The organism is Hydrogenophaga sp. RAC07, from assembly GCF_001713375.1.
Lineage (GTDB): Bacteria > Pseudomonadota > Gammaproteobacteria > Burkholderiales > Burkholderiaceae_C > Hydrogenophaga.
Genome location: NZ_CP016449.1, coordinates 2,021,100 through 2,477,562, shown reverse-complemented (window position 1 = coordinate 2,477,562; position 456,463 = coordinate 2,021,100). Strand labels below are relative to the sequence as shown.

Here is a 456,463-nt window from a genome sequence, read left to right as displayed (position 1 = left end):
CGTAGTTGAGGAGTGCGGACGCGGCGGCGTGGGCATCCGTCAGGTCTTGTGCATCCCATGCGGACAGGCTGGCGGCCTGCAACTGCTCCAGCAGCTTGCGCTGGCCCAGGCCGGCGTCGAACGCCCAGGCCGGGCGCAGAACCGCCACCATGCGTTGGCCGTTGGTGGCGCTGGCCAGGGCCAGCACGGTCTTCTCGAATGCGGTGGAGGTGTCGGCGCTGTAGAGCAGTTCACCCGGGTTCACGCGCGCCACCCAGTCTGCGAGTTCGTCGCTGGCGCACTGCGCGAGGAACACGATGCCCTGCGTGACCGACATCCAGGCCAGGCCACAGCCGGTGCGCGCGCCGGGGTGCACCGCCATGAGCACCGCCTCGGTCTTGTCGGACAGCAGTTCGCTGTCGGTCAGCGTGCCTGGCGTGACCACGCGCACCACCTTGCGTTCCACCGGCCCTTTGGACGTGGCCACGTCGCCCACCTGCTCGCAGATGGCGACCGACTCGCCCAGCTTGATCAGCCGCGCCAGATACGTGTCGACCGAATGGAAGGGCACGCCGGCCATCACGACCGGCTGGCCACCCGACTGGCCGCGCTGGGTGAGCGTGATGTCGAGCAGGCGCGCGGCCTTTTCGGCGTCGGCAAAGAACAGCTCGTAAAAATCGCCCATGCGGTAGAACAGCAGCGTGTTCGGGTACCCGGCTTTCAGGCCAAAGTACTGCTGCATCATGGGGGTGTGCGAAGACAGGTCTGCGGGCACCTGCGCCTCGAGGGCGGATTCCTTGTGCATCAACGGCTTACAGGTGGGTTGTCCGGGGCTGAAGGGCCGATGGACAGTTCGCCCGACCCGGCTTCAGTGAGGGGCTACATCTTATGGGATCGCCACCGCGCGGCCCCGGTGGCCCCTGGGCCTGGCGGGGCGGTCAGCGCACCAGCTGCGGATGCTGTGAGAACAGCTCCGCAACCCACTCCACAAACGCCCGCACCTTCGCGCTCAGGTGGCGGTTCGGGGGGTAGACCACGTAGAGCGGAATCACCGGGCCCGTCCAGTCGCGGAGCACCGGCACCAGCTCGCCGCGCTGGATCAGCGGCTCGGCGGTGAAAGTGGGCACCTGCGCGATGCCCAGGCCCGCCAGCACCGCGGTGGTCACCGCGTTGCTCTCGTTCAGGGCGAGCTTGTGGCGGCCTGAGATTTCCAGCAACTGGCCGTCCTTCTCGAATTCGTTCGGGTAGTGGCGCCCGGTGCGGGTGGAGAAGTGGTTCACCACGGCGTGTTCGTTCTCCAGTTGCTCCGGGTGCGTGGGTGTGCCGTGCGCTTTGAGGTAGGCGGGCGAGGCCACCGCCACCAGCGGCACGTTGGCCACGCGCCGCGCCACGAGCGACTGGTCGAGCAGCTCACCGCCGCGGATCACGCAGTCCACGTTGTCGGCCAGCAGGTCCACCGAGCGGTCGGTCACGCCCAGGTCGAGCTGGATGTCGGGGTATCGGCGGTAGAAGTCGGCCAGCGCGGGAATGATGAGCTCGCGCGCCACCGAGGTGCCCACGTCCACGCGCAGGCGCCCGCTGGGCTTGGCCTGCGCGTTGGTCATGCTGGCCTCGATGTCGTCCAGGTCGTTGAGCACGCGCGCCGTGCGCTCGTAGTAGGCCGCGCCATCGGGCGTGACGGTCACGCGCCGCGTGGTGCGGTTGAGCAGCTTGACCTTCAGGCGCGCCTCCAGGTGCTGCACCAGCTTGGTCACCGTGCCCTTGGGCAGGTCCAGCGACTCCGCCGCCTTGGTGAAGGTGCCGGCCTCCACGACCCGCGCAAACACGCGTATCGATTGAATCTGATCCATGCCCTCACCCCACCATCTGCTGTTTTGTGGGCGGATTGTTCATCCAATGGAAACAGACAAGGGGTGGCAGAGGGCTTTATCCGCATCAAGCGCATGCCTATAGTCCAGTCCATGGTTTCCACTACGTCCACCTTCGTCCCGCCGGCACCGACACAGACCTTGTCGGTGCCGGGCACGCCACCGCTGGAACTGCGCGTCTGGGGCAAGAAGCCGCACGGCGGCGCGGTCCCGCTGGTGCTGCACTTCCACGGCGGCGCCTTTGTCTCGGGCGACCTGGACAGCGGCGCCTGCCTGGCCGAGCTGCTGGCCAGCTCGGGCGCGGTGGTGGCTTCGCTGGCCTACCCGCTGGCGCCCGCGCACCGTTTCCCCGACGCGGTGGAGGCCGGCTACGCGGCGCTGGAATGGCTGCACAAGCAGCGCACCCGCCTGGCCGGCACGGGCGCACCGCTGTTTGTGGCGGGCGAAGAAGCCGGCGGCAACCTCGCGGCCGCCGTGGCCTTCATGGTGCGCGACCGCGCCCACCCGCCGCTGGCCGGGCAGATCCTGGTGGCGCCCATGCTGGACCCATGTAACGCCACCGCCTCGCTGCGCCAGACCATGGGCACGGCCACCGGTTGCAAATGGATGGCCGGCTGGCAGCAGTACCTGCGCGGCCCCATGGACGCCGAGCACCCCTACGCCGTGCCCGCCCGCGCGCAGCGCCTCACCGGCCTGCCGCCCGCGCTCATCCTCACCGGCGGTGACGATCCGATGCGCGACGAAGCACTGGCGTATGCCGAACGCCTGCGCGAGGCGGGCATTGCCGTGCACAGCGGCGTGTTGCCGTCGTCCACCGGCTGGCCCGACTCGCTGACGGAGTCGCCTACAGAAGCATGTCCGTGCGCCGGCGAGGTGCGCGAACATGTCAGAGCGTTCTTCCAGGCCGCCACGCCCCCGCCTGCGACCCCGCCGCCGTCCTGACGGCCCGCGTCCCCTTTCCCTCCACCCCTGAAATGCCAACCCCGGTCACCCACCGGGGGCGGCTTCGTTCGCCCTCAAAAAGGAAAAACCATGCCCAACTTGCCCACTTTCAAGCGCCGCCTCTGGTGGCCCGCCGCCGCAGCCCTGGCCGTCGTCACCCTCGCAGGGATCGCGCTTCTGCAGGAAGCCGGCGTCGCCCGGGCCAGCGCACCCGCCGGTGCTCCACCGCCTGCGCCGGTGTCCGTGGCCACCGTGACCGAGAGTGACATCGCCGCCTGGGAAGAGTTCTCCGGCCGCCTGGAGGCGGTGGAGCGGGTGGACATCCGTTCGCGGGTGGCCGGGGTGGTGCAGGCCACGCATTTCCGCGAAGGCGCGCTGGTGGGCAAGGGCGACCTGCTCATCTCCATCGACCCCGCACCCTATGAGGCGGACGTGGCGCGCGCCGACGCACAAACCGTGGCGGCACAAGCGCGCGTGACGCATGCCGGCAACGAGCTGACGCGGGCCAGCCGCCTGTGGGAAGACAAGGCGATTGCGCGGCGCGAGCTGGACGACCGCGAGAGCGCGCTGCGCGAAGCCGAGGCCAACCTCAAGGCCGCGCAAGCCCAGCTGCAGAGCAGCCGCCTGAGCCTGGGCTACACCCAGGTGCGTGCGCCGGTGGCCGGGCGCATCGGCCGGCTGGAGGTGACCGTGGGCAACCTGGTCGCCGCCGGCCCGGGTGCACCCGTGCTCACCACGCTGGTGTCGGTCAGCCCTATCTACGCCAGCTTCGACGCCGACGAGTCCACCGTGACCCGCGCGCTCAAGGGCCTGCCGGGTGGCAACCGGCCCGCGGTGGAGCGCATCCCCGTGGAGATGGGCACGTCGGCCACCACCGACACGCCTTACAGCGGCCAGCTCCAGTTGATCGACAACCAGGTGGACCCGGCCAGCGGCACGGTGCGCGTGCGCGCCGTTTTCGACAACAAGGACGGCAGCCTGATGCCCGGGCAGTTCGCCCGCATCCGCATGGGCCAGCCGCAGACCGCGCGCACCCTGCTCGTGAGCGAACGTGCGGTGGGCACCGACCAGAACAAGAAGTACGTACTGGTGGTGGGCGAGGGCGACAAGACCGAGTACCGCGAAGTCACGCTGGGCGCTTCGGTGGACGGGCTGCGCACCGTGCTGAGCGGCCTGAAATCCGGGGAGCGCATCGTGGTCAACGGTTTGCAGCGTGTGCGCCCCGGTGACGTGGTGCAGCCGCAGGATGTCCCCATGAACGCACCCGTTTCCGTGGCCAGGTCCTGAGCCGTCGTGCGATTGAAGAGAACACCATGAACCTCTCGAAATTCTTCATCGATCGGCCGATCTTCGCGGGCGTGCTCTCGCTGCTGATCCTGATCGCCGGCCTGGTCGCCTTGCGCGGCCTGCCGATCTCCGAGTACCCCGACGTGGCGCCGCCCTCGGTGGTGGTGCGCGCCCAGTACCCGGGCGCCAACCCCAAGGTGATTGCCGAGACCGTGGCCACGCCGCTGGAGGAATCCATCAACGGCGTGGAAGGCATGCTCTACATGGGCAGCCAGGCCACGACGGACGGGGTGATGACGCTCACCGTCACCTTCAAGCTCGGCACCGACCCCGACAAGGCCCAGCAGCTGGTGCAGAACCGCGTCTCGCAGGCCGAGCCACGGCTGCCCGAGGAGGTGCGTCGCCTGGGTGTGACCACCGTCAAGAGCTCGCCCGACATCACGATGGTGGTGCACCTGGTCTCGCCCAACGACCGCTACGACATCAATTACCTGCGCAACTACGCGGTGCTGAACGTGAAGGACCGGCTCGCGCGCATCGAAGGCGTGGGCCAGGTGCAGATCTTCGGCGGGGGTGACTACTCCATGCGCGTCTGGCTCGACCCGCAGAAGGTCGCGCAGCGTGGACTTTCGGCCAGCGACGTGGTGGCCTCCATCCGTGGCCAGAACGTGCAGGCCGCCGCTGGTGTGGTCGGCGCCTCACCCGGCCTGCCGGGGGTGGACATGCAGTTGTCCATCAACGCCCAGGGCCGCCTGCAGACCGAAGAAGAGTTCGGCGACATCATCGTCAAGACCGGTGCCGACGGCGCCGTGACCCGCCTGCGCGACATTGCGCGGCTGGAGATGGGCGCGGCCGACTACTCGCTGCGCTCGCTGCTCAACAACAAGCCCGCGGTGGGCATGGGCGTGTTCCAGGCGCCGGGCTCCAACGCGCTGGAGATCTCGGCCCAGGTGCGCGCGACCATGCTGGAGCTGCAGAAAAACATGCCCGAAGGCGTCGAGTACCGCATCGCCTACGACCCCACGCAGTTCGTGCGCGCCTCCATCGACTCGGTGGTCATGACCTTGCTCGAAGCCATCGCGCTCGTGGTGCTGGTGGTGATCCTGTTCCTGCAGACCTGGCGCGCCTCCATCATTCCGCTGCTGGCGGTGCCGGTGTCGGTGGTGGGCACGTTTGCCGTGCTGCACCTGCTGGGCTTTTCGATCAACGCGCTCTCGCTGTTCGGCCTCGTGCTGGCCATCGGCATCGTGGTGGACGACGCCATCGTGGTGGTGGAGAACGTGGAGCGCAACATCGAGGCCGGCCTGTCGCCGCGCGACGCGACCTACCGCGCGATGAAAGAGGTGTCGGGTCCCATCATCGCCATTGCGCTGGTGCTGGTCGCGGTGTTCGTGCCGCTGGCCTTCATCAGCGGCCTCACCGGTCAGTTCTACAAACAGTTCGCGGTGACCATCGCGATCTCCACCGTGATCTCGGCGATCAACTCGCTCACGCTGTCGCCCGCGCTCGCCGCCTTGCTGCTGCGCGGGCACGACGCGCCGAAGGACACGCTCACGCGCGGCATGGACCGTGTCTTCGGTGGCCTGTTCCGGGGCTTCAACCGCCTGTTCAACCGCGGCTCCGAGGCCTACAGTGGCGGCGTGGGGCGTGTCATCTCGCGCAAGGCGCTGATGATGGTGATCTACCTCGCGCTGGTGGGGGTGACCTTCGGCCTGTTCAAGGCGGTGCCCAGCGGCTTCGTGCCCGCGCAGGACAAGCAGTACCTGATCGGTTTCGCGCAGTTGCCCGATGGCGCCACGCTGGACCGCACGGAAGACGTGATCCAGCGCATGGGCGAGATCACCCGGCAGAACCCGAACGTGGAAGACGCCATCGCTTTCCCCGGCCTGTCCATCAACGGCTTCACCAACAGTTCGAACTCCGGCATCGTGTTCGCCACGCTCAAGCCCTTTGCCGAGCGCAAACGCGCCGACCAGAGCGGTGGCGCCGTCGCCGGCCAGCTGAACCAGGCCTACGGCCAGATCCAGGACGCCTTCATCGTGATGTTCCCGCCGCCGCCGGTGGCGGGTCTGGGCACCACGGGCGGCTTCAAGCTGCAGCTGGAAGACAAGGCCTCGCTGGGTTTCGAGGCGATGGACGCGGCCGTGAAAGCCTTCATGGCCAAGGCGTACCAGACGCCCGAACTCGCCGGCATGTTCACCAGCTGGCAGGTCAACGTGCCGCAGCTCTACGCCGACATCGACCGCACCAAGGCGCGCCAGCTCGGCGTGCCGGTGACCGACATCTTCGACACCATGCAGATCTACCTCGGCAGCCTGTACGTGAACGACTTCAACCAGTTCGGCCGCACCTACAGCGTGCGCGCCCAGGCCGATGCGCCGTTCCGTGCGCGCGCCGAAGACGTGGGCCTGCTCAAGGTGCGCTCCACCTCGGGCGAAATGGTGCCGCTCTCGGCGCTGATGAAGGTCAATTCGAGCTTCGGTCCCGAGCGCGCCATGCGCTACAACGGCTACCTCTCGGCCGACATCAACGGCGGCCCCGCGCCCGGCTTCTCGTCGGGCCAGGCGCAGGACGCGATCGAGCGCATTGCCGCCGAGACGCTGCCACAAGGCATCGGCTTCGAGTGGACCGAGCTCACCTACCAGGAAATCCTGGCCGGCAACTCCGCGCTGTGGGTGTTCCCGCTGGCCATCCTGCTGGTGTTCCTGGTGCTGGCCGCGCAGTACGAAAGCCTCACGCTGCCGCTGTCCATCATCCTGATCGTGCCCATGGGCCTGCTCGCGGCCATGACCGGCGTGTGGCTGGACGGGGGTGACAACAACGTGTTCACGCAGATCGGGCTGATCGTGCTGGTGGGGCTGTCGGCGAAGAACGCGATCCTGATCGTGGAGTTCGCGCGCGAGCTCGAGTTTGCCGGGCGCACACCCATACAGGCCGCCATCGAGGCCAGCCGCCTGCGCCTGCGCCCCATCCTCATGACCTCGCTGGCGTTCGTGATGGGTGTGCTGCCTCTCGTGCTGGCCACTGGCGCGGGCGCCGAGATGCGCTCGGCCATGGGCGTGGCCGTGTTCGCCGGAATGATCGGTGTCACCGCCTTCGGCCTGTTCCTCACGCCGGTGTTCTATGTGCTGCTGCGCCAGCTCGCCGGCAACCGGCCGCTGCGCCAGCACGGCGAGGTTCCGCACGTCGAGGGCTTCGCCACCGGTGGCGGCGGCAACGCCCGTCCCGTGCCCGCCGCCCCGTTGACCCATTGAAGGAAACCCCATGAAAAACATCCATCGCCTGCTGCCCCTGGTCGCCGCCCTGGTGCTGGCGGGTTGCGCCACCGCGCTGCCGAGCCTGCCGACGTCGGTCGAGGCGCCACCGCAGTTCAAGGAACAGGCGTCCCAAGCCGAACAGTGGACCACCGTCCAGCCCGCCGAGGCACAGAGCCGCGGCACCTGGTGGAAGGCCTTCAACGACCCCGTGCTTGACCAGTTGGTCGAGCGCGCCGGTTCGGGCAACACCGGCATTCAGGAAGCCGCGGCGCGGCTGGCCCAGGCCCGTGCGTTGGTGCGCGGTGCGCAGGCCGACCGCGCACCGCAGATCGGTGTGGGCGCTGCCGCCGACCGCGGAGCCGGCGCCAACACCGCCGGCGGATCGGCCCCGGCCACGCTGCTGCAGACCGGCTTGAGCCTGTCGTACGAACCCGACCTGTTCGGACGCCTGTCGCGCGCCCAGGACGCCGCCGCGCTCGATGCGCAATCGCGCGAGGCCTTGCTGCAGAGCACCCGGCTGCTGGTGCAGGCCGAGGTGGCACAAACCTACCTGGCGCTTCGCGCCACCGACACCGAACGCACACTGATCCAGGACACCGCCACGGCCTACGCCGACACGCTGCGCCTCACGCAACGCCGCTTCGAGGCGGGTGATGTGGCCGAGCTCGACGTGATCCGCATCGAGACCGAACTCGCCGCCACCGAGGCCGAGGTGATTGCACTGGACCGTGCGCGCGCCGAGCTGGAACACGCGCTGGCCGTGCTGCTGGGTGAACCGGCGTCGGGCTTTGCGCTCACGTCCGACACGGCGGTGCGCACGCTGCCCGTGATCCCGGCCGGCGTGCCCGCCACCGTGCTGGCGCGCCGGCCCGACGTGGCCGCCGCGCAGGCTTCGCTGCTGGCCGCGCAGGCCCGCGTGGGCGTGGCGCAGGCCGCGTGGTTCCCCAGTGTGTCGCTCACCGGTGCGGCGGGCTTCGCGTCGCCCGAGCTGGGCGATCTGTTCAAGTGGTCCGCGCGCGCCTGGGGCGTGGGCGCCTTGCTGTCCATGCCGCTGTTCGACGGCGGGCGGCGCGAGGCCGGCGTTCAAGGTTCGCAGGCGCAGTTCGATGTGGCGGCGGCGAGCTACCGCGGCCAGGTGCTCAACGCGCTGCGCGAGGTGGAAGACCAGCTCTCGGCGCTGCGCTTGCTGCAACAGCAGTCGCTGGCGCAAGGCCGTGCCGTGAGCGCCGCGCAGCGCGCCAGCGCGATCTCGGAGACGCGTTACCGCAATGGGCTGGTGAGCCAGCTGGAGCTGCTGGACGCGCGCCGCAACGAACTGCTCAACCGCCGCCAGGCGCAACGCGTGGAAGCGGCGCAGCAGCAGGCCACGGTGCGCCTGGTGCGCGCTTTGGGCGGGGGGTGGGACAACGCCGGCACGGTGGCGGCGGGCATCACCCCGCGCGCGCTGTGAGACGTGCGTAAAGCAGGCCGGCCAGCACAGCGCCGGCGGCCATCACCAGCAGGCCGGGCAGGTGGCGCGTGGCGTCGATGAACACCGGCATGGGTGCCACGGCATCCACCGTGCGCACCGCGGCCACCATGCCGGCCCCGGCGGCTGCCGCCAGCAGCGGGCCGCGCCAGGCGGGCCGGCGGCGCGCCACCCACGCTGCCACGAGCAGCGCCGGCAGCCAGCCCGCCGCCAGGATGCCGGCGTAGACCGGGGCGAAGCCGATCAGGTCTTGCCAGGTGGTTCGTGCCCGTTCGGCCATGGGGATGGCCACGCCCACGTCCAGCAGCGCTTGCAGGTTCCACTGCGTCTGCACCACCGAACCCCAGACGCTGGCGAGCAGCCAGGCCAGCAGCAGCGGCACGAGATGCCGCGTCCAGCGTGGGGTCGGGGGATCGTTGGCGGTGCGGGATCTCATAATCGTTCGAATTATGAAATACGTGCTGGCTGTCTTCGTGGGTGCATGGGTCCTGGTGACGTCGGCGCAAGCCGCGGGTTATCGCGTTGAGACCGTGGCCAGCGGCTTGGAACACCCCTGGTCGCTGGCCTTTCTGCCCGGTGGTCGAATGCTGGTGACCGAGCGACCGGGGCGGCTGCGTGTGATCGAGCCCGGGCCCGATGGCCGGCCGCAGTTGCATCCTGAACCGGTGGCCCACGTGCCGGCGGTGCTGGCGCGTGGGCAGGCCGGTCTGTTCGATGTGGTGGTGGACCCGGGGTTTGCGGTCAATGGCCGCGTGCTGCTGTCCTTTGCCCATGGCCAACCCGAGGCCAACCACCTGCGTGTGGTGCGCGCCCGCTTCGACGGCCGCCAGTTGCTGGACGTGCAGCCCATCTTCACGTCGCAGCCGGCCAAGACCGAGACGCAGCATTTCGGTGGCCGCATGGCCTGGCTGGCCGATGGCAGTCTGCTGTTCGGCATGGGCGACGGCAACCTCGAGCGCACCGATGCACAGCGGCTGCACACCCACCTGGGCAAGCTGCTGCGCATCCAGCCCGACGGCAGCGTGCCGGCCGACAACCCGTTTCGCCAGCGCACGGATGCCCGGCCCGAGATCTACAGCATCGGCCACCGCAACCCGCAGGGCATGGTGGTGGTGGACGGCGTGCCGTACGCGCACGAGCATGGCGCGCGCGGCGGCGACGAGCTGAACCGCATCGAAACCGGCGCCAACTACGGCTGGCCCGTGACCACGGGTGGCATCGACTACACCTACGCCCGCATCACGCCCTACCGCAGCCTGCCGGGCATTCAGACGGCGCTGGTGGAGTGGACGCCGTCGATCGCTCCGGCCGGCCTCGCCTGGTACGACGGTGCCCTGTTTCCGGCGTGGAGAGGCAGCTTTTTGGTGGCGGCGTTGAAAGAGCGCAGCGTGCGCCGTGTGCCCCTGGCTGGCGGCGTGCCGGGGACGCAAGAGGTCTTGTTTCAGGAGCTGGGCGAGCGCATCCGCGACGTGCGCGCCGGGCCCGATGGTGCGATCTACCTGCTGACCGACAGCGCCAACGGTCGGGTGCTGCGCGTGGTGCCCGCGACGCCGTGATGTGGGCTCAGGCCGTGGGCGGCGGGTGCACCGTTTTCTTCACCAGAAAGAGTGCGACGGGCCGGAAGATCACCACACAGATGAAGGCGACCGGGAAGGCCACGGCGTAGCCGTGCAGTACGCGCGCCAGGTAGCCCGCACCCAGGCCCGAGTTGATGGCGACCAGCGCGGCGCTCACCACGAAGGCAATGATGCCGGCCATGTAGGCGGCAAACGCGATGCCGGTGAGCTTGTGGGGCAGTTTCATGGGGTGCTGTCGGAAGGGTGCGGAGCCGATTCTGGCGGGTGATTCTGGCACGGGGCGCCCGCGCCCGCGGCTCAGGCGGACTGCGCTTCCAGCTGCGCGCGCAAGGCCGACACCTGGTCGCGCAGCGCGGCGTTGTCGGCTTCCAGCCCGGCGACTTTCAGGCGCAGGGTGGCCACCTCGTCGGACGGGGCGGGCGTGGCTGCTTCGTCACCGGCCTCGGGTGGCTTGCGGCGTGCGTCGCGTGCGCGCTTGGCTGCGAGCTTGAGTTCGTCCTTGCCGGCGAGCGCAGCGGCCACCTGCTCCTCGGCCGGCAGGCCGGCCACCGCCGCCGCGGCGTTGAGCGAAATCGCGCCGGCCTTCAAGGCTTCCACCAGCTCGGGCGCGGCCTGTTTCTGGATCTTTTCAATCTGCACCACCTGGCTGCTGCTCAGGCGCGCGGCCTTGGCGATGTCTTCGCGGCTGTGCAGCGGCCGGGCGGGCGGTACGGCGGGTGTGTCCGGGGTCGGGGCGGGCAGCGCCTCGTCGGGCGGCAGGTCGTCGGGGGAGGGGGTGGAGGCCAGAAAGCGAGAACGCCGTCCGGCCATGATCTCGCGCTTGCGCAAGGCCAGCACACCGCGCTGGAAATCCGACACGCTGCGCCGGCCCAGGTGCTGGTCGATCATCCACAGGTGCACGTCTTCCATCGACTGGAAATGCGTGTTCTGCACGGTCTGAAACGGCAAGCCGTGTTTCTGGCAGATGCCGTAGCGGTTGTGTCCGTCCACCAGCACCTCGCCCCACAGCACCAGCGCGTCGCGGCAGCCCTCGGCGAGGATGCTGCGCTCCAGCGCGTCGAATTCGTCCGGGGTCAGGGGGTCGATGTAGGCTTTGAGGTCCGGGTTGACGGTGATGTGCATGGGGTCGGGGTGCGGGGAGGAAGTGCTGGGGAAAGGGGCGCGAATTGTAGTTGGCCCAAGGCTTGCATTCAGACAGTGCCTGCCCGGCGCCTGGGCGCGTACATTAAGACAAGCCGGCAGAAGTCACCCTGCCTTTGTGCGGACACCGCTACCCGTCGACCCCAACCACCAGCACGCATGTCCGAAGCTGCCCCCGAACCCGCTCCCGGCGAGCAGGTCATTCCACCGTCGGCTTCGGCATCGGCTGGGGCTTCCATCCTTCCTTTCGATGCCATCTTCATGGCTGCGCCGCTGCCGGCGTCGGTGTCCCGCTGGCACGATGGTTGTCTGCTCGCTGTCAACGACGCCTGGGTGGCGATCACGGGCCTGTCGCGCGAAGACGCCATTGGCCGTACCACGGTGGAGCTGGGGCATTGGCGGGGAACGGGGGATCGCGAGCGGTTTCTGAACGACCTGCCCGGTCCCGACGACGTGCAGGTGCTTCATCTCAAGGGTGGCCGCGCCCACCGGGTCCGCATGCACGCCACCGCGCTGGAGGCCAAGCCCGAGAAGCTGCTGCTGGTCTATTTCACCGAAACCACACGCGAGCAGGAGGCCGAGGCGGCCCTCGCCCAATCGAATGCCGCGTTGAAGCAGACCAATGTGGCCTTGCAGCAGCGCGTGGAGCTGCACATCGCGATCGAGAAGCTGGCCCGCGTGGGGCACTGGATGAATGCCGAGAACCAGGCGCATGTGCAATGGTCGCCAGGCCTCTACGACATCACGGGGGTGCCTTACCAGCACCCGGTCTCCAAGGAAGTCGGGCGCAGCGGCATCCACCCCGACGACATGCCGGCCTGGCTGGAAGCCCGCGCCGCGCTGGATGGCCGGGAGGTGGAATTCCGCTGGCTGCGCCCCGACGGCGAGCAGCGCTGGTTTCGCACGCGCCTGAGCCAGACCTCGGTGGCGGGCAATCCCCAGACCGACTTCGGTGTGGTGCAGGACATCACGGCCGAGCGCCAGGCCACCGAACAGCTCGGCCGGCAGCTGGATTTGCTGCAGAACATCGCCCAGCGCGTGCCCGGCATGATGTTCCAGGCGAAGTTGTCGCCCGAGGGGCGGAGCACCATCCTGTATGTGAACGATGCGGCGCGCGAGATGCTGGGCGTGGAGCCCAGGGACCTGCAACGCGACGCGCGCATCCTGTTCCAGCGCGTGCATGCCGACGACCGGGCCGAAGTCATCGCATCGCTGGAATCCTCCGCGCGTGAGTTGAGTTACTGGCGCCAGACCTACCGCGTGGACCTGCCCGGGCGCGGCCTGCGCTGGTATCGGGTGGAGGCGGTGCCCCAGCGCGAGCCCGACGGCTCGGTGATCTGGCACGGTTTCACGGCGGACGTGACCGACGCCCGTCTGGCGGCGCAGCGTGTCGAGCGGCAGCAACAGATGCTGGAAGCGGTGCGCCGCGCGCAGGCGGTGTTCATCGAAACCGAGGACAAGCGCGTCGCGTTTGAAGGCCTGCTGGACGCTTTCATCCAGCTCACGAGCAGCGGCTACGGCTTCGTCGGCGAGGTGCTGTACGACGTCAATGACAAGCCCTTCCTGCGCACCCACGCCATCACGGACATCTCATGGGACGAAGCCTCGCGGCGGATGTACACCGATCAGCTCGACGCAGGCATGACCTTCAGCAACCTCAAGACCTTGTTCGGGCATGCGATGTCCTCTGGTCTGCCGGTGATTGCCAACCATCCGCGCAGCGATCCGCGCGCCGCGGGCATGCCCAAGGGTCACCCACCCATGGACGCTTTCCTCGGCATTCCGCTGGCGGTGGGGGACCGGCTGGTGGCCATGGTGGGGCTGGCAAACCAGCCCGAGGGATACAGCGAGGCCGACATCGAGTTTTTGCAGCCGCTGCTGGGCGCCGTGCGACAGCTGGTGCTGGCCTGGCGCAGCCTGCAGGAGCGCAAGCGCACGCGCAACCAGCTGGAAGCCACGAGCGCCTTGCTGGCCGAGAAGAGCGCGGCCTTGCAGGCCACGCTGGACAGCATCAGCCAGGGCCTGACCAAGGTGTCGCCCGAAGGGCAGATCCTGTTCTACAACCGCCGCACACTGGAGCTGCTGGACCTGCCCGACGAGCTGATGGCCAAACGGCCCACGCACGATGAAATGGTGAAGTTCCAGCGCGAGCGGGGCGATTTTGGCGACCAGCTGCAGCTGATCGATCCCACGGCCAGGCGCTATCTGGAGAATCAAACGACGCCGGTCGCCTTGCCGGACCACTACTGGCGCAAGACCAAGGACGGTCGCACACTGGAAATCCGTGCCCGCCAGTTGCCCGATGGCGGCGTGGTGCGCACCTTCACCGACGTGACCTCCTACATCTCCACGCAGGAAGCCCTGCGGGATGAGCGCCAGCGGCTGGCCTGGGTGCTCGACGCCACGCGCCCCGGCATCTGGGAGACCAACCTCACCGAGCGCAAGCTGAGCATCAACGAACGCTGGGCCGAGATGCTGGGCCACACCCTGGCCGAGCTGGAGCCGGTGACCTACGAAACCTGGGAATCGCGGGTGCACCCAGACGACCTCGTGAAGGCCGACGCGGCGCGCGATCAACACATGAGGGGCGAGCTGCCGTTCTACGACTGTGACCTGCGCGTCAAACACAAGGACGGCCACTGGGTCTGGATCAACACCCGTGGTCGTGTGCACCAGCGCGACAGCGACGACCGCGCGCTCTACATGTCGGGCACGCATCTGGACATCAGCGAGCGCGTGGCCGCCCAGGAGCAGATCCAGGCGCTCAATGCCAGCCTGGAGCAGCGGGTGCGAGAGCGCACGGCCGAGCTGGAGCGGACCATGCGTGACATGGAAGCGATCTCGTATTCGATCGCGCACGACCTGCGCGCGCCGCTGCGTTCGGTGAATGGATTTGCGCAGGTGATCGCCGAAGAAGAGGGCGATCGGCTCAGCGACGGCGGGCGCCAGATGTTCGAGCGCATCGCACGTTCGTCGCGCAACATGGGGCAGATGATCACCGACATGCTGGAGCTGCTGCGGGTGGTGCAGGTGGAACTCGATGCGCGACCGGTGTGCATGGCCGACCTCGCCGGCGCGGTGGCGGAATCCCTGGCGCCGCAGGTGCCCGAGGCGCGGATCGAAGTGGGTGAGCTGCCCGATGCGCTGGGCGACGCCACGCTGTTGCGCCAGGTGTTCAGCAACCTGCTGGACAACGCCTTGAAGTATTCAAGGCACCAGAGCGAGCCCATGGTGGTCGTGGGCTTTGATGCCACGTCCGACGCCTACTTCATCCGCGACAACGGCATGGGCTTCGACATGGCACGCGCCCAGAAGTTGTTCGGCCTGTTCCAGCGCCTGCACGCGGGCACCGACGTGCCCGGCATGGGCGTGGGCCTGGCGATCGTGGCGCGCATCATCGAGCGCCATGGCGGCCACATTTGGGCCGAGTCGGCGCCGGGGCAGGGCGCCTGCTTCTGGTTCCGCGTGCGGCGGGCCTGAACTTCAGAAAGGCGCGTCGCCCTGACTGGGGGCGTCAGCTGCGGGCATCTCGGCAACAGGTGCTTCGGCTGCGGGTGCGGGTGCGCCGATGGTGCGGGCTTGTCGCACCGCCGCCTTGTCGCCGGCGCTGGCGAATTTGCTGTATTTGCTGGTCACACCGACCAGCTGACCGTAGATCTTGGGGTTGGCGGCCATGCATTCCTTCTGCTCCAGGAAGTCGGCTTCGCCGGTGAAGTTGCCGATCAGGCCACCGGCCTCGGTGACCAGCAGCGCACCCGCGGCCACGTCCCAGGGCGAAAGGCCCATTTCGAAGAATCCGTCGGTGAAGCCTGCGGCCAGGTAGGCCAGGTCGAGCGCGGCCGAACCGGGGCGGCGCACACCCGCCACGCGCGGCATCACGTCGCCGAGCATCTGCAGGTAGGTCTGGAAGGCGTCGCCCGGGCGGAACGGAAAGCCGGTGGACATCAGACAGTCGCGCAGCGTGGTGCGCTTGGCCACACGGATGCGGCGGTCGTTCATGTACGCACCGCGCCCGCGCGTGGCGCAAAACAGGTCGTTGCGGGTGGGGTCGTAGATCACGGCTTGTTCGAGCTTGTTGCCCACCATGAGCGCGATGCTCACGCAATAGACCGGGAAGCCGTGAATGAAGTTGGTGGTGCCGTCCAGCGGGTCGATGATCCAGACATGATCTGCGCCGCCATGCCGTCCTTCGCGTTTGCCCGACTCCTCGGCCCAGATCGCGTGATCGGGGTAGGCGGTGAGCAGGGTGTCGATGATCGCGGCTTCGGCGGCCTGATCGACCTCGGTCACGAAATCGTTGGTCTGCTTGACCGAAACGCGGACCGATTCCACATCCAGGGCAGCGCGGTTGATGATGGTGCCGGCAAGGCGAGCGGCCTTGATGGCCACGTTGAGCATGGGGTGGAGCGTGGACGACATGAATTGTGAACCTCGGCGCGACACGGGAATGGCGCGCAGCAGTGGAAGAGCAGACAGAAACGCCCCGGCGATGCGGGGCGGCGACAATGTACAAGATTTTACCGCCACCTCCACACCCCAGCATGCGCACCCGTTTTGTACTGATCCAGACCAGCCACGCCGGCAATGTGGGCGGTGTCGCCCGCGCCATGAAAGTGATGGGTTTTGACGACCTCGTGCTGGTGCAGCCGCGCTGGGCCAACGTATTGCGCCGCGAAGAAACCATCCAGCGCGCCAGCGGCGCCAACGACGTGCTGGCCAAGACGCGCGTGGTGGACACGCTGGACGAGGCGCTCGACGGCATGACCCACCTGTGCGCCACCGCCATGACGCCGCGCGACTTCGGCCCGCCCACGCTGGCCCCGCGTGAACACTTCCAGACCCTGCTGGCGTCAACCGAGCCGCCCGAGGGCGTGGCATTCTTGTTCGGCTCCGAGCGCTTCGGCATGCGCAACGAAGACGTGTACCGATGCCACGCGGCGCTCAGCATTCCCACCTCGCCCGACTTCGGTTCGCTCAACCTCGCGGCGGCGGTGCAGCTGATCGCCTACGACTGGCGCCAGGCGCTCGGTGGGTTTGCACCATTGCCGCCATCACCACCGCGCCAGCAGGCCGACGCGCAGACCATCGGCGGCATGCTGACGCACCTGGAGCAGGCGCTGGTGGCGGTGGAGTTTCTCGACCCTGCTGCGCCGAAGAAGCTCATGCCCCGGTTGAACCAGCTTTTCAACCGCGCCGCACCGAGCGAAGAAGAAATCCACATCTTGCGAGGTGTTGCCAAGGCGATGCTGCAGGTGGCCGACAAGGCCAGGCGCTAGACTGCCGCCATGTTTGCCCGCCTCCGCTCCGACATCCAGTGCGTCCTCGACCGCGATCCCGCTGCGCGCAGCACCTGGGAAGTCATCACCTGCTACCCCGGCCTGCACGCGGTGTGGCTGCACCGCCCGGCCCACTGGTGCTGGACGCACGGCTTCAAATGGCTGGGCCGTTTCATCTCGCACATCGCGCGCTTCCTCACCGGCATCGAGATCCACCCGGGCGCCAAGGTGGGTGAGCGTGTGTTCTTCGATCACGCCATGGGCGTGGTGGTGGGAGAAACCGCCGAGATCGGCGACGGCTGCACGATCTACCAGGGCGTGACGCTGGGCGGCACCTCGCTCTACAAGGGCACCAAGCGCCACCCCACGCTGGGCAAGGACGTGGTGGTGAGCGCGGGCGCCAAGGTGCTGGGTGGGTTTCTGGTGGGCGACGGCGCCAAGATCGGCAGCAACGCGGTGGTGATCAAGCCGGTGCCGGCGGGCGCCACGGCGGTGGGCATTCCGGCGCGCATCATCCCGAGCAAGACCGGCGAGAGCGCCGATGTGACGGACCCGAAGTTCCAGGCCTACGGCATCACGCAGGAAGACGATCCGCTGTCACAGGCCATGCGTGGCCTGATCGACACCACCGCCAGCCAGGACCACCAGATCGCGCTGCTGTGGTGCGCGATCGAGAAGCTCTCGCAGTCAACGCGTGACGGAGATTGCGTGCCGAAGGATGCGGCGCGCGAAGAATGCTTTGAAGCCGAGAAGCTGAATCAGCTGATCGGCAAGTGACGGATCAGTGGTGATGTCCGTGCGCGCCGTGCGCATGGCCGTGTGAGATCTCTTCCGCACTCGCCGCCTTCACATCCACCACCTTCACCGCGAACTTCAGCGTCTGCCCGGCCATCGGGTGGTTGCCGTCCAGGTGCACCGTGTCGCCCTTGATCTTCATCACGGTGAACACGTGTTGCTGGCCCTTGTCGTCGCTGCCTTCGAGCTGGCCACCCACCTTCACGCCCGGTGGAAAGTCGCGCTTGGGCATGGTGGTCACCAGGCTTTCGTCGCGCACGCCGAACGCGTCTTCAGGCGGCAGCACCAGCGTGGCAGCAAAGCCGGGTTCCTGGCCTTCCAGCGCTTTTTCGATGCCCGGCAGCGTGTTGCCGTAGCCGCCGTGCAGATACGCGCGCGGCTCCTTGCCGTCCTCGAGCACCTTGCCCTGGGCATCGGTGGCACGGAAGGTGAGGGTGACGATGGTGTCTTTGGTGATCTTCATGGGTGTCTCTCGGAGAGGTCAGCGCGCGGGGCGCACGGCAGATTTGGGACGGAAGGCCTTGCAGACCTCGTCGTTCGTTTCGAGGTAGGGCCCGCCGATCAGGTCGATGCAGTAGGGCACGGCGGCAAAGATGCCGTTGACCTTCTGCGTGCCGTCGGCGTTCTTCAAGCCTTCCAGCGTTTCGGCGATCGCCTTGGGCTGGCCCGGCAGGTTCAGGATCAGGCTCTGGTCGCGGATCACGGCGACCTGGCGCGAGAGGATGGCGGTGGGCACAAAGGTCAGGCTGATCTGGCGCATCTGCTCGCCAAAGCCCGGCATCTCCTTGTGGGCCACGGCCAGCGTGGCCTCGGGAGTCACATCGCGCAGCGCGGGGCCCGTGCCGCCGGTGGTGAGCACCAGCGAGCAGCCCGCGTCCACCAGTTCGATCAAGGTGGCGCTGATGCGCTCCACCTCGTCGGGGATCAGGCGTGGCTCGAAGGTGATCGGGTTCTTGAGCGCGCGCGTGAGCCACTCCTGCAGCGCAGGCAATCCCTTGTCTTCGTACACGCCGGTGCTGGCGCGGTCGCTGATGGACACGATGCCGATGCGCACCGGGTCTTCGGGCTGGCGTGTTTGTTCGTTCATGTCGGGTCTTCCTCAACAGGCGCGTCGGGCTCATCCGAGCCCTGGTTCAGCGCGGCTTTGACCAGCTGGAAGATCTCGCGGTAGGCCTTGCCGTGGCGCACCGCTTCACCAGCGCGCTCCAGGGCCTCGTTGGCTTGCGCGTCCTTGCGGGCCTGGCGGATGAGCGCGCGCAGTTGCTGCACATCGGTGTCCGGCACCTGTTCCAGCCAGCGTGTGAGCGCGTCGTCGTTGGCGATCAACTGGTCGCGCCACTGCTCGGCCAGGTGCAATGACAAGGTGCCTTTCACCGAGCCCTTGTTCTGCTCGTCGAGCGCGGCTTCCACTTCCGCCAGCGTGGCTTCGCTCACGCCGCGCATGAGCTTGCCGATGTACTGCATCTGGCGGCGGCGGCCTTCGAAGTTGGTGATCTTCTTGCAATCGTTGACCGCGTCCACCAGTTTTTCCGACAGGTCGAGCCGTTTCATCAGATCGGCGCGCAACGTGAGCAGGCTTTCGCCAAGCTCCTGCAGGCGGTCGCTGTACTTCTTGAGGTCGGTCTTGCTCATGTCGTCCGAACCCTTGAGCTCGCGCTTGAGTTCCAGGTCCAGCTCGCTGCCCAGGGCGACGAACTGGCCACGGACGAAATAGCCTTTGGTGGGTTTGCGGGACATGTGGGGTCTCAAAAGGGAGGGCTGCACGCTGGGCAGCATGGGCATCTGCGCGCGATGCAGCGCCCGGGTAGGGCGGCCAGTATCATAGCCGTCGATATGAAAAATGCCCCCCACACCCCGGCCCAGCCCACCGCCTCAAGCTCGGCCAACGCCCCACTCCCCGGTTTCCAGTACGCCCGCGGCCAGTTTGAAGAGCTGGTCGACCTGGCCCTTTCGCATGCCAAACAGCTCGGCGCTGCCGATGCCGCGGCCGAGGTGTCCGAAGGCGCCGGCCTGAGTGTGTCGGTGCGCAAGGGCGAGCTCGAAAACGTGGAGCGCAACCGCGACAAGTCGCTCGGCGTCACGGTGTACCTGGGCCAGAAGCGCGGCAACGCGTCCACCTCCGATTTCTCCGCCGCTGCCGTGCGCCAGACGGTGCAGGCCGCTTACGACATCGCCCGCTTCACCGCCGAAGACCCCATGGCCGGCCTGCCCGACGCGGCCGACGTGGCCGACAGCTACCTCGATCTCGACCTCTTTCACCCCTGGGTGCTGAACTCCGAAGAGGCGATGCGCATCGCGCTCGAATGCGAAGCCGCGGCCTTTGCCACCAGCAAGAAGATCAACAACAGCGAAGGCGCGGGCGTGTCGGCCCAGCAGTCCCACTTTTTCACCGCCCACCTGCGCGACGGTGCGCGCTCCGGTGCCGGCATCTTCAGCGGTGGTTACGCCAGCTCGCGCCACAGCCTGTCGGTGGCCCCCATCGCGGGCAAGGGAGCCAACATGCAGCGCGACTACTGGTACAGCTCGCAGCGTTCGCCGCACGACCTGGCCTCGCCACAAGCCGTGGGCCGCTACGCCGCCGAACGCACGCTGGCGCGCCTGAACGGCCGCAAGATCGCCACCACCGAATGCCCGGTGCTGTTCGAATCGCCCATGGCCGCCGGCCTGCTGGGCGCCTATGTGCAGGCCACCAGCGGCGGCGCGCTCTACCGCAACACCACCTTTTTGCCCAACAGCCTGGGCAAGCGTGTGCTGGCCAAACACATCGACATCCTGGAAGACCCGCACGTGCGCAACGGCAAGGGCAGCTCGCCGTTCGACGACGAAGGCGTGCGCACCGCCAAACGCAAGGTGGTGTCGGCCGGCAAGGTGTTGGGTTATTTCCTGTCCACCTACTCGGCGCGCAAGTTGGGCATGCGCACCACCGGCAACGCCGGCGGCTCGCACAACCTCACGCTCACCAGCCGCCTCACAGCGCCCGGCGACGACCTGCGCGCGATGCTCAAGAAGCTCGGCCGCGGCCTTATGGTCACCGAGCTCATGGGTCAGGGCGTGAACTACGTGACCGGCGACTACTCTCGCGGCGCCTCGGGCTACTGGGTGGAAAACGGCGAGATCGCCTACCCGGTGCACGAGATCACCATCGCCGGCAATCTCAAGGACATGTTCCAGGGCATCGAGGCGGTGGGCGCGGATGCGTACAACTTCGGCGCGAAAACCGTCGGATCCATCTTGATCAACAAGATGAAGATCGCCGGGAGTTGATGACCCCCACGCTCCACCGCTGCGCGGGTCGCTGCCCCCCAAGGGGGCTGGCCTTGCTCGGGGCGGCCCTTCGCGGCTGCCGCTGAGTCAGATGCGTCCGGAAGCGCTGGCGCTGCTCGCTGCCGCCTGCTGGGCTGTCTCCAGCCTGTTCTCCGCCGGGCCTGCCCAGCGTCAGGGTGCGTTTGCCTTCAGCCGCTGGCGCATGCTGTTTGCCAGCTTGATTCTTTGGGCGTTGGCCCTGATGGGTGGGGGTTGGCGCAGCCTGGATGCCTCGGCCATCGGCCTGCTGGCCCTCTCGGGGGTCATCGGCATCTTCATCGGCGACACCGTGCTGTTCGCCTGCATGAACCGCCTGGGCCCGCGCCGCTCGGGCGTTCTGTTCGCCACCCATGCGCTGTTTTCGGCCGTGATCGCCTGGTTTTTCCTGGGCGAAGTGATCTGGGGCCGCGCCCTGATCGGCAGCGGTTTGCTCGTGGGCGGCGTCATGCTGGCCATCGTGTGGGGGCGGCGCAGCGACGAGAAGCACGGCTGGGAGCAGACGCGGGGCCCGCTGTTGATCGGTGTCGGGCTGGGCCTGGCGGCGGCGCTGTGCCAGTCGGTGGCCACCCTCATGCTCAAGCCGCTCATGACCACCGGCGTGGACGCCGTGGCTGCGAGCGCAGCGCGCATGAGTGTGGCTCTGCTGGCACACACGCTGTTGCTGGCCAGCGGATGGCAGGGCGCACGCGCCAAGACGCCATTGACCCGCAAAGACGCCTGGCTCACCTTTCTGAGTGCCGCGGTGGCCATGGCCCTGGGCATGACGCTGATCCTGGCCGCCATGCGGCTCGGGCAGGCTGGCCTGGTGGCGGTCTTGTCCTCGGTCTCGCCGATCCTGATCCTGCCGCTGCTGTGGCTGGTCTACCGGCGCCGACCGGCGGTGGGGGCGTGGTTGGGGGCGGTGCTGGCCGTGCTGGGCACCGCGCTCATCCTGCGCTGATTCAGGCCGCCAAGGCTGACTTCACGGCAGCCGACACCATGCCCATGTCGGCTTTGCCGGCCAGGCGGGTTTTCACCGCGCCCATGACCTTGCCCATGTCGCCCGGGCCGGTGGCACCGAGCTCGGCCACGATGGCCTTGACTTCGGCGGTCACCTCTTCGGCAGACAGGCGCGCGGGCAGGTAGGCCTGCAAGACCTTCAACTCGGCGCTTTCCTTGTCGGCCAGGTCCATGCGGTCGGCCTTGGTGAAGGCTTCGATGCTGTCCTTGCGCTGCTTGATCAGCTTGTCGACGATGGCAACCACCATGGCGTCGTCAAGCTCCACGCGGTCGTCCACTTCCTTCTGCTTCATGGCGGCGGTCAGCAGGCGGATGGTGCCCAGGCGCTCGCTGTCCTTGGCGCGCATGGCGTTCTTCATGTCTTCGGTGATCTGTTCCTTGAGGCTCATGGGGGCTCCTGTGGGGCGGTGAAGGGAGTGTTCAGACAAGAAAAAAGCCCGCCTGAACGTCTTCCAGCGGGCTTTTTCGCGACCGGGCGGACCCGGCAGCAGGTGCTCAGTACAGCTTTTTGGGCAGCTGCATCGAGCGCACACGCTTGTAGTGGCGCTTGACGGCGGCGGCCTTCTTGCGCTTGCGCTCGGCGGTGGGCTTTTCGTAAAACTCACGGGCGCGCAGGTCGGTCAGCAAGCCGAGCTTTTCGATGGTGCGCTTGAAACGGCGCAGAGCGACGTCAAAGGGTTCGTTGTCTTTTACACGGATGGTCGTCATGGGCGAGAAATGTCCAGAATGCGCGGAAAGAGGATGTTCGGGAAGATCGGGCCCAAGCGTCGTATCCGCAAAATGTCCCGTCGTTAACTAGTATTGGCAGACGGGTATTTGCCAGCAAAGCCTTGGATTATAGCCACTTCATGGCCGTTGGCTACAGAGCTTGGGCGCACGCATGGGCCGATGCCCAGGCCCACTGGAAGTTGTAGCCGCCCAGCCAGCCGGTCACGTCCACCACCTCGCCGATGAAATACAGACCCGGCTGCTTCGATTCCATGGTTTGTGACGACAGGTCGCGTGTGTCCACGCCGCCCAGCGTCACCTCGGCCTTTTTGTAGCCTTCGGTGCCGGTGGGGGTGATTTCCCAGCGCGACAGGCGCTCGGCGAGCCGGGTCAGGGCCTTGTCGGACGCCTCGGCCACCGGTCGCTGCCAGTCGGCGTCCTGCTGCACCCAGGCGTCGGCCAGGCGGCTGGGCACGAGGCCGGCGAGTTCGTTGGTGATCAGCTTGCGTGAGGTGGCCTTGGCGCGGGCCAGCGCGGCGGGCAGGTCGGTGTCGGGCGCCAGATTCAGGCGGATCGGGGTCTTGTCGTGCCAGTAGCTCGAAATCTGCAACACCGCCGGGCCCGAGAGGCCGCGGTGGGTGAACAGCAGGTCTTCGTTGAACGCCATGCGGATCTTCTTGTCGCCGGTCTCGATGCGAACTGGCAGCGCGAGGCCCGAGAGTCCGGCGTACGGCAACCAATGGTCACCGTCGAACGTCATCGGCACTAGGCCCGGGCGCGGCTCGACCAGACGCAGGTCGAACTGTTTTGCGATGCGGTAACCGAAGTCGGTCGCACCGATCTTGGGGATGGACAGGCCGCCGGTGGCCACCACCACGGAGCGGCTGCGCACCGGGCCCCGGTCGGTGTCGAGTTCGTACATCCCCTCGCTGTCCACCCGCACGGCCTGGATGCCGCAGGGCTGCCAGCGCTGCACGCCACCGGCGTCGCACTCGCGCAGCAGCATCTGGATCAGGTCTTCGGCCGAGTGGTCGCAGAACAGCTGGCCCTTGTGCTTTTCGTGGAAGGCGATGCCGTGCGTCTGCAGGAGCGAGATGAAGTCGGCCGGCGTGTAGCGCGACAGCGCGGAGCGGCAGAAGTTCGGGTTGGCGCTGATGAAGTGCTTGTGCGGGGCGTGCGGGTCGAGGTCGCGGTTGGTGAAGTTGGCGCGGCCGCCGCCCGAAATGCGGATCTTTTCGGCCACCTTCTCGCTGTGATCGAGCACGAGCACGCTCAAGCCGCGTTGACCGGCGATGCCGGCACAGAACAGGCCGGCGGCGCCAGCGCCGATGACGATGGCGTCGAAGTTTTGCATGGCGCGCAGTGTAGGCTGGGCGCTCAGCCTTTCCAGGTGAAGGGGAACGCGAGCTGCTTGAGAAAGCCCTTGGGCACGTAGTCGCCCAGCACGCCGTAGCGCTCGGGCCAGACCTTGTGGCTGTTGACGGCGGTGCCGAACAGGTGGTCGAGGAAGGCGTAGTGCGCGGCGTAGTTTTTGTCCAGCGCGTCGGCGTCCTGGCTGTGGTGCCAGTGGTGGAAGTTGGGCGTGACGATGAGGTAGCGCAGCGGGCCCAGGCGCACGCTCACGTTGGCGTGGTTGAACACGGCCTGGAAGCCCACCACGATGATGTAGGCGTCGATCACTTCCTTGGAGAACCCCAGCAGGTAGATGGGCCCGAGCACCAGCGTGCGCGTGATGATGGTTTCCAGGATGTGCTGGCGCGAGCCGGCCATCCAGTCCATGTGCTTGGTGCTGTGGTGCACCGCGTGCAGACGCCATAGCAGGGGCACCTCGTGGTACGCGCGGTGCGTCCAGTACTGGGCAAGATCCGCCACCAGAATGATCAGCGGCAGCGCGGCCCAGAACGGCAGCGCCGCGATCCATCCGCGCACACCGTCCACCGGCACCCAGCCGAAGAGGTTGTGCACCAGCAGGTTGGTGGCCAGCAGCATGAAGCCGATCACCATGTGGTTGACGATGAAGTGGTGAAAGTCGGTCTGCCACTCGGGGCGGAACACCGGCTGGTCCTTGCGCAGGGCAAACAGCTTTTCAATGAAGATGAAGATCAGCGCCGAGCCCAGCAGATCGAGGATGAACCAGTCCATGCCGATGTAGGGCGTGTGGTCGGGGAAGTTCGGGTCCACCTCCACCTGGTGCCCACCCAGCAGCGCGCTGAGCGTGACCAGCGCAAACGCAAAGGCAGACAACCAGCGCGCGCGGTTGAACAACACGTTGACCAGGCTCAGGCCGCCGGCGATCACCATGCCCGCGAAGAGCAACTGGCGCATGAGGCCCACGTCGTACTGCTGGCGCAGCTGCGGCGTGGTGAGGTACTGCGGAAAGTGGAAGGCCATCACGCCGAGGAAACACAGGATGGCCAGCGACAACGCAATGGCGCCGGTGACGAGGCCACGGCCCGGGCGCAGCGCGCCGTGGCCTTCGGTGAACTGGTTGAGTTTTTTGAGCATGCAGCAGGCTCCCGGGCGCCCCGACGGGGGCGCGGCTGCGGCAGTGTAGCGGGGCGCTGGCGCGCGGGCTCAGGCCGTGCGGGCGAGCGGCAGAGGCGTCTGAAGAGCGGCGATGCCGCTGACCACATCGCCCACCACGATCACCGCCGGGCTGCCCAGGCCTTCGCGCTCGATGGTGGCGCGCAGTTGCCCCAGCGTGGTGACAGCGTGGCGCTGATGGGGCAGCGTGGCGTGCTGGATCACGGCCACCGGTGTGTGGGTGGGCAGACCGGTGAGCAGATCGGTCTGGATCTGCTGCGAACCGCTCACGCCCATGTAGATCACCAGCGTGAGCTTGGCGTCGCGCGCGGTGGCCGCCAGGGACGGCCAGTCGGTGCCGCTGTCGCCGGGCTTGGCGTGGCCGGTGACGAACACCACGCCATGCGCGTGTTCGCGGTGCGTGAGCGGCACACCCAGCGAGGTGAGCCCGGCCAGGCCGGCCGTGATGCCGTTGACCACCTGCACCTCGATGCCGGCGGCGCGCAGGGCTTCGACCTCTTCACCGCCGCGCCCGAAGATGAAGGGGTCGCCGCCCTTGAGCCGCACCACCACCTCGCCTTCGCTCGCGGCCATCACCATGAGCTTTTCAATGAAGGCCTGCGGTGTGCTCTTGCAGCCGCCGCGCTTGCCCACGTGCACGATGCGCGCACGCGGTGACGCATGGGCCAGCACCGCGTCGCTCACCAGATCGTCAACGAGCAGCACGGTCGCCGCGCTGATGGCCTTGACGGCCTTGAGCGTGAGCAGCTCCGGGTCGCCCGGGCCTGCGCCGACGAGTGAAACGGTACCGGGCAGGAACTCAGAGGGCGTGTGCATGGGCTGGGGATTCATGGTGCTCGATCGCTCGCAAGATGTGTTCCACCTGCAGTGCGATCGGCGTGGGAATGGGTAACGAATCGTTGAGCACCGCTCGGATGTAGGCCGCGGTGTGCACCGCGTCCACCGTGGGCAGCGAAGGCAGTTGCGCGAGTGGCCCGTCTTGCTGTGGCTGCACCTCGGTGCGCTCGCCGTCCTGAAAGATTTCCATGCGCGGTGTGCGGCGCGCATCGGCCACCGGTTCACCTTCGGTGCCGCGCAGCAGCATGGCGTGGGCACCGGTGAGGGCCCAGGTGGCGGCCATGGAGCTGGCGTATTCGGGGTGGGTGTAGCTGCCCACGATGAAGGCTTTGCCCACGCACGGGTTCATCAGCTTGACCAGGCTGTGCGCCGGGTTGCGCAGGCCCACCACGCGGCGCACATCGAGCAGGCGCTTGAGGCCGGGGCACAGCACCTCGGTCGGCACAAAGGCCACGTCGCCCGCGGCGAGCCGGGCCACCTGGGGGGCTGGCAACACACCGAGTTCGCGGAACACGGCGGACGCAAACACGCGCTTGTCTTCGGTGGCCGTGCCGTGCACCAGCACCGGCACACCCTGGCGCGCCAGCAGCAGTGCGAGCAGGGGCGTGAGCACCGGCAGCTTGCGCGCACCGTTGTAGCTGGGCAGCACCACGGTGGTGAGGCCGTTGTCGGGCATCAGGTTCAAGCGGGCGTGGGCAGCGTCGAGAAAGCCCGCCATCTCGTCAGGCGTTTCGCCCTTGATGCGCATGGCCAGACAAAAGCCGCCCACCTCGAGGTCGGTCACCGCGCCGTCGAGCACCTGCCCCAGCAGATCGGTGGATTGCTCGCGCGTGAGTGCACGCGCGCCGTCTTTGCCGCGGCCGATCTCTTTGATGTAGTGGCTGATCCCCATGGCGCGCGATTGTCCGGGAAGTTTGATGACTCGGCGTTATATGTCGAAAGCCGGGGCTCAGGCGGGCAAGAGCGCCGGCGTGGCACGCACGAGGCGTTTGAGCTCGGGCACACACGAGCCGCAGTTGGTGCCGCAGCGCAGGCTGCCCTGCAGCGTGGCCAGGCGTTCGTCGTCGCTGCCTTCGCAGGTGGCGAGCCGTTCGGTGATGGCCAGGTCGGTCACGTTGAAGCAGGTGCACACCTGCCGGCCCTTGGCCTCGAGGGCCACCGGGGGCTTGGCGCCGGGCATGAGCAGGCGGCGGCCGTAGGCGTCGGCGGGCAGCTCGTCCTGCAGCAGCGGCTTGAGCCAGGCCTCGGCGCGCGTGTCGCCGGCAAGCATGAAACCGTCGAGCCGTGTGACATCGCCCAAGCGCACCAGCCGCGCGGCGCGGTGCTGGCCCAGGCGTTTGTCGGCGTAGCGCAAGGCGTCGGCGGTGTTCAGTCCGAGCAAGGCTTCGATGCGCTCGATCAGCTCGGGTCCGGGCGCGTCGTGTGCGGCCGCGCGGAACAAGACACCGGTGCGCTCCCGGCCGAACGGGACACAGGACGCAAACGGAAACTCCGCCATGAGTTCGCGCAAACCTTGCTGGGCACCCAGCGCGTCGGTCTCCGGCAGCCAAGCCATGGCGAGCAGCGTCCAGGGCAGCTCGGCCTTGAGCACCTTCACCGCCGCATGTTTGAGTTCGGGTTGTTTTGAGGAGGGACAGTAAGACGAGGTGGTGAGCGCGTTCACACCCGCGAGCCGCTCGCCCGTGCTGCTCATGCCACCGAGGTACTCGGCGCCCCAGTGCATGGCGATGAAGGCCTGCGACAGGCCGATGTCGTCCGAGCCTTGCAGCGGCACCAGGATGGAGCCGCGTTTGCTGGTCACGTGCACCAGGTCCCCGTCTTTCAGGCCAAGGCGTTCCATGTCCTGCGGATTGAGCTGCACCGCCGGCTCGGCCACATGGCCGAACAGGCGGCCCAGCGTGCCGGTGCGCGTCATGCCGTGCCACTGGTCGCGCAGGCGGCCGGTGGTGAGCGAGAAGGGGTAACGCGATTCGCGCGGCTCGGCCAGGGGGACGAAGGGCAGGGCGGCGAAGCGGGCTTTGCCGTCGGGGGTGGGAAAGAGGCCGTCTTCGTAGAGGCGCTGTTTTCCTTGCGCCTCACCGGTCCTGATGGGCCATTGCCGTGGGCCTTGTTGTTCCAGCATGGCGTAGCTGAGACCCGTGATGTCGAGATCGCGCCCGCGCGTGGACTCGCGGTGTTCGTTCCAGATGGGCTCGGGTGACGGGTAGGGGAACAGCGTGGCCTGACCGGGGCGCAGGCGGGTTTCGAGCTGCTGTGCGAAGTCCACCACGATGCGCCAGTCGTGCCGCGCGTCGCCCGGTGCGGGCACGGCGGGACGCACGCGACTGATGCGCCGTTCGCTGTTGGTCACCGTGCCGTCCTTCTCGCCCCAGGTGGTGGCAGGCAGCAGCAGGTCGGCGAAGTCGCAGGTGGCCGCCGTGGCGTAGGCCTCCTGCACCACCACGAACTCGGCGCGTTGCAGCGCGCGGCGCACGGTGGCCTGGTCGGGCATGGACTGGGCCGGGTTGGTGCAGGCAATCCACAGCGCCTTGATCTCGCCATCGGCCGCCGCTTCGAACATCTCCACCGCGCTTTTGCCGGGCTTGTCGGGCACGCTGGGCACACCCCAGAGCGCCGCCACTTCGGCGCGGTGCTGCGGGTTGGCCAGGTCGCGGTGGGCGCTCAGCAGGTTGGCCAGGCCGCCGACCTCGCGCCCGCCCATGGCGTTGGGCTGGCCGGTGAGGCTGAAGGGGCCGGCGCCGGGTTTTCCGATCTGGCCGGTGGCCAGGTGCAGGTTGATCAGGGTGGCGTTCTTGGCGGTGCCGCTGCTGCTCTGGTTCAGGCCCTGGCAATACAGGCTGAGCGTGGCGGGCGAGGTGGCGAACCACTGGGCGGCGGTATGGAGGTCTTCCTTCTTCAGACCACAGGCCTGGGACACACGTTCGGGCGAGTATTCGCGCACCAGCGACTTGAGCGCATCAAAGCCGGTGGTGTGGGCCGCGATGTACGCGGCATCGAGCCAGCCTTCCCACAACATGATGTGCAGCAGGCCGTGGAACAGCATCACGTCGCTGCCGGGTTGCAGCGGCAGGAACAAATCCGCGAAGCCGGCGGTGTCGGTGCGGCGCGGGTCGGCCACGATCACCTTCATGGCCGGGTTGTTTTTCTTCGCTTCCTCGATGCGGCGGAACAGCACCGGGTGCGCAAAGGCCGCGTTGCTGCCGACGATGAACAGGCAGCTGGCGTGGTTCACATCGTCGTAGCAGGCGGGTGGCGCGTCGGCTCCCAGCGTGAGCTTGTAGCCGGCCACCGCGCTGCTCATGCACAGACGCGAATTGGTGTCGACGTTGTTGGTGCCGATCAGGCCCTTGGCCAGCTTGTTGAAGACGTAGTAGTCCTCGGTGAGCAGCTGGCCGCTGATGTAGAAGCCGACCGCATCAACGCCGTGGTGTTCGATGACGGAGGCGAATCGGTCGGTGGCGAGGTCCAGCGCGGCGTCCCAGCCGAGGGGCTGGGCAGGGCCGCCGCGCTCCAGCCGCCGCAGGGGTTGCAGCAAACGGGTCTGTTGTGCGATCGCTGGCGAGGCGGTGAGGTGCAGGGTCTGGCCCTTGGTGCACAGTTTTCCGAAGTTGGCCGGGTGGTCCGGGTCGCCGCGCACGCCGGTGATCTGGCTGCCCTCGGTTTCGATGATCACGCCGCAGCCGACGCCGCAGTAGGGGCAGGTCGATCGCGTGAGGCGGGGGGCTCCCTCTCCCTCTGGGAGCGGGTTGGAGTGAGGGCCGCTTCCGGAGCGCAGGGGCACGGGGAAAGCCCTCACCCTAGCCCTCTCCCAAAGGGAGAGGGGACAAAACAGCCAGGGGGAGAGGAGACAAGTCGCGTCTCGCCGGGCCAGCGACGGGACGCGTGAGGTCGGTGGCGTGGGTTGAGAGTTCCTGCGCGTCCAGGTGCACCACGCCGTTCTCCACCTTCACCGCAAACCTCGGCGTGCAGCCCTCGTCGGGCGCCTTCGCGCAGCCGCTGTCGAGGCCGATGGTCCAGTTGTGCAGCGGGCAGGCCACGCTGGTGCCGAAGACGATGCCCTGGCTGAGCGGGCCACCCTTGTGCGGGCAGCGGTCGAGCAGGGCGAACACCTCGTCCTGCGCGTTGCGGAACACCGCCACGTCCAGGCCGTGTTCACGTTGCACGCAGCGCGAGCCCAACACGGGAATGTCGTCCACACGGGCGATAGGGATCCATGAATTCATATGGTGCTCCCTTCCATCGCAACCGCCTTGATCGGAATGAACTGGCGCGTGTCCACCGCCGCCTTCTGGTGTTCGAACCACGGATCGGGTTCACCGTCGAGCGCGAACTGCAACTCGGCCCACAGCGCCTTGCGACCCTCGTGGTCGTCGAGGATCTTCTTCTTCACATAGTCCAGACCCACACGGTTCACGTAGTGCACGGTCCGCTCCAGGTACCAGCCCTCCAGGCGGTAAAGCTGCATGAAGGCGCCGGTGTACTCGAGCACTTCCTCTGCCGTCTTGAGCTTGGTGAAAAAGTGCGCCACTTCCGTCTTGATGCCGCCGTTGCCGGCCACATACATCTCCCAACCCGAGTCCACGCCGATGATGCCCACGTCCTTGATGCCGGCCTCGGCGCAGTTGCGCGGGCAGCCCGACACCGCGAACTTCACCTTGTGCGGTGCGTACATGCGCCACATCGCGCGCTCCAGGTCCTTGCCCATCTGCGTGCTGTCCTGCGTGCCCATGCGGCACCACTCGCTGCCCACGCAGGTCTTCACCGTGCGCAAGGCCTTGGCGTAGGCGTGGCCGCTGGGCATGCCGATGTCGTTCCACACCGCCTGCAGGTCTTCTTTCTTCACGCCGAGCAGGTCGATGCGCTGGCCGCCGGTGACCTTCACCGTCGGGATCTTGTACTTGTCCACCGCATCGGCGATGCGGCGCAGTTCGTCCGCCGTGGTCTCGCCGCCCCACATGCGCGGGATCACGCTGTAGGTGCCGTCCTTCTGGATGTTGGCGTGCATGCGCTCGTTGATGAAGCGGCTTTGCGGATCGTCCTTCGCCTCTTTCGGCCAGGTGCTGATCAGGTAGTAGTTGACGGCGGGCCGGCAGGACGCGCAGCCGTTGGGCGTGCGCCAGCCCATGCCGGCGAACACCGCGCCGGTGTTGGTGTACTTGCTTTGCCGGATCGCGTCGCGCACGGCCTGATGACCGTGATCGGTGCAGCCGCACATGGCCTTGAGCTTGGGCGTGGCCGAGTAGTCACCACCGGCGGTGAACATCAGGATCTGTTCCACCAGACCGGTGCACGAACCGCAGCTCGCGCTGGCCTTGGTCTGCTTGCGCACCTCTTCGAGTGTGAACAGGCCCTTGTCCTTGATGGCCTTGCAGATCGCGCCTTTGGTCACGCCGTTGCAACCGCAGACTTCATCGGTGTCGGCCATGGCCGAGGCCTTGCTCTGGCCCTGGTGGCCCACGTCGCCGATGTTGGATTCGCCAAACATCAGCTTGTCGCGGATGTCGGCCACGCTGCGGCCGTCGCGCAGCAGCTTGAAGTACCACGAACCGTCGACCGTGTCGCCGTAGAGGCAGGCGCCCACCAGCTTGTCGTCCTGGATCACCAGCTTCTTGTAGACGCCGCCCGACGGGTCGCTCATCACGATCTCTTCGGTGTTGGCGCCGCCGGTGAAGTTGCCGGCACTGAAGAGGTCGATGCCGGTGACCTTGAGCTTGGTCGAGGTGAGCGAGCCTACGTAGCGGCCGATGCCGAACTCGGCCAGGTGCGTGGCCAGCACCTTGCCCTGCTCGAACAGTGGCGCCACCAGGCCGTAGGCGATGCCGCGGTGTGCCGCGCATTCGCCCACCGCGTAGATGCGCGGGTCGGTCACGGTCTGCAGCGTGTCGCTCACCACGATGCCCTTGTTCACATGCAGGCGCATGCTCTCGGCCAGCGCGGTGTTGGGGCGGATGCCCACGGCCATCACCACCAGATCGGCCGGCACCTCGGTGCCGTCCTTGAAGCGGATCGCCCGGACCCGGCCTTCATCGTTGCCCACCAGTTCCTGCGTCTGCGCACCCATCAAAAACGTCATGCCGCGCTCTTCCAGCGAGGCCTGCAGCAGCTGGCCTGCCACCTCGTCGAGCTGGCGCTCCATGAGCCACGGGCCCACGTGCACCACGCTCACCGCCATGCCGCGTTTCATCAAACCGTTGGCGGCCTCCAGACCCAGCAGACCGCCGCCGATGACGACCGCGTGGCTGTAGCGTGTGGCCGCGTCGATCATGGCCTGCGTGTCGGCGATGTCGCGGTAGGCGAGCACGCCCGCCAGGTCCTTGCCCGGGATGGGCAGCATGAAGGGGTTGGAACCGGTGGCCATGATGAGCCGGTCGTACGGCGCTTCGATCACGCTGCCGTCGGCACCGGTGGCGCGCACCATGCGCTTGACGCGGTCCACTTCGGTCACGGTTTTGCCGGCGTGCAGGGTGATGCCGTTGTCGGTGTACCAGGCCCAGTCGTTGAGCACGATCTCGTCGAGCGTCTGCTCACCGGCGAGCACCGGCGAGAGCAGGATGCGGTTGTAGTTCGGGTGGGGCTCGGCGCCGAAGACGGTGATGTCGTAGAGATCGGGGGCGAGCTTGAGCAGCTCCTCGATCGTGCGCACACCGGCCATGCCGTTGCCGACCATCACCAGTTTCAGTTTTGCTTTCGGGTTGACGCGCATGTCCATGGTGTTCTCCTCAAGCCACTTTTTCAACGTGCGCCTGGCGCGTGTAGAGGAAGTCGATCACCGCCTTTCGGCACTGCTGGTATTTGGGCTCGTCGGCCAGTGCCACGCGGTTGCGCGGGCGCGGCAGGTCCACCGTCAAGATCTCGCCGATGGTGGCGGCCGGACCGTTGGTGAGCATCACGATGCGGTCGCTCAGCAGCACGGCTTCGTCCACGTCGTGCGTGACCATGACCACCGTGCTGTGCGTGCGCGCCACGATGTCGAGCAGCTCGTCTTGCAGCTTGGCGCGGGTGAGCGCGTCAAGCGCGCCAAAGGGTTCGTCCATGAGCAGGACCTTGGGTTCCATCGACAGGGCGCGGGCAATGCCCACGCGCTGCTTCATGCCGCCGGAAATCTCGCCGGGTCGTTTCTGCGCGGCGGGTGTGAGGCCCACCATGGCCAATGCGGCGTCGGTGCGCTCCTTGAGTTGCGCCTTGGTCTCGGTGGCCGAGAACACGCGTTCGACAGCGAGGTAGACGTTCTCGAAACAGGTGAGCCAGGGCAGCAGCGAGTGGTTCTGGAACACCACCGCGCGCTCCGGGCCGGGGCCTGCAATCTCCTTGTCGGCGCACAGCAGCACGCCGTTGGTGGGCACGGTCAAACCGGCAATGAGGTTGAGCAGGGTGGACTTGCCGCAACCCGAGTGACCGATGAGGGTGACGAACTCGCCCTTGGCCACGGTCAGGTTGATGTCGCGCAGCGCGGGGAAGTTGCCCTTCTTCGTCTTGAAGGTCTGCTCGACACCCTGGATCTCGATGTATTTGGAAGCGTCGCTCATGATTTGACTTCCTCAAACGTGAACAAGGTGGCCAGCTTGATGAGGCCGAATTCGAGCACCAGGCCCACGATGCCGATCACGAAGATGGCGATGATGATGCTGGCCACGTTGAGGTTGTTCCACTCGTCCCAGATCCAGAAGCCGATGCCCACGCCACCGGTCAGCATCTCGGCGGCCACGATCACCAGCCACGCCGTTCCCACCGCCAGGCGCACGCCGGTCAAGAGGTAGGGCAGCACGGCGGGGAACAGGATCTTGGTGAAGATCTTCCACTCGCTCAGGTTGAGCACGCGTGCCACGTTCATGTAGTCCTGCGGCACGCGCTGCACGCCTACCGCGGTGTTGATGATCATGGGCCAGATGGAGCAGATGAAGATGGTCCAGATGGCGGCCGGGTTGGCGCCCTTGAAGACCAGCAAGCCGATCGGCAGCCAGGCCAGGGGCGACACCGGGCGCAGCAGGCTGATGAGCGGGTTGAACATGCGGCTCAGGAATTCAAAGCGGCCGATGGCAAAACCCGCCGGAATGCCGACGGCTGCGGCCAGACCGAAGCCGATGGCCACGCGCTGCAGTGACATGAGCACGTTCCAGCCCACACCCTGGTCGTTCGGGCCGACCTGGTAGAACGGATCGGAGAACACCTCCAGCGCCTGCTTCCAGGTTTCCAGCGGTGTGGGAATGCCGCTCTCACCGGTGCCGGCCACCACGGCCCAGACGGTGATGAGGAAGACCAGGCCCAGCACCGGCGGCAGCACGTTGGTCCAGAGAAAGCGCAGGTCCCAGCCGCGCTTGAACTGAACGACCGGCGCGGGCGCCGGCCGGGGAACCGCGGCCACTGTGGTTACGGCGTGCGGCTCGGCCTTGGTGGCGGGAGCCACCTCCAGTGGCGAATGAAAAACGGCGCTGACCATGTTGGTTCTCCGGTGCGGCGGGCCTGATCAGGCCGCCTTGATCTTGAAGCCGTCGGCGTACTTGGCGGGGTCCTTGCCGTCCCACACCACACCGTCCATGAGCTTGGCGCTGCGCATGTCGGACTTGGGCAACGCCGTCTTGGTCGCGGTGGCCGCTTCCTTGTAGATGTCGATGCGGTTGACCTGCTTGGCCACGGCCAGGTAGTCGGGGTGCGACTTGAGCAGGCCCCAGCGCTTGTGCTGGGTGAGGAACCACATGCCGTCGCTGAGGTAGGGGAAGTTCACCAGCCCGTCGTTGAAGAACTTCATGTGGTTGGGGTCGTCCCAGGTCTTGCCCATGCCGTTCTGGTAGCGGCCCAGGATGCGCTGGTTGATCGCGTCCACGCCGGTGTTCACGTACGAGCGTTGGGCGATCGTCTCGGCCATCTTGTTCTTGTTCTGCAGGCCGGCGTCGATCCATTTGCTGGCTTCCAGGATGGCGGCTGTCACGGCGCGCGCGGTGTTCGGGTTTTTCTGCACGAACTCGGCGGTGGTGCCCAGCACCTTCTCGGGGTGGTCTTTCCAGATGTCCTGTGTGGTGTTGGCCGTGATGCCGATGCCGTCGACGATGGCGCGGTGGTTCCAGGGTTCGCCCACGCAGAAGCCGTCCATGTTGCCCACACGCATGTTGGCCACCATCTGCGGCGGCGGCACCACGATGGCGCGCGCGTCCTTGAACGGATCGATGCCGGCGCTGGCCAGCCAGTAGTAGAGCCACATGGCGTGGGTGCCGGTGGGAAAGGTCTGTGCGAAGGTGTACTCGCGCTTCTCCTTGGCCATCACCTTGGCGAGCGACGGGCCGTCCACCGCACCCTGGTCAGCGAGCTTCTTCGACAACGTGATGGCCTGGCCGTTGTTGTTCAGGCTCATCAACACCGCCATGTCCTTCTTCGGACCGGAGGTGCCCAGCTGCAGGCCATAGACCAGGCCGTAGAGCACGTGGGCGAAGTCCAGTTCGCCGTTGACGAGCTTGTCGCGCACACCGGCCCAGCTGGCTTCCTTGGTGGGGACGATCTTCACGCCGTACTTCTTGTCGATGCCGAGTTCGGCGGCCATCACCACACTGGCACAGTCGGTCAGGGGAATGAAGCCGATCCTGACCTCGGTTTTTTCAGGGGCGTCCGAGCCGGCCGCCCACACGCCGCTGTGGCCCAGCGTGGAGAAGAAGGCAGCGCCGCCGATGGCGGTGCTCTTCTTGATGAAATCGCGCCTGGATGCCGCTGCGGTCTCGGTCGCCACATCGGGTTTGCTGTCGACCGGGGTCGGGGCAACGGTGGTGCCGGGGATGTCTGCGTTCATGTCCAACTCCTTGCTGATGAAAAAAACCGGACCCCAAAAGCACAACGGCGCCCATCTCCAAGCCTGCGGATCGCAAACCGGAAATGGACGCCGTTGTCCTGTGTCGGGGGTGACTGTTGGAAGCCGGACCGCCATTGGCCCGTTTTCCTCTGTCCTTCTCAAAGCAGGTTGTGTGCCAGCGTCAACGTCGACGCGCAGTGCGGCGGGTGTTTGCGAAAGTGCTCTGATTTTTAAGGAAAATTCCTGTTGCGTTGAGTTCTGAACCGTGAGGTCAGCTTGTCGCCTTGTTCGTTTTCAGGGCATCAAGCTGGTGCGCAGCGGTCCCTGGCACCGGTATTGGTGCACCGCAGCAGAATGCGGCCTCAGCGCGGGCGTTCGGGCAGCACGTCGGCCATGGCCAGCACCGCCTCGGCCACTTCGATCAGCCGGCGGTTCTGGTTCATGGCCATCTGGCGCATGGTCTTGTGGGCTTCTTCTTCGCTCAGGTGGCGGTGGGCCATCAGCAGGCCTTTGGCGCGCTCGATCAGCTTGCGCTCGTTGAGGCTGGCGCGCACGGTGTCCAGCTCATCGCTCATGGTCTGCAGGCGCCGTGCCTGCGCCTGCACCAGCTCCAGGATGGAGCGTTCCAGGTGCAGGCCGTAGCCCTGGGCGCCCGTGGCGAAAGCCGCGGTGCTCCGGGTCTCGGGCGCGCGAAAGAACGACAACACGTCCGTCTCCGTGGCTGGGGCGGTGTGCAGGGCGTGAAAACTGTTCAACTCCAACTTGGCCGCTTCGATCTTCAGCTCGCAGGTCTGCAGCAAGTCGAGTGCGAGGCGATCCTCCACCGCCTTCATGCGGTCGATGCGCCGGCTGCAGCAGTCGAACCAGGCCTGGCTCACCTGGGCATTGAGGGGCGAGCCGTGGGGCGCCGTGCACAGCACGCGACGCAACCGCTCGAGCTCGGCCAGCATGGCACTGGCCTGGGTGGTGTTCCACAGTTCAACCGCATGGGGGTTCGAGAACTCGGCAAACACCTCCAGACAGCGTTCCTGCGATTCGATCAGGTGCAGCAGGCGCTGCTGCTCTTCGGCCGCGGCACGTCCACCGGCAAACAGGGCAGAGCCGGCCGCCCGCTCCTGGCCGGCGAATTCCTTGCCCTGCATGAAGTTGAACAAGGCCACCAGCAGGCGCGAAATCTCGGGATCGCTGGCGCTGTCCGCGGCTTCGAACACCACCGCCAGCAGGCCGGAGATCAACCGCACATAGGCTTCGGTGGCCTGCTGGGGCGTCCACTCCAGCGCCTGCACGCGCGCGCGCAGCCCGTCCAGCGCATCCAGCCCATGGAGCACGTAGGCGATGCGGCTGAACAGGCGCGCGCCGTTGTCCAGCCGGGCCGATTCCGTGTCCAGCTCGTCAAAGCAGGTGCGCAGCTCGGCTTCGATCTGCCGGGACTCGGCGATCTGGTGGCGGCGCACCTCGCCGAACTGCACCCCCTGTGAGCCGAGAAAGAGATTGGACAGGCCCCGCTCGCGCTGCAGGCTGTGCACCAGGCGCCCGGTCACGTTCACCAGCGCGCTGGTGAGCGCGAGCTGCTGAAGTTCGGCGATTTCGCAGCGTTTGGCCGCCACCAGAAAGTGCAGGCCCGATTTCATGTTCGAGAGGTGGTTGCAAGCATCCCCCGATGATGAGCAACAAACATGCCGCCCGTACACTCGAACCATGCTGATTTTGGGAATCGAGTCGTCTTGCGACGAAACCGGCGTCGCCCTGGTCGACGCCAGCGGCGGTCACACGCCGCGGCTGCTGGGCGATGCCCTGCACAGCCAGATCGAGATGCACCGTGCCTTTGGTGGCGTGGTGCCCGAGCTCGCCAGCCGCGACCACATCCGCCGCGTGCTGCCGCTCACCGACGCCGTGATGGCGCAGGCTCATCTGCCGCTCTCGGCCGTGGACGCAGTCGCCTACACCCGCGGCCCGGGTCTCGCGGGCGCACTGCTGGTGGGTTCGGGCGTGGCCTGCGCGCTGGGCTTTGCGCTGGGCAAGCCGGTGATCGGTGTACACCACCTCGAAGGCCATCTGCTCTCGCCCTTTTTGAGCGCCGACCCGCCCGAGTTTCCGTTTGTGGCCTTGCTCGTGTCGGGTGGGCACAGCCAGTTGATGCGGGTGGACGGGGTGGGTCGCTACACGCTGCTGGGCGAAACCATCGACGACGCGGCCGGCGAGGCCTTCGACAAGTCGGCCAAGCTGCTCGGCCTGGGCTACCCGGGTGGGCCGGCGCTGGCGCGGCTGGCGCTGCAGGGCGATGCCCAGGCCTTCAAGTTCCCGCGTCCGCTGTTGCACAGCGGCGACCTCGACTTTTCCTTTGCCGGCCTCAAAACGGCGGTGTTGACCCAGGTGAAGCGGCTGGCCCACGCCAGCCTGGACGGCCCGGCCACGCTGCACCTGGCCGATCCGCTCACACCGCAGCAAAAGGCCGACGTGGCCGCCAGCGTGCAGGCGGCGATCGTCGAGGTGCTGGTGAAAAAGTCCCTGATGGCGATTCGCCAGACCGGCCTGCGCCGCCTGGTGGTGGCGGGCGGCGTGGGGGCCAACACGCTGCTGCGCGAACAGCTGGGCGCCGCCTGCACCAAGGTGGGTGTGCGCGTGCACTACCCCGAACTGCACCTGTGTACCGACAACGGCGCCATGATCGCACTGGCCGGGGGCATGCGGGTGCAGGCCGGGCTGGCTTCACTCGGCGTGAACGATGGCTACAGCTTCGATGTGAAGCCGCGTTGGCCACTGGCCGATCTGGCCACGGCCGCTTGACGGCTTTTCCGCAAACATTGTTCTCATGAAAAACACGCTTGATTCGTTGATGTCCGTGCGCCGACGCGTGCTTGTTGCCGCCTTGGGCGCGGTCCTCGCTGCTCCGGCGGTGCTGGCCCAGGCGCCAGCGCCCATCCGCATCGCCATGATCGAAGGCCTGTCCGGCCCGCTCGCCAACACGGGTGAGGCCGTGTATCGCAACCTGGTCTGGGCCACCGAGCGGGTGAACGCGCGCGGCGGCGTGAAACTGCCCGGCGGCAACCGCCCGCTGCTGATCGAACGCTTCGACAGCAAGGGCCAGACCGAAGAGGCGCTCTCGGCGCTGCGTTCGGCGGTCGACCGCGACATCACCATCGTCGCGCAGGGCAACTCTTCGGCTGCGGCGAGCGCTCTGATCGAGGCGATCAACAAGCACAACGAGCGCGAGCCGGCGCGCCAGATGCTGTTCCTCAACTACTCGGCGGTGGACCCGGTGCTCACCAACGAGAAGTGCAGCTTCTGGCATTTCCGGTTTGACGCGCACGCCGACATGCGCATGGGCGCGCTCATGAGCGTGCTGCGGGAAGACAAACAACTCAAAAACATTTACCTGATCGGCCAGGACTACAGCTTCGGCCAGGCGGTGCTGCGCGAAGGGCGCAACCAGCTGGCCGCGCTGCGTCCGGACGTGAAGATCGTCGGCGAAGAACTGCACCCCATGGCGCGTGTGAAGGACTTTCTGCCCTACGCCACGAAGATCAAGGCCAGTGGCGCACAGGCTGTGCTGACCGGCAACTGGGGCAACGACCTCACGCTCCTGGTCAAGGCCGCGCGCGAGGTCGGGTTTGACGGCACGTTCTACACCTTCTACGGCAACGCACTGGGCGCACCCGCGGCCATGGGCGAGGCCGGCATCGGCAAGGTGATCGCCGTGGCCGACTGGTTTCCCAACGTGCCCACGCGGGAGTCCGAAGCTTTCTACCAATCGTTCCGCCAGCGTTTCCCCAACCCGGCCGATGACTACGTGCACATGCGCATGCAGCTCATGATCGAGTCGCTCGCGCAAGCCATTGAGCGCGCCGGTGCTGCGGGCCTGGTGAACGCCGCCACCATCGCCGCCCAGCTGGAGAAAGCCGACGTCTCCCTGGCTGGCCAGACCGCCCGCATGCGCGCCGCCGACCACCAGTTCCAGCAGCCGCTGGCGGTGGCCGTGATGGACCGCCAGGGCGCGCCCGGCGCGAAGTTCGACGTCGAAGGCTCGGGTTACGGCTTTCGTGTCATCCGCAACCTGGCCCCCCAACAAGCCGAACAGCCTCACCGCTGCAACATGATCCGACCCTGATGTCTCCACACACGCCCTTCATGCGCCCCGTCGTTGAAAACCTCGAAGCCTCCCGCATCCGCGAGGTGGCCAACGAAGGACTGGGCCGCGACAACGTGCTCAAGTTCTGGTTTGGCGAGAGCGACGAGGTCACACCCGACTTCATCCGCGAAGCCGCCATGGCCTCGCTGCAGTCGGGGGAAACCTTCTACGCGCACAACCTGGGCCTGCCCGAGCTGCGCGAAGCGATTGCCAACTACACCGACGGTCTGCACCCGGGGCGCGGCGCAGCCCACTGGATGGACCGGCTGGCCGTCACCTCCGGCGGCGTGAACGGGCTGATGCTGGCCTCGCAGGCGCTGGTGGAGGCGGGCGACGAGGTGGTGGTGGTCACGCCGGCCTGGCCCAACCTCGTGGCGCAGCCGCTGATCATGGGCGCGAACGTGAAGTGCGTGCCGCTGCGCGTGCTCGGCGCCGGCCCGCGGGCCGGCGCCTGGGCGCTGGACATGGAAGCCTTGCTGTCCGCCATCACGCCAGCCACGCGGATGCTCATCGTCAATGCACCCAACAACCCCACGGGCTGGACCCTGACCCGCGACGAGCAAGCCAGCATCCTGGCGCATTGCCGCCGCACCGGCACCTGGATCCTGGCCGACGAGGTCTACGAGCGGCTGTACTACGCCGGCGACACCGCCAACGGCGCGGCTCCGAGCTTTCTGGACGTGGCCGACCCCGACGACCGTGTCATCGTGGCGCACAGCTTTTCCAAGAGCTTTCTCATGACCGGCTGGCGCCTGGGCTGGCTGGTGCTGCCCGCTGCGCTCACGCCAGCGCTGGGCAAACTGATCGAGTTCAACACCTCGTGCGCGCCGGTGTTCGTGCAGCGTGGGGCCACCGTGGCGCTGCAGCGCGGCTCAGAAGTCACGCCCGCGCTGGTGGCGCACTTGAAGACCTGCCGCGACACCCTGGTGCCGCTGCTGCGCGCCGTGCCTGGTGTGACGCTGGCCGAGCCCTTGGGTGGCATGTACGCCTTTTTCACACTGCAGGGGCATGACGATTGCCTGGACGTGGCCAAACGGCTGGTGCGCGAGGCCGGCATCGGCCTGGCGCCGGGCAGCGCCTTCAGCCCTGAAGCGGCTGGCTGGCTGCGCTGGTGCTTCGCCAGCCGCGACACCCACCGGCTGGAGGAGGGCGTCTCCCGCCTGCGCCGCTGGATCGCCGCCCAGCCCGGTGGCGGCACCTGACGCCTTCTGCCCTATAATCCGCGATTGCCGTTCGAAAGGACAGCATACCCACGCCCGATGCGGCGGCCGGCCCTGGAGCAACTCCTTGTGCCGACTGGCTGCGCCGGGACGCATGTAACCACAAGGAAATTCCATGATTGCCCAATCCATCAAAGCCGAAGTCGTCGCGGCCAACGCACGCGCCGCCAACGACACCGGCAGCCCCGAAGTGCAGGTCGCCATCCTGACCGCACGCATCAACGAACTGACCCCCCACTTCAAGACGCACGCCAAAGACCACCACGGTCGTCGCGGTCTGCTGCGCATGGTGAGCCGCCGCCGCAAGCTGCTGGATTACTTGAAGTCCAAAGACGCCCAGCGTTATGTTGCGCTGATCGCCAAACTGGGTCTGCGCAAGTAATTGAGCCCGGGTTGACACAGAAAACGCCTGAGTTGGTTCGCTGGCTCGGGCGTTTTTTGCTTTTTTGACCCCTTTTTTTTGATTCCGGAGCATTGATCACAGAGCGAAGCTGTGTCATTCCAAGCGGGTTGAGCGCCACCGGCGAAGCACTCAATCCACCTGGAATGGCATCGTGTTCTGGGTTGTGTTTCCGGGTTTTGTGCGGGTTTGCCGCACGCTGTGATTTCCGCCGGGTGGCGGAAAAAATTCCAGGAGATAGACCATGAGCATGTTCAACAAAGTCACCAAGACCTTCCAGTGGGGCCCGCACACGGTCACCATGGAAACCGGCGAAATCGCGCGCCAGGCCACCGGCGCCGTGCTGGTCAACATCGACGACACCGTGGTGCTCGCCACCGTGGTCGCCAAGACCGAAGCCAAGGCCGGCCAGGACTTCTTCCCGCTGACCGTGGACTACACCGAGAAGTCGTACGCCGCCGGCAAGATCCCCGGCAGCTTCTTCAAGCGCGAAGGCCGCCCGAGCGAACTCGAGACGCTGACCTGCCGCCTGATCGACCGCCCGATCCGCCCCCTGTTCCCCGAAGGCTTCTACAACGAAGTCCAGGTGATCGTGCACGTGGTGAGCCTGAACCCTGAAGTGCAGGCCGACATCGCCGCCATGATCGCCACGTCCGCCGCCCTGTCGGTCAGCGGCATCCCGTTCAACGGCCCCATCGGCGCCGCCCGCGTGGGCTACGTCAATGGCCAGTACGTGCTCAACCCCGGTCAGACGCAGCTCAAAGACAGCCAGCTCGACCTCGTGGTCGCCGGCACCGAGTCCGCCGTGTTGATGGTGGAATCCGAAGCCGACCAGCTGTCTGAAGAAATCATGCTGGGCGCTGTGGTGTTCGGCCATGAGCAGGGCAACATCGCGATTGCCGCCATCAACGAGCTGGTGCGTGACGCCGGCAAGCCGGCATGGGACTGGCAGGCACCTGCCAAGGACGAGCCGCTGATCGCCAAGATCGACGGCCTGGCCAAGGCCAAGCTCGAAGCCGCTTACCAGATCCGCAACAAGCAGGCCCGCACCCAGGCCTGCCGCTCGGCCTACGCCGACGTGTTCGCCGCTCTCAAAGCCGAAGGCGTGGCCTTCGACAGCGTGGCCATCGAAGCCCTGCTGTTCGAGATCGAAGCCAAGATCGTGCGTGGCCAGATCCTGGCCGGCGAACCCCGCATCGACGGCCGCGACACGCGCACCGTGCGCGCCATCGAAATCCGCAACGGTGTGCTGCCCCGCACCCACGGCTCGGCCCTGTTCACCCGCGGTGAAACGCAGGCGCTGGTGGTGGCCACGCTGGGCACCGACCGCGACGCACAGCGCATCGACGCGCTGGCCGGCGAGTTCGAAGACCGCTTCATGCTGCACTACAACATGCCTCCCTTCGCCACTGGCGAAGCCGGCCGTTTTGGCACGCCGAAGCGCCGCGAGATCGGCCACGGTCGCCTGGCCAAGCGCGCACTCATCGCCGCGCTGCCGAGCAAGGAAGACTTCCCCTACACCATGCGCGTCGTGTCGGAAATCACCGAGTCCAACGGCTCCTCGTCGATGGCTTCGGTCTGCGGCGGCTGCCTGGCGCTGATGGACGCCGGCGTGCCGATGAAGGCCCACGTGGCCGGTATCGCCATGGGCCTGATCAAGGACGGCAACCGTTTCGCGGTGCTGACCGACATCCTGGGTGACGAAGATCACCTGGGCGACATGGACTTCAAGGTCGCCGGCACCACCAACGGCATCTCGGCGCTGCAGATGGACATCAAGATCCAGGGCATCACCAAGGAAATCATGCAGGTCGCACTGGCACAGGCCAAGGAAGCCCGCATGCACATCCTGGGCAAGATGCAGGAAGCCATGGGCGAAGCCAAGACCGAGGTGTCCAACTTCGCGCCCAAGCTCTTCACCATGAAGATCAATCCCGAGAAGATCCGCGACGTGATCGGCAAGGGCGGCGCCGTCATCCGCGCGCTGACCGAAGAGACCGGCACGCAGATCAACATCGACGAAGACGGCACCATCACCATCGCCTCGACCGACTCGGCCAAGGCCGACGAAGCCAAGCGCCGCATCGAGCAGATCACCGCTGAAGTGGAAGTGGGCAAGGTCTACGAAGGCCCGGTCACCAAGATCCTGGACTTCGGTGCCCTGATCAACCTGCTGCCCGGCAAGGACGGCCTGCTGCACATCAGCCAGATCGCGCACGAGCGCGTCGAGCGCGTCACCGACTATTTGACCGAAGGCCAGATCGTTCGCGTGAAAGTGCTCGAGACCGACGAAAAAGGCCGCGTCAAGCTGTCCATGAAAGCGCTGGCCGATCGCAATGCGGTCGAGCCACAGCAGCAGCCCCAGTCGTGAATCCGGCGGTGATGCAAGCGGTCGAGATCAGCAGCTTTGGTGCACCCGAGGTGCTGCGTATCGGTGAGCGCCCGGTGCCGGTGGCGGCTGCGGGTGAGGTGCTGATCCGTGTCGGCGCGTCGGGCGTGAACCGCCCCGACGTGCTGCAGCGGACCGGAAACTACCCGGTGCCGCCCGGCGCGTCCGACATCCCCGGCCTCGAAGTGGCGGGGGTGATCGCCTCGGGCGACGAGGCGGCCATGGCCGCTGCGGGCCTGAAAGTGGGCGACCGCGTGTGCGCGCTGGTGGCCGGTGGTGGTTATGCCCAGTGGTGCGTGGCGCCTGTGGGCCAGTGCCTGCCGGTGCCCGACGGCATGGACGACATCGCTGCGGCATCCTTGCCCGAGACCTTCTTCACCGTGTGGAGCAACGTGTTCGACCGCGCACGCCTGCAAGCGGGCGAAACCTTGTTGATCCAGGGTGGCACCAGCGGCATCGGCGTGACTGCGATCCAGATGGCCAAGGCCCTGGGCGCACGCGTGATCGCGACCGCGGGCAGCGACGACAAGTGCGCGGCCTGTCTGGCGCTCGGCGCGGACCATGCCATCAACTACAAGACGCAGGACTTCGTGGCTGCCGTGGCCGACCTCACGGGTGGGCAGGGCGTCAACGTTGTGCTCGACATGGTGGCCGGTGCCTACGTGGCGCGAGAGATCGACTGTCTGGCCGAAGACGGCCGGCTGGTCATCATCGCGGTGCAGGGTGGTGTGAAGGCCGAGTTCAACGCCGGCATGGTGCTGCGCAAGCGCCTCACCATCACCGGTTCGACCCTGCGTCCGCGCCCGATCGCATTCAAGGCTGCCATTGCTCAAGCACTGCGCGAACGCGTCTGGCCACTGCTGGCGCAGGGCAAGATCAAGCCCGTGATCCACCAGGTGTTCCCCGCCAGCGAAGCCGCGGCTGCGCACACGCTCATGGAATCCAACCGCCACATCGGCAAGCTCGTCCTGACTTGGGCATGACGGCCTCTTTGACATGAAACCACTGATCGCAGGCAACTGGAAAATGAACGGCTCGCTGGCTGCCAACGAGGCGTTGGTGAAGGCCATGCTCGACGGCCTCGGCGGTCAAGCGCCGGGTGCCGACATGGCCTTGTGCGTGCCCGCACCTTACCTCGGCCAGCTGCAGTCGCTGCTGACCGGCAGCGCGATCAGCTGGGGTGCGCAGGACGTGTCGAGCCACGAGCAGGGTGCATACACCGGTGAAGTGTCGGCCACCATGCTCAAGGACTTTGCCTGCCGCTATGCCATCGTGGGCCATTCCGAGCGGCGCCAGTACCACAGCGAGACCGACCTGCAGGTGGCCGACAAAGCCAAGGTGGCATTGGCCCATGGCATCACGCCCATCGTCTGTGTGGGTGAAACCCTGGCCGAGCGCGAGGCGGGGCAGACCGAGGCGGTGGTCAAGCGCCAACTGGCAGCGGTCATCCACGCGGTGGCGCATTGCACCAGCGAGATCGTGGTGGCCTATGAGCCCGTGTGGGCCATCGGCACCGGCAAGACCGCGTCGCCCGAACAGGCGCAGCAAGTGCATGCGGTGTTGCGCGCCCAGTTGGCCGCCGCCACGCAGCACCCTGAACGTGTGCACATCCTCTATGGCGGCAGCATGAACGCGGCGAATGCCGCGAGCCTGCTGGCCCAGCCCGATATCGACGGCGGCCTCATCGGAGGTGCGTCGCTCAAGGCGGCCGACTTCCTTCATATCGTCGCCTCGGCCCATTGACCTTTTTCGTGCCTTTCAAAGCACATCGACAACCGAGATTCCGGAGTAAAAAATGAACGTTGTGTTGACCATCCTGCTGGCCGTGCAGATCCTTTCGGCCCTGACCATGATCGGCCTGATCCTCATGCAGCACGGAAAGGGTGCCGATGCGGGCGCTGCTTTCGGCGGCGGTGGCGCAGGCTCGGCGAGCTTGTTTGGCGCCTCGGGTGGCGCGAACTTCATGTCACGATCCACCGCGGTGCTTGCGGCGGTCTTCCTGACCTGCACCTTGGGTCTGGCCTATTTCGGCAACCTGCGCGCAGTGGCGCCCAGCACGGGCAGCGTGCTTGAAGGCGTGGTGACACCCGCACAACCAGCTGATGCATCGCAGCAGATTCCCGGTGCGCTTCCAGCAACCGGCACGGCACCTGCCGCGGTCACGCCAGCGCCGACCGGACCGGCGCAAATCCCGGCCAAATGACCGGAAAGGCATGGACGTACAACGTCCATGTCTGAGCATCTTCCATTGGTGTTGAAAAAGCCCCGCTGCCTCTCAAAAGAGGGGTGGTTTCAGGGTAAACTCCAATGCTTGTCAGCAAGGCTCACACAGACCTCGTGAGCCAGCAACGCAGACCAGCCGACGTGGTGAAATTGGTAGACACGCTATCTTGAGGGGGTAGTGGCGAAAGCTGTGCGAGTTCGAGTCTCGCCGTCGGCACCAATCTTTGGACAACACGGCCCCATGCCGTGTCAGTGGAACAGACCAAGATGAGTCTCGAACAATACCTGCCTGTGCTCCTGTTCATCTTGGTGGGTATTGCCATCGGGATCATCCCGCAGGTGCTGGGCTACATCCTTGGCCCCAATCTTCCGGACGCAGAAAAGAACTCCCCGTACGAATGCGGCTTCGAGGCTTTTGAAGACGCCCGCATGAAGTTCGATGTGCGCTACTACCTGGTGGCCATCCTGTTCATCCTGTTCGACCTCGAAATCGCTTTTCTCATCCCCTGGGCCGTCGCCTTTTCCGACATCGGCATGACCGGCTTCCTCGCGGGTGTCGTGTTCCTCGCCATCCTCACCGTGGGTTTTGCCTACGAGTGGAAGAAGGGCGCGCTGGACTGGGAATGAGCGACTTGCACACACACGAATGCACCGGAGCGGCTCATGATTGAAGGCGTATTCAAGGAAGGTTTTGTCACCACCAGCTACGACTCGGTGGTGAACTGGGCCAAGACCGGCTCGCTGTGGCCCATGACATTTGGTCTGGCCTGCTGCGCGGTCGAGATGATGCACGCGGCCGCCGCGCGCTACGACATCGGCCGCTTCGGCTCCGAGGTGTTCCGCGCCAGCCCGCGCCAGTCCGATCTGATGATCGTGGCCGGCACGCTGTGCAACAAGATGGCGCCCGCCCTGCGCAAGGTGTACGACCAGATGGCCGAGCCGCGTTGGGTGCTGTCCATGGGTTCGTGCGCCAACGGCGGTGGTTACTACCACTACAGCTACTCGGTGGTGCGCGGCTGCGACCGCATTGTGCCGGTGGATGTGTATGTGCCTGGTTGCCCGCCCACGGCCGAAGCCCTTCTGTACGGAATCATCCAGCTGCAGCAGAAGATCCGCCGCACCCAGACCATTGCCCGCGCCTGAGCGCCGGCTTCGAAGGCGAAACGAGTCCCCAGAGGCGCACCCATGACCGACACCCCGACGACCTCCTACGCAGTTGCACCGGAAGCCCTGAAGCACGCCCTGGCCGAGTTGCTGGGTGACCGTGTGGTGTCGCTCGTGGTGGTTCGTGACGAGCTCACGCTGACTGTTGCAGCGGCGCATTATTTCGATGTGATGAAGACCCTGCGCGATGCGCCGCAGGCGGCGTTCGAACAGCTCATCGACCTGTGCGGCATGGACTACCAGACCTATGGCGATGGCCGATGGGAAGGCCAGCGCTTTGCTGCAGTGGTGCATCTGCTGTCGGTCGCCCACAACCACCGTGTTCGTGTGCGGGTGTTCTGCCCTGAGGACGACTTTCCCGTGCTGACCTCGGTCACGCCACTGTGGGCGGCGGCCAACTGGTACGAGCGTGAAGCATTTGACCTGTACGGCATTGTGTTCGAAGGCCACGACGATCTGCGCCGCATCCTCACCGACTACGGCTTCATCGGTCACCCCTTCCGCAAGGACTTCCCGCTGTCGGGTCACGTCGAGATGCGCTACGACGCCGAGCGTCAACGCGTGATCTACGAGCCGGTGAGCATCGAGCCCCGCGAAATCACGCCGCGCATCATCCGCGAAGACAACTACGGCGGGCTGCACTGATATGGCTGAAATCAAGAACTACACCCTCAACTTCGGTCCGCAGCACCCTGCCGCGCACGGCGTGTTGCGCCTGGTGCTTGAGCTGGATGGTGAGGTCGTGCAACGCGCCGATCCGCACATCGGGCTGCTGCACCGCGCCACCGAAAAGCTCGCCGAGCACAAGACCTACATCCAGTCGCTGCCCTACATGGACCGGCTGGATTACGTGTCGATGATGTGCAACGAGCACGCCTACTGCCTGGCGATCGAGAAGCTGCTCGGCATCGACGTGCCGATCCGGGCGCAGTACATCCGGGTGATGTTCAGCGAAATCACGCGCCTGCTGAACCACCTGATGTGGCTGGGCTCGCACGGCAACGACTGCGGCAGCTCCACCATCCTGATCTACGCTTTTCGCGAGCGCGAAGACCTGTTCGACATGTACGAGGCGGTGTCGGGTGCACGCATGCACGCGGCCTACTTCCGTCCGGGCGGTGTGTACCGCGACCTGCCCGAGACCATGCCGCAGTACAAGCACAGCAAGGTCCGCAATGCGCGCGCGATGGAGCAGATGAACACGAACCGCCAGGGTTCGCTGCTCGACTTCATCGACGACTTCACCAGGCGCTTCCCCACCTACCTCGCCGAGTACCACACGCTGCTGACCGACAACCGCATCTGGAAACAGCGCACGGTGGGCATTGGCGTGGTCACGCCCGAGCGTGCGCTCAACCTGGGCATGACGGGTCCCATGCTGCGCGGCTCAGGCATCGCCTGGGACCTGCGCAAGAAGCAGCCGTACGACGTGTACGGCCAGATGGACTTCGACATTCCAGTGGGCAAGACCGGTGACTGCTACGACCGTTACCTCGTCCGCATGGAAGAGATGAAGCAGTCCAACCGCATCATCGAACAGTGCTCCAAGTGGTTGCGCGCCAACCCCGGCCCGGTGATCACCGACAACCACAAGGTGGCAGCCCCTGCCCGTGAGGCCATGAAGGCCAACATGGAAGAGCTGATCCACCATTTCAAGCTGTTCACCGAAGGCTTCCACGTGCCCGAAGGCGAAGCCTATGCGGCGGTGGAACACCCCAAGGGCGAGTTCGGCATCTACCTGGTGAGCGACGGTGCCAACAAGCCGTATCGCCTGAAGATCCGTGCGCCCGGTTTTGCGCACCTGGCCACGATGGACGAGATGGCCCGCGGGCACATGCTGGCCGACGCCGTGGCCATCATCGGCACCATGGACATTGTTTTCGGGGAGATCGACCGATGAGCACCGGCCACGCAGTCGCCGCTGTGGAATTCAACAGCGCCACCCAGCAGCGCTTTGCGCGCGAAGTCGCCAAGTACCCGGCCGACCAGGCGCAGTCGGCCGTGATGGCCTGCCTGTCCATCATCCAGCAGGAGATGGGCTTTGTGAGCACGGGCGCGGAAGCGGCGCTGGCTGCCTACCTGGGCATGGAGCCGATCGCCGTGCACGAGGTGACGACCTTCTACAACATGTACAACCAGCAGCCAACAGGCAAGTTCAAGCTGAACGTGTGCACCAACCTGCCGTGCCAGTTGCGCGACGGCCAGAGCGCGCTGCACCACCTGGAGCACAAGCTGGGCATCACCATGGGCGGCACCACCGCCGACGGCTTGTTCACCCTGCAGCAAAGCGAGTGCCTGGGCGCCTGCGCCGATTCGCCGGTGATGTTGGTCAACGACCGCCACATGTGCAGCTTCATGAGCAACGACAAGCTGGACCAGCTGATCGATGGCCTGCGTGCATCAGAAGGGCAGTCATGAACGCCGAACAGATTCTTTCGCAGTTCCGCGCCAACGGCGTGCAGACCTGCTTCCATGGCCGGCACATCGAGCCGCAGATCTATGCCGGTCTTGACGGCGGCAACTGGTCGTTGAAAGACTATGTGGCCCGCGGCGGCTATCAGGCCCTGCGCAAGGTGCTGGGCAAGGACGGCGCCGAGCCGGCCGGTGATCCACCGGTGGTGGGCATGACGCAGGACCAGGTGATCGCCACGCTGAAGGAGTCGGCTCTGCGTGGTCGAGGCGGTGCGGGCTTCCCCACCGGCCTGAAGTGGAGCTTCATGCCGCGCCAGTTCCCCGGTCAGAAGTACCTGGTGTGCAACTCCGACGAGGGCGAACCGGGCACCTGCAAGGACCGCGACATCCTCATGTACAACCCGCACATCGTGATCGAAGGCATGGCCATTGCCGCCTTCGCGATGGGCATCAGCGTGGGCTACAACTACATCCACGGCGAGATCTTCGAAGCCTACGACCGCTTCGAAACGGCGCTGGAAGAAGCCCGTGCCGCCGGACTGCTGGGCGACAACATCCTGGACAGTGGCTTCAGCTTCCAGCTGCACGCGTTTCACGGCTTCGGCGCCTACATCTGCGGCGAAGAAACCGCGCTGCTCGAATCGCTCGAAGGCAAGAAAGGCCAGCCGCGTTTCAAGCCGCCGTTCCCGGCCAGCTTCGGCCTGTACGGCAAGCCCACCACGATCAACAACACCGAGACCTTCGCGGCTGTGCCCTGGATCATCCGCAACGGTGGCGCGGCGTACCTCGCCTGCGGCAAGCCGAACAACGGCGGCACCAAGATCTTCTCGGTGAGCGGTGATGTGGAGATGCCCGGCAACTACGAAGTGCCCATGGGCACGCCGTTCAGCAAGCTGCTGGAGCTCGCCGGTGGTGTGCGCAAGGGCCGCACGCTCAAGGCCGTGATTCCCGGTGGTTCGTCGTCGCCGGTGTTGCCCGCGTCCATCATGATGGACTGCACCATGGACTACGACTCGATTGCGAAGGCCGGCTCCATGCTGGGTTCGGGCGCGGTGATCGTGATGGACGACAGCCGTTGCATGGTCGAGTCGCTCAAGCGCCTCTCCTACTTCTACATGCACGAATCGTGCGGCCAGTGCACGCCGTGCCGCGAAGGCACGGGCTGGCTCTGGCGCATGGTCAGCCGCATCGACGAGGGCGAAGGCCGCCCCGCCGACATGGCACTGCTGGACAACGTGGCCGAAAACATCATGGGCCGCACCATCTGCGCCCTGGGCGATGCAGCGGCCATGCCGGTGCGCGCCATGATCAAACACTTCCGGCATGAGTTCGAGGCCAAGATCGCGGCCGCTCAGTCGCCAGCCAAGGCTGCATAAGAGAAAAACTCCCATGGTTGAAATCGAACTCGACGGCAAGAAGGTGGAAGTGCCCCCGGGCAGCATGGTCATGCATGCGGCCGAAAAGGCAGGCACCTACATCCCGCATTTCTGCTATCACAAGAAGCTGTCCATCGCGGCCAACTGCCGCATGTGCCTGGTCGACGTGGAGAAGGCGCCCAAGCCCATGCCGGCCTGCGCCACGCCCGTCACACAGGGCATGATCGTGCGCACCAAGAGCGACAAGGCGATCAAGGCCCAGCAGTCGGTGATGGAGTTCCTGCTCATCAACCACCCGCTGGATTGCCCCATCTGCGACCAGGGCGGCGAATGCCAGCTGCAGGATCTGGCCGTGGGTTACGGCAGTTCAGGCTCGCGCTACGAAGAGGAAAAGCGCGTCGTGTTCCACAAGGACGTGGGCCCGCTGATCTCCATGCAGGAGATGAGCCGCTGCATCCATTGCACCCGTTGCGTGCGCTTTGGCCAGGAAGTGGCTGGCGTGATGGAGCTGGGCATGATCCACCGCGGTGAACACGCCGAGATCACCACGGTGCTGGGCGACACGGTCGACTCCGAGCTGTCGGGCAACATGATCGACATCTGCCCGGTCGGTGCGCTCACCAGCAAACCGTTCCGTTACAGCGCCCGCACCTGGGAACTCTCGCGCCGCAAGAGCGTGAGCCCGCACGATTCCACCGGCGCCAACCTGATCGTTCAGGTGAAGAACCACAAGGTCATGCGCGTGGTGCCGCTCGAAAACGAAGCCGTCAACGAATGCTGGATCGCCGACCGTGACCGTTTCTCCTATGAAGCCGTCAACAGCGAAGACCGCCTGACCGCGCCCATGCTCAAACAGGGCGGCGAGTGGAAGACGGTCGACTGGCAGACCGCACTCGAATACGTGGCCAACGGGTTGAAGCAGGTCAAGGCCGAACACGGCGCTGCCGCCATCGGCCTGCTGGCCAGCCCGCACGGCACACTGGAAGAACTGGCGTTGGCCGCCGCGCTGGTGCGTGGCATGGGCAGCCAGAACATCGACAGCCGCCTGCGCCACGCTGATTTTTCCAATGCTGCGCCGGCTGGCTCGGCGCGCTGGCTGGGCATGCCCGTCGCGTCACTCTCCAGCCTCCAGCGGGTGCTGGTCGTGGGCTCGAACCTGCGCAAGGACCACCCTCTGTTCGCGCAGCGCATCCGCCAGGCCCAGCGCAAGGGTGCGCAGGTCAACGTGCTCAATGCGGTTGCCCAGGACTGGGCGATGCCTCTGAAGAACGTGGTGCTCGCTGACATCAGCATCTGGGTGTCGGCGCTGGCCGGCATTGCCGCTGCCATCGCAGCCGAGACCGGCGCCAGCGCACCGGTGAACGCCGAAGTGTCCGAAGCGCACCGTGCCGTGGCCAAGTCGCTGCTCGGTGGTGAGCACAAGGCCATCCTGCTCGGCAACGCCGCCGCGCACCATGAAAAAGCGGCCAGCCTGCTGTCGCTGGCGAACTGGATCTCGCAGCAGACCGGCGCCACCGTTGGCTACCTGAGCGAAGCCGCCAACACCGTGGGTGCACAACTCGTGAACGCCGTGCCGGGGCAGGGCGGTTTGAACGCTGGCCAGATGCTGGGCGGCGCGCTCAAGGCACTGCTTCTGCTCAACACCGAACCCGCGCACGACAGCGCGGCCGGAACCCAAGGTTTGGCCGCAGCCGGCATGGTCGTCACGCTGAGCCCGTTCAAGACCAACCTCGACATCAGCGACGTGCTGCTGCCGATCGCCCCGTTCACCGAAACCTCGGGTTCCTTCGTGAATGCCGAAGGTCGCCTGCAGAGCTTCCACGCTGTCGTGCGCCCGCTGGGTGAAACGCGTCCTGCGTGGAAAGTGATCCGCGTGCTGGGCAACCTGCTCGGCCTGGCAGGCTTTGATGCCGACTCGTCGCAGGCCGTGTTGGCGAGTGCGTTGCCCGGTGTGGCGAGTGGCGCTGTTGTGGACGCCGCGCGCTTGAACAACGCCAGCACTGCACCGATCGACACCGCACCCGCCGGTACCGAGCCTTGCGTGGCCAGCATCTACCAGCTCGACAGTCTGGTGCGCCGCGCCCCCGCGCTGCAAATGACGGCCGATGCCCGGGCTGCTTTGATTGCCGATGAGGTGCTCGCATGATCGACGCGATGTACAACGGCGGCCTTGGCCTGATCGCCGCCCCGTGGTGGACCACGGCGGCCTGGCCTGTCATCTGGAACCTGATCAAGATCGTGGCCGTGCTGGCGCCCTTGATGGGCGCGGTGGCCTACCTCACGCTGTGGGAGCGCAAGCTGCTCGGCTGGATCCAGGTGCGCCACGGACCCAACCGCGTCGGCCCATTCGGCCTGCTGCAGCCCATTGCCGATGCGCTCAAGCTGCTGACCAAGGAGTTGATCCGCCCGAGTGCCGCGAGCAATGGTCTTTTCCGTCTGGGCCCCATCATGGCCATCATGCCGGCACTGGCCGCGTGGGTCGCTGTGCCCTTCGGTCCCGAGGCGGTGCTGGCCAACGTGAACGCCGGTCTGCTGGTGATCCTGGCCATCACATCGATCGAGGTGTACGGCGTGATCATCGCCGGCTGGGCTTCGAACTCGAAGTACGCCTTCCTCGGTGCGCTGCGCGCCTCGGCCCAGATGGTCAGCTACGAGATTGCGATCGGCTTCTGTTTCCTGATCGTGGTCATGGTGTCGGGCAGCCTGAACCTGGTCGACATCGTGAACTCGCAGGCGCGCGGCATTGCGGCCTCGCAAGGGCTGAATTTCCTGTCGTGGAACTGGCTGCCTCTGCTGCCCATCTTCTTCGTCTACCTCATCTCGGGCGTGGCCGAAACCAACCGCCACCCGTTCGACGTGGTCGAGGGCGAGGCCGAGATCGTGGCCGGTCACATGGTCGAGTACTCGGGCATGGGCTTCGCCATCTTCTTCCTGGCCGAATACGCCAGCATGTGGCTGATCTCGGTGCTGGCGGTGCTGATGTTCCTGGGTGGGTGGTTGCCACCCATCGACAGTGCCGTGTTCAACTGGATTCCCGGCTGGATCTGGCTCGGCCTGAAAACCTTCCTCGTCGTGTCCATGTTCATCTGGATCCGCGCCACCTTTCCGCGCTTCCGTTACGACCAGATCATGCGTCTGGGCTGGAAGATCTTCATTCCCGTCACGCTCATCTACCTGCTGCTCGTCGGCGGTCTGATGCAGACGTCGTGGAACCTCTGGAAATAAGAGGGCGATTGACCATGTCCACCATCACCGCCAACCCCGTCGCCTCTCCCGCAGTCGTCGCGCCGTTTTCCTTTCGCGACTTCCTCAACAGCTTCCTGCTGGTGGAATTGTTCAAGGGCATGGCCCTGACCGGTCGTTACGCCTTCAAGCGCAAGATCACGGTGCAGTTCCCCGAAGAGAAGACGCCGCTGTCGCCGCGTTTCCGCGGCCTGCACGCCCTGCGCCGTTATGAAAACGGCGAAGAGCGCTGCATCGCCTGCAAGCTGTGCGAGGCGGTGTGCCCGGCCATGGCCATCACCATCGAGTCCGACGTGCGTGACGACGGTTCACGCCGCACCACGCGTTACGACATCGACCTGACCAAGTGCATCTTCTGCGGCTTCTGCGAAGAGAGCTGCCCGGTCGACTCCATCGTCGAGACGCACATCTTCGAGTACCACGGCGAAAAACGCGGTGACCTGTACTTCACGAAAGAGATGTTGCTGGCCGTGGGCGACCGCTACGAGACCGAGATTGCCGCTGCCCGGGCCGCCGACGCCCCTTACCGCTGATCCGTTCTGAAGCCGGACCTGACCGGAACAGACGACACAAGAACAACGCCATGGATTACCAGACCGGCTTTTTTTACCTCTTTGCCGCGGTGCTGCTGTTTGCAGCCTTCCGCGTCATCACCGCGCGCAATCCTGTGCACGCGGTGTTGTTCCTGATGCTGGCTTTTTCGCAGGCGTCTGCGTTGTGGTTGCTGCTGAAGGCGGAGTTCCTCGGCATCACGCTGGTGCTGGTCTACCTGGGCGCGGTGATGGTGCTGTTCCTGTTCGTCGTGATGATGCTCGACATCAACATGGACGGTGTGCGCAAGGGTTTCTGGAAACACTTTCCGCTCGCTGCCATCCTCGGCGGTTTTGTGGCGGCCGAACTCATCGCCGTGCTGTTCGTCGGCTTTCCGAGCCTGGCGGCCAACCCCGATGCGGTGAACACCGGCATCAACGCGGCCAACTACTCCAACACGCGCGAGCTCGGCTTGCTGCTCTACACCGAGTACCTGTACCCCATTGAAGTGGCTGCTGTGATCCTGCTGGTGGCCATGGTCGCGGCCATCGCGCTCACCCTGCGCCAGCGCAAGGACAGCAAGGCCATCAACCCCGGTCTGCAAGTGCATGTTCGCGCCCGGGACCGCCTGGTGGTGCTGCCGATGAACGCCACGCAGAAAGCCGCACCCGCAGTCGTTGCGGTGACCGCCGAGGAGGGCAAACCATCATGAGCGTGACCCTGGGCCATTTCCTCGCCGTCGGCGCCATCCTGTTCGCGCTGTCGGTGGTCGGCATCTTCCTGAACCGCAAGAACCTCATCGTGCTGCTCATGGCCATCGAGCTGATGCTGCTCGCGGTCAACATGAACTTCGTGGCGTTCTCGCATTTCCTGGGTGACATGCACGGCCAGGTGTTCGTGTTCTTCATCCTGACCGTGGCCGCTGCCGAATCGGCGATCGGCCTGGCCATCCTTGTGCTGCTGTTCCGCAACAAGAATTCGATCAGCGTCGAAGAGCTCAACACGCTCAAAGGCTGAGCCCCAGCCCCCAGACAAGAACACCATGAGCACCACCCTCTCTGCCAGCACCCTGCTCGCCGTTCCCATGGCGCCGCTGATCGGCGCGGCCCTGGCCGGCGTCCTGGGCACCACCTTCGGCGGCAACGTCATCGGCCGCCGCGCTTCGCACACGCTCACCATCCTGGGTGTGCTGATCGCCTTCATCCTCTCGGCCATGACGCTCAAGAGCGTGGCCCTGGACGGCGCCCGCTTCAACGAGACCCTCTACACCTGGATGGTGGTCGGTGGTCTGAAGATGGAGATCGGTTTCCTGGTCGACGGCCTCACCGCCATGATGATGGTGGTCGTCACCTTCGTCTCGCTCATGGTGCACCTCTACACCATCGGCTACATGGAGGAAGACGAAGGCTACAACCGCTTCTTCGCCTACATCTCGCTGTTCACCTTCTCCATGCTCATGCTGGTCATGAGCAACAACCTGCTGCAGCTGTTCTTTGGCTGGGAGGCGGTGGGCCTGGTGTCGTACCTGTTGATCGGTTTCTGGTTCAACAAGCCCACGGCGATCTTCGCCAACATGAAGGCCTTCCTGGTCAACCGCGTGGGCGACTTCGGCTTCATCCTGGGCATCGGCCTGATCGTGGCCTACGCCGGCACGTTGAACTACACCGAGGTGTTTGCCAAGGCACCCGAGCTGGGCAGCATGGGCTTCCCCGGCACCGACTGGCTGCTGATCACAGTCATCTGCATCTGCCTCTTCATCGGCGCCATGGGCAAGAGCGCGCAGTTCCCGTTGCATGTGTGGCTGCCCGACTCCATGGAAGGCCCCACGCCCATCTCGGCGCTGATCCACGCGGCCACCATGGTCACGGCCGGCATCTTCATGGTGGCGCGCATGTCGCCACTGTTCGAGCTGTCCGACACGGCGCTGAACTTCATCATGGTCATCGGTGCCATCACCGCGCTGTTCATGGGCTTCCTGGGCATCATCCAGAACGACATCAAGCGCATCGTGGCCTACTCCACGCTCTCGCAGCTGGGCTACATGACGGTGGCGCTCGGTGCGTCGGCCTACTCGGTGGCGGTGTTCCACCTCATGACCCACGCCTTCTTCAAGGCGCTGCTGTTCCTCGCGGCCGGCTCGGTGATCATGGGTCTGCACCACAACCAGGACATCCGCTGGATGGGCGCCGTGCGCAAGTACATGCCCATCACCTGGATCACCTCGTTGCTGGGCACGCTGGCGCTGATCGGCACGCCGCTGTTCTCGGGCTTCTATTCCAAGGACTCCATCATCGAGGCGGTGCACTTCAGCAACCTGCCGGCCTCGGGCTTCGCCTACTTTGCGGTGCTCGCCGGCGTGTTCGTCACCTCGTTCTATTCGTTCCGCCTGTACTTCCTGGTGTTCCATGGCCAGGAACGATACGACCAGAACCCGGACGCGCACCACGACGATCATGGTCACCACGATGACCACGGGCATGGACATGACGCGAAGCCGCACGAATCCCCCTGGGTGGTGACGGTGCCGCTGGTGCTGCTGGCCATTCCTTCGGTGGTGATCGGCTTCATGACCATCCAGCCCATGCTGTTCGGTGACTTCTTCAAGGACGCGATCTTCATCAACGCCGCGGCCCACCCGGCCATGACGAAGTTTGCCGAAATCTTCCACGGCCCCTTGGGCATGGCGACACATGCCCTGTCCGCCCCGCCGCTGTACCTGGCCCTGGCCGGTGCTGTGAGCGCCTGGTACATGTACCTGATCAACCCGGCCGTGCCGGTGGCCATCGGCCGTGCACTGCGTCCGCTGGTGGTGGTGCTGGAGAACAAGTACTACATGGACTGGTTCAACGAGAACGTGCTCGCCAAAGGCGCGCGTGGTCTGGGCATTGGCCTGTGGAAGGGTGGCGATCGGGGAGTGATCGAGGGCGGTGTGGTCAACGCCAGCTGGAAGCTCGTGGGCCTGGTGTCCGGCGTTGTACGCCGCGCGCAGACCGGCTACCTGTACCACTACGCGCTGATGATGATCGTGGGTGTGCTGCTGTTCATGACGTACTTCGTCTGGCTCGCCAAATAAAACAAGAGGAAGAAGAACATCATGGGTTTGCTGAGCCTTGCCATCTGGACGCCCATCGCTTTTGGCGTCGTGCTGCTGGCCCTGGGCCGCGACGACCAGGCACCCATGGTGCGCTGGATCGCGCTGGTGGGTGCGGTGGTGGGCCTGGCGGTCACGGTGCCGCTGTACACCGGTTTCAAGCTCGGCACCGCCGCGCTGCAGTTCGTTGAAAAAGCCCCCTGGATTCAGAACTTCAACATCCATTACCACCTGGGTGTGGACGGCATTTCGTTGTGGCTGATCCTGCTCACCGCGTTCATCAACGTGGTGGTCATCATCGCCAGCTGGGAGTCGATCACCTCCCGCGTGAACCAGTACATGGGCGCCTTCCTGATCCTCTCGGGTTTGATGATCGGTGTGTTCAGCGCGCAGGACGCGATGCTGTTTTATGTTTTCTTCGAGGCCACGCTGATCCCGATGTACCTGATCATCGGCATCTGGGGCGGCCCGAACAAGATCTACGCGGCGTTCAAGTTCTTCCTCTACACGCTCATGGGCTCGCTGCTGATGCTGGTGGCGCTGATCTACCTGTACACCGTGTCCGGCGGAAGCTTTGCACTGGCCGACTGGTACCAGCTGCCCTTGAGCGGCACCGCGCAGACCTTGCTGTTCTTTGCCTTCTTCGCGGCCTTCGCGGTGAAAGTGCCGATGTGGCCCGTGCACACCTGGCTGCCCGACGTGCACGTCGAAGCACCGACCGGCGGTTCCGCCGTGCTGGCGGCCATCATGCTCAAGCTCGGCGCGTACGGCTTCCTGCGCTTCTCGTTGCCCATCCTGCCCGATGCCTCACAAGAGTGGGCCTGGCTCATGATCGCGCTGTCGCTCGTGGCGGTGATCTACGTCGGTCTGGTGGCCATGGTCCAGCAGGACATGAAGAAGCTGGTGGCCTATTCGTCGGTTGCGCACATGGGCTTTGTCACGCTCGGCTTCTTCGTCTTCAGCGACCTCGGCGTGTCGGGCGGCATCGTGCAGATGATTGCCCACGGTTTTGTGTCGGCCGCCATGTTCCTGGGCATCGGCGTGTTGTACGACCGTGTGCACTCGCGCGAAATCGCCGATTACGGTGGTGTCGTCAGCACCATGCCCAAGTTCGCCGCGTTTGCGCTGCTGTTCACCATGGCCAACTGCGGCTTGCCGGGCACGGCCGGCTTCGTGGGCGAATGGATGGTGATCCTGGCCGCGGTGAAAGCCAACTTCTGGATCGGCCTGCTCGCCGCCTCGGCCCTGATCTTTGGCGCGGCGTATTCGCTGTGGATGTACAAGCGCGTCTACCTGGGCGCCGTGGGCAACGACAACGTGAAGAACCTGGTCGACCTCAACGCGCGCGAGTTCCTCGTGATGGCGGTGCTGGCCGTGGCGGTGCTCTTCATGGGCGTGTACCCCAAGCCTTTCACCGACGTGATGGATGCCTCCGTGGCGGAGTTGCTGCGCCACGTGGCGGTTTCCAAGCTGCCCCAGTGAGCCAGGCCCGCCACACGACACAAGAGAACGAACAATGATTGACAAGCTCAGCTGGGTCGCGGCCTACCCAGAAATCCTCCTGCTGACGATGGCCTGCGTGATCGCACTGGCCGACCTGACAGTGAAGTCGCCCCTGCGTGGCGCCACCTACGCGCTCACGCTGCTGTCGCTGGGCGCGGTTGCGTTCCTGCTGGCCATGGCAGCGTGGTCGGGCACCACCACCCCGGGCTTCGGCGGCATGATTGTCAGCGATCCCATGGGCAATTGGCTCAAGTGTTTTGCCACGCTCGCCACGATGGTCACGCTGGTCTACGGCCGCGGCTACGCGGGACAACGCGACATGCTGCGCGGCGGCGAGATGTTCACCCTGGCCATGTTCGCGCTGCTGGGCATGTTCGTCATGATCTCCGGCCACAATTTCCTGGTGATCTACCTCGGCCTGGAATTGCTCACGCTTTCCAGCTACGCGCTCGTGGCGCTGCGTCGCGACGATGTACAGGCCACCGAAGCGGCCATGAAGTACTTTGTTCTCGGCGCGCTGGCCAGTGGTTTCCTGCTCTACGGCCTGTCCATGGTCTACGGCGCCACCGGTTCGCTGGCGCTTCCTGAAGTGATGCAGGCCATCGCTGGCGGTGAAGCCACCCTCAAGGGTTCGGCCCAGGTGCTCACGCTCGGTCTGGTGTTTGTGGTGGCCGGTCTGGCGTTCAAGCTGGGTGTGGTGCCTTTCCACATGTGGGTGCCCGACGTCTACCACGGTGCCCCGACTTCCGTCACGCTCATGATCGGCGGCGCGCCCAAGCTGGCGGCCTTTGCCATCGTGATCCGCCTGCTGGTCGAAGGCCTGCAGCCGCTCGCGTTCGACTGGCAGCAGATGCTCGCGGTGCTGGCCGTGATGTCCCTGCTGATCGGCAACTTTGCCGCCATCGCGCAGACCAACCTCAAACGCATGCTCGCGTTCTCCACCATCGCGCAGATGGGCTTCATGCTGCTCGGCCTGCTGGCCGGCGTGGTGGACGGTGATACCGGCAACATGGCCAACGCCTACGGCTCGTCCATGTTCTACGTCATCACCTACGTGCTGACCACGCTCGGCACCTTCGGCGTGATCCTGCTGCTCTCGCGAAGCGGTTTCGAGTCCGAGAACATCAGCGACCTCGCCGGTCTGAACCAGCGCAGCCCGCTGTACGCCGGTGTCATGGCCATCTGCATGTTCTCGCTGGCCGGGGTGCCGCCGCTGGTGGGCTTCTACGCCAAGCTCTCGGTGCTGCAGGCGCTGCTGGCTTCGGGCACCGCGTTCTACGTGGGCCTGGCGGTGTTCGCGGTGATCATGTCGTTGATCGGCGCCTTCTACTACCTGCGCCTGGTCAAGGTCATGTACTTCGACGCCCCCACACAGACCGCCGAGATCGAGGCCGGCCTGGACGCGCGCTCGGTGCTCTCGGTCAACGGTGCGCTGGTGCTGTTGCTCGGCATCCTGCCCGGCGGCCTCATGGCCTTGTGTGCTCAGGCCGTGGCGGCTCTGCTCGCCTGAGGCACGCGGCCCTGCTCCGGTGAACTTCGCCGGTGGGGCCGGCTCACACCTCCCACCATGAACCACAGTTTTTCCGTCTGGCTGGTGTTGATCGCCGCGTTCCTAGCTGCCAACCTGCCCTTCATCAACGAACGCTGGCTCGCCGTGATTCCGCGCAGCCTGCCCAAGACCCTCTGGATGCGGTTGGGCGAGATGGTGCTGCTGTACTTCATCGTCGGGGGTCTCGGCCTCGCGCTGGAGCAGAGCGCCGGACAGATCGCACCCCAGGGCTGGGAGTTCTACGCCACCACCGGCGCGCTCTTCATCACGCTGGCCTTCCCAGGATTTGTGTACCGATACCTTTACCGCCACCGAGGATGAACGAAGACAGCCACCTGGTTGAAACGCCGCTGTCGCGCGTCGAGTTGTTGCGTGGCAACTTCCTGCACGTGGTTCGCGACACGGTGCGCATGCCCGATGGAGCCGAGGCCACGCGCGAGTACGTGTTGCACCCGGGCGCCGTCATGGTCATCGGATTGCTGGACGACGGTCGCGTGGTGCTGGAGCGCCAGTTCCGCCACCCCATGCAGGCGGTGATGATCGAGTTCCCCGCCGGCAAACTGGACCAGGGCGAAGACAGCCTGGTTTGCGCGCAACGCGAGATGCTGGAAGAAACCGGCTACAGCGCGCGCGAGTGGGCCTTTGCCGGCCGTCTGGCGCCCACGGTGGCGTATTCCGACGAGACCATCGACATCTGGTTCGCGCGCGGCCTCACCCTCGGCGAGCGCCAGCTGGACGACGGCGAATTCCTCGACGTGTTCACCGCCACACCCGCCGAGCTGCGGGCCTGGTGTTTCAGCGGTGAGGTGATCGACAGCAAGACGCTCATCGGAGCCATGTGGCTGCAGAACGTGCACAGCGGCGAATGGACGTTGACCTGGAAAGACGGCACGGCCTTGACTTTGGCGGGACAATCCACGCCATGAAGGTCCTCAACCTGCAATGCGCCCACCAGCACGAATTTGAAGGCTGGTTCGGTTCGGAAGACGATTTCGTGAGCCAGCTCGGCCAAGGCCTGGTCACGTGTCCGCTGTGCGGCGATGCACACATCCACAAGAAGTTGTCCGCGCCCCGGCTGAACCTGCGTTCCGGGCGAGACGAGCCTGCGTCGTCCACGCCCGCCAGCGCTGCCGTGGCGATGAGCAACCACGCCACGAACCCCGAACTGGCCGCCCTGCAAGCCCGCATGCTCAAGGCGCTGCGCGATGTGGTGGCGCAAACCGAAGACGTGGGGGAGCGATTTGCCGACGAGGCACGCGCCATGCACAGCGGCGAAACCGAGCACCGAAACATCCGGGGGCAGGCCAGTCCGCAGGAAGCCCTGGCGTTGCTGGAAGAGGGCATCGAGGTGATCGCGCTGCCCATGCTGCCCGCGGTCAAGGAAACCCTGCAGTAGCGCCTGCGTCTCCCTGCGCCCAGCCCGATCCAACCCCGCTCTGCGGGGTTTTTTCATGGCGAAGTCACTGGCGCAGGCGCATCATGCGTTTGGCGCATGAAGGCATGGCATGGGTCCATGCAATCCCGGTTTGGCACGGTTTTGCCCGCTGGAGCGCTCCTAGAATTCCGCACACCTTACCCCCTGCCCACCACCATCTGACCGGATGCCGACCATGAACCCGAGTTTCCAGGACCTGTATTTCGCAGCCGCCGACCCCGAAGAGATGCGCAGCCGCGACCCCGTTTTGCTTCAGACCATGGCCGCCGCGCACCAGGCCCTGCTGGGGGCTTCGGCGGCGGGCGAAGTGCGCGTGCAGGTGCTGGATCTGCCAAGAGACCTGGCCGGGGAAAGCGGCACACACGTGCTGCAGATTGTGCACCCCGACATGCCCTTTCTCGTGGACTCCGTGGGCATGGCGGTCAACCGCAGCGGGCGGACCCTGCACTGGATCGTGCATCCTTTGCTGCGCGTCACGCGCGACGCGGCGGGCCATGTGGCGCAGATCACCGGCGCCGCACAGGCCGGCGCTGGCGAGGGCCAGGTGGTCTCGTGCATCCTGGTCGAGTGCGACCGGCTCGCGTCCGACCCCGAAGCGCAGGCGCTGCGCAAGTCCATTGAAGACACCTTGCAGGACGTGCGCCTGGCCGTGCAGGACTGGCGCGCCATGCTCTCGCGCGTGCAGGTGCTCAACGCCAGCTTCACCGCGCTGGACGCCGCTGTGGCCGACGAAGCCAAGGCCTTCCTGAGCTGGCTCGAACAAGGCCATTTCACCTTTCTGGCGGCCGAAGACTACGAGCTCAAGGGCAAGGTGTTGGTGCCGGTGCCGGGCACCGCGCTGGGTTTGCTGAAGGCCCCCGGTACCCAGGTTCTGCCGGCCCAGCCTGCGGAACAGTTCGTGTCCGACGCGGGTCTGGTGCTGTCCACCAAGGCCATGAGCCGGTCCACCGTGCACCGCCCGGCCTGGCTCGACGCCATCAGCGTCAAACGCCTGGACGCCAGTGGCAAGCTGGTTGGCGAGAGCCGGTTCCTGGGGCTGTACACCTCCGCGGCCTATGCCGCCTCTGTGGAGCAGATCCCGGTGGTGCGCCAGCACGTGGCCCAGGTGATGGCCCATGCCGGCGTGGTCACCGGAAGCCATGCCCACAAAGCCTTGCAGGCCATCCTGGAGACCTACCCGCGCGATGAAATGCTGCAGATCGACGCCGCCACGCTGGAGCAGCACGCCATGGGCATCCTGCGCCTGCAGGAGCGCCAGCGCGTGCGCCTGTTCATGCGCCGCGGTGCTTTTGGCCGCCTGGCGTCGCTGCTGGTGTACGTGCCGCGCGACGTGTACACCACCGAGCTGCGCGTGAAGCTCGGGGCCCTGTTCACCGAGGCCTTCGACGCCGCCTCGATCGAGTTCACGCCCATGCTCACCGACAGCGCGCTGGCGCGCATCCACTACATCGTGCGCGCCAAGGACAAGCTGCCTGCTCAGGTGGACCTGGTCGCGCTCGAAGCCCGGGTGGCCGAGGCCTGCAAGCGATGGGTCGATGGCGTGAACGCCGTGTTGCTGGGCCAGACGGGCCGCAGCGCCAGCGGCCTGGAAGCCCTGGTGGCCGCATTCCCCACCGCCTACCGCGAGCACTTCGACGCCGACACCGCCGCCAGCGACGCGGCCGTGCTCAGCGGCCTGAGCGAACATCAGCCTCTCGCGCTCAAGCTCTACCAGCGCCACGGGCAGGTGCGCTTCAAGACCTATGCCACGCAGAAGATCACGCTGTCCGACGCCATGCCGGTGATGGAGTCGATGGGGGCACGCGTGCTCGACGAGCACCCCTACCACCTCGCCGCGCCCGGCTACTGGATCCACGACTGGGGCCTGCAGTTTGCCCAGCCGCTGGACGTGGATCGCCTCAAGTTCCGCTTCGAGGAGCTGTTCCAGGCGGTCTGGCGCCAGGAGGTGGAGAGTGATGCGCTCAACCGCCTGGTGCTTTCCACCGAGCTCGACGCCCGCGCCATTTCGGTGCTGCGCGCTTACGTGCGTTATTTCAAGCAACTCGGTTTTGCCTTCAGCCAGAGTTACATCGAAGACACGCTGAACAAAAACCCGGCGATTGCCCAGAGCCTGGCCGAGCTGTTTGCCATCCGCTTCGAACCGGCCAAGGCCGACCAGCGCGCCGAGCGCATCAGCGCCAAGGTGCAAGCGCTGGAGTCCCAGCTGGCCGACGTGGCCAGCCTGGAAGAAGACCGCGTGCTGCGCCAGTTCCTCAGCACGCTCCAGGCCACCTTGCGCACCAACGCCTACCAGCGCGGCAAGGCGTGCATGAGCTTCAAGCTCAGCCCGCGCGACATTCCCAACGTGCCCGAACCCAAACCCCTGTTCGAAATCTGGGTGTACTCACCGCGCGTCGAGGGTGTGCACCTGCGCGGCGGCAAGGTGGCTCGTGGTGGCCTGCGCTGGTCCGACCGGCGCGAGGACTTCCGCACCGAGATCCTGGGCCTGGTGAAGGCGCAGATGGTGAAGAACACGGTGATCGTGCCGGTGGGCTCCAAGGGCGGCTTTGTGCTCAAGAAAGCCCCGCCCGCGAGCGAGCGCGAGGCTTTTCTGGCCGAAGGCGTGGCCTGCTACAAGACCTTCCTCTCGGGTCTGCTCGACGTCACCGACAACCTCGTCAAAGGCGCGGTGGTGCCACCGGCCGACGTGGTGCGCTTTGATGAGGACGACCCCTATCTGGTGGTTGCCGCCGACAAGGGCACGGCCACCTTCAGCGACATCGCCAACAGCATCAGCGCGGCCTACGGCTTCTGGCTGGGCGATGCGTTTGCCTCCGGCGGATCGGTCGGCTATGACCACAAGAAGATGGGGATCACCGCGCGCGGCGCCTGGGAATCGGTCAAGCGCCATTTCCGTGGCCTGGGTGTGGACACGCAGACCCAGCCCTTCACCGTGGCCGGCATCGGCGACATGTCGGGCGACGTGTTCGGCAACGGCATGCTGCTGTCCACGCAGATCAGGCTGGTGCTGGCCTTCGACCACCGCCACATCTTCATCGACCCGAGCCCGGACGTGTCGGCCAGCTACGCGGAACGCGAGCGGCTGTTCAAGCTGCCGCGCTCGAGCTGGGACGACTACGACAAGGCCCTCATCAGCGAGGGTGGCGGCGTGTTTCCGCGCAGCGCCAAATCCATCCCGCTCAGTGCCCAGGCGCGCGCCATCATCGGCACCGAAGCCACCGCCATGGCGCCCAACGAGCTGCTCAATGCCATCCTCAAGGCCCCGGTGGACCTGCTCTACAACGGCGGCATCGGCACCTATGTGAAGGCCAGTTTCGAGACCCATGCCCAGGTGGGCGACAAGGCGGGCGACGCCTTCCGCGTGAACGGCAACGAACTGCGCTGCAAGGTGTTCGGCGAAGGGGGCAACCTGGGCTGCACACAGAACGGACGCATCGAATTCGCCCAGGCCGGCGGCCTGATCTACACCGACGCCATCGACAACTCCGCCGGTGTGGATTGCTCCGACCACGAGGTCAACATCAAGATCCTGCTGGGCGCCGTGCAGGAAGCGGGCGGGCTCACGCTGGAGAGCCGCAACGACCTGCTCGCGAGCATGACCGACGAGGTGGGGCTGCTGGTGCTGCAGGACAACTACTACCAGACGCAGCAGATCGAACTGGCCGCGACCCGGCCCGTGTACCTGCTCGGCGGGCAGCAGAACCTGATGCGCTGGCTGGAGCAGATCGGCCTGCTCAAGCGCGCCATCGAGTTCCTGCCCGCCGACGAGGAGCTGGCCAGACGCCAGCGCGAAGGCCGTGGTCTGACCCGCCCGGAAAACGCGGTGCTCATGGCGTACGCCAAGATGAACCTGTTCGACGAGCTGTGCGCCAGCAACTTGCCCGACGATCCGTTTTACGCGCGCGTGCTCAAGATGTACTTCCCGGCGGTGCTGGGCGAGCGCCACGGTGATTTCATTGCGCAGCACCCACTCAAGCGCGAGATCATCGCCACCTTCATGACCAACACCGTGGTCAACCGCGTGGGTGCCACCTTCGTCAACTTCCTCGCCAACGAGGCCTCGTGCACCGCGGCCGAGGTGGTCAGCGCCTACACGCTGGCGCGCGAGGTGTTCGCGCTGGAGCCGATCTGGGACCAGATCGACGCGCTGGACAACAAGGTCACCACCGAGCTGCAGCTGAGCCTGCTCACGCAGCTGGCCACCATCGCGCAGCGCGCCAGCCGCTGGATGCTGCGCCACCGCGGCCAGGGCGACCTGCCCACCCTGATCGCCAAGTACCGTCCCGCGGCCCGCACACTGCGCGAACACGTCGAGCAGTGGCTGCCCGCGACCGCACTGGCCTCGTGGAAGGCCGCCAGCGTCCGTCTGGTCCAGGCCGGGGTGGACGCGAAACTCGCCGATGACCTGACCGTGCTGGACCACCTCTATCCGGTGCTCGATCTGGTGGACGTGGCGGCCAAGGCCGGCAGCTCGCTGGAGCAGGCCGCGCGCACCTACTTTGCGATCGAGAACACGCTGGGCCTGGACCGCTGGCGTCAGCGCATTGGCCAGTTGCCGACCGATTCGCTGTGGCAGTCGCAGGCCCGCGCCAGCGCGCGCGACGACGTGTATTCCATTGCCGGTCAGCTGGTGCTCTCGCTGCTCAGCAGCCAGCAGACCTTGGCCGGGTGGCAGGAACAACATGCCAAGGCCATTGCGCGCATCAACGACATGCACGAGAGCATCGCCAACCTGGCGCCGGATCTGGCACCCGTCTCCGTGGCCCTCAGAGAGCTGCGGCAACTCGCGTAGTCAGACTTGAAACTGCAAGGCGGCCAGGCCTGCGTACACGCCACCCTGCGCCACCAGCTCGGTGTGTGTGCCTTGTTCCACCAGACGGCCATGGTCCAGCACCACGATCAGGTCGGCTTGTTGCACGGTGGCCAGGCGGTGCGCGATCACGAGCGTGGTGCGGTCCTTCATGGCCGATTCCAGCGCGGCCTGCACCATGCGCTCGCTCTGCGCGTCCAGCGCGCTGGTGGCCTCATCCAGCAGCAGCAGCGGCGGGTTCTTGAGCATGGCGCGCGCAATGGCGATGCGCTGGCGCTGCCCGCCCGAGAGGCGCACACCCCGCTCGCCCAGAAAGGTGTCGTAGCCCTCGGGCAGCTGGTCGATGAATTCGTCGGCAAAGGCCGCGGCGGCAGCGGCGCGCACCTCGTCGTCGCTCGCGCCGGGCTTGCCGTAGCGGATGTTTTCCATCGCGCTGCTGGAGAAGATCACCGGGTCCTGCGGCACGATGCCCACGCGGTTGCGCAGGTCCTGCAGGCTCATCTGGTGGATGGGCACGCCGTCCAGCCGGATCGTGCCCAGCGCCGGGTCGTAGTAGCGCAGCAGCAGGCCGAACACGGTGGTTTTGCCCGCACCGCTGGGACCCACGAGCGCCATCGTCTGCCCGGGGTGCACCGCCAGGTTGAATCCGGCCAGCGCGGCCTGTGCCGGGCGCGAAGGGTAGTGGAAGGTGATGTCGTCGAACACCAGCGCGCTGCCGCCTTGTGGTGCCGCCGCTTTGAGCGGCTGCGCGGGTGATTGCACCGGTGAGGCGCTGGCCAGCAGCTCCATCAGGCGCTCGCTCGCGCCCGCGGCGCGCAGCAGGTCGCCATAGACCTCGCCGAGCACGGCGACCGCACCGGCCAGGATGATGATGTAGAGCACCGTCTGACCCAGGTGACCCGGCGTGATGGTGCCGGCCAGCACCGCCTGCGTGCCCTGGTACAGGCCCCACAGCAGCAGTCCGGCGGTGGTGATGATGATGAAGGCCACCAGCACCGAGCGTGCGCGCGTGCGCTTGATCGCGGTGTCGAAGGCGAACTGGGTGGACGCGTTGAAGCGCGCCGCCTCGCGGTCCTCGGCCGTGTAGCTCTGCACCACCGGAATCGCGTTGAGCACCTCGGCTGCGATCGCGCTGGAGTCGGCCACGCGATCCTGGCTGGCGCGCGAGAGCTTGCGCACACGCCGGCCAAACCACATGCTGGGCAGCACCACCAGCACGATGATCAGCAGCACCTGCAGCATCACATACGGGTTGGTCCACACCAGCATGACCAGCGCTCCGATGCCCATGACGGCGTTGCGCAGACCCATGGACAACGAAGAGCCCACCACCGTCTGCACCAGCGTTGTGTCGGTGGTCAGGCGCGAGAGCACTTCGCCGGTTTGCGTGGTTTCGAAGAACTGCGGGCTCTGCCGCAGCACGTGGCTGTAGACCGCGTTGCGCAAATCGGCGGTGACACGTTCACCGAGCCAGCTCACCAGATAAAAACGCATGGCCGAGAAGAAGCCGAGCGCCACCGCCACGCCGAACAAGGCCGCGAAGTGACCACGCAAGGCGAGTGCCTGCTCGCCGCGCCCGGCCGGGGCCAGTCCACTGTCGATGAGGAAACGCAGGGCGAGTGGAAACGCCAGGGTGGCCGCGGCCGCGAGCACCAGAAACAGGATCGCCAGACCGATCTGCAGACGGTAGGGCCGCAGAAACGGCAGCAGGCCGCTGAGCGAGGTGGGGGTGGTGCCTTTGGGGCGTTCGGAGGGGGAGAGGGAACTCATGCAGGGGAGTGTGCCGGGTTTTGCGGACGCCCGTTTTGTGCGGCCATGGCCCTTGTGCACATCTGCCAGGGGTAGGTCATTGGTACAAATCTTTGATGCTAGGATCGCGGCCAAATTTTCAACCACCAGGAGGGACGGGATGGCACAGCACAGCGAATTTGAAGCAACCGAGGTCCTGCCTGACAGCCGACTGCCCACCAGCGAACCATCCCACCCACTCGACATCCGATTCACCGGTTCCGGCAGCGAGTACTTCCGCATCTGGATCGTCAACCTGCTGCTGACCCTGATCACCTTCACGCTGTATTGGCCGTTCGCCCGCGCGCGCCGGCTGGCCTATTTCCAGAACAACACGCTGGTGGGCCACGACCCGCTGGGTTTTCATGGCGACCCCTGGAAGATGTTCCGCGGTTACGTGCTCATGTTGTTGTTCGGCGTGTCGTACTGGGCGGTCTCGAACTTTGCGCCGACCTTCGCCTGGCTTCCATTGCTTGTGCTCGCGGTGTTGTGGCCCGCGCTGTGGCGCGCATCGCTGCAGTTCCGCTTGCGCAACACCAGCTGGCGTGGCGTTCGCATGTCCTTCGAAGGTGACCTCAAGGGTGCCTACCTGTGCATGCTGCCGTTCTTCATTCCGGTGGTGCTGATCGGCGTGGTGTTCGGTGTCGTTGCATCGGCCATGCAGGGCGCGGAAGAAGGCGCTGCCGGTGCCGTGTTTGCCGCAGTCACTGGCTTGGTCGCACTGGCCATGGCCGCGCTGTCGCCCTGGCTGCTGGCGCGCATCAAGCGTTACCAGCACGGTGGCTACGCGTTTGCACAGCAGCGCACGCGGCTGGATGCCGGCCTGGGTGCCTTCTACGGTTTTTCGTTGCGCGCGATGGGGGTGTCCTTGCTGTGCACCGCCTTGCTCGCCGGCGTGGGCGGCGTTGTTGCGGCGATGGCGGGCGGGCTCTCGGGTGCGGCTGTGATCATGTTGCCCTTTCTGTTGGCTCTGGCCTACCTGGTGTTCCCGCTGGTGCTCGTGCCCTACACCACGTCGCGGCTGCAAAACCTGCTGTGGGCCAACACGCGCAGCCGGCGCATCCGCTTCGACAGCCGGCTGAGGTTCGCTCCCCTGATGCGTTTGACCGCGAAGAACTGGCTGTTCATTGCACTCACGCTGGGCCTGTACTGGCCTTTCGCCAAGGTGCACACCGCGCGCATGCGGCTGGAGGCCATGGGCGTCTCGGTGCAGGGCGACGTGAACGCCTGGCTTGCCAAGGCCCAGGGCGGCGACAAAGGCATCCTGGGTGATGCCGCGGGCGACTTCTTCGGCATCGACATGGGCTTGTGATGAGCCCAGCGCCGCGCCTGTCCAGCACCTGGTTCGATGGCCAGAGCCCGCGTGCGCAGGCCTGCGAGCTCTGCATCGAAGATGGCGTCCTCGTGCTCCAGGTGGGCGCCAACGAGCGCCGCTACCCGGTGCGCCAGGTGCGCTGGGCCGAACGCCGCTCGCATGGTCAGCGCCAGAGCGAACTGCCCGACGGCAGCCTGATCCAGCACGCCGATGCCGGGGAGTGGGACGCGTGGCGGCAGGCCAGTGGCCAGCGCGATGGTGCCGTGGTGGGCTGGATGCAGAGCTGGCGCGCCACGCTGGCCGCCATGGGCGCGAGCGTGGCGTTTCTCGCTGCGGCGTGGACCTGGGGCGTGCCGTGGCTCAGCCAGACCCTGGCGCAGCAAGTGCCCCATGCGCTGGAGGCGCGCCTGGGTGAACAGGGCATGCAGCAGCTGGACCGACTGTTCCTGCAGCCCAGCGCACTGCCCGCGCAGCAACAGCAGGCCTTGCGCGAGCGGTTCGCCTCGGCCGTGGAGCGCGCCCACCCGCAAGGCGACGCACCGCCGTGGCAACTCTCGTTTCACCAGTCCAAGGCCCTGGGCGCCAACGCGTTTGCCCTGCCCGGCGGGTACATCGTGATCACCGACGATCTGGTGAAGCTGCTGGCCGACCAGCCCGATGCCATTGTCGGCGTGCTGGCGCATGAGCTGGGTCATGTGCACCACCGCCACGGGCTGGATTTGATGGTGCGCGCGAGCCTGGTCAGTGCGCTGGTGGGTGTGGTGCTGGGCGACGCCAGCGGCTTCCTGGCCACCGTGCCCGCCACCTTGGCCACACAGGCCTATTCACGCGACGCCGAGCGCGCGGCCGATGCATTCGCTGCTCGCTTGCTCCACGTGAGCGGGGCCTCTCCAGCGGTCATGGTCACTTTCTTCGAGCGCATCCAGCGACTGGAACATCAGGGTGGTGAAGACGAAGAGACCGACAAAGAAAGCGACAGCGCCGCGCTGCCCATCGCCATCTCCAGCCACCCCGACCACGTCGAGCGCATCCGGTTCTTCAACGCGTGGCGGCCCGACTGAGGCGCTCGGACGCAGGCGCTACAACACCAGCCGCTGCGCGTATCCCGTCATCTCGAGGTAGCCCCGGCCCACGCGCTGACCGTTGCTGTCAAACAGGTCCGAGAGACCCTCCCAGTACACCGTGCCGGTGCCCTGGCGTCCGTCGAGTTCCTGCGGGTCGATCACCGCCTTGACGGTGTAGAAATCGGCCGGCGTGCGGATCAGCCACTCCACCGGGTACTTCGCGCGGGTGAGCGGGCTGGTCCAGGTGCGCTGCGGTCTGAAGTCGACCTCACCGGGGCGAAAGCGGTAGATGTCGGTGGGACTTTGTGCACTGCCTGCTGCGCGAAACGAGCCGCCCGCCCAGACCTTGCTGCCGTCGGCCCGGCGCAGCTGAAACGCGGTCAGGCTGTGGCCGTCGAACAAATTCATGCCGATCCAGTCCCAGCCCACGGCCTCGGGGTGCAGCAGCGCTTCGCTCCACTCGTGATCGAGCCAGGCGCTGCCCTTCACCGCAAACCGCTGTTGACCGAGGCCCAGCGTGCCTTGCACCGCGAGCTGGGGATGCGACACGTAGAAACTCGCCTGGGATGGGTCGGGGCCTTTGCGCGAGAAGCCTTCTTCACCCTGCAGCAACCAGGCCTGTTGCGGTTGGGCGGTGAGGTCGATGCCCAGCCCATCCCCGCCGATGCGTGTGGTGTAGCGGCCGTCCGGGGTGCGTTCAATCTCCCAGTCGCGCAGCACCACGCGCGTGTCGGCTTCGCTGGCGAACACGCCGCGTTCGGTCACCGTGGGCGTCTGGCCGTTCCAGCGCGCCATGCGCTGGTCGTGCACAAGCTTGCCGCTTTGCACATCCGTGATGGCCGCATGCGCGAACAGCAGGTGTTTCGCGGCGAGGCGACTTTGCAGGGCCTGTGTGCCGTCCACGCGGCTGCGGAAGAAAGTGACCTGAAAGCCGAACTCGCGACCCTTCTCGTCCTGCGCGTGGCCGGTGAGGTACCACCATTCGGTGCGGGTGTCGTTGTGCGTGCCGTGGTCGCGCGGGAACACGAGTGCGCGGGGGCGCAAGGCATCGCCGGGGCGGTGCGGGGTTTGCGCTCGTGATGCGGGAATGGCGAGGGCTCCTGCCGATGCCATCAAGAGGTGGCGGCGCATCACATTCAATCCTGGTTTCATCACCAGTCCTCCTTCACCGCACGCACCGCATCGCGGCTCGCCGCTGCCTGTCCGGCCAGCCAGGCCGTGAGTGTGCCGGCCACCACCACGGCGGCGCACAGCGCGAGCAGCCGCGCCCAGGGCAGCACCAGGTCCATGGTCCAGTGAAAGCTCTGCGGGTTCACCACATGCACCAGCACCAGGCTTACCGCCAGTCCGAGCGCCAGTCCGGCGATGGCGCCCAGCAGCGTCCAGGCCAGTCCTTCGAGCGCCACCACGCCCAGGATCTGCTGCCGCGTGAGGCCGAGGTGGGCGAGCAGGCCGAACTCGCGTTTGCGCGCCAGCACTTGCGCGCTGAAGCTCGCCGCCACACCAAACAGGCCGATGCCGATGGCCACCGCCTGCAGCCACACGGTGACGGCGAAGCTGCGGTCGAAGATGCGCAGCGAGACCGCGCGGATCTGGCCCGACGAGGCGAATTCGATCAAGCCCCGTGCGCCTTGCCGATCGGCCAGCGCGCTGATGCGCTCGCGCACCGCGTCCTCATCCGCCCCCGCGTTCAGGTGCAGGGCCAGGTCGTTCACACGGACATCGCCCGTGAGACGCACGAAGTCGGCGCGGTCCATCGCCACGCTGCCGTGCTGGCGGGCGTAGTCGCGCCACACGCCCGCCACGAAGAAGCGCACGCCGCGCACGTTCGGCCCGGCAAAGGCTTGTGCCAACCCCGGCAACCAGCCGCCGGGCTCTGCGCCGTACAGGTCCACCATGGCTTCGCTCACGTAAACCGCCATCACGCTGTCACCGTTGGCCGCTGACGGGGCGGGCAGCGGATTGCCCACCAGCGGCAGGCTCAGCGCGGCACCGGGCACCATGGTCAAGGGGCGCGTGAGCAGCACCACGGCCGGGCGCGCCGGGTCGAACTGCACCGGCGTGGCGCGCAGCGTGTCCACGCGTTCGACGCCCTCCACGCGTGCCACCGCCGCCACAAAATCGGGCGGCAGGTGGGCCGTGTCGTTGCCGCTGCCCCCGGAGCTGCGCACATAGAGCTGTGCCGGCAGCACCGCGTCGAGCCACTGCGTGACCGAGTCGCGAAAGCTCGCCACCATCACCGTGAGCGCCACCGACAGCGCCAGGCTCGCAACCACACCACTGGTGGCCACGGCGGCCGTTTCGCGCAGGCGGCGCGCGCGCTCCACCGCGAGCACCGGCAGCGCACGTCGCGTGATGTGGGGCGCAAGGCGGTCCAGCAGCCAGCCCACCGCCAGCGGCAGCGCCGCGATGCCACCCACCAGCAGCAGGCCCACCGACAGGTAGGCCGCGAGCGGGATGCCGCCCACCGGCGGCGCCCAGGCCAGGGCCGCGGCAAGCGCCACCAGCGCCAGGGCCAGCGTGTGGCGGCGCGCGCCGGGTCGCACGGGTGCGCCCAGGCCCTTCAAGGCCAGTGCCGGCGCCATGCGGGCGGTGGCGCGTGCGGGCCACCAGCCGCCCACCACCGAGGCCGCCACACCCAGCAACCCATACACCAGCGCGGCCCGGGCGCCCCATTGCAGGGGCGGCGCCACGCCCGAAAAATAGCCGCCGCCCAGATCACCGCCGAGCAGCTTGAGCGCGAGTGCTGCGAGCGCCGTGCCCAGCGCAATGCCCAGCAGGCTGCCGAGCAGTCCCAGCAAAGCCGACTCGGCCAGCACCAGGCGCAGACGCTCGCTGCCCGAGAGACCGAGCACACCGAGCAACGCAAACTGCGGCTGGCGCCGCGCCACCGACAGCGACAGCACCGAGAACACCAGAAAGGCACCGGTGAACAGCGCCACCAGCGCCAGCACGGTGAGGTTGACCCGGTAGGCGCGCGAGAGGTTGCTCACGCGTTCGCCCGACTGTTCGGGCCGCTGGGCGATCACCTGCCCGGGCAGGGCGAGCGAGGTGAGCACCACATCCAGCTGCGCGCCAGGCGCGAGACGCAGGTCGATGCGGCTGAGCTGGCCCACGCGGTCCATCAGGTCTTGCGCGGCGGCCACGTCCATCACCAGCAGCGGCGCACCCGGTGCGCTCACACGCCCGGCCACGCGCACCGTGCGCAGCGCCAGGCCGCTCTGCAGCTGCAGCGTGGGGCTGCTGCCCAGCGCCTGCGAGGCGGAAGCGTTGAGAAACACCGCGTCGGGAGCAAACAAGTCGAAGCGCCGCGCCGCGGTGTTGTCGGACGCGCCCTCGGGCACCGGCATCAGCGCCGGCGAGAGGCCCGCCACCACCAAAGCGTCCACGCCCAGCAGTTTCACAGCCACGCGTTCGCCACCGGGCAGCACGGCCTGGGTGGGCAGTTCCAGCACCGGGCTGGCCAGCGCCACGCCCGGGTGAGCGGCCACGCGGTCCAGCAGGGTGTCGGGCAGCAGACCCTGGCGGGCGCGCAGCTCCACGTCGGGCTGGCCATTGACCGAACTCACCGCGCTGGAAAACTCGGCCAGCGCCGAGGCGTTGATGAGGTGCACCGCAAACGCCAGCGCCACGCCCAGCATGACCGCCACCACGGCCGAGGCGTTGCGCCACGGGTGGTGGCGCAACTCTTGCAAGGAAAACGTGGAGAGCAGCGCGCGCATGGCGTTTGAGCTTACGCTCAAGACCATGTCCGGCCGCAGTGCCGGGGCATGGTGCCTTGGCGCACAGACGAGGCCCATTCACCCCCATACCATCAACCGGGTTTTTTCACCGTCCCTCGGCGATCACGATCCCCGCACCCGCCGACAAGGCGGGTTTCTTCCTCTCTCAACGGTGACCCCATGGTTCGCATCCACCTCGCCATCGACCTGCAATACCAGGTCAACCAGCCCAGCGCTGACTTCATCTTCAATGTGCAGGCCGCCCATTCGCCTCAGCAGGCGGTGGTGTGGGAAGAGTTGCAGGTCAGTCAGCCCGTGCCCCTGGTGTCGTACACCGACCCCGCCACGCGCACACGCATCCTGCGCCTGACCGCCACGCCCGGCCCGCTGCAGCTGCGCTACCGTGCCACGCTCGACATCGTTCACCACGTGGACCAGCCCGACAGCGTGTTCGAGACGCCCATCAACCAGCTGCCCACCGATGTGCTCACCTACATCTACCCCAGCCGCTACTGCCAGTCCGACTGCGTGACCGCCATGGCCAACCAGTTGTTCGGTCAGATGCCACCGGGTTACCGCCGCGTGGAGGCGATCCAGAAGTGGGTGCAGAGCCAGGTGACCTTCGAGTCGAACACCAGCAATTCCATGACCTCGGCCATGGACACGTTGAACGACCGCAAGGGCGTGTGCCGCGACTTTGCCCACCTGATGATCACCTTCTGCCGCGCGCTCAACATCCCGGCGCGCTTCACCACCGCGATCGACTTCGGCGCCGATCCGGCCCTGGGCCCGACCGACTTCCACGCCTATGTGGAGGTCTATCTGGGCCACCGCTGGTACCTGTTCGATCCCTCGGGCACCGCCATTCCCATGGGCTTTGTGCGCATCGGCACCGGGCGCGACGCGGCCGACGCTTCGTTTGCCACTATCTTCGGCCCCGTCTCGGCCCAGGCGCCACGCATCGACATCTCGGCGCAGACCAACCCCGCCCACGGCTGGCTCATGCCGGTGCGCCGCGATGACGCGCTGTCCACCGATGCGTCCTTCACCTGGAGCGGCGGCAACGCCACCTGACGCCTGCGGAGCCTTGTGGCCTAATAGCGGGTTCCGTCACTTTTGCAACTTTCTCAGGATCCAGTCATGGGCAACAAAATCGTCACCGAAGCCGACCGCAAAGCCACCCCACGCCCCACGCCCGTCGCTGGCGTGTCCCTGACCTCCCCCGGCCGTGGTCAGCGCGTGAGCCTGGAGCGTGGTGTGGCCACCCGCAGCAAGAAGAACCCTGGCAAGCGCTCCAAAAAGGGCGGCTGACCGGTTCGGCCCCGATGGCCGGCCTTGCTGAAATGCAAACAGCCCGCACCGCGGGCTGTTTGCATTTCAGCGCGTGAAAGAGAGGAAACGCCCCTTGTAGGCTGTGCCGTCCTCCAGTTGGCGATCGGCCGCGCGCATGGTGAGCACAAAGCCCAGGGTGCCCATGTCGCGGCCAAACGCGGCGCGGTTGCCCCGGTCGGGGTCGACGATCACGATCTGTGCTCCCACCGCCGCGTGGCGGTGGATGAAGGCGGCCAGCTGCGCCGGCTGCTGGCGCTCGTACAGCAGGTCGCTGCCCACGATCAGGTCAAAGTGCCCCAGCGCCGGGTTGTCGGTGGCGGCCACACTCTCCCAGTTGCCGGCCTGGTAGGGCAGCGGCCCCAGCTTGTTCAAGACCAGGTTGTGGCGCAGGAACTCCTCGGTCAGTGGATGCCAGTCGCTCACCGTCACATCGGCACCGCGCCGGTGCATCACCAGGCTGGCCAGCGCCAGACCCGCACCGATCTCCAGCACGCGCAGACCCGCCAGCGGGTGCGTGAGCATGGCCAGCGCGAGCACGCGCGACGACGGCCACACCTGACCGAAATGTGACCAGCCCGCCGAGGGCAGGCCAATGTCGGCTGCGGCGTGGTGGCTGTCGTTGAATTGCTGGTCGTCGATCAGGCAGCGGAGATGCCAGTCGGTGCCGCCGAGCGCAATGGTCTCGGTCTTGACGTGGTAGCCGGGCATGGGATGTTCCCGTTGTGGCTGAGTCTCACCGTAGCACCTGCGCTGCACAATGTCCGTACGCCACACCACGCGGCGCACTCACAGGAGTTTTCACATGGGATGGTTTTCCAAAGCGAAAGACGGCTTTTTCCTCAGCACCACCACACCCGAAGGCATTGATCGTTCGCAGTACCTGGGCGTGGTCAACGGTGAAGCCATCATCGGCGCCAACATCTTCCGCGACATGTTCTCGTCGGTGCGCGATGTGGTGGGCGGGCGCGCTGGCGGCTACGAGCGGGCTCTTTCGGGCGCGCGCGACGCGGCCGTGGAAGACCTCATCGAGGCTGCGCGCGAGATGGGCGCCAACGCCGTGATCGGCATCGACTTCGACTACGAAGTGCTGGGCGAGACCAACGGGATGATGATGGTGGCGGTGAGTGGGACGGCGGTGAAGATGGGCTGATCGTTCAGCCGCCGCGCAAGGCCTTCAACAGCTTCTGCCCCGCCCGTCCACTGGCCTCCTGTCCCAGCCGCTCCTGCTCGGCACGGATCGCCACACGGCTCTTGTCACCCAGCATGCCGTCCACCGCGCCGATGTCGTGACCACGTGCAATCAGCAGCGTCTGCACCTCGCGGCGCTCGGCGCGTGAGAGGCCCGGATCGTCGGTGGGCCAGGGCGTGGTGAAGGGGCCACCGCCGCGCAGCCGGTCGGCCAAGTGGGCGATGGCAAGACCATAACTTTCGGCCGCGTTGTAGCTGTAGATCGCATCAAAATTGCGCAGCACCAGGAAGGCCGGGCCTTGTGCACCGGCGGGGGTCATGAGGCCGGCGCTGCCGGTGGCGGGCAGCGTCGACCCGTCGACCCGCTTGAGGCCGCGCGACGCCCATTCAGCCATGCCGCGTTTGGTGCGACGCCCTTCGCCAGCCGTGCTGAAGCCCTCGGGCAGCTTCACTTCAAACCCCCAAGGTTGGCCGCTCTGCCAGCCGGCCTTGGCCAGAAAGTTGGCGGTGGACGCGAGCGCGTCGCTGGTGCTGTCCATCAGGTCGGCCTTGCCGTCGCCGTCGAAGTCCACCGCGAGGCGCTCGAAGGTGCTGGGCATGAACTGCGTGTGGCCGAAGGCACCGGCCCACGAGCCCACGAGCCGTTCGGGCACGATGTGCCCGGCCTGCAGGATGCGCAGCGTGGCGTAGAACTCGGTGCGGAAATACGCTTGCCGCCGCCCGAAGCATGAGAGCGTGCCCAGCGACTGCACCAGCGGCGACTTGCCGAAGGTCTGGCCGAAGTTGCTCTCCACGCCCCAGACCGCCACCACGGTGGCCGGGTCCACGCCGTAGTTGTCGCTCACGCGCGCCAGCGTCTCGGCGTGGCGCGCCATCAGGGCGCGGCCCTCGGCCACACGCTCCTCGTCCACCAGGCCGGCCAGGTAGTCCCAGATCGCCGTGCGGAACTCGGGCTGGAAGTTGAGCTTGTCGATCACGCTCATGTCGGGCGCGAGATTTTGCGTGTGCAGCGCAAAGGTCTCGTCGCGCACGCCGGCGGCGCGTGCCGGTGCGCGCAGCGTGTTCAGGCAGCTGTCGAATTCGGGGTTGGGGGATGGTGTGGGGGACTGGGCCCACGCCGCAGAAGACAGCAGGGCGGCGCCCAGGATCAGGGAAGGTTGAAGATTCATCGGGGTGAGAGTGGAGATGACGGGCCGCGTTCCATGGGCCGTGTGTGCAGTTGTGTGCGCGGGTGGTTCAGGCGGCCCAGGTGCTGCCGTGTTCGGGCACCAGCGCCTGCCAGCGCAATTCGGTTTCGATGCGGTGTCGCAGCCGGTCCGAGGCCTCCATGTCGCCGTGGGTCACGAAGACGCGGCGCGGCGGCTGGGGCAGGGCGCGCAGCCATGACATGAGCTGCCCGGCGTCGGCGTGCGCCGAGGCGGATTTGAGTTGCACCACCTCGGCGCGCACCGGCAGGTCCTGCCCGTGGATGCGCAACTGCGTGCCGCCATTGGCCAGTGTGGCACCGCGTGTGCCAGGGGCCTGGTAGCCGGTGAGCAGCACCATGTTGCGGTGGTCGCCCAGGTACTGCACCAGGTGGTGCAGCACACGCCCGCCGGTGGCCATGCCGCTGGCGGCCAGGATCACCTTGGGGCCGTGCTGGCGCGCAATGGCCTTGGACTCGTCGGCCGTGCGCGTCATCTTCGCCACCAGCGCCATGGCATGGCACTGCGCGGCGTTCAGCCGGTGCTCACCCAGGTGGCGGGCAAACAGCTCGGTGCTGTGGATGGCCATGGGGCTGTCGAGGTAGACCGGCAGGCTGTGCGGCAGCTGGCCCGCAGCCTTGAGCTCGGCGATGGCGTGCAGCAAGGCCTGAGCGCGGCCCACCGCGAACACCGGCACCACGGCGGTGCCGCCGCGGGCCGCGACGCGCTGCAGCGCCGGAGCGAGTTCGGCGATCACGTCTTCGTCCGGGTGGTCTCTGTCTCCGTAGGTCGATTCGCACACGACCACGTCGGCCGCGGGCGGCGCGTCGGGTGCGAGCATCAGCGCGTCGTCGGGCCGGCCGAGGTCGCCCGAGAACAGGATGCGCCTCCCGCCCACCTCCAGCAGCAGGCTCGCCGCACCGAGGATGTGGCCGGCGCCCGAGAACAGGGCCGTCCAGCCCTTGAGAGGCTCGAACGGCTGGTGCATGGGCACGGTGCGAAACAGCTTGAGGCTTTGCAGCGCATCGCCCTCGGTGTAGAGCGGCAGCGCGGGCGAATGTTTGGAAAAACCCTTGCGGTTGGCAAAGGCCGCGTCTTCTTCCTGGATGTGCCCACTGTCGGGCAACAGGATCTGCGCCAGATCGCGCGTGGCCGGCGTGGCCCACACCTTGCCGTGAAACCCTTCCTTGGCCAGCAGCGGCAGATACCCGCTGTGGTCCAGGTGTGCGTGGGTGAGCAGCACGGCGCCGATGTGGTTGGGCAGCACCGGCAACGGGTCGCGGTTGCGCAAGCGCAGCTGTTTGTAACCCTGGAACAGACCGCAGTCGACCAGCAGGCTCTGACCATCGTGTTCGACCAGGTATTTGGAGCCTGTGACGGTGCCGGCGCCGCCCAGAAATCGGATGTGTACGCTCATGCGGGGCATCTTACGCCCCGCCTCTCGGCTTCAGAGGGCCGCCGCGCCGGGCCGCTCCCAAGCAAGGCCGCGCCCCCTCGGGGGGCAGCGGCGGAGCGTGGGGGTCAACTCAACACTGCGTCAAGGAGCAGCATGAAGATGAAGCCTGCCAGCAGCGTGGCCGTGGCCATGGTCTCGAAGCCGTTGCGGTGTGTCTCGGGAATGATCTCGTGGCTCACCACGAAGAGCATGGCGCCTGCCGCGAGCGCCAGGCCCAGCGGGTAGAACACCGGCACGCTGCCCAGCACCGCCAACCCGACGATGGCGCCCAGCGGCTCGGCCAGGCCGGTGAGGGCGGCCACGCCCCAGGCCTGCATCGCGCTGCGGCCCAGGGTGCGCAAGGCCATGGCCACGATCAGGCCCTCGGGCATGTTCTGCAGGCCGATGGCCAGCGCCACCGACGCGCCCGCTTGAGCGCCGCTTCCATCGCCCACGCCCGCATAGGCGGCGCCCACCGCAAGACCTTCGGGCACGTTGTGGATCAGGATGGCCAGCACCATCAGCTTGGCGCGTTGCACCGCAGCGCTGTCGGCCTGTGCGCCCCAGGCCCCGGTGTGGCCGAGGGCAGCCGGCGGCAGCACCGCGTGTTCGTGGGGCGTGAAGCGGTCGATGGCCAACATGAGACCCATGCCCAGCGCCAGGCCGACCCCGCTGAGGGCCGCCGCGCTGGTGGCGCCGCCGGTCATGCCGGCGAACAGGGTGCGCCCGGCCTCCAGCGATGGCAGCAGCAGGGCGAAGATGGCCGCGGCCAGCATGATGCCGGCCGAGAAGGACATCAGCGCCGCCTCCTGCAGCTTGCTGACCCGCTGCACCAGAAACACCGGCAGGGCACCCACGGCCGTGGCCACCGCCGCCAGCAACGAGGCCTGGACACCGGCGGCCATGGCACTGCCGTTGTCGGCTGCCGTCCACCAGGCGCGGGTGGGCGCCCAGAAGGTGCTGAGCGCCGCCAGCCCCGCCATCACCAGCAGGCCGGCACCCAGCGCGAGCAGGGCGTTGCGCATGGCGTGGGCGGGCACTTGCAGGTCAAATTCCTGCAGCTGGGCCCAGACGGGTCGGACTTGTCGGATCAGGGCGGTCATGGCTTCTTGCGGGTGGTATCAGGAGCTGTGAGTTTGACAAAAACTATCGGTTCAGGCCAATCGATGTTGGCAATGAGGGGGATAGGGCTGCCGGATGAAAAAAGGGGCGACGGTTGCCCGGCGCCCCTTTTCAGGTTGAGTCAGCTGGTTCAGCTGAAGAACGACTTCGCTTTCTCGAACCAGCCCTTGTCGTTCGGGCTGTGCTTGTGGCCGCCCTTCTTGAACGACTCGTCCAGCTCCTTGAGCAGCTTGCGCTGGTGCTCGGTGAGCTTGATCGGCGTCTCCACCGCCACGTGGCAGTACAGGTCGCCGGGGTAGCTGCTGCGCACCCCTTTGACGCCCTTGCCGCGCAGGCGGAAGGTCTTGCCGCTCTGCGTGCCTTCGGGCAGGTCGATGGTGGCCTTGCCTTGCAGCGTGGGCACGTCGATCTCGCCGCCCAGGGCGGCGGTGGTCATGGGCACGGGCACGGTGCAATGCAGGTCGTCGCCGTCGCGCTCGAAGATGTCGTGCTTGCGCAGGCGCACTTCGATGTAGAGGTCGCCCGAGGGCCCGCCGTTCTGGCCGGGTTCGCCGTTGCCGGTGCTGCGGATGCGCTGGCCGTCGTCGATGCCGGCGGGGATCTTGATCTCCAGTGTTTTCTGCTTCTTGATCTTGCCCTGGCCGTGGCAGGTGGTGCAGGGCTCGGGAATGATCTTGCCGGTACCGCTGCACTGCGGACAGGTCTGCTGCACGCTGAAGAAACCCTGGCGCATCTGCACCGAACCCTGGCCGTGGCAGGTGCTGCAGGTCTTCACGCTGGTGCCGGGCTTGGCGCCGGTGCCGCTGCAGGTTTCGCAGTCGTCCCAGCTGGGAATGCGGATCTGCGTGTCCTTGCCGCCGGCCGCTTCTTCGAGCGAGATTTCCATGGCGTACGACAGGTCGGCGCCACGGTAGACCTGGCGGCCGCTGCGTTGGCCGCGCGCGCCACCGAAGATGTCGCCAAAGATGTCGCCAAAGGATTCCGAGAAACCGCCGAAGCCTTCAGCGCCGGCTGCGCCACCGCGCAGGTTCGGGTCCACGCCGGCGTGGCCGTACTGGTCGTAGGCCGCCTTCTTCTGCGGGTCGGACAGCATCTCGTAGGCCTCTTTGGCCTCCTTGAATCGCTCTTCCGCCGCTTTGGCCGCATCGCCCTGGTTGCGGTCGGGGTGGTGCTTCATCGCAAGTTTGCGATACGCCTTCTTGATCTCTTCGTCTGCGGCGTTCTTGGGGACGCCGAGCACTTCGTAAAAATCGCGTTTGGCCATGGTGTGTTGCAGTTCGGTTGGAACACAAACGCCGCGGCAGGTTGCCCTGACGCGGCGGATGATCGAAAGGGTTCAGCCGATCAGGACTTCTTCACTTCCTTGACTTCGGCGTCGACCACATCGTCGTCGTTCGCCTTGCTGCCGCCTTGCTGCGCACTCTCGGCGCCGCCGGCCGCTGCTGCCTGTTCGGCCTGCGAAGCGGCGTACACCTTTTCGCCCAGCTTCTGGCTCGCGGTCATCAGCGCTTCGGTCTTGGCTTCGATGGCTTCCTTGTCCTCGCCCTTGGCCGCTTCTTCCGCGTCCTTCAGGGCCGACTCGATGGCTTCCTTCTCGGCGGCTTCGAGCTTGTCGCCGTGTTCGCCCAGGCTCTTCTTCACGCTGTGGACCATGGCTTCGGCCTGGTTGCGCGCCTGCACGAGTTCGACCTTCTTCTTGTCGTCGGCGGCGTTCAGTTCGGCGTCTTTGACCATCTGCTGGATCTCGGCTTCAGAGAGGCCCGAGTTCGCCTTGATGGTGATCTTGTTCTCCTTGCCGGTGCCCTTGTCCTTGGCGCCCACGTGCAGGATGCCGTTGGCGTCGATGTCGAACGACACTTCGATCTGCGGCATGCCGCGCGGTGAAGCGGGAATGCCTTCCAGGTTGAACTCGCCCAGCAGCTTGTTGCCCGAGGCAATCTCACGCTCGCCCTGGAAGACCTTGATGGTCACGGCCGGCTGGTTGTCTTCGGCGGTCGAGAAGGTCTGCGCGAACTTGGTCGGGATCGTGGTGTTCTTCTGGATCATCTTGGTCATGACGCCGCCCATGGTCTCGATACCAAGAGACAACGGGGTCACGTCGAGCAGCAGCACGTCCTTGCGGTCACCCGAGAGCACCTGGCCCTGGATGGCGGCGCCCACGGCCACGGCTTCGTCGGGGTTCACGTCCTTGCGCGGTTCCTGGCCGAAGAATTCCTTCACCTTTTCCTGCACCTTGGGCATGCGGGTCATGCCGCCGACCAGGATCACGTCGTGGATGTCGGAGACGCTGATGCCCGCGTCCTTGATGGCCATGCGGCAGGGCGCGATCGTGCGCTCGATCAGCTCTTCCACCAGGGCTTCGAGCTTGGCGCGCGTGAGCTTGATGTTCAGGTGCTTGGGGCCCGACGCATCGGCGGTGATGTAGGGCAGGTTCAGGTCGGTCGCGGCCGAGCTGGAGAGCTCGATCTTGGCCTTCTCGGCGGCTTCTTTCAGGCGCTGCAGTGCGAGCACGTCTTTCGACAGGTCAACGCCCTGGTCCTTTTTGAACTCCGCAATGATGTAGTCGATGATGCGCTGGTCGAAGTCTTCGCCGCCCAGGAAGGTGTCGCCGTTGGTGGAGAGCACTTCAAACTGCTTCTCGCCATCGACGTCGGCGATCTCGATGATGGACACGTCGAAGGTGCCGCCACCCAGGTCGTACACAGCGATCTTGCGGTCGCCCTTTTCCTGCTTGTCCAGGCCGAAGGCCAGGGCCGCAGCGGTGGGCTCGTTGATGATGCGCTTCACGTCCAGACCGGCAATGCGGCCGGCGTCCTTGGTGGCCTGGCGCTGGGCGTCGTTGAAGTAGGCCGGCACCGTGATCACGGCTTCGGTCACCGGCTCGCCCAGGTAGTCCTCGGCGGTCTTCTTCATCTTGCGCAGGATGTCGGCAGACACCTGCTGGGCCGAGATCTGCTTGCCGCGCACTTCCACCCAGGCGTCGCCGTTGTCGGCCGCCACGATGGAGTAGGGCATCAGGTTGATGTCCTTCTGCACTTCCTTCTCGGTGAACTTGCGGCCGATCAGGCGCTTGATCGCGTACAGCGTGTTGCGCGGGTTGGTCACGGCCTGGCGCTTGGCCGAGGCGCCTACCAGCACTTCGCCGTCTTCCTGGTAAGCCACGATCGACGGCGTGGTGCGTGCACCTTCCGAGTTCTCGATCACCTTGGTGGTGTTGCCTTCCATGATGGACACGCACGAGTTGGTGGTGCCCAGGTCAATGCCGATGATTCGTCCCATGTTGTGACTCCGTGTAGAAAAAGATTGTTGAAAACGATGTGGATGAGGTGTGGATAAGTCGGGCTCTTTTCAAGAGCGTGACCGCTTCGACAACCTATTTGGGTGCGGTGACCGTGACCAGGGCCGGGCGCAACACGCGATCGGCAATGGAATAGCCCTTCTGGAGGACGCTCACCACGGTGTTGGCTTCCTGCTCCGCCGGCACCATGCTGATGGCCTGGTGCTGGTGCGGGTCGAACTTGGTGGAGCTCGCCGGGTTGATTTCCAGCACGCGGTGGCGCTCCAGTGCGCTCTTGAGCTGCTTGAGCGTCGCTTCAGACCCTTCGCGCAACTGTTCGCGCGTGGCCTCGGTGATGGCCAGACCGGCTTCGAGGCTGTCGGCCACGGCCAGCAGGCTCTCGGCAAAGCTTTCCACCGCGAACTTGCGCGACTTGCTGATTTCTTCCTCGGCGCGGCGGCGGGTGTTCTCGGCCTCGGCCTTGGCGCGCAAAAACTGCTCGGCCAGATCGGCGTTCTGCGCCTTGAGGGTCGCGACCTCGTGGCTCAGGGCGTTCATGGCTTCGGCCTCGGCCACCGCGGCAGCCGCCATCGCCTCTTCGGGGCTCATGGGTGCACCGGTGTCCGGGGAGGCCTTGTCATCGGGCTGGTTGTCTTGGCTCATGGAAGTGAATGGAAAAGTTCTTGAAAAAGGTGGGCAATGACGGCCGCAACCGGGCACATGGGGGCGGTGAGCGGGGTTTCAAGGAGGCGACAGGCGTTTGGCAGGGCAGGGCCCCACAATCGGCCCCTTTCCTACAGACGACTCAACAGGCTGAACCCATGAAACTCTTTCGCCATGGACCCGCGGGTGCCGAGAAACCCGGTCTGATCGACGCCAGCGGCACGCTGCGCGATCTCTCGGGGGTGGTGGCCGACATCCACCCGGCCACCCTGGGGCGTGATTCTATGGCCCGGCTGGCCGCGCTCGATCCGACCGGCCTGCCCGCGGTGCCACCCGGCACCCGTTTCGGCGCCTGCGTGGGCGGCGTGGGCAACGTCATCGGCATCGGTCTGAACTACGCCGACCACGCGGCCGAGGCCGGGCTGAAGCCGCCTGGCCAGCCCATCGTGTTCAACAAACACAGCGGTGCCATCTGCGGTCCCAACGACGATGTGTGGCTGCCACCGGGCGCGCAGAAGCTCGACTGGGAGGTGGAACTGGGCATCGTGATCGGCCGCCGCGCCTTCCACGTGAGCGAAGACGATGCGCTGGACTTCGTGGCCGGCTTCTGCCTGGTCAACGACGTGTCCGAGCGCGCCTACCAGATGGAACTTGAGGGCCAGTGGGCCAAGGGCAAGAGCTACCCCACGCACTGTCCCGTCGGCCCCTGGCTGGTGACGCCCGACGAACTGGGCGATCCGCAGGACGTGGACCTGTGGCTGGACGTGAACGGCGAGCGCCGCCAGACCGGCAACACCCGCACCATGATCTTTGGCGTGAAGAGCATCGTGAGCTACCTCAGCCGTTTCATGGCGCTGCAACCCGGCGACGTGATTCCCACCGGCACACCTCCCGGCGTGGGCATGGGGCACAAGCCGCCGGTGTACCTGAAGGCGGGTGACGTGGTGACGCTGGGTGCGCGTGGCCTCGGGGAACAGCGCCAGGTGGTGGTGGCGAGCCCCGCCGGCTGATCAGGCGCCGGCCTGGTGCTGCGTGGCGCTGGCCGAGGCGCGCGCCTGCTGGTGCGACCACTTGGTGGCGAACTGCTGCACATCGCTCAGGCGGCGCGCCAGTTCGGCACCCTGGGGTGTGAGGCGGTAGCCATGGCCGCTGTGGTCCACCAGCCGCGCCGCGCGCAGTTCCTTGATGCGGGTGTTCAAGGTGTTGGGTGTCACGCCACCCACGCTGTCCTGCAGCAGGCGAAAGGTCTGCGGGTGACCATCGGAGAGCGCCCAGATCACCCGCATGGCGTAACGTGATTCGAGCAGGTCGAAGAGCTGGATCACGGCAGCGTTGTCCTTGGCACTCATGCGGATTCTCCTGGGGGCCTGGCGAAAGCCCGAAGGAGAACTATAGGGTCGAAGGCGCGGTGCTACCAGTTTGCTAGCTGCGTGCGCTGCAGCAATGTGGCGCAAAGAACGACGCTACGGATTTACCCGGATTGTCAGGCGCCGGGGCGGCGGTAGACCTTGCGCAGCAAGCTGCTGAGCGTCTGCAGCTCGGCCGGTGTGAGCGAATGCGTGGCTTCCTGCTCCAGGTCGGTGGCGGTCTTCTGGGCCTGGATGTGCAGGCGCTGGCCGGCCAGGGTCAGGTGCAGGCCCTGGGCGCGGCGGTCGGTGGGGTGGGGCTGGCGCTCGATGAGGCCGCGCTTGTGCAGCGCCTTGACCATGCCCACCAGGTTGGGCGGCAGGATGTCCAGCGCCGCACAGATCTGGCGCGAGGTCACGCCGGGGTTGTGTGCCACCACGGTGAGCACCGAGAAATCCACCGGGCGCAGGTCGTACGGCGCCATGCGGCGCAGGAACAGCGCAATGATGGTGAGCGCTGCGCGCCGGGCGTTGTAGCCGAGCAGGGTCTCCAGGTACGAGGTGTCGATCTCGGGTGCCTCGCCTGGCCCGTTGGCGGTTGTGGCTTCGCCCAGAAGGCCGTCGGTGGCGTCCTTCTTGCGCGGTCCGCGGGGGCGGCGCATGGCGTTGGCGGTGGAGGTCTCGGGCATGGCGTCAGAGCATAGCCGGGGCAGGCTGCCCGGTCTTCAAAGTGGTGTTCATCATGCCCATGCGCATGTCGAATTCGGGCCACACCCAGCGCCAGAAGGCGGCGTGTGCGGTGGCCTCAACGTCGGGTGCGGTGGCCAGGCGGTCCCAGGCCCAGGCCATGAGCAGCAGCGCCAGGGAACGCAGGAAGTCGTCGGCCAGCCAGAAGGGTTGATCGGGGCCCGCATCGGCGTGCGGCACGACCTGTTCCTGCACGAATGCACTGAAGGCCTGCAGGGCTTGCCGTGTGCGCTGGCTTTGCCCGGGTTCTGCGGCCAGCTCGGCGAGCAGGGTTTGCAGCGCCGCGGCACCGTCGGGCAGGGTCTTGCGCACCAGCAGGTCGATCGCCTGGATCTCGTTCGTGCCTTCGTAAATCATCGCCACGCGCGCGTCGCGCACATGCTGCTCGATGCCCCATTCGCGCACATAACCGTGACCACCGAACACCTGCAGGCAGGCGCTGGCGCCGCAGAAGGCCTGCTCGGTCCAAGCGGACTTGAGCACCGGCGTGACCAGGCTGCACCAGCGCGCTGCGGCTTCACGCTTCGCGGCATCGGGGTGGTGTTTTTGCGTGTCGAGTTCGAGCGCGGTGCGGTAGGCGATCACGCGGCCGGCGGCGATCCAGGCGCGCTGGGTTTGCAGAATGCGCTGGATGGCTGGGTGCAGGGCAATGACATCGGCTCGACCGGCCTTGCTGCTGCCGGGCGCGCGCATCTGGCGGCGCTCCTGCGCATAGGCGTTGGCCTTCTGCCAGGCCGCGTCGAGCAGGCCGATGCCCTGCAGGCCCACCAGCAGGCGCGCGGCGTTCATCATCACGAACATCGCGTTCAGGCCCTTGCCGGGTTCGCCGACGATGGAGGCCGCCGCTTCGTCGAAACGCATCACACAGGTGGGGCTGGCGTGGATGCCCATCTTCTCTTCGATGCGCTCGCAATGCACCGCGCTGCGCTGACCATCCGCTTCGAACTTGGGCACGAGGAACAGCGACAGACCTTTGGGACCGGGCGGCGCATCGGGCAGGCGCGCGAGCACCAGGTGCACGATGTTGTCGCTGAGGTCGTGTTCACCGCCGGAGATGAAAATCTTGGTGCCCGACAGTGCAAAACGCCCGTTGGCCAGCGGCACGGCCTTGGTCTGCACCAGACCCAGGTCGCTGCCGGCGTGCGGTTCCGTCAGGCACATGGTGGCCAGCCATTCGCCGCTGGCCAGCTTGTTCAGGTAGCGTGCTTTCAGCGCGTCGCTGCCGTGGTGGCGGATGCATTCGTAGGCGCCGTGCAGCAGGCCGGGCGCCATGGTCCAGCCGTGGTTGGCCGCGTTCAGTTGCTCGTGCAGCACCGCTTCCACCACGGTCGGCAATCCCTGGCCGCCGTCTTCCACCGCGCAGGCCAGCGACGGCCAGCCGGCCTGCCAGAAGGCCTGGTACGACTCGCGAAACCCCGGTGGCATGGTGACCGCGCCGGCCTTCCACTGCGCGCCGATCTCGTCGCCGCTGCGGTTGAGCGGAGCCACCACCTCGCCCACGAACCTGCCGGCCTCGTCGATCACCTGCAAGAGCAGCGCGGTGTCGGCGTGCTCGGACATGGCCGGGAGCTCGGCCAGGCGCTCGTGTGCGCGCAGCACGTCGAACAGAACGAACGCGTGCTCGGATGTGCGGGGCTGGTAAACGTTCATGCCGTGGCTGCCTTGCGCGCGCTGCCCAGGTAGGTCTCGATCACGCGCGGGTCGCTGGCCAGTTCGCTGGCCGGGCCGTGTGCGCTGAGTTCACCCATTTCCAGCACATAGCCGTGGTCGGCCACCTGCAGCGCGGCGCGTGCGTTCTGCTCCACCAGCACGATGGTCACGCCGGTCTGGCGCAGGCGTTCGATGATGGAGAAAATCTCGCGCACGATCAGCGGTGCCAGACCCAGGCTGGGCTCGTCGAGCATGAGCAGGTCGGGGCTGGACATGAGCGCGCGGCCCACGGCCAGCATCTGGCGTTCACCGCCCGAGAGCGTGCCGGCCAGTTGTGTGCGGCGCTCCTGCAGGCGCGGGAAGATGCTGTACACATCGTCGAGCTTGCTGCGCCATTTCGGGTTGCCCAGGCGCATCTGGCGAAAACCGCCCAGCAGCAGGTTGTCTTCCACCGGCATGGTTCCGAAGAGTTCGCGCTTTTCGGGCACCAGCGCCATGCCGTTCATCACGCGTTCCTCGAGCGTGAGCGTGGTGATGTCCTGGCCCCGAAACAGGATCGTGCCCTGGCCGGGCAGGATGCCCATGAGCGTGTTGAGCAAGGTGGACTTGCCCGCCCCGTTGGGGCCGATCACCGTGATCACACCACCGGGCTGGGCTTCGATGTCGATGCCGTGCAGCACCTCGGCGCGGCCGTAGCCGGCGCGCAGGCCCTTGACTTGAAGAATGGGTTGGGTCATTTAGTGCTCCGTTCCCAGGTAGGCAGCGCGCACCTTCGGGTCGTTCTGAATCTGCTCGGGAGGCCCCTGCGTGAGCAGGGTGCCGAACTCCATCACCACCAGGTGGTCGCAGATCTGCATCACCAGGTCCATGTCGTGCTCGACCAGCAGGATGCTCATGCCTTCTCCCTTGAGCTGGCGCAACACGCCGCCCAGGGCCTGCTTCTCCTGGTGGCGCAGGCCGGCGGCGGGCTCGTCGAGCAGCAGCAGGGTGGGGTCGGCGCACAGCGCGCGTGCAATTTCCATCAGCCGCTGCGGACCCATGGCCAGGTTGCCCGCCTGCTCGTGCAGGTAGGCGCCCATGCCGATCCGTTCCAGCTGTCGCTGCGCTTCGCGAAAGAGCTGCTTTTCTTCCGCGCGGTTGGCGCGCAGCATGGCGGGCAGCACGCCCTTGCGGCCGCGCGTGTGCGCACCCAGCGCCACGTTCTCCAGCACCGTCATGTCCGGGATCATCTTCACGTGCTGGAAGGTGCGCGCCATGCCCAGCTGCGCGATGGCGCGCGAGGGTTGGCCGACGATGTTGCCGCCCTGGAACTGCACCGCACCGCTGGTGGCCGGCAGCACGCCGGTGATGAGGTTGAACGTGGTCGACTTGCCTGCGCCGTTGGGGCCGATCAGGCCCACGATCTGTCCGGCGTGGATCTGGAAGCTGATGTCGTTCACCGCGACCAGACCACCGAACTGCATTCGCGCCTTCTGCACGTCGAGCACCAGCGCGCCGGTGGCAGGCTTGGGGCGCTCGGGCAGGGGCGCTGCGTCGGCCCAGTCCACCGTGCGCGGCGGCTTGGGCAGGTGCCGACCCACCAGCGACCACAGACCGTCGGGCAGGTACTTGAGCACCACCACCAGCGCAATGCCGAACACGATCACCTCGTAGCTGCCGCTGGTGCCGATGAGCTTGGGCAGAAGCACCTGCAACTGGTCTTCGAGCACGCGGATCAGGCCGGCGCCGACGATGGCGCCCCAGACGTGCCCGACACCGCCGATCACCGCCATGAACAGGTACTCGATGCCCATCTTCAAGCCGAAGGCAGACGGGTTGACCGTGCGCTGGAAGTGCGCGAGCAGCCAGCCGGCCACCGATGCGAAGAGGGCGGCCAGCACAAAGATGGTGACCTTGTAGCGGAAGGTGCTGATGCCCATGGCCTCGGCCATTTGTGAGCCGCCCTTGAGCGAGCGGATGGCGCGGCCCGCGCGCGAGTCCAGCAGGTGCAGCAGCGCGGCGGCAAAGGCCAGCAGGATCACCCAGGTCAGCACGAAGAAGGCGCGGCCCTGGCCGATGTCGTAACCGCCAATGCTCAGGCTCTGGATGCCCAGCAGGCCGTCGTATTTGCCCAGGGCGTCGAGGTTGCCCATGAGGTAGTAGAGCGACAGGCCCCAGGCTATTGTTGCCAGCGGCAGATAGTGGCCCGACATGCGCAGCGTGATCAGACCCACCAGCAGCGCGCTGCCGGCCGTGAGACCCATGCCCACGAACAGCGTGAGCCAGGGAGAGAGGCCGGTGTTGAGCGTGAGCCAGGCGGTGGTGTAGGCACCGATGCCGACAAACGCTGCCTGGCCGAACGAGGTGAGGCCGCCCACGCCGGTGAGCAGGATCAGGCCGAGCACCGTCATGCTGTACATGCCGATGTAGTTGAGCTGGGCGATCCAGAAGTCGGGCAGGGGCAACACGACGATGAGGGGAATCGCCAGGGCCAGGATCAGCAGGCCGAGGTTTTGCAGCTTCGGCATCTCAATGGTCCTCGTCGGAATGTTTGCTGCGCAGCGAGCGGAAGAGCAGCACGGGGAGGATCAGCGTGAACACGATCACTTCCTTGAAAGCGCTGGCCCAGAACGAGCCGAAGGCTTCGATCACGCCGACGAACAGCGCGGCGATGAGCGCACCTGGGTAGCTGGCGAGACCGGCGGCGACCGCTGCCACGAAGCCCTTGAGGCCGATCAGGAAACCCGAGTCGTAGAACACCGTGGTGGTCGGGCCGATCAGCAGGCCCGAGAGCGCGCCGATGAAGGCCGCCATGGTGAAGGTGAGCTGGCCCGAGGCCTGCGACGAGATGCCCATGAGGCGCGCGCCGGTGCGGTTGACGGCGGTGGCGCGCAGCGCCTTGCCGCGCAGCGAGCGCTCGAAGTACAGCCACAACAGCACGATCAGCGCGACGGTGGCCAGCGCCGTGATGATGGCCTGGCCCGACAGCATGACCGGGCCGATGGTGTAGCGCACGTCCCAGAACGCCGGGTTGCGGAAACCCTCGGCGCCGAAGAACAGCAGGCCCAGACCCGTCATGGCGAAGTGCACGCCGACCGAGACGATCAACAACACCAGCGGCGTGGCGCTCTCCAGCGACTGGTAGGCCACGCGGTACACCAGCGGGCCGTACACGGTCACGATGGCCACACTGAGCGCGGCCTGCACGGCCAGCGGAAACTGCTGCGGCGCGGCCCAGATGGCCACGGCCGAGACCACGACCGGTGCGATCAGCAGGCGGCCCGCGGCCTTGGCAGCCACCAGCACGTTGCGCTGGTGCTGCCAGCGACCCGAGAGCTCCATGAGCGCGGCCACACTGGCGAGGATCAGCAGCAACCACACGGTGCCGGGCACCTTGCCGGTTTGAAAGATGGCCAGGGTGAGCGCGCCGTATGCGACGAATTCACCCTGGGGAATGAAAATGACCCGCGTGACGGTGAACACCAGCACGGTGGCCAGGCCCAGCAGCGCGTACACCGCGCCGTTGGTCAAACCGTCCAGCAAGAGAATGCTGGCAATGGAAAAGTCCATAAGAGCCTAACGAGTAAAGAAAAGGCGGAACACACTCAAACGGGACATGCGGGACCTCACGAAGAAAGACCCCTTCGCGCGTGCCCCTCACCCCAGCCCTCTCCCCAGAGGGGCGAGGGCGCAAGAAGACCCCACCGCGCGCGAAGTGCCATCAACCAGGGACACCGAGGGTCCGGCTCCGCCGGCCCCAGGTGTCGTCCCTCCTCCCAGCGCCGAAGGCGCGCCAGAGAGGGGGGAAGCCGCGTCAGCGGCGCAGGGGGGTGCTCCGAATCACTCCACCTTGAACTTGCCGTCCACGACCTTGAGCATCACGCCGGTTTCGTTGGTGTAGCCCCAGTGGTCGGTGGGCGTCCAGTTCATCACGCCGTGCGAGAAGATGGTGCGGCCCATGGTTTCCATGCTGTCGCGCAGCGCGGACCGGAACTCGGGCGTGCCGGGCTTGGCTTTTTTCAGGGCCATGGGAATCACCTTCTCAAGCACGATCTGTGCGTCGTACGAGTGACCGGCAAACTGGTTGCGCAGGCCGACGCCCACCGCTTTTTCGTACTTCTGCACGAAGTCGATGGCCACGGCTTTGGACGGGTGGCTGTCGGGCAACTGCTCTGCGATCACGGCCGGGCCGGACACCACGTAGGCACCTTCCACCGCCTTGCCGCCCACGCGCATCAGGTCTTGCGTGGCTGCGGCGTGCGTCTGGTAGATCTTGCCCTTGTAGCCGCGCTCGATCATGGCCATGTGCGGCATGGCGGCACCGCTGCCCGAGGCCACGATCAGCACCGCATCGGGATTCGCGGAGGTGATCTTGAGCGCCTGCGGGGTCACGCCGGTGTCGGTGCGCGCGAAGCGTTCGGTGGCCACGACCTTGATGCCGGCTTTCTCCAGCAACGGAGCGCTTTCCTTCAGCCACTGCTCGCCGTAAGCGTCGGTGTAGCCCAGGAAGCCGATGGTCTTGATGCCCTGCTTCTTCATGTGTTCGACCACGGCGTGGCCCATCACGGTGTTGGATTGCGGCAGGCGGAACACCCACTTGTCCTTGCCGGGCGGCAGGCCCACGGGCGAGCCGGTGAGCTGCACCGTGCCGGCTTCGCTGGCGATGTCGCTCATGGCGGCTGCCACGGCGGTGATGCTCGATCCGATGATCATGTCGACCTTGTCTTCGGTCACGAAACGGCGGGCGTTGGCAGCACCCTTGCCCGGATCGGTCGCGTCGTCCAGGATGATCAGGTTGACCTTCTCGCCGGCGATGGTGGGCGGGAACAGCTTGAGCTGGTTCTGCATCGGAATGCCCAGGCCGGAGCCGGGGCCGGTCAGCGAGAGGCTCACGCCGATGTTGATGTCGGCCAGGGCGGCGGAGCTGCTCAGGGCCGTGATGGCCAGGGCAACGAGGGTTTTGACGGCTTTCATGGAATGTCTCCTTCTGGGTGGTTTGGGAAAGGGCGGGGAAAGCGGGGCTAGCTGCAAAGGGCCTTGATGTCTTCGGGCACGGGAATGGCCTTGATGCGGTCGGGCGCCTCGGGCGGGTGGATCACGAAGGCGCGCGTCTCGGTGCCTTCGCACAGCAGGTCCTCGCCGCGTTTGACCACGTGCTTGTGCATGAACACCTTCTCGCGCCATTCGGTCACGCTGGTGTGGATCTGCAGGCGCTCGCCGTAGGTGGCGGGGCGCATGAACTTGGTGTGAATCTCCAGCAGCGGCGTACCCACGATGCCGCGCGTCTTCACCAGTTCGCGCCAGGGTGGCACGCCGCACTTGACGAAGAAATTCAGCGAGGACGCGTCCATCCACTTGGAGAAGTTGGGGAAGAACACGATGCCGGCCGGGTCGCAGTCGCCGAACATCACTTCCACTTCGTACACAACCACTTTGCTCATCGGGGGGCCATTCTCAAAGCACCGTCGAGGCGGATCACTTCGCCGTTCAGGTGCGTGTTGGTGACGATGTGCGCGGCCAGTGCCGCGAACTCCTCGGGCTTGCCCAGGCGCGGCGGGAACGGGATGCTCGCCGCCAGCGAGGCCTGCACCGGCTCGGGCAGGGTGCGCATGAGCGGTGTGCTGAACAGGCCGGGTGCGATGGTGCAGACGCGGATGCCGTGTTGCGCCAGATCGCGAGCCATCGGCAGCGTCATGCCCACCAGGCCACCCTTGGACGCGCTGTAGGCCTGCTGGCCCACCTGGCCGTCGAACGCGGCCACGCTGGCGGTGAACATCATCACGCCGCGTTCGCCGTCTTCCAGCGGGTCCAGCTTCGCGCAAGCGGCGGCGAACAGGCGGCTGGCGTTGTAGGTGCCGATCAGGTTGACGTTGATCACCTTGGCGAAGTCTTCGAGTGGCGCGGCCGAGCCGTCCTTGCCGACGACGCGCCTGGCGCTGCCGATGCCGGCGATGTTCATCAGGATGCGGGCCGGACCATGCGCAGCCGCCGCAGCGTCCATGGCGGTCTGCAGGCTCTCGGTGTTGGTGATGTCGCAGTGGCATGCAATGCCGTTGATTTCGCTGGCCACGCGTTTGGCGTTGTCCAGGTTCACGTCGAGCACGGCGACCTTGGCGCCCAGGCGCGCGAGTTCGCGCGCGGTGGCTTCACCGAGGCCCGAGCCACCGCCGGTGACGAGGGCGGCGTGTCCTTGAATGTTCATGGTGTTGTCCTTGTGTTCATGCTTCTTTGTTTTCGATCAACAGCGCCATGCCCTGGCCGCCGCCCACGCAGGCGCTGGCAATCCCGTAGCGTTGGCCGCTGCGCTGCAGTTCGCGCGCCAGCGTGAGCGTGAGACGCACGCCGGTGGCTGCGAGCGGGTGGCCCAGCGCGATGGCGCCGCCGTTGACGTTGAGGCGGTCCAGGTCCATGCCCAGTTCGCGCGCCACGGCCAGCGTTTGCGCGCCCTGGGCTTCGTTCACTTCGAAGCGGGCGATGTCGCCGAGCTTCAAACCCGTGCGCTCCAGCAGCAGGCGGATGGCCGGCGCCGGGCCGATGCCCATGATCTCGGGCGGCACGCCCACAGCCGATGCCGCGACCACGCGCGCCAGTGCTTGTTTGCCGTTGGCTTTCGCGTAGGTGCCGGAAGCCACCACGCAGGCCGCCGCCGCGTCCACCAGCGCCGAGCTGTTGCCACCGGTCTGCACGCCGCCTTCAAACACCGCGCGCAGTTTGGCCAGCACCTCCACCGGCGAGACGCGGGGGTGGGTGTCGGTGGCCACTTCCGTGAGCTTGCCCTGCAGCTTGATGCCGCGTGGTTTGTAGCCGGCGAGCTCGAACTTTTCGCTGATCACCGGGACGATTTCCCCAGCGAGAAAACCACTCTCCTGCGCGGCCACCGCCTTGGCGAACGACGCCGAGGCGAACGCGTCCACCTCCTCGCGCGTGATGCCGTATTGCTTCGCCAGGTTCTCGGCGGTCTGGATCATGTTGATGCCCGCCGCCGGGTCCTTCAGCGCTTCCCACATGTAGTCCTTGAAACCCACGGGCGCGCCGAGTTTGAAGCCGGTGCGGTGGTCGAAGGCGGCAATCGGGTTGCGTGTCATGTTCTCGGTGCCCACCACCAGCGCGGCGTCGCAGGCGCCGCCCTGGATGTGTTCACCGGCCTGGCGGAACAGCTCGAAGCCGGTGCCGCAGATGCGCTGCGCCATGATGGCCGGCACCTCCACCGGCACACCGGCGTACAGGCCGATGTGGCGCGGCAGGAAGAACTGGTCGAAGTCGCCGGGCGCCATGTTCCCGGCGATCACCGAACCGATGTGGTCGCCCGGCACACCAGCGCGGACCAGCGCTTCGCGCGCGGCCTTGATGCCGAGGTCGGTGGGCGAGATGTGGCCCAGCGCACCACAGTAGTCGACCATGGGCGTGCGCACGCCGGCCAGCAGCCAGACGTCGTCGAAGGCGTTGAAGAATCCGCGGGTGGCCATGGTGTGTTTACTCGGGTTTCAGGATGGCGTGCAGGCCATCGCTGTGCAGCAGGTCCACGGTTTCGGCGCGGTGGGCCAGCACGGCGCGCTGGTTGATGGAGCCCTTGTCGGTCACCTCGCCGCGGTCGATGGTGGGCGGGTCGGCCAGCAGGCACAGGCGCGCGATGCGGCTGGCGCTGCCGGTGGCGGTCTTGGCGAGTTCGGTCACCACGCGCTGGAAGTGCGCCAGCACCGGTGCGCTGTTGAGCACGTCGTGCATGGAGGCGTCGGCGGGCAAACCACTGAGAGAGCGCACCAGCGGTGTGGGGAACACCATGGCGCCGACTTCTTTCATGTTCAGCCCGGTGAGCACCACATCCTGGATGTAGGGCGCACCGGCCGCGATGATCTTCGCGCGCAGCGGGCCCACGCTCACGAAGGTGCCCGTGGCGAGCTTGAAGTCTTCGGCGATGCGGCCGTCGAACTTGAGACCGAGGTGGATGTCGGTCTCGTCGATCCACTTCACCGCGTCGCCGGTCTTGAAGAAACCTTCTTCGTCGAAGGCCTCGGCTGTCTCGGCCGGCATGCGCCAGTAGCCCGGTGTGATGTTGGGGCCCTTGTAGCGCACCTCGGTCTTGCCTTCGGTGTCCACCAGTTTGAGCTCCAGCCCTGGCGCGGGCAGGCCGAGGTCGCCGGCCTTCACGTTGGGGCTGGTCACGAAGATGCCGAAAGGACCGGACTCGGTCATGCCCAGGCCCGTGCCCATGACGATGCGCTCGCCGATCTCGCTTTCCTGCGCCGCGTGCAGGGCGTCCCACACCGGCTGTGCCAGCGCGGCACCGGCGTAGAAAAACATGCGCACGCGCGAGAGCAGGGTCTTGCGCAGGGCCTCGTCGGTCTTCATGGCGTTGGCGATGGCCTCGAAACCGGTGGGCACGTTGAAATACACCGTGGGCGCGATCTCGCGCAGGTTGCGCAGCGTCTCGCCCATGAGTGCGGGCGTGGGCTTGCCGTCGTCGATGAACAGCGTGCCGCCGTGGAACAGCACCATGCCCACGTTGTGGTTGCCGCCGAAGGTGTGGTTCCACGGCAGCCAGTCCACCAGCACCAGCGGGCTCTCGGCCAGCACCGGCATCGATTCCATCATCTGCTGCTGGTTGGCGCACCACATGCGCTGCGTGTTGATCACGGCCTTGGGCATCTTGGTCGAGCCCGAGGTGAAGAGGAACTTGACGATGGTGTCCGGCCCGGTGGCGGCCATGGCGGCGTCCACCGCCGGCGTGGGCTCGGTGGCCAGCAGGTCGGCGAACGGTGTGGTGGTGCGTCCCGGCACCGAGCCCTCGGTGGTGACCAGCTCCACGCCATCGCCCAGCGTGGCCAGCATCGCGCGGCTGTAGCGGCTCGCATCGCTGGCGAACACCAGGCCGGGCGTGAGCGTCTTCACCACATGGTGCAGCTTGTCGAAATCCTGGCTCACCAGCGAGTAGGCGGGCGAGGTCGGGCAATACGCGATGCCGGCGTAGATGCAACCGAGTGACAGCAGCGCGTGTTCGAGGTCGTTCTCGCTCAGGATCAGCACCGGGCACTGGGTCGAGAGGCCGCGGTTGAGCAGGCCCTGGCCGATGCGGCGCGCCGCGTCGAGCGCTTGCGCGAACGTGATGTGGCGCCAGTCGCCGGTGCTGCCGTCGGCGTTCTTCGTCCGGCGCGCAAACAGGGTCTGGTCGGGGCGCGTGTTCGCCCAGTGCACCAGCCGGTCGGTGATGCGCTCGGGAAAGGGCGGCAGGTCCTGGTCGGCGCTGAGGTAGTGCGTGCCTGGAGCGCCGTCGCGCAGCGTGGCGCGGGTGACGCCGAAGGTGAGCGGGCGGTATTTCGCCATGGTCGGGTTGTGGCTCATGGCGTTCAGTCCTTGCTGACCTTGTTGGCGCGGCCTTCGAGGAAAGCGCGCACACGCGTTTTCGCTTCGGGATCGCTCTGTGCGATCGCGGCCATCATGGCCTCGGTCAGGTAGCCCTGGTCGGCCGGCTGTTCGGCGATGCGCGGCAGCGCGTGCATCAGCGCGTAGTTGGTCAGCGGTGCGTTCTGTGCAATGCGTGCGGCCAATTCCATGGCCTTCTCCAGCGCCGTGCCCTGCGGCACCAGGTACTGCGTGAGGCCGATGCGTTCGGCCTCGGGCGCCTTGTAGACGCGGCCGGTGAACATCATGTCGGCCATGCGCGCGGCGCCGATCAGGCGCGGGATGCGCACCGAGCCGCCACCGCCCACGAAGATGCCGCGCGAGCCTTCGGGCAGCGCGAAAAAGGCGGATTCGTCGGCCACCCGGATGTGGCAGGTGCTGGCCAGCTCCAGGCCGCCACCCACCACCGCGCCGTGCAGTGCGGCCACCACCGGCACCGGGCCGTATTGCACACACTCCAGCGCGCTGTGCCACATGCGCGAATGGTGCAGACCCTGGCCGGCGTCGCGTTCGCTGAGTTCGGACAGATCGAGTCCGGCGCAGAAGTGGTCGCCGCTGCCGTGGATGACGGCGGCTCGCACGCCGTGCGGCATGGCCTGGAACATGTCGCGGATGGCGAGGATCAGGCCGTCGTTGAGCGCATTGCGCTTGGCCGGGCGGTTGAGCGTGATGACGGCGATTTCAGAAGAAGCGCCTTGCAGGCTCAGGCTGATGTCGGTGGAATGGATGGGCATGTCGGGGTGTGGGCGTCGGCCGCCTGTTCGGGGTTTTTGCGCTTGAAACGAGGGCTGATTATGGTTATAAACAATAACCAAAACAAGCCAAACCCGTCCGACCGACCCCCGTGTTTTCCCTAGGTCAGACCCACCACCGAGAGACATCCATGGACCACAAGAACCTCATCGCGATCGACATCCACACGCACGCCGAAGTCAGCTGCCGCAACCCCTTCGACAACTATGGCGAGGAGTACGACCGCGCGGCCGACAAGTTCTTCGGCAGCGACCGCCGGCCCACCATTGCCGAGACGGTGGCCTACTACCGCGAACGCAAGCTCGGGCTGGTGATGTTCACCGTGGACAGCGAGTCGCAACTCGGCCGCCGGCGCATTCCGAACGAGGAGATCGCGCAGGCCGCGCGCGAGAACAGCGACATGATGATTGCCTTCGCCAGCATCGACCCACACAAGGGCAAGATGGGTGCGCGCGAGGCCGAACGCCTCATCCAGGAGGAGGGCATCAAGGGCTTCAAGTTCCACCCCACGGTGCAGGGATACCACCCCTACGACAAGATGGCCTGGCCGATCTACGAGGTGATCAACGCGCACAAACTGCCCGCGATCTTCCACACCGGGCACAGCGGCATCGGCAGCGGCATGCGTTGCGGTGGCGGCCTGCGGCTGGAGTACAGCAACCCCATGCACCTGGACGACGTGGCGATCGACTTCCCCGACATGCAGATCGTCATGGCGCACCCGAGTTTTCCGTGGCAGGACGAGGCGCTCTCCGTGGCCACGCACAAGCCCAATGTGTGGATTGATCTTTCCGGCTGGAGCCCGAAGTACTTTCCCAAACAGCTGGTGCAGTACGCAAACACGCTCTTGAAAGACCGCATCCTGTTCGGCAGCGACTACCCGCTGATCACGCCGGAACGCTGGATGAAGGACTTTGAAGTGGCCGGCTTCAAGCCCGAGGTGATGCCCGGCATCCTGAAAGGCAACGCGGTGCGTTTGCTCGGTCTGGCATGAAGGCGTTCGCCACGCTCGCCGACATTGAAGCGCTGGAGCGTGCGCCGCTGGCAACGTTGGCGCCAAACCGCACGCCTTATCAACTGATCCGGGCCATTGCCGAACGTTTCCCCGACCGCGAGGCCTTCACCTTCCTGCCCGACGCGTCACTGGACACGCCGCCGCAGCGTGTGACCTACCGGGAGTTGCTGGCCCACATTCACCGCGCCGCCAACGCGTTCCGCGCGCTCGGTGTGCACGAGAGCGACACCGTGGGCATGCTCGCGCCCAACACGCCCGAAGCCCACGCCGTGCTGTGGGGCGCGCAGCTCGCGGGCCGTGTGTGCCCGATCAACTTTTTGCTGCAGCCCGACCACATCGCAGCCCTGCTGAAAGCCTCGGGCGCGAAGGTGCTGGTGGCTTTGGGGCCCAACGCGGAACTGGCGGTGTGGCCCACGGCGCTGGCCGTGCAGGCGCTGCACGCCACCACCCTGGTGCCGATCTCCGTGGATGAGCCCGTGCCCGGCACGCCGTCGCTGCAGGACCTCATGGCCGCGCAGCCCGACACCCTCACGTTCGAGCCCGACCTGAACCCCGACCGGGTGGTGGCGCTGTTCCACACCGGCGGCACCACCGGCGCGCCCAAGCTCGCGCAGCACACCGCCGGCAACGAGGCCCACACGGCGTGGTTCGCGCACGCCTACTACGACATGGACGACACCGCGGTGGAGGTCAACGGCTTTCCGCTGTTCCACGTGGCGGGTGCGTTCGTGTACGGGCTGGCACTGCTGGCCATCGGCGCACGCCAGGTCTTGCCCACGCTCAGCGGCATGCGCAACACCGGCTTCGTGAAGGCCTACTGGCAGTTTTGCGAACGCGAGCGCGTGACGCACCTGGCCTGCGTGCCCACGGTGCTGGCGAGCCTGCTGGGCGTGCCGGTGAACGCGAAGATCGAGGGAGTGCGCGCGGCCTTCACCGGCGGCTCCCCGCTGCCGGCCGAGCTGGCGCAGCGCTTTGAGACAGCCACCGGCATTCCCGTGCGCAACATCCTGGGCATGACCGAATGCGCCGGACTGGTGAGCATCGAGCCGCTGCTCGGACCGCGCACCCCCGGCTCGGCGGGCCTGCGCCTGCCCTACACCGAGGTGCACGCTGTGCCCTGGCGCGATGGCGAAGCGAAGCTCGGCGAGCGATGCGCGGCGGGTGAGACCGGCGTGCTGGTGCTGCGGGGTCCACACATGAGCCCGGGTTACCTTGATGCGAAGCGCAACGCGGGTCTGTTCGAGCACGGCTGGATCGTCACGGGTGACCTCGGGCACATCGACGACGCGGGTCGCATCCACATCACCGGGCGCGCGAAGGACGTGATCATCCGCGGCTCGCACAACATCGACCCCGGTCTGGTGGAAGACGCCTTCATGGCCCACCCCGCCGTGTTGCAGTGCGCCGTGGTGGCCGAGCCCGATGCCTACGCAGGTGAGGTGCCGGTGGCCTTTGTGGTGCTGCGCGCCGGAGTCGGTGTGGACGCCGATGGTCTGCTGCGTGAGGTGGCGCCGCAGGTGTACGAACGGCCGGCCTGCCCGAAGCGCGTGGTGCTGGTGGACGCACTGCCGCTCACGGCCATCGGCAAGGTGTTCAAGCCCACGCTGCGCCTGCGCGCCATCGAGATCCGCCTGACCGAGATCGCGCAGGGCTTGGCGCCGGATCGCGCGGTGCGGGTGGACGCGAGCGACGAGGGTGGCCGTCAGCGCGCGTTGATCACACTCGCTGGCGCGGCCGATGAAGACCTGTCGCAGCGCCTGCGCGCCGCGCTGGCCGCGATTGCCTTGACGGTCGATATCCGCTTCGGCTGAAGCTCGGCTGCGACCTACCAACCGCCCCGGGTGAGCCAGCGGTCGATCTGTTCGAACTTGTCGATGCCCCAGAACGGCTCACCATCCACCACCACGGTGGGTGAGCCGAACACGCCGGCCTGCAGCGAGGCGTCGACCTCGGCGCGCAGCAGGGCCACGGCTTCCTCGCTGGCGGCGGCGTGTGCCACCTCGTCACCCACCACAGGTGTCAGCGACTCGGGGGTGGAGAGGTCCAGCCCTTCGCCCCAGTAGGCGCCGTAGATGGCGTGCGCCACCTCGGCCGCGCGCTGCGGCTGGTGGCGGTTCACCCAGGCCATCGCGCGCCCGCACGCCAGCGGGTTCATCACCGGGTCGCGGGGTTGGCGCTGCATCGGCACGCCGTGCTCCCGCGCGTAGCGCAGCACATCACGCTCGGTGTACGGGCCCTTGAGCGGTGTGTCGAGCAGGGGCTTCAGGCCCATGACCTTCATCACCGAAATGCCCAGCAACATGGGGTGCCATTCCACCGTGCGCCCGTGCCGCGCGGCGAGCTCTTCGATGCGAAGCGAGCCGAAGTAGCCGAAGGGCGAGATGAAGTCGAAGTGGAATTTGAGTGCTGGGGTCATGCGTGCATGGTACCCACGCCGCCTGTGTTTCATGCCGGCGCGGTATAGCTGCAAGTCGTGAAATGGGCTGGTGTATGTAAAGCCTTGGCGGCACATTAAAGGCCTTGTGTCTGACGCGACACATGTCCGGGCGCCTCTCTCGCGGGGCCGCCGAATGCCACTCTTTTCTGACAACAGGAATTCCCAGATGACTTTTCTCAAACGCCGCAACGCCGTCGTGGCCCTGGCTGCTTTGGCCGCAACCACCCTGGCGGGCAGCGCCCTGGCCCAGCAGACCATCACGCTGCGCCTGCACCAGTTCCTGCCGTCCACGGCGACCATTCCCGCGCGCGCCATCGCCCCTTGGGCCAGGAAGATCGAGGCCGAATCGGGTGGCCGCATCAAGGTGCAGATGTTCCACACCATGTCCATGGGCGGCACGCCACCGCAGCTGTTCGACCAGGCCCGCGATGGGGTGGCCGACATCACCTGGACGGTGCTGGGCTACACGCCCGGGCGCTTCAACAAGGCCGAGGTGTTTGAACTGCCGTTCATGAGCGGCAAGGCCGAGCCGGCTTCGCGCGCCTTTCACGAGTACGTGGAGAAGTTCGCCGCCGACGAGTTCCGCTCGGTCAAGCTGCTGGCCGCGCACACGCACGGCCCGGGCCTGTTCCACACCAAGTCGCCGATCACGGGCCTGGAGAGCCTGCGCGGCATGAAGATCCGCGGCGGTTCGCGCGTGATCAACAACATGTTGACCAAGCTCGGCGCCACACCCGTGGGCATGCCGGTGCCGGCGGTGACCGAGGCCTTGTCCAAGAGCGTGATCGACGGCACCACGATCCCGTGGGAAGTCACCCCGTCGCTCAAGATCGCCGACCTGGTGAAGAACCACACCACCTTCGCCGGTCCGCAAGGCCTGTTTTCACAAACCTTTGCGCTGTCGATGAACCGCGCCAGCTACGACAAACTGCCCGCCGATCTGAAGAAGGTGATCGACAACAACTCGGGCGTGGAAACCGCGGCCTTCTTCGGCCGTGCGATGGACGAGGGCGACAAGGTGGGTCTGGAGGTGGCGCAAAAGGCGGGCAACAACATCGTGACGCTGGACGCTGCCGAAACGAAGCGCTGGCAGACCGCTGCGACGGCGGTGGAGGCCGACTGGGTCAACGAGATGAAGGGCAAGAAGATCGACGGTGCGAAGCTGGTGGCCGAAGCCCGTGCCCTGATTGCCAAACACAGCAAGTGATGGGGTGACCCCCCAGCGTGAAAAGGGCCGCCGTGAGCGGCCCTTTTTGCGTTGGCTCAGCCCCAGACTTCCTGGGCGGTTTCCACCACCAGCGCCAGCTTGCGCCGCTGGTCTTCCATCGCGATGTTGTTGCCGTGCACCGTGCTGGAGAAACCGCACTGCGGCGACAGGCACATCTGGTCGAGCGGCGCGTATTTGGCGGCTTCTTCAATGCGGCGCTTGAGCGCGTCCTTGGTTTCCAGCTGGCCGAACTTGGTGGTCACCAGGCCGAGCACCACGATCTTGTCTTTGGATAAATAGCGCAGAGGGCGGAAGTCGCCGGAGCGGTCGTCGTCGTATTCGAGGAAGAACGCGTCGAGCTTCATCTCGCTCAGCAGCGCTTCGGCCACCGGTTCGTAATTGCCGGCTGCAGCGTGCGTGCTCTTGAAGTTGCCGCGGCACAGGTGCATGGCCAGCGTCATGCCGGCGGGCTTGTGCGCCACCACCTTGTTGATGAACTGGGCGTAGCGGTGCGGCAGTTCGTTCGGGTCGTCGCCGCGGCTGCGGGCGGCTTCGCGCATGCGCTCGTCACACAGATAGGCCATGTTGGTGTCGTCCATCTGCACATAGGTGCAGCCGGCGTCGGCCAGGCTTTGCAGTTCTTCACCGTAGGCCTTGGCCACGTCGTCGTAAAACTCGGGGTCGAGCTCGGGGTAGGCCACCTTGCTGATGCCGGCGCGCCCGCCGCGGAAGTGCAGCATGGTCGGCGAGGGAATCGTCACCTTGGGTGTGAGGCCGGGCTTGCCCAGCGCTTCCACCTGCGCCTTGAGGAACTGGAAATCGGCCAGCTGGATGTTCTTGGCGTGGCGCACCTTGTCGATCACGCGGATCACCGGTGGTGCCAGCTCTTCGGTGCCGTCGGGGCGCACGATGGTGACCGGGATGTCGGTCTTGACGCCGCCGAGCTGCTCCAGGAAGTCGATGTGGAAGTAGGTGCGGCGGAATTCACCGTCGGTGATCGAGGAGAGGCCCACGTCGGCCTGGAACTTCACGATCTCGGTGATGGCCCGGTCTTCCACCGCGCGGAGTTGTTCGGCGGAGATGCTTTTCTGGTTGAAGAACTGGTCACGCGCTTCGAGCAGGTAGGCCGGGCGCAGGAAGCTGCCGACGTGGTCGGCGCGAAAGGGCGGGTGGCTGCGCAATGTCATGTGTCTTCCTCGTTGTGGTGTGGAGCGGCGACTTTACTGCCATCGTGGCAAAAGGCCATCGTGGCCCGGTCAACCGCTCCTGCGCGGCCATTGAAGGTCGTTTCATAAAATAACGGCATATCTGAAAGTCTTTTCTCACACTGGCGTTAACACCATGGTCCATGCACAGTCCGGGTGTTCGAATAGAAGCGATCCGGGGCCGGGAACTGTTGCCCGTCACCCGGGCCCAACCATCCTCAAACCGGAGACAAACCATGACTTTCCTCAGCCGCCGCACCGCACTGTTGGCCCTGGGCGCCATCGCCGCCGTCACCATGGGCGGCACTGCCATGGCCCAGACCGTCACCTTGCGCCTGCACCAGATGCTGCCGCCGCAGGCCACCATTCCCGCCAAGGCCCTGATCCCCTGGGCGCAGAAGGTGGAAGCCGAGTCCGGCGGCAAGATCAAGGTCCAGCTGTTCCACGCCATGCAGCTCGGTGGTGCGCCACCGCAGTTGTTCGACCAGGCCAAGGACGGCATTGTCGACCTGACCTGGACAGTGCTGGGTTACACCCCGGGCCGCTTCAACAAGACCGAGGTGTTCGAACTGCCATTCATGAGCGGTTCGGCAGAGCAGTCGTCGCGCGCCATCCAGGAATATGTGGAGAAGTTTGCGGCCGACGAATTCAAGGACGTGAAGCTGATCGCCGTGCACACCCACGGCCCGGGCCTGTTTCACACCAAGTCGCCGGTGACCGGTCTGGAGAGCTTGCGCGGCATGAAGGTGCGAGGCGGTTCGCGCGTGATCAACAACATGTTGACCAAGCTGGGCGCCACGCCCGTGGGCATGCCGGTGCCGGCCGTGACCGAAGCCCTGTCCAAGGGTGTGATCGACGGCACCACCATTCCCTGGGAGGTGACGCCGGCGCTGAAGGTGAGTGAGCTGGTGAAGAACCACACGACCTTCGCCGGCAAGGAAGGCCTCTACACGCAGACCTTCGCGTTCTCGATGAACAAGGCTTCCTATGACAAGCTGCCGGCGGACCTCAAGGCCGTGATCGACAAGAACTCCGGCATCGAGACGGCCGCCATGTTCGGTCGCGCCATGGACGAGGGTGACAAGGTGGGCTTGGGCATCGCTCAGCGCGCCGGCAACAACATCGTGGCGCTCGACCTGGCCGAGACCCAGCGCTGGAGGCGCACGGCGGCCACGGTGGAGACCGACTGGATCAACGAGATGAAGGGCAAGAACATCGACGGCGCCAAGCTGGTGTCTGAAGCCCGCGCGTTGATCGCCAAGCACTCGAAGTAAACCGGTCCACGGAGGCAGGCCGTCCTCGCTGAGGGGACGGCTTTTTTATTGGGTGAGACCGGTTTTGAGCCCACCGCAGTTGGCGGACAATGCCGGGTTGGTTTTCCGGCCCATTTTCAGAAAGCGCACCGAATGATTGGTTTCATCTACCGCCTGGCCAACTGGCTGGCCATTGCCGGCGGCCTCGTGCTCACCGCGATCACGCTGATGATCGTCGTCAGCGTCTCGGGCCGTGCACTGATCGACGTCGGCCTGGGCCCCGTGCCCGGCGACTTTGAACTGGTGGAGATCGGCACCGGCATCGCCGTGTTCTTCTTCCTGCCCTGGTGTTATCTCAAGGGCGGCCACGCCACGGTGGACCTGCTCTACATGCACATGCCGGCCTGGGCCCAGCGGGCTGTGGTGGCCATCAGCGATGTGCTGATGCTGCTGGTCTGGCTGGTGCTGACCTGGAAGCTCTGGGAAGGCATGCTGGAGAAGCGCGAATACCTGGAGACCACCTTCATCCTGGCCATGCCGATGTGGTGGGCCTACGCGGTCTGCCTGGTGGGTGCTGTCGTGGGCTGCCTTTGCTACCTCGCCAAGACGCTCACGCAGCTGGGTCTGGCCAAAGAACCCGCGGGCTGGACGGTTGACGCCAACGCCGGCCACTGAGATGAACCTTCACATGACACCTTCACTGTTCACCCTGCAGATCGGGAGCCCCGCATGACCGGTATCGAACTTGCGGCCTGGTCGTTCCCGGTCTTGTTGCTGCTGATCTTCATCCGCGTGCCCATCGGTCTGTCCATGCTGCTCTGCGGCCTGGGCGGCGCCTGGGCCATCTACGGCAGCTACGTGCCGATCTTCAACCAGCTCAAGCAGGTGACCTACAGCACCTTCTCGAACTACTCGCTGTCCGTGATTCCGCTGTTTCTGCTCATGGGCCAGTTTGCTGCCCTGGGGGGTTTGTCGCAGGCGCTGTTCAAGGCGGCCGAGGCCTGGATCGGTCACCGCAAGGGCGGCGTGGCCATGGCGGCCGTGGGTGCGTGCGCCGGCTTTGGTGCCATCTGCGGCTCTTCGCTGGCCACCGCTGCGACCATGGGCCAGGTGGCCCTGCCCGAGCTCAAGCGCGCCGGTTATGCGGGCGGCATCTCCACCGCCACGCTGGCCGCCGGTGGCACGCTGGGCATCCTGATCCCGCCCTCGGTGGTGCTGGTGATCTACGCCATCCTGACCGAGCAGAACATCGCCAAGCTGTTCCTCGCGGCGTTTGTGCCCGGCATCCTGGCCGCGCTCGGCTACATGATCGTGATTGCCATCTACGCCCGCGTGAAGCCTCAAGACGTGGGCTCCATGCCGCCCATGCCGATGAAGGAACGCTGGGCCGCAACCGCCAAGGTGTGGCCGGTCATGCTGATCTTTGTGGCCGTGGTCGGCGGCATCTACAGCGGCCTGTTCACGCCCACCGAAGGTGCGGCCATCGGAGCGTTCGGCACCGGTCTGGCGGCCTGGATGGGTGGCGGCCTGAACCGCAAGACCTTGCTGGGCGCCGTGCTGGGCACGGCGGTGGCCACCGGCATGATCTTCATGATCGTGCTGGGCGCAGGGCTCTACAACACGTTCCTGGCGCTGTCGCAACTGCCGCAGGAAACCGCGCAGATGGTCGCGGCCTCCGGCCTCAACCCCTGGCTGGTGCTGGTCGCCATCCTGGTGCTGTATGTGATCCTGGGTTGTTTCATGGACTCGCTGTCCATGATCCTGCTCACCATCCCGGTGTTCTTCCCCATCGTGACCGTGCTCGACTTCGGCCTCTCGCCCGAGGAGTTCGCCATCTGGTTCGGCATCCTGGTGCTGATTGTGGTGGAGGTCGGCTTGATCACACCGCCGGTGGGCATGAACCTCTTCGTCATCAACTCGATGGCCAAGGACACGCCCATCACCCAGACCTACCGGGCCATCATGCCTTTCGTGGCCAGCGACATGATCCGAACCGCCATCCTGGTGGCGTTTCCAGGCATCACCTTGTTTGTGCTGCGGCTCTGATACGTTTTCTACCGCCCACCCTGTTTCACCACCCTAGGAGACACCATGAATTCGCAGCCTTCCACCATCCGCCGCACCCTGCTGGGTGCCGCCTTGTCCCTCGCGGCCCTGGCGGTCGGGCCTGTCCATGCGCAAGCTGCGTTTCCGTCGAAGAACGTGCGCATCGTCGTGCCGTTCGCGGCCGGAGGCGTGGGCGATCTCACCGCGCGCATCGTGGCGCAGAAGCTCGCCGAGCTGCTGGGCCAGTCGGTGGTGATCGAGAACCGGCCCGGTGCCGGTGGCGTGGTGGCGGCCGACACGGTGGCGCGCGCCGAGCCCGACGGCCACACCATGTTCCTCATGTCCAACGGCACCGCGGTCACCGCCGGGCTTTTCAAGAGCCTGCCGTTCGACACGGTGAAAGACTTCACGCCGGTTTCCACGCTCGGCTATTTCGACATCGCCGTGGTGGTGCCCGCCACCTCGCCCCACAAGACGCTGGGCGAGCTGGTGGCCTTCGGCAAGGCCAACCCCGGCAAGCTCAACGTGGGCAGCATCAACATCGGCAGCACGCAGAACCTGGCGGCCGAGCTGTTCAAGAGCACCGCCGGCATCGACGCGCAGGTCGTGCCCTTCAATGGCACACCCGCGCTGATCGGTGCGATCCGTGGCCAACAGGTGGACGTGGCGGTGGAGATCCTCGCGCCCATGCTCACGCAGATTCAAGGCGGCGCCGTGCGCGCCCTGGCCGTGACCGGCGAGAAGCGCTCCATCGTGCTGCCCGACGTGCCCACCGCGTTGGAAGCCGGCGTGAAGGACTTCGTGGCCTCGTCGTGGAACGCGCTGGCCGTGCCGTCGAAGACGCCGCGCCCGGTGGTGGACCGCCTGCAGCGCGACATCGCCACCACGCTGGCCGACCCGGGCGTGCGCGAGAAACTGCGCGGCCTCAACATCGACGCGCGCTCGTCGACCCCCGAGCAGACCGCCGCGCTGCTGGCTTCCGACATCCGCCGCTGGAGCGGCGTCATCGAGCGCGCCGGTATCCCCAAACAATGAGGGACACCCGGGCTCTGGTCAGCGTGCGTCGAGTGCGTCCAGGGTCTGGCGGATCAGTTCCAGTGTTTTTTGCTGTGTGAGCGTGGCCGGGCGTTGTGAGCTGGTGGCCAGGCACAGGCGTGTTTTCAGCGGTGGTTGCACCGACCGCATGCGGTAGGCCGAGGGCCGGATCGAGCTGGCCACGGCGTTGCGCGAAAGCAGGGCGGCGCCCGCACCGTCGGCCACCAGATCGAGGATGGCCGACACGCCGTCGATCTCCAGTGCCACATTGGGCCGGCAGCCGATGTTGGCCATTTCGGTTTCCACCTGCATGCGAATGGCGTTGGGTCGGCTCGGGATCACCAGCGGCAGCTCGGCCACCTCGCGCAGGCCGATCGCGGTGGGCGGGTCTTCGCTCAGGCCCGGCGGACGCGGCTCGATCAGCAGCAATTCTTCGTCGCGCAGCGGGTGGATCTCGATCTCGGCCACCGGTTGTGCGTTGTAGAGCACGGCAATGTCCAGCCGCCCGGTGGTCAGCCATTCGAGCATGGTCACCGAGAGCGCTTCGCTGATGGACAGGCTGGCCTCGGGCAGCTTCGCGCGAAAGGCACGCGTGAGCGGCACGGTGAGCACCCGCGCCAGGCTGGGCGGCAGCCCGATGGCGACGCGCCCGGCGAGCGCACCGCGCACGCGGCCCAGCTCCTCGCGCGCGCGCTCGACCTGGTGCAGGATGCCCCGGCCGTGCGCCAGCAGCAGCTTGCCGGCTTCGGTGGGCGTGGCACCGCGGCCGTTGCGCACCAGTAGGTTCTGGCGCAGCTCCACTTCGAGCAGGCGCACCTGGCGAGACAGCGCGGGCTGCGCCACGTTCAGCGCCATCGAGGCCCGGGTGAAACTGCCGAGCTCGGCCACACGCACAAAGTATTCGAGTTGCTTGAGGTCCATGGCAGCGGGCGGTCGAACGGAAGGTGTAAACAGGGATTGATCATAGTTATGTAATTTCGTTCTAGCTGCTAGCCGGTCATGTGACTTTTCTCGCGGTGAGGCTGGGTCCACAATCCACCGTCCCCGCCTGAGCACCATGTCCCATCCATCCACCCCACCCACGCCCAAGACACGCCTGCAAGGCATTTCATCCATGGCGACGCGCCAGGTGCTGGCCGAGCTGGTGGCGGGGTACGAAGCGGCGAGCGATGTGTCGGTGGCCATCGAATCCGTGGGTGGCGTGGACGCTGCCCGTCGGGTGCAGGCGGGTGAGGCGTTCGATGTCGTCATCCTGGCTTCGGACGCGATCGACAAGCTGATCGCCGCGGGCCACCTGCAACCCGGCAGCCGTGTGGACCTCGTGCGCTCGGGCGTGGCCGCTGCGGTGCGCGAAGGCACGCCGGTCCCCGACCTGGGTTCGGAAGACGCGGTGCGCAGCGCCGTGCTGGCCGCGCGCAGCATCAGCTATTCCACCGGACCGAGTGGCGTTGCATTGGCCAAGCTGTTCGAGCGCTGGGGCATCACCGGGCAGATCCAGGGCCGCACCGTGCAGGCCCCACCCGGTGTGCCGGTGGCGTCGCTGGTGGCGCGCGGCGAGGTGGAACTGGGCTTTCAACAGCTCAGCGAACTGCTGGGTGTGGCCGGCATCGCAATAGCCGGCCCTTTGCCGCCCGCCATCCAGATCATCACCACGTTTTCCGCCGGCATTCCGCTGCGCACCGACAAGACCGATGCGGTGCGCGCCATGCTCGCGCACATGACGGCGCCGGCAGCGGCCGACGCCAAGCGGCGACAGGGCATGGAGCCCGCCTGAGCCGCCTCACACCACTACAAGAAACCCAGGAGACAACATGAGCCTCATCATCGATTGCCACGGCCACTACACCACGGCGCCCAAGGCGCTGGAGAACTGGCGCAACGCACAGATCGCGGGCATCAAGGACCCGGCTGCGATGCCCAAAGTGGCCGACCTCAAGATCAGCGACGACGAGTTGCGCGAGTCCATCGAGACCAACCAGCTCAAGCTGATGAAGGAGCGCGGCAGCGACATCACGCTGTTCAGCCCGCGCGCGAGTTTCATGGCACACCACATCGGCGACTTCAACGTCTCCAGCACCTGGGCCGCCATCTGCAACGAACTCTGCTTCCGCGTGAGCGAACTGTTCCCCGACCATTTTGTGCCGGTGGCCATGCTGCCGCAGAGCCCGGGCGTGGACCCGGCCACCTGCATTCCCGAGCTGGAGAAGTGTGTCCAGCAATACGGTGCGGTCGGCATCAACCTCAACCCCGATCCGTCGGGCGGTCACTGGACCAGTCCGCCGCTGACCGACAAGCACTGGTACCCCATCTACGAGAAGATGGTGGAGCACGACCTGCCGGCCATGATCCACGTGAGCACCAGCTGCAACGCCTGCTTTCACACCACCGGCGCGCACTACCTCAACGCCGACACCACGGCCTTCATGCAGCTGATCCAGGGCGACCTTTTCAAGGACTTCCCGACACTGAAGTTCCTGATTCCCCACGGCGGCGGCGCGGTGCCTTACCACTGGGGCCGCTTCCGCGGTCTCGCGCAGGAGATGAAAAAGCCGCTGCTGGACACGCATCTGATGAACAACGTGTTCTTCGACACCTGCGTCTACCACCAGCCCGGCATCGACCTGCTCAACACCGTGATCCCGGTGAAGAACGTGCTGTTCGCCAGCGAGATGATCGGCGCGGTGCGCGGCATCGACCCGACCACGGGCAACTATTACGACGACACCAAGCGCTACATCGAAGCGTCGAAGATCCTGAGTGCGGACGACAAGCACCAGATCTATGAAGGCAATGTGCGCCGCGTGTTTTCCCGACTCGACTCACGCCTCAAGGCGAAGGGGATCTGACATGTACGAACTTGGCGTTGTCTATCGCAACATCAAACGCGCAGACCGCGCAGCCGCCGATGGCCTGGCAGCCTTGGGTTCGGCCACGGTGCACGAGGCCATGGGCCGTGTGGGCCTGCTCAAACCTTTCATGCGCCCGATCTACCCGGGCTGCCAGGTGAGCGGCACGGCGGTCACGGTGCTGCTGCAGCCCGGTGACAACTGGATGATGCACGTGGCGGCGGAGCAGATCCAGCCGGGTGACATCGTGGTGGCCACGGTCACGGCGGAGTGCACCGACGGTTTCTTCGGCGACCTGCTGGCCACGTCGTTCCAGGCGCGTGGTGCGCGTGCCCTGATCATCGACGGCGGTGTGCGCGACGTGAAGGAACTGCAGCGCATGGGCTTCCCGGTGTGGAGCAAGGCGATCAGCAGCAAGGGCACGATCAAGGCCACGCTGGGGTCGGTGAACATCCCCATCGTGTGTGCCGGCATGCTGGTGACGCCTGGCGATGTGATCGTGGCGGACGACGATGGTGTGGTGTGTGTGCCCGCGGCACGCGCGGTGACCACGCTGGAGGCAGCGCAGCACCGTGAGAGTTTCGAGGGCGAGAAGCGCGCCAAGCTGGCCGGTGGCGTGCTGGGGCTGGACATGTACAAGATGCGGGAGCCGCTGGAGAAAGCTGGCTTGCGGTACATCGACTGATTTTTCTCCGGTGGGGCCGGCGGCGAGCGGATTTAGGCGGCTGGGCTCATCAGTCCTTCGGCCAGCAAATCGCACCGCCGCCTCACTCCGCTCGCCGCCTCGTTGGCGTTCGATCTGTTTTTGAAAGACTCTCTCATGAGCAAACCAACTTCGGGTGATTTCACCAAGACCGCCGGCTGGCTGGACTGGTATGCCGGCCCAAGCAAACCGCGTTTTCAGTTGCCTGCCGGCGCCGTGGACGCGCATTGCCACGTGTTCGGCCCCGGTGCTGAATTTCCCTACGCGCCCGAGCGCAAGTACACACCGTGCGATGCGAGCAAGGCGCAGCTGTTCGCCTTGCGCGACCACCTCGGTTTCGCTCGCAACGTGGTGGTGCAAGCCACCTGCCACGGTGCGGACAACCGCGCGTTGGTCGATGCGCTGGTGCACAGCGATGGCAAGGCGCGCGGCGTGGCCACGGTCAAGCGCAGCGTGACCGATGACGAGCTGCAGGCACTGCACGCCGCCGGCGTGCGCGGCGTGCGTTTCAACTTCGTCAAGCGCCTGGTCGACTTCACGCCCAAGGACGAGTTGATGGAGATTGCCGCGCGCATCCAGAAGCTGGGCTGGCATGTGGTGATCTATTTCGAAGCGGTGGACCTGCCCGAGCTGTGGGACTTCTTCACCGCATTGCCCACCACCGTGGTGGTGGACCACATGGGCCGGCCCGACGTGAGCAAGCCGGTGGACGGCCCGGAGTTCGAGCTGTTCCTCAAGTTCATGCGCCAGCACCCCAATGTGTGGAGCAAGGTGAGCTGCCCGGAACGTTTGAGCATCACCGGCCCCAAGGCCTTGAACGGCGAGCAGGCCGCCTACCAGGACGTGGTGCCGTTTGCGCGCAAGGTGATGGAAGAGTTTCCCGATCGCGTGCTCTGGGGCACCGACTGGCCCCACCCCAACCTGAAGGACCACATGCCCGATGACGGCCTGCTGGTGGACTTCATCCCACAGATTGCGCCCACGGCCGAGGCGCAGAAGAAGCTGCTCGTCACCAATCCGATGAAGCTTTACTGGCCCGAGGAGAACTGATCATGGCGCTGGACAAACCCTACCTGGACGTGCCCGGCACGACCATCTTCGACGCAGAGCAAAGCCGCAAGGGCTACTGGCTCAACCAGTTCTGCATGAGCCTGATGAAGGCCGAGAACCGCGAGCGTTTCAAGAAGGACGAACGTGCCTACCTGAACGAATGGGACATGACGGAAGAGCAGAAGCAGGCCGTGCTCGCGCGCGACCTCAACTGGTGTATCCGCCTCGGCGGCAACATCTATTTCCTCGCCAAGATCGGCGCCACCGACGGCAAGAGCTTCCAGCAGATGGCAGGCTCCATGACCGGCATGACCGAAGAGGAGTACCGCAACATGATGATCGCCGGTGGCCGCTCGGTGGAAGGCAACCGCGTCGTTGGCGAAGACGGCACGGCCCAGGCGCACCGCCAACCACAAGGCTCGGCGAGCCAGAAAGCGAACTGACATGGCACGCATCACCGCATCCGTCTACACCTCCCACGTGCCCGCCATCGGCGCCGCGCTCGATCTCGGCAAGACCCACGAGCCCTACTGGCAGCCGGTCTTTCAGGGCTATGAGTTCGGTCAGCAGTGGCTCAAGGAGAACAAGCCCGACGTGATCCTGCTGGTTTTCAACGACCACGCCACCGCCTTCAGCCTGGACATGATCCCGACCTTTGCCATCGGCACCGCGGCCGAGTACCAGCCGGCGGACGAGGGCTGGGGCCCGCGCCCGGTGCCCAAGGTGATGGGTCACCCCGAGCTGTCGGCGCACATCGCGCAGTCGGTGATCCAGCAGGACTTCGACCTCACCATCGTCAACAAGATGGACGTGGACCACGGCCTGACCGTGCCGCTGTCGCTCATGTGCGGCCAGCCCGAGGCCTGGCCTTGCCCGGTGATCCCGTTCGCGGTCAACGTGGTGCAGTACCCGGTGCCCAGCGGACGGCGTTGCTACAACCTGGGCAAGGCCATTGCCAAGGCGGTGGCGAGTTTTGACGAAGACCTCAACGTGCAGATCTGGGGCACGGGCGGCATGAGCCACCAGTTGCAAGGCCCGCGTGCGGGTCTCATCAACAAGGACTTCGACAACGCTTTTCTCGACAAGCTGATCGACGACCCGGAAGCCGCGGCCAGCATCCCTCACATCGACTACGTGCGCGAAGCCGGCAGCGAAGGCATCGAACTCGTGATGTGGCTGATCGCGCGTGGCGCCATGGCCGACGCGGCCGGTGGGCCCAAGCCCAAGGCCGTGCGCCGCTTCTACCATGTGCCTGCGAGCAACACGGCCGTGGGCCACCTGATCCTGGAGAACACCTGACATGACAAAGACCATCAAAGTCGCCCTCGCCGGCGCCGGTGCCTTCGGCATCAAACACCTCGACGGCATCAAGAACATCGACGGCGTTGAAGTCATTTCGCTCATCGGGCGCGAACTCGACAAGACGCAGGAAGTCGCGACGAAGTACGGCATCCAGCACGTGACCACCGATCTGGCCGAGAGCCTGGCGCTCAAGGAGCTTGACGCCGTCATCCTCTGCACGCCCACGCAGATGCACGCCGAGCAGACGCTGGCCTGCCTGAAGGCCGGCAAACACGTGCAGGTGGAGATTCCGCTGGCCGACAGCCTGGCCGGTGCCCAGGCCGTGGTGGACGAGCAGAAGAAGACCGGGCTGGTCGCGATGTGTGGCCACACGCGCCGCTTCAACCCCAGCCACCAGTACGTGCACAACGAAATCACGGCGGGCCGGTTCAACATCCAGCAGATGGATGTGCAGACCTACTTTTTCCGCCGCACCAACACCAACGCGCTGGGTCAGGCGCGCAGCTGGACCGACCACCTGCTGTGGCACCACGCCGCGCACACGGTCGACCTGTTCGCCTACCAGTGCGGCAGTCCGATCGTGCAGGCCAACGCCATCCAGGGCCCGATCCACCCGGCGCTGGGCATTGCCATGGACATGAGCATCCAGCTGAAAGCCGCCAACGGCGCCATTTGCACGCTGAGCCTGAGCTTCAACAACGACGGCCCGCTGGGCACCTACTTCCGCTACATCGGCGACACCGCAACCTACCTCGCGCGCTACGACGACCTGTTCACCGGCAAGGAAGAAAAGATCGACGTGTCGAAAGTCGCGGTGAGCATGAACGGCATCGAGCTCCAGGACCGCGAATTCTTTGCGGCGATCCAGGAAGGCCGCGAACCCAACTCCAGCGTGGCGAAGGTGTTCGCTTGCTACCAAGTGCTGCACCAGCTGGAACAACAACTGAACGCGAACGGCTGATCCCATGCAACAACGCCAACTCGGTCCCTTCCAGGTCTCGGCCCTTGGCCTGGGCTGCATGAACATCTGCCACGCCTACGGCGCACCGGTCACCCCCGATGCGGCCGAGCGCCTGCTGCAGAGCGCACTGGACCAGGGCATCACGCATTTCGACACCGCCGCGCTCTACGGCTTTGGTGTGAGCGAGACGCTGGTGGGCAAGGCCTTGTCAAAGCGCCGCAGCGAGTTCACGCTGGCGAGCAAGTGCGGCATGCAGGGCGTGGACGTGGCCAATGACGGCAAACTGGTGCGTGTGATCGACGGGCGGCCCGAAACGATCCGTGCCACCTGCGAGGCCGCGCTCAAGCGCCTCAAGACCGATGTGATCGACCTGTACTACCTGCACCGCTGGGACAAGCAGGTGCCGATCGAAGAGAGCGTGGGCGGGCTCAGCGATCTGGTGCGCGCCGGCAAGATCCAGACCATCGGCCTGAGCGAGGTGTCGGCCTCCACGTTGCGCAAGGCGCACGCGGTGCACCCCATCACTGCGCTGCAGACCGAGTATTCCCTGTGGACGCGCAACCCCGAGATCGCGGTGTTGCAGGCCTGCCGTGAACTCGGCGTGGCGTTTGTGGCCTTCAGCCCGGTGGCGCGTGGTTTCCTGTGTGGCGAGATCGATGTGGGCGCGCTCGATGCCAAGGACATCCGCCGCACCATGCCGCGTTTTGCACCCGAGAACTACGCGGCCAACCTGAAGCTGCTCGCACCGTTCCAGGCCATCGCGCGCGAGGTGGGCTGCACGCCTGCGCAGTTGGCCATTGCCTGGCTGCTGCACCTGGGCAACGACATCCTGCCCATTCCCGGCACCGCGAGCGACGACCACCTGCGCGAGAACGTCGGTGCGGCCGATGTGAAGCTGGATGCGGCCACCATGGCCAAACTGGACGCGTTGATCAACCAGCAAACGGTCAAAGGCAACCGCTACAACGAGCAAGCCAACCGCGAAGTCGATACCGAGACTTACTAGCCCCCACGCTCCTCCGTTGCACGGGTCGCTGCCCCCCGGGGGGGGCGCGGCCTTGCTTGGGGCGGCTTGGCGCTGCGGCCCCGATTTACTTGGGCTGCCGCACGCAGCTCAGGTCGCCTTCCTGGCAATCCAGAAACCGCTGCAGCTCTGCCGTGCGTTCGCGCGTCATGCGCGCCTGGCATTGCCAGTTGATCATCGGCGCGGCGCTGCCGCCTTCGATGCCGCTCTTCTCGAACTCACAGGCCTTCACGCGGTACTGGATCCATTCGGTCTGCACCTGGCGCAGCAGCTTGCGCTGTTTGTTGCCCACGCTTTGGGACAGGGTCTTGTAAGCCGCGCTGTAGGCGGCGGTGGCGTTCTCGAAATCCTGAAAGGCGCAGGCGTTGAGCGCGCTCTGGGTGCCGGGTGTTGTCGAACAATCCACCGGCGCTGGCTTGGGGCCCGCGGCCGTGGCCAGCGCCAAGGCACAGTGGCTGGTGAGGCCCAGGATGAACAGACGTCGGATCAGGGTGGTTTTCATGCGGGGTTCCACAGTGCCGGGGTGGCTCGGTTGGCGCATTGTGCAGCGGCCCAGGCCCGACATGAAACGAAACAAACCGAAACCGCCGCGAGACGACGCGATGAACGGGCGTCGGCACCATCAGGGTCATGTTCAACCCATCCTCATCAAGGACTCCGTCATGAAACCCTGGATCAAACGTTCCCTCATCGCCCTGACCGGCATCACCATCGCCGTGGGTGGCCTCACCGCCTGCGGCACGCGTGGCCACCACGAGCACGGCCCCATGAGCGCCGAGCGCATGAGCGAGATGCGCGGCAAGGTCATCGACCGTGTGACGAAGAAGCTCGACCTCAATGCCGAGCAGCAGCAGAAACTCGGCGTGCTGGCCGACAAGCTGCAGGCCCAGCGCACCGCCTTCATCGGCCAGACCGCCGACCCGCGTGCCGAGGTGCGCCAACTCGTCGCTGGCGACAAGTTCGACCGTGCCCGTGCCCTGAGCCTGCTCGACGAGAAGACCCGCGTGGTGCAGGTGAGCAGCCCCGAGGTGATCAACGCCCTGGCCGACTTCTACGACAGCCTCAACCCGACGCAGCAGGCCGAGGTGCGCGAGATGATGCAGAAACGCCGGGGCTGGGGCCGCGGCTGACTGGTCCCGCCATCAGCAGCGCAGTGTGAAAATGCCGCATGCACCGCATTCTGCTGATTGACGACGACGAACAGCTCGGACCACCGCTGAAAACCTACTTTCAGCGGTTCGAGCTGGAACTCACCCAGGCGCACAAGCCCAGCGAGGGTTTGGCGCGTCTGCGCAGTGGCGTGTTCGAAGCCGCCATCCTCGACGTGATGCTGCCCGAGATGGACGGCTTTGAACTCTGCCGCACCATCCGCAAGGAAAGCGACATTCCCGTCGTCATGCTCACCGCGCGCGGCGACGTGATGGACCGCGTGGTGGGCCTGGAGCTGGGCGCCGACGCCTACCTGCCCAAACCCTTCGAGCCGCGCGAGCTGGTGGCGCACATCCAGACCCTGCTGCGGCGCCGACACGGTCACAACGGGCCGGCCAACGGCACTCCGGCGCCCGGTCTGCTGGCCTTCGAGGGCCTGACCATCGACCCGGCGCGCCGCAGCGTGGTTCGCCAGGGCGAAGCGGTGGAGCTCACCGGCACCGAGTTCGAACTGCTGCACCTGCTGGCGCGCGAGAGCGGACGCGTGTTCAGCCGCGACGACATCCTCAACCAGCTGCGCGGCCACGAGGCCGACCTCTACACCCGTGCGGTGGACATCGTGGTGAGCCGCCTGCGCAAGAAGCTGGAGCCGCTGGACTGCATCAAGACGCTGCGCAACGCCGGATATTCCCTGGCGCTGCGCAAGATCGCGCGATGAACTCCAAGCTCGCATTGGCCCGCCCGCGGCGCTGGCACCAACGCGCGCTGGTTGCGTTGCGGTGCTCGCTCAAGCTGCGGCTCATGATGGTGTTCCTGCTGCTGGCGCTGGGCGTGGCGTTCACCTTCATCGCAGGCGCGCAGAAGGCGTTTTCGGTCGGCTGGCGCGATGCGGCGCGTCCGCTGCTCATGGACTACGTGGACCGCCTGGCCCAGGACATAGCGCCTGCCGGCAGCGTGCCCAGCCCCGAGCGGGCGCAGGCCATCACACAACGCCTGCCCATCACCGTCGACATCTCCGGCCCGCAGGTCAACTGGCGCTCCCACCCCGGCCAGCCCCGGCTGGAATGGAAGCGCCATGCGCCCCCCGACGTCAAACAGCCCGACCCCGAAGACTGGGGCGATGACAAGGACTGGCAAGGACTGCTGCAACGGACCACCGCCGATGGCCACCGCATCGAAGTGGGCCTGAACGAAGCGGCCTTCGAGCGCCGCCCGCGCCTCTTCGGTATCACGCTCACTGCGCTGCTCGTGCTCACGTTGCTGGCGTTTCTGTATGTGCGTCGCTTGCTGCGCCCGCTGGACGACATCCGCCAGGGCGCGCAGCGCTTTGGAGCCGGCGAGTTTGGTCAGCCCATCGGCGTGCGCCACCCCGGCGGGCCGGACGAACTCGGCCAGCTCGCCATCACCATCAACACCATGGGGCACGACATCCACCAGATGTTGGAGGCCCAGCGCGCACTGCTGCTGGCCATCAGCCACGAACTGCGAAGCCCGCTCACGCGCGCACGGCTCAACACCGAGCTGCTGCCCGACACGGACGAGGTCGCACCCCAGCGCGAGGCCTTGCTGCGCGATCTGGCGGAGATGGCCCGGCTCATCAGCGACTTGCTGGAAAGCGAGCGCCTGGCCGGCCGCCACGCCGCGCTGAACCGCGAACCGACCGACCCAGGCGCGTTGGCCCGCGAAGTGATCGACGACCTCGCCGCCACCCAGCCCGCGGCCAGCAGCATCCGTCTTCACGCCGCGGCGAACCTGCCGTCGCTGCCGCTGGACCGCATCCGCGTGCGCCTGCTGCTGCGCAACCTGCTCGACAACGCGCTGCGCCACAGCGCCGACGCACCGCTGCCGGTGGAGCTGCACATCCGCCGCAGCGGTGAAGCGGGGCAGGGCATCGAGATCGAAGTGCGCGACCACGGCCCCGGCGTGCCCGACGACCAACTGCCCTACCTCGCCCAGGCCTTCTTCCGCCCCGACACCGCCCGCACCCGCAACGCCGGCGGTGTGGGCCTCGGTCTGTATTTGTGCCGCCTGGTGGCCCAGGCGCATGGGGGCACGTTTGCCGTGCGCAATGCCAAGCCCGGGCTGGCCGTGACGGTGACGCTGCCGCCTGGCTGAACCCGGGCAGGGTGGGCGCCACCTTGATGCGGATCAGCCCGCGCCGGCTCGGTTGGTGACATGCTGGGCGCATGAACACCGCCATCCTCCCCGGCTTCGCCGCCACACCCACCCGTTTCCTGTTTTTCACCGGCAAAGGCGGGGTGGGCAAGACCTCGCTGTCCACCGCCACCGCCATTGCGCTGGCCGACGCGGGCCAGCGCGTGCTGCTGGTGAGCACCGACGCCGCGTCCAACCTGGACGACATGCTGGGCATCACCTTGTCGAACCAACCGGTGAAAGTGCCCGGTGTGCCTGGCCTCTCCGTCATCAACATCGACCCCGACGCCGCCGCCGAGGCCTACCGTCTTCGGGTGCTCGCGCAGCTGGACAGCAACGCCACCGAGGCCGAGCGCCGCACCGTGCGCGAACAACTCTCGGGCGCCTGCACCACCGAGATCGCCGCGTTCGACGAGTTCGCCGCGCTGCTGGCCAGCGAAGGCGAGGGCGAGGGCGCGCGTTACGACCACGTGGTGTTCGACACCGCGCCCACCGGCCACACCCTGCGCCTCTTGAGCCTGCCCAAGGCCTGGAGCGGCTTTCTCGCCGACAACGACCGCGGCGCTTCTTGCCTGGGGCCGCACTCCGGCCTGAAGATGCAGGAGGCCCGCTTCAACGCCGCTCTGCAGGCTTTGAGTGACCCCGCGCTCACCACCGTAGTGCTCGTCACCCGGCCCGACCCGCGCCCCATGCAGGAGGCCGCGCGCACTGCTGAAGAGCTGCGCAGCCTGGGCCTGGGCAACCAGCGCCTGGCCATCAACGGCGTGTTCCACGCCACCGACCCGCGCGACCCGATCGCCCACGCCATCGAAGCCCTGGGCCGCGAAGCCATGGCATCGATGCCCGCCGCACTGGCGCAGCTGCCGCGCGACGAGGTGCCGCTGCGCGCTTTCGACACCGTGGGATTGCCAGCATTGCGAGGACTGCTGGGCGCCTCCGTTCGCCCTGAGCCAGTCGAAGGGCCCGCAGGGTTTCAACAACCTCAACCCGAGCGGAAGGCGAGCCTGCCCGCCGAACCCCTGAGCCGCATGGCCGACGAACTCGCCGCCGTGGGTCATGGCCTGATCATGGTCATGGGCAAGGGCGGCGTCGGAAAAACCACCATCGCCGCCGCGCTGGCCGTGGGCCTGGTGCAGCGCGGTCACAGCGTGCACCTCACCACCACCGACCCGGCGGCCCACGTGGCCGACACCTTGAACGGCAGTCTCCCAGGCCTGAAGGTCGGGCGCATCGACCCCAAGGCCGAGACCGAGGCCTACATCGCCAAGATCGTGGCCAGCAAAGGCAAGGACCTCGACGAACAGGGCCGCGCCTTGCTGCTCGAAGATCTGCAATCCCCCTGCACCGAAGAAGTGGCCGTGTTCCACGCCTTCAGCCGCGTGGTCAACACCGCGCGCAGCGCCTTCGTGGTGCTCGACACGGCACCCACCGGCCACAGCCTGCTGCTCATGGACGCCACCGGCGCCTACCACCGCCAGATGACGCAGCAATACGAAACCCGGGCCGACGGCAGCGGAGCCAGCGGCCTGCACATCGTCACGCCCCTCATGCGCCTGCAAGACGCCAGCATCACCCGCGTGGTCATCGTCACCCTGCCCGAGATCACGCCCGTCACCCAGGCCGCCGCCTTGCAAGACGACCTGCGCCGCGCCCACATCGAACCCTGGGCCTGGGTCATCAACAAAAGCATCGCCGCCAGCGGCACCACCGACCCGCTGCTACAGGCTCGGCTGGTGGGGGAAGTCCAGCAAACGCAGCGCATTGCCGAGGGGTTGGCGAAGCGCACGTTTGTATTGCCCTGGCTGGCGCAGCCGCCGGTGGGGGTGGAGGCATTGGGGGCACTGGTGGCGCCGACTGCAAAGGCTGGCTGAGCTTCTTTTCGGCAAAGTCAGGCGGTTAGTTTCTGACAGCCAGGGTGTCGGATTGCGCAAGCGTCTTCGTTCTGTTAGATTCTGTATTCGAAAATCGCGAATACAGATCAAATGCAGCTCAAACCTCAAGATTTCCTCGTTGCTCTCAAGCTGTTGGTTTGGGGAAACCAGCGTTGGACATACGCACGCCTGGGTCAGGCGTTGGGGCTCAGTGCTTCGGAGGCGCATGCCTCTGTGAAGCGAGGTTTGCTGTCGGGTTTGCTGTTGCCCAATCGGGTTTCATCCGCTGTGACAACAGGCACGCCCGGTGCCGAAACGCAGTCGCTCCAAGAGCCGCAGGGCATCTACAGAGTCACGCGCAAACGGGTGCGCAGCAGTTCAGTGCCCTCTGAAAACGCAGGCACGTTGGACAACCCGGTGCGGGTCCACGCCCAGGCGCTGGCAGAGTTCACCTTGCACGGGGCCAAGTACGCATTTCCCGGCGTGCGTTTGCCGCTGGCCGTTGGCGTGCCCACGAGCCACAGCGCTCCAGCGTTCGCCGGCGTGTTCGCTCCTGGCGGCACCGACTTTGTCTGGCCGCATCCCAACGGCTCGGCGCGCGGCGTGGGTGTGGAGCCGCTGCACCCTTCGGTGCCCTTCGCCGCCATGCAAGACGGAAAGCTCTACGAAATGCTGGCGTTGTTCGATGCCTTGCGAGTGGGCAAAGCACGAGAGCGGAACATGGCCGCGGAGCGGCTGCTGACCTTGATCGATCCGGGGGCTTCCGAGCCGCGCAGGGAGAAGCTTCATGGCTGACCCGAACCTGGCGCTGTTGATGGGCATGGTGCGTGCCATGGGGCCGCTGTGCGAGCAGGTGGTGTTCGTGGGCGGTTGCGCCACCGGCTTGCTGATCGACAACCCGAGCCTGATGGACGTCCGGCCGACGGAAGATGTGGATGCCATCGTCGAGGTGGCGTCGCTGGTGGGCTACCACCAGTTGACCGACCAACTCATGCTGCGTGGCTTCAAGCAGACCATGGCCGACAACACGCCGCCTTTTCGCTGGTTCTGGAATCGCATGCAGCTTGACCTGGTGCCGGTGGACGAAAACGTGCTGGGTTTTGCCAATCGGTGGTACCGCGCGGGCTTCGGCTCGGCGGTGCGTACCGTTTTGGAAGACGGCTTGTTTCTGCGACACCTCTCAGCACCGTACTTTTTGGCCACCAAATTCGAAGCTTTCAGGGATCGGGGTCGCAACGATGTGTTTGTCAGCCATGACCTGGAAGACATCCTGACTGTGGTCGAGGGGCGCGCCACACTCGCGCAGGAGGTCAAGGCTGCGTCCGACGATGTTCGGGTCCACATCGGCCAATCCGTGGCCAGTTTGCTGGCCTTGCCCGCATTCACGAATGCCTTGCCTGGTCTCCTGAGCGACCCGGAACGAGAAGCGGTCGCCTATGCGCGCCTGAGCCAGATGTCACTTCCAGGCTGAAGATGAGTCGGATTCGAGGCACCCTGAATCCGTGTTGAGCAAGGATTCAGAAAACCTTTCAGAGAAACAGTCCAGCCAAAAAAACGGGAGCCACTGGCTCCCGTTTTCTTGTTCAACCAACACCGCCTTACAGCGTGTCGATGAAGCTGCGCAGCTTGTCCGAGCGGCTGGGGTGCTTGAGCTTGCGCACCGCCTTGCTTTCGATCTGGCGGATGCGTTCGCGGGTCACGTCGAACTGCTTGCCCACTTCTTCCAGCGTGTGGTCGGTGGACATCTCGATGCCGAAACGCATGCGCAGCACCTTGGCTTCGCGTGGCGTGAGGCTGTCAAGGATTTCCTTGACCACTTCGCGCAGGCCGGCCTGCATCGCAGCCTCGATGGGCGCGGTGTTGGCCTGGTCTTCGATGAAGTCGCCCAAGTGTGAATCGTCGTCGTCGCCGATCGGCGTTTCCATGGAGATCGGCTCTTTGGCGATCTTCATGATCTTGCGGATCTTCTCTTCGGGCATCTCCATCTTCTCGGCCAGGATGGACGCATCGGGCTCGAAACCAAACTCTTGCAAGTGCTGGCGGCTGATGCGGTTCATCTTGTTGATGGTCTCGATCATGTGCACCGGAATCCGGATGGTGCGCGCCTGGTCGGCGATCGAGCGGGTGATGGCCTGACGGATCCACCACGTGGCGTAGGTCGAGAATTTGTAGCCGCGGCGGTATTCGAACTTGTCCACCGCCTTCATCAGACCGATGTTGCCTTCCTGGATCAGGTCCAGGAACTGCAGGCCGCGGTTGGTGTACTTCTTCGCAATCGAGATCACGAGACGCAGGTTGGCCTCGATCATTTCCTTCTTCGCGTCGCGCGAGGTGGACTCGCCCGAGTTCATGCGCTTGTGGATGTCCTTGAGGTGCGCCAGCGGCACAACCACGCTGCTCTGGATGTTCATCAGGCCGGTCTGCAGTTCCTGCACCGGCGGGATGTTGCGCTCCATCACCACGCTCCAGGGCTTGCCGGCGGCGGCCTGCTTCTCGACCCATTTCAGGTTGAGCAGGTTGGCCGGGAAGTCGGCGATGAACTTCTCCTGCGGCATGCCGCACTTGTCCACGATGATGCGGCGCAGCTCGCGCTCTTTCTTGCGCACGTCGTCCACCTGGTTGCGCATGGTGCTGCACAGCTTCTCGATGGCCTTGGCGGTGAAGCGGATCGACATCAGCGTTTCGGTGATGGCTTTCTGCGTCTTCAGGTAGGTCGGCGTACCGTAGCCTTCCTTGTCGTAGGTCTTGTGCAGTTTTTCAAACAGCACGCGCATGGCGTCGAAGCGGTCGAGCGCTTCGCGCTTGAGTTCTTCGAGCTTGCGGGTCAGCGCCTTGGAGCCGCCCTTGCCATCGTCGTCGTCGGCTTCGTCGTAGTCGTCGAAGTCTTCTTCGGCCACGTAGTCGTCGGCCGCGTCGGCGTCGGCAAAACCGTCGACCACGGTGGAGATGACCACCTTGCCGCTGCGGATGTCTTCGGCCATCACCAGGATCTCGGCGATGGTGGCCGGGCTTTCGCTGATGGCGGCCATCATGTCGTTCAAGCCGCCTTCGATGCGCTTGGCGATCTCGATTTCACCTTCGCGAGTGAGCAGCTCCACGGTGCCCATTTCGCGCATGTACATGCGCACGGGGTCGGTGGTGCGGCCGAATTCGCTGTCCACGGTGGACAGCGCAGCTTCGGCTTCTTCTTCGGCTTCTTCTTCGGTGGCGGCGGTGGGGCCGGTGTTGTTCAGCAGCAGCGTTTCGGCGTCGGGCGTCTGCTCATACACCGCCACGCCCATGTCGTTGAGCAGCGAGACCACGACTTCCAGCGTTTCGGCCTCGACCAGCTTGTCGGGCAGGTGGTCGTTGATTTCGCCGTGCGTGAGGTAGCCGCGCGTCTTGCCCAGCTTGATCAGGGTCTTGAGGCGTTCGCGGCGGTTGCGCGCTTCTTCTTCGGACAGGACGGTTTCGTCCAGGCCGAATTCCTTCATCAGCGCGCGCTCTTTCGCCTTGCTGATCTTCATGCGCAGTGGCTTGACCTTCTCGGTCGTGGTCGACGTGGTGTCGACCGCTTCTGCTTCGACTTCACCCGTCAGGTCGTCTTCGATGTCGCTCAGGTCGGCGTCGTCCATGTCGCCACCGGAGGACTTGCTGTCCGCCTTGGGCTTGCGACCGCGTTTGGCTGCGGGCTTGTCGTCGGCAGCGGCCTTGGCCGGGCGGCCTGCTTTTTTCTTGGCGGGCGCGTCTACAAGCAACTCGGTGTCGAGAGCTTCGGGCTTGGCCTTGGCAGCGGTCTTTTTGGCGGGAGCGGCCTTGGCGGCGGCTTTGGCAGGGGTCTTGTCGGTCACAGCAGGAGCTTTCTTCGGGGGCAAAGCCGGGGCGGTGGCGCGTGAAACGGCCTTCGTGGCGGGTTTTGTGCTGGACGAGACGGGCGTGCTGGATTTCTTCGCGGGCATGAGGACCTCAGAAAAATGTCGAACTGGAACCGGCAGAACACACAAAAAACGCCTGAAGGCCGCGCAACGCGGTCCACCCCGGTGATTTTGTTGGGCACAACACCTGCCTTTCGCCGGAAAGGGCAGGCCTGCAAGCTGTTGGGGCGAACATTTGGTGTGCAGTCCTTGCGGGGGTTCCGTCAGGCCCGAGGGGGGCGCTGAGGTGGCCAGGAGAAGTGTCCATGTAGCCCTGTTCAGGGGCCGGGCCGGTGCCGGAGGTGCTGCTGTCGCGCTTGCGGTGCAAAGCCGTGGATTATACCGCGCTGCCCGTATTTGGCTAGGTTGCAGCGCTGGTTTTCAGCGCGGCGAGCTGGGCACTCACGCGCTTGTAGTCGTCCAGCGCGCCCGCGTCGCCTTGGGCCACGAGGTCGGCCAGCTGGCGCGCCTGGGCCTCCAGGCCGTCCCGGCGCAGGCGGTTCATCACATCGCCCAGCTCGGAGAGTTCGGATGCCGGGTCGTCGCTGGGCGGCACCTGCTCCACCTGCGTGCAGGCAAACAGCTCGTGCTCGTGCCCGCGCAAGGCCTCGCGCAGCGCGGCCCAGGGCTGCGGGCCGTGTTCGTGCAGTTGGGCTTCGAGCCAGGCAAACAGCGCGCCATGGGGCGCGGGCAGGTGGGCCAGCAGGCTGTGGTCGTCGGCCGAGAGGCCTTCCCAGGCTTGCGCGTTGGCCAGCAGCAGACCCACGGCGCGGTCGGCGCGGCTGCCCCCGGCGCGGCGCGTGCCCAGCATGCGCGGCGGTGGAGGTGGGCCTTTGCGCCATTTGCTGTAGCCCTTTTTCCCGTAGCTGCCGCTGTCGCTGCGGTAGTTGCCGGCGCTGGATTCGTAGGCGCTGGCCGACGATTCGTAGGAAGCGCCGCCGTCGTAGCCCGCATCGGGCGACGACTGGGCCGGCGCCGGTCCGGAAGAGCGGGGCGCGCGCGATCCACCGGCCTGTTGCCAGAGCTGCAGCAAATCCGAGCTACCGATGCCGATGCTGGTGGAGAGCTCTCCGATCAACTGGCGCTTCAACGCGCCGTCGGGCAGTGCGCTCCACAGCGGGCGGGCCTGGCTGGCCATGCGGGCGCGGCCTTCGGCGCTGGAGAGATCGCAGTCGGCGCTGGCCGCCTCGATCAGGAAGCGCGAGAGCGGAACCGCGTCTTTCACGCACTGGGCGAACGCGGCCTCGCCGTTGGCGCGGATGAAACTGTCGGGGTCGTGCTCTGCAGGCAGGAACAGGAACTTCACACTGCGCGTGTCGGTGGCCAGGGGCAGGGCGGCGTCGAGTGCCTTGCGGGCCGCGCGGCGGCCTGCGCCGTCGCCGTCGAAGCTGAACACCACGCTGTCGGTGAAGCGAAAGAGCTTCTGCACGTGGTCGGGCGTGCAGGCCGTGCCCAGCGTGGCCACGGCATTGGCAAAGCCGAGCTGGGCCAGGGCCACCACGTCCATGTAGCCCTCGGTCACCAGCGCGTAGCCCGCCACGCGGATGGCGGTGCGGCCTTCGAACAGACCGTAGAGCTCGCGGCCCTTGCTGAACACCGGCGTCTCGGGGGAGTTCAGGTACTTGGGCTCGCCCTTGTCGAGCACGCGTCCACCAAAGCCGATGCACTCGCCCTTGACGTTGCGGATCGGAAACATGATGCGGTCGCGAAACCGGTCGTAGCGTTTGGACTGCCCGTCCGCCCCTTTTTCGTCTTCGTGCTCGATCACCATGCCCGACTCGACCAGCAGGGGGTCCTGGTAGTCGGGGAACACGCTGGCCAGCGCGCGCCAGCCCTCGGGCGCGTAGCCCAGGCCGAAGGTCTTGGCGATCTGGCCTGACAGGCCGCGGCCCTTGAGGTAGTCCACTGCCCGCGGGGCTGCCTTCAGGTGTTTGGCGTAGGCCAGCGCGGCTTTTTCCAGCACGTCGGTCAGCGTGACCTGTTTCTGGCGCTGCTGGGCCGCGCGCTCGCGGTCTTGCGGCGAGGCGTCGTCTTCCGGGATCTGCATGCCGGTCTGCTGGGCGAGGTCTTTCACCGCCTCGATGAAGCTCATGCCGGCGTGCTCCATCAGGAAGCCGATGGCGTTGCCGTTGGCCCCGCAGCCGAAGCAGTGATAGAACTGCTTGGTCGGGCTGACGCTGAACGAGGGCGACTTCTCGCCGTGGAACGGGCACAGGCCCATGAGGTTGGCGCCGCCCTTTTTGAGCTGCACGTAGCGACCCACCACGTCGACCACGTCCACGCGGTTGAGCAGTTCCTGGATGAAGGTCTGAGGGATGGCCACGGGGGTATTCTCTCGCACGGGCCCAAAGACCCATTCCCACCAGGAGACAACCGCCATGACCAGCATCTTTGACCGGGACCTCCCGCGCACCGAGGCCAACTTTGCGCCTTTCTCACCGCTGTCGTTCATCGAGCGCACCGCCGAGGTCTACCCCGATCGGCTGGCGGTGGTGCATGGCGAGTTGCGCCAGACCTGGGGCGAGACCTACGCCCGCTGCCGGCGCCTGGCCAGCGCCCTGCAGCGCGCCGGCATCGGCAAGAACGACACCGTGGCCGTGATGCTGCCCAACACGCCTCCGATGGTGGAAGCGCACTTCGGCGTGCCCATGGCGGGCGCGGTGCTCAACGCGCTCAACACGCGGCTCGACCCGGAGGCCATTGCCTTCATGCTCGACCACGGCGAGGCCAAGGTGGTGATCGTGGACCCGGAGTTTGCTCCCACGCTGAAGAAGGCGCTGGCGCTGCGACAGGCGAGCACACCGTTGCTGGTGATCGACGTGGAAGACGCGCTGTTCACCGGCAACGCCGAGCGCATCGGCAGCAGCACCTACGAAGCCTTCCTGGCCGGTGGCGACCCGGCGTTCGCCTGGAGCCTGCCGGCCGACGAGTGGGACGCGATCGCGCTGAACTACACCAGCGGCACCACGGGCAACCCCAAGGGCGTGGTCTACCACCACCGGGGTGCGGCCATGAACGCGGTCTCCAACGTGATGGAGTGGGACATGCCCAAACACGCGGTGTACCTGTGGACGCTGCCCATGTTTCATTGCAACGGCTGGTGTTTTCCGTGGACGGTGGCCGCGCGTGCAGGGGTGAACGTGTGCCTGCGCCGTGTGGAAGCGCAGGCGATCTTCGACGCCATGCGCCAGCATGGTGTGACGCACTACTGCGGCGCTCCCATCGTGCACGGCATGCTGGTCAATTCGCCGGCTGCCATGAAAGTGGGCTTGCCCGCCGGCGTGAAGGCCATGGTGGCGGGCGCGGCACCGCCGGCGTCGATGATCGAAGGCATGGAGCAGATGGGCTTTGACCTCACGCACGTGTACGGCCTGACCGAGGTCTATGGCCCGGCAACCGTTTGTGCGAAACACGAAGCCTGGGACGCGCTGGAGATCGGTGAACGTGCACGCCTGAATGCCCGCCAGGGTGTGCGCTACCACCTGCAGCGTGATGTGCGCGTGCTCGATCCCGAGACGATGGTGCCGGTGCCGCAAGACGGCGAGACCATGGGCGAGATCATGTTCAAGGGCAACATCGCGATGAAGGGCTACCTCAAGAACCCGAAGGCCACCGCGGAGGCCTTTGCCGGCGGCTGGTTCCACAGCGGTGACCTCGCGGTGCAGTACGCCGACGGCTATTTCAAGATCAAGGACCGCAGCAAGGACATCATCATCTCGGGCGGTGAGAACATCTCGTCGATCGAGGTGGAAGACGTGCTGTACCGCCACCCCGCGGTGCTGGCCGCCGCGGTGGTGGCCAAGGCCGACGCCAGGTGGGGCGAAACGCCGTGCGCCTTCATCGAACTCAAGGCCGGGGCCGACACCACGGCCGAGGCCATCGTGGCGCACTGCAAACAGCACCTGGCCGGCTTCAAGGTGCCGCGCGCCGTGGTGTTCGGCGAACTGCCCAAGACCAGCACCGGCAAGATCCAGAAGTTCGAGTTGCGCAAGCGTGCCGGGTCGGCCGCCGCGATCGACGTTTAGTCGCCTGCCACGATGCCTTCGCGCCGCGGGTCGGCGCCACCCAGCCAGGCACCACGCCCGCGCACGAGGGCTTGCGCGCCGCTGGTGAGCTCACCCAACTGCACGGTGTGTCCTCGCTGTTGCAAGGCCTCCACCGTCGACACCGGGAAACGGCCTTGCTCCAGCACCAGCGGGCCACCCAGCGTGCCGAAATTGGGCAGGTCCACAGCGGCCTGCGGCGACAGCCCCCACTGCAGCACGCCGTGCAACACCTTCGCGGTGTAGTGGATGATGAAAGCGCCACCCGGGCTGCCCGTGCTCATGAGCAGCTCTCCCGTGGCCTTGTCGAACACCAGCGTGGGCGACATCGACGAACGCGGACGTTTCCCGGGCTCAACCCGGTTGGCCACCGGCCGGCCTTGCGCGTCGCGCGGCGCGAAGCTGAAGTCGGTGAGTTCGTTGTTGAGCAGGAAGCCGCCGGGACGGGATGGGTCGGTGCTGACCATGAGACGCGACCCAAAGGCCGATTCGATGGTGGTGGTCATGGCCAGCGCGTTGCCGAACCGGTCCACGATGCTGATGTGGCTGGTGCCGTGCTCGGGCTGGTCGGGCATGGGCGCCCAACTGCTGCGCGCACCACCGGGCTCGCCGGCCGCAGCGGTCGGCATGCGCGCGGCGCTGATCAGGCGTGCACGGTCGTCGAGGTAACGCGTGTCCAGCAGGCTGGTCCAGCGGCCGGCGGGGGGGGCGACGAAATCGGGATCGGCCACGTACTGCGCGCGGTCGGCAAACGCCAGCCGCGAGGCTTCGGTGTAGCTGTGCAGCCAGTCCGCCGAGGGCAGGCCGCTGTTCAACGGTGCAGCGGCTTGCGGCGTGCGCACGAGCAGGCCTAGGATCTGCCCGATGGCCATCGCACCGGAGCTGGGCGGCGGAAACCCACAGATGCGCAGCGCGCGCATCGCGGCGGTGTGATCGAAGCAGAGCGCCTCGCGCTCGCGCGGCTGGTATTGCTTCAAGTCGTCCAGGCTGAGCGTTCCGGGCAGGGAGGGGTGCTGACGCACCTTGTTCACGATGGCGCGCGCGACGGGGCCTTCGTGCAGCGCGACCGGCCCGAGGGCCGCGATGTTGCGAAGCACCTGAGCCAGCTCGGGGTTGCGCAGCACATGACCCACCGGGTGAGGTTGGCCGTCGGCCCGGTAGAAATAGCTCGCCGCCACCGGGTCGGTCTTGAGGGCCGCCTCGGCCGCGAGCAGCGTGTGCAGTCGCGGGCTGATCGAAAAGCCCTGTTCGGCCAGCTGGATGGCGGGCTCGAACAAACGGCCCCATGGCAGCTTGCCGTGCTGCCGGTGGGCCATCGCCAGCATCATCACCGCACCCGGCACGCCCACCGAACGCCCGCTGTTCACGGCGGCGGGGAAGGGCAGTGGCTCACCACGAACGTTCAGGAACAGTTTCTCGTCCACCGCAGCGGGAGCGGTTTCGCGGCCGTCGAACGCCTGCAGCTTGCGGCCGTCGTGGTGCAGCAGAAAAGCACCGCCGCCGATGCCGCTGGACTGCGGCTCCACCAGCGTGAGCACCATCTGCACCGCAATGGCCGCGTCGACCGCGCTGCCGCCGGCGCGCAGCATCTGCGCCCCCGCCTCGGTGGCCAGCGGGTTGGCGGCAGCCACCGCCTGGCGTTGATAGGTCCAGCCGGGTTTGGCCGTGAGGCCCGACGCTGCTTCGGGTTGCTGGAGCCGGGATGGTGCCGTGCAAGCGCCCAGCAGCGCCAAGCCCAGTGCGGCGAGCAGTGGCTTGCAAGCGTTCATGTGTCGACCTCTCGGGCTCAGCGTGGTGCCAGGCGGATGGCGCCGTCGAGGCGGATCACTTCGCCATTGAGCATGTCGTTTTCGATGATGTGTTTGGCCAGCTTGGCGTAGTCGACCGGAGTGCCCAAGCGGCTGGGGAAGGGCACGCTGGCGGCCAGTGCATCTTGCACCTCCTGCGGCATGCCGAACAGCATGGGCGTGCCGAAGATGCCGGGGGCAATCGTCATGTTGCGGATGCCGTTGCGCGACAGATCGCGCGCAATCGGCAGCGTCATGCCCACGATGCCGCCCTTGCTCGCCGCGTAGGCCGCCTGGCCGATCTGGCCGTCATAGGCCGCCACGCTGGCGGTGCTGATCATCACGCCGCGCTCGCCGGTGGCTTCGGGCTCGTTCTTGCACATCGCATCGGCCGCAAGGCGGATCATGTTGAAGCTGCCCACCAGGTTGACCATGATGGTCTTGGTGTAGACGCCCAGGTTGTGTGCGCCGTTCTTGCCCACGGTTTTCTCGGCCGGCGCAATGCCCGCGCAGTTCACCAGGCCCATGAGCTTGCCCATGGACAAGGCTTGGGCCACCACGGCCTGGCCGTCGGTCTCGCTGCTCACGTCGCACTTCACGAAAACACCACCGATCTCCTTGGCCACCGCTTCGCCTTTTTCAGCCTGCATGTCGGCAATGACGACCTTGCCGCCGTTGGCCGCGAGCATGCGTGCCGTGCCTTCGCCCAGCCCCGACGCGCCGCCGGTGACGATGAAAACCTTGCCTTGAATGTCCATGGTGTGCTCCTGTGTCGTTGAAATGGTCTTTGACGTTGACGTAAACGTCAATCAGCGCTGGATTATGCGGCAGGTGTCGGTCACGAGCTTGTCACCGACCGCACCTAGTCTGAAGGCTTTTGCCCTCACGGAGTCCCCCATGTTCGACAGTCAGGACGAGTTGCTGCGCCGCATCCACACCGATTTGATGGACGGTTACGACGAAGAGCTGGAGATGGAAATCGAAGACCGCGTCGACGAATCGCAAGACGCCGAGGTCCTGAAGCGACACAAAGCCGAACGGCAGCAGTACTTTCGCGAGCTGTTCCGCCTGCAGGCCGAGCTGGTGAAGCTGCAGGACTGGGTGGTCGCCACCGGGCACAAGGTGGTGATCATCTTTGAAGGCCGTGACGCGGCGGGCAAGGGTGGCGTGATCAAGCGCATCACCCAGCGCCTGAACCCGCGCGTGTGCCGTGTGGCCGCGCTGCCCGCGCCCAACGACCGCGAGCGCACGCAGTGGTACTTCCAGCGCTACGCGGCGCACCTGCCGGCGGCGGGTGAGATGGTGTTGTTCGACCGCAGCTGGTACAACCGCGCCGGCGTGGAACGGGTCATGGGTTTCTGCAGCGAAGAGCAGTACGAGGAGTTTTTCCGCTCCGTGCCCGAGTTCGAAAAGATGCTGGTGCGCTCGGGCATCCAGGTCATCAAGTACTGGTTTTCCATCTCCGACGAAGAGCAGCACCTGCGTTTTCTGGGCCGCATCCACGACCCACTCAAGCAGTGGAAGCTCAGCCCCATGGACCTGGAAAGCCGCCGCCGCTGGGAGCTCTACACCCAGGCCAAAGAGGTGATGCTGGAACGCACCCACATCCCCGAATCACCCTGGTGGGTGGTGCAGGCCGACGACAAGAAAAAGGCGCGGTTGAACTGCATTCACCACCTGCTGCACCAGATGCCCTATGGCGAGGTCGAGCGACCCACCATCACGCTGCCGGAACGCGTGCGGCACGAGGGCTACCGTCGCCACCAGGTGCCGGGCGAGATTTACGTGCCCCAGGTGTATTGAGAAGCACCCCCGCCGCGCTGCGCGCGACCCCCTCAAGGGGGCGATGCCTGTGGCCTGGCAGAGCCAGTTCCACGGCATCCTCGATCACAGACACTTCGCGCCGGCGGGGATGTACGCCCAGGGCATCGCGGAACCGGCTTTGCCGGGCCGCAGATGCCGCCCCCTTGAGGGGGTGACGCGCCGCAGGCGCGGCGCGGGGGTGCCGATTATTTGTAGCCCACGCGGTCGAGCATCTGCTGCACTTTGGTCATGTTCTTCGCCACCGAGGCCAGCGGCACGGTTTCGGCCTTGAAGTTGTCACCGCCCATGGCCTTGATGGCTGGATTCGCGACCTTCAAACCTTTGACCGCCGGGAACTCGTTGTTGCCGTTGGCAAAGTAGTCCTGTGCAAACGGGCTGGCCAGGAACTCCATGAACTGGATGGCGTTGTCGCGGTTCTTGGCGTGCTTGGCAACGGCGGCGCCCGCAATGTTCACGTGTGTTCCGGTCGTGGCCTGGTTGGGGAACACCACGCGCACCTTCTCCATCACGGCGCGGTCTTCCGGCTTGTCGGATTTGATCAGGCGGGCCACGTAGTAGGTGTTGGTCAGCGCCACGCCACATTCGCCAGAAGCCACGGCCTTGATCTGGTCGGTGTCGCCGCCCTTGGGTGCGCGCGCCATGTTGTCCACCACGCCCCTGAGCCAGGCTTCACCCTTCTGGTCACCCAGGCGTTCGACCACGGTGGAGAAGAGCGAGAGGTTGTAGGGGTGCGAGCCGGAGCGGGTGCAGACCATGCCTTTGAGCTTGGGGTCGGCGAGTTGTTCGTAGGTCGCCACGTCGGCGGCTTTCACACGCATCGGGTCGTACACGATCACGCGTGCACGGGTGGAGAAGCCCGTCCAGGTCACGCCGCCTTCGCCGGGCGCGGCGCGCAAATTTGCCGGAATGGCAGCGTCCAGCTTGGCCGACTGGATGGGTTGGAACAGGCCCTGGCTGTCGGCTGAAGCCATGCGCGCAGCGTCCACCAGAAGGATCACGTCGGCGGGCGAGGCGGCACCTTCAGCGCGCAGCCGCGCCACAATGCCGGCGTCGTCCGCGTCCACGCGGTTGATCTTTATGCCCGTGGTTTTGGTGAAGGTGTCGTACATCACCTCGTCGGTCTGGTAGTGGCGTGCCGAGTACAGGTTGAGCACCTTGTCCTGCGCGAGGGCCTGGCCTTGCAGGCCGAGCGTCGTGGCCACGGCGGCCAGGGCAATCGAGAGTTGGCGGAACGAAGTCATGGAGATCCTCGGGAGTTGAAATGAAGGAAACAAGCGGTGCGGTCCGGGGGCCTTCCCCTGTTACCTGCCCGATAATGAGACGATGCTAACACTAACGCGAATTGTTCTCAATAAGTATTGCAACCTCTGGGGCTTTGCGCTGAGCCTGGGCTTTCTCGGCGCGTGTTCTTCGGTGCAAGGGCCGGTGGCGCTGCCGCCAGTGAGCCCGCCGCAGGTTCAGCCGCCCGTGGTGGCACCCGCCATGCGAGCGCCCCGGCTGGGCCTGGCCCTGGGTGGCGGTGCGGCGCGCGGCTTTGCCCATGTGGGTGTGATCCAGGTGCTGGAAGAAAACGGCATCCGCCCGGACTTTCTGACCGGTACCTCGGCCGGCAGCCTGGTGGCCGCGCTCTACGCCAGCGGGAAAACGCCCACGGAACTGGAGCGGGTGGCCATGAGCATGGACGAAGTGACGCTGACCGATTGGGCCCTGCCCATCCTGGGCCGTGGCCTGCTGCGCGGCGATGCGCTGGCGCGCTACGTGAGCCAGGCGGTGGACGGCCGCACGATCGAAAGCATGTCGCTTCCGTTGGGCGTGCTGGCCACCGATCTGGGCACAGGGCAGGGGGTCTTGTTCCGCCGGGGTGATGTGGCGCAGGCGGTGCGCGCGTCGAGCGCGGTGCCCGGGCTGTTCGCCCCGGTCGGGATTGCCGGGCGCGAGTATGTGGACGGCGGCCTGGTGGCGCCCGTGCCCGTGCAGCAGGCGCGCGACATGGGCGCCGAGGTGGTGCTGGCGGTGGACATCTCCAGTGCACCGGAGGGCAATCTGGCCGTGGGCAACATCCGCGTGCTGCTGCAGACCTTTGCCATCATGGGCCAGAGCATCAACCGCCACGAGCTGGCGACGGCCGATGTGGTGGTGCGCCCGGCGCTCGCCGGTGTGGGCAGCGCCGACTTTGGCTCGCGCAAACGCTCCATCGAGGCGGGCCGCGCAGCGATGCTGGCGGCTTTGCCGCAGCTCAAGAACCAGCTGGCCCGTCTGAAGCCGGCGAACGGCGCGCGCCCATAAAAAAAGCCCCAGCCTTGCGGCGGGGGCTTAAGGGGTCCGATGAAATCGAATTTCGAAAAGGACCCGAGGAGACAACCAGAAGAACGGGTTTGATCTGAAACCTGTTCCCGTGAGAGTCAGGCAGATCGTGCAGTGATGCTAGTTTGCGGCAGGGCTTCAAAACCCGAGCCGCCGATCAACGGCACGATCAACCGCTTGTTCAGCGCTTTTTGGCAACCGACTTCGAAGCGTTCACGGCGGAGGCCGTCACGGTGTTGAAGTTGGCTTCGGCCATTTCGGTGGCTTGCTTGACAGCCTTTTGCACCGATTCCATGGCGTTGTTGGCGGCGGACACGGCGCTCTTCATCACGGCCACGGCGGTTTCGGAACCGGCGGGTGCGTTCTTGGAAGCGTTGTCGACAACAGCCATGAATTTCTTCTGGGTGTCGCTGGCTTGCGCTTCAGCGGCTTTGCCGAATTCGGCGGTCGTGCCTTGGGCGATGTCGTACAGGTGGCGGCTGTAGGCCACGGTCTTTTCGGCCAGGGGCTGCATCAGGCTGGCTTGCAGCGTCAGCAGTTCCTGGGCGTCTTTGACGCTCAGCAGGGCCTGGGTGCTGTTGGCGGACTCGGACAGGGCGGCCTTGGTGGCTTGCACGTTGAGTTCAACCAGCTTTTCCACGCCTTCGAAGGCTTTCTGGGTCAGACCAAAGATGGTCTCGATGTTGGCTTTCTGGGCGGCAATCATTTGTTCGGCGGTCAGCATATTCGTACTCCTAAACTTGGGTAAAACAGGGTTTAGTTGAAGGCTGCTGGGAACACGGCGCTGTCTGGACGCTTTTGCTTTTTGTTCACATTGCTGCACTGCAACATAACCGCGATTATAGGGATAACCCTCGGCGGCGCAAGCGGTTTTTGCTGCGCTGCACCATTCTAGGCAGTGCGGCCTAAAAGTCGCACTCCGCCCATCGAATACCCCAGGCGGACACAATCCCGTGTCCCTCCTTCCTTGTGCGCACCGCCTTGCAAGCCTTCTACGCCGATCACTTTGTGTTGCCACTGCCCGCCGGGCACCGTTTCCCCATGGCCAAGTACGCCCGGCTGCGCGAACGCCTGGCCCGCGAGCTGCCACACGTGGAGCTGCGCGAGGCCCAGCCGGCGAGCGACGGCGAACTGGCGCTGGTACACACCCCCGCCTACATAGAGGCCGTTCGCAGCGGCACTTTGGCACCGGCCGCCCAGCGCGAGATCGGCTTTCCGTGGAGCCCGGCCATGGCCGAGCGCGCGCGCCGATCGGTGGGTGCCACGGTGCAGGCCTGCCGCCGAGCCTTGGGCGGTGCTGGCCTGGCGGCCAATCTGGCCGGTGGCACGCACCACGCGTACGCCGACAAGGGCAGTGGCTTCTGCGTCTTCAACGATGCCGCCGTGGCCGCCCGGCTGATGCAGGCCGAACATGCGCGCGCGAACCGGGCACGCGGCATGCTGCGCGTGGCCATCGTTGATCTCGATGTGCACCAGGGCAATGGCACGGCAAAGATCTTTGCCCACGACGATTCGGTGTTCACGCTCTCGTTGCACGGAGCGAAGAACTTTCCGTTTCGCAAGGAGTCCAGCGACCTGGACGTGGAGCTGCCCGATGGCTGCGGTGATGCCGAGTACCTGGAGTCGCTGGAACGCGCACTGGAAGAGATGGAGCGTCGCTTCGAGCCCGGGCTGGTGATCTACCTGGCCGGCGCCGACCCGCACGAAGGCGATCGCCTGGGCCGTCTCAAGCTCTCATTCGACGGCATGGAGGCGCGCGACCGCCGCGTGATGGACTGGGCCTGGGTGCGGCGGCTGCCGCTGGCCTTCGTGATGGCGGGCGGCTATGGCACCGACATGGAAGCCACGGTGCAGGTGCAGATGAACACCTACCGCACGGCCCTCGAGTACCAGGGGCGTTGGCATCCCATGTCCACCCCGACTTTGACGGCCGCGACAGTGGGCGACGCGACCCGCTGGCACAATGCCGCGCCATGAGCAACCCAGCACCGGCCACGCGCCCGCAACCCTTGCCGCGCAGCGCCTACCGTGTGCTGCGTTCCATCACCACCCGCTGGGCCGACAACGATGTCTATGGTCACGTGAACAACGTGGTGTACTACAGTTGGTTCGACACGGCTGTGAATGCCCACCTGATCGAGCAGGGTGCACTCGACATTCACCGCGGACCGGTGATCGGCCTCGTGATCGAGACCCAATGCAACTACTTCGCACCCCTGGCCTTTCCGCAAACCGTGTGGGCGGGGCTTCGCGTGGCGCACCTGGGCACGTCCAGCGTGCGCTACGAAGTGGGTCTTTTCGCCGACGGCGGTGACCTGGCCGCGGCCTGCGGCCACTTTGTCCATGTGTACGTCGATCGCCACACGCGCCGGCCCGTGCCCTTGCCCGAGCCCTTGAAGAAAACCCTGGAGACCCTGCTATGAGCCACAACCCCACCGCGCCCGTGATCGACGCCGTCAGCGTCGACGCCGCGATCACCAGCCGCATGTCGGCGCGCGCCTTCCTGCCAAAACCGGTGCCGCGCGCCACGCTGGAGCACCTGCTGCAGGTGGCCAGCCGCGCGCCCTCGGGCACCAACACGCAGCCCTGGAAGGTGTATGTGCTGCAGGGTCAGAGCCGCAACACGCTGGTGGACAAGGTCTGTGCCGCGCACGACGCCTTGCGCGCCGACCCGGCGCTGGCCGCCGAGTACCGCGAGGAATACGACTACTACCCCGAAAAATGGGTCAGCCCCTACATCGACCGCCGGCGCGAGAACGGCTGGAGCCTGTACGGCCTGCTCGGCATCACCAAGGGCGACAAGGACAAGATGCACGCGCAGCACCAGCGCAACTTCCGCTTTTTCGACGCACCGGTGGGCCTGATGTTCACGCTGGACCGCGTGATGGGCCGCGGCTCGCTGGTGGACTACGGGATGTTCCTGCAGAACATCATGGTCGCCGCGCGCGGTCATGGACTGCACACCTGCCCGCAGGCTGCGTGGAACGGCTTCGCCAGGATCATCCTGCCGCACGTGGGTGCTGGCGAGAGCGAAATGCTGGTCTGCGGCATGGCCCTGGGCTACGCCGATCCGGCCGACAAGGTCAATGGTTTTCACACACCGCGCGAGCCCGTCGAGTCGTTCACGACCTGGCTGGAATAATCGCGCCTCTTTTCCTTTTTCATTTCAATCACAGGAGACACCATGATCACCACCCCCAGCGGCCTGCAATACGAAGACACCGTGGTCGGCAACGGCGAGGTCGCCCAGGCCGGGCGCCCGGTGCAGGTGCACTACACCGGCTGGCTGTTCAACGACGGCGTGCAGGGTTCCAAGTTCGACTCGAGCAAGGACCGCGGTCAACCGTTCGAATTTCCGCTGGGTGCCGGCCACGTCATCAAAGGCTGGGACGAAGGCGTGCAGGGCATGGCCGTGGGTGGCACGCGCCGCCTGGTGATTCCGGCCGCGCTGGGCTACGGTGCGCGCGGCGCGGGTGGCGTGATTCCGCCCAACGCCACGCTGCTGTTCGAAGTCGACCTGCTCGCGGTGTGATCGCCATGGCCAACAACACGGGCCGACCGGCCGTCTTCGTTTCCCGCAAGGTGTTTCCGGAAGTCATTGCGCGATTGAGCGAGCACTTCGATGTCGAGATGAACGACACCGACAGCGTGCTTTCCCCCGATCAACTGGCCCAGCGACTGCAGGGCAAGGTGGGCGTGCTCACCACCGGCAGCGAGCGCGTGGATGCGGCCTTGCTGGCGGCCAACCCGCAGCTGCGCATCGTGGCCAACATCGCGGTGGGCTTCAACAATTTCGACATGGCGGCGATCAACGCCGCCGGTGTGCTGGCGACCAACACGCCCGACGTGTTGACCGAAACCACCGCCGACTTCGGCTTTGCCCTGCTCATGGCCACAGCCCGTCGCGTCACCGAGAGCGAACATTTCCTGCGCGCGGGCCAGTGGAACAAGTGGAGCCTGGACATGTTTGCCGGCGCCGAGGTGCACGGCAGCACGCTGGGCATCCTGGGCATGGGCCGCATCGGCCAGGCGATTGCCCGCCGCGGCGCGCACGGCTTCGGCATGAAAGTGATCTACCACAACCGTTCAAAGCTGGCCCCCGAGCTGGAAGCCGAATGCAAGGCGAGCTACGTGGACAAGGCCACCCTGCTCAAGACCGCCGACCACGTGATGCTGGTGCTGCCTTACAGCCCGGAAGCCCACCACACCATCGGCGCTGCCGAGATCGCTCAGATGAAGCCCACGGCCACACTGGTCAACATCGCGCGCGGTGGCATCGTGGACGACGCCGCGCTGGCGCTGGCCTTGCGCAACCGTGTGATCGCAGCCGCCGGTCTGGACGTGTTCGAGGGTGAGCCCAAGGTGCATCCCGACCTGCTGACCGTGCCCAACGTGGTGCTGACTCCGCACATCGCCAGCGCCACCATGGGCACGCGCATGGCGATGGCCATGCTCGCGGCCGACAACGTGATTGCGTTCCTGACCACCGGCCACGCGGTGACGCCGCTCAACGCCGCAGCCGTCGCCAAGGCCTGACGCGCCGATGACCAGCGACACGCTGCTCTGGGGCCTGCTGGTCCTGCTGGTGCTCAACATCGCGCTGGTCGCGTGGCTGTTGCTGCGCCAGGCGCCGGTGGACACCGACGCACTGGCGCACCGGCAGCTGTTGCTGGCCCAACTGCAGCAACAGGGGCAGCGTGTGGAGCGGATCGAGGGGGAGTTGCGCCGCGAAATCAGCGAGACCTCACGCGGTGGCCGGCAGGAGATCCAGCAGACGCTGGCCACCTTCCAGGAAACGCTGATGGGCCAGTCGGCCGAGACCACACGCACGCAAAACGCCCAGCTCGACGGCTTTGCGCAGCAGCTCGTGCTGTTGCGCGGCACGCTGGGCGACACGCTCACGCGCACGCTGCAGGACATGGGCGAAGGCAACGCCAGGCGCTTGTCGGAGATCCGCACCACGCTGGACGCCCAGTTGCAGCAGCTGCAACAAAGCAACGCGGCCAAGCTCGACGAGATGCGCGCCACAGTGGACGAAAAACTGCAGACCACGCTGCAGGCGCGCCTGGGCGAGAGTTTCAAGCAGGTGGCCGACCGGCTGGAGCAGGTGCACAAGGGTCTGGGTGAAATGCAGACGCTGGCGCAGGGCGTTGGCGATCTGAAGCACCTGCTGTCCAACGTGAAGACGCGCGGCATGTTCGGCGAAGCGCAGCTCGCGGCCCTGCTCGAACAGGTGTTTGCGCCCGACCAGTACGCCACGCAGGTCATGACCAAGCCAGGCAGCCGTTTCACGGTGGACTTCGCCATCAAGATGCCCGGCCGCAGCGACGATGGGGCACCGTGCTGGCTTCCCATCGACGCGAAGTTTCCGAACGAAGACTACGAACGCCTGCTCGACGCACAACAGCGCGCCGATGCCGAAGGCGCCGAGATGGCCGCGCGCGGGCTGGAGCAGCGCATCAAGCTGGAGGCCAAGTCCATGGCCGACAAGTACCTGGAGCCGCCGCACACCACCGACTTCGCCATCCTGTTCCTGCCCACCGAAGGCCTGTACGCCGAGGTGCTGCGCCGGCCGGGCCTCATGGAGGTCCTGCAGCGCGAGTACCGCGTCACGCTGGCCGGGCCGACCACGCTCATGGCCATGCTCAATTCGCTGCAGATGGGCTTTCGCACGCTGGCGCTGGAGAAACGCTCCAGCGAGGTCTGGCAGGTGCTGGGTGCGGTCAAGACCGAGTTCGGCAAGTTCGGCGATGTGCTGGCCCGCGTGAAGAGCCAGACGCAGACGGTGCTCAACACCATCGACAGCGCCGAGACGCGCAGCCGCGCCATGGGCCGCGCGCTCAAGGCGGTGGAGGCGCTGCCGCAGGAGCAAGCCAGCGCCTTGCTTCCGCTGGACCCCAACGACACCGGGGACGCTTGAACCCGACCCTGCGGTCCGACCTGGCGCGGCTGATCGCTGCGCAGATCTGTCTGCACGCCTGCATGACCGGCTTTCGCATGGCAGCGCCACTCATGGCCCTGCGCGAGGGCTACAGCCCGGCCGCCGTGGGCATGCTGCTGGCGCTGTTCGCGCTGGCGCCGGTGTTCATGGCCTTGCCCGCCGGGCGCTATGCCGATCGGCGTGGTCTGAAGAAGCCGGTGGCGATGGCGGTGGGCGTGGCGTCTGCGGGTGCCGCCGTGTCGGTGGCCTTTCCGGTGTTCGGTGTGTTGTGCCTCACCGCGCTCGCCTGCGGCGCCGCCACGGGGCTGGCCATGATCGCGCTGCAGCGCCATGTGGGTCGGCTCGCCAACGGCCCGACCGAGCTCAAGCAGGTGTTCAGCTGGATGGCGATCGGGCCTTCGATCTCCAATTTCCTCGGACCGTTTGCCGCCGGCGTGATGATCGACAGCTTCGGCTTTCGCGCGGCTTTCCTGTTGCTCGCACTGCTGCCCTCCCTGGCCTGGGTCTGGATACGTCACACGGTGGAACACGAGCCGGTGGCGCCCGGGTTGCGGCAGTCCAGCGGCTCCTCTTGGAACCTGCTGAAAGACAAGGGCTTTCGCAAGCTGATGCTGATCAACTGGATGCTGTCGTCGTGCTGGGACGTGCACACCTTTCTGGTGCCGGTGCTGGGACACGAGCGCGGCTTGAGCGCCACGGTGATCGGCTCCATCCTGGGTGCGTTCGCGCTGGCGGCCACCGCCATCCGCCTGCTCATGCCCTGGCTGGCCGCGCATTTGCGCGAGTCGGTGGTGATCGGCTCGGCCATGTGCGCCACGGCGCTGCTGTTCGCCGTGTACCCGCTGGTCCAGGCCGCGTGGGCCATGGCGTCGCTGTCCATCCTCCTGGGCCTGGCGCTGGGGTCGGTGCAACCCATGATCATGAGCACGCTGCACCAGATGACACCGCACCACCGCCACGGCGAAGCGCTGGGCCTACGCGCGATGGCCATCAACGGATCGAGCGTGGTGATGCCCTTGCTGTTCGGCTCCGCCGGTGTGCTGGTGGGTGTGGGGGCGGTGTTCTGGATCGTGGGTGCGGTGGTGGGGGCGGGTTCTCCGTTGGCCTGGACTTTGCGTTCGTTCAGTCCACCCGCGCCGCAGCGCGTCGATCCCTGAGCCTGCGCCGCGTCGGCGTGGGGACATGCGGCGACCGCGTCAGGGTCCTGCAAAAACCGCCTTTTAGAATCGACGGTTAACCTGAAAGACGTGCCGTGCTGTTGATCATTGTCCTGCTGCCACTCCTGTTGGGTACCCTGGCCACCTTGTGGCTCGGCTCCAAGTCCCGTTTGCTCACGGCCCTCGCGGCTGGTCTGGTCACACTGGCCAGTCTGCTGCTCCTCGTCTCGCACGCCCCGACCGTCATGGCCGGCGGTGTTGTCATGAACAGCTGGCAGTGGGTGCCCGAGATCGGATTGAACCTGGTGTTCAAGCTGGACGGCCTGTCGATGATGTTCGCCGGGCTGATCCTCTTCATCGGCCTGCTCATCGTCATCTACGCGCACTTCTACCTGAGCCCCAAGGACTCGGTGGCCAAGTTCTACAGCGAGATGATGCTGTTCATGGCCGCCATGCTCGGCGTGGTGCTGTCCGACAACCTGCTGCTGCTGGTGGTGTTCTGGGAGCTCACCAGCCTGTCGTCTTTCTTGCTGGTGGGTTTCTGGAGCCACCGCGCCGATGCCCGGGCCGGAGCGCGACAGGCGCTGGCCGTCACCGGTGGTGGAGGCCTGGCCATGCTGGGTGGCTTCGTGCTGCTGGGACAGATCGCCGGCACCTACGAGATCAGTGCCATGCTGGGGCAGGTGGCACAAATCCAGGCGCATCCGATGTTCGTGCTCGCGTTGCTGCTGATCCTGCTGGGCTGCTTCACCAAGAGCGCGCAGTTCCCGTTCCACTTCTGGTTGCCCGACGCCATGGCCGCGCCCACGCCGGTCTCGGCCTACCTGCACTCGGCCACCATGGTCAAGGCCGGGGTGTTTCTGCTCATGCGGCTCTACCCCATCCTCGCGGGGTCGGGCTGGTTCGAGGTGATCGTCACCACCACCGGTCTGGTGACGATGATCTTCGCGGCCTTCATCGCCATCTTCAAACATGATCTCAAGGGCCTGCTGGCGTACTCCACCGTCAGCCACCTCGGCCTGATCACGTTTCTGGTCGGTCTGGGCTCGCCGCTGGCGGCTGTTGCAGCCGTGTTCCACGTGCTCAACCACGCGACCTTCAAGGCCTCGCTTTTCATGATCGCGGGCATCGTCGACCACGAAACCCATTCGCGCGACATGCGCCAGCTCGGCGGCCTCTACAAGCTCATGCCCTGGGTGGCCACGCTGTCCATGGTGGCGGCCGCGTCCATGGCGGGTGTGCCGCTGACCAACGGCTTCCTGTCGAAGGAAATGTTCCTCACCGAGGCGGTGGTGGGCAGGGCCGGTGTGTGGGCCTGGCTGGTGCCGGTGGCGGTCACGCTGGGCAGCGTCTTCAGCGTGGCGTATTCGGTGCGCTTCATCCACGACACGTATTTCAATGGTCCGATCGGTGACGTGCCCAACCAGCATCCGCACGAACCGCCGCTGGGCATGAAGCTGCCCTCCCTGCTGCTGGTGACGATGTGCATCGTGGTCGGCCTCTTGCCTGCGCTCACCTTCGGCCCGCTGGTCGACGTGGCAGCCACCGCTTTGACGGGGCAGCCGTTGCCCGCCTACAAGCTCTCGATCTGGCACGGCTTCAACCTGCCGCTGCTCATGAGCGTGATCGCACTGGGTGCGGGCGCGGGCCTTTATTTCTGGCTGGCGCGCGGCAAGTGGCTGCACCGCATCAGCTCCGAAGACTGGTTCGGTCCGGCCACCGGGCGCCAGATGTTCGACGGCTTGATCGACGGCCTGTTCGCGTTGTCGGGACGTATCTCGGTCCGGCTGGAAAACGGTTCGCTGCAGCGTTATGTGGCCTGGCTGCTGGGGGCCGCGCTCGTGCTGGCCGCCATCCCCCTGGCCGGCAGCAACATCGGCACGGGCGAGCGCGAGCTGATGTCGGCGCCGCCGCTGGCCATCGCGGTCTGGTTGCTGCTGCTGGCCACCTGCGTGGCGATTGCGCTCACGCACCGTGAGCGCTTCCAGACCGTGGTGCTGGTGGGGGTGGTGGGGCTGGTCACGGCGCTCACCTTTGTGAGCCTGTCCGCGCCCGATCTTGCCTTGACCCAGCTCTCGGTCGAAGTGGTCTCCACCGTGCTGCTGCTCATGGGCCTGGCCTTGCTGCCGCAGCGTTCACCGAAAGAGACGAAGTCGGTCCACCGTCTGGGCCATGTGGCGCTGGCGCTGATCGCCGGTGCGGCCATGGCCGGTCTGTCCTGGCTGGTGCTCACGCGCGACTTCGAGTCCATCTCCTGGTACTTCCTCGAAAAATCGATCCCGGTCGGTGGCGGCACCAACGTCGTCAACGTGATCCTGGTGGACTTCCGAGGCTACGACACCTTTGGCGAGATCACGGTGCTGGGCATCGCCGCCCTGGGTGTGCTCGCGCTCATGGAAGGCATGCGCACGCGCCGCCCCACGGTGGACCCGGAAGGCCGCAACTGGACCTTTGCGGCGCAGCCACTGCTGCTGCGCGTGGCGGCGTCGGTGGTGCTGCCGCTGGCACTCGTCTTCACCCTCTACATCTTCATGCGCGGCCACAACCTGCCCGGTGGCGGATTCATTGCCGGCCTGATCACCGCGGTGGCGCTGGTGCTGCAGTTCATGGCGCTGGGGCAGACCCGGGCCGAGGCACTGCTGCAGGCCGGTGGTGGCCGCCGCTTCGTGGTCTGGATTGGTTCGGGCCTGGGCATCGCCGGGCTCACCGGTGTGGGGGCCTTCCTGTTCGGCCGGCCCTTCCTCACCAGCGCGCACGGTCACCCCCATGTGCCCTTGCTGGGTGAGCTGCCCTTTGCATCGGCCGCGTTGTTCGACCTGGGTGTCTACCTCACGGTCGTGGGTGCCACGCTGCTGACCATCTCGGTGCTGGGTACCGTGTCGCGCGAAGTGTCCGCGCCTGTTCAACCTTCCGGGAGTGCCGCATGAGCATGGAATTTCTCTTGGCCAGCGGCATCGGTTTTGTGACCGCCTGCGCGGCCTACCTGATGCTGCGCGGGCGCACCTTTTCGGTGGTGCTGGGTTTGTCGCTGTTCGGTTACGCGGTCAACGTGTTCCTGTTTGCGATGGGCCGGCTGTGGACCAACGCCCAGCCCATTCTGGTGGGCGAAGGACCGGTGGCCGACCCGCTGCCGCAGGCGCTGGTGCTCACCGCGATCGTGATCGGTTTTGCCACCACCGGCTTCGTGATCGAACTCGCCCTGCGCAGCCGCCACGAGAGCGGCACCGACCATGTGGATGGCCGTGAGCCCGGAGGGCGCGGCTGATGTGGGATGTGATCACTGCTTTCTGGCTGCAGCACGCGCCCGTGCTGTCGGTGCTGTTGCCCTCGTTCACCGCGGTGCTGTTGCTGCTGATCGGCGACCCCTCGGGCGTGTCGGCGCAAGGGGGCGGCCACGATGACGCGCGCCTGCGCTGGCGGCGGCGACTGTCCATGGCTTCGATGCTGCTGGGCGCGTTCATGGCCGCCGGCCTGGTGTGGCACGCCTCTCGAGGTGAACTGCTGGTCTACCAGCTCGGCGAGTGGCCTGCGCCGTTCGGCATCGTGCTGGTGGTGGACCGCCTGTCGGCGCTGATGGTGCTGCTCACCTATGCCGTCGCCGTGCCCGCCATGTGGTACGCCACCGGCGGCTGGGATGCCCGTGGCCGGCATTTCCACGCGCTGTTCCAGTTCCAGCTCATGGGCCTGTGCGGCGCCTTCCTCACGGGCGACCTGTTCAACCTCTTCGTGTTCTTCGAGGTGCTGCTCATCGCATCCTATGTGCTGCTGGTGCATGGGCAGGGCAAGGAACGGTTCCGCATGGGCGTGCACTACGTGGTGCTCAACCTCTCGGCCTCGGGCCTGTTCCTGATCGGCCTGGGCATGGTGTACGCCGTGACCGGCACGCTCAACATGGCCGACGTGGGGTTGCGCGTGGCGCAACTCACCGGCGATGCGGCGTTGATCGCGCGCGCTGCGGCGCTGATCCTGCTGGTGGTCTTCGGCCTGAAGGCGGCCATCGTGCCGCTGTACTTCTGGCTGCCCGCCACCTACGCCGCGGCCAGCGCGCCGGTGGCCGCGCTGTTCGCGATCATGACCAAGGTCGGCGTGTACAGCATCATCCGCGTGCACTGGGGCGTGTTCGGCGTGGAGGCGGGCGAAGCCGCGCTGGCCGCGCAAGGCTGGCTGCTGCCGCTGGCACTCACCACCAGTGTGCTGGGGGTGCTGGGCGCGCTGGCCGCGCACACCATGGCGCGCATGGTGGCCTACCTCACCGTGTCCTCGGTGGGCACCATCCTCGCGGGTGTGGGCCTGTTCACGCCGGCCACCTTGTCGGCCTCGCTCTACTACACCTTGCACAGCACGGTGGTGATCGCCGGCCTGTTCCTGCTGGTCGAACTCATGGCCTCGCAGCGCGGTGAAGCGCGCGACAAGCTGCAGCCCGCGGTGGCACTGCGCGAGCCGCTGCTGCTCGGTTTGATGATGATCTTCGGCGCAGCTTCGGCCGCCGGCCTGCCGCCGCTGCCCGGTTTTCTGGGCAAGCTGATGGTGCTGGAAAGCAGCTCGGGCCTGCCCGCCCAGGCCTGGGTCTGGACCGTCGTGCTGCTGGTGGGTTTCTTCTCCATCGTGGGACTGGCCCGTGCCGGCGTGGTGGTGTTCTGGCACGTGCAACCCGCGCAGGACGACGCCGGCAGTTCGGGCTCCAGCCTCAAGTTGTTGTCGGCCGTGTGGGCCATCATGCTGATGACCGTGGCCATGGCTGTGCTGGCCTCGCCCATCAAGCGTTACACCGACGCAGCCGCCGCCCAGCTCGCCGAACCGGCGGCCTATGTGCGCGCGGTGCTCGGGCCCGACCGGGCAAGCGCACCCACCATGCGACCTTATGACGGCGTGCGACCCGCGCCGGTCGTCAAGCCCCAGGAGGAACGCCCATGACCACCCCCACCACCGTTCGCCTGCCTGCCCGCAAGGCGGGCTGGTTCAACCACCCGGTGCTCTCGGTGCTGCTGGGGGTGAGCTGGCTCGCGCTGTCGCACAGCGTGGAGCTGGTGCACCTGCTCTCGGCTCTGCTCATCGGTCTCATCCTGCCGCGCCTGCTGCACCCGTTTCTGACCCCGGCGGACAACATCCAGTGGATGGCAGCGCTGCGCCTGACGGCGGTGGTGCTCAAGGACATCGTGCTGTCCAACATCACCGTGGCCCGGCTGGTGCTCGGTCCCATGAGCACGCCCCAGCCGGCCTGGCTGCCCGTGCCGCTGGCCACCGACCACCCGCGCATCAACGCGCTGTTCGCCACCATCATCACCACCACGCCGGGCACGGTGTCGTGCGTGATCGACGAGCAGCGCCACGAGATCCTGGTGCACGCGCTCAACTGCGACGACGCGCAGGCCATGATCGATGACATGAAGAACCGCTATGAAACGCCGCTGATGCAGATCTTCGGCCAGCAGGCGCGCAACGGGAGCACGACATGAACATCCTCGAGATCGCCCTGAACATCGCGCTGGCCGCAGTGACCATGTCCTTGCTGCTGTGCGGCTGGCGCCTGTTGCTCGGGCCCGAAACCACCGACCGACTGCTCGCTCTGGACACGCTCTACCTCAACACCGTGGCCCTCATCGTGGTGCTGGGCATGCGCTGGAACACCGCCCTGCTGTTCGAGGCCGCCTTGCTGGTGGCCATGCTCGGATTTGCATCCACCGTGGCGCTGGCCCGCTACCTCAGCCGCGGCGACGTGGTCGAATAAGGAGACAGCATGCATCCCGTCATCGAATGGACCGCCGCGATCCTGATCGTGATCGCCGCCTTCTTCCTGCTCGTGGGCGCCATCGGCCTGGCGCGCCTGCCCGACTTCTACATGCGCCTGCACGCTCCCACCAAGGCGTCCACGCTGGGCCTGGGTGGCGTATTGATTGCTTCGATTCTGGTGGCGGCGGCGCAAGGCCGTGCCGGTGTGGCCGAGCTGCTGATCACACTCTTTGTGTTCATCACCGCGCCGGTCTCGGCCAACCTCATGGCCCAGGCCGCGCTGCACCTCAAGCTGGCATCGCGCGCGCCGGTGCCGCGCGACGCGGTGCCCGAGCGGCGGGAAGGCTGAAGCCCAGGCCGGCGAGGTAGGCGTCCATGGTGTGGCGCCCGCTCTTCTCCAGGTCAAACGCCAACGGGTCCAGCAGCCAGTTCTGGATCAGCCCGTCCATGATCACGTGCAGGCCCAGGGCTGCGGTGGGCAAAGGCATGGGCAGCTTGATGTCTTCGCGGCGCACCACTTCGCGCAGTGCCTTCTCGGTCATGGCCACGCACTGGTTGCGCACCAGCAGGTGGCGGTCGCGCACCGCCTGCATCTCGCTCACATACTCCACCTTGTGCGTGGCCACCTCGAACACGCGGCGCGTCTGTTCGTCGGTGGCGGTCTGCTTGAGCGCGTTCATCATCGAATCGCGCAGCGAGAGCAGGGGGTTGTCGGCGGCTTCGGCCTTGCCCGCCGCGCAGGCCAGCGCGCCTTCCAGCGGCATGGTCACGCGCTCCATCATGGCGTTGAACAGGTCCGCCTTGTCCTTGAAATGCCAGTAGATGGCGCCGCGCGTGGTGCCCGCGGCGGTGGCGATGTCGTTGAGCGATGTGCGCGAAACGCCATGCGCCTGAAACAAATGCTCTGCAGCATCGAGCAGGGTGTTGCGGGTCACCAGCGCATCGGCTTTGGTGCGTCGAACCATGATGTTTGTCTCCAGAAAGCACGTCCTTGAGTGATCGCAGGACTATACATACATTCTTGTATGTATGTATACTTCGCCGCTTTGCGATGGATCAACAAGTCAGGTCATGGCCTGCTTGCCTGCCTCGCCCCCCTTCCATCCCAAGGATTCCCATGCCCGCCTTGAGCCCCATCAAGTCTGCGCCTGTCTCGCGCACCCGGTTTGTTTCGTCTCCCCCAAACCACCTGCTGCGAGGCCTGTCGGTGCTGGCGCTGGCGGTGGTGTTGAGCGCCTGCGGCAAGACCGAAGCCCCTGCTGCTGCCGGCGCCATGCCTGCGCCCGAAGTGGGCGTGATCACGGTGGTGCCCGGTGATGTGGGACTGGTGACCGAACTGCCGGGTCGCCTTGAAGCCTCGCGCGTGGCGCAGGTGCGGGCGCGGGCGGCGGGCATCCTGCAGGAACGGCTGTTCCGCGAAGGCAGCGATGTCAAGGCCGGCCAACAGCTGTACCGCATCGACGCGGCGCCGTATGCCGCCGCGTTGCAGAGCGCCCAGGCCGGTCTGGCCCGCTCGCAGGCCAACCTCACGCAGGCCACCGCGCTGGCCGAACGTTACGCACCGCTGGTGAAGGAAAACGCCATCAGCCAGCAGGAATACGCGAGCGCGGTGGCGGCGCAGAAACAGGCCGAGGCCGATGTGGCCGCGGGCCGGGCGGCTGTGCAGACCGCCAACATCACGCTGGGTTATGCGCGCGTGACCGCGCCCATCTCGGGCCGCATCGGCCGTTCGCTGGTGACCGAGGGTGCGTTGGTCGGGCAGGGTGAAGCCACCCAGCTCGCCGTCATCCAGCAGATCAACCCCATGTATGTGAACTTCACCCAGTCGGCCGCCGAGGTCTACCAGTTGCGCAAGGCCATGGACAGCGGCCAGCTCAAGGGCGCGGGCGCTCAGGCCGCGGCTGTGCAGGTGGTGATGGAAGACGGCAGCGTCTATGAGCAACCAGGCCGTTTGTTGTTCTCCGACCTCACCGTGGACAGCGCCACCGGTCAGGTGACGCTGCGTGCCGAAGTGCCCAACCCGGGCGGTCGCTTGTTGCCGGGGCTTTACGTGCGCGTGCGGCTGGAGCAGGCCACGGCGGGCAACGCGATCACGCTGCCGCAGCAGGCGGTGACGCGTTCGGCCCAGGGCGACACGGTGTCGGTGGTGGACGCCGAAGGCAAGATTGCCAAGCGAAAGGTCAAGGTTGGTGGTCAGCAGAACGGTCGCTGGGTGATCCTGGACGGGCTCAAGGCGGGTGAGCAGGTCATGGTCGACGGTTTCCAGAAACTGCAGATGATGCCGCCCGGCACGCCGGTGAAGGCTGTGCCGTGGCAAGCGCCCGGCAGTGCACCGGCCGCGACAGCGCCAGCGCCAGCGGCTGCGAAGTAAGGAGCGCCCGACATGGCGAAATTCTTCATCGAACGGCCCATCTTCGCGTGGGTGATCGCGCTCTTCATCATGGTGATGGGCGCGGTGTCCATCACGCAGCTGCCGATTGCGCAGTACCCGCCGGTGGCACCGCCCTCCATTGTCATCAATGCTTCTTACCCGGGCGCTTCGGCCGCCACGCTGGAAAACAGCGTGCTGTCGGTGATCGAGCAGGAAATGAACGGCTCGCCCGGCCTGATCTACATGGAGTCGGTGGCGCAGGCCAACGGCACGGGCAGCATCACGCTGAGCTTCGAGACCGGCACCGACGCCGCGCTGGCGCAGGTGGACGTGCAGAACCGCCTTTCGCGCGCATCGCCACGCCTGCCCGCTGCCGTGACGCAGCAGGGCGTGCGCGTGGACCGCTCGCGCAGCAACTTCCTGCTGTTCGCCATCCTGTCCAGCGACGACCCCGCCTGGAATCCGGTGGCCCTGGGCGACTACGCATCGCGCAGCGTGGTGCCCGAGCTGCAACGCCTGCCCGGCGTGGGTCAGGCGCAGCTGTTCGGCACCGAGCGCGCCATGCGCATCTGGATCGACCCGGCCAAGCTGCTCGGCTACAACCTGAGCGCGGCCGATGTCACCAATGCCATCCGCGCGCAAAACGCGCAGGTCTCGGCGGGTGAGATCGGCGCCTTGCCCAACGTGGGCGGCCAGAGCATCGCGGCCACCGTGGTGGTCAACGGCCAGCTGGCCAATGTGGAACAGTTCGGCAACGTGGTGCTGCGCGCCACGGCCGACGGCGCCACCGTGCGCCTGAAAGACGTGGCCCGCATTGAGCTGGGTGCGCAGGCCTACGCCACCTCGGCGCGCCTGAACGGCAAGCCGTCCACCGGCATCGGTGTGCAGCTCTCGCCGAGCGGCAACGCGCTGGCCACGGCCGACGCGGTGCGCGCCAAGATGACCGAGCTGGAGCGCTTTTTCCCCGCCGGCATGACCTGGGCGATCCCCTACGACAGCTCGCGCTTCGTGAGGATCTCCATCGAGCAGGTGGCCATCACGCTGGCCGAAGCCATGCTGCTGGTGTTCCTGGTGATGTTCCTGTTCCTGCAGAACATCCGCTACACCATCATCCCCACCATCGTGGTGCCGGTGGCGCTGCTGGGCACGTTCGCCGTGCTGCTGGCCATGGGCTTCTCCATCAACGTGCTCACCATGTTCGGCATGGTGCTCGTGATCGGCATCGTGGTGGACGATGCGATCGTGGTGGTGGAGAACGTCGAGCGCATCATGAGCGAGGAAGGTTTGCCGCCGCTGGAAGCCACGCGCAAGGCCATGACCCAGATCTCCGGCGCCATCATCGGTGTGACGGTGGTGCTGATCTCGGTGTTTGTGCCGCTGGCCTTCTTTGCCGGTTCGGTGGGCAACATCTACCGCCAGTTCTCGGCGGTCATGGGTGTGTCGATCGCGTTTTCGGCGTTTCTTGCTCTCTCGCTCACACCCGCCCTGTGCGCCACGCTGCTCAAGCCGGTGGAAGCCGGTCACCACCACGAGAAGAAGGGCTTCTTCGGCTGGTTCAACCGCGGCTTTGCGCGCACCGCCAAGGGCTACGAAGGGGGCGTGGCCAAGCTGCTGCCGCGCGCCGGCCGCACCCTGGTCATCTACCTGGCCATCGTCGCCGCTGCGGTGGTGGTCTACATGCGCCTGCCCACCTCGTTCCTGCCCGGTGAAGACCAGGGCACGATGCTGGTCAATGTGCAGCTGCCGCCCGGCGCCACGCAGGAGCGCACGCTCGAAGTCATCAAACAGGTGGAGGGCTTCATCCTCAAGCAGCCCGAGGTGCAGAGCATGGTCGGCGTGCTCGGCTTCAGCTTCTCCGGCCAGGGCCAGAACGCCGCGCTGGCCTTCATCACGCTCAAGGACTGGAAGGAACGGACGGCAGAGGGCAGCTCGGCGCAGGCGGTGGCCGGCCGGGCGTTCGGCGCGCTCTCGGGTGTGCGCGATGCGTTCATCTTGCCGCTGAGCCCGCCTCCCATTCCCGAACTGGGTTCGTCTTCCGGCTTCAGCTTCCGCCTGCAAGACCGGGGAGGTCTGGGTCGTGAGGCGCTGCTGGGCGCGCGCAACCAGCTGTTGGGCCTGGTGTCGCAAAGCAAGGTGCTGGCCCAGGTGCGCCCGGACGGACTGGAAGACGCGCCGCAGTTGCAGATCGATATCGACCGTGACAAGGCCAATGCGCTGGGCGTGGGGTTCGATGCGATCAACGCGGCCATCGGTACCGCGCTGGGCTCGACCTACGTGAACGACTTCCCCAATGCGGGGCGCCTTCAACGCGTGGTGGTGCAGGCCGACGCGCCGGCGCGCATGCAACCCGACGACCTGCTGCGCCTGAACGTGGTCAACAACAAGGCGCAGGCCGTGCCCCTTTCGGCGTTTGCCTCCACCAAATGGATCACCGGTCCGATGCAGACGGTGCGCTACAACGGCTACCCGTCCATGCGCATCAGCGGCAGCGCAGCGCCCGGCGCCAGCACCGGCGACGCCATCGCCGAGATGGAACGGCTGGCGGCCCAGCTGCCGCAAGGCATTGGCTACGAGTGGACCGGTCAGACGCGTGAGGAAAAGCTGGCAGGTTCACAAGCCATCGTCCTCTACGCCTTCGCCATCCTGGCGGTGTTCCTGTGCCTGGCCGCGCTCTACGAGAGCTGGACGATCCCGCTGTCGGTGATTCTGGTGGTGCCGCTGGGTGTCATCGGAGTGCTGCTGGCCACCTTGTTCCGCGGGTACTCGAACGACGTGTATTTCCAGGTGGGGCTGATCACCATCATCGGTCTGTCGGCGAAAAACGCGATCCTGATCATCGAGTTTGCGAAAGACCTGCAGGCGCAGGGCAAGGGCGTGATCGAGTCGGCGCTGGCCGCAGCCCACCTGCGTTTCCGCCCCATCGTCATGACCTCGCTGGCGTTCACCCTGGGCGTGTTGCCGCTGGCCCTGGCCTCCGGCGCAGGCTCGGCCAGCCAGCGCGCCATCGGCACCGGCGTGATCGGCGGCATGCTCACCGGCACGGTGCTGGCGGTCGTGTTCGTGCCGATCTTCTTTGTGGTGGTGCGCACGCTGTTCAAAGGCAGCGAGCGACAACGCCAGCGTGATGCCGAGCAGGCGCAACAACACGGAGTGCACTGAGATGAGCCACCTTCGCTTCGGAGCCCTGAGCCTCGCGGTTCTTGCGCTCTCCGCCTGTTCGTTCACGCCCAGGTACGAGCGCCCCGCCGCACCCGTGGCCGCCACCTTCCCCGGTCAAGCCGCACCCGTCGCGGCCCAAGGCGACAACATGGCCTGGCGCGAGTTCGTGGGCGATGCCCGCTTGCGCGACCTGATCGCGCTGGCGCTGGCCAACAACCGCGACCTGCGCGTGGCCACGCTCAACATCGAGCAGGTGCGTGCGCAGTACCAGATCCGCCGCGCCGACCAGTTCCCGTCGGTGGGCCTGGCCGCAGCCGGCAACCGCCAGCCCGATGGCAATGGCGGCATCGCCAGCACCTACAGCGTGGGCCTGGCCCTGAGCAGCTGGGAGATCGATTTCTTCGGACGCCTCGGCAGTCTCAAAGAGGCGGCGCTGGCCCAGTACCTCGCCAGCGAAGAGGCGCGCCACGCTGCGCAAACCAGTCTGGTGGCGGCCGTGGCCAGCACCTGGCTGAGCCTGCAGACCAACGACGAGCTGCTGGCCCTGACCCAGCGCACCGTCGCCACCCGCCAGGACTCCTTGCGACTGAGCCAGCTGCGCTTTGACAACGGCGCCACTTCCGCGCTGGACCTGCGCCAGGCCGAGTCGCTCACGGCTGCCGCGCAGTCCGCGCTGGCCCAGCAGCGCAGAGCGCGTGCGCTCGACCTCAACGCGCTCACGCTGCTGGTGGGCCAGACGCCGCCACCCTCACTGCTGCCCGCGCCTCCCACCGTGCCCGAAGCCATCACGGCCAACAACGCGGTTGCTGTGCCGGTGGCGCCCGTGCCCGCCGCAGCCATGCTGCGCGATGTGCCGGCGGGCCTGCCGTCCGACCTGCTCACGCGCCGCCCGGACATCCGTCAGGCCGAGCAGCAGCTGATCGCGGCCAACGCCAACATCGGTGCGGCGCGCGCGGCGTTCTTCCCGCGCATCTCGCTCACCGCCAGCGCGGGCACGGCCAGCAGCAGTCTTTCGGGCTTGTTTGAAAGCGGCTCCTGGGGCTTCACGCTCGCGCCACAGGCGCTGTTGCCGATCTTTGATGCCGGGCGCAACAACGCCAACCTCGGCTCCGCCAAGGCCGCGCGCGACATCGCGGTGGCTCAGTACGAGAAATCGATCCAGACCGCGTTCCGCGAGGTGGCGGATGCGCTGGCCGGCAGCGCCACGCTGGGCGACCAGCTCACGGCCCAGCAGCTGCAGGCCACGGCCGAGGCCGAGCGTTTCCGCCTGGCAGAACTGCGCTACCGCAACGGGGTGTCGAGTTTCCTGGACGTGCTGGACGCGCAGCGTTCGCTGTTCACGACGCAGCAGGCGCTGGCGCAAACGCGGCTGGCGCAACAGCAAAACCGGGTGGCTTTGTACAAAGCCCTGGGTGGCGGCTGGACAGAGTAACTGGCCCCCACGCTCCCCCGCTGTGCGAGGTCCGCTGCGCCCCAGGGGGGGGGCTGATCCGGCTTGGGGCGGCCCGGCGCCGGATCGACTGGCTCCGGAGTGCTGTGTCTTGCCCAAGGCACCCGAGGATCCGGCTCCGCCGGTCCCAGGGTGCGCCCCCCTTTCAAGGGGGGACGCGCGAAGCGCGGCGGGGGGTTATGTCTTCAAATCGTAGAACTTCACGATGTGTTGCCACGCCACCTGTGGATCGTCCACGTACTGGAAAAGCTCCAGGTCGTCGGGTGAGATCGCGCCTTCTTCCACCAGCACATCGAGGTTGATCAGGCGCTTCCAGTAGCTTGAGCCGAACAGCAGGATCGGCACCGGCTTGGCCTTCTTGCATTGCACCAGCGTGATCACCTCGAACAGCTCGTCGAGCGTGCCAAAGCCACCGGGGAAGGCGAGGAGGGCCTTGGCGCGCATCATGAAATGCATCTTGCGCAGCGCGAAGTAGTGGAACTTGAAACTCAGCTCGGGTGACACATACGGGTTGGCCGCTTGCTCGTGCGGCAGCGCGATGTTCAGGCCCACGTTGAGCGCGCCTTCGTCGTGTGCACCGCGGCTGGCGGCTTCCATGATGCCGGGGCCGCCGCCCGTGCAGATGTACAGCTGGTCGGCCGTGGGGCAGCTGGCGCTGTAGCGTGCCACCGTGCGGGCGAATTCGCGGGCGTGGTCGTAGTAAGGCGCATTGCGCACCATGGCTTTGGCGCGTGCGATATCTGCCGCCTCACCACTGCGCTCTGCACGCACCAGCATCTCTTGCGCTTCGCTGGCTTCGCGAAAGCGCGCGCTGCCGAACACCACCACCGTGTTTTCAATGCCGGCGTCACGTTGTGCCAGGTCGGGCTTGAGCATCTCCAGCTGAAAGCGGATGCCCCGTGTTTCGCGGCGCAGCAGAAATTCGGGGTCGGCAAAGGCGAGGCGGTAGGCGTCGGCGTGCAGGGCATTGCCTTCGTTGGCGTGGGTTTGCAGCTCGGCCCAGGCATCGGCCAGGCGCCGTTCGTTGAGGTTCTGTTTGGTTTCCATGAGAGGCTCCTTGAATCGTCAGTGTCGGTGACTTGTGTGACTACAGTCCGAGCGCCAGGGCCAGCGGCACGAACAGGATGGCCAGCGCATTGCCCAGCATGATCATGGCGCCCACCTTGTCGGGCTCCTGGTGGTAACGCTCGGCGAGCATGAACTGCATCACCGCCGGGGGCAGGGCGGCGAACAGCAGCAGCTGTCCGCGCGCCGCACCCTCCAGGCCGAGTGCCCAGGCCAGCGGAATGCCGATGGCCAGTCCAATGATGGGCCGCGCCAGGGCGCCGAGCAAACCCAGCGCCAGGCCCGAGCGGGTGAGGGCGGTGAGCCGCACGCCCAGTGCGAACAGCATCATGGGCAGCAGCGCGTCGCCCAGCAGCTTCAAACCCGAGAGCACCACGTCGGGTGGGCGCACCTCGGTGAGTGCGCTGATGAAGCCCAGCGCGGTTCCGATCATGAGTGGGCTGGTGAGCAGGTCGCGTGTGCGCGCCAGGCGGCTGGTGATGCGCGCGCCCAGCGAGAAGTGCAGCAGGTTGCTGACCGAAAACAGCGCCACGGACGCGCCGAAGTTGGCCGGGCCGAAGGCCAGCAGCGCCAGCGGCAGGCCCATGTTGCCGCAGTTGTTGAACATCACCACCGGCACCAGGGTGCGCGGCTGTGCGCCGAATGCTTTGGCCAGCGGCCAGGCCAGCAGGCCACTGAGCAGGATGAGCACGGTGCCGCCGAACAGCAGCGCGGTGTGGTCGGCCATGCGGAAGTCGCGCGAGGCCAATGCCGAATACACCAGCAGCGGCGCCAGCACGTCGAGCGCGATGCGGTTGAACACCGACATGTCGGGCACGCTTCGGCGCGCGTAGCCGTAGCCGATGACCACGATCAGGAAGACCGGGATGATGACGTCGGTGATGCGGGCGATCAGGTCCATGGCGCGGGGTGTTGGGTACAAACGAAAGAGGCTCCCGCAGGAGCCTCTTGAACCGAACGATCAGCGTGTGATCAGACCCGTTTGCGGTATTCGCCGGTGCGGGTGTCGATCTCGATCTTGTCGTCCTGCGCAACGAACAAAGGCACCGACACTTCAAAGCCGGTGGCGATCTTGGCGGGCTTGAGCACCTTGCCGGACGTGTCGCCCTTGACGGCGGGTTCGGTCCAGGTGATCACGCGCTCGACGCTGGTGGGCAGTTCGACCGAGATGGCCTTGCCGTCGTAGAACACCACTTCCACGGTCATGCCGTCTTCGAGGTAGTTCAGTGCGTCGCCCATGTTCTCGGCTTCCACCTCGTACTGGTTGAAGTCGGCGTCCATGCAGACGTACATCGGGTCGGCGAAGTAGGAGTAGGTGCACTCCTTCTTGTCCAGAATGATCTGGTCCATCTTGTCGTCGGCCTTGCAGACGACTTCGGTGGCCATGTTGTTGAGCAGGGCCTTGAGCTTCAGGCGCACGGTGGCGGCACCACGGCCGCCGCGGCTGTATTCGGTTTTCAGGACGATCATCGGGTCCTTGCCGTGCATGATGACGTTGCCGGCGCGGAGTTCTTGAGCGATTTTCATAAGGGTTCCAACGGTTGGGCCGCGTGCTCCCGGCGTGGGCTGGACACCCGGGAACTTAGCTGATGGCTGCGATCTGTGCGGCGAGGCAGACGGCTGGCGGAAGCGGTGGCCGACGTGTTGTCCGGGCCGGATTTCCGCAAAGCCTCGAATTTTATCGCTTTTCCTGTGCGAAGCGGCCCAGCTGGCTGGCCAGGTCGGGCTGGGCGAGCAGGCGCTGGCGCGCAGACAGCACGCAGGCTCGCCATTCGACCAGCGTCGCGGCGTCGGGCCACACCGGGGCGGCGCTGCCGATGCCGTTCCAGGCGCGGTGCAGGGCACGCAGCGTGGGCGGTGCCTGCAGCCAGTCGAGGAAGGCGTCGAGCTTGGCGTGGTGCGCGTCGTCGTGCTGCGGGTAGATCTGCCAGACGAAGGGCTGGCCGGCCCAGAGCGCGCGCACCAGCGAGTCTTCGCCGCGCACGAAGTTGAGGTCGCACGCCCAGAGCAGGTGGTCGAAGTCGGGTTGGGTGAGCAGCGGCAGGGCGTGCAGCTGGCCGGTCGGGGAAGCCTGCGCCGCGCGCCAGGCGCGCCCGGGCGTGACCAGCCATTGCCATGACGCTTGCGCTGACTGGCGCAGCACCTCGGGCAGGCCGGCGGGTTCGTAGCAGAACAGGCTGGCGCGGGGTTGCGCGGATGGCAGGCCCAGGCCGTGCAGCCAGGCTTGGGCGTCAAACGTGGCCTGCCGCTGCAGCAGGTCGGGCTCGCGCAGCAGGCCACCGGTGCGTTCGGTGAAGCCGGGGTAGAAAAACCACTTGGTGAGTCCTCGCAGCGGGCCGCTCATGACCGGCGAGGGCAGGCGGTGCGAGCGCTCCACGTAGGGCTCGGCGCTCAGGTATTCGAGGTTGATCCACACCGGCGGGCGCGCACCGCCGGCCAGGCGCGTGGCGAGGTTGTCGATGCATTCGGGCGGTGGCTCGCAGCCAAAGGCCTCGATCCAGACGTCGGCCAGGGGCAACCGGGTTGCTTGTCCGTCGGGCAGTGGTGTGCTCCAGTGCAGCACCTCGATGCCTTCCACCTGGCCTTCGAGTGCGCCGGGCGCCATCCAGGCCAGCGCCTGCGGATCGTCGAGCCACAGGCGCACGTGTTCGCCGCGGCGTGCGAGTTCGGCCGAGAGCCGCCAGCACACGCCCACGTCGCCGAAGTTGTCGATCACCCTGCAGAAAATGTCCCAACGCATGACCGCCATTGTCGCGGCATGGCTTTCAAGGCCGCGCACAATACGCGCCCATGTCCAGCACGCCCATCCCAGCCAGCCATTCCGACCAACTGCTCAGCGAAGTGGCCGCACTCCCCGGGCTGCCCGGCGTGTACCGCTATTTCGACGCGCAGGGCCAGCTGCTCTACGTGGGCAAGGCGCGCAACCTGAGGAAGCGCGTGTCGAGTTATTTCCAGAAGAGCCACGACGGCACGCGCATCGGCCACATGATCAGCAAGATCGTGCGCATGGAGACCACGGTGGTGCGCTCCGAGGCCGAGGCGTTGCTGCTGGAGAACAACCTCATCAAGACGTTGAACCCCAAGTTCAACATCCTGTTCCGCGACGACAAGAGCTACCCATACCTCAAGATCACGGGCACGCGCGAAACCTTCCGCACCTCGGCCAGGATGCCGGTGCCCTCGCTCGCGTTTCCACGCATGGCGTACTACCGCGGCGTGGTGGACCGGCGTCACAGCTATTACGGGCCCTATCCCAGCGCCTGGGCGGTCAAGGAATCCATCACGCTGCTGCAGAAGGTGTTTCGCCTGCGCACCTGCGAAGACACGGTGTTTGCCAACCGCACGCGGCCTTGCCTGCTCTACCAGATCAAGCGCTGCAGCGGCCCCTGTGTGGACTTGGTCGACAGCGAGGACTACGCGCGCGACGTGCAGGACGCCGAGCGTTTTCTGCGGGGTGAAACGCAGGCCGTGCTCGATGCGCTGGAACAGCGCATGCTGGGGCACGCCGAAAAACTCGAGTTTGAACAGGCCGCCGAGCTGCGCAACCAGATGACCGCGCTCTCGCGCGTGTTGCACCAGCAGACCATGGACAACCTGTCCGACAAGGACGTAGACGTGCTGGCGGTCAAGGTGCATGGTGGACGCGCCTGCGTGAACCTGGCCATGGTGCGCGGCGGGCGCCACCTCGGCGACCGGCCGTATTTTCCCGCGCATGTGGACGACGCCACCGCGATCGACAACGCGCTTTCTGAAGAAGGCGATGCGCCCACCGGCGACCCGGCCGAGCGCGTGGCCGTGCAGGTGCTCGAAGCCTTCATTGCCCAGCACTACCTGGGCATTGCCATGCCCCAGATCCTGGTGACCAGCCACGCGGTGGGCCGGCCGCTGCTGGACGCGTTGTCCGAACAAACAGGTGCCAAGGTGAGCGCGGTGCACAACCCGCGCGAGCACCGCCGCAGCTGGCTGGAGATGGCGCAGAAGAACGCCGACATCGCGCTGGCGCGGCTGCTGGCCGAAGAGGGCAGCCAGCAGGCGCGCACCCGCGCACTGGCCGATGCCCTGCAGCTGCCCGACGACCAGCTCGATACCCTGCGCATCGAGTGCTTCGACATTTCGCACACGGCCGGTGAATCCACCCAGGCCTCGTGTGTGGTGTTCGAAGGCCACAAGATGCAAAACAGCCAGTACCGCCGCTACAAGATCGAAGGCATCACCGGCGGCGACGACTACGCCGCCATGAAGCAGGTGCTGCTGCGGCGCTACGGCAAGATCGCCGAGGCGATGCGCTCGGACGACGTACCGCCGCCGGACCTCACCGTTCCGGCTGAGCCCGCCCTTGGACAGGCTCAGGACGATCGGCGTGCTGACCAGGACGCATCGGATGCTTTGTCTGCCGAACCCACCGCGGAGTCCATCACCGGCCCGCGCATGCCCGACCTGGTGCTCATCGACGGAGGCAAAGGGCAGGTGAGCATGGCGCGCGAGGTGTTCCAGCAACTGGGCCTGGACCTCTCACTCATCGTGGGTGTGGAAAAAGGCGAGGGCCGCAAGGTCGGTCTGGAAGAGTTGGTGTTCGCCGATGGCCGCGAGAAGGTCTACCTGGGCCACGACTCCGCGGCGTTGATGCTGGTGGCACAGATCCGCGACGAAGCGCACCGTTTTGCCATCACCGGCATGCGCGCCCAGCGCGCCAAGGTGCGCACCGGCGGCAGCAAGCTCGAAGACATCCCGGGTGTGGGGCCGAAGAAACGGGCGCGTTTGCTGCAGCGTTTCGGCGGTGTGCGTGGCGTGGCGTCAGCCAGCGTGGACGACCTGTGCACCGTGGAAGGCATCTCGGCCGAGCTGGCCGACGCCATCTACCGCGCCCTGCATTGACCCGGCGGATCAGGCGAACGTGCTGCCGTGCATGCCGTGGTGAAGCAGTTCGGCTGGAACGGTGGCTGCCCATGGCGAAGCGCAGGGCAATGACGGTGTGCTTCTGGGACCACTCAGGATCGGACGTTCGGCCCACCAGGCCTTCGCCGCGTCACCCGAGCATGTGTCACCCAGCCACGTCTTGACCCGGCTCGAGCTCCATTCTGGGCGCCGGCGCAGGCTGCGTGCGGTCTGGCGTGCAAACAGCTCCAGCATCCGGTGGCGCAGCTGCAGCGATTGACCGAAGGGCGAGACCCAATCGATCAGCCAGAGCCGGTCACCGCTTCGCCAGTCGGCTGGCGCCAAGGGGGTGGAGGGGTCCTTGATGAAACGGCTCTCGGCCTGTGCGTTCAGACAGGCGTAGAGCAGCAAGGCCACCGGGTCCCGCTGTTGGTTGTGCTTGCCGGTGCAGACCAGCACATACTGACCTTGCCGGATCGGCTCCAGCAGGCGCTTTTCCAGGTTCTTGATGGAGAGTTGTCGGTGGCGGGGCACTTGCATCCAGAGCCAAACGGCCGCGCCAAACGCCTCGCCGATGCGATTGGCTTGTCCGGTGAGTTGCGGTGCTTGAAGGTGGTGCGTCGTGTGCATGGTCAGGCTCCTGCTCGGGTGTGGGATCCGCGCTGCGCGGATGGTTGAAATGCATTCCAAAGGATTCTTTTTTGGTCGATTGATTGTCTTTCAAGTAATTGTTTGGAATGCTTTTGACGGTGGGAAAAACGGCATGAAGTCGGGGCCTCCGTGAGAAAGTCCGCGAGCCTGTTCCCGCTCACTGCCCAAGCTGCGGCACGCAGCCTGCGCAGAGGCCGCGTATGGCAACGCAGCGGGGCTGCTTGACCCAGCCCGCATAATCGCGCTATGTTTTTCAACCTCCCCACCCTGCTCACCTGGGCACGCATCGTGGCCATCCCGCTGATCGTGGGGGTGTTCTATCTGGAAGACATGAGCGTGGCGCAGCAGAACCTGATCGCCACGGTGATGTTTGTCGTGTTCGCACTGACCGACTGGGCCGACGGCTATCTCGCGCGCAGGCTCAACCAGACCTCGGCTTTCGGGGCATTTCTTGATCCGGTGGCCGACAAGTTCCTGGTGTGCGCGGCGCTGCTGGTGCTGGTGCACCTGGACCGTGCCGATGTGTTTGTCGCACTCATCATCATCGGCCGCGAGATCGCCATCTCGTCCCTGCGCGAGTGGATGGCCATCATTGGCGCCACCAAGAGTGTGGCGGTGCACATGATCGGCAAGATCAAGACCACCGTGCAGATGGTGGCGATTCCGTTCCTGCTGTTCGACGGCACGCTGTTCCAGCTGATCGACACGCGGCTCTGGGGCACCTGGCTGATCTGGATCTCGGCCGTGCTCACGGTGTGGTCGATGGTGTACTACCTGCAGAAGGCCATTCCCGAAATCCGGGCGAAGTCGCGCTGAGGCCTTGGCGATGCATTCCCCGACGCAAGACAATGCGTGGCTGCGCGCCATGCCCTGGGTGTTCGTGCTGATCTGGAGCACCGGTTTCATCGTGGCGCGCTACGGCATGCCGCACGCTCCGCCCATGAAGTTCCTCGCGGTGCGCTATGCGCTCTCCATCGCCTGTTTCCTGCCCTGGATCGTGCTCGCCGGTGTGAAGTGGCCCACCACCCGCACGCAGTGGTTCCACCTCGCGGTGACCGGTGTGCTGATGCACGCGGGTTATCTGGGTGGTGTGTGGGCAGCGGTCAAGGCGGGCATGGGCTCGGGCCTGTCTTCGCTCATCGTCGGCCTGCAGCCGGTGCTCACCGCGATCTGGCTCTCCGGCACCGGCTCCAAGGTGAGCAAGCGCCAGTGGCTCGGTCTGGTGTTGGGATTCGCCGGCCTGGTGCTGGTGGTCTCGCGCAAGTTCGGCGCCGGTGGGCCGGGCGATCAGGCCAACTGGTTCAACCTGTCGCTGGCGGTCATGGCCCTGTTTGCCATCACCATCGGCACGCTTTACCAGAAGCGTTTTGTGGCGGCTTGCGATGTGCGCACCGCCAATGCGGTGCAGCTGCTCGCTGCACTGCTCGTCACGCTGCCGCTGACTTTGCTGGAAGCGGAGTCGATGCGCTGGAACGGTGAACTGGTGGGCGCCATGGCCTGGAGTGTGCTGGGCCTCACGCTGGGCGGCAGCTCGCTGCTGTACCTGCTGATCCAGCGCGGTGCTGCGGCCAGTGTCACCAGCCTCATGTACCTCGTGCCTCCGTGCACCGCGCTGATCGCGTGGGTGCTGTTCGCCGAGCCCATCACCGCCGTCACGCTGGCCGGCACCGCGCTCACCGCTTTTGGCGTGAGCCTGGTGGTGCGCGCTTCGCGCTAGGGGCACGCCGAGCGGGTTTCCAGGGTTCCTTGCGGAAGCGCTCCGCCAGAAAGTCCACCAACAGGCGGATGCGCCGCGGGGTCTGGGAGCGGAAGGGCGCGAGCCAGTGGATGTCGGCGTCCGCCATCGCCTGATCGGGCAGGACCCGCACGAGTTCTCCGCTGGCCAGCTGCGGCGCAATGTCCCACAGGCTGCGCAACATGATGCCGCGACCTGCCAGGCACCAGTCACGCACCATCTCGCCCGAGTTGCTGGAGAGCGGACCGTTCACCGGCACATGTTTCACCTGCGTTTCACCCGTACTCTGCAGCCGCCAGTGGTCGAAACGCCGGCCAGGCCCGCCACCGTTTTCGCGCACCACCAGACAGCTGTGGCTGGCGAGGTCTTGCAGCGTGCGGGGTGTGCCGTGTTGCTGCAAATAACCGGGTGCGGCCACCAGCACGCGCTGGTTGCCGGCGAGTCGCCGCGACACCCATTCAGCCGCGCGTTCGTTCGGTGCATTCCAGAGCCAGATGGCGCCATCAAACCCGTCCACCGCCAGGTCGGGCAGCTGTTCGGTGAGCTGCAACTGCACCTGCACACCGGGGTGCCCCGCCTGGAAATCGGCAATCGCCGGGCCCACCCAGAGGCGGCCAAACCCGAAGGTGGCCGCCAGGCGCACCGGTCCGGCGGGTTCGGCCTGGCGTTCGCGCAATTCGGCCTGCACGTCGTCGAACGCGCGCAGCAGGTGCACCGCGCGTTCGCACAGCGTGTCGCCTTCGGCCGTGGGGCTCACGCGCCGCGTGGTGCGCTGGAACAGTTTCAGACCCAGACCCGCCTCCAGCGCGGCCAGGCGCTTCGTCACGGCCGAGGGGGCCACGCGCAGCGCGCGGGCGGCCATCACCAAGCTGCCGTGTTGGCGCACGGCGAGCACGAGTTCCAGATCGGGGCGGTCCAATTGTTTCCTTTCTGGATTGAATCAATTGCCGGATTATTGCTTCGGCGCGGGCTATGCTGGCGACTTTCCAAGACCTGACCGAAGGAGCATCCATGAGCCAGCACCGCATCGCCGTCATCGCCGGAGACGGCATCGGCACCGAAGTCATGCCCGAGGGCATCCGCGTGCTCGAAGCTGCGGCAACGAAGTTCGGCATCGATCTGCAGTTCGACCACTTCGACTTCTCCAGCTGCAACTACTTCGAGCGCCACGGCAAGATGCTGCCCGACGACTGGAAAGACCAGATCGGCGGGCACGAAGCCATCTACTTCGGTGCGGTGGGCTGGCCCGACAAGGTGCCCGACCACATCTCGTTGTGGGGTTCGCTGCTGTTGTTTCGCCGCGAGTTCGACCAGTACGTCAACGTGCGGCCCGCGCGCCTCATGCCCGGTGTGATCGCGCCGGTGGTTCGGCGCGACGGCAGCGCTCGCGCGCCGGGCGAAATCGACATGGTGATCGTGCGCGAGAACACCGAGGGTGAGTACTCCAGCATCGGGGGGCGCATGTACCCCGGCACCGAGCGCGAGATCGTGATGCAGGAAACCGTGATGTCGCGCATCGGTGTGGACCGCGTGCTGCGCTACGCCTTCGAGACCGCGCGCTCGCGGCCCAAGAAACACCTGACCAGCGCCACCAAGAGCAACGGCATCGCCATCACCATGCCTTACTGGGACGAACGCGTGGCCGAAATGGCCAAGGAGTACCCGGACGTGCGGGTCGACAAGTTCCACATCGACATCCTCACCGCGCACTTCGTGCAGCGCCCCGACTTCTTCGATGTGGTGGTGGGCAGCAACCTGTTCGGCGACATCCTGTCCGACCTGGGCCCGGCCTGCACCGGCACCATCGGCATTGCACCCAGTGCCAACCTCAACCCCACGCGTCAACACCCCTCTTTGTTCGAGCCCGTACACGGATCGGCACCCGACATTGCAGGCAGGGGCATTGCGAACCCGATCGGTCAGATCTGGTGCGGTGCGCTCATGCTCGACTTCCTGGGATACCGCTCGGCGCACGATGCGATGATGAACGCCATCGAAGCGGTGCTGCAACCTGGCAGCGGCGCGCCCCGCACAGCCGACCTGGGTGGAACGGCGAGTACCACCGATGTCGGACGCGCGATTGCGCAGGCGATCAAGGGGTGATCCGGGGCGCTGTGCGCGACGGGACGCCCGTTGAAAGCGTCTAGAATCCTGCCCCTTGTGCCGCCGGGATCGGGCGCGCGACCCTCGTGTATTGACAGGGGTTGCGGCCCATGGGTCTAATCACTTTTCGCGCGTCGTGGTCATCACCTCGTCCAGCGATCAACAGAACCAGTCCCACGGCATCCAACCGCGCCGTTCCAGGACAAGCTTTGTACCTTCGGAACAACTCATCTCATTTCAAGAGGGGCCATTTGTGAACAAAACAGAACTCGTCGAACACATCGCCAAGAACGCCGACATCTCCAAGGCCGCCGCCACGCGCGCACTCGACTCGACCATCACCGCGATCCGCACCACGCTCAAGAAAGGCGGCACCGTGTCGCTCGTGGGCTTTGGCTCGTTTGCCGTGACCAAGCGCCCCGCTCGCAAGGGCCGCAACCCGCGCACCGGCGACGAGATTAAAATCAAGGCCGCCAAGGTGCCGAAGTTCCGTCCGGGCAAGGCCCTCAAAGACGCACTGAACTGAAGGTGACGCCTCTTTCCCGGTGGGGTGCTTAGCTCAGTTGGCAGAGCGGCTCCTTTACACGGAGTAGGTCGGCGGTTCGACCCCGTCAGCACCCACCACCATCGAAAAGGCGAACCCGGGTTCGCCTTTTTTGTTGTCGGCAGCGGCAACACTTTTCATTCCACTTGAAGCAGCAGGGTTCCAGGCATGTTCGATTCCATCCGCAACCACAAGAAGTACCTCATGGGCTTCTTGATGATCCTGATCATTCCCTCGTTCGTTCTGTTCGGCATCGAGGGTTACACCAGACTGGACGGTGCCGGCGAAGCCGTGGCCACGGTCGATGGCACGGAGATCACCCAGGTTGAATGGGATCAGGCGCACCAGGTGGAGTCGCAACGACTGCGCGAGGCCATGCCCACGCTCGATGCCAAACTGCTGGACAGCCCCGAAGCGCGTTACGCCACGCTTGAGCGCCTGGTGCGCGATCGCGTGCTGGCCACCGCTGCCCAAAAGCTCAACCTGTTCACCAGCGACCAGCGCCTGGCCCGTGAACTTCAGCAGAACGAGGCCATTGCTGCCCTGCGCAAACCCGACGGCACGCTGGACGTGGAGGCTTACCGCGCCCTGGTGGCCCGCCAGAACATGACGCCCGAGATGTTCGAAGCCCGCGTTCGGGCCGACCTGTCGCAGCGCCAGGTGTCCCAGTCCATTGTGGGCTCGGGCTTTGCACCCGCGGGCCTGGCCAATGTGTCGCTGAACGCATTCTTCGAGCGCCGCGAAGTGCAGGTGGCTCGCTTCAGCGCAACCGACTACGCGGCTCGCGTGAAGCCCACCGATGCCGAGATTGAAGCTTTCTACAACGCCAACGGGCCGCTGTTCCAGGCGCCCGAGCAGGCCGACATCGAATACCTGGTGCTCGATGCGAGCGCCCTGCAGGCGTCGCTCACGCTCAACGAAGCCGACGTGCGTGCCTACTACGACCAGAACGCCGGACGACTCGCCGGCACCGAAGAACGGCGCGCCAGCCACATCCTGCTGACCGTGCCCGCCGGCGCCCCCGCAGCAGACAAGGAAGCCATTCGCGCCAAGGCCGCCACCCTGCTGGAGCAGGTGCGCAAGAACCCCGCGAGCTTTGCCGAGGTGGCCAAGGCGAACTCACAAGACCCCGGCTCGGCCGTCAATGGCGGTGACCTCGACTTCTTCTCGCGCGGCGCCATGGTCAAGCCGTTCGAAGACGTGGTGTATGCGCTCCCCAAGGGCGGCATCTCGGATCTGGTGGAGACCGAATTCGGCTTTCACATCATCCAGCTCACCGACATCAAAAGCCCTCCGCAGCGCAGCTTTGAAGCCATGAAGCCCGAGATCGAAGCCGAGCTCCGGCAGCAGCAGGCGCAGAAGCAGTTTGCCGAGGCTGCAGAGACCTTCAGCAACCTGGTGTACGAACAGGCCGACAGTCTCAAGCCTGCAGCCGATCGGCTCAAGCTCGAGATTCGCACTGCCCAGGGCGTGCAACGCCAGCCACAAACAGGGTCAACGGGCGTGCTGGCCAACGAGCGTTTGCTGGCCGCTGTGTTCGCGCCCGATGCGGTGGACCAGAAGCGCAACACCGAAGCCATCGAAACCGGCTCCAACCAGCTGGTCTCGGCCCGCGTGGTGAAGCACTCGCCGGCGCGCACTCGACCGCTGGACGAAGTTCGCGAGTCCGTGCGGACCCGTCTGGTGGCACAGCGCTCCGCCGAGCTGGCGCGTGAAGAAGGCGACAAGCAGCTGCAGGCCTGGAAGGCCGGCGGCGCCGCAACAGGCCTTTCCCCCGCTCAGACCGTCTCGCGCGAGAACCCGCAAGGCCTGCCTCAGACCGTGTTGTTGGCTGCGCTCAGTGCCGATCCCAAGAGCCTGCCGGCCTGGGTGGGTGTGCCGCTTGGCGCCGAAGGCTACGCGGTCGTGAAGGTTGAAAAAGTGCTTCCTCGCACCACGCGCGAAGCGCAAGCCCTCGGTCAGGAGGTGCAGCAATACAGCCAGTGGTGGGCCACCGCGGAGAGCTTGGCCTATTACGACACACTCAAGGAGCGCTTCAAGGCCAAGATCCTGGTTGCCGAGCCGGCAACGGCTGCGGTGGCCGCCCGCTGAGCATTTCGGCTCCCGCAGAGGCGGGAGTCGCGCCACTTCGGGCTATAATCTGCGGCTTGCGGTGGCTGTAGCTCAGTTGGTAGAGTCCAGGATTGTGATTCCTGTTGTCGTGGGTTCGAGCCCCATCAGCCACCCCAAAAAATCCAAGTACAAAGCCCGGTTTCGACCGGGCTTTGTCGTTTCTGGCCTTGATGCGGAGCGCGGTTATTGGGCCTGCGCGGACCCTGCACAGGGATAACCCCGGTTCCCGTCCCCATGGACGGCGGTACGATCGGCACGGCCAGGACTTTGATCTTTGATCAAAGTTGACGGGCGACCGAATCCGATCGCATGAATCTCTTGCAGCCTGTTGCCATCAACGAAGCGGTGTACCGCGCGTTGCGCGACCAACTGATGCGCGGCGAATTTGCCGCGGGCCAGTGCCTGGGCATCGAAGAAATCGCCCTGGCGATGAACACCAGCACGATGCCGGTGAGGGCGGCCCTGAACCGGCTGGCGGAGCAGCGCGTCCTGGAGCGCAACAAAAGCCGTTCCATGCAGGTGCCGCTCTTGACCCTGGAACGGCTCGAAGACATTCGCCGCAGCCGCCTGTTGCTGGAGGGCGCGCTCACGGCCTGGGCGACGCCACGGCTCAACCCGTCCGACCTGGATCTGCTCAAAGACCTGGCGCGCAAGATTGCCCGGGCTTTGAAGACGCCATCAACGATCGATCAGGGCCTCGTCCACAACCAAGCCTTTCATTTCACGATTTACCAGGCCGCCAGCTCGCCGACCCTGCTGTCCATGGTGGAGAGTCTGTGGCTCCAGTCCGGTCCTTATCTGAGGGCATCGCGTGAGTTGATGCACCGGGCCCAAGGTCCCGACCTCGCCCTGCACGACCGCATCCTGCAGGCTCTCGTCGACCGCGATGCACCTGCGGCACAAGTGGCCATCGAGCAAGACATTGCCTGGGCATTCGATCGCCTGCGCGCGGTGCCCGACAAACTTTCCATCGCTGCCTGAGCCAGCCACCTCTTCACCGAACCATGACCCCACCCCAACGCGCTTCCCTGCACAAACACCGTTCGAGCGCCGTCACCGACGGCATCGCGCGCGCGCCCCACCGGGCGTTCCTGCGCGCCACCGGATTTGACGATGCCGCGCTCGGCAAATCCATCGTGGGCATCGTCAGCACCCAGGGTGAAAACACACCCTGTTCGATGGCACTGGCTCCTCAGGCCGACCGTGCCCGGCTGGGCGTGGCCGCTGGCGGCGGCGTGCCCGTGACGTTCACCACCATTTCGGTGTCGGACGGCACGTCGATGAACCACAGCGGCATGCGCATGAGCCTGGTTTCAAGAGAGGTCATCGCCGACAGCGTGGAGGTGGCTGTGCGTGGTCATGCCTACGACGGTCTGGTGGCGTTCGCAGGCTGCGACAAGACGCTGCCGGCCATGATGATGGCCATCGTCAGGCTCAACGTGCCCGCAGCCTTTGTGTATGGCGGCGCCACCTTGCCGGGCCATGCCCTGGGCGCGCCAGCCACCATCCTGACGGCGATCGAAGCCGTGGGTGCCGTGCAGACCGGCGCCATGTCGCCCGCACAACTGCAGGCGATCGAACGGACCTGCACGCCCACCGCGGGCTCCTGCCCCGGGCAATTCACGGCCAACACCATGGCCATGGTGGGCGAGGCTTTGGGCCTGTCGCCGCTGGGGTCGTCCATGATGCCCGCCGTCTACAGCGAGCGGCTGGCCATTGCCCAGCGCGCTGGCGAAACGGTGATGCGCACGATTGCCCAGGGCGGGCCCTTGCCGCGCGAACTGGTGACGCGCAAGAGCCTCGAAAACGCCTGCGCAGCCGTGGCCGCCACGGGCGGCTCCACCAACGCGGCCTTGCACATACCGGCCATTGCCCACGAGGCCGGCATCGACTTCACGCTGGACGATGTGGCCACGGTTTTCGAGCGCACGCCGCTGATCGCCGACCTCCAGCCAGGCGGCCGGTACCTGGCCCGCGACCTTCACGAAGCGGGCGGGACGCCCATGGTGCTCAAGACCTTGCTGCAGTCCGGCCATCTCCATGGCGACGTGCTCACGCTGGACGGCACGCCATTGGCCGATGCGCTGCAAGCCTGGCCCGATGCCGACGGCACCATCGTGCGTGCGGTCGGGCAAGTCATCCATGCCACGGGTGGTGTCACGGTGTTGCGGGGCAACCTGTGCCCCGACGGTGCCTTGCTCAAAGTCGCGGGCTTGAGATCGTTGCAGTTCACCGGCCCAGCGCGGGTGTTCGAGAGCGAAGAAGACTGCATGCGCGCGGTGGGTGAGCGCAGCTACCAGGCCGGCGAGGTGCTGGTGATCCGCAACGAAGGACCCAAGGGTGGACCCGGCATGCGGGAAATGCTGAGCGTGACGGCGGCGCTGTACGGGCAGGGCATGGGTGAGACGGTGGCCTTGATCACGGACGGGCGCTTCTCGGGCGCCACCCGTGGCCTGTGCATCGGTTACGTGGGTCCCGAAGCCGTGCTGGGCGGCCCGATTGCGCTGGTGCAGAACGGTGACGTGATCCGCATTGACGCGGCCTCCGGTGTGCTCGAGCTCGATGTGCCTGCCGACGAACTGGCCAGCCGCCAGGCCCGCTGGACGCCGCGCGTGGCCAACCGGCTGGGCGGTGTGCTCGAAAAATACGCCATCGTCGTGCGGCCCGCGCGCCAGGGCGCCGTGACCCACTCGGGCGCCGTCGACTGGCCCTACGAAGGCGAGGCCCGGTCATGACGCACGCAGGCACGGTGGGCTTCTGCGGCCTCGGATTGATGGGCGGCGCGATGGTGGGCCGGCTGCTGCAGTCGGGCCATAACGTGATGGTCTGGAACCGCACGCCGGTGAAGGCGCATGCGTTCGAACAACAGGGTGCGCGGGTGGCCGCCGACCCGGCGGAGATGGCCCGCGAGTGTGAACTGGTCATCCTGTGCCTGACCCATGAAGACGCCGTGCGCGAGGTCGTCTTTGGCCCCCACGGACTGAGCCAGGGTGGCGCGCTGCGTCACGTGGTGGACCACTCCAGCATTTCGCCCGACGCCACGCGTGAGATGGCGCAGCGTTTGCGCACGGATGCCGGCGCCACCTGGGTGGATGCGCCCGTCTCCGGTGGGGTGGTCGGCGCGGCCAACGGCACGCTGGCCGTGATGGCAGGCGGTGATCCCGTGGCCGTTGAACACTGCGCCGGGACCATGCGGGCCTATGCGCGCACCGTCACCGCCATGGGCCCCACGGGCGCCGGACAGGTGGCCAAGTTGTGCAACCAGACCATCGTGGCCACCACGCTGTGCGCCATTGCCGAAGCGGTCTGCCTGGCGCAGCGCAGCGGCATCGATGCCTCGGCTTTGACCACGGCACTGGCCGGGGGCTGGGCCGATTCCGTGCTGCTCCAGATCTTTGTGCCCCGCATGACCTCGACACCCGGTCCCGGCATCGGCGCACTGTCCACCATGCTCAAGGATGTGGACAACGTCGTTCGGGCCGCGCAGGCTGCCGAGGTGCACGCGCCGGTGATGCGGGCCGTCCAGGAGCGCTTTCGCCAAGCACAGGCGCAGGGCCTGGGTGAGGCCGACCTGTCGCAGATCGTGCGCGCCGGGCCATCGTCATGAAGGTCCTCATCACCGGAGCCGACGGCTACATTGGCCGGGCGTTGTCGCAGCGGCTGGCCGCATCGGGTGCGAGGCTTCAGGGAAAGCTGGTCGAGAAGCTCGTGCTGTGCGATCTCCGGCTGCCGCTGGCACCCCCGGGCGCCCACGTGGAGACCATTGAAGGCAGCGTTGCGGACCTGGCCGTGATCAAGGCCATCACCCGGCATGACCCCGATGTGGTTTTCCACCTGGCCAGCGTGCCGAGCGGACAGTCCGAGGCGGCCCACGAGCTTGGCCTGGGCGTGAACGTGCACGCGACCATGGCCCTGGTCGAAGCCCTGCGCCGCGAAGGTGCGCCGCCCACCGTGGTGTTCACCAGTTCCATCGCCGTGTTTGGCGCGCCGCTGCCGCCGCGCATCGACGACGACACGCCCTTGTCGCCCAGCCTGAGCTACGGCGCGGCGAAGCAGATGATGGAAATCCACCTGAGCGACTGCACACGCCGCGGCTTCGTCAAGGCCCGGTCGGTTCGCCTGCCGGGCATCGTCGCGCGGCCGCCAACACCCACGGGTGCCTTGTCGGCGTTTTCCAGTGAACTCATCCGCGCACTGGTGGCGCGCCAGCCCTTTGTGTGTCCCGTATCACCCGGGGCCACCTTGTGGCTGCTGTCCTTGCAGACGTGCATCGACAACCTGTTGCACGCGGCGGAGGCCAGCGACGAACAACTGGCGGGCCAGACCGTGTGGACGTTGCCGGCGCTCAGGGTGAGCATTGAAGCGCTCGTGCGGGCTTTCGAAGCCGACCACCCCGGCGCCGCGCAGCGTGTGACGTACCGGCCCGATCCCTCGCTGGAGGCGCAGTTCGGCAGCCTTCCACCCTTGTCCACACCGCGCGCGGATGCTGCAGGGTTCCGGCACGACGGCACGGTGCCGCAGCTGGTGCACAGAGCGGCCCTGTCGCTGGCGAGTTCCATTTCCTGACGGCTTTCAACCGTCCCCACCCAGGGTGCCCAGCACCTCAACCCCAAGGAGACTTCCGATGCCATTCAATCGACGTGACTTCATCCAGCGAGGCGCCGCCACGCTGTCCGTGCCCGCCGTGCTCGGCGTCGGCCCGCTCCACGCGCAGACGCCCGTCGACACGCTGAAGATCGTGACCGGCTTTGCCGCAGGCGGCACCTCGGACACCGTGTGCCGGCGGGTCGCCGAAGCGGTCCGCGGCCTGTACGCCCGTGCCGTGGTGGTGGAGAACAAGACCGGTGCCGGTGGACAGATCGCCATTTCGACCGTCAAGGCCTCCCCCCCGGACGGGAGCGTGCTGCTGCAGACCCCGGCCTCGATGCTCACCATCTATCCGCACATCTACTCCAAGCTCCCCTACGACCCGTTCACCGACCTGGTGCCGGTGTCGCTGGCCTGCAGCTTCGAGTTCGGCCTGGGTGTCGGCCCCGTCGTGCCGGCGTCCGTCACCACGGTTCCGGAATTCCTGGCCTGGGTGAAAGCCAACCCGCAGCAAGCCAACTTCGGTTCACCCGCGGCCGGCTCGACGCCGCACTTCACCGGCGAAATGATCAGCCGCGCAGGCAACGTCGCGATGCGCCATGTGCCTTACCGCGGCACCCAGGCCGCGATCCTGGATCTGGCCGCCGGACAGATCGCCGCCGTCAGCGGCCCCATCGGAGATTTCCTGCCGCACCTGGGGGCCGGGCGCATCCGGTTGCTGGGTGTGTCCGGCTCCACGCGCAGCCGGTTCGTGCCGCAGGTGCCCACCTATGTCGAGCAGGGCATGAAGGACATCGTCACCGACGAGTGGTTTGCTTTCTACTTGCCCGGTGGCACGCCCGCAGCCATTGCGCAGCAGGCCAATGCCGCCCTGCGCACGGCGCTGGCCAGACCCGAGGTCGTTCAAGGACTGGCCGACATGGGACTTGAAGCGAAGTCGTCAACCCAGGCCGAGCTGGCCACCATGCAGCGCCGCGACCACGAGCGCTGGGGCCCCATCGTGAAGGCCGTGGGTTTCAAGGCCGACTGAAGCGCCCGGTGCGTACTGGCCTTGACCCGTGATCAGGTCAGGGCCAGCGCCATCACCGGGAAGATGGCGATCAGCAGCAACACCACCAGCATCACGACCACGTAGGGCATGGTGCCGGCAAAGATGCTTTCCACGGACACCCTGGGGTCGTTGAGCGTGGATTTGACGGTGAATACCGAGATGCCGAAGGGCGGCGTGAGCAGGCCGATTTCCACCGCGATGACGGTGATGATGCCGAAGTGGATCAGGTTGAAGTCCAGCGCCGCGGCGATCGGCACCGCCACCGGCGTCATGATCAACAGGATGGAACTGGAGTCCAGGATCATGCCCAGCAGCAGCAGGATCACGACGTACAGGAACAGGAAGCCGTAGGGGCCGAGTCCCGCGTCCTGCACCAGGTCGCTGATGGCCATGGGCACACCCGCCACCGACAGCATGCGGCTGTAGAAGCCCGCGGCCACCAGCAGGATCAGGATGCCGACCGACACCGCGCCGGTTTCGGTGAGCACGCGCCACAGGTTGCCGCCGCCCAGCTTGCGCCGCAGGATGGCGATGACGAAGGCACCGAAGGCGCCCACGCCACCGGCTTCGGTGGGTGTGAAGAAACCCGAGTACAAGCCGCCCAGCACCAGTGCCACAAGTGCGGCGATGGGCACCAGCTTGCTCAGCATCTCGGTGGCGGTGAGCAGGCGCGCCGTGCTGCGTTCGGCCGCCAACTCGGCCTGGCGCTTGAGGTCGAACACCAGGCCGGGTGTGAACCTGGCCATGAGCATGATCATGGCGGCGAAGGACGCTGCCATGGCAAAGCCGGGGATGATGCCGGCAATGAACAGGGTGCCGATGGATTGTTCGGCCAGCACCCCGTAGATGATGAGCAGCAGGCTGGGCGGGATCATCATGCCCAGCACCGAGCTGCCCGCCACGGTCCCCGCAGCGAAGCTCGCGCGGTAGCCGTGGTTCACCATCTCGGGCACGGCCACGCGGGTGAACACCGCCGCCGAGGCGATGGACACGCCGGTGACGGCGGCGAACACGGTGTTGGCCGCCACGGTGGCCACGCCCAGGCCGCCGCGCAGACGCCGCAGCAGGGTTTCGGCCACGTCGAAGGTGTCCTTGCCGACGTTCGATATCGACACCAGCAGGCCCATCAACACGAAGAGCGGGATGGTGGCAAAGATGTAGTCGGCCACACCGTTGTAGGCGGAGAGGTACATGAGCCGCATGGCCATGTCCACGTCTTCGCGGATCAGCCAGATGCCGGCAAAACCCACCGCAGTCAGCGCCACCGCGATGTGCAGGCCGAACAACACCAGAAACACCAGGGCTCCGATCAGGAGCCCGCCCATGGCCAGTTCGCTCATGCGTGTGCTCCGATGAAAGGGGGCTGGCGCAGCAGCGAAGGAATGCAGGCAAGGTAGGCCACGGCAGCCACCACAGAGCCCAGCACGATGAGCGCGCGGAACGGCCAGGTGACCACGGTGAAGACACCCTGCACGCCGAAGTACTCCTGGATCTTCATGGCCTCGACCAGCTCGGGCCAGGCGATGAAGGCCAGCGCGAAGAAGAGCAGGGCGCCGACGACGACGTTCAACACCTCCAGCGCCTTGAAGGCGGCGGGTGAACGTTTGCCGATGATGCGCAGCAGGAAGTCGCTGCGCGTCATGCGACCGGAGCAGACGGCCGCGGCCAGCTGCAGGAAGACGATGGAGGCCACCGATCGGGCGGCGAACTCGGCCACGCCGGTGATGGGTGCGTCGAAGAAGTTGCGGCCCAGCACATCGGCCACGATCAGCAGCATCATGAGAAAGATCCACACCGTGCCCACGGCGGCCAGCGCGTTGGCCACGCCCTGCAGCGGGTTGGAGAGGCCGGCGACCGCGGGGGTTTCGCTGGCGAAGTCGGGTTCGTTGTGCACAGGTCACCTGTGAAGGCTGGAAGGAACACCACCCGGCAGCGCACCGCGCCACCGGGTGGACAAGACGGCTGGTGGCCGATCAGCGGTTCTGCAGGTCCCAGTCGCGCAGGGGCTTCACGCCACGGGCACGCAGTTCGTCAAAGTAGGCCTTGAGCACCTGTTTGCCCGCGTCACCCGTGCCTTGCAGCCAGGGCGCCACGATGTTGGGCAGGCCGTTGACCCACTTGGTCTTCTCGGCTTGCGGCAGGTCGGTGATCTGCAAGCCGGCGGCCTTCATGGTGTCGAGCGCCGCGTTGGCGGTCTTGGTGACGTGTTTGCCGTGTGCGACCGAAGTGGCCTTGCCGGCCTTGAGCATCGCGTCCTGCACTTCCTTGGGCAGACCGTCGAACACCTTCTTGTTCACCGCCACGCTGCCGAAGTACATGGCGCCGATGTCGATGCGGGTCAGGTTCTTCGCCACCTCGTACACACGGGCCGGACCGATGCCGCTGGCGAACGACAGCGCGCCATCGGTCACGCCGGTCTGGATGTTGGTGTAGTAGGTGGTCAGTGCGCCGTCCACCGGCGTGGCGCCGGTCTCGCGCAGCCAGTTGGCCGAGGTGCCGGGCGCGTTGATGCGTTTGTTCTTCAGGCTGGCCATGTCCTTCACCGGGAAGGTGGCGTAGATGTCGTAGCTGTCGGTGATCAGCGAGGACAGCGGCACCATGTTTTGTGCGGCCCAGCTGTCGCGCAGCGCCGGCACGGTGGCGTTGAGCTTGTCGAAGATCTCGATCAGTTGCTCGTGGTTGGTGGTGGCGAACGGGGTGAAGTAGGTCACGTTCTGCAGCGGCATGGCGGAGTTCTCCCACACCGTGCCGACCATGCCCACGTCCACGATGCCGTCGCGCACGGCGGCGCGGGTGTCGGTGAACTTGTAGAGCGTGCCGCCGTAGTTTTCACGCCAGCGCACCTCGTACTTGGCGCCACCTTCTTTCAGCAAGCGGTCCACCTCGGGCTGGAACACTTCCTTCATCGCGAAGGCCCAGATGTTGGTGGTGGGGTGGCTGGAGCCGATGTTGACCGTGACGCGTTGCTGCGCCATGGCCGAACCAACGGTCAGTGTGGCGCCCATGGCGACCAGGGTTGCAAACGCGATTCTCTTGAGTTTCATGGTGTCTCCTCGGTGGGTGTCATGGCTGCAGGGTCAGCCGGGTGGGCAGGGTGCCGGTGCCCCCGCACCGGCTTCATCAAAAAGGGTGGTTCAGCGCGCGGCAGTGCGCTTGCGCGTGCTCCCGGTGGTGTCGGCAAACAGGTCGCGGCTGGCGTTCAGGTAGGCGCGCACACGGTCGCGCACCAGGGTCTCGTCGTAGCCCTCGTGGGCGCTTTCGCTGTACACGTCCTGCGCGTAAATCCAGCGGCGCATGGTGATGTAGAAGAAGCCGCCGTGCAGGCCCATGAGCAGCTCCATCTCGCGCTCGCTGGGCTTGGCGCGGCTGACCACACCGCGAAAGCGGCGCGTCTCGCGGATCAGGCGCGGGAACAGCCGCGCGCGCAGCATGGCAAAGAAGCGGTCGGTGATGGTGTGGTCGGTCAGGCCAGAAAACACCAGGATGCGCACGAACTCCTGCGTGAGCGTGATGGTCACGTACTCCCAGTAGAAGGCGGTGAGCTTGTCTTCGACCGCAGTGTCGGGGTTGTCGAGCAGGGCGTCCCACTCGGCGCGCCAGCGGCCTTCGAACACCTCCAGGTACACGCGGTCCACCAGCGCCTGTTTGGTGGGGAAGTAGTGGTAGAGCAGGGCGTGGGTCACACCGATGCTTTTGGCCAGGTCGCGCAGCTGGCCGTTGAAGCCGTGCACCGAGAAGAACTGGATCGCGCCGTCGAGGATCTGGCGCTCGCGCTCCACCACACCCATGCGCCGGCGCGCCGGCGCTTCCGGCTCCGGCTTTTCGGCAACTTCGGCCTTGTCAGGGTTTGTCTGGATGCGCACGCTATTTACCGATCGGTCAATGATTCGTACCATTGTTAACCGACTGGTAAACAAAAACACCCGTGAAAACCCGAGGATTCAAGGCATGGAATTGACTGGAGACATCCTGATCGGCGCACCGCGCGAAAAGGTCTGGGCCGGGCTCAACGACCCGGAGATCCTGACGCGCTGCATCCCCGGCTGCGAAGCCATGGAAGCCACCAGCCCGACCGAACGCACCGCCCGCGTGGCCGTGAAGATCGGCCCGGTGCGGGCGCGCTTCGTGGGCCATGTGCGCATGGAAGACATCCGCCCCAATGAAGGCTGTGTGCTGCGCTTCCAAGGCTCCGGCGGCGCGGCCGGCATGGCCAAGGGGCATTCGAATGTCGATCTCACCGACGAGGCCGGCGGCACGCGCCTGAGCTACACCGCACAGGCCGCCATCGGCGGCAAACTGGGCCAGGTGGGCGGCCGCATGATCGACGCTGCCTCCAAGCAGATGGCCGATCAGTTCTTCACCGCGTTCAACGAACAGATGGTCGGTGTGCCGGTGACGGAGGTCGCTGAGTCGGCACCCGCTGAAGCGGCTTCCCCCGCCACTGCCGCCGCGCCCGCCCCCTTCGTGCCGCGCACCGTTCACGCACCCCAGCCCGCGGCCAGCGGCGAAGGCGTGCGCGTGTTGTGGTTCGTGCTCGGTTCCTTGTCCACCGGCTTCGGCGTGTGGATTGCTTCCCTGTTGACTGTGTGAGGACCGCCCCATGAAAGCCGCTGCCTTCGACTATGTCAAACCCGCCAGCATCGACCAGGTGATTGCGCTGCTGCAGGAACACGGCGACGACGCCCGCCTGCTCGCCGGTGGCCAGACGCTCATGGCCACCCTGAACATGCGCCTGTCCGAGCCGCAGCTGGTGGTCGACATCACCGGCATCGAATCGCTGCGCGGCATCAGCGTGCAGGGCCCGGTGCTGCGCATCGGCGCCTTGGCCACGCACACCGACATCGAGTTCAGCCCGCTGGTGGCGCGCCACGCGCCGCTGCTCAAGGCGGCCGCGCCCCACATCGCGCACCGCGCCATCCGCAACAGCGGCACCTTTGGCGGCTCCATCGCCTACGCCGACCCGGCCGCCGAGTGGCCCACCTGCCTGCTGGCGCTGGGGGGCACCGTGGTGGCGCGCGGACCGAAAGGCGAACGCCGCATCGCTGCCGACGATTTCTTCACCGGCCTCTACAGCACCGCGCTGCAGCCCGACGAACTGCTGACCGCGTGCGAGATTCCGCTGGCTGGTGCCGACCACTGGTTCGGCTTCAGCGAGCTCGCGCGCCGCCACGGCGACTACGCCATCGTGGGCATGGCCGCCACCGCGCGGCGCGAAGGCGATGCCTTGCACGGTCTGCGCATCGTGCTGCTGGGTGTGGACGCCACGCCAGTGCGCGCGCGCCAGACCGAAACGCTGCTGGAGGCCCGTGCGCTCGACATGGCCACCGTGACCCAGGCCGTGGCCAGCCTGCGCAGCGAGATCGACCCGCTGCCCGACCTGACCAACACCCCCGACACCAAACGGCATCTGGCAGGCGTGCTGCTGCACCGCATGTTGCCCACCGCGGCCACCGCAACGACCGCCACCGCCTGAGCCCCCAAGGAACCCCCATGGCAGACCTGTACCCGATCAAACTCACCGTCAACGGCAAACCGCACCAGTGCAGCGTGCAACCGCGCACCCACCTGGTGGACTTCCTGCGCGACGACCTCGGCCTCAAAGGCAGCCACCTCGGGTGCGAACACGGCGTGTGCGGCGCCTGCACCGTGGAGCTCAACGGCCAGATCGTGCGCGGCTGCCTCACCCTGGCCGTGCAGGCCGATGGCGGCACCGTGCAGACCATCGAAGGTGTGAGCGCCTCCGGCGTGATCCGCGATCTGCAAGACGCCTTTGTGCGCCGCAACGCCCTGCAGTGCGGCTTCTGCACCTCGGGCATGTTGATGGCAGCCAAGGAACTGGTGGAGCAGATGCCCCACGCCAACCGTGCCGAGGTGCGCGAGTGGATCTCGGGCAATTACTGCCGCTGCACCGGTTACCACGCGATCGTGGACGCGATCTGCGACGTGCTGCAACAACGCAAGGAGGCCGCATGAAACGCGACACCGTCAACCTCGAACCCGGTGTGGACCTCAGCCGTCCCCTGACCCCGGTCAACGACGACCAGCGTTACATCGGCGCTTCGGTGCCGCGCGGCGGCATCGAGCGCCTCACCCAGGGTCTGGGTCAGTACCTGGACGACATCGAGCTGCCGCGCATGGCCCACGTGGTCTATTGGCGCAGCCCGGTGGCGCACATGCGCATCAAGTCGGTGAACGCCGACTTTGCCCGCGCCATGCCCGGCGTGCTGCTGGTGGCCGACGGACAAGACCTGGCCAAGGTCTGCAAGCCCTGGGTGGCGACGTTGGGCCACCTGGCAGGCATGAAGTCGGCACCCCAGTACGCGCTGGCGCTGGACCGCGCCTGCTGGCAGGGCGAGCCGGTGGTGGCCGTGGTGGCCGAGACGCGTGCCGAGGCCGAGGACGCGCTGGCCTACATCGAGGTGGACTGGGAAGAACTGCCCGCCGCCACCGACATGCTCACCGCGCTGGACCCGTCCACGCCGCTGATCCACCCCGAGCTGGGCGACAACCTCTGCTTCACCCGCACGCTGGACGTGGGCCAGGTCGACGAGACCTTTGCCCAGGCCGACGTGGTGGCCGACATCGAGTTCGAGTTTGGCCGCCACACCGGCGTGACGCTGGAGCCGCGCGCGCAGATCGCGCACTGGAGCCCGGCCGACCGGCGCCTCACCGTGCACCACTCGTGCCAGGCGCCGCACATGATGCAGGACCTCTACGGCCGCCAGTTCGACCTGCCGGCCAGCGCCATCCGCGTGGTCTGCAAGGACGTGGGCGGCTCGTTCGGCATCAAGGTGCACGCGTATCCCGACGACTTCGCCACCGTGGCGCTCTCGATCATGCTCGGCCGCCCGGTGAAGTTCGTGGCCGACCGGCTGGAGAGTTTCACCAGCGACATCCACGCGCGCCATCACCACATCCAGGCGCGCATCGCGGTCAACCGCGACGGCGAGATCCTCGGCTTCGACATGAAGGACCTCACCGGCATCGGCCCGTACTCCATGTTCCCGCGCACCAGCGCCATCGAAGGCAACCAGGTGGTCAACCTCGTGGGTGGTCCCTACAAGCACAAGCACTACCGCGCCAGGCTCGACGTGGTGTTCCAGAACAAGACGCCGACCTGCCAGTACCGCGGCGTGGGGCACCCCATTGCCTGCGCCGTGACCGAAGCGCTGGTGGACCTGGCGGCGCAGAAGATCGGCATGGACCCGCTGAAGATCCGCGAACTCAACGTGATCCCCGACGACGCCTACCCCACGGCCGGCATCTCGGGCATCAAGCTGGAAGTGCTCTCGCACGAGGCCAGCCTGAAAAAGCTGCGCGAGCTGATGAACTACGACGCGCTGCGCGCCGAGCAGGCCGCGCTGCGCCAGCAGGGCATTCACCGCGGCATCGGCTTCGCCACCGTGATCGAACTCACCAACCCCAGTGCCGCGTTCTACGGCGTGGGCGGCGCGCGCATCGCCTCGCAGGACGGCGCCACCGTGCGGCTGGACCCCGAAGGCCACATCACCGTGCTCATCGGCGTGGGCGAGCAGGGCCAGGGCACCGAAGGCATTTACCAGCAGATCGCGGCCGACGCGGTGGGCGTGGACATCGCCAAGGTGCGCGTGGTCACCGGCGACACCGACGCCACGCCGTATGGCGGTGGCACCTGGGCTTCGCGCGGCGCGGGCATTGGTGGCGAAGCCGTGTTGCTCGCCGGCCAGGCGCTGCGCGAGAACATCGTGAAGGTGGCAGCCATCATCCTCAAGCGCGACGGCGCCACGCTCGCGGTGCGGCGCGACCGCATCGTGGACGCCAGCACCGGCGAAGAACTGCTGCCGCTGGCCGAGCTGGGCCGCATTGCGTACTTCCGCTCCGACACGCTGCCTGCCGAGTTCACGCCCGAACTCATGGTCACGCGGCACTACGCGCAGCGCGACTTCCCCTTCATCTTCACCAACGGCGTGCAGGCGTCCTACGTGGAGGTGGACACCGACACCGGTTTTGTGAAGCTGCTCAAGCACTGGGCGGTGGAAGACTGCGGCCGCGTGCTCAACCCCATGCTGGTGGACGAGCAGATGCGCGGCGCCATCGTGCAGGGCATCGGCGGCGCGCTGCTCGAAGAGTGCCTCTACGACGAGAGTGGCCTGATGGTGAACGCCAGCATGGCCGACTATCTGGTGCCCATGTCGGCCGAGATGCCCGACATCGAGGTGGCCCACATCCAGACGCCCACCGCCACATCGAAGCTCGGCGCCAAGGGCGCGGGCGAGGCCGGCACGGCGGGCGCACCGGCGGCGGTGATGAACGCGATCAACGACGCGATGGCGCCGTTCGCTGCGCATGTGTTCTCGCAGCCCATCACGCCGCAGAAGGTGTTGCGAGCGCTGGGCAAGGTGCGCTGATTCATGAGCCTGGCCGGGTCACCGGCCAAGCCTGCATCTTGAAGGCGTCGGCCAGAAAGTCGATCAACACGCGCACCTTGGGCGAGACGAACTTGCGCGAGGGATAGACCGCGTAAACACCGAGCTCCAGCGAATGGAACTCGGGCAGCACCTCCACCAGCGTGCCGGCCTGCAGGTCGGGCCCGACCAGAAACGAGGGCTGCAGCACGATGCCCAGGTGGCGCAGCGCGGCCATGCGGCAGGTGTCGCCGTTGTTGCTGCGCAGGCGCGGTGACACCTTCACCGCCACCGGACCGTCGGGGCCATCGAACACCCAGTTCTCGCCCATGGAAAACAGGCTGTAGGCCGCCACCGCGTGGTGCACGAGTTCCGACGGGTGCCGGGGCGTCCCGTGTTCGCGAAGGTAGGCGGGCGAAGCGCACAGCACCAGGCGCGTGGTGGTGAGCTGGCGGCTGATGAGGGTGGAGTCGGGCAGGCGGGCGATGCGCACCGCGAGGTCAAAACCTTCGTCCACCAGATCGACCATGCGGTCGGCCAGGGTCACGTCCAGCGTGACCTTGGGGTGCATGGCCATGAACTCCACCCACAGCGGCGCCAGGTGGAGCAGGCCGAAGGTGAAGGGCGCGTTGATGCGCAGCAGGCCACTGGCCTCGCCGCTGCGCGAGGTGATCTCGGCCTCCGCTTCGTCCACGGTGGACAGCACTTCCCTGCAGCGCGCGTGAAACACCTCGCCCTCGGCCGTGAGCGAAAGCTTGCGCGTGGTTCGGTGCAACAGACGCACACCCAGGCGCGCCTCGAGCTCGGCCAAGTGGCGCGACACCGCGGCCTTGGACATGGGCAACGCGTCGGACGCGCCCACGAAGCTGCCCGCGTCCACCACCGCCGCAAATACCCGCATCTCTTCAAACCGGTCCATGGCGTTTTGTCTCAAAAAGAGGAATAGTCAGTCTCATTGGAGCATGTTTATCTTTCCTGGTGGGACTTTTAAAGTCCACCCATCGCTTCACTTTCAACCCCCTTTTTGAGGAACCCACCATGAACACCGCTTCCGCTTCCCCCCTGCAACGTCTCATGACCACCAGCGCAGGCTGGGCACCGCTGGCCCTGCGCATTCCCATCGGCATCGTCTTCGTGGCGCACGGCGCGCAGAAACTGTTTGGCGCCTTCGGCGGCTACGGCCTGGAAGGCACGGGACAGTTCATGGACTCGCTGGGCCTGAGCCCGGGCTACCTCATGGCGCTGCTGGCGGGTGCCGCCGAGTTCTTCGGTGGCCTGGCCTTGCTGCTGGGTCTGCTGGTGCGCCCGGCCGCCGCCGTGCTGGCCGTGACCATGGTGGTGGCGATCGTCACCGTGCACCTGGACAAAGGCCTCTTCATGGCCAACAACGGCTACGAATTCGCGCTGGCCCTGCTCGCCGTGGCGGTCTCGCTGCTCTTCAGTGGCGCCGGCAAGGGCTCGGTGGACGCCACGCTGGCCCGCCGCGCCGACTGAGATTCATTGAACGCACGGCGCCTGGCGCCGCAGGAGAAACGCATGACCCGCCTGCCCACCGTTTTTGTGTCCCACGGTGCGCCCACCTTTGCGCTGGAGCCCGGCCTGGCCGGGCCACAACTCAGTGCACTGGGCCGCGCCTTGCCCCGGCCCCAAGCCGTGCTGGTCGTCTCCCCGCACTGGATGACGCAGGGTGCGCGCGTGGGTCTCTCGGCACAGCCCGCCACCATCCACGACTTCGGCGGCTTCCCGCAGCCGCTGTACGAGATCAGCTACCCGGCCCACGGCCATCCCGAGCTGGCCCAGCGCACGCTGGACGTGTTGCGGCAAGCCGGCTGGAGTGCCCATGGTGACGAGCGCCGCGGTCTGGACCACGGCGCCTGGGTGCCGCTGCTGTACCTGTACCCCGAGGCCGATGTGCCGGTGTTCCAGGTCTCGCTGCCCGCCACGCTGGATTCCGCCGGTGCCTGGGCGTTCGGCCGGGCGCTGGCGCCGCTGGCCGAAGAGGGCGTGCTCATCGTCGGCTCGGGCAGCCTCACGCACAACCTGTACGAGTTCCGTGCCGGGCACGGGCATGAGGAGGCCTACGCCACCGAATTTGTGGCCTGGGTGCGCGAAGCCGTGCGGCAGGGCGACGGTGCGCGCCTGCAGCGCACGCTGGAGCTCGCACCGCACGCGCAGCGCGCCCACCCGACCACCGAGCACTTCCTGCCGCTGCTGGTGGCTGCCGCTGCTGGGGGCGATGCGGTGCCCGCGCGCGTGATCGACGGTGGCATCACGCACGGTGTGTTGTCGATGGACGCATTTGTGTTCGGCGCCGTACACTGAGCCGGATCGTTTCTGTCGATCGGTGCCTGCACCAAGAAGGACCCCGCCATGAGCCTGCCTGCTGCCGTGCTGAACGCCTTTGAGCGCGCGAAGCGGGCCGCGCACGCGCCGCTGGTGTGGCTGCACCTGGGTGCCGATACCTTGTGGCTGGTGCGCGAGGGCAACGACAGCGGTGCGTCTTCCCTGTCGTTGGACCTGGGCACCGACAGCACGGCCCGGCTCTTCTTCCGCGCCGACCTGCCCCGACCACAGGAACTCGAACGCGCCATCGACCATGTTGAAGACGAGCTGATGCGCGCGGTGGCCTGGGCCGCCGGGCGCTCGACCCTGGCCACGGAGCACCCGCTGGTGCTCGGCCTGGCGCAGCCCGGGGCGGTGGTGCAGCGGGATGCGGTGGAGGCCCTGTTCCAGCGGCTGGCCTCAGGCGCGCTGGGTGATCCGTCCGCGCTCAAGGGTTTGCCCAGCGGCCGGGAGGCGGCTGCCGCCCTGCTCATCCTGCGCGAGCTCATGCACCACCTGGCCTTCAGCCAGGTGGTGGTGGCGCCACCGTCGCCTGGCGCTGCACTTCCTTGAGCTTCATGGTCACGTAGTCGGCGCGCTCCATCTCATGGAGTTGCTCGGCGTAGCGTTCGGTGGCGCTGAACCAGAGCTCGAGGCTGCGCTGCAGCCGGGCGGTGCCCGGTGCCTCGCTGGACTGCAGGTGCGACTGCAGCGCGAGGTAGTAGCGCAAGGTGTTGCGCTCGACCACACCGCGCACGCCTTCCACCCGGACCGGTCGGCCATCGGCCGTGGTGTCCACCACGCTGAAGCCCGACTTGCCGCGACCCAGCGTGGCCAGGTACGTCTTCATGGCCCAGCGCGCCGCGGTGCCGAAGCCATACGAATACGTCATGCGCACCAGCGACTGCCCGCTGGCTTGGGGCACGGCCTCCACCACGATGCGGTAGTTGCGCGTGGACAGCGGGCCTGTCGGGGCACTGAGCTCGACCAGCAAATGGTCGCTGCGGTCCACCGTGGCCTTGAAACCAAATCGCACCCAGTACACGTCCGACAGCGGTTGGTCGAACTTGCGGCCCACGCCCGAGACCAGTTCGTCTCCGCTCGGTGTGCGCAGGGCGCGGCAGTACTTGACGTTGATGTGCAGGATCAACACATCGCACCAGCGGTCGGCCTTGGCCAGTTCCTGGCGCAGCCGATCAAAGGGTTGGTCGATCAGCGCATGCACCTCGCCCTGCATGCGCTCGGCCGATTCGCTGGAGCGCAGGTAGATCGATTGCCCGGCCAGCTGGCCCGTGCCCTTGTCGCGCAGCTCGGCGAACTGCGCGCGCAAGGTGTCGGGTGAAGCGGCCTGGGCTTGCGTGAACAGGCTGGTGGCCAGCAGCAGGCCCATGAGCCAGCGGCCCGGAATCGTTGAAGGAGGGCGGCGGTTGTGACGGGTGTGGGACATCGGCCATTGTGGGCCATGTGTCTGGCCGGGCGGTTCGTGGTGTCATTCCCGCTCCAGCGGGATGTACATGCGTTCACCGTCGCGGTCCACCAGCAGGGCCACGCTGCGCGGCAGGTCGCGCAGGAGCCTGCGCACATCATCCTGCGAATGCACCGGCGTGAGGTTGATGGCCAGCAGCGCGTCACCGGCGAGCACCCCGGCCTGCGCGGTGAGCGCACTCACCGCCTCCACCCAGACACCGCTCTGGGTGCCCAGCAGGCTGCGCTCTTGCACCGTCATCGGGCGCAGGCGCCAGCCCAGCTCCGGCTTTTCCGGCGCCGAAGGCGTGGGATCGGGTGCCAAGGAACCTTCCAGCTCGGTGGCCTGGCCCAGTTTCACCACCAGCTCGAGGCCCTGCCGGTTTCGCCACACGGTCAGGCGCACCCGCTCGCCCTCCAATGCCATGCCCAGGTGGCTCGAAAGTTCCCCCGCGCGACCCAGTGACGCGCCATTGAAAGCGGTGATCACATCGCCCACGCGCAAGCCCGCGGCTTCGGCGGCACTGCCCGGGTCCACACCGGCCACCAGTGCGCCGCGGGGACGGTCCATGCCGAAAGCGTCGGCCAGCGTGAGGTCCAGGTTCTGGATGGTCACGCCCAGGTATCCATGCTGCATGCGGCCGTGGGAAAGCAGATGGTCCTTGACCTTCAGCGCCACGTCGATCGGCACCGCGAACGACAACCCCTCGTAGCCGCCCGAGAGGCTGTAGATCTGCGAGTTGATGCCGACCACCGAGGCGCTCGCATCCAGCAGCGGTCCACCCGAGTGCCCCGGGTTGACCGATGCGTCGGTCTGGATGTGCGGCACCGCCGCATAACCCGGCAGCGCGCGGCCCTTGGCGCTGACAATGCCTTGCGAGACGCTTTGCTCCAGCCCGAAGGGCGAACCGATCACCACCACCGGGTCGCCCACCTGCAGCAGGTCTGCCCGACCCAGGCGCACCACCGGCAGGCCGGTGGCCTTCACGCGCAACACCGCCACGTCGGTCGTGGGGTCGCTGCCCACCACCTGTGCCCGGAACTGACGCCGGTCGCTCAGGCGCACCGTGATGCGGCGCGCGCCCGCGATCACGTGGGCGCTGGTGAGCAGCAGGCCGTCGCTGCTGATGAAGAAGCCCGAACCCTGACCATGAAAGGGCAGCTGGCCCCTGAACGGCCGCGCGGAGGTGTCGTCGCCGGGCTCCCAGGTCGATGCCGAGAGCGTGCGCATGCCCACCACCTCCACACCGACCACCGCCAGCCCCGCCAGCTCGACGATCGCGCGGTGGTTGGGCACGAAGCCGCCCGGCAGCGGCGCCGCTGCGCCCCCGGGTTCGGCCGCGGACGCCGCCAGCGCGCAGGCCAGCAACAGCAGGGCGGACAGCCGCCAGCGCAGGTTGGTCACTGGGTCTGGATGCGGTTGATGTACTCCAGCAGGCCCAGGATGCGCGCGCGCACATGGGCCTCGGCGTCGTAGGGCGCCTCCATGAAGTACTCCGCGTCCTTGATGCGGTAGTCCCGTCCCCACACCGGCATGTCGCGCGCGCCATGGGCCGGCACCGCCGCGCCATCGATCACGTCGTAGAGCCGGCTCATGGGCAGGACGCCACCGTTCTTCTTTGCCAGTTGCGTGAGGTCGGGCGGGCTCCTGGTCAGGAACGGCACCAGCGCGCCGTTGCCCTTGCCGGTGCTGCCATGGCAACTCGCGCAGTTGGCATCGAACTCGCGCTTGCCGGGGTCGACCGCTGCGGGCCGGGCCTGGGCCAGCGCCTGGCCGGCCAGCACCACGAGGCCCAGCGCGAGCCAGCGTGAGGTGTGAGCGAATTTCATGGCGATCTCCTGAGGGTTGTTTGTGGGTCCATGTTCGCGCCCCGTCGCGCGCCCCCCATTGACCAACCTCAAGCGTTCCGCAGGTAAATCACCGGCTCGCCGGGCCCCGGCCCGTTCCCCTCAGCGCTCGGGCCTGCGCAATTCGCGCAGACGGCTCTCCAGCGTTCCCACATCCAGGCCGGTGAAGTCGGCGTCGTGCGTCCACTGAAGCCGCGCGCTCACGGCCCGGCTCAGGGCGGCCTTGAGTTCGCCCAGGAAGGGGTGTGATGCCGTCAGCCACAGCGTCTCGTACTCACCGTCCACCAGGCCTTCTTCGAGCCGCTCGGCCAGCTCGCGCGCGAACTGGTGCATCACCTTGTGGCGTGTGTCCGTGCGCGGTTCGAAGTGCGTGGCGGCGCTGCTGTGGTCGCTGCGCTCGTGGCCCTGGCGGTCGCGCTCGAGCTCGCTGTCCTTGAGGCGGCCTTCGGGATAGTCGATGGTCTCCAGGGGCACCAGGGGATCACCCACGCCGGCGCGGTTGAAGATGCGGGCGAGTGACCCGTTGGCGACCAGAATCCACTGCATTTTCATGATGGTCCTTTCGGGTTGAGGGCGCCCACTCTAGGACCGCCGGTGGCATGCGATGTTGAGTTCGATCAACCCGGACGCAGGGCCTTGCGCGGTTCGGGGCGCGCCCGCGAGCGCGGGCATTGAGCACGCTCAAGCACGCGCGGCGCCGTGGCTTGCAGACTGATGGGCCTGTCACACACCACGCCCCCACCATGTTCAAGGTCCTGATCACCGTCGATGGTTTCGCGCACACCGGTGCGTGCCGGTGCCAGTCGTGTGCGCTGGTCCACCGAACCGAAGGTGCGCCGTGAGCAGCAGCGCCACCGAACCCCGCGTGTTCACCATCGAAGGTCCGGGCAGTTGGCGCACGCGCGCCCTGAACCTGGTGTTGCGCCTGGCCTCGGGCAGTACCTTGAATCCCGACGCCGATGTGGCCGCGCTGCGTGAGCGTTACGAGCGACTCGACGCGCGTTGCTTTCCACTGCACCGGTCGGTGCGCCGCGAGGCGGTGGACTGCGACGGTGTGCCCGCGCATTGGGTGAGCGTGCCGCAGAGCCTGCCTGGGCGCACGCTGTTCTACCTGCACGGCGGCTCGTTCGCCTTCCGGTTTCCCAACGCCCAGACCGCGTTTGCCGCGCGGTTGTGCCGGCAGCTGCGCGCCAGCGCCCTGGTGCCCGACTACCGGCTCGCCCCCGAGCACCCGTTTCCCGCCGCGCCCGACGACTGCCTGCGCGCCTGGCAGTGGGCCCTGGCCCACGGTTGCCAGCCTGCCCAAACCGTGTTTGTGGGCGAATCCGCCGGCGGCACACTGAGCCTGGTCACGCTCAACCGCAGCTTGCGTCACCACCAGCCGCTGCCCGCCTGCGCCGTGCTGCTTTCACCCGCGGTGGACTGCACCCTGGGCAGCCCCAGCCTGACCGACAACCACCGCTTTGACGCGGTGCTCAGCCTGCCGCGGCTGGTGGCACTGCGGCAGGGGTATGTGCCCGATCCCGAGCTCTACCGCCACCCCGATGTGTCGCCGTACTTTGCCGACTACACCGGCTTCCCGCCGATGTTCATGCAGGCCGGCAGCACCGAGATGCTGCGCGACGAGGCCCTGCGCGTGGCCGACAAGGCCCATGCCGCAGGAGTGGATGTGGAGGTGGAACTCTGGCCCGGCGTGCCCCATGCCTTCCAGCTCGCCGGCTTCCTGCCCGAAGCGGCACGCGCCCTGGAGCGGATCACGGCGTTTGTGGTGGCCAGGACAGGGTGGCGCGTGTGAAGGGAAGTGGGTTCAGTGGGCGCCGACGAAGCGGGTGCCTTCAAACGCCAGCTGGTCGCCGCTGGCGCGGTACTGCGCCCAAGCCAGCAAGAGCATGAGTCCGACGAAACTGCCGGCAATCAGCGCCGGGTAGGCCGCCAGAATCTGGGGGAGGGAATACTTCCAGTTCAGCGGTCGTCCCACGCCCAGCAGCGCCGCGTAGAACCACGACACACCCGACACTGCGCCGGCAAACACAGCGAAGCTGCGCTGCGAGAACGACAGGTTGAGCAGAGAGCCGGCCTTCATCATCAGGGGCAACACACGGTGGTGCAGCAGCACGCCGTTGAGCGTCAACAGACAGACCACGGTGATCTTGGCCTGCAGCTTGGGATTGGCGAAGTACTCCCAGCCCTTGAAGGATGTGTCCAGCGCAACGATGGCGACGCCGGTGGCCCAGAGTGCGGCCAGGGCCATGGCCACGGTGTTCTGCAGTTCCTGCAGGTGATGGGGGTCCATGCGCTCGCGGGGATCTCCCGAGATGAGTTGTCTGACCATGGCGATGTCGCTCATGAGGATCAGGCCGATGGCCGCGCAGCATGCAATCAGGTGGGCGTAGACGAGTCCCATCCGCGTGAATTCAAATTCCATGTGAGTTTTCCGGTGAAGTGGGTCGAGGTCTGACCCGACAGAAGCGGGTCCCAAGGCCTGGTGGACGTACCAAAGCCTCAACGCTAATGTCTTCACTTCCCGCCGGATCATCTGTTCGCAGATGCAACGATTCGTCCGGTCACCAGCGTCGGCGAACGCTGGAGCCGTTCGCGGTCAATGACCGAAAACAGAGCGTTTTCTCACCGCTGTCATCCCCCATCCGGGGGATGTTTTCCCCGCCTGTCCGGAACGGTATGTCGCATTTCCCCAGGGGTTTGTGACGCACTGCAACATTTTTTGACGACCCGCACCAGGGGAGATCGGCCGACCAGCGGAGTGCGACAGGCTCACCGAGCCCGGGGGGACGCGGCGGTCCTTCGATCAACGTGCAGAATGGAACTCACAATCTGTTCGGGCAGTGCCAGCGCGGGCGCCATGGACCAGCGGTTGAACGCGTCGTTGCCGATGCGCACCATGCCCACATGCCGTGCAGCCTGCTTGTCGACGTTCGGATCGGGATCGTAGAAACCGAGCGCATAGCGCAAGCGCTCGATATCCTGCGGGGCACCGGTGAGGAATGTCCAGCCCGGCTCGACGCCGTGCATCTCCGCGTAGTCGGCGAGATCCTCCGGCGTGTCCTGCTCGGGCCGCAGTGTGATCGAGTACATGAAGATGTCCTTGCCCACACGCTTGCCGAGCAGCTGCTGCACGCGCACCAGGTTGTTGGTCATCGGTGGACACAGGCCTTCGCAGTCGGCGTACATCATGTTGATGACGACGATCTTGCCGCGCACCAGATCGTCGTAGAACTTGACCGTGGCGCCGGTGTGGGTGCGCAGTGCAACATTCGGAATGCGCTGTGCGGCAGTGGGTTTCGCTGCGCTGGGGGCAGCGAACGCGGTGCGTGTGCCGAGCGCGCCGAGGGCGGCGACGCCCAGGCCGGCCAGCAGGTGTCTGCGGGTGTTCATACCGTCTCCTTTCGTACCTTGAAGGCATCGTTCACAGGGGTGCTGTGTCTCACACAATGTCGAAGCGAACCATCATCGAGTGGTCTTCGTGGGTGAGGTTGTGGCAGTGCATGACGTACTTGCCGCTGAAGTCGCGGAAGCGGAACAGCACCCGCATCGTCGAGCGCGGACCCAGGTTGAAGACGTCCTTGCGACCGCGTTCGTGCAGCGGGATCGCCACGTTGACACCGCCAGCCGTCTTGCTCAGGATGCGACCTTCCTCGAAGTGCACGTGGATGGGGTGTTGCCAGCCGTTGTCGATGTTGATGAACTCCCAGATCTCCGCGCTGCCCCGGGCGGGTGCGGCCCTCGGGGTGAACATGTTGAAGAACTGCCCGTTCACCGACCACATACCGCTGGAGCGCTCGAACAGCCAGGTTCGCACCGGCAATGCCGCGAGCTGCGCCGCGGTGGGCAGGGGCCGCAGCGGGCGCAACACGGTCGGCACCACGCTCTGGTCGGGCGTGGGCGGGTTGCGGTCGACCACGAACTTGAGCACCCGGGTGCCCGGCGCCTGCACCCGGTCGGGTTGGCGCGTGTCGGTCTGCAGCAGCTGGTTCACCAGGTACAGCGTGGTGCCGATCGGGAAACGGGAGAAATCCACCACGATGTCGGCGCGCTCGGCCACGGCCAGGCGAACCCGGAACTGGTTCGCCAGCGCATTGGGCAGCAGGTTGCCGTCGTTGGCGATGTGGGCGAAGGTGTATAGGGTGTTGCCGCCTGCGTTCTGCAGATAGAACTCGTAGAAGCGCGAGGGTCCGGCGTTGAGCAGGCGCAGCCGGTATTTGCGGCGTGCCACGCGAAGCACCGGCTCGATCTTGCCGTTCACCACGACCTTGTCGCCCAGCACGCCCTCGGGGTTCAGTTCGTCGAAGGTCAGGCGCCCGCCGGAGTCGAAACGCTTGTCCGAAAACGCGAGCGGGTAGTCGTAAGGGTGGCTTGGCAGCCGCAGCCCGGTCATCTCGTTGCCGGTGTCAAGGTTGTCGTGGATCAGATAGAAACCCACCATTCCCTTGAGTACGTTGGGCGCGGTCACGCCCTCGGTGTGGTCGTGATAGAAGAGCGTGCCCAGAGCTTCACGCGGGTCGCCGATGCCGCCGAACTCGTCGAGCCCTGCGTACACGTTCGGGTAGAAATGGTCCTGGAACCATCCCGGGGCCGTCAGCGTGGGGCCGTACTGCGCAGCGCTGTAGTAGTCGCCCGGATAACCGTCGCTTTCCGACGGCGTGTGCATGTTGTGCAGGTGGGTGCTGATCTCCGGCGAGCCGAAACCCGTGTGATTGGCTGGCAGCTCGTTGCGGATGCGCAGGATCATCGACTGCCCGTAGCGCGCAAAGATCGTGGGCCCCGGTGTGGACGCACCCGGCATGTTGCCCTCAAAGCCCCAGATGGGTTGCGGGGGGTAGTACGGGTTGTTGCCGTTGAACAGCCAGGCTGGGTTCTCTTTGGCGGTGAGCTGGTACTGCAGTGGTGTCCCGGTCGGGCCGCCGGGTCCACAGAGTTCGTAATAGCGCTGGTGCTCTGCCCGTCCACACTCCCCGTTGGCCCCGTTGTTCGTGACCGTCGGAGCTGGGCTCAGCCCGCCGGCCACCGGCGCCAGCGGCGTGATCTGGATGGGCAGTTCCTCCACCCACGGCGTCGTGGGCGGACTCGGTGGCAGCGGGGTGGGCTGTGCGTCGGTCTTGCGGGGCGTCAGCACCATGGGTGTGCCCACGGTGGCGGTGATCGAGGCTTTCAGCAAGCTGCGTCGTCCGCCATCGACGCGGGGTCTCGCGGTCGCTTCGCCGCGTTGCGGGTTGAAATGCTGGCTCATGTCACATCTCCTGGTTGAAGGGATTCAAGCGGTTCACATCTGTCTGCCTGCCCTGCGCAGGGTGGACGTGATGGGTTCGGCGAGGTACTGCAGCGCGGTCTGTTTCGAGCCTTCGATGTAGACCTCGGCGGGCATGCCGGCCTGGAGCTTGAACTCGCCGATCGACTTGAGCGCCTCGGCATCGGCGAGGATCATCACGTTGTAGTAGGGCAGGTTGGTCTGGCGGTCGATCAGGCGGTCGCCGGAGACGTAGGTGACTTTCCCGGCCACCATCGTGGTGTTGCGGTACTTGAAGGCGGTGAATTTCACGCGAGCGCGCTGGTTCAGCTGCACGTTGCTCACGTCTTCGGGCCGGATGCGCGCCTCGATCAGGAGTTGCGTGTTGCTCGGCACGATGTCCGCGATGGCCTCGCCGGGCCCCACAACCGCACCGGGCGAAGTGAACTTCAGGTCGATGATTTCGCCGCTGGCCGGTGCGGTCACGACCTGGCGCATGGCGGCGTCGTCCGACTTGCGCTGCTCCTGTTCAATCTCGCCCAGGCGCTGGGCGGTGGCCTTGAGTTGATCGCTCGCGGACTTCACATAGTCGTTGCGGATCGACTGGATCTTCAGGTCGATTTCCACCAGCCGTTGCGCGGCGCGCGCAAGTTCGGTGCGGCGCTCTTCGAGCTTGGCGGCGTACTCCAGCACCACCGAATCCAGCTGCGAGATGCGGCTCGACGAGATGAAGCCTTGTTTGATCAACTCCCGGTTTGCCTCCAGATCGCTGCGCTGCAGGGTGAGCGAGTTTTGCGCCTGTGCGATCTGCGCCTCGACCGCAATGATCTCCTGCTCGACACGGTCCCGCTGAGTCCTCATCAGCGTGGTGGCGCTGTCCAGCGAATGGCGCTGCGCCCGGAACAGCGCGCTTTCCTTGTGCAGCGCGTTCTGAATGCGCTTGTCCTGTTGCGCGGCCCTGGACAGTTCTTCGGAGAACGTGAGCGTTCGCGCAAAGGAATGTTCGGCTTCCAGCCGCTCCAGTGTGGCCCGCTCCACATAGACGCGGTAACCCAGGCGGTTGCGGTCGGCGTCCACGCGCACATCGCCCAGCACCAGCACCGCATCGCCGGCATTCACATGCTGGCCGTCGCGCACCAGCACCTCGCGCACTGTGCCGCCTTCAAGGTGTTGCACCGGGCGGCGATTGAGATCCACTTTGACGAACGCGGGCGCCACCACCGCCATGGACAGCGGGGCGAATCCCATCCACAGGGTGATCGGCACCACCGCCACGATCACGATCCAGCAGCCGGTGCGCACCAGGCGCCGGGCATGGTCCTCGTTGCTGCGCGATCCGGACGCGGCGGTCATGGTGAGCGTTGCAGAGGTGTTCATGACCGTGTGTCCTGCTCTTGTTTGCTTCAGGCCGTCAGGCGGCCTTCTGGTCCACCATCACCTGGGCCTGGCGCTGCATGCCCTTCATGACCTCGCCCGAGGGGCCGAACTGCTGGATCCGTCCGGCGGCCAGTACGAGGATCTTGTCCACATGGGCAATGAGCGAAGGCCGGTGCGTGACGACGATCGAGGTCACGCCTGCGCGGCGCAGCGCGCCCATCGCCTGGGCCAGCGCAATCTCGCCGTCACCATCCAGGTTGGAGTTCGGCTCGTCCAGAACCACCAGCTGCGGGTTGCCGTAGAGCGCACGCGCCAGCGCAACGCGCTGGCGCTGGCCCGGTGACAGTCGCGATCCGAGTTCTCCCACCGGCGTGTCGTAGCCCTTGGGCAGGGTCAGGATCATCTCGTGCGCGTTGGCGCGCATGGCGGCGTCCACCACCGCCTCCGAGTTGATCTTGTCCAGGCGGGCGATGTTGTCCGCCACGGTGCCGTCAAACAGCTCGACGTCCTGCGGCACATAGCCGATGTAGGGGCCGATCTGCTCGCGCGGCCAGGTCGCCACGTCCACCCCGTCAAGCCGCACCCGCCCGGCCGTGGGTTTCCACACGCCGGTGAGCAGGCGGGCGAGGGTGGACTTGCCGGCTGCGCTTGGCCCGATGACGGCCAGCGCCTCGCCGGCCGCCAGCGAGAAGGCGATGTTGCTCAGCACCTGGTTGTCCGCGCCCGGCGGGAGAAACGCCATGTTCTCTACCGTGAGGCGGCCCTCGGGGCGCGGCATCACCACGCCGGGCTCGCCGCGATCGAAGTCGCGTGACAACTCGAACAGGCGCTGGTAGGCGGCCCGGCCCTCGATCAGCAGGCGCCAGCTGCCCACCAGCTGCTCCACCGGTTGCACGGCCCGACCCAGCAGGATGCTGGTGGCAATCATCACGCCGGCCGAGGCCTGCTGGCTCAGCACCAGCCAGGCGCCCAGCGCCAGCATGAGGATCTGGATTGCCTGGCGCACCGCCTTGGTCGCAGCGGTGAAGGCCACCGTGCTGCGGCTCGCGCTGGTCTGCGTGGCGGCGATCTGGTCCTGCAGCGCGCGCCAGCGTTTGAGCAGGCGCTGCGTCATGCCCAGCGCCTGCAGAACCTCGGCGTTGCGCAGCGAACTCTCCACGTACTGCGACGCGCGGCGCCCTTCGTGCTGCAAGTCTTCCAGCGCTCGGCGGCTGATGCGGTCGTTGAGCCATGCCAGCGCCAGCATCAGCAGCGCGGAGAACGCGGCGCCCAGGCCCAGGGCGGGGTGGAACATCCAGATCACCCCCACGTAGACCACCACCCAGGGGGCGTCGAACACCGCGATCAGGCCGTTGGCGGAGAACACGTTGCGCAGCGCCGCCACATCACGGATGCCCTCAGTCCTAGCGCTGCCGGGGGCGCGCGCCGCGCGCTGCACGATGGCGTTGACCACCGGCGGCGAGAGGCGTTCCTCCACCAGATTGCCCAGCACGTTCTGCAGTCGGGTGCGCACGTAGTCCAGCAGCAGCAGGATCAGCAGCGCCACGCCGGTCCCGATGAGCAGCACCACCAGTGTTTCCAGGCTGTTGCTGGAGATGACGCGGTCGAACACCTGCAAGGTGAAAAACGCCGGCACGAGAAACAGCAGGTTGATCACGAAGGAGAACGCCGCGATGTAGCCCAGCAGCGGTCGAAGTTCGCTCCACAGGGGTTTCATGAGCGTTTCCTCCAGGTGGACGGTCTCGATGCTGCCGGGTGGTGTGGCTGCTCAGGCCGCGAGCAGGAAGTCCGCCTGCGTGATGGTGTTCACGCCGACGCCGTTCACGCCCGTGAGCAGGATGGAGCTCAGATCCCCAAACTCGATCAGCGTGTCGTTGCCCAGGTCGGTGATGGTCACCGAGGTGGCGAAGTTGCCCGCGTTGATGCCGAGTCCCGAGATGTCGAGCCGGTCCTGGTTGTTGAGCCCGTCCGGGCTGGCGTCGAAGCCGATGATCGTGTCGTTGCCGATGCCCGGCGCGAACTCGAAGATGTCGTTGCCCGCGCCGCCGTTCATGCTGTCGTCGCCCAGGCCGCCGATGACCACGTCGTTCCCGGCACCGGTGTCGATGGTGTCGTTGCCGTCCTGGCCATCGACGCGGTTTGCGCCGGCCGCAAACGTGATGATGTCGTTGCCCTGGCTGCCGATGAGGTTCTCGATGGTGTTGAGCGTGTCCACCCCGATCTCCGCGCTGGTGGCCGACGCGGCGGTGACGGTCGCACCCGCCGCGGTGGCGGACAGGTCCAGGGTGTCGGTGCCAGTGCCACCGGTGTAGCTGTCGTTGCCGTCACCCACCTGCGCCACGAAGCTGTCGTTGCCGTTGCCGCCGTTGGCCGTGTCGTTGCCCAGGCCGCCGGTGATGACGTCGTTGCCGGCCTCCCCGTTGAGGGTGTCGTTGCCGGCACCGCCATTGAGCATGTCCGCACCGTTGCCGGCGTTGATCAGATCGTTGCCGTCTCCCCCGTCGAGGGTGTTGTTGCCCACGCTGCCGGTCAGCGTGTCGCCGGCCGAGCTGCCCACCACGTGCTCGATGGTGGCCACGGTGTCGTTGCCGATCTGGGCGCTGCTGGCCAGGCCGGTGGCGAGGTTGACGGTGGCCGCTGCGCTCGTGCCCGAGAGGTCGTAGGTGTCGTCGGTGCCACCGGCGCCCACGTAGGCGTCGTTGCCGTCGCCCACGATCGCGAAGAAGGTGTCGTTGCCGACGCCGCCGTTGATTGCGTCCGCGCCGGCGCCACCGGTGATCGCGTCGTTGCCCGCGCCGCCGACCAGCGCATTCGCGCCCGCACTGCCCAGCAGCGTGTCGTTGCCGGCGCCGCCGGTCACGTTCTCGATGTTGGCGATCGATACGAAGCCGGTAGCGGAGCCGGTGGCCAGGTCGACCGCGACGGCGGTGGTCGTCGCTCCATAGCTCAGGGTGTCGAGCCCGCCTTCCAGATCGGCCGTGAACGATTCGACGTTGACCGCCTCGCTGCCCGCAAAGGCCGCGATCGCCGTGCCGGCCAGCACCACCGTCAGCGTCTGGGCGCCAGCGCCGGGACCACCGAGGATGTTCACCCGGTCGTTGCTGCCCGCACCACCGTCGATCGCGTCCGCCCCGTGGCCGATGGTGTAAACGAAGGTGTCGTCCCCGTCGTCGCCGTTGAGCGTGTCGTTGCCGAGACCGCCGGTGATGGTGTCGTCGCCCAGGCCGCCGTGCACCGTGTCCGTTCCCGCCCCGGCGTTGAGCAGGTCGTCGCCGCCCTGGCCGTCGATCACGTTGTTGCCACCATCGAGGGTGATGCTGTCGTTGCCCTGGCTGCCGACCACGTTTTCGATGGTGTTCAGGGTGTCGGCGCCGGTCTCGGCGCTGCTCGACGACGCGGCGGTGACCGTGGCCCCCGCTGCTGTGGCGGACAGGTCGTAGGTGTCGATGCCCACGCCACCGATGTAGGCGTCGTTGCCGTCGCCCACCGTGGCGATGAAACGGTCATCGCCGGCTGCGCCGTTCACGTTGTCGCCGTCCGCGCCGCCGGTCATGGTGTCCGCTTCCGTGCCGCCGTTGAGTGCGTCGGCGCCTGCACCGCCCAGCACCGTGTCGTTGCCGGAGCCGCCGTTGACCGAGTCTGCTCCGTCACCGCCGTCCAGCAGGTCGTCCTCGGCGTTGCCGTTGAGCGTGTCCGCCCCGCCGCCGCCAAAGATCATGTCCTGGCCGGCGTTGCCGTTGAGGATCTGCCCCGCATCGTTGGGCGCGATGAAGTCGCCCACCACGATGGTCGGTGCCGAGATCACGCTTTCCGGGTGGCCCTGCAGGTCGGTGAAGCTCACCACCACGCGCAGCTGGCGGTTGACCTGATCCTGGCCCGGCGTGAAGCTGGCGTCGGTGGCCCCCGCGATGTCGGTGAACACGGCGCCGCCGCCCAACGCACTTTGCTGCCACTGGAAGCTGAAGCCGTCAACGGCAGGCAAGCCGTCCAGATCGGTGATCTGGTTGATCGCCTGCAGCGTCTGCGTTTCGGTGGGCGTCACGTCCGAGACCAGCACCTGCCCGGCGGCCAGGTTGTTGTTGCTCTCCACCGGCGCGGTCGCGGCCGAGTAGACGTTCTCCAGCACGTCGTTGGCGTCCTTGTAGATGGCGTGCACCCGCAAGGCGAGGCCGACCTCGAAGCCGCTGGGCGTGAAGGTGGGTCCGGTCGCGCGCGCCACCTCACCGCCTGCGTTCGGGATCAGGATGTCCTCGAAGATGCCGGGACGCACCTCCGCCTGCCAGACGTAGGTGACGGGTCCGGTGATCGCGCCGGTCGGGTTGGTCGGGCTGATGTTGTCGGCGTCCGTGATGCCCAGCGCCGAGACGCTCAGCACCTGGTCTTCGGTCGGTGTGGTGTCGTCGATGGTGAGGAAGCCATCCGGGTCCGCGTTCAGGCCACCCAGCACCAGGGCCTGGTCGGAGAACTGCAAACGCTCGATGTTCATCACCACGTCGCTGCCGTCCGAGCCGGGCGCACCGTCCACCACGTGGCTCACCACGAGCTGCCCCGCGTCGTTGGTGAAGATGTCGTAGTTGGCCAGCACATCGGAGAACACGGCGGTGTCGAAGTCGGCATCGGGTGCGGTGGTGATCTCGCGCACGATCCGGATGTCGCCCGGATTGAGTTCACCCGAGAACACGCGTGCCTGCAGCTCGGTCATGCTGTTGGCACGCACCGTGCCCACGCCACCGACCCCGGGGGCTTCCAGTTGCACGTTGAGCCACGCGTCGCCGTCCAGAACGTCGTCTCCGCCACGCCCTTCGAGAATGTCGCTGCCGCCGCCACCCAGGATGACGTTGCCGGCAAACGAGGTCACCGGGCCACCCAGCGCGGTGTCGAGGAAGCCTTGCAGACCGTCGATCAGTGCCATGTTGGTCAGCACGCTGCCGGTGGCACCGGACAGCGCCATGGCGGCAGCGTCATTGTTGTCACCGCGCAGCAGGTCGCCGAACGCCGAGCCCGACATGCCTTCGATCGATGTGAAGCGTGCGAGCACGGTGGCGTTGGACAGGGGCACCGGGGTTTCGTCGAAGGCGCGCAGCAGCAGGTCGGCGTTGACGCCGAACTGGTCGTCCTTGAAGCTGGCCCAGTCGAAGCCGGAGCCGCCTTCGTAGCGATCGACCTGGCCACCGTTGCCCACCATGATGTCGTCGCCGCCTTCACCGTCCATGCGGTCGGAGATGGTGTTGCCGATGAAGACGTCGTGACCCACCGTCTCGTCGCGCGAGAACGCGTCGAAGTTCTCACCGGCGCTGCCGTCGGCCATGCCGAACTCGATCCAGTCGTCGCCTTCGTTGCCGAACACGAACTCGTTGCCGCGCGCGCCCAGGATGAAGTCGTTGCCCGGACCACCGAAGGCCTCGGACGGGTCTTCGCCCGTGACGATGAAGTCACTGCCGAAGCCACCGAGGATCAGGTTGGCACCGTTGCCGCCGTGGATGGCGTCGTTGCCGTCGCCGCCCTGCATGTTGTCGTCGCCACCCCGGTCCGTCATGATGTCGTCGCCGGCGCCACCGAGCACGAAGTCGTTGCCGTCGCCACCTTCGAGCCGGTCGCGTCCGCCGTCGCCGTAGAGCGTGTCATCGCCCAGGCTGGCAATCAAGGTGTCGTTGCCCTCGGTGCCGCCCAGCACCACGTGCTCGTCGCCAATGTAATGGAGGTAATTCGGGTCGGGGATTTCCGTGCCGGGGTTGTTGCGGATCACGTCGCCGACCGGGTCATCGCGTCCCTCCGGTCCCAGTCCAGTGAACTGCTTGGTTTCGTCCACCTCGAGGATCAGACCGGGAGCCGAGAAGACGTCGCCGGGCAGGTGGGTCGCGTCGGTGTTGGCCATGACCATGCGGGCGAAGGAGTTGTTCTCCAGCTCGGTGAGGAAGTTCAGGCCCTGGGTGCGCTCCAGGTAGTAGAACCGGTCGCCGTCCTGCAGCTTCTCCATCTGTTCTTCGAAGACGAAGTTGAAGGTCGAACCCAGCAAGCCGCCGAAGGGCATCTGCTTCTCGGCCAGGCCACCGATCCAGAGGTCGATGGCGTCCACCCCGGTGATGGTGACCCCGCCGGGCCCGGCGGCGTAGTCGCCGGTGCTGTTGAGGAAGGCCATGCGGTCGGCGTTGAAGGCGGTGGCCTCGGCCCCGGTCAGGGTCGGGTCGCCGAACACGAGGTTCATGGCCGCTGCGCGCTTGGCCTCCAGCGACGTTGCGTTCAGGATGGTCGTGTGCGTGCCGTAGGCGGCGATGAAGTTGATCACCGAGGCCTCGTGTTTGAGGTTGTGGGTGAGATCGATCCAACTGGTGTAGGGCTTGAGCTGGCTGTCGCCGGTCACGTTGTAGAAGTCGCGGCGCGCCGCGTTCAAGGTCGGCACGCCGGTGTCACGGCCCCGCATGATGTTGATGGCCGCGAGGTCCAGCGGCAGGCCCAGCAGGTTGTTGCGCAGGGCTTCGGTCACGAACTCGTCGATCTCGTTGCCCTGCTGCCGCGTCAGGCCGCGAACCAGCGCACCGGCCGCTTCGTCCGCGGTCGGGCCGCTGGCGGCGAATTCGAGCGGGTTCAGGAAGGCCGCGACCAGCCCGAGTTGCTGTTGTGGGTCCGCCGAGTTGGGGTCGCCGATCACGTTGAAGCTGGGATCAAAGCGGTCCACCGTCTCGGTCAGCATCGAGTGGCCGAAGCGGTACACCGTGTGGGCGAACTCGGCGACGATGGACGGATCGATCTCGGTGTCGTAGACCTGCGTGGCGGCAAAGAAGATGTCCACCTGGGGCTGCACCTTGCGCGCAAATTCCTCGAACACCAGGTGCTGGTATTGCATCTCGGTGCCGAAGCGGGCGGCCTGGAACAGGCGCTCGCCGTTCCACGAACCGTCGGGCAGCTGCCAGTGGGCGATGAAGGCCGGGTCGCCCGAGGCCAGGATCACGGCCTTCGTGTGTTCCACCAGCCGGTTGTGCTCGGCGTGGAACACGTGGTGCACGGCGGTCAGCGCGATGTTTTCGTTGACCCGTCCGTCGCCCGCCATGTAGTGCGCGTCCAGCAGTTCGTCGTCGTAGGTCCCCGCCGCGGGTGTGCCACCAATGACCGAGTCGGCATCGGCGGTCAGCGGAGCGCCGGTCTGTCCGTTGACCGGGTGGGCGTTGTGAGCGATGTCGTCCAGGAAGGCATGGCCGGTGCGCACGGCAGCACTCGCATCCACCGGCGCGCCAGGTGAACCCGAGGCCAGGCCATTCCCGTCGGGGTCCAGCGGCCCGCCGATCTGGTCGGCCCTCAACACAAGTTGCGGGAAGCCGGTGATCGGGTCGGGGATGAACTTGCCGTAGGCGTCGGTGGCCAGCAGCGGCAGGTTGAGCACGTCCAGATCGTCGAGCTCGATGCCGAGCATGTCGCGGGCCTGCGCCTTGACGATGGCCCAGGTGGACATGCCGCCGAGGTCGACGTCGTTGCCGTTGCCGAAGACGCCGTCCACCAGGTCGCGGTTGGTGATGAGGCGGCCGGTGGAGACAGGGTCGCCAGCGGCGTTGAACGTGTACTCGCGCAGGAAGACCTGGTGCGAGGGGTGCGAGGTGTAGGTCTGGTTCTGGTCAACAAAGGGCGTGGTGCCGTTGTTGGCCTCGTGCGTGGTGTCGTCCAGGCTCTCGTCCACGTCCAGCGTGAGCGGATCGTCGCCGAGCACGCCGTCGGCGCCCGGGCCGTTGAACTGGGTGGTGCGCGTGAGCACCAGGAAGTTGGGTGCGCCGGGTGTCGGGTTGTACAGCGGGTCGTCGGGCTCCAGTGGCACGAAGATGGTGCCGTTGCCGCCCTTGCTCACCAGGTCCAGACCGTGGTCAAAGAACTGACCGAAGAAGGTCATGAACGGGTTGAACGGGGCCGACAGGCCTTCGTCGGGCGCGGTGTTCGGGATGAAGAACACCTCCTTGTCGTCGGCGGTGCCGAAGATGCCGTCCAGGCCGGGACTCATGACGGTCTCGGCACCCAGGCCGGCCGCCGCCGGGTTGTTGGCGGTCTGGTCAACGATCAGGTTCGAGATGATCCGCGGGTCGGCATCCACCACGTTGGAGTTGCTGCCGTAGTCGGTGTTGGTGAGCAGGCCGCCGGGGCCGAGGTTGATCTGGTCACCGTCCTGGTCGTTCAGGAAGACCGGGTCGACCAGCCGGGGGAAGAGCGTGTCCGCCGCACCGAAATCGGTCTGGCCCTGCACCAGGTTGTTGTAGCTGCCGTCGACCGTGCGCAGGCCGAAGGCCACGCGCGAGTTGGGCAGGATGTCGGACAGGGCCTCGCCGCCCGCGTGCCGCTCAGAGATGACGATCTGGTCGAGGATGAACTGGAGGTCGGAGCGGATGAAGCGCACACCTTCGCTGGCCACCAGTCCCTCGGCTGGCAGCGGAGCCGGAGGCGTCACGACGACGCTGCCGGTGACCGGCGCGGTGGGCGCCGAGAACACGTTCTCCAGCACGCCGTTGTCGTCCTGGTACACCGCCCGCACGCGCAGTGCCAGCCCGCTGAGCTCCGGCGTCACCCGGAAGGACGTGCCGTCGGCGGTGGCGGGCTGGTTGCCGCCCACGTCGACGATGTCGCGGAAGACGCCGGGCGCTCGAACCGGGTCCGACTCAACCTGCCAGACGTAGGCCACCGGACGCCCGGCCAGTGTTCCACCGGCAATGTCGGCATCGGCGATGCCGGCGGCCGACACCGTCAACAACTGGTTGACGGAGGGCGTGTCGTCGCTCACGGTGAGTGAGCCCACGGGTTCGCTGTTGAGCCCGGGCACCAGCACGACCGATTCGTCGGAGAACTGCAGCCGCTCAATGTTGCGCAGCGTGTCGGTGCCATCGCTGCCGTCGTTCGTCCCGACGTTGTCCGTGACGGTGGTGGTGCCGTCGAGGGACGTGGTGACGGTGTAGTTGGCACGCGGCCCGGAGAACACGGCCGTGTCGAAGTCCGGGCCGTCGGCCATGTTGACTTCACGCACGATGCTCAGCTGGCTCGGGTTGATCTGGCCGGAGAGCATGTAGGGCATGAGGTCTTTCATGCTGTCCACCGTGTCGGGCAGGCCGGGCGCCGGGTTGCTGATGGCGATGCGCACGTTGAGCCAGGCGTCGCCGTCGATGATTTCGTTGCCGCCGCGCCCTTCGATGATGTCGCTGCCGTCACCGCCGAGGATGATGTTGCCGCCGCCAAACGTGGTCATGCCCTCGGGCAGGATGGCCTGCAGTCCGTTGATCAGGGCGATGTTGGTGAGCACGCTGCCGTAGGCGCCGGCCTGCAGGATCTCAGTGGCGTCGGCGTCGTCGCCGCGCAGCACGTCGGCAAATCCCGAGCCCGAGAGGCCCTCGGTGAACGCGAAGCGGTCCATGATGCCGGCGGCCGAGGGTGCCACGGGCGGCTCGATCAGGTCGTTGACGATCATGTTGGCCGTCACGCCGTATTTGTCGAACTTGTAGCTGGCCCAATCAAAGCCGGAGCCGCCGTCGAAGTGGTCCTCGCCGTCGGAGCCGACGAAGATGTCGTCGCCGCCCTCGCCGATGAGTTCGTCGAAGCCGCCGCCGGAGATCAAGACGTCGTGGCCGATGATGTTGTCCCGCCCGAGCGGGTCGGAGCTGTCACCGGTGGTGCCGTCCTGGGTGCCGAGTTCGATCCAGTCGTGGCCTTCGTTGCCCAGGGTGGGCAGGTTGCCCTTGCTGCCCAGGACGAAGTCGTTGCCCTGGCCGGCGAAGACCTCCGACACATCCTCGCCCGTGATGACGAAGTCGCTGCCGCTGCCCGCGATGATCAGGTTGAAGCCGTTGCCGCCGTGGATCACGTCGTTGCCCTCGTTGCCCTTGAGCACGTCGTCGCCGCCACGGTCGGTGATGATGTCGTCGCCCGCGCCACCCTCGACGTTGTCGTTGCCGTCGCCACCTTCGAGCCGGTCGTTGCCGCCGTCGCCCCACAGGGTGTCGTCACCGATGCTGGCGATCAGCGTGTCGTTGCCGGCGGTCCCGCCGAGTACGACGTGGTCGCCTCCGGTGTACTGGAGGTAGTTCGCATCGGCACCCGGCGTGCCGGGGTTGTCGCGGATCACCAGCGGAATGAGGGAGGAGCCGTCGCCCACGGGATCGTCGTTGAGGTCGGCACCCAGTCCGGTGAACTGGTTGGCCTGGTTGATCTCCAGGATGAAGCCCGGGGCCGAGAAGATGTCGGCGGGCAGGTGGGTGTTGTCGGTGTTGAGCATCACCAGCTTGGCGAACGAGTTGTTCTCCATCTCGGTGAGGAAGTTCATGCCCGCCAGGCGCGAGAGATAGTAGAAGCGGTCGCCGTTCTGCAGGGCCTCCATCTGGGTCTCGAAGACGAAGTTGAAGGTCGAGCCCAGCATGCCGCCGAACGGCATGGTCTTCTCGGCCAGGCCGCCGATCCACAGGTCGATGGCATCGACGCCGGTGATGGTCACCCCGTTCGCGTCGCTCGCATAGGCGCCGGTGCTGTTGAGGAATGCGAGACGATCCTCTTCATCGGCGATGAACGTCCGCTCCTCGGGCGTGCCTTCGTTGATGACCGCCTCGCCGCCAAACACCAGTGCGGCAGCCACCGCGCGCTTCTCTGCCAGCGTGTCGACATCGGCCGCGCTGAGCGCCACATGCACGCCATAGGCGGCGATGAAGTTGAGCACGGAGGCTTCGTGCTTGAGGTTCTGGGTCAGGTCGACCCAGCTCGTATAGGGCTTGAGTTGCGGGTCGGCGGTGGTCTGGTAGAACTCGCGCCGCGCGGCGTTGAGCGTGGGAACGCCGGTGTCGCGTCCGCGCGCGAGGTTGATCGCCGCCAGATCCAGTGGCAGGCCCAGCAGGCTGTTGCGCAGGGCATCGGTCACGAATTCGTCGATCGCATTGCCCACCTGCCGCGTCATGCCGCGCACGATGGCACCGGCTGCCTCTTCGGGGCTCAGGGCGCCGTCTTCGTTGAACTCCAGCGGGTTGAGGAAAGCGTTGAGCAGCGAGATGTCGTTCGGTACGAAGTCTGGCGAGAGCCGGTCCACCGATTCGGTCAACATCGAGTGACCGACGCGGAAGACTGCGTGCGCGAACTCGGCAACGATGGCCGGGTTGATCGTGGTGTCGTAGTTGGTCTCCGGCAGGAAGGCGTCGATGGCCGGCTGCATCTTGCGGGCGAACTCCTCGAACACCAGGTGCTGGTATTGCATTTCGGTCGCGAAGCGGGCAGCCTGGAAAATGCGTTCGCCGTTCCAGGAGCCGTCGGGCAACTGCCACGAGGCGATGAACGCCGCGTCGCCAGTGGCCAGCACGGTGGCCTTGATCTCCTCGGATTGGCGGTTGTGCTCGGAATGGAAGACGTGGTGCACGGCAGTCAGCGCGATGTTCTCGTTGCCACGCCCGTCGCCGGTGATGAAGTGCCGGTCGAGCAACTCGTTGTCGTAGGTGCCGGCGGGTTGTGAACCGGGGTCGTTGATGACCCCGTCGGCATCGGCCACGAGGCCGGGGTTGGGGGCGGCGTTGTGCGCGATGTCGTTCAGAAAAGCGTGGCCGGTGCGCACGCCGACGCTGGCGTCGATGGGCGCGCCTGGCGTGCCCGAGGCTAGCCCGTTGCCGTCCGGATCCAGAGGCCCGCCGACCTGATCGGGCCGCAGCACGATCTGCGCGAAGCCGGTGACCGGGTCGGGAATGAACTTGCCATAGACGTCGGTGGCCAGAAGCGGCAGGTCGAGCACGTCGGTGTCGTCGAGCGCGATGCCGAGCATCGCCTGTGCCTGCGCCTTGACCTCGGCCCAGTTGGCCAGGCCCCCGTCAGCGCCGTCGAGCAGGCTGCCGGTGCTCACCGGCCGGCCGCTCGCATCCACTGCGTACTCGCGCAGAAAGACCTGGTGAGACGCGTGCGAGGTGTAGGTCTGGTTCTGGTCGACGAAAGGCGTCGTCTGGTTGGTCTGGTCGCCGTTGGCGTCCCGCGTGGCACGCGAGACGACCATGAAGTTGGTCGGGCTGCCCTCGACGTACAGCGGGTCGTCGGGCTGCAGCGGAATGAAGATGTTCTCCACGCTGCTCTTGTTGACCAGGTCCAGGCCGTGGTCGAAGAACTGGCCGAAGAAGGTGAACCACGAGTTGAACGGCGCCGAGAGACCTTCGTCGGGCGCCACGTTCGGAATGGTCAACAGCGTGCCGGGAGGAATCACGTTGCCATCCAGGTCCAGCAGGGCGCCGTCGCTGTCGCGGATGCTTCCCAGACCGGCCTCCACAAATGCTGTGACCGCAGCCGGGTTGTTGCTGGACATGTCGGCAATCAGATTGCTGATGATGCGCGGGTCGGCGTCTGCCACGTTGCCGCTCGTACCGTAGTCCGTGTTGGTGACCGGTCCGAACGTGTCCCCATCAGCATCGTCCGGATACACCGCGTCGACCATCTGCGGGAAGGGCTGGTCCGCGGCGCCGTAGTCGGTTTGTCCGGGCATCAGGTTGTTGTAAGTGCCATCAACCGTGCGCAGTCCGAAGGGCGCGAAGGTGTTCGGCAACAGACTCGTCAGGTCGGCGCCGGCAACGTGCGCCTCGGAAATCAGGATCTGCTGGAGGATGAATTCAAGATCGGACCGTATCAAGCTGGCCATGGTGTTCCCCTCAAATGACGTCAAACAATCTGCCCGGGATGCGACCCATGGAGGCGTTGCCTCCTGGCGTCGGGCCAAGGCAAGCGAGCGGCTGGCGGGCGCCAGCCAGAAAACCTGTCGGGAGAAAAGGAGAGATGCACAGCGCGACCCTGAGGTCTTCTCGGTGAGAAGACGCGGGTCAAGCCGGGGGCTGTGATCTCAGAGGGGTGCCCGTCGTCGCACGCGCGCGCGGGTGAAGGCGGCCGTCTTGCGAACGCCGCGCAGAGGGGGGTGGATGGTGGTCGGCAACTCGCGCGGCATGTCGGCACAGGTCGATTGCGCCAGGTGCGACATGGGCTTCAGATTCGGGCCTTGCATATGCTCCTCCGTCGTTCTTCTCAACGCGAAATGAACATCGGCGCGCCGTGGGGTCGTTGGCTCCGGGGAGCTCGGCTGATCGGTGGTCGACTCTCTGGCAGTGTTGTCACCAGGTCGACAAATGTATGGGAAACGTAAAAAGGGTGCAAGTCATTTCTTAAAAAAGCTTAACTTTGTAAGAAAGATATGAAAAATAAAAAACGCACAGACGTCCGCCCCACTGGGCATCAGGAATCTGACCCGGGCTCTTGCGTGCGCGCCAGCAGGACAACAGCGACGACGCCGGCCAGCACCGCAACCAGGGTGACCGCTTCCCATGCGAACCGGGCGCCGAAGTCGGAAGGCGGGCCCTGGCTGGACGCCCCGGAACGCTGGCGTGCTGCCTGCGAAAACGGGTTGAAGATCGCCGAGCCGAGCTCGGATTTTTCCTCTGTATGGGGGGCCTCATTCGAGGAGGGATGGGCCTGGGCCGTGGAATCATGGTCCGGGTGTTCTTCTTCGGCCAGGAGGTTCGCGGGGACTTCCGCCGTGATGACTTCGATGACCGACACCGGGGCAGCCAGAGAGTCGGCGTGCGATGGAGAGACCGCACAAAGCACAGTCGCCACCCACAGCATAGAAGTCAGGATAATGAGACCATCCATGATTCGCATGACTGACCAAGTTGTAGATTCTGATAGCGAAAGTGAAGGGTAGTCCAGCCCAGGCAAAAAACCTAAGTTTTCTGGATCGCTTGACGGGGCGGGTGCCCAGATTCGGCGGGTGAGGAAGATCGGTTTCGGTGTGGCTTTCGTCAGCACGCCTCCTTGGGTGGTTCAGCGGTTTTCATGGTGTTGGTCTGCTCGGATGCCTCACGCGGGCTCTGCCGCGTAGATGTGGCGCCGGTTGAAGGGGTAGTCCGACTGCGCTCCCCGCAGCGGCGTGTTGTTCACCACGCCGGTGGGACGCGAGGCCAGCAACTGGTGGATCGAGATCCAGCCACGTTCGAACGCCACGGCACAGCCGGCGAGGTACAGCCGGTACGCGCGCACCGTGGCCTCGCTGGTGATTTCGCGTGCGCGCTCCAGCTGGCTTTCCAGCGCGTCTGACCAGGCCCACAAGGTGCGGGCGTAGTGCGGTCGCAGGTTCTCGGCATCCAGAAGCTCCAGGCCGCATGCACTCAGGCTGCGCGCCACGCGCGACACGTGCACCAGTTCGCCGCCGGGGAAGATGTGTTTGCCGATGAAGTCGCCCAGGCCGGCGCCGAGCTGGGGGTTGTCGACGCCGCCAGCGGTGATGCCGTGGTTGAGCAGCAGGCCACCAGGTTTGAGCAGGCGTTGCAGCCGGCCGAAGTAGTTGTCGAGCTGGGCGCTGCCCACGTGCTCGAACATGCCGACCGAGGCGATGCGGTCAAAACGCGCCAGGGGCGGCAAATCGCGGTAGTCGAGCAGGCGCATGGTGACCCGGTCGCGCAGGCCTTTCTCGTCGATGAGGCGGTTCACGTGGGCGTGCTGGTGGCGCGAGAGCGTGATGCCCATGGCGTGCACGCCGTGGTGCTCGGCGGCCCACAGCAGCAGCCCGCCCCAACCCGCGCCGATGTCCAGCAGCAACTGGCCGGGCTCCAGCTGAAGCTTGCGGCAGATGTGTTCGAGCTTGGCCTCCTGCGCTTGCGCCAGCGTCATGTCGTTGTGCTCGTAGTAGGCGCACGAGTACACGCGCAGCGGGTCCAGCCAGAGCGCGAAGAAGTCGTCGCTCAGGTCGTAGTGAAAGCGCACCTGCTCGGCGTCCTTGTGCGGGCGGTGCAACCAGCGCGAGCGCAGGTGTTGCAGCAGCTGGGCGCCCAGGTGGGCATGTCCCTGGCCCACCGGATCGCCGGCCAGTTCGGCGGCGATCTCCACCGCTTCGCGCAGGTTGCCTTCGATCTCCAGGTCGCCGCGCACGTAAGCGTCGGCCAGGGTGCCGATCTGGCCGCTGACCAGCCACTTGAGTTGCTGGGAGTCGTTCACTTTGAGCCGCACCGGTGCGTCGGCGGCGCCCGCGCGGCCACCGGGCCACTGCAGCGCCAGCGGGCGCGAGAGTTGGCCGATGCGCGACTCGATCAGGGAGGGCAGGGTGAGTTGCATGGTGTCGATCCGTTCAAGCGGGCAGGGCTTGCAGGCGGGCGGACTTGCCGGCGCCACCGCGCTGGTGCAGGGAGCGGCGCGCAGACGCTGCCCCCAGGTCGTCCATGGCTCGGCGGGTGCTGCGCGAGTAGGCCTGGAGACCCGCCATGTCCAGGATTTCCACGTCGCGGTCGTTGACATGGATGAGGCGGGCCATGGCCAGCGCGGTGAAGGAGCGGCTCACGGTTTCGTGCGCCACGCCGAGCATGCTGGCGATGTCGCGCCGGCCCATGCGCAGGTGGAAGCGCCGCGGCGACTGGCCGCTGGCGGCCATCTGGTTCGAGAGCTGCAACAGGAAGCGTGCGAGCCGGACCTCCGAGGCCACGGCCGCCATCACGTCCACCAGTTCCCGCGTGCGGGTGAGCGCCTGGCTGCCAGCCCGCCGCAGTTCCTGCTCCAAGGCCGGCGCCGCCCGGCTCAGGGCAGGCAGATCGGCCTTGGGGACCACATACACGGTGGCGTCTTCCAGCGCGGTGGCGGCGGTGGGGTGGAAGTCCATGCACAGCGCGTCGAAGGCCAGCACCTCCCGGCGTCCGGCAAAGGCCAGCATCTGTTCGTAGCCATCTTCGTCGGTGCGGAAGATCTTGAACGTGCCGCTGCACACAAAGTACAGCGCATCGCTGGGCGCCCCCATGTGGAACAGGGGGTCGCCAGCGGGCACCCGGCGCAGGCAGAGCACCATGCGGCTGGCGGCAAGTGCCGTCTCCGGCGTGTTCATGGTGTCGTTGCCCAGCATGCGCAACAGGTCGGCCAGGCTGCTGCGTCCGGGTGTTGAGCCGCGGCTGATGGGGGTTGGTGCGTTGCATGCCGGGGTGTGGTTGGGTGGGTTCAAAACAGTCTCCTCGTGCGTTCTTCCGGGTCGAGCGCAAGAATGCGCCGGTGCTGGCGGCGGCACCATCGGATTCCTCCGCGACCTGTGCTCGGATTGCTGCGCTGCGCGATGGGCGCGATTCCCACCCGCGACTCGGACAATTCCTACCCCATGGATGGGCGGTTTGATGTGGATCAAGTCCGGCTGCCGCGCGGGGCTGTTCGTTCCGGCCAAACCTTCCTAAGATGCCCCCAGAGGTATCCCGCGAGCACCAATTCCGTGACTTCATCCGCGCCCCATGCCAAGACCCTTCGCCCTTCCGTTTCCCCGGAAGCGCTGGCGGAGCCCCGACTGGCCCACGCCGCGCTCGAAGGCGTGATCACGGTGGACCAGCAGCAGCGCATCGTCATGATCAACCCCGCCGGCCTCAGCATGTTCGGCCTGACCCGCGAGCAGGCGCTGGGCATGGATCTCGCTCGCCTCATTCCGCAGCGCCTGCGCGAGGCGCACGCGGACCATGTGCGGCAGTTTGGCGCTTCCGGTGAGACAGAGCGCGCGATGGGCCAACGCGGTCGGGTGATGGGCGTTCGCGCCAGCGGTGAAGAATTCCCGCTGGAGGCGGCCATCTTCAAGAGCGAGGTGGCCCAGCCATCGGGCAACCAGACCTACTACACCGCGCTGCTGCGCGATCTCAGTGAGTTGAGCCGCATGAGCTCGGTGATCGAGCAGCTCAACCAGCGCCTGCGCGCCCTCTTCGAGCGTGCCCCGGTGGCGATCTGGATCACCGAGCGGGACCGGGTGGTGTTCGCCAACCAGGCCTGCGCGCAGCTGATCGGTTTGCCGGACCCGGCGCACCTGATCGGTCGTTCGATCTTCGAGGTGCTCTCGCCGCCGTCGCACGAGCAGGTGCGCAGCAAGCTGCGGGACATCGAGCGGGACGAAGGCGTGTCGATGGTGGTGGGATCCATCCAGCACGCCGACGGTTCGGTGCGCGATGTCGAGTTGGTGGTGGCGGTGCTGCCCGACCACGAACGCAGTTTTGTGCAGATGGTCATCAACGACATCACCCAGCGCTCGCGTGAAAAGAAAGACCTGCTGCGCTCGCGCCGTACCCTGCGCGAACTCTCGGCCAGCCTGGTGGAGGCGCGCGAAGAGGAGCGCAGGCGCATCGCCCGCGAGCTGCACGACGAACTGGGCCAGCGGCTCACCGCGCTCAAGCTGGAAATGATTGCCTGCCAGCGCGACCACCCGGACCTGGCTGTGGGCGAGCGCGCGCAGCTCATGCTGGACATGCTGGACGAGACCGTGGCCTCGGCGCGGCGCATCGCCATGGACCTGCGCCCGCTGATGCTGGACGACCTCGGCCTGCCCGAGGCCATCGACTGGTTGGTGCAGGAGTTCAAGCGCCGCACTGGCATCGAGGTCGACACCCGGCTGGGCGAGGGGCTGCGCGAACTGCCGCCCCCCCTGGCCACCACGCTCTACCGCATCGTGCAGGAGGCCTTGACCAACATCACGCGCCATGCGAGGGCCACCCGCGTGTCGATCGGGCTGCAGGGCCGCGACCACGAACTGCTGCTCACCATTCAGGACAATGGAGTAGGCTTTGCCCGCGGCTTTCGTTCGCACGGCCAGGGCTCCTTCGGCCTACTGGGCATCCGGGAGCGGGTTCTGATGCTGGGCGGACGCCTGTCGGTGGGCAATGTGCCCGAGGGCGGCGCCCGGCTGGTGGTGCATGTGCCTCTGGCACAGCCACCGGCCCCGGCGGAGGATGATTTCGACAAGGACGCGGGCGAGCCGTTGTTCGACGATTCCACGCGAGGCCATCTGGATTGAGGCTGTTGTTCAAAGGAGAAGAATCCATGAGTGAGTCAACCAACTCATCCACCACCAGTCGTGAGTCGCTGGAACACGAACTGCATGTGCACCAGGTCGAACTGGTGCAGCAGAACGAGGAGCTGCAGCGCACCCAGTCCGACCTGGCCGCCGCGCACGACCGCTACCGCGACCTGTACGACTTTGCGCCGGTGGGCTACTGCACGCTGGACGCTCAGGGCTGCATCACCAAAATCAACCTCACCGGCGCCGGCCTGTTGGGCCAGCCGCGCGCTGCGTTGCTGGGCAAGCCGCTGGCGCGTTTTGTGAGTTCGAACGAAGCCGATCGCTGGCACCTCTACCTGCGCTGGGCCCTGGCGCGCGAAACGCCGCAGCGCATCGACCTGACGATGAACTTTGCCGACGGTACCCTGCACTGGTTCGCCGCCATCAACAGCGTTCGGGTGTTGGCGGACGATGGAGCGCCCACCTTGCGGGTGTCCATCACCGATGTCACCGACCGCATGCGTTCCGAGGTGGAAAGGCGCATTGCCGCGATCGACGCCGACGCCCGCGAATCGGAGCGCCGGCGCATGGCGCTGGAGCTGCACGAAGACCTGGGCCAGCGCCTGAGTGCGATCAAGATCCGCGTCGCGAACCTGCCCGAAAGCAGCGAGGTGGCCAACGAGATCGACCAGGCGCTCGCGCTGGTGCGGCGCATCACCTTCGACCTGCGCCCGCCCATGCTGAACGATCTGGGGCTGCATGCCGCCCTCGACTGGCTGGCCAAGGACACAGCGCGCCGGCTGAACCTGAAACTGTCCCTGCGCATGGACAACGACCTGCCGCCGCTGGGCCGCGCAGTGTCGCTGGCGCTTTACCGCTTTTTCCAGGAATCGCTCTCGTACCTGCTGCACGAGACCAAGGCCTCGGAACTCGTCATCGATGTGCAGCGCCCGCTGGGGCAGTTCATCCTCAACCTGCGCGCGCGGGGCGGCGAGATGAAGGCGCCGTGGCATCTGGACGTGCGCTCGGAGCCTTCCCTGATCCTCGAACACCGGGCCCGCCTGGCGGGTGGGCGGCTGGAGTTCGACGCCACGCCCGATCCCTCGGGCTGGATCGGCCTGCGGCTGACGCAGAACCTGGACCTGAAGGAAACCCCGGTCGACCGGGCGGGACGACCGACATGACCGAGGCCCCTGAGCAGACCCATCTGCGCCTGCTGCTGGTGGACGACCACACCGTGGTGCGCGAGGGGCTCAAGCGCCTGCTCGACCCGCAGGGCAACCAGTGGACCATCACCGAAGCGGGCACCGGGTTCCAGGCGCTGGAATGTCTACGCCGCGAGCCGTTTGATCTGGTCATTGCCGACCTGTCGCTGCCCGGCATGAGCGGGCTCGATCTCGTGCACCGCATCAAGGAAGGTTTTCCCGACGTGGCCGTGCTCGTGCTCACCATGCACAGCGAGGAGCAGTACGCGTTGCGCGCCTTCCAGGCCGGCGCCAGGGGTTATGTGACCAAGGACAGCGCCAGCGACGAACTGGTGTCTGCCGTGCGCAAGGTGGCTTCGGGCGGGGTGTTCGTCACCTCGGTGCTGGCCGAGCGCGTGGTGCAGCAGCTCAACGGGCGGCGCACCGCGAGCGATCTCGGTGCCCTGTCCAACCGCGAGCTCGAGATCATGCAGCGCATCGTGGCGGGCGAGCGCCTGGTCGACATTGCCGAGGCCTTGCACCTGTCCATCAAGACGGTGAGCACTCACAAGACGCGCATCCTGGAAAAGCTCCAGCTCGACAGCACGGCCGCGCTGATCCGCTTTGGTCTGGAGCACCAGATCGGCAACGCCGAACTCGGGACCGCACCCGAGCGGGGTTGAGCCAGCGGCCGGCATGCCCGGGTGACAATACCGGGCATCGAGGAGCGGACATGGTCACGAAAAAAAAGCAGCAAACGCCACCCGGCGGCAATGGGGGTGTGCACACCCCGGCGAATGCAGAGGCGGTGGACGCGGGATGTCCGGTGGTGGCATTGGGCGCGTCGGCCGGCGGGCTGGAGGCGTTCGAACAATTCCTGCGTGCCATGCCCGGAGACAGCGGCATGGGCTTTGTGCTGGTGCAGCACCTCGATCCCACGCACCCCAGCATCCTGGCCGAGATCCTGCAGCGCAGCACCGCCATGCCTGTGGTGGAGGCGGCCGACGGCATGGCCGTGTTGCCCAACCGCGTGCACGTGATCCCGCCCAACCGCGACATGGTGATCACACACGGCGTGCTGGGACTGAGCTTGCCGAGCGAGCCGCGCGGGCGCCACCTGCCCATCGACAGCTTCTTCCGTGCGCTGGCCGCCGACCGCGCCGAAGCGGCGGTGGGCATCATCCTCTCGGGCACCGGCACCGACGGCACGTTGGGCATCCGAGCCATTCACGGAGCGGGCGGTCTGGGTCTGGTGCAGGAGCCGTCCACCGCGCGTTTTGACGGCATGCCCTCCAGCGCGCTCAGGTCGGGTTTTGCGACGCAGGCGCTGGCGGTGGAGGCCATGCCTGCCTTGCTGCAGGCGCATGCGCGGCGCCTGGGCTCGCGCCCCGTGGTTGCCGACGGCGACGAAGCCTCGCGCCGGCTCACGGGCGTGCTCATGCAGCTGCGCCTGGGCACCGGGCACGACTTCTCGCAGTACAAAAAGAGCACGCTGGGCCGGCGCATCGAGCGGCGCATGATGCAGCAGGGCATCGACGACATGGCCACCTACGAGCGGTTTCTCAAGGAACACCCACCCGAGGTGCAGGCCTTGTTTCGCGAGCTGCTGATCAACGTGACCAGCTTCTTCCGCGACACGGCCGTGTTCGACATGCTCAAGCGCGACGTCTTGCCCGCGCTGCTGGCCCACCGCCCCGAGAACGAAGCCCTGCGCGTGTGGGTGGCCGGTTGTGCCACGGGGGAAGAGGCCTACTCGGTGGCCATGCTGCTGCGCGAGCTGGCAGACGAGCACAAGCGCGACTGGCCGGTGCTGATCTACGGCACCGACATCGACGCCGATGCGGTCACCGTGGCCCGCGCCGGCCTGTATCCGCCCAACATCGCCCAGGACGTGACGCCCGAGCGGCTGCGCCGTTTCTTCGTCAAGGAAGAGAGTGGTTACCGCGTGCGCAAGGAGATCCGCGAGATGGTGGTGTTCGCGGTGCAGAGCGTGATCAAGGACCCGCCGTTCACCCGCCTGGACCTGCTGACCTGCCGCAACCTGCTGATCTACCTGGAGCCCGAACTGCAGGAGCGGCTGGTGCCCATCTTTCACTACGCGCTGCGTCCCGGCGGCGTGTTGTGCCTCTCGCCCTCCGAGAGCATCGGCAGCCACGGTGAACTGTTTGAGGCCCTGGACCGCCGGCTCAACATCTACCGCGCCCGGCCCACCGTGGCATCCCGGCGCGCGGTGATCAGCAGCCGTTTGTCATGGACCACGGACGGGCAGGGCGCTGTGGTGCCGGCGGCGGTGGTCAAACCGCGCGAAACCGCTGCGGCCGACCTGGCGCGGCGCACGCTGCTGCAGACCTTTGCCCCGGCCTCGGTGTTGACCGACTTGCAGGGCGACATCCTGTTCGTGCACGGTGAGACCGGGCACTACCTGCGCCTGGCGCCAGGCCAGCCCACGCACAACGTGGTGGACATGGCCATCGAAGGTCTGCAGATGGAGGTGCGCGAGGCCCTGCAGAAAGCAGCTGCCGGTGGCCTGACCAATTTCAGCCACGACGTGGCGCTCAAGCTGGGTGGAGATGTGCGCACCGTGACCCTGAGCGTGCGCGCGCTCGCCGGCCATGCGCCCAGCCGCAACCTGCTGCTCTTCAGTTTCCAGGAGCAGGAGCACCCGTCCACACGCGGCCCGGCGCGCCGGCGCAAGGCCGGTGCCAGCTCCGAAGCGCAGCGGGTGCAGGAGCTTGAGCATGAGCTCATGCTCAGCAAACAGACACTGGGCGCCATGGTGGAGGAGCAGCAGATTTCGAACGAGGAGCTGCAGTCCACCAACGAGGAGTTGCAGTCCACCAACGAGGAGCTGCAGTCCACCAACGAAGAGCTGGAAACCTCGAAGGAAGAACTGCAGTCGGTCAACGAGGAACTGGTCACGGTGAACTCGGAGCTGCAGACCAAGGTGGAGCAGCTCACCGGCATGCAGGACGACATGAAGAACCTGCTGGACAACATCAGCGTGGGTTCGATCTTTCTCGACCGCCGCTTGCTGATCCGCCGCTTCACGCGCGATGCCACGGCGGTCTACCGCCTCATGCCGTCCGACGTGGGTCGCCCGTTGTCGGACATCCGCTGCGAACTGCAGGACGTGGACCTGCTCACCGACGCGCAGGCCGTGCTGGACACGCTCACGCCCGTGGAACGCGAGGTGCGCACCGCCAGCAACACCTGGTACCTGGCGCGCATCAAACCCTACCGCACCACGGACAACGTCATTGACGGCGTGGTGCTGACCTTCAACGATGTGACCGAGCGCGTGCTGGCCCTGGCCATGCGTCAGGCGCGCGACCTAGCCGAAGCGGTGGTGGACACCGCCTACGAGCCGCTGGTGGTGCTGGACCGGCAGCTCCAGGTGCTCACCGCCAACCGCGCCTTTCTCCACCTGTTCGGCGGGCAGGCCGCCGACACGCTGGGCCGCGCCTTCTACGACATTGGCCAGCGGCAGTGGGACTTTGCCGCCATGCACGAACTGCTCGACGGCCCCGCTCCTGGCGAGGGCCCGGGCGAAGACCGCCTTGTGAGCCACGACTTTGCCGGCATCGGCCTGCAGCACCTGCGCGTGCGCACGCGCCGCGTGGCCGGCCGCAGCGGTGTCGCCGAGCTGGTTCTGGTCAGCTTTGCCGCCGAGCCTGCACCACCGGCCTGAACGGGGTCAGCGCGGCGCAGACCTCGTCGTCGCTCAGCTGGTGGAAGTCGAGGTAGTGCAGGCCGATGGCGCGAAATGGCCGTGGCTCCTGCAGGCAGATCACCTCGTCGACTTCGTCGCTCAGCTCGGCGATGGTGGCATGGGGCCCCACCGGCACCGCCACGATCAGGCGGGCCGGTTGGCGTCGGCGCAGCGCCCGGAGCGCGGCCTTCATCGTGGTGCCGGTGGCGATGCCGTCGTCAACCACGATCACCGTGGCGCCCGCCACCGGCTGCGGTGGTCGGCCCCCCATGTACACGCCACGGCGGCGCTCGATCTCGCTCAGTGCAACGGGCAGGTTGGCCTCGATCCAGGCCTCGTCCACTCCGGGCAGGTTGGAGATTTCCTCGTTGCGCACCACATCGGGTGGCGTGCCTTCAACCACCGCCGCCACGGCCAGCTCCGGCTCGAAGGGGGCGCCGATCTTGCGCACCAGCAGCAGGTCCAGCGGGGCGTTCAGCGCGCGCGCGACCTCGGCGGCCACCGGCACACCGCCACGCGGCAGGGCCAGCACCACCAGCGGTCCCGTCGGACCCATGGCGCGCAGCGCGTCGGCCAGTTCGCGCCCGGCCTGTGTGCGGTTTTCAAAGGGCGCGCGGGGCATGGTCGCGCCCGGGTAGAGCAAGGCACAGCCGCGTGAGCGCAGCGGCAGGTCGCTGTCGGTCCACCACAAGGCATTCATGCGTGTCTCCCGGCACACAGGTGCTGCTCGAACCAGCTCGTGGCAAACACCGCCACGCTGCCCAGCGCGCCGGGCTCCTCGAACAGATGGCTCGCGTGGGGCACCACCTCCAGCCGCTTGTGCGCATGCAGCTGGCGCAGAGCCATGCGGTTGAGTGCCAGCACCTCGGTGTCCAGCCCGCCCACGATCAGCAGCGTGGGCGCCTGCACCCGCGGCAGGGTGGCCAGGGCCAGGTCCGGGCGACCGCCGCGGCTGACCACCGCTGCCACTCGGTCGGGCCGCGCGGCGGCCGCCACCAGCGCGGCGGCCGCGCCCGTGCTCGCGCCGAACAAGCCGAGGCGCAACTGCGCCAGGTCGGGGTGGTGATCGGCCCAGTGGATGGCTTCGACCACGCGCTGCCCCAGCAGTGCGATGTTGAACACCAGTCGGGGGTCCTGCGCTTCCTCTTCGGTGAGCAGGTCGAACAGCAAGGTGGCGAGGTGGTGCTTCTGGAACGCGCTGGCCATCCATCGGTTGCGTGGACTGCGTCGCCCGCTGCCGCTGCCGTGCACGAACATCACCACACCCAGCGCCTGGGGCGGGATCACCAGATCACCCGGCAGGGCAAGGCTGCCGAGCTGCACGGGTTCGGTCATGAGCAGGGTCGACATGCAGGTGCCTTGTTCCGGACAACGCGTGAGTGGGTGGGTGGGGCCATTGTTGGTGAGGGTGGTCCCGGCACATTGAGCATGCGCAACGCGAGGCGATTCGTGCGCACCCCATTCGAGTGCGCAAGAGGGCACAAATACGGGCATGGCGCACCACAATGGAACAAACATTTCATTCCAAAGAATATTGATTTGTTCATTCCATTTTGATATCGTGCAACAGCCGCACAACGCGCACCGACCACCGTGGGTGCACAGGCCCGGCGACCCAGCCCACCTCTTCACAACCCGGAGTACCTCACCATGAAACTGAAATCACTGGCCGCAAGGCTTGCGTTCACCTTCGCCGCGGCCACTGCCGCCGCCACCCCCGCCTGGGCGGCCGACTGGGTGGTCGGTGCCAACATCGGCAACGTGCCGTGGGAGTTCCAGGACGCTTCGGGCAAGTTCGTCGGCTTCGAGATCGATCTCGTCAACGAGGTGGCCAAGCGCGCCGGCAAGACCGTGCAGATCGAGAACATCCCGTTCAACGGCCTGTTCCCCGCTGTGCAGTCCAACCGCATCCAGATCGCCATCTCCTCCATCACCATCACGCCCAAGCGCCTGGAGTCGCTGGCCTTTGCCCAGCCCTACTACGACAGCGACCAGTCGCTCGCCGTGCTGAAAACCGCCTCCATCAACAAGCTTGAAGACCTGGGCGGCAAGACCGTGGGTGTGGACACCGCGTCCACCGGCGACATCTATGCCACCGAGAACACCGCCAAGCTCAAGATCGCCAAGATCAGCCGCTACGAAGGCCTGGCCCCCGCCATGCTCGACCTGGCCGCCGGCCGCATCGATGGCTACATCAGCGACATCCCGGCCGTGGAGTACTACATCAAGGACAAGCCGCAATACCGCATCGCATCGCGCATTCCCACGGCCGAGCGCTATTCGTTCATGTTCTCCAAGACCTTTGCCGATGCCGGCAAGATCAACGACATCCTGACCACGCTCAAGAAGGAGGGCTTCATTTCGGCCACCCACAAGAAGTGGTTCGGCACGACCCCGCCCGACACCTCGTCCACCGTCAAGGTGATGCCCGTTCCCAAGCTCTGATCCCTGCTGCCGAGACCAACGCCCCGACCCCATGGACCTGACCGCCACCTTCTTCAACTGGCCCGTTTTCAAAGGGGCTTTCCCGCTGCTGCTGGAGGGCCTGGGGGTCACCGTGTTGCTGGGGCTGGTCAGCATCGTGTCGGGGCTGGTGTCGGGCCTGCTCATGGCGCTGTTGCGCCTGTACGGCCCGCTTCCGCTGCGCATGCTGGCGCGCGTCTACATCGACGTGTTCCGCTCCATCCCGCTGCTGGTGCTGCTGGTCCTGGTGTACTACGCACTCCCCTTCGTGGGGGTGCGCTTCACGTCCTTCACGGCGGCGGCGCTCGCGCTGTCCATGGTGTCGTGCGCCTACACGGCCGAGATCTTTCGCGCCGGCATCGAAGCCATTCCCAAGGGCCAGTTCGAGGCGGCCGACGCCATTGGCCTCAGCTTCTTCAGCAGCATGCGCGATGTGATCCTGCCGCAGGCGTTCCGCATCGTCGTGCCGCCGCTCACCAGCAACTGCATCAACGTGCTCAAGGACACCGCGCTGGCCTCGGTGGTGGCCATGCCCGACCTGCTCAAGCAGGCCACGCAGGCCCAGGCGCTCGCCGCGAACCCCACACCGCTCATTGGCGCGGCCGTGCTCTACCTCATCCTGCTGCTGCCGCTGGTGCGGCTGGTCGGCTACTTCGAAACCCGGCACCGCGCCAGCCTGCGCTGATGCCTCGCTCCTCTCAAGACACCCACCCATGGCCGCACTGATCCAGATCCGGGGCTTGCGCAAGTCCTATGGCAACTTCGAAGCCCTCAAGGGCATCGACCTCGACATCGAGCTCGGCGAAGTGGTCGTGGTCATCGGGCCCTCGGGCTCGGGCAAGTCCACCCTCATCCGCTGCCTCAATTTGCTGGAGGACTACCAGCACGGCGACGTGACGGTGGACGGCGAAAAGGTCGTGCGCGGCAAAGGCCTTGCCAAGGTGCGCGCCGAGGTCGGCATGGTGTTCCAGAGCTTCAACCTGTTTCCCCACCTCACGGCCCTGGCCAATGTGGCGCTGGGCCCGCTGCGCGTGCGCGGCCTGCTCAAGCGCGATGCCGAAGAGCGCGCCCGCGGCCTGCTGGCCAAGGTGGGCCTGGCCGAACACGCGCACAAGTTTCCCGGCCAGCTCTCGGGCGGCCAGCAGCAGCGCGTGGCCATTGCGCGTGCGCTGGCCATGGAGCCCAAGGTGCTGCTGTTCGACGAACCCACTTCCGCGCTCGACCCCGAAATGGTGGGCGAGGTGCTCGACGTGATGCAGGACCTGGCGCGCACCGGCGTGACCATGGTGGTGGTCACGCACGAGATGGGCTTTGCCCGCCGCGTGGCCGACCGCGTGATCTTCATGGAGGCCGGCGCCGTGGTGGAGCAGGCCGCGCCCGACGTGTTTTTCGACGCGCCGCGCGAACCCCGCACCCAGGCCTTCCTGCAGGCCATCCTTTCACACTGACATCCCTTCCTCAACATGTCCTTGCATCCCCTGAACCTCGACCTGATCCGCGCCGAATTTCCCGCGCTGCAAGACGGCTGCGTCTACCTCGACAACGCCGGTGGCTCCCAGGTGCTCCAGCGCGTGGCCGACCGCGTGAGCGACTATCTGCTCACCAGCAGCGTGCAGCTGGGCGCCAGCTACGCGCAGAGCCAGGCGGCCGGCGAGCGTGTGCTGGCCGCGCGCCGCGCGGTGGCGCAGCTCATCAACGCCCCGGCGGACGACGAGGTGGTGATGGGCAGCGCCACCACCTCGCTCATGTACCTCTTCACCCAGGCGCTGCTGCCGGGTGTGAAACCGGGCGACGAGATCGTCGTCACCAACACCGACCACGAAGCCAACATCGGCTGCTGGATGCGCCTGCGCAGCGCCGGCGCGGTGGTGAAGGTGTGGGAAGTGAACCACCAGACGCTGGAACTCGACCTGGCCGACCTGGACCGTCTGCTCTCGCCCAGGACCACCTGGGTGGCCATGACCCATGCGTCGAACATCCTGGGCACGGTGAACCCGGTGGCAGAGGTGGCAAAGCGTGTGCACGCCGTGGGCGGTCGCCTGTGTGTGGACGCGGTGGCCTACGCACCACACCGCCTGGTGGACGTGCAGGCCAGCGGTGCCGACGCCTACGTGTTCAGCTTCTACAAGGTGTTCGGTCCGCACTACGCGGTGATGTGGATCCAGCGCGACCTGCTGCTGGGCCTGCCCAGCCTGAACCACTACTTCATCGGCACCGACGTGGTGCCCTACAAGCTGCAACCCGGCAACGTGAACTACGAGCTCTCATACGGTTGCATGGGCATCAACGACTACTTGGTGCACGTGGGCAACACGCTGGGTGCGACGGGCAGCGACCGGCAAAAGATGCAGGCCGCGTTCGACGCGTTCGAGGTGCACGAGAACCTGCTGGCCGAGCGCCTGCTGGCCTACCTGCGCAGCAAGAAGTCGGTGCGCGTGATCGGTCACACCGGCGCCACCGATGGCAGCCGCGTGCCCACCATCGCCTTCATGGCGGGTGAGCAAGCCTCCGAGAGCATCGTGCGCCACGTGGACCAGCACGGCATCGGCATCCGCTTCGGCGACTTCTACGCCAAGCGCCTCATTGAAACCCTGGGCCTGCACGCGCAGGGTGGCGTGGTGCGCGTGTCCATCGCTCACTACAACACGGTGGGTGAAATCGATCGTTTGATCACGCACCTGGACGAGGCCATTCAATGAGCCCACGCCCCTACGCCTGCGTCGACCCGGCCTGCAACGATGCCGCCCACGGCCACGCGCAGCCGCCCAGCGTGGCTGCGGTGGCCACCTCGGCCAAGGCCACACTCGCGCACGGCAGCCCGGTGCTGATCCGCGGCGGGCGCGTGATCACCGCCACCGACGACTACGTGGCCGACGTGTTGCTGCGGGGTGGCGTGATCGACACCATTGGTCAACACATCGCCGTGGGGCCCGATGTGGCCGTGATCGACGCCACCGGCCTGTATGTGTTGCCCGGCGGCGTGGACACGCACGTGCACATGGAAAACGTGATCGGCCCCACCATCACCTGCGACACCTTCGCCAGCGGCACCAAGGCCGCGGCCTTTGGCGGCACCACTACGGTGGTGGACTTCGCGCTGCAGAACGCCACCGACTCGCCGCTGGGCGCGATCGAGCGCGCGCAGCGCAGCGCCGACCCGCAGGTCAATGTGGACTACAGCCTGCACGTGATCGTGACCCGCGTGGACGACCAGGTGCTGCACGACGTGCGCCACGCCATGCGCCACGAGGGCGTGACCAGCTTCAAGATGTTCATGGCCTACCCCGGCGTGATGATGGCCGACGACGCCGCCATCTTCCGCATGCTGCGCCAGGTGGGGGCCGAAGGCGGCATGGTGGCGCTGCACGCCGAAAACGGCACCGTGATCGACCTGCTGATCAAGGAAGCACTGGAGGCCGGCCACACTTCGCCGCGCTACCACGCGCTCACGCGCCCCGCCATCCTGGAAGGTGAGGCCACGCACCGCGGCATCCGCCTGGCCGAGCTGGCCGAAGCACCCATCTACTTCGTGCACGTCTCGAGCAACCAGGCGCTCAAACACATCGTCACCGCGCGGGCCGAGGGCATTCCGGTGTTTGCCGAGACCTGCCCGCACTACCTGCTGTTCGACGACACCGTCTACAACAACGACGACTTTGCGACTGCGAAATACGTGATGACGCCGCCGCTGCGCACGCCCGACGACCAGAAGCACCTGTGGCGCGCGTTGCGCTACGACGACCTGCAGGTGATCGCCACCGACCACTGCCCCTTCTGCATGAAGGAAGGCCACCTGGGCTACCAGCTGCAGAAGATGCGCGGCAAGGACGACTTCTCGCTGATCCCGAACGGCGCCCCCGGCATCGAGACGCGGCTGGTGAGCCTGTTCGACATCGGCGTGATGCGCGGCAAGCTCTCGCTCAACCGTTTTGTGGAACTCACGTCCACCACACCGGCCAAACTCTTCGGCCTGTTTCCGAAGAAGGGCACCATCGCCGTGGGCAGCGACGCCGACGTGGTGCTGTTCAACCCGGCGGTGAGCCAGACCATCACCGCCAGCGAACTGCACAGCAACGTGGATTACACGCTGCTCGAAGGCCGTACATTGCAGGGGCGCGTCGAGAAGGTGTTCCTGCGTGGCCAGCTGATCGTCGACGGTCGGCAGTGGCACGGCCGCGAAGGCATGGGACGCTTTGTGCCGCGCGGCGAGGTCCGTGCTTTCTGAGGGCGGGCCACCCCCATTCCCAACACACCCCATGGACATGGCGACCCTGGCCAGCGCAACAGCCCCCAAACCCGGCAACCTCGAAGAGTTGCGCGAGCTGATCGCGCGCGAGAGCGAACGCCTCACCCCGCGCATGCGCGATGCCGCCCGCCATGCGCTGGAACACCCTAACGACGTGGCCCTGAGTCCCATTGCCACGGTGGCCGCCGCCGCCGGCATGGCGCCGTCGGCCTTTGTGCGCATGGCCAAGGCGCTCGGCTTCGATGGCTACTCCGATCTGCAGCGCCTGTTCATCGCGCCGCTGCAGGACGCGGTGAAGCCCACGTTTCGCGAACGCATCCGCCACTACGGCGGTGAGCAGACGCTGGACAACCCGTCCGACCCCGCCGAGGTGCTGCACGCCTTCAGCCAGGCCAACATCGTCTCGCTCGAACACCTGGCCGCCGACGCCGGCGCGCTGCCCTTGAAGCAGGCCATCGACCTGATCCAGAACGCGCGCATGGTTTACGTGGTGGGCCTGCGCCGCTCGTACGCCGTGGCCGCGTACCTGGCCTACGCGCTCAACCGCGTGGGCCAGCCTGCGGTGCAGCTCAACGGCCTCGGCGGCGCCATCGGCGAGCAGGCCTTCGGCGCCAACGCGCAAGACCTGCTGATCGCCATCAGCTTCCCGCCCTACGCGGGCGACACGCTCGAGGTGTGCGAGCAGGTGCGGCAGCAAGGCGCCAAGCGCCTGGCCATCACCAACGCCTTCCTGAGTCCGATCGCCAAGGATGCCGACCTGACACTCGAGGTGAACGACGCCGAATTGCTGGGCTTTCGCTCGCTCACCTCGGCCCTGTGCCTGGCGCAGACGCTGGCCATGGGCCTGGCCTTCAGCAAACGCACCCAGCGCGGCAAACGCGCTGGCGGCAAAAGCACGGGTGGCAAAGACCGGCCCACCGCGCCCGACCTGCAGGGCATCGACTGCTGAGAACCGCATGACGACCTTGCGCACCACGCTGACCATCGAGCCCCTCACCGCCGAGGCCTTCCGTCCGTTCGGCGACGTGATCGAAGCCAGCGAGGCCGCGCGCCACTTCACCATCAACGAGGGCTTTGCCGAGCGTTACCACGACCTCGCGCGCATTGACACCTCAGGCGAGGGCGGCCACACCGCCGTCAGCATCTTCAAGGCCTTGCCGCGGAGTTTCCCCATGGCCATCACGTTGATGGAGCGCCACCCGCTGGGCAGCCAGGCGTTCGTGGCGCTGGCGCCCTTGCCGTTTCTGGTGGTGGTGGCTCGGGCGGGAGAGGCGCCGGGGCCGGGCGACATCCGCTGTTTTCTGGCGGCAGCCGGACAGGGCGTGAACTACGCTCGCGGCACCTGGCACCACCCGTTGATCGCGCTGGATGCGCCGGGCGATTTTCTGGTGATCGACCGCGGTGGGCCGGCGGCGCAGGGGAATTGCGATGAAGTGACGCTGGAAGCCGGAGCGCTCTGGCTGGATCGCTGAGGCCGCTCCCCGCCCGGGCGGCGGGGCGTCGAGCCTGCCCAGCGAATCTGTGTCTTTTGACATGGTTGCCTCGGGATGTGCCGAATTACATTCCCCCCGTCGCATTGCCAAGGCCATTCGCAGGGCATGTCCTGTGCCTGTTGGTCATGGGGTTGCGTGGCAGTCGACACAGAGCAACAACAAGAATTTCGAATGTCACCCTCCAACATCTCCCACCGCGAACAGAACCAGCTGCTGGCGGCCATGCCCTTTGACGACTGGCGGTATATCGAGTCCCAGCTGGAATGGGTCGAAATGCTGGCGGGCGACACGTCGCTGGTCACCACCATGCGGGACGGCGCCACGGTCGAGGTGGTTGCCGTGGGCAACGAAGGCATGTTGGGCGTGGACGCCTTCATGGGCAGCAGCAACGCGAACGTCAGCACGTCCGCCAGCGGCACCGTGATGTCGCAGAACACGGCCCTGGTGCTGCGCAGCGGCCATGGGTACCGCATGAGTGCCCAGTCCATCGCCCTTCAAGCCAAACGTTCTGCCCCGGTGATGCACCACCTGCTCAACTACGCCCGCACGCTGTTTCTGCACATGTCGCAGACCTCGGCCTGCAACCGCCACCACTCCTTGGACCAACAACTCGCGAGGTGGTTGTTGGTGCACCTCGACCGGCAGGCCGATGGTGAACTGCAGATCACCCAGGAGCGCATCTCCAGCATGCTGGGCGTTCGCCGCGAAGGCGTGACCAACGGCGCCCTGCGCTTGCAAAAGGCGGGGGTGGTCCGTTATGGGCGTGGCCAGATTTCCGTGATCGACCGCGAGGGCCTGGAGGCCCACAGTTGCGAATGCCACGGTGTGATTCGCGCTGCCTACGCCCGACTCACCAACGACGCGGTGCTGCAGGTGCAACCACCGCGCGTCTCTCCGTTCGGGCAGGACATGTCCACCTGAAGCCAGGTCCGGGTGATGCAGTTCACCCGGAGCGATCAGAAACGGATTTCGGCGTGTTTGAACGAGCGAATCACCAGCGCATCTCGGCGGTCCTGAGATGTCTTGACGGGCCCAGGCTCCTCAAGAACCACTGCCTGCTCGGCGGGGGCACGGCCATCGTGCTCGCGCGCGACGAGTACCGCGAAGCGATTCACATCGAGCTCTGCTGCAACTCGGCCGAGGTGTACCGGGAGATCCGCCGGGCCGTGGACGCGCAGGATCCCGGCTGGCTGTTCCGGGAGCCGGTGCAGATGCTGCGGGAGCCCAACTTCCATCGCCACGGCATACGCCTGGCGGTCCTGCTCGATGGCACCCCCGTCAAGATCGAAATCCTGCTGGAGAACCGAATCCCGTTCGCGGCATGCCTGCCCGAAGCCGCGATCGAGGGCGTCTGGAGTCTGGCCGAGGAGGACCTCGTGGCCACCCGGCTGATGGCCAACACCGACCGTTATGGGGACGATTCCTTCATGAGCCGCGACATCATCGACCTGGCCATGCTGGCCACCGACGGCATCCTGTCGCCGGCGGGCGTGACCAAGGCGCGCAAGGTGTACCAAAATGGCATCGACACGGCGTTCGTGCGCGCGAAGGCCATTCTGCTGGAGAGCGACGGTCGTGTGGCAACGTGCATGCGCGAACTCAAGATGAAGATGCCCCCGCATGAACTCGCCAGGCGCATTGAGCGGCTGGAGTTCATCGATGCCCTGCGCTGGTGGGTTTGAAGGCCCTGCGTTCGGGTGACGCCTGACGGCAATTCCGGAATCCCGCGAAAACCATGAAATGGATCAACGATGTGGCTGGAAATCTGGACGACGGTTCAACAGGAGTTCTCGGACATCGGCAACGCTGAAGACCTGACGAAAATCTGCCTTCGACTCACCGTCGCGCTGGCGCTTGGTGCCTTGCTGGGCTACGAGCGCGAGTCGGTCGGTGCTGCGGCCGGCCTGCGGACCCACATGCTGGTGGCCCTCGGTGCGGCGCTCTTCATGGTCATTCCGCACCAAGCCGGCATGCGGATCGAAGATGTGTCCAGGGTCATGCAGGGCGTGATCGCCGGCATCGGATTTTTGGGGGCCGGCGCCATCATGAAGTTGAAGGACGAGTCGATCAAAGGCCTCACCACGGCGGCGGGCATCTGGCTCACGGCGGCGGTCGGCATGGCCGCCGGCATGGGGCTGGAAGCGACCGCCGTGGTGAGCGCCGTGTTTGGCTGGATCGTTCTGTTTCTGCTCAGGAAACAGCAGGGCTAGATCACGCCCTGCGCGAGCATCGCGTCGGCCACCTTGACGAAGCCCGCGATGTTGGCGCCGTCCACATAACTCACCGAGCCGTCGGTGCGTCGGCCGTGCAGCAAGCAGGCTTCGTGGATGCCCACCATGATGGTGTGCAGGCGGTCGTCGACTTCGGCGCGCGGCCATGAAAGGCGCATTGCGTTCTGGCTCATCTCCAGACCCGAGGTGGCCACGCCACCGGCGTTGCTGGCCTTGCCGGGCGCGTACAGCACGCCCGCCGCTTCAAAACGCTCCACGGCTTGCATGGTGGTCGGCATGTTGGCCCCCTCGGCCACGCAGACCACGCCGTTCTTGATGAGCGTGTCGGCGTCGGCCGCGTCCAGTTCGTTCTGCGTGGCGCAGGGCAGCGCCACATCCACCGGCACGCCCCAGGGGCGCACGCCGGCCTCGAAGCGGCTGTGGGTGCGGGTGGCGTAGTCGCTCACGCGCCCGTACAGGTGGTTCTTCACCTCCATCAGCTCGGCGAGCTTCTCCGGGGTGAAGCCGTCTTCGTCGATCACGGTACCGCTGGAGTCGGACACGGTGACCACCTTGGCGCCGAGTGCCATGGCTTTCTCCACCGCGTACTGGGCCACGTTGCCCGAGCCCGACACACTCACCCGCAGGCCGTCGAAACTGCGCCCCTTCTGCTTGAGCATTTCCTGCGCGAAGTACACCGTGCCGTAGCCGGTGGCCTCGGGCCGCACCAGCGAGCCGCCGAACGACAGGCCTTTGCCGGTGAACACGCAGTCGGAGCGGTTGCTCAGTTTTTTCATCATGCCGGCCATGAAGCCGACCTCCCGGGCGCCCACACCGATGTCGCCCGCAGGCACGTCGGTGTCGGACCCGACATGGCGGAACAACTCGCTCATCAAGGCCTGGCAGAAGCGCATCACCTCACCCGGGCTCTTGCCCTTGGGGTCGAAGTCGGAGCCGCCCTTGCCACCGCCCATGGGCAGGGTGGTGAGTGCGTTCTTGAAGGTCTGCTCGAAGGCCAGGAATTTCAGGATCGACAGGTTGACCGAGGGGTGGAAGCGCATGCCGCCCTTGTACGGACCGATGGCCGAGCTGTGCTGGATGCGGTAGCCCCGGTTGACCTGCACATCGCCGTGGTCGTTGACCCAGGAGATGCGGAACATCAACACCCGCTCCGGTTCCACCAGCCGGTCCAGCAGGCCTTGTTCGGCGTATTTCGGGTGCGTCTGGATGAAGGGCCAGAGGCTTTCCAACACCTCCGAGACGGCTTGGTGGAATTCGGTTTGTCCGGGGTTGCGGGTGGCGACGTGTTCGAGGAAGTGGTGGGCCGATGTGTATTTCATGGATTCATGCTCTAAAAGTGTGCATGGCATTGTCTGCCCGTCGCATGGGGAGACCATCAATGCCCTGGGCTGGTGCGTTTCTCTGCCTGAGGCGTCCCGCAGCACAGGGCCGTGGAGCCGCTAGGTGGTGAAGTCGCCGCTGGCTTCGGGCTGGAACAGCAGCGCCACGATGTCGGCCGCGCACGCATCCCCATTGGGTGTGCGCCAGCGGGCGGTGGCGCCCACGCGCTGCCCGAGCAGGCTGGCGCCCACGGGTGAAAGTACGGAGATGAAGCCCAGGTGCGGCTCGGCGTCTTCGGGGTAGCACAGCGTGAGCTTCTGGCGCTGGTGGGAGTCGAGGTCTTCGACCATGACCTGCGAGTACATCGTCACTACGTCGGGCGGGATCTCGCGCGAGGGCACGAGATCGAGGGAGTCGAGTGTCTCGATCAACTCGGGCGGAAGTTGCACGCCGTGCAGCTTGTTCAGACGCGCGTGGTCGATTTCGGTGAGCAGCCGCTCAGCCGCAAGGTTCTTGTACATGGGGCACTCCAACTGGTGCGGGACCGCTGCGAAAGAGCGGCGCCCGCGATCGCGCTGGGCGGGGGCCCGGCGATGTTGGTTTGCGCAAAAAGAGGAAGGGGTATCGCCGGGCTCAGGAATGTGCGGCCGGCTGGCGCAGTCCCGCCGAGCCCATCAGCTTGCGACGGGCCACAGCGCTGCTTGCCGCGAGAGGCATGAGAGCTGCTGTGTGCGCAGTGGAGGGGAGTGGGAAGGCCATGCGTGGATTGTAGGACCCCTCACCGGACCCGGCTGCGGGTGGCCACGCAAGCCCCGGTGGCACAGCGGTCTTGTGCCCGCATTGCGCTGGACCACTGCAGTATTCTGGCGGCCACCTCCCACCCAACCCACAAGGCCACCATGAATCTGTTCTCCAAACTGCAGCAGCGCGCCGCAGAAGGCAAGCCACTTCGCGTCGGCATGATCGGCGCCGGCAAATTCGGCTCCATGTACCTGTCGCAGGTGCCGCGCACGCCGGGCATCCACATGGTGGGCATTGCCGATCTGTCGCCCGTGCGCGCCAAGGCCGCGCTCAGAAACGTGGGCTGGACCGAAGAGGCCTGCAGCGCCACGTCGCTGGAGCAGGCGGCCAAACTGGGCAACACCGCGGTCATTGAAGACAGCATGCTGCTCATCCAGTCGCCTTTCGTGGACATCGTCATCGACGCCACGGGCAACCCGGCCGTGGGCATCGCCCATGTGCTCGCGTGCTGCGAGCACAAGAAGCACATCGTGATGGTGAATGTGGAGGCCGATGCGCTGGCCGGGCCCCTGCTGAAACGCAAGGCCGACGAGGCGGGCATCGTGTATTCGCTGGCGTATGGCGACCAGCCCGCGCTGATCTGTGAAATGGTCGACTGGGCGCGGGCCGCGGGGTTCTCGGTGGTGGCGGCGGGCAAGGGCACCAAGTACCTGCCGTCGTACCACGAGAGCACGCCCGACACGGTGTGGAACCACTACGGCCTCACCGCCGAAGACGCCGCGAAGGGAGGCATGAACGCACAGATGTTCAACAGCTTTCTGGACGGCACCAAGAGCGCCATCGAGATGGCTGCCGTGGCCAACGCCACCGGCCTGAGCGCGCCCAGCGGTCTGAAATTTCCAGCCGTGGGCGTGGACGACCTGGCGCGCGTGCTCAAGCCCCGGGAACACGGCGGCATCCTGGACCAGCGCGGGCAGGTGGAGGTGATCTCCAGTGTGGAGCGCGACACCCGCCCGGTGTTTCGCGACCTGCGCTGGGGTGTGTACGTGACCTTCGCCGCCGACAGCGAGTACGTGGCTCGTTGCTTCAAGGAATACGGCCTGATCACCGACCCCAGCGGACAGTATTCGAGCATGTACAAGCCCTTCCACCTCATCGGCCTGGAACTGGGCATCACGGTGGCGTCCATCGGTGTGCGCACTGAATCGACGGGTGCGCCGGTGTGCTGGCACGGTGATGTGGTGGCCACGGCCAAACGCGACTTGCAGGCGGGTGAAATGCTCGACGGCGAAGGGGGCTACACCGTGTACGGCAAGCTGCTCCCCGCACAGGAATCGCTCGCCCTGGGCGGATTGCCGCTGGGCCTGGCCCATGGGGTGAAGCTGCTCAGACCCGTGAAAGCCGGGCAGGCCGTGGGCTGGAACGATGTGGCGTTTGATGCCGACGCCACCGCGGTGAAATTCCGCCGTGAAATGGAAAGGGTGTTTGCTCAGCCGTGAGCGTCCATCGCCGCCACAGCCTACGGTTTCGCGGCCCGGCTTGATGCCGGGCTTGTCCTTCACACTGGTCAGGGTCCGACGCGGACACAGCGGAGCCCGACCAGCATGTGTGACAACAACGAACGACCTCTTGACCGAATGCTCTGGTGGGCAGGTGCCGCAGCGCTGGCATTGGCGCTGACGGCAGCGCTCACCGCTGTGTGGATGCAGCTGACCGTTGAACCCGCCAGGCGGGTTTCGCGCTCGATTATTGTGGCGCCACCCGCCGTGTCTGCTGCGGCCGAAGACGTCGACGACATGATCCGGCCGGTCCACTTGCGCCGGTTTGCGCTCAATGCGCTGCTGGCTCCGCTCATCGATGACGCCGAGCCCGGACGATGGACCGACGTGGCGCTGGACTTCATGTGTGATGACGCAACGCGCGTTCTCGTGGATGGTGAGCCGCTGGTACCGGGCAGCCCGATTCCAACCGTGCCGTTTTCGATTCGCTGGGAGATGAACCACTGTGAGCCCCTGGGCCCGGTGATGGCGCTGTCTGGCGGCGTTGACCTGTTCGTCTCACACGAGGCGTCCAGCATGACCGCGGCCGTTGTGCCCGACCGGTTGCGCATCCAAGGCTCGAAAGGACTGACAAATGTCGACCATGCATTCACGGCGACGTTGACGTTGAAGGGGGCGCCCACCGATCCTTGAGGTAGACGGCCATCAAGATCCCCTTTCACCGACCGATAAAGAGAGCATCTCCAACCACCAGGAAACACCGTGGACGTTTCTCCCGCCGCAATGGTTGGCGCCGTCGTCGCCACCCAACAGGCCAGCACCGCGCAGGAAGTGCAGCTGGCCGTCATGAAAAAAGCCATGGACATGCAGGGCTCGGGCGCGCTGTCGCTGCTGCAGAGCGTCACCGGCAACCTGCCGCTGGCCACCACGGGCCATGTCGGCACGCAGCTCAATCTGCTGGCCTGAACCCTGTTCGACGCACCAGACGCCATGAACGCCGAACCGGGCAACGAACACGACAAACCCCAGGGCACCGAGCCTGCGGTGAAGATCGACCTGGACGCGGCCTGCCAGCCGGTGCCGCGCCTGCTGTTTGTGGAGGCCTCGCGCCGTGCCTTGAAACTCATGGGCAACAAGCTGCAGACCGATCTGCAGGCCCTGGAGCCCTACCCGGTGATCCCGGGCATTGAAGACCTGCCCACGCTGGAGCTGGGCATGCAGTACATCCAGCACCAGTTCGTGTCGGCCGGGCAGCCACAGGCGGTGGCCATGGCGGCCGCCCTGCGCTTCGTGGCGGTCATGTTCACGCGCCGCTACCAATACAACTACCAGGACCTGCGGGTCGGTCACGACAGCGGCACGCTGTTCTGGGCGCCCAGCGGCCCGATGCTGGCGGCGGCGGCGAACATTCCGTTGCAGCTCTGGGCCATCGATTGCCCCCGTTTCGCGGAAGCCGATCTCATTCGCGCCGCCCACGCGATCCACCGCAACTTCGACCACTTCGACGAAGGCGCGTTGATCTATATAGAGCGCTTCATCTAAACGCCTCGAAACCGCAGCCGGTGGCCATGCGGCCGGCCTTTGCGTGACCGAAGCCACGGAGGATTGAACCAATCCCTCCGGGACTGTGTCTTAAGACACCGACGACGCAGGTACCACTGCCTACATTGGGTCCCAGAGCAGGCCCCCGCCTTTGCTCCGCGATACAGGTGCACTCCAAAAGAGTGCCGACCGAACACAGCGAGAGCTTCCACATGCCACACACCCAACGCGTCATCCTGGTGGATGACAGCGACAACGACAACTTTTTCCACGATATCGCCGTGCGCAAGTGCGGCTTCGCTGGCGAGATCAAGATCTTCGACAAGGGCGAAGACGCACTGGACTTTCTCTTGAACGACCGCGTGAGCGTGCCCACCATGGTGTTCATGGACATCAACATGGCCGGCATGGGCGGCTTCGAGCTGGCCCGCACCCTGGAGGAGCAGCTGGAGCCCGGTGTGCCGCTGCAGTTGCACATGCTCACCTCGTCGTCCTGGTCGGTCGACAAGGCCACGGCGGATTCGATCGGGCTGATCCAGAGCTACCTCGTCAAACCACTGACGCGCGAGACGGCGGCTGCGCTGATCGATCTGTCGTGACCACCGCAACGCTGCTTCAAGACATGCCCATCCCGATTCCGGCCAACGAAAGCGATCGCCTGGCCGCGCTGCGGCGCCTTCAGATTCTGGACACCTTGCCGCAGAAGGCCTTTGACAGCATCACGGCGCTGGCGGCCGGCATCTGCGGCACACCCATGGCGCTGATTTCGCTGGTGGATTCGAACCGGCAGTGGTTCAAGTCGCGTCAGGGTGTGGAGCTCATGCAAACCTCGCGCAGCGAGGCCTTTTGTGCCCACACCATCATGGAGCCCAGCGACGTGCTGGTGGTGAACGACGCCACCCACGATGAACGGTTTCAGGACTTTCCCATGGTGCGCCGTGGCGAGCTGGTGTTTTATGCCGGCGCGCCCATCGTCACCTCGGGCGGGGCTGCGTTGGGCACGGTGTGTGTGCTTGACACATTGCCGCGTGAGCTCAACGACGAGCAGCTGAGCATGCTCAAGCACCTGGCCACTCTGGCCATGCAGCTGATCGAACACGAACGCAGCCGCCGCGACCATTCGGAGGTGATGGTCCAGCAGATCGTCAAAGGCCAGCAGGTGGTGCGCGATGTGCTCAACGAGGGCCGCGACATGGCCGCCTTCATCGACCGCGAGCACTGCTACCTGTTTGTGAACCCTGCGTTCCAGCGCTACTGGATCCTGGAGCCGCAGGAGATCATGGGCATGCGGGTGCAGGACCTGATGGCCACCACCCATTACCGTGCCCTGTTCAAGCCCAGCATCAACCAGGCGCTGGCAGGTCTCGAATCGCAGTTCGAAATCGAGCTGGATTTTCCCGGCATGGGCACGCGGTACCTCGAGGTCACGCACACGCCGGCACGCGAAGCGGGTGTGGTGCACGGCGTGGTCGAGCGCACGCGGGACATCACCTTGCGCAAACAGAGCGAGCGGCAACTCGACGAAGCCGTCAAGGAGTTGCAGGCCAAACGGCTGGCCAACCGCAAGTACGTCTACAGCGTGTCCCACGATCTCAAGGAGCCGGTCAACGCCATCACCAACGCCACGCGCCTGCTGGCCGAGGGCGCCCGGGAACGCGCCGACCCGCTGGAGACGCGCTGCCTGCGCATTGCCGGGGAAGCCAGCGCCAAGCTGTCGCGGGTGCTGGAAGACCTGCGCCTCTACAGCGAGGTGGACACCAGCGACATGCGCATGAAGCCGCACCCGGCGCGCAGCATTTATGCCGAAGCCGTGTTGGCGATCGGTGGTGAGCTCGAGTCCGCCGGCGCGGAGGTTGAACTCTCGGTGGAGGGCAGCATCCGCGCGGACGCACCGCTGCTGAGCCTGGCCATCCGCAGCATTCTGGAAAACCTGCTCGGTTCCGCGCAGCGCCAGGATTCGGCGGGCGATTGGCTGGTGTCCATCCGGTCGCATGAGGAGTTGTTCACCCACCGCGTGGACATCACCACCCGGCGACTGGCCCACCCACTTTCCCCGGCCGACTTGTCTGGCGGCTCGATCCGCCCGGTGTCGACCCGCCGGGCCCGCAAGCGCGCCATGAGCGATGTGCGCGAACTGGGTCTGGGCCTGTCCATCGCGTCCCACATCATCGATCTGCACCAGGGAGAGCTGCAGATCGAACTCAAATCCGACGGCAGCAACAGCTATTCCGTGATCCTGCCCGGCCATGCCCGGGCAACCGTGCCCGCCTCGGCGGCGCCTTCCGCATGAACACACACCACCACGTGCAACGCGTCGTTCTGATCGACGACAGCGAGAACGACAACTTCTTCCACGAGATCGCGCTGCGCAAGGCCGGATTTGGCGGCGAAGTGCGCATCTTCGAGAGCGGCGAAAGTGCGCTCGACTTTCTGTTGCAGGACCGGGTGAGCGTGCCCACCGTGGTCTTTCTCGACATCAACATGCCCGGCATGAACGGCTTCGAAGTGGCGCGCGCGCTCAGCGACCAGCTGCGGCCGCAGGCCGAGCTGCAGCTGAACATGCTCACCTCGTCGGCGTGGTCGGTGGACAAGGCCACGGCGGAGTCCATCGGTCTCATCCAGCACTACCTGGTCAAACCGCTCACGCCCGACATGGCGGCGGACCTGATCGGCCAGCCCGAAAGTGTCCGGCAGGCTCAGTAGCAGAGGAAGCCCAGCGCTCCAGGGCCACGTCGCGCTTCCAGAACTCGCGGTGGAAGTCGTTGCCCTGCAGCTGGGTCATCACGGCCTCGATGTGGGCCAGCGTGTGTTCGCTTTCGCCAGTGCAATCAGACCCTCAGGCCCAGATCACCGCTTGCGGCTGCTCGTACCAACGCGGCAGGTGCGGCTCCAACGCGGCCTCAATGCGGCTGCGCTTGATCTTCATGGTGGGTGTGAGGCATCCGTTTTCGATGCTCCAGGGCTCGCTGGCCACGACCAGGAACTGCAATTTCTCGTAGCTCGCGAGCTGCGCATTCACCTGCTGCAGCAGCGCTGTCAGTGAGGCCTGTGCTTCGGCTTGCACGGCGGGGTCGGCCAGTCGCGGGCGCAGCGCTTCGTCGAGCACCAGCACCGCGTACGGCGTGGCCTGGCCCACGCCCGAGACCAGGGCCAGCTCCACCATCGGGTGGGCGTTGAGCAGGTTCTCGATCGGCACCGGGGCCACGTACTTGCCCTTGGCGGTCTTGAAGAGCTCCTTCTTGCGCCCGGTGATGCGCAGCACCCCCTGCTCGTTGAGCACGCCGAGATCGCCGGTGTGGAAGAAGCCGTCGTCGGTGAAGGCCTCGGCATTGAGTTCGGGCTGTTTGTAGTAGCCCGCCATGCGCCCGGGCGACTTGACGAGGATCTCGCCATCGTCGGCCAGGCGGGCCTGCACGCCGGGGTAGGGCCGGCCGACATGGCCGGGCAGCGAGGCGTCGCCGTCGCCTCCATGCGAGTAAGCGAAGTCTTCGGTCATGCCGTAGCCCTCGAACAGGTTCAGGCCCAGGCGCCGGTACCACACCAGCAGTTCGGCCGGCAGCGGCGCGGAGCCGCTGCCGGCGTTCTTCACCTGGTCCAGCCCCAGGCTGGCCAGCACCTTGGCGCCCACCGCGGCCGCGGTGGCGGGGTTGTCGAGCATCGCGTCGAGCTGGGCCGCCGGCATCTTGGCCAGCACGCCCTGTTGGAACTTGGTCCACAGCCGCGGCACCGAGATGAACAGCGTGGGCCGGGCGCGCTGCAGGTCCTGCATGAAGGTGGCGGCGGTGTCGGTGAAGTACACCTGCATGTCGCCGCGCACGAAGGCCTGGCATTCCACCCAGGCGCGCTCGAAGCAGTGCGCCAGCGGCAGGTAGGACAACACGCGCAGTTCCGTGCCTTCGGGAAAGCGGTGGCGCATTTCTTCCACGATGCATTGCGCGGCCGCGCTCACGCTGCCGAAGGTCTGCATCACGCCCTTGGGCTGGCCGGTGGAGCCGGAGGTGTAGAGCAGCAGCGCAAGCTCGTCGGCCGCGCGCATGGGTTCACCGGTCAGGGGTTCTGTGCGGGCGACGATCTCGTCCCAGCGCTCCAAGCCGGTGTCCGGCGCCAGCGGCAACGCGATGCAGGGCAGCGTGGCGGGCACGCCCGGTGCCTGCCGCTCCCAGTCGTCAAGCTTGCCCACGAAGAGCAGACGGGCTTCGCTGTGTTCGAGCACGTAGGCAATGTTGTGGGCCGATTCGGTGGGGAAGATCGCCACCGTGGTGCCGCCGGCCATCCACACCGCCAGGTCGACCATGAAGAAGTGGGCGCTGTTCTTGGCCAGCATGGCGATGCGCGCGCCCGGTTCAAACCCCTGAGCACGCAGGTGGGCAGCCATGCGCCGCGCCTGGTCCATGGTCTCGCCCCAGGTGAAGGTCACGACCTCGCCCTGGCCGATCGGTTGCGTGAGAAAGGGCTCGTTCCGACGCTCGCGCTCGTGCTGGTAGACATGGTCGAGGATCAGCTGGGTCATCGGTCAACTCCTGGTCGGCGCCGAAGGTTTCGGGCCCGTGTGCATTGGGCATGAACGCCGGTGGCTCGCGCATGGGGTTTGCCCTGTGGCGGTGTCCGGCCGGTGACCCGCACCGCCAGCCCGCAGGCGCTGACCCGGCGGCCGGGTCAGACGGTGCGGCGCAAGGCCTCGAAGAACAGCTCGGACTGCAGGCGCTCGCTCTGCATCTGGCTGGCCACGTGTGCCGCGGTGTCCTTGTCGGCCGGCTTCAGCGGCCGCCCGGTGGACTGGGCCAGCACCTGCGCCATGCAGGCGCGTTCCAGGTAGTAGAGGTCGTCAAACGCATGGTCGATGCGGGGGCCGCACACCACCACGCCGTGGTTGGCGAGAAAGGCGATGCCGGCCGTGCCCATGGCGCGTGCGATGCGTTCGCCTTCGCCCGCGTCCAGCGCCAGGCCGTTGTAGTGCGGGTCGATGGCCACGCGGCCATGGAAACGCATGGCGTTCTGCGACAGCGTGGTGTCCAGCGCGCGGTCCTGCGTGAGCGTGAGCGCGGTGGCGTAGGGCATGTGGGTGTGCAACACCACCGCCTGGCGCGCCACCCGGTGGATGCCGCTGTGGATGTGCATGGCGGTGGACTCCACCGGGTGCCGCCCGGCCAGCGCCTCGCCGTGCACGTCCACCATCACGATGTCGTCGGCCTGCACCTCGCTCCACAGCAGGCCGCGCGGGTTGAGCAGAAAGCGGCCCGAGCCGTCGGGCAGCTCGACGCTGAAGTGGTTGCAGACGCCTTCGGACAGGCCGAAATGCGCGGCGGCACGCAGGGCCAGCGCCAGATCGGTTCGGGCTTGTCGGCAGGGTTCGGCGTGGTAGTCGGTTTCGTGGTTCATGCAGGTTGAAGAGCAGGGTGTGGGTGATCGGCACCCGACTCGCCCAGGTAGGCCTGCGCGAGCGCGCCATTGGCCGCGATCTCGGCCGAGGTGCCTTGCGCGACGATACGCCCTTCTTCCATCACATACGCACGGTCGGCCAGCGCAAGCGCCAGGCCCGCCATCTGGTCCACCAGCAGCAACGTCATGCCTTCGCGGCGCAGCCCGTCCAGCGCGGCGAACAGCTCGGCGATCACCTTGGGCGCCAGACCCAGCGACGGCTCGTCAAGCAACAGGATGCGCGGGCGCGACATGAGGGCGCGCGCGATCGCGAGCATCTGCTGCTCACCGCCCGAGAGCAGACCCGCACGCTGGTGCAGGCGCTCGCGCAGCCGTGGAAAGCGCTGCAGCTGTTCTTCGACCCGCGCCTCGCGCTCGTTGGTCTGCAGGAATGCGCCCAGGCGGATGTTGTCGAGCACGCTGAGCTCCGCAAACACCTGCCGGCCTTCGGGCACCAGCACCACACCTTGCGCCACCACCTGCTCGGCGCCCATGTTCATGAGTTCACGCCCTTCGAGGTGGATGCCGCCCTGAATGGGGCGGTGCAGGCCCGCCAGCGCCTTCATCAGCGTGGACTTGCCCGCGCCGTTGGCCCCCAGCAGCGCCACCACCTCGCCGCGCCGCACCTGCAGGTCGATGCCGTGCAGCACAGGCTCGGCGCCGTAGCCCGCGACCAGTGAGCCCACGCCGAGCATCTCGGGTCGGTTGGCGGTGGTGTCGCGCGGTGCCGAAGCTTCCGTCTCCAGGGCCTCACCAAGGTATGCCAGTTGCACCGCAGGGTCGGCTTGCACTTCTGCGGCAGTGCCCACCGCCAGCCGCACCCCGGCATCGAGCACCACCACCTGGTGGCTGATGTCCATCACCAGGGTCATGTCGTGTTCCACCAGCAGCACGGTCAGGCCCGCGTCGGCGATGCGCTGCAGCAGCGTGCCCAGGCGCAGCTTGTCTTCGCGCGAGAGGCCGGCGGCAGGCTCGTCGAGCAGCAGGGCGTCGGGGTCGGTGGCGAGCGAGCGCGCGATCTCCACCAGCCGCCGGTCCACGTGGGGCAGGTCGCCGGCCAGCGTGTCGGGGTGACCGGTGTAGCCGCAAAAGGCCAGCAGCTGGCGCGCCCGTTCGGTGAGTGCCGGGGCGTTGCGCCGTGCGCTGCCGAGCAGCGGGCCGAGCGCGCCGCGCTGCATGGCGATCACCACGTTGTCCTGCACGCTGAGCGACCCGAAGAGCTGCGAGGTCTGGTAGGTGCGGGCCACACCGCGGCGCGAGATCCGCATGGCGTTCTGTCCCTGCAAGGCCTGGCCGCCGAGTGCGAAGCCGCCCGCCGTGGGCAGGTAGAAACCGCCCAGCATGTTGAGCGCGGTGGACTTGCCCGCGCCGTTGGGTCCGATCAGGCTGGTGACCTGACCGGCGTGTGCGGTGAAGTGCAGGTCGGACACGGCGCGCACGCCACCGAACTGCATGGTGAGGCCCTGCGCTGCGATGGGTTGGCGCGCGCGGGTGGGCAGGGCCAGGGTCGCGCTGGAAGGCGCCGGAACTACGGCAGCGCTGCGTGGCCACAGGCGCTCGCGCAGGCGACGAACCAGGCCGGCCACGCCGTCGGGCGCGACCCACAGCACCAGCAGCAGCATGGCGCCGAAGAAGAGCAGGCGGTATTCCTCCAGGCCCGAGAGCAGCTCGGGCAGCAGGCCCACCACGATGGCGCCCACCAGCGGGCCAGCCACCGAACCCGCGCCGCCGATCATGACCACGAGCACGAACAGGATGGACTGCACGAAGCCGAAGGTGTGCGGCGTGACGAATCCCGAGAGCGGCGCGAACAGCGCACCGGCCGCCGCCGCACACAGGGCCGACACGGCAAACGCCACGGTCTTGATGGCCAGCGGGTTCAGGCCCACCGACTCGGCGGCGGTCTCGGCGTCGCGCACGGCGCGCATGGCCGCGCCCCAGGTGCCGCGCGAGAGCCAGGCGTAACCCGCCAGCGCCAGGGCTGCCGCGCCGATGGCCAGCAGCGCCATGGCACGTTCGCCCTGGGCCAGGCTGCCGAGCGACGGCGCGGTGAGACCCATGATGCCGTTCTGCCCGCCGGTGAGGCCGCTGGCCTCGACGATGCTGTGCTCCACGATCAGGCCGAACGCGATGGTGATCATGGCGAGGTACGGGCCCTTCACGCGCAGCGCGGGCAGAGCGACCAGTGCGCCGAACACACCGCCGATGAATGCGGCGATCGGCCACACCAGCCAGAAACTCAAACCGGTCTTGGTGGTGAGGATGGCCATGGTGTAGGCCCCGATGGCGTAGAAGCCCACGTGGCCGAACGACACCTGACCTGTCAGGCCGACCAGCACGTTCAGCCCCACGCCGACGATGGCCAGCAGCGCCACGTTGGCCAGCACGAAGACCCAGTAGCCGTTGAGCGTGAGCGCGAGCACGGCGCCCAGGGCGAGCACCGCGACCACCGCGGTGATCTGCCAGCCGCTGCCCAGACCCAGGAGCGGTTTGGAGGGGTGGAACGTGCTCATACCTTCTTCACCTCCGCGCGGCCGAACAGGCCGTTGGGCCGCCAGGCCAGCGCCACGATCACCAGCGCGAAGGTGATGATCTGCGTGTAGCCCGAGCCCAGCGTGGAGGTGATCATGGCCTCGACCACGCCGAACAACAGGCCGGCGATCATCACGCCCCAGGCGCTGGTGATGCCGCCCAGGATGGCCACGGCAAAGGCCTTGAGGCCGAAGAGCGTGCCCATGTCGGAATGCACGTTGAACAGCGGCGCAATGAGCACGCCGGCCACGCCGGCGAACAAGGTGGAGAGCGCAAAGGCAATGGCCACTGCGCGCCGGATCGGGATGCCCATGAGCCGCGCGGCCGAGCGGTTCTGCACCACGGCCAGCATGGCCACGCCCCAGCGCGTGCGGCGCGAGAGCGTGTGCAGCACCGCGGCCAATGCCAGGCCCACCACCGGAATCAGCAACTGCAGCGGGTAGACGCCAAGGTTGTTGCCCGCGATCTCCAGCGGCGCCTGCGCCAGCGGCGACGGCAGGCTGCGCGGCTCCTTGCCGTAGGTGAACATCACCACGTTGTCGAGCACCATGCCCATGGCCACCGTGGCCATGAGCCAGGCGTCCGAGCCGCGGTTGACAAAGGGCCGCACCGCGAGCACCTCGACCAGCAGGCCGTAGAGCGCACACAGGGCCAGCGCCAGGATCACCGCGGCCCAGCCGGGCCAGCCGAAGGTCTGCGCGAAGGTGAAGGTCAACACCGCGCCGAGCATCATGGAGCTGCCCTGCGCGAAGTTGACCGTGCCCGAGACAGCGTAGGTCACGTAGAACCCGAGCGCCATCAACCCATACATGCTGCCCAGGCCGAGGCCGCTGACCAGCGCTGACAACTCCAACATCCGAAGTCCTCAGTTCACAGTGCCCACAGGCACGATGCGGTTGTCGATGAACTGCGCCCACACATAGTCGTTGGAGGTCACCGCGTCGTGCACGGCCGGGGTGAACGGCTTGTTGTAGGTCTTGATCAGGCCTTCGTACTTCTCGATCTTGTAGAAGCCCTGGCGCACCGCCTCACCCTGCGTGGAGCCGGCGGCCTGGATGGCGAGGGCGGCGAGGTGGGTGGCGTCGTAGGCGTTGGCCACACCCACGGCCGGCGAAATGTCGGCCGGGGTTTTCACGTTGGGGTACTTGGCCATCATGGCCTTGATCACACGCTCGCCCACCGGGCCCTGCTTGCCGAAGAAGCTGTAGGTCTGCACGAAGTGGACTTCCTTGGCGTTCGGGCCGGCGAGTTCGGTGAAGCGGCCACCGGCGGGGCCCCAATGCGAGACCACCGGCACCTTCCAGCCCATGCGGTCGAGCGACTTGACCACCTGCGCCGATGGGCCGACGTTGCCGACCATGAACAGGGCGTCGGCGCCGGCGGCCTTCAGGCGCGTGAGCTGCGGGACCATGTCCACGTCGTTGGCTTCAAATTTCTCCACACCGGCGGGCACCACACCCTTGGCCGCCATCGCGGCCTTCAGGCCTTTTTCGTTGCTCTCGCCCCAGGGGTTGTTCACGAGGATCAGGCCGGGCTTCTTGGCGCTGAAGGTCTTCTGCGCGTAGGCCAGCATGCCCACGTCCACGATCTCGTCCACCGCCGAGACGCGGAAGGCGTAGTTGGCTTCGGCACCGTTCTTGGTGATGCCGGTGCCTGCGGCCCAAGGGCCCATGAACGGCACCTTTTCCTGGTTGATCAGCGGCACGATGGCCATGGACACCGGGGTGTCCAGGCCACCAAACACCACCGCCACCTTCTCGCGGTAGATCAGTTCGCGCGCGGCGATCACGCCCTTGGCCGGGTTGGCCTCGTCGTCGCGGCGCACCAGCTCCAGCTTGCGGCCGCCGAGCAGGCCGCCCTTGGCGTTGATCTCGTCGATGGCGATCTGCATGCCGCGTGTGATGGATTCACCGGCCAGGGCCGACTGGCCCGACAACGCGGTGACCAGTCCGAGCTTGATGGGCTCACCCGACTGGGCCAGGGCCTGGCCGGCGAGCGTGGTGCTGGCGAGCGCGAAGCCGGCGGCGAGCAGGGTGCGGCGGGTGGAGAAGACAGAAGAGGACATGGCAGGACTCCGGATGAGGTGAGGGAAGGGCGGCGGTGATTCGGGCGGCATGGCTGCCGTCTTTGCCGGACTCCGTTTGCAAGGGGCGTGCCAACCGTGTCGGCAAGTCTTGCTCCTGTATGTAGACACTGGGACAATTGGATTGTTGACAATCTGGCACGTGTCTTGCACGCACTTTGAGCGTGCATGCACCCGACGCCAGGCACTGGCCAAAGCGGTGCACGAATCCTCAACACGGTGCATTTTTGTGGAGAAGCCGATGTCCGAAGCGTCCCTGCAGTCCCTCTCGCCGGCCCAGGTGGTCGACGAATTCCTGCGCGTTATCATGATTCCCGACCCCGCCGGCGCTCGCCGCTTTGTCGCGCCCGGTCTGCGCATCCGCTTCACCGGCGGGCGCGCCATGAGCGACCCGGCCGAGTGCTCGGCCTTCAACGCCACGCGTTACCGCTGGGTGAAAAAACGCATCGAGCGCACCGAGACGGTGGCCGGTGGCACCGAGGTGGAGACCGTCGTTTACAGCATCGGCACGCTGCATGGCGAGTGGCCCGACGGCACGCCGTTCGAGGGCAACCGCTACGTGGACCGCTACGTGGTGAGCCACGGCCTCATCACGCAGATGGAAGTGTGGAACGACAGCGCCGAATGGCTGCTGGTGCGCGCCGGTCTCGCCACCCTATGACGGCCACCGCCATGTCAGCTCAATACCTCGGCCCTTTGCCCGATCACGGGCGCTTCGACTACCGCCCGATCACGCGCCGGGCCGACTACCGTTGGCCCAACGGTGCACGCCTGGCCGTGTACCTCGGCTTCAACATCGAGCACTTCGCGTTCGGTGAAGGCCTGGGCGCCGGCATCGGCCCGGCCTCGCCGCAGCCCGATGTGCTCAATCACAGCTGGCGCGAATACGGCAACCGCGTGGGCGCCTGGCGCTGCCTCGAACTCTTCGACCAGCTCGGCCTGCCCACGGCCGCGCTCATCAACACCGCGCTTTACGACCACTGCCCCGAGCTGGTGGCGGCCTTCGTCGCGCGCGGCGACGAGCTGGTGGGCCACGGCCACAGCAACGCCGAGCGCCAAGGCGTGCTGCCCGAAGCGGCCGAGCGTGAGCTGCTCGTGCTGTGCCGCGATCGCATGCAAGCCGCAAGCGGTGCGGACGTGAAAGGCTGGCTCTCGCCCTGGATTTCCGAGAGCCGCAGCACGCCGGATCTGCTCGCCGAGACCGGCTACACCTACACGCTGAACTGGTGCCACGACGACCAGCCCATGCGCATGCGCACGCGAGGCGGTCAGGGCCTGTGGGCCGTGCCCTATCCGCAGGAGCTCAACGACATTCCCATGATCGTGGCGCGCCAGATGGACGGCAAGGACTTCGCGCAGATGATCATCGACAACACCGACGAGATGCTGGAGCAGGCGCGCACGCAGCCGCTGGTGCAAGGCATCGCGCTGCACCCTTATCTGGTGGGTCAACCCTACCGCCTGCGCCACCTGCGCCGCGCGCTGCAACACCTGTGCGCCGCGCGCGACCGCGGCGAGGTCTGGTTCACCACGCCGGGTGCGATCTGCGAGCACGTGAACGGCCTGGCGCTGAACGACCCCTCTTCCTTTGCATGAAAGCCGACATGAGTTTCCCCCTTGTTGACACCGTGGGCGCCTGGGTGCCCCACGGCCGTTTCGTGATCGAGCCCGGCGCCAGCGGCCCGCTGGACGGCCTGACGTTCGCCGCCAAGGACGTGTTCCACGTGGCGGGCCACCCCACCGGCGCCGGCAACCCCACCTGGCTGGCCACGCACGCTGTGCCCACGGCGCACAGCCCCGTGGTGGCGCGGCTGCTGGGAGCCGGCGCCACGCTCATGGGCAAGGTGCTCACCGACGAGCTGGCCTACAGCCTGCACGGCGACAACGCGCACTACGGCACACCCGTCAACAGCGCCGCGCCTGAACGTGTGACGGGCGGCTCGTCCAGCGGCTCGTGTGCCGCGGTGGCCGCGCGCCTGGTGGACTTTGCGCTGGGAACCGACACGGGAGGCTCCACCCGCGTGCCGGCGAGCTACGCCGGGCTCTGGGGCCTGCGCACCACCCACGGCCTGGTGTCGGCCGAGGGCCTGGTGCCCTTGCATCCTGCGTTCGACACCGTGACCTGGCTGGCGTTTGATGCCACCACCTTCGAGCGCGTGGCCGCCGTGCTGCTGCCGCGCAGCGACTTCGCACCCACGCGCGTGCTGGTGCCGCAAGACGCCTGGGACCTGGCCGACCCGGTGTTCGCCGAGCCGCTGCAGCGCGCCCGCGATGCGCTGGCCTCGCTGCTCCACACCGAGCCGCAGACCTTGCGCGTGGCCGGCGACAGTCCGCTCGCCGAGTGGCGCCAGACCTACGCCACCGCCGGCGCCTTTGAGGGCTGGGCCACGCACGGTGCCTGGATCACCGAGCACCAGCCGGTGTTCGGTGCGGCCATCGGGGCGCGCTGGAAAGCGGCCAGTGCCGTGACCGGCGAGGCCGCCGCTGCCGCGCGGGCGCAGGCCGCCACGGTTCGCCAGCAGGTGAGGGCGCTGCTGGGCAGCGACGGCGTGGCCGTGCTGCCGTCGGCCGCGAGCCTGGCACCACGCCGCGATGCCGACCCCGCCGACGTGGACGCGGTGCGCCTGCGCACCATGGCCATCACCTGCATCGCCGGCCTGGCCGGATTGCCGCAGGTGAGTTTGCCGCTCACGTTGGCAGACGGCACCGTGCTGGGCGTCTCGCTGCTCGGTCCGGCCGGCAGCGACCTTGAACTCATCAAACTGGCGGTGCAACTGCAAGGAGCGCTGAATGGCCAGAACCGCTGAACCCCCGGCTCCCGAAGCCGCCGACGACGACGTGGAAGAGCGCATCTACCGCGCCGTGTTCGACAGCGTCATGAGCCAGCGCCTGGCGCCCGGCACCAAGCTGCCCGAGGCGCCGCTGTGCGAGCTGTTCGGCGTGAGCCGCGCGGTGGTGCGCAAGGTGCTGCAGAAGCTTGCGCACGACCACATCGTGCAGCTGCGGCCCAACCGTGGCGCCATCGTGGCCGTGCCCACGCGCGAGGAAACGCAGCAGATCTTTGAAGCGCGCCGCGCGCTGGAAGCCGCCATCGTGCGGCTGGTGGCCGAACGCGCCACGCCGGCCGACCTGAAGGCGCTGCGCAAGCAGTTGAAAGAAGAACACCAGGTGATGCACCGTTTCGACCAACCGTCGTGGGCGCGCCTGGCCAGCGCCTACCACCTGCGCCTGGCCGAGCTCTCGGGCAACGCCATCCTGCAGCGCTACCTGATCGAGATCGTCTCGCGCTGCTCGCTCATCGTGGCGGTGCACCAGCCGCCGGGCAACGCGGCCTGCGAGCACGACGAACACGAACGCATCGTGGACTGCATCGCGCGCGGCGACGCCGATGAGGCCGTGGCCCTGATGGACCAGCACCTGCGCGACCTGGAGCGCCACCTGATGCTGGAGCGTCCCGCCGAGCCGCACGGGCTGGCGCACATGCTGGGTCTGGGTTAGGCCCTACGGCCGTGACTGGCGAAACGCCATCACCGCCTGGTTGCGCAGCGTCTTGAGCAGCGCGAGCTCTTTCTCGTCGAGCGCGATGTCGGAGGCGCTGGCCTTGTCGGCGTAGATCAGGCCGAAGGGCGTGCCCTTGAGCTGCAGGGGTAGCAGCAGGAAGGCCGGCGCGTTGATCTGGCTGCGGTACCAGACAGGCAGCTTCTGCGCCACGTTGGGCACACCGGCATCGCGGATCAGCGTGTCCAGCCCTTTGTTGCACACCATGCCGAAGAGGTCCTGCGCATCCTTGAGCGGCACGCGAAACAGCTTGGCCACCGAGGCCGCGTCTTCGCCCAGGCCAAAACGGCCCGTGAGGCTTTGTGTGGCCGCGTCGCGCAGGCAGAACAGCACGCGGCGAAATCCCAGGGCACGGTACATGGTCTCCAGCACCATGCGCAAGACGTCGTTGAGTTCAAAGTCTTCCACCATGGCGTTGGTGATGTCCTGGATGCCGGTGGCCAGCAGATCGGCCGACACGGCGCGTGGCGGAGGCGAGGGCTGCGCGGTCTCGGGCTCGTCCGGTGCGGGCTCGGCCGTGAGCTCCAGGGGCTGCAAGGAGTCGACGGGCAGCTCCTTGATCTGCGCCGGGCGCAGCAGCCGGGCGGCGGGCGAATCGCTGCTCACGTGCACGCCCATGGCCTCGGCGGTCTGCGCTAGTTTTTCCCGCGCGGCCAGGGCCACGGTCTGGATGTGTTTGCCCTCCAGGCCCAGGCCGCCGGCGTAGCGGCTGGACAAGCGGGCCAGTTCGCGCGCCAGTGCATCGCCTTCCTTGTGCAGGAAGGCATCGGCCATGTCGTTGGCCGCCAGACACAGCCAGCGCAGGCGCTCTTCGGTGTCGGCCGGTGCGCGCGTGGGCGGGTTGCCCGCGGGTTTGCGCATCAGGCGCTGGATGCTTGCGGGCAGGTCCCACACGCGGGCCACGCCCAGGCCCAGGTCTTCGCAGGTCATACCGAGTACACCGAGTGCCGCCACGTCTTCGCTCTTGCCGCTGGCCACACCCTTGCGCATCTCTTGCGCTTCTTCGGGAAAGTAGAACTCGGTGAGCAGGCGGCCCAGGTTCTGGAACAACGAACCGATGAACACCTCTTCGCCTTCGCGCGAGAGGGCGCACAGGTCGCTGGCCAGCGAACCCGCCAGCAGCGCGCGCAGGAACTCGACCTTGAGCAGGTTGGCGTGGGCCTTGTTCTGCATGTGTTCGAGCAGTACAAGGCTCATGGCCATGTTGCGGATGCCCACAAAACCGATGAGGCTCACCGCGCGCGACACCGTGCTGATGCTGCCGCCACCGGCGTGCGCGAACTGCGGGGTGTTGACCAGGCGCAGCAGCTTGTTGGTGAGCGCCACATCCTTGAGGATTTCGCTGGTCAGTGAATTCAGGCTTTCGTTTTCGGACGAGGCCATGCTCTGCACGCGCCCGATGGATTCGGACATGGCGGGGAAATCGCTTTTGTGGCGCATGCGCCGCAGCAGAAATCCCAGCGTGGCGTGGCTGGCCTGCGGCTCGGGGGTGCTGCTGTCCTGCTGTTGGCCTTGCCACTCGCGCAGCGCCTGGGCCAGCGCTTCTGCGCTGGCGATGCGCCGGCGTGCGTCGCGCGCGAGTGCGCGCATGAGCAGGGTGCGCAGCGCGTCGTCCACGTCGTGCACGCCGTCCTGCGGCAGCGCCAGGTCTTCATGGGTCACGCGGTAGATCGCACGGTAGGTGTCGCGACCATCCACCAAGGCTTGACCGAACAGCATTTCAGCGAGCACCAGCGCGGCGCTGAAGACGTCGCTGGTGTCGGTGGCCGCCTGTCCGGTGGCGGCTTCGGGCGACAAATACCCCGGCGTGCCCTGCACCGTGGCGGCGTCCACCTCGGCGGTGCCCATGCGCGCTGCGATGCCGAAGTCGGTGACCTTGGGACGCAGGTTGCGGTCGAGCAGGATGTTCGAGGGCTTGAGGTCGCGGTGCACCACCCCGGCCGCGTGCGCCGACTGCAGCGCATCGAGCACCGACAGCATCAGGGCCACGGCGTCGGTGGCGGGCATGGCTCCCTTGTCCAGCAGGTGGGCCGCCAGGGTCTGGCCCGCCACGTACTCGAACACCAGCGAAGGCTGGCCGTCGATCACGTCGGCTTCAAAGAGGGTGGCAATGTGGGGGTGCGAGAGCCGGGCCACGTGGCGCGCTTCGCGCAGCCAGGGTTCCATGGCGGCGCCCGCGCCCGGCCGCACCGCCTGCATCACCTTGATGGCGACCTGCCGGTCCAGTCGGGGGTCGTGGGCCAGCCACACCGTGGCGTGCACGCCTTTGCCCAACACCTCGCGCAGTTCGTACCTGCCCAGGTACTTCGGGTGGGCGGGGCGGCCGCTGGTGCCGGGGGGCGAGGTGGGTTTCACATGGATCCGGGAACGTTCAGGTGGGGGTGTTGACCATCACGAGCTTACCCTTGACCGAGCGCGAACCCATGATGGCGTAGGCCTTGTGCAGCTCGTTCATGGGCAGGGTCTGGTCGATCACCGGTTTGACCTGGCCCTTGGCGTACATCACGGCCAGGGCCTGCATCATCTCGGCGTTGGCCTTGGGCTCGCGGCGCGCGAAGTCGCCCCAGAACACACCCACGATGCTCGCGCCCTTGAGCAGGGTGAGGTTCAGCGGCAGCGCCGGAATGGGGCCGCTGGCAAAACCGACCACCAGGTAGCGGCCGCGCCAGGCGATGGAGCGGAACGCGGGCTCGGCGAAATCGCCGCCGACCGGGTCGTAGATCACGTCGGGGCCCTTGCCGTCGGTGAGTTGTTTGATGGCGTCGCGCAAACCTTCCTTGGGCGTGTGCACGCTGTAGTTGATGGTGGCATCCGCGCCGAGCTGTTTGCAGAGATCGCACTTCTCGTCACTCGATGCCGCCGCGATCACGCGCGCACCCGCAGCCTTGGCGATCTGGATGGCCGCCGTGCCCACGCCGCCGGCCGCGCCGAGGATCAGCACGGTCTCGCCGGCCTTGAGCGCGGCGCGGTCCATGAGCGCGTGCCACGAGGTGGCGTAGATCATGATGAAGGCGGCGGCGTCCACCGCCGGGAAACCGGCCGGCAGCGGCATGCACAAGGCCGCCGGTGCGATGGTGTGCGTGCCGAAACCACCGGTGCCGCTCAGGCAGGCCACGCTCTGGCCCACCTGCAGGTGTTTCACGCCTTCGCCCACGGCGCGCACGACGCCGGCGTATTCGGAGCCCGGCACAAAGGGCAGGGGAGGCTTCATCTGGTACTTGTTCTGCACGATGAGCAGGTCGGGAAAGTTCAGGCTGGCGGCCTGGATCTCGATCAGCACCTCGCCCGCCTTGGGCTCGGGCGTGGGCAGTTCTTTCCAGGTCAGGGCGTCAACGCCCACGGGGTTTTCACAAAGCCAGGCGTGCATGCCGTCTCCTCGGTTGTTGGGGGTGGGTCGGACCATGATAGGCAGGGCAGAGGCCCCCATTGCAGCGGGTAAGCCCGTTGTCTGTCTCAAGCGTGACCAATGCGAAGCCACCTAAAATCGCTTGATGAAAATTCTCATCTCCAACGACGATGGTTACCAGGCGCCCGGCCTCGTGGCGCTGTATGAAGCCCTCAAGGGGCTGGCCGAGGTGGAGGTGGTGGCGCCCGAGCACAACAACAGTGCCAAATCCAACGCGCTGACCCTGCATTCCCCGCTGTATGTGCACACTGCGCACAACGGTTTCCGCTACGTCAACGGCACGCCGGCCGATTGCGTGCACATCGCGCTCACCGGCCTGCTGGGCTACCGGCCCGATCTGGTGGTTTCGGGCATCAACAACGGCGCCAACATGGGCGACGACACCATTTATTCGGGCACGGTGGGCGCTGCCATGGAGGGTTACCTCTTCGGCATTCCGGCCATTGCGTTTTCGCAGACCGAAAAGGGCTGGGGGCACCTGGACGATGCGGGCCAGATGGCTGCGCGCCTGGTGGCGCAGCTGCTGCCCTCGCTGGAGAACGGCGCGCCGGTGGAGCCCTGGCTGCTCAACGTGAACATCCCCAACCGACCCATCGCCGCCATCAAGGGCTTCAAGGTCGCGCGCCTGGGCCGGCGCCACGCGGCCGAGCAGGTGATTTCGCAGACCAACCCGCGCGGCGACACCATGTATTGGATCGGCAGCGCCGGCAAGGCCAAGGACGATGCGGACGGCACCGATTTCCATGCCGCCGTGCAGGGTTACGCCACCATCACGCCGCTGAAGGTCGACCTCACCGACCACGAGCGCCTGGCCTACTGGGCACCCACAGCCGCCAGCCTGTCGGCGCCGCCCGAGGCGGTGGTTGCCGGGGGAGCAGGCTCTTGAAGGACGGCGGCAAAGCCCGTCCCACGTTCCCGGCCCGGCTGCCGGCCGCACCTCAGCCGCCCAGCGTTCGCCCGTCGGTTGCGCGTGTTTCACAGCCTGCGCTGGCCAACGTCAAACCCGCGCCGCGCCCGGCCATCAAAACCGCCCCCCCGGTGCGGTCGGTGGTGCCCAGTGGCGTGGGCATGGACTCTGTGGCGGTGCGTGCGGCCATGGTGCGCAAGATCCAGGCGCAGGGCGTGAGCCACGCCGGCGTGCTTGCGGCCTTGCAGGCGGTGGAGCGGCACCGGTTTGTCGACACCGCGCTGGTCAACCAGGCCTACGAGGACACCAGCTTGCCGATCGGCCTGGGGCAGACCATTTCCAAGCCCGGCGTCGTGGCCCGCATGATCGAGCTGCTGTGTGCCGGTCACACCGGCAAACTGGGCCGTGTGCTGGAAATCGGCACCGGCTGCGGCTACCAGGCGGCGGTGCTGGCCCATGTGGCGCGCGAGGTCTACAGCATCGAACGCCTGCGCGGCCTGCACGAAAAAGCGCGCGAGAACCTTCGCGCCTTCCGCATCTCCAATCTGCACCTGTTGTTCGGCGACGGCATGCTCGGGTACGCCAAGGGGGCTCCTTATGCCGCCATCATTGCCGCCGCCGGGGGCAACGACATTCCCCAGGCCTGGATCGACCAGCTGGCCGTGGGTGGCCGCCTGGTGGCGCCGGCGGTCACCGCGGCGGGCAAACAAAACCTGGTGGTGGTGGACAAAACCGCCACCGGCACCGTTCGCACCGAGCTGGAGGCCGTGTTTTTTGTGCCTCTAAAATCGGGCATCGCATGAGTTTCCCCCTGCCGTTGGCAGCGGGGCGTTTTTCATACCGGAGCCGCCCCCAGGCTTGCTCCGTTCACAGGTTGGGAGTTTTCATGTCCATGCGTTTTCCCCTGGCACCGACCGTGCCCCGCGAACAGCGCCGTTCTCCATGGCAGGTGGCTGCCGTGGCCGCTGTTGCCGCGGTTGTGCTGGTCACGGCCGGCTGTTCGACCCGCCGCGTGTCCGGCCCCGCGCCGGTGGAAGACCGGGGTTTGGCCCGTCCCCCGGCTGCCGTGGTGCTGCCTGGTGCCGAAAATGCCGGCAAACCTGGCTACTACACCGTGAAACCCGGCGACACGCTCTACCGCATTGCGCTGGACAGCGGCCAGAACTGGCGCGATCTCCAGGCCTGGAACAGCCTGGCCAATGCCAATGCCATCGAAGTCGGCCAGGTGCTGCGTGTGCAACCGCCGGCACCGATCGTGGCCCAGCCAGCACCCGCCACCGGTGTGGCCAGCACGCCGGTCAACCCGGCCGGTGTGGTGTCGCGTCCGCTCACCGACACCGCGCCCGTGGCGCCCGCCGCCGCGCCCATTCCCGCCCCGGCCCCCGCACCTGCACCCGCCTCGGCAGGTGCGGACGAACTCAATTTCGTGTGGCCGGCCCAGGGCACGGTGGTGTCCAACTTCGATGAGGCGACGAACAAGGGTGTGTCGATCGCCGGCAAGATCGGTGACCCGGTGGTGGCCGCCGCTGACGGCCGGGTGGTGTACGCCGGAGCCGGTCTGCGGGGCTACGGCAACCTCATCATCTTGAAGCACAACAACACCTACCTCACGGCTTACGCGCACAACCAGGCTTTGCTGGTGCGCGAAGACCAGGCCGTGCGCCAGGGCCAGAAGATCGCCGAGATGGGCAGCAGCGACACCGACCGCGTGAAGTTGCATTTCGAGGTGCGCCGCCTGGGCAAACCGGTCGATCCGATCGGTTATCTGCCCAAACGCTGAGCCAGGGCCACCATGGCCTGGCCGGTGCTCGTTTTCGACATCGAGTCCATTCCCGACGTCGATGGCCTGCGCGCCTTGCGTGGTGCGCCGGCCGACCACAGCGACGAGCAGGTGTACGCGGCCTGGCTGGCCGAACGCAAGGACAAAGGCCAGAGCGACTTCATGCCGCTGCACCTGCAGCGCGTGCTGGTCATCAGCTGTGTGTTCCGCAACGCCGAGGGCCTGCGCATCCACTCCTTTGTGGACCGCGACGGCCAGAGCGAAGGCAAGGTGGTGCAGACCTTCTTTCAAGCGGTGGAGAAACACACGCCGCAACTGGTGAGCTGGAATGGCGGCGGGTTTGATCTGCCGGTGCTGCACTACCGCGGCCTGCGCCATGGCGTGGAGGCCAGCAAGTACTGGGACCTCGGCGAAGACGACCGCGAGTTCAAGTGGAACAACTACATCAGCCGCTACCACATGCGCCACTTGGATCTGATGGACCTGCTGGCCATGTACTCGCCCAAGAACAACGCGCCGCTGGACGCTATGGCCAAGCTCTGCGGCTTTCCCGGCAAGCTCGGCATGGACGGTTCGCAGGTGTATGCGCAGTACCTTGCCGGGCAGACCGAGGACATCCGGCGCTACTGCGAGACCGACGTGATGAACACCTACCTCGTGTACTGCCGTTTCCAGAAGATGCGCGGCGGCCTGACCGAAGCCGAGTACGAACAGGAGATCGTGATGGTGAAGGAGACGCTGGGCAATCTGGCGCCTGAAGAGGCTCACTGGGGCGAATATCTCAAGGCCTGGGCCTGAGAGCAGAGCCCCCACGCTCCACCGCTTCGCGGGTCGCTGCCCCCCATGGGGGCTGTTTCGCCTAGTGGCGGCCCGGCGGCGAAACGCGGCCTGAGACAATCGGAGCATGACAACCGCAGCCACCCTTCACGTAAACAGCCTCCTCACCACCGCCAACGCCGCGGCCCACGACGCGCCCGAGAGCCCTCTGCCCGACGGCTGGCTCGCGGTGGAATCCCTCGACATCGATGCCCAGGGCATCGCCCGCCGGCCCGATGGCAAGGTGGTCTTCATTGAAGGCGCACTGCCGTTCGAGCAGGTCAGCGTCAACGTGCACCGCAAGAAGAACAACTGGGAAGCCGGTGTGGTGACGGCGGTGCATCACGAGTCGTCCCAACGGGTGCGCCCCGGCTGCCCGCATTTCGGCCTGCACGCCGGCGCCTGTGGCGGCTGCAAGATGCAGCACCTGCACGAATCGGCCCAGGTGGCCGTGAAGCAGCGGGTGCTCGAAGACAACCTCTGGCACCTGGGCAAGGTGCGCGCCGAGATGATGCTGCGCCCGATCGAAGGGCCGGCCTGGGGCTACCGCTACCGCGCGCGCCTGTCGGTGCGCCATGTGCACAAAAAAGGCGAGGTGCTGATCGGTTTTCACGAGCGCAAGAGCCGGTACGTGGCCGACATGCGGGTCTGCCCGGTGCTGCCGCCACACGTCAGCGAAATGCTCATGCCGCTGCGCGAACTCATTTTCGGCATGGACGCGCGCGAAACCTGCCCGCAGATCGAGCTGGCCTGTGGCGACTCGGTGACGGCCATGGTGCTGCGCCACCTGGAGCCGCTGAGCGACGACGACATCAGCCGCCTGCGTGCGTTCGCGCAGCAGCACGGCGTGCAGTGGTGGTTGCAGGCCAAGGGGCCGGACACGGTCAAGCTGCTCGACACCGATGGTCCGCAGCTGTCTTACGCCTTGCCCGAGTTCGGCATCACCATGCCGTTCAAGCCAACCGACTTCACCCAGGTCAATCCCGCCATCAACCGGGTGCTGGTCACGCGGGCCCTGCGCCTGCTGGATGCGAAGAAGGACGAGCGCGTGATCGACTGGTTCTGTGGCCTGGGCAACTTCACCCTGCCCATTGCCACCACGGCGGGCGAGGTGCTGGGCATTGAAGGCAGCGAGACCCTGGTGGCGCGCTCGCGCGACAACCTCGCGCTCAACCAGGCCGGCCGCGACCGCCCGCTGGCGCCCACGGCCTTTGCCGCGCGCAACCTGTTCGAGATGACGCCGGGCCTGCTGGTGTCCGACGGCACGGCGCAGAAATGGCTGGTGGACCCACCGCGCGAAGGCGCTTTTGCGCTGGCCAAGGCCTTGGCGGATCTGCACCAGAACCCGGCCCAGCGCGGTGGCTGGACGCCGCCGCAGCGCATTGTGTATGTGAGCTGCAATCCCGCCACGCTGGCGCGCGACGCGGGTTTGCTGGTGCACCAGGCGGGCTACCGCTGCGTGGCGGCGGGCGTGGTCAACATGTTCGCGCACACGGCGCACGTGGAAAGCATGGCGGTGTTCGAACTCGATCCCACCCGCGTGCCGGGCGAGGACCCGACGCCGGAGTAAACCGGGCGGGGCGGCGGATCAGGAGTTGCGCGAGGCGCTGGCGGCCTTGTCGCCGTCGGGGGCAGTCGGGCTGGCCGCAGGGGCCGCACCCGCCGGCGCGGGCTCGGCCGGCATGCCCACGATGGCGTTCTCGCGCATGTACTCGTCCATCTCTTTCCAGCCGGCGAACACGGCGGCCTTGCCCGCGCGCGGGTAGCCGCCGAAACAGTCCTCGATGCTGCGCACCGCGTGGCGGCAGGCGCTGCCGATGGCCTTGCCTTCGGCTTCCTTCTTGGCCGCGACGTCGACGGCGCTCTCGATGCCGAGCGCATCGCAACCCGCCAGCAGGCTGGCGGCACCAAGAAGGCAGGCGGAGAGGGCGGTGTGTCGCATGGTCGTCGGTGTGGGTTCCCTGTTGTTTCGGCTTTTGAATCAGGAACTTGACACCTGTTTGGCCAGGGAAAAGTACCGACATGAAAAAAGGACCCGAAGGTCCTTTTTTCGTGGAGCTCGCGAAGCCGCTTATTCGCGGTCGCCGCCGAACATGCCCAACAGCATCAACAGGCTCTGGAAGATGTTGAAGACGCTCAGGTACAGGCCCAGGGTGGCGGTGATGTAGTTGGTCTCGCCGCCGTCCACGATGCGCTTCAGGTCGTACAGCAGGTACATGCTGAACACCACGATGGCCAGGGTGGCAATGGCGGCCATGGCGGCCGGGCTGCCCACGAACACGTTGATGATCGCGCCGATCATGATGGCCAGGGCGCCCACGAAGAGCCACTTGCCCATGCCCGAGATGTCGCGCTTGATCACGGTCGACAGGTTCGCCATGACGAAGAACACGCCGGCGGTGCCGCCGAAGGCCGTCATGATCAGGCTGGAGCCGTTGCTGAAGCCAAGCACCGAGGCCAGCAGGCGCGAGAGCATCAGGCCCATGAAGAAGGTGAAGCCCAGCAGCACCGGCACGCCGGCGGCGGAGTTCTTGGTCTTCTCGATGGCGTACATGAAGCCGAAGGCGCCGCCCAGAAAGACGATCAGTCCGATGCCACCCGTGAGCGCGGCCGTGATGCCGGTCTGCACGCCGATCCAGGCGCCCAGTACGGTCGGCAGCATGGACAGGGCCAGCAGCCAGTAGGTGTTGCGCATGACTTTGTTGCGCTGCGCATCGCTCGATACCGCGGTGCCGAAGCGGCCGCTGGTGTGGACTTGATCGGTCATGGTGGTGATCTCCTTCATCATCTGACACGTGGGGGCCGGTACCCGGGCGCCGGAATGGCACCCGACCGGTGGAAATGCATTGTAGGGTGATGCCCTGCCCGGCACACAGGGGGCCAGAAACCGCAATTTTGGTAAGGTCACTTGTGACCTCATGACCCTCAATGGTCGCGGTATCGTTCGCCCTGGGCACGCGGATCGTCTCAATCCCGACTTGCAACCTTTCTCTGACACCCCAACAGGACTTAAGTTCATGAAAAACAAACCCATGCTGGAAAGCGCCGACGTCAAACTGATCGCTGCGGCGGCCGAGGCCGAAGCGCTGAAGAACAACTGGGCGGTCACGATCGCCATCGTGGACGACGGCGGGCATTTGCTGGGCCTGCAGCGGCTGGACGGCGCAGCCGCGATCTCCTCGCACATTGCCCCGGCCAAGGCCCACACGGCGGCCATGGGACGGCGCGAGAGCAAGGTCTACGAGGACGTGATCAACCAGGGCCGCACATCGTTCCTGAGCGCTCCGTTCCTCTCAGGCATGCTGGAAGGCGGCGTGCCGATCATGAAAGACGGCCAGTGCCTGGGTGCGGTGGGTGTGAGCGGCGTGAAGTCGACCGAAGACGCGCAGATTGCGCGCGCAGGCATTGCCGCCATCGGGCTGTAAGCCCTGAACCGGGGCGAACGAAAAAAGACCTGGCTAACCGGGCACAACGCCCCTTGGCTGGTCAAAAACGACGCCCGGAGACGGTGAAATCTCCGAGGTCGCCCCACGATTCAAAACTACTTGGTCAGGATCAGCTTGCCTTGGCGCGTGGCGTGCAGGCGGTAGATCGATCCGTTGTGGCTGATCGTCACGGCCTTCTGGCCGCGCAGCAGCGACTCGCTGGGCACGGACGGAAAAGTGCCTTCCTTCGGTTCGGTTTCTTCCACCGCCGGGAAAGCTTCCCGTTCGGGGTCCGGGCGAGCTTGCGTGTTCATGGTGCGGGTTCGGTGATGAAGCCGATCTTGCGCACGCCGCTGCGCTGCGCGGTGGCCATGGCTTGCGCCACACGTTCGTAGCGCACCGCCTTGTCGCCGCGGATGTGCAGCTCGGGCTGCGGCTCTTGCGCGGCAGCAGCCGTCAGGCGGATGGCGAAGTCGGCGTCTTCCACGCGCTGGTCGTTCCAGAAGTACACACCGTCGGCGTCCACCGAGAGGCGGATGTTCTCCGGCTTGTCCAGCACCTTCTCCATGCTGGCTTGCGGCAGTTCGATGTTGACTGCGTGTTTGATCACCGGCACCGTGATGATGAAGATGATCAGCAGCACCAGCATCACGTCGATGAACGGGATCATGTTGATCTCGCTCATCATGTCGTCGTTGTCCTGGGAGGTTCCAATGGCCATGGGGGCTCCTTACAGGGTTTTCTTCATCGGCAGCACCTTGCCGTCACCACCTGCGGTGACGCGGGCGCCGGTGACGAAGTAGGCGTGCAGGTCGTGCGCGAAACGGTTGAGCTGGTGGCTGATGCCCTTGTTGCCGCGCACCAGGGCGTTGTAGCCCAGCACCGCGGGAATGGCCACCAGCAGGCCCAGCGCCGTCATGATCAGCGCCTCGCCGATCGGCCCGGCCACCTGGTCGATGCTGACCTGGCCCGCCGCGCCGATGCTCAAGAGCGCGTGGTAGATGCCCCAGACCGTGCCGAACAGGCCCACGAAGGGCGCGGTGGACGCCACCGAGGCCAGCACCGACAGCCCGCTCTGCGCGCGTGCGGTGTGGTCGTCCACGCTCTTGCGCAACGAACGCTCGACCCAGTCGCTCACGTCGAGGCTGTCGTGCAACTGGCGCTGCGGCGGCGAACCGTTGTGGCCGTCCTTGTGCAGGATGTGGCGTGTGGATTCGCGGCCTTCCAGGGCCACGGCCCGAAACGGGTTGCCTTCTGGCGAGCCCAGCTTGTCCAGGCCTTCTGCGAAGTCGGCGCTGTGCCAGAAACCTTCAACGCCCTTGGCCTGTGCGCGTTGGGCGCGTTGGTCCAGCGCCTTCCACAGGATGATGATCCAGGTGGCCAGGGACATGACCAGCAGCACGATGGCCACCGAACGGGTGACCCAGTCGCCCTGGGCCCAGACGTGGGCGATGCCCGAAGTGGCGAGTTGTGGTTCCATGATTTTTCTGACTCCTGCTGACGGGGTTTATTCCAAAACGAAATTGATCGGCACGTTGAACCACATGGCCTCGGGCACACCGGCGCGTTTGCCGGGCACATAGCGCCAGCGCATCACCGTTTGCACCGCGGTCTGGTCCAGTCGCTCGAAGCCGCTGGACTGGCGCACCTCGGCTCGTGAGGCGGTTCCATCCGCTTCGATGAAGACGCGCACCACCACCCTGCCTTGTTCACCCAGGCGCTTGGACAGCGGCGGGTAGGGCGGGCGTGGGTTGTTGAGGTAGTCGGCACTGCTGGACGGCAGCTCGATGCGTGGTGGTGCGGGCGGCGCGGGCGGGGCCGGCGGTGCGGCGGCCACCACGGGCTCGGGGGGGGCCGGTGGTGCGGGTGGGCTGGGCGGCACCACCGGTGCGAGCGTGGACGGTTCGGGCGTGGGCCTGGCCACCGGTTGTGGCAGGGGCTGGGGCACCGGCCTGGGTTTCGGCTTTGGCGGTGTGGGCTTGGCCACCGGCGGGGCGGGCGGCGGCGGCTCGATCTGCGGCTGCGGCGGCGTGATGAACTCGGCCATCACTTGCACCGGGATCACCAGCTCCACCGCGCGCTTGAGCAAGCCGCTTTGCAAGGCCCAGAGCGCCCCCACGTGAAACACGACCACTGCGAGCACGATGGCCAGACGGCGGTGCAGGCGTGAAGGCGCGACAGCAAGCATGGGCGTGAGGGGCGGCGCCAGGGTGGCGCTGAAAGAGTTCATCAGTTTAGCGGCGTGGGCTGTTTGTGCATCAGTTGCGAAAGATCCACCACAGGGCGCACAACAACACGATCAGGCTGGTGCCGAGGGCGGCGATTCCGGTGGTCATGGCGTGTCCTTTCGGTGGTGCTGACTGCGCCACTGTGTGGGGCTGCGTGAAGCGCCAATTCTAAACAAGAATACGTCGCATTTGTATAAACGACGAAAAAGAATAGGAGCGCGGGCGCTTGGCGCCGCAGGCACCCCGGGGCCTTGGTGCGTCGCGCACAAGGGCGGGTCTTAGGGGAGCGGGTCGAACCGGTAGCCGAGCCCGTAGACCGAGTGGATCAGCTCGTGTTCCGGCAGCTGTTCCTGGATCTTGCGGCGCAACTTCTTGATGTGGCTGTCCACCGTGCGGTCGGAGACGATGCGTTCGTCGCGGTACATCAGGTCCATCAGTTGTTCGCGCGAAAAGATGCGACCGGGCCGTGCGCTCAAGACCTTGAGCAGCTGGTACTCCACCGCAGTCAGACCCAGATCGTGGCCGGCGATGGTGGCGCGCCACGCGCCATCCTCCATCGTCAAGCCGCCGGACGGTTCTTCGCTCGCGGCTGAGGCGGTGTGCGTGCCCCGGCGCAACACGGCCTTGATGCGCGCGATCACCTCGCGCGGGCTGAAGGGTTTGCAGATGTAGTCGTCGGCGCCGAGCTCCAGCCCGAGCAGGCGGTCGATCTCTTCCACGCGCGCCGTGACCATGATGATGGCCGGTGCCGGGCGTCCGGGCATGCCGGCGCGCAAGGCCTTGCAGATGTCCAGCCCGTTCTTGCCGGGCAGCATCAGGTCGAGCAGCAACAGATCGACCGGGTGCTTGTCCAGCCAGGGCTCCACTTCGTCGCCCCGCGTGAGGTGGTGCGAGTCATAGCCCGCCTGGGCGAGGTAGTCCAGCAGCACGCCGGCGATCTTGTTTTCATCTTCGACGATGAGGATGCGTGGGCGTGTTTCAGTCATGGGCGGCTTCCGCGTGCAGGGGCAACCAGATGTCCCAGCGCAGGCCACCGAGCGCGCTGGCCGAGGCCTGCATGCGCCCGCCATGGCCTTCAACAATGGCGTGTGCGATGGCCAGCCCCAGGCCCGAGCCGCCGCTGTCGCTCGAGCGCGAAGCGTCCACGCGGTAGAGCCGCTCGGTCAGGCGGGGCAAGGCCTCGGGCGGCACGCCCGGTCCGGTGTCCTCCCAGGTCAGCCGCGCTTCGGTACCGTCGCGGCGCACCTGCACGCTCAGCGTGGTCGGGGCGCTGCTGTAGCGCTGTGTGTTCTGCAGCAGGTTCGAGAGCACCTGGTCCAGCCGGTCGCCGTCGGCGCGAATCTGCACACCGTCATCGAGTTCGCTCCGAACCTTCAGGGCTTCGCCCTGCAGGCCGGTGGCGTCGCTCAGGTGGTGACCCACAAAACGGCCGAGGTCCACGGTGGCCAGCCGGTAGTCCAGCGCACCCAGGTCGGAGAGCGAGAGCAGCCGCAGGTCTTCCACCAGCCGGGTGAGGCGGTGCACTTCCTGCGCCAGCGAGTCGAGGTTGGCCATGTCGGGCTTTCGCACGCCGTCCTGCAGGGCTTCGATCTCGGCGCGCAGCGTGGCCAGCGGCGTGCGCAGCTCGTGCGCGATGTCGGCGATCCATTGCTGGCGCGCCTGTTGCGCCGCCTGCAACGAGGTGGCCATGTGGTTGAAGGCATCGGCAAGCTGGGCGAGTTCGTCGTGGCCGCGCGCGGGCAGACGCACGCTGTAGTCGCCTTGCGCCACCGCGGCCGTGCCTTCGCCGAGCACCCGCAGGCGCCGCGAGAGCCAGCGCGCGATCAGCGCGGCGTTGAGCAGCACGGCGGCGAGCATGCCCAGCGCAATCGCGGCAAAGGTGCGGGTCTGCTGCGCGAGGAACACGCGCTCCAGCGAGGCCACCATCTTCAACCGCGGCACGTAGCCCAGGTAACCCACCAACTGGCTGTCGACCTCGATGGGTTTGAGCACGGCCTGTTCGGTGCGGCCTTCGGGTCCCATGAGCAACTGGTGCTGCGGGTCCAGGAGGAGCAGTCGAGGGTCGATGGTGAGCGTGGGGGGCACGGCGGGCGGGGGCGGTCCCGTGACGACGGGCGCGGTGTTGTCCGGTGGTGGTTCGGGTGGGGGTGCACCTTCCCCGGGCAGTGCCGCAGGCTGACCTTCTGCTGCGCGGCGCGCCATGCGGCCGCTGCCCAGCACCTCGCGCGAAAGGTCTTGCCAGCGCTGACGGTCGTTGGTGATCCAGTCCCAGTTGCCGTGCAGGCGGTGGCCCTCGGCGAGTCGCACGATCAGGGGTTGCAGCCGGGCCTCGTCTGCCTTGTTCAGGTACTCGACCAGGCCTTTGTCAAAGCTCCAGCTGTAGATCAGGTAGGCCGACATGACCAGCACCACGTTGGCACCTGCAATCGCCAGGAAGAGCTTGACGCGCAAGGTGTCGAAGCGCGAGAGCCAGGCGCGGGAGCGGGGCAGGGTTGAGGTCGGTGTGGTGCGGTCTGAAGGCATGGTGTCGTGGAGCGTAAGCCCAAATCTTTCAAACTTTGTGCACGCGCGGCTTCGTATCTTGCGCATTCTTTCCATATTTGCCGTGCACCATGCGGCATCACCTGAACCAACGCCTGGCACGACACACACCGATATGAACCAAGTTTCTTCCACTGCCGTCCGCAAACGAAGCCCCTGGCAACTGGCCGTGATCGCACTGGTCGCGCTGGCCGTGTTGGGCGGCGGGCTGGCCTGGGTCCGGTATGGCCCGGGCGCGAAAGCCGAGAGCGCCTACATCACGGCCACCGTGCAGCGCGGCGACATAGAAGACCAGGTCAGCGCCACCGGTTCGCTGCAGCCGCGCGACTATGTGGACGTGGGCGCGCAGGTGTCGGGCCAGTTGCGCAAGATCCTGGTGGAGGTGGGCAGCGAGGTCAAAGAGGGCGACCTGCTGGCCGAGATCGACGCCGAAACATCGATGGCGCGCGTGGAAGCCAGCCGTGCCCAGCTGCGTTCACAGGCGGCCCAGATGACCGAGCGCGAACTTGCGTTGGGCAAGGCCGAGCGCGACCTGCAGCGCCAGAAGAACCTGATGCTCGAAGAAGCCACCACCACCGAGACCTTGCAGAACGCAGAGACCACGGTGCGCACCGCGCGCGCCCAGATCCAGTCGCTCAAGGCGTCGATGGAACAGCTGCAGGCCAGCATGCGGGTGGAAGAGGCCAACCTCAAGTTCACCAAGATCTACGCCCCCATGGGTGGCACGGTGGTGAGCATCACCGCGCGCCAGGGCCAGACGCTCAACACCAACCAGTCCGCACCCACGCTGATGCGCATTGCCGACCTGTCGGTGATGACGGTGCAGACGCAGGTGTCGGAGGCCGACGTGAGCAAGCTCCGCGGCGGCATGCCGGTGTACTTCACCACCCTCGGTGGCCAGGGAAGGCGTTGGTACGGCGAACTCAAGAAGATCGAGCCCACCCCCACCGTGACCAACAACGTGGTGCTCTACAACGCGCTGTTTGAAGTGCCCAACAACAACCGCAGCCTGATGACGCAGATGACGGCGCAGGTGTTCTTTGTAGTGTCGGATGCCAAAGACGTGTTGATGGTGCCGATGTCGGCCCTGACGATCCAGCGCAGTGCCGCGCAGGGCAACCGGGGTGTGCAGGGTGGGCCGCCCGCGGCGGGTGCGGCCGTTGCTCCGGGCGCGCCAGCGGCCAGTGCGCCTGCTGCAGGCACACCAGGTGCAGGCGAGCCTGCCCGCACCCGTCCCGCGGTCAGCAGCGGCATGCCGCGCAACGAAGCCGCTGCGCGCCCCGTGCGTGGACCGCGCCAGGCCAAAGCCAAGGTGATGGCCGAGGACAGCAGCATCAAGGAGCGCGACGTGACCATCGGCGTGAGCAACCGCGTGCACGCCGAGGTGTTGTCGGGTCTGAAGGAAGGCGAGCGCGTGGTTGCCGGTGTGCGTGAACCGGAGCGCCGCACCACCGCGGCGCAGCAGGGCGCGGGTGTCGGTCAGGCCATGGGCGGGCCGGGCGGCATGCCCGGTGGCGCTGCAGGTGGGGCACGGCGATGAGCCAGTTGCCCCACACCCCCGACGCCGAGGCACTGCGCGCAGCAGCACCCCAGCTTGGCGCAGCAGCACCCCGGCCTGGCGCCGCAGCGCCCGGGCTGGGCGTGCCGCTGATCGACCTGAGCGGCATCACCAAGACCTACCGCAATGGCGACCTCGCGGTGGAGGTGCTGCACGGCATCGACCTCAAGATCTACCCCGGTGAGCTGGTGGCCATCATGGGCGCCTCGGGCTCGGGCAAATCGACCCTGATGAACATCCTGGGTTGCCTGGACAAACCCACCACCGGCCGCTATCTGTTCATGGGCCGTGACGTGTCGGAGTTCGAGCGCGACGAGCTTGCCGAACTGCGGCGCGACGCCTTCGGCTTTGTGTTCCAGAGCTACAACCTGATCGCCACCGGCACCGCGGCCGACAACGTGGAAGTGCCCGCGGTGTACGCCGGCATTCCGCCGGCCGAGCGCCACGCGCGCGCGGCCGAGCTGCTGGGCTCGCTCGGCCTGGGCGAGCGCATGCACCACCGGCCCAACCAGCTGTCGGGCGGGCAGCAGCAGCGCGTGTCGATTGCGCGTGCGCTCATGAACGGCGGCCGCGTGATCCTGGCGGACGAACCCACCGGTGCGCTGGACAGCAAGAGCGGCGCCGACGTGATGGTCTTGCTCAAGGACCTGGCCGCCAAAGGTCACACGGTGATCCTGATCACACACGCGGCCGAGGTGGCCGCGCACGCCAACCGCGTGATCGAGATCAAGGACGGCGACATCGTGTCCGATCCCGGTCCACGCCCGCCCGAGGGTGAATCGGCCCAGGCCGCACTGACGTGGCAGGCCCGTGGCGGCAAGATCTCGCAACTGGGCGATGTGGTGGAGGCCGCGCGCACGGCGTTGCGTGCGTTGCGTGCCAATGTGTTCCGCGCCATCCTCACCTTGCTCGGCATCGTGATCGGCGTGGCGTCGGTGATCACCATGCTGGCCATTGGCGACGGCGCCAAGCAGGTGGTGATCGACCGCATCAGCGCGATGGGCTCCAACCTGCTGCTGGTGCGCCCGGGCGCACCCAACCAGCGCGGTTTCTCAAACACCGCCACGCTGGTGCTGGCCGATGTGAACGCGATCGACAAGGAAGTGCCCAACGTGGTGGCCGCCGTGCCCGAACAGAGCAGCACGGCCACGCTGCGGTTTGGTGACGCCGACTACTCCAGCAGCATCCTGGGCACCTCGGCGAAATTTCCGCTGGCACGCCAATGGCGCGTGCAGCACGGCACCTTTTTCACCGACGAAGACGAGCAGGAGTACGCCACCGTGGCGGTGCTCGGCCAGACCGTGGCCAAGGCCTTGTTTCCCGGCGGAGAGGAGCCGCTGGGCAAGTTCGTGCTGGTCAACAACCTGATCTTCCAGGTGGTGGGCGTGATGAGCTCGCGCGGTGCCTCGCCCAGCGGGCAGGACCAGGACGACGTGGTGCTGGTGCCGTATGCCACCAGCCAGCTGCGCCTGTCGGGCCAGCGATTTCTGCGCAACGTGACGGTGGCGGTGGACGACGTGAGCCGCATCGACGAGACGCAGTCGGCGGTGGAGTCGCTGCTTGCCGAGCGCCATGGCGTGATCGATTTCCAGATCCGCAACATGGCGTCCATCATCGACACCGCCACCGAAACCCAGAACACCATGACCATCCTGCTGGGCTCGATTGCCGCCATCTCGCTGCTGGTGGGTGGCATCGGGGTGATGAACATCATGCTGGTCAGCGTGACCGAGCGCACCCGCGAGATCGGCATCCGCATGGCCACGGGCGCGCGCACGCGCAACATCCTGCAGCAGTTCCTGATCGAGGCGCTGGTGGTCTCTGCGCTGGGCGGCCTCATTGGTGTGGTCATCGGCCTGGGCGTGGCCTTTGTGATCGGCGCGACCGGCACCGCGGTGCAGTACTCCGTGGCCCCGGTGGTGCTGGCCTTTGGCTGCGCGTTTGCCACCGGCCTGATCTTTGGCTACTTGCCGGCGCGCAAGGCCGCCCGGCTGGACCCTGTGGTGGCCCTTTCCTCCGAATGAGCACTGTCATGAAACCGTTTGCATTTCCTTTCGCCAAACCGCTGGTGCTGGCCATCGCGCTCGCGCTGCAGGCCTGCGCCACCACCGACCCGGCGCGCGCGCCGGTGGTCGAGATGCCGGCGGCCTGGAGCCCGGCGACCCCGTCTTCAGAGGCCGCGCAGCTCACCACCGCGTGGTGGCAGTCCTTCGGCTCGGAGCCGCTGGAGCGCCTGATTGAAGAAGCCCAGGCCGGCAGCCCCGATCTGCGCATTGCCATCGAACGCATCCGCCAGGCCGACCTGGCCTTGCAGCAGGCCGGCGTGTCGCGCCTGCCGTCGGTGAATGGAAACGCGGGTGTGTCGGCCAACCGCAGCGACGGGCCCGGTGTGCCGGCCACTTCGCGCGAGTCGAGCAGCGTGGGTTTGTCCGTGAGCTACGAGGTCGACCTCTGGGGCCGGGTTGCCGCCGGCGTGCGCGCTGGCGAGGCCTCGTTGCAGGCCAGCGAGTTCGACTGGAAGACCGCGCGCCTCACGCTGCTGACCGGCGTGGCCAACAACTATTTCCTGTGGCTCAACACCGCCGAACGCCTGCGCATCGCGCGCGAGAACCTGGCCATTGCCGAGCGTGTGCTCGCCATCGTTGAGGCGCGCCAGCGCAACGGCGTGGCCACCGCGCTGGAGGTGTCGCAGCAGCGCACCACGGTGCTGTCGCAACGCACGGCCTTGCTGCCGCTGGAGCTGCAGCAGCGCCAGACCGGCACGGCGCTGGCGCTGCTGCTGGGCCGCGTGCCGCAGGGCTACACGCCCGAGGCGGGCGAATTCGCACAACTGCGTGTGCCCGCGCTGTCGCCGGGCCTGCCCTCGTCCTTGCTCACGCGCCGGCCCGACCTGGCATCGGCCGAGGCGCAGCTCGCCGCGGCCGATGCCAACGTGGACGCCGCGCGCGCGGCACTGCTGCCCAGCCTGTCGCTGTCGGCCTCGGGCAGCCTGGGCACCTCGGCCTTGTTGAGCCTGGCCGATCCCACGCGCGGCATTTCGATCGGCCTGTCGCTCGCGCAGTCCATCTTTGACGGCGGGCGCCAGCGCCTGCAGATCCGCAGCACCGAGTCGCAACGCTTGGTGTTGATCGAGAACTACGGCAAGGCCATCCGCACCGCGCTCAAGGAAGTCGACGACGGGCTGGGCAACGTGGACCGCAGCCAGCGCCAGGAAGCGCTGCAGCGCGAGGTGGTGGCGCAGGCGCGGCGTTCGCTGCAACTCGCCGAGCTGCGTTACCGCGAGGGCAGTGGCGATCTGCTGTCGGTGCTGGATGCGCAGCGCACCTTGTTTGCCGCGCTCGACGCGCTGGCCACACAGAGCCTGTCGCGCCTCACGGCGGCGCTCGACTTGTACAAGGCCTTGGGCGGCGATTGGGCCGGACCACCGCCGCCTCTGGGCTGAGATCCCGCTGGCAGGCGGGTGTTCCATCACTTCCTGACGGAGGTCAGGCGTGGCTCAGGGTCGCAGCTGCATGGGACAGGGTCCGGCAGCCGGTGAGTGCCATGGAGATCTCGAGCTCGTCGCGCAAGAGGCGCAGCACATGGGCCACCCCGGTGGCACCGGCGTTGGCCAGGCCGTGCAGCACCGGGCGGCCCACCAGCACAGCCGAGGCGCCCAGCGCCATGGCCTTGAGCACGTCGGTGCCGCGGCGGATGCCGCCGTCCACCAACACAGGCGCATCACCCGCAACCGCCTGCATCACCCGCGGCAGCAGCGTGGCGGTGGCGGGCATGGTGTCGAGCGTGCGCCCTCCGTGGTTGGAGACGATCACGCCGGCTGCGCCGCAGCTCAGCGCCTGCCGCGCATCCAGCGGGTGCACGACCCCTTTGAGCAGCACGGGGAGGCGGGTGATGGAGCGCAGCCAGGCGATGTCGTCCCAGGTGGGGGCGTGGGTCATGAGGTCGTCGAACAGCCTGCTCTGGCCTGGCCGCAGGGAAAGCGGCGAGGGCGCCACACGCCCGACCAGGTTGACCGCCGTGATGTCTGCCGGCCGTCGAAAGCCGGCGCGGCGCTCCCGGTCGCGAGCTCCTTGCACGGGCGCGTCGACCGTGAGCACCAGGGCGTCGAAGCCGGCAGCTTCCGCGCGCTGCACCAGTGTTTTCATGAAGCCGCGGTCGGGCAGCAGGTAGAGCTGAAACCAGAGTGGGCCACGGTCTGGCTCGGGCAGGACGGTCCTGGCCACGTCTTCAAGCAGTGTGCTGGCCTGTGTGCTGAGCACGAGCCCGGCCCCCAGCGCCGCAGCGGCGAGCGCGGTGGCTTGCTCGGCGTGGGGATGGGCCAGCCGCTGGTAGGCCATGGGCGCGACCAGGATGGGGTGGGGCCATTCGCGGCCCAGGAGGTTCACGCGGGTGTGGCCGCCGCTCAACTGGCGCATCACGCGCGGCAGCAGCTCGATGGTTTGCCAGGCCTGCGCATTGGCACGCAAGGTGAGCTCGTCGGCGGCTCCGCCATTGAAATAGGCCCACACCGCTTCGTCGAGCAGGCCGCGAGCGTGGAATTCGTGGTCGGCCAGCGTCACCACGCCATCGGGCAGCGTTTGCGCAGTGGTGGACGCGGAGCTCATGTGTCGGCCCACAGGCGCAGCAGGTTGTGATACGTCCCCGTGAGGGCGGTGGTCTCGGCGGTTTCACCGTGGCGCTGGCGCAGCGCGAGCAGGTTCATGTCGAGGTCGAACAAGATGCGTCTGTGTTCGTCGCTGCGCACCATGCTCTGGACCCAGAAGAAACAGGCCAGGCGCTCGCCACGCGTGACGGGCTTGACCTGGTGCACGCTGGTGCCAGGGTAAATCACGGCATGCCCGGCGGGCAGCTTGACGCTGTGTTCACCGTACGTGTCGGCGACCACCAGTTCACCACCGTCGTAGTCGGTCGGATCGTTCAGGAAGACGGTGCATGAGACATCGGTTCGCACGCGTTGACCACCGGGCAACACGCGCACAGCGTTGTCGATGTGGTTGCCGTAGGCGTTGCTCTCCCCTGCATAGCGGTTGATGCGCGGCGTGAACACCTTGAGTGGCAGCACCGCTGAAAAGAACCGCGGGCTGCTGTCAAGGCCCCGCAGCACCTGGGCGCGGATGGCCTGGGCCGCGTCGCAGTCGTGCGGCAGTTGCAGGTTGTTCTTGACCGCGCGGGCCTGGGTGCCTGCGCTCTCGCCGCCGTCGGACCAGGGCGCGTTGGTCAGCGCCTGGTGGACCTTGCGCAGGTCGTCTTGGCTCAGGATGTCGGGCAAGGTCAACAGCATGGGAGTTCTTGTGTTGGTGTCATTGGATAAGGCAAAAAGCCGCCCCACGCAGGTGGGGCGGCGAAAGCCTGGGAGCGGTGCGTTGTCAGAACTTCAGGCTGGCAGTCACCTGCAGCGTGCGGCCCGCACCCGGCACATAGTGCGCGGGGTAGAGGGCGTCGGCGTAAAGCTTGTTGGTCACGTTGGTGAGGTTGGCCTTGAGGATCAGGTTTTCGAAGTCAAAGCGGTACTCGGCCATGAGGTCGGCTGTCACGTAGCTGGGCACATGGAACTCGGAGCGAAGGGGTTTCTGCTTGCTGCGGAAGTTCAGGCCGGCACCAAAGCGGAACTTGGGCGTGAGCTGCCAGGTGCTCCACACCGTGCCGCTGTGCTCGGGTGTGAGGGTCGGGCGGTCGCCGACGCGCTCACCGGGCGTGTTTTGCGTGCAACCGCCCGATGGTGGGCAGGGCGCAGCTTTGTCCACCTTGGCGATGGGGATCCACATGTAGGAGCCGTAGACCTCCCAGGTCGGCGAAAGGCGTCCGGAAATGTCGGCCTCGAAGCCGGCCACATGGCGCTTGCCCGAGAGCGTGACCACCGGCAGATCGGGGTCGGTGTTGCGCTCGTTGAGCTTGGTCGAGCGGAACACAGCCAGGCGCGTCGTGAAGCGTTTGTCAGCCGAATCCAGCTTGGCGCCGATTTCAAGGTTGATGCTCTTCTCGGGCGGCGTGTCCACGTTGCTTGCGCCGAGCGAATAGGCATCGCCCGAGGTGTTGAACGAGGTGCCCGCGGAGGCATGGAACGATTGCAGTGCGTTGGGCTGCCACAGAGCGCCCACGCGCTGACTCACCTCGGACACCTTCATGCGGTAGCTGTTGGTTGTGACCGGCCCTGGCGCACCGTTCGGAATCGAGAAGGCGTCGTAGTCGCCCGTGAGGTTGTCGTAGCGCAGTCCACCGACCAGCTTCCAGGTGGGGGTGATTTGAACCACGTCCTGCACATAGGCGCCCCAGCCGGTTGACGCGTACTGGTTGCTGATGCGAAGCACCCGCAGGGCTTCGTTCACGGAAGCCCCGTCGTTGGGCGTTCCGATGGTGGTGGTGGGTTTGGTCGGCACCACGCCACCCTGGTTGGCGTTGCGTGCCGCGTAGACCGTCTTTTCCTCGCGCGACGCGTCCACGCCGGCCAGGATGTCGTGCTTGAAGCCGAGCGCCTCGAACTTGCCGTTGTAGTCGCTCTGCACATGGACGTTGTCCATGTCCTGGATTTTGAGATGCAGGTTGCGCTGCAGAACCGTATCGGGACCAAAGTTGGTCAGGTTGGCGGCCACACCACCGGGTTGGAGCCCTGCCGCAGCGAAGCGGATCGCACCCGAGCGTTGGTCGCGCTTGAACTGGCCCACCCGGACCTGGGTCTTGATCTCGCTCTCGCGGTCAAAGCGGTGGATGTGGCTGAAGCCGGCAATGGTCGCGCTGCTGTCGTTGTAGTCGCTGGCCAGGCCGTAGTAGTTCTTGGGATCCAGCGGCAGCAGCACGCGCTCGGTGTTGGGCGCGCCTGCGTAGGGCGCAATAAACGGGATGCCGTAGTTGATGCCGTTGTTGTTGTCCAGGTTGTAGATGCTGGCCTGGAACTCGTTGCGCTCGCCGATGCCCCAGCGGTAGGCCAGAGCCACGCCGTTTTTGTCGAGGCTGGCGCCCGAGCCGTTGTTGTCGGCCTTGGTCACCATGGCGTTGAGGCGCAGGGCCGAACTCTCACCGGTCTGGATGTTGAAATCGCCCTGCACGCGGCGGTAGGCGTGGCTGCCCAGGGTCAGGTCGACCTGGTGCTCGGTGATCAGACGCGGCACCTTGCTGACCTGGTTGACCGCGCCGCCGGTGGAACCACGCCCAAACAGCATGGAGGCAGAACCCCGCAGCACTTCCATGCGGTCGAGGTTGAACGTGTCGCGTTCGTAGAAGGCAGGATCGCGCATCCCGTCAATGAACAGGTCGCCCGTGGCCTGCAGTGAGAACCCTCGCAGCCGGATGTCTTCTTCGGCGCCTTCAGCCGCCAGGAAGGTGATGCCTGCCGTGTTTTTCAGGGCTTCCTTGACCGTGTCGAGGTTGCGGTCGTCGATGAGCTTCTCGGTCACCACGGTCACCGATTGCGGAATGTCGCGCAATTTCTGACGGCCTTTGCCGATGCCTGTTTCCGTCGCACGCAGTGCGTCCTTGCCTTCCGGCGCCTCGGCCTGTTCCCGCACCGTCACCGTGGGCAGCGTGTTGGACGGCGTGGTTTGCGCCATGGCGCTCAGGGAACCGGCCAGGAGCATGGCGCCCAGGGGCAGCATGGCGGTGGAAGCGGGCAGGGGCCTCGAAGGCGTGGGGCGGAGGGTGGCGGGACGCCGGTGGGATTTCCGTTGGGACATGGTGGCAACAAGCTGAAGAGGTTTTCGGCTGGCTGCACGCGACGGCGTCCTGGCTGGCTTGAAGCGTGGATTGTATATCGAACGAGAACGATTCGCATTAAAATGTAAGGCCTTGAACGCCCGATGTGTTGCGCTGCAACAGTCTGGCTATCGACCAGATAGTGACTATCAATAAAGATTGCTGATAGACATGAGCTATAGTTCGAGCCAGCGCTGCGACAGCAGTACCCCGTTCACCATTCCCGCAACTTCACCTCCAAGGAAACACCATGTCCCTGATCAACACCACCGTTCAGCCCTTCCAGGCCCAAGCCTTCCACAACGGCAAATTCGTGCCCGTGTCCGACGCCAGCCTGCGCGGTGAGTGGTCGGTCCTGATCTTCATGCCCGCTGCCTTCACCTTCAACTGCCCGACCGAAGTGGAAGACGCAGCCGACAACTACGCCGAGTTCCAGAAGGCCGGTGCCGAGGTCTACATCGTGACCACCGACACCCACTTCGCGCACAAGGTGTGGCACGAGACCTCGCCCGCCGTGGGCAAGGCCAAGTTCCCGCTGATCGGTGACCCGACCCACGCGCTGACCCGCGCGTTCGGCGTGCACATCGAAGAAGAAGGTCTGGCGCTGCGCGGCACCTTCATCATCAACCCCGAAGGCGTGATCAAGACCGCTGAAATCCACGACAACGCGATCGCTCGCGACGTCAAGGAAACCCTGCGCAAGCTCAAGGCTGCCCAGTTCGTGGCCAACAACCCAGGCCAGGTCTGCCCAGCCAAGTGGAACGAAGGCGCCAAGACCATCACGCCTTCGCTGGACCTGGTCGGCAAGATCTGATCGTCCCCCGCAGTCTTTAGTACCGCAGACCGATGGGCCTTTGGGCCCATCCACCGGCGGCATTGATGCCTCAACCCCATTCAGGAGAATTTCATGCTCGACACCAACCTCAAGACGCAACTGCAGGCTTACCTCGGCAAGCTGCAGCGTCCGATCCGTTTGATCGCTTCGCTGGACGCCAGCGCCGGCGCGGCCGAGATGAAGGAGTTGCTGCAGGAAGTTGCCGGGCTGTCCGACCTGGTGAGCTTCGACGAGAGCGGCACCGATGCGCGCAAGCCTTCGTTTGTGATTGCCCGCGACGGTGAATCCACCGGCGTGCGTTTTGCGGCCATTCCGCTGGGTCACGAGTTCACCTCGCTGGTGCTGGCTCTGCTGTGGACGGGTGGCCATCCGCCCAAGGTCGAGGCCGCCGTGATCGATCAAATCAAGGGCCTGGAAGGCGACTTCAACTTCGAGATGTACATGAGCCTCTCGTGCCACAACTGCCCGGACGTGGTGCAGGCGCTCACGCTGATGTCCATCCTCAACCCGGCCGTGAAAGCCACCGTCATCGACGGTGGTCTCTACCAGGCCGAGGTGGAAGAGCGCCAGATCCTGGCCGTGCCCATGGTCTTCCTCAATGGTGAGCTGTTCGGCTCGGGCCGCATGCTGCTCGAAGAGATCGTGGCCAAGCTGGACGTGAAGTCCGACGAGCGCGAAGCCGCCAAGCTCAACGCCAAGGACCCCTACGACGTGTTGATCGTCGGCGGTGGCCCGGCGGGTGCTGCTGCGGCCGTGTACGCCGCCCGCAAGGGCATCCGCGTGGGTGTGGCCGCCGAGCGCTTCGGTGGCCAGACCAACGACACCATGGCGATCGAGAACTACATCAGCGTGCTGGAAACCGACGGCCCCAAATTCGCCGCCGCGCTCGAAGCGCAGGTGCGCCACTACGACGTGGACATCATGAACCTGCAGCGCGCCGACAAGATCATTCCGGCCAAGGAAGCGGGCGGTCTGGTGCAGGTGCAGATGGCCAATGGCGCGGTGCTGCATTCGCGCAGCGTGATCCTGTCCACCGGTGCGCGCTGGCGCAACGTGAACGTGCCCGGCGAGGCCGAGTACAAGAACAAGGGCGTGGCCTACTGCCCGCACTGCGACGGCCCCCTCTTCAAGGGCAAGGACGTGGCGGTGATCGGTGGTGGCAACTCCGGCGTGGAGGCCGCGATCGACCTGGCCGGCATCGTGAAGCACGTGACGCTGGTCGAGTTTGCCGACGCGCTCAAGGCCGATGCGGTGCTGGTGAGCAAGCTCAAAAGCCTGCCCAACGTGACCATCAACGTGAATGCGCAGACGACTGAGATCACGGGCGCTGGCGGCAAGGTCAACGGCATGAGTTTCAAGGACCGTGTGAGTGGCGAGGTGAAACACGTCGCGCTGGAAGGCGTGTTCGTGCAGATCGGCCTGGTGCCCAACACCGAGTGGCTCAAGGGCACCGTGGACCTGAGCCGCTACGGCGAGATCGAGATCGACGCCAAGGGCCACACCAACGTGCCCGGCGTGTTTGCTGCGGGTGACTGCACCACCGTGCCGTACAAGCAGATCGTGATCGCCGCGGGTGATGGTTCCAAGGCCGCGCTCAGCGCCTTCGACTACCTGATCCGCCAGCCGGTGGTGGCTGCAAGAGCCGAAGAGGCTGTCGCGGCCTGAACGGGTTCGACCCATGAAAAAGGCTTCGGGAAACCGAAGCCTTTTTTGTTTCTGGCGGGCGCAACAGGCTCAGGCCTTGCGGACCTTCACCGTGTAGTTGCCCATGCCGGTGGCCCGGTTGTAGTGACGCACCTGCACGAAGTAGCGGCCCGGGATGAGGTTGGCGTGGATCCGTGCGTTGGTGTCCACGCCACTGTCGTCGTCTTCGGCAATCACGGCGGTGGGGCTGTCGGGGCCAAAGAGTTTCATCACCACATCGGTGGGACCTCGCGTGTCGATGATGTGGGGGCCGCCGGTTTTCACGGTGAACTGGAACAGGTCTTCTTCACCGGCTTTGCCAATGGCGGCCGAGGTGCGGCGCGTGGCGCCGATCACGAGCTCTTTGGCGTCCACCAGCGTGGGCGCGGTCTTGGGATAGGCCTTTGCGCCGCCGATGAAGGCCTTGTCCAGCGCGGAGAGGATCGGGTTGGCGCGCGTGCCCACGCCGTTTTGTACCCAGCTGCCCGGAAAGAAATACAGCATCACCGAATCGGGGTCGAAGGTCGTGCCGTTGATCTGGTCGGCGCGGTACTTGTTGAGCACGTTGTGGCGGATGGTGGCCTCGCTCCAGTTGTTGGGTGGGCCAGAGAGGTCGCGGATCACGGCGGCCTCGTTCCACTGGATACCGCCTGCCGGGTTCTGGTGTTCGTGCATGAGCCCGATGGCGTGGCCGAACTCGTGTGCCACGGTGCCGCCGTCCATGAAGCCCAGGTTCATGGTGGGCTGGTCCAGTGGAATGCTGCGGTTGTCGGTGCCCACGTACGACCAGGCGCCCTTGGCCGGGTCGAAGCCGATGCGGATCTCGGCGTCGGCCGCGTTGTTGAAGTCGAACTGGAGGTTCGCGTGCGCCGTCCACCACGACGCCTGCTCGCGCACCGTCGCCTGTTGTGCTGGGGTGCCGCCGATGAAGCGCACGCGCAGCGTGCTGCCGTTCATCCAGAGTTTGCCCAGCGGCATGATCGCGCGCGTGCGCCCGCGGCTGCGCACGGTGGGCTGGAACTGCATGAGTTCGGCGGGCAGCAGGCGCTGGGTGCAGACATGAACGAGTTTGGACATGGGGATCTCCTCAGGTCTTGGTGGTGGGTGGTCAGGGTTGGCGCACGAGCCGCAGCGGGGTTTCGGCTTGCTCGCCGTTGCTCCAGAGCCGGCCGGTGAGTTCGCGTCCGTCGGCACTCGCCGTGAGCACCACGCTGCCGGTGTCCAGCGGTCCACGGCCGTCGCCGGTGACGGCCTGAACCGGGATCTCGATGCGGGGCGTGCCCATCACATCGGTGAGCACACCCTGGCCGACGTAGCGCACGTCGTTGACGATCAGGCCCATCTCCCGAACACCCTGGGCATAGGCCTGCCAGCGCGGGTACCAGGCAATGGGGAATGCGTCCGTCTGCAGCTGGATCGCACCGTTGTTCACGGTGAGCTGCACCCGCAGGCGGCGGTTGTCTTCGTCGATGGACCACCACAGGCCGGAGACATCGCGGGTGCCCTGAGCCGGCGCGGGTGGGGGTGTTGCCGCCGCGTACGGGGGCGCAGAAGGCGGCATGGCCTCCTCGTCATCGGGAACCAGAAGTCCGATCACGATGAGGCCCACAAAGATGCCGCCGATCCACATGAAGCCGCGCTGCACGCGCTGCATCCAGCTTCGTGGGGTGGGCTCGTTGCCGCGTTGTTTGAGCGGGTGGATACCGTGGCTGGCGAGGTCGGCCACGATCTTGTCGAGGTCGTCGGCCCAGTCTTCGGTGCGCAGCTTGAGTGCATGCGATTCCTTCAGAAACCGCAGCGGCGCCGGTATGTCGGCGGTCGCCGGCATCAACATGCCTTCGGTGAGCAGCGGCACGATGGTGACGCCGTGTGCCTGCGCGGTCAGCACCTCGCCGCGGATGGGGTCGTCGTCGCGGTCGATGCGCCGCCCGCCCTCGGGGTGCTCCATGCCCAGCAGCTCGGGTGTGACCAGCAACAGCACCACCGGCCTGGTGCCCAGCGTGCCGGTGATCGCACTGCGCCACGAGTGCCCACCTTTGAGGTCCTGTTTGTCGAAGAACACCTGGTCGGCGCCATAAAGCCGGCTGAGGTCGGCGCACAGCCGGTCGGCGTCCTTCTTGCCGTCGGACGACCGGTAGCTGATGAAGATGCGGTTCATGGAGCGGCGTAGCTGCGCAGCACGTCGAGCAGTTCTTTCGCGGCCTGCTGGTCGGTGGGCGACATGCCGCGCAGGTGCTCCACCACGAAGCAGAGCTGGTCGGCCACCGAGGCCCACATCCACGGCGTTCCGGCGCGCTGGTGCATGTCGTCAAAGCTGGCGAGCACCGCGGGCAACTGCTGCGCCAGCGTGTGGCTGGCCAGGGCCTCATACACGCTGAGCTCGGGCAGGCCCACCACGCTCCAGAAATCGGGGTCTTCGCGCCGTTGGCGCTCCAGGCTCTGGCGCACCCGCTGGATGCGTTCGGGCTCGAAACCAGCCCAGCGCCGGTCGCTGGCGCGCGCCAGCAACTCGGCCGCCACCAGGTTCATGGCCGGGTAGAACAGGTCGGACTGGCCGGTCTGCAGCGCCAGTGTTTCGGCCCGCCGGTAGTGATTGGCCATGTGCTCAATGGCTTGTTGGATGGCTTGCGTGTCCGCCACAGAAGGCGTGCCCGCAGCGGCCACGCCTTCGAGCCGCACCAGCCGTTTCCAGGTGGAGCCGAGCAGGCTCTCGCGCTCGACCGTGGGGGACAAGGCCACCAGCGCGTCCAGCAGCCTCACCGCCTCGGTGAGCTCCGCGCGCCCTTGTGCCACGAGGGCTTTCAATGCGGCGGGCCTGGCCCCTTGGGCGGCCGCGTTTTGCAGCCGTGTCCAGGCCTGGCGCGCACCCAGGTTGGCCAGTTGTTCGTTGGCCTTCACCGAGGCGCTGCCGTCGTTCGCCGCCACGGCGCGGCGGTACCAGTGCAGCGCGCGGTCGATGTCGCGCGCCGCGGCCCAGGCCACGCCATAGGCCTCGGCCACCGCGCCCATGCTGCCCCATTCGCCCTCGAAGCGGGCTTCGAGGTAGCGGATCTTTTCGCGCTGTGACTCGGCCCCTGCACCCTGGGTGGCGCTTTGCACGGCCAGCGTTTCCAGCGCAAGTGCCAGCGCCACGGGGGATGCAATGCCCCCGTAAATTTTGGCCAGCGAGGGCGGCGCACGACGCGTGTCGACCTCGTTGCGTTGCCACACCCAGTCGGGATCGCCGTAGCACTGGTAGGCGGCCCAGGTGTTGCCCAGCGGGTTGGCGTTGTACGCGGCAATGCGGCCGGCCTGCACCGCGTCCATGAAGCGCTGGCCCGAGAGCAAGGCGCGGTAGAACGCGGTGGCGAACTGGTTGGCCGGCTCGTCCTCCACCGCCCAGCCCGCCGCCACCACACAGCGCACGCCGATGCGGATCAGCTGCTTGGCCACACCAGCGGCGAACTGCGCGCGGTCGTAGCCGCCCTTGAGCAATTTGTCCGGGTCGGCCGCGAGGTGGCAGCAGTTCAGAAACACCAGCTCCGGGACCACACGCATCGCCTGCACCTCGCGCGGGCCCAGAAAGGTGTTGTCGCTGAGCACCACGCCGCGCAGCAATGGCGGCTTGCCCAGCCGCAGCAGCTCGGGCTCGCCGTGGCCGGCGATGTGCACGATGCGGTAGCGCCGCGCGAGCAGTGCGGTGGTCACCGCGGCCGCATCGGGGCCGAGGTTGTCGTCGGGCGCGATCAGCGCGTGCACGCGCGAAGGATCAAGCCCGAGCTGCCCGCTGAGGGCCTCCACCACCGCCTCGGCCTCGGCGCGCGCGGCTGGCAGCGGCGGGTAGAGGGCCGGGTCGCACAGCGGTTCGCCGATCACCAGCACGCAGTCGTCGGGACGGGCATCGCTGACCTGCGTGCGAAACGCAGCGGTGCGCAGGCGGCGCAGCAGCTTGTTGCGGATGGCCCAGGGTGCGTCCGGGCCACCGCGGCCGTCGTCGGGTGCGTCCAGCAGCTCCCACGGAATGGCGGCAGTGCCGTCATCGAGTTCGAGCAACAGCTCGGTGGTGCCGCCCAGGCTGGCCTCCATTTCCACCGGCACCAGCAGTTGGAAGAGGGTGCGGCCGATGTTGCGGTCGCGGTTGGCGTCGTTCGACGCCCGGCGCACCAGTTCGCCCACCAGCCGCGCCTGCGTGGCCTGTGCGCGCACCTCGGCGCGCGCGCGCTGGGTGTCGAGCGTGTAGACGATGCTGGGTTCGCCGGTGTCGTCCGTGACGGTCACGGCGCTGATGAAGTCGTAGGCCGTGCCTCGGTAGCCGCGGTCCAGCGGCCGGCGCAGCGCACCCACGCCCGAGAGGATGGTGGGCGCGAGTGTGAAATGGTCGGGCGCTGCGGCGCAGAGCAGCGTCAGGGCATTCCAGGCATCGGTGGCGCGATCGAGGTAGAGCTCCACGATGTGCAGGTGGCTCACCCGCGGCCAGCCGCCCGCGCCGAGCTTTTCATTGGCTTCGCGCACGCCCTGGGCCAGCGCCTGCGCCGAGGTGCTCACGCTGATGCCGGTGCCGCCGCTGCCGATCAACGTGGCGGCCAGTTCAAACTGGGTCGGGCCACCGCCCGGTGCCTCGGCCACCCGCTGCGCCCAGGCCAGCGAGGCCTGGCGGACGGTGTGTGTGATGGACATGCTCTTGAGCTTGCCCTCGGAGCCCAGCCCGACCACCACCACATGCGGCGGCCGGGGCAGGGCGAGCGGGCTGTCCGGGTCCTGGCGGTTGTTGATGAAGATCTGGTGGGTGCCGGGCGCTTCCGGGTAGAGGCCGGCGGCCAGCGAGGCCGACATCACGCCACCGATGAAATGGTCGACCACGGCCTCGGTTCCGCTCAGCGTGGAGGCGAAGTAGTGGCCCACCATCAGCGGCTGGCTTGTGAACTTGAGGTTGGTGTTGTGCACGCTGATGTGCAGCGCACCGCGGGGCGTCTCGCTGGTGGTGGATGGCTCGGCCACGGGGGCCAGCAGTTCACCCAGCCCGGTGGGCGGCACCACCACCGGGCTGCGCTGGCGCGAGGGACGGTTGCGCACCAGCGCGGCGGCAGGCACCGCGGCGGACGCAGGGCCTCCGCGCAAGCCGGCTGAGCCCACCAGCGGCAGGCGCTGCGTGTCTCCGTTCTGCAGCAACTCCAGGTAGGCCGGGAATGCGGCCTCCACATCGGGCAGGTCACCGTGTGAGCTGTCCACCCGCCAGGCGCGCACGCCGGGCAGCAAGGCGCTCTCCAGCGTCACACGACCGTCGCCGCCTTCGGGTTGGTCCAGGTACACCAGCCCTTCGCGCGCATCCATCTCGAAGCCCGCCGGGGTGAAGCGTGCATGGCCCACCACCATCACCAGCCGGTCGCTGAAACCGGGCAGGGCCGTGTCGCGCTGCTGGTCCAGGCGGCGGCGCAGCGCCACGGCGCGGTCGAGCACCTCTTGCGTCGGCACGCCCCAGCGGTAGATGGCGCGCTGGCTGCCCGGGTCGTGCCAGAAGTTGGCCTCTTCCAGCGCCTTCATGTCCTGCTCGGCCAGGGCCTGCCAGCGCTCGCTCTGCGCGAGACCCAGCGCGGGGTCGAGAAGACCCATCTGCAGTTGCATGAAACCCGGCATGGCGGCCATGAGGCGGCGCGCCTTGTGGTCCTGGAACGGCAGGCCGAAGGCGGCCAGCGCGTTGCCCATGGTGTCGTCGCCCGAAAGCACCTGCATGGGCGCGAACGAGCCCCCGTTGGGCGTGCCCAGCATCAGCAGGCGCGAGCCCGGGCGCTCCAGCCAGCGTTGCCACACAGCGGGGCATTCCAGCTGCACCGTGCGCGCCACCAGACCGCCCATGGAGTGTGTGAGCAGGCGCACCGGCTGGCCGCTGGCCGCGCGCGCGGACAAGGCCACGTCCATCACCTCGGCCAGGCGCGCGGCTTCTTCTTCGATGGGGCGGCGCCAGTCGAACGAAAACTCGATCACCTCGTGGCTGCCCGAGAGGAACGCAGCCAGATCATCGTAGACGCTGCCGATGGCGCCGTCGGGCAGCACGCGCCCGCCGCTGTCGGGGTAGGCCAGGCGCCCCAGACCGCCGAGGATGCGCGCGCTCAGCCAGATGCGTTTGCCGTCCACCGCGAGGTGGCTGCCCAGGATGCCCGGCAGCATGATCACCGCCGGGCGGTCCGAGGTCGGAGGTGCGCCGGCCGCGCGGGGCATGCCGCGCAGGCCGTCGCTGGAGCTGCCGGCCCACGACATCGGCCCGATCGGGCGGAAGCCCGCCGGTGCGTCCTGCACCAGCGCGTTGCAGATGGCTTCGGCCGAGCGTGGTTCGCTGAAATAGCTGAAGTGCGAGACCTTGCCACCGCGCTCCAGCACAAACGTGGCCGCCGCGTGCCCGCCCGCCGGGGAGCGCGGCGCGCCGCCGTACATCGAGCGCGTCTGCACCACCAGGTCGTTGTCCGTCCAGTAGAAGGCGTCGGCCAGCAGCGTCTTCACCCACGAGGTGATCGAGTCGCCCTGGATGTCGCCCGCCACCACGCGCAGCTGGCCCGGCAGCGTGCCGCCGTCGGCGCCTTCGGTGGCATGCAGCCATTGCACCAGGGGGCTCTCGGGCATCATGCATTCGAGGCCTGGCATGAGCGCCGGGTCGCAGCGCTGGCTGGCCACTTCACCAATGAAGTCGATCAGCGTGGGTGCCACCGGAATGGCCGCGAGTTCGAGCGACCACTTGAGCACCGACACATAGGCGTCGAGGCGTTTGGAGGCCAGCAACGTGCCGCGCGCCGGGCAGGCCACCCGCACCACCCGCGCCACGCGGATGTTGCGGCCCTTGAGTTCGGCGGCCAGATCGCGCAATGCCTGGAGCTGGTTGCGGTGACCGGGCGCCTTGAACGGCGCGAGCGACTTTTCATCGAGTTCGGGCTTGGCGCACACGCGGGCCAGTACTTCGGCCACCAGACCGCCGCGCGAGTGCGTCAGCAGGTGCAGCCGCGCGCCGTCGGGCAGCGCGCGTGCGAGCATCAGCGCGTTGTCGATCGGGCTGGCCATCAGCGTGGGGTGGTCGAAGCCGTAGACCCGGTCGCCGTGGCGCGCGAACAGCTCGCGCACCTTTTGCGGGTGGTGTTGCCACAGCTTGCCGAAGGTGCCGTGGGTGTTGGAGAAGGTGCCGTGCAACAGCACCAGCACCGGTTCGTCGGGGCTGGCGGTGGGCGGAATCTTCACAAGCGGCTTGCCGCTGCCCTTGAGCGTGGTGGCAAAACTGTGTGCCGACAGCGCGTACAGGCCGGCGTCCACCTGGTCGTCCACCCGCGCGGCGATCTTGGCGGCGGTGATGCGCGAGGCCGGCTCCAGCAGCAGGCCGGTGACCACCTCGACGGCCGAGAGCAGCACATCGCCCAGCCGCCCGCGCGTGGCACCACGGGTGGCGCCGGCCTGCTCCAGGCCCTGCCAGCCGAGTTGCGCGGGCACCTGCACCTCGGTGGCGGAGCGGCTGCGCGGCTGCGCCGCCAGGCCGCTGCGCGTGATGCCCGACTGCGCCAGCATCAGGTCGCGCGCGGTCTCGGGGTGCAACATGAGCGAGGGGCCGTTGCTGATGTGCAGCACCACCGCATCCAAGCCCGGCCGGGCTGTGAGGCGCACCGCGTCGCTGCTGCCGCGCGTGGCGCCCACCTGCACCCGTTGCACCGTCTGCCCGCGCCCGCCGAAGGTCGCTGCCGCAGCAGAGCCCCCGCCGCGTGTGACGCCCGGAGCCTGCGGTTGACCGCGGACGATGAAGGTGATCGGAGCGGTGGCGGCGGTGCTCATGGGGGCCTTTCTGCGACGGCGGTGTGGCCGGGTTCAGCGCGCGGCGCGGGGGGTGCTTTTTTTCGTGGGTGTTGCGCGCTTTCTGGCCGGCGCGGCGGTGGGTTGGGGTGTGGCGCGTGAGCGGGTGGCCAGCGGCACGGCGCGCTGCGTGCGCGAGAGCACCGTGGGCCCGGACCGTGGGGCTGCCTGGCGCGTCACGAAGTCGTTGCAGACCCAGCCTTCGAGGTCGGTGGCGCCCACCACCGCCACGCGGCTCCAGCGGTCTTGAGGTTCAAGCAGCACCAGCTCGGTGCCGCGCTTGAGGGCGGGCGCGACCTTGGGAAACTCGGCCGCCGGGCCGCTGCGGATGTTGAGGCTGGCGGCGTTCACCACCAGGCGCACCGGCACATCGGCCCCGCGGCCCAGCGCGCGGCTGCGCACCGCAGCCAGGGGGAAGGCCGGACCCGGGTCGACCTTGCGCCCGCGCGCAATGTCTTCGTGGCCCAGCACGTCCTGCAGGCCGTAGTGCGCCACCAGCACCTCGCACAGCGCCAGAGCGCGTTCGATCTGCACCTCGGTGAAGTGGTGCCACGGCCGAACGCCGCCGCCGTGGCGGTGTTCAGCCATCACCACCTCGTTGTCGGGGTAAGCCTTGCCGAACCACGACACGCAGCGCTCGCCTTCGCGGTGCAGCAGGCCGGCGTTGTCCATCTCGATGCCGATGGCGTGGTGGTTCAGACCGTCGAGCCCGTTCCACTGGCTCACGCCGGCGTGCCAGGTCACGGTGTTGAACGGCGCGAGCTGCACGATGCGCCCGTCGCGCCCGAGCACGATGTGCGACGACGCGTTGCCCTGCGGCTTTTTGGTGCAGAGCGACTCGACCGAACTCTCCAGCGTGCGCCCGGCCGTGTAGTGCAGCACCACAAAGCGCGGGCGCATGGCGCCGCCCACATTGGGTGTGGCGCGAAAGCTCACGTCGGGGCCGGTGAGGCGGTGGTTCTGGATGCCGAGCATGTGAAACCCTCCCTTGGGTTGCCGCTGCAGACAAGGCGCCAGCCGGGGCGCCCACCGGTCAGACGCTCAACGGCGCCTGTTTGAGGAACGGCGCTGCCGGGCCGAGCGTGAACAGGTTGGGCGACTGGCTGGGCGGCAGGCCCGCGCGGATGTGCGCATGAAAGCTGGCGTAGCTGCCTTTGAACGCGCCGTTGTTCCACACACGCAGCATTTGTTCGGTGAAGGCGCCGTTGTGGTCGCCGTCCATGGAAAACTGGTTGTCCTGGCAGCCCGAGATGAGGATGAGCGCGGGCTTGAAGTCCTTGACGATGCCGGTGAGCCGGTTGCTCACGGTGACGTTGGCCAGCGCGGTGTCGGGATCGGTCACGCGCCCGCCAGCCACCTTGGCCACGTCGTTCTGCAGCTTGTCGTAGAAGGCCTTGTGCGCCGTGTACACGCGCATGCCCACGGCCGGCGGCATGATGCGCGGGCGCTGCGCGGGTGTGCCGGGTGGTGGACGCGCGGCGCGCACCACGGTGCCGCTGTGGCAGCTGTCCGAGACCACGAAGATGCGTACACCGCTCTTGAATTTGCTCAGCTCGTAGTACAGCTCGTCGTCGATGAGCTGGCCGTCGAACAGGCACCAGGTCTCGTCCTGCTTGTCGTCCTCTTCGCCGCTCACGTCGGGCACCTGGCCGCCGTGGCCGGAAAAACTCATGAAGAAAAAGTCACCATCGCCCAGCGCTTTCGCTGCTTTGCGCAGCGCTGCCAGCAGGTTGGCGCGGGTGGCTTTTTTGGTGATCAGCAGCGTGCTCTTCAGGCCTTGCGACTGGGCAAGTGCCGCCATGTCGTGGGCGTCGAATTCACACGCGGCCAGGGGCCCGGTCCAGCCCTCGTAGTGGGCGGCGCTGACCTCGTTGATGCCGATGTGCAGCGACAGACCTTGCGGCCTTTTCGCCTGGGTGGCAGATGCTTTGCTGGCCATTTGAACTCCCCCGCGGTGGCTGTTTCAAATTGTTTGAACTGTGCAATCCGTCACAAATTCTGGGGAGTTTGTCATTATGAAGCAAACCTCAAGTTGTAAGTGAATGTCTTTTCTGGGTGCTTTTGAATTAACAGTGAATGCGTTGGTTCGCGGCATTCCCATGGACAAAAAGGGGCCTGGATCGCACCACGATCCAGGCCCCCTCATGTCTGCATCGATGGTTCAGTGGCCAGAGGCTCCCGATGCGCCGATGCCGGTCTCGGAGCGCACCTGTTGTGCGAGGAAACCTGCCCGATCGATCTTGGCGCGCCGGCTGGTGTCGAGGATGGAGAAGAACCAGATGCCCAAAAAGCCGATGGTCATGGAGAAGAGGGCGGGCGAAGTGTAGGGGAACAGCGCCGAGCCTTTGGGGTTGCCCAGCGTCACTTCCCACACCGAGGGCGACACGACGGTGAGCGCCACCGAAGAGATGAGGCCCAGGAAGCCACCGATGACCGCGCCCTTGGTCGTGCAGTCTTTCCACAGCACGCTCATGAACAACACGGGGAAGTTGGCCGACGCCGCGATGGCAAACGCCAGTGACACCATGAAGGCGATGTTCTGCTTCTCGAACGCGATGCCCAGCACCACGGCCACCACGCCGAGTGCAATGGTGGTGATCTTGGACACCCGCAGCTCGGAGGTGCTGTCGGCCTTGCCCTTCTTGATCACGGTGGCATACAGGTCGTGCGAGACCGCCGAGGCACCCGAGAGCGTGAGACCGGCCACCACCGCGAGGATGGTGGCGAACGCCACGGCCGAGATGAAACCGAGGAACACGTTGCCGCCCACCGCGTTGGACAGGTGCACCGCCGCCATGTTGTTGCCACCCAGCAGCGCGCCCTTGGCGTCGAGGAATTGGGGATTGGTCAACACGAAGGTGATGGCACCGAAACCGATGATGAAGGTCAGCAGGTAGAAGTAGCCGATCCAGCCGGTGGCCCACATCACCGACTTGCGTGCTTCCTTGGCGCTGGGCACGGTGAAGAAGCGCATGAGGATGTGCGGCAGACCCGCGGTGCCGAACATCAGCGCCATGCCGAAGCTGATGGCCGAGATCGGGTCCTTGACGAAGTTGCCCGGCCCCATGATGGATTGGCCCAGCGAGGCCGCCACCTCGGCGGTCTTGCCGTCCTTCAGGGCCAGGTCGGTCTTGATCTTCACCGCGCCGGCGAACATGGCCTCGGGGCTGAAGCCGAAGTGCCACAGCACCGACAGCGCCATGAACGAAGCACCGCCCAGCAGCAGGCAGGCCTTGATGATCTGCACCCAGGTGGTGGCCGTCATGCCGCCGAAGAGCACGTACATCATCATCAGCGCGCCCACGATCACCACCGCGATCCAGTATTCCAGGCCAAACAGCAGCTTGATCAGCTGGCCCGCGCCCACCATCTGCGCGATGAGATAGAAGGCCACCACCACCAGCGTGCCCGAGGCCGCGAAGATGCGGATCGGCGTCTGCTCGAAGCGGAACGCGGCCACGTCGGCGAAGGTGAACTTGCCCAGGTTGCGCAGTCGCTCGGCCATCAGAAAGGTGATGACGGGCCAGCCCACCAGGAAGCCGATGGAGTAGATCAGGCCGTCAAAACCGCTGGCCATCACCGCGGCGGAAATGCCGAGGAAAGACGCGGCCGACATGTAGTCGCCCGCGATCGCCAGGCCGTTCTGAAAGCCGGTGATGCCACCACCGGCGGTGTAGAAGTCCGAGGCCGACTTGGTCTTGGCCGCGGCCCATTTGGTGATGAACAGCGTGAACAGCACAAAGGCGCCGAACATGCCGATGGCGGTCCAGTTGGTGGCCTGTTTCTCGGATTGGCCGAGGTCGGCACCGGCGGCCCAGACAGCCGCCGACACACCGAAGAGGGCCAGCAGCGTGAGCAGGCGGCGCAGGGTGGGTGTGCGGTGTTTCATTTCATCACCGCCTGCGCCACGGCGTTGGACAGTTCGTCGAACTCGGTGTTGGCGCGCTTCACGTAGATCGCCGTGATGACGATGGTGAACACGATCACGCCGAAGCCGATCGGTATGCCGATCGTCATCACGCCGTCGCCCATCCGTTGCGAGAGGAACTCCTTGTTGAAGGCCACCAGCAGGATGAAGCCGTAGTACACGACCATCATCGCCAGGGTCAGCCACCAGCCAAAGCGGGATCGTTTCGCCTTGAGCTCCCGGTATTTGGGATGGCTTAGGATGCGCTGGACCATGTCGTCTTGCATGGGGTCTCCTCGGTTGTGAAGTGGAGCCCTCAGCGTAGGCCTGGGCTCTTACCAAGCACTGACCCGAATCTGAAGCCGCGCTGACAAGCTGTCAGTTCGTTGGTGAACGCGGCGGGGCCGATTCGCTCTCGTTTTGAAAGCTGCGCGTGATCATCCGCGCTGTCTTGTAAGGGCATACCCTCGGTTTTGGGCCTTTCAGGTGGCGCTGCAATTTAGCTGTAAGAAAGCGATAACAAAGTCCGCCCCGTAGTGCCACAAAGCCAGGGCTTTTGTGGAGTGCACAAGCAGGTGGCCACGGCCGCCTTTCTCGGCAAGCTTCATTCAATGGAGATGACTTTCATGAACAGCGACAGCAACGCAAAGGCCTATTGGTCCGCCACGCTGGGCCTGCTGACCAAGGTATTGGTCGTGTGGTTCCTGGTTTCCTACGGCGCGGGCATTTTGTTCGCCCCCATGCTCAATGGCATCACGCTTGGCGGTTATCCGCTGGGCTTCTGGTTTGCGCAGCAAGGCTCCATCTACGTGTTCATTGCATTGATCTTCTATTACGCCCACAAGATGGGCCAGATCGATCGCAAGTTCGGCATGCAGGAAGACTGAGACACACGAGAACACCATGGCACTTCAAACCACCATCTATCTGTTCGTCGGACTCAGCTTCGCGCTGTACCTCGGCATCGCCTACTGGGCACGCGCGGGCAGCACGTCCGAGTTTTATGTGGCCGGCGGCGGGGTCCACCCCATCACCAACGGCATGGCCACGGCCGCCGACTGGATGTCGGCCGCGTCCTTCATCTCCATGGCCGGCCTGATCTCCAACATGGGCTACGGCGGTGCTGTGTTCCTGATGGGCTGGACCGGCGGCTTCGTGCTGCTGGCCATGCTGCTGGCACCGTACCTGCGCAAGTTCGGCAAGTTCACCGTGCCGGAGTTCATCGGTGACCGTTTCTACTCGAAGGCCGCGCGCAACGTGGCCGTGTTGTGCCTGCTGATCATCTCGCTGACCTACATCATTGGCCAGATGACCGGCGTGGGCGTGACCTTCGCGCGTTTCCTGGGTGTCTCCAGCGACCAGGGCATCTACATCGGCATGGCCATCGTGTTCATGTACGCGGTGTTCGGCGGCATGAAGGGCATCACCTACACGCAGGTGGCGCAGTACATCGTGCTGATCGCTGCCTACCTCGTGCCGGCCTTCTTCATCTCGCTCAACCTGACCGGCAACTTCCTGCCGCAGCTGGGTCTGGGCTCCGACATGGCGGGCACCGACGTGTCGCTGCTGACCAAGCTTGACCAGGTGGTGACCGACCTCGGCTTTGGCCAGTACACGACCACCAGCGCGGGTTCGACGCTGAACATGTTCTTCTACACCGTGTCGCTGATGATCGGTACCGCGGGCCTGCCCCACGTGATCGTTCGCTTCTTCACCGTGCCCAAAGTGGCCGATGCACGCTCCACTGCCGGCTGGGCGCTGATCTTCATCGCCTTGCTGTACACCACCGCACCCGCGGTGGGCGCCATGGCCAAGCTGAACCTGCACGGCACGGTGAACTCGGCTGTGGGTCTCGTTCGCAGTGCTGAAGGCGGCATCGGCGTGAATGCCGACACCGTCAAGGCCAATGGCGACCTCTACGCCACCGAAGCCAGCCTGGTGTATGACCAGCGTCCCGAGTGGATGAAGCGCTGGGAAAAAACCGGTCTGCTGAAGTGGGAAGACAAGAACGCGGACGGCCGCATCCAGTACTACAACGACGCGACCAAGAACGCCGTTGCCAAGGGCAAGGCCGAAGCGGCCGGCTGGAAGGGCAACGAGTTGACCGTGAACGCCGACATCATCGTGCTGGCCAACCCGGAAATCGCTCTGCTGCCCAACTGGGTGATCGCGCTGGTGGCCGCCGGTGGCCTGGCCGCTGCGCTGTCCACCGCTGCCGGTTTGTTGCTGGCCATCTCGTCGGCCGTCTCGCACGACCTGATCAAGGGCGCCATCAAGCCCGACATCAGCGAAAAGGGTGAACTCATGGCCGGCAAGATCGCCATGGCCGTGGCCATCTTTGTGGCGGGCTGGCTGGGCTTGAACCCGCCGGGCTTTGCCGCCGGTACCGTGGCCCTGGCCTTCGGTATTGCTGCTTCCACCATCTTCCCTGCGTTGATGATGGGCATTTTCAGCCGCACCGTGACCGACAAGGGCGCCATCGCCGGCATGTTGGCGGGCCTGGCCGTGACGCTGTTCTATGTGTTCGCACACAAGGGCATCTTCTTCATCAAGGGCACCGACTACGTGAACATGGTCGGTGGCGTGAACGGCTTCTTCACCATCACCCCCGAGGCCTTCGGCACCGTGGGCGCGATCGTGAACTTCGTGGTCGCCTACCTGGTGAGCAAGGTCTCCAAGCCGGTGCCGCAGCACATCGTGGAACTGGTGGAGTCGGTGCGCGTGCCCAAGGGCGCGGGCGTTGCTACCGGCCACTGATGGCTTGAATCCACACGGACCGGGCGCCTGCCCGGTCTGCTCGTGAGCCAGACCCCGTCGGTCCGCCGGCGGGGTTTGGCGTTTCTGGAGAGCGCTGGAGGACAATCCGGCATCAACACACGGCCCACCATGAACCTGCCCAGCGTCTTCATCTTCAACTGGATCTTCCTGCTTGCCCTGTTTCCGGTGGCGTTCTTCTGGCTGCGCCGTGCGTACCGCATCCTCGTCAAGCGCGACTTCTCCGAGGTGGCGCTGAAAAAGGGCATGCCACCCCCCAACGCAGAAAAGTACGCGCCCTACGAGATGGCGTTCAATCTGGTGGGGGGCATCGTGCTGGTGGGCGTGCTGGTGGCCGTGCTCGGCTTTCAGGCCCTCGCCTCGGAAGACTGGATTGCCGTGGCCGGCGTGACGCTGTGGACGAAGCTGCTGGCGTCGTTTGCGCTGGGTCGCCAGGCGCATGGCCTGGGGCCTGGACGCAAGAGGAGTTGACCTCCAGAGCGACCCGTCGCCGTTTCAGTATTCGAGGCGCTCGGGCCGGATCTCTTGCAGGATGGTGGTCGCGATTTCTTCGATCGACTTGGTGGTCGTTGACAACCAACGGATCCCTTCGCGCCGCATCATGCTCTCGGCTTCACTCACCTCCATGCGGCAGTTTTCCAGGCTGGCGTAACGCGAGTTGGGGCGGCGCTCGTTGCGGATCTCGCACAGGCGCTCGGGTCCGATCGTGAGACCAAAGATCTTCTTGCGGTGCGGCACCAGCGCGGGCGGGAGCTGCCGGCGCTCGAAGTCCTCGGGAATCAATGGGTAGTTCGAGGCCTTCAGGCCGTATTGCATGGCCAGGTAGAGCGAGGTGGGCGTCTTGCCGCTGCGGCTCACCCCCACCAGGATCACGTCGGACCCCTGCAGGTCCTTGTGGCTTTGGCCGTCGTCGTGCGCCAGTGAAAAATTGATCGCCTCGATGCGGGCGTTGTAGGCCTGGCTCTTGGAAGCATCGGAGAAGCGGCCCACGCGGTGGTTGGACTTGATGCCCAGCTCATGCTCCAGCGGCGCGATGAAGGTGCCGAACATGTCCAGCAAGACACCTTTGCACTGGGTGCGGAACACGTTGAGCACGTCCATGTCGACCACGGTGGTGAAGACCAGCGGGCGGTTGCCTTCCAGATCGGCCACGTGGTTGATCTGGCGCACGGCCTGGTGGGCCTTGTCCACATCGTCCAGAAACGGTAGACGCACCCGGCGCATGGGAGTCTCGAACTGGTTCAGGATGGCGTTGCCGAAGGTTTCGGCGGTGATGCCGGTGCCGTCGGAGATGAAGAAGACCGTTCGGTTGGGCATGGGGCGCGTCCTTACAATACCGGGTGTTGTGTCGGGGCCATTATCAATCGCCCTGCCGTCTCATTTGCCTCCCTGCCCGGTGCCAGACCCACAACAGAACAACAGGTCGCCAGCCCCCGCGTGGAACCCCCGGTTTTTCAACCTTAGGAGTTTTCCCATGTCCCACCTGTTTGGAGCGACCGATCTGGTCGTGCCTTTCGAAAAATTGCGGATGAGCGACGTCGAGTCGGTCGGCGGCAAGAACGCCAGCCTCGGCGAGATGATTTCGCAACTGCCCACCGGCGTGAAAGTGCCGACCGGCTTTGCCACCACGGCACACGCCTTCCGGGAATTCCTCAAACACGACGGCCTGACCGAGCGCATCAACGCGCGCCTGGATGCGCTGGATACCGAAGACGTGCGCGCGCTGGCGCAAGCCGGCGCCGAGATCCGTGCCATGGTGGAAAACCAGCCCTTCCCGGCCGACCTTGAAAAGGCCATCCGCGAAGCCTTCATCACGCTGACCAGCGGCAACGACACCGCGTCGTTCGCAGTGCGCTCCTCGGCCACGGCCGAAGACCTGCCCGACGCGTCGTTCGCCGGCCAGCAGGAAACCTTTCTCAACGTGATCGGCATTGAAGAAGTGCTGCACAAGATGAAGGAGGTGTTCGCCTCCCTCTACAACGACCGTGCCATCAGCTACCGCGTGCACAAGGGCTTTGCGCATGCCGACGTGGCATTGAGCGCCGGTGTGCAGCGCATGGTGCGCTCCGACCTGGGCGCTGCCGGCGTGATGTTCACCATCGACACCGAGAGCGGTTTTGAAGACGTGGTCTTCATCACCAGCAGCTACGGTCTGGGCGAAACGGTGGTGCAGGGCGCCGTGAACCCCGACGAGTTCTACGTGCACAAGCCCATGCTCAAGGCCGGCAAACGCGCACTGATCCGCCGCAACCTGGGCAGCAAGCTGATCCAGATGGGTTTCACCACCGACGCGGAAAAATCGGGCACGGGCGCGCTCAAGGGCAAGCTGGTGAAAACCACCGATGTGCCGGTGGAGCTGCGCAACCGCTACAGCCTGACCGACGCCGACGTGGAGCAACTCGCGCGCTACGCGATGGTGATCGAGCAGCACTACGGCCGTGCCATGGACATCGAATGGGGCAAGGACGGTGTTGACGGAGAGCTCTACATCCTGCAGGCCCGTCCCGAGACGGTGAAGAGCCAGAGTGCCGGCAAGACCGAGGTGCGCTACAAGCTCAAGGGCAAGGGCGCCGTGCTGGCCAGTGGCCGCGCCATCGGCCAGAAGGTGGGCACGGGTCCGGTGCGCCTGGTGCACAACATCAGCGAGATGGACAAGGTGCAGCCCGGTGACGTGCTGGTGACCGACATGACCGACCCGAACTGGGAACCGGTGATGAAGCGCGCGAGTGCCATCGTGACCAACCGCGGCGGGCGCACCTGCCACGCGGCCATCATCGCGCGTGAACTGGGCATTCCGGCGGTGGTCGGTTGTGGCGACGCGACCGAGCTGCTGAAAGAAGGCACGCTGGTCACGGTGAGCTGCGCCGAGGGCGACACCGGCAACATTTACGACGGCCTGCTGGAAACCGAGATCACCGAAGTGCAGCGCGGCGAAATGCCCCCGCTGGACGTGAAGATCATGATGAACGTGGGCAACCCCCAGCTGGCCTTTGACTTCTGCCAGATCCCCAACGCCGGCGTGGGCCTGGCGCGGTTGGAGTTCATCATCAACAACAACATCGGCGTGCACCCCAAGGCGATCCTGGACTACCCGGCAGTGGATGCCGACCTGAAGAAGGCGGTGGAGTCCGTGGCCCGTGGCCATGCGTCGCCGCGCGCTTTCTACGTGGACAAGGTCGCCGAGGGTGTGGCCACCATCGCCGCAGCCTTCTGGCCCAAGCCGGTGATCGTGCGACTGTCGGACTTCAAGAGCAACGAGTACCGCAAGCTGGTGGGTGGCTCGCGCTACGAGCCCGAAGAGGAAAACCCGATGCTGGGCTTTCGCGGTGCGGCGCGCTACATCAGCGAAGACTTCCGCGAAGCCTTCGCCATGGAATGCGAGGCCCTGAAGCGTGTGCGTGAAGACATGGGCCTGGACAACGTGCAGGTGATGGTGCCGTTTGTGCGCACGCTGGCGCAGGCCAGGCGCGTGACCGAGCTCATGGCCGACAAGGGTCTGAAGCGCGGCGACAACGGTCTCAAGGTCATCATGATGTGCGAGATCCCGAGCAACGCGGTGCTGGCCAAGGACTTCCTGCAGTACTTCGACGGCTTCTCGATCGGCTCCAACGACCTGACCCAGCTTACCCTGGGCCTGGACCGCGATTCCGGCCTGGAGCTGCTGGCGCACGACTTCGACGAACGCGACCCGGCCGTCAAGGCGCTGCTGCAGATGGCCATCAGCGCCTGCCGGGCCGAGGGCAAGTACGTGGGCATCTGCGGCCAGGGCCCCAGCGACCACCCCGACTTCGCGCAGTGGCTGCGCGACGAGGGCATCAGCTCGATCTCGCTGAACCCGGATTCGGTGGTCGACACCTGGCAGTTGTTGTCGTCCAGCCAGAAGTGACCGGTCAACGCTTCGGCGTTTGATGCAAGGCGGCAGCGGGCAACCCTGCCGCTTTTTTCATGGCTTTCGCCGTCAGGCCGTGGTCAGTGCATGGCGCACAATCGAACGGCCACCGCCGGCCACACGCTGCGGGGGACGATCGAGGAGACAAACATGTTCAAAGGCCTTGCTGCCCAACGACTGGTGGCCCTGTTCTTCGCCGCCGCGGCGTTGTTCAACTTCCCCTTGCTGGCGCTGTGGGACCACGATGCCCGTGTGTGGGGGCTGCCGCTGTTTCCGCTGGCGCTGTTCGTCATCTGGGCGGGTTTGATCGCCGTGCTGGCCTGGGTGGTGGAGCACCACAGCAACGTCTCACAACCCGACTGAACATGCTCTCGGCCCCGCTGGTCATCGGTGTCTCATTTGCGTACCTGCTGCTGCTGTTTGCGGTGGCGTACTGGGGCGACCGGCGGGCTGCGCAGGGCCGCTCGGTGATCTCGAGCCCGTGGGTGTATGCGCTGTCCATGGCGGTGTACTGCACCGCGTGGACCTACTTCGGCAGCGTGGGGCGTGCGGCCAACTCGGGCGTGTGGTTCCTGCCCATCTACCTCGGGCCCATGCTGGCCATGCTGCTGGCCTGGATGGTGGTGCGCAAGATGATCCGCATCGCCAAGACCTGGCGCATCACCTCCATTGCCGACTTCATCGCCAGCCGCTACGGCAAGAGCCCGCTGCTCGCCGGCCTGGTGACGCTGATCACGGTGGTGGGCATCGTTCCCTACATCGCCTTGCAGCTCAAGGCCATTGCCAGCGGCTACGCAGTGCTCACCTCGCCGCTGGGCATGCCGGCGGTGCAGAGTGCGGACTGGTGGAGCGACAGCACGCTGTACGTGGCCCTGGCCCTGGCCGGCTTCACCATCGTGTTCGGTGCGCGCCACCTGGACAGCACCGAGCGCCACGAAGGCATGGTGGCAGCGATCGCGTTTGAATCGGTGGTCAAGCTGGTGGCGTTCATGGCGGTGGGCCTGTTCGTCTGCTTCGGCCTTTTCGCGAGCCCGGCAGCGCTGTTCGACCAGGCCCACGCGGTGGACGAATTGCGTCGCCTGATGCAGTTCGGCCAAGGCCAACCGTTTGCCTATGCGCAGTGGCTGGGCCTGACCTTGCTGGCCATGTTGTCGGTGATCTTCTTGCCGCGCCAGTTCCAGGTGATGGTGGTGGAGAACGTGGACGAGAACCACCTGCGGCGCGCGGTCTGGGCGTTCCCGCTGTACCTGCTGCTGATCAACCTGTTTGTGTTGCCGATCGCCTTGGGCGGCCTGCTGCACTTCGGGCCCGGGCGCATGGACCCCGAGACCTTCGTGCTGTCGCTGCCGTTGTCGCAAGGGCAGGGCGCGCTGGCCTTGTTCGCGTTTGTGGGTGGGCTCTCGGCGGCCACCGGCATGGTGATCGTGGAGGCGATCGCGGTGTCCACCATGGTGTGCAACGACCTGGTGATGCCGCTGCTGCTGCGCATGCGGCGCTTTGGCGCACGTGCCAGCGGCGACCTCACCGCGGTGCTGCTGCGCATCCGGCGCCTGGCCATCCTGGGCATCCTGTTGTTGGGGTATCTGTATTTCCACCTGGCCGGCGAGGCCTACGCGCTGGTGAGCATCGGTCTCATCAGCTTTGCGGCGGTGGCGCAGTTTGCGCCCGCGCTGCTGGGTGGCATGTACTGGAAGGGCGGCACGCAGCGTGGTGCCCTGGCGGGCTTGCTGCTGGGCTTTGCCTTCTGGGCCTACACGCTCATGCTGCCCTCGCTGGTGAAGTCGGGCTGGCTCACCGCCGGTTTCATGGAGCAGGGGCCCTTTGGCTGGTGGCTGCTCAAGCCCGAGGCCTTTCTGGGCCTGGCCGGGCTGGACAACCTCACGCATTCGCTGATCTGGAGCCTGCTGGCCAATGTGGCGGCTTATGTGGGTGTGTCCCTCTGGCGCGCGCCCACCGCGCGCGAGACCAGCCAGGCCCTGCTGTTTGTGGATGTGTTTCACCGCACGGCGGCCTCGCGCCCGGTGTTCTGGCAGGGCAAGGCGCAGGTGTCGGCACTGCTGCCGCTGGTGGGGCGTTTCCTCGGCGTGGAGGCGGCGCAGCGCCTGTTTGCCGACTACGCGCTGCGCGTGGGCGTGCGGCAGATCGACCAGATCCCGGCCGATGCGCGGCTGGTGCACTTTGTGGAAACCCAATTGGCGGGGGCGATTGGCAGTGCGTCGGCGCGGGTGATGGTGGCTTCGGTGGTGGAAGAGGAGGCGCTGGACCTGGATGACGTGATGCGCATCCTGGACGAAGCTTCGCAGTTGCGCGCGTATTCCCACGCGCTGGAAGAGAAGTCGCAGTCGCTGGAGCGCGCCACGGCCGACCTTCGCCAGGCCAACGAACAGCTCAAGAGCCTGGATCGGCTCAAGGACGATTTCATGTCGTCGGTGACGCACGAACTGCGCACGCCTTTGACTTCGATCAGGGCCCTGGCCGAGCTGATGCGCGACGATGAAGAAATGGACACTGTGCAACGACAACAGTTTGTGGGCATCATCGTGGGCGAGACCGAACGGCTCAGCCGCCTCGTGAACCAGGTGCTGGACATGGCCAAGATCGAGTCGGGGCACGCCGAGTGGCACGACGACGAAGTGGACATGAAAGCCTTGCTGCAGCAAGCCGCCAGCACCATGGCCGAGCCGCTGCGCGAGCGCGGTGTGAAGATGGTGCTGGAGCTGCCCGCGCAGGTGCAGCCCCTGCACGCGGACGCCGACCGGTTGATGCAGGTGGTGCTCAACCTGTTGTCGAACGCGGCCAAGTACGCGCCGCGCGACACAGGTCTTGTGGTGATGAGACTTCGGGAAGGGGACGAAGGCGTGGACGTCGAGGTGCAGGACAACGGCCCGGGCATCGCGCCCGACCAGCAAGCCATGGTGTTCGAGAAGTTCCGCCAGGTGGGCGGCGACGCCCACTACCGGCCCGGGGGCACCGGCCTGGGTTTGCCGATCAGCCGACAGATCGTGGCGCACTTCGGGGGGCGCATGTGGCTGCGCTCCGGGGAGGGGCAGGGGGCGGTGTTCGGTTTTTCGCTGCCACGCCAGAGACCGACAACAACGCAAGGAGACCAGCCATGAGCCACAAGATCCTGATCGCAGACGACGAGCCCAACATCCTGATTTCGCTGGAGTTCCTGATGAAGCGCGAAGGTTTCGAGGTGGTGCTGGCGCGCGATGGGCAGGAGGCGATGGATGCCATCGTGCGTGAGCGCCCGGCGCTGGTGTTGCTCGACGTGATGATGCCGATCAAGACCGGATTCGATGTGTGCAGCGAGGTTCGCGCCAACGAGGCCGTGAGCAGCACCCTGATCGTGATGCTCACCGCCAAGGGGCGCGACACCGACGTGGCCAAGGGCCTGGCGCTGGGCGCCAACGCGTACATGACCAAACCGTTTTCCACCAAGGATCTGGTGCAGAAGGTGCGCGATCTGCTGGAGCCTTCCGCATGAGCGCAGCGCCGGGCCGTTCCCAAGCAAGCTCGCACCGCAGCCCTCAGGGCGGAGGTACCTCATGAGCCGCCGGGGCGTGGACCGTCGGGTGTGGCTGGGCGTGGCGGTGGCGGGCGCGGCGATGCTGGTGTGGATGGGGCTGACTGCGGGCATTGTCTGGTCCACGCTGGATGCACAGGAGCGACGCTTGTTGTCCGACCTGCTGAACCCCCGCAGCACGCTGGTGGCCATGATGATCGTGGTGCTGTTCGGCGCATTGGCCTTTGCGGTGCGCGCCCTGGTGGGCCATTTTGTCGAGCCAGTGGCCCAGTTGGCCGAAGAGGGCATGGTGCTGGTGCGCACCGACGTGGCCCGCAGCCTGCCGGCCCAGGGCAGCCCCGAGAACCGCGCCGTCACCGGCGTGATCAACCAGCTGGTGGCGCAGCGCACGCGCCTGCGCGACGACATGGACGCGCGCGTGCAGGAGGCCAGCCACAACATCGAGCTGGAAAAGAGCCGGCTGGCCGCGCTCATGGCCGAGCTCACGCAGAGTGTGGTGGTGTGCAACCTGGATGGTCGCATCCTGCTCTACAACCAGCGCGCACGTCTGCAGTTCCGTGCGCTTTCGCAAGCACCCGAGGTGGCCGGAGGTGCCGAGTTGATCGGCCTGGGCCGCTCGATCTACGCGGTGTTCGACCGCAAGCTGGTGGCGCACGCGCTGGAGAACATCCAGCAGCGCATGCTCTCGGGCGCAACCCAGCCCTCGGCCCAGTTCGTCACGTCCACGTCGGTGGGCCAGTTGTTGCGCGTGCAGATGGCCCCCGTGCGTTCCAGCCAGGCCCAGGCCGCCGAAGACCCGGCGGACCGTGCCGAACTCACCGGCTTTGTGCTCATGCTCGACAACATCACCCGCGAGTTTGAAGCCGAGTCGGCGCGCGACCAGGTGCTGCACACGCTCACCGAAGGCACGCGCTCGGCCTTGGCCAACACGCAGGCGGCACTCGACGTGCTGGACCACCCCGATCTGGAGCCGGCCGCGCGCGAACGCTTTCTGCGGGTGATCCGCGAAGAAACCAGCGCCTTGGGTCGGCGCATCGCCAGCATCGAGGCGGACGCGGCGCAAAGCCTCAAGACCCGCTGGCCGCTCGAAGACATGCTGGGCGCCGATCTGGTGTCCGCCGCGCTGCGCCGCATTGAGATCGTGACCGGTCTGCCAGTTTCTGCGCTGGAGGTGAACCCCACGCTGTGGCTCAAGGTCGAGAGCTTTTCGCTGCTGCAGGCCCTGGTCTATCTGGCGGGGCGGCTGAAGGACGAGTTCGCGGTGCGTTTTGTGCAGGTGCGTCTGGAGCCGGCCACGGGCAGTGCGGGCAAAGCCCAACTCGATCTGGTGTGGTCGGGCCAGGCCATGAGCAACGAGACCGTGATGAGCTGGGAAATGGACACCATGACCTCGGGGAGCGAATCCACCGGACTCACGGTGCGCGACGTGGTGGAGCGCCATGGCGGCGCCTTCTGGTTCGAGCGCGAGCGTGCGCGCCACCAGGCGTTTTTTCGCATCCTGCTGCCGCTGGCCGATCCGCGCGACCAGGCCGAAGCCCTCAATTTCGTGCGCAGCGAAAGCCGGCCCGAGTACTACGACTTTGATCTCTTCAAGAGCAGTGAGCAGACCCGCTCGCTCGACGAGCGCCGGCTGGTTGATCTGGTCTATACCGTGTTCGACACCGAAACCACCGGACTGGAGCCCTCGCAAGGCGACGAGATCATCCAGATCGGCGCGGCGCGCATCGTCAACGGCAAGCTGCTGCACCAGGAGTGTTTTGAACAGCTGGTGGATCCGCAACGCAGCATTCCGGCGGCCTCGATTCCCATCCACGGCATTCAGCCGGCGATGGTGGTGGGCCAGCCCAGGATCGGCGAGGTGCTGCCAGCCTTCCACGCCTTTGCGCAGGACACTGTGCTGGTGGCGCACAACGCCGCTTTCGACATGCGTTTTCTGCAACTCAAGGAGAAGTCCACCGGCGTGGTGTTCGACCAGCCGGTGCTCGACACACTGCTGCTCTCGGCGGTGATCCACCCCAACCAGGACTCCCACCGGCTGGAGGCGATTGCTGAACGCTTTGACGTGCCGGTGATCGGGCGTCACACGGCCATGGGCGACGCCATGGTCACAGCCGAGATCTTCATCAAGCTGATCCCGCTGCTGGCGCAGCAGGGCATTCACACGCTGGGACAGGCGCGTGAAGCTGCGCAGAAGACCCACTTCTCCCGCTTGAAGTATTGAGACGATGCCCCTGGCGCCGCAGGGATGGTTCAGAATTTGTAGCGGTTGGACAGGACCGATTGCAAGGTCTGAACGACCTGGAACGCGTCTCTAAGTTGCGTGCGTTCAAAGTTGGAGATTTCCGCGGGGTCCAGAAAGTTGTCGGGCGCCAGCCCTTGTGCGATCTGTTGCGCCTGGTGCCGGATGCGCAAGGACGCCAGAAACTCCAGCGCATCGCGCAGGTCGCGTGCGCTCTGTGCGCTGATGTCGCCGCCTTCGCCCGCGGTGAGCAGCCGGTCGTGGGTGTTGACTTCGGCGTGGCCGCCGGCCAGCGCGTACACCCGGGCCAGATCGACGATGGGCACCACGCCGGTGTGTTTGAGGTCGATGGTGCCCTTGTGCTCGCCGCTGCGCGCGGGCGACAGCCCTTTGAACAAACCCAACGGGGGCTGGTGGGTCAGGGCGTTGCCCACCATGTGGGCCAGGAAGAGGGTGTTGCCCCGGGTGTTTTGCAACACGTCGCGCCGCAGTCCGTCGAGCAGGCTGGCCTGGCCATGGATGGCGCGCAGGTCGAAGAACACGCAGGTCAGCATGAGCGCCTTGGGCTCGGGCTGGCTGGTCCAGCGCCGGAAATACTCCGCCCAGCGCGCGCGGGGTTGGCGCCAGGTGTCGGTCATGGCCATCATCTCGCCCGGGCAGAACACGTAGCCACAGGCGTCCAGGCCGGTGCAGACGAAGCGCGTGAGTTCACGGAAGTACGCGCCGTGCACGCTTTCGTCGAACGCATCGTCGAGCACCAGGCAGTTGTCCTGGTCGGACTTGGCGGTCTGTTCGCTGCGGGCCTGTGAACCGGCCGCCACCCACACATAGTCCACCGGCGCCGGACCCAATTGCGCTTCGCCCAGCTGCAACAACCGGGTGGTGATGGCGTCGGTGATGACGGTGATGATGTGGCCTGTGTTGTAGGCGGTTGCGTCGGCCGCTGCCAGGCTTTGCTGCAGTGCGCGTATGCGGGTGCTGGCGCGCTGCAGACCCTCCACCGCGGTCTGTTTGTAGATGTCGCCCGCCAGGTACACGGCAGACGTGCTGTGCTGCTCGGTGAGGTCGGTGGCGGTGATCATGCCGGCGATGCGCTGGCCGTCGAGCACCGGTACATGGTGGATGTTGTGGCGCGCCATGAGCAGCAACGCGTTGAACGCCGGGTCGTGCAGGTTCACAAAAAAAGGCGCGAGTGTGGCGATGTCCATGATCGGCCGTTGCGTGTCCAACCCGGCAGCGATCACGCGGTTGCGCAGGTCGCGGTCGGTGATCAGGCCAAAGAGAAGGCCTTGCTCCGCGATCAGCACCGACGACACGCGCTGCTCGCTCATGAGTTGCGCAGCGGCGCGAATGCTGGTGTGCGGCGGCAGGGTGATCGGCGCGCGGTTGATCAACGCGCTCACCGGCGTGCTCATGAGGTTGAGCGCAGCGTCGCCCGAGGGGACGCCCGCTTCGTTTGTCCAGTTGTTCGGGTCCATGGTGATGTGTGTTGTAGGACTTAAGAATCCGTTCTTCATCGTATATCCCTCATTCATATAGCGGTGCGGGTAAACACTTAGAGGGTTTGACCTGCCTCAAACGGGCTGCAGGAGCTTCTGTAAGAAAGCGGTAAGTTGCAAATCCAGAATGGCGCCAAACAATCGAAGTGCCCATGCTGTTCTTCATTTCCGCGGTCAAGCTGATCACCGAAATCGCCCTGCTGGCGCTCGTCGGCCAATGGGTGCTGGGCTTGCTCGCCGGCAAGCGCAGGGACACCAATCTCTTCTACCAGGTGCTTCAACAAATGGGAAAACCGTTTGTGCAGGTGGCCCGTCTGGTGACGCCAAAGTTTGTGCTCGAACGCCACCTGCCTCTGGTGGCGTTCTTCCTTCTGGCCTTCATCTGGGTGGCGGTGACGCTGACCAAGGTCAACCATTGTTTGAAGATCGGGGTGGCGCTGTGTCAATGAACCGTACGCTCAACCGCAAGTTCGTCCAGCTGCAGATTCGCGCGCTGGTGCTGTTTGGTCAGCGCGAGCGAGCACTGGAGCGGGTGGGTGACCTGCTCGACACACACGCGACCGATCCCTACGCGCTGGCCACCCGAGCCCACCTGCTGGCCGAGCTCGGCGACAAGGCCGGCGCACAGCAGGCTTTGCAGCAACTGGTGGCCGCCCAGCCCACCCAGCCCGCGGGCTGGTTCAACCTGGGTTACCTCAGCGAAGAAATGGGCCACCTGGAACAAGCCGAAGCGGCTTTCCGGCGCGCCACCGAACTCGATCCGCAACTCGACCGGGCCTGGTACGGCCTGGCCCTGAGTCTCATCCGCCAGCGCCGCTTCGACGAAGCCGTCACCGCCCTGCGCAAGAACACCGAACTGCAACCGATGAGCCCCTACGGCTGGTACCAGCTGGCCCGGGTTCATGTGGACCGGCAAGAACCCGACGAGGCCGCGAAGATCATTCGCCACCTCCAAAAGTTCGAGCCGAAAGTGGCCGCTCAGCTGGAGCGTGAGACCGGTCTTGGGCAACAAGCCCAGGCCTGATTTCACGCTGCTGCTGCGCAGCCGCCAAAAGGGGGAGCCGGTGGGAGCCGGTTGCCGAGAAACGCGGACGGGTTGCAGGCTGCCCGGGGGGACTGGGGTGGTGTCCGTGATGTGCCCGAGAGGGTGTTCTTGATGGAGGTCGATCGCATGGAACTGACTGACAAGCACCGCCGCTACTGGCGGAAAAACCTCAACGTCACCGCCATATTGCTCGCAATATGGTTCGTCGTGACGTTCGTGGTGAGCTACTTCGCACGTGAACTGAGCTTCAACTTCTTCGGTTGGCCGTTCAGCTTCTGGGTGGGTGCACAAGGCGCCTTGGCTGTGTACTGCGTGATCATTGGGTACTACGCCTGGTACATGAACAAACTCGACATCGAACACGGTGTCGAAGAGACCGAGGAATAACACCATGGCAGGCATGTTCGAAACGGGCGCCGGCGGCTCCGGCAGCAACAAGGCATTCAAACAGCAGCTCAACAAGGTGTACAAGTGGTACACCGGTGGCTTCTTCGTGTTCGTGGTGGCCCTGGCCATCCTCGAGCAAATGGGGTTGTCGCGCGAATGGATCGGCTTCATCTTTCTGCTCGCCACCATCGGCCTGTACGCCGGCATCGGCATCATGAGTCGCACCACCGACGCCGCCGAGTACTACGTGGCGGGGCGACGGGTTCCAGCGGTCTACAACGGCATGGCCACGGGCGCGGACTGGATGTCTGCCGCGTCGTTCATCGGCATGGCCGGTACGCTCTACCTGACCGGCTACAGCGGCCTGGCCTTCATCATGGGCTGGACCGGTGGTTACTGCCTGGTGGCGCTGTTCCTCGCACCCTACCTGCGCAAGTTCGGTCAGTTCACCATTCCCGACTTCCTGGGTGAGCGCTACGGCGGCAACCTGCCTCGTTTCATCGGCATCTTTGCGGCCATTCTCTGCTCGTTCACCTACGTGGTCGCGCAGATCTATGGCGTGGGCCTGATCACCTCGCGCCTGACCGGCGTGGCTTTCGAACTCGGGATCTTCCTGGGGCTGGGCGGCATTCTGGTGTGCTCGTTCCTGGGCGGCATGCGCGCCGTGACCTGGACGCAGGTGGCGCAGTACATCATCCTGATCGTGGCTTACATGATCCCGGTGGTGTGGTTGTCGGTAAAACAGACCAGCGTGCCGGTGCCGCAGGCCATCTACGGCTTCCAGCTGGAGAAGGTCACGGCCAAGGAAAAGCTGCTGGCAGCCGATCCGAAAGAGCTGGAAGTTCGCGAGATCTTCAAGCAGCGTTCGGCCGCACTGGCTGAGAAGCTCAAGAACCCCGCCGCTGCGCTGGCTGCCGACAAGGCCGCCGCCGAAGCCAAGCTGGCCCAGTTGCGCGCTGCCAATGCACCGTCGGCCGAGCTCTCCGCTGCTGAAAAGGCGATTGCGGATCTGCCCAAGGACGAAGCTGCAGCCAAGGCCGCCTGGACGCGCGCCAAAGCCGCTGCCGACACCAAGGCGCGACCGCTCAACGGCATGCCGCCGCACGCGCAGCAGTTCTCGGGAGATCCCAATGGTGATGCAGCCGCCGTGGCGGCCTACGACACCTCGCGGCTGAACTTCCTGGCGCTGATCTTCTGCCTGATGATCGGCACGGCCGCGCTGCCGCACATCCTGATGCGCTACTACACGGTGCCCAGCGTGCGGGAAGCGCGCGAGTCGGTCACATGGTCGCTGTTCTTCATCTTCCTGCTGTACTTCACCGCCCCGGCTTTGGCCGTGCTGGTGAAATACGAGGTGTTCCATGTGCTGGTCGGCACGCCGTTTGACCAGTTGCCCGCCTGGGTGGCTTCGTGGAACAAGGTGGATCCTTCGCTGATGTCGATCACCGATATCAACAAGGACGGCCTGCTGCAGCTCAACGAGATGACCATCGGTGGCGACATCATCGTGCTGGCCACGCCTGAAATTGGTGGCTTGCCGTACGTGATCTCGGGTCTGGTGGCCGCCGGTGGCCTGGCCGCTGCGCTGTCCACGGCCGATGGTTTGCTGCTCACCATCGCCAACGCGCTGTCGCACGACCTGTACTACAAGATGATCGACCCCAACGCATCCACGGCCCGCCGCGTCACCATCTCCAAGATGCTGCTGCTGATCGTGGCCCTGTGTGCGGCGTATGTGGCGGCGCAGAAACCGGCGGACATCCTGTTCCTGGTCTCTGCGGCGTTCTCGTTCGCGGCGGCAGCGTTCTTCCCGGCGCTGGTGCTCGGCATCTTCTGGAAGCGCGCCACCGGCATTGCCGCCTCCGCCGGCATGGTCGCCGGTCTGGGCATCACCGTGTACTACATGGTGACCACCCAGCCCTGGATGCGCGGCATCTTCGGCGTGACCTCGCCCATCGAGCTGTGGTTCGGCATCCTGCCGATCTCGGCCGGCGTGTTTGGCGTGCCGGTCGGTTTTGCCGTGATCATCCTGCTGAGCCTGGTCACCCCGGCCCCGAGCCGCAAGGTCCAGCAGCTGGTGGAACACGTGCGTTACCCCAGCCTGCGCATGAACTGAGCGCAGCCTCAGTCACCCTGCTCACTGCCCGCTTCGGCGGCCGGTGAGCCCAGGAACCCGGCCAGTTTCACGACTGGCCGGGTTTTTTGCTAGAATCGTGGGCTTGCCTTGCTGCACCCCATCTGACGCTGGGGGCAGCTCCAACCCAAGCCCGCCTTTGCAGGTGGGCGAATCCACAAGGAGAGTCCATGCGTCATTACGAAATCGTTTTGCTGATCCATCCGGATCAAAGCGAACAAGTTCCAGCCATGCTGGAGCGCTACAAGGGCATGATCACCGCCGGCGGCGGCAAGATCCACCGCGTTGAAGACTGGGGTCGTCGCCAGATGGCTTACCAGATCAACAAGCTGTCCAAGGCCCACTACCTGTGCGTCAACATCGAGGCCGATCAGGCCGTGATGGCCGAACTGGAGCACGCCTTCAAGTTCAACGACGCCGTGCTGCGCCACCTCACCGTGCTGCGCAAAAAAGCCGACACCGGTCCTTCGTCCATGATGAAGTCGGTCGAGCGCGAAGAAGCCCGCAAGCTTCAGCAGCCAGAGCAGCGCCCCCAGCAGCACCAACCGCAGGAACAGGCCCAGGCATGATGCCCGGTGCGCGTTAACGTCAACGGGTGAACCAGACTCAATTGTCGGCCGTGGTGGTGCAGGTGCAGAGCCTGCGGTACACACCGGCAGGCATACCGGCCGTCAACCTCGTGCTCGAACACGAGTCGCAGATTGTCGAACTGGACACCCCCAGGCAAGTGAAACTGCAACTCAGGGCCATCGCCTTCGGGTCGCACGCCGAAATCCTCTCCCGACAGGGTCTCGATTCGGTTTGTGAGTTTCACGGCTTCCTGACCAACGCGCGCAACGGCAAAGGCGTGGTGTTCCACATCCAAGATTTCAGCAAGACATAGGAAGGCCCATCATGGCGTCACCCAAACGTTTCAACAAAGACAAGCGCCCCAAGCGCAACACCCAATCGCTGCTGTTCAAGCGCAAGCGCTTCTGCCGCTTCACCGTGGCCAACGTCGAAGAAGTCGACTACAAGGACGTGGATGTCCTGCGCGACTTCATCGCCGAAAACGGCAAGATCATCCCCGCGCGCCTGACCGGCACGCGTGCCTTCTACCAGCGTCAGGTCAACACCGCCATCAAGCGTGCGCGCTTCCTCGGCATGTTGCCTTACAGCGACCAGCACCGCGTCTGAAAGAGAGCCTGACATGCAAATCATCCTGCTCGACAAAGTTGTCAATCTCGGCGCCCTCGGCGATGTGGTCAAGGTCAAGGACGGCTACGCCCGCAACTTCCTGATTCCGTCCGGCCGCGCCCGCCGCGCCACGCAAAACGCCATCGCCGAATTCGAAGCACGCCGCGTCGAACTCGAAAAAGTGGCCGCTGCCAAACACGCCGAAGCCCAGGCTTTGGGCGAGAAGCTTGCCGCTGTGACGGTCAAGCTGTCGCAAAAAGCCGGTGTTGACGGTCGCCTGTTCGGCTCTGTCACCAACCACGACGTGTCCGAAGAGCTGAACAAACAAGGCTTCAAGGTTGCGAAGTCGCAAGTGCGCATGCCCAATGGTCCCCTGAAGAACGTGGGCGACTACACGGTGAGCGTGAACCTGCACACCGACGTGACGGTCGACGTCAACGTCACGGTGCTCGGCGAAACCGCCTGAGTCCCGCGCGAGCGCTCAGGCGCTTCGCTCGAAAGCCGCCGCCCTTCGGGCTGCGGCTTTTTTTTGTGTGCGTATGGTGCTGCGCCAAAGGCCCGCCCGGCCGTCCGTCATCCACCCCTTTTACCGGACTTGTCCACAGACTTGTCCCATGACTTCCCACGGTCCAGCGCGTACCATGGCCCTTTACTTTTTGCACGCCGATGTCCGCCGTTTTTTCCAGTTCCTTCTCCTCCTTTGATGCCGGCCTGGACGAGGCCGGCGGAGCTGACCGCCAGGTCGCTCAGTTGCGTGTTCCCCCGCACTCCATCGAAGCCGAGTCCAGCGTGCTCGGTGGCCTGCTGCTCGACAACGGCGCGTGGGACCGGGTGGCGGATCTTGTCAACGACTCCGACTTCTACCGTTACGAACACCGCCTGACGTACTCGGCCATCGCCACGATGGTCAACGCCAGCAAGCCCGCCGACGTGGTGACCGTTTTCGAGCACTTGCAGAACCTCGGGAAAGCCGAGGAAGCCGGGGGTCTGGCTTACTTGAACTCGCTGGCGCAGTACGTGCCGAGCGCGGCCAACATCCGACGTTACGCCGAGATCGTGCGTGAGCGCGCCATCCTGCGCAAACTGGTGGCTGCCAGCGACGAGATCGCCACCGCAGCCTTCAACACGCAGGGCAAGTCGGTCGACAAGATCCTCGACGAGGCTGAGCAGAAGATCTTCAACATCGGCGAAGAAGGTTCGCGGATGAAGGAGGGCTTCCAGGGCATGGACACGCTGGTGGTCGAGCTGCTCGACCGCGTGCAGGAAATGGCCGACAACCCCAACGACATCACCGGCGTGCCCACCGGATTCGTCGATCTGGACCGCATGACTTCAGGCCTGCAAGCCGGTGATCTGGTCGTGTTGGCCGCGCGCCCGTCCATGGGCAAGACCGCGTTTGCGATCAACATCGCCGAACACGTGGCGCTCAACGAAGGCCTGCCGGTGGCGGTGTTTTCCATGGAGATGGGTGCCTCGCAGTTGGCGGTGCGTATCGTCGGCTCGATCGGCCGGATCAACCAGTCCCACCTGCGCAACGGCAAACTCACCGACGACGAGTGGCCGCGCTTGACCGAAGCCATCGAGAAGCTGCGCAACGTGTCGCTGCACATCGACGAAACCCCGGGTCTCACCGCCAGCGTGCTGCGCGCCAACGCACGACGCCTCTCGCGCCAGTGCGGCAAGCTCGGCCTGATCGTGGTGGACTACTTGCAGCTCATGAGCGGCAGCGGTGGCGACGGTGACAACCGAGCTTCCGAGCTGGGCGAGATCTCGCGTGGCCTGAAGATGCTGGCCAAGGAATTGCAGTGTCCTGTGATTGCGCTCTCGCAGCTCAACCGAAGTGTGGAGACCCGTACCGACAAACGCCCCATGATGAGCGACCTGCGCGAATCGGGCGCCATCGAGCAGGATGCGGACATCATCATGTTCATCTACCGCGACGAGTACTACACCAAGGACGCGTGCAAGGAACCCGGTGTGGCCGAGATCATCATCGGCAAGCAGCGAAACGGCCCAACGGGCACGGTGAAGCTGGCCTTCCTGAACATGCTCACGCGCTTCGAGAGTCTGGCCGGCGGTGGCGACTTCTGATCAGATGGTGCACAACAAAAAACCCGGCCGTGTGAACTGACCCCAATTAGTTGGACGGTTAGAAGTCAGCGGCTCAAGGCCTGAATCCGGTATTGAACTGGACTCAGGCCTTTGAGTTTGAGCTTGATGCGGTGGTGGTTGTAGTAGTGGATGTAGCGATGTAGGCCTTGCTGGAGTTGCTTGATGCTTGCGAATTTGGTCAAGTAGAAGAACTCGCTTTTCAACGTGCCGAAGAAGCTCTCCATCGCTGCGTTGTCCAGACAGTTGCCCTTGCGCGACATGCTTTGGTGCAGTCCATGGTCGATGAGTTGGCGTCTGTAGGCGGGCATCTGGTACTGCCAGCCCTGATCGGAGTGAAGCAGCGGCGAATCTTGGTCTGAGAGCCGGGCCAGCGCTTTCTTCAGCATGCGCCCCACCAGCGCGAAGACAGGGCGCTCAAGCATCTCGTAGGCCACAATTTCCCCGTTGTAGAGGTCCATCACCGGGGACAGGTAGAGCTTGTTGCCCCCGACATTGAATTCGGTCACATCAGTCACCCATTTCTGGTTTGCTCCGTTGGCCTCGAATTGGCGATTCAGCAAATTGGGAGCGGCGGCGATCTGTCCACGGTAGGAGCGGTACTTCTTGGGTCGCACCAGAGATTTCAGGCCAAGAGCCTGCATCAGACGCTGAACAGTCTTGTGGTTGATGACCTCGCCTGCATGGCAAAGAGCAGCAGTGATGCGCCGATATCCGTATCGGCCCTTGTGGCGCTCGTAGATGGCACGGATGCGCGTCTTCAGCCCAGCGTACCTGTCGCCGGCTTCAAGCACTTTGGCCTGGTAGTAGAACGTGCTGCGCGACAGCCCTGCGGCCTTGAGCAGCGCGGGTAACGGGTGGTCCTGCCTCAGTCCGATCACGGCTTGCGCTTTTTCTGCGCAGCTTGCCGATTCACTCGAACCAAGGCATCCAATTTTTTTAGGTACGCCACCTCCGCGCGCAGATGTTCGTTTTCCTTGCGCAGCGCGTCCAGCGTGCTTACGTCGTTGGCATGTGGTGGCGGGGGATCGGGTGGCTTGGGCGCTGTCATCAACTTCGGGCCGCGTCGTCGTTTGGGCTTGAGGGCGTCTATACCGCCCTCATGATACTGACGCTCCCAGCCCGATACGACGCCATGCCCACCGCGTATATCGAACAATGCAGTCACCTGGCGGCAGGAAAGCTCCTCTCGCCACATCCGGCACAGCACGTTCATCTTGAACTGCTCGTCGTAGTGGCTGAACTTCTTGCGCAGCCCTTCCACTCCATGAAGGCGATACCCCTCGACCCAGCGGCGCACTGTCCCGTGGTCCAGCCCATATCGCAAGGCTATCGTTCGCGCGCCTGAAGACTCAGAAAGATATTGCTGTACCACTTCGAGCTTGAAGCTCTCATCGTGTCTCGCCATGAAAAACACCCCAAAGGTTGGATTGATGTCCAACTTTTGGGGTGCAGTTCACGTGGCCGGGTTTTTTGTTGGCATCTTGAGCCTTCGAATCAAAGCACCTCGGAAGCGAAATCGGCCAGGCGTGAACGCTCACCGCGCGCCAGCGTGATGTGCCCACCGTGCGGCCAGCCCTTGAAGCGGTCCACTGCGAACGTGAGGCCTGACGAGCCTTCGGTCAGGTAAGGCGTGTCGATCTGTGCCAGGTTGCCCATGCAGATGATCTTGGTGCCCGGGCCGGCTCGCGTGATCAGCGTTTTCATCTGCTTGGGCGTCAGGTTCTGCGCCTCGTCGATGATCACGTACTTGTTCATGAAGGTGCGGCCGCGCATGAAGTTCATGCTCTTGACCTTGATGCGGCTGCGGATCAGCTCGTTGGTGGCCGCGCGGCCCCATTCGCCTGCGTTGCCACCGTCACCCTTGGCCAGGAACTCCAGGTTGTCGTCGAGCGCACCCATCCAGGGACCCATCTTTTCCTCTTCGGTGCCGGGCAGGAAGCCGATGTCCTCGCCCACGCTCACGGTGGCACGGGTCATGATGATCTCGGTGTAGCGGCGGTCGTCGAGGACCTGGGTGAGACCGCTGGCCAAGGCCATCAGCGTCTTGCCGGTGCCGGCTGTGCCGGCCAGCGTGACGAAGTCGATCTCGGGGTCCATCAGGAGGTTGAGCGCGAAGTTCTGTTCGCGGTTGCGGCTGGTCACGCCCCACACGGCATTTTTCAGGTGGGTGTAGTCCTTGAGTGTCTTGAGAACCGCTGTCTTGTCGCGGATTTCGGTCACACGGGCGTACAGCGAAGGCTCGCCCGGCGCTTCGAAATACACAAACTGGTTGATGTAGAACTGCCCCACCGCCGGACCGCTGACGCGGTAGAAGGTGTGGCTGCCGCTCTGCCAGCTCTCAATGGTCTTGCTCTGGCGCGTCCAGAAGTCCTGCGGCAGCGCCAGCGCGCCCGCGTACAGCAGTTCGCCGTCGTCCAGCGTCTTGTCGTTTTGGTAGTCTTCTGCTGCCAGGCCGAGCGCGCGCGCTTTCACGCGCATGTTGATGTCTTTCGACACCAGGATGACCTCACGTTCGGGATGGCGCTGGCGCAGCGAATGCACCACACCCAGGATCTGGTTGTCGGCCTTGCCTTGCGGCAGGCTGGATGGCAGGCTGCTTTCCAGCGGTTCGGTCTGGAAGAACAGCAGGCCGCGCGCGCCGTGGTGACCGGTGGCCGAGAGCTTGAGGCCCTTGGTCATGTCACCTCCTTGCTGCGCCACCAGGGCGTCGAGCGTGCGGCTGGTCTGGCGCCCATTGCGCGCCACTTCCGTCATGCCCTTCTTGTGACCATCAAGCTCTTCGAGCACGATCATGGGCAGGAAGATGTTGTGTTCCTCAAAGCGGAACAGGCTCATCGGGTCGTGCAGCAATACGTTGGTGTCCAGCACGAACAGCCTGGCTGGGCCGTTGCCTGCCTTGCCCGCAGTACGACGGCGGCTACCCGACGAGGCCGTGACCTGCGCCGACTGTGGGCTTCGCGGAGCCGGAATCACTGGTGTCGTGGCTTTCTGCAGCACGGGTGCGGTTTCCGAGCGCTCGGCCACCACAGGGGTTGCCACTGCCGGCTTGCGTCCGCGGCCACCTGCACGACCGGCGGTTTTGGCTGCTGGGGGTGGCGCCAGGGCCACGGCTTCGCGCTCTGGCAATCGTGCGGGTTGGGCCTCAGGCAAGACCACAACGGGTGCTGTGACGACCTCCAGCTCGAAAGGCTCTTCGGCCGCTTTGAGGCTGTAGGCTTCGGGTGACAGGAGGGCGGCGCGTTTGGAAGGGGCGGGGGGCAGTGGCATGTGGGCTTGTGTGTTCAGCGCGAGGCTGTAAAACAAAAAGCCGCCGGGGTGACCGGGCGGCTTTGGAGTCTGCTTGAAGTGGGCAGAAGGGGTGGGGATGAGAGGCTTCCCGGCGTCATGAAATCATTATGCATGACTCCCGTGACGGGCTCCCCTCAGGTCAGCAGCCCAGACTGCCGATCACCAATCAGGCGGCTTTCTTGAGGGTCTTGACGGCCTTGAGCACGTCTTCCACATGACCCGGCACTTTCAGGCCGCGCCACTCTTCCTTCAACACACCGTCGGGGCCGATCAGGAAGGTGCTGCGCTCAATGCCCTTGACCTTCTTGCCGTACATGATCTTGTTTTTGACCACGCCGAACATGTGGCACATTTTTTCTTCGGTGTCGGCGATCAACTCGAACGGCAGCTCGAGCTTGGTCTTGAATTCGTCGTGCGATTTCATGTTGTCGCGGGAGACACCGAACACCTGGGCGCCGGCCTTCACGAAGTCCTTGTACTTGTCGCGGAACTGCATGGCCTCGGTGGTGCAGCCGGGCGTGTTGTCCTTGGGGTAAAAGTACAAGACGATGGTCTGGCCCAGATGTGTCTGGTTGCTAACCTTGATGCCACCGGTGGCCATCGATTCGAATTCGGGAATGGGTTTATTGACAACGACTGCCATACTGCGTGGACCCCTGACGTAAGTTGGTGGTGATGCGTTGGCTTCCCGGCTGTTTCACGGCGAGCCCTGCGTTGCAGCAATGGGACCCGTGGCAGGAAACAATCGGCTATTTTACCCTGATTGGGCCCGTCCGTCATGCGGGAGGCCCCCGGCGTCGGCCAGCGCTTCAGGTCTCCAGCAGCAAAGCCGCCACCACGCGCCGGCCTTCGCCTGCCAGGATGTTGTAGGTGCGGCAGGCGGCTGCCGTGTCCATGGTTTCAACACCGATGCGCCGGGCCATCAAGCTCCGCAGCAAGGCCGGTGGTGCAAAGCGCAACTTCGAACCGCTGCCGAAAACGACGAGTTCGGGTGCCTCGGTGGACTGCTCGACGAGCAGGTCGAAGTGCGAGGCTTCGAGCAATTCGAAGCGGTCGCAGGGCCACGGCAACAACGCGCCTTTGGGCGTGAGCACCAGGCTGTTGAAATGGCGCTGCCCGTTCACCGCGATCCAGCCGTCGCCATAGCCGGTGACGGACTGGATATCCAGCTTGTCGGAGTGCAGTTTCATGGGGCGGTGGCCGATCGGACGGGGTGCAGAACTGTGGTCAAATTGCAGGTTTTCCCTGCAGACGAGACCGAATATAACGCCCGGTGCAGTGCACGGGGAACACCGTGCCGCACGACCCCAGAACCCCCAGGGAGCGACTTTGAAGACCATCCAGAAATCCGCCAAGCTGGCCAACGTGTGCTACGACATTCGCGGGCCCATCATGGACGCCGCGCGGAAGATGGAAGACGAGGGTCACAAGATCATTCGCCTGAACATCGGCAACCTGGCGGTGTTTGGGTTCGATGCGCCCGAGGAGATCCAGCAGGACATGATCCGCAACCTGCCGAACTCGGCGGGTTATTCGGACAGCAAGGGCATCTTCGGCGCACGCAAGGCGGTGATGCACGAGACGCAGACGCAGGGCATCAAGGGCGTGACGCTCGACGACATTTACCTCGGAAACGGCGCGAGCGAACTGATCGTGATGGCGACCAACGCGCTGCTGGACGACGGCGACGAGCTGCTGCTGCCCGCACCCGACTACCCGCTGTGGACAGCCGCCGTGAGTCTCTCGGGTGGGACGCCGGTGCACTACATGTGCGACGAGTCCAACGGCTGGATGCCGGATCTGGACGACATCCGCCGCAAGATCACACCGGCCACCAAGGGCATCGTGGTCATCAACCCCAACAACCCGACCGGCGCGCTGTACTCCGACGAGCTGCTCAAGGCCATCGTCGAGATTGCACGTGAGCATGGCCTGGTGATCTTTGCCGACGAGGTCTACGACAAGGTGCTGTACGACGGCGTCAAACACACGGCGATTGCCAGCTTGTCGGACGACGTGCTCACGCTGACCTTCAACTCGCTCTCCAAGAGTTACCGCTCGTGCGGTTACCGAGCCGGCTGGCTCATCGTCTCGGGCGACAAAAAGCCGGCCAAGGACTACATCGAGGGCCTGAACATGCTCTCGAACATGCGCCTGTGCGCCAACGTGCCGGGCCAGTGGGCGATTCAAACCGCGCTTGGCGGTTACCAGAGCATCAACGATCTGGTGGGCGAAGGCGGACGGCTGCGCCGTCAGCGCGATCTGGCCCACGAGCTCATCACCGCCATTCCGGGGGTGAGCTGCGTCAAGCCATCGGCCGCGCTCTACATGTTCCCCAAGCTCGACCCAAAGATCTACCCGATCGAGGACGACCAGCAGATGTTCCTGGAACTGCTGCAGGAAACGCGCGTGATGCTGGTGCAGGGTTCCGGCTTCAACTACCCCGATAACCAGCACTTCCGCATCGTGTTCCTGCCGCACGAAGACGACCTGCGTGAAGCCATCAACCGCGTCGCCCGGTTCTTCGAGGGCTGGCGAAAACGCCACGGCACCTGATTTTTCTCCCAACCATGACCGACATGAAACCGATCCAAGTAGGCCTTCTGGGCATAGGCACCGTGGGCAGCGGCACATTCAACGTGCTGCAGCGCAACCAGGAAGAGATCCGCCGGCGCGCCGGCCGTGGCATCGAGATCACCATGGTGGCCGACCTCGACACCGCACGTGCGCAGTCCATCGTGGGCCCGAACGTGCAGGTGGTGAACGATGCCCGTGCGGTCATTGCGAACCCCGACATCGACATCGTGATCGAGCTCATCGGCGGCTACGGCATCGCGAAGTCGCTGGTGATGGAAGCCATCGCCGCCGGCAAACACGTGGTCACGGCCAACAAGGCGCTGCTGGCGGTGCACGGCACCGAGATTTTTGCCGCGGCCTCGGCCAAAGGTGTGATGGTGGCGTTTGAAGCGGCGGTGGCCGGTGGCATTCCCATCATCAAGGCGCTGCGTGAGGGCCTCACGGCCAACAGCATCCAGTGGATCGCCGGCATCATCAACGGCACAACCAACTTCATCCTCTCCGAAATGCGCGACAAAGGCCTGGACTTTGCCGTCGTGCTCAAGGAGGCACAGCGGCTGGGCTACGCCGAGACCGACCCGACCTTCGACATCGAGGGTGTGGACGCTGCACACAAGGTCACGCTCATGAGCGCGATCGCCTTCGGCATCCCGGTGCAATTCGACAAGGCCTATGTGGAAGGCATCACCCAGCTGAGCGCCACCGACATCAAGTACGCCGAACAGCTCGGCTACCGCATCAAGCTGCTGGGCATCACCAAGCGCACAGCCCAGGGCATCGAGCTGCGTGTGCATCCCAGTCTGGTGCCGGCCAAGCGCCTGATCGCCAATGTGGAAGGCGCGATGAACGCGGTGGTGGTGCAGGGCGATGCCGTGGGCACCACGCTGTACTACGGCAAGGGTGCGGGCAGCGAGCCCACCGCCAGCGCCGTGATCGCCGACCTGGTCGACATCACGCGCCTGCACACCGCCGACCCGCACCACCGCGTGCCGCACCTGGCCTTCCAGCCCGATGCGATGAGCGATTTGAGCGTGCTGCCCATGAGCGAGGTGGTGACGAGCTATTACCTGCGCCTGCGCGTGGCCGACGAGGCCGGCGTGCTCGCCCAGGTCACCGGTCTGCTGGCGGGCTCGGGCATCAGCATCGACGCGGTGCTGCAGCGCGAGGCCGACGAGGTGAGTGGCGAAGGCGGCACGTCCACGGATCTGATCATCCTCACGCACAACACCCGCGAAGGCACCATGAACGACGCCCTGGCACAGCTGCAGAAGCTGCCCACCGTGCTCGCACCCATCGTGCGCATCCGCAAGGAAGAGCTGAACTGATGCTGTACCTCTCCACGCGCGGCGACCCGGCGCGCAAGCACTTCTGCGAAATCCTGCTCGAAGGCCTCGCGCCCGATGGAGGTCTGTACCTGCCCGAGCGTTACCCGCAGGTCGATGCCGCCACGCTGGCGCGCTGGCGCGAAGTGTTCAACCAGGGGGCGGCCGGTGGCTACGCGGCGCTGGCCTTCGAAGTCCTCTCGCTCTACATCGACGACATTCCCCCCGCGCACCTGCGCGCGCTGTGCCAGAGGACCTACACCGAAGCGGTCTACGGCACCCCGCAGATCGTGCCGCTGAAGAAGCTGGAGTCAGGGTTCTACCTGGAAGCCCTGTCCAACGGCCCCACGCTGGCCTTCAAGGACATGGCGATGCAGTTGCTGGGCAATCTTTTCGAGTACGAACTGGCGCGCCGCGGCGAAGAACTCAACATCCTTGGTGCCACCTCGGGCGACACCGGCAGCGCGGCCGAATACGCCATGCGCGGCAAGAAGGGTGTGCGTGTGTTCATGCTCAGCCCGCACGGGCGCATGAGCCCGTTCCAGCAAGCGCAGATGTTCAGCCTGATGGACGAGAACATCCACAACATCGCGATCGAAGGCGTGTTCGACGACTGTCAGGACATCGTCAAGAACGTGAGCAACGACCTGGCGTTCAAGCGCGCGCACAAGATCGGCACCGTGAACTCGATCAACTGGGCGCGGCTGTTGGCGCAGGTGGTCTATTACTTTGCCGGCTACTTCCAGGCGACCAGCCACGACACCGAGCGCGTCTCCTTCACCGTGCCCAGCGGGAACTTCGGCAACGTGTGTGCCGGCCACGTGGCGCGCCAGATGGGCCTGCCGATCGATCAGCTGGTGGTGGCCACCAACGAGAACGACGTGCTCGACGAGTTCTTTCGCACCGGCGTGTACCGCGTGCGCGCCAGCGCCGACACGCACGAGACGTCGAGCCCGTCAATGGACATCTCCAAGGCCAGCAACTTCGAGCGCTTCATGTTCGACCTGCTCGGCCGTGACGGCGCCCGCGTCAAAGCGCTGTTCGGGGACGCGCTGGCACGCGAAGGTCGCTTTGACCTGGGTGCCGACCCGGCATTTGCAGACGCCGCCGCCCGCTATGGTTTTCGCAGCGGCAAGAGCACGCACCAGGACCGCCTCGATACGATCCGCGATGTGTTCAAGCGCCACGGCGTGATGATCGACACCCACACCGCCGATGGTGTGAAAGTGGCGCGCGAACACCTGCAGCCCGGCGTGTCCATGATCGTTCTGGAGACCGCGCTGCCGATCAAGTTCGCCGAGACCATCGTGGAAGCGTTGGGGCAGCAGCCGCACCGCCCGCCGCAGTTTGAAGGCATTGAAGACCTGCCCAAGCGCGTGCGCGTGATGCTGGCAAGCACCGCCGCCGTGCAGGCCTTTGTGGCCGAGCAGTGCGCCCGCGCATGAGGGTCGTTGGATTCGCCGGCTTTTCGGGATCGGGCAAAACCACACTGGTCGAACAGCTGATTCCTGCGCTCAAGCTGCGTGGCCAGCGCGTGTCGGTGGTCAAGCACGCGCACCACAGCTTCGACATCGACCACCCGGGCAAGGACACCTGGCGCCACCGCGAAGCCGGCGCCTTCGAGGTGCTGGCCGCTTCGCCCAGACGGCTGGTGCTGATGCGCGAACTCGAAGCCGTCGCCGAGCATTCGGTGCACGACCTGCTGGCCCAGCTGCGCGCCGATGTCGACTGGGTGCTGGTCGAGGGCTTCAAGCAGAGCAACCTGCCCAAGGTCGAGGTCTGGCGTCAGAGTCACGGCAAGCCGCTGCGCTTTCCGGGCGATCAACACATCGTGGCCATCGCCACCGATGACGCCGGTGCGCTGCCGGTGGCTGCCCATTGCCCTGTGCTGGATTTGAACGTGGCCGATGACGTGGCTGCGTGGTTGGTCGACAATGCGGAGCGGTTTGAATACCGCACCCCGTTGAGCCTATGACTTCGTCCCAACCTCCCCAACACCGCGCACCCCTGAAGTCGCTGGACGACGCTTTGGTCAATCTGCTCGCTCACGCGCGCCCCTTGACCGGCGTCGAGACCGTGACCAGCTTCGCGGCGGATGGCCGTGTGCTGGCGCAGGATCTGGTGTCTGCGCTGCAGGTGCCGCCCAATGACAACTCGTCCATGGACGGTTATGCCCTGCGGGCAGCCGACGTGACCGAGCCCGGCAAGGTGCTGGCCGTGACGCAGCGCATTGCCGCCGGCCACGCAGGCGAACCGCTGGAGCCCGGCACCTGCGCGCGCATCTTCACCGGTGCACCCATGCCCGCTGGTGCCGATGCGGTGGTGATGCAGGAAGACACCATCGAGGTGGGTGGCAGTATCCACGGAGTGCACATCCAGGCCGTTCCCCAGCCGGGGCAGTGGGTGCGACGAGCGGGCGAAGACGTCCTGCGAGGCGCCGTGGTGCTGGCGAAAGGCGAACGCCTGTCGCCCGCGAGCCTGGGTCTGGCCGCCAGCCTGGGCCTGGCGCACCTCAGCGTGGTGGCGCGCCCGCGCGTGGCGCTGTTTTCCACTGGCGACGAACTCGTGATGCCGGGCGATGTGCCGCCCGAGGCCATGAAGCCCGGCGCCATCTACAACTCCAACCGCTTTTTCCTGCGCGCGCTGCTGCACCGCCTGGGCTGTGAGGTGAGCGACCTGGGCATCGTGCCGGACAAGCGCGACGCGACGCTGGCCGCGCTCAAGACGGCGGCCGATCACCACGACCTCATCCTCACCAGCGGCGGTGTGTCGGTGGGCGAAGAAGACCACATCAAACCCGCCGTGCAGCAGCTCGGCAGCCTGGACCTCTGGCAGATCGCCATGAAGCCGGGCAAGCCGTTTGCCTACGGTACCGTGAAGCGCGACGCCGGGGCCGGCGCCGATGCGGCCAAGCCTTGCCACTTCATCGGTCTGCCCGGCAACCCGGTGTCCAGCTTCGTGACCTTCCTGCTCCTGGTGCGGCCTTTTCTGTTGCGTTTGCAAGGCGTCGAAGCAACGGCGCTGAAAGCCACCACGCTGCCTGCTCATTTCACGCTGGCCAAAGCCGACAAACGCCGCGAGTTCCTGCGCGTGCGCCGCAATGCTGCGGGTGGCCTCGATCTGTTCCCCAACCAGAGCTCGGGAGTGCTGACTTCGGTGGTGTGGGCCGACGGTCTGGTGGACAACCCGGCCGGCAGCACGATCGCCCACGGCGATCCGGTTTCATTCATTTCTTTGTCGGACCTGCTCGCATGAAAGTCCAGCTGCGTTATTTCGCTTCCATCCGCGAGGCCCTGGGCACCGGCAGCGAAGCCCTCGACACCCAGGCCCGCACGCTGGCCGAGCTGCGGGCCGAGCTCGTGGCGCGCGGCGGCGCTTATGCCGAGGCGCTCGCGCCTGGCAATTCGGTGCGTGTGGCCTTGAACCAGACCATGAGCGACGAAACCGCTGTGCTCAGCGAGGGCGCCGAGGTGGGTTTCTTTCCGCCTGTGACTGGGGGCTGACATGAGCGCTCGCGTCAGCATCCAGACCGAAGACTTCGACCTCAGCACCGAGGTTGCCCATCTGCGCGAAGCGGAAAAGGGCATTGGCGCGGTCTGCAGCTTCATCGGCACGGTCAGGGATCGCAATGACGGTCTGAGCGTCAGCACCATGGAGCTGGAGCACTATCCGGGCATGACCGAAAAATCCATCGAGGCCATGATCGACGAGGCGCACCGCCGTTTCGACATCTTCGGCGCACGCGTCATCCATCGCGTGGGGTTGTTGCAGCCGCTGGACCAGATCGTGCTGGTGGCCGTGAGTTCGGCGCACCGCGGCCAAAGCTTCCAGGCCTGCGAATTCCTCATGGACTACCTCAAGACCCAGGCGCCGTTCTGGAAAAAAGAGCAGACGCCCGAGGGCGCGCGCTGGGTGGACGCACGCGTGAGCGACGACGCTGCGTTGGCGCGCTGGGGCATCGCCGCCACCAACAGCTGACCGGCCGGCGGCGTGTCCATGCTCGACGCAGCCGACATCGACGCCATCGAACGCGCCACGCTGCAGGCGGTGGCACCCGAGGTGGTGGAGTCGCTGCCCGGCTGGCTGCTGCCCATGGACCACGGCACCGTGGGCCGCGCCCGCAGCGCCGTGCCGCTGCACCACGGACAGCACGACCCCGAACTGCTGCCTGCCATCATGGCGCGTTACGCCGCACTGGGATTCGAGCCGCGTTTGCGCCTGCCCGATCTGGCGTCCTTTCAGCCCTGGTTTGACGCCCTGACACTGCGCGGCTGGCGGCGCGAACAGCCCACCCTGACCATGACCGGCGAAGTTCAGCGTTTGCTGGATTTGCCGGCCGGCCCGCCGGCGGACCTGGACACCACGCCGGATGCCGAGTGGATGGCCATGTTCCTGGGCGAGGGCCTGGACCCCGCCGATGGTGCCAGCCGCTCGCGAACGCTTGGCCGTGCCACCGGCACCCTGTTTGCCTCGGTGCGTGAGCGGGGGCAAATGGTGGCCTGCGGCGCTGCTTCGTTCGGCCATGGGTGGCTGGGTGTGCACGGCATGCGCACGGCGGCGGCCCGGCGCGGTCAGGGTCTGGCTGGGCGCGTGCTGATCGCCATGGCCGCCGAGGCGGCGCGTCGGGGTCTGACATGCGTCTTCTTGCAGGTCGATGCGAGCAACCAGCCCGCACTGGCCCTGTACCGCCGCGCCGGCCTCACCGTGGCATGGCGCTACGCCTACTGGCGCCAGGCATCGGACTGAATGGCCGGTGCGCTCCCCAGCGAAGTCGACTGCAGTTGCAAGGTGAGCCAATGCAGCAGGCTTCGGATGCGGGGAAGGTCGATGCGGTTGGCCGGCACCAGCGCCTTGAGCCACAGGTCGGGCAACTTGTAGTCCGGCAGCACCACCTGCAGGCTGCTGGTGGCCAAAGAAGGGGCTACGAGGTAGTCCGCCAGCAGCGTGATGCCCATGCCGTCCAGCGCGGCCTGGCGCAGCGCCATGCCGTCGTTGCTTTTGAGCTTGGCGCGCACATCCACCCCCACCAGCCCCTGCGGCCCTTGGAACTCCCAGCGCGTTCCCGAGGTGGCAAACGCCAGGCAGTCGTGATCCATCAGGTCGGCCGGACGCTGGGGCGTGCCCCGGCGCTGCAGGTACGCGGGTGCGGCACACAGCTGGCGGCGGACGGGGCACAGCGGGAGGTCCTTCACTTGGCCGTAGGACTCGGGGCGGGCACCGATGGCGATGTCGAAGCCTTCTTCCAGCGGATTGACCGAGCGGTCCGCCAGCACGATCTCCATGCTGACCAGGGGTTGTTCGGCCAGAAAGCGGCTGAGCAGGTCGCTCAGGTTCAACACACCCAGCGTGGTCGGGATCTTGATGCGGATGTGCCCCTCCAATTCGCCACTGGCCTGGGCCATGCCGGCCAGCGCGTCGTCCACCTGGCGCACCAGCGCCCGCACCACGGGCAAGTAGCGCTCGCCCACGTCGGTCAAGGTGAGCTTGCGGGTGGTTCGCGTGAAGAGGGGCGCCCGGATGCGCCACTCCAGCTGCTCGACCCGTTTGCTGATGACCGAGGGAACGAGGTCGAACTGCCGCGCAGCAGCCGAGAAGCTGCCCGTTTCGGCGCTTGCCACGAACGCTTTGAGGTTGGCCAGTGTGTCCATGATTGATCGCGATCTGGAAAAGGTGAGCCCGTGATTTTGATGTTGTTGTGCAAACCGCAGCAAATTAAGATTTGTCCACACACCAAGGAGACAAGCATGCAGCTGCCGGACCCATCGTCCACCCGCCACCCGGGACCCGCGCCCTATTTGCGCATTGCCACCGAAGAGGCGTTTGCCCCGCCCGAGATGCTGGAGATCTACCGGCGCATCCTCAGCGGCGCCAACGTGGACCCCGGCTTCCGGGGTCTGATGGGCTTTTACATGAGCAGCCCGAGCGAGCGCGCCCAGCACATCATGCGGTGCCTGACCGACATGGACGCACTGCGGCTGAAGCACATGGACGACTGTGGCGTGGACATGCAGGTGCTCGCGCTGACGTCGCCGGGCGTGCAGGTCATGGACAAGGCCACCGCGGTGTCGTTCGCCCGCATTGCCAACGACTACCTGGCCGACGCAATCCGCCGCCACCCGACGCGCTTCGCCGGCATGATCGCCGTGGCGCCGCAAGACCCGCAGGCCGCGGCCAAGGAAATCGAGCGCGGCGTGAGCCAGCTCGGCATGAACGCCGTGGTGATCAACTCGCACACCCAGGGCGAATACCTGTCGGACACCAAGTTCTGGGACATCTTCGCCGCCGCCGAAGCCCACGACGCGCCGATTTACCTGCACCCCAATTCGTTGCCACCGGGCATGTACGAGCCCTTTATGGAAGCCGGGCTGGACGGCGCGATCTATGGCTTTGGCGTGGAGACCGGTTTGCATGCCTTGCGCATCATCACGGCAGGTGTCTTCGATCGCTTTCCCAAGCTGCGCCTGATCCTGGGTCACATGGGCGAGGCCTTGCCGTTCTGGGCTTACCGGCTGGACTACATGCACCGCGCCACGGTGAAGTCGCAGCGCTACGACAGCGTGAAACCGCTGCGCCGCCAGCCCAGCGACTACCTGCGCGAAAACGTGTACATCACCAACAGCGGCGTGGCGTGGGAGCCGGCCATCAAGTTCAGTCAGGATTTCCTGGGCGCCGACCGCGTGCTCTATGCGATGGACTACCCTTACCAGCACGCGGTGGATGAGGTGATCGCGCTGGATGGCATGACCATGAGCCCCGAGCACAAGAAGCGCTTTTTCCAGACGAACGCAGAGACCGTGTTCAAGATCCCTCCGCGCTGAGCGATCCGGTTTTCTTTCAACAACAGAGACATCCCAGGAGACAAAACATGAAAACAACGTCGCTCAAACTGATGGCCGGACTGGTGCTGCTGGCCGGTTCGCTGGGTCTGCAGGCGCAGACCTGGCCCAGCCAGCCCATCAAGATCATCGTGCCGTTCACACCCGGCACCGGCATGGACACCATTGCCCGCGCCGTCGGCCCACGCCTGAGCGAACGGCTCGGCCAACCGGTGATCGTGCAGAACACGCCCGGCGCCAGCGGCAACATCGGCGCCGATGCGGTGGCCAAGTCGAACCCGGACGGCCACACCCTGTTGATGGGCGCCAACACCATGTTGATGGCCTCGCAGATCTACAAGAACGTGCCGTTTGACCCGGTGAAGGACTTCTCGTCGGTGTCCCTGGCCGCCTGGGGCACGCTGATGTTGGTCGCCAATCCCAAGACCAACCTGCGCACGATGTCCGAGCTCGTGACAGCGGCCAAGGCCAAGCCGGGATCGGTCACGTTCGGCTCGCCAGGCGTCGGCACGCCGCACCACATGGCCATGGAGCTGTTCAAGGCCCGCACCGGCCTGTTCATGCTGCACGTGCCCTACCGTGGCACCGCCGGTTACACCAACGATCTGCTGGGCGGCGAAATCATGGTGGGCTTTCTGCCAGTGCACATTGCGCAGGGCTTCGTGAAGGCCGGCCGGCTCAACGCACTGGCCGTCGGCAGTCCGAAGCGGCACCCGGTGGCGCCCGAGGTGGCCACCTTCGGCGAGCTGGGCGTGAAGGACGTGGAAGTCGACCTCTGGTACGCCTTCTTCTCCCCTTCCAAGACGCCCGCGCCGGTGGTGAGCAAGCTCAACACCGAGATCGCCACCATCATGCGTTTGCCCGAAATCAAGGACTTGCTGGGCCGTGCCGGCATGGACGCCGCCGCTTCCACCACCGACGAACTCACCGCCCTGGTCGCCAAGGACTACCCGCGCTGGGGCGATGTGATCCGGCGCAACGGCGTCAAGCCCGAGTGAGGGCGGGGTCATGACCCAGCCCCGTGTGGCCGTGGTGGGCGGCGGCATCGCCGGCCTGTCGCTGGCGTTGAATCTGCACCAGCGGGGCATGGCCTGCGACGTGTACGAGAGCGTGCCCGAAGTGCGCGAACTCGGCGTGGGCATCACCTTGCTGCCCCACGCCATGCGTGAACTCGCCGCGCTGGGACTGCAGCCCGCGCTGGAAGCGGTGGGCATCGAAAACCTGGAGAGCGTGTTCTTCAACCGCTTCGGTCAGTACATCTACCGCGAACCGCGTGGGCGCCACGCGGGTTACGCCGTCCCCGAAATCGGCATCCACCGCGGCAAGTTGCACCGTATCCTGTTCGACGCGGCCCTGCAGCGCCTGGGGGCCGAGCGCATCCACACGGGACACCGCTGCACGCACGTCACGCAAGACGCCCTTGGCGCAACGGTGCATTTCACCGATGCCCAGGGCGCGGCCCGCGAGCCGGTGCAGGCCGACATCGTGGTGGCCTGCGACGGCATCCATTCGGCCGTGCGCAAGCAGTTCCACCCCCAGGACAAGCTGGCCTTCGCCGGCATCAACACTTGGCGCGGCGTGACCCGCCACAAGCCCATCCTGGGCGGCAAGAGTTACATGCGCGTGGGTTCCATCAAGACCGGCAAGATGGTGATTTACCCCATCGTGGACAACGTGGACGGGCAGGGCAACCAGCTCATCAACTGGATGGCCGAGATCCAGCGACCGGGCGACGCCATGAACGACTGGAACCAGGGCGGCCAGGTGAACGACTTCGTGGGCATCTTTGAAGACTGGCGGTTCGACTGGCTGGATGTGCCTGCGCTGATCCGCGGCGCGGAGCAGGTGCTGGAGTACCCGATGGTGGACAAGGATCCGCTGGACCAGTGGACGTTTGGCCGCGTGACCTTGATGGGTGATGCCGCGCACCCCATGTACCCGCGGGGTTCGAACGGTTCGGCCCAGGCCCTGATCGATGCCCGCACCCTGGCCACCGAACTGGCGCGCCAACCCGACGCTGTTGCCGCGCTGAACGCCTACGAAGCCCAGCGACGCGAGGCCACCAGCCGGGTGGTGCAGACCAACCGCAACGTGCCGCCCGACTTCATCAACATCAAGGTGGACGAACTCAGTGGCGACAAACCGTTTCGCCACATCGACGACCTCATCAGCCAGGCCGAACTGCGAGAGATTTCCGACAGCTACAAGAAGATCGCCGGCTTTTCGCTCGAAGCCCTGAAGAGCTGAGGGTGGGCAAGACCCCATTGCAAACAATGGCTTGAAAGCCCGCGCGTCAGCTCCATGTAGGACGTAGTCACCTTTCCGGGAGTACCCCTCATGCGAATCGACAAGTTCACCACCAAATTCCAGGAAGCGCTGAGCGAGGCGCAGACCCTGGCGCTGGGCGCCGACCACGCCTACATCGAGCCATCCCACCTGCTCCTGGCCCTGCTGCGCCAGGCCGATGGCCCGCAATCGCTGCTGCAGCGCGCGGGTGTCAATGTGCCTGGCCTGGCCAAGGCTGCCGAAGCGGCCGTCAAGCGCCTGCCCGAGGTGCAGGGGCAAGACCAGGTCCAAGTGGGGCAGGAGTTGGGCAAGCTGTTGCAGGCCACCGAAAAGGAGGCCATCAAACGCGGTGACCAGTTCATCGCCAGCGAGCTCTTTCTGCTCGCCGTGGCCGACAGCAAGGGTGAGCTGGGTCGACTGGCCAACGAAAACGGCTTGAACCGCAAGAGCCTGGAGAGCGCCATCACCGCGGTGCGCGGCGGCCAGAACATGGACAGCCCCGAGGCCGAAGGCCAGCGCGAGGCGCTGAAGAAATACACCATGGACCTCACCGAGCGCGCCCGCCTGGGCAAGCTTGACCCGGTGATTGGCCGCGACGACGAGATCCGCCGCGCCATCCAGGTGCTGCAACGCCGCACCAAGAACAACCCGGTGCTCATTGGTGAACCCGGCGTCGGCAAGACCGCCATCGTCGAAGGCCTGGCACAGCGCATCGTCGCGGGCGAGGTGCCCGATTCGCTCAAGGGCAAGCGCGTGCTCAGCCTCGACATGGCGGCGCTGCTGGCCGGTGCGAAGTTCCGGGGCGAGTTCGAGGAACGCCTCAAGACCGTGCTGAATGAACTGGCGAAAGACGAAGGCCAGACCATCGTCTTCATCGACGAGCTGCACACCATGGTGGGCGCCGGCAAGGCCGAAGGCGCGATGGACGCGGGCAACATGCTCAAGCCGGCGCTGGCGCGTGGTGAACTGCACTGCGTGGGCGCGACCACGCTGGACGAATACCGCAAGTACATCGAGAAAGACGCTGCGCTGGAGCGCCGCTTCCAGAAGATCCTGGTGGGTGAGCCGAGTGTCGAGGCGACCATCGCCATCCTGCGCGGCCTGCAGGAAAAATACGAGGTGCACCATGGCGTGCAGATCACCGACCCGGCCATCGTGGCCGCGGCCGAGCTCAGCCACCGCTACATCACCGACCGGTTCCTGCCCGACAAGGCGATCGACCTGATCGACGAAGCCGCGTCCAAGATCAAGATCGAACTCGACTCCAAGCCCGAGGTGATGGACCGGCTCGACCGCCGCCTGATCCAGCTGCAGATCGAGCGCGAAGCCGTGCGCCGCGAGAAGGACGAAGCCTCGCAAAAACGCTTTGGCCTGATCGAGGAAGAGATCGCCCGCCTGACCAAGGAGATCTCGGACTACGACGAGATCTGGAAGGCGGAAAAGGCGGCAGCGCTCGGATCGAAGGACGTGATGGAAGAGATGGACCGCATCCGCTCGCAGATCAAGACCTTCACCGACAAGGGCGACTTCAACAAGGTCGCCGAGCTGCAGTACGGCAAGCTGCCCGAGCTGGAGAAGCGCCTGAAAGACGCGCAGGCCGCCGAGTCGGGCAAGGCGCTCAACAAGGACGGCAAGGGCCGCCCGCAGCTGCTGCGCACGCAAGTGGGTGCGGAAGAAATCGCCGAAGTGGTGGCGCGCGCCACCGGCATCCCGGTGAGCAAGCTCATGCAGGGTGAGCGCGACAAGCTGCTGATGATGGAAGGCAAGTTGCACGAGCGTGTGGTCGGCCAGGACGAGGCCATCGGCGCCGTGGCCAACGCCATCCGCCGCTCGCGCTCGGGCCTGTCCGATCCGAACCGCCCGACCGGCTCCTTCCTGTTCCTCGGCCCCACCGGCGTGGGCAAGACCGAGCTGTGCAAGGCGTTGGCCGGTTTCCTGTTCGACAGCGAAGACCACCTGGTGCGCATCGACATGAGCGAGTTCATGGAGAAACACTCCGTGGCGCGGCTCATCGGCGCGCCGCCCGGCTACGTGGGTTACGAGGAGGGCGGTTACCTCACCGAAGCCGTGCGCCGCAAGCCCTACAGCGTGCTGCTGCTCGACGAGGTGGAGAAAGCCCACCCCGACGTCTTCAACGTGTTGCTGCAGGTGCTCGACGACGGTCGCCTGACCGACGGCCAGGGCCGCACCGTGGACTTCAAGAACACCGTCATCGTCATGACGAGCAACATCGGCTCGCACATGATCCAGGCCATGGTTGGAGAGCCGTACGAAGACGTGAAGGAAGCGGTGTGGGGTGAGCTCAAGAACCATTTCCGACCGGAGTTCTTGAACCGCATCGACGAGACGGTGGTGTTCCACGCGCTGGACGCGCAGCACATCGAGTCGATCGCCGCGATCCAGCTCAAGGTGCTCGAAGCACGCCTGGCCAAGATGGACCTGCACTTGCAGGTGTCGCCGGCGGCCCTGGCCGAACTGGCCAAGGTCGGCTTCGACCCGGTGTTCGGCGCGCGGCCCCTGAAGCGCGCCATCCAGCAGCGCATCGAGAACCCGCTCTCGAAGTTCTTGCTCGAAGGCCGTTACCCGCCGAAGTCGGCGATTCCGGTGAACGTGGACCCGGTGCAGAACCCGGGCGTGTTCCAGTTCGGCGACGCGGTGGCCGAGGCCTGAGCCGGCATCGGGAAGGTGCAGCCCCATCCGTCGGGATGGGGCTGCGCCTCTACCCGACCAAGGTTGCCAGTCCTATCATGGCGCCATGACCCAGATACCCCCGACCCTTCCCCTGCGCGCGCTGTTTGACGCGCAGCACAGCGCCAGCCGTCAGCAGATCGACGTGCCGCTGGCCTTGCGCCGGGACCGCCTGGGGCGGTTGAAGAACCTGATCGACCAGCACGGGGCCGCGTTGTCCGAGGCGGTGCAGGCCGACTTCGGCGTGCGCTCGCGCCAGCTCACCGAGGTGGCCGACCTCTTTGTCCTGCGCGCGGCCATCGGACAGCTCCACAAGGAACTGCCGCACTGGATGAAAACCCGCCGCGTGGCCACGCCGCTGTACCTGCAGCCCGCCAGTGCGCACATCCAGCGCCAGCCGTTGGGGGTGGTCGGCGTCATCGGCCCCTGGAATTACCCGCTGCAGCTCAACCTGGGCCCGGCCGCCACCGCGCTGGCTGCGGGCAACCGCGTGATGCTCAAACCCAGCGAACTCACACCCCACAGTTCGGCGCTCATGGCCTCGCTGGTGCAGGGCGCGTTTTCGGCCGACGAGTTCAGCGTGGTGCTCGGTGGCGCCGACGTGGCCCACGATTTCGCCTGCCTGCCGTTCGACCACCTGTTCTTCACCGGCTCCACCGCCGTGGGCCGCAAAGTCGCCGCAGCCGCTGCGGCCAACCTCACGCCCACCACGCTGGAGCTGGGTGGCAAGTCGCCCTGCATCGTGGACGCGTCGTGCAACCTGGACGAGGCAGCGGTCAAGATCGCCCACGGCAAGCTGCTCAATGCGGGGCAGACCTGCATCGCACCCGACTATGTGTTGCTGCCGCGCGGCCAGGAAGCCGCGTTCGAACGTGCCTACACCGCCTCCGTGGCCCGCCTGTTCCCCACCATCGCCGGCAACCCCGACTACGCCGCCATCGTGAGTGACCGCCACCAGGCCCGCCTGCAGGCTCTGCTGAACGAAGCCAACGCCCTGGGGGCTCGTGTGGTGGATGTGGCGCCCCCGGCAAGCACCAACGAATCCGGCTCGGCGCGCCAGATGAAACCCACCCTGGTGTTCAACCCCAGCCCGGGCTTGAAGCTGATGGATGAAGAAATCTTCGGCCCCATCCTGCCGGTGGTGGTGTACGACGCCCTGGACGAAGCCATCCGCTACATCAACGCGCGCCCGCGGCCGCTGGCGCTCTACTGGTTTGGCACCGACACCGCCGCGCGCGACCGGGTCATGGCCAACACGGTGAGCGGCGGCGTGAGCGTCAACGACACGCTGATGCACGTGGCCCACGAAGGCCTGCCGTTCGGCGGCGTGGGTGAGAGTGGCTGGGGCGCGTACCACGGCGAAACCGGGTTCCTGCGGTTCACCCAGCAAAAGCCCGTTCTGGTGCAGTCACGCTTCTCCATGGGGCATTTGTTCTACCCACCCTACGGTCGGCGCTTCGACCAGATCATGGGCTTGCTCAAGCGCTGGTTGTGAACCGCGCCTGAGCGCGTTCAGGCGCTGGCCTGCGCGTCGTCGTCGGCTTCGGGCAGAAACAGGGCGCCTGTCTTTTGCAGATAACCCTTTTCCATCAGGCCATAGGCCAGCTCCGAGACATCGGCGCCCAGCAGCAGCGACAACTCTTGTTCGCTGCGCCGGCCGTTGGCCATGAGCAGCAAGGTGTGGACCTCCCGGCCCACGGCATCGGGGCGTGACAGGGCCTCCCATGCCATGGCGGTTTTGGCGTAGCGCCGAATACTTCCCATTCTTGTGTTCCCTGAAGCCTGAGCAAAGGCAGTGACAGCCTCGCTTGCATGTTGCATGCCAGATGTGACACGACGTTGACGCTCCGGCGTCTGGCCCGGGGATTTCGCCACCGGACGGCCCGGTTGACCGTTCAGGGAGCGATAAGGGCCTTATCTCCGCGCTGGCATGCTTCCGATCGGCGGCACGGGTATAACCGTGACTTGTCTCACACCCCGACCGAGCGGCCGACTTCCGCAACCAGGCGATGACAGTACCCCCCAGATTGTTGCAACAGTGCCTTGCCGAGGCCCTTGAAGACGCCCCCGCGATGCTGGGGCGTTGCATCGACGCGGCCGTGGTCGGCCTGCAAGAGGCCGAAAAACAATGCATGGACGTGGCCCAGCGCGACCGCCTGGCCACCGCCTGGTGGCGCATGCGCCAGGAAAAAGAGGGCTGGGTGGCCGACTACCCGCAACGCTTGCGCGAAGCCTTTGCCGTGCCCACCGATGCGCCCACCTCGTCCCGCACCACATTGCTGAGCGAATCGGCCTACCTCTCGCTGGTGGAAGACGACACCGTCACCGAATCGATTGAATCCGCCCGCTTGCTGCAGAGCCTGCTGCCCCCGCTGGAGCAGGAGCTCAAGGTGCTGGATGCGCTCATGAGCTCGCTGCAGGGCCTGGCCACCGTGCAGGCCGACATGAACCCACTGCGTCCCGCGGTGTTTGTGCGGGCGCTGCGCGAGATGATGGCGCTGGACGAATCCGACTCGCAGCTGCGCGCACTCTGGCTGCGCCACTGCGGCAAGGCCATCGGCCATGAACTCAAAGGGCTCTATGCCCGCCTGACGCTGGTGCTGCAACGCGCCAACGTGCAGGAAGCGGGCTACCGCGTGCGCCTGCTGGCCGAAGCGCCGGGTGCGGCGTCGCGGTCGGCCGCCAGCTCGGCGCGTGCGGCCCGCGGCGCCGGCCCGGCGGCCACCGAATGGAACCCCTCGGGCCAGGCGCCTCTGGAATACCGGGGCGACAGCACGGGCGAGGCGCACTTTGGTGATTTCGTGCCCGACATGCCGCAGTTGGCCCGCCTGCAGACGCCGGTGGACAACCAGTACCTGCACAACTTCCTGGAGCGGGGTGGCCAGCGTTACGAGCAGTCGCTCGCGCCGGAGTACTACGAGCAGGTGAGCGAGGAGCTCGCGGCCATCGAGGCCTTTGCCGCCATCCCCACGCTCGACGAGTCGATGGTGGTGCAACGCAGCCAGCAGTACAAGGCGCTGCCGGTGGTGGACCGTCCCGCGCGCGCGGTGGACATCGGCACCCAGCTCAGCCAGAAGACCTGGGGCGACTTTGCCGCCGCCCACGAGCGCGCCCGCGTGCTCATGCAGCTCAAGCAGAAGGCCGAACGCGTGGCGCAGGCCATGGGCCTGGACGTGGTGCGCAAGCTGGTCAACCAGGTCGCGCAAGATCCGCTGCTGCTGGCGCCGGTGCGCGAAGCGGTGGTGGCGCTGGAGCCTTCGCTGTTGCGCCTGGCCATGGCCAACCCGCGTTTCTTCAGCGAAGACGCCCACCCGGCGCGCCGCCTGGTGGAGTGCGTGGCACAACGCAGTTTCCGGTACAACGACGAGTTCGCCAGCGAGTTCGCCGAGTTCTTCGGTCCGGTGCAGCAGGCGTTCAATGCGCTCAACGAGCTGGAGACCGAGGACCCGCAGGCCTTTGCCATCGCGCTGGACGAGCTGCTGCAGGAGTGGGAAACCCAGGACCGCGACGACGAGGCCGCCAAAGGCAGCAACCTGCAGGCGATCCGTCACGCCGAAGCGCGCCAGACGCTCGCCGACCAGGTGGCGTGGGATCTGAGCCAGCGCCCCGATGTGGACCACGCGCCGGGCTTCATCCTCGATTTCCTCTACGGCCCGTGGGCGCTCGCCATCGCTTCGGCCCAGCTCAATGCGCCGCGCGGTGAGACCGATCCGGGCGGTTACCGCAAGGTGGTGTCCAACCTGCTCTGGAGCACCAAGAAAGAAGTCACGCTGCGCCTGCCGTCCCAGTTGCTGGAGATGGTGCCCGGCATGCTCAAGACGCTGCACGCCGGCCTGGAGTCGCTGGGCAAAACGCGCGACGAGACCAAACCGTTCTTCGACGCGCTCATGCGCCTGCACCAACCGGTGCTGGGTCTGCGGCGCGCGCGCGCCAGGGCCGATGCGAGCGCCTCGGATCCGGTGCCGCTGGACACCTCGTCCATGTCGATGGAGCTGGACGAAACCTTGCCGGCCACGCCCGAACAACGCAAACCGCGCAAGGCAGCCCAGCCCTGGCTCGGACGCGTGGAGCTGGAAGCGGCGGGCTTCGAGGACACCTTGCCCACCGATTTCTCCGAGCTCACCGAGGGCCGAGCCGCCGGTGGTGCCGAGCAGGCCGTGGTGTCGAGCTTCAGCGAAGCGGAGAGCGAAGAGGACATTCCGTTCGACGCCATAACCCTGCTCGCCGGCCTGCGCGAAGGCGACTGGGTCGACCTGTACTCGCACCGCGAATGGCTGCGTGCGCAGCTGATCTGGGCCAGCACGCGCGGCACGCTGTTCATGTTTGTGAGCCGGGGCGGCCGTCCGCACTCCATGACCAAGCGCAGCTGCGAACGGCTGATCGCCAACCGCCTGCTGCGCCCGGTGGACGGCCAGAGCGTGGTACGCAAGGCCATCGAGGCCATTGCGGCCGATCAGGCCCGCATCGAAGACGCTGTGGCCGCCTGAGGTCTGGCCTGGCTCCGGGCCAGCAGCCGGGTGGGCGGCAAGCCCATGGCCGACTTGAACATGGCTGAAAACGCGCTCTCGCTCGCATAACCACTGGCCTGCGCCACGCGACCCACCGACACACCGCGCGCCAGCATGGGCATGGCGTGCGCCAGCACCACCTGCTGGCGCCAGCGCGCAAAGCTCGTGCCCAGCTCGTCGCGAAACAGCCGCGCCAGCGTGCGTTCGCTCGCGCCCGCATGCGCCGCCCAGGCTGCCAGCGTGGCATGTTGGGCCGGCGACTGCATCACGGCCTCGCACAGGTTGCGCAGCCGGCGGTCGCCACCGCTGGCACTCGGCATGGGCACGCCCAGCGGTTGGGTGTCGGCGAGCTCCATTTCGTGCAGCAGCAAAGTCAGCAGTGCACGCTCGGCGTCCGGCGTGGGTGGCTGGGGCCGGTCCAGCGTGTGCACGAGTTCGCGCAGCAGGGGCGAGACCACCATCACGCGCGACTGGGTCCAGTGCGCCGGCACGGCACCCTCGTCGATGTAGAGCGTGAGCAAATGGGCAGCCTCGACGATGGTCACCGCGTGGCGTGCACCCGGCGGTATCCACACGGCGCGCGAGGGCGGCACGATGGTGGTGGTCTCGGGTGCCTGCAGCACCGTCACCTGCATCAGGCCGCTGGTGCAGTAGGCCAATTGGCCCCAGGCGTGGTTGTGGGGCTCGAACTGGTTGTCGCTGTCGATCTGGCGCGCCCGGCACCGCACCGGGTGCTCTGGCGTGGGACGGTAGGGATCGGTGTCGCCCAGCGGCAGGGCGCGAGGGGCAGGGCGGCGGCGAGCAGGCGGCATGGCGGAGGAGCTTGGCTGGTTTGCGATGAATCTTGTCGTTCCATCGCCATTTTGCATGCCCCTGGCGCCGTACGATCACCTGCATGAACACAGCTGCCCTGGGTGCCCTTGCGCCCGCCAATCCCGTTCCCCTCAAGCAGGACGCCACCGTCATCGGCTTGGTGGGCCTGGCGCACGCCACATCACACTTTTCCCACCTGCTGCTCGCACCGCTGTTTCCGGTGTTCATTCGCGATTTTGGTCTGAGCTATTCCGATGTCGGGCTTTTGATGAGCCTGTTCTTTGTCATTTCGGGAAGCGGCCAGGCACTCTCGGGTTTCCTGGTGGACCGCATCGGCGCGCGGCCGGTGCTGTTCGCTGCCATCAGCTGCTTTTTGCTGGCAGCGCTGGCCGCTTCGCAGGCCACCGGCTACACCGGCCTGGTGCTGGTGGCCATGCTGGCCGGCCTGGGCAACGCGCCGTTTCACCCGGCCGACTTCACCATCCTCAACCAGCGCGTGTCCACGCCCCGGCTGGGCCATGCCTTCAGTGCTCATGGTCTCACCGGCAACCTCGGCTGGGCGCTGGCGCCGGCGTTTCTGATCGGCATCACCGCGCTGTCCGATTGGCGAACCGCTTACCTGGGTGCGGCGTTGTTGTACGTCGTTGTGCTGGCGGTGCTGTTCTGGCAACGCGACAAGCTGCTGACCGAGGTGGTGGTCCGCCACGCCGATGCGCCCCGGGGAGGCGATCTGGCCTTTCTCAAGCTGCCGGTGGTGTGGTGGTGCTTCGCGTTCTTTCTGCTCTCCACCATGACGCTGGCCGTCGTGCAGACCTTCGCACCGTCCATTCTCAACGTGGTGCACGGTGTGAGCGTGGAGATGGCCACATTGACCATCAGCGCCTACATGCTGTGCTCGGCGCTGGGCATGCTGGTGGGCGGTTTTGTGGCGGCCTATGGCCAGAGCCATCGCTGGTCCAGCGACCGTGTGGTGGCCATCGCCATGACCGGGGGTGCGTTGCTGCTGCTGGTGTGCGCCACCGGTTGGCTCGGTGCCGTGGGCACCATGGTGGCGCTGGCCGCCACCGGTTTCGCCGTGGGCGTGGGCGGGCCCAGCCGCGACATGATGATCAAGAAGGCGACCCCCAAAGGCGCCACCGGCCGTGTGTATGGCACGGTGTACTCGGGACTCGATGTGGGCTTTGCCCTGTCGCCGCTGATCTTCGGCCTGACCATGGACCGCGGCTGGTACGGGCTTACGCTGGCGGGAGCCGCGCTGGTGTTGATGGTCTCGGTGTATGCTGCGGTGGGCGTGGGCCAGCGCACGGCAGCGGGGCGCTAGCGAGCGCGGCACAATGCCGCCATGACTTCAAAAATTGCTGGACACCTGCTGATTGACTGCCTGATCGCCCAGGGCGTGACCCACGCTTTCGGGGTTCCGGGTGAGAGTTACCTCGCCGTGCTCGACGGCTTTCACGCACGCGCCGACCGCATCCGTTTCGTCACCAACCGGCAGGAAGGCGGCGCGGCCTTCATGGCCGAGGCCCAGGGCAAGCTCAACGGGCGCCCCGGCGTGTGTTTCGTGACGCGAGGGCCCGGTGCCACCAACGCGTCCATCGGTCTGCACACCGCGTTTCAGGACAGCACGCCCATGGTGCTGTTCATCGGCGATGTGGCCAGCGACGCGCGCGACCGCGAGGCCTTTCAGGAGGTCGACTATTTGTCGTTCTTCGGCCCGTCCACCAAGGGCATGGCCAAACGCGTGGAGCGCATCGACGACGCGCGCCGCATTCCCGAATACGTGGCGCGTGCCTTCGCCACCGCCATGAATGGCCGGCCCGGCCCGGTGGTTCTGGTGCTGCCCGAAGACATGCTCACGCAGACCGTGGAGGCGCAGCCCCTGCCGCGCGTGGAGCCGGTGCAGGCCTGGAGCGACCCGGGTGCGTTGCGCGAGCTGCGCACGCTGCTGCTGGCCAGCGAGCGGCCACTGGTGATCGCGGGTGGCGGCGGCTGGACGCCGCAGTCCGCCGCCGCGCTGCAGCGTTTTGCCGAGAACTGGCAACTGCCGGTGACCAACGCCTTCCGCTTCCAGGACACCTTTGACAACCACCACGCGCTGTATGCGGGCGACGTGGGTCTGGGCATCAACCCCGCACTGGCCGCGCGCGTGCGCGAGAGCGACCTGCTCATCGCCATCGGCCCGCGCCTGGGCGAATCCACCACCGGCGGCTACACGCTGATCGAAGCACCGGTGCCGAAGCAGAAGCTGGTGCACATCCACGCCAGCGCCGAAGAGCTGGGCCGGGTGTACCAGCCCACCCTGGCGATCAACGCCACCATGAACGCGGCGGCGCGCAGCCTCGAGGTGCTCACCGCACCGCCCACCGTGCCATGGAGCGGCTGGGCGCAGGCTTGCCATGCCGACTACCTGGCCAACATCGACCCCGCCAACGGCGGCATCACCTTGCCCGGCACCATCGACATGCCGGCCATCATCAACACGCTCCAGCAGCACTTGCCGGCAGACGCCGTGCTCACCAACGGCGCGGGCAACTTTGCGAGCTGGCTGCACCGCTTCTTCCGCTACCACGGCCTGGTCAAGGGCCACAAGACGCAACTGGCACCCACCAATGGCGCCATGGGCTACGGTGTGCCGGCCGGCATCGGTGCGGCCATCCTCACCGGGCGCACGGCCTTCACCATCGCGGGTGACGGCGATTTCCTCATGAACGGCCAGGAACTGGCCACCGCGGTGCAGCACGGCGCGAAGAGCATCGTGCTGCTGCTCAACAACGGCAGCTTCGGCACCATCCGCATGCACCAGGAGCGCGAGTACCCGGCCCACGTGAGCGGCTCGGGTTTGTCCAATCCGGACTTCTGCGCGCTGGCCCGTGCCTATGGTTACGCGGCCGAACGCATCACCCATACCGCGGAGTTCGAGCCCGCGCTGCAACGCGCGCTGGCCGCACCCGGCGGCAGCGTGATCGAGGTGATGATCGATGTGGACGTGATCACCACCCGTGGCACGCTGAGCGCCATCCGGGCGCGCGCCCAGGCCTGACCCTGCGGCCTTGGCGGCCTTGGCGGCCAGGGTGCTTGGTGAATACATCACAAATGCGCTGGCACTTCCGTACACCGCCTGAAGGGCAGGGCTGCCTAGACTGGTTCATCCAATCAGAAGGAGAACGGTCATGGCTCTGTCCACAGGAACGGCGAGGTTTTCGGGCTCAGACGACGCGTTTGATCTCGGCACGCAGCACCCGCTGGGCCGTACACACCTGCTCAGGGCGCTCGACGAGGTCGACTACGGCGTCCTGATCATCGATGCGCAGGGCACGATCCTGCACGCCAACCACCTCGCGCGGCACGAGCTCGCCAGCGGGCGCATGCTCATGTCCTACGGCAACAGCTTGCTTGGCAGCAACGCCGATTTCACCTCGCAGTTGCAGAACGCCACGGAAGCCGCGTTCCGCGGGCAGCGCCGCCTGGTGTTGTTGAACAAGGGCGAGCGGGAACTCTCGCTGGCGTTCACGCCTCTGAGCCACCCACTCGAGGCCGACACGCCCACGGTGCTGGTGATGCTCTCGCGCCAGAGCGCCTGCGACAACCTCGCTGTGCGCATGTTCGCGCGCACCATTGGCCTGAGCCCGAGCGAAGAAGCGGTGCTCATGGGTCTGTGCCGCGGCCTGGAGATTCCGGAGATTGCGGCCGAGCACGGTGTGGCCCCGTCCACCATCCGCAGCCAGATCAAGACCCTGCGCGAGAAGGCGGGCTCGCCCAGCATTCGCCGCCTGCTCCAGCGCATCAACAGCCTGCCCCCCGTGGTGCCCGCCTTGCGCATCGTCATGCCCATGCCCCACAATTCTTCGGATTCCATCCACCCGTGAGCCTGAATGCCGGTCACTCTGCCTGTTGCCTTTGCCCATCCCAACCAACACATTGAAGCGCTGGCCGCCCAGGGCGTGCAGCGCCGTTACCGCCGCGGCACGCTGCTGATCCAGGAAGGTGAGACCGGCGACACCCTCTACATCGTGCTGCAGGGGCGCCTGCGGGCCTTTCTGTCGGACAACAATGGCCGTGAACTGACCCTGGGCCTGTACGGCCCGCTGGAGTACGTGGGCGAGATGTCGCTGGACGGCGGGCCGCGCTCGGCCAACGTGGAGGCGGCCGAGCCCAGCATCTGCGCGGTGGTGACCCGCGCCACGCTGCTGGCCTACATCGCCGAACACCCTGAATTCGCGCTGGAGCTCATGGCCCGCCTGATCCGCCGTGCGCGGCTGGCCACCGAGAGTGCGCGCAGCGTGGCGCTCATCGACGTGTACGGCCGCCTCGTGCGCCTGCTCAACAGCATGGCGCAAATGCCCAACGAGCAGGGTGAACGCGCGCTCAAGGAGCGCCTGACCCACCAGCAGATGGCGCAGCACCTGGCCTGCTCACGCGAGATGGTGAGCCGCTTGCTGAAGGACCTCGAGACCGGCGGCTACATCGCCGTGCGCGAGCGCTGGATCTGGTTGCTCAAAAACCTGCCCGCGCGCTGGTAACAGTCAAGGCCTGTTGATCAGGCGCCGCGCTTCCTGCGGTGCAGCCGAACTGGTGCCCGCCAGCCGCACCACGCTGCCACTCAAACTGCCGGCGCCCAGCACACCCCACAACGCCGGGTTGTCGTCGCTCACCGCCAGCGTGTCGGGCACTTTCTTCACGCCAGCGCGTTGCGGGCGGCTCGCGTCCGGGTCGGGCTTGCGCGGCGAGTAGCGCGCAAAGTGCCCGCCGGGTGAAGCCTGTCGGCGGGTACCGCCCACACTCACCGTGTTCTGCCCGGTCGAGAGGCTGTTGAAGGTGCCGCTGCGGCGGATGGGGGTGGGGTTGTCCGGGTGGTCCACGAAGCTGCCGATGTTGCCGCTGGTGTCGTACCACGCGTCTTCAAAGTACGACTGCCGGGCCCCGGTGTTCTGGCCCAGCGCCACGTCGTCGCGCTCCACGTAAGCGTCGAACACCACCGGTTCGGTGCCGGTGTTGGTGAGCGTCACTTGCCAGGCACCGAAGGGCGCGGTGGCTGCCTTGGCGTGGCGGCTGAAGGTGGGCGCCAGTGCGAGCAGCGCACAGGTGCTGCCCGTGCCGAGTGCCGAATCGTTCGGAAAGATCAGGCCGCACACAGGGAGGTCATCGGCTCCCAGCCACAAGCCGGACTGGCCTTTGTGCAGCGGCGGCAGGGCCTGCGCATGGCCCGGTGGCGCAACGCTGATCGTCACACCCTGTGCCCCGTAGGGTATCCAGATCTCCAAAAAACTTTGCGTGTGGTCGTCAGGTTGTATGCGCCAGTGCAAGGGCACCGATGCGCCCGGTGCGAGCGTGTCGTTGGCGTGGGTGCGGCTTTGGTAGGCGTTGCCCGCGGGCACCGTTACCTGCAGACGCCCCCCGTACAGATCGATCAGTTGGTCCATCGCAGCCTCCAGGATGGAGCTGCCGTCGTGTGGGCCGGCCAGCGTGCCCCAGCTGATGTTCACCACCAGTTGGGCTTGCGGCGTGCAGCGCGCCAGGATGTACATGAGTGCGTCGAGCACGCTCACGTTCATGGCGCCGCCCGAGGTGTCGAGCACGTTGGACCAATCCAGCTGCACCGCGATCAGATCGCAGCGGCTGGCCACGTCGTCCGTCGGGTTCAACTGATTGCCTTTGCCGCAGGCCAGGCTCATCACGTGCGTGCCGTGGTTGACGGGTTTGCTCAGGTCCCAGAGCTGGAGGTGTTGGTAGAGCGCGTCTTCGTCCAACCGTCCTCCGTGTGTGTACTCGGCCATGGCGTCGTTGATCGCAGCGCCCGAGAGCTCGTGGCCATAGCCCATGTCGCGTGGCCGCGGGCCGGCGCGGGCCGGGTCCAGCGGCGTCTGGTGGTGAGGCTCGTTGCCCGGCCAGTTGCCGTCATCGGTATCGTCCTGGCGCCAGAAGTGTTGGACCCGCGTGCGGCCTTGTGGATTGAGAAACACCTGGTTGGCAAACGCGAGTCCGCCGTCGATCACACCCAGCACCTTGCCGCTGAGCCGATCGGGCGCCACCACGGGGTCCGATCCCGGCGTGCAGGGGTCGTGGATCGGCTGCGTGTGGTGACCCACCGGCAGGCCCAGCTCATAGCGCTGGATCAAGCCGCGCAGCTGCGGGTCTGTGCGCAGCTTCTTGAAGAACTTGGGTTTCGCATGCGCGGTGCAAAAGCGCAGCGCCGGCAGGTTGAGGTACACGCGCGGGATCTGGAGCCACCTGACGTTCGAGGCGTCCACCAGCGCCGGCACATTGGCGTCCGGTGCGAGTTCAATGACGATGGGCAACCACTTCGGCGGTTTGCCTTGGGGTTCCACGCGGTAGCCCGCGAACCTGTCGGCCTCGGCCCAGGCCAGGTAAGGGTCTTGTCCGTCAATCGCGCCCGGCGCGCTCCAGTGAATGCCGGTGAATTCGCCGGTGGGCAGCGGGGACCAACCCGCGGTCATTCGAGGTCCCTTCGTGCTGCGCACGGCGGGGCGAGCTTGCTTGGGGCGGCCCGGCGCCGCGCTCATGCCCACTCCTTGAGCGCTTCCTCCCACAGCCAGGCCACCAGAGGTGCATTGCCCACGCCCGTGGCACTGGCCGATCGGGTGCAGGCGTGGCCGCTGGTGTGGTCCATCGACTGGTGCAGGTTGAAGTCCAGCGGTTCGCCGTTGGGGCCTTCGAACAGGCGGCCGTCGAAACCGCGCTCGTGCACCTTGGTGCCGGTGGCACGCGCCACCAGGAATTCGGCGAGTGCCGTGCCGAGCAGGCGTCCGGCCGCGCTGTCCACCGGAAAATGCACACCGGCCACCACACGGTTGGTGGCAATGCGTGCGGCCAGTCGCTGCAGCTGTTCGCGGCTCTCGGTGCCGTTGGGCGTGCCGTTCGTGGGCGACGCTGCGTTGAGCAGTGCCTCCAGCAACACGGCAAAAGCAAACGCTTCGGTGGCGTGGCCGCTCGGCCAGCTGCCGTGCCCCGGTGTTTCGATCATGGGCTGGATCTGCGGCGACATCGCCACCGGGCGCAGGCTGGCGAAGATGTGCTTGAAGCGCATCTCCACATGCACACACAGCGAGAACATGAGGTCCATGAGCTGCAGGGTCTTCTTGTGGCGGTGTGCTGTGAGCCCCACCACGGAAGACCAGAACGCCACGGGCAGCCCCGTTTGCGCCACGATTTCGGCGGCGCGATCGGCGCGCAGGTCGGCGTAGGCGGCCGTCAGATCGAGCTGCTTCTTGAACTGCTGCTTGGTGGGCGCGCGCAGCTTCACCAGGGGCTTGCGCTGGATGTTGCTGGCCTGCAGGTTGGCGAACTCCAGCATCGCTTCCTTGGGGCCGCTGCGTGTTCTGAAGAGCAGGCCTTCGACGAGATCCGAGAAGCAGGCTTCGACGCGGGGGCCGTCGGCCCACAGGGCCAGGTTGACTGCCTTGTCGAAGGCGGGCTCGTTGACATGAAGGTTCGCGCCGACGAAGGGGCCGACGATGGCGGCACGGCTCAGGATGAGGGCGTCGGCCGACACGATGGACCCGCTCATGCCACCGCTCATGCCACCGCTCATGCCACCGCTCATGCCACCGCTCATGCCACCACTCATGCCACCGCTCATGCCACCACTCATGCCGCCGCTCATGCCACCACTCATATCAGCTCCTTGACTATTAGTGAACGGGAAGTCCCAACTGGGTCAGGGCACTTGCTACGCGCTTGCGCAGTGGGCTGTGTCCGCCCGCGGCCATGTACTTTGCAATCGTCAGATCGGGCTGAAGCGCACGCATCAGTTCAAATGCTTCCTTTGCTGCTGCGACACCACCACTTTCCAGTTGGGCAACGATCAAGCATCGGATCGTCGGTAGGTGATATCGATTCTTCGAGAGCGATGAGCGACAAATCTCGACGGCTCTCTCCCACTGTTCCATGGCTGCACAGCTCGTTGCCAGCATCATTTCGAAATAGTACTTCTGCGGATCCAGTGGCGAGAGATGCAGGGCATTCTCGGCTTCCACCATCGAATCCTCGGGTGTGCCCCACATGGTTGACCACACGCTGTTGTACAGCCAGGCCATCGGATCGTTCGGGTTGCTCTGCGTAGCTTCCTGGAGCAGCCGATGCGATGCATCCACGTCTTCACCCAGGTGGCAGAGCGCATGCCCCTTGATGGCCATGGCCAGGGAGCTGGCGGGCTCCAGATCGAGCGCGCGGTCGGCGGTGTCGATGGCGCGTTGAAAGTCTCGCGCGGGTTCGCTTGAGAGCCCTTGCACCACCTGCATGATGTGCCACTTGGCCAGCCAGGCCCAGGGTGTGGCCACGCGCTTGTGACGATCCACCACCGCCTCCAGCAACTGGTGGCTGCGCTGCAGGTCTCTCGGCGTGGAGCGGTGCATCAGCGTGATGCCACCGAGCAGCAATGCGTTGCTGTCCAGTTGAGGCAAGGGCAGCACCAGCGTGCGTTGCACCACATCGTGCAGCAACGCCCTGGAGCAGGCCGAGCACAAGGCATCCAGCAGGGCGCTCTGAACTTCCATCAGGTCGCGCACGTCGCCGGTGAGCCGATCGGCCCAGATCACTTCTTCGCGGCGGTTGTCGGTCAGCTGGGCCATGATCACGACCTTGTCGCCGTAGGTCACGTAGCTGCCGCCCAGCACAAAGGTGGCCTCGAGGTGCCGACCGATCTCGCCCGCGGACGAGGTGCGACCCCGGAACGCCGTGGTGGACAGGCGGGAAATCACGCGGAGGTCAGGACTGCGGGCGAGTTGTGCGATGACCCCGTCTGCAATCAACTCACCGATGACGAACTGCTCGGCCGCGTGGCTGCGCGTTTCGAACGGCACCACGGCAATGGACGGGCGGAAGTCCAGCGCAGTGCCTTCGGGCACCTGCGCGCGGAGCGCAGACGACCCTGCGGTGACCGAATGGATGGCCCAGGTGCGAACCGGCTCGGGCCAGTGCTTCAGGTAGTTTTCACCACGGTCTTCCACCTCAGCGTCCATGCCGACCACGATGCCGTCGAACACGCTGGCGGTGATGATGGTCTCGCCCGGTGCGGCCAGGTCGGCCACGCGGGCAGCGAGATTCACCCCGTGGCCGTAAACATCGTTTTCGTCGGCATACAGATTGGTGGCGTTGAGTCCCGCCCGAAGGTAGAGACGCTGGCTCGCAGGCAAGGTGTCATTGAGCGGGGCAAAGTACTTGTGCAGCGTCAGGGCCGCGCGCACCGCGTCGGTGGGCTGGTCAAACTCCACCAGCATGCCGTCGCCCAGGCTCTTGACCATGCGACCCTTGCATTCGGGCAGCACCACGGTGGTGGCGTGGTGCACGAAGCCGCGCCACTGGTTGACCACCGCCGCCTCGTTGGCGGCCATGAGCCGCACCGACTCCACCAGATCCATCACCAGCACCACCTTGTGCAGTTGCTGGGGCAGGGCGGGCGCTGTCGCCATGGCACCGTTGACCGCTTGGGCCGGAGTGCTGGATTGGGAGCTGCTGTTCATGCCGGTGGGGGTATGCGGGTTGCGTTGCAGTTTCTCACAACTGACCCTGGATGCCGTCAGTGCGATAGCCAAAAACAGCAAAGCCGACTCGCGTCGGCTTTGCTGGCGGTCACACCCGATGGGGTGCGAGGGCCCGGATCACTTCAGGTGGTCGTTGACCAGCTTGGTCATCTCGAACATGGAGGCCTGGGCCTTCTTGAAGATTTCCTTGAGCTTGGCGTCGGCATTGATCATGCGACGGTTGACCGAGTCCTGCAGCTTGTTCTTCTTGATGTAGTCCCAGATCTTCTTGGTGACTTCGGTGCGCGGCAGGGGGCTGGCACCCACGATGGCGGCCAGAGCGGCGCTGGGGGTCAGCGCTTTCATGAACGCGGCGTTGGGCGTGCGCTTCTTGGCTGGGGCGGCTTTCTTGGCGGCGACCTTCTTGGCGGGAGCAGCCTTTTTGGCTGGAGCGGCTTTTTTGGCCGGAGCAGCTTTCTTCGCAGGAGCCGCTTTCTTCGCAGGCGCAGCCTTCTTGGCAGGTGCCGCGGCTTTCTTGGCCGGAGCGGCCTTCTTTGCCGGAGCAGCAGCCTTCTTGGCCGGAGCCGCTTTTTTAGCGGGAGCTTTCTTCGCAGTTGCCATGGTTGAATTTCCTTCTAGAAGTTGACTGACTTCCCAGTGGAAAACGCGCTTTCACACTGGTGTCTCGGATGCTAATGGAGATGCCTGTGCAATCCAAGGTGGGCAACGCGGTTTTTTCTCCGTTTTGAGAGGGGGAACGCGGCTTTTTGGCGGGGAAAACAACACTTCGATGCGCCCGAAGCCAAGCGCGGCGGGGCTTGCGGGCGCATCTGCTCCAATGCGGCGCAGCCTTGCTCATTGCGCGCGAACCACTTTTCAGAGGACACACCATGACCGACACACCTGCTTTTGCCACCTGCGATCTGTGCGACGTTCACAAGAACGACAGCTCCGGCGCGTTTCGTGTGCTGCCGCCGGTGTTCCGCGACTTCGGTGCGGTGCAGCGGTTTTGTGGGTCGGTGGTCACCGTCAAATGTTTTGAAGACAACTCGCTGGTGAAGGCTGCGGTGGACAGCGCGGGCGAGGGTCGAGTACTCGTGGTGGACGGTGGTGGCTCGCTGCGCCGCGCACTGCTCGGCGGCAATCTGGCTGCAGCTGCTGCGCGCAACGGCTGGGCCGGTGTGGTGATCGATGGTTGTGTGCGCGATGTGGCCGAACTGGCCGCAAGCAACACCGGCATCCGCGCGCTGGCCTCCATGCCGCTGCCCACCGAGAAACGCAACGAAGGCCAGCGCGATGTGGCGGTGCAGATCCAGGGTGTGTGGGTGAGGCCGGGCGACTGGCTCTATGCCGATGAAGACGGCATCGTGGTCGCCGACCGAGCGCTCAACTAGGCGGTCGCTTCGCTGGGCCGCCCCAGGCAAGGCCAGCCCCCTTGGGATCAGCGACCCGCGCCGCTTGGTGGTTAGGCCGTGATGCCTTTGTGGAGCATGTACGCCGCCAGCATGTAGAGCAGGCCGGCGAACACGCGCTTGAGCGATTTCACCGGCAGCGCGTGCGCTGCCTTCACACCCAGTGGTGCCATGAGCACGCTCACGCAGGCGATCACCACCAGCGCTGGCAGGTAGATGTAGCCCACCGCGCCGGCGGGCAGGTTCTGCACGTTCTGGCCGGCCACGATGTAGCCCACCGCGTTGGCCAGCGCAATCGGAAAACCCAGCGCTGCGCTGGTGGCCACGGCGTTGTGGATGGCGACGTTGCACCAGGTCATGAAGGGCACGCTCACGAAGCCGCCACCTGCGCCGACCAGGCCCGAGAGAAAACCGATGACGCCGCCCGCACCAAGCAAGCCCGGCGTGCCCGGAATGGTGCGCGTGGGCTTGGGTTTCTTGTCGAGCAGCATCTGCGTGGCCGAGAAGCTCACGAAGCCGGCGAAGAAGAACGCGAGCCAACTGCCTTTGAGCAAGGCAAACACGCCCAGGCTGGCAATCATGGAGCCCAGCACGATACCGGGGGCCAGGCCTTTGACGATGTCCCATCGCACGGCGCCGCGTTTGTGGTGGGCGCGCACGCTGGAGATGGACGTGAAGATGATGGTGGCCATGGAGGTGGCGATGGCCATCTTGACCGCGAGGTCCGCCTCCACACCCCGGGTCGAGAGGATGAAGGTGATGAAGGGCACCATGAGCATGCCGCCTCCGATTCCCAACAAGCCGGCGAGGAAGCCGGTACCCAGGCCGAGCGCGGCCAATTCAAGAATCAACAGGGGATCTAGAGGCATGAAAGGTGTCTGCAAGTGCCGCCGGACCGGCATCCTGAACCGGGGTTCAGGTGGGCAAGGGCAGCGTGGCTTCGGGATCGTCTGACGCGAGACGCTCACGCCAGCCACGCAATGTACCAAGCCCGGGCTCTATGAGCATTGGTTCAAGGAAATATAAAGCCCGGCGCGCACTGCAGACGAGCAAATTGTAGGTGCTGCGCATGGCCTGCGCGGGCTGGGGGGAAAGAAAAGAAGCCGCAGTGACGGACGGTGCCAAAGCACACGCGACAGGGTCAAATCAGACGACCGTCCTTGTCGAGTGTCTGGTCGAGCCGACGCATGAGTTCGTCCACGCGCGCTTGCGTGTGCGGGTCCAGCGGATCGTGATCAAACGCGCCACCGGCTTCGGCAAACGCGCTGTTGTCAGCCTGGCCGAACGACGATGCCTGGAAGCTCTCGGCTTCGAGTCGTTCGGCTTCTTTCTGCGAGAGTTCAAATGCCAGGTTGAGTGACGCCAGCACCGCGATGCGGTCGCGCGCTTTCACCTTGCCCGCGTCGCGGATGCGGCACATGGCCGTGTCCACACGCTCCACCGCGTCGAGCAAGGACGACTCGCCACCGGGTGGGCACGAGAGCAGGTAGCTCTGGCCCATGATCTGAACCTCGATCTGTTTGCTGCCGGGCTTGTTCACGTGTGGTCCTTGTGGATGTCGGACGGCGACCGGGCCGTGTCGACCGGGCTGGGGGCCAGGCGTTCGAGCAGTGCATCGATGCGGGCGCGCGCTGCCATCAGTCGGGATTTGAGCGAATCGCGCTCGGCCTGCAACGAGTGCACCTGCTCGACCAGCAGGGCATTGGTGCGCTGCAGTTCTTCGTGTCGCAACAGCAGGCGTTCGACACGTTCGGTGATCTGGTCAAGGTGCTTGGGATCGGCCATGGTGGGGACTCGCAGTTTTCACATTGTAGGGTTGGCCCAGGCGGGTGCGGCTTAGAATGCCGCTTGTTGGTGCTCGCGGTGTGGTTCACATGCCGCAGTTCAACGGGAAGCAGGAGGGCGAGTCCACAAGGGCGAACCTAACCTGCGCTGCCCCCGCAACGGTAAGCAGACGAGAGACCCGACGCAGATCGGGCCACTCCGCTTTCATCACGCAGCCACTGGACGACACACCGTGTCGACTGGGAAGGCGATGAAGGTTGTTCTGTCAGCCCGGATACCGGCCAACAAGGTGGTGGTGCGTCTGGCGACAGGCGCGTTGCCGTGACGCTCAGGCACCGTCGGGGAAGGCGGTGAGGGCTTTGTCTCTTGTTTCTTCATCATGAAAATCCAAAAACTGCGCGCGCCTCTGGCCGCGCTGCCGCTGGCCGTTCTGGCAGCTTTGCCCTCGCACGCCCAAACCGACACCTACGCGCTGCTGAAAGAAACCGTGGTGACGGCAACCCGCGTCGAAACACGCACCGATGCCGTGCTCAGCGACGTCGTGGTGATCGAAGCCGAGGTTCTTAAGCGATCGGCTGGCCGTTCGCTCTCCGAAGTGCTCTCACGCAACGCCGGCTTGCAGATGTCGGCCAACGGCGGCCTGGGCAAACAGTCCGGTCTGTTTGTGCGGGGGACCGAAACGCGCCACGTGCTGCTGCTGGTTGACGGCGTTCGTTACGGTTCCTCAACCGCTGGCTCGGCCAGCCTGGACAACATCCCGCTGGGCATCATCGACCGCATCGAGGTCCTCAAGGGACCGGCCTCTGCGCTCTACGGCAGCGATGCGGTGGGTGGCGTGGTGCAGATCTTCACCAAACGTGGCACCAAAGGATTTCACCCCGGCGCCAGCGTGACGCTGGGCAGCTACGGCCACCGCGCCGCATCTGCCGGCCTGAGTGGTGGCACCGACAGCTTCACATACTCGCTCAACGCCAGCACGCTGCGTGAGACCGGGTTTTCGGCGACCAATCCGAAAGTTGCTTCGAACGGGCACAACCCCGACGACGACGGCTTCGATCAGGACAGTGTTTCGGCTTCGATGCGTTGGACGCTGGCGCCGGGCTGGTCGACCGACCTGCAGTTCACCCAGGCCGACGGCACCACCGAGTATGACCAGGGGCTCAACCCGTTCGAGGTTCGCACCGACGTGACCACCCGCGTGGCCGCCTGGGGGCTGGAGCGCCATTGGTCGGCCGATTCGCGCACGAAGTTCAAGCTGGCACGCAGCGACGACAACGCCACCAGCCTGACATCGACCTCGACCTCGCGCTTCAACACGGCGCAGACCCAGGCCACCCTGCAGCACGACTGGGACACTGTCGTTGGCAACGTGATCGTGGGCCTGGAGTCGATCAAGGAGGCGGTGTCTGGCACGCAGACCTACTCTGTGAACAGCCGCACCACCAACGCCGGCTTCGTCGGGGTGCAGGGCCAGGGCGGCCAACACCTGTGGCAGGCCAACCTGCGGCGCGACAGCAACTCGCAGTTCGGTGGCGCCACCACCGGCTTCGCCAGCTATGGTTACCAGATCACGCCGCAGTGGCGCCCGCACATCGCTTATGGCACTTCGTTCAAGATGCCGTCGTTCAACACGCTGTACTGGGTGTCTCCCACGTTCAACGGCAACCCGAGCACCCAACCCGAGCGCGGCAAGAACCGTGAGGTGGGTCTGACCTACAGCCGCGGCATGCACGAGGTGAAGCTCACCCGGTTCGACAACCGGGTGCGTGGCTTCATCACCACCCAGCCGGTGGTGACCAACGTGCCCAGGGCCCGCATGGAAGGCTGGTCGCTGGGCTACACCGGCTCAGTGGGCGCGTGGGCGTGGAACGCGAACCTGGAGCTGCTGGACGCTCGCAACCTGACCAACGGCCTGAAGCTGCAACGCCGTTCGGATGAGGTGCTCACCCTGAACCTCGACCACCGCGTCGGCGCCTGGACCTGGGGGGCTTCGCTACTCGCCCAGTCCGACCGTTTTGACAACGCTGCGAACACCTTGCGCCTGCCTGGTTTTGCGACGCTGGACCTCCACACGGGTGTGCGCGTTGCCAAAGACTGGTCGCTCAACCTGCGCTTGAACAACCTGGCCGACAAGGTGTACGAGACCGCTCGCGGCTACAACCAGCCTGGCCGGGCGGCTTACGTCACGCTGGACTGGCGGCCGATGAAATGACCGCGATGTGCCCGGCCATCCTGGTGGCGGCCCCGGCCTCCGGCCAGGGCAAGACCACCGTGGCGTCGGCGCTGGCGCGCCTGCATGCGCGGGCCGGTCGGCGCGTGCGGGCTTTCAAGTGCGGGCCCGACTTTCTGGACCCGCACTGGCTCGCACTGGCCACCGGGCAGCCGGTGCACAACCTCGACCTGTGGATGACCGGTGAAGACGACGCCCGGGCACGCCTGCATGCCGCTGCGGCGGAGTCCGACCTAATCGTTGTTGAAGGCGTGATGGGCTTGTTCGACGGAGAGCCCAGCGCTGCCGACCTCGCGCAGTGCTTTGGTTTGCCGGTGCTGGCGGTGATCGATGCTTCGGCCATGGCGGGCACCTTCGGTGCACTGGCGTTTGGATTGCAGCATTTCCGTCCCGGCTTGCCCTGGGCCGGGGTGCTGGCCAACCGGGTGGCCAGTGCGCGCCATGCGCAGATGCTGCAGGACGCGCTGGTGGGTGACGGCACGCGAACGGACTCGTTCTTTCTGGGTGCGGTCATGCGCGATGCTGCGTTCTCGCTGCCCGAACGGCACCTTGGACTTACCGTGGCGTCTGAAATCCCTGATGCGTTGGCACGGCTGGACGCAGCGGCCGATGCCCTCGCGGGCACGCCCCTGGGGCGTATGGACACTGCGGCGCTGGCGCAGTGGTCGGTGTCTTTTGCGTCACCTTCGGTGCCGCCCGCGCAAACACCTTCGCTGTCGGGCAAGACCATCGCGGTGGCAAAAGACGCCGCCTTCTGCTTCGTTTACCCGGCCAACCTTGACGTGCTGCGTGGTCTGGGTGCCGAGCTGGTCTTTTTCTCGCCGCTGGCCGACGATCCGCTGCCGCCGTGCGATGCGGTGTGGTTGCCCGGTGGCTATCCCGAATTGCACGCGACCACGCTGTCCTCGGGCACCGCCTGCCGAGCCGGCCTGAGCGCGCATGTGAAGGCGGGTCGGCCCTTGTGGGCGGAGTGCGGCGGCATGATGCTGTTGTTCGACACCTTGGTGACGCTCGAGGGCGAGACCCATGCGATGTGGGGCTTGCTGCCAGGGACCGTGGCCATGCAGAAGCGCCTGGCCGCGCTCGGGCCGCAGCGGCTCACGCTCCCCGCCGGCGAACTGCGCGGCCACACGTTTCATTACTCGCGGTGCGAGTCCAGCCTGGAGCCGGTGCGGCGCACCGAGCCCGCGCGCGGCGGTGCCAGCGGCGCGGGCGAAGCGATGTACCGTCTGGGTTCCGTGCAGGCGACGTACTTCCACGCCTGGTTTGCATCCAGCCCGGCGGCCACAGCGTCGCTGTTCCTGCCAGGAGGCACCGATTGACCAACACCCTCGGCCCGCAGCGCATCGTCTGCCTCACCGAAGAGACCACCGAGTGGCTTTACCTGCTGGGGCAGGAGAGCCGCATCGTCGGCATCTCGGGCTACACGGTGCGCCCGCGCCGGGCGCGCGAAGAAAAACCCAAGGTCAGTGCCTTCCTCAGCGCGAAGATCGACAAGATCCTGGCGCTGCAGCCGGACTGCGTGTTCGGTTTTTCGGATCTGCAGGCCGACATCGCGGCGCTGCTGATCCGTGCCGGCGTGCAGGTGACGGTGTTCAACCAGCGCAGCGTGGACGAGATCCATTCCATGCTGTTCCAGGTGGCGGCCATGGTGGGTTGCGCTGATGCCGGCCTGGCGTGGATCGAGGCCAACCGGGTGCGGCTGGACGGCATTCGCCAATCGGTGGAGTCATTGCAGGCGCAGGGCAAGCGCCGCCCGCGTGTGTTCTTTGAAGAATGGGACGAGCCGCACATCAGCGGCATCCGCTGGGTGTCGGAGCTGCTGGGCATCGCTGGCGGCGACGACTGTTTTCCCGAGCTGGCCACGCAGTCGCTGGGCAAGCACCGCATCATTGCCGACGGTGCCGAGATCGTGCGCCGCAACCCCGACATCATCATCGGCTCGTGGTGCGGCAAGAAGTTCCGGCCCGAGAAGGTGGCCGCGCGCGCCGGCTGGCAGGACGTGGCCGCCGTGAAGACCGGGCAGTTGTTCGAGATCAAGTCGGCCGACATCCTGCAGCCGGGTCCGGCGGCACTCACCGACGGGGTGGCCCGGATGCACCGCATCGTGTCTGACTGGATGCACGAGCATGGTTGAGATCGCGCGCAGCGAATTCATCCTCGGTGGCCAGAAAAGCGGCAAGTCGCGCCGCGCCGAGATGATCGCCAAACAGTGGTTGGACGCCACCGTGGCGCACCGCGCGTTGCTGATCGCCACCGGACAGGCCTGGGACGACGAGATGCGCGAGCGCATCGCCAGGCACCAGCGCGATCGCATGGTGCGTGTGCCCGGCATGGTCACGTTGGAAGAACCTCTGGCTCTCGCCGAGGTGCTGCAGCGGCACAGCGCGCCCCACACCCTGGTGGTGGTGGACTGCCTCACGCTGTGGCTGACCAACCTGTTGATGCCCGCGCAAGGTGCGCCGCTGGACGCGGAGCTGCCGATCAGGGAACTGTGCCGCGCCATCGAACAGGCCAAGGGCCCGGTGGTGCTGGTGGGCAATGAAATCGGCCTGGGTGTGATTCCGATGGGGCGCGAAGTGCGTTCCTTTGTGGATGCGCTGGGGGGTCTGAACCAGGCGGTGGCGGCGGTCTGTTTGCGTGTCACCTTGATGGCCGCCGGCCTGCCGCTGACATTGAAGGAACCCGGGTGAAACACATGCTCATCGGACGCTGGCTGAGTGCCGTCGCCTTGCTCTGCTGGGCCGGCGCATTGCACGCGGCGGGCCTGCAGGTGACCGACGACCGCGGCGTTGTGGTGTCGCTGCCGCAGTCGCCGCAGCGCATCGTCTCGCTCTTGCCATCGCTCACCGAGACGGTGTGCGAACTCGGTCAGTGCCACCGGCTGGTGGGCGTGGACCGGTATTCCAACCACCCTGCGTCGGTGCGCGCGCTGCCCAAGGCGGGCGGCGGCATCGATCCCAACATCGAAGCCATCGTGGCGCTCAAACCCGACGTGGTGCTGATGGCCACGTCGTCGCGCGGTGTGCAGCGGCTCGAAGCGCTGGGTCTGAAGGTGCTGGCGATGGAGCCCAAGAGCTCGGCCGACGCGCAACGTGTCATGGGCAAGCTGGGCCAGTTGCTGGAAGTGCCCGATGCCCAGCGCATCTGGCGCGCCATCGACGCCGGCGTGATGGCGGCGGCGCAGTCGTTGCCGCCCGGAGCACGTTCGCTGCGCGTGTACTACGAGGTCAGCGCGGGTGGTTACGCCGCCGGCACGCAGTCGTTCATTGGCGAACTGATGGCGCGCCTGGGCGTGCAGAACATCGTCACACCCGATCTCGGCCCGTTTCCGCGCATCAACCCCGAGTACGTGGTGCGCGCCAACCCCGACCTGATCATGATCGGCGCCCGCAACGTGCATGGCATGGCGCAGCGCCCGGGCTGGAGCGGCATGCGCGCCCTGCGCGAGCAGCGCGTGTGCGTGTTCACCGCCGAAGAGTCCGACGTGCTGGTGCGCCCGGGCCCGCGCATGGCCGAAGCCGCGCGGGTGATGGCGCGCTGCATCAGCGAAAAGGGGCTCCGGTGAGCGGAGCCCGCCACAGCCTCTGGCTCGCCTGTGCTTTGCTGGTGGCGGCGGCGGCCGTGCTGCTGCTGGGCGCCGGGGTGGGCAGCACCGGGTTTGACAGCGTGCTGAACGCGCACAACGACCCGGTGGCCTGGCAGATCCTGTGGGACATCCGTTTGCCGCGCACGCTGGGCGCCTGGGTGGCCGGTGGGTTGCTGGGCCTGGCCGGTGCGGTGGCACAGGGCCTGTTTCGCAACCCGCTGGCCGATCCGTACCTGCTGGGCAGTGCCTCGGGCGCGGCGCTTGGTGTGGCGCTGGCGCTGGCCTTGTTCGGCACCTCACCGTTTGCCACCCAGTGGCTGGTGCGCCTGGGACTCACCAGCGCCGCGTTCGCCGGCGCGGTGCTCGGCGTGGTGCTCACGCTGGCCCTGGCCAAGGGCGTTCAGCACACGCTGCGCCTGCTGCTGGCCGGCGTGATCGTGGGTGTGGTGCTGGGCGCCGGGCGCGATCTGGTCACCATCGCTTCGCCCGACACCTTGCAGGCCATGCAGGGCTTCATGCTGGGCAGCACCGGTTTTGTGGGCTGGGCGGCGTGCGGCGTGATGGCGGCCATGTTGCTGGTGGCCGTGCTGGTGGCGGCCTCGCTGGGCCGTGTGCTCGACGGTCTGGCCCTGGGCGAATCCACGGCGCTGAGCCTGGGCCTGCCCCTGGGCGCCGTGCGCGGCGTGCTGGTGGCGGTGCTGGCGCTGGCCACCGGCGCGGCCGTGGCGCAGACCGGTTTGATCGCTTTCGTGGGCCTGGCCTCGCCGCATCTGGTGCGCTCCATCGTCAAGACCACGCACGCCCGGCTGCTGGTGCTGAGCGCCTTGATGGGCGGCCTGCTGCTGATGGCCGCCGACGTGTTGGCGCGCTGGATCATCGCGCCGCAGGAACTGCCCGTGGGCGTGCTCACCGCGGTGCTGGGTGGCAGCTATTTGTTGTGGCTGATGCACCGGCGCCGCCGGCCGGGGAGTGCGCTGTGAAGCACGCTCTTCACACCACCGGGATTGGTGTGTCGCTGGGCGGCACGCCGGTGCTGCACAGCGTCGATGTGGCTTTTGAAGCTTCGCGCTGGACCAGCGTGGTCGGGCCCAACGGCGCCGGCAAGTCCACCCTGCTCAAGGTGCTGGCCGGACTGCTGCCGCACAGCGGCCAGGTGCAGCTGATGGACCGGCCCTTGGGCCAATGGCGCGGCCGCGAACGTGCGCGCTGCCTGGCCTGGCTGGGGCAGGGCGAGCAGGGCGCGGACGACCTCAGCGTGTGGGACGTGGCCATGCTCGGGCGCCTGCCGCACCAGCCCTGGCTGGTGCCGCCTTCGCACGCCGACCGCGTGGCCGTGGAGCAGGCCTTGCGCGCCACCCAGGCGTGGGACTGGCGCGAACGGCCGCTGGGCGCTCTCTCGGGCGGTGAACGCCAGCGTGTGCTGCTGGCGCGCCTGCTCGCGGTGGACGCCGACGTGCTGCTGATGGACGAACCCCTGGCCAACCTCGACCCACCGCACCAGGCCGACTGGCTGCTGCTGGTGCGCGAGCTGGTGGCGCAGGGCAAGACGGTGGTGAGCGTGCTGCACGAGATCGGCATGGCGCTGCATGCCGACCAGATGGTGGTGATGGCGCAAGGCCGCGTGGTGCACCAGGGCGCTTGCGCGGACCCCGTGACCCACCTGGCGCTGGAAGACGTTTTTGACCACCGCATCGCCATCCACCCGCTGGGCGACCAGTGGGTGGCACTGCCCCGTTGAATTTTTGGAGACTGTTGATGCAGATCGAATCCCCCCCCACCGACAAACGCTACGAGAAGCCCGAGGGTGAACGCCGCGGCCTGGTGATCGTGCACACCGGTGATGGCAAGGGCAAAAGCACCGCTGCCTTCGGGCTTGCGCTGCGGGCGTTTGGCCGCACCCACGTGCATGGCAAGCTGGTGAAGATCTTCCAGTTCATGAAGGTCCCTTCGGCGCGTTTTGGTGAGCACCGCATCTTCGAGCAACTCGGTTTGCCCATTGAAGGACTTGGGGACGGTTTCAGCTGGAAGAGCCAGGATCTGGAGCATTCGGCCCAGCTGGCGCGCGACGGCTGGCAGAAAGCACGCGCGGCTATCCTCGGGGGTGAATATTTCATGGTCACGCTCGACGAGCTGACCTACCCGCTGATCTATGGCTGGCTGCCGCTCGACGACGTGTTGCAGACCTTGCGTGAGCGCCCGCGCCATGTGCACGTGGTCATCACCGGGCGGCGCTGCCCGCCCGAGATCATCGAGTTGGCCGACACCGTGACCGAGATGACCCTGGTGAAACACGCGTTCAAGGCGGGCATTCCCGCCCAGCGCGGCATTGAAGATTGAACTTGTTCCCGAAAGAAGAGAGCCATGACCACGACCACCCTGAACGAACAACCTGTGCGCCTCGTGCCACGCCCCTCCGCGGCTCCCGCCACCACCGAACGCTGGTCGGTCGACGATGTGGCCGCGCTGTTCGACCTGCCGTTCTCCGAGCTGATCCACCGCGCGCAGACCGTGCACCGCGAGCACTTCGACCCGACCGAAGTCGAGCTCGCCACCTTGTTGTCGGTGAAGACCGGCGGCTGCCCCGAGGACTGCGGCTACTGCCCGCAGTCGGTGCATTTCGACACCGGTCTGGAAGCCGGCAAGCTCATGGGCGTGGCCGCCGTGCGCGAGGCCGCGCAGCGCGCGAAGCAGGCAGGCGCAACCCGCTTCTGCATGGGCGCGGCCTGGCGCGCGCCGAAGGACCGCGACGTGGACGCCGTGGCCGAACTCGTGCGCGCCGTGAAGGAAGAAGGCCTGGAGGCGTGCGCCACGCTGGGCATGCTCAATGACGGCCATGCCGAAACCCTGCGCGATGCCGGCCTGGATTACTACAACCACAACCTGGACAGCGCGCCTGATTTTTACGGCGAAGTGATCACCACGCGCGACTACCAGGACCGCCTGGACACGCTGGAGCGCGTGCGCGGCGCGGGCGTGAAGGTCTGCTGCGGCGGCATCGTGGGCATGGGCGAGTCGCGCCGCCAGCGCGCCGCGCTCGTGGCCCAGCTCGCCAACCTTGCGCCCGACTACCCGGAGTCGGTGCCGATCAACAACCTGGTGAAGGTGCAGGGCACGCCGCTGGCGGACCAGCCCGACCTGGACCTGCTGGAGTTCGTGCGCACCATCGCCGTGGCGCGCATCACCATGCCGCGCGCCCGCGTGCGCCTCTCGGCCGGACGCCAGCAGATGAGCGAGGCGGTGCAGGCCCTGTGTTTCCTGGGCGGCGCCAACTCCATCTTTTACGGTGAGAAGCTGCTCACCACCGGCAACCCCGACGTGGCGGCCGACATGAACCTGTTGGCCAAGCTGGGCATGCAGGCGCGCCGCGCCTGAGGTTACTGCGATGTCCGTCAACGAAGCCTGGCGCCAGCGCAGCCTCGCGGCGGTGTGGCACCCGTGCACGCAGATGAAGCTGCACGCGCCCGACGGCGCGGCCTTGCCGCTGATTCCCGTGGCGCGGGCCGAGGGCGTGTGGCTGCACGACCACGAAGGCCGGCGCTACCTCGATGCGATCAGCTCCTGGTGGGTCAACCTGTTCGGGCACAACCACCCCGCCATCCGCGCCGCGCTGGTCGACCAGCTCAACACGCTGGACCACGTGATGCTCGCCGGCTTCACCCACGCGCCGGTGGTGGAGCTGTCGGAGCGCCTGTCAGCGCTCACCGGCCTGGGCCACGCGTTCTATGGCAGCGACGGCGCGAGCGCCACCGAGATCGCGCTCAAGATGAGCGCACACCATTGGCGCAACGCCGGACGCGCGCGCAAGAACCGTTTCGTCGGTGTGGCCGGGGGCTACCACGGCGAGACCGTGGGCGCGCTGGCCGTGACCGACATCGCGCTGTTTCGCGAGGCCTACGCGCCGCTGGTGCGCCTGGGCGCCACCGTGCCCAGTCCCGATGCCCGCGCGGCCGCGCCCGGTGAATCAAACGCCGACGTGGCCGAGCGTGCGGCGGCGGCGCTGGCCGACTGGCTGGCCGAACACCACGAGGACACGGCCGCCCTCATCGTCGAGCCGCTGGTGCAGTGCGCCGCCGGCATGGCCATGCACGACGTCGTGTACCTGCGGCGCGCGCGCGAACTCTGCGACCGCTACCAGGTGCACCTGGTGCTCGACGAGATCGCGGTCGGCTTTGGACGCACCGGCACGCTGTTCGCGCACCAGCAGGCCGGCATCCGGCCCGACTTCCTGTGCCTGTCCAAGGGCCTGACCGGCGGCACGCTGCCGCTGTCGGTGGTGCTCACCACCGACGAGGTCTACGCCGCCTTCTTTGATGACCAGGTTGCGCGCGGTTTCCTGCATTCGCACAGCTACACCGGCAACCCGCTGGCCTGCCGTGCGGCCCTGGCCACGCTGGACCTGTTCGACCAGACCGACGCGCTGCGGCACAACGTGGCCACCGGCGAGCGTCTGGCCGCGCAGTTTGCGCCCCTGTCTGCCCACCCGCGTGTGCGCCACGCGCGCCGCTCCGGAATGATCTTCGCGTGGGACGTGTCCAGCAGCCTGCCCGACTTCGCCCGCCGATACGCACGCCATGCGCTCGACCAAGGTCTGCTGCTGCGGCCCATCGGCCACACGCTGTACGCCATGCCGCCGTATGTGATCGACGAAGCCGAGGGGGCCTTTCTGGCCACGGGCGCGCTCGCCGCGCTGCAGGCCACGCTGGCCGAAGAAGAGCCGTTCATCGCGCTCGCGCTGGACGGGGTCTGCGATGGCGTTTGACGGTTGCTTCGTCACCGGCACCGACACCGGCGTGGGCAAGACGCTGGTGAGTGCGGCGCTCTTGCGCGCGCTGGCGCAGCACCACCGACGCGTGGTCGGCATGAAGCCGGTGGCGGCGGGCCTGATCGATCACCAGGGGCAATGGATCAGCGAGGACGTGTTGGCGCTGCGCGAAGCCTCCAGCGTGGCCGTGCCCGCCGAATTCGACAACCCGGTGGCCCTGCCCGATGCCATGGCGCCGCACCTCGCGGCCGAGCGCGCCGGGCGATCCGTGGCCGTGGCCGACCTGTTGATCGCACACCGCGCGCTGAAAGAGCATGCGGACGTGGTGGTGGTCGAAGGAGCCGGCGGCTGGCGTGTGCCGGTCAACGAGCGCGAAACCCTGGCCGATCTCGCCAAAGCCATCGGCGCGCCCGTGGTGCTGGTGGTGGGCGTGCGCCTGGGGTGCTTGAACCACGCCCTGCTGAGCGCCGAAGCCATCCGCGCCGACGGTCTGCAACTGGCCGGCTGGGTGGCCAACGCCATCGACCCCGACATGGCCTGTCGCGACGAAAACATCGACACCCTGCGCCGCTGGTTGCCAGCGCCCCTGCTGGGCAGCGTGCCCTGGCACACACCCACCCCCCGGCCCGGCGAGATCGCACTGGACCTGCCCGCGGCCTGGCGGTAGAGGAAACACGATGAGCTGGTTGAACGAATTCGATGACCGCCTGGCCGCGCTGGACGCCCAGGCGCTACGCCGCCGCCGGCGCGAGGTGGTGCCGGCGCAGGGCGCCCGGCTCTTGGTCGATGGCGAATCCCTGCTGGCCTTCTGCAGCAACGACTACCTGGGTCTGTCGCAGGCGCCCGCGCTGCGCGAAGCGGTGCACGCCGCGGTGGACCGCTACGGCGTGGGGGCGGGCGCGTCGCCCATGGTCAGTGGCCACAGCGTGGCCAACGCGGCGCTGGAGCGCGAACTGGCCGAGGCCGTGGGCCTGCCGCGCGCGCTGTACTTTTACGCCGGCTATGCCACCAACGCGAGCATGGTGCCCGCGCTGGTGGGCGAGGGTGATGCCTTGTTTTCCGACGCGCTCAACCACGCCTGCCTGATCGATGGTGCCCGGCTGTCCAAAGCCCTGGTGCACCGCTACCGACATGCCGATCTGCCGCAACTCGACGCGCTGCTGGCGGCCTGCCCGGCCCGCCGCAAGCTGGTGATCAGCGACGCCGTGTTCAGCATGGACGGCGACATCGCCGACATCGCGGGCCTGCACGCGTTGTGCGAGCGGCACGACGCGCTGCTCTTGCTGGACGACGCTCACGGTTTCGGCGTGCTCGGCCCGCAAGGCCGCGGCGCGCTGGCCGCCACCGGCCTCACCGGGGCACACGCCTCGCCGCGGGTGCTCTACATGGCCACGCTGGGCAAGGCCCTGGGCGTGGCCGGCGCCTTTGTGGCCGGGCCCGATCGGCTGGTGGAGTGGTTGCTGCAGAAAACCCGCAGCTACACCTACGCCACCGCGGCACCAGCCCTGCTGGCCGAGGCGGTGCGCGCCAGCCTGCGCTGCGTGCTGGGGGTCGATGGCGAGCACCGGCGCCAGCATTTGCAGGCGTGCATCGCACAGCTGCGCGATGGCCTGGCGCCCGGCGCCGATGCCGCGGTTGATGCCGCCGGCTGGACCCTGATGCCCTCGGACACGGCCATCCAGCCCCTGGTGATCGGCGACAACGCCGCCGCGCTGGCGGTGATGACGGCCCTGCGCGAACAGGGCTTGTGGGTTCCGGCGATCCGCCCGCCCACCGTGCCGGCGGGCACGGCGCGGCTGCGCATTGCGCTGTCGGCTGCGCATCAGCCCGAGGATGTGGACACGCTGTTGCGCGCGCTGCGCAGCGCGGCCCGCGCCTTGGGCATGCGACCTGCCACCGCATCGATGGCGCCGGTCGAGGCCTGACCACCATGCTCGAACCCCTCTTGCCGGCCATTGCCGCACCGCTCGCGGTGCTGGTGGCGCTCGCGCTGGACCGTGCGCTGGGTGAACCGCCCGCGCGCTGGCACCCGGTGGTGGCCATGGGGCGGTACCTGGACTTCATGGGTTCGCGCGTGGCACCCGCGGTGGACGCCCCGCCGCACGCCGCGCGCGCCTTCGTCGGGGGTGCGCTGGCCTGGAGCTTCGGTGCGGTGCTGGTGGTGGTCCTTGCGATCGTGCTGGTGGGCGCCATGGCCGGCTGGCTGTGGTGGGCGCAGGCGCTGGTGCTTGGTGTCCTGCTCAAACCCCTGCTGGCCTGGCGCATGTTGCGAGACGAGGTGAGGGCAGTGGAAGCCGCGCTGATGGAGTCGCTGCCGGCCGGGCGGGCACGACTGGCCTGGCTGGTGAGCCGCGACGTGAGCGCGCTCGAAGCCGCGCAGGTGCGCGAAAGCGCCATCGAATCGCTGGCCGAAAACCTCAACGATTCGGTGGTGGCACCCCTGTTCTGGTTTGCCATCGCCGGTCTGCCGGGTGCTGCGCTCTACCGCTTTGCCAACACGGCCGACGCCATGTGGGGTTACCGTGGCGAGCGTGGCGGTCGCGACTGGACCTGGGCTGGCAAGTGGGCCGCGCGCGCCGACGACGTGTTGTCGTGGCTGCCCGCGCGCCTCACCGGCGCCTTGCTGGGCCTGTTGGGTGCGGCGAGCGGCATGCACACGCTGGCGGCGCAAGCGCGGCGCACCCCGTCGCCCAACAGCGGCTGGCCCATGGCTGCGATGGCGCTGGCGCTGGACGTGCGGCTGGGCAAACCCGGCGTGTATGAACTGCATGGTGCGGGTCGCAGCCCGCAGGCCGCCGACACCGCGCAGGCGCTGCGGCTGGCCGGCCGCGTGGTGTCCCTGCTCACGGTGGCTGCGGTGCTGTGGGGCGTGCTGGCCTGGAGGTATGCGCCATGACGATCACACACGGCGGGCCCGACGCCCAGGGTGTTCCCCGGTGGGACTTCTCCACCAACGTCAACGCCTGTGGTCCCTGTCCGAGCGCGCTCAACGCTGTGCAGCAGGCGGATGCGCGCCATTACCCCGACCCCGCGTACACGGCCCTGCGCGAATCCCTCGCCGCGTTTCATGCGGTGGACGCTGCGCGCATCGTGCTGGCCGGCAGCGCGAGCGAATTCATCGGCCGCTTCACCGCCTGGGTGGCGCGCGAAGGCGGACAGCAGGTCTGGCTGCCGGCACTGGCCTATGGCGACTACGCCCACGCCGCGCAAGCCTGGCAGTTCGAGGTCGTGCACGACCCGGCGCGTGCCCAGCTGGCCTGGTTGTGCGAGCCTTCGAGCCCGCTGGGCCAGGCCGAGCCGATGGCGCAGCGTGTGGCGGCGTCGGGTGCGCCCGTGGTGCTGGACCGCGCCTACGAACCGCTGCGCCTGAGCGGGCGCTGCAGCCTGGACCCCGCCACGCTGCAAGGCGTGTGGCAACTCTGGACACCCAACAAGGCGATGGGCCTCACGGGGGTGCGCGGTGCGTATGCCATCGCGCCCGAGCGCGCCGGGGCCGAGGCGCGTGCGCTGGACCAGCTCGCGCCCTCGTGGCCCCTGGGCGCGCACGCCGTGGCGCTGCTGGGAGCCTGGGTATCACCCGCCGCGCAAGACTGGCTGGCGCTGAGCCTGCAGACCTTGCGCGGCTGGAAGCGTGAACAGCTGGACCTGCTGGCCGAGTTGGGCTGGCAGGCATTGCCCAGCGAAGCGAACTATGTCTGCGCCGCGCCGCGGCGCCCGCTCGACGCGCCGGCCCTGCGCGCGACCGGCATCAAGCTGCGCGACACCACGTCGTTCGGCCTGCCGAGCCACTGGCGCCTGGGTGTGCTGCCGCCCGAAGCGCAGCGGGCCTTGGGTCAGGCACTGGCCCACGCAGAGGTGATGCAATGACCGCGCGTTGTGTGATGGTGCTGGGCACCACCAGCGGCGCCGGCAAGAGCTGGCTCACCACCGCGCTGTGCCGGCATTACGCGCGGCAGGGCCTCAAGGTCGCTCCGTTCAAGGCTCAAAACATGAGCAACAACGCAAGGGTGGTGGCCGGTGGTGAGATCGGCTCTGCCCAGTACTTCCAGTCGCTCGCCGCGCGCGCCGAACCCGAGGTGCGCATGAACCCGCTGCTGCTCAAGCCCGAGGCCGATACGCGCAGCCAGGTGGTGTTGATGGGACAGGTGAACGAAGCGCTTTCCAGCATGCCGTGGCGCGGCCGCAGCCTGCACGTGTGGCCGCAGATCGCCGCCGCGCTTGAAGCCCTGATGGCGGAGAACGACGTGGTGGTGATCGAGGGTGCGGGTTCGCCGGCCGAGATCAACCTGCACGCCAGCGACATCGTGAACATGCGCGTGGCGCTGCACGCAAACGCGCGCTGCCTGCTCGTGAGCGACATCGACCGCGGCGGCGCCTTCGCCCACCTTTACGGCACCTGGGCGCTGTTGCCCGAAGAAGAGCGCGCGCTGATCCACGGCTTCGTGCTCAACAAGTTCCGCGGTGACGCCAGCCTGCTGGCACCCGCGCCGCAGATGCTGCAGGACCTGACCGGTGTGCCCACGGTGGCCACGCTGCCGATGTGGTGGCAGCACGGCCTGCCCGAAGAAGATGGCGTCTTCGATGACAGGACACGCGCTTCGGGCACCGTGAGCAAGACGGTGGCGGTCATTGCCTACCCCCGCATCAGCAACCTCGACGAATTCCAGCCACTCAAGAACGTGCCGGGCGTGCGCCTGGTCTGGGCGCGCGCACCGGCCGACTGCGCCGGCGCCGACTGGCTCGTGCTGCCCGGCAGCAAGGCCACCGCCGCCGACCTGGCCTGGCTGCGCACGCAGGGGCTGGACCGCGCGATCGCCGCACACGCCGCGCAGGGCGGGGCGGTGCTGGGCGTGTGCGGCGGACTGCAGATGCTGGGCGAGGCGCTGATCGACACGCACGGCATCGACGGCAACGCACCCGGTCTCGGCCTGCTGCCGCTGGTGACGCAGTTCGATCTGCAAAAGACCGTGCGCCACACCCACACCACGTTCGGCACCCTGCATGGCGCGTGGACCGCGCTCTCGGGTGTGGCCGCTGCCGGCTACGAGATCCACCACGGCCAGACCGCCCAGCATCCCGCCATGGCGGCGGGTGGCGACATCGCGCGAGAAGTGCTGCCCAACGGCCTGGGCTGGCAGAACGCGGCGGGCAACGTGCTCGGCGTCTACCTGCACGGCTTGTTTGAAGACCCGCGCGTGCTGCACGCGCTGTTCGGCGCCACCGCACCCACGCTGGACACCGTGTTCAACGGCCTGGCCGATTTCATCAAAACCCACTTCGAGCCCGGCGTGCTCGATCAACTCATCGCACCATGAACACGAACATTGCCGACATCTCCCAACCCGAACTCGCCCGAGCCTTGCAGCGCGCGCTGGACAACAAGACCAAGCCGCTGGGCTCGCTTGGCCGCATTGAAGCGCTGGCGCAGCGCATCGGCCTGATTCTCGGCACCACGGCGCCCGAGCTGCGGTCGCCACAAATGCTGGTGTGCGCGGGCGACCACGGGCTGGCCGCGCGCGGTGTGTCGGCGTATCCCAGCGACGTGACCTGGCAGATGGTGGAGAACTTTCTGGCCGGCGGCGCGGCGGTGAGCGTGCTCGCGCGCCAGCACGGCATCGGCCTCACGGTGGTGGACTGCGGCGTGAAGCACGACTTCGCTGAACGCGACGGACTGGTCATCCGCAAGATCGCACACGGCACGGCCGACGCGCTCGAAGGCCCGGCCATGAGCGCGGAGCAGTGCGCGCAGGCCATCAACAACGGCCGCGAGGTGTTGCAGGGCCTGCCGGGCAACGCCTTGCTGCTCGGTGAAATGGGCATTGGCAACACCTCGGCCGCGTCCATGCTGCTCGCGCGCCTGGTCGGGTTGGACGTGGCCGAGGTCACCGGTGCCGGCACGGGGCTCGATGCGTCGGCCGTCCAGCGCAAGATCGGCATCCTGGGCGATGTGCTCGCGCGTCACGCCGACGCGAAGACGCCACTGGACGCGCTCGCGGCCTTCGGTGGTTTCGAGATCGCCACGCTGGTGGGCGCCGTGCTGCAGGCCGCGGAGGAGCGGCGCGTGATCGTGGTCGACGGCTTCATCGCGACGTCTGCCGTGCTGGTGGCTGCGCACATGCAACCGCACGTGTTGCAGCGCTGTGTGTTCTCGCACCGCTCGGGCGAGCGTGGCCATGTGTTGATGCTCGCCCACCTCAAGGCGCAGCCGCTGCTGGACCTGGGCCTGCGCCTGGGCGAAGGCTCGGGCGCAGCACTGGCCTGGCCGCTGCTGGTGAGCGCGTGTGCGTTGCTGCGCGAGATGGCGAGCTTCGAGGCGGCGGGTGTGTCGCGCAGCGACGAGGCAGCTCCAGCGCGCGCATGACGCAGTTCGTCCGTCATTTCCTGTTGGCCCTGCAGTTCTTCACCCGCATCCCGGTGACAGGGCGCCTGGCCGACTGGGTGGGCTTCAGTCCCGCCATGCTGCGCGCCAGCGCCGCGCATTTCCCGGGTGTGGGCTGGATCGTGGGTGTGCTCACGGCGGCGGTGTTGTGGGGTCTGCTGCTGGCCCTGCCGCCAGTGCCCGCAGCGCCCTGGGTGGCGGCGATTGCCAGCACTGTGTTCGGCGTGCTGCTCACCGGCGCCTTTCACGAGGACGGGCTGGCCGATCTGGCCGACGGGCTGGGCGGCAGCATGGACCGCGGCCGGGCGTTGGAGATCATGAAGGACTCGCGCATCGGCAGCTATGGCGCGATCGCGCTGGTGCTGGTGGTGCTCGCCAAGGTAGCGCTGCTCGCGCTGCTGGCGCAAACGGACGCCTGGCTCGCGGTGGTGGCGCTGTTCGCTGCCCATGTCACCTCGCGCACGGCGCCGTTGTTCGTGATCCGCACGTTGCCGCACGTGGGGGACACACCGCAGTCCAAAAGCAAACCGCTGGCCGAGAGTCTGTCGAATGGCGCGCTGGCTGCGGGCCTGCTGTGGTGGGCGCTGGCCATGGTGCTCGTGGTGTGGCTGCTGCCTGATGTGCCGTGGGCACAGGCCGTGCTCGGCGCCGCGATCGGCCTGGCCTGGATGTGGCGCTTGCTGCAGCGCCGGCTGCAAGGCTTCACTGGCGATGGCCTGGGCGCCACGCAACAGGTGAGCGAAGTGCTGTTCTACCTGGGCCTGGCCCTTGCGCTCTCATGAAACTCTGGCTGCTGCGCCACGCGCGCGTGTTGCTGCCCGACGGCCTGTGTTACGGCTCGAGCGACGTGCCGGCCGACGCCGTGCTCACGCGCGAGGCCGCAAACGCCTTTGCCCCACTGCCGCCACCGGGCACGCCGGTGTGGGTGTCGGGCCTGTTGCGCGCGCAGCAGATGGTCAGCGCGCTGCAGGCCGCGCGGCCCGAACTGGGCGCAGCGCGAATGGACACACGGCTGAACGAAATGGACTTTGGCGCCTGGGAGTTGCAGCGCTGGGACAGCATGCCGCGAAGCGCGTTTGATGAGTGGATGGCCGACTTCGCGCACCACCGCTTTGGTGGCGTCGAGAGCACGCAGATGCTGCTCTACCGTGTGGCCGCCGCGCTGGACGACGTGCGGTCTGCGACCAGCACCGACGTCGTGTGGGTCACGCACGCCGGCGTGATCCGCGCGGTGCGCCACATCGTGGCCACGGGCGGCGCCCACATCGGTGATGCTGCCCAGTGGCCCAAGGACGCGCCCGAGCCGGGTGGCTGGACCTCGCTGTCTTTCTGAAACATCCCCCCACCACCACACCATGACCCCGACTTCCATGTCCTCCCGCCGCCAGATCATGGCTGTGATGATGCTGGTGCTGGCCCTCATCGGAGGCCTGGTGCGCTGGTTCGCGCCACAGCCCTCGCTGGCGCGCGATGTGGGCTCCCTGCTGATGGTGCTGTGGCTGCCCATCGTGGGCAACGTCATCGGGTGGTTGATGCAGCGCGCGCGGGCGCCCAGGCACCAGTTGCAAGGCTTCGTGGCCGGCACTCCTTTCGAGCCCCATGCCCGCATCGAACTCACCTTGCTGGCGGCCGACACGCCCCGCCTCAGCCGTCCGATCCGCGCGGGTCACTTCGATGGCGCCCTGGTGGTGGGCTCCGAAGGATTCACCACCCGCCTGGCGGTGCCCTCGGATGGGGAACCGGTGCCCGAAGTGCCTTGCACGCTGGAGGTTCAGTTCCTGCGCCCCGAGTTGGCCATGGCCCAGCTCACGACAGGCACCCGGTTCGCCTTGTTGTCGGGTCGGACCGTGCTTGGCACAGGCTGTGTATTGCCGCTGGTGCGGTGAGCAGGCGCTGTCAGGCCGGGGTCTTGTCCCTGAAATCGCAGTACGCGATCACCGCGCACTTCGGGCACAGCGGCTTGCGCGCCTGGCACACATAGCGCCCGTGCAGGATCAGCCAGTGGTGCGAATCCACCGCGTAGGCGGGTGGCACACGCTTCAACAACTGCTGCTCCACCGCCAGCGGCGTCTTGCCGGGCGCCAGGCCGGTGCGGTTGCTCACGCGAAAAATGTGCGTGTCCACCGCCATGGTGGGCTGGCCAAAGGCCACGTTGAGCACCACGTTGGCGGTCTTGCGGCCCACGCCGGGCAGGGCTTCGAGCGCTTCGCGCGTGCGCGGTACCTCGCCGCCGTGTTGCTCCACGAGCATGCGGCAGGCTTCCATGAGGTGCCTGGCCTTGCTGCGGTACAGGCCGATGGTCTTGATGTAGCCCTCCAGTCCTTCGAGCCCGAGGTCCAGGATTTTTTGCGGCGTGTTCGCCACCGGAAACAGCCTGCGCGTGGCCTTGTTCACGCCCACATCGGTCGCCTGGGCCGAGAGCAGCACGGCGGCCAGCAGCTCGAACACGCTGGTGTATTCGAGCTCGGTCTGCGGGGTGGGATTGGCGGCCTGGAGCGTGGCGAAGAAGGCTTCGATCTGGGCGGTTTTCATGCGCGGATTCTCACATGCGCTCAGGGCCGCTCGGCCTCGGCGCGCAGCCAGCGCGCGAAGTCCTGCGCGTCGGCGTTGCGGTCGGCGTGGGCCGCGACCTCCAGGTAGTAGCCCCGGCGCGTGGCCGCCGCGCCGCTGCGGAATGGCGCCACGAGTTTTTTCTCGTTCACCAGCGACTGCAGCAGCGGAAGCCGGCCGATCACCACGCCTTGCCCGGCCACGGCGGCGGCGACTGCGTCGGCGTACTGGGTGAAATGCATGGTGTTCTTCATGCGCATGTCCTGCAGGCCCATCACCTGGAACCAGGGGTCCCAGTCCGAGGTGAGCGCAAAACCGGCGGGCTTCTCCATCGTGAGCAGGGTGTGCCGGGCGAGGTCGGCGGGCTGGCGCAGCGGAGCTGTCTTGTCGCGCAGCAGCGCGGGCGCGCACAGGGGCTGCACCATTTCCTCGAACAGCGCCTGCCCCCGGCCCACGCTGGACGGCACAAAACGCACCGCCACGTCGAGCCGCTGTCGCTCCAGGTCCATGATCTCCATCGATGCCGAGATGCGCACGTCCACCTGCGGGTGGCTGGCGGTGAAGCGCGCGAGCCGCGGGATCAGCCACAACGAGGCAAAGCCGTGCGTGCAGGTCATGGCGACCTGTCGCAGGCCCGGGCCGGGCCGCACGCGCGCCGAAGCATCGCGCAGGCGCTCCAGCGCGTCGCGCGTGGCGCGCTGCATCACCTCGCCGGCCTCGGTGAGCGTGAGCGAGCGGTGTCCGCGCTCGAACAGCGCCACGCCCAGGCTCTCTTCCAGCAACTGGATCTGCCGGCTCACCGCCGACTGCGTGAGGCTCAGTTCCTGCGCCGCCTGGGTGAAGCTCAGCGTTCGCGCGGCAACGTCGAAGCAGGGCAGCAGGTCCAGCCGCAGCATCTGCGATCTCGGCATCGGCGGGGGGAGGGTTTTCACATTCTCAAATGGCATACCAGACATTCAAAAAGAGCGTTTGCGCAGTATAGGACCGCTCCGTACAGTCATGCACATCCCTGATGTGAAAGGAGCGTTCCATGAAAACCGAAACCTTGACCGTCGACCTCAACATGCCCCACAAGGCCTTGCAGGTCATTCCCCGGGGCGCGCTGCGCCTGGTCTGCCGCGAGGGCAGTGTCTGGATCACGCTGGACCACGAGCAGCGCGACGTGGTGCTGCAGCCCGGCGAGGTCTTCACCACGCGGCCGCAGCAGCGTGTGATCGCCTATGCACTGAAAGACTCGGTGTTGCGCCTGAGCGGAGCCGCGGAGCCACGCGCAGCCAGTGCGCGAGAATGGTGGCCGTTGTCCACGCTCTCACGGAAACCGCCACCATGCCCTTCACCATTCCCTTTGCCGACCGCCTCAACAACGTAGAAACCTCCGCCATCCGCGAACTCTTCAAGCTGCTGGGCCGGCCCGGCATCATCAGTTTTGCTGGCGGCTTCCCCGACAGCGCGCTGTTCGATGTGGACGGCATTCGCGAAGCGGTGAACACCGCGCTTTCCGAGGAGCCAGGCGCGGCACTGCAGTACGGCGCCACCGAAGGCCACCAGCCGCTGCGCGAGCAGATCGCCAGCTTCATGGCCGGCAAAGGCGTGAGCGGCGTAGCGGCCAACGACCTCATCGTCACCACCGGCAGCCAGCAGGGTCTGGACCTGCTGGGCAAAACGCTGATCTCGCCCGGCGACAAGGTGATCGTGGAAGGCCCCACCTTTCTCGCCACCATCCAGTGCTTCCGCCTGTATGGCGCCGAACTCATCACGGTTCCGGTGGACGGCGAAGGCACGCAGACCGACAAGCTGGAGCAGCTGATTGCCGAGCACAAGCCAAAGTTCGTCTACCTCATCCCCACCTTCGGCAACCCCAGCGGCGCGCTCATGAGCCAGGCGCGGCGCCAGGCGGTGCTCGAGATGGCGGTCAGGCACGACACGCTGATCGTGGAAGACGATCCGTACGGCGATCTGTACTTTGGCGAGGCGCCGCCGCCCAGCCTGCTGGCCCTGAGCGCCGGGGTGCCCGGCAGCCGCGAGCGGCTGGTGCATTGCGGCAGCCTGAGCAAGGTGCTCAGCCCCGGCCTGCGCGTGGGCTGGATGGTGGGCCCGGCCGAACTGCTGGCCAAGGCCACCATGTGCAAACAATTCAGCGATGCACACACCAGCACCTTTGCGCAGGCCACGGCTGCGCAGTACCTCAAGGCCGGGCGCATGCCCGCCACGCTGGCCAGGGTGCGGCAGGTGTATGCCGAGCGTGCCACCACCATGGGCCATGCGCTGCGGCGCGAACTGGGTGAGGCCATCGAGTTCGTGCAGCCGCAAGGCGGCCTGTTCATCTGGGCGCGGCTCACCGGCGCGGGTGGCAAGGTGGCCGGTGGCGCCGAGCTGGCCAAACGCGCGATCGACAAAGGAGTGGCGTTTGTGCCGGGCGCACCGTTCTACGCCCGCAATCCCGACCCCGCCACGCTGCGCCTGAGCTTTGCCACCGTGGGGCTGGACAAGATCGAAGAGGGCGTGGGACGGCTGGCCCAGGCACTCTGATCCAGCGGCTCAGCTGGGGTCGGTCGACTCGAACTGCGCGGCGTTCTTGCCTTTGAACGGCGCGTAGAACGCCTTGATGGCCGCCATGTCGGCCTCCACATCGCCGGTGGGTTCGAACAGCGGACCCAGGCCGCTGATCTTGCGCTCGTAGTCCATGTAGGCCATCACGATGGGCACCTGCGCCTCGCGGGCGATGTAGTAGAAGCCGGTCTTCCAGTAGCGCGTCTTGCTGCGTGTGCCCTCGGGCGGCACGATGAGCTGCAGCGGCCCGTCGGCCTCGCGGATCGCCTGGGCCGATGCCGCCACCAGGTTGGTGGACTGCGCCCGGTTGACCGCGATGCCGCCGAGCCAGCGCATGACGCCGCCAAACGGCGCACGGAAAAGGCTCTGTTTGCCCATCCACCGGATGTTGAGCCGCAAGGCAAAGGCCACCATCAAGGTGTAGGGCAGGTCCCAGTTGCTGGTGTGGGGTGCTGCGATCAGCACGCTGCGGTCGGCGTGGGCGGGCAGGGCGCCTTCCACGCGCCAGCCGGTGAGTTTCAGGAACCCGATCGAGAAGGCGCGCAAGAGCGTGTTGACGACGGGTGTGGTGAAGATCGTGCGTTGCATGGCACGAAGTATCGGCGACGGGCGCAGGCTCGGCGGTACGATGCCACCGCATGAAACCCGAAGATCTGGAGCGACTGCTCACGGTGGAAATGCCGTTCGGCAAACACAAGGGCCGCGTGATCGCGGACCTGCCGGGCAACTACCTCAACTGGTTTGCGCGTGAGGGCTTTCCCAAGAGCGAGGTGGGGCGTCTTCTGCAGCTCATGCACGAGATCGACCACAACGGCCTGGGCGATCTGCTCACGCCGTTGCGGCGGCGCTGAGTTCGGTCAGCGCAGACCGAGAGCGTCAAACACGCGCGCTGCGGCGTAAGCATCATTGGCCGCGTAGACCAGCTGCGACTCGCTCAGGTGCGGGTTGGCCCAGTTCGACGTGGCGGCCTTCTTCGATTTGAGGAAGCGCCGGTTGAACAACACCGCCACGGCTCCCTTCACGCCCATGTCCTTGCGGTAGCCGCGTTCGCGAAACACCGTGTTGAGCTCCAGCACCGACGCTGGCTCCACCGCCAGTTTGGAGACGATGCGTTTGGTGTCGTCGCCAAGGCCAAAGCCGGCCTTGGTGTGGTGAGCATCTGCCAGCAGGGCCGCCACCTGCTCACGGCAGGCCGGGTCGTGCAACTGGAACACCCAGGCGCGCTGCAGATTGGCGAGTTGCACGATGTGTGGCCCGTCGGAGAGCTGGTCCTTGAAAAAGGTGGGCTTGGACTCGGTGTCGAAGCCCCAGACGGCGCTGTCGATCAACTCGGCACAGGCCTCACGCGCCTGCCGGGCGGTGTTGACCAGCACGATGCGGTCCATGCCCAGGCGGTCGAACGGCTCGAGCAGGGCGATCTCGTCCTTGCTGGGCGTGGGGTGTTGTTCGCGGGGTGTCATGTGCGACGCAGGATACCCCGGCGCGCATAATCGCGCCCTTCATTCCCGGACTTGTTCCCTGACTTCGCGCTGCACGCGCCCGACTGCCATGAGAAAAACCTTCCAGCTGACCCAAGAGGGCCGTCACCGCGACCGCGTGCTCGAAGCCGTCAAACACGAGATCCGAAAATACCTCAAGCGCGAGCGCCGCCGCGACCTGCCCGAAGGGGTGGATTTTCTGGACTTCGACTGCCGCTGCGGTGCCACGAAAGACAGCGCCGAGGTGGTGCACCTCTCCGCCCTGATGGCGAGCCTGGACGCCGTGGCCAAAGAGGGCGCGACAGAGGCCTATGTGGAGATCCTGGCCAAGCCCGGCGTTCGCCAGGCCCGTCCGCCCGGCACCAGCGCCAAAGAAGACCATCCGGCACAATCTGCCGATGCCCCCGATCACATTGCCCCCGCCCCCGAAGACCCCGCTCCTTGAGGTGGACAACGGGCCACCCGCCGAGGGTGAGTTCGTTCGATTTCCCGGCTCGCCGTTCGAGCTGTTTTTGCCGTATCCCCCGGCCGGTGACCAGCCCGAGGCGATCCGCCAGCTGGTGGAGGGGGTGAACGACGGCGAGGTGTTCCAGACCCTGCTGGGCGTGACCGGTTCGGGCAAGACCTTCACCATGGCCAACGTGATCGCGCGGCTGGGCCGCCCGGCCATCGTGTTCGCGCCCAACAAGACGCTGGCGGCGCAGCTCTACAGCGAGTTCCGCGAGTTCTTTCCCAAGAACGCGGTTGAGTACTTCGTCAGCTACTACGACTACTACCAGCCCGAGGCCTACGTGCCGCAGCGCGACCTGTTCATCGAGAAGGACAGCGCGATCAACGAGCACATCGAGCAGATGCGCCTGTCTTGCACCAAGAGCATCCTGGAGCGGCGCGACGTGATCATCGTGGCCACCGTGTCGGCCATTTACGGTATCGGCAAGCCCGAGAGTTACCACCAGATGGTGATGACGCTTCGGGTGGGCGACAAGGTGGGCCAGCGCGATCTGATTGCGCAGCTGGTGCGCATGCAGTACGCGCGCAACGAGCAGGATTTTTCGCGCGGCAAGTTCCGCGTGCGCGGCGACACCATCGACGTGTTCCCGGCGGAACACTCCGAGATGGCGATCCGCATTGAGCTGTTCGACGACGAGGTCGAGACCCTGCAGCTGTTCGATCCGCTCACTGGCAAGGTGCGCCAGAAGATCCCGCGTTTCACGGTCTATCCCAGCAGCCACTACGTGACGCCGCGCGAGCAGGTGCTCAGCGCGGTCGAAGCGATCAAGCTGGAGCTGTCCGATCGCCTCAAGGAACTGGTGAGCATGGGCAAGCTGGTGGAGGCGCAGCGCCTGGAGCAGCGCACCCGCTTCGACCTGGAAATGCTCAGCGAGGTCGGCCACTGCAAAGGCATCGAGAACTACTCGCGCCACCTTTCGGGCAGCCTGCCGGGTGAGCCGCCGTCCACCTTGACCGACTATCTGCCCAAGGACGCGATGATGTTCCTGGACGAGAGCCACGTTCTCATCGGCCAGTTCGGTGGCATGTACAACGGCGACCGCGCGCGCAAGACCACGCTGGTGGAATACGGCTTTCGCCTGCCCAGCGCGCTGGACAACCGGCCGCTGAAGTTCGACGAGTTCGAGCAGCGCATGCGCCAGGTGGTGTTCGTGTCGGCCACACCGGCAGACTATGAGAAGACGCACGCCGGCCAGGTGGTGGAACAACTCGTGCGCCCCACCGGCCTGGTGGACCCCGAACTCGAGGTGCGCCCGGCCACCCACCAGGTGGACGACGTGCTGCAGGAAATCCGCATCCGTGTGGAGAAGAACGAGCGCGTGCTGATCACCACGCTCACCAAACGCATGGCCGAGCAGCTCACCGACTACCTGACCGAAAACGGCGTGAAGGTGCGTTACCTGCACAGCGACGTGGACACGGTGGAGCGGGTGGAAATCTTGCGCGACCTGCGCCTGGGCGCCTTCGACGTGCTGGTCGGCATCAACCTGCTGCGCGAGGGTCTGGACATTCCCGAAGTCTCGCTGGTGGCCATCCTGGACGCCGACAAGGAAGGCTTTCTGCGTTCCGAGCGCAGCCTGATCCAGACCATCGGCCGCGCCGCGCGCAACCTCAATGGCCGCGCCATTCTGTATGCCGATCGCATCACCGAGTCGATGAAAAAGGCGATGGACGAGACCAACCGCCGTCGCACCAAACAGGTGGCGCACAACCTGGCCATGGGCATCGAGCCGCGCAGCATCAACAAACGCATCAAGGACCTGATCGATGGCGTCTACAGCGAGAAGGCGGGCAAGGAAGCCGATCGCCTGGCCGCCGAGAGTGCGCACCGCGCCAGCATCGACGAGATGAGCGAGAAGGACGTGGCGCGCGAGATCAAGCGGCTGGAAAAGCTCATGCTGGAGCACGCGCGCAACCTGGAATTCGAAAAAGCGGCCAGCGTGCGCGACCAGTTGGGCCGACTCAAGGCCTCGGTGTTTGGCTCGTCTGGCATGGACAACATCGCCTGAACTGTGCGCGGTGCCTGGCCCGTTTGATCGATCATTTCGACGCTTCGCGCCCGGAATGACGTTGTTTTCTCCTTGTGCTTGAACGAAGTGGGTGAAACCCGGTCACACACAAGGCTCTGCCTGGTCACGGGAGACCGATCAGTATCTTTCTGGTCTTTGTGGTCATAAACGCTGTTTGTCATGGACAAATGACGTTTGTGGTTTAAGATGCTGAGCAAATCACTAGGCTTTTACGCTATACTCGACGAAAACAGTCGGGAAAGCCTTCGATGAAGCGACCAGCACTGGTCAGGGTGGGCGGAGAAGGGGTTCAGGGGGTCACACCCGTGGGCCAGTCAACGACAGTCAAGCCAACATTCAAGGAGCTTGAAAAATGCGCCTCACGTCCAAAGGCCGCTTTGCGGTCACAGCCATGATTGATCTGGCCCTGCGCCAGAACAACGGACCTGTCACGCTCGCCGCCATCAGCCAGCGCCAGCAGATTTCGTTGTCTTACCTCGAACAGCTGTTCGGCAAGCTGCGCCGCCACGAACTCGTCGAATCGACGCGTGGGCCGGGCGGTGGCTATACCCTGGGCCGCAAGGCATCCGAGATCACCGTGGCCGACATCATCGTGTCGGTGGACGAGCCGATCGACGCCACGCAATGCGGTGGCAAGGAGAACTGCCTGGGTGAAGGACACCGCTGCATGACCCACGAACTGTGGGCCGCGCTCAACACCAAGATGGTGGATTTCCTGGACTCCGTGTCCCTCCAGTCGTTGGTGGACGATCAGCTCGCCAAAGGCGTGGTGGTGGAGAACGCGCCCATGATCAAGCGCGCCATCTCCAGCGCCCCGGTGGTCAAGCCCATTCGCGTGAACGCGCCCAACTCGGTGTTCGCACTGGGCGGGGCTGCGTTCTCCAAATGAGCCTGCAGGCCCGGAGCCTGGCTCCGGGCAAGCGCAGGTTGTGCGTCAGCCAGCCCCGGCACCATTGTTTTCCTGATTCCTTCAGCAAGCCCCGAGACCGTCAGTCATGAGCACTCCCCACTTCCCCATCTACATGGACTACAGCGCCACCAACCCCTGCGATCCGCGGGTGGTGGACGCCATGATTCCCTGGCTGCGCGAACACTTCGGCAACCCGGCGTCGCGCAGCCACGCATGGGGTTGGGAAGCCGAGAAAGCGGTGGAAACCGCGCGTGAGCAAGTGGCGGCCCTGATCAACGCCGACCCTCGCGAAATCGTGTGGACCAGCGGTGCGACAGAGTCGAACAACCTCGCGCTCAAAGGCGCGGCCCATTTTTACAAGACCAAGGGCAAGCACCTCATCACGGTGAAGACCGAGCACAAGGCGGTGCTCGACACCATGCGCGAACTGGAGCGCCAGGGTTTTGAGGTGACCTACCTGGACGTGCAGGCCGATGGTTTGCTCGATCTGGAGGCCTTCAAGGCCGCGATCCGCCCCGACACCATCCTGGCTTCGGTCATGTTCGTGAACAACGAAATCGGTGTGATCCAGGACATCGCCGCCATCGGAGCGATCTGCCGCGAGAAGGGCGTCATCTTCCACGTGGATGCTGCCCAGGCCACCGGCCGTGTCGACATCGACCTGCAGACGCTGCCGGTCGATCTGATGAGCTTGACCTCGCACAAGACCTATGGCCCCAAGGGCATCGGTGCCCTGTACGTGCGCCGCAAGCCACGCATCCGCATCGAAGCGCAAATGCACGGTGGTGGTCACGAGCGCGGCATGCGCTCGGGCACGCTGCCGACCCACCAGTGCGTGGGCATGGGAGAGGCCTACCGCATTGCCAAGGCCGAGATGCATGAAGAAAACCAGCGCATCCAGGCCCTGCACGACCGCATGCTGGCGGGCCTGAAGGACGTGGAAGAAGTCTTCATCAACGGTCACGAGTCCAGGCGCGTGCCGCACAACCTCAACATGAGCTTCAACTACGTTGAGGGCGAGTCGCTGATCATGGGCATCAAGGGCCTGGCGGTGTCGTCGGGCTCGGCCTGCACCTCGGCCAGCCTGGAGCCCAGCTATGTGCTGCGCGCCCTGGGCCGCAGCGACGAACTCGCCCACAGCAGCCTGCGCATGACGATTGGCCGCTGGACGACCGAAGAAGAAGTTGACTACGCGATTGCCACGATCAAGGAGAACGTGGCCAAGTTGCGCGAGTTGTCCCCCTTGTGGGAAATGTTCAAAGACGGTATCGACCTGTCCACCATCCAGTGGGCAGCACACTGAAGGAGAAAGATCATGGCTTATTCAGAAAAAGTGGTTGACCACTATGAAAACCCCCGCAATGTGGGTTCGTTCGAAAAGGGCGATGACAGCGTCGGCACCGGCATGGTGGGCGCGCCCGCATGCGGCGACGTGATGAAGCTGCAGATCAAGGTCAACCCGACCACGGGCGTGATCGAAGATGCGCGCTTCAAGACCTACGGCTGCGGCTCTGCCATTGCCTCCAGCTCGCTCGTGACCGAATGGGTCAAGGGCAAAACGCTGGATGAAGCGGCTGCGCTGAAGAACAGCCAGATCGCCGAAGAGCTGGCCTTGCCGCCGGTCAAGATCCATTGCTCCATCCTGGCCGAAGACGCGATCAAGGCCGCGGTGGACGACTACCGCAAAAAGCACAGCCACTGAGTTCGAGGCGCCATGTCCATTTCCATTTCTGAAGCCGCAGCGCGCCACGTGACCCGCTACATTGCCAAGCGTGGCAAGGGTGTGGGTGTGCGCCTGGGCGTGAAGACCACGGGTTGCTCCGGCATGGCCTACAAGCTGGAATATGCCGACGAGATCGCACCGGAAGACGTGGTGTTCGAGGACAACGGCGTGAAGGTGCTGGTCGATCCCAAGAGCCTGGCCTACATCGACGGCACACAGCTCGACTTTGTGCGCGAAGGCCTCAACGAGGGCTTCCGTTTCAACAACCCGAACGAACGCGACCGTTGCGGTTGCGGTGAGAGCTTCCGGGTTTGATGTTTTAGTGGCTCCCATTCAAGCCGCCCGCGCGTCACAGCGTCGGCGGCTTTTGTTTTATGAATCTGAACCTGCAATCCAACGACTTCGAGATATTCGGCATTGAGCCCGGCTTTGCGGTGGACCGCGACGCGCTGGACGCACGCTGGAAAGACCTGCAGCGCGAAGCCCACCCTGACCGGTTTGCCACCGCCGACGCACCGGCCCAGCGCCAGGCCATGCAATGGTCTGTGCGCATCAACGAGGCCTACCAGCGCCTGAAAGATCCGCTCAAGCGCGCGGCCTACCTGTGCGAGCTGAACGGCGCGCCCATCCAGGCTGAGAACAACACCGCCATGCCCACGGCGTTCCTCATGCAGCAGATGCAGTGGCGCGAAGACCTGGAAGAGGCCAGTGGGCTGGACGATCTGGAGCGCATGGCAGACGACGTGGCCCAGGCGCGCCGCACCATGTTGCAAGGCTTGCAGGCCACCGCCGACGACTCGCGCGACTGGCCCGCGCTGGCCCAGCAGGTCAGAGCCCTTATGTTCGTTGAGCGCTTTGCGCGCGATGTGGAAAGCCGCATCGATCTGCTGGGACAATAGGCGGTTGTTTTTGAACCGATCGTGACCCATGGCGCTTCTGCAGATTTCCGAACCCGGCCAGTCCCTCGACCCACACCAACGCCGTGTGGCGGTGGGCATCGACCTGGGCACCACCCATTCCCTGGTGGCCGCAGTGCGTCACGGCATCGCCGAATGCCTGCCTGCCACCGATGGCCGCGTGATCCTGCCCAGCGTGGTGCGGTACCTCGATCCGGCCCCGGGCGGCTCCGGCCGGCAGATCGGTTTTGACGCGCTGGCCGCGCAGGTGCAGGATCCCGCCAACACGGTGAGTTCGGTCAAGCGCCTCATGGGCCGCGGCCGTGCGCAGGTGGTTGACGTGGACAAGCTGCCGTACACCGTGGTCGAGCAGGACGGCATGGCCGTGATCGAGACCGTGGCCGGCCGCAAGACACCGATGGAGGTGAGCGCCGAAATCCTGGCCACATTGCGGTTTCGCGCCGAGGACAGTTTCGACGACGAACTCTACGGCGCGGTGATCACCGTGCCCGCGTACTTCGACGACGCACAACGCCAGGCCACCAAAGATGCCGCCCAACTCGCCGGCATCAACGTGCTGCGCCTGATCAACGAACCCACCGCTGCGGCCATTGCCTACGGCCTGGACAACAGCTCCGAAGGCGTCTACGCCATTTACGATCTGGGTGGTGGCACCTTCGACATTTCCATCTTGCGCCTCACCAAGGGCGTCTTCGAGGTCATGGCCACCGGCGGCGACTCGGCGCTGGGCGGTGACGACTACGACCAGGCGCTGGCCGCCTGGGTGCTCGCTCAGACCGGCGTGAGCGCTTCGCTCAACGCCTCGGAACGCGCCGCTGTGCACGCCGAGGCGCGTCGCGTGAAAGAGGCGCTGTCGTCCTCCGCGAGTGAAACCTTCCGCGCCGCTGTGGCGGGCACTGCCGTTGAGCAGATCGTCACGCCCGCCGACTTCGAGACCTGCACCGCCGCGTTGACCGCCCGGACCATGACTGCGGTGCGCAAGGTTTTGCGCGACGCCGGCATCACCAAAGAGGAAGTCCAGGGCGTCGTCATGGTCGGTGGTTCGACCCGCATGCCGGTGGTGCGCCGCACCGTGGGGGAATTCTTCGGTCAGGAGCCGCTGACCAACCTCAATCCCGACGAGGTGGTGGCGCTGGGCGCCGCCATCCAGGCAAACGCCTTGGCAGGCAACAGCCGCGATGGTGACCTGCTGCTGCTGGACGTGATTCCGCTCTCGCTCGGCATCGAGACCATGGGCGGCCTGGTCGAGCGCATCGTGCCGCGCAACAGCGCCATTCCCACTGCGCTGGCGCAGGACTTCACCACCTACCAGGATGGCCAGACCGCGCTCGCGCTGCACGTGGTGCAGGGCGAACGCGATCTGGTGGCCGATTGCCGCAGCCTCGCGCGCTTCGAGCTGCGCGGCATTCCGCCCATGGTGGCCGGCGCGGCGCGCATCCGCGTGACCTTCACCGTGGACGCCGACGGCCTGCTGTCGGTCAGCGCGAAAGAGCAGGGCAGTGGCGTGGAGGCGCGCGTGGACGTGAAGCCTGCCTACGGCTTGTCCGACGAGCAGATCGCCGCCATGTTGCAGGACAGCTTCGCCACCGCAGAACAAGACATCAAGGCGCGCGCGCTGGTCGAGGCCCGCGTGGACGCTGACCGCATGATTGCTGCCACACGCACCGCGCTCGCGGCCGACGCCGACCTGTTGGAGGCCGGTGAGCGCGAGCAGATCGACGCCCTTGTCGCTGCACTGGGGGCCACCGCAGCGGGCGACGACGCCCAGGCGATCGAAGCCGCCACCAGCGCCCTGGCCAAAGCCACCGAACCCTTTGCCGCACTGCGCATGAACCGCGGCATCCAGCAAGCCTTGTCCGGCAAGAAACTCGAAGAAGTCTGAACCCCATGCCCATCATCAAGATCCTGCCCCATCCCGAATACTGCCCCCAAGGCGCCAGCATCACGGCACCCGCGGGCACCTCGATCTGTGAAGCCTTGCTCGACAACAAGATCAACATCGAACACGCCTGCGACATGAGCGCGGCCTGCACCACCTGCCACGTCATCGTGCGCGAAGGCTTCAACAGCCTCAACGAACTCGACGAGACGGAAGAAGACCTGCTCGACCGTGCCTGGGGTCTGGAACCCAACTCGCGGTTGTCGTGCCAGGCCATCCTCGCGCAGGACGACGTGACGGTGGAAATTCCCAAGTACTCGATCAACCACGCGAAGGAACTGCACTGATGCGCCAGATCGTCCTTGACACGGAAACCACCGGCCTGTCCGCCGACAACGGCGACCGCATCATCGAGATTGGCTGTGTGGAGCTGCTCAACCGCAAGCTCACCGGCAACAACCTGCACTTTTATGTGAACCCCGAGCGCGACAGCCACGAGGACGCGCTCAAGGTGCACGGCATCAGCAACGAGTTCCTGCGCGACAAGCCCAAGTTCGCGGCGATTGCCGACGAGCTGCTCGAGTACCTGCGCGACGCCGAACTGATCATCCACAACGCGCCGTTCGACATCAGTTTCCTCAACAAGGAGCTGGAGCGTCTCGGACGTCCACGCATCAATACGGTCATAGGCCAGGTGACCGACAGCCTGGTGATGGCCAAGGAAATGTTTCCCGGCAAGCGCAACGGCCTGGACGCGCTGTGCGACCGCCTGGGCGTGGACAACTCGGGGCGCACGCTGCACGGCGCGCTGCTCGATGCCGAGTTGCTGGCGGATGTCTATATCAACATGACGCGTGGCCAGGACGCGCTGCTCATGGACCTGGGCGATGCGCCCGACGAGAATGGACTCACGGAATCGCTGGACTTGAGCAGCTTCGAACTGCCGGTGCTGCTCGCCAATGAACAGGAGGCGCAGGCGCACGACGGCGTGTTGGCCGACCTCGACAAGGCCAGCAAAGGAAAAACCGTGTGGCGTTCGCTGCAAGCGGCCTGAAGCGCCGCAAAACCTGGCTATAATCTGAGGCTTCCGACAGATCGAACCAACAAACGGATCCGATTTTTCGGGCGGTTAGCTCAGTGGTAGAGCACTGCCTTCACACGGCAGGGGTCGCAGGTTCGAACCCTGCACCGCCCACCAGCACACAGCTGTGAACCAAGCCCTTGCGAGCGATCGCAAGGGCTTTTTTCTTGCGTGTTTGCCGTCCGTACGCAACTCTTGACCGGCTCGCTTCGCCGGGCTGTTTCGCCAGCACTTTGGCGACGCAGAGTCCGGCGTTTGAAGGAACTCGGGCTCACCTTCTGCGTCCTGCCAGGCGCATCACGCCCAACAGGCCAAAGCCCAACAGCGCAAGTGTTCCGGGCTCAGGGATCTGGCCGCCACCACAACCCCCGTTGAAGGACGAACGGGGTTGTGTCGTCGTGCCTTCGAACGTGGCGACGACACAGTCGAGTCGGACTTGAGCGGAAGAAGGAGCTGAAAACTGAATCCAGCTGACCCCTTCGAACAGATTGTCAAACGATGCAACGTACCCAATGTTCTTGCCCAGATCTCCCGCCGGGTCACCCGCATTGACACCCTCGTAGAAGGCAACGTCGGGTGCGCCAGCTGCATCGTAGTTGCCGCCCAACTGAAACGTGTAATTGGCACCGTTGCTGCCCGAGACACTGATCGCATTTTCCGAGCCCGTCCCATTGCCCGTTAGAAGGAAGTAGAACGAATCCAGCGTGAACGCCAATAGGCCCGATGCGTCCGGGTCCTGGTTGGCGGAACCCTGCGAAGTTGGACCAACAGCCGGGCGCGTCATGAGGGGAAGTACGCCCTGGTTGCTTTCGATAACGCAACTGCCGTTGCCGCCATTGGTCGAATCGGCGCATTGCGTCGAGGACTGGAGGTTGGTCGGGTTGAAGAGGAAATTGGTATCAACATCGCTGTACCACTTCCATCCATTGCCCGCGTCGTCGAAGTGAATGAGCTGGGTCACCAGGGCGGCGTCTGACGCCGAACTGAACGCCAACAAAGCAGAGACCAGCGCACTGTTTCCAAGGTGTCTCAGGATTTTTCTGGGTTTCATGTCCAACTCCTGCTGCAACAAGCATTCCCGTGTACGAAGGTATCGGTCAAATGCTTCGTTTGGATGCTGCGCTCTCCTGATGGGGTGGCATTGAGCATGCTCAATTCCGGTGATTTCTCCCCCGAATTTGATTTCAGGACGTTGCCGGGTCGGGCGCCAAGGGGCACATGCGGCTGTAGGGGCACGCGAGGGCAACCCGTTGGAGTCTTTGACAAGGAATCGATGGGATTCAGGGCGCCTGTGCTCTGGTCCGGCTCGCAACCAGTCGAGTTGCTCAGAGAGCGGGCACTTGATTTGGCACTGAGGCCGATGAATTGACCTCGATGTTCGGCATTGCCCAGAACCGGGCCCGCAAGCATGCGCGTCGCTTGCGCAGCGGGAGTTGCTTCCGCGCGTTCAGGAAGGTCCCGAAGCTTTGCCACCCAGACCGAGGCCTCGTGGCCACGCGTGGCGATCAGGCGTGCGCATGCACAGCCCGGCGGCTCAGGATGTCGAAGGATCCGAAGACGCGTCCCGCGCGGCCGCCGCGCGCAACTTGTCCTTTTTGCTCGGTCGTTTGCCTTTGACGCCCCCGCCAGCCTCGCTCACCGGTGCGACCTCAAGGGGCTCCAGACCGGGCACCACCTCCAGCGGCAGGCTCAGGCCCTGGCGTTTTTCAATCAGGTGCCAATGCGCCTGGGAGGCCGGCGTCACAAAGCTCACCGCCAGTCCGTTGGCGCCGGCACGGCCGGTGCGGCCGATGCGGTGCACATAGTCCACGGCCGAGCGGGGCAGGTCGTAGTTCACCACCACCGGCAGCTCGCTGATGTCGATGCCGCGCGCGGCCAGGTCGGTGGTCACGATCACGTCCCAGCGCTTTTCCTTGAACTCGTCCAGCGCCTGCTTGCGCGCACCCTGGCTCAAGCCGCCGTGGAACGATGTTGCGTAGAGGTCGCCCTGGTGCAGTTTGGAGGCCACGCGCTCGGCCAGGTACTGCGTGGCCACGAAGACCAGCACGCGCTGCCACCCCTGGGTCTTGATGAGCTGGCGCAGCAGCTGCGTGCGGCGTGTGGTGTCCACTAGGTAAGCCTGTTGCAGCACCACCGCTTCCTGCACCTCGACCCTGGGCACGTCGATGCGTTGCGGCTCGTGCAACAGGGTGTTGGCCAGCTCCTGCACTGCGGGTGGGAAGGTGGCCGAGAAAAAGAGGTTCTGCCGCGCGGCGGGCAGCAGCGCCAGCACGCGGGCCAGTTCGTCGGCAAAGCCGAGGTCGAGCAGGCGGTCGGCTTCGTCGAGCACCAGCAGGTCCACGCTGGCGAGTTTCAGGGCGTTGTGCTCCACCAGGTCGAGCAGCCGCCCCGGTGTGGCCACCACCACGTCGGCGCCGCCACGCAGCGCAAGCATCTGCGGGTTGATGGACACGCCGCCAAACAACACGGCGGTTTTGGTTCTGGTGGGCAGGTGTTGCGCCAGGCTGCGCACGACTTCGCCCACCTGCGCTGCCAGCTCGCGCGTGGGCACCAGCACCAGCGCGCGCACACGCCGTGGGGTGTGGTCGGTACCCGCCATCAGCCGCTGCAGCAGCGGCAGCACGTAAGCCGCGGTCTTGCCGGAACCCGTCTGGGCAGTGGCGAGCACGTCACTTCCGCTCAGTACTGCGGGAACGGCCGCCTTTTGAATGGGTGTGGGGGTGGTGAAGCCGAGTTCGGCAGCGGCTTGGGCGAGGGCGGGCGCAAGGCCCAGGGCGTGGAATGGCATGGTGTTCGAGTGGTTCGGGCCAGTGTACCGGTCGGGCGTGCTGGAGAACCTTGGGCAGGCTACGATCCAGCCCCATGAAAAACAAGCTTTCCACCGGGGGTCTGGTGTATTCCACCGAAGCGGGCCGCATGTGCCCGGTGTGCCGTCAGCCGATGGCGCAATGCGTGTGCAAACAGGCTGTTGTGCCTGCGGGTGACGGTGTGGTGCGGGTGTCGCGCGAGACCAAGGGCCGCGGCGGCAAGGCCGTGACGCTGGTGAAGGGTGTGGCGCTTGCAAGCCTGGAGCTGGCTGAACTGGGCAAGCGGCTGAAGGCGGCTTGTGGATCGGGGGGCACCGTCAAGGACGGCGTGATCGAGATCCAGGGCGATCACGTGGACAAGGTGGTGGCCGCGCTCCAGGCGCAAGGCCACACCGTGAAACGAGCGGGCGGCTGAGCGCCCGCGTCCACATCAGAAGGGCTTGCGTCCGCTGATCAGGCGCAACAGCACCATGACCACGGCGATCACCAGCAACACGTGGACGAAGCCGCCCAGGGTGGTGGAGGTGACCAGGCCAAGCAGCCAGAGAACGAGCAGAACGACGGCGATGGTGTAGAGCATGGGTTTTCCTTGTTTCTATCGGAAGCTGGGAGGGGCGTTTGTCGAGATGGCCGGACGCTTGCGGAACTGGGTCCACCAGGTCACGGCACCGATCACCGCCACGGTGGCCAGCGTCAGCACCGGACGGCGGCGCAGCAGGCCGAGGCCCGTGCCCAGCGCAAGCACCCCTGTGGCCGACGATTGCGTTGCACGCGGCTTCATCCACCATTTCGTGACCGCACCCAAGGCCAAACTGGCCAGCGGATGGCTGCCGATGCGCCGGATCCACGGCAGGGCCGTGAGTTGCCCCAGGCCGCTGTGCGAGAAGGCGTCTCGACGGGTCTGGTCTTTGTCCAGCCATTGCACCACCTGGGCGCGGCTGCGCGCGAGGCGCTGCACGGAAGATTCAGATGGGGTCATGGCGCGGTCGTCCTGCGCAGCAACGACGCGTCTTGCGCAAACTGCTCACGCAGGGTGGCAAACGCGGGCGGCGCTTCGCGGTTACTGGCCAACACGATGGCGAAAATGCCCAATGCCGTGGGAATCAACGGGGTGAACCACAGCAGCCAGGGCTGCTGCAGCGAGGCCGGGGGCAACGAAGCCCACAGCAACACCGCCACGCCAGCCAGGATGCTGGCGACCATCAGGCTCAGGAGCCCGACGATCTGCAAGGTGATGCGCCGTTTGATGTGCGCACCGCTGCTGGCCACTTCTTCGGCCAGCAAACCGGCGTAGCCGGCTGCGTGCTCGGCCAGCAGCTGCGGTTGTGACGCCGCCAGGCGGAACACGGGGTGGAGCATGGGAGCCGGGTCCGCGATCAGCGGCCGTTGTGGCTGTTGCGGCTGAACAGCGCGACCAGCGCCATCAGACCAGCGCCCACGGCAGCGGCCATGAGCACCGACTTCATGGGTTCGTGCTGGATGTAGGTCGATGCAGCGTCTTTGGCGTACAGCGATTTCTCGCGCAGTTGGCCAGAGGCGTCGCGCACCTTGTCCAGGCCGCGGTGCAGCAGGGCGTCCGATTCGGACGCGAGCTGGCGCAGGGCATTGCCGGTTTCCGAACGTGCGTGCTCGAGTCCGTTGGACACGTCGTGCAGACCCTGGTCGAAGCCTTTGCGTGCCGTGCTGGCGGCGCGCTCTGCGGTGTTTGCAAACTTGGAGATTTCATCTCCGACGGTTTTGTCGTTCGTGATCATGAGCGTCCTTCTTGAAGAGAAAACAATGAATCAGAAGCCGGCTTGCGCCGGCTCCTGGGTCACTTGCCGACCTGGTTGCCGATCAGGCCACCGATGGCGGCGCCACCCAGTGTGCCCATGGTGCTGCCACCGGTCAGCACAGCGCCGCCGACCGCACCAGCACCCGCGCCGATGGCGGTGTTCTGGTCCTGACGGGACATGCCGCTGCAGGCCGTGAGGCCGGCCAACAGGGCGATGGAAGCTGCGATCGTCATTGAGCGCGTTGCAATGGATTTCATGGTGATCTCCTGGGTCTGGGTGGGTGAAAAACCGAGCGTTGAGGCTCAGTTCACTTCATGCGCATGTCGTTCTTGACCGACTTCACACCGGCAACGCCTTGTGCCACGGCCACGGCGCGCTGGATGTCGGCTTGCGAGTTCACAAAGCCGCTCAGCTGCACAGCACCCTTGAAGGTCTCGACGTTGATCTCGGCGGACTTCAGCGAAGCGTCGTTGAAGATCGCGGCCTTCACCTTGCCGGTGATGGCGGTGTCGTCCAGGTACTGACCGGTGCCGGACTGGGTGGCGGTCGAACCGCAGCCAGCCAGGGTGACGACCGAAGCGGCCACGGCGAGCATCAGGACGGGGAAAAATTGACGTGTTTTCATGGAGTTCCTTGGAGTGGTTGGGACGCGTGGCCCAACGAGTTCGCAAGGTCACCGCATGGCGCAGAACAGGGTGTTCCGGCGCCAATGTGTTGACTCTAAAAGGACATTTCACACCCGTCTGTGCGCTGACGCACCCAGACCTGACCGACGAATCGGCCTCAGCGCAACACGCCGAGCAGGCGGTCCAGACCACCTTCGTTGATCGCCACCATGGCCTGGGCGCGCACCGCGGGCTTGGCGTGGTAAGCCACCGAAAGACCCGCCACGCCCATCATGGGCAGGTCGTTGGCGCCGTCGCCCATGGCGATGCACTGTGCGGGCTCGATGCCCAGCAACGAGGCCACTTCGAGCAGGGTGCGGCGCTTCTCGGCACCGTCGCAAATGTCGCCCCAGGGCTGGTCGACCATGCGGCCGGTGAGCTGGCCGCAGTTCGGACCGCTCTCCACTTCGAGCACGTTGGCGCGCGTGAAGTCGATGCCCAGGCGCTCACGCACACGCTCGCTGAAAAAGGTGAAGCCGCCAGAAACCAGCAGCACCTTCAAGCCCGCCGCCTTGCAGGCGGTGATGAGCTCGGCCGCTCCGGGATTGATGCGCAGGCGCTCGGTGTAGACCTTCTCCATGTCGGCGATGGTCACGCCACGCAACAGCGCCACGCGCTGGCGCAGGCTGTCCTTGTAGTCGGCAATTTCACCGCGCATGGCCGCTTCGGTGATCGCGGCGACCTCGGCTTTCTTGCCCACCGCGTCGGCAATCTCGTCCACGCACTCGATGCTGATGAGCGTGGAGTCCATGTCGAAGGCGATCAGCTTGAAATCGCTGAGCTTGAGCGGGGGCGTGAAGCCTTGAACGGTGAGGCCGGGGGCGAATTCGGTGGCGGTGGTCATGGGATGAGGGTCAAACGGTGGTGGGTTGTTGTGTCGGTTGGCCGAGCGAACGCAGCACGTCGCGCACCAGCTGCACGCGATCCTTCACTTCGGGCAGTGCGCGCTCGATGCGCAGCTTCTCGTTGCCGGCGAGTTTGATGTGGCGGTTCTTCTGGATCAGTTCGATGATGCGCATGGAGTCAAACGGCGGGTTGGGGCGGAAGGTGATCTGGATCACACCGGGTGCCGCGTCCACCTTCACCACGCCGTAAGGTGCGCTGAGAACACGCAGGCGGTGCACGTCCACCAGCGTCTGCGCCTGGGGCGGCAGTTTGCCGAAGCGGTCCACGATCTCTTCGAGCAAGCCGTCCACCTGGTCGGTGGTCTGCGCGGTGGCGAGCTTCTTGTAGAACGAGAGGCGCAGGTGCACGTCGCCGCAGTAGTCGCTGGGCAGCAGGGCGGGCGCATGCAGGTTGATGTCGGTCGTGACCGAGAGCGGCGAGAGCAGGTCGGGTTCGCGGCCGGCTTTGAGTGAACGCACGGCTTCACTCAGCATCTCGTTGTAGAGCTGGAAGCCGACTTCGAGCATGTTGCCGCTCTGGTTCTCGCCCAGCACCTCGCCGGCACCTCGGATCTCGAGGTCGTGCATGGCCAGATAGAAGCCGCTGCCGAGCTCTTCCATCTGCTGGATCGCGTCCAGGCGCTGGGCGGCCTGTTTGGTCAGACCCTCGATGTCGGGGACCATGAGGTAGGCATAAGCCTGGTGGTGGCTGCGGCCCACGCGTCCGCGCAGCTGGTGCAGCTGCGCCAGACCGAACTTGTCGGCGCGCGCCATCACGATGGTGTTGGCGGTGGGCACGTCGATGCCGGTTTCGATGATGGTGGAGCACAGCAGCACGTTGAAGCGCTGCGCCACAAAGTCGCGCATCACGCGCTCCAGCTCGCGCTCGGGCATCTGGCCGTGGGCAATGGCAATGCGTGCCTCGGGCAATATTTCTTCGAGCTTCTGCCGGCGGTTCTCGATGGTGTCGACCTCGTTGTGCAGAAAGTACACCTGCCCGCCGCGCTTGAGCTCGCGCAGCACCGCTTCGCGGATCACGCCGTTGCCTTCGTTGCGCACGAAGGTCTTGATGGCCAGACGGCGCTGCGGCGCGGTGGCGATCACGCTCAGATCGCGCAGGCCTTCGAGCGCCATGCCCAGCGTGCGCGGGATCGGCGTGGCGGTCAGCGTGAGCACATCCACCTCGGCGCGCAGCGCCTTCATCTGTTCCTTGTGGCGCACGCCGAAGCGGTGTTCCTCGTCGATGATGAGCAGGCCCAGGTCCTTGAACTTCACACTTTCGCTCAGCAGCTTGTGTGTGCCGACCACGATGTCCACCGAACCGTCGGCCAGGCCTTTCGCTGCCAGGGTGATCTCTTTTGCCGAGCGAAAGCGGCTCATCTCGGCGATCTTCACCGGCCACTTGGCAAAGCGGTCCACCAGCGTCTGGTAGTGCTGTTCGGCGAGCAGCGTGGTGGGTGCCAGCAGGGCCACCTGACGCCCACCGGTCACCGCCACGAAGGCCGCGCGCAGGGCGACTTCGGTCTTGCCGAAACCCACGTCGCCGCACACCAGCCGGTCCATCGGGCGCGGGCTGATCATGTCCTGGATCACGGCGTGGATGGCCGCGCGCTGGTCCGCGGTTTCCTCGAAGCCGAAGTCGTTGGCGAACACCTCGTAGTCCTGCGCGGAGTAGCGGAAGGCGTGGCCCTGGCGCGCGGCGCGGCGCGCGTAGATGTTGAGCAACTCGGCCGCCGCATCGCGCACCTGCTCGGCCGCCTTGCGCTTGGCCTTCTCCCACTGGCCGCTGCCCAGGCGGTGCAAAGGCGCCTCATCGGCGCTCACGCCGGTGTAGCGGCCGATCAATTGCAGCTGGCTCACCGGCACGTAGAGCACGGCCTTGTCGGCGTACTCGAGGTGCAGGAACTCCATCAGCGCTGGCGTGCCGTCGGCGTTTTTCTCGCCCATGTCCAGGTTGATCAGGCCGCGGTAGCGCCCGATGCCGTGGGCGATGTGAACCACCGGGTCGCCCAGGTTGAGCTCCGAGAGGTCCTTGATCAGCGCATCGACGTCGCTGACCTGTTCCTGTTTCTTGCGCCGACGCGTGGTGGGGCCGGCCGCGAAGAGCTCGGTTTCGGTGACGAAGTCGATGCCGTCTTCGAGCCACGAGAAACCGGTGGAGAGCGCAGCGGTGGCGATGCCCAGCTTTTCGCTGCTGGTCTGAAACTCGAGCAGCGAATCGAAGGCTGGCGGACTGACGCCGCTGGCACGCAAGAAGTCGAGCAGGCTCTCGCGCCGGCCATCGCTCTCGGCCAGCAGCAGCACGCGTTGCGCGGTGTTGCGGATGTGGCCTTGCAGGCGCGAGAGCGGGTCTTCGGCGCCGCGCACCACCGAGAGGTCGCCCAGCTTCTGCGCGAAAGCGCTGTGCTCCTGCTCGGCCTGCACCGGGCGCACCGAGAGCTGCGCATGCGCGTTGGCCCGCGCATAAAACTGCTCCACGCTCAGGAACAGCGAATCGGGCGGCAACACCGGGCGTTCCGGGTCGCCATGCACCAGGCGGTAGCGGTCTTTGGTGTCTTGCCAGAAACGCTGGAAGGCCGGTTCCAGATCGCCGTGCAACACCACCGTGGCGTCGGCACCGAGGTAGTCGAACACCGTGGCCGTGTCGTCGAAGAACAGGGGCAGGTAGTACTCGATGCCGGCGGTGGCCACGCCGTTGCCCATGTCCTTGTAGATGCGGCTCTTGGTGGGGTCGCCATCGAGCAGTTCGCGCCAGCGGCTGCGGAATTTGGCGCGCGCACCATCGTCCATGGGGAACTCGCGCCCGGGCAGCAGCCGCACCTCGGGCACTGGGTACAGGCTGCGCTGGCTGTCGGGGTCGAAGGTGCGGATGCTGTCGATCTCGTCGTCGAACAGGTCCACGCGGTAGGGCACCAGGCTGCCCATGGGGAAGAGGTCGATCAAACCGCCGCGCACCGCGTACTCGCCCGGGCTCACCACCTGGGTCACGTGCTGGTAGCCCGCGAGCGTGAGCTGGCTTTTCAGGCGTGCTTCGTCCAGCTTTTGCTTGACCTTGAACTGGAAGGTGTAGCCAGCCAGAAACGCCGGCGGCGCCACGCGGTACAGCGCGGTGGTGGCCGGCACCAGCACCACGTCGGCGCCGGTGTCCTTGTCCCGCTGGGAGATGCGCCACAGCGTGGCCAGCCGTTCGCTGATCAGGTCCTGGTGCGGCGAGAAGGTGTCGTAGGGCAGGGTCTCCCAGTCGGGAAACAGCGCGCAGCGCAGCTCGGGCGCGAAGAACGCCATTTCTTCAATGAGTCGCTGCGCGTCGTTGGCGTCCGACGTGATGATCGCCGTGAGACGTCCTGCGGCCTTGTCGCGTGCGGCGAGTTTGGCCAGCAGCAACGCGTCGGCCGAACCGCCGGGGTGGGGCAGGGTGAAGCGTTTGCCGGGGGAGAGTTTGGGGAGGTCCATGACGGGCGGTGTTTCCATGACGAACACCCCCGGTCCAGGAGAACAGGGGGTGTGTGAGCTCTGATTTTAGAATGCAGCCACCCATGTCCGATGCCGCCCACGAATTGACCCCCCACCCCCCTCCAGAGGTCGGCATCCACTGCCACGCCTTGCTGCCATGCGCTGGCACCGGTTCGCGCGCAGGCACCGAAGTCCCCAAGCAGTACCAACCCATCCTCGATTTGCCGATGGTCTTGCACACGCTGGAGGCCTTGCGTGCGGTGACGCGGCTGGATCGCATCGTGGTGGTGGCCGCTCCCGGTGACGCCTTCTGGACCACGGGCTACCCCGGCGTCACCGCGCTGCGCTGTGGTGGCGGAACACGCGCCGAGAGCGTGTTCAACGGCTTGCAGGCCCTGCTGGACCAGGGCACGAACCCGAACGACTGGGTGTTGGTGCATGACGCTGCGCGCTGCCTGGTCACACCGCCCATGGTCGATGCGCTGATCGATGCCTGCCAGCACGACCCGGTGGGTGGCCTGCTGGCCATTCCCCTGCCCGACACGCTCAAGGCCGAGGCTGACGGGCGCGCGGTCGCCACCGTGGACCGTTCGGACAAGTGGCTCGCACAAACGCCCCAGATGTTTCGCCTGGGCGTGCTGCACGCAGCGCTGGCGGCCACGGCTGGGCAGGACTTTGCTGGCGTGACCGACGAAGCCAGTGCCATGGAAATGGCTGGCCATCGACCGCTGCTGGTGCCCGGCAGTGCGCGCAATTTCAAGATCACCTACCCCGACGACTTCGCGCTGGCCGAAGCCATTTTCAGGAGCCGCGCATGAAGACCACCCCGACGTTTCGCATCGGCGAGGGGTGGGATGTGCACGCGCTCGTGCCCGGCCGCAAGCTCATCATCGGAGGCGTGCACATCCCGCACCCGCAAGGTCTGCTCGGCCATTCCGATGCCGACGTGCTGCTGCACGCCATCACCGACGCCTTGCTGGGTGCCGCCGCACTTGGCGACATCGGTCGCCATTTCCCCGACACCGACGAGCGCTTCAAGGGCGCCGATTCGAGCGTGTTGTTGAAGGAAGCCGCTCGGCGTGTGCGCGAAGCGGGCTTCGAGATCGGCAATGTCGACAGCACCGTGATCGCGCAAGCGCCCAAGCTCGCGCCGCACATCCTGTCCATGGTGGAGGGCATCGCCCGCACGCTGGACTTGACGCCCGCGCAGGTGAACGTGAAAGCCAAAACCGCCGAGAAGATCGGCCCGGTGGGGCAGGGCTTGTCGATCGAAGCTCGCGCGGTGGCCATGCTGTTCAAGCCCGCCTGAACCCGCGTTTCAACTGGGCGCGCGCTGCAGCTTGATGTGGGCCGAGAGGCCGCCCGTGCTGCTGTTGGCCAGCGCAAATCGCCCGCCCATGCGGCCGATGGCCCGGTCGACGATCGCGAGACCCAGTCCGGTCCCCGTGGCCGACGTTCGAGAGACATCGCCGCGAAAGAAGGGCTGCGTGAGCTGCTCAAGAATGTCGGGGTCCACTCCCTGCCCATGGTCGCGCAACTTGATCAGCACCCAGTCGTCCTTGGGCTTGGCGGCGATCTCCACGCGGGCCACCCCGGTGCCGGGGTCGCGACCATAACGGCACGCGTTTTCCAGCAGGTTGGCGAACACACGCTGCAACTCCACCGCATCGCCCATCACAGCGGTGTCGGGCGGGATGTTGGTGGTGAACACGTTGTTTTCGTTGTCGCCCAGCGCAAACACCGCCGCGTCCACCACCTGGTTCAGGCTCACCCGCTCGGGCTTGATGTGATCCGGCCGGGCGTAGTCCAGGAACTTGTCGATGATCGAATTCACCTGTTCGATGTCTGCGGCCATGTGTTCGCGCGCTTGCGGGTCGGCCACGCTCATTTCGGTTTCGAGCCGCAGGCGCGAAAGCGGCGTGCGCAAATCGTGTGAAATGCCGGCCAGCATCAACGCGCGGTCCTGCTCGATCTTGGACAAGCGCTGCGCCATTCGGTTGAAGCCGATGTTGACTTCGCGGATCTCGCTGGTGGCCACGGTCTCGTTGAGCTGGCTGGCATTGAAGTCACCTTCGCGCACCCGGCTCGCGGCAAACGACAGCTTCTTCAGCGGGTGGTTGATCAAGCGTGCAATCAGCGCCGCACCAGTGAGAGAGAGCAGGGCGGCCGTGCCCAGCCAGATCAACCAGGTTGTGCCTGCCACCGGACCGATGCGCGACGGGTCGGTGAGCAGCCAATAGGGGTCGCCATCGATGGTGAAGCCGATCCACAAACCCGGCGCGCCGTTGACTTCCCGCGCCACCAGGGTGTCGGGTCCGAGCCGGCCACTCAGGCGTTCCGCCACGTTGCGGCTGAGCACATCGGTGTCGTAGAGGCGGAACGTGTCGTTGGGCTCGCGGGGCGCGATGCGCAGTCCTTCTTCGTCGGCCAGGGTCTTGATGAGCGAGACGCGGGCGATCGAGTCCGAGTGCACCAGCGCAGCGCGGCTCAGGTTGACCAGCGAGGCCAGCTGGTTGGCGCTCTGCAGGGCGCGCGGCTCGTATTCCAGCGCCCGAAAGGTTTGCAGCCAGGCCACGATGCAGCCCACGAGCAACAACGCCAGAAAGAAAAAGGTGCGCCAGAACAGGCTGACCCCCCGGTTGGGACGCAGCTCCAGCGGTGCAGGCGCCGTCTCCAACGAGGTGGGGTGGGTCTCGAATGGAACCCGCGACTCTTCCGACATCAAGCGTTGCCGTCCGGCACGAACACATAGCCCACGCCCCACACGGTCTGCAGGTAGCGGGGCGAGGCAGCGTCTTCTTCAATCAGCTTGCGCAGCCGCGAGACCTGCACGTCCAGGCTGCGGTCGAAGGGCTCGAACTCACGACCCCGCGCCAGCTGGGCCAGTTTTTCGCGTGACAGCGGTTGGCGCGGATGGCGCACCAAGGCCTTGAGCATGGCGAACTCGCCGGTGGTCAGTGGCAGGTCGGCGCCTTCCTTGCGCAGGGTGCGCAGGCTGAGGTCGAACTCGAACGGACCGAACTTCACGACTTCCTGGTCTTGCGACGGCGCGCCGGGCACTTCGGTGGGCGGGCGGCGGCGCAGCACCGCGTGAATGCGGGCCAGCAGTTCGCGCGGGTTGAAAGGCTTGCCCAGGTAGTCATCGGCGCCGACTTCCAGACCCACGATGCGGTCCACGTCTTCGCTTTTGGCGGTGAGCATGATGATCGGGGTGCGGTCGCCGTTGGCGCGCAACCGGCGGCAAATGGAGAGGCCGTCTTCGCCGGGCATCATGAGATCGAGCACGATGAGGTCGACCGAATCGCGCTGCAGCACACGGTTGAGCGACTTGCCGTCTTCGGCCAGCATCACTTCAAAACCTTCCTGCATGAGGTAGCGGCGCAGCAGGTCGCGGATGCGGACATCGTCGTCGACCACCAGGATCTTGTTGGCGCGTGTGTTGTTTTGTGGCATGTTGGCAACTTCTTGAATATGTAACAAACGCGATTGTGGCAGCGCCAAGTGGTTGTCAGCACTGGATTTTTATTTTCCTGACATGCTGTTACAGATGTTGCCCCGGCGCTCGAACGCTTCACCGGTGACACATCCCACAATGACCGGATTGTTGATACTCGAACCACCATGAAAACGCATTTGCCTCTGGGCTTGATCCTGTTGACATTCGGTTCGGCGCATGCCGGGCCGGGTGATCAACGAACCCATCCGATGCCTTCCAACGCAACCGTGATGGTCATGCCCATATCGGTGGATGAGGGTGAACCGCGTCACGCCATGCGTCTGCGCGATGTGTTGCGGCAACCCTTTGACGACATGGAGGACAACGGCAAGCCTTATCGCTTGTCCGTTGAAGAGCGCCAACGGCTGCGTGAGCAGCTGCGCGGCCAACCACCTCAAGAGTACAAATTCAAACAATGACCCCGTCCGCTCAACGCCTCTCCAGTCCTTTTCGATTCCGCGCCTTACTTCTCTCCTCCCTCATCGCTGTCGGTACCCTGGCAAACGCCCAGGTCGCGCCACCAGCGCCCGTCAATGTGGTCAACCTCTCGGCCAGCGGCTTCCTCGAAGTGCCGCAAGACTGGCTGAGCATGAGCCTGAGCACCACGCGCGAAGGCACCGATGCGGTGACCGTGCAGAACCAGCTCAAGGTGGCGCTCGACGCCGCTCTGGCGGTGGCTCGCGCCAGCGCCCAGCCTCAGCAGCTTGAAGTGCGCACCGGGCAGTTCAGCATCTACCCGCGCTACACCGACAAGGGCAAGATCAGCGGCTGGCAGGGCAGCACCGAACTGGTGTTGGAAGGCCGTGACTTCGCGCGCATCAGCACCACCGCAGGCAAGATCCAGACGCTCACCATGAGCAACATGGGCTTTTCACTCTCGCGCGAAGCGCGCCAGAAGCTGGAGTCCGACGTGCAGGCCATGGCCATCGAGCGCTTCAAGGTGAAGGCCGGTGAGGTGGCCAAAGGCTTTGGTTTTGCCGGCTACAGCTTGCGAGAGGTGTCGGTGAGTTCGGCCGACCAGGAAGGCCGTCCGTTCCAGCCGCGTGCCATGGCCATGGAAGCCAAGGCCGCCATGTCGGACGCGGCGGTGCCGGTGGAGCCGGGAAAATCAACTGTCAATGTGACCGTGTCCGGATCTGTGCAACTGCGTTGATCGAACGCGCAGCGCGCCCCCAACAAAAAGGCCCGCAACGTGAACTGACCCCAATTAGTTGGACGGTTAGAAGTCAGCGGCTCAAGGCCTGAATCCGGTATTGAACTGGACTCAGGCCTTTGAGTTTGAGCTTGATGCGGTGGTGGTTGTAGTAGTGGATGTAGCGATGTAGGCCTTGCTGGAGTTGCTTGATGCTTGCGAATTTGGTCAAGTAGAAGAACTCGCTTTTCAACGTGCCGAAGAAGCTCTCCATCGCTGCGTTGTCCAGACAGTTGCCCTTGCGCGACATGCTTTGGTGCAGTCCATGGTCGATGAGTTGGCGTCTGTAGGCGGGCATCTGGTACTGCCAGCCCTGATCGGAGTGAAGCAGCGGCGAATCTTGGTCTGAGAGCCGGGCCAGCGCTTTCTTCAGCATGCGCCCCACCAGCGCGAAGACAGGGCGCTCAAGCATCTCGTAGGCCACAATTTCCCCGTTGTAGAGGTCCATCACCGGGGACAGGTAGAGCTTGTTGCCCCCGACATTGAATTCGGTCACATCAGTCACCCATTTCTGGTTTGCTCCGTTGGCCTCGAATTGGCGATTCAGCAAATTGGGAGCGGCGGCGATCTGTCCACGGTAGGAGCGGTACTTCTTGGGTCGCACCAGAGATTTCAGGCCAAGAGCCTGCATCAGACGCTGAACAGTCTTGTGGTTGATGACCTCGCCTGCATGGCAAAGAGCAGCAGTGATGCGCCGATATCCGTATCGGCCCTTGTGGCGCTCGTAGATGGCACGGATGCGCGTCTTCAGCCCAGCGTACCTGTCGCCGGCTTCAAGCACTTTGGCCTGGTAGTAGAACGTGCTGCGCGACAGCCCTGCGGCCTTGAGCAGCGCGGGTAACGGGTGGTCCTGCCTCAGTCCGATCACGGCTTGCGCTTTTTCTGCGCAGCTTGCCGATTCACTCGAACCAAGGCATCCAATTTTTTTAGGTACGCCACCTCCGCGCGCAGATGTTCGTTTTCCTTGCGCAGCGCGTCCAGCGTGCTTACGTCGTTGGCATGTGGTGGCGGGGGATCGGGTGGCTTGGGCGCTGTCATCAACTTCGGGCCGCGTCGTCGTTTGGGCTTGAGGGCGTCTATACCGCCCTCATGATACTGACGCTCCCAGCCCGATACGACGCCATGCCCACCGCGTATATCGAACAATGCAGTCACCTGGCGGCAGGAAAGCTCCTCTCGCCACATCCGGCACAGCACGTTCATCTTGAACTGCTCGTCGTAGTGGCTGAACTTCTTGCGCAGCCCTTCCACTCCATGAAGGCGATACCCCTCGACCCAGCGGCGCACTGTCCCGTGGTCCAGCCCATATCGCAAGGCTATCGTTCGCGCGCCTGAAGACTCAGAAAGATATTGCTGTACCACTTCGAGCTTGAAGCTCTCATCGTGTCTCGCCATGAAAAACACCCCAAAGGTTGGATTGATGTCCAACTTTTGGGGTGCAGTTCAACGTGCGGGCCTTTTTGCTTTCTTGAGCAGACAGCGTTATTGGGCGGTCCAGCCGCCGTCCATGTTCCATGCCACGCCGCGCACGTTGTTGCCGGCGGGGGAACAGAAAAACACCGCCAGCTCCCCGAGTTCTTCGGGCGTGGTGAACTGCATCGAAGGCTCTTTTTCGCCCAGAAGCTGTTTCTTGGCATCTTCGTTGGAGATGCCTAGCGCAGCGGCCTTGGCATCCACCTGTTTTTGCACCAGGGGCGTGAGCACCCAGCCCGGACAGATGGCGTTGCAGGTGACGCCGCTGGTGGCGTTTTCCAGTGCGGTGACCTTGGTCAGACCCACGATGCCGTGCTTGGCCGCCACGTAGGCCGATTTTTCAGCAGAGCCCACCAGTCCGTGCACCGAGGCGACGTTGATGATGCGGCCCCAGCCGGACTTCTGCATCGCGGGCAGGGCCAGGCGGCTGGCGTGGAAGGCACTGGTGAGGTTGATCGCGATGATCGCGTCCCAGCGGTCGACTGGAAAGTCTTCGATGCGGGCCACGTGCTGGATGCCGGCGTTGTTCACCAGGATGTCCACCTGTCCGAAGGTGGCCGCCGCAAACGCCATCATGGCTTCGATCTCGGCGGGCTTGCTCATGTCGGCACCGTGGTAGGCCACCTTGGCGCCCAGCGCTGCAATCTCGGCCTTGGGGCCCTCGGCATCACCAAACCCGTTGAGCACGATGTTGGCGCCCTGGCGCGCCAGGGCCTTGGCGATGCCCAGGCCGATGCCGCTGGTGGAGCCGGTGACGAGGGCGGTTTTGTTGGCAAGCATGTGAAATCCCCACTTCCATTACGATTGATTGAACGGTGTCCGGACCATTATCACGGACACATCCTGCCGCCTCATCTCCTCGCACCATGTCAGCTCCCCAACTCCAGCATCTCACCGTGGGCGGCGCGGCCGCCGCATCGGGCGAACCCCGCCGCCTGGCCTGGTGGGATTGGTCCTGCGAGGCGGCCGGCGACACCGGTGTGGTGTTGTGTGTGCATGGCCTGTCACGTCAGGGATTGGATTTCGACACGCTGGCCCGGACGCTGCGCCAGCGTTCGCGCGTGATTGCAGTGGATGTGGCGGGCCGCGGGCACAGCGACTGGCTGGCCGACCCCATGGGCTATCAAATTCCCACCTACGCAGCCGATCTGGCCGCACTCGTGGGGCACCTGCGCGCAAGCAAGCCCGACCTGCAGATCGACTGGGTGGGCACCAGCATGGGTGGTCTCATCGGCATGGCACTGGCGGCCCAGCCGCAAATGGCGCTGCGCCGCCTCGTGCTCAACGACGTGGGTCCGGTGATCCAGTGGGAAGCGCTGCAACGCATCGGCACCTACCTGGGGCAAAACCCGTCTTTTGACAGCGAACAGGCTGCCGTGACGTACCTGGCGTCCATCTCCACCGGCTTTGGTCCCCACACGCCCGAGCAATGGCGCGCCCTGTCGCTGCCGCTGCTGCGCGAGCGCGACGGGCGCTGGTGGCTGCACTACGACCCTGCGATCGCAATGCCTTTCACTGCCATGACGGCCACGGCCGACGAGGCCACCGCGCAACAGATCGTCCAGGCGGGTGAGGCCGCGCTCTGGGGCCTGTTCGACGCGATCCGCTCGCCCACCTTGCTGCTGCGCGGTGCACAGTCCGACCTGCTGAACGCCGCGACAGCCCAATTGATGACCCAGCGCGGTCCAAAGGCCCGGCTCGTCACGTTTGAGGGCGTGGGGCACGCGCCCACGCTGGTGGCCGACGACCAGGTCGCCGCCGTTCGGGATTTCCTGTGGACGAACTGACCTGACCACCGACATGAAAAGAACGTCGTCCACCGGGTCAGCGGAAGCCATCGAAACGTCGACGGCCGTTCCGTCGGCCATCGTCGCCGCCACGGCTGCCAGCCTGCCCCACCAGGCGCAGGCGCTGGTGCGCGCCAGGGCATTTGCGGAGCCTTTGCTGGCCCACGAAGAGCTCGACACCGGCGAGAACATCCTCGCACACGCCGACGCCGTGGCCAGCATCCTGAACGACATTGGTGGCTCGGAGCCCATGCAGGCTGCGGCCTATCTTGTGTATGCCTGCCAGTACCTGAACCGCCCGCAGGAGGTGATCACCAAGGCCTTTGGCGAGAACTTCGCTGCTCTCGCCCTGGAGACCACCAAGCTGGTGCAGCTGCAGCGCCAGGCGCGCATCAAGACCGCCGAGGTGCAGGCCAAGAAAGAGGAAGAGCGACTCGCCGCGCTGGACCCTGCCGCGCCGGTCACCAGCAAGGGACCGGTGTCCGAACTCGCGGCCAGCCAGACCGAGAACGTGCGCAAGATGCTGCTGGCGTTCTCGCGCGACCTGCGCGTGGTCATGCTGCGCCTGGCCTCGCGCCTGCAGACCCTTCGCCACTTTGCCGCCAGCAAGGCAGACCCCGGACAGGCGCTTGCCAGCGAATCGTTGCATGTGTTTGCGCCGCTGGCCAACCGCCTGGGCATCTGGCAGATCAAGTGGGAGATGGAAGACCTGGCGTTCCGATTCCTGGAACCCCACACCTACAAGGACGTTGCGCGCCTGCTGGACGAGAAGCGCGCCGAGCGCGAAGCCCACGTCGAACAGGTACGCCAGCAGCTGGAAGACGACCTCCATCAGCAAGGCGTGAGGGCCTCGGTGCAGGGTCGACCCAAACACATCTACAGCATCGTCAAGAAGATGCGTGGCAAGTCGCTCGACTTTGACCAGGTGTTCGACATCCGCGCGTTGCGCGTGATCGTGCCGCAGGTGGACGACTGTTATGCGGTGCTGGCCCACGTGCACGCGCAGTTCGTGCCGGTGACCGACGAGTTCGACGATTACATCGCCAAGCCCAAACCCAACGGCTACCAGTCCCTGCACACGGTGGTGCGAGACGATCAGGGTCGGGCGTTCGAGATCCAGATCCGCACCCAGGCCATGCACGACCACGCCGAACATGGCGTGGCCGCACACTGGGCGTACAAGGAGGCGGGCGCCAAGGGCTACGCGGGTGTGTCGGCCAGCTCCGACTACGACGCCAAGATCGCGGTGCTGCGCCAGCTGCTGGCCTGGGAGCGCGACCTGAGTGGTTCGGCGCAAGGCTTGTTCGACGACCGCATCTACGTTCTCACACCCGACGCAGCCATTGTTGAACTGCCGCAGGGCGCCACTGCGGTGGACTTCGCCTACACCGTGCACACCAGCCTGGGTCACCGCTGCCGAGGTGCACGTGTTGACGGCGCCATGGTCACGCTCAACACCCCGCTGCAGAACGGCCAGACGGTGGAGATCACCGCGGCCAAAGAAGGCGGACCCTCGCGCGACTGGCTCAATGGCGAGCTGGGTTATCTGGTCAGCCACCGCGCCAAGAGCAAGGTGCGCGCCTGGTTCAACGCGCAGGCCATGGAAGAAACCATGGCGCGCGGGCGCGAGGCGGTGGAGAAGCTGCTGCAGCGCGAAGGCAGGACCGCGCTGAAGCTGGACGATCTGGCCCTGGCGATGGGACTGGCGTCGGCGCAAGAGCTGTTCGAGCAGGTGGGCAAGGATGAGCTTTCGTTGCGCGCCATCGAACTGCATTTGCGGCCACCCGAAGTGGCCGCGCCGGACGAGACACCGGTGTGGCTCAAGAAGCCGCGCAAGAGCACGGGCGCAACGGCTGGTGGGGTGTTGGTGGTGGGCGTGGACTCGCTCATGACGCAACTCGCCAAATGCTGCAAACCCGCACCGCCCGACGAGATCGGCGGGTTCATCACGCGCGGAAAGGGTGTGAGCATCCACCGCGCCGACTGCACCGACTTCGCCCACCTCCAACGCAAGAACCCGGATCGCGTGATCGACGTGCAGTGGAGCGGGCAGGGGAGCGCAGGGCGCGACGGCCAGGCCGCCGTGTACCCCGTGGACGTGGGCATCGAGGCCCAGGACAGGCAGGGGTTGTTGCGGGACATTTCCGATGTGTTTGCGCGCGAAAAAATGAACGTGATCGGGGTGCAGACGCAGTCGGTGAAAGGCGTGGCGTGGATGACGTTCACCATCGAAGTGGCCGACGCCAGGCAGGTGGCCAGGGCCATGGCGGTGGTGGGGGACGTGGCCGGTGTGCGTGAGGTGCGCCGCCGCTGAAAAAGAGCCTTCCAGTGCTGCTATACTTCGCAGCTTCGAATCGTTTGTAGGCGCGTAGCTCAGCTGGTTAGAGCACCACCTTGACATGGTGGGGGTCGTTGGTTCGAGTCCAATCGCGCCTACCAAACTTTTTCCGGATGCCAGGCATCCCGCAACCAAGCCCGACCCTGAGTCGGGCTTTTTTGTGCCTTGCCCGGAAGTGGCTTCTGCAAGGCGCTTTGTTCGCTGCCATGCACAGGGAAAACCCATGCTGCGGGGGTGTTCAAGCGTTTCTAGAATGGGTCAGCGAACCCCGTGGCGTATTCCGGGGTTCATCCGCTGTTTTCCAGAGAGATTCATCAGTGCAAAAGAACAAGGCCGAGAGTGGCAGCCAACCCGCTGTGCGCGTCATCAAGAAGTACCCGAACCGGCGTCTGTACGACACCGACACCTCGTCGTACATCACGCTGGCCGAGGTCAAGACGCTGGTGATGGACAACGAGCCCTTCGTGGTGCGGGATGCCAAGTCCAACGACGATCTCACACGCAGCATCCTGCTGCAGATCATTCTGGAAGAAGAGACGGCAGGTGTACCGATCTTCACCGAGCAGGTGCTGGCCAACATCATTCGCTTTTATGGCCACGCCATGCAGGACTTCATGGGTGCCTACCTCGAAAAGAACGTGCAGATCTTCATGGACCTGCAGCACAAGATGACCGAGCAGTCCAGCGGCGCGAACCCCGAGGCCTGGAAGCAGTTCATGAATGTGCAGTCGCCCATGATGCAGGGCATGATGGGTACCTATCTGGAGCAGTCTCGCAGCGCGTTCACGCAGATGCAGGAGCAGATGCAGAAGAACAGTGAGCAGATGCTGGCAGCACTCGGTCTCAAGCGATAGGCTGGGCATCTGCGCCGTTCGGTCGGGTCTGAGACAATCGGGCCATGTCTGAAACGCTTGTCCCGGTCGCCAACGCGGCCCCCAAAGTCGGATTTGTCAGCCTGGGTTGCCCCAAGGCGCTGACCGACTCCGAACTCATCCTCACGCAACTCAGCGCCGAGGGCTATCAAACCTCCAAGACTTTTGCCGGTGCCGATCTGGTGATCGTCAACACCTGCGGCTTCATCGACGATGCCGTGCGCGAAAGCCTGGAGACCATCGGCGAAGCCCTGGCCGAGAACGGCAAGGTCATCGTCACCGGTTGCCTGGGTGCGCGCGAAGGCGAGGGCGGCGGCAACCTGGTGCGACAGATGCACCCGAGCGTGCTGGCGGTGACCGGCCCGCACGCCACGCACGAGGTGATGACCGCCGTGCATGAACATCTGCCCAAGCCGCACGACCCTTTCGTGGACCTCGTGCCGCCTCAGGGCATCAAGCTCACGCCTCGCCACTACGCTTATTTGAAGATCAGCGAAGGCTGCAACCACCGCTGCACGTTCTGCATCATCCCGTCCATGCGCGGCGATTTGGTGAGCCGCCCCATTGGCGATGTGCTTACTGAAGCGCGCAAGTTGTTCGAGTCGGGTGTGAAGGAGTTGCTGGTGGTGAGTCAGGACACCTCGGCCTATGGTGTGGATGTGAAGTACCGCACCGGCTTCTGGGACGGCAAGCCGGTGAAGACGCGCATGTTCGACCTGGTGCGCTCACTGGGCGAACTCGCCAAGGGTTATGGCGCCTGGGTGCGTTTGCACTATGTGTATCCGTACCCCCACGTGGACGAGATCATTCCGCTCATGGCCGAAGGCCTGTGCTTGCCGTACCTCGACGTGCCGCTGCAGCACAGCCATCCCGATGTGCTGCGCCGCATGAAGCGCCCGGCCAGTGGTGAGAAGAATCTGGAACGCATTGCGCGATGGCGCGAGTTGTGTCCGGAGATCGTGGTGCGCAGCACCTTCATCGCCGGGTTCCCGGGCGAGACCGAGGCCGAGTTCGATCACCTGCTCGGGTTTCTGCGCGAAGCGCGCATCGATCGAGCGGGTTGTTTTGCCTACTCACCGGTGACGGGCGCTGTGGCCAACGACTTGCCTGATGCTGTGCCCGATGCCCTGCGCGAGGAGCGCCGTGCGCGCTTCATGGCGGTGGCCGAATCGGTATCCGCCGACAAGCTGCAGCAACGCGTCGGCGCGACGATGCAGGTGCTCGTGGATTCGGCGCCGGGCATGGGCAAGAAGGGTGGCATTGGCCGCAGCTATGCAGATGCGCCCGAGATCGATGGCGTGGTGCGTTTGCTGCCGCCCGAGAAGATCAGCAAGACCTTGAAGGTCGGTGACTTCACCAAGGCAAGAATCGTTGCAGCGCAGGGACACGATCTGTTGGCGGTCCCGATTTGATGACGCAGGCCCGCCTCTTGGTGACCCCAGGCAGCGCGGCAACTGTTCAGCCATGCATGCTGCGAATTTCGCAGCATGTGATCAGCGCGTCGGCGAGCGATTCTTCGCTTGCTTGCGTTGAGACAAAAGAAAAAGGCTTGCAAACATCACGTTTGCAAGCCTTTATGATTGGTGCCCAGGAGAGGACTCGAACCTCCACGCCTCTCAGCGCTAGTACCTGAAACTAGTGCGTCTACCAATTCCGCCACCTGGGCATTTCAGGAAAAACGCAATTATAGCAGAGAAAAAGTGAACGAAAAAAACAGCCTGTTGGCCGAATATGAAGGTGTCGTCTCCGGTCATCGGGACGGCCATGGTTTTGTGATCCGTGACGATGGTCAGGCCGATATTTATCTGCCTTCCAACGAGATGCGGGCGGTGTTGCACAAGGACCGGGTCAAGGCCCGTATCGTGCGCCTTGACCGCAAGGGCCGTCCCGAAGGACGCGTCACGGAAATCGTCGAACGCTCCGATTCGCCGATCATTGGCCGCCTGCTGCAAGAGAGCGGTGTGTGGCTGGTGGCGCCCGAGGACAAACGCTACGGGCAGGATGTGTTGATCCCCAAAGGCGCCACCGGTTCGGCCAAGCCGGGCCAGGTGGTGGTGGTGCAACTCACCGAGCCGCCCGCGCTGTACGGGCAGCCTGTGGGGCGTGTGAAAGAGGTGCTGGGCGAGATCGACGACCCCGGCATGGAAATCGAAATTGCCGTTCGCAAGTATGGCGTGCCACACGAGTTTTCCGACGCAGCGATGGCCCAGGCCCGCGCACTGCCCGACCATGTGCGGGCAGCGGACCACAAAGGCCGTGTGGACCTGCGCGATGTGCCCCTGGTCACCATCGACGGCGAAGATGCGCGCGATTTTGACGATGCCGTGTACTGCGAGCCGGCCAAGGTGGGCAAAGGCAAGGGCTGGCGTTTGCTGGTGGCGATCGCTGACGTGAGCAACTATGTGCAGACCGGCTCTGCGATCGACATCGACGCCTACGACCGCGCCACGTCGGTGTATTTTCCGCGCCGTGTGATTCCCATGCTGCCGGAAAAACTCTCCAACGGTCTGTGTTCGCTCAACCCCGGAGTTGAGCGACTGTGCATGGTGTGCGACATGCTGGTCAATGCCAAGGGCGAGGTGCACGCCTACCAGTTCTATCCAGCGGTGATGTTCAGCCACGCGCGATTCACATACACCGAAGTCGCGGCCATCCTGCAGAACACGCGCGGCCCCGAGGCCAGCCAGCGCAAGGCGCTCGTGCCTTACCTTCTCAACCTGCACGACGTGTACCGTGCGCTGCTGGCGGCGCGTGGCGAACGCGGCGCGGTGGACTTCGAGACCACCGAAACACAGATCGTTTGTGACGAGTCGGGCCGCATCGAGAAGATCATTCCGCGCACCCGCAACGATGCGCACAAGGTGATTGAAGAAGCGATGCTGGCGGCCAACGTCTGCTCGGCGGATTTCATCAGCGAAGGCAAACACACCGGACTTTTCCGTGTGCACGAAGGCCCCACGCCCGAGAAGCAGGAGATCCTGCGCAACTACCTGAAGGCCATGGGTGTTTCGCAGACCATTGGCGACAACCCCAAGCCGGCCGATTTCCAGAAGATCGCGGCAGCCACGAAGGACCGTCCCGAGTCGCAACAGATCCACACGATGCTGCTGCGCTCCATGCAGCAGGCGATCTACACCCCGATCAACAGCGGCCACTTCGGGCTGGCGTTCGAGGCCTACACCCACTTCACCAGCCCGATCCGCCGCTACCCGGACCTGCTGGTGCACCGCGTGATCAAGGCGATCCTGGCGCGCAAACGCTACGAATTGCCGGCCTTGCCCACGCCGGGTGAGGCGCACGCCAAGCTGAGCAAACGCCTGGCCAGCCGCGCCAAACCGCTGGCGGTGGGCGAGGTTGCAAAGAAGCCCTCGGTGGACACGCTGGCGTGGCAGGCCGCTGGCCTGCACTGCAGTGCCAACGAACGCCGCGCCGACGAGGCCAGCAGGGATGTGGAAGCCTGGCTCAAGTGCAAATACATGCGCGAGCACCTGGGCGAGGAATTCAGTGGTGTCGTGAGTTCGGTCACCAGCTTTGGTCTTTTCGTCACGCTGGACGCCATGTACGTTGAAGGCCTGGTTCACATCACCGAACTCGGTGGCGAGTATTTCCGCTTTGACGAAGCGCGCCAGGAATTGCGCGGTGAACGCACCGGTATCCGTTACGCGTTGGGCAGCCGCGTGCAGGTGCAGGTGAGCCGTGTGGATCTGGACGGTCGGCGCATCGACTTCCGTTTGGTGAGTGGTGACGACGACCTGGTGTTGCGCGCGATGCGCGACAAGACAGGTCAGACCGGTGCTGCGGAAGGCGCTGCTGGTGCAGGGCGTGGCGGCAAGGCCCACCGAGGCCGTGCCACCGAAACCGTCGTTGCGGGCCGTCCCGATCGGGCACCTCGTGCCCCTGTCTCGGAAGCCAAAACGACGGGCAAGAAGGCTGCAAGCAAGAAGTCGGACCGGGGGGCTGCCCGCAGCACCGCCAACCAGCCCCGCAAAAGCCGGCGTTGAGCGTCACGAACGTCGTGAGCACTGCATTGAAAAAGACTTCGTCATCGTCGGCCGCGTTGGAAGCCCCTTCAGTGAGGCGGGTGAGGTCGGTCCCGGTGAAGAAGCGTGTGGCCAAAGGCGCCTCGTTGCCCACCGAGCGTCCGCTGCGCATCGGCGTGTCGGCACGCTTGCTGTATCAGGTGCCCTCGGAGCTGGGGTTTCGCAACAAGAACCTGCAGTACATCGAGCAGTCGCTGGCGCACTGGATCATGGAACACGGCGCCATCGCCTTCATGGTGCCTGCGGTCGCGCACGACAGCAAACACGCGGCACGCCACCTCAAGGTGGAGCATGTGGTGCAGGAGCTCGATGCGCTGGTGTTGCAGGGAGGGGCCGATGTGGCTCCACAAACTTACGGACAGGCTCCCATCGACCCGCGTTGGCAGGGCGATGTGGTGCGCGACAAGTACGAACTGGCCCTGCTCAGAACGTTTCTTGCGCAGAAAAAGCCGGTGCTGGGCGTGTGCCGCGGTGCGCAGCTGCTCAATGTGGCGTTCGGCGGCACGCTCTACCAGGACATTCCCACGCAGTGCCCGGCCGCCCACGCCCACGTGGACACCGATCTGTACGACCAGCTTGAACACGACGTGACCTTCCTGCAAGGCACGGCATTGACCAAGCTCTATCCCCAAGCGTCGCAATTGCGCGTGACCAGCATCCACCACCAGGCGGTGGCGGAGCTGGGCAAAGGCATGGTGGTGGAGGCGGTGTCGACGCTGGACGGATTGGTGGAAGCGATCCGCTGGACGGGCGATGCCTATGCGCGCGGCGTGCAGTGGCACCCGGAGTTCCACCACGGGCGGCATGCCTTGGCCGACAGCTCGCCCATCATGCTGGACTTCCTGGAGGCTTCACGCGAGGCGGCCATGATCCGTCTGGCCGCCGGGCTGGAGCCGGATCCCCGCGCGCCCAAGCCGCCGTTGCGACTGGGCGTTTGACCCCACCCCGCTGCGTTCACCCCCACCCACATCCCCACTGGACCTGCACCGCATGCGCATCGTCTTTTTTCTGCTCGAAACCCTGTTCTTCTTTTTGATGGCGATGGCCCTGTTGCGCGCCTGGATGAACCACTTGCGAGTGCACATGTCGGCCCAGCCGGGGCGCTTTGCCATCGCTGTGACCGACTGGCTGGTTCAGCCGGTGCGACGCATCCTGCCGCGCGCGCTGGCGCAAAGCCGGGTCGATTGGGGCAGCCTGTTGTCGGCAGTCCTGCTGGCCCTGGCCTACGGCGGCATCTGGTTGATGCTGGCGACCGGGGTGTCGGAGCTTTCCGTGTCGCCCGCCACCTGGGTGATCACCATCCTCACGATGGCGTTGCGCATTCTGGTGCGCACCGTGCTGCAAGGTCTGATGATCTTGCTGATCGGCTACGCGATCCTGTCGTGGGTGCAGCCTCAGTCGCCGGTGATGGCCACGCTGGATCGGTTGGTGTCGCCTTTGCTGCGCCCGATACGGCGCGTGATTCCCCTGGTGGGGGGCGTCGACTTGTCGGTGCTGGTGCTCATCATCCTGCTGCAGGTCGGCTTGATGTTGCTGGGCTGAACCTGCGCCTGTCAGGCCACGGGACTGACACGGCGGGCCAGTTCGCCTGCCACCAGGCTTGGACCTGTCCAATGGTCTGCCAGCCAGCCGTGTTGAAAAACGGCGCTGCACACCCGGTCCAGCACGTTGGCTGGTGACATGGCCGATCCGGCCAGTGCGGCGCCGATCATGCCCGCCAGCACATCGCCCGTGCCTGCCGTGGACAGCGCAGCGTTGCCAGTGGGGTTGATGCGGGGAATCTCGCGCGGGGCCGTCACCACCGTGCCCGACCCCTTCAGCACACACACCACTTGAAACCGGTCGGCGATGGTTTGCGCCGCCAGCAAGCGGTCGGCCATGATCTGCCTCGTGCTGCAGCCCAGGAGCCGGGCGGCTTCCAGTGGGTGGGGCGTGAGCACGGTGGACCAGCCTCGGCTCTGCCGATGGGCCAGCTGGCTGTGCAGTGCCTCGTCGTTGGCCACCGCATTGAGTGCATCGGCATCCAGCACCAACTGGGTGGCGATGGACAGCAAATGTGGCAACACCGCCGCCACCGAGGTGCCACCGCCGCAACCGCAGACCACGCTGGCCTGTTGCAGCCATGCTGCGTCCAACACAGCGGCTGGCCGGCGAAACATCAGTTCCGGACACACCGGGTCCCAGGCGGTTTCGTTCGTCGACCCGGCTTCCAGTAGGCCGACGAACACCCGCCCGGCACCTGCGTGCAGCGCCGCGCGCGCCGCCAGCACCGCAGCCCCGGTCATGCCGGCGCCGTGGGAGGCAATGCCCTGGCCGCCCACCACGACCACATCGCCAAAGCTGCCTTTGTGGCTGGCATGCGCTCTGCGTGCGCGGGCATCGGTGGGTGGTGCCTGGCCAGCGAGCCAGGCGGTCACATGCACTGTGTCGTCGGGGGCGACACCCAGTTCATCAAACCACACCCGACCAGCAGCATCCCGGCCCTGGTGGGTGAACAGACCGGGCTTCAGCGTCAGCAGCGAGAGGGTGTGGCGCGGGCCAGGTTGCGGGGTCTCGAAGGTTCTCGGCACGGCGTCGTCAACGGCCATCAGCGCTCCGGTGTCGGCCTGCAGCCCGCTGGGCAGATCCACGCACAACACGGGCGCGCTGGTGGTGCGCAACATCCGTGTCCAGAGGGCCAGGGTTCCCTCCAGGGGACGCGTGACGCCGATGCCCAGCAAGGCATCGATGGCGAGATCGAACGACGCAGGCGGTCCGGGCTGGATGAGCACGCCAGCGGATCGAGCGTCGGACAAGGCCTGCGCCGCGTCTGGCGGCAACTGGATTGCATCGACCTGCGCTCCAGGCGGATGGGTGACGACCACCTGCAGGCCGGTGCTCTCGGCCCAGCGGTGCAGGTGCGTGGCCGCGACCAGGCCGTCTCCGCCGTTGTTGCCCGGTCCGCAGGCCACCCAGATGCAACGCGCGTGCGGCGCCAGCGCCCGCGCGAGCCGGGCCACGGCCAGACCAGCACGCGCCATCAGGGTGTGCGCAGGCAGAGCCGCCTGCGCCGCACGTTCCAAGCTTCGCGTGGCGGTGGTTCCGTGCAGGAGTTCGCGTTGGTGGCCGTTGATGGATCGCATGGCCAGAGTCTGGCTCAGATGCCGTAGCGTTGGGGCGAACACTGGATGAGCGTGAGGTCGGGGGCGCGCCCGCCGATCTGGTCCGCCAGCACGCGGCCTGCGCCGCAGGCCATGGACCAGCCACACGGGCCGTGACCCAGGTTCAACCAGAGGCCTGGCAGCCGACTCGCGCCGATCAGGGGGGCGCCGTCGGGCAGCGTGGCCTGGGCACCGCACCATTCCTGAACGTTGCCTGCGGGCCCACCCAGCCGAACCGCGCCAGGAAACCAGTCGGACAACGCACGGTAGAGGCGCTGCAGCCCGGCTTTGGAAGGCATGCTGGATTCGCGGCCCCATTCGCGGCCGCCCGCCACGCGCACACGTTGGCCCAGGCGGGCAATCGACACCCCGTGGCGTGCGTCGAGCACCGCAGATTGGGGTGCGTCCATCGGTTCCCGCACCGCTGCGCTCAGCGAATGACCCCGCACGGATTGAAGCGGCACCTTCAGGCCCAGCGGGGTCAGCAAACCTGCGCTGGCGGCTCCGGCGCAAATCACCACGGCGTCAAACCGCTGAGCTTGCGCGGCGGCGCCGCCGTTGTCGGGGTGAGATGAGGTGTGCACCAGCTCCAGCTTGAAGCCTGCCGGTGCCAGCGCTTCCACGCGGCTCACGATGGTGTTGAACTCGAAGTGGCAACCCGATTGTTGGGCCTGCGCGCGCAGCAACACCGCAAATTCGCGGCAATTGGCCACCGCTGCACCACCCAGTTCGATGGCGCCATGCAAGGCGGTGTCGGTGCTGAGCGCGGGCTCAAGCGCACGCGCTTCGTCGGCCGTGAGTGCCTTGACAGGCAGCCCCAAATCGCGCAATTGCTGCAGGGGCGCTTGTGCCAGGCTGGCATCGTGTTGGGTTCTCAGCAGCACCAGCATGCCGTGGCTGCGGTCGTGTTCCAGCTGGTACTGGTCCGTGATGTCTTGCAGCCGCTCCTGGTTGTAACGCACCAGGCGGTGGATCTGTTCCTGGACGGCCGCGAGTTGCGCGCCCTGGTGCGCCTGACGCCACTGCCAGAGCCAGCTCCATTCGCTGCCTCGGGGCAGGCGGGCGAGCTGGAGTCCGTCGCTCCCCGTCGACCAGGGCCATCCTAGTTTCCGCTCGTCCGGATTCCAGGGGGCGGTCCAACCCGGGGCCATGAGCGCTCCGCTGGCAAAACTGGCTTCTTCGGCCACTGTGCTGCGCCGCTCGAACACCGTCACCTCGTGACCGTCCAGCGACAACTCATGCGCGCAGGCGATGCCCACCACCCCTGCTCCGACCACCGCGATTTTCAAACCGTGCTCCCAGAAAGCTGCATTGTGCCGGGCGGCGGCAGGCGGCCTGAAAGGCCGGCGAGACAAAAAGCCGGCGTGTGCGCTGATTCGGCACACCCGACGACAAAGGCGGAGGGGAGGAGACGGACTGCTATAATCGACTGGCTTTGCAGGTGGTGGTGGAACGGCTGTTTCGCCAACGCTGCAAGGCAAATCGCAAACCAGCCCAACCGGGTGTTGCCTGCGGCGATCGAATGGCCAGTGAAAACTGGCGATTTGAGGGCCAACAGGCGATCGGGGCTGGATTTTAGACTCAACCTCTGGAAAGTTAACTCATGTCAATCTCCATGCGCGAAATGCTGGAAGCTGGTGTCCATTTCGGTCACCAAACCCGCTTCTGGAACCCCAAGATGGCTCCGTACATCTTCGGTCACCGCAACAAAATCCACATCGTCAACCTCGAGAAGACGCTGCCCCTGTTCGAAGACGCAGCCAAGTTCGTGCGTCAACTCTCCGCCAACCGCGGCACCATCCTGATGGTGGGTACCAAGCGCCAGTCGCGCGACATCGTGGCCCAGGAAGCCCGCCGTGCCGGCGTGCCTTTCGTGGACCAGCGCTGGCTCGGCGGCATGCTGACCAACTTCAAGACGGTCAAGACCTCGATCAAGCGTCTGAAGGACATGCAGGCCCAGAAAGAAGGCGGCCTGGACAGCATGACCAAGAAAGAGCAGCTGACCTTCTCCCGCGAAATGGAGAAGCTGGAAAAAGACATCGGCGGCATTCAGGACATGACTGCGCTGCCCGACGCCATCTTCGTGATCGATGTGGGCTTCCACAAGATCGCCGTGCTCGAAGCGCAGAAGCTGGGCATCCCGCTGGTCGGCGTGGTTGACACCAACCACTCGCCGGTGGGCATTGACTACGTGATCCCCGGCAACGACGACTCGGCGCGCGCCGTGGCGCTGTACGCCCGTGGCATTGCCGACGCCATCCTGGAAGGCCGCAGCAACGCCGTCAACGACGTCGTGAAAGCTGTCGCCGCCGAAGGCGCCGACGAGTTCGTCGAAGTCAAGGAAAACACCGCTGCTTGAAGGCGCTGTTCCCATGAAAGAGGGGCTCGTGAGCCCCTTTTTCGCACCGAAAACCGATCATTGAACATGGCCGACTTCAGCCCACGGGACGAAGCGGCGCCAAGGAGAACACAGATGGCAATTACCGCAAGCATGGTCGCTGAACTGCGCGCCAAGACCGACGCCCCCATGATGGAGTGCAAGAAAGCCCTGACCGAAGCCGACGGCGACATGGCCAAGGCCGAAGAGCTGCTGCGCGTCAAGCTGGGCACCAAGGCCGGCAAGGCCGCCAGCCGCGTGACCGCCGAAGGCGTGGTCGCCAGCTTCATCGAAGGCACCACCGGTGGCCTGATCGAAGTGAACTGCGAAACGGACTTCGTCACCAAGAACGACAGCTTCCTGGCTCTGGCCAGCGCGGCAGCCCAACTCGTGGCCAAGCACCAGCCCGCCGATGCGGCCGCGCTGGGCGCGCTGCCGTACAGCCAGGACGGCTTCGGCCCCACGCTGGAAGACGTGCGCAAGGGCCTGATCGGCAAGATCGGCGAGAACATGTCGTTCCGCCGCTTCAAGGCCTGGAGCGGTGCCTCCAAGCTGGCCGGCTACCTGCACGGCACGCGCATCGGTGTGGTGGTGGAGTTTGACGGTGACGAGACGGCTGCCAAGGACGTCGCCATGCACGTGGCTGCCATGAAGCCCGTGTCCCTGACCAGCAACGACGTGCCTGCCGAGTTCATCGAGCGTGAACGCTCGGTGGCCACGGCCAAGGCCGACGAAGCCAACAAGGAACTCGTGGCCGCCGGCAAGCCGGCACAAAGCGCCGAGATCGTGGCCAAGCGCATCGACGGCGCTGTGCAGAAGTACCTCAAGGAAGTGTCGCTGTTCAACCAGTCTTTCGTGAAGAACGACAAGCAGACTGTCGAAGCCATGCTCAAGGCCGCCGGCACCACCGTCAAGGGTTTCACCCTGTACGTGGTGGGCGAGGGCATCGAGAAGAAGGTGGATGACTTCGCCGCCGAAGTCGCTGCCCAGGTGGCCGCTGCCAAAGGCGCCTGAGCGCCCGCAGGCGGCCGCCGTTGCCGCCCTGAACAAGACAACGGGCCGAAAGGCCCGTTGTCTTGTGTGACACCGGCACCGAGGAGTCAGCGCTCCTCGGTACACTTGCGGGCTGAATTTTGTGTTTTTGCCTCCTGAAAGTTGCCACATGCCTGCCTACAAACGGATTCTGCTGAAGCTGTCGGGTGAAGCCCTCATGGGCGACGACGCCTTCGGCATCAACCGGGCCACCATCGTGCGCATGGTGGAAGAGATCGCGGACGTCACGCGTCTGGGTGTGCAGGTGGCCATCGTCATCGGTGGCGGCAACATCTTTCGCGGTGTGGCCGGCGGATCGGTGGGCATGGACCGCGCCACCGCCGACTACATGGGCATGTTGGCCACGGTGATGAATTCGCTGGCGCTGGCCGACACCATGGACAAGGCCGGGCTGGTGGCCCGGGTCATGTCGGCCATCGCCATCGAGCAGGTGGTCGAACCTTACGTGCGCCCCAAGGCCCTGCAGTACCTCGAAGAGGGCAAGGTTGTGGTGTTTGCCGCCGGCACGGGCAACCCGTTCTTCACCACCGACACGGCCGCCGCCTTGCGCGGGGCGGAGATCGGTGCGGAAATCGTGCTCAAGGCCACCAAGGTGGACGGTGTGTACAGCGCCGACCCGAACAAGGACCCCACCGCCACACGCTACGCTTCGATCACGTTTGATGAGGCGATGCAAAAGAACCTGCAGGTGATGGACGCCACGGCATTTGCCTTGTGCCGTGACCAGAAGCTGCCGGTCAAGGTGTTTTCGATCTTCAAGCCCGGTGCGCTGCGCGATGTGGTGATGGGCAAGGACGAAGGCACATTGGTTCATGTGTGACGCGCCAAGGCGCTCACCCCTTGCAGAAATGAGGAGTTTTCATGAGCGTTGATGACATTCGCAAAACCGCCGAGCACAAGATGATGCAGTCGGTCGAAGCGTTCAAGAACGGGCTGACCAAGATCCGCACCGGCCGCCCGAACCCGGCACTGCTCGACACGGTGCACGTGGATTACTACGGCGCAATGTTGCCACTGTCGCAGGTGGCCAACCTCACCTTGCTCGACTCGCGCACCATTGGCGTGGCGCCGTGGGAGAAGGGCATGGGCGCCAAGATCGAGAAAGCCATTCGCGAGTCCGACCTCGGCTTGAATCCTTCGAGCCAGGGTGATCTGATCCGCGTTCCCATGCCCCCCATGACCGAAGAGCGCCGCAAGGAACTCACCAAGGTCGTTCGTGGTGACGGCGAAGCCGCCAAGATCGCCATCCGCAACTTGCGACGCGACGCCAACGAACAGGTGAAGAAGCTGGTGAAGGAAAAGCTGGCTTCCGAGGACGACGATCGCCGTTCGCAGGAAGACATACAGAAGCTCACCGACCGGGTCATCAACGAGGTGGACCGCCTCGTCGCGGGCAAGGAACAGGACATCATGGCGGTCTGACCGCCTTTGATAACCGCACGCGACGCCCTGCCACCAATGTCCCCACCCATGCCCAACCAGGACGCACTTGCAGGCTCGCTGCCCCGCCATGTCGCCATCGTGATGGACGGCAATGGCCGTTGGGCGCAAAAGCGCTGGCTGCCACGTGTGGCGGGTCACAAACAAGGCGTTGAAGCCCTGCGACGCGTTGTGAAGGCCTGCCTCGAACGCGAAATACCGGTGTTGACGGTATTTGCGTTCTCGTCGGAAAACTGGAACCGCCCGGTGGAAGAGGTTTCCAGCCTCATGGACCTGCTGGTGCTCGCGCTGTCGCGCGAAGTGCCTTCGCTGGAAGGTAACGGCGTCCGTCTGCACTTTCCGGGTGATCGCCACGGACTCTCCAAGCGCGTGGTTCAAGGCCTGGTGGCGGCCGAGCGCGACACCGCCCACAACCACAAACTGGTGCTCAACGTCTGCTTCAACTATGGCGGTCGCTGGGACATTGCTCAGGCTGCGCGCAAGCTGGCTGCCCAGGGGCTCGAGATCACCGAAGAAAGCCTGAATGGCCAGTTGGCGCTGGCGCATGTGCCCGACCCCGACCTGCTGATCCGTACCGGCGGTGAACTGCGCATCAGCAATTTCCTGCTGTGGCAGGCCGCTTACACCGAACTGGTGTTCACCGAATGTCTGTGGCCAGACTTTGGGCCTGCAGACCTGGACCGTGCCTTGCAGGAATACGCCAACCGCGAACGCCGCTTCGGGCAGACGGCCGAGCAGGTGGGCCAGGCCGAGCCGCTGCTGGCCGTGGGCGGCGATCGACATGCTTAGACAGCGCGTCATCACCGCCTTGCTGCTGCTGGCGGTCCTGTTGCCCGCCCTGTTTTATCCCGCCATCGAACCGTTTGCCGCGCTCACCCTGCTGCTGATCGTGGCTGCGGGTTGGGAGTGGGCCCGTCTGAACGGCGTCGGTTCGCGCTCGGCGTTGGCCCTGGGCTTGGGACTGGGCGTGGTCATGGTGGCCATTTGGCTGTCGGGTGGGCTCGACCAATCCTGGAGAAACATCTGGATGGGTGTCGGCTTGCTGTGGGTTGTGCTGGCGGTGGCCATGCTGGCCCGCGGCGTGTCGGGCTGGGGTGCATGGCCCAAGGGCGTGCGACTCTGGATGGGCCTGGTGCTCATCAGTTGCGCATGGGTTGCCATGGTGCAGGCACGGCTCACCGGTCTTGGATTTCTGTTGTCGGTGCTGCTGCTGGTCTGGATGGCGGACATCGCGGCCTACTTCGGGGGCAAGGCGATGGGACGGCGCAAGCTGGCACCGGGCATCAGCCCGGGCAAGACCTGGGAGGGCGCCATCAGCGGTTTCATCGGTGTGTTCGTGTTGGCTGCATGCTGGCTCTGGGCCGATGCCCAGGGCATGTCCAGCGCGAACAGCCTGTATGCACGGCTCTGGGCCTTTGGCCCGCTTCTGGCCGTGTTGTCGCTGGCCTTTCTGGTCGCGATGAGTGTGGTCGGTGACCTGGTGGAGTCGCTGGTGAAACGCAGCGCGGGTGTCAAGGACTCCAGCGGCCTGTTGCCCGGCCACGGCGGGGTGCTCGACCGGGTCGACGCCTTGCTGCCGGTGTTGCCACTGGCAATGATGCTCACAACCCTTTGACGCCATGAGTTCCACGCAGTCCATCACCGTCCTCGGCTCCACCGGGTCCATCGGCAAAAACACGCTCGACGTGCTGGCGCGCCACCCCGATCGTTACCGGGTCTTCGCGCTCACCGCGTCCACCCAGGTCGACCTGATGCTGGCGCAGTGCCAGCAGTTCTCACCCCGCTACGCGGTGATGGTGAGTGCGGTGCACGCGAAGCAACTGGCCGAGCGCGCACGCGAGCTGGGGCTGGCGGTGCAGGTGCTCTCGGGTGAGCAGGCGCTGTGTGAGGTGTGTACCGATCCCGAGGTCGATGCGGTGATGGCTGCCATCGTGGGAGCGGCGGGTCTGGCCCCCAGTCTGGCCGCTGCCCAGGCGGGCAAGAAGCTCTTGCTGGCCAACAAGGAAGCGCTGGTGGTGGGCGGCGCGCTGTTCATGCAGGCGGTGCGCGACGGTGGCGCGACGCTGCTGCCCATCGACAGTGAACATTCCGCCGTGTTCCAGTCCTTGCCCGAAGATCCGGCCGCGTGGTCGCGTCGCGTGGAAAAGATCGTGTTGACCGCCTCGGGCGGACCGTTTCGCACACGCGATCCACAAACGCTGGCCCAGGTCACGCCCAACGAAGCTTGCGCGCACCCCAACTGGGTGATGGGGCGCAAGATTTCGGTGGACTCGGCCACCATGATGAACAAGGCTCTGGAGGTCATCGAGGCCTGTTACCTCTTTGGCCTGCCACCGGCGCAGATCGAGGTGGTGATCCACCCCCAGAGCGTGATCCATTCCATGGTGCAGTACACCGACGGTTCGGTGGTGGCCCAGCTCGGCACGCCCGACATGCGTGTACCAATCGCCTACGGCCTGGCCTGGCCGGAGCGGATCGCGTCCGGGGCCGCGCCCCTGGACTTCGGCACCCTGGGCGCCCTGACGTTCGAGAAGCCCGACGGTTTGCGCTTTCCCGGGCTGCAGCTGGCCTGGGACGCGTTGCTGGGCCCGACGGGTACCACCGCAGTGCTCAACGCGGCCAACGAGGTAGCGGTGGCGGCTTTTCTCGACCAGCGCCTGCGCTTTGACCAGATTCACGCCATCAACGATGCAACTTTGCAGGCCTTGATCCCCTCCAAGCCCAACGACTTGTCGGACTTGTTGGTCATCGATCAGCAGGCCCGTCGCCTGGCACAGACCCAGGTCGAGCGACTCGCCCGCTGATTCGCCCGGCCCCAGGCGCTGAAGCGACATCCACACCTTCACGACCCGCCCACCATGCTCACTCTCGTTGCTTTTGTGGTTGCTCTCGGCCTCCTGATCGCCGTGCACGAATACGGCCACTACCGCGTGGCGGTGGCTTGCGGCGTGAAGGTGTTGCGCTTCTCGGTGGGCTTTGGCAAGCCGCTGCTGACCTGGCGCAAAAAGGGCAGCTCGACCGAGTTTGTGTTGTGCGCCCTGCCGCTGGGCGGCTACGTGCGCATGCTCGACGAGCGGGAGGCACCGGTCGATGCGTCCGAGCGCCATCTGGCTTTCAACACCCAGCCACTGCGTTCGCGCGCAGCCATCGTGGCAGCCGGCCCGGCGGCCAACCTGTTGCTGGCGGTCGTCCTTTACGCCGTGGTGAACTGGAGCGGTATCGAAGAGCCGAAGCCCGTTCTGGCCAGTCCGTCCATTGGCTCGCTCGCCGAGGCGGCGGGATTGCGCGGGGGGGAATGGGTCTCGCAGGCAGGTCCTGACGAGGACAACCTTGCCGATGTGGGCTCCTTTGAAGACCTGCGCTGGCGCCTGACCCAGGCGGCGCTGTCCAACGAAGACATGACGCTGCGGGTGAGCAACGACGAGGGGGGCGTACCGCGGTCGGTCGTGTTGCCACTCGCAGGGCTCGATGTGCGCGAAGCCGATGCGTCGTTGTTTCAGAAGATCGGCATCACTGGCCCATGGACACAGCCTGTGGTGGGCGAGGTGTTGGCGGGTGGAGCGGCGGAAGCAGCCGGGCTGATCGCCGGCGACACCGTGCGCAGCGTCGACGGGACGACCGTGCCGGACGGTCAACGGTTGCGAGCGCTCATCCGTGCGTCCACCGGCCCCGCGGGGGAAGCGCGTGAGCAGCAATGGTCGGTTGACCGCAATGGGCAGCGCATCACCCTGGCGGTGAAACCTGTGCCCGAGAAGCAGGGCGATGTGTGGGTGGGACGCGTGGGCGCCTACATCGGTGCCGCGCCTCAGATGATGACCGTGCGCCATGGGCCGGTGGACGGCTTGCTCAATGGCGTGGTCCGCACCTGGGAAGTGTCCTGGCTCACGCTCAAGATGATGGGGCGCATGGTGATCGGTGAAGCGTCGATCAAGAACCTCAGTGGACCACTCACGATTGCAGATTACGCGGGCAAATCGGCCAGCCTGGGCATCACCTCTTACATCCTGTTTCTGGCCCTCATCAGTGTGAGTCTCGGCGTGCTGAACCTGCTGCCGCTGCCGGTCTTGGACGGAGGACACCTGATGTATTATCTTTGGGAGGGTGTGACCGGTCGCAGCGTGTCTGACGTCTGGATGGAGCGCCTTCAGCGCGGTGGTGTCGTGGTTCTCATGGCGCTCATGTCCGTTGCCTTGTTCAATGATGTGGCCCGCTTGGCTGGCTGAACACTTTTTCCATGACAAAAAACAAAAACGGTCTGCGCGGCCTGACCCTTTCAGCGCTCGCGGCCGCCATGCTCGGCGCATTGCCCGCCTGGGCCGTTGATCCATTCACCTTGCGCGACATCCGGGTCGAAGGCCTGCAGCGCGTGGAGCCGGGCACGGTGTTCGCCTCGCTGCCGTTTCGCATCGGCGATCAGTACAGCGACGACAAGGGCTCAACCGCCATCCGTTCGCTGTTCGGTTTGGGTCTGTTCAGTGATATCCGCCTGCAGATCAATGGTGATGTGCTGGTCGTGATCGTGGAAGAGCGTCCCACGGTCGCCGACGTGAGCTTTTCCGGCATGAAGGAGTTCGACGACGAGGTCCTCATCAAGGCGTTGCGTGACATCGGCCTGACCGAAGGCCGCCCTTTCGACAAGGCGCTGGCCGACCGGGCCGAGCAGGAACTCAAGCGCCAGTACATCAGCAAGAGCATGTACGCCGCGCAGGTGGTCACCACCGTCACGCCGGGCGAGCGCAACCGGGTCAACCTCAACTTCAGCGTGGTCGAAGGCGATGTGGCGAAGATCAAGGACATCCGGATCGTGGGCAACCAGGCCTTCTCCGAATCCACCTTGCGCAACCTGTTCGATCTGGACACAGGCGGTTGGCTGAGCTGGTACACCAAGTCCGACCGCTACTCGCGCGCCAAGCTCAACGCCGACATCGAGACGCTGCGCTCCTACTACCTCACCCGTGGCTACCTCGAGTTCCGCATCGATTCCACGCAGGTGGCGATCTCGCCCGACAAGCAAGACATGTCGATCACCCTGAACATCACCGAGGGCAACCGCTACGTGGTGTCGTCGGTGGCGCTGGAAGGTGAGTACCTGGGCAAGGAAGAAGAGTTCAAGTCGCTCATCACCCTGCGCGCCGGAGAGGCCTACAACTCCGAAGACGTCACGAGCACGGTGAAGGCTTTCACCGACTACTTCGGTGCCTTCGGTTACGCCTTCGCCCAGGTTGAAGCCACGCCCGAGATCGACCGCGTCAACAAGCGGGTGTCGTTCATCGTGCGCAGCCAGCCCGCTCGGCGCGTTTATGTGCGCCGCATCAACGTCGAAGGCAACAACCGCACGCGAGACGAAGTTGTGCGCCGTGAGTTCCGCCAACTCGAATCGGCCTGGTACGACAGCGACCGCATTCGCCTGTCCCGCGACCGCGTGGACCGCCTGGGTTTCTTCACCGAGGTCGGCATTGACACGCAGCCGGTTGCGGGCTCGCCCGACCAGGTGGATCTCACCATCTCGGTGGTGGAGAAGCCGACAGGCAACCTCTCGCTGGGCGCTGGATACTCGCAAGCCGAAGAGCTTTCCATCATCGCGGGCATCCGCCAGGAGAACGTGTTCGGCTCGGGCAATTACCTCGGCATCGACGTCAACACCAGCAAGTTCAACCGCCAGCTGGTGGTCAGCACGGTGGATCCGTACTTCACACCCGACGGTATTTCGCGCAGCATCGACGCCTACTACCGAACCACGCGCCCTTACGACACCCAGTCCACCACCGACACGGGTGACTACCGCCTCATCACCAAGGGCATGTCCTTGCGATTTGGCGTGCCGTTCACGGAGGCGGACACGGTTTTCTTCGGCGCAGGTATCGAGCAGACAACGATCGAAACCGGCATTTTCTTGCCAGACGCTTACCGTGACTACGCCCGCGAATTTGGCGAGACCAGCAACACCGTTCCATTGACCGTGGGCTGGGCGCGCGACACGCGCGACAGCGCCCTGGTGCCCACCCGCGGCCGCCTGCAGCGTTTCAACACCGAGCTCGGCGTGGCCGGCGACGCACGCTACGTCAAGGCGAACTACCAGTTCCAGCAGTACTTCCCGTTGAGCAAGCAGTACACGCTGGCGTTGAACAGCGAGCTGGGCTTTGGCAAAGGCCTGGGCGGGCGCCCTTACCCCGTGTTCAAGAACTTTTTTGGCGGTGGCCTGGGTTCGGTGCGCGGCTTCGAGCAAGGCACCCTGGGCCCGAGTTCACCCGTCTCGGGCTCTGCGGACACCGTCAACATCGGCGGCAACCGCAGCATCGCACTCAATGCCGAGTTCATCACCCCGTTCCCCGGTGCCGGCAACGACCGCAGCCTGCGCATGTTCGGGTTTGTGGATGTCGGCAACGTGTTCGGCGAGAACGACTCCCGGCCCAACGCCAAAGACCTTCGTGCGTCCGTCGGCGTGGGTCTGAGCTGGATCTCGCCGGTCGGCCCACTCAGATTCGCCATCGCCAACCCCATCCGGAAATTCACCGGCGATAAAATCCAGAAATTCCAGTTTCAGATCGGAACCTCCTTTTGATGAAGACACTATCCAGCCTGTTCAACCGCAAGACGCTCGTTGCCGTGGCCCTGGGGCTCGCAACGCTGGGCGTCGCAGCGCAAGACCTGCGCATCGGTTTTGTGAATCTGGAGCGCATCCTGCGCGACTCCAACTCGGCCAAGGCCGCCCAGACCAAGCTGGAGCAGGAGTTCTCCCGGCGCGAGAAAGAAGTGCAGGGCCTTGCGGCCCAGCTGAAGTCGGCGTCGGAGAAGTTCGAGCGCGAAGCGCCCACCTTGCCCGAAAGCCAGCGCACCACTCGCCAGCGCCAACTGGTCGAGCAAGACCGCGATTTCCAGCGCAAGCAGCGTGAGTTTCAGGAAGACCTGAACATGCGCAAGAACGAAGAACTGCAAAGCGTACTGGAGCGCGCCAATCGCGTGATCCGCCAGGTGGCCGAGGCCGAGAAGTTCGACCTGGTCATCCAGGAAGCCGTCTACATCAACCCCAAGCACGACATCACCGACAAGGTGCTCAGCGGCTTGAACGGCAGCAAGTAAGCCGCAGGATCCGGGTGTGTCGCGGCCACTGGGCTCCATTGTCGAAGCCCTCGGTGGTGAGCTTGTTGGCGCGCCCGACACCCCCATCCAGCGGTTGGCTCCGCTGGCGTCGGCCGAGCCCGATGCGCTGGCTTTCATCGCGAACGCGCGGTACACGGCTCAGATTGCCACCACCCGGGCGGCCTGCCTGATCGTTCCGCCCTTGCTGCGCGAGGCGGCCAGCAAGCGCGGCGCGTGCATCGTCACCGACGACCCCTATCTGTACTTCGCCCGACTCACCCAGTGGTGGCGGCGCGAGCACGCTGCTGTGTCGCCGGCAGCCATACACCCGACTGCGTCGGTGCACCCCACCGCAGAGCTGGCCCAGGATGTCGACGTGGGTGCGTTTGCTGTCATCGGAGCCGGCGTGCGCATCGGTGTTGGTGCGCGCGTGGGTGCGCACTGCGTGCTTGGCGAACATGTGCAGGTGGGTGCGCAAACCCTGCTTCATTCCCGTGTGACTGTGGGCGAACGCTGCTCCTTGGGTGAACGCTGCGTGCTCCATTCGGGTGTGGTCATCGGCGCGGACGGTTTCGGCTTTGCGCCACACCAGGGTGCGTGGATCAAGATCGAGCAACTGGGTGCCGTGCGCATCGGCAACGACGTTGAAATCGGGGCCAACACCTGCATCGACCGCGGTGCGCTGGACGACACCGTGATCGAAGAGGGGGTGAAGCTCGACAACCTGATCCAGATCGGCCACAACGTTCATGTCGGTGCTCACACAGCCATGGCCGGCTGCGTGGGTGTGGCGGGCAGCGCCAACATCGGCTCTGGCTGCACCATCGGTGGTGGTGCGGTGGTGTTGGGGCATTTGAAGATCGCAGATGGCGTGCACGTGTCGGCGGCCTCGGTGGTCACCCGCTCGCTGCTCAAGCCCGGGCACTACACCGGCATGTTTCCCATCGACGACAATGCGACCTGGGAAAAAAATGCTGCGTCTCTCAAGCAGCTCAACCGCATCCGCGAACGCCTCAAGGCCGCCGAAAACGCGATCGAACAAGCCCTCCAGAACAACACAAAGCCATGATGGACATTCACCAGATTCTCAAGCAATTGCCCCACCGCTATCCGTTCCTGCTGGTGGACCGGGTGCTGGAGCTTGAAAAGGGCAAGCGCATCAAGGCGCTGAAAAACGTGACCATCAACGAGCCGTTTTTCGTGGGCCACTTTCCCCACCGCCCGGTGATGCCGGGTGTGCTGATGCTGGAGGCCATGGCGCAAGTCGCGGCCCTGCTGGCATTCGACACGCTGGGTGTGACGCCCGACGACAAGACGGTTTACTACTTCGCCGGCATCGACGGTGCGCGATTCAAGCGTCCGGTGGAGCCGGGCGATCAGCTCGTGATGGACGTGACGCTGGACCGCATGAAGGCCGGCATCTTCAAGTTCAAGGGCATCACCCGCGTGGGCGAGCAGGTGGCTTGCGAAGCCGAGTTGATGTGCACCATGCGCACCATCGCCTGACGGTGGGGGAGGGCGCTCTGTGTCTCTGATCCATCCCACTGCGCTGGTGGACCCGGCCGCCGAACTCGACAGCTCGGTAGCGGTGGGTCCTTACACCGTGATCGGTCCGAACGTGAAGGTCGGTGCGGGCACCACCATTGGCGCACATTGCGTGATCGAAGGTCACACCACCATCGGGCGCGACAACCGCATCTTCCAGTTCAACTCGCTGGGTGCCGTGCCGCAGGACAAAAAGTACGCCGGCGAACCGTGCGAGCTGGTCATTGGCGACCGCAACACAGTGCGAGAGTTCTGTACCTTCAACATCGGCTCACCCGGCGACCGCGCCGTGACCCAGATCGGCAACGACAACTGGATCATGGCCTACGTGCACCTGGCGCACGACTGCGTGGTGGGCAACCACACCATCTTCGCCAACAACTCCCAGCTCGCAGGCCATGTGGTGGTGGACGACTGGGTGATCCTCGGTGGCTTCACGGTCGTGCACCAGTTCGTGCGTGTGGGCGCGCACGCCATGACGGCCATGTGTTCGCTGCTGTTTGCCGATCTGCCGCCGTTTGTGATGTGCCAGGGCCAGCCGGCCCAGGCCCGTTCGATGAACTTCGAAGGCCTGCGCCGCCGGGGTTTTTCGCCCGAGCGCATCGCAGCCGTGAAGGGCATGCACAAGGCGCTGTACCGCGAGGACCTGAAGCTGGAACAGTCGGTGGAGCGCATCCGTGCGCTGACCGGGAAGACGCCCGAAGCCGCCCCCGACGTCGAGATGATGTTGAATTTCCTGGGCCAGGTGTCGCCCCAGCGCGGCATCGTGCGCTGATCCCGGCATGACGTCTTCCAAACGTTTTGCCCTGGTGGCGGGCGAAACGTCGGGCGATCTGCTCGCGGGCCTTTTGCTCGGCGGTGTGCGGCAGCGCTGGCCCGATCTGCAGTCGTTCGGCATCGGTGGCTCGCAAATGGCGGCGCAAGGCTTCAAGGCCTGGTGGCCCAGCGAGAAGCTCGCGGTGCGCGGCTATGTCGAGGTGTTGCGCCATTACCGCGAGATCGTCGGCATCCGTGCGCAGCTGCAGCAGCGCCTGTTGTCCACCGACCGGCCCGACGTGTTCATCGGTGTCGATGCACCCGATTTCAATCTCGACCTGGAGGCCAACCTGAAGGCGGGCGGCGTGCGCACCGTGCATTTCGTCTGTCCGTCCATCTGGGCCTGGCGTGCCGAACGGGTCGAGAAGATCCAGCGCAGTGCCGACCATGTGTTGTGCATCTTTCCGTTCGAACCCGAGCTGCTCGCCCGGCACAACATTGCCGCCACCTACGTGGGGCACCCGCTGGCCAATGTGATTCCATTGGAGCCCGACCGGGCTGCGGCCAGAGTTGCCCTGGGGCTGCGCAATGAAGACACCGTGGTCGCCATCCTGCCGGGCAGTCGGGCGTCCGAGGTGCAGTACCTGGCGCAGGTGTTTTTTGAAGCCGCTGTGCGTTTGCGCAGTGCGTGCCCAGGCATCCGGTTTGTGGTGCCGGCCGTGCCGGCGCTGCGCGAGCGCGTCGAGGCCGCGGCCCGCAGCGCGGGCCTGGGCGCCGAACTGCAGGTGATCGCGGGCCAGTCCCACACCGCGCTGGCCGCCTGCGATGTGACCTTGATCGCCAGCGGAACGGCCACACTGGAAGCCGCGCTGTTCAAACGTCCCATGGTGATTGCCTACAACATGAACTGGTTGTCGTGGCAGATCATGCGGCGCAAGCAGTTGCAGCCCTGGGTGGGCCTGCCCAACATCCTGTGCAACGACTTTGTGGTGCCTGAGCTTTTGCAGGAGGCGGCCACGCCGCAAGCGTTGGCCCAAGGTGTGCTGGAGTGGATCGACGCGCCTGAGAGAATCGACGCTTTGCAGCAGCGCTTCTCCGAGCTGCACCACACCCTGCGGCGCGACACCGCCCAACTGGCCACCGATGCGATCGAAAAAGTTCTTGAAGGCTGAGCAGGCCAGTCTGGTCTGGGATGTGCCCGGGCTGGTGGCCGGCGTGGACGAAGCCGGGCGCGGACCGCTGGCCGGGCCGGTGGTGGCGGCGGCCGTGATCCTGGACGATCTCAAGCCGATCAAAGGCCTGGCCGACTCGAAACAGCTCACCGCAATGCGCCGTGAGCGCCTGTACGACGAGATCCGCGCCAAGGCGCTGTGCTGCAGCATCGCACTGGCGTCGGTGGAAGAAATTGACGAACTCAACATCCTGCAAGCCACCATGCTGGCCATGCGCCGCGCGGTGCTTGGCTTGCGGTTGAAACCGACCAAGGTGCTGGTGGACGGCAACCGCCTGCCGGCGCTGGACGTGCTGGCCGAGGCCATCGTGTCGGGTGATGCGCTGGTGCCCAGCATCTCTGCCGCCTCCATCCTCGCCAAAGTCACGCGCGACCGCATGCTGTGTGAACTGCATTTGCAGCACCCCGAGTACGGCTTCAACCGGCACAAGGGTTACGGCACGGCCGAACATTTGCGCGCGCTGCAGACCCATGGGGCCCTGCCCATGCATCGGCGCTCGTTTGCCCCCGTGGCCCGGGCGCTGGCCCTTGCCAGCCAGCAACAGAACGCACCCGCATGAGCGAACCCACCGTCATCACTTCGCGCGACAACGCGCTGCTCAAACGCCTGCGTGTGCTGGCGCAGGACAACACCGCCTACCGCAAGCAGGGGCAGGTCTGGCTGGAAGGTGATCACCTCTGCCGGGCCTTGCTGGCACGCGGCCACCGGCCCGCCATGGCTGTGTTCACCGACGATTTCTGGGTGCAGGCGCCGCACGACCTGCGCGACGCGTCCGACCACATCGTCACCGTGCCTCGCGCGCTCATGGCCTCCATCAGCGGGCTCGAGTCCCCGGCCGGTGTGGGGTTTGTTTGGGATCTGCCCAAGGCCACGGGGCTGAACACGGGACAGTCCGCCGTGGTGCTGGACTGCCTGCAGGACGCCGGCAACGTGGGTTCGATCCTGCGCAGTGCGGCGGCCTTCGGCTTTGGCCAGGTGCTCGCACTCAAGGGCACAGCCGCCCTCTGGTCGCCCAAGGTGTTGCGTGCGGGCATGGGTGCGCACTTTGCCCTGCGTTTGGTGGAAGGCCTGTCGGTCGAAGACCTGGTCGCGCTCGAAGTGCCATTGCTGGTGACCAGCTCACACCAGGGTGATCTGCTGCACAAGGCCGTTTTGCCATGGCCATGCGCCTGGGTGCTGGGGCACGAAGGGCAGGGCGTGAGTTCTGGACTGGAAGCCATGGCCGCGCAGTCGGTGCGCATTGCACAGCCGGGCGGGGAAGAGTCGCTCAACGTGGCGGCTGCCGCCGCCGTCTGTCTGCACGCGAGCGCAACGGCCATGAGGTGAACGTGGGGCCTGCAGATCCGGCGCCGGGCCGCCCCAAGCCGGATCAGCCCCCTCGGGGGCAGCGGACCTCGCGAAGCGGGGGAGCTTGGGGGACGACATATAATTCCGGGGTTTACCCGCAATCAGCGCAACGCGCGCTCACCCCGGTTCCTCACCCCAGGCTTCCTTCCGTCCGAGTCCCCAGCAAGTGAGGGGCAGGGCGGGTGCGAAGCCTGCGCGGCACCAACCGCCGGTGGCCTGTGTTTCGCCCCACTTCTGGAGTCCCATCCGTGCTTCCCGTCCACCCGAAAGCCCTTCTCGCGCTCGCCGACGGCACGGTCTTTACAGGCGTCTCCATCGGCGCCACCGGTCAGACCACGGGTGAGGTGGTGTTCAACACCTCGCTCACCGGCTACCAGGAAATCCTCACCGATCCGAGTTACTGCCAGCAGATCGTGACCCTCACGTATCCGCATATCGGCAACACCGGCATCAACGCCGAAGACGTCGAAGCCAGCCGCATTCACGCCGCCGGCCTGATCATCAAAGACCTGCCCCTGCTGGCCTCCAACTTCCGCAGCACCGAAACGCTCTCGCACTACCTGCAGCGCGAAGGCACGGTGGCCATTGCCGACCTCGACACCCGCGCCCTCACGCGCCGCCTGCGAACCCACGGCGCGCAAAACGGCTGCATCGTCGCGCTGCCGGCTGGCGAGGCGATCACCGACGCGCACCGCGCAGCGGCCGTGGCCGCTGCGAAGGCCGCGCCCAACATGGCCGGTCAAGACCTGGCCAAGGTGGTCTCGGCCACCGAGCCCTACGCCTGGACGCAGACCGAGTGGCAACTCGGCTTTGGTTACGGCGAGCAGATCGCGCCGCGTTTCCATGTGGTGGCGTACGACTTCGGCGTGAAGAACAACATCCTGCGCATGTTGGCGCAGCGCGGCTGCAAGATCACCGTGGTGCCCGCGCAGACGCCCGCATCCGACGTGTTCAAGCTCAAGCCCAACGGCGTGTTCCTCTCCAACGGCCCGGGCGACCCTGAGCCTTGCGACTACGCCATTGCGGCCACGCGCGAGATCGTCGAAGCCGGTGTGCCCACCTTCGGCATCTGCCTGGGCCACCAGATCCTGGCGCTGGCCAGCGGTGCCAAGACCTTCAAGATGAAGTTCGGCCACCACGGCGCCAACCACCCGGTGAAAGACCTGGACAACGGCCGCGTCTCCATCACCAGCCAGAACCACGGTTTTGCGGTGGATGAGAAGGACCTGCCCGCCACACTGCGTGCCACCCACGTGAGCCTGTTCGACGGCACGCTGCAAGGCCTGGCCCGCACCGACAAGCCGGCCTTCTGCTTCCAGGGTCACCCCGAGGCATCGCCCGGCCCGCACGACATCGGTTATCTGTTCGACCGTTTCATCGACCTCATGCAAGCCCGCGTGAGCGCCACCGTCTGAGGCCATCGCCATGAAGCTCTTCAGTTTTCCTGTGTTCGCCATCGAGAAAGCCATCGGCAAACGCATGTTGACGCTGGAGGCGCCGCACAAGGACTGGTTTGCCCAGCGCTGGGCGCAAAAGCCCTACCGCAAGGCGTTTCTGGAGAACAAGGCCATGCCGCTGGTGACGCTGCTGGCCAAGGGCAAGACCTGGGACGACGAGACCTTCAACACCGAGCTGGCGGCCTGGGACGCGCGTTTTTACGACGCAGAGATTGAAGTGCTGCGCCCCCTGATCGAAGGCGACGGCCTGCTGCAGCTGATGCAGAAAAACGTGCCGGCCGAGCGATTGCAGGCCTTGCTGAACACACTGGACACCCAGCGTCAGGCCTGAGCGCACGCTCCCGGCCGACGCAAACACAGCGAACCCCATGCCCAAAAGAACCGACATCCAAACCGTCCTCATCATCGGCGCTGGCCCGATCATCATTGGCCAGGCCTGTGAGTTCGACTACTCCGGCGTGCAGGCTTGCAAGGCCCTGCGCGAAGAGGGCTACAAGGTCGTGCTGATCAACAGCAATCCCGCGACCATCATGACGGACCCGGCCACCGCCGACGTCACCTACATCGAGCCCATCACCTGGCAGACGGTGGAGAAGATCATTGCCAAGGAGCGTCCGCTCGCCCAAGGCGGTTTCGCCATCCTGCCCACCATGGGTGGCCAAACGGCGCTGAACTGCGCGCTCGATCTCTGGCGCAACGGCGTGCTGGCGAAGTACGACGTGGAGCTGATCGGCGCCACGCCCGAAGCGATCGACAAGGCCGAAGACCGCCTGAAGTTCAAGGACGCCATGACCAAGATCGGTCTGGGTTCGGCGCGCTCGGGCATTGCCCACAGCCTGGAAGAGGCCTGGGGCGTGCAGAAGACCGTGGGCTTCCCCGTGGTGATCCGCCCCAGCTTCACGCTGGGTGGCACCGGTGGCGGCATTGCCTACAACCCCGAAGAGTTCGAGACCATCTGCAAGCGCGGCCTGGAAGCCTCGCCCACCAACGAGCTGCTGATCGAAGAGTCGCTGCTCGGGTGGAAGGAGTACGAGATGGAAGTGGTGCGCGACAAGGCGGACAACTGCATCATCGTCTGCTCGATCGAGAACCTGGACCCCATGGGCGTGCACACCGGTGACTCCATCACCGTTGCACCCGCGCAGACGCTGACCGACAAGGAATACCAGATCCTGCGCAACGCCTCGCTGGCCGTGCTGCGCGAGATCGGTGTGGACACCGGCGGCTCCAACGTGCAGTTCTCCATCAACCCGGCCGACGGCCGCATGGTGGTGATCGAGATGAACCCGCGCGTGTCGCGCTCCTCGGCACTGGCTTCCAAGGCCACGGGTTTTCCCATCGCCAAGGTGGCGGCCAAGCTGGCCATCGGCTACACGCTGGACGAACTGCGCAACGAAATCACGGGCGGCGCCACGCCGGCGTCGTTCGAGCCGTCGATCGACTACGTGGTCACCAAGATCCCGCGTTTTGCCTTCGAAAAATTCCCCACCGCCGACAGCCGCCTGACCACGCAGATGAAGAGCGTGGGCGAGGTCATGGCCATGGGCCGCACCTTCCAGGAATCGTTCCAGAAGGCCTTGCGTGGTCTTGAAGTGGGCGTGGACGGCATGAACGAGAAGACGCAGGACCGCGAGACGCTGGAGCGCGAACTCGGCGAGCCCGGCCCCGACCGCATCTGGTACGTGGGCGACGCGTTTGCCGCCGGCTGGACCATGGAAGAAGTCCACCAGTTCACCAAGATCGATCCGTGGTTCCTGGTGCAGATCGAAGAGATCGTGAAGATCGAGCTCGCGCTGGAGAAAACCAGCCTGGAAGCGATCGACGCCGAAACACTGCGCGGGCTGAAGAAGAAGGGCTTCTCCGACCGCCGCCTGGCCAAGCTGCTCAAGACCAACGACCAGTCCGTGCGCGAGCGCCGCATCGCCGAAAACATCCGCCCGGTCTACAAGCGCGTGGACACCTGCGCGGCGGAATTCGCCACCGACACCGCCTACCTGTACTCCACGTACGAAGGCCACGGCGACGGCGAGTGTGAAGCCGAGCCAACGAACAACAAGAAGATCATGGTGCTGGGCGGTGGCCCCAACCGCATCGGCCAGGGCATCGAGTTCGACTACTGCTGCGTGCACGCCGCGCTCGCCATGCGCGAAGACGGCTTTGAGACCATCATGGTCAACTGCAACCCCGAAACCGTGTCGACCGACTACGACACCTCGGACCGCCTGTACTTCGAGCCGCTCACGCTCGAAGACGTGCTGGAAATCGTGGACAAGGAAAAGCCGCTGGGCGTGATCGTGCAGTACGGCGGCCAGACGCCCTTGAAGCTCGCGCTGGGTCTCGAAGCAGCCGGCGTGCCCATCATCGGCACCAGCCCCGACATGATCGACGCCGCCGAAGACCGCGAGCGTTTCCAGCAACTGCTGCACACGCTGGGCCTGCGCCAGCCACCCAATGCCACCGCACGTGCCGAGCCCGAGGCGCTTGAAAAAGCCGCCGCGCTGGGCTACCCGCTGGTGGTGCGCCCCAGCTATGTGCTGGGTGGCCGTGCGATGGAAATCGTGCACGAGCAGCGCGACCTGGAGCGCTACATGCGCGAAGCGGTCAAGGTGAGCCACGATTCGCCAGTGCTGCTCGACCGGTTCCTGAACGACGCCATCGAGTGCGACGTGGATGCGATCCGCGACCACACCGGACGCGTGTTCATCGGCGGCGTGATGGAGCACATCGAACAGGCCGGCGTGCACAGCGGTGACTCCGCCTGCTCGCTGCCACCTTACTACCTGAGCAAGGCCACGGTGGACGAGCTCAAGCGCCAGACCGCAGCCATGGCAGCAGGCCTGAACGTGATCGGCCTGATGAACGTGCAGTTCGCCATTCAAGAGGTGGACGGCCAGGACGTCATCTACGTGCTGGAGGTGAATCCACGCGCCTCGCGCACCGTGCCCTTTGTCTCCAAGGCCACCGGCATCCAGCTGGCCAAGGTGGCCGCGCGCTGCATGGCCGGCCAGTCGCTTGACGACCAGGGCATCGGTGCTGAAGTCACGCCGCCGTATTTCAGTGTCAAGGAGGCCGTGTTCCCGTTCGTGAAGTTCCCGGGCGTGGACACCATCCTCGGCCCGGAGATGAAGTCCACCGGTGAGGTCATGGGCGTGGGCAAGACCTTTGGTGAGGCCTTCGTGAAGAGCCAGCTGGGTGCCGGCACCAAGCTTCCGACCTCGGGCAAGGTGTTCCTCACTGTGAAGAACAGCGACAAGCCGCGCGCGGTCGAGATTGGTCGTCAGCTTGTGGCCATGGGCTTCGAGCTGGTGGCCACGCGTGGCACGGCGGCGGCCATCAGCGCCGCTGGTGTGGCGGTGCAGACGGTGAACAAGGTCACCGAAGGCCGCCCGCACATTGTCGACATGATCAAGAACGGCGACATCGCGCTGGTGGTCAACACGGTGGAAGAGCGCCGCAACGCCATCACCGATTCCCGCGCCATCCGCACCTCGGCCCTGCTGGCCCGGGTGACCACCTTCACCACCATCGCCGGCGCAGAAGCGGCTGTGGAAGGCATGCAGTACATCGACAGCCTGGGTGTGATTTCGGTGCAGGAAATGCACGCGCAGCTCTGAGCCCGGTGCGGGTTCATCCCGGTTGAGCCCATCGGCTCGACCGGGGCATAATCGATTCCAGTACACCGCCGACCGGCAACGCTCGGCGGTTTCCTTTTGTATTGACGCAGACGCACAGACGGCTGCAACCCGATTTCCGGAGGATCCCATGGCCACCATGCCCATCACCAAACGCGGCGCTGAAAAACTCAAGGAAGAGCTGCACCGCTTGAAGACCGTGGACCGCCCCTGGGTGATCAACGCGATCGCCGAAGCACGTGCGCAGGGCGACCTGAGCGAAAACGCGGAGTACGACGCCGCCAAGGACCGCCAGGGTTTCATCGAAGGCCGTATCGCCGAGATCGAAGGCAAGCTCTCTGCCGCGCAGATCATCGATCCGACGGCCGTGGACGCGGGTGGCAAGGTGGTGTTCGGCGCCACGGTGGAGCTGGAAGACGAAGCCAGCGGCGCGGCCGTGACCTACCAGATCGTGGGTGAAGACGAGGCCGACCTCAAACTGGGGCTGGTGAACATTGGCAGCCCGATTGCGCGTGCCTTGATTGGCAAGGAAGAGGGCGATGTGGCCGAGGTGCAGGCCCCGGGCGGGACCAAGCGCTTCGAGATTGTGGCCGTGCGCTACGCCTGATGCCGCAGCAACGGTTGGCTGTGTTCGTCGCCGCCCTGTGGTGGGGCGGCATTTCGGCACTGAGTTTTCTGGCAGTGCCTTTGCTTTTTGCCAGCTTGGGCAGCCCGGCCATGGCCGGCCCGGTGGCGGCAAGGATCTTTTCGCTGCAATGCTGGGCCGGCCTTGTGCTGGGCATGGCGCTGCTGCTGATGCTGCGCCGCTGGCGTGGCGAAGGCGTCGCCATCGCGCCCTCCGCACTCACCACCATGGGCTTTGTGCTGTTCGCGATGCTGCTCGCGCTGGTGCAGGAATTCGGCGTGGCCCAGAACATCGTCACCGCGCGCGCCAGCGGCGGCAACCTGCGCCTGTGGCACGGGGTGGGCACGGTGATGGTGCTCGGGCAGTGGCTGTGTGCCGGTGCCGTCTTGTGGCGTCTCAGCGCGCCACGCAGCGAACAGGTTTAGGCCACGAGGCGTTCGGCGGATTCGAGGGTGTTGACCATCAGCATGGTGATGGTCATGGGGCCCACACCGCCGGGCACGGGCGTGATGTAGCCCGCGACGTCTTTCACGCCGTCAAAGTCCACATCGCCGCACAGCTTGCCTTCGTCGTTGCGGTTCATGCCGACGTCGAGCACCACGGCGCCGGGTTTGACCATGTCGGCGGTGAGCACGTTGCGCTTGCCCACTGCTGCGACGATCACATCGGCCTGCAGTGTCAGCGCTTTCAGGTCTTTCGTAGCGCTGTGGCAGATGGTGACGGTGGCGTTCTGCTGCAGCAGCATGAGCGCCATGGGCTTGCCCACGATGTTGCTGCGACCGATCACCACCGCGTGCTTGCCCTTGAGCTCGCAGCCGATGCTCTCCAGCATCTTCATGCAGCCGTAGGGCGTGCAGGGCCAGAAGCCGGGCATGCCGGTCATGAGCGCACCGGCGCTGGCAATGTGGAAACCATCCACATCCTTGGCCGGTGAGATCGCTTCGATCACCTTCTGCGCGTCGATGTGCGCGGGCAGCGGCAGCTGTACCAGGATGCCGTGGATGGTGGCGTCGGCATTGAGCGCGTCCACACGCGCAAGCAGCTCGGCTTCGGTCATGGTGGCGGGCCAGCGCTCCAGCACCGAGTGCATGCCGGTGTCTTCGCAGGCCTTGACCTTGTTGCGCACGTACACCTGCGATGCTGCGTTTTCACCCACCAGGATCACCGCCAGGCCGGGTGTGATGCCTTTGGCTTTCAAGGCGGTGACGCGCGCAGTCACGTCGGCGCGAAGTTGGCGGGAAAGGGCGTTGCCGTCGATGAGTTGTGCGGTCATGGGGTGAGCGGGCTGCGGTTGAAATGGAAACGCCCGCCGGGAAGGGCGGGCGTTGATCGGGTCTGTGGGTCGGAGTGTCAGGCCTTGGCCGGGGTCTGCCCCAGCGCGATCTTGAGCAGGTCGGCCACGGTGTTGGCGCCGAGTTTTTCCATGATGTTGGCGCGGTGCGCCTCCACCGTCTTGATGCTGATGCCCAGGTCGTCGGCGATCTGTTTGTTGAGCCGGCCAGCCACGATGCGTTCCAGCACCTGGGCTTCCCGGCTGGTGAGCTTGGAGAGCAGGGCGTCGCGGCTCACCGCCTGCTGGTGGGTGGTGAAGGCTTCGCGGGCACGTTCGAGCATGCGCTCCACCAGCGTGACCAACTGGTCTTCCTTGAACGGCTTCTGGATGAAGTCGAGCGCGCCCTTCTTCATCGATTCCACCGCCATGGGCACGTCGCCGTGGCCGGTGATGAAGACGATGGGCAAAGGCGACTGGCGTTCGATCAGCCGCTCTTGCAGCTCCATGCCGGTCATGCCGCCCATGCGGATGTCGGCGATCAAACAAGCGACCTCACGGGCGTCGTACCGGCTGAGGAAAGCTTCGGCCGATTCGAAGCAGCGGACCCGGAAGTCCTTGCCCTCGAGCAACCATTGAAGTGAGTCGCGCACCGCCTCGTCGTCATCAACGACATAAACAGTGCCTTTTTTCGGGATCAAACTCATCTCGCTCTTTCTGTGTCCGTCACCGGCTCTGTGGCAGGTCCGGTTGATGCGTCGCCAACTTTCAATCTGGACACCACGGGGATCCAGAAACTGAAGCAGCAACCCACAACCTCTTCCCCATTGTAGATGTTGTGCACTTGCATCCTTCCGTGGTGGGATTCGACGATGCTGCGGCACAGCTTGAGGCCGATGCCCATGCCCTCGCTCTTGGTGCTGTAGAAGGCTTCGTAGATGCGTTCGATCATCTCGTCGGGCACGCCGTTGCCCGAATCGCGCACAGAGAATTCGACCACCTCCACATCGTCCTGGCGGCGTGGTCCCACGCGCAATTCCACGTAGCGCTCCCCGGGCGCACGCCCCGCCTGCATGATGGCTTCGCCCGCGTTCTTCAACAGATTGATCAGCACCTGTTCGATCAGGATCGGATCGACCATGAGGCTGGGCAGGCGTGCAGCCACATAGGGGGACAAGCGCACCTGGTGGCGTCGCAGCTCGATGTCGGCCAGTTCGATCGCGTTGCTCACCATCTGCGCCACGTCGGAGGGCGCGGGGTTGGGTTCGCTGCGCTTCACGAAGGCCTTGATGCGCTGGATGATCTGGCCTGCGCGCTGCGCCTGGCGCGCAGTTTTCTCCAGCGCGCCCAGCAGGTCTTGTGTGCTGATCTTGTTTTCGTTGACGCGCGTGATCATGCCGTTGCAATAGTTGCTGATGGCGGTGAGAGGCTGGTTGAGTTCGTGCGCCACGCTCGATGCCATCTCCCCCATGGTGATCAGGCGGCTGGCGGTTTGCGCGCGTTCGGCCTGGCGCGAAGCCTGCTCTTCGGCATAACGGCGCGGCGTGATGTCACTGGCGATCACCATCTGGGCCAGACGCCCGTCGACCCAGGTCAGGTAACGCGTGCGCACCTCCAGCCAGCGGTCGAGCTCTTCCACGAACACCTCGGCGTTTTCCGCGCCGGCATCCGTCAAGGTTTCGGTGGGCATGCCCGCAAACGCGTCCACCGCATCACCGTCGTCGGGGCTGGGTGTGGGCTGGTTGCCCGCCAGGTCCACCAGGTGGCGGTGACCCTGGCCGCGGGTGCCGAACCACATGCGGTACATCTTGTTGGCGAACAGCATCTCGTCGCTGCCCAGCGGTGCCACCGAAACGGCGGAGTCGAGCGACTCCAGCACCGTGGTGAAGCGTTCATAGGACGCCGAGAGCTCTTCGCGGATGCGCTTGGGCTCGGTGATGTCGGTCATCGAGGTCATCCAGCCGGTCTGGTGGCCCTTGGGGTCGATCAGGGGCGACACATACATGCGTGCATCGAAGATGCTGCCGTCGCGCCTTTGCACGCGCACCTCGAAGCCGCCGGGCGTGGACCGTCCACGGAGTTCGTCTTCCAGGCGGGCGGTGAGCTGGTCGTGGTCTTCGTCGGGCCAGTAGGGGAACGGAGCGGTGCGCCCCACCAGTTCGCCTTCGGTCCACCCCGTCATGGAGCAGAAAGCCGGGTTCACGTAGGTGATGCGGCCCTGCATGTCGAGCGCACGCATGCCGGTGAGCATGGAGTTTTCCATGGCTCGGCGGAAGTTGGTTTCGGACACCAATGCCTGCTGCGCCTGAACGCGGCGGCGCGTGTGGCGCCAGGTGCCCAGCAGCATCCACACGGTGAGCGCGGACAGCGCGCCGATCACCCAGAAGAAGCCGCTGCCGACGATGTCCTGCGAGGTGCGGTAGCCCTGGGCCTTCACGATCAGGCCGTTCCCCACTGGCGAGACGGGCACCTCGTGTTCCAACGGCGGATTCGACCACGGCAGCAGGCGCAGCACTTCGCTCGGCGCCTGCAGGCTGCCCGCGAGCACCTGGCCGCGGTCGTCCACCAACGCGACGGCGTAGCGCGCCATGATCTCCGGCGGCATGCCGAAGCGCATGAGGCCGTCGATGGCGTACTCGCCCATGACGGTGCCGGCAAAGCGCCCTTGTTCGCTCAGCGGCACATGCAACATCAGCGTGGCGTTGCGCGGGTCCTGCGTTTCCAGCGGGCGCGAATAGGTGGGCTGGCGCAGGTCACGTGCGAGGTCGAAGGTGCCGTCGGTTTCGTTGGGCGAGAGCGTGCTGCCGGTGGGCCGCATCAGGCGCAGCGGTGCACTGGGCGATGCGTAGCTTGCGAGCACGTTGCGACGGGCGTCGACCCAGGTCACAGCCTGCAGCTCGGGGAACTGGCTCACCAAGGCCTCGACCTGAAACACGAACTCTTCCGTGTCGATGTCCCGGTTGTCGATTTCGCGGGCCAGGCGCATCAGCTGTTCCTGACGCTCCAGCAGCCGCAGCCGCAGCCGCTGCTGTGCGTACTCCACGTCGCGCGTGACGGCTTCCTGTTCTCGCTCCAGTTCCTCGAACCGCAGGTAGGTGATGGCCACGACGATGGCCGAGAGGAACAGCAGCACCGACAGCAGCGGCGCCAACGTGGCAAAGCGATCCTGGCGCGAAGGCGGAAGGCGGCGCCACCAGCGTTTCCACCAAGGGCTCTGGGCGGCTTGGGGCGTGGTTGACGACGGCGAGGAGGGGGCTGGACTCATACCCCACCGAGTCTAAGTGAGCAGGCCCTGTTTGCTCCGATTTGTGAAGCGCCCGGGCGTTGCCATCGCGTTTTTGCGCGCCGCATAGATTTCATAATGTAGAAAGTAAAAGCACATATTGAAATCTGGAAAACATTGTGGGAAACTCCGTGACAGCACGGAACGCCCCCCGTAAGCTCGATTTCAATCAACAGGAGACAAATATGGCAGCGAACAACGCGCAGGACGGCCGCGGCGCCGGCGACCTGGATACCCAGGAAACCCGCGAATGGATGGAGGCGCTGGGCGCCGTGATCGAGCGGGAGGGCCCGGAACGCGCCCACTTCCTGCTGGAGCAGTTGCTCGAAGAAGCCCGCCAGCACAGCATCGACCTGCCGTTCTCGGCCACCACGGGCTATGTGAACACCATCGAGCCCAACCAGGAAGAGCGTTGCCCCGGCAACATCGAGATCGAAGAGCGCCTGCGCGCCTACATGCGCTGGAACGCCATGGCCATGGTGGTCAAGGCCAACCGCCACAACCCCGAAGACGGTGGTGACCTCGGCGGCCACATCGGTTCGTTTGCGTCTCTGGCCCACATGTTCGGCGCGGGCTTCAACCATTTCTGGCACGCCGAGAGCGAGAACCACGGCGGCGACTGCCTCTACATCCAGGGCCACGTGTCGCCCGGCGTTTATGCCCGCGCCTACCTGGAAGGCCGCCTGAGCGAGGAGCAACTGCTCAACTTCCGCCAGGAGGTGGATGGCAAGGGCCTTTCCAGCTACCCGCACCCCAAGCTGATGCCCGAGTTCTGGCAGTTCCCCACGGTGTCCATGGGCCTGGGCCCGCTGATGGCGATCTACCAGGCGCGTTTCCTCAAGTACCTGCACGCCCGCGGTATCGCCAACACCGAAAACCGCAAGGTCTGGGTGTTCTGCGGTGACGGTGAAATGGACGAAGTCGAGTCGTTGGGCGCGATCAGCCTGGCCGCACGCGAGAACCTCGACAACCTGATCTTCGTGGTGAACTGCAACCTGCAGCGCCTGGACGGTCCGGTGCGCGGCAACGGCAAGATCATCCAGGAACTCGAAGGTGAGTTCCGGGGCTCCGGCTGGAACGTGATCAAGCTGCTGTGGGGCAGCGAGTGGGACTCGCTGCTGGCGCGAGACAAGGACGGTGCGCTGCGCAAGATCATGATGGACACGGTCGATGGCGATTACCAGGCCTTCAAGGCCAACGACGGTGCCTACGTGCGCAAGCACTTCTTCGGCCGTGATCCGAAGACGCTGGAAATGGTGGCCCACCTCAGCGACAACGACATCTGGAACCTCAAGCGCGGCGGCCACGACCCACAAAAGGTCTACGCGGCGTACCACAAGGCGGTCAACCACAAGGGCCAGCCGACCGTGCTGCTGATCAAGACCGTCAAGGGCTTCGGCATGGGCAAGTCGGGCGAAGGCAAGAACACGGTGCACCAGACCAAGAAGCTCACCGACGAAGACATCAAGATCTTCCGCGACCGCTTCAACCTGCCGATCCCGGACAGTGAACTGTCGAAGATCCCGTTCTACAAGCCGGCCGACGACACGCCGGAAATGCGCTACCTGCACGAGCGCCGCCAGGCCCTGGGCGGGTACCTGCCCAAGCGCCGCGTGAAGGCCGACGAGAGCTTCACCGTGCCCTCCATCGAGACCTTCAAGGCCGTGATGGAGCCGACCGTGGAAGGCCGTGAGATCTCGACCACGCAGGCCTACGTGCGCTTCCTCACCCAGCTGCTGCGCGACCAGGCCCTGGGTCCGCGCATCGTGCCCATCCTGGTCGACGAGGCGCGCACCTTCGGCATGGAAGGCCTGTTCCGCCAGATCGGCATCTACAACCCCGCAGGTCAGAACTACACACCGGTCGACAAGGACCAGGTCATGTACTACAAGGAAGACAAGGCCGGGCAGATCCTGCAGGAAGGCATCAACGAGGCCGGCGGCATGAGCAGCTGGATCGCAGCCGCCACGAGCTACAGCACGAGCAACCGCATCATGGTGCCGTTCTACGTGTACTACTCGATGTTCGGTTTCCAGCGCATCGGAGACCTGGCCTGGGCGGCGGGCGACATGCAGGCGCGCGGTTTCCTGCTGGGCGGCACTTCCGGGCGCACGACGCTCAACGGCGAAGGCCTGCAGCACGAAGACGGCCACAGCCACATCCTGGCCGGCACGATCCCCAACTGCATCAGCTACGACCCGACGTTTGCACACGAAGTCGGCGTGATCCTGCACCACGGTTTGAAGCGCATGGTGGAGAAGCAGGACAACGTCTTCTACTACCTGACCCTGCTGAACGAGAACTACGCCATGCCCGGCCTCACGCCCGGCACCGAAGACCAGATCATCAAGGGCATGTACCTCTGCAGGGAGGGTGCCAAGCTCACGCCGCGCGTTCAGCTTCTCGGCTCCGGCACCATCCTGCGCGAATCGATTGCCGCGCAGGAACTGCTGGAAAAAGACTGGGGCGTGGCCGCCAACGTGTGGAGCTGCCCGAGCTTCAACGAGCTCACCCGCGACGGCCAGGACGCCGAGCGCTGGAACCTGCTGCACCCCACCGAGCCGCAGCGTGTGTCGTTCGTGGCGCAGCAGCTGGAAAAACACACCGGCCCCGTGGTGGCGTCCACCGACTACATGAAGAACTACGCCGAGCAGATCCGCCCATTCATTCCCAAAGGCCGCACCTACAAGGTATTGGGCACCGACGGATTCGGTCGCAGCGACTTCCGCAGCAAGCTGCGTGAGCACTTCGAGATCAACCGCCACTACATCGTGGTGGCCGCACTCAAGGCGCTGAGCGAAGAGGGCACGGTGCCGGTGGCCAAGGTGGCCGAAGCCATTGCCAAGTACGGCATCAAGGCCGACAAGATCAACCCGCTGTACGCCTGATACGGCGAGGAGACAAGAACATGGCACTCATAGATGTGAAGGTCCCGGACATCGGCGACTTCGACGAGGTGGCGGTGATCGAACTGCTGGTGAAAGTGGGCGACACGGTCAAGGCCGAGCAGTCGCTGATCACGGTGGAGTCCGACAAGGCGTCGATGGAAATTCCGTCGAGCACGGCCGGTGTGGTGAAGGAACTCAAGGTCGCGCTGGGCGACAAGGTGAAAGAGGGTTCGGTGGTGTTGGTGGTGGAGGCTGCGGGTGAAGCCGCAGCTCCAGCTCCGGTGGCCGCAGCAGCCCCAGCCCCAGCGGCGGCGGCCCCAGTGGCCGCTCCTGCCCCGGCCGCAGCGGCCCCTGCGGCCAGCGGCCCGGTCCAGGTGCTCGTGCCCGACATCGGCGACTTCAAGGACGTCGCGGTGATCGAGGTCCTGGTCAAGCCCGGCGACAAGATCGCGCTGGAACAAAGCCTGATCACGGTGGAGTCCGACAAGGCGTCGATGGAGATTCCGTCGTCGCACGCCGGCGTGCTCAAGGAACTCAAGGTCAAGGTGGGTGACACGGTCAACATCGGGGACTTGCTGGCGATTCTGGAAGGTTCTGCTGCGGCGAGCGTCCCTCAGCCCGCTGCCCAAGGGGGCGAGGGGGCCAAGCCCGCTCCTGCCGCAGCCGCTCCAGCTGCTGCGTCGGCACCTCAGGCGGCCACGGTTTCAGCGCCTGCTGCTCCCGCTCACAACCCCACCGCCTCAGCGCCTGTGGGTTTGCCGCACGCCTCGCCGTCGGTGCGCAAGTTCGCTCGCGAACTCGGTGTTCCGCTGGCTGAAATCAAAGGCTCAGGCCTCAAGGGCCGCATCACCGCCGAAGACATCCAGTCGTTCACGAAGTCCGTGATGGCCGGGGCGGTGCAGACCGCCGCGCAAGCGGCCAAGGCACCCGCGTCGACCGGCGGTGGTGGCTCCGAGCTGGGCCTGATCCCCTGGCCCAAGGTCGACTTCGCCAAGTTCGGCCCGATCGAACGCAAGGAGATGGGCCGCATCAAGAAGATCAGCGGCGCCAACCTGCTGCGCAACGCGATCATGATCCCGGCCGTCACCAACTTCGACGACGCCGACATCACCGACCTCGAAGCTTTCCGTGTGTCCACCAACAAGGAAAACGAGAAGAGCGGTGTCAAGGTGACCATGCTCGCTTTCCTGATCAAGGCCTGCGTGGCCGCGCTCAAGAAATTCCCCGAGTTCAACAGCTCGCTGGACGGCGATGCGCTGGTCTACAAGCAGTTCTGGCACATCGGCTTTGCGGCCGACACGCCCAACGGCCTGATGGTTCCGGTGATCAAGGACGCCGACAAAAAAGGCGTGCTGCAAATCAGCAAGGAGATGGGCGAGCTCGCCGCCAAAGCGCGCGAAGGCAAGCTGAGCCCGGCCGAGATGAGCGGTGCGACCTTCACCATCTCCAGCCTGGGCGGCATTGGCGGGCGCTACTTCACGCCCATCATCAATGCGCCCGAGGTGGCCATCCTCGGTGTCTGCAAGAGCAACATGGAACCGGTGTGGGACGGCAAGCAATTCGTGCCTCGCCTGATGCTGCCGCTCTCGCTGACCTGGGACCACCGCGTGATCGACGGCGCTGCGGCCGCGCGTTTCAACGCGTACCTCGGCCAGATCCTCGGCGACTTCCGTCGTGTGCTCCTCTGATGCCTTGTGGGTCAGACCACCGCACAGCGGTGCTCTGACCCCAACCGAATAGGGAAATTTATGGCGATCATTGAAATACAAGTGCCCGACATTGGCGACTTCGACGAAGTCGCGGTGATCGAACTCCTGGTGAAACCCGGCGATACAGTGAAGGCGGAGCAATCGCTCATCACGGTGGAAAGCGACAAGGCCTCGATGGAGATTCCCTCCAGCGCTGCGGGTGTGGTGAAGGAACTCAAGGTCAAGCTGGGCGACAAGGTCAAGCAGGGCAGTGTGGTGTTGACGCTGGAGGCGGCGGGTGTCGCCGCTGCGGCGCCTGCACCCACGGCCGCCCCTGCGGCCTCCCCAGCGCCCGTTGCCGCCGCACCGGCCGCAGCTGCGCCAACCGGTTCTGCTTTCGCCGGCTCCGCCGACCTCGACTGCGACGTGCTCGTGCTCGGCGGCGGCCCCGGTGGCTACAGCGCAGCCTTCCGCGCCGCCGACCTCGGCCTCAAGGTCGTGCTGGTCGAGCGCTACGCCACCTTGGGTGGTGTGTGCCTGAACGTGGGTTGCATTCCGTCCAAGGCACTGCTGCACGTGGCGGCGGTCATGGACGAGGTCAGCCACATGGCCGACCTCGGAGTGGACTTCGGCCGCCCGGTGGTCAACATCGAGAAGCTGCGCGGCCACAAGGAAAAGGTCATCGGCAAGCTCACCGGCGGCCTGGCCGCCATGGCCAAGATGCGCAAGGTCACCACGGTGCGTGGCTACGGTGCCTTCGTCGGTGCCAACCACCTGGAGGTGGAAGAAACCAGTGGCACGGCGCAGGACAAGACCGGCAAGAAGCAGGTGATTGCGTTCAAGAAGGCCATCATCGCGGCCGGTTCGCAAGCTGTGCGCCTGCCCTTCATGCCCGAGGATCCGCGTGTGGTGGACAGCACCGGTGCGCTGGCACTCAAGGAAGTGCCCAAGCGCATGCTGATTCTGGGCGGCGGCATCATCGGCCTGGAGATGGGCACCGTCTACAGCACGCTGGGCGCGCGCCTGGACGTGGTGGAAATGCTCGACGGCCTGATGCAGGGCGCCGACCGCGACCTCGTGAAGATCTGGCAAAAGATGAACGCCAAGCGCTTCGACAACATCATGCTCAAGACCAAGACGGTGGGGGCCAAGGCCACTGCGGAGGGCATCGAGGTGACGTTTGCCGCCGCCGAAGAAGGCGGCACGGCGCCCGCGCCACAGGTGTACGACCTGGTGCTGCAGGCCGTGGGCCGCACGCCCAACGGCAAGAAGATCGCGGCCGAGAAGGCCGGCGTGGCGGTGACGGACCGTGGCTTCATCAATGTCGACATCCAGATGCGCACCAACGTGCCGCACATCTTCGCCATCGGCGACATCGTGGGGCAGCCCATGCTGGCGCACAAGGCGGTGCACGAAGCGCATGTGGCGGCCGAGGTGATCGCAGGGGAACTGCAGGGCAACCAGGAGCTGGCCTCGGCCGCGTTCAACGCCCGCGTGATCCCCAGCGTGGCTTACACCGACCCCGAGGTGGCCTGGGTGGGCCTCACCGAAGACCAGGCCAAGGCCCAAGGCATCAAGGTCAAGAAGGGCCTGTTCCCGTGGACGGCCTCTGGCCGCGCCATTGCCAACGGGCGCGACGAAGGCGTGACCAAGCTGCTGTTTGACGACTCACCCGAGGCGCACGGCCACGGCAAGATCCTGGGTGGCGGCATGGTCGGCACGCACGCGGGCGACATGATCGGTGAAGTCGCACTTGCCATCGAGATGGGCGCCGACGCTGTGGACATTGGCAAGACCATCCACCCGCACCCCACGCTGGGCGAGAGCATCGGCATGGCGGCTGAAATCGCACACGGGAGCTGCACCGACGTGCCGCCGGCCCGCAAATAGTCTGGGTCGCACAGCAAAAAGCCCGCAGGTTGCATCAACCTGCGGGCTTTTTTTGGGGGATGAATTCAGGGTGAAGCTGGTGCAGCGCTGTTGGTGGCCATGGGCACGCGGCGCGCCCCGTTAAAGCGGGTGTTCCAGTAAGCCATGCGCATGTCTTCCATGCGCACGTGCGATCCCGAGCGTGGCGAGTGGATGAACTTGCCGTCACCCACGTAGATGCCCACGTGGCTGAACGCGCGGCGCATGGTGTTGAAAAACACCAGGTCGCCGGGCTTGAGTTCGCTGCGGTCGATCACCTCGGTGGCGGCGGCTTGCTCGTCGGAGCGGCGCGGCAGGATCTTGCCCAGCGATTGTTCGTAGACCGCGCGAACAAAGCCGCTGCAATCGAAGCCGGTCTCCACCGTGTTGCCGCCGTATTTGTAAGGCACGCCCAGGAACGCCATGGCGTTGATCACCAGGCTGGAGGCCTGGTCGCCCACGCTGTGACGGGCGTTTTGCAGCTGGTTGCCCAGGCGGGCCATGAGGCCCTTTTCCACCAGCAAAGCGTCCATGTCCTCGAACGCGGAGTCTGGCGGAGCGGCGTGTACCGCAGCCGACAGGCTGACCAGAATAACAGGGAGGATGTGACGCATGCCGCGCAGGGTATCGGCGATACCTTGGCAAGTCAAGCGAGAAATGGTCCGCAAATGCTTGATTTTGTTGGTGTTTGGGGTGCTCGAGCAGACATTCTTCCGCGTGGAGGCGTTGAACGACCGTTCAGAGCTTTGGCGCCGAGCAAATCGCCAAGGGCACGTTCAAACAAGCGACGGATGGCTCATGAATTGAACGCAGTTCAAACAAATGACGGGTTGTTCAAAAAAATCAACGGGTCAAAATGCCCGGCTACACTGCGGTCATGGAAGTCCAGTTGCACGAACTCACCCCGGTCTTGTCGGCTGCCGAGCGTGAGGCCACCGAGCGCCAACAGCAGCAACGCCAGCAGCGCCAGCTCGCCATGTCCGACACGCGGCGGGCGCTGGTCCTGGATGCGGCGCGAAGCGTGTTTGCGGAGCGGGGCGTGGAGGGCGCCAGCATCCGCGAGATCGCACGCCGCGCCGGCTACACGCCGGGGGCGATCTACAGTTATTTCGACAGCAAAGAGGCGATCTATGCCGCGCTGCTCGCCGAGTCGCTGGAGCGGCTCAACGCCGAGGTGGCTGGTGCCCGGTCGTTCAAGTCGCAACCCCAATTGACGTTGACGTCCAAGGCGCAAGCGTGGTTCGGTTTCTATGCCCGCAGCCCGCGCGATCTGGATCTGGGCTTTTATCTGGTGCAGGGGCTGTCGGCGCACGGGCTCGCCGGCGACCTCAACCAACAGCTCAACGGCCGATTGCAGGACGCACTGCGCCCCTGCGAGGTGGCGTTGCAGGCCATGGGACTGTCGCTGGACGTGGCCATGCGCGAAAACACCGCGCTGTTTGCCCACGGTGTGGGTCTGCTGCTGCTGCAGCACACCGGCCGCCTCGGGCTGTTCGGACAGTCGGCCGAAGCGCTGTTCGTGACCTATGTGGAGCAGTTGGTCGAGCGGCTCAACCCCGGTGCACCGGCAACATCCCGGCGACTGGACCAGGCGGATTTGTTCGGTCTTTGAGGCACGGCGGAGCAGTGGCGCGCGCCGCGCTGCGAAAATCCCCCATCCCGACTCCTTGAACGACACACGAAAGACACGAATGCTGCTGGACGCTGACGACTCCCAACTGGTGCTGGTGGACTACCAGGCTCGCCTGATGCCCGCCATTTTTGAAGGCCCGCAGGTGCTCGCCAATGCCGTGCGCCTGGCCCGCATGGCCCAGTTGATGGAGGTGCCGATCTGGGGCACCGAACAGAATCCCGAAAAACTCGGCTCCATTCCGCCGGAGTTGCGCGAGCTGTGCCGCAAGACATTGTCGAAGATGCACTTCGGTGCCGTGTCTGATGGCCTGGGCGACTGGCTGCGCCCACCCGCCCGCCCGGCGCAGGGTGGCGGCAACGCGCGCAGCCTGCCCAAGCACCTGCAGAAACCCGCGGCGGCGCCCGCCGCCGAGCGCCAGACGGTGGTGCTGGCAGGCTGCGAGGCACACGTCTGTTTGTTGCAGACCGCGCTGGAGCTGATCGAACAGGAGTTTGATGTCTGGGTGGTCACCGATGCCTGCGGTTCTCGCACCGAGCGCAACCGCGATGCCGCCTTTGACCGTCTGGCCAGCGCCGGCGCCGAACTGGTGACCACCGAGATGGTGGCCTTCGAGTGGCTGCGCACGGCGGACCACCCGCTGTTTCGCGACGTGCAGGCGTTGATCAAGTAAGCCCGAGGAACATGTGCGGGGGATGGTCCCGGCGCATGTCAGCCTGTCGCAAGCCGGCTGCTCATAATTATGAATTCAGTTTGAGTGCAGACCACTACCACGCCAGCAGGAGACGTTCATGAGCCAGACGCAGGGTTACGCCGAGTTCTACCGCCGATCCATCGAAGACTGCGACGCGTTCTGGACCGAGCAGGCCGCCCTGGTGGACTGGAAAAAGCCGTTTGACCGGGTCTGCAATCACGACAACCCGCCGTTCGCCCGCTGGTTCGAAGGCGGGCTCACCAACCTGTGCCACAACGCGGTGGACCGTCACCTGAAGGACCGGGCCGACCAGAACGCGCTGATCTTCGTTTCCACCGAAACCGATGTGGAGCGCAGCTACAGCTTTCGCGAACTGCACGCCGAGGTGCAGCGCATGGCCGCGGTCTTGCTCAGCCTGGGGGTGAAGAAGGGCGAGCGCGTGCTGATCTACATGCCGATGATTCCCGAGGCGGCCTTTGCCATGCTGGCCTGTGCGCGCATCGGCGCCATCCATTCGGTGGTGTTCGGCGGCTTTGCCAGCCACTCGCTGGCCAGCCGCATTGAAGACGCCTCCCCTGTCGTCGTCGTGAGTGCCGATGCCGGCTCGCGCGGTGGCAAGGTGGTCGAATACAAGCCGCTGCTGGACGAGGCCATCCGCCTCTCCACCCACAAGCCGGCACAGGTGCTGATGGTCAACCGCGGTCTGGCGCCCATGAAGCTCACCGCCGGGCGTGATGTGGACTACGCCAGTGCGCGCGGACAGCACCTGGACACCGTGGTGCCCTGCGAATGGGTGGATGCCACCCACCCGAGCTACACGCTCTACACCAGCGGCACCACCGGCAAACCCAAAGGCGTGCAGCGCGACACCGGCGGTTACGCCGTGGCCTTGGCCGCGAGCATGAAGCACGTGTTCATGGGCGAGCCGGGCGAAACGTACTTCTCCACCAGCGACATCGGCTGGGTCGTGGGTCACAGCTACATCGTCTACGGCCCGTTGATCGCCGGCATGGCCACCATCATGTACGAGGGCCTGCCGATCCGGCCCGATGCCGGTATCTGGTGGCACCTGGTCGAGAAGTACAAGGTCAGCGTCATGTTCAGCGCGCCCACGGCGGTGCGGGTGCTCAAGAAGTACGACGCCTCGTTCATCAAGGACCACGACCTCTCCAGCCTCAAGGCCCTGTTTCTCGCTGGTGAACCGCTGGACGAGCCCACGGCTCAGTGGATCGCCGACGCGCTGGGCAAGCCCATCATCGACAACTACTGGCAAACCGAAACCGGCTGGCCCATCCTGTCGCTGTGCAACGGCGTGGAGCCGGCCAACAGCAAGTTCGGCTCGCCCGGGCGCGCGGTGTACGGCTACAACGTCAAGCTCCTCGACGATCAGACCGGCGCTGAGCTCACCGAACCGGGCCAAAAAGGCGTGGTGGCCATCGAAGGCCCGCTGCCGCCCGGCTGCATGCAGACCGTGTGGCGCGACGACGACCGTTTCGTCAAGACCTACTGGTCCAGCGTGCCCGGCAAGCTGGTCTACAGCACCTTCGACTGGGGCATCAAGGACGAGGACGGCTACTTCTTCATCCTGGGCCGCACCGACGATGTGATCAACGTGGCCGGGCACCGCCTGGGCACGCGTGAGATCGAGGAAAGCATTTCCAGCCACCCTCGCATTGCCGAGGTGGCGGTGGTCGGGGTGGCCGACCAGCTCAAGGGACAGGTGGCCATGGCTTTTGCCGTGGTCAAGGACGCCTCGACACTCACCGACGACGCAGCCAGGCTGAAGCTCGAAGGCGAGGTGATGAAACTGGTGGACGAACAACTGGGCGCCGTGGCGCGCCCGGCCCGCGTGCGCTTCGTCTCGGTGCTGCCCAAGACCCGCAGCGGCAAGCTGCTGCGCCGGGCCATCCAGGCGGTGTGCGAAGGCCGCGACCCCGGCGACCTGACCACCATGGACGATCCGGCCGCGCTGCAGCAGATCAAGGACCTGCTGGCCTGAGGGCCGCGCAGGTGCTCGATGCGCAGCCGGGTGCATCGCGGTTTCGGTGCTTTCTAAGTATGATCCATGCTTATATTCACACGAGCGATGGGTGCCATGGACAAGATGATCGAATCCGAAGGCCAGGTGGAACGGGTGCGGGTGTTTGAACTCGCGGCCGAGCTCTTTGGTGTGCTGGCTACGCCCATGCGGCTGCGCATCCTCAGTGCGCTGTGCGACCGCGAAAAGTCGGTTTCGCAGTTGCTGCAGGAGATCGACACCACCCAGCCCAACCTGTCGCAACACCTGAACCTGCTCTACCGCTCGGGCGTGCTCGCCAAGCGCAAGGAGGGCACGCAGGTGATTTACCGGGTGCAGAGCGAGAAGGCGGTGATGTTGTGCCGCACGGTGTGCACGCAGATCGCCATCGAGATCGACGAGCCCAGCGCCGTACCACCGTCGGAGCGCCTGTCTCCCCGCGTGACATCCTGACGTCATTGCACTGTCGCCAAACTTTTTCAGCACGCGCAGCCCAAGGTGGCACAATCCTGGGTTGCAGTCAGGTCCTTCCACAGTCACTGTCGCATCCGCATAACGGTCAAGCCGTGCAGCGGAAGGTTTTTCTAACCAGCTAATGTTTCCTGCAGGGAAACGGAGGTCAGCGGATTTATGAGCGATTCCCAAGCCAATGGGGGCAACGTCTATGTTGCCTACAAGACCAACTCGTACCTCTTCGGCGGCAACGCGCCGTACGTGGAAGAGATGTACGAGAACTACCTTGCCAACCCCGGCAGCGTGCCGGACAACTGGCGTGGTTACTTCGACGCCCTCCAGAACGTGCCTGCCGGCGACGGATCAGACGCCCGCGACGTTCCGCACCAGCCCGTCATCAACGCCTTTGCCGACCGTGCCAAGCAGGGCGGGACCAAGGTCGTCATCGCCGCTGGCGCCGACTCCGACCTGGGCCGCAAGCGCGTCGCCGTTCAGCAGCTGATCGCGGCCTACCGCAACGTGGGTGCCCGCTGGGCCGACCTCGATCCGCTCAAGCGCGCCGAGCGCGACAACATTCCCGAGCTCGATCTGGCGTTCTACGGCTTTGCCGACGCCGATCTGGAAATGATCTTCAACACGAGCAACACCTTCTTCGGCAAGGAGACGATGTCCCTGCGCGAGTTGCTCAATGCCCTGCGTGAAACCTACTGCGGCTCCATCGGTGCCGAGTACATGTACATCACCGACCAGAGCCAGAAGCGCTGGTGGCAGGAGCGCCTGGAGAGCACGCGCTCCAAGCCGGCCTACAACGCCGAAAAGAAAAAACACATCCTCGACCGCCTGACCGCCGCCGAAGGCCTCGAGCGTTTCCTGCACACGAAATACGTGGGCCAGAAGCGCTTCTCGCTCGAAGGTGGCGAGAGCTTCATCGCGTCCATGGACGAACTGATCCGTCAGGCCGGACAGGTCGGTATCCAGGAAATCGTGATCGGCATGGCCCACCGCGGCCGTCTGAACGTGCTGGTCAACACCCTGGGCAAGATGCCCAAGGACCTGTTTGCCGAGTTCGACCACACCGCCCCCGAAGACCTGCCTTCAGGCGACGTGAAGTACCACCAGGGCTTCAGCTCCGATGTGACCACCCCCGGCGGCCCGGTCCACCTGTCGCTGGCCTTCAACCCCTCGCATCTGGAGATCGTCAACCCCGTGGTTGAAGGCTCGGTGCGCGCCCGCATGGACCGCCGCGGCGATCCGCTGGGCAAGCAGGTGCTGCCGGTGCTGGTGCACGGCGATGCCGCCTTTGCAGGCCAGGGCGTGGTGATGGAAACGCTGGCGCTGGCCGAAACGCGCGGTTATTCGACCGGCGGCACGGTGCACCTGGTGATCAACAACCAGATTGGCTTCACCACCTCAGACCCGCGCGACAGCCGTTCCACGCTGTACTGCTCCGATGTCGTCAAGATGATCGAGTCGCCGGTGCTGCACGTGAACGGTGACGATCCCGAAGCCGTGGTGTACGCCACGCAGCTCGCGCTCGAATTCCGCATGGCTTTCCAGAAGGACGTGGTCGTCGACATCGTGTGCTTCCGCAAGCTGGGCCACAACGAGCAGGACACCCCGAGCCTGACCCAGCCACTGATGTACAAGAAGATCGCGTCCCACCCCGGAACGCGCAAGCTGTACGCCGACAAGCTGGTCGCGCAGGGCCTGGGCGAGACGATCGGTGACGACATGGTCAAGGCCTACCGCGCCGCACTCGACGACGGTCGCCACACGGTGGACCCGGTGCTGACCAACTTCAAGAGCAAGTTCGCGGTCGACTGGAGCCCGTACCTCAACAAGAAGTGGACCGACAGCTCAGACTCCGCCATTCCCATGGCCGAGTGGAAGCGCCTCTCGGAACGCCTCACCACGATCCCCGACACCATCTCGCCGCACCAGCTGGTGAAGAAGGTGTACGCCGACCGTGCGGCCATGGGCCGTGGCGAGATTCCGGTGGACTGGGGCATGGGCGAGCACATGGCGTTCGCCTCGCTGGTGGCCAGCGGCTTCCCGGTGCGCCTGTCGGGCGAAGACTGCGGCCGCGGCACGTTCACGCACCGCCACGCCGTGATCCACGACCAGAACCGCGAGAAGTTCGACGAGGGCACCTATGTGCCGCTGCAGAACGTGGCCGACAACCAGGCCCCGTTCGTGGTGATCGACTCGATCCTGTCCGAAGAAGCCGTGCTGGCCTTCGAGTACGGCTACGCCTCCAACGACCCGAACACGCTGGTGATCTGGGAAGCGCAGTTCGGCGACTTCGTCAACGGCGCCCAGGTGGTGATCGACCAGTTCATCGCGTCCGGCGAAGTGAAGTGGGGCCGCGTCAACGGCATCACGCTGATGCTGCCGCACGGCTACGAAGGCCAGGGCCCCGAGCACAGCTCGGCGCGTCTGGAGCGCTTCATGCAGATGGCCGCCGACACCAACATGCAGATCGTGCAGCCGACCACGGCCAGCCAGATCTTCCATGTGCTGCGCCGCCAGATGATCCGCGGACTGCGCAAGCCGCTGATCATCTTCACGCCCAAGTCGCTGCTGCGCAACAAGGACGCGACCTCGCCGTTGTCCGAGTTCACCAAGGGCGGCTTCCAGACCGTGATCCCCGACCAGAACGCCGACGTGGCGAAGAAGGCCGACAAGGTCAAGCGCGTCATCTGCTGCTCGGGCAAGGTGTACTACGACCTGGTGAAAAAGCGCGAGGAGCGCGAGTCCGACGACGTGGCGATCCTGCGCGTGGAACAGCTCTATCCGTTCCCGCACAAGGTGTTTGGTGCAGAACTGCGCAAGTACCCCAACGCCACCGACATCGTGTGGTGCCAGGACGAGCCGCAAAACCAGGGCGCGTGGTTCTTCGTGCAGCACTACATCCACGAGAACATGCTCGACGGTCAGAAGCTCGGCTACGCCGGACGCGCCGCGTCCGCCTCGCCAGCCGTGGGTTATTCGCACCTGCACCAGGAACAGCAGAAGAACCTGATCGACGCCGCCTTCGGCAAGCTCAAGGGCTACATCCTCACCAAGTAAGCCGCTCGCGCCGCCCGACCCGTGACGTTGCATCGTGGGTCGGCTGGCTCAGCGCAGTCCGAAACAAACAGGTAGAAGAAACATGGCAATCGTAGAAGTCAAAGTTCCGCAGCTCTCCGAATCGGTGGCCGAAGCCACCATGCTGCAGTGGAAGAAAAAGGTCGGCGACGCGGTGGCGGTCGACGAGATCCTGATCGAGATCGAGACTGACAAGGTCGTGCTGGAAGTGCCGGCTCCTTCGGCCGGCGTGCTGGTTGAAATCCTGCAGGCCGACGGCGCCACCGTGGCGGCCGAGCAGTTGATTGCGCGCATCGACACGGCCGCCGTGGCCGGTGCTGCCGCACCCGCAGCTGCTGCAACGCCCGCAGCCGCTCCGGCCCCTGCCGCAGTGGCTGCCGCCGTCGCCTCCACCAGCAAAGCCGGCGTGGCCATGCCCGCCGCCGCCAAGCTGATGGCCGACAACAACCTGGCCTCCGGCTCGGTGGCCGGCACCGGCAAAGACGGCCGCGTGACCAAGGGCGACGTGTTGTCGGCCGTGGCCGCACCCAAGCCTGCCGCCGTGGCCGCGCCCGTGGCGATCCCTACCGGCGCACCCGCCAAGGTGCTGCCGCAGGTGCCCGTGGTCGCGCCCGATCTGGGTGACCGCCCGCAAGAGCGCGTGCCCATGACCCGCCTGCGCGCCCGCGTGGCCGAGCGCCTGCTGCAATCGCAGTCGACCAACGCCATCCTGACCACCTTCAACGAAATCAACATGGCCCCGGTCATGGAGATGCGCAAGAAGTTCCAGGAGAAGTTCGAGAAGGAACACGGCGTGAAGCTCGGCTTCATGAGCTTCTTCGTCAAGGCCGCGGTGCACGCGCTCAAGAAGTACCCCATCCTAAACGCCTCGGTGGATGGCAACGACATCGTCTACCACGGCTTCTTCGACATCGGCATCGCGGTGGGTTCGCCGCGCGGCCTGGTGGTGCCCATCCTGCGCAACGCCGATCAGATGAGCTTTGCCGACATCGAGAAAAAGATCGCCGAGTACGGCCAGAAAGCCAAGGACGGCAAGCTGGGCATCGACGAAATGACCGGGGGCACCTTCTCCATTTCCAACGGCGGCACCTTCGGCTCGATGATGTCCACCCCCATCATCAACCCGCCCCAGTCGGCCATCCTGGGCGTGCACGCCACCAAGGACCGCGCCATGGTGGAAAACGGCCAGGTCGTCGTTCGCCCCATGAACTACTTCGCCATGTCCTACGACCACCGCATCATCGACGGCCGCGAAGCCGTGCTGGGCCTGGTGGCCATGAAAGAGGCGCTGGAAGACCCGGCCCGTCTGCTCTTCGACATCTGAATAGATTGGATTCACCCCCTTTCTTGCTCACCTCGTGTAGCCGAATCCCCCCTCAAGGGGGCAATCCCTGCGGCCCGGCAAAGCCGGTTCCGCGGGATTTCTGGAAGTTGTGGCGTCGCGTTCCTGCAATGACGTTCCTTCCGGGCTTTGAAGAACCTCATTGAAAGCACAACATGTCCCAAACATTTGACGTCGTCGTCATCGGCGGCGGCCCCGGTGGCTACATCGCCGCCATCCGCGCAGCCCAACTCGGTTTCAAGGTCGCCTGCATCGACGAGTGGAAAAACGCTGCCGGAGGCCCGGCCCCGGGCGGCACTTGCACCAACGTTGGTTGCATCCCGTCCAAGGCGCTGCTGCAATCGTCGGAACATTTCGACCACGCCAACCACCACTTCGCCGACCACGGCATCACCGCCACCAACGTCAAGATCGACATCGCCAAGATGATCGGCCGCAAAGACACGGTGGTGAAGCAGAACAACGACGGCATCCTGTACCTGTTCAAGAAGAACAAGGTCACCTTCTTCCATGGCCGGGGCTCGTTCGCCAAGGCGGTGGAAGCCGGCTACGAAATCCAGGTCACGGGTGCCAAAGAGGAGCTGCTGACCGCGCGCCAGATCATCGTGGCCACCGGTTCCAACGCACGCGCCTTGCCCGGCACGCCGTTCGACGAAGAAATGGTGCTGTCCAACGACGGCGCGCTGCGCCTGGGCGCCGTGCCCAAGAAAATGGTGCTGATCGGCTCCGGCGTGATCGGCCTGGAAATGGGCTCGGTCTGGCGCCGGCTCGGGTCGGACGTGACCATCTTGGAGGGCCTGCCCACGTTCCTGGGTGCGGTGGACGAGCAGATCGCCAAGGAAGCCAAGAAGGCGTTCGACAAGCAGGGCCTGAAGATCGAACTGGGTGTGAAGGTCGGCGAGATCAAGACCTCCAAAAAAGGCGTGAGCGTGGCCTACACCAACGCCAAGGGCGAAGCCCAGTCGCTGGACGCCGACAAGCTCATCGTCTCCATCGGCCGCGTGCCCAACACCATCGGCCTCAACGCCGAAGCGGTGGGCCTGCAGCTTGACGAGCGCGGCGCCATCGTGGTCGACGCTGAATGCCGCACCAACCTCAAGGGTGTGTGGGCGGTGGGCGACGTGGTGCGCGGCCCCATGCTGGCGCACAAGGCGGAAGAAGAGGGCGTGGCGGTGGCCGAGCGCATCGCCGGCCAGCACGGCCATGTGAACTTCAACACCATCCCCTGGGTGATTTACACCAGCCCCGAGATCGCGTGGGTCGGCGAGACCGAGCAGCAGCTCAAGGCCCGTGGCGCCGCGTACAAGGCCGGCACCTTCCCGTTCCTGGCCAACGGCCGCGCGCGTGCATTGGGTGACACCACCGGCATGGTGAAGTTTCTGGCCGATGCGGTTTCCGACGAGATCCTGGGCGTGCACATCGTCGGCCCCATGGCCAGCGAGTTGATCGCCGAGGCCGTGGTGGCCATGGAGTTCAAGGCCAGCGCCGAAGACATCGCGCGCATCTGCCATGCGCACCCCTCGCTGTCGGAGGCCACGAAAGAAGCCGCGCTCGCGGTGGACAAGCGCACGCTGAACTTCTGAACCGGCACCCGTCTTGAGCGTTCGCAGCACCTACGAAGCCGCGCTGAAAGAGCGCGGCTACACCACCGACCCCGCCCAGCAGCGGGCCATCGACGCGCTGGAGCGGTGCGCAACAGAGTGGACGGCGTACAAGCAGCGCCGCTCCAACTCACTCAAGAAGCTCTTCATCAAACCCGACATCCCACGCGGCGTGTACATGTTTGGCGGCGTGGGCCGGGGCAAGAGTTTTTTGATGGACTGCTTCTTCAACGCGGTTCCACTCAAGCGCAAGACGCGTCTGCACTTTCACGAGTTCATGCGCGAGGTGCACCGCGAACTGCGCGAACTGCAGGGCACCGTCAACCCGCTGGACGAACTCGGCTTGCGCATTGCCAAGCGCTACAAACTGATCTGTTTCGACGAGTTTCACGTGGCCGATGTGACCGACGCGATGATCCTGCACCGGTTGCTGGACGCCTTGTTCAAGGCCGGCGTGGGCTTTGTCACCACGTCGAACTTCCACCCGGACAACCTGTACCCCGACGGCCTGCACCGCGACCGCATCCTGCCCGCGATCGAGCTGCTCAAGGATCGGCTGGAGGTGTTGAGCGTGGACAACGGCACCGACTACCGGCAGCGCACGCTCAACCACATCGAGCTCTACCACTGCCCGCTGGGGCCGCAGGCCGATGCGTCGATGGAGGCTACGTTCAACGAACTGGCCGAGGCGGGCGACCAGGACCCGGTGATGCAGATCGAGTCGCGCCAGATCAACGCGGTGCGCCGCGCCGGTGGTGTGATCTGGTTCGATTTCCGCACCTTGTGCGGCGGGCCGCGTTCACAGAACGACTACCTGGAAATCGCCACCCAGTTCCACACGGTGATGCTGTCCAACGTGCCGCAGATGCAGGTGCGCCAGGCGTCCGAAGCAAGGCGCTTCACCTGGCTCATCGACGTGCTGTACGACCGCCGCGTCAAGCTGGTGATGTCGGCGGCTGTGCCGCCGGAAGAGCTGTACCTCGAAGGACCCATGTCGCACGAATTCCCGCGAACTGTGTCGCGCTTGGGCGAGATGCAGTCGGCCGAGTTTCTGGCGCTGGAACACCGGGTGGTGGACACCGGGCTGACCTGAACGTCTGCGTTGAAAACGAAGCCCGCTGAGCGGACTTCAGCTCAGCGGCTCCAGTTTCACGATCACGATCGACAGGTTGTCGCCCGCGCCCTTGGCGCGTGTGCGCGCCTTCTGGATCAGAAACTCGCAAGCCTCGCGCGGCGACAGCATGGCGATCGTGCTGGCCAGTTCTTCGGGGGTGAAGTAGTGCCACACCCCGTCGCTGCAGGCCATGAGCGCTTCACCCGGGGTGAGTTGCGGCACCACGTGCAGGTCCACCGGTGGGTCGTTCTCGGTGCCCAGGCAGCCCATGAGGATGTTGGCGTGCGGGTGGTCCAGCGCGTCCTGCTCGCTCAACTCGCCCTGGTTGACCAGGGTCTGCACATACGAATGGTCCATGGTCCGGAACACCATGCGACCGTTGCGGAAGTGGTAGACCCGCGAATCTCCGGCGTGCACCCAGTGGCTCTCACCGTCGGGGTCAATCAGGAAGGCGGCGATGGTGCTGTGCGGTTCCTGTTCGGCCGACACGGCGGTGAGTTTGATCACCAGGTGCGATTCTTCAACGATCTGGCGCAGCAGGGCCGATGCGTCGTCGGTGTCGGGGTCGTAGCGCTCGAACAGCTGACGCGCCGTGAGCATCACCTGATCCGATGCCTTGCGCCCCCCGCTGCGCCCGCCCATGCCGTCGGCCAGCACGGCCAGCATGCAGCTGCTGTGGCGCGGATGGTTCAGCAGGCACACCTGATCTTGCTGATAGTCGCGGTCTCCGCGGTGGATGCCGGTGGATGCCTGGATGCGGTAGCCTTTGGACATATGAATCAGTCGTTGTTCGGGTGCCATTCGTTGCACGCAATGGTATCCAGTTATGTTGCATTGGGACCCCACCGCCCGTGCGCCTTTGCACACCGTTGGCGTGGTTGATCTGGTCCAGGGCGTGGCGGCCGCCTTCGCCGCCGACGGCCCACTCTCGGTGGCGCGCCCCGGCCTTCGTCCCCGGCCGGGCCAGCTGGCCATGGCGCTGGCCGTGGCGAAGGCATTGCAGGCAGGCGAACACCTGGCGGTTGAGGCCGGCACGGGTGTGGGCAAGACCTTTGCCTACCTCGTGCCCGTGTTGCTGAGCGGGCAACGCGCGCTGCTGTCGACCGCCACACAGGCTTTGCAGGACCAGCTGTTCACGCAAGACATACCGGCGGTGTCGCGCGCGTTGGGTCTGCCGGTGCGCGCAGCCCTGCTCAAGGGGCGTTCCAGCTACCTGTGCCTGCACCGGCTGGAGCTGGCCAGAACGGCTGGGTCGTCCGCGCAACGCGATCCGGCGGTGGCTGCCGGCCTGGAGCAGGTGCAGCGCTGGGCGCGGCTCACCCGCAGCGGTGATGTGGGCGAGCTGGACGGTCTGGACGAACGCTCGCCGCTGCGCCCCCTGATCACGTCCACGCGCCACAACTGTGAGGGCACCACGTGTCCGCAGGCCGCAGCGTGCCACGTCAACCTCGCCCGTCGCCAGGCGCGCGAAGCCGACTGGGTGGTGATCAACCACCACCTGTTCTTTGCCGACCAGATCATTCGCGAAGCCGAAGCGGTGGACTGGTTGCCGGAGACCGGGGTGGTGGTGTTGGACGAGGCGCACCAGCTCAACGACACCGGCGTGCAGCTGTTGTCCCGGTCCATCGCCTCGGACAACCTGCGCGACTTGGCGCGCGAACTCCGCGTGCAGGGCCATGCCCGGGCGCGCGGGTTGCGACCCTGGGCGCACCTCGCGCTCAATCTGGAACAGGCCTGCCGCGCCGTGGGCTCGCTGCCCCGCGAAGTCGCGATCCGAAGCCGCAGCGCGTGGAACGACATCACGCCCGAAGGTCTGGCACCGGCTGCCTGGCGGGTGGCTGTCGCTGGCCTCGACCAGGCGCTGACGGCCGCCCTGGAGGCCGTGTCGGCCACCGCCCAGAGTGCGGCCGAACTCGTGCGCCTGCTCGATCGCATCAAGGTCCTGCAGAACACCTGGCGCCAACTGGCGCCAGGCAGCACCAGCCCCGTGGATGCCACCAGTGTTCGCTGGATGGAGTGGGGCGCCGACCGCTCCTGGCGGATGGTGCGCGCGCCGTTGGACAGCGCTGAGCGCTTCGGCCGCCTGGTGCAGAACGCCGAGCCCGGCGCCCGGAGCTGGATCTTTGCCTCGGCCACGCTCGGTCACGACGACACACTGGGCTGGTTCACCCGGGGCCTGGGCCTGGCGGACCACCCCACCGTGCGCACCCTGCGGGTGGCCAGCCCGTTCGACCACGGCGAGCAAGCCTCGCTTTTTGTGCCACACGACCTGCCGGAGCCGTCCGAGGCCGCACACACGCCCGAACTGGCGGCACGGGTGGCGCAGTGGGCGAACCGACTCGGTGGTCGCACGCTGGTGCTCACCACCACGCTGCGGGCGGTCGCCCGCATGGCCGAGGCCTTGAATGAGCAGGTGCTGCAGGGCCGCTGCGCCCCGGTGCAGGTGTTGGCCCAGGGGAGCCTGTCGCGCGCGGCGCTGTTGGCCCGCTTCCGGACGGCCGCGTCAACACCGCACGGCGCCATCCTGGTGGCGTCGGCCTCGTTCTGGGAAGGGGTGGATTTGCCTGGCGATGCGCTTCAGCTGCTCGTCATCGACAAGCTGCCGTTTCCGTCACCCGATGATCCTCTGACCGCTGCGCGTGGCGCGCGACTGGAAGCACTGGGTCTGAAAGCGTTTGGCGATGCTTACCTGCCCGAGGCCACCATGGCCTTGAAGCAGGGCGCCGGACGGTTGATCCGAACCGAAACCGACAGGGGCGTGCTGGTGATCGGCGATCGCCGCCTGCTCACCCGCAGCTACGGCCTTCAGATGCTGGACAGCCTGCCACCCATGCGCCGTGTGGTGGATGAGGCCGACATGAGCGCAGCGCTGGACGCGCTGGTGCTCACCAGATCTTCCACCAGGGCTCGTCCTTGCTCTTGAAGCCCTGGCTCAGGAATTCGCTCTTCGGATAGTTGGCCTGCATCACGCGGCGGGCGTCGTCGCGCAACTGGGTCATGCCCAGCGCGTCGTACGACTGGACCATGATGAACAAGGCTTCTTCCAGCGCGGGTGCGTCGGTGTACTCGTTCAACGCGGTCTGCGCACGGTTGATGGCCGCCACATGGGCGCCGCGGCTCAGGTAATAACGGGCCACATGCACTTCGTACTGCGCCAACGAGTTGACGATGTAGGTCATGCGCAGGCGGGCGTCCGGCGAGTAGCGCGAATCCGGGAAGCGGGTGGTCAGTTCGCGGAAGGCTTCGAACGATTCCTTGGCGGCCTTCTGGTCACGTTCCGACAGGTCTTGCCGCGCGATGGCGCCGAACAGACCGAGGTTGTCGTTGAAGTTCACCAGGCCCTTGAGGTAGAGCGCGTAGTCCATGGCCGGGCTGGCCGGATGCAGCTTCTGGAAACGCTCGATGGCGGCCAGTGCCTGTGCTGGCTCGCTCGCCTTGTAGTGTGTGTAGGCCTTGTCGAGCTGGGCCTGCTGCGCCAGCGGGGTACCGGCTGCGCGGCCTTCGAGCTTTTCAAGCAAGGTCACCGAGCGTTCGAAGTTGCCTGCGGAGCGCTCGTCGGTGGCCTCGCTGTAAATGCGGTTGGGGCTCCAGTTCGCGGTTTCGTCTTTGGGCTTGGTGCTGCCACAAGCGCTCAGCAGCAACGCTGTGCCCAATGCACCAGCGGTCAGGGCCGATAATCTGAACGTCAACATAACGAACTTACCTTCACAACGGAACGACGGATTGAAAGCGCAAAGTATATCGACGGGGGGTGAGTCGCTCGGTCTGGCAGCAGACACGGCGCAGGATGTGGCAACGGGCGCCGACGAATGGGCGCTTGAGGTGGAAAAACGCATTTGCGCGGTGCCGGTCGGCATGCACGGCTGGCGCATCGATCGCGCACTGGCCCAGCTGATTCCCGAGTTCTCGCGCTCCTACCTGCAGCAGCTCATGGCCGATGGCGCAGTGGAAGTGCGCGGCGTGCCCCAGTGCAAACCGTCGGCGCGCATCGCCGCCGGTGACCAGCTGCACGTGGAACTGCGGCCCACGCAGCAGGCCCAGGCCTTTGTGCCGGAGGCGATGGCGCTGGACGTGGTGTTTGAAGACGCCGACCTGATGGTCATTCACAAGCCGGCCGGGCTGGTGGTGCACCCCGCCGCAGGCAACTGGACCGGCACCTTGCTCAACGGCTTGCTGGCACACCACGCCGGCGCAGCCAGCTTGCCGCGCGCAGGCATCGTGCACCGGCTCGACAAGGACACCTCGGGCCTGATGCTGGTGGGCAAGAGCCGCCAGGCCGTGGAAGCGCTGGTGCGCGCCATCGCCGCGCGCGAGGTGAGCCGGCAATACCTGGCCCTGGCGCACGGTCGCTGGAAAGGCATGGAGGACCAGCATGTGGACCAGCCCATAGGGCGCGATGTGCACAACCGCCTGCGCATGGCGGTGGTGCGGGTCGAAGGCGGCAGCAGCAAGACCGCGCAGACCACGGTCCGCGTGCTCGATACCTGCGACCAGGCCAGCCTGGTGGCCTGCAAGCTGCACACCGGGCGCACCCACCAGATCCGGGTCCACATGGCCTGGCTGGGTCATCCGCTGGTGGGCGACACGCTGTACGGCGGGCGAGCGCTGTGGGGCATGGCCCGCCAATCGCTGCACGCGGCGCGCCTGGAACTCAAGCACCCGATCACGGGCCAGCCCTTGCTGTTTCGGTCCACACCGCCGGCCGACATGCTGCTGGCGGTTGATTCCAGCGGGCTCCATTACAATGCGCAATGCTGGGACAGCGAACCGGTGGCCTGAAGCCGCACCCTCCGACGCGGAGGGGTTGCGCAACACCCTTCACCCCGACCTTCGACCAGCCACCCGATTTCAATGCCCGACCGAGAGCCCTTGTCCGGGCTCTGCAGGATCCAGCCGATTCGCCCCGACCCGACGGTCGCGCCCGCATGCCACCTGGCCCGCGGCTCCATCGCACCGTTCGCCTTTCGCACCGTCCCGGCCACCCACCGGTTTTTGACTGACAGACACCATGAACACAACGGATGCCAAGCGTGTCCTCGAGACGGCATTGATCTGCGCGCCCCAGCCGCTGTCCGTGCGCGAGCTCGGCACGCTGTTCGACATGGAAGTGTCGGCCGACACGCTCAAGACTCTGTTGGCCGACCTGCAGCTTGAATGGACCGGGCGCGGCGTGGAGCTGGTGCAGGTTGCCACGGGCTGGCGTTTTCAGAGCCGGCCCGAGCTGCGGCCCTACCTGGACCGCCTGCATCCCGAAAAACCACCGCGCTACAGCCGCGCCGCCATGGAAACGCTGGCCATCATTGCGTACCGCCAGCCCGTGACGCGTGGCGACATGGAAGACATCCGCGGTGTCACCATCAATTCGCTCATCATCAAGCAGCTCGAGGACCGCGGCTGGATCGAAGTCATTGGCCACCGCGAAACCGTGGGCCGTCCGGCCCTGTTTGCCACCACGCGCCAGTTTCTGGACGACCTGGGTCTGGCGTCGCTCGACCAGTTGCCGCCCCTGGACGGGAGTGAGGTGCAGGAGTCCGCGCTGGACCGCCTCGACTTTGAATCCCTGGCCAACAGCCTGCCGTCCGATCCGCCCGATCTGGACGTGCCCGAATCAGACCTGTTCGTGGTGGCCGACCCCGTGACCACCGACCCGATTTCCCCGCCCTCCGACCCGCAGTTGTTGGAACCGTCCACCCAGGAAGACCATGACCCCGGATCAAACCCCACCCAACCCACCTGAACTCGACCCCACCGCCGACGTGCCCGCGGTTCAGCCCACGGCAGTGCAGGCCCAACCGGAGCCCGCGCCCGAGGTGCTGCGTTTCGACGACGTGGTCAGCGGTGCATTCGACGCCGAGCAGGAGCAAGACCTTCCGCTGCCCACCAAGCGCGTGCTGGCGCCCCAGGCCGAGTCGCCCAAGCTGCACAAGGTGCTGGCGCAGGCCGGCATGGGTTCGCGGCTGGAGATGGAGCAGCTGATCCTGGAGGGTCGCATCTCGGTGAACGGCGAGCCGGCCCACGTGGGTCAGCGCATCCAGTTCGGCGACGTGATCAAGGTCAACGGCAAGCCGGTCCGTGTGCGCATGACGCCGCCGCCGCCGCGCGTGCTGGCGTACCACAAGCCCGCGGGCGAGGTGGTGTCGCACGACGACCCGCAAAACCGGCCCACGGTGTTTCGCCGCCTGCCCAAGCTGATGCAGGGCAAGTGGCAGTCGGTCGGCCGGCTCGATCTGAACACCGAAGGCCTGCTGTTGCTCACCAGCTCGGGTGAGTTGGCCAACCGCCTGATGCACCCGCGCTTTGGACTGCAACGCGAATACGCCGTGCGGGTGCTGGGCGCGCTGTCGAACGACGAGAAAGCCCGTCTGCTCGACGGTGTGCGGCTGGACGACGGCATGGCCCAGTTCGCTTCCATCGAAGACGGTGGCGGCGAGGGCGCCAACTGCTGGTACCGCGTGACGATTGGTGAAGGTCGCAACCGCGAGGTGCGCCGCATGTTCGAGGCTGTGGGTCATGCGGTCAGTCGCCTGATCCGCATCCGCTACGGCGCCATGATGCTGCCGCGCGGCCTCAAGCGCGGTGCCTGGATCGAGCTCGACGAGCGCGACATCGGGCGTCTGACGGCCGCGGCCGGCATGCCCGGCGCCGACGAGGAGGGCGCACGCCCGCCCCGTCCGGGAGGTCGCCACCCGGCGCAGCGTGGAAAACAGGGCCCCCGATCGGGCCGCACGCAAGGCAAACCACCGGGCAGCCGCAGCGAGAGCCCCGGCTTTGGCGACCGGCGCAGCAGCGGTTACGGCATGGGCGGAGCACCGACGGGCCCCGGTGGCAAAGGCCGGGGCGCCAAGCCCGGTAC

The 456,463-nt window shown here is 66.1% G+C and carries 403 protein-coding genes, 6 tRNA genes, 1 other RNA gene, 1 pseudogene and 1 riboswitch (2 of these 412 only partly in view); of the genes and pseudogenes, 258 read left to right on the top strand and 153 right to left on the bottom strand.

The annotated features are described in order from the left end of the window. Positions 1 to 784: the 5' end (the start) of a DNA mismatch repair protein MutS gene (mutS, locus tag BSY239_RS11500; RefSeq protein WP_069046969.1), read on the bottom strand. The gene continues 1,865 nt to the left of window position 1, outside the view; only the first 784 of its 2,649 coding nucleotides appear in the window; the start codon lies at positions 782 to 784; its stop codon lies off the left edge, out of view. A 133-nt stretch (positions 785 to 917) separates the two neighbouring features. Further along, positions 918 to 1,829: a LysR family transcriptional regulator gene (locus BSY239_RS11495; protein ID WP_069046968.1), complete on the bottom strand. Its 912-nt coding sequence runs from the start codon at positions 1,827 to 1,829 to the stop codon at positions 918 to 920. Positions 1,830 to 1,940: 111 nt separating this feature from the next. Here BSY239_RS11495 and BSY239_RS11490 point away from each other — a divergent pair, with 111 nt between their 5' ends. From BSY239_RS11490 to BSY239_RS11475, 4 genes are all read left to right on the top strand, one after another. Beyond that, the gene (locus BSY239_RS11490) at positions 1,941 to 2,789 is read left to right on the top strand and encodes an alpha/beta hydrolase (RefSeq protein ID WP_069046967.1); all 849 of its coding nucleotides are present in this window, start codon (positions 1,941 to 1,943) and stop codon (positions 2,787 to 2,789) included. A 90-nt stretch (positions 2,790 to 2,879) separates the two neighbouring features. Beyond that, on the top strand, positions 2,880 to 4,076 hold the full coding sequence (locus tag BSY239_RS11485; RefSeq protein WP_069046966.1) for an efflux RND transporter periplasmic adaptor subunit: 1,197 nt from the start codon (positions 2,880 to 2,882) through the stop codon (positions 4,074 to 4,076). A gap of 26 nt (positions 4,077 to 4,102) precedes the next feature. Further along, on the top strand, positions 4,103 to 7,330 hold the full coding sequence (locus BSY239_RS11480) for an efflux RND transporter permease subunit (RefSeq protein ID WP_069046965.1): 3,228 nt from the start codon (positions 4,103 to 4,105) through the stop codon (positions 7,328 to 7,330). Between the two features lie 10 nt (positions 7,331 to 7,340). Further along, positions 7,341 to 8,783 (top strand): efflux transporter outer membrane subunit, encoded by a 1,443-nt coding sequence (locus BSY239_RS11475; RefSeq protein ID WP_069046964.1) that lies wholly within the window; start codon positions 7,341 to 7,343, stop codon positions 8,781 to 8,783. Here the strand turns inward: BSY239_RS11475 and BSY239_RS11470 are convergent. Continuing rightward, positions 8,764 to 9,237, bottom strand: coding sequence for a hypothetical protein (locus BSY239_RS11470; RefSeq protein WP_172823101.1), 474 nt, complete (start codon positions 9,235 to 9,237; stop codon positions 8,764 to 8,766). The two genes, BSY239_RS11475 and BSY239_RS11470, sit on opposite strands and share 20 nt — an antisense overlap. A 13-nt stretch (positions 9,238 to 9,250) precedes the next feature. Between BSY239_RS11470 and BSY239_RS11465 the strand changes: the two genes are divergently transcribed. Then, positions 9,251 to 10,357 carry a PQQ-dependent sugar dehydrogenase gene (locus BSY239_RS11465; protein WP_156775461.1) on the top strand — a complete coding sequence of 369 codons (1,107 nt, stop codon included), beginning with the start codon at positions 9,251 to 9,253 and terminating at the stop codon, positions 10,355 to 10,357. 7 nt (positions 10,358 to 10,364) lie between these two features. Here BSY239_RS11465 and BSY239_RS11460 read toward each other — a convergent pair whose 3' ends face one another. Both BSY239_RS11460 and BSY239_RS11455 read right to left on the bottom strand, forming a co-directional pair. After that, positions 10,365 to 10,604, bottom strand: a complete 240-nt coding sequence (locus BSY239_RS11460) for a DUF2798 domain-containing protein (RefSeq protein WP_069046962.1) — start codon at positions 10,602 to 10,604, stop codon at positions 10,365 to 10,367. 71 nt (positions 10,605 to 10,675) lie between these two features. Next, positions 10,676 to 11,500: a plasmid replication/partition related protein gene (locus BSY239_RS11455; protein WP_069046961.1), complete on the bottom strand. Its 825-nt coding sequence runs from the start codon at positions 11,498 to 11,500 to the stop codon at positions 10,676 to 10,678. 177 nt (positions 11,501 to 11,677) lie between these two features. Here BSY239_RS11455 and BSY239_RS11450 point away from each other — a divergent pair, with 177 nt between their 5' ends. Beyond that, complete coding sequence (locus tag BSY239_RS11450; protein WP_069046960.1) at positions 11,678 to 14,998, top strand: PAS domain-containing protein; 3,321 nt, start codon at positions 11,678 to 11,680, stop codon at positions 14,996 to 14,998. Positions 14,999 to 15,001: 3 nt separating this feature from the next. Here BSY239_RS11450 and BSY239_RS11445 read toward each other — a convergent pair whose 3' ends face one another. Continuing rightward, entirely contained in the window at positions 15,002 to 15,937 is a 936-nt protein-coding gene (locus BSY239_RS11445; protein WP_069046959.1) for an inositol monophosphatase family protein, read from the bottom strand. Positions 15,938 to 16,059: 122 nt separating this feature from the next. On the opposite strand from BSY239_RS11445, the gene BSY239_RS11440 reads away from it, so the two are divergent. Together BSY239_RS11440 and cysE are read left to right on the top strand one after the other, a co-directional pair. After that, positions 16,060 to 16,794, top strand: a complete 735-nt coding sequence (locus BSY239_RS11440) for an RNA methyltransferase (protein ID WP_069046958.1) — start codon at positions 16,060 to 16,062, stop codon at positions 16,792 to 16,794. Positions 16,795 to 16,803: 9 nt separating this feature from the next. Beyond that, the gene (cysE, locus tag BSY239_RS11435; RefSeq protein ID WP_069046957.1) at positions 16,804 to 17,571 is read left to right on the top strand and encodes a serine O-acetyltransferase; all 768 of its coding nucleotides are present in this window, start codon (positions 16,804 to 16,806) and stop codon (positions 17,569 to 17,571) included. A 4-nt stretch (positions 17,572 to 17,575) separates the two neighbouring features. On the opposite strand, the gene BSY239_RS11430 is transcribed toward cysE, so the two are convergent. Genes BSY239_RS11430 through yjgA form a run of 3 tightly spaced genes read right to left on the bottom strand, consistent with a single transcriptional unit; the run spans position 17,576 to position 19,326 of the window. Continuing rightward, complete coding sequence (locus BSY239_RS11430) at positions 17,576 to 18,052, bottom strand: FKBP-type peptidyl-prolyl cis-trans isomerase (RefSeq protein WP_056273892.1); 477 nt, start codon at positions 18,050 to 18,052, stop codon at positions 17,576 to 17,578. Positions 18,053 to 18,070: 18 nt separating this feature from the next. Next, positions 18,071 to 18,676 (bottom strand): molybdopterin adenylyltransferase, encoded by a 606-nt coding sequence (gene mog / locus BSY239_RS11425; RefSeq protein ID WP_069046956.1) that lies wholly within the window; start codon positions 18,674 to 18,676, stop codon positions 18,071 to 18,073. Beyond that, positions 18,673 to 19,326, bottom strand: a complete 654-nt coding sequence (yjgA, locus tag BSY239_RS11420; protein ID WP_069046955.1) for a ribosome biogenesis factor YjgA — start codon at positions 19,324 to 19,326, stop codon at positions 18,673 to 18,675. Before yjgA ends, mog begins: the two co-directional genes overlap by 4 nt. Before the next feature lie 96 nt (positions 19,327 to 19,422). Between yjgA and pmbA the strand changes: the two genes are divergently transcribed. Both pmbA and BSY239_RS11410 read left to right on the top strand, forming a co-directional pair. Next, positions 19,423 to 20,853, top strand: a complete 1,431-nt coding sequence (gene pmbA, locus BSY239_RS11415) for a metalloprotease PmbA (protein WP_069046954.1) — start codon at positions 19,423 to 19,425, stop codon at positions 20,851 to 20,853. 91 nt (positions 20,854 to 20,944) lie between these two features. Further along, entirely contained in the window at positions 20,945 to 21,832 is an 888-nt protein-coding gene (locus BSY239_RS11410) for a DMT family transporter (RefSeq protein WP_069046953.1), read from the top strand. Between the two features lies 1 nt (position 21,833). Here the strand turns inward: BSY239_RS11410 and BSY239_RS11405 are convergent, their stop codons facing one another. The 13 genes from BSY239_RS11405 to BSY239_RS11345 all read right to left on the bottom strand — a co-directional run bounded on the left by BSY239_RS11405 (position 21,834) and on the right by BSY239_RS11345 (position 37,386). After that, entirely contained in the window at positions 21,834 to 22,280 is a 447-nt protein-coding gene (locus BSY239_RS11405) for a GatB/YqeY domain-containing protein (protein WP_069046952.1), read from the bottom strand. Positions 22,281 to 22,386: 106 nt separating this feature from the next. After that, a complete protein-coding gene (rpsU, locus tag BSY239_RS11400; protein WP_056273869.1) occupies positions 22,387 to 22,599 on the bottom strand; it encodes a 30S ribosomal protein S21 in 213 nt (70 codons plus the stop codon). A 151-nt stretch (positions 22,600 to 22,750) separates the two neighbouring features. Beyond that, positions 22,751 to 23,953, bottom strand: a complete 1,203-nt coding sequence (locus BSY239_RS11395) for an NAD(P)/FAD-dependent oxidoreductase (RefSeq protein WP_172823099.1) — start codon at positions 23,951 to 23,953, stop codon at positions 22,751 to 22,753. Between the two features lie 23 nt (positions 23,954 to 23,976). Beyond that, positions 23,977 to 25,104 carry a sterol desaturase family protein gene (locus BSY239_RS11390; protein ID WP_069046951.1) on the bottom strand — a complete coding sequence of 376 codons (1,128 nt, stop codon included), beginning with the start codon at positions 25,102 to 25,104 and terminating at the stop codon, positions 23,977 to 23,979. A 69-nt stretch (positions 25,105 to 25,173) separates the two neighbouring features. Further along, entirely contained in the window at positions 25,174 to 25,959 is a 786-nt protein-coding gene (gene cobA / locus BSY239_RS11385) for a uroporphyrinogen-III C-methyltransferase (protein ID WP_069046950.1), read from the bottom strand. Further along, positions 25,943 to 26,872, bottom strand: a complete 930-nt coding sequence (gene ybiB, locus BSY239_RS11380) for a DNA-binding protein YbiB (protein WP_069046949.1) — start codon at positions 26,870 to 26,872, stop codon at positions 25,943 to 25,945. The genes cobA and ybiB overlap by 17 nt, the downstream gene beginning before the upstream one ends. A 57-nt stretch (positions 26,873 to 26,929) precedes the next feature. Then, on the bottom strand, positions 26,930 to 29,755 hold the full coding sequence (locus BSY239_RS11375) for a nitrate reductase (protein WP_069048941.1): 2,826 nt from the start codon (positions 29,753 to 29,755) through the stop codon (positions 26,930 to 26,932). Between the two features lie 22 nt (positions 29,756 to 29,777). Next, positions 29,778 to 30,203 carry a nitrite reductase small subunit NirD gene (gene nirD / locus BSY239_RS11370; protein WP_069046948.1) on the bottom strand — a complete coding sequence of 142 codons (426 nt, stop codon included), beginning with the start codon at positions 30,201 to 30,203 and terminating at the stop codon, positions 29,778 to 29,780. Then, a complete protein-coding gene (gene nirB / locus BSY239_RS11365) occupies positions 30,200 to 32,689 on the bottom strand; it encodes a nitrite reductase large subunit NirB (protein ID WP_069046947.1) in 2,490 nt (829 codons plus the stop codon). Before nirB ends, nirD begins: the two co-directional genes overlap by 4 nt. A 10-nt stretch (positions 32,690 to 32,699) precedes the next feature. Next, positions 32,700 to 33,506 (bottom strand): ABC transporter ATP-binding protein, encoded by an 807-nt coding sequence (locus tag BSY239_RS11360; RefSeq protein ID WP_069046946.1) that lies wholly within the window; start codon positions 33,504 to 33,506, stop codon positions 32,700 to 32,702. Then, the gene (ntrB, locus tag BSY239_RS11355) at positions 33,503 to 34,417 is read right to left on the bottom strand and encodes a nitrate ABC transporter permease (RefSeq protein ID WP_069046945.1); all 915 of its coding nucleotides are present in this window, start codon (positions 34,415 to 34,417) and stop codon (positions 33,503 to 33,505) included. The genes BSY239_RS11360 and ntrB overlap by 4 nt, the downstream gene beginning before the upstream one ends. A 27-nt stretch (positions 34,418 to 34,444) precedes the next feature. Beyond that, a complete protein-coding gene (locus tag BSY239_RS11350) occupies positions 34,445 to 35,755 on the bottom strand; it encodes an ABC transporter substrate-binding protein (protein WP_083240189.1) in 1,311 nt (436 codons plus the stop codon). Positions 35,756 to 36,117: 362 nt separating this feature from the next. Beyond that, entirely contained in the window at positions 36,118 to 37,386 is a 1,269-nt protein-coding gene (locus BSY239_RS11345) for a nitrate regulatory protein (RefSeq protein ID WP_069046944.1), read from the bottom strand. A gap of 67 nt (positions 37,387 to 37,453) precedes the next feature. Between BSY239_RS11345 and tsaD the strand changes: the two genes are divergently transcribed. From tsaD to BSY239_RS11210, 27 genes are all read left to right on the top strand, one after another. Next, on the top strand, positions 37,454 to 38,542 hold the full coding sequence (gene tsaD, locus BSY239_RS11340) for a tRNA (adenosine(37)-N6)-threonylcarbamoyltransferase complex transferase subunit TsaD (RefSeq protein WP_069046943.1): 1,089 nt from the start codon (positions 37,454 to 37,456) through the stop codon (positions 38,540 to 38,542). A gap of 25 nt (positions 38,543 to 38,567) precedes the next feature. Further along, on the top strand, positions 38,568 to 39,863 hold the full coding sequence (locus BSY239_RS11335) for a branched-chain amino acid ABC transporter substrate-binding protein (RefSeq protein WP_069046942.1): 1,296 nt from the start codon (positions 38,568 to 38,570) through the stop codon (positions 39,861 to 39,863). Further along, entirely contained in the window at positions 39,863 to 41,086 is a 1,224-nt protein-coding gene (locus BSY239_RS11330) for a pyridoxal phosphate-dependent aminotransferase (protein WP_257784863.1), read from the top strand. Before BSY239_RS11335 ends, BSY239_RS11330 begins: the two co-directional genes overlap by 1 nt. A 133-nt stretch (positions 41,087 to 41,219) precedes the next feature. Next, positions 41,220 to 41,486 (top strand): 30S ribosomal protein S15, encoded by a 267-nt coding sequence (gene rpsO / locus BSY239_RS11325; protein WP_056273781.1) that lies wholly within the window; start codon positions 41,220 to 41,222, stop codon positions 41,484 to 41,486. Positions 41,487 to 41,748: 262 nt separating this feature from the next. Beyond that, positions 41,749 to 43,875 (top strand): polyribonucleotide nucleotidyltransferase, encoded by a 2,127-nt coding sequence (pnp, locus tag BSY239_RS11320; RefSeq protein WP_069046941.1) that lies wholly within the window; start codon positions 41,749 to 41,751, stop codon positions 43,873 to 43,875. Between the two features lie 11 nt (positions 43,876 to 43,886). Continuing rightward, on the top strand, positions 43,887 to 44,876 hold the full coding sequence (locus BSY239_RS11315) for an NAD(P)H-quinone oxidoreductase (RefSeq protein ID WP_069048938.1): 990 nt from the start codon (positions 43,887 to 43,889) through the stop codon (positions 44,874 to 44,876). Positions 44,877 to 44,889: 13 nt separating this feature from the next. After that, entirely contained in the window at positions 44,890 to 45,636 is a 747-nt protein-coding gene (tpiA, locus tag BSY239_RS11310; RefSeq protein WP_069046940.1) for a triose-phosphate isomerase, read from the top strand. Positions 45,637 to 45,688: 52 nt separating this feature from the next. Then, positions 45,689 to 46,096 carry a preprotein translocase subunit SecG gene (secG, locus tag BSY239_RS11305; RefSeq protein WP_069046939.1) on the top strand — a complete coding sequence of 136 codons (408 nt, stop codon included), beginning with the start codon at positions 45,689 to 45,691 and terminating at the stop codon, positions 46,094 to 46,096. A gap of 155 nt (positions 46,097 to 46,251) precedes the next feature. Then, positions 46,252 to 46,336 (top strand) — tRNA-Leu (locus tag BSY239_RS11300). A 47-nt stretch (positions 46,337 to 46,383) separates the two neighbouring features. Then, positions 46,384 to 46,743, top strand: coding sequence for an NADH-quinone oxidoreductase subunit A (locus tag BSY239_RS11295; protein ID WP_069048937.1), 360 nt, complete (start codon positions 46,384 to 46,386; stop codon positions 46,741 to 46,743). Positions 46,744 to 46,779: 36 nt separating this feature from the next. Beyond that, positions 46,780 to 47,259: a NuoB/complex I 20 kDa subunit family protein gene (locus BSY239_RS11290; RefSeq protein ID WP_056273769.1), complete on the top strand. Its 480-nt coding sequence runs from the start codon at positions 46,780 to 46,782 to the stop codon at positions 47,257 to 47,259. Between the two features lie 42 nt (positions 47,260 to 47,301). Further along, entirely contained in the window at positions 47,302 to 47,925 is a 624-nt protein-coding gene (locus BSY239_RS11285; RefSeq protein WP_069046938.1) for an NADH-quinone oxidoreductase subunit C, read from the top strand. A gap of 1 nt (position 47,926) precedes the next feature. Beyond that, positions 47,927 to 49,180, top strand: a complete 1,254-nt coding sequence (locus BSY239_RS11280; RefSeq protein ID WP_069046937.1) for an NADH-quinone oxidoreductase subunit D — start codon at positions 47,927 to 47,929, stop codon at positions 49,178 to 49,180. Further along, positions 49,177 to 49,698, top strand: a complete 522-nt coding sequence (locus tag BSY239_RS11275) for an NADH-quinone oxidoreductase subunit NuoE family protein (RefSeq protein ID WP_069046936.1) — start codon at positions 49,177 to 49,179, stop codon at positions 49,696 to 49,698. The genes BSY239_RS11280 and BSY239_RS11275 overlap by 4 nt, the downstream gene beginning before the upstream one ends. Then, entirely contained in the window at positions 49,695 to 51,068 is a 1,374-nt protein-coding gene (gene nuoF / locus BSY239_RS11270; RefSeq protein ID WP_069046935.1) for an NADH-quinone oxidoreductase subunit NuoF, read from the top strand. The genes BSY239_RS11275 and nuoF overlap by 4 nt, the downstream gene beginning before the upstream one ends. A 13-nt stretch (positions 51,069 to 51,081) precedes the next feature. After that, a complete protein-coding gene (gene nuoG / locus BSY239_RS11265; protein ID WP_069046934.1) occupies positions 51,082 to 53,214 on the top strand; it encodes an NADH-quinone oxidoreductase subunit NuoG in 2,133 nt (710 codons plus the stop codon). Then, positions 53,211 to 54,293: an NADH-quinone oxidoreductase subunit NuoH gene (nuoH, locus tag BSY239_RS11260; protein ID WP_069046933.1), complete on the top strand. Its 1,083-nt coding sequence runs from the start codon at positions 53,211 to 53,213 to the stop codon at positions 54,291 to 54,293. Before nuoG ends, nuoH begins: the two co-directional genes overlap by 4 nt. A 14-nt stretch (positions 54,294 to 54,307) precedes the next feature. Continuing rightward, entirely contained in the window at positions 54,308 to 54,844 is a 537-nt protein-coding gene (gene nuoI, locus BSY239_RS11255; RefSeq protein ID WP_069046932.1) for an NADH-quinone oxidoreductase subunit NuoI, read from the top strand. A gap of 50 nt (positions 54,845 to 54,894) precedes the next feature. Beyond that, a complete protein-coding gene (locus BSY239_RS11250) occupies positions 54,895 to 55,554 on the top strand; it encodes an NADH-quinone oxidoreductase subunit J (RefSeq protein ID WP_069046931.1) in 660 nt (219 codons plus the stop codon). Then, on the top strand, positions 55,551 to 55,859 hold the full coding sequence (gene nuoK / locus BSY239_RS11245) for an NADH-quinone oxidoreductase subunit NuoK (RefSeq protein WP_069046930.1): 309 nt from the start codon (positions 55,551 to 55,553) through the stop codon (positions 55,857 to 55,859). Before BSY239_RS11250 ends, nuoK begins: the two co-directional genes overlap by 4 nt. Positions 55,860 to 55,884: 25 nt before the next feature. Then, a complete protein-coding gene (gene nuoL, locus BSY239_RS11240; RefSeq protein ID WP_069046929.1) occupies positions 55,885 to 57,915 on the top strand; it encodes an NADH-quinone oxidoreductase subunit L in 2,031 nt (676 codons plus the stop codon). Between the two features lie 21 nt (positions 57,916 to 57,936). Continuing rightward, complete coding sequence (locus BSY239_RS11235; protein ID WP_069046928.1) at positions 57,937 to 59,415, top strand: NADH-quinone oxidoreductase subunit M; 1,479 nt, start codon at positions 57,937 to 57,939, stop codon at positions 59,413 to 59,415. Between the two features lie 34 nt (positions 59,416 to 59,449). Next, on the top strand, positions 59,450 to 60,946 hold the full coding sequence (gene nuoN, locus BSY239_RS11230) for an NADH-quinone oxidoreductase subunit NuoN (RefSeq protein WP_069046927.1): 1,497 nt from the start codon (positions 59,450 to 59,452) through the stop codon (positions 60,944 to 60,946). A gap of 57 nt (positions 60,947 to 61,003) precedes the next feature. Continuing rightward, on the top strand, positions 61,004 to 61,306 hold the full coding sequence (locus BSY239_RS11225; RefSeq protein ID WP_069046926.1) for a DUF2818 family protein: 303 nt from the start codon (positions 61,004 to 61,006) through the stop codon (positions 61,304 to 61,306). Next, complete coding sequence (locus BSY239_RS11220) at positions 61,303 to 61,911, top strand: NUDIX domain-containing protein (protein ID WP_069046925.1); 609 nt, start codon at positions 61,303 to 61,305, stop codon at positions 61,909 to 61,911. The genes BSY239_RS11225 and BSY239_RS11220 overlap by 4 nt, the downstream gene beginning before the upstream one ends. Continuing rightward, entirely contained in the window at positions 61,908 to 62,381 is a 474-nt protein-coding gene (locus BSY239_RS11215) for a DUF1178 family protein (RefSeq protein ID WP_069046924.1), read from the top strand. Before BSY239_RS11220 ends, BSY239_RS11215 begins: the two co-directional genes overlap by 4 nt. Positions 62,382 to 62,595: 214 nt before the next feature. Then, positions 62,596 to 67,212, top strand: a complete 4,617-nt coding sequence (locus tag BSY239_RS11210) for an NAD-glutamate dehydrogenase (protein ID WP_236944053.1) — start codon at positions 62,596 to 62,598, stop codon at positions 67,210 to 67,212. Here BSY239_RS11210 and BSY239_RS11205 read toward each other — a convergent pair whose 3' ends face one another. Next, positions 67,213 to 69,000, bottom strand: coding sequence for an ABC transporter transmembrane domain-containing protein (locus BSY239_RS11205; RefSeq protein ID WP_069046922.1), 1,788 nt, complete (start codon positions 68,998 to 69,000; stop codon positions 67,213 to 67,215). 139 nt (positions 69,001 to 69,139) lie between these two features. Here BSY239_RS11205 and BSY239_RS11200 point away from each other — a divergent pair, with 139 nt between their 5' ends. Together BSY239_RS11200 and BSY239_RS11195 are read left to right on the top strand one after the other, a co-directional pair. After that, positions 69,140 to 70,330, top strand: a complete 1,191-nt coding sequence (locus BSY239_RS11200) for a YjgN family protein (RefSeq protein ID WP_069046921.1) — start codon at positions 69,140 to 69,142, stop codon at positions 70,328 to 70,330. Continuing rightward, positions 70,330 to 71,394 (top strand): M48 family metallopeptidase, encoded by a 1,065-nt coding sequence (locus BSY239_RS11195; RefSeq protein ID WP_069046920.1) that lies wholly within the window; start codon positions 70,330 to 70,332, stop codon positions 71,392 to 71,394. Before BSY239_RS11200 ends, BSY239_RS11195 begins: the two co-directional genes overlap by 1 nt. An 18-nt stretch (positions 71,395 to 71,412) precedes the next feature. Here the strand turns inward: BSY239_RS11195 and BSY239_RS11190 are convergent, their stop codons facing one another. After that, on the bottom strand, positions 71,413 to 72,549 hold the full coding sequence (locus BSY239_RS11190; protein WP_069046919.1) for a lipocalin-like domain-containing protein: 1,137 nt from the start codon (positions 72,547 to 72,549) through the stop codon (positions 71,413 to 71,415). Further along, on the bottom strand, positions 72,549 to 75,119 hold the full coding sequence (locus BSY239_RS11185) for an FtsX-like permease family protein (RefSeq protein ID WP_069046918.1): 2,571 nt from the start codon (positions 75,117 to 75,119) through the stop codon (positions 72,549 to 72,551). The genes BSY239_RS11190 and BSY239_RS11185 overlap by 1 nt, the downstream gene beginning before the upstream one ends. Positions 75,120 to 75,299: 180 nt before the next feature. On the opposite strand from BSY239_RS11185, the gene BSY239_RS11180 reads away from it, so the two are divergent. Beyond that, positions 75,300 to 76,193, top strand: coding sequence for a transglutaminase-like domain-containing protein (locus BSY239_RS11180; protein ID WP_069046917.1), 894 nt, complete (start codon positions 75,300 to 75,302; stop codon positions 76,191 to 76,193). A gap of 66 nt (positions 76,194 to 76,259) precedes the next feature. Further along, entirely contained in the window at positions 76,260 to 76,430 is a 171-nt protein-coding gene (locus BSY239_RS22605; RefSeq protein WP_172823098.1) for a hypothetical protein, read from the top strand. A 66-nt stretch (positions 76,431 to 76,496) separates the two neighbouring features. On the opposite strand, the gene BSY239_RS11175 is transcribed toward BSY239_RS22605, so the two are convergent. Next, entirely contained in the window at positions 76,497 to 77,159 is a 663-nt protein-coding gene (locus BSY239_RS11175; RefSeq protein WP_069046916.1) for a class I SAM-dependent methyltransferase, read from the bottom strand. Between the two features lie 94 nt (positions 77,160 to 77,253). Here BSY239_RS11175 and BSY239_RS11170 point away from each other — a divergent pair, with 94 nt between their 5' ends. Next, the gene (locus BSY239_RS11170; protein ID WP_069046915.1) at positions 77,254 to 77,601 is read left to right on the top strand and encodes a heavy metal-binding domain-containing protein; all 348 of its coding nucleotides are present in this window, start codon (positions 77,254 to 77,256) and stop codon (positions 77,599 to 77,601) included. Positions 77,602 to 77,605: 4 nt separating this feature from the next. On the opposite strand, the gene BSY239_RS11165 is transcribed toward BSY239_RS11170, so the two are convergent. The 6 genes and pseudogenes from BSY239_RS11165 to grpE form a co-directional block, all read right to left on the bottom strand. Beyond that, the gene (locus tag BSY239_RS11165) at positions 77,606 to 78,808 is read right to left on the bottom strand and encodes a lytic murein transglycosylase (RefSeq protein WP_069046914.1); all 1,203 of its coding nucleotides are present in this window, start codon (positions 78,806 to 78,808) and stop codon (positions 77,606 to 77,608) included. Between the two features lie 67 nt (positions 78,809 to 78,875). Next, positions 78,876 to 80,240 (bottom strand): MBL fold metallo-hydrolase, encoded by a 1,365-nt coding sequence (locus tag BSY239_RS11160; protein ID WP_069046913.1) that lies wholly within the window; start codon positions 80,238 to 80,240, stop codon positions 78,876 to 78,878. Between the two features lie 104 nt (positions 80,241 to 80,344). Next, the gene (locus BSY239_RS11155) at positions 80,345 to 81,361 is read right to left on the bottom strand and encodes a ZIP family metal transporter (RefSeq protein WP_156775460.1); all 1,017 of its coding nucleotides are present in this window, start codon (positions 81,359 to 81,361) and stop codon (positions 80,345 to 80,347) included. Positions 81,362 to 81,510: 149 nt separating this feature from the next. Beyond that, on the bottom strand, positions 81,511 to 82,644 hold the full coding sequence (gene dnaJ / locus BSY239_RS11150; protein WP_069046912.1) for a molecular chaperone DnaJ: 1,134 nt from the start codon (positions 82,642 to 82,644) through the stop codon (positions 81,511 to 81,513). An 80-nt stretch (positions 82,645 to 82,724) separates the two neighbouring features. After that, positions 82,725 to 84,665 (bottom strand): annotated as a pseudogene (dnaK, locus tag BSY239_RS11145) (molecular chaperone DnaK); the annotation flags it as partial. Between the two features lie 88 nt (positions 84,666 to 84,753). Next, positions 84,754 to 85,320 (bottom strand): nucleotide exchange factor GrpE, encoded by a 567-nt coding sequence (gene grpE, locus BSY239_RS11140; protein WP_069046910.1) that lies wholly within the window; start codon positions 85,318 to 85,320, stop codon positions 84,754 to 84,756. Between the two features lie 158 nt (positions 85,321 to 85,478). On the opposite strand from grpE, the gene BSY239_RS11135 reads away from it, so the two are divergent. After that, positions 85,479 to 86,330 carry a fumarylacetoacetate hydrolase family protein gene (locus tag BSY239_RS11135; protein ID WP_069046909.1) on the top strand — a complete coding sequence of 284 codons (852 nt, stop codon included), beginning with the start codon at positions 85,479 to 85,481 and terminating at the stop codon, positions 86,328 to 86,330. On the opposite strand, the gene BSY239_RS11130 is transcribed toward BSY239_RS11135, so the two are convergent. The 12 genes from BSY239_RS11130 to BSY239_RS11075 form a co-directional block, all read right to left on the bottom strand. After that, on the bottom strand, positions 86,331 to 86,669 hold the full coding sequence (locus tag BSY239_RS11130; RefSeq protein ID WP_069046908.1) for a winged helix-turn-helix transcriptional regulator: 339 nt from the start codon (positions 86,667 to 86,669) through the stop codon (positions 86,331 to 86,333). It abuts the gene before it with no gap. A 134-nt stretch (positions 86,670 to 86,803) separates the two neighbouring features. Further along, entirely contained in the window at positions 86,804 to 87,355 is a 552-nt protein-coding gene (locus BSY239_RS11125) for a MarR family winged helix-turn-helix transcriptional regulator (protein WP_083239928.1), read from the bottom strand. Positions 87,356 to 87,359: 4 nt separating this feature from the next. Beyond that, on the bottom strand, positions 87,360 to 89,063 hold the full coding sequence (locus tag BSY239_RS11120) for an acyl-CoA dehydrogenase family protein (protein WP_069046907.1): 1,704 nt from the start codon (positions 89,061 to 89,063) through the stop codon (positions 87,360 to 87,362). Continuing rightward, on the bottom strand, positions 89,060 to 89,800 hold the full coding sequence (locus BSY239_RS11115) for an ABC transporter ATP-binding protein (protein WP_069046906.1): 741 nt from the start codon (positions 89,798 to 89,800) through the stop codon (positions 89,060 to 89,062). Before BSY239_RS11115 ends, BSY239_RS11120 begins: the two co-directional genes overlap by 4 nt. After that, entirely contained in the window at positions 89,801 to 91,570 is a 1,770-nt protein-coding gene (locus BSY239_RS11110; RefSeq protein ID WP_069046905.1) for a branched-chain amino acid ABC transporter ATP-binding protein/permease, read from the bottom strand. 1 nt (position 91,571) lies between these two features. Further along, positions 91,572 to 92,612, bottom strand: a complete 1,041-nt coding sequence (locus BSY239_RS11105) for a branched-chain amino acid ABC transporter permease (protein WP_069046904.1) — start codon at positions 92,610 to 92,612, stop codon at positions 91,572 to 91,574. A gap of 270 nt (positions 92,613 to 92,882) precedes the next feature. After that, positions 92,883 to 94,016 (bottom strand): ABC transporter substrate-binding protein, encoded by a 1,134-nt coding sequence (locus tag BSY239_RS11100; RefSeq protein ID WP_069046903.1) that lies wholly within the window; start codon positions 94,014 to 94,016, stop codon positions 92,883 to 92,885. Positions 94,017 to 94,063: 47 nt separating this feature from the next. After that, the gene (locus tag BSY239_RS11095; RefSeq protein WP_069046902.1) at positions 94,064 to 94,483 is read right to left on the bottom strand and encodes an acyl-CoA thioesterase; all 420 of its coding nucleotides are present in this window, start codon (positions 94,481 to 94,483) and stop codon (positions 94,064 to 94,066) included. After that, positions 94,480 to 95,244: an SDR family NAD(P)-dependent oxidoreductase gene (locus BSY239_RS11090; protein ID WP_069046901.1), complete on the bottom strand. Its 765-nt coding sequence runs from the start codon at positions 95,242 to 95,244 to the stop codon at positions 94,480 to 94,482. Before BSY239_RS11090 ends, BSY239_RS11095 begins: the two co-directional genes overlap by 4 nt. A gap of 16 nt (positions 95,245 to 95,260) precedes the next feature. After that, positions 95,261 to 96,508, bottom strand: coding sequence for a thiolase family protein (locus BSY239_RS11085; RefSeq protein ID WP_069046900.1), 1,248 nt, complete (start codon positions 96,506 to 96,508; stop codon positions 95,261 to 95,263). A gap of 7 nt (positions 96,509 to 96,515) precedes the next feature. Beyond that, on the bottom strand, positions 96,516 to 98,381 hold the full coding sequence (locus BSY239_RS11080) for a feruloyl-CoA synthase (RefSeq protein ID WP_236944052.1): 1,866 nt from the start codon (positions 98,379 to 98,381) through the stop codon (positions 96,516 to 96,518). 5 nt (positions 98,382 to 98,386) lie between these two features. Beyond that, the gene (locus BSY239_RS11075; RefSeq protein ID WP_069046899.1) at positions 98,387 to 99,175 is read right to left on the bottom strand and encodes a crotonase/enoyl-CoA hydratase family protein; all 789 of its coding nucleotides are present in this window, start codon (positions 99,173 to 99,175) and stop codon (positions 98,387 to 98,389) included. Between the two features lie 149 nt (positions 99,176 to 99,324). Here BSY239_RS11075 and BSY239_RS11070 point away from each other — a divergent pair, with 149 nt between their 5' ends. Further along, on the top strand, positions 99,325 to 100,188 hold the full coding sequence (locus BSY239_RS11070) for an amidohydrolase family protein (protein WP_069046898.1): 864 nt from the start codon (positions 99,325 to 99,327) through the stop codon (positions 100,186 to 100,188). Beyond that, the gene (locus BSY239_RS11065) at positions 100,185 to 102,020 is read left to right on the top strand and encodes an AMP-binding protein (protein WP_069046897.1); all 1,836 of its coding nucleotides are present in this window, start codon (positions 100,185 to 100,187) and stop codon (positions 102,018 to 102,020) included. Before BSY239_RS11070 ends, BSY239_RS11065 begins: the two co-directional genes overlap by 4 nt. Positions 102,021 to 102,034: 14 nt before the next feature. Here the strand turns inward: BSY239_RS11065 and BSY239_RS11060 are convergent, their stop codons facing one another. Continuing rightward, positions 102,035 to 102,625 carry a 2-hydroxychromene-2-carboxylate isomerase gene (locus tag BSY239_RS11060; protein WP_069046896.1) on the bottom strand — a complete coding sequence of 197 codons (591 nt, stop codon included), beginning with the start codon at positions 102,623 to 102,625 and terminating at the stop codon, positions 102,035 to 102,037. A gap of 187 nt (positions 102,626 to 102,812) precedes the next feature. On the opposite strand from BSY239_RS11060, the gene BSY239_RS11055 reads away from it, so the two are divergent. Further along, complete coding sequence (locus BSY239_RS11055) at positions 102,813 to 103,853, top strand: TRAP transporter substrate-binding protein (RefSeq protein WP_069046895.1); 1,041 nt, start codon at positions 102,813 to 102,815, stop codon at positions 103,851 to 103,853. A gap of 56 nt (positions 103,854 to 103,909) precedes the next feature. On the opposite strand, the gene BSY239_RS11050 is transcribed toward BSY239_RS11055, so the two are convergent. Further along, positions 103,910 to 105,040 (bottom strand): 5-methyltetrahydropteroyltriglutamate--homocysteine S-methyltransferase, encoded by a 1,131-nt coding sequence (locus BSY239_RS11050; protein WP_069046894.1) that lies wholly within the window; start codon positions 105,038 to 105,040, stop codon positions 103,910 to 103,912. A gap of 254 nt (positions 105,041 to 105,294) precedes the next feature. On the opposite strand from BSY239_RS11050, the gene BSY239_RS11045 reads away from it, so the two are divergent. The 4 genes from BSY239_RS11045 to BSY239_RS11030 all read left to right on the top strand — a co-directional run bounded on the left by BSY239_RS11045 (position 105,295) and on the right by BSY239_RS11030 (position 109,392). Beyond that, on the top strand, positions 105,295 to 106,332 hold the full coding sequence (locus tag BSY239_RS11045) for a TRAP transporter substrate-binding protein (RefSeq protein ID WP_069046893.1): 1,038 nt from the start codon (positions 105,295 to 105,297) through the stop codon (positions 106,330 to 106,332). Between the two features lie 132 nt (positions 106,333 to 106,464). Next, positions 106,465 to 106,986 (top strand): TRAP transporter small permease, encoded by a 522-nt coding sequence (locus tag BSY239_RS11040; RefSeq protein WP_069046892.1) that lies wholly within the window; start codon positions 106,465 to 106,467, stop codon positions 106,984 to 106,986. A 54-nt stretch (positions 106,987 to 107,040) separates the two neighbouring features. Next, positions 107,041 to 108,357: a TRAP transporter large permease gene (locus tag BSY239_RS11035; RefSeq protein ID WP_069046891.1), complete on the top strand. Its 1,317-nt coding sequence runs from the start codon at positions 107,041 to 107,043 to the stop codon at positions 108,355 to 108,357. A 45-nt stretch (positions 108,358 to 108,402) separates the two neighbouring features. Then, the gene (locus BSY239_RS11030; protein ID WP_069046890.1) at positions 108,403 to 109,392 is read left to right on the top strand and encodes a Bug family tripartite tricarboxylate transporter substrate binding protein; all 990 of its coding nucleotides are present in this window, start codon (positions 108,403 to 108,405) and stop codon (positions 109,390 to 109,392) included. An 18-nt stretch (positions 109,393 to 109,410) separates the two neighbouring features. On the opposite strand, the gene BSY239_RS11025 is transcribed toward BSY239_RS11030, so the two are convergent. Beyond that, positions 109,411 to 110,313 carry a LysR substrate-binding domain-containing protein gene (locus BSY239_RS11025; RefSeq protein WP_069046889.1) on the bottom strand — a complete coding sequence of 301 codons (903 nt, stop codon included), beginning with the start codon at positions 110,311 to 110,313 and terminating at the stop codon, positions 109,411 to 109,413. 136 nt (positions 110,314 to 110,449) lie between these two features. Here BSY239_RS11025 and BSY239_RS11020 point away from each other — a divergent pair, with 136 nt between their 5' ends. From BSY239_RS11020 to BSY239_RS10985, 8 genes are all read left to right on the top strand, one after another. Further along, positions 110,450 to 111,166, top strand: coding sequence for a substrate-binding domain-containing protein (locus tag BSY239_RS11020; protein ID WP_236944051.1), 717 nt, complete (start codon positions 110,450 to 110,452; stop codon positions 111,164 to 111,166). A gap of 37 nt (positions 111,167 to 111,203) precedes the next feature. Next, positions 111,204 to 112,238: an amidohydrolase family protein gene (locus BSY239_RS11015; RefSeq protein ID WP_069046887.1), complete on the top strand. Its 1,035-nt coding sequence runs from the start codon at positions 111,204 to 111,206 to the stop codon at positions 112,236 to 112,238. 1 nt (position 112,239) lies between these two features. After that, positions 112,240 to 112,923 (top strand): 4-carboxy-4-hydroxy-2-oxoadipate aldolase/oxaloacetate decarboxylase, encoded by a 684-nt coding sequence (ligK, locus tag BSY239_RS11010; protein WP_069046886.1) that lies wholly within the window; start codon positions 112,240 to 112,242, stop codon positions 112,921 to 112,923. Between the two features lie 135 nt (positions 112,924 to 113,058). Then, positions 113,059 to 113,991, top strand: coding sequence for an amidohydrolase family protein (locus BSY239_RS11005; protein WP_069046885.1), 933 nt, complete (start codon positions 113,059 to 113,061; stop codon positions 113,989 to 113,991). A gap of 2 nt (positions 113,992 to 113,993) precedes the next feature. Next, positions 113,994 to 114,434 (top strand): protocatechuate 4,5-dioxygenase subunit alpha, encoded by a 441-nt coding sequence (gene ligA, locus BSY239_RS11000; RefSeq protein WP_069046884.1) that lies wholly within the window; start codon positions 113,994 to 113,996, stop codon positions 114,432 to 114,434. A 1-nt stretch (position 114,435) separates the two neighbouring features. After that, a complete protein-coding gene (locus BSY239_RS10995; protein ID WP_069046883.1) occupies positions 114,436 to 115,290 on the top strand; it encodes a class III extradiol dioxygenase subunit beta in 855 nt (284 codons plus the stop codon). A gap of 1 nt (position 115,291) precedes the next feature. Then, complete coding sequence (locus BSY239_RS10990; protein WP_069046882.1) at positions 115,292 to 116,254, top strand: Gfo/Idh/MocA family oxidoreductase; 963 nt, start codon at positions 115,292 to 115,294, stop codon at positions 116,252 to 116,254. A 4-nt stretch (positions 116,255 to 116,258) separates the two neighbouring features. After that, entirely contained in the window at positions 116,259 to 117,260 is a 1,002-nt protein-coding gene (locus BSY239_RS10985; protein ID WP_069046881.1) for an aldo/keto reductase, read from the top strand. Between the two features lie 85 nt (positions 117,261 to 117,345). Here BSY239_RS10985 and BSY239_RS10980 read toward each other — a convergent pair whose 3' ends face one another. Continuing rightward, positions 117,346 to 117,780, bottom strand: a complete 435-nt coding sequence (locus tag BSY239_RS10980) for a lysozyme inhibitor LprI family protein (RefSeq protein WP_172823097.1) — start codon at positions 117,778 to 117,780, stop codon at positions 117,346 to 117,348. Positions 117,781 to 117,940: 160 nt separating this feature from the next. On the opposite strand from BSY239_RS10980, the gene BSY239_RS10975 reads away from it, so the two are divergent. From BSY239_RS10975 to BSY239_RS10950, 6 genes are all read left to right on the top strand, one after another. After that, positions 117,941 to 118,408 (top strand): Spy/CpxP family protein refolding chaperone, encoded by a 468-nt coding sequence (locus tag BSY239_RS10975; RefSeq protein ID WP_069046880.1) that lies wholly within the window; start codon positions 117,941 to 117,943, stop codon positions 118,406 to 118,408. A 38-nt stretch (positions 118,409 to 118,446) separates the two neighbouring features. After that, complete coding sequence (locus tag BSY239_RS10970) at positions 118,447 to 119,145, top strand: response regulator transcription factor (RefSeq protein WP_069046879.1); 699 nt, start codon at positions 118,447 to 118,449, stop codon at positions 119,143 to 119,145. Then, positions 119,142 to 120,542, top strand: a complete 1,401-nt coding sequence (locus BSY239_RS10965; protein WP_069046878.1) for a HAMP domain-containing sensor histidine kinase — start codon at positions 119,142 to 119,144, stop codon at positions 120,540 to 120,542. The genes BSY239_RS10970 and BSY239_RS10965 overlap by 4 nt, the downstream gene beginning before the upstream one ends. Before the next feature lie 71 nt (positions 120,543 to 120,613). Next, entirely contained in the window at positions 120,614 to 122,452 is a 1,839-nt protein-coding gene (gene arsA, locus BSY239_RS10960) for an arsenical pump-driving ATPase (RefSeq protein WP_069046877.1), read from the top strand. A gap of 111 nt (positions 122,453 to 122,563) precedes the next feature. Next, entirely contained in the window at positions 122,564 to 123,247 is a 684-nt protein-coding gene (locus BSY239_RS22070; RefSeq protein ID WP_083239925.1) for a L,D-transpeptidase, read from the top strand. Next, on the top strand, positions 123,240 to 123,923 hold the full coding sequence (locus BSY239_RS10950) for a hypothetical protein (RefSeq protein ID WP_069046875.1): 684 nt from the start codon (positions 123,240 to 123,242) through the stop codon (positions 123,921 to 123,923). Before BSY239_RS22070 ends, BSY239_RS10950 begins: the two co-directional genes overlap by 8 nt. A 127-nt stretch (positions 123,924 to 124,050) precedes the next feature. On the opposite strand, the gene rpoD is transcribed toward BSY239_RS10950, so the two are convergent. Next, positions 124,051 to 126,390 carry an RNA polymerase sigma factor RpoD gene (gene rpoD, locus BSY239_RS10945; RefSeq protein WP_069046874.1) on the bottom strand — a complete coding sequence of 780 codons (2,340 nt, stop codon included), beginning with the start codon at positions 126,388 to 126,390 and terminating at the stop codon, positions 124,051 to 124,053. 316 nt (positions 126,391 to 126,706) lie between these two features. Next, positions 126,707 to 128,668: a DNA primase gene (dnaG, locus tag BSY239_RS10940; RefSeq protein WP_069048932.1), complete on the bottom strand. Its 1,962-nt coding sequence runs from the start codon at positions 128,666 to 128,668 to the stop codon at positions 126,707 to 126,709. A gap of 55 nt (positions 128,669 to 128,723) precedes the next feature. Here dnaG and BSY239_RS10935 point away from each other — a divergent pair, with 55 nt between their 5' ends. Beyond that, complete coding sequence (locus BSY239_RS10935) at positions 128,724 to 130,370, top strand: acyl-CoA synthetase (protein WP_069046873.1); 1,647 nt, start codon at positions 128,724 to 128,726, stop codon at positions 130,368 to 130,370. Here the strand turns inward: BSY239_RS10935 and BSY239_RS10930 are convergent. Both BSY239_RS10930 and BSY239_RS10925 read right to left on the bottom strand, forming a co-directional pair. Next, positions 130,367 to 132,157 carry a gamma-glutamyltransferase family protein gene (locus tag BSY239_RS10930; RefSeq protein ID WP_069046872.1) on the bottom strand — a complete coding sequence of 597 codons (1,791 nt, stop codon included), beginning with the start codon at positions 132,155 to 132,157 and terminating at the stop codon, positions 130,367 to 130,369. The genes BSY239_RS10935 and BSY239_RS10930 overlap by 4 nt on opposite strands. Before the next feature lie 17 nt (positions 132,158 to 132,174). Further along, the gene (locus tag BSY239_RS10925) at positions 132,175 to 132,933 is read right to left on the bottom strand and encodes a 3-hydroxyacyl-CoA dehydrogenase (protein ID WP_069046871.1); all 759 of its coding nucleotides are present in this window, start codon (positions 132,931 to 132,933) and stop codon (positions 132,175 to 132,177) included. A 139-nt stretch (positions 132,934 to 133,072) separates the two neighbouring features. Here BSY239_RS10925 and ppk2 point away from each other — a divergent pair, with 139 nt between their 5' ends. Then, complete coding sequence (ppk2, locus tag BSY239_RS10920) at positions 133,073 to 133,978, top strand: polyphosphate kinase 2 (protein ID WP_069046870.1); 906 nt, start codon at positions 133,073 to 133,075, stop codon at positions 133,976 to 133,978. Between the two features lie 206 nt (positions 133,979 to 134,184). On the opposite strand, the gene BSY239_RS10915 is transcribed toward ppk2, so the two are convergent. Next, positions 134,185 to 135,240, bottom strand: coding sequence for an extracellular solute-binding protein (locus tag BSY239_RS10915; protein WP_069046869.1), 1,056 nt, complete (start codon positions 135,238 to 135,240; stop codon positions 134,185 to 134,187). 82 nt (positions 135,241 to 135,322) lie between these two features. Here BSY239_RS10915 and BSY239_RS10910 point away from each other — a divergent pair, with 82 nt between their 5' ends. Next, on the top strand, positions 135,323 to 136,285 hold the full coding sequence (locus BSY239_RS10910) for a patatin-like phospholipase family protein (protein ID WP_083239924.1): 963 nt from the start codon (positions 135,323 to 135,325) through the stop codon (positions 136,283 to 136,285). Positions 136,286 to 136,484: 199 nt separating this feature from the next. Here the strand turns inward: BSY239_RS10910 and BSY239_RS10905 are convergent, their stop codons facing one another. After that, complete coding sequence (locus BSY239_RS10905; protein WP_069046868.1) at positions 136,485 to 137,027, bottom strand: phasin family protein; 543 nt, start codon at positions 137,025 to 137,027, stop codon at positions 136,485 to 136,487. Positions 137,028 to 137,284: 257 nt separating this feature from the next. Between BSY239_RS10905 and BSY239_RS10900 the strand changes: the two genes are divergently transcribed. The 13 genes from BSY239_RS10900 (at position 137,285) to BSY239_RS10840 (ending at position 149,480) form a co-directional block, all read left to right on the top strand. Then, entirely contained in the window at positions 137,285 to 138,280 is a 996-nt protein-coding gene (locus BSY239_RS10900) for a histone deacetylase family protein (protein ID WP_069048930.1), read from the top strand. Continuing rightward, entirely contained in the window at positions 138,277 to 138,726 is a 450-nt protein-coding gene (locus BSY239_RS10895) for an acyl-CoA thioesterase (protein WP_069046867.1), read from the top strand. Before BSY239_RS10900 ends, BSY239_RS10895 begins: the two co-directional genes overlap by 4 nt. After that, on the top strand, positions 138,723 to 139,445 hold the full coding sequence (locus BSY239_RS10890) for a nitroreductase (protein WP_069046866.1): 723 nt from the start codon (positions 138,723 to 138,725) through the stop codon (positions 139,443 to 139,445). Before BSY239_RS10895 ends, BSY239_RS10890 begins: the two co-directional genes overlap by 4 nt. Before the next feature lie 42 nt (positions 139,446 to 139,487). Next, positions 139,488 to 139,835 (top strand): FKBP-type peptidyl-prolyl cis-trans isomerase, encoded by a 348-nt coding sequence (locus BSY239_RS10885; RefSeq protein ID WP_069046865.1) that lies wholly within the window; start codon positions 139,488 to 139,490, stop codon positions 139,833 to 139,835. A gap of 5 nt (positions 139,836 to 139,840) precedes the next feature. Then, entirely contained in the window at positions 139,841 to 140,839 is a 999-nt protein-coding gene (locus BSY239_RS10880; RefSeq protein ID WP_069048929.1) for a 2-hydroxyacid dehydrogenase, read from the top strand. A gap of 7 nt (positions 140,840 to 140,846) precedes the next feature. After that, positions 140,847 to 142,223 (top strand): DNA recombination protein RmuC, encoded by a 1,377-nt coding sequence (locus BSY239_RS10875; protein ID WP_069046864.1) that lies wholly within the window; start codon positions 140,847 to 140,849, stop codon positions 142,221 to 142,223. Continuing rightward, on the top strand, positions 142,220 to 143,401 hold the full coding sequence (locus BSY239_RS10870; protein ID WP_442905794.1) for an MFS transporter: 1,182 nt from the start codon (positions 142,220 to 142,222) through the stop codon (positions 143,399 to 143,401). The genes BSY239_RS10875 and BSY239_RS10870 overlap by 4 nt, the downstream gene beginning before the upstream one ends. Before the next feature lie 95 nt (positions 143,402 to 143,496). Beyond that, complete coding sequence (locus BSY239_RS10865; RefSeq protein ID WP_069046863.1) at positions 143,497 to 146,328, top strand: monovalent cation/H+ antiporter subunit A; 2,832 nt, start codon at positions 143,497 to 143,499, stop codon at positions 146,326 to 146,328. 2 nt (positions 146,329 to 146,330) lie between these two features. After that, positions 146,331 to 146,666: a Na+/H+ antiporter subunit C gene (locus tag BSY239_RS10860; protein ID WP_216637524.1), complete on the top strand. Its 336-nt coding sequence runs from the start codon at positions 146,331 to 146,333 to the stop codon at positions 146,664 to 146,666. After that, complete coding sequence (locus BSY239_RS10855) at positions 146,666 to 148,315, top strand: monovalent cation/H+ antiporter subunit D (RefSeq protein ID WP_069046861.1); 1,650 nt, start codon at positions 146,666 to 146,668, stop codon at positions 148,313 to 148,315. Before BSY239_RS10860 ends, BSY239_RS10855 begins: the two co-directional genes overlap by 1 nt. Next, positions 148,312 to 148,857 (top strand): Na+/H+ antiporter subunit E, encoded by a 546-nt coding sequence (locus tag BSY239_RS10850; protein ID WP_069046860.1) that lies wholly within the window; start codon positions 148,312 to 148,314, stop codon positions 148,855 to 148,857. Before BSY239_RS10855 ends, BSY239_RS10850 begins: the two co-directional genes overlap by 4 nt. After that, entirely contained in the window at positions 148,854 to 149,129 is a 276-nt protein-coding gene (locus BSY239_RS10845; protein ID WP_069046859.1) for a K+/H+ antiporter subunit F, read from the top strand. The genes BSY239_RS10850 and BSY239_RS10845 overlap by 4 nt, the downstream gene beginning before the upstream one ends. Positions 149,130 to 149,138: 9 nt before the next feature. Continuing rightward, complete coding sequence (locus BSY239_RS10840; protein WP_069046858.1) at positions 149,139 to 149,480, top strand: Na+/H+ antiporter subunit G; 342 nt, start codon at positions 149,139 to 149,141, stop codon at positions 149,478 to 149,480. On the opposite strand, the gene BSY239_RS10835 is transcribed toward BSY239_RS10840, so the two are convergent. Further along, complete coding sequence (locus BSY239_RS10835; RefSeq protein ID WP_172823096.1) at positions 149,419 to 150,096, bottom strand: TetR family transcriptional regulator; 678 nt, start codon at positions 150,094 to 150,096, stop codon at positions 149,419 to 149,421. The genes BSY239_RS10840 and BSY239_RS10835 overlap by 62 nt on opposite strands. A 152-nt stretch (positions 150,097 to 150,248) precedes the next feature. On the opposite strand from BSY239_RS10835, the gene BSY239_RS10830 reads away from it, so the two are divergent. Genes BSY239_RS10830 through BSY239_RS10820 form a run of 3 tightly spaced genes read left to right on the top strand, consistent with a single transcriptional unit; the run spans position 150,249 to position 156,093 of the window. After that, positions 150,249 to 151,502 carry an efflux RND transporter periplasmic adaptor subunit gene (locus BSY239_RS10830; protein ID WP_083239923.1) on the top strand — a complete coding sequence of 418 codons (1,254 nt, stop codon included), beginning with the start codon at positions 150,249 to 150,251 and terminating at the stop codon, positions 151,500 to 151,502. Positions 151,503 to 151,514: 12 nt separating this feature from the next. Next, the gene (locus BSY239_RS10825) at positions 151,515 to 154,661 is read left to right on the top strand and encodes an efflux RND transporter permease subunit (RefSeq protein ID WP_069046856.1); all 3,147 of its coding nucleotides are present in this window, start codon (positions 151,515 to 151,517) and stop codon (positions 154,659 to 154,661) included. Position 154,662: 1 nt separating this feature from the next. Further along, a complete protein-coding gene (locus tag BSY239_RS10820; RefSeq protein ID WP_069048926.1) occupies positions 154,663 to 156,093 on the top strand; it encodes an efflux transporter outer membrane subunit in 1,431 nt (476 codons plus the stop codon). A gap of 195 nt (positions 156,094 to 156,288) precedes the next feature. Here the strand turns inward: BSY239_RS10820 and BSY239_RS10815 are convergent, their stop codons facing one another. From BSY239_RS10815 to earP, 4 genes are all read right to left on the bottom strand, one after another. Beyond that, positions 156,289 to 157,158: a TIGR00730 family Rossman fold protein gene (locus tag BSY239_RS10815; RefSeq protein WP_069046855.1), complete on the bottom strand. Its 870-nt coding sequence runs from the start codon at positions 157,156 to 157,158 to the stop codon at positions 156,289 to 156,291. A 40-nt stretch (positions 157,159 to 157,198) separates the two neighbouring features. Further along, complete coding sequence (locus tag BSY239_RS10810) at positions 157,199 to 158,077, bottom strand: AEC family transporter (protein ID WP_069048925.1); 879 nt, start codon at positions 158,075 to 158,077, stop codon at positions 157,199 to 157,201. Between the two features lie 71 nt (positions 158,078 to 158,148). After that, the gene (gene efp, locus BSY239_RS10805; RefSeq protein ID WP_069046854.1) at positions 158,149 to 158,703 is read right to left on the bottom strand and encodes an elongation factor P; all 555 of its coding nucleotides are present in this window, start codon (positions 158,701 to 158,703) and stop codon (positions 158,149 to 158,151) included. A 151-nt stretch (positions 158,704 to 158,854) separates the two neighbouring features. Continuing rightward, entirely contained in the window at positions 158,855 to 159,916 is a 1,062-nt protein-coding gene (gene earP, locus BSY239_RS10800; RefSeq protein WP_083240186.1) for an elongation factor P maturation arginine rhamnosyltransferase EarP, read from the bottom strand. Positions 159,917 to 159,966: 50 nt separating this feature from the next. Between earP and uvrC the strand changes: the two genes are divergently transcribed. Further along, positions 159,967 to 162,051, top strand: a complete 2,085-nt coding sequence (uvrC, locus tag BSY239_RS10795; protein WP_069046852.1) for an excinuclease ABC subunit UvrC — start codon at positions 159,967 to 159,969, stop codon at positions 162,049 to 162,051. Positions 162,052 to 162,060: 9 nt separating this feature from the next. Here uvrC and BSY239_RS10790 read toward each other — a convergent pair whose 3' ends face one another. After that, complete coding sequence (locus BSY239_RS10790; protein WP_069046851.1) at positions 162,061 to 162,681, bottom strand: toxin-activating lysine-acyltransferase; 621 nt, start codon at positions 162,679 to 162,681, stop codon at positions 162,061 to 162,063. 267 nt (positions 162,682 to 162,948) lie between these two features. On the opposite strand from BSY239_RS10790, the gene pgsA reads away from it, so the two are divergent. Both pgsA and BSY239_RS10780 read left to right on the top strand, forming a co-directional pair. Then, complete coding sequence (gene pgsA, locus BSY239_RS10785; RefSeq protein WP_069046850.1) at positions 162,949 to 163,518, top strand: CDP-diacylglycerol--glycerol-3-phosphate 3-phosphatidyltransferase; 570 nt, start codon at positions 162,949 to 162,951, stop codon at positions 163,516 to 163,518. 10 nt (positions 163,519 to 163,528) lie between these two features. Beyond that, complete coding sequence (locus tag BSY239_RS10780) at positions 163,529 to 164,419, top strand: DMT family transporter (RefSeq protein WP_069046849.1); 891 nt, start codon at positions 163,529 to 163,531, stop codon at positions 164,417 to 164,419. Here the strand turns inward: BSY239_RS10780 and BSY239_RS10775 are convergent. After that, positions 164,376 to 165,356, bottom strand: a complete 981-nt coding sequence (locus tag BSY239_RS10775; RefSeq protein ID WP_069046848.1) for a LysR family transcriptional regulator — start codon at positions 165,354 to 165,356, stop codon at positions 164,376 to 164,378. The two genes, BSY239_RS10780 and BSY239_RS10775, sit on opposite strands and share 44 nt — an antisense overlap. 92 nt (positions 165,357 to 165,448) lie before the next feature. On the opposite strand from BSY239_RS10775, the gene BSY239_RS10770 reads away from it, so the two are divergent. The 10 genes from BSY239_RS10770 (at position 165,449) to BSY239_RS10725 (ending at position 174,813) form a co-directional block, all read left to right on the top strand. After that, complete coding sequence (locus tag BSY239_RS10770) at positions 165,449 to 166,540, top strand: tartrate dehydrogenase (RefSeq protein WP_069048924.1); 1,092 nt, start codon at positions 165,449 to 165,451, stop codon at positions 166,538 to 166,540. 253 nt (positions 166,541 to 166,793) lie between these two features. After that, positions 166,794 to 167,066: an HU family DNA-binding protein gene (locus BSY239_RS10765; protein WP_056273362.1), complete on the top strand. Its 273-nt coding sequence runs from the start codon at positions 166,794 to 166,796 to the stop codon at positions 167,064 to 167,066. Between the two features lie 22 nt (positions 167,067 to 167,088). Continuing rightward, positions 167,089 to 167,164: transfer RNA gene (locus BSY239_RS10760), tRNA-Val, on the top strand. Positions 167,165 to 167,252: 88 nt separating this feature from the next. Next, a complete protein-coding gene (locus BSY239_RS10755; RefSeq protein ID WP_069046847.1) occupies positions 167,253 to 169,175 on the top strand; it encodes a SurA N-terminal domain-containing protein in 1,923 nt (640 codons plus the stop codon). Positions 169,176 to 169,236: 61 nt separating this feature from the next. Further along, positions 169,237 to 169,312, top strand: a tRNA-His gene (locus BSY239_RS10750). 193 nt (positions 169,313 to 169,505) lie between these two features. After that, entirely contained in the window at positions 169,506 to 170,177 is a 672-nt protein-coding gene (locus tag BSY239_RS10745) for a GntR family transcriptional regulator (protein ID WP_069046846.1), read from the top strand. A 23-nt stretch (positions 170,178 to 170,200) separates the two neighbouring features. Then, positions 170,201 to 171,931: a dihydroxy-acid dehydratase gene (gene ilvD, locus BSY239_RS10740; protein ID WP_069046845.1), complete on the top strand. Its 1,731-nt coding sequence runs from the start codon at positions 170,201 to 170,203 to the stop codon at positions 171,929 to 171,931. Then, on the top strand, positions 171,928 to 172,803 hold the full coding sequence (locus BSY239_RS10735) for an NAD(P)-dependent oxidoreductase (protein ID WP_069046844.1): 876 nt from the start codon (positions 171,928 to 171,930) through the stop codon (positions 172,801 to 172,803). The genes ilvD and BSY239_RS10735 overlap by 4 nt, the downstream gene beginning before the upstream one ends. Beyond that, the gene (locus tag BSY239_RS10730; RefSeq protein WP_069046843.1) at positions 172,800 to 173,762 is read left to right on the top strand and encodes an NAD-dependent epimerase/dehydratase family protein; all 963 of its coding nucleotides are present in this window, start codon (positions 172,800 to 172,802) and stop codon (positions 173,760 to 173,762) included. The genes BSY239_RS10735 and BSY239_RS10730 overlap by 4 nt, the downstream gene beginning before the upstream one ends. 58 nt (positions 173,763 to 173,820) lie before the next feature. Beyond that, positions 173,821 to 174,813: a Bug family tripartite tricarboxylate transporter substrate binding protein gene (locus BSY239_RS10725; protein ID WP_069046842.1), complete on the top strand. Its 993-nt coding sequence runs from the start codon at positions 173,821 to 173,823 to the stop codon at positions 174,811 to 174,813. Between the two features lie 32 nt (positions 174,814 to 174,845). Here the strand turns inward: BSY239_RS10725 and BSY239_RS10720 are convergent, their stop codons facing one another. From BSY239_RS10720 to BSY239_RS10705, 4 genes are all read right to left on the bottom strand, one after another. Continuing rightward, on the bottom strand, positions 174,846 to 176,174 hold the full coding sequence (locus BSY239_RS10720; RefSeq protein WP_069046841.1) for a TRAP transporter large permease: 1,329 nt from the start codon (positions 176,172 to 176,174) through the stop codon (positions 174,846 to 174,848). Next, complete coding sequence (locus BSY239_RS10715; RefSeq protein ID WP_069046840.1) at positions 176,171 to 176,728, bottom strand: TRAP transporter small permease subunit; 558 nt, start codon at positions 176,726 to 176,728, stop codon at positions 176,171 to 176,173. Before BSY239_RS10715 ends, BSY239_RS10720 begins: the two co-directional genes overlap by 4 nt. A gap of 79 nt (positions 176,729 to 176,807) precedes the next feature. Then, a complete protein-coding gene (locus BSY239_RS10710) occupies positions 176,808 to 177,878 on the bottom strand; it encodes a C4-dicarboxylate TRAP transporter substrate-binding protein (protein WP_069046839.1) in 1,071 nt (356 codons plus the stop codon). 90 nt (positions 177,879 to 177,968) lie between these two features. Continuing rightward, positions 177,969 to 178,697, bottom strand: coding sequence for a TetR/AcrR family transcriptional regulator (locus tag BSY239_RS10705; RefSeq protein ID WP_236944176.1), 729 nt, complete (start codon positions 178,695 to 178,697; stop codon positions 177,969 to 177,971). 85 nt (positions 178,698 to 178,782) lie between these two features. Here BSY239_RS10705 and BSY239_RS10700 point away from each other — a divergent pair, with 85 nt between their 5' ends. The 4 genes from BSY239_RS10700 to BSY239_RS10685 are packed head-to-tail and all read left to right on the top strand — an operon-like array spanning position 178,783 to position 183,221. Continuing rightward, the gene (locus tag BSY239_RS10700) at positions 178,783 to 179,424 is read left to right on the top strand and encodes a CoxG family protein (protein ID WP_069046837.1); all 642 of its coding nucleotides are present in this window, start codon (positions 178,783 to 178,785) and stop codon (positions 179,422 to 179,424) included. Between the two features lie 10 nt (positions 179,425 to 179,434). Then, positions 179,435 to 180,307 (top strand): FAD binding domain-containing protein, encoded by an 873-nt coding sequence (locus BSY239_RS10695; RefSeq protein ID WP_069046836.1) that lies wholly within the window; start codon positions 179,435 to 179,437, stop codon positions 180,305 to 180,307. Positions 180,308 to 180,324: 17 nt separating this feature from the next. After that, positions 180,325 to 180,807 carry a (2Fe-2S)-binding protein gene (locus tag BSY239_RS10690; protein WP_069046835.1) on the top strand — a complete coding sequence of 161 codons (483 nt, stop codon included), beginning with the start codon at positions 180,325 to 180,327 and terminating at the stop codon, positions 180,805 to 180,807. After that, positions 180,804 to 183,221 (top strand): xanthine dehydrogenase family protein molybdopterin-binding subunit, encoded by a 2,418-nt coding sequence (locus BSY239_RS10685; protein ID WP_069046834.1) that lies wholly within the window; start codon positions 180,804 to 180,806, stop codon positions 183,219 to 183,221. Before BSY239_RS10690 ends, BSY239_RS10685 begins: the two co-directional genes overlap by 4 nt. A 1-nt stretch (position 183,222) precedes the next feature. Here BSY239_RS10685 and BSY239_RS10680 read toward each other — a convergent pair whose 3' ends face one another. Beyond that, a complete protein-coding gene (locus BSY239_RS10680) occupies positions 183,223 to 184,137 on the bottom strand; it encodes a LysR family transcriptional regulator (protein ID WP_069046833.1) in 915 nt (304 codons plus the stop codon). 119 nt (positions 184,138 to 184,256) lie between these two features. On the opposite strand from BSY239_RS10680, the gene BSY239_RS10675 reads away from it, so the two are divergent. From BSY239_RS10675 to BSY239_RS10665, 3 genes are read left to right on the top strand one after another with little or no spacing between them, the layout of a single operon-like run. After that, positions 184,257 to 184,712 (top strand): DoxX family protein, encoded by a 456-nt coding sequence (locus tag BSY239_RS10675; RefSeq protein WP_069046832.1) that lies wholly within the window; start codon positions 184,257 to 184,259, stop codon positions 184,710 to 184,712. Between the two features lie 42 nt (positions 184,713 to 184,754). Continuing rightward, on the top strand, positions 184,755 to 185,540 hold the full coding sequence (locus BSY239_RS10670; RefSeq protein WP_069046831.1) for a dioxygenase family protein: 786 nt from the start codon (positions 184,755 to 184,757) through the stop codon (positions 185,538 to 185,540). A 48-nt stretch (positions 185,541 to 185,588) separates the two neighbouring features. Further along, on the top strand, positions 185,589 to 186,113 hold the full coding sequence (locus BSY239_RS10665) for a hypothetical protein (protein ID WP_069046830.1): 525 nt from the start codon (positions 185,589 to 185,591) through the stop codon (positions 186,111 to 186,113). Here BSY239_RS10665 and BSY239_RS10660 read toward each other — a convergent pair. The 4 genes from BSY239_RS10660 to BSY239_RS10645 all read right to left on the bottom strand — a co-directional run bounded on the left by BSY239_RS10660 (position 186,064) and on the right by BSY239_RS10645 (position 189,404). Continuing rightward, positions 186,064 to 186,987 carry a hypothetical protein gene (locus BSY239_RS10660; RefSeq protein ID WP_156775458.1) on the bottom strand — a complete coding sequence of 308 codons (924 nt, stop codon included), beginning with the start codon at positions 186,985 to 186,987 and terminating at the stop codon, positions 186,064 to 186,066. The genes BSY239_RS10665 and BSY239_RS10660 overlap by 50 nt on opposite strands. Before the next feature lie 42 nt (positions 186,988 to 187,029). After that, positions 187,030 to 188,409 carry a trypsin-like peptidase domain-containing protein gene (locus BSY239_RS10655; RefSeq protein WP_083239922.1) on the bottom strand — a complete coding sequence of 460 codons (1,380 nt, stop codon included), beginning with the start codon at positions 188,407 to 188,409 and terminating at the stop codon, positions 187,030 to 187,032. Next, complete coding sequence (locus BSY239_RS10650) at positions 188,406 to 188,834, bottom strand: c-type cytochrome (RefSeq protein WP_069046828.1); 429 nt, start codon at positions 188,832 to 188,834, stop codon at positions 188,406 to 188,408. Before BSY239_RS10650 ends, BSY239_RS10655 begins: the two co-directional genes overlap by 4 nt. 120 nt (positions 188,835 to 188,954) lie before the next feature. Continuing rightward, the gene (locus BSY239_RS10645; protein ID WP_069046827.1) at positions 188,955 to 189,404 is read right to left on the bottom strand and encodes a host attachment protein; all 450 of its coding nucleotides are present in this window, start codon (positions 189,402 to 189,404) and stop codon (positions 188,955 to 188,957) included. A 286-nt stretch (positions 189,405 to 189,690) separates the two neighbouring features. Between BSY239_RS10645 and BSY239_RS10640 the strand changes: the two genes are divergently transcribed. Beyond that, a complete protein-coding gene (locus BSY239_RS10640; RefSeq protein ID WP_069046826.1) occupies positions 189,691 to 190,647 on the top strand; it encodes an alpha/beta hydrolase in 957 nt (318 codons plus the stop codon). 12 nt (positions 190,648 to 190,659) lie between these two features. On the opposite strand, the gene BSY239_RS10635 is transcribed toward BSY239_RS10640, so the two are convergent. The 10 genes from BSY239_RS10635 to BSY239_RS10595 form a co-directional block, all read right to left on the bottom strand. After that, the gene (locus BSY239_RS10635) at positions 190,660 to 191,277 is read right to left on the bottom strand and encodes a hypothetical protein (protein ID WP_069046825.1); all 618 of its coding nucleotides are present in this window, start codon (positions 191,275 to 191,277) and stop codon (positions 190,660 to 190,662) included. 347 nt (positions 191,278 to 191,624) lie between these two features. Continuing rightward, complete coding sequence (locus BSY239_RS10630) at positions 191,625 to 192,245, bottom strand: SCO family protein (protein WP_069046824.1); 621 nt, start codon at positions 192,243 to 192,245, stop codon at positions 191,625 to 191,627. Positions 192,246 to 192,294: 49 nt separating this feature from the next. Continuing rightward, positions 192,295 to 194,097 carry a multicopper oxidase family protein gene (locus BSY239_RS10625; protein WP_069046823.1) on the bottom strand — a complete coding sequence of 601 codons (1,803 nt, stop codon included), beginning with the start codon at positions 194,095 to 194,097 and terminating at the stop codon, positions 192,295 to 192,297. Between the two features lie 33 nt (positions 194,098 to 194,130). Next, a complete protein-coding gene (locus BSY239_RS10620) occupies positions 194,131 to 195,471 on the bottom strand; it encodes an HlyD family type I secretion periplasmic adaptor subunit (RefSeq protein WP_069046822.1) in 1,341 nt (446 codons plus the stop codon). Between the two features lie 34 nt (positions 195,472 to 195,505). Beyond that, positions 195,506 to 197,188: a type I secretion system permease/ATPase gene (locus tag BSY239_RS10615; RefSeq protein WP_069046821.1), complete on the bottom strand. Its 1,683-nt coding sequence runs from the start codon at positions 197,186 to 197,188 to the stop codon at positions 195,506 to 195,508. 51 nt (positions 197,189 to 197,239) lie between these two features. Beyond that, positions 197,240 to 208,084 carry a peroxidase family protein gene (locus tag BSY239_RS10610; protein WP_069046820.1) on the bottom strand — a complete coding sequence of 3,615 codons (10,845 nt, stop codon included), beginning with the start codon at positions 208,082 to 208,084 and terminating at the stop codon, positions 197,240 to 197,242. Positions 208,085 to 208,282: 198 nt separating this feature from the next. After that, positions 208,283 to 208,441 carry a hypothetical protein gene (locus BSY239_RS22420; protein ID WP_156775457.1) on the bottom strand — a complete coding sequence of 53 codons (159 nt, stop codon included), beginning with the start codon at positions 208,439 to 208,441 and terminating at the stop codon, positions 208,283 to 208,285. Positions 208,442 to 208,668: 227 nt separating this feature from the next. Further along, positions 208,669 to 209,241 (bottom strand): hypothetical protein, encoded by a 573-nt coding sequence (locus BSY239_RS10605; RefSeq protein WP_156775456.1) that lies wholly within the window; start codon positions 209,239 to 209,241, stop codon positions 208,669 to 208,671. A gap of 51 nt (positions 209,242 to 209,292) precedes the next feature. Beyond that, positions 209,293 to 210,543, bottom strand: coding sequence for a class I SAM-dependent methyltransferase (locus BSY239_RS10600; protein WP_069046818.1), 1,251 nt, complete (start codon positions 210,541 to 210,543; stop codon positions 209,293 to 209,295). A 13-nt stretch (positions 210,544 to 210,556) separates the two neighbouring features. Next, a complete protein-coding gene (locus tag BSY239_RS10595) occupies positions 210,557 to 211,414 on the bottom strand; it encodes a Crp/Fnr family transcriptional regulator (RefSeq protein ID WP_069046817.1) in 858 nt (285 codons plus the stop codon). 258 nt (positions 211,415 to 211,672) lie between these two features. Between BSY239_RS10595 and BSY239_RS10590 the strand changes: the two genes are divergently transcribed. From BSY239_RS10590 to BSY239_RS10575, 4 genes are read left to right on the top strand one after another with little or no spacing between them, the layout of a single operon-like run. Continuing rightward, the gene (locus BSY239_RS10590; RefSeq protein WP_172823095.1) at positions 211,673 to 213,229 is read left to right on the top strand and encodes a PAS domain-containing sensor histidine kinase; all 1,557 of its coding nucleotides are present in this window, start codon (positions 211,673 to 211,675) and stop codon (positions 213,227 to 213,229) included. Between the two features lie 26 nt (positions 213,230 to 213,255). Further along, complete coding sequence (locus BSY239_RS10585) at positions 213,256 to 214,398, top strand: sensor histidine kinase (protein WP_069046815.1); 1,143 nt, start codon at positions 213,256 to 213,258, stop codon at positions 214,396 to 214,398. Further along, complete coding sequence (locus BSY239_RS10580) at positions 214,395 to 215,081, top strand: response regulator (protein WP_069046814.1); 687 nt, start codon at positions 214,395 to 214,397, stop codon at positions 215,079 to 215,081. The genes BSY239_RS10585 and BSY239_RS10580 overlap by 4 nt, the downstream gene beginning before the upstream one ends. A gap of 50 nt (positions 215,082 to 215,131) precedes the next feature. Next, a complete protein-coding gene (locus BSY239_RS10575) occupies positions 215,132 to 218,086 on the top strand; it encodes a chemotaxis protein CheB (RefSeq protein WP_083239918.1) in 2,955 nt (984 codons plus the stop codon). Here the strand turns inward: BSY239_RS10575 and BSY239_RS10570 are convergent. Both BSY239_RS10570 and BSY239_RS10565 read right to left on the bottom strand, forming a co-directional pair. After that, on the bottom strand, positions 218,052 to 218,807 hold the full coding sequence (locus tag BSY239_RS10570) for a phosphoribosyltransferase (protein WP_236944175.1): 756 nt from the start codon (positions 218,805 to 218,807) through the stop codon (positions 218,052 to 218,054). The two genes, BSY239_RS10575 and BSY239_RS10570, sit on opposite strands and share 35 nt — an antisense overlap. Continuing rightward, positions 218,804 to 219,457: a dienelactone hydrolase family protein gene (locus tag BSY239_RS10565; RefSeq protein ID WP_069046813.1), complete on the bottom strand. Its 654-nt coding sequence runs from the start codon at positions 219,455 to 219,457 to the stop codon at positions 218,804 to 218,806. The genes BSY239_RS10570 and BSY239_RS10565 overlap by 4 nt, the downstream gene beginning before the upstream one ends. Before the next feature lie 300 nt (positions 219,458 to 219,757). Between BSY239_RS10565 and BSY239_RS10560 the strand changes: the two genes are divergently transcribed. The 10 genes from BSY239_RS10560 (at position 219,758) to BSY239_RS10515 (ending at position 228,519) form a co-directional block, all read left to right on the top strand. Further along, complete coding sequence (locus BSY239_RS10560) at positions 219,758 to 220,552, top strand: transporter substrate-binding domain-containing protein (RefSeq protein ID WP_069046812.1); 795 nt, start codon at positions 219,758 to 219,760, stop codon at positions 220,550 to 220,552. A 31-nt stretch (positions 220,553 to 220,583) separates the two neighbouring features. Next, the gene (locus tag BSY239_RS10555) at positions 220,584 to 221,255 is read left to right on the top strand and encodes an amino acid ABC transporter permease (protein ID WP_069046811.1); all 672 of its coding nucleotides are present in this window, start codon (positions 220,584 to 220,586) and stop codon (positions 221,253 to 221,255) included. A 28-nt stretch (positions 221,256 to 221,283) separates the two neighbouring features. Next, on the top strand, positions 221,284 to 222,018 hold the full coding sequence (locus tag BSY239_RS10550; protein ID WP_069046810.1) for an amino acid ABC transporter ATP-binding protein: 735 nt from the start codon (positions 221,284 to 221,286) through the stop codon (positions 222,016 to 222,018). 15 nt (positions 222,019 to 222,033) lie between these two features. Continuing rightward, on the top strand, positions 222,034 to 223,269 hold the full coding sequence (locus BSY239_RS10545) for a cysteine desulfurase-like protein (protein ID WP_069046809.1): 1,236 nt from the start codon (positions 222,034 to 222,036) through the stop codon (positions 223,267 to 223,269). After that, the gene (hydA, locus tag BSY239_RS10540; RefSeq protein WP_083239917.1) at positions 223,266 to 224,795 is read left to right on the top strand and encodes a dihydropyrimidinase; all 1,530 of its coding nucleotides are present in this window, start codon (positions 223,266 to 223,268) and stop codon (positions 224,793 to 224,795) included. Before BSY239_RS10545 ends, hydA begins: the two co-directional genes overlap by 4 nt. A gap of 31 nt (positions 224,796 to 224,826) precedes the next feature. Beyond that, positions 224,827 to 225,765, top strand: coding sequence for a MurR/RpiR family transcriptional regulator (locus tag BSY239_RS10535; RefSeq protein WP_069046808.1), 939 nt, complete (start codon positions 224,827 to 224,829; stop codon positions 225,763 to 225,765). Between the two features lie 7 nt (positions 225,766 to 225,772). Continuing rightward, positions 225,773 to 226,288 carry an ureidoglycolate lyase gene (locus BSY239_RS10530; RefSeq protein WP_069046807.1) on the top strand — a complete coding sequence of 172 codons (516 nt, stop codon included), beginning with the start codon at positions 225,773 to 225,775 and terminating at the stop codon, positions 226,286 to 226,288. Between the two features lie 192 nt (positions 226,289 to 226,480). Further along, entirely contained in the window at positions 226,481 to 227,230 is a 750-nt protein-coding gene (locus BSY239_RS10525) for a Crp/Fnr family transcriptional regulator (protein WP_069046806.1), read from the top strand. Between the two features lie 53 nt (positions 227,231 to 227,283). Next, positions 227,284 to 227,991, top strand: coding sequence for a nucleotidyl transferase AbiEii/AbiGii toxin family protein (locus BSY239_RS10520; RefSeq protein WP_069046805.1), 708 nt, complete (start codon positions 227,284 to 227,286; stop codon positions 227,989 to 227,991). A 69-nt stretch (positions 227,992 to 228,060) separates the two neighbouring features. After that, on the top strand, positions 228,061 to 228,519 hold the full coding sequence (locus BSY239_RS10515) for an MgtC/SapB family protein (RefSeq protein ID WP_069046804.1): 459 nt from the start codon (positions 228,061 to 228,063) through the stop codon (positions 228,517 to 228,519). Here BSY239_RS10515 and gdhA read toward each other — a convergent pair. Both gdhA and BSY239_RS10505 read right to left on the bottom strand, forming a co-directional pair. Next, entirely contained in the window at positions 228,516 to 229,859 is a 1,344-nt protein-coding gene (gene gdhA / locus BSY239_RS10510) for an NADP-specific glutamate dehydrogenase (RefSeq protein WP_069046803.1), read from the bottom strand. The two genes, BSY239_RS10515 and gdhA, sit on opposite strands and share 4 nt — an antisense overlap. Before the next feature lie 120 nt (positions 229,860 to 229,979). Beyond that, entirely contained in the window at positions 229,980 to 230,381 is a 402-nt protein-coding gene (locus tag BSY239_RS10505) for a GreA/GreB family elongation factor (protein ID WP_069046802.1), read from the bottom strand. Positions 230,382 to 230,759: 378 nt separating this feature from the next. Between BSY239_RS10505 and BSY239_RS10500 the strand changes: the two genes are divergently transcribed. The 7 genes from BSY239_RS10500 to BSY239_RS10470 all read left to right on the top strand — a co-directional run bounded on the left by BSY239_RS10500 (position 230,760) and on the right by BSY239_RS10470 (position 236,345). Then, entirely contained in the window at positions 230,760 to 232,100 is a 1,341-nt protein-coding gene (locus tag BSY239_RS10500) for an NAD(P)H-dependent oxidoreductase (RefSeq protein WP_069046801.1), read from the top strand. Positions 232,101 to 232,205: 105 nt separating this feature from the next. After that, a complete protein-coding gene (locus BSY239_RS10495) occupies positions 232,206 to 232,793 on the top strand; it encodes a hypothetical protein (protein WP_156775453.1) in 588 nt (195 codons plus the stop codon). Positions 232,794 to 232,862: 69 nt separating this feature from the next. Continuing rightward, positions 232,863 to 233,066, top strand: a complete 204-nt coding sequence (locus BSY239_RS10490; RefSeq protein WP_069046799.1) for a YjfB family protein — start codon at positions 232,863 to 232,865, stop codon at positions 233,064 to 233,066. Positions 233,067 to 233,090: 24 nt separating this feature from the next. Further along, positions 233,091 to 233,642 carry a hypothetical protein gene (locus BSY239_RS10485; RefSeq protein ID WP_069046798.1) on the top strand — a complete coding sequence of 184 codons (552 nt, stop codon included), beginning with the start codon at positions 233,091 to 233,093 and terminating at the stop codon, positions 233,640 to 233,642. Positions 233,643 to 233,854: 212 nt separating this feature from the next. Then, a complete protein-coding gene (locus BSY239_RS10480; RefSeq protein ID WP_156775452.1) occupies positions 233,855 to 234,241 on the top strand; it encodes a response regulator in 387 nt (128 codons plus the stop codon). Positions 234,242 to 234,264: 23 nt separating this feature from the next. Next, positions 234,265 to 235,932 carry a PAS domain-containing protein gene (locus tag BSY239_RS10475; protein ID WP_069046796.1) on the top strand — a complete coding sequence of 556 codons (1,668 nt, stop codon included), beginning with the start codon at positions 234,265 to 234,267 and terminating at the stop codon, positions 235,930 to 235,932. Continuing rightward, positions 235,929 to 236,345: a response regulator gene (locus BSY239_RS10470; protein ID WP_069046795.1), complete on the top strand. Its 417-nt coding sequence runs from the start codon at positions 235,929 to 235,931 to the stop codon at positions 236,343 to 236,345. The genes BSY239_RS10475 and BSY239_RS10470 overlap by 4 nt, the downstream gene beginning before the upstream one ends. Positions 236,346 to 236,478: 133 nt before the next feature. On the opposite strand, the gene BSY239_RS10465 is transcribed toward BSY239_RS10470, so the two are convergent. The 5 genes from BSY239_RS10465 to BSY239_RS10445 all read right to left on the bottom strand — a co-directional run bounded on the left by BSY239_RS10465 (position 236,479) and on the right by BSY239_RS10445 (position 243,657). Next, the gene (locus BSY239_RS10465; RefSeq protein ID WP_069046794.1) at positions 236,479 to 238,152 is read right to left on the bottom strand and encodes an AMP-binding protein; all 1,674 of its coding nucleotides are present in this window, start codon (positions 238,150 to 238,152) and stop codon (positions 236,479 to 236,481) included. 146 nt (positions 238,153 to 238,298) lie between these two features. Further along, entirely contained in the window at positions 238,299 to 239,021 is a 723-nt protein-coding gene (locus BSY239_RS10460; RefSeq protein ID WP_069046793.1) for an aldolase, read from the bottom strand. Beyond that, positions 239,018 to 241,573 carry a branched-chain amino acid ABC transporter ATP-binding protein/permease gene (locus BSY239_RS10455; RefSeq protein WP_069046792.1) on the bottom strand — a complete coding sequence of 852 codons (2,556 nt, stop codon included), beginning with the start codon at positions 241,571 to 241,573 and terminating at the stop codon, positions 239,018 to 239,020. Before BSY239_RS10455 ends, BSY239_RS10460 begins: the two co-directional genes overlap by 4 nt. Further along, complete coding sequence (locus tag BSY239_RS10450) at positions 241,570 to 242,448, bottom strand: branched-chain amino acid ABC transporter permease (RefSeq protein WP_069046791.1); 879 nt, start codon at positions 242,446 to 242,448, stop codon at positions 241,570 to 241,572. Before BSY239_RS10450 ends, BSY239_RS10455 begins: the two co-directional genes overlap by 4 nt. A 9-nt stretch (positions 242,449 to 242,457) precedes the next feature. Continuing rightward, positions 242,458 to 243,657, bottom strand: coding sequence for an ABC transporter substrate-binding protein (locus BSY239_RS10445; protein WP_069046790.1), 1,200 nt, complete (start codon positions 243,655 to 243,657; stop codon positions 242,458 to 242,460). Positions 243,658 to 243,916: 259 nt separating this feature from the next. Between BSY239_RS10445 and BSY239_RS10440 the strand changes: the two genes are divergently transcribed. Genes BSY239_RS10440 through BSY239_RS10425 form a run of 4 tightly spaced genes read left to right on the top strand, consistent with a single transcriptional unit; the run spans position 243,917 to position 247,173 of the window. Next, complete coding sequence (locus BSY239_RS10440) at positions 243,917 to 244,336, top strand: hypothetical protein (protein WP_069046789.1); 420 nt, start codon at positions 243,917 to 243,919, stop codon at positions 244,334 to 244,336. Between the two features lie 11 nt (positions 244,337 to 244,347). Next, entirely contained in the window at positions 244,348 to 245,271 is a 924-nt protein-coding gene (locus BSY239_RS10435) for a polysaccharide deacetylase family protein (RefSeq protein ID WP_069048919.1), read from the top strand. 8 nt (positions 245,272 to 245,279) lie between these two features. Then, on the top strand, positions 245,280 to 246,482 hold the full coding sequence (locus BSY239_RS10430) for an amidase (RefSeq protein ID WP_069048918.1): 1,203 nt from the start codon (positions 245,280 to 245,282) through the stop codon (positions 246,480 to 246,482). Next, positions 246,466 to 247,173 carry a GntR family transcriptional regulator gene (locus BSY239_RS10425; protein ID WP_083239914.1) on the top strand — a complete coding sequence of 236 codons (708 nt, stop codon included), beginning with the start codon at positions 246,466 to 246,468 and terminating at the stop codon, positions 247,171 to 247,173. Before BSY239_RS10430 ends, BSY239_RS10425 begins: the two co-directional genes overlap by 17 nt. Positions 247,174 to 247,176: 3 nt before the next feature. Here the strand turns inward: BSY239_RS10425 and BSY239_RS10420 are convergent, their stop codons facing one another. Then, positions 247,177 to 249,588, bottom strand: a complete 2,412-nt coding sequence (locus tag BSY239_RS10420; RefSeq protein WP_069046788.1) for a serine/threonine protein kinase — start codon at positions 249,586 to 249,588, stop codon at positions 247,177 to 247,179. A gap of 16 nt (positions 249,589 to 249,604) precedes the next feature. After that, positions 249,605 to 250,600, bottom strand: coding sequence for an NADPH:quinone oxidoreductase family protein (locus tag BSY239_RS10415; RefSeq protein ID WP_069046787.1), 996 nt, complete (start codon positions 250,598 to 250,600; stop codon positions 249,605 to 249,607). A 124-nt stretch (positions 250,601 to 250,724) separates the two neighbouring features. On the opposite strand from BSY239_RS10415, the gene surE reads away from it, so the two are divergent. The 5 genes from surE (at position 250,725) to rlmD (ending at position 255,712) form a co-directional block, all read left to right on the top strand. Continuing rightward, positions 250,725 to 251,525, top strand: a complete 801-nt coding sequence (surE, locus tag BSY239_RS10410; RefSeq protein WP_069046786.1) for a 5'/3'-nucleotidase SurE — start codon at positions 250,725 to 250,727, stop codon at positions 251,523 to 251,525. A gap of 101 nt (positions 251,526 to 251,626) precedes the next feature. Continuing rightward, positions 251,627 to 252,349, top strand: coding sequence for a protein-L-isoaspartate(D-aspartate) O-methyltransferase (locus tag BSY239_RS10405; RefSeq protein WP_069048917.1), 723 nt, complete (start codon positions 251,627 to 251,629; stop codon positions 252,347 to 252,349). Positions 252,350 to 252,438: 89 nt separating this feature from the next. Continuing rightward, the gene (locus tag BSY239_RS10400; RefSeq protein WP_083240183.1) at positions 252,439 to 253,326 is read left to right on the top strand and encodes a peptidoglycan DD-metalloendopeptidase family protein; all 888 of its coding nucleotides are present in this window, start codon (positions 252,439 to 252,441) and stop codon (positions 253,324 to 253,326) included. Between the two features lie 12 nt (positions 253,327 to 253,338). Further along, positions 253,339 to 254,124, top strand: coding sequence for a 3'-5' exonuclease (locus tag BSY239_RS10395; RefSeq protein WP_069046785.1), 786 nt, complete (start codon positions 253,339 to 253,341; stop codon positions 254,122 to 254,124). A 106-nt stretch (positions 254,125 to 254,230) separates the two neighbouring features. After that, positions 254,231 to 255,712 (top strand): 23S rRNA (uracil(1939)-C(5))-methyltransferase RlmD, encoded by a 1,482-nt coding sequence (gene rlmD / locus BSY239_RS10390; protein ID WP_069046784.1) that lies wholly within the window; start codon positions 254,231 to 254,233, stop codon positions 255,710 to 255,712. Positions 255,713 to 255,730: 18 nt separating this feature from the next. Here the strand turns inward: rlmD and BSY239_RS10385 are convergent, their stop codons facing one another. Then, positions 255,731 to 256,084 (bottom strand): hypothetical protein, encoded by a 354-nt coding sequence (locus tag BSY239_RS10385; RefSeq protein WP_069046783.1) that lies wholly within the window; start codon positions 256,082 to 256,084, stop codon positions 255,731 to 255,733. Between the two features lie 129 nt (positions 256,085 to 256,213). After that, positions 256,214 to 256,909 carry a Bax inhibitor-1 family protein gene (locus BSY239_RS10380; RefSeq protein WP_069048915.1) on the bottom strand — a complete coding sequence of 232 codons (696 nt, stop codon included), beginning with the start codon at positions 256,907 to 256,909 and terminating at the stop codon, positions 256,214 to 256,216. A 250-nt stretch (positions 256,910 to 257,159) separates the two neighbouring features. Between BSY239_RS10380 and BSY239_RS10375 the strand changes: the two genes are divergently transcribed. Then, positions 257,160 to 257,567 (top strand): GlcG/HbpS family heme-binding protein, encoded by a 408-nt coding sequence (locus BSY239_RS10375; RefSeq protein WP_069046782.1) that lies wholly within the window; start codon positions 257,160 to 257,162, stop codon positions 257,565 to 257,567. Between the two features lie 116 nt (positions 257,568 to 257,683). On the opposite strand, the gene hemP is transcribed toward BSY239_RS10375, so the two are convergent. The 6 genes from hemP to BSY239_RS10345 form a co-directional block, all read right to left on the bottom strand. Further along, on the bottom strand, positions 257,684 to 257,881 hold the full coding sequence (gene hemP / locus BSY239_RS10370; protein ID WP_069046781.1) for a hemin uptake protein HemP: 198 nt from the start codon (positions 257,879 to 257,881) through the stop codon (positions 257,684 to 257,686). Beyond that, on the bottom strand, positions 257,878 to 258,288 hold the full coding sequence (locus BSY239_RS10365) for an ExbD/TolR family protein (protein WP_069046780.1): 411 nt from the start codon (positions 258,286 to 258,288) through the stop codon (positions 257,878 to 257,880). The genes hemP and BSY239_RS10365 overlap by 4 nt, the downstream gene beginning before the upstream one ends. 9 nt (positions 258,289 to 258,297) lie before the next feature. Further along, positions 258,298 to 259,047: a MotA/TolQ/ExbB proton channel family protein gene (locus BSY239_RS10360; RefSeq protein WP_069046779.1), complete on the bottom strand. Its 750-nt coding sequence runs from the start codon at positions 259,045 to 259,047 to the stop codon at positions 258,298 to 258,300. Positions 259,048 to 259,074: 27 nt separating this feature from the next. After that, positions 259,075 to 259,797 carry an energy transducer TonB gene (locus BSY239_RS10355; RefSeq protein ID WP_442905789.1) on the bottom strand — a complete coding sequence of 241 codons (723 nt, stop codon included), beginning with the start codon at positions 259,795 to 259,797 and terminating at the stop codon, positions 259,075 to 259,077. Between the two features lie 276 nt (positions 259,798 to 260,073). Next, positions 260,074 to 260,781 (bottom strand): response regulator, encoded by a 708-nt coding sequence (locus BSY239_RS10350; protein WP_069046778.1) that lies wholly within the window; start codon positions 260,779 to 260,781, stop codon positions 260,074 to 260,076. Continuing rightward, a complete protein-coding gene (locus BSY239_RS10345) occupies positions 260,774 to 262,318 on the bottom strand; it encodes an ATP-binding protein (RefSeq protein ID WP_172823094.1) in 1,545 nt (514 codons plus the stop codon). Before BSY239_RS10345 ends, BSY239_RS10350 begins: the two co-directional genes overlap by 8 nt. A 133-nt stretch (positions 262,319 to 262,451) precedes the next feature. Between BSY239_RS10345 and BSY239_RS10340 the strand changes: the two genes are divergently transcribed. The 3 genes from BSY239_RS10340 to BSY239_RS10330 are packed head-to-tail and all read left to right on the top strand — an operon-like array spanning position 262,452 to position 267,336. Further along, on the top strand, positions 262,452 to 263,876 hold the full coding sequence (locus BSY239_RS10340; protein WP_069046777.1) for an efflux RND transporter periplasmic adaptor subunit: 1,425 nt from the start codon (positions 262,452 to 262,454) through the stop codon (positions 263,874 to 263,876). Further along, positions 263,873 to 265,918: a MacB family efflux pump subunit gene (locus tag BSY239_RS10335; protein WP_083239912.1), complete on the top strand. Its 2,046-nt coding sequence runs from the start codon at positions 263,873 to 263,875 to the stop codon at positions 265,916 to 265,918. The genes BSY239_RS10340 and BSY239_RS10335 overlap by 4 nt, the downstream gene beginning before the upstream one ends. Before the next feature lie 8 nt (positions 265,919 to 265,926). Then, positions 265,927 to 267,336: an efflux transporter outer membrane subunit gene (locus tag BSY239_RS10330; RefSeq protein ID WP_069046776.1), complete on the top strand. Its 1,410-nt coding sequence runs from the start codon at positions 265,927 to 265,929 to the stop codon at positions 267,334 to 267,336. A gap of 43 nt (positions 267,337 to 267,379) precedes the next feature. Here BSY239_RS10330 and BSY239_RS10325 read toward each other — a convergent pair whose 3' ends face one another. The 3 genes from BSY239_RS10325 to BSY239_RS10315 all read right to left on the bottom strand — a co-directional run bounded on the left by BSY239_RS10325 (position 267,380) and on the right by BSY239_RS10315 (position 271,483). After that, positions 267,380 to 268,498, bottom strand: a complete 1,119-nt coding sequence (locus tag BSY239_RS10325; protein ID WP_069046775.1) for an alpha-hydroxy acid oxidase — start codon at positions 268,496 to 268,498, stop codon at positions 267,380 to 267,382. Continuing rightward, on the bottom strand, positions 268,495 to 269,175 hold the full coding sequence (locus tag BSY239_RS10320) for a Fe2+-dependent dioxygenase (RefSeq protein ID WP_069046774.1): 681 nt from the start codon (positions 269,173 to 269,175) through the stop codon (positions 268,495 to 268,497). The genes BSY239_RS10325 and BSY239_RS10320 overlap by 4 nt, the downstream gene beginning before the upstream one ends. Before the next feature lie 85 nt (positions 269,176 to 269,260). After that, the gene (locus BSY239_RS10315; RefSeq protein ID WP_069046773.1) at positions 269,261 to 271,483 is read right to left on the bottom strand and encodes a TonB-dependent receptor; all 2,223 of its coding nucleotides are present in this window, start codon (positions 271,481 to 271,483) and stop codon (positions 269,261 to 269,263) included. A gap of 347 nt (positions 271,484 to 271,830) precedes the next feature. On the opposite strand from BSY239_RS10315, the gene ahpC reads away from it, so the two are divergent. Next, positions 271,831 to 272,394, top strand: a complete 564-nt coding sequence (gene ahpC, locus BSY239_RS10310; protein ID WP_069046772.1) for an alkyl hydroperoxide reductase subunit C — start codon at positions 271,831 to 271,833, stop codon at positions 272,392 to 272,394. Positions 272,395 to 272,487: 93 nt separating this feature from the next. After that, a complete protein-coding gene (ahpF, locus tag BSY239_RS10305) occupies positions 272,488 to 274,080 on the top strand; it encodes an alkyl hydroperoxide reductase subunit F (protein ID WP_069046771.1) in 1,593 nt (530 codons plus the stop codon). A 69-nt stretch (positions 274,081 to 274,149) separates the two neighbouring features. Here ahpF and BSY239_RS10300 read toward each other — a convergent pair whose 3' ends face one another. From BSY239_RS10300 to BSY239_RS10270, 7 genes are all read right to left on the bottom strand, one after another. After that, entirely contained in the window at positions 274,150 to 275,175 is a 1,026-nt protein-coding gene (locus tag BSY239_RS10300) for a M12 family metallopeptidase (protein WP_069046770.1), read from the bottom strand. 31 nt (positions 275,176 to 275,206) lie between these two features. Then, positions 275,207 to 276,256, bottom strand: coding sequence for a TIR domain-containing protein (locus tag BSY239_RS10295; protein ID WP_069046769.1), 1,050 nt, complete (start codon positions 276,254 to 276,256; stop codon positions 275,207 to 275,209). Beyond that, positions 276,253 to 281,880 (bottom strand): CHAT domain-containing protein, encoded by a 5,628-nt coding sequence (locus BSY239_RS10290; protein WP_069046768.1) that lies wholly within the window; start codon positions 281,878 to 281,880, stop codon positions 276,253 to 276,255. The genes BSY239_RS10295 and BSY239_RS10290 overlap by 4 nt, the downstream gene beginning before the upstream one ends. 33 nt (positions 281,881 to 281,913) lie before the next feature. Continuing rightward, positions 281,914 to 282,873 (bottom strand): N-acetylmuramoyl-L-alanine amidase, encoded by a 960-nt coding sequence (locus BSY239_RS10285; RefSeq protein ID WP_069046767.1) that lies wholly within the window; start codon positions 282,871 to 282,873, stop codon positions 281,914 to 281,916. Positions 282,874 to 282,931: 58 nt separating this feature from the next. Further along, complete coding sequence (locus tag BSY239_RS10280) at positions 282,932 to 283,837, bottom strand: caspase family protein (RefSeq protein ID WP_069046766.1); 906 nt, start codon at positions 283,835 to 283,837, stop codon at positions 282,932 to 282,934. A 222-nt stretch (positions 283,838 to 284,059) separates the two neighbouring features. Further along, the gene (locus tag BSY239_RS10275) at positions 284,060 to 285,787 is read right to left on the bottom strand and encodes a cation acetate symporter (protein WP_069046765.1); all 1,728 of its coding nucleotides are present in this window, start codon (positions 285,785 to 285,787) and stop codon (positions 284,060 to 284,062) included. Then, positions 285,784 to 286,092, bottom strand: a complete 309-nt coding sequence (locus BSY239_RS10270; protein WP_069046764.1) for a DUF485 domain-containing protein — start codon at positions 286,090 to 286,092, stop codon at positions 285,784 to 285,786. The genes BSY239_RS10275 and BSY239_RS10270 overlap by 4 nt, the downstream gene beginning before the upstream one ends. A 339-nt stretch (positions 286,093 to 286,431) precedes the next feature. Between BSY239_RS10270 and BSY239_RS10265 the strand changes: the two genes are divergently transcribed. The 3 genes from BSY239_RS10265 (at position 286,432) to BSY239_RS10255 (ending at position 289,051) form a co-directional block, all read left to right on the top strand. Beyond that, positions 286,432 to 286,692 (top strand): DUF4212 domain-containing protein, encoded by a 261-nt coding sequence (locus tag BSY239_RS10265; RefSeq protein WP_069048911.1) that lies wholly within the window; start codon positions 286,432 to 286,434, stop codon positions 286,690 to 286,692. Positions 286,693 to 286,708: 16 nt separating this feature from the next. Then, positions 286,709 to 288,562, top strand: coding sequence for a sodium:solute symporter family protein (locus BSY239_RS10260; protein ID WP_069046763.1), 1,854 nt, complete (start codon positions 286,709 to 286,711; stop codon positions 288,560 to 288,562). 129 nt (positions 288,563 to 288,691) lie between these two features. Beyond that, positions 288,692 to 289,051 (top strand): hypothetical protein, encoded by a 360-nt coding sequence (locus BSY239_RS10255; protein WP_069046762.1) that lies wholly within the window; start codon positions 288,692 to 288,694, stop codon positions 289,049 to 289,051. 24 nt (positions 289,052 to 289,075) lie between these two features. Here the strand turns inward: BSY239_RS10255 and ppsR are convergent, their stop codons facing one another. Beyond that, positions 289,076 to 289,897, bottom strand: a complete 822-nt coding sequence (gene ppsR, locus BSY239_RS10250) for a posphoenolpyruvate synthetase regulatory kinase/phosphorylase PpsR (protein WP_069046761.1) — start codon at positions 289,895 to 289,897, stop codon at positions 289,076 to 289,078. A 157-nt stretch (positions 289,898 to 290,054) separates the two neighbouring features. Between ppsR and ppsA the strand changes: the two genes are divergently transcribed. The 5 genes from ppsA to BSY239_RS10225 all read left to right on the top strand — a co-directional run bounded on the left by ppsA (position 290,055) and on the right by BSY239_RS10225 (position 298,216). Then, entirely contained in the window at positions 290,055 to 292,466 is a 2,412-nt protein-coding gene (gene ppsA, locus BSY239_RS10245) for a phosphoenolpyruvate synthase (RefSeq protein WP_069046760.1), read from the top strand. A 153-nt stretch (positions 292,467 to 292,619) separates the two neighbouring features. After that, the gene (locus BSY239_RS10240; RefSeq protein ID WP_069048910.1) at positions 292,620 to 292,832 is read left to right on the top strand and encodes a hypothetical protein; all 213 of its coding nucleotides are present in this window, start codon (positions 292,620 to 292,622) and stop codon (positions 292,830 to 292,832) included. A 2-nt stretch (positions 292,833 to 292,834) separates the two neighbouring features. Next, entirely contained in the window at positions 292,835 to 295,585 is a 2,751-nt protein-coding gene (locus BSY239_RS10235; RefSeq protein ID WP_069046759.1) for a sensor histidine kinase, read from the top strand. After that, positions 295,582 to 295,956, top strand: coding sequence for a response regulator transcription factor (locus tag BSY239_RS10230; protein ID WP_069046758.1), 375 nt, complete (start codon positions 295,582 to 295,584; stop codon positions 295,954 to 295,956). The genes BSY239_RS10235 and BSY239_RS10230 overlap by 4 nt, the downstream gene beginning before the upstream one ends. Before the next feature lie 61 nt (positions 295,957 to 296,017). Further along, the gene (locus BSY239_RS10225; protein ID WP_069046757.1) at positions 296,018 to 298,216 is read left to right on the top strand and encodes a 3'-5' exonuclease; all 2,199 of its coding nucleotides are present in this window, start codon (positions 296,018 to 296,020) and stop codon (positions 298,214 to 298,216) included. A gap of 29 nt (positions 298,217 to 298,245) precedes the next feature. On the opposite strand, the gene BSY239_RS10220 is transcribed toward BSY239_RS10225, so the two are convergent. Then, positions 298,246 to 299,712: a putative nucleotidyltransferase substrate binding domain-containing protein gene (locus BSY239_RS10220; RefSeq protein WP_069046756.1), complete on the bottom strand. Its 1,467-nt coding sequence runs from the start codon at positions 299,710 to 299,712 to the stop codon at positions 298,246 to 298,248. A 173-nt stretch (positions 299,713 to 299,885) separates the two neighbouring features. Between BSY239_RS10220 and BSY239_RS10215 the strand changes: the two genes are divergently transcribed. The 9 genes from BSY239_RS10215 (at position 299,886) to dnaB (ending at position 306,566) form a co-directional block, all read left to right on the top strand. Continuing rightward, a complete protein-coding gene (locus BSY239_RS10215; protein ID WP_069046755.1) occupies positions 299,886 to 300,182 on the top strand; it encodes a hypothetical protein in 297 nt (98 codons plus the stop codon). Then, a complete protein-coding gene (locus BSY239_RS10210) occupies positions 300,179 to 300,757 on the top strand; it encodes a tetratricopeptide repeat protein (protein WP_069046754.1) in 579 nt (192 codons plus the stop codon). Before BSY239_RS10215 ends, BSY239_RS10210 begins: the two co-directional genes overlap by 4 nt. A gap of 147 nt (positions 300,758 to 300,904) precedes the next feature. Continuing rightward, positions 300,905 to 301,165 carry a DUF4212 domain-containing protein gene (locus BSY239_RS10205; protein WP_069048909.1) on the top strand — a complete coding sequence of 87 codons (261 nt, stop codon included), beginning with the start codon at positions 300,905 to 300,907 and terminating at the stop codon, positions 301,163 to 301,165. Positions 301,166 to 301,169: 4 nt separating this feature from the next. Further along, positions 301,170 to 303,281 carry a sodium:solute symporter family protein gene (locus BSY239_RS10200; RefSeq protein ID WP_069046753.1) on the top strand — a complete coding sequence of 704 codons (2,112 nt, stop codon included), beginning with the start codon at positions 301,170 to 301,172 and terminating at the stop codon, positions 303,279 to 303,281. A gap of 188 nt (positions 303,282 to 303,469) precedes the next feature. Beyond that, positions 303,470 to 303,868, top strand: a complete 399-nt coding sequence (rpsF, locus tag BSY239_RS10195; RefSeq protein ID WP_056276857.1) for a 30S ribosomal protein S6 — start codon at positions 303,470 to 303,472, stop codon at positions 303,866 to 303,868. A gap of 26 nt (positions 303,869 to 303,894) precedes the next feature. Beyond that, a complete protein-coding gene (gene priB / locus BSY239_RS10190; RefSeq protein WP_056276853.1) occupies positions 303,895 to 304,182 on the top strand; it encodes a primosomal replication protein N in 288 nt (95 codons plus the stop codon). 11 nt (positions 304,183 to 304,193) lie between these two features. Continuing rightward, positions 304,194 to 304,475: a 30S ribosomal protein S18 gene (rpsR, locus tag BSY239_RS10185; protein ID WP_056276851.1), complete on the top strand. Its 282-nt coding sequence runs from the start codon at positions 304,194 to 304,196 to the stop codon at positions 304,473 to 304,475. Between the two features lie 13 nt (positions 304,476 to 304,488). Next, positions 304,489 to 304,941 carry a 50S ribosomal protein L9 gene (rplI, locus tag BSY239_RS10180; RefSeq protein WP_069046752.1) on the top strand — a complete coding sequence of 151 codons (453 nt, stop codon included), beginning with the start codon at positions 304,489 to 304,491 and terminating at the stop codon, positions 304,939 to 304,941. Positions 304,942 to 305,141: 200 nt separating this feature from the next. Next, positions 305,142 to 306,566 (top strand): replicative DNA helicase, encoded by a 1,425-nt coding sequence (gene dnaB / locus BSY239_RS10175; protein ID WP_069046751.1) that lies wholly within the window; start codon positions 305,142 to 305,144, stop codon positions 306,564 to 306,566. Positions 306,567 to 306,631: 65 nt separating this feature from the next. Here dnaB and BSY239_RS22065 read toward each other — a convergent pair. From BSY239_RS22065 to BSY239_RS10150, 4 genes are all read right to left on the bottom strand, one after another. Continuing rightward, positions 306,632 to 307,992 (bottom strand): IS3 family transposase gene (locus BSY239_RS22065; RefSeq protein WP_442905800.1). Its coding sequence is split into 2 segments (ribosomal slippage): positions 306,632 to 307,515 and positions 307,515 to 307,992, totalling 1,362 coding nucleotides; the frame shifts between segments, so codons are not numbered across the junction. A gap of 89 nt (positions 307,993 to 308,081) precedes the next feature. Then, on the bottom strand, positions 308,082 to 309,854 hold the full coding sequence (locus BSY239_RS10160; protein WP_069048908.1) for a PhoH family protein: 1,773 nt from the start codon (positions 309,852 to 309,854) through the stop codon (positions 308,082 to 308,084). 187 nt (positions 309,855 to 310,041) lie between these two features. Beyond that, positions 310,042 to 310,518 carry a peroxiredoxin gene (locus BSY239_RS10155; protein WP_069046750.1) on the bottom strand — a complete coding sequence of 159 codons (477 nt, stop codon included), beginning with the start codon at positions 310,516 to 310,518 and terminating at the stop codon, positions 310,042 to 310,044. 166 nt (positions 310,519 to 310,684) lie between these two features. After that, entirely contained in the window at positions 310,685 to 311,065 is a 381-nt protein-coding gene (locus BSY239_RS10150; RefSeq protein WP_069046749.1) for an Mth938-like domain-containing protein, read from the bottom strand. A 139-nt stretch (positions 311,066 to 311,204) separates the two neighbouring features. Between BSY239_RS10150 and BSY239_RS10145 the strand changes: the two genes are divergently transcribed. From BSY239_RS10145 to BSY239_RS10110, 8 genes are read left to right on the top strand one after another with little or no spacing between them, the layout of a single operon-like run. Beyond that, complete coding sequence (locus BSY239_RS10145; protein ID WP_069046748.1) at positions 311,205 to 312,431, top strand: pyridoxal phosphate-dependent aminotransferase; 1,227 nt, start codon at positions 311,205 to 311,207, stop codon at positions 312,429 to 312,431. A gap of 23 nt (positions 312,432 to 312,454) precedes the next feature. Further along, positions 312,455 to 313,777: a homoserine dehydrogenase gene (locus tag BSY239_RS10140; RefSeq protein WP_069048906.1), complete on the top strand. Its 1,323-nt coding sequence runs from the start codon at positions 312,455 to 312,457 to the stop codon at positions 313,775 to 313,777. Further along, positions 313,777 to 315,219, top strand: coding sequence for a threonine synthase (thrC, locus tag BSY239_RS10135; RefSeq protein WP_069046747.1), 1,443 nt, complete (start codon positions 313,777 to 313,779; stop codon positions 315,217 to 315,219). Before BSY239_RS10140 ends, thrC begins: the two co-directional genes overlap by 1 nt. Continuing rightward, positions 315,216 to 315,749: a molybdopterin-guanine dinucleotide biosynthesis protein B gene (mobB, locus tag BSY239_RS10130; protein WP_069048907.1), complete on the top strand. Its 534-nt coding sequence runs from the start codon at positions 315,216 to 315,218 to the stop codon at positions 315,747 to 315,749. The genes thrC and mobB overlap by 4 nt, the downstream gene beginning before the upstream one ends. Continuing rightward, a complete protein-coding gene (locus BSY239_RS10125; protein WP_069046746.1) occupies positions 315,746 to 317,029 on the top strand; it encodes a molybdopterin molybdotransferase MoeA in 1,284 nt (427 codons plus the stop codon). The genes mobB and BSY239_RS10125 overlap by 4 nt, the downstream gene beginning before the upstream one ends. Continuing rightward, entirely contained in the window at positions 317,026 to 317,277 is a 252-nt protein-coding gene (moaD, locus tag BSY239_RS10120) for a molybdopterin converting factor subunit 1 (RefSeq protein ID WP_069046745.1), read from the top strand. The genes BSY239_RS10125 and moaD overlap by 4 nt, the downstream gene beginning before the upstream one ends. Before the next feature lies 1 nt (position 317,278). Then, positions 317,279 to 317,752: a molybdenum cofactor biosynthesis protein MoaE gene (locus tag BSY239_RS10115; protein ID WP_069046744.1), complete on the top strand. Its 474-nt coding sequence runs from the start codon at positions 317,279 to 317,281 to the stop codon at positions 317,750 to 317,752. An 18-nt stretch (positions 317,753 to 317,770) separates the two neighbouring features. Continuing rightward, positions 317,771 to 318,520: a GNAT family N-acetyltransferase gene (locus BSY239_RS10110; protein ID WP_069046743.1), complete on the top strand. Its 750-nt coding sequence runs from the start codon at positions 317,771 to 317,773 to the stop codon at positions 318,518 to 318,520. Here the strand turns inward: BSY239_RS10110 and BSY239_RS10105 are convergent. Beyond that, on the bottom strand, positions 318,496 to 319,422 hold the full coding sequence (locus tag BSY239_RS10105; RefSeq protein WP_069046742.1) for a LysR family transcriptional regulator: 927 nt from the start codon (positions 319,420 to 319,422) through the stop codon (positions 318,496 to 318,498). The genes BSY239_RS10110 and BSY239_RS10105 overlap by 25 nt on opposite strands. Positions 319,423 to 319,518: 96 nt before the next feature. Between BSY239_RS10105 and BSY239_RS10100 the strand changes: the two genes are divergently transcribed. The 5 genes from BSY239_RS10100 to BSY239_RS10080 all read left to right on the top strand — a co-directional run bounded on the left by BSY239_RS10100 (position 319,519) and on the right by BSY239_RS10080 (position 327,079). Next, positions 319,519 to 320,592: an amidohydrolase family protein gene (locus tag BSY239_RS10100; RefSeq protein WP_069046741.1), complete on the top strand. Its 1,074-nt coding sequence runs from the start codon at positions 319,519 to 319,521 to the stop codon at positions 320,590 to 320,592. A 47-nt stretch (positions 320,593 to 320,639) separates the two neighbouring features. Further along, on the top strand, positions 320,640 to 321,608 hold the full coding sequence (locus BSY239_RS10095; protein ID WP_069046740.1) for a Bug family tripartite tricarboxylate transporter substrate binding protein: 969 nt from the start codon (positions 320,640 to 320,642) through the stop codon (positions 321,606 to 321,608). Between the two features lie 10 nt (positions 321,609 to 321,618). Then, the gene (locus BSY239_RS10090) at positions 321,619 to 322,857 is read left to right on the top strand and encodes a flavin-dependent oxidoreductase (protein WP_069046739.1); all 1,239 of its coding nucleotides are present in this window, start codon (positions 321,619 to 321,621) and stop codon (positions 322,855 to 322,857) included. A 90-nt stretch (positions 322,858 to 322,947) separates the two neighbouring features. Next, positions 322,948 to 325,566: an ATP-dependent chaperone ClpB gene (gene clpB, locus BSY239_RS10085; protein ID WP_069046738.1), complete on the top strand. Its 2,619-nt coding sequence runs from the start codon at positions 322,948 to 322,950 to the stop codon at positions 325,564 to 325,566. An 85-nt stretch (positions 325,567 to 325,651) separates the two neighbouring features. Beyond that, positions 325,652 to 327,079 carry a coniferyl aldehyde dehydrogenase gene (locus BSY239_RS10080; RefSeq protein WP_069046737.1) on the top strand — a complete coding sequence of 476 codons (1,428 nt, stop codon included), beginning with the start codon at positions 325,652 to 325,654 and terminating at the stop codon, positions 327,077 to 327,079. A gap of 17 nt (positions 327,080 to 327,096) precedes the next feature. Here BSY239_RS10080 and BSY239_RS10075 read toward each other — a convergent pair whose 3' ends face one another. Next, entirely contained in the window at positions 327,097 to 327,348 is a 252-nt protein-coding gene (locus BSY239_RS10075) for a hypothetical protein (RefSeq protein ID WP_069046736.1), read from the bottom strand. 245 nt (positions 327,349 to 327,593) lie between these two features. Here BSY239_RS10075 and BSY239_RS10070 point away from each other — a divergent pair, with 245 nt between their 5' ends. Beyond that, the gene (locus tag BSY239_RS10070) at positions 327,594 to 330,071 is read left to right on the top strand and encodes a DUF1631 family protein (protein WP_069046735.1); all 2,478 of its coding nucleotides are present in this window, start codon (positions 327,594 to 327,596) and stop codon (positions 330,069 to 330,071) included. Here the strand turns inward: BSY239_RS10070 and BSY239_RS10065 are convergent. After that, the gene (locus BSY239_RS10065) at positions 330,038 to 330,904 is read right to left on the bottom strand and encodes an AraC family transcriptional regulator (protein WP_083239908.1); all 867 of its coding nucleotides are present in this window, start codon (positions 330,902 to 330,904) and stop codon (positions 330,038 to 330,040) included. The genes BSY239_RS10070 and BSY239_RS10065 overlap by 34 nt on opposite strands. 83 nt (positions 330,905 to 330,987) lie before the next feature. Here BSY239_RS10065 and BSY239_RS10060 point away from each other — a divergent pair, with 83 nt between their 5' ends. The 4 genes from BSY239_RS10060 to BSY239_RS10045 all read left to right on the top strand — a co-directional run bounded on the left by BSY239_RS10060 (position 330,988) and on the right by BSY239_RS10045 (position 335,425). Continuing rightward, positions 330,988 to 332,226 (top strand): MFS transporter, encoded by a 1,239-nt coding sequence (locus tag BSY239_RS10060; protein WP_069046734.1) that lies wholly within the window; start codon positions 330,988 to 330,990, stop codon positions 332,224 to 332,226. Between the two features lie 21 nt (positions 332,227 to 332,247). Next, a complete protein-coding gene (locus tag BSY239_RS10055) occupies positions 332,248 to 333,945 on the top strand; it encodes a thiamine pyrophosphate-binding protein (protein WP_069046733.1) in 1,698 nt (565 codons plus the stop codon). 130 nt (positions 333,946 to 334,075) lie between these two features. Then, positions 334,076 to 334,771, top strand: coding sequence for a helix-turn-helix transcriptional regulator (locus BSY239_RS10050; RefSeq protein WP_069046732.1), 696 nt, complete (start codon positions 334,076 to 334,078; stop codon positions 334,769 to 334,771). Between the two features lie 6 nt (positions 334,772 to 334,777). Then, entirely contained in the window at positions 334,778 to 335,425 is a 648-nt protein-coding gene (locus tag BSY239_RS10045; protein ID WP_069046731.1) for a Crp/Fnr family transcriptional regulator, read from the top strand. 3 nt (positions 335,426 to 335,428) lie between these two features. Here the strand turns inward: BSY239_RS10045 and BSY239_RS10040 are convergent, their stop codons facing one another. The 4 genes from BSY239_RS10040 to BSY239_RS10025 form a co-directional block, all read right to left on the bottom strand. Then, on the bottom strand, positions 335,429 to 337,360 hold the full coding sequence (locus BSY239_RS10040; RefSeq protein ID WP_069046730.1) for a S8 family serine peptidase: 1,932 nt from the start codon (positions 337,358 to 337,360) through the stop codon (positions 335,429 to 335,431). A gap of 62 nt (positions 337,361 to 337,422) precedes the next feature. Beyond that, positions 337,423 to 338,538 (bottom strand): phosphatase PAP2 family protein, encoded by a 1,116-nt coding sequence (locus BSY239_RS10035; protein WP_156775449.1) that lies wholly within the window; start codon positions 338,536 to 338,538, stop codon positions 337,423 to 337,425. A gap of 16 nt (positions 338,539 to 338,554) precedes the next feature. Then, positions 338,555 to 340,384: an adenylate/guanylate cyclase domain-containing protein gene (locus BSY239_RS10030; RefSeq protein WP_069046728.1), complete on the bottom strand. Its 1,830-nt coding sequence runs from the start codon at positions 340,382 to 340,384 to the stop codon at positions 338,555 to 338,557. A 138-nt stretch (positions 340,385 to 340,522) separates the two neighbouring features. After that, positions 340,523 to 341,005 carry an SWIB/MDM2 domain-containing protein gene (locus tag BSY239_RS10025; protein WP_069046727.1) on the bottom strand — a complete coding sequence of 161 codons (483 nt, stop codon included), beginning with the start codon at positions 341,003 to 341,005 and terminating at the stop codon, positions 340,523 to 340,525. A gap of 269 nt (positions 341,006 to 341,274) precedes the next feature. Here BSY239_RS10025 and rraA point away from each other — a divergent pair, with 269 nt between their 5' ends. Next, positions 341,275 to 341,778 (top strand): ribonuclease E activity regulator RraA, encoded by a 504-nt coding sequence (gene rraA, locus BSY239_RS10020; RefSeq protein WP_069046726.1) that lies wholly within the window; start codon positions 341,275 to 341,277, stop codon positions 341,776 to 341,778. A 71-nt stretch (positions 341,779 to 341,849) separates the two neighbouring features. On the opposite strand, the gene BSY239_RS10015 is transcribed toward rraA, so the two are convergent. The 4 genes from BSY239_RS10015 to BSY239_RS10000 form a co-directional block, all read right to left on the bottom strand. Continuing rightward, the gene (locus BSY239_RS10015; RefSeq protein ID WP_069046725.1) at positions 341,850 to 342,665 is read right to left on the bottom strand and encodes a sulfite exporter TauE/SafE family protein; all 816 of its coding nucleotides are present in this window, start codon (positions 342,663 to 342,665) and stop codon (positions 341,850 to 341,852) included. A 2-nt stretch (positions 342,666 to 342,667) separates the two neighbouring features. Next, positions 342,668 to 342,847: non-coding RNA, 6S RNA (gene ssrS, locus BSY239_RS10010), on the bottom strand. A gap of 90 nt (positions 342,848 to 342,937) precedes the next feature. Next, positions 342,938 to 343,297, bottom strand: a complete 360-nt coding sequence (locus BSY239_RS10005; RefSeq protein WP_069048904.1) for a cell division protein ZapA — start codon at positions 343,295 to 343,297, stop codon at positions 342,938 to 342,940. Between the two features lie 35 nt (positions 343,298 to 343,332). Further along, positions 343,333 to 343,581, bottom strand: coding sequence for a DUF904 domain-containing protein (locus BSY239_RS10000; protein ID WP_069046724.1), 249 nt, complete (start codon positions 343,579 to 343,581; stop codon positions 343,333 to 343,335). Positions 343,582 to 343,632: 51 nt separating this feature from the next. Next, positions 343,633 to 343,881: riboswitch (cobalamin riboswitch) on the top strand. A gap of 79 nt (positions 343,882 to 343,960) precedes the next feature. On the opposite strand from BSY239_RS10000, the gene BSY239_RS09995 reads away from it, so the two are divergent. Genes BSY239_RS09995 through BSY239_RS09905 form a run of 19 tightly spaced genes read left to right on the top strand, consistent with a single transcriptional unit; the run spans position 343,961 to position 362,427 of the window. Next, the gene (locus BSY239_RS09995; RefSeq protein WP_083239907.1) at positions 343,961 to 345,793 is read left to right on the top strand and encodes a TonB-dependent receptor domain-containing protein; all 1,833 of its coding nucleotides are present in this window, start codon (positions 343,961 to 343,963) and stop codon (positions 345,791 to 345,793) included. Then, positions 345,790 to 347,133, top strand: a complete 1,344-nt coding sequence (locus BSY239_RS09990; protein WP_069046723.1) for a cobyrinate a,c-diamide synthase — start codon at positions 345,790 to 345,792, stop codon at positions 347,131 to 347,133. Before BSY239_RS09995 ends, BSY239_RS09990 begins: the two co-directional genes overlap by 4 nt. Next, a complete protein-coding gene (locus BSY239_RS09985) occupies positions 347,130 to 347,948 on the top strand; it encodes a cobalamin-binding protein (protein ID WP_069046722.1) in 819 nt (272 codons plus the stop codon). Before BSY239_RS09990 ends, BSY239_RS09985 begins: the two co-directional genes overlap by 4 nt. Next, on the top strand, positions 347,941 to 348,504 hold the full coding sequence (locus BSY239_RS09980; RefSeq protein WP_083239906.1) for a bifunctional adenosylcobinamide kinase/adenosylcobinamide-phosphate guanylyltransferase: 564 nt from the start codon (positions 347,941 to 347,943) through the stop codon (positions 348,502 to 348,504). The genes BSY239_RS09985 and BSY239_RS09980 overlap by 8 nt, the downstream gene beginning before the upstream one ends. A gap of 5 nt (positions 348,505 to 348,509) precedes the next feature. Beyond that, positions 348,510 to 349,379 (top strand): ABC transporter substrate-binding protein, encoded by an 870-nt coding sequence (locus BSY239_RS09975; RefSeq protein WP_069046720.1) that lies wholly within the window; start codon positions 348,510 to 348,512, stop codon positions 349,377 to 349,379. Further along, complete coding sequence (locus tag BSY239_RS09970; protein WP_069046719.1) at positions 349,376 to 350,380, top strand: FecCD family ABC transporter permease; 1,005 nt, start codon at positions 349,376 to 349,378, stop codon at positions 350,378 to 350,380. The genes BSY239_RS09975 and BSY239_RS09970 overlap by 4 nt, the downstream gene beginning before the upstream one ends. Next, complete coding sequence (locus tag BSY239_RS09965) at positions 350,377 to 351,138, top strand: ABC transporter ATP-binding protein (protein WP_069046718.1); 762 nt, start codon at positions 350,377 to 350,379, stop codon at positions 351,136 to 351,138. Before BSY239_RS09970 ends, BSY239_RS09965 begins: the two co-directional genes overlap by 4 nt. Positions 351,139 to 351,155: 17 nt before the next feature. Beyond that, positions 351,156 to 351,737 carry a cob(I)yrinic acid a,c-diamide adenosyltransferase gene (gene cobO, locus BSY239_RS09960; RefSeq protein WP_069046717.1) on the top strand — a complete coding sequence of 194 codons (582 nt, stop codon included), beginning with the start codon at positions 351,156 to 351,158 and terminating at the stop codon, positions 351,735 to 351,737. 39 nt (positions 351,738 to 351,776) lie between these two features. Further along, positions 351,777 to 352,772 (top strand): biotin synthase BioB, encoded by a 996-nt coding sequence (bioB, locus tag BSY239_RS09955; protein ID WP_442905803.1) that lies wholly within the window; start codon positions 351,777 to 351,779, stop codon positions 352,770 to 352,772. A gap of 10 nt (positions 352,773 to 352,782) precedes the next feature. Beyond that, positions 352,783 to 354,159 carry an adenosylmethionine--8-amino-7-oxononanoate transaminase gene (gene bioA / locus BSY239_RS09950; RefSeq protein WP_069046716.1) on the top strand — a complete coding sequence of 459 codons (1,377 nt, stop codon included), beginning with the start codon at positions 352,783 to 352,785 and terminating at the stop codon, positions 354,157 to 354,159. Further along, positions 354,149 to 354,829 (top strand): dethiobiotin synthase, encoded by a 681-nt coding sequence (gene bioD, locus BSY239_RS09945; RefSeq protein WP_069046715.1) that lies wholly within the window; start codon positions 354,149 to 354,151, stop codon positions 354,827 to 354,829. The genes bioA and bioD overlap by 11 nt, the downstream gene beginning before the upstream one ends. A 10-nt stretch (positions 354,830 to 354,839) precedes the next feature. Continuing rightward, positions 354,840 to 356,087, top strand: coding sequence for an aminotransferase class I/II-fold pyridoxal phosphate-dependent enzyme (locus BSY239_RS09940; protein ID WP_069046714.1), 1,248 nt, complete (start codon positions 354,840 to 354,842; stop codon positions 356,085 to 356,087). Positions 356,088 to 356,092: 5 nt separating this feature from the next. Continuing rightward, positions 356,093 to 357,058: an adenosylcobinamide-phosphate synthase CbiB gene (cbiB, locus tag BSY239_RS09935; RefSeq protein WP_069046713.1), complete on the top strand. Its 966-nt coding sequence runs from the start codon at positions 356,093 to 356,095 to the stop codon at positions 357,056 to 357,058. Continuing rightward, a complete protein-coding gene (locus BSY239_RS09930; protein WP_069046712.1) occupies positions 357,055 to 358,029 on the top strand; it encodes an aminotransferase class I/II-fold pyridoxal phosphate-dependent enzyme in 975 nt (324 codons plus the stop codon). Before cbiB ends, BSY239_RS09930 begins: the two co-directional genes overlap by 4 nt. Continuing rightward, a complete protein-coding gene (locus BSY239_RS09925; protein WP_069046711.1) occupies positions 358,026 to 359,477 on the top strand; it encodes a cobyric acid synthase in 1,452 nt (483 codons plus the stop codon). The genes BSY239_RS09930 and BSY239_RS09925 overlap by 4 nt, the downstream gene beginning before the upstream one ends. Next, positions 359,474 to 360,523, top strand: a complete 1,050-nt coding sequence (gene cobT, locus BSY239_RS09920; protein WP_069046710.1) for a nicotinate-nucleotide--dimethylbenzimidazole phosphoribosyltransferase — start codon at positions 359,474 to 359,476, stop codon at positions 360,521 to 360,523. The genes BSY239_RS09925 and cobT overlap by 4 nt, the downstream gene beginning before the upstream one ends. Then, on the top strand, positions 360,520 to 361,323 hold the full coding sequence (locus tag BSY239_RS09915; RefSeq protein WP_069046709.1) for an adenosylcobinamide-GDP ribazoletransferase: 804 nt from the start codon (positions 360,520 to 360,522) through the stop codon (positions 361,321 to 361,323). Before cobT ends, BSY239_RS09915 begins: the two co-directional genes overlap by 4 nt. Then, on the top strand, positions 361,320 to 361,874 hold the full coding sequence (locus BSY239_RS09910) for a histidine phosphatase family protein (protein WP_069046708.1): 555 nt from the start codon (positions 361,320 to 361,322) through the stop codon (positions 361,872 to 361,874). Before BSY239_RS09915 ends, BSY239_RS09910 begins: the two co-directional genes overlap by 4 nt. A 22-nt stretch (positions 361,875 to 361,896) precedes the next feature. Further along, positions 361,897 to 362,427 carry a hypothetical protein gene (locus tag BSY239_RS09905; RefSeq protein WP_156775448.1) on the top strand — a complete coding sequence of 177 codons (531 nt, stop codon included), beginning with the start codon at positions 361,897 to 361,899 and terminating at the stop codon, positions 362,425 to 362,427. A 10-nt stretch (positions 362,428 to 362,437) separates the two neighbouring features. Here BSY239_RS09905 and nth read toward each other — a convergent pair whose 3' ends face one another. Together nth and BSY239_RS09895 are read right to left on the bottom strand one after the other, a co-directional pair. Continuing rightward, positions 362,438 to 363,073: an endonuclease III gene (gene nth, locus BSY239_RS09900; RefSeq protein WP_069046706.1), complete on the bottom strand. Its 636-nt coding sequence runs from the start codon at positions 363,071 to 363,073 to the stop codon at positions 362,438 to 362,440. A 20-nt stretch (positions 363,074 to 363,093) separates the two neighbouring features. Beyond that, a complete protein-coding gene (locus BSY239_RS09895; RefSeq protein ID WP_236944172.1) occupies positions 363,094 to 364,002 on the bottom strand; it encodes a LysR substrate-binding domain-containing protein in 909 nt (302 codons plus the stop codon). A gap of 119 nt (positions 364,003 to 364,121) precedes the next feature. Between BSY239_RS09895 and BSY239_RS09890 the strand changes: the two genes are divergently transcribed. Then, positions 364,122 to 364,460 carry a DUF2917 domain-containing protein gene (locus BSY239_RS09890; protein WP_069046704.1) on the top strand — a complete coding sequence of 113 codons (339 nt, stop codon included), beginning with the start codon at positions 364,122 to 364,124 and terminating at the stop codon, positions 364,458 to 364,460. Further along, the gene (locus BSY239_RS09885) at positions 364,430 to 365,620 is read left to right on the top strand and encodes an aminotransferase-like domain-containing protein (RefSeq protein ID WP_442905802.1); all 1,191 of its coding nucleotides are present in this window, start codon (positions 364,430 to 364,432) and stop codon (positions 365,618 to 365,620) included. The genes BSY239_RS09890 and BSY239_RS09885 overlap by 31 nt, the downstream gene beginning before the upstream one ends. 9 nt (positions 365,621 to 365,629) lie before the next feature. Here the strand turns inward: BSY239_RS09885 and BSY239_RS09880 are convergent, their stop codons facing one another. After that, positions 365,630 to 366,229 (bottom strand): lysophospholipid acyltransferase family protein, encoded by a 600-nt coding sequence (locus tag BSY239_RS09880; protein WP_069046702.1) that lies wholly within the window; start codon positions 366,227 to 366,229, stop codon positions 365,630 to 365,632. A gap of 50 nt (positions 366,230 to 366,279) precedes the next feature. Here BSY239_RS09880 and BSY239_RS09875 point away from each other — a divergent pair, with 50 nt between their 5' ends. After that, entirely contained in the window at positions 366,280 to 366,492 is a 213-nt protein-coding gene (locus tag BSY239_RS09875; protein WP_069046701.1) for a DUF3820 family protein, read from the top strand. Between the two features lie 6 nt (positions 366,493 to 366,498). Here the strand turns inward: BSY239_RS09875 and BSY239_RS09870 are convergent, their stop codons facing one another. After that, on the bottom strand, positions 366,499 to 367,101 hold the full coding sequence (locus BSY239_RS09870; RefSeq protein ID WP_069046700.1) for a 3'-5' exonuclease: 603 nt from the start codon (positions 367,099 to 367,101) through the stop codon (positions 366,499 to 366,501). Between the two features lie 88 nt (positions 367,102 to 367,189). Here BSY239_RS09870 and BSY239_RS09865 point away from each other — a divergent pair, with 88 nt between their 5' ends. The 11 genes from BSY239_RS09865 to BSY239_RS09815 all read left to right on the top strand — a co-directional run bounded on the left by BSY239_RS09865 (position 367,190) and on the right by BSY239_RS09815 (position 376,286). Continuing rightward, on the top strand, positions 367,190 to 367,564 hold the full coding sequence (locus BSY239_RS09865) for a DUF6172 family protein (protein WP_069046699.1): 375 nt from the start codon (positions 367,190 to 367,192) through the stop codon (positions 367,562 to 367,564). Further along, complete coding sequence (gene uvrB / locus BSY239_RS09860) at positions 367,518 to 369,638, top strand: excinuclease ABC subunit UvrB (RefSeq protein ID WP_236944171.1); 2,121 nt, start codon at positions 367,518 to 367,520, stop codon at positions 369,636 to 369,638. The genes BSY239_RS09865 and uvrB overlap by 47 nt, the downstream gene beginning before the upstream one ends. Before the next feature lie 373 nt (positions 369,639 to 370,011). Next, a complete protein-coding gene (gene iscR, locus BSY239_RS09855; protein ID WP_069046697.1) occupies positions 370,012 to 370,548 on the top strand; it encodes a Fe-S cluster assembly transcriptional regulator IscR in 537 nt (178 codons plus the stop codon). 106 nt (positions 370,549 to 370,654) lie between these two features. Continuing rightward, complete coding sequence (locus BSY239_RS09850; protein WP_069046696.1) at positions 370,655 to 371,872, top strand: IscS subfamily cysteine desulfurase; 1,218 nt, start codon at positions 370,655 to 370,657, stop codon at positions 371,870 to 371,872. 12 nt (positions 371,873 to 371,884) lie between these two features. Continuing rightward, entirely contained in the window at positions 371,885 to 372,271 is a 387-nt protein-coding gene (iscU, locus tag BSY239_RS09845) for a Fe-S cluster assembly scaffold IscU (RefSeq protein ID WP_069046695.1), read from the top strand. 12 nt (positions 372,272 to 372,283) lie between these two features. After that, positions 372,284 to 372,607 (top strand): iron-sulfur cluster assembly protein IscA, encoded by a 324-nt coding sequence (gene iscA, locus BSY239_RS09840; protein ID WP_069046694.1) that lies wholly within the window; start codon positions 372,284 to 372,286, stop codon positions 372,605 to 372,607. A gap of 65 nt (positions 372,608 to 372,672) precedes the next feature. Continuing rightward, entirely contained in the window at positions 372,673 to 373,191 is a 519-nt protein-coding gene (gene hscB, locus BSY239_RS09835) for a Fe-S protein assembly co-chaperone HscB (RefSeq protein WP_069048901.1), read from the top strand. Between the two features lie 28 nt (positions 373,192 to 373,219). Further along, entirely contained in the window at positions 373,220 to 375,091 is a 1,872-nt protein-coding gene (gene hscA, locus BSY239_RS09830) for a Fe-S protein assembly chaperone HscA (RefSeq protein WP_069046693.1), read from the top strand. Positions 375,092 to 375,096: 5 nt separating this feature from the next. Next, complete coding sequence (fdx, locus tag BSY239_RS09825) at positions 375,097 to 375,435, top strand: ISC system 2Fe-2S type ferredoxin (RefSeq protein ID WP_069046692.1); 339 nt, start codon at positions 375,097 to 375,099, stop codon at positions 375,433 to 375,435. Next, entirely contained in the window at positions 375,435 to 376,142 is a 708-nt protein-coding gene (dnaQ, locus tag BSY239_RS09820; protein ID WP_172823093.1) for a DNA polymerase III subunit epsilon, read from the top strand. Before fdx ends, dnaQ begins: the two co-directional genes overlap by 1 nt. Positions 376,143 to 376,211: 69 nt before the next feature. After that, positions 376,212 to 376,286 (top strand) — tRNA-Val (locus tag BSY239_RS09815). Between the two features lie 154 nt (positions 376,287 to 376,440). Here BSY239_RS09815 and BSY239_RS22415 read toward each other — a convergent pair. Both BSY239_RS22415 and BSY239_RS09805 read right to left on the bottom strand, forming a co-directional pair. Beyond that, positions 376,441 to 377,220 (bottom strand): PEP-CTERM sorting domain-containing protein, encoded by a 780-nt coding sequence (locus BSY239_RS22415; RefSeq protein WP_236944170.1) that lies wholly within the window; start codon positions 377,218 to 377,220, stop codon positions 376,441 to 376,443. A gap of 483 nt (positions 377,221 to 377,703) precedes the next feature. Further along, positions 377,704 to 378,957 (bottom strand): DEAD/DEAH box helicase, encoded by a 1,254-nt coding sequence (locus BSY239_RS09805; protein ID WP_069046690.1) that lies wholly within the window; start codon positions 378,955 to 378,957, stop codon positions 377,704 to 377,706. A gap of 74 nt (positions 378,958 to 379,031) precedes the next feature. Between BSY239_RS09805 and BSY239_RS09800 the strand changes: the two genes are divergently transcribed. Next, positions 379,032 to 379,391: a translation initiation factor Sui1 gene (locus BSY239_RS09800; RefSeq protein ID WP_069046689.1), complete on the top strand. Its 360-nt coding sequence runs from the start codon at positions 379,032 to 379,034 to the stop codon at positions 379,389 to 379,391. Between the two features lie 15 nt (positions 379,392 to 379,406). Here the strand turns inward: BSY239_RS09800 and BSY239_RS22410 are convergent, their stop codons facing one another. The 8 genes from BSY239_RS22410 to mfd form a co-directional block, all read right to left on the bottom strand. After that, a complete protein-coding gene (locus tag BSY239_RS22410) occupies positions 379,407 to 379,556 on the bottom strand; it encodes a lmo0937 family membrane protein (RefSeq protein ID WP_156406473.1) in 150 nt (49 codons plus the stop codon). Between the two features lie 15 nt (positions 379,557 to 379,571). Further along, positions 379,572 to 379,955: a hypothetical protein gene (locus BSY239_RS09795; protein ID WP_156775447.1), complete on the bottom strand. Its 384-nt coding sequence runs from the start codon at positions 379,953 to 379,955 to the stop codon at positions 379,572 to 379,574. After that, positions 379,952 to 380,335, bottom strand: coding sequence for a hypothetical protein (locus tag BSY239_RS09790; protein WP_069046687.1), 384 nt, complete (start codon positions 380,333 to 380,335; stop codon positions 379,952 to 379,954). Before BSY239_RS09790 ends, BSY239_RS09795 begins: the two co-directional genes overlap by 4 nt. A 17-nt stretch (positions 380,336 to 380,352) precedes the next feature. After that, positions 380,353 to 380,730 (bottom strand): hypothetical protein, encoded by a 378-nt coding sequence (locus BSY239_RS09785; RefSeq protein ID WP_069046686.1) that lies wholly within the window; start codon positions 380,728 to 380,730, stop codon positions 380,353 to 380,355. Positions 380,731 to 380,789: 59 nt separating this feature from the next. Continuing rightward, positions 380,790 to 380,984, bottom strand: a complete 195-nt coding sequence (locus tag BSY239_RS09780; RefSeq protein WP_442905801.1) for a glycine zipper 2TM domain-containing protein — start codon at positions 380,982 to 380,984, stop codon at positions 380,790 to 380,792. A gap of 74 nt (positions 380,985 to 381,058) precedes the next feature. Beyond that, positions 381,059 to 381,376, bottom strand: coding sequence for a BON domain-containing protein (locus BSY239_RS09775; protein WP_069046684.1), 318 nt, complete (start codon positions 381,374 to 381,376; stop codon positions 381,059 to 381,061). A gap of 158 nt (positions 381,377 to 381,534) precedes the next feature. Further along, entirely contained in the window at positions 381,535 to 382,260 is a 726-nt protein-coding gene (serB, locus tag BSY239_RS09770) for a phosphoserine phosphatase SerB (protein WP_069046683.1), read from the bottom strand. 10 nt (positions 382,261 to 382,270) lie between these two features. Further along, positions 382,271 to 385,753, bottom strand: coding sequence for a transcription-repair coupling factor (mfd, locus tag BSY239_RS09765; RefSeq protein ID WP_069046682.1), 3,483 nt, complete (start codon positions 385,751 to 385,753; stop codon positions 382,271 to 382,273). An 83-nt stretch (positions 385,754 to 385,836) separates the two neighbouring features. Between mfd and ispD the strand changes: the two genes are divergently transcribed. Next, positions 385,837 to 386,571 carry a 2-C-methyl-D-erythritol 4-phosphate cytidylyltransferase gene (gene ispD / locus BSY239_RS09760; RefSeq protein ID WP_069048899.1) on the top strand — a complete coding sequence of 245 codons (735 nt, stop codon included), beginning with the start codon at positions 385,837 to 385,839 and terminating at the stop codon, positions 386,569 to 386,571. Continuing rightward, entirely contained in the window at positions 386,568 to 387,062 is a 495-nt protein-coding gene (gene ispF / locus BSY239_RS09755; RefSeq protein WP_069046681.1) for a 2-C-methyl-D-erythritol 2,4-cyclodiphosphate synthase, read from the top strand. The genes ispD and ispF overlap by 4 nt, the downstream gene beginning before the upstream one ends. Positions 387,063 to 387,071: 9 nt before the next feature. Here the strand turns inward: ispF and BSY239_RS09750 are convergent, their stop codons facing one another. Next, positions 387,072 to 388,475 (bottom strand): ATP-binding protein, encoded by a 1,404-nt coding sequence (locus BSY239_RS09750; RefSeq protein WP_069046680.1) that lies wholly within the window; start codon positions 388,473 to 388,475, stop codon positions 387,072 to 387,074. Continuing rightward, on the bottom strand, positions 388,475 to 389,206 hold the full coding sequence (gene ompR / locus BSY239_RS09745; protein ID WP_069046679.1) for an osmolarity response regulator transcription factor OmpR: 732 nt from the start codon (positions 389,204 to 389,206) through the stop codon (positions 388,475 to 388,477). The genes BSY239_RS09750 and ompR overlap by 1 nt, the downstream gene beginning before the upstream one ends. Before the next feature lie 168 nt (positions 389,207 to 389,374). Here ompR and BSY239_RS09740 point away from each other — a divergent pair, with 168 nt between their 5' ends. Next, the gene (locus tag BSY239_RS09740) at positions 389,375 to 389,668 is read left to right on the top strand and encodes a hypothetical protein (RefSeq protein ID WP_156775446.1); all 294 of its coding nucleotides are present in this window, start codon (positions 389,375 to 389,377) and stop codon (positions 389,666 to 389,668) included. After that, entirely contained in the window at positions 389,665 to 390,402 is a 738-nt protein-coding gene (locus tag BSY239_RS09735) for an SIMPL domain-containing protein (protein ID WP_069046677.1), read from the top strand. The genes BSY239_RS09740 and BSY239_RS09735 overlap by 4 nt, the downstream gene beginning before the upstream one ends. Before the next feature lie 73 nt (positions 390,403 to 390,475). Here BSY239_RS09735 and BSY239_RS22060 read toward each other — a convergent pair. Together BSY239_RS22060 and BSY239_RS09720 are read right to left on the bottom strand one after the other, a co-directional pair. Beyond that, positions 390,476 to 391,836 (bottom strand): IS3 family transposase gene (locus BSY239_RS22060; protein WP_442905800.1). Its coding sequence is split into 2 segments (ribosomal slippage): positions 390,476 to 391,359 and positions 391,359 to 391,836, totalling 1,362 coding nucleotides; the frame shifts between segments, so codons are not numbered across the junction. An 87-nt stretch (positions 391,837 to 391,923) separates the two neighbouring features. Further along, positions 391,924 to 392,694, bottom strand: a complete 771-nt coding sequence (locus tag BSY239_RS09720; RefSeq protein WP_069046675.1) for a 3-hydroxybutyrate dehydrogenase — start codon at positions 392,692 to 392,694, stop codon at positions 391,924 to 391,926. Positions 392,695 to 392,780: 86 nt separating this feature from the next. Here BSY239_RS09720 and BSY239_RS09715 point away from each other — a divergent pair, with 86 nt between their 5' ends. From BSY239_RS09715 to rimO, 5 genes are all read left to right on the top strand, one after another. After that, entirely contained in the window at positions 392,781 to 393,701 is a 921-nt protein-coding gene (locus BSY239_RS09715; RefSeq protein ID WP_069046674.1) for an alpha/beta fold hydrolase, read from the top strand. Between the two features lie 13 nt (positions 393,702 to 393,714). Continuing rightward, entirely contained in the window at positions 393,715 to 396,015 is a 2,301-nt protein-coding gene (locus tag BSY239_RS09710; RefSeq protein WP_069046673.1) for a RelA/SpoT family protein, read from the top strand. A 48-nt stretch (positions 396,016 to 396,063) separates the two neighbouring features. Next, positions 396,064 to 396,140 (top strand) — tRNA-Val (locus BSY239_RS09705). 216 nt (positions 396,141 to 396,356) lie between these two features. Beyond that, positions 396,357 to 396,893: a polyhydroxyalkanoate synthesis repressor PhaR gene (gene phaR, locus BSY239_RS09700; RefSeq protein ID WP_069046672.1), complete on the top strand. Its 537-nt coding sequence runs from the start codon at positions 396,357 to 396,359 to the stop codon at positions 396,891 to 396,893. Positions 396,894 to 396,937: 44 nt separating this feature from the next. Then, complete coding sequence (rimO, locus tag BSY239_RS09695; protein ID WP_069046671.1) at positions 396,938 to 398,323, top strand: 30S ribosomal protein S12 methylthiotransferase RimO; 1,386 nt, start codon at positions 396,938 to 396,940, stop codon at positions 398,321 to 398,323. A gap of 169 nt (positions 398,324 to 398,492) precedes the next feature. On the opposite strand, the gene BSY239_RS09690 is transcribed toward rimO, so the two are convergent. After that, positions 398,493 to 398,577, bottom strand: a tRNA-Leu gene (locus BSY239_RS09690). 34 nt (positions 398,578 to 398,611) lie between these two features. Between BSY239_RS09690 and rnr the strand changes: the two genes are divergently transcribed. The 3 genes from rnr (at position 398,612) to BSY239_RS09675 (ending at position 402,493) form a co-directional block, all read left to right on the top strand. Beyond that, the gene (gene rnr / locus BSY239_RS09685; RefSeq protein WP_069046670.1) at positions 398,612 to 400,912 is read left to right on the top strand and encodes a ribonuclease R; all 2,301 of its coding nucleotides are present in this window, start codon (positions 398,612 to 398,614) and stop codon (positions 400,910 to 400,912) included. A gap of 95 nt (positions 400,913 to 401,007) precedes the next feature. Continuing rightward, positions 401,008 to 401,889 (top strand): gamma-glutamyl-gamma-aminobutyrate hydrolase family protein, encoded by an 882-nt coding sequence (locus BSY239_RS09680; RefSeq protein ID WP_236944169.1) that lies wholly within the window; start codon positions 401,008 to 401,010, stop codon positions 401,887 to 401,889. A 52-nt stretch (positions 401,890 to 401,941) separates the two neighbouring features. Beyond that, a complete protein-coding gene (locus tag BSY239_RS09675) occupies positions 401,942 to 402,493 on the top strand; it encodes a YggT family protein (RefSeq protein WP_069046669.1) in 552 nt (183 codons plus the stop codon). 11 nt (positions 402,494 to 402,504) lie between these two features. On the opposite strand, the gene BSY239_RS09670 is transcribed toward BSY239_RS09675, so the two are convergent. Together BSY239_RS09670 and BSY239_RS09665 are read right to left on the bottom strand one after the other, a co-directional pair. Next, complete coding sequence (locus BSY239_RS09670; protein ID WP_069046668.1) at positions 402,505 to 404,073, bottom strand: bifunctional ADP-dependent NAD(P)H-hydrate dehydratase/NAD(P)H-hydrate epimerase; 1,569 nt, start codon at positions 404,071 to 404,073, stop codon at positions 402,505 to 402,507. 14 nt (positions 404,074 to 404,087) lie between these two features. After that, the gene (locus tag BSY239_RS09665) at positions 404,088 to 405,380 is read right to left on the bottom strand and encodes an FAD-dependent oxidoreductase (protein WP_069046667.1); all 1,293 of its coding nucleotides are present in this window, start codon (positions 405,378 to 405,380) and stop codon (positions 404,088 to 404,090) included. A gap of 314 nt (positions 405,381 to 405,694) precedes the next feature. Between BSY239_RS09665 and rpsB the strand changes: the two genes are divergently transcribed. The 21 genes from rpsB (at position 405,695) to BSY239_RS09560 (ending at position 427,060) form a co-directional block, all read left to right on the top strand. Continuing rightward, positions 405,695 to 406,450, top strand: coding sequence for a 30S ribosomal protein S2 (gene rpsB, locus BSY239_RS09660; protein ID WP_069046666.1), 756 nt, complete (start codon positions 405,695 to 405,697; stop codon positions 406,448 to 406,450). 114 nt (positions 406,451 to 406,564) lie between these two features. After that, on the top strand, positions 406,565 to 407,482 hold the full coding sequence (gene tsf / locus BSY239_RS09655) for a translation elongation factor Ts (RefSeq protein ID WP_069046665.1): 918 nt from the start codon (positions 406,565 to 406,567) through the stop codon (positions 407,480 to 407,482). Positions 407,483 to 407,630: 148 nt separating this feature from the next. Then, positions 407,631 to 408,341, top strand: a complete 711-nt coding sequence (gene pyrH, locus BSY239_RS09650) for a UMP kinase (protein WP_069046664.1) — start codon at positions 407,631 to 407,633, stop codon at positions 408,339 to 408,341. Positions 408,342 to 408,382: 41 nt separating this feature from the next. Then, positions 408,383 to 408,943: a ribosome recycling factor gene (frr, locus tag BSY239_RS09645; RefSeq protein WP_069046663.1), complete on the top strand. Its 561-nt coding sequence runs from the start codon at positions 408,383 to 408,385 to the stop codon at positions 408,941 to 408,943. A gap of 48 nt (positions 408,944 to 408,991) precedes the next feature. Beyond that, on the top strand, positions 408,992 to 409,750 hold the full coding sequence (gene uppS / locus BSY239_RS09640) for a polyprenyl diphosphate synthase (RefSeq protein ID WP_069048897.1): 759 nt from the start codon (positions 408,992 to 408,994) through the stop codon (positions 409,748 to 409,750). Then, positions 409,743 to 410,576, top strand: coding sequence for a phosphatidate cytidylyltransferase (locus BSY239_RS09635; RefSeq protein WP_069046662.1), 834 nt, complete (start codon positions 409,743 to 409,745; stop codon positions 410,574 to 410,576). The genes uppS and BSY239_RS09635 overlap by 8 nt, the downstream gene beginning before the upstream one ends. A 4-nt stretch (positions 410,577 to 410,580) precedes the next feature. Continuing rightward, positions 410,581 to 411,765 (top strand): 1-deoxy-D-xylulose-5-phosphate reductoisomerase, encoded by a 1,185-nt coding sequence (ispC, locus tag BSY239_RS09630; protein WP_069046661.1) that lies wholly within the window; start codon positions 410,581 to 410,583, stop codon positions 411,763 to 411,765. A gap of 54 nt (positions 411,766 to 411,819) precedes the next feature. Then, positions 411,820 to 413,184, top strand: a complete 1,365-nt coding sequence (gene rseP, locus BSY239_RS09625; RefSeq protein WP_069046660.1) for an RIP metalloprotease RseP — start codon at positions 411,820 to 411,822, stop codon at positions 413,182 to 413,184. A gap of 11 nt (positions 413,185 to 413,195) precedes the next feature. Beyond that, the gene (gene bamA / locus BSY239_RS09620; RefSeq protein ID WP_069046659.1) at positions 413,196 to 415,523 is read left to right on the top strand and encodes an outer membrane protein assembly factor BamA; all 2,328 of its coding nucleotides are present in this window, start codon (positions 413,196 to 413,198) and stop codon (positions 415,521 to 415,523) included. Then, positions 415,523 to 416,041, top strand: coding sequence for an OmpH family outer membrane protein (locus BSY239_RS09615; protein WP_069046658.1), 519 nt, complete (start codon positions 415,523 to 415,525; stop codon positions 416,039 to 416,041). The genes bamA and BSY239_RS09615 overlap by 1 nt, the downstream gene beginning before the upstream one ends. 16 nt (positions 416,042 to 416,057) lie before the next feature. Further along, positions 416,058 to 417,110: a UDP-3-O-(3-hydroxymyristoyl)glucosamine N-acyltransferase gene (gene lpxD / locus BSY239_RS09610; protein ID WP_069046657.1), complete on the top strand. Its 1,053-nt coding sequence runs from the start codon at positions 416,058 to 416,060 to the stop codon at positions 417,108 to 417,110. Then, positions 417,107 to 417,547: a 3-hydroxyacyl-ACP dehydratase FabZ gene (gene fabZ, locus BSY239_RS09605; protein ID WP_069046656.1), complete on the top strand. Its 441-nt coding sequence runs from the start codon at positions 417,107 to 417,109 to the stop codon at positions 417,545 to 417,547. The genes lpxD and fabZ overlap by 4 nt, the downstream gene beginning before the upstream one ends. Positions 417,548 to 417,566: 19 nt before the next feature. Continuing rightward, on the top strand, positions 417,567 to 418,361 hold the full coding sequence (gene lpxA / locus BSY239_RS09600; protein ID WP_069046655.1) for an acyl-ACP--UDP-N-acetylglucosamine O-acyltransferase: 795 nt from the start codon (positions 417,567 to 417,569) through the stop codon (positions 418,359 to 418,361). Positions 418,362 to 418,368: 7 nt separating this feature from the next. Further along, the gene (gene lpxB / locus BSY239_RS09595) at positions 418,369 to 419,514 is read left to right on the top strand and encodes a lipid-A-disaccharide synthase (RefSeq protein ID WP_083239903.1); all 1,146 of its coding nucleotides are present in this window, start codon (positions 418,369 to 418,371) and stop codon (positions 419,512 to 419,514) included. Next, entirely contained in the window at positions 419,486 to 420,133 is a 648-nt protein-coding gene (gene rnhB, locus BSY239_RS09590) for a ribonuclease HII (RefSeq protein ID WP_069046654.1), read from the top strand. Before lpxB ends, rnhB begins: the two co-directional genes overlap by 29 nt. Further along, on the top strand, positions 420,130 to 420,900 hold the full coding sequence (locus BSY239_RS09585; RefSeq protein WP_069046653.1) for a TrmH family RNA methyltransferase: 771 nt from the start codon (positions 420,130 to 420,132) through the stop codon (positions 420,898 to 420,900). The genes rnhB and BSY239_RS09585 overlap by 4 nt, the downstream gene beginning before the upstream one ends. Before the next feature lie 269 nt (positions 420,901 to 421,169). Continuing rightward, positions 421,170 to 422,336 (top strand): glutamine-hydrolyzing carbamoyl-phosphate synthase small subunit, encoded by a 1,167-nt coding sequence (gene carA, locus BSY239_RS09580; RefSeq protein WP_069046652.1) that lies wholly within the window; start codon positions 421,170 to 421,172, stop codon positions 422,334 to 422,336. 10 nt (positions 422,337 to 422,346) lie between these two features. Continuing rightward, positions 422,347 to 422,709 (top strand): hypothetical protein, encoded by a 363-nt coding sequence (locus tag BSY239_RS09575; RefSeq protein ID WP_069046651.1) that lies wholly within the window; start codon positions 422,347 to 422,349, stop codon positions 422,707 to 422,709. A gap of 37 nt (positions 422,710 to 422,746) precedes the next feature. Next, positions 422,747 to 425,992 (top strand): carbamoyl-phosphate synthase large subunit, encoded by a 3,246-nt coding sequence (carB, locus tag BSY239_RS09570; protein WP_069046650.1) that lies wholly within the window; start codon positions 422,747 to 422,749, stop codon positions 425,990 to 425,992. Positions 425,993 to 426,140: 148 nt separating this feature from the next. Next, complete coding sequence (greA, locus tag BSY239_RS09565) at positions 426,141 to 426,617, top strand: transcription elongation factor GreA (RefSeq protein ID WP_069046649.1); 477 nt, start codon at positions 426,141 to 426,143, stop codon at positions 426,615 to 426,617. 20 nt (positions 426,618 to 426,637) lie between these two features. Further along, positions 426,638 to 427,060, top strand: coding sequence for a DUF4149 domain-containing protein (locus tag BSY239_RS09560; protein ID WP_335583430.1), 423 nt, complete (start codon positions 426,638 to 426,640; stop codon positions 427,058 to 427,060). Here the strand turns inward: BSY239_RS09560 and folD are convergent. From folD to BSY239_RS09545, 3 genes are all read right to left on the bottom strand, one after another. Next, a complete protein-coding gene (gene folD / locus BSY239_RS09555) occupies positions 427,057 to 427,908 on the bottom strand; it encodes a bifunctional methylenetetrahydrofolate dehydrogenase/methenyltetrahydrofolate cyclohydrolase FolD (RefSeq protein WP_069046647.1) in 852 nt (283 codons plus the stop codon). The two genes, BSY239_RS09560 and folD, sit on opposite strands and share 4 nt — an antisense overlap. A 77-nt stretch (positions 427,909 to 427,985) precedes the next feature. Beyond that, complete coding sequence (locus BSY239_RS09550; RefSeq protein WP_069046646.1) at positions 427,986 to 428,612, bottom strand: response regulator transcription factor; 627 nt, start codon at positions 428,610 to 428,612, stop codon at positions 427,986 to 427,988. Beyond that, a complete protein-coding gene (locus BSY239_RS09545) occupies positions 428,609 to 431,170 on the bottom strand; it encodes a PAS domain-containing sensor histidine kinase (protein WP_069046645.1) in 2,562 nt (853 codons plus the stop codon). The genes BSY239_RS09550 and BSY239_RS09545 overlap by 4 nt, the downstream gene beginning before the upstream one ends. Before the next feature lie 203 nt (positions 431,171 to 431,373). On the opposite strand from BSY239_RS09545, the gene aceE reads away from it, so the two are divergent. Genes aceE through lpdA (BSY239_RS09530) form a run of 3 tightly spaced genes read left to right on the top strand, consistent with a single transcriptional unit; the run spans position 431,374 to position 437,654 of the window. Next, positions 431,374 to 434,076 (top strand): pyruvate dehydrogenase (acetyl-transferring), homodimeric type, encoded by a 2,703-nt coding sequence (gene aceE / locus BSY239_RS09540; protein WP_069046644.1) that lies wholly within the window; start codon positions 431,374 to 431,376, stop codon positions 434,074 to 434,076. Positions 434,077 to 434,096: 20 nt separating this feature from the next. Next, positions 434,097 to 435,764: a dihydrolipoyllysine-residue acetyltransferase gene (gene aceF / locus BSY239_RS09535; protein ID WP_069046643.1), complete on the top strand. Its 1,668-nt coding sequence runs from the start codon at positions 434,097 to 434,099 to the stop codon at positions 435,762 to 435,764. A 60-nt stretch (positions 435,765 to 435,824) separates the two neighbouring features. Further along, on the top strand, positions 435,825 to 437,654 hold the full coding sequence (lpdA, locus tag BSY239_RS09530; RefSeq protein ID WP_069046642.1) for a dihydrolipoyl dehydrogenase: 1,830 nt from the start codon (positions 435,825 to 435,827) through the stop codon (positions 437,652 to 437,654). 65 nt (positions 437,655 to 437,719) lie between these two features. On the opposite strand, the gene BSY239_RS09525 is transcribed toward lpdA (BSY239_RS09530), so the two are convergent. Further along, positions 437,720 to 438,286, bottom strand: a complete 567-nt coding sequence (locus tag BSY239_RS09525) for a C40 family peptidase (protein ID WP_069046641.1) — start codon at positions 438,284 to 438,286, stop codon at positions 437,720 to 437,722. A 263-nt stretch (positions 438,287 to 438,549) separates the two neighbouring features. On the opposite strand from BSY239_RS09525, the gene BSY239_RS09520 reads away from it, so the two are divergent. The 8 genes from BSY239_RS09520 to zapE all read left to right on the top strand — a co-directional run bounded on the left by BSY239_RS09520 (position 438,550) and on the right by zapE (position 449,589). After that, positions 438,550 to 439,284 (top strand): TetR/AcrR family transcriptional regulator, encoded by a 735-nt coding sequence (locus tag BSY239_RS09520; RefSeq protein ID WP_069048895.1) that lies wholly within the window; start codon positions 438,550 to 438,552, stop codon positions 439,282 to 439,284. Positions 439,285 to 439,363: 79 nt separating this feature from the next. Continuing rightward, complete coding sequence (locus BSY239_RS09515; protein WP_069046640.1) at positions 439,364 to 439,975, top strand: isochorismatase family protein; 612 nt, start codon at positions 439,364 to 439,366, stop codon at positions 439,973 to 439,975. Positions 439,976 to 440,093: 118 nt separating this feature from the next. Next, the gene (locus BSY239_RS09510) at positions 440,094 to 441,995 is read left to right on the top strand and encodes a propionate--CoA ligase (RefSeq protein ID WP_069046639.1); all 1,902 of its coding nucleotides are present in this window, start codon (positions 440,094 to 440,096) and stop codon (positions 441,993 to 441,995) included. Between the two features lie 96 nt (positions 441,996 to 442,091). Further along, positions 442,092 to 442,466, top strand: a complete 375-nt coding sequence (locus tag BSY239_RS09505; RefSeq protein WP_069048894.1) for an ArsR/SmtB family transcription factor — start codon at positions 442,092 to 442,094, stop codon at positions 442,464 to 442,466. Positions 442,467 to 442,643: 177 nt separating this feature from the next. Beyond that, a complete protein-coding gene (locus tag BSY239_RS09500) occupies positions 442,644 to 445,535 on the top strand; it encodes a 2-oxoglutarate dehydrogenase E1 component (protein WP_069046638.1) in 2,892 nt (963 codons plus the stop codon). Between the two features lie 82 nt (positions 445,536 to 445,617). Continuing rightward, complete coding sequence (gene odhB / locus BSY239_RS09495; protein ID WP_069046637.1) at positions 445,618 to 446,877, top strand: 2-oxoglutarate dehydrogenase complex dihydrolipoyllysine-residue succinyltransferase; 1,260 nt, start codon at positions 445,618 to 445,620, stop codon at positions 446,875 to 446,877. Between the two features lie 173 nt (positions 446,878 to 447,050). Then, on the top strand, positions 447,051 to 448,478 hold the full coding sequence (gene lpdA / locus BSY239_RS09490) for a dihydrolipoyl dehydrogenase (protein ID WP_069046636.1): 1,428 nt from the start codon (positions 447,051 to 447,053) through the stop codon (positions 448,476 to 448,478). A gap of 13 nt (positions 448,479 to 448,491) precedes the next feature. Continuing rightward, the gene (gene zapE / locus BSY239_RS09485; RefSeq protein ID WP_069046635.1) at positions 448,492 to 449,589 is read left to right on the top strand and encodes a cell division protein ZapE; all 1,098 of its coding nucleotides are present in this window, start codon (positions 448,492 to 448,494) and stop codon (positions 449,587 to 449,589) included. Positions 449,590 to 449,625: 36 nt separating this feature from the next. On the opposite strand, the gene BSY239_RS09480 is transcribed toward zapE, so the two are convergent. After that, complete coding sequence (locus BSY239_RS09480; RefSeq protein WP_069046634.1) at positions 449,626 to 450,384, bottom strand: PP2C family protein-serine/threonine phosphatase; 759 nt, start codon at positions 450,382 to 450,384, stop codon at positions 449,626 to 449,628. A 100-nt stretch (positions 450,385 to 450,484) separates the two neighbouring features. Between BSY239_RS09480 and BSY239_RS09475 the strand changes: the two genes are divergently transcribed. After that, on the top strand, positions 450,485 to 452,533 hold the full coding sequence (locus BSY239_RS09475) for an ATP-dependent DNA helicase (protein WP_335583429.1): 2,049 nt from the start codon (positions 450,485 to 450,487) through the stop codon (positions 452,531 to 452,533). Here the strand turns inward: BSY239_RS09475 and BSY239_RS09470 are convergent. Beyond that, positions 452,496 to 453,302 (bottom strand): outer membrane protein assembly factor BamD, encoded by an 807-nt coding sequence (locus BSY239_RS09470; protein WP_069046633.1) that lies wholly within the window; start codon positions 453,300 to 453,302, stop codon positions 452,496 to 452,498. The two genes, BSY239_RS09475 and BSY239_RS09470, sit on opposite strands and share 38 nt — an antisense overlap. 31 nt (positions 453,303 to 453,333) lie before the next feature. Here BSY239_RS09470 and BSY239_RS09465 point away from each other — a divergent pair, with 31 nt between their 5' ends. The 3 genes from BSY239_RS09465 to BSY239_RS09455 form a co-directional block, all read left to right on the top strand. After that, entirely contained in the window at positions 453,334 to 454,389 is a 1,056-nt protein-coding gene (locus BSY239_RS09465; RefSeq protein ID WP_069046632.1) for an RluA family pseudouridine synthase, read from the top strand. Between the two features lie 229 nt (positions 454,390 to 454,618). Next, positions 454,619 to 455,347 (top strand): SMC-Scp complex subunit ScpB, encoded by a 729-nt coding sequence (gene scpB / locus BSY239_RS09460; protein WP_083239901.1) that lies wholly within the window; start codon positions 454,619 to 454,621, stop codon positions 455,345 to 455,347. Then, on the top strand, positions 455,313 to 456,463 hold the 5' portion of the coding sequence (locus BSY239_RS09455) for a pseudouridine synthase (protein WP_069046631.1). 196 nt of this gene lie beyond the right edge of the window; only the first 1,151 of its 1,347 coding nucleotides appear in the window; the start codon lies at positions 455,313 to 455,315; its stop codon lies beyond the right edge, outside the window. The genes scpB and BSY239_RS09455 overlap by 35 nt, the downstream gene beginning before the upstream one ends.

Bases quoted from the DNA above. Each gene is read 5' to 3' on its own strand.
- BSY239_RS10615 (WP_069046821.1), bottom strand. From the start codon at position 197,188: ATGAAACCCCTGTGGAGCGAACTTCGACCGCTGCTGGGCTACATCGCG.
- BSY239_RS11345 (WP_069046944.1), bottom strand. From the start codon at position 37,386: ATGAAATCGGGCCTGCACTTTCTGGTGGCGGCCAAACGCTGCGAAATC.
- BSY239_RS10995 (WP_069046883.1), top strand. From the start codon at position 114,436: ATGGCACGCATCACCGCATCCGTCTACACCTCCCACGTGCCCGCCATC.
- BSY239_RS10745 (WP_069046846.1), top strand. From the start codon at position 169,506: ATGAATCTCTTGCAGCCTGTTGCCATCAACGAAGCGGTGTACCGCGCG.
- clpB (WP_069046738.1), top strand. From the start codon at position 322,948: ATGCGAATCGACAAGTTCACCACCAAATTCCAGGAAGCGCTGAGCGAG.
- BSY239_RS10415 (WP_069046787.1), bottom strand. From the start codon at position 250,600: ATGCACGCCTGGCTTTGTGAAAACCCCGTGGGCGTTGACGCCCTGACC.
- BSY239_RS10970 (WP_069046879.1), top strand. From the start codon at position 118,447: ATGCACCGCATTCTGCTGATTGACGACGACGAACAGCTCGGACCACCG.
- nuoL (WP_069046929.1), top strand. From the start codon at position 55,885: ATGAGCACCACCCTCTCTGCCAGCACCCTGCTCGCCGTTCCCATGGCG.
- BSY239_RS10710 (WP_069046839.1), bottom strand. From the start codon at position 177,878: ATGAAACTCAAGAGAATCGCGTTTGCAACCCTGGTCGCCATGGGCGCC.
- BSY239_RS10535 (WP_069046808.1), top strand. From the start codon at position 224,827: ATGGACATGGCGACCCTGGCCAGCGCAACAGCCCCCAAACCCGGCAAC.
- BSY239_RS09915 (WP_069046709.1), top strand. From the start codon at position 360,520: ATGACGCAGTTCGTCCGTCATTTCCTGTTGGCCCTGCAGTTCTTCACC.
- BSY239_RS11020 (WP_236944051.1), top strand. From the start codon at position 110,450: ATGTCCCATCCATCCACCCCACCCACGCCCAAGACACGCCTGCAAGGC.
- BSY239_RS10440 (WP_069046789.1), top strand. From the start codon at position 243,917: ATGTCCGAAGCGTCCCTGCAGTCCCTCTCGCCGGCCCAGGTGGTCGAC.
- earP (WP_083240186.1), bottom strand. From the start codon at position 159,916: ATGCGTTGGGACATTTTCTGCAGGGTGATCGACAACTTCGGCGACGTG.
- pmbA (WP_069046954.1), top strand. From the start codon at position 19,423: ATGAAAAATGCCCCCCACACCCCGGCCCAGCCCACCGCCTCAAGCTCG.
- BSY239_RS10330 (WP_069046776.1), top strand. From the start codon at position 265,927: ATGAAACCGTTTGCATTTCCTTTCGCCAAACCGCTGGTGCTGGCCATC.
- BSY239_RS11185 (WP_069046918.1), bottom strand. From the start codon at position 75,119: ATGCGCGCGCTGCTCTCCACGTTTTCCTTGCAAGAGTTGCGCCACCAC.
- BSY239_RS11285 (WP_069046938.1), top strand. From the start codon at position 47,302: ATGACCGACACCCCGACGACCTCCTACGCAGTTGCACCGGAAGCCCTG.
- BSY239_RS11410 (WP_069046953.1), top strand. From the start codon at position 20,945: ATGCGTCCGGAAGCGCTGGCGCTGCTCGCTGCCGCCTGCTGGGCTGTC.
- BSY239_RS11065 (WP_069046897.1), top strand. From the start codon at position 100,185: ATGAAGGCGTTCGCCACGCTCGCCGACATTGAAGCGCTGGAGCGTGCG.
- BSY239_RS09775 (WP_069046684.1), bottom strand. From the start codon at position 381,376: ATGAAAACACGTCAATTTTTCCCCGTCCTGATGCTCGCCGTGGCCGCT.
- BSY239_RS10965 (WP_069046878.1), top strand. From the start codon at position 119,142: ATGAACTCCAAGCTCGCATTGGCCCGCCCGCGGCGCTGGCACCAACGC.
- ntrB (WP_069046945.1), bottom strand. From the start codon at position 34,417: ATGGTCAGCGCCGTTTTTCATTCGCCACTGGAGGTGGCTCCCGCCACC.
- BSY239_RS10345 (WP_172823094.1), bottom strand. From the start codon at position 262,318: ATGCCTTCAGACCGCACCACACCGACCTCAACCCTGCCCCGCTCCCGC.
- dnaB (WP_069046751.1), top strand. From the start codon at position 305,142: ATGTCCGCCGTTTTTTCCAGTTCCTTCTCCTCCTTTGATGCCGGCCTG.
- BSY239_RS10575 (WP_083239918.1), top strand. From the start codon at position 215,132: ATGGTCACGAAAAAAAAGCAGCAAACGCCACCCGGCGGCAATGGGGGT.
- rlmD (WP_069046784.1), top strand. From the start codon at position 254,231: ATGACAACCGCAGCCACCCTTCACGTAAACAGCCTCCTCACCACCGCC.
- lpdA (WP_069046636.1), top strand. From the start codon at position 447,051: ATGTCCCAAACATTTGACGTCGTCGTCATCGGCGGCGGCCCCGGTGGC.
- rpsF (WP_056276857.1), top strand. From the start codon at position 303,470: ATGCGTCATTACGAAATCGTTTTGCTGATCCATCCGGATCAAAGCGAA.
- mfd (WP_069046682.1), bottom strand. From the start codon at position 385,753: ATGGACCTCCCCAAACTCTCCCCCGGCAAACGCTTCACCCTGCCCCAC.
- odhB (WP_069046637.1), top strand. From the start codon at position 445,618: ATGGCAATCGTAGAAGTCAAAGTTCCGCAGCTCTCCGAATCGGTGGCC.
- BSY239_RS11100 (WP_069046903.1), bottom strand. From the start codon at position 94,016: ATGAAAGCCGTCAAAACCCTCGTTGCCCTGGCCATCACGGCCCTGAGC.
- BSY239_RS09675 (WP_069046669.1), top strand. From the start codon at position 401,942: ATGCGCATCGTCTTTTTTCTGCTCGAAACCCTGTTCTTCTTTTTGATG.
- BSY239_RS10270 (WP_069046764.1), bottom strand. From the start codon at position 286,092: ATGCAAGACGACATGGTCCAGCGCATCCTAAGCCATCCCAAATACCGG.
- folD (WP_069046647.1), bottom strand. From the start codon at position 427,908: ATGACCGCACAACTCATCGACGGCAACGCCCTTTCCCGCCAACTTCGC.
- BSY239_RS11030 (WP_069046890.1), top strand. From the start codon at position 108,403: ATGAATTCGCAGCCTTCCACCATCCGCCGCACCCTGCTGGGTGCCGCC.
- rimO (WP_069046671.1), top strand. From the start codon at position 396,938: ATGTCTGAAACGCTTGTCCCGGTCGCCAACGCGGCCCCCAAAGTCGGA.
- BSY239_RS09795 (WP_156775447.1), bottom strand. From the start codon at position 379,955: ATGACCCCATCTGAATCTTCCGTGCAGCGCCTCGCGCGCAGCCGCGCC.
- rpsO (WP_056273781.1), top strand. From the start codon at position 41,220: ATGATTGCCCAATCCATCAAAGCCGAAGTCGTCGCGGCCAACGCACGC.
- BSY239_RS09895 (WP_236944172.1), bottom strand. From the start codon at position 364,002: ATGCCGAGATCGCAGATGCTGCGGCTGGACCTGCTGCCCTGCTTCGAC.
- BSY239_RS10950 (WP_069046875.1), top strand. From the start codon at position 123,240: ATGGCTGACCCGAACCTGGCGCTGTTGATGGGCATGGTGCGTGCCATG.
- BSY239_RS10030 (WP_069046728.1), bottom strand. From the start codon at position 340,384: ATGAACAGCAGCTCCCAATCCAGCACTCCGGCCCAAGCGGTCAACGGT.
- BSY239_RS10375 (WP_069046782.1), top strand. From the start codon at position 257,160: ATGAAAAACAAACCCATGCTGGAAAGCGCCGACGTCAAACTGATCGCT.
- BSY239_RS10240 (WP_069048910.1), top strand. From the start codon at position 292,620: ATGTTCAAAGGCCTTGCTGCCCAACGACTGGTGGCCCTGTTCTTCGCC.
- rseP (WP_069046660.1), top strand. From the start codon at position 411,820: ATGCTCACTCTCGTTGCTTTTGTGGTTGCTCTCGGCCTCCTGATCGCC.
- BSY239_RS10465 (WP_069046794.1), bottom strand. From the start codon at position 238,152: ATGACCCAGCTGATCCTCGACCATGTCTACCAGCACGAGCGCGAGCGT.
- BSY239_RS10840 (WP_069046858.1), top strand. From the start codon at position 149,139: ATGCATCCCGTCATCGAATGGACCGCCGCGATCCTGATCGTGATCGCC.
- BSY239_RS10290 (WP_069046768.1), bottom strand. From the start codon at position 281,880: ATGAGCACCGCCGCCACCGCTCCGATCACCTTCATCGTCCGCGGTCAA.
- BSY239_RS11095 (WP_069046902.1), bottom strand. From the start codon at position 94,483: ATGAGCAAAGTGGTTGTGTACGAAGTGGAAGTGATGTTCGGCGACTGC.
- BSY239_RS09930 (WP_069046712.1), top strand. From the start codon at position 357,055: ATGACGATCACACACGGCGGGCCCGACGCCCAGGGTGTTCCCCGGTGG.
- cobA (WP_069046950.1), bottom strand. From the start codon at position 25,959: ATGCACACGCCCTCTGAGTTCCTGCCCGGTACCGTTTCACTCGTCGGC.
- BSY239_RS09740 (WP_156775446.1), top strand. From the start codon at position 389,375: ATGAAAACGCATTTGCCTCTGGGCTTGATCCTGTTGACATTCGGTTCG.
- BSY239_RS11445 (WP_069046959.1), bottom strand. From the start codon at position 15,937: ATGTCGTCCACGCTCCACCCCATGCTCAACGTGGCCATCAAGGCCGCT.
- BSY239_RS09910 (WP_069046708.1), top strand. From the start codon at position 361,320: ATGAAACTCTGGCTGCTGCGCCACGCGCGCGTGTTGCTGCCCGACGGC.
- BSY239_RS10855 (WP_069046861.1), top strand. From the start codon at position 146,666: ATGTGGGATGTGATCACTGCTTTCTGGCTGCAGCACGCGCCCGTGCTG.
- BSY239_RS09870 (WP_069046700.1), bottom strand. From the start codon at position 367,101: ATGACACCCCGCGAACAACACCCCACGCCCAGCAAGGACGAGATCGCC.
- tpiA (WP_069046940.1), top strand. From the start codon at position 44,890: ATGAAACCACTGATCGCAGGCAACTGGAAAATGAACGGCTCGCTGGCT.
- BSY239_RS09980 (WP_083239906.1), top strand. From the start codon at position 347,941: ATGGTTGAGATCGCGCGCAGCGAATTCATCCTCGGTGGCCAGAAAAGC.
- ilvD (WP_069046845.1), top strand. From the start codon at position 170,201: ATGACCCCACCCCAACGCGCTTCCCTGCACAAACACCGTTCGAGCGCC.
- BSY239_RS10780 (WP_069046849.1), top strand. From the start codon at position 163,529: ATGCATTCCCCGACGCAAGACAATGCGTGGCTGCGCGCCATGCCCTGG.
- BSY239_RS10105 (WP_069046742.1), bottom strand. From the start codon at position 319,422: ATGGACACACTGGCCAACCTCAAAGCGTTCGTGGCAAGCGCCGAAACG.
- BSY239_RS10815 (WP_069046855.1), bottom strand. From the start codon at position 157,158: ATGGAAACCAAACAGAACCTCAACGAACGGCGCCTGGCCGATGCCTGG.
- BSY239_RS11315 (WP_069048938.1), top strand. From the start codon at position 43,887: ATGCAAGCGGTCGAGATCAGCAGCTTTGGTGCACCCGAGGTGCTGCGT.
- BSY239_RS22415 (WP_236944170.1), bottom strand. From the start codon at position 377,220: ATGAAACCCAGAAAAATCCTGAGACACCTTGGAAACAGTGCGCTGGTC.
- BSY239_RS11190 (WP_069046919.1), bottom strand. From the start codon at position 72,549: ATGAAACCAGGATTGAATGTGATGCGCCGCCACCTCTTGATGGCATCG.
- BSY239_RS10015 (WP_069046725.1), bottom strand. From the start codon at position 342,665: ATGCCTCTAGATCCCCTGTTGATTCTTGAATTGGCCGCGCTCGGCCTG.
- BSY239_RS10070 (WP_069046735.1), top strand. From the start codon at position 327,594: ATGACAGTACCCCCCAGATTGTTGCAACAGTGCCTTGCCGAGGCCCTT.
- hydA (WP_083239917.1), top strand. From the start codon at position 223,266: ATGAGCCCACGCCCCTACGCCTGCGTCGACCCGGCCTGCAACGATGCC.
- BSY239_RS10475 (WP_069046796.1), top strand. From the start codon at position 234,265: ATGCCCATCCCGATTCCGGCCAACGAAAGCGATCGCCTGGCCGCGCTG.
- ispD (WP_069048899.1), top strand. From the start codon at position 385,837: ATGTCCGATGCCGCCCACGAATTGACCCCCCACCCCCCTCCAGAGGTC.
- BSY239_RS10235 (WP_069046759.1), top strand. From the start codon at position 292,835: ATGCTCTCGGCCCCGCTGGTCATCGGTGTCTCATTTGCGTACCTGCTG.
- BSY239_RS10650 (WP_069046828.1), bottom strand. From the start codon at position 188,834: ATGAAATTCGCTCACACCTCACGCTGGCTCGCGCTGGGCCTCGTGGTG.
- BSY239_RS09470 (WP_069046633.1), bottom strand. From the start codon at position 453,302: ATGTTGACGTTCAGATTATCGGCCCTGACCGCTGGTGCATTGGGCACA.
- BSY239_RS10325 (WP_069046775.1), bottom strand. From the start codon at position 268,498: ATGAGCTCCGCGTCCACCACTGCGCAAACGCTGCCCGATGGCGTGGTG.
- BSY239_RS09850 (WP_069046696.1), top strand. From the start codon at position 370,655: ATGAGCACTCCCCACTTCCCCATCTACATGGACTACAGCGCCACCAAC.
- BSY239_RS22070 (WP_083239925.1), top strand. From the start codon at position 122,564: ATGCAGCTCAAACCTCAAGATTTCCTCGTTGCTCTCAAGCTGTTGGTT.
- BSY239_RS11225 (WP_069046926.1), top strand. From the start codon at position 61,004: ATGAACCACAGTTTTTCCGTCTGGCTGGTGTTGATCGCCGCGTTCCTA.
- BSY239_RS09875 (WP_069046701.1), top strand. From the start codon at position 366,280: ATGAAACCCGAAGATCTGGAGCGACTGCTCACGGTGGAAATGCCGTTC.
- ppsA (WP_069046760.1), top strand. From the start codon at position 290,055: ATGTCCCACCTGTTTGGAGCGACCGATCTGGTCGTGCCTTTCGAAAAA.
- BSY239_RS09790 (WP_069046687.1), bottom strand. From the start codon at position 380,335: ATGCTCCACCCCGTGTTCCGCCTGGCGGCGTCACAACCGCAGCTGCTG.
- mog (WP_069046956.1), bottom strand. From the start codon at position 18,676: ATGAACGAACAAACACGCCAGCCCGAAGACCCGGTGCGCATCGGCATC.
- BSY239_RS10825 (WP_069046856.1), top strand. From the start codon at position 151,515: ATGGCGAAATTCTTCATCGAACGGCCCATCTTCGCGTGGGTGATCGCG.
- nuoI (WP_069046932.1), top strand. From the start codon at position 54,308: ATGTCCACCATCACCGCCAACCCCGTCGCCTCTCCCGCAGTCGTCGCG.
- BSY239_RS10140 (WP_069048906.1), top strand. From the start codon at position 312,455: ATGAAACCGATCCAAGTAGGCCTTCTGGGCATAGGCACCGTGGGCAGC.
- BSY239_RS11460 (WP_069046962.1), bottom strand. From the start codon at position 10,604: ATGAAACTGCCCCACAAGCTCACCGGCATCGCGTTTGCCGCCTACATG.
- BSY239_RS10935 (WP_069046873.1), top strand. From the start codon at position 128,724: ATGACCAGCATCTTTGACCGGGACCTCCCGCGCACCGAGGCCAACTTT.
- yjgA (WP_069046955.1), bottom strand. From the start codon at position 19,326: ATGTCCCGCAAACCCACCAAAGGCTATTTCGTCCGTGGCCAGTTCGTC.
- BSY239_RS11015 (WP_069046887.1), top strand. From the start codon at position 111,204: ATGAGCCTCATCATCGATTGCCACGGCCACTACACCACGGCGCCCAAG.
- BSY239_RS10810 (WP_069048925.1), bottom strand. From the start codon at position 158,077: ATGGACCTGATCGCCCGCATCACCGACGTCATCATCCCGGTCTTCCTG.
- BSY239_RS10930 (WP_069046872.1), bottom strand. From the start codon at position 132,157: ATGAACGCTTGCAAGCCACTGCTCGCCGCACTGGGCTTGGCGCTGCTG.
- aceE (WP_069046644.1), top strand. From the start codon at position 431,374: ATGGCAGCGAACAACGCGCAGGACGGCCGCGGCGCCGGCGACCTGGAT.
- ppsR (WP_069046761.1), bottom strand. From the start codon at position 289,897: ATGCCCAACCGAACGGTCTTCTTCATCTCCGACGGCACCGGCATCACC.
- uvrB (WP_236944171.1), top strand. From the start codon at position 367,518: ATGCCCCCGATCACATTGCCCCCGCCCCCGAAGACCCCGCTCCTTGAG.
- BSY239_RS10435 (WP_069048919.1), top strand. From the start codon at position 244,348: ATGTCAGCTCAATACCTCGGCCCTTTGCCCGATCACGGGCGCTTCGAC.
- nuoH (WP_069046933.1), top strand. From the start codon at position 53,211: ATGATCGACGCGATGTACAACGGCGGCCTTGGCCTGATCGCCGCCCCG.
- BSY239_RS10090 (WP_069046739.1), top strand. From the start codon at position 321,619: ATGACCCAGCCCCGTGTGGCCGTGGTGGGCGGCGGCATCGCCGGCCTG.
- BSY239_RS10905 (WP_069046868.1), bottom strand. From the start codon at position 137,027: ATGCTGACCGCCGAACAAATGATTGCCGCCCAGAAAGCCAACATCGAG.
- BSY239_RS09975 (WP_069046720.1), top strand. From the start codon at position 348,510: ATGCTCATCGGACGCTGGCTGAGTGCCGTCGCCTTGCTCTGCTGGGCC.
- BSY239_RS10560 (WP_069046812.1), top strand. From the start codon at position 219,758: ATGAAACTGAAATCACTGGCCGCAAGGCTTGCGTTCACCTTCGCCGCG.
- BSY239_RS10755 (WP_069046847.1), top strand. From the start codon at position 167,253: ATGTTCGATTCCATCCGCAACCACAAGAAGTACCTCATGGGCTTCTTG.
- dnaQ (WP_172823093.1), top strand. From the start codon at position 375,435: ATGCGCCAGATCGTCCTTGACACGGAAACCACCGGCCTGTCCGCCGAC.
- fdx (WP_069046692.1), top strand. From the start codon at position 375,097: ATGCCCATCATCAAGATCCTGCCCCATCCCGAATACTGCCCCCAAGGC.
- BSY239_RS10570 (WP_236944175.1), bottom strand. From the start codon at position 218,807: ATGAATGCCTTGTGGTGGACCGACAGCGACCTGCCGCTGCGCTCACGC.
- BSY239_RS11330 (WP_257784863.1), top strand. From the start codon at position 39,863: ATGTCTCCACACACGCCCTTCATGCGCCCCGTCGTTGAAAACCTCGAA.
- BSY239_RS11130 (WP_069046908.1), bottom strand. From the start codon at position 86,669: ATGAGTGCCAAGGACAACGCTGCCGTGATCCAGCTCTTCGACCTGCTC.
- BSY239_RS09545 (WP_069046645.1), bottom strand. From the start codon at position 431,170: ATGAGTCCAGCCCCCTCCTCGCCGTCGTCAACCACGCCCCAAGCCGCC.
- BSY239_RS11440 (WP_069046958.1), top strand. From the start codon at position 16,060: ATGCGCACCCGTTTTGTACTGATCCAGACCAGCCACGCCGGCAATGTG.
- BSY239_RS10215 (WP_069046755.1), top strand. From the start codon at position 299,886: ATGCTGTTCTTCATTTCCGCGGTCAAGCTGATCACCGAAATCGCCCTG.
- efp (WP_069046854.1), bottom strand. From the start codon at position 158,703: ATGAAAATCGCTCAAGAACTCCGCGCCGGCAACGTCATCATGCACGGC.
- BSY239_RS10365 (WP_069046780.1), bottom strand. From the start codon at position 258,288: ATGGCCATTGGAACCTCCCAGGACAACGACGACATGATGAGCGAGATC.
- BSY239_RS10670 (WP_069046831.1), top strand. From the start codon at position 184,755: ATGACCCGCCTGCCCACCGTTTTTGTGTCCCACGGTGCGCCCACCTTT.
- ispF (WP_069046681.1), top strand. From the start codon at position 386,568: ATGAAGACCACCCCGACGTTTCGCATCGGCGAGGGGTGGGATGTGCAC.
- BSY239_RS09995 (WP_083239907.1), top strand. From the start codon at position 343,961: ATGAAAATCCAAAAACTGCGCGCGCCTCTGGCCGCGCTGCCGCTGGCC.
- BSY239_RS10285 (WP_069046767.1), bottom strand. From the start codon at position 282,873: ATGCTCGGCATCCAGAACCACCGCCTCACCGGCCCCGACGTGAGCTTT.
- moaD (WP_069046745.1), top strand. From the start codon at position 317,026: ATGAAAGTCCAGCTGCGTTATTTCGCTTCCATCCGCGAGGCCCTGGGC.
- BSY239_RS10455 (WP_069046792.1), bottom strand. From the start codon at position 241,573: ATGAGCACGTTCCACCCCTCCAAACCGCTCCTGGGTCTGGGCAGCGGC.
- BSY239_RS11035 (WP_069046891.1), top strand. From the start codon at position 107,041: ATGACCGGTATCGAACTTGCGGCCTGGTCGTTCCCGGTCTTGTTGCTG.
- mobB (WP_069048907.1), top strand. From the start codon at position 315,216: ATGAGGGTCGTTGGATTCGCCGGCTTTTCGGGATCGGGCAAAACCACA.
- BSY239_RS09880 (WP_069046702.1), bottom strand. From the start codon at position 366,229: ATGCAACGCACGATCTTCACCACACCCGTCGTCAACACGCTCTTGCGC.
- BSY239_RS09480 (WP_069046634.1), bottom strand. From the start codon at position 450,384: ATGTCCAAAGGCTACCGCATCCAGGCATCCACCGGCATCCACCGCGGA.
- BSY239_RS10295 (WP_069046769.1), bottom strand. From the start codon at position 276,256: ATGAACCGCATCTTCATCAGCTACCGGTCGTCCGACGGCAAGAAGGAC.
- BSY239_RS10515 (WP_069046804.1), top strand. From the start codon at position 228,061: ATGTGGCTGGAAATCTGGACGACGGTTCAACAGGAGTTCTCGGACATC.
- greA (WP_069046649.1), top strand. From the start codon at position 426,141: ATGGCCACCATGCCCATCACCAAACGCGGCGCTGAAAAACTCAAGGAA.
- BSY239_RS10220 (WP_069046756.1), bottom strand. From the start codon at position 299,712: ATGGACCCGAACAACTGGACAAACGAAGCGGGCGTCCCCTCGGGCGAC.
- BSY239_RS10355 (WP_442905789.1), bottom strand. From the start codon at position 259,797: ATGAACTCTTTCAGCGCCACCCTGGCGCCGCCCCTCACGCCCATGCTT.
- BSY239_RS10890 (WP_069046866.1), top strand. From the start codon at position 138,723: ATGAGCCACAACCCCACCGCGCCCGTGATCGACGCCGTCAGCGTCGAC.
- BSY239_RS10580 (WP_069046814.1), top strand. From the start codon at position 214,395: ATGACCGAGGCCCCTGAGCAGACCCATCTGCGCCTGCTGCTGGTGGAC.
- BSY239_RS11275 (WP_069046936.1), top strand. From the start codon at position 49,177: ATGAGCACCGGCCACGCAGTCGCCGCTGTGGAATTCAACAGCGCCACC.
- BSY239_RS09575 (WP_069046651.1), top strand. From the start codon at position 422,347: ATGAAGCTCTTCAGTTTTCCTGTGTTCGCCATCGAGAAAGCCATCGGC.
- BSY239_RS10400 (WP_083240183.1), top strand. From the start codon at position 252,439: ATGCGTTTTCCCCTGGCACCGACCGTGCCCCGCGAACAGCGCCGTTCT.
- BSY239_RS11075 (WP_069046899.1), bottom strand. From the start codon at position 99,175: ATGCCCATCCATTCCACCGACATCAGCCTGAGCCTGCAAGGCGCTTCT.
- BSY239_RS10050 (WP_069046732.1), top strand. From the start codon at position 334,076: ATGGCTCTGTCCACAGGAACGGCGAGGTTTTCGGGCTCAGACGACGCG.
- BSY239_RS10315 (WP_069046773.1), bottom strand. From the start codon at position 271,483: ATGCTGCCCCTGGGCGCCATGCTCCTGGCCGGTTCCCTGAGCGCCATG.
- BSY239_RS10260 (WP_069046763.1), top strand. From the start codon at position 286,709: ATGGCACTTCAAACCACCATCTATCTGTTCGTCGGACTCAGCTTCGCG.
- pyrH (WP_069046664.1), top strand. From the start codon at position 407,631: ATGCCTGCCTACAAACGGATTCTGCTGAAGCTGTCGGGTGAAGCCCTC.
- BSY239_RS10065 (WP_083239908.1), bottom strand. From the start codon at position 330,904: ATGCCGCCTGCTCGCCGCCGCCCTGCCCCTCGCGCCCTGCCGCTGGGC.
- BSY239_RS11055 (WP_069046895.1), top strand. From the start codon at position 102,813: ATGACTTTTCTCAAACGCCGCAACGCCGTCGTGGCCCTGGCTGCTTTG.
- ahpC (WP_069046772.1), top strand. From the start codon at position 271,831: ATGTCCCTGATCAACACCACCGTTCAGCCCTTCCAGGCCCAAGCCTTC.
- BSY239_RS09990 (WP_069046723.1), top strand. From the start codon at position 345,790: ATGACCGCGATGTGCCCGGCCATCCTGGTGGCGGCCCCGGCCTCCGGC.
- frr (WP_069046663.1), top strand. From the start codon at position 408,383: ATGAGCGTTGATGACATTCGCAAAACCGCCGAGCACAAGATGATGCAG.
- rpsR (WP_056276851.1), top strand. From the start codon at position 304,194: ATGGCGTCACCCAAACGTTTCAACAAAGACAAGCGCCCCAAGCGCAAC.
- BSY239_RS10265 (WP_069048911.1), top strand. From the start codon at position 286,432: ATGAACAGCGACAGCAACGCAAAGGCCTATTGGTCCGCCACGCTGGGC.
- BSY239_RS10075 (WP_069046736.1), bottom strand. From the start codon at position 327,348: ATGGGAAGTATTCGGCGCTACGCCAAAACCGCCATGGCATGGGAGGCC.
- nuoN (WP_069046927.1), top strand. From the start codon at position 59,450: ATGATTGACAAGCTCAGCTGGGTCGCGGCCTACCCAGAAATCCTCCTG.
- lpdA (WP_069046642.1), top strand. From the start codon at position 435,825: ATGGCGATCATTGAAATACAAGTGCCCGACATTGGCGACTTCGACGAA.
- BSY239_RS11250 (WP_069046931.1), top strand. From the start codon at position 54,895: ATGGATTACCAGACCGGCTTTTTTTACCTCTTTGCCGCGGTGCTGCTG.
- BSY239_RS11050 (WP_069046894.1), bottom strand. From the start codon at position 105,040: ATGACATTGCGCAGCCACCCGCCCTTTCGCGCCGACCACGTCGGCAGC.
- BSY239_RS09785 (WP_069046686.1), bottom strand. From the start codon at position 380,730: ATGATCACGAACGACAAAACCGTCGGAGATGAAATCTCCAAGTTTGCA.
- BSY239_RS11090 (WP_069046901.1), bottom strand. From the start codon at position 95,244: ATGAACATTCAAGGACACGCCGCCCTCGTCACCGGCGGTGGCTCGGGC.
- BSY239_RS11450 (WP_069046960.1), top strand. From the start codon at position 11,678: ATGTCCGAAGCTGCCCCCGAACCCGCTCCCGGCGAGCAGGTCATTCCA.
- BSY239_RS10875 (WP_069046864.1), top strand. From the start codon at position 140,847: ATGACCAGCGACACGCTGCTCTGGGGCCTGCTGGTCCTGCTGGTGCTC.
- BSY239_RS09550 (WP_069046646.1), bottom strand. From the start codon at position 428,612: ATGAGTTTGATCCCGAAAAAAGGCACTGTTTATGTCGTTGATGACGAC.
- BSY239_RS11465 (WP_156775461.1), top strand. From the start codon at position 9,251: ATGAAATACGTGCTGGCTGTCTTCGTGGGTGCATGGGTCCTGGTGACG.
- BSY239_RS10095 (WP_069046740.1), top strand. From the start codon at position 320,640: ATGAAAACAACGTCGCTCAAACTGATGGCCGGACTGGTGCTGCTGGCC.
- nuoK (WP_069046930.1), top strand. From the start codon at position 55,551: ATGAGCGTGACCCTGGGCCATTTCCTCGCCGTCGGCGCCATCCTGTTC.
- BSY239_RS09780 (WP_442905801.1), bottom strand. From the start codon at position 380,984: ATGACGATCGCAGCTTCCATCGCCCTGTTGGCCGGCCTCACGGCCTGC.
- BSY239_RS09735 (WP_069046677.1), top strand. From the start codon at position 389,665: ATGACCCCGTCCGCTCAACGCCTCTCCAGTCCTTTTCGATTCCGCGCC.
- BSY239_RS10125 (WP_069046746.1), top strand. From the start codon at position 315,746: ATGACTTCGTCCCAACCTCCCCAACACCGCGCACCCCTGAAGTCGCTG.
- BSY239_RS10115 (WP_069046744.1), top strand. From the start codon at position 317,279: ATGAGCGCTCGCGTCAGCATCCAGACCGAAGACTTCGACCTCAGCACC.
- BSY239_RS11180 (WP_069046917.1), top strand. From the start codon at position 75,300: ATGGTTCGCATCCACCTCGCCATCGACCTGCAATACCAGGTCAACCAG.
- BSY239_RS10545 (WP_069046809.1), top strand. From the start codon at position 222,034: ATGTCCTTGCATCCCCTGAACCTCGACCTGATCCGCGCCGAATTTCCC.
- hscA (WP_069046693.1), top strand. From the start codon at position 373,220: ATGGCGCTTCTGCAGATTTCCGAACCCGGCCAGTCCCTCGACCCACAC.
- bamA (WP_069046659.1), top strand. From the start codon at position 413,196: ATGACAAAAAACAAAAACGGTCTGCGCGGCCTGACCCTTTCAGCGCTC.
- BSY239_RS10665 (WP_069046830.1), top strand. From the start codon at position 185,589: ATGAGCCTGCCTGCTGCCGTGCTGAACGCCTTTGAGCGCGCGAAGCGG.
- BSY239_RS10730 (WP_069046843.1), top strand. From the start codon at position 172,800: ATGAAGGTCCTCATCACCGGAGCCGACGGCTACATTGGCCGGGCGTTG.
- BSY239_RS10100 (WP_069046741.1), top strand. From the start codon at position 319,519: ATGCAGCTGCCGGACCCATCGTCCACCCGCCACCCGGGACCCGCGCCC.
- BSY239_RS10585 (WP_069046815.1), top strand. From the start codon at position 213,256: ATGAGTGAGTCAACCAACTCATCCACCACCAGTCGTGAGTCGCTGGAA.
- BSY239_RS10500 (WP_069046801.1), top strand. From the start codon at position 230,760: ATGAATCTGTTCTCCAAACTGCAGCAGCGCGCCGCAGAAGGCAAGCCA.
- BSY239_RS11195 (WP_069046920.1), top strand. From the start codon at position 70,330: ATGAGCCCAGCGCCGCGCCTGTCCAGCACCTGGTTCGATGGCCAGAGC.
- BSY239_RS11220 (WP_069046925.1), top strand. From the start codon at position 61,303: ATGAACGAAGACAGCCACCTGGTTGAAACGCCGCTGTCGCGCGTCGAG.
- cbiB (WP_069046713.1), top strand. From the start codon at position 356,093: ATGCTCGAACCCCTCTTGCCGGCCATTGCCGCACCGCTCGCGGTGCTG.
- ligK (WP_069046886.1), top strand. From the start codon at position 112,240: ATGTACGAACTTGGCGTTGTCTATCGCAACATCAAACGCGCAGACCGC.
- BSY239_RS10880 (WP_069048929.1), top strand. From the start codon at position 139,841: ATGGCCAACAACACGGGCCGACCGGCCGTCTTCGTTTCCCGCAAGGTG.
- BSY239_RS22420 (WP_156775457.1), bottom strand. From the start codon at position 208,441: ATGCAAGGCCCGAATCTGAAGCCCATGTCGCACCTGGCGCAATCGACC.
- BSY239_RS10505 (WP_069046802.1), bottom strand. From the start codon at position 230,381: ATGTACAAGAACCTTGCGGCTGAGCGGCTGCTCACCGAAATCGACCAC.
- BSY239_RS10915 (WP_069046869.1), bottom strand. From the start codon at position 135,240: ATGACTTCGTTCCGCCAACTCTCGATTGCCCTGGCCGCCGTGGCCACG.
- BSY239_RS10210 (WP_069046754.1), top strand. From the start codon at position 300,179: ATGAACCGTACGCTCAACCGCAAGTTCGTCCAGCTGCAGATTCGCGCG.
- BSY239_RS10885 (WP_069046865.1), top strand. From the start codon at position 139,488: ATGATCACCACCCCCAGCGGCCTGCAATACGAAGACACCGTGGTCGGC.
- BSY239_RS10205 (WP_069048909.1), top strand. From the start codon at position 300,905: ATGGAACTGACTGACAAGCACCGCCGCTACTGGCGGAAAAACCTCAAC.
- scpB (WP_083239901.1), top strand. From the start codon at position 454,619: ATGAACACAACGGATGCCAAGCGTGTCCTCGAGACGGCATTGATCTGC.
- cobT (WP_069046710.1), top strand. From the start codon at position 359,474: ATGAACACGAACATTGCCGACATCTCCCAACCCGAACTCGCCCGAGCC.
- BSY239_RS10530 (WP_069046807.1), top strand. From the start codon at position 225,773: ATGACGACCTTGCGCACCACGCTGACCATCGAGCCCCTCACCGCCGAG.
- BSY239_RS10005 (WP_069048904.1), bottom strand. From the start codon at position 343,297: ATGGGCCAGAGCTACCTGCTCTCGTGCCCACCCGGTGGCGAGTCGTCC.
- BSY239_RS09615 (WP_069046658.1), top strand. From the start codon at position 415,523: ATGAAGACACTATCCAGCCTGTTCAACCGCAAGACGCTCGTTGCCGTG.
- BSY239_RS10055 (WP_069046733.1), top strand. From the start codon at position 332,248: ATGACTTCAAAAATTGCTGGACACCTGCTGATTGACTGCCTGATCGCC.
- grpE (WP_069046910.1), bottom strand. From the start codon at position 85,320: ATGAGCCAAGACAACCAGCCCGATGACAAGGCCTCCCCGGACACCGGT.
- BSY239_RS10470 (WP_069046795.1), top strand. From the start codon at position 235,929: ATGAACACACACCACCACGTGCAACGCGTCGTTCTGATCGACGACAGC.
- BSY239_RS10395 (WP_069046785.1), top strand. From the start codon at position 253,339: ATGGCCTGGCCGGTGCTCGTTTTCGACATCGAGTCCATTCCCGACGTC.
- BSY239_RS11390 (WP_069046951.1), bottom strand. From the start codon at position 25,104: ATGCTCAAAAAACTCAACCAGTTCACCGAAGGCCACGGCGCGCTGCGC.
- nth (WP_069046706.1), bottom strand. From the start codon at position 363,073: ATGAAAACCGCCCAGATCGAAGCCTTCTTCGCCACGCTCCAGGCCGCC.
- BSY239_RS10555 (WP_069046811.1), top strand. From the start codon at position 220,584: ATGGACCTGACCGCCACCTTCTTCAACTGGCCCGTTTTCAAAGGGGCT.
- BSY239_RS09525 (WP_069046641.1), bottom strand. From the start codon at position 438,286: ATGCGTCACATCCTCCCTGTTATTCTGGTCAGCCTGTCGGCTGCGGTA.
- BSY239_RS11160 (WP_069046913.1), bottom strand. From the start codon at position 80,240: ATGAGCGTACACATCCGATTTCTGGGCGGCGCCGGCACCGTCACAGGC.
- BSY239_RS11040 (WP_069046892.1), top strand. From the start codon at position 106,465: ATGATTGGTTTCATCTACCGCCTGGCCAACTGGCTGGCCATTGCCGGC.
- BSY239_RS09890 (WP_069046704.1), top strand. From the start codon at position 364,122: ATGAAAACCGAAACCTTGACCGTCGACCTCAACATGCCCCACAAGGCC.
- gdhA (WP_069046803.1), bottom strand. From the start codon at position 229,859: ATGAAATACACATCGGCCCACCACTTCCTCGAACACGTCGCCACCCGC.
- BSY239_RS11470 (WP_172823101.1), bottom strand. From the start codon at position 9,237: ATGAGATCCCGCACCGCCAACGATCCCCCGACCCCACGCTGGACGCGG.
- BSY239_RS11455 (WP_069046961.1), bottom strand. From the start codon at position 11,500: ATGCACATCACCGTCAACCCGGACCTCAAAGCCTACATCGACCCCCTG.
- BSY239_RS10620 (WP_069046822.1), bottom strand. From the start codon at position 195,471: ATGAACACCTCTGCAACGCTCACCATGACCGCCGCGTCCGGATCGCGC.
- rpoD (WP_069046874.1), bottom strand. From the start codon at position 126,390: ATGCCCGCGAAGAAATCCAGCACGCCCGTCTCGTCCAGCACAAAACCC.
- BSY239_RS10725 (WP_069046842.1), top strand. From the start codon at position 173,821: ATGCCATTCAATCGACGTGACTTCATCCAGCGAGGCGCCGCCACGCTG.
- BSY239_RS10610 (WP_069046820.1), bottom strand. From the start codon at position 208,084: ATGGCCAGCTTGATACGGTCCGATCTTGAATTCATCCTCCAGCAGATC.
- BSY239_RS10845 (WP_069046859.1), top strand. From the start codon at position 148,854: ATGAACATCCTCGAGATCGCCCTGAACATCGCGCTGGCCGCAGTGACC.
- BSY239_RS11480 (WP_069046965.1), top strand. From the start codon at position 4,103: ATGAACCTCTCGAAATTCTTCATCGATCGGCCGATCTTCGCGGGCGTG.
- BSY239_RS10925 (WP_069046871.1), bottom strand. From the start codon at position 132,933: ATGGACATTCAAGGCAAGGTTTTCATCGTCACCGGCGGCGCGTCGGGG.
- thrC (WP_069046747.1), top strand. From the start codon at position 313,777: ATGCTGTACCTCTCCACGCGCGGCGACCCGGCGCGCAAGCACTTCTGC.
- ispC (WP_069046661.1), top strand. From the start codon at position 410,581: ATGAGTTCCACGCAGTCCATCACCGTCCTCGGCTCCACCGGGTCCATC.
- BSY239_RS10040 (WP_069046730.1), bottom strand. From the start codon at position 337,360: ATGACCGCGGGTTGGTCCCCGCTGCCCACCGGCGAATTCACCGGCATT.
- BSY239_RS11350 (WP_083240189.1), bottom strand. From the start codon at position 35,755: ATGAACGCAGACATCCCCGGCACCACCGTTGCCCCGACCCCGGTCGAC.
- ompR (WP_069046679.1), bottom strand. From the start codon at position 389,206: ATGCCACAAAACAACACACGCGCCAACAAGATCCTGGTGGTCGACGAC.
- BSY239_RS09710 (WP_069046673.1), top strand. From the start codon at position 393,715: ATGAAAAGAACGTCGTCCACCGGGTCAGCGGAAGCCATCGAAACGTCG.
- BSY239_RS10635 (WP_069046825.1), bottom strand. From the start codon at position 191,277: ATGGAATTTGAATTCACGCGGATGGGACTCGTCTACGCCCACCTGATT.
- BSY239_RS11175 (WP_069046916.1), bottom strand. From the start codon at position 77,159: ATGCCCGGCTACCACGTCAAGACCGAGACCATTGCGCTCGGCGGCACC.
- rraA (WP_069046726.1), top strand. From the start codon at position 341,275: ATGACCGACACACCTGCTTTTGCCACCTGCGATCTGTGCGACGTTCAC.
- BSY239_RS11060 (WP_069046896.1), bottom strand. From the start codon at position 102,625: ATGACCCCAGCACTCAAATTCCACTTCGACTTCATCTCGCCCTTCGGC.
- iscR (WP_069046697.1), top strand. From the start codon at position 370,012: ATGCGCCTCACGTCCAAAGGCCGCTTTGCGGTCACAGCCATGATTGAT.
- BSY239_RS10060 (WP_069046734.1), top strand. From the start codon at position 330,988: ATGAACACAGCTGCCCTGGGTGCCCTTGCGCCCGCCAATCCCGTTCCC.
- BSY239_RS09925 (WP_069046711.1), top strand. From the start codon at position 358,026: ATGACCGCGCGTTGTGTGATGGTGCTGGGCACCACCAGCGGCGCCGGC.
- BSY239_RS11295 (WP_069048937.1), top strand. From the start codon at position 46,384: ATGAGTCTCGAACAATACCTGCCTGTGCTCCTGTTCATCTTGGTGGGT.
- BSY239_RS11205 (WP_069046922.1), bottom strand. From the start codon at position 69,000: ATGAGTTCCCTCTCCCCCTCCGAACGCCCCAAAGGCACCACCCCCACC.
- BSY239_RS22605 (WP_172823098.1), top strand. From the start codon at position 76,260: ATGGGCAACAAAATCGTCACCGAAGCCGACCGCAAAGCCACCCCACGC.
- BSY239_RS10280 (WP_069046766.1), bottom strand. From the start codon at position 283,837: ATGGCCAGCAAAGCATCTGCCACCCAGGCGAAAAGGCCGCAAGGTCTG.
- BSY239_RS11070 (WP_069046898.1), top strand. From the start codon at position 99,325: ATGGACCACAAGAACCTCATCGCGATCGACATCCACACGCACGCCGAA.
- BSY239_RS10000 (WP_069046724.1), bottom strand. From the start codon at position 343,581: ATGGCCGATCCCAAGCACCTTGACCAGATCACCGAACGTGTCGAACGC.
- BSY239_RS10430 (WP_069048918.1), top strand. From the start codon at position 245,280: ATGAGTTTCCCCCTTGTTGACACCGTGGGCGCCTGGGTGCCCCACGGC.
- BSY239_RS09865 (WP_069046699.1), top strand. From the start codon at position 367,190: ATGAGAAAAACCTTCCAGCTGACCCAAGAGGGCCGTCACCGCGACCGC.
- BSY239_RS09505 (WP_069048894.1), top strand. From the start codon at position 442,092: ATGGACAAGATGATCGAATCCGAAGGCCAGGTGGAACGGGTGCGGGTG.
- BSY239_RS11290 (WP_056273769.1), top strand. From the start codon at position 46,780: ATGATTGAAGGCGTATTCAAGGAAGGTTTTGTCACCACCAGCTACGAC.
- nirB (WP_069046947.1), bottom strand. From the start codon at position 32,689: ATGGACATGCGCGTCAACCCGAAAGCAAAACTGAAACTGGTGATGGTC.
- BSY239_RS10385 (WP_069046783.1), bottom strand. From the start codon at position 256,084: ATGCGACACACCGCCCTCTCCGCCTGCCTTCTTGGTGCCGCCAGCCTG.
- arsA (WP_069046877.1), top strand. From the start codon at position 120,614: ATGAACACCGCCATCCTCCCCGGCTTCGCCGCCACACCCACCCGTTTC.
- ppk2 (WP_069046870.1), top strand. From the start codon at position 133,073: ATGTTCGACAGTCAGGACGAGTTGCTGCGCCGCATCCACACCGATTTG.
- BSY239_RS10155 (WP_069046750.1), bottom strand. From the start codon at position 310,518: ATGGCAGTCGTTGTCAATAAACCCATTCCCGAATTCGAATCGATGGCC.
- BSY239_RS11165 (WP_069046914.1), bottom strand. From the start codon at position 78,808: ATGAATCTTCAACCTTCCCTGATCCTGGGCGCCGCCCTGCTGTCTTCT.
- BSY239_RS10425 (WP_083239914.1), top strand. From the start codon at position 246,466: ATGGCCAGAACCGCTGAACCCCCGGCTCCCGAAGCCGCCGACGACGAC.
- BSY239_RS11335 (WP_069046942.1), top strand. From the start codon at position 38,568: ATGAAAAACACGCTTGATTCGTTGATGTCCGTGCGCCGACGCGTGCTT.
- BSY239_RS11210 (WP_236944053.1), top strand. From the start codon at position 62,596: ATGAACCCGAGTTTCCAGGACCTGTATTTCGCAGCCGCCGACCCCGAA.
- ybiB (WP_069046949.1), bottom strand. From the start codon at position 26,872: ATGGGGATCAGCCACTACATCAAAGAGATCGGCCGCGGCAAAGACGGC.
- BSY239_RS10625 (WP_069046823.1), bottom strand. From the start codon at position 194,097: ATGAGCCAGCATTTCAACCCGCAACGCGGCGAAGCGACCGCGAGACCC.
- BSY239_RS10695 (WP_069046836.1), top strand. From the start codon at position 179,435: ATGAAAGCCGCTGCCTTCGACTATGTCAAACCCGCCAGCATCGACCAG.
- BSY239_RS10045 (WP_069046731.1), top strand. From the start codon at position 334,778: ATGCCGGTCACTCTGCCTGTTGCCTTTGCCCATCCCAACCAACACATT.
- BSY239_RS11200 (WP_069046921.1), top strand. From the start codon at position 69,140: ATGGCACAGCACAGCGAATTTGAAGCAACCGAGGTCCTGCCTGACAGC.
- BSY239_RS10035 (WP_156775449.1), bottom strand. From the start codon at position 338,538: ATGAGTGGTGGCATGAGCGGCGGCATGAGTGGTGGCATGAGCGGTGGC.
- BSY239_RS11110 (WP_069046905.1), bottom strand. From the start codon at position 91,570: ATGCCGAAGCTGCAAAACCTCGGCCTGCTGATCCTGGCCCTGGCGATT.
- BSY239_RS10550 (WP_069046810.1), top strand. From the start codon at position 221,284: ATGGCCGCACTGATCCAGATCCGGGGCTTGCGCAAGTCCTATGGCAAC.
- BSY239_RS10990 (WP_069046882.1), top strand. From the start codon at position 115,292: ATGACAAAGACCATCAAAGTCGCCCTCGCCGGCGCCGGTGCCTTCGGC.
- BSY239_RS10630 (WP_069046824.1), bottom strand. From the start codon at position 192,245: ATGAACACCCGCAGACACCTGCTGGCCGGCCTGGGCGTCGCCGCCCTC.
- BSY239_RS10910 (WP_083239924.1), top strand. From the start codon at position 135,323: ATGCTAACACTAACGCGAATTGTTCTCAATAAGTATTGCAACCTCTGG.
- BSY239_RS09500 (WP_069046638.1), top strand. From the start codon at position 442,644: ATGAGCGATTCCCAAGCCAATGGGGGCAACGTCTATGTTGCCTACAAG.
- BSY239_RS11475 (WP_069046964.1), top strand. From the start codon at position 7,341: ATGAAAAACATCCATCGCCTGCTGCCCCTGGTCGCCGCCCTGGTGCTG.
- hemP (WP_069046781.1), bottom strand. From the start codon at position 257,881: ATGAACACGCAAGCTCGCCCGGACCCCGAACGGGAAGCTTTCCCGGCG.
- nuoF (WP_069046935.1), top strand. From the start codon at position 49,695: ATGAACGCCGAACAGATTCTTTCGCAGTTCCGCGCCAACGGCGTGCAG.
- iscU (WP_069046695.1), top strand. From the start codon at position 371,885: ATGGCTTATTCAGAAAAAGTGGTTGACCACTATGAAAACCCCCGCAAT.
- surE (WP_069046786.1), top strand. From the start codon at position 250,725: ATGAAAATTCTCATCTCCAACGACGATGGTTACCAGGCGCCCGGCCTC.
- BSY239_RS09940 (WP_069046714.1), top strand. From the start codon at position 354,840: ATGAGCTGGTTGAACGAATTCGATGACCGCCTGGCCGCGCTGGACGCC.
- BSY239_RS10380 (WP_069048915.1), bottom strand. From the start codon at position 256,909: ATGACCGATCAAGTCCACACCAGCGGCCGCTTCGGCACCGCGGTATCG.
- BSY239_RS10700 (WP_069046837.1), top strand. From the start codon at position 178,783: ATGGAATTGACTGGAGACATCCTGATCGGCGCACCGCGCGAAAAGGTC.
- BSY239_RS09585 (WP_069046653.1), top strand. From the start codon at position 420,130: ATGAGCGAACCCACCGTCATCACTTCGCGCGACAACGCGCTGCTCAAA.
- BSY239_RS09720 (WP_069046675.1), bottom strand. From the start codon at position 392,694: ATGCTTGCCAACAAAACCGCCCTCGTCACCGGCTCCACCAGCGGCATC.
- BSY239_RS10675 (WP_069046832.1), top strand. From the start codon at position 184,257: ATGAACACCGCTTCCGCTTCCCCCCTGCAACGTCTCATGACCACCAGC.
- BSY239_RS10160 (WP_069048908.1), bottom strand. From the start codon at position 309,854: ATGCCACTGCCCCCCGCCCCTTCCAAACGCGCCGCCCTCCTGTCACCC.
- BSY239_RS10080 (WP_069046737.1), top strand. From the start codon at position 325,652: ATGACCCAGATACCCCCGACCCTTCCCCTGCGCGCGCTGTTTGACGCG.
- nirD (WP_069046948.1), bottom strand. From the start codon at position 30,203: ATGAATTCATGGATCCCTATCGCCCGTGTGGACGACATTCCCGTGTTG.
- BSY239_RS10460 (WP_069046793.1), bottom strand. From the start codon at position 239,021: ATGAACCACGAAACCGACTACCACGCCGAACCCTGCCGACAAGCCCGA.
- BSY239_RS10110 (WP_069046743.1), top strand. From the start codon at position 317,771: ATGCTCGACGCAGCCGACATCGACGCCATCGAACGCGCCACGCTGCAG.
- BSY239_RS10565 (WP_069046813.1), bottom strand. From the start codon at position 219,457: ATGTCGACCCTGCTCATGACCGAACCCGTGCAGCTCGGCAGCCTTGCC.
- BSY239_RS09520 (WP_069048895.1), top strand. From the start codon at position 438,550: ATGGAAGTCCAGTTGCACGAACTCACCCCGGTCTTGTCGGCTGCCGAG.
- BSY239_RS09715 (WP_069046674.1), top strand. From the start codon at position 392,781: ATGTCAGCTCCCCAACTCCAGCATCTCACCGTGGGCGGCGCGGCCGCC.
- BSY239_RS10450 (WP_069046791.1), bottom strand. From the start codon at position 242,448: ATGTTGGAGTTGTCAGCGCTGGTCAGCGGCCTCGGCCTGGGCAGCATG.
- BSY239_RS10690 (WP_069046835.1), top strand. From the start codon at position 180,325: ATGGCAGACCTGTACCCGATCAAACTCACCGTCAACGGCAAACCGCAC.
- pgsA (WP_069046850.1), top strand. From the start codon at position 162,949: ATGTTTTTCAACCTCCCCACCCTGCTCACCTGGGCACGCATCGTGGCC.
- BSY239_RS10985 (WP_069046881.1), top strand. From the start codon at position 116,259: ATGCAACAACGCCAACTCGGTCCCTTCCAGGTCTCGGCCCTTGGCCTG.
- BSY239_RS10320 (WP_069046774.1), bottom strand. From the start codon at position 269,175: ATGCTGTTGACCTTGCCCGACATCCTGAGCCAAGACGACCTGCGCAAG.
- BSY239_RS10335 (WP_083239912.1), top strand. From the start codon at position 263,873: ATGAGCCAGTTGCCCCACACCCCCGACGCCGAGGCACTGCGCGCAGCA.
- BSY239_RS10820 (WP_069048926.1), top strand. From the start codon at position 154,663: ATGAGCCACCTTCGCTTCGGAGCCCTGAGCCTCGCGGTTCTTGCGCTC.
- BSY239_RS10350 (WP_069046778.1), bottom strand. From the start codon at position 260,781: ATGACTGAAACACGCCCACGCATCCTCATCGTCGAAGATGAAAACAAG.
- rpsB (WP_069046666.1), top strand. From the start codon at position 405,695: ATGTCAATCTCCATGCGCGAAATGCTGGAAGCTGGTGTCCATTTCGGT.
- BSY239_RS09515 (WP_069046640.1), top strand. From the start codon at position 439,364: ATGCTGCTGGACGCTGACGACTCCCAACTGGTGCTGGTGGACTACCAG.
- BSY239_RS09805 (WP_069046690.1), bottom strand. From the start codon at position 378,957: ATGCCATTCCACGCCCTGGGCCTTGCGCCCGCCCTCGCCCAAGCCGCT.
- rpsU (WP_056273869.1), bottom strand. From the start codon at position 22,599: ATGACGACCATCCGTGTAAAAGACAACGAACCCTTTGACGTCGCTCTG.
- nuoG (WP_069046934.1), top strand. From the start codon at position 51,082: ATGGTTGAAATCGAACTCGACGGCAAGAAGGTGGAAGTGCCCCCGGGC.
- uvrC (WP_069046852.1), top strand. From the start codon at position 159,967: ATGTCCAGCACGCCCATCCCAGCCAGCCATTCCGACCAACTGCTCAGC.
- BSY239_RS10360 (WP_069046779.1), bottom strand. From the start codon at position 259,047: ATGGAACCACAACTCGCCACTTCGGGCATCGCCCACGTCTGGGCCCAG.
- BSY239_RS11395 (WP_172823099.1), bottom strand. From the start codon at position 23,953: ATGCAAAACTTCGACGCCATCGTCATCGGCGCTGGCGCCGCCGGCCTG.
- BSY239_RS10025 (WP_069046727.1), bottom strand. From the start codon at position 341,005: ATGGCAACTGCGAAGAAAGCTCCCGCTAAAAAAGCGGCTCCGGCCAAG.
- BSY239_RS10685 (WP_069046834.1), top strand. From the start codon at position 180,804: ATGAAACGCGACACCGTCAACCTCGAACCCGGTGTGGACCTCAGCCGT.
- BSY239_RS11125 (WP_083239928.1), bottom strand. From the start codon at position 87,355: ATGCCCGAGACCTCCACCGCCAACGCCATGCGCCGCCCCCGCGGACCG.
- BSY239_RS10480 (WP_156775452.1), top strand. From the start codon at position 233,855: ATGCCACACACCCAACGCGTCATCCTGGTGGATGACAGCGACAACGAC.
- BSY239_RS10275 (WP_069046765.1), bottom strand. From the start codon at position 285,787: ATGAAACACCGCACACCCACCCTGCGCCGCCTGCTCACGCTGCTGGCC.
- BSY239_RS10645 (WP_069046827.1), bottom strand. From the start codon at position 189,404: ATGAAAATGCAGTGGATTCTGGTCGCCAACGGGTCACTCGCCCGCATC.
- BSY239_RS22410 (WP_156406473.1), bottom strand. From the start codon at position 379,556: ATGCTCTACACCATCGCCGTCGTTCTGCTCGTTCTCTGGCTGCTTGGC.
- BSY239_RS11360 (WP_069046946.1), bottom strand. From the start codon at position 33,506: ATGAGCGACGCTTCCAAATACATCGAGATCCAGGGTGTCGAGCAGACC.
- BSY239_RS10835 (WP_172823096.1), bottom strand. From the start codon at position 150,096: ATGGTTCGACGCACCAAAGCCGATGCGCTGGTGACCCGCAACACCCTG.
- BSY239_RS11155 (WP_156775460.1), bottom strand. From the start codon at position 81,361: ATGACCGCCCTGATCCGACAAGTCCGACCCGTCTGGGCCCAGCTGCAG.
- BSY239_RS09905 (WP_156775448.1), top strand. From the start codon at position 361,897: ATGACCCCGACTTCCATGTCCTCCCGCCGCCAGATCATGGCTGTGATG.
- BSY239_RS11025 (WP_069046889.1), bottom strand. From the start codon at position 110,313: ATGGACCTCAAGCAACTCGAATACTTTGTGCGTGTGGCCGAGCTCGGC.
- secG (WP_069046939.1), top strand. From the start codon at position 45,689: ATGAACGTTGTGTTGACCATCCTGCTGGCCGTGCAGATCCTTTCGGCC.
- BSY239_RS10225 (WP_069046757.1), top strand. From the start codon at position 296,018: ATGAGCCGCCGGGGCGTGGACCGTCGGGTGTGGCTGGGCGTGGCGGTG.
- BSY239_RS09510 (WP_069046639.1), top strand. From the start codon at position 440,094: ATGAGCCAGACGCAGGGTTACGCCGAGTTCTACCGCCGATCCATCGAA.
- tsaD (WP_069046943.1), top strand. From the start codon at position 37,454: ATGCTGATTTTGGGAATCGAGTCGTCTTGCGACGAAACCGGCGTCGCC.
- BSY239_RS10200 (WP_069046753.1), top strand. From the start codon at position 301,170: ATGGCAGGCATGTTCGAAACGGGCGCCGGCGGCTCCGGCAGCAACAAG.
- tsf (WP_069046665.1), top strand. From the start codon at position 406,565: ATGGCAATTACCGCAAGCATGGTCGCTGAACTGCGCGCCAAGACCGAC.
- lpxB (WP_083239903.1), top strand. From the start codon at position 418,369: ATGACGTCTTCCAAACGTTTTGCCCTGGTGGCGGGCGAAACGTCGGGC.
- ligA (WP_069046884.1), top strand. From the start codon at position 113,994: ATGGCGCTGGACAAACCCTACCTGGACGTGCCCGGCACGACCATCTTC.
- BSY239_RS10660 (WP_156775458.1), bottom strand. From the start codon at position 186,987: ATGTCCCACACCCGTCACAACCGCCGCCCTCCTTCAACGATTCCGGGC.
- BSY239_RS10770 (WP_069048924.1), top strand. From the start codon at position 165,449: ATGAGCCAGCACCGCATCGCCGTCATCGCCGGAGACGGCATCGGCACC.
- BSY239_RS10525 (WP_069046806.1), top strand. From the start codon at position 226,481: ATGTCACCCTCCAACATCTCCCACCGCGAACAGAACCAGCTGCTGGCG.
- serB (WP_069046683.1), bottom strand. From the start codon at position 382,260: ATGACCACCGCCACCGAATTCGCCCCCGGCCTCACCGTTCAAGGCTTC.
- BSY239_RS10860 (WP_216637524.1), top strand. From the start codon at position 146,331: ATGGAATTTCTCTTGGCCAGCGGCATCGGTTTTGTGACCGCCTGCGCG.
- BSY239_RS10735 (WP_069046844.1), top strand. From the start codon at position 171,928: ATGACGCACGCAGGCACGGTGGGCTTCTGCGGCCTCGGATTGATGGGC.
- BSY239_RS10980 (WP_172823097.1), bottom strand. From the start codon at position 117,780: ATGAAAACCACCCTGATCCGACGTCTGTTCATCCTGGGCCTCACCAGC.
- cysE (WP_069046957.1), top strand. From the start codon at position 16,804: ATGTTTGCCCGCCTCCGCTCCGACATCCAGTGCGTCCTCGACCGCGAT.
- BSY239_RS11005 (WP_069046885.1), top strand. From the start codon at position 113,059: ATGAGCAAACCAACTTCGGGTGATTTCACCAAGACCGCCGGCTGGCTG.
- BSY239_RS11135 (WP_069046909.1), top strand. From the start codon at position 85,479: ATGAAACTCTTTCGCCATGGACCCGCGGGTGCCGAGAAACCCGGTCTG.
- BSY239_RS10495 (WP_156775453.1), top strand. From the start codon at position 232,206: ATGTGTGACAACAACGAACGACCTCTTGACCGAATGCTCTGGTGGGCA.
- BSY239_RS11235 (WP_069046928.1), top strand. From the start codon at position 57,937: ATGGGTTTGCTGAGCCTTGCCATCTGGACGCCCATCGCTTTTGGCGTC.
- BSY239_RS11080 (WP_236944052.1), bottom strand. From the start codon at position 98,381: ATGAGCCACAACCCGACCATGGCGAAATACCGCCCGCTCACCTTCGGC.
- BSY239_RS10300 (WP_069046770.1), bottom strand. From the start codon at position 275,175: ATGTCCAAACTCGTTCATGTCTGCACCCAGCGCCTGCTGCCCGCCGAA.
- BSY239_RS09670 (WP_069046668.1), bottom strand. From the start codon at position 404,073: ATGCGATCCATCAACGGCCACCAACGCGAACTCCTGCACGGAACCACC.
- BSY239_RS11105 (WP_069046904.1), bottom strand. From the start codon at position 92,612: ATGGACTTTTCCATTGCCAGCATTCTCTTGCTGGACGGTTTGACCAAC.
- BSY239_RS11120 (WP_069046907.1), bottom strand. From the start codon at position 89,063: ATGAACGTTTACCAGCCCCGCACATCCGAGCACGCGTTCGTTCTGTTC.
- carB (WP_069046650.1), top strand. From the start codon at position 422,747: ATGCCCAAAAGAACCGACATCCAAACCGTCCTCATCATCGGCGCTGGC.
- iscA (WP_069046694.1), top strand. From the start codon at position 372,284: ATGTCCATTTCCATTTCTGAAGCCGCAGCGCGCCACGTGACCCGCTAC.
- BSY239_RS10680 (WP_069046833.1), bottom strand. From the start codon at position 184,137: ATGGACCGGTTTGAAGAGATGCGGGTATTTGCGGCGGTGGTGGACGCG.
- BSY239_RS10230 (WP_069046758.1), top strand. From the start codon at position 295,582: ATGAGCCACAAGATCCTGATCGCAGACGACGAGCCCAACATCCTGATT.
- BSY239_RS10485 (WP_069046798.1), top strand. From the start codon at position 233,091: ATGAACGCCGAACCGGGCAACGAACACGACAAACCCCAGGGCACCGAG.
- uppS (WP_069048897.1), top strand. From the start codon at position 408,992: ATGCCCAACCAGGACGCACTTGCAGGCTCGCTGCCCCGCCATGTCGCC.
- BSY239_RS09800 (WP_069046689.1), top strand. From the start codon at position 379,032: ATGAAAAACAAGCTTTCCACCGGGGGTCTGGTGTATTCCACCGAAGCG.
- bioA (WP_069046716.1), top strand. From the start codon at position 352,783: ATGTCCGTCAACGAAGCCTGGCGCCAGCGCAGCCTCGCGGCGGTGTGG.
- BSY239_RS11215 (WP_069046924.1), top strand. From the start codon at position 61,908: ATGAAGGTCCTCAACCTGCAATGCGCCCACCAGCACGAATTTGAAGGC.
- BSY239_RS10790 (WP_069046851.1), bottom strand. From the start codon at position 162,681: ATGCACACGACGCACCACCTTCAAGCACCGCAACTCACCGGACAAGCC.
- BSY239_RS11485 (WP_069046966.1), top strand. From the start codon at position 2,880: ATGCCCAACTTGCCCACTTTCAAGCGCCGCCTCTGGTGGCCCGCCGCC.
- BSY239_RS10850 (WP_069046860.1), top strand. From the start codon at position 148,312: ATGACCACCCCCACCACCGTTCGCCTGCCTGCCCGCAAGGCGGGCTGG.
- BSY239_RS11085 (WP_069046900.1), bottom strand. From the start codon at position 96,508: ATGGCCACCCGCGGATTCTTCAACGCCTTCGACGACGTCTGGCTGCTG.
- dnaJ (WP_069046912.1), bottom strand. From the start codon at position 82,644: ATGGCCAAACGCGATTTTTACGAAGTGCTCGGCGTCCCCAAGAACGCC.
- rnhB (WP_069046654.1), top strand. From the start codon at position 419,486: ATGCGATCGAAAAAGTTCTTGAAGGCTGAGCAGGCCAGTCTGGTCTGG.
- pnp (WP_069046941.1), top strand. From the start codon at position 41,749: ATGAGCATGTTCAACAAAGTCACCAAGACCTTCCAGTGGGGCCCGCAC.
- BSY239_RS10830 (WP_083239923.1), top strand. From the start codon at position 150,249: ATGCCCGCCTTGAGCCCCATCAAGTCTGCGCCTGTCTCGCGCACCCGG.
- cobO (WP_069046717.1), top strand. From the start codon at position 351,156: ATGCAGATCGAATCCCCCCCCACCGACAAACGCTACGAGAAGCCCGAG.
- BSY239_RS11405 (WP_069046952.1), bottom strand. From the start codon at position 22,280: ATGAGCCTCAAGGAACAGATCACCGAAGACATGAAGAACGCCATGCGC.
- BSY239_RS09635 (WP_069046662.1), top strand. From the start codon at position 409,743: ATGCTTAGACAGCGCGTCATCACCGCCTTGCTGCTGCTGGCGGTCCTG.
- BSY239_RS10445 (WP_069046790.1), bottom strand. From the start codon at position 243,657: ATGTCCTCTTCTGTCTTCTCCACCCGCCGCACCCTGCTCGCCGCCGGC.
- BSY239_RS10895 (WP_069046867.1), top strand. From the start codon at position 138,277: ATGAGCAACCCAGCACCGGCCACGCGCCCGCAACCCTTGCCGCGCAGC.
- BSY239_RS10340 (WP_069046777.1), top strand. From the start codon at position 262,452: ATGAACCAAGTTTCTTCCACTGCCGTCCGCAAACGAAGCCCCTGGCAA.
- BSY239_RS11430 (WP_056273892.1), bottom strand. From the start codon at position 18,052: ATGAAGATCACCAAAGACACCATCGTCACCCTCACCTTCCGTGCCACC.
- BSY239_RS11045 (WP_069046893.1), top strand. From the start codon at position 105,295: ATGACTTTCCTCAGCCGCCGCACCGCACTGTTGGCCCTGGGCGCCATC.
- fabZ (WP_069046656.1), top strand. From the start codon at position 417,107: ATGATGGACATTCACCAGATTCTCAAGCAATTGCCCCACCGCTATCCG.
- rplI (WP_069046752.1), top strand. From the start codon at position 304,489: ATGCAAATCATCCTGCTCGACAAAGTTGTCAATCTCGGCGCCCTCGGC.
- BSY239_RS11495 (WP_069046968.1), bottom strand. From the start codon at position 1,829: ATGGATCAGATTCAATCGATACGCGTGTTTGCGCGGGTCGTGGAGGCC.
- BSY239_RS11280 (WP_069046937.1), top strand. From the start codon at position 47,927: ATGGCTGAAATCAAGAACTACACCCTCAACTTCGGTCCGCAGCACCCT.
- aceF (WP_069046643.1), top strand. From the start codon at position 434,097: ATGGCACTCATAGATGTGAAGGTCCCGGACATCGGCGACTTCGACGAG.
- BSY239_RS10720 (WP_069046841.1), bottom strand. From the start codon at position 176,174: ATGAGCGAACTGGCCATGGGCGGGCTCCTGATCGGAGCCCTGGTGTTT.
- BSY239_RS10600 (WP_069046818.1), bottom strand. From the start codon at position 210,543: ATGCAACTCACCCTGCCCTCCCTGATCGAGTCGCGCATCGGCCAACTC.
- BSY239_RS10975 (WP_069046880.1), top strand. From the start codon at position 117,941: ATGAAACCCTGGATCAAACGTTCCCTCATCGCCCTGACCGGCATCACC.
- BSY239_RS11170 (WP_069046915.1), top strand. From the start codon at position 77,254: ATGGGATGGTTTTCCAAAGCGAAAGACGGCTTTTTCCTCAGCACCACC.
- bioD (WP_069046715.1), top strand. From the start codon at position 354,149: ATGGCGTTTGACGGTTGCTTCGTCACCGGCACCGACACCGGCGTGGGC.
- BSY239_RS10255 (WP_069046762.1), top strand. From the start codon at position 288,692: ATGAACCTGCCCAGCGTCTTCATCTTCAACTGGATCTTCCTGCTTGCC.
- BSY239_RS09750 (WP_069046680.1), bottom strand. From the start codon at position 388,475: ATGTCGGAAGAGTCGCGGGTTCCATTCGAGACCCACCCCACCTCGTTG.
- ahpF (WP_069046771.1), top strand. From the start codon at position 272,488: ATGCTCGACACCAACCTCAAGACGCAACTGCAGGCTTACCTCGGCAAG.
- BSY239_RS11490 (WP_069046967.1), top strand. From the start codon at position 1,941: ATGGTTTCCACTACGTCCACCTTCGTCCCGCCGGCACCGACACAGACC.
- BSY239_RS11115 (WP_069046906.1), bottom strand. From the start codon at position 89,800: ATGACCCAACCCATTCTTCAAGTCAAGGGCCTGCGCGCCGGCTACGGC.
- BSY239_RS10150 (WP_069046749.1), bottom strand. From the start codon at position 311,065: ATGAAACTGCACTCCGACAAGCTGGATATCCAGTCCGTCACCGGCTAT.